At 36.7% G+C, this 461,373-nt stretch carries 398 protein-coding genes, 1 tRNA gene, 7 pseudogenes and 7 riboswitches (2 of these 413 running past the window's edge); of the genes and pseudogenes, 295 read left to right on the top strand and 111 right to left on the bottom strand.

From position 1 onward, the window contains the following. The 3 genes from NTHER_RS14175 to NTHER_RS14165 all read left to right on the top strand — a co-directional run. Positions 1-26 carry the final stretch of an EamA family transporter gene (locus NTHER_RS14175; RefSeq protein ID WP_012449189.1) on the top strand. The gene continues 928 nt to the left of window position 1, outside the view, so only the last 26 of its 954 coding nucleotides appear in the window; its start codon lies off the left edge, out of view; it ends in the stop codon at positions 24-26. After that, positions 27-944: a DUF1848 domain-containing protein gene (locus NTHER_RS14170; protein WP_012449188.1), complete on the top strand. Its 918-nt coding sequence runs from the start codon at positions 27-29 to the stop codon at positions 942-944. A 208-nt stretch (positions 945-1,152) separates the two neighbouring features. Next, the gene (locus NTHER_RS14165) at positions 1,153-2,457 is read left to right on the top strand and encodes an MFS transporter (protein ID WP_012449187.1); all 1,305 of its coding nucleotides are present in this window, start codon (positions 1,153-1,155) and stop codon (positions 2,455-2,457) included. Between the two features lie 99 nt (positions 2,458-2,556). Here NTHER_RS14165 and NTHER_RS14160 read toward each other — a convergent pair whose 3' ends face one another. The 4 genes from NTHER_RS14160 to mntR all read right to left on the bottom strand — a co-directional run bounded on the left by NTHER_RS14160 (position 2,557) and on the right by mntR (position 5,889). After that, entirely contained in the window at positions 2,557-3,537 is a 981-nt protein-coding gene (locus NTHER_RS14160) for a metal ABC transporter solute-binding protein, Zn/Mn family (protein ID WP_012449186.1), read from the bottom strand. 23 nt (positions 3,538-3,560) lie between these two features. Next, a complete protein-coding gene (locus NTHER_RS14155) occupies positions 3,561-4,430 on the bottom strand; it encodes a metal ABC transporter permease (protein ID WP_012449185.1) in 870 nt (289 codons plus the stop codon). Then, positions 4,427-5,227, bottom strand: coding sequence for a metal ABC transporter ATP-binding protein (locus NTHER_RS14150; protein ID WP_012449184.1), 801 nt, complete (start codon positions 5,225-5,227; stop codon positions 4,427-4,429). The genes NTHER_RS14155 and NTHER_RS14150 overlap by 4 nt, the downstream gene beginning before the upstream one ends. 143 nt (positions 5,228-5,370) lie before the next feature. After that, entirely contained in the window at positions 5,371-5,889 is a 519-nt protein-coding gene (gene mntR / locus NTHER_RS14145) for a transcriptional regulator MntR (protein ID WP_012449183.1), read from the bottom strand. Positions 5,890-5,983: 94 nt separating this feature from the next. Here mntR and NTHER_RS14140 point away from each other — a divergent pair, with 94 nt between their 5' ends. The 9 genes from NTHER_RS14140 (at position 5,984) to NTHER_RS14100 (ending at position 14,825) form a co-directional block, all read left to right on the top strand. Further along, on the top strand, positions 5,984-6,589 hold the full coding sequence (locus NTHER_RS14140) for an ECF transporter S component (RefSeq protein ID WP_052291990.1): 606 nt from the start codon (positions 5,984-5,986) through the stop codon (positions 6,587-6,589). A gap of 14 nt (positions 6,590-6,603) precedes the next feature. Further along, the gene (locus NTHER_RS14135; protein WP_238526196.1) at positions 6,604-7,122 is read left to right on the top strand and encodes a DICT sensory domain-containing protein; all 519 of its coding nucleotides are present in this window, start codon (positions 6,604-6,606) and stop codon (positions 7,120-7,122) included. An 11-nt stretch (positions 7,123-7,133) separates the two neighbouring features. Next, positions 7,134-8,522: an HD domain-containing phosphohydrolase gene (locus NTHER_RS15465; protein ID WP_012449180.1), complete on the top strand. Its 1,389-nt coding sequence runs from the start codon at positions 7,134-7,136 to the stop codon at positions 8,520-8,522. A gap of 477 nt (positions 8,523-8,999) precedes the next feature. Then, a complete protein-coding gene (locus NTHER_RS14125) occupies positions 9,000-10,673 on the top strand; it encodes a peptide-binding protein (RefSeq protein ID WP_012449179.1) in 1,674 nt (557 codons plus the stop codon). Between the two features lie 72 nt (positions 10,674-10,745). Continuing rightward, positions 10,746-11,705 carry an ABC transporter permease gene (locus NTHER_RS14120; RefSeq protein ID WP_012449178.1) on the top strand — a complete coding sequence of 320 codons (960 nt, stop codon included), beginning with the start codon at positions 10,746-10,748 and terminating at the stop codon, positions 11,703-11,705. Positions 11,706-11,730: 25 nt separating this feature from the next. Further along, the gene (gene opp4C, locus NTHER_RS14115; protein ID WP_012449177.1) at positions 11,731-12,630 is read left to right on the top strand and encodes an oligopeptide ABC transporter permease; all 900 of its coding nucleotides are present in this window, start codon (positions 11,731-11,733) and stop codon (positions 12,628-12,630) included. Positions 12,631-12,641: 11 nt separating this feature from the next. Next, complete coding sequence (locus NTHER_RS14110) at positions 12,642-13,622, top strand: ABC transporter ATP-binding protein (RefSeq protein WP_012449176.1); 981 nt, start codon at positions 12,642-12,644, stop codon at positions 13,620-13,622. 1 nt (position 13,623) lies between these two features. Continuing rightward, on the top strand, positions 13,624-14,595 hold the full coding sequence (locus tag NTHER_RS14105) for an ABC transporter ATP-binding protein (RefSeq protein WP_012449175.1): 972 nt from the start codon (positions 13,624-13,626) through the stop codon (positions 14,593-14,595). An 11-nt stretch (positions 14,596-14,606) separates the two neighbouring features. Then, positions 14,607-14,825, top strand: a complete 219-nt coding sequence (locus NTHER_RS14100) for a hypothetical protein (RefSeq protein WP_012449174.1) — start codon at positions 14,607-14,609, stop codon at positions 14,823-14,825. Between the two features lie 130 nt (positions 14,826-14,955). Here NTHER_RS14100 and NTHER_RS14095 read toward each other — a convergent pair whose 3' ends face one another. After that, complete coding sequence (locus tag NTHER_RS14095) at positions 14,956-16,632, bottom strand: M20/M25/M40 family metallo-hydrolase (RefSeq protein ID WP_012449173.1); 1,677 nt, start codon at positions 16,630-16,632, stop codon at positions 14,956-14,958. Positions 16,633-17,089: 457 nt separating this feature from the next. Here NTHER_RS14095 and NTHER_RS14090 point away from each other — a divergent pair, with 457 nt between their 5' ends. The 6 genes from NTHER_RS14090 (at position 17,090) to NTHER_RS14065 (ending at position 23,893) form a co-directional block, all read left to right on the top strand. Further along, complete coding sequence (locus NTHER_RS14090) at positions 17,090-18,262, top strand: M20 metallopeptidase family protein (RefSeq protein WP_012449172.1); 1,173 nt, start codon at positions 17,090-17,092, stop codon at positions 18,260-18,262. 39 nt (positions 18,263-18,301) lie between these two features. Further along, complete coding sequence (locus NTHER_RS14085) at positions 18,302-19,885, top strand: ABC transporter substrate-binding protein (RefSeq protein ID WP_012449171.1); 1,584 nt, start codon at positions 18,302-18,304, stop codon at positions 19,883-19,885. Positions 19,886-19,894: 9 nt separating this feature from the next. Then, a complete protein-coding gene (nikB, locus tag NTHER_RS14080; protein ID WP_012449170.1) occupies positions 19,895-20,815 on the top strand; it encodes a nickel ABC transporter permease in 921 nt (306 codons plus the stop codon). 17 nt (positions 20,816-20,832) lie between these two features. Beyond that, positions 20,833-21,765, top strand: coding sequence for an ABC transporter permease (locus NTHER_RS14075; protein ID WP_012449169.1), 933 nt, complete (start codon positions 20,833-20,835; stop codon positions 21,763-21,765). A 122-nt stretch (positions 21,766-21,887) separates the two neighbouring features. Then, positions 21,888-22,871: an ABC transporter ATP-binding protein gene (locus NTHER_RS14070; protein ID WP_012449168.1), complete on the top strand. Its 984-nt coding sequence runs from the start codon at positions 21,888-21,890 to the stop codon at positions 22,869-22,871. Continuing rightward, entirely contained in the window at positions 22,871-23,893 is a 1,023-nt protein-coding gene (locus NTHER_RS14065; RefSeq protein ID WP_012449167.1) for an ABC transporter ATP-binding protein, read from the top strand. Before NTHER_RS14070 ends, NTHER_RS14065 begins: the two co-directional genes overlap by 1 nt. Positions 23,894-24,048: 155 nt before the next feature. Here the strand turns inward: NTHER_RS14065 and NTHER_RS14060 are convergent. The 4 genes from NTHER_RS14060 to NTHER_RS14045 form a co-directional block, all read right to left on the bottom strand. Next, a tRNA-Pro gene (locus NTHER_RS14060) sits at positions 24,049-24,125 on the bottom strand. A 98-nt stretch (positions 24,126-24,223) separates the two neighbouring features. Then, positions 24,224-24,454, bottom strand: a complete 231-nt coding sequence (locus NTHER_RS14055; protein WP_012449166.1) for a hypothetical protein — start codon at positions 24,452-24,454, stop codon at positions 24,224-24,226. A 230-nt stretch (positions 24,455-24,684) separates the two neighbouring features. Then, positions 24,685-26,352, bottom strand: a complete 1,668-nt coding sequence (locus NTHER_RS14050) for a M20/M25/M40 family metallo-hydrolase (protein WP_012449165.1) — start codon at positions 26,350-26,352, stop codon at positions 24,685-24,687. A 281-nt stretch (positions 26,353-26,633) separates the two neighbouring features. Continuing rightward, positions 26,634-27,149 carry a cell wall hydrolase gene (locus NTHER_RS14045; protein WP_083762831.1) on the bottom strand — a complete coding sequence of 172 codons (516 nt, stop codon included), beginning with the start codon at positions 27,147-27,149 and terminating at the stop codon, positions 26,634-26,636. 347 nt (positions 27,150-27,496) lie between these two features. Here NTHER_RS14045 and NTHER_RS14040 point away from each other — a divergent pair, with 347 nt between their 5' ends. The 11 genes from NTHER_RS14040 (at position 27,497) to NTHER_RS13985 (ending at position 40,367) form a co-directional block, all read left to right on the top strand. Beyond that, positions 27,497-27,769, top strand: a complete 273-nt coding sequence (locus NTHER_RS14040) for a FeoA family protein (protein ID WP_052291988.1) — start codon at positions 27,497-27,499, stop codon at positions 27,767-27,769. 114 nt (positions 27,770-27,883) lie between these two features. Continuing rightward, complete coding sequence (locus NTHER_RS14035) at positions 27,884-28,426, top strand: methyltransferase domain-containing protein (protein ID WP_012449164.1); 543 nt, start codon at positions 27,884-27,886, stop codon at positions 28,424-28,426. 14 nt (positions 28,427-28,440) lie between these two features. After that, positions 28,441-29,442, top strand: coding sequence for a lysylphosphatidylglycerol synthase transmembrane domain-containing protein (locus NTHER_RS14030; RefSeq protein ID WP_012449163.1), 1,002 nt, complete (start codon positions 28,441-28,443; stop codon positions 29,440-29,442). Between the two features lie 89 nt (positions 29,443-29,531). Next, on the top strand, positions 29,532-31,394 hold the full coding sequence (locus NTHER_RS14025; RefSeq protein ID WP_012449162.1) for a ferrous iron transporter B: 1,863 nt from the start codon (positions 29,532-29,534) through the stop codon (positions 31,392-31,394). Positions 31,395-31,885: 491 nt separating this feature from the next. Then, positions 31,886-33,313: a group II intron reverse transcriptase/maturase gene (gene ltrA / locus NTHER_RS14015; RefSeq protein WP_012446632.1), complete on the top strand. Its 1,428-nt coding sequence runs from the start codon at positions 31,886-31,888 to the stop codon at positions 33,311-33,313. Between the two features lie 674 nt (positions 33,314-33,987). After that, the gene (locus NTHER_RS14010; protein WP_012449160.1) at positions 33,988-35,826 is read left to right on the top strand and encodes a thiamine pyrophosphate-dependent enzyme; all 1,839 of its coding nucleotides are present in this window, start codon (positions 33,988-33,990) and stop codon (positions 35,824-35,826) included. Beyond that, positions 35,816-36,421, top strand: a complete 606-nt coding sequence (locus NTHER_RS14005) for an indolepyruvate oxidoreductase subunit beta (RefSeq protein ID WP_012449159.1) — start codon at positions 35,816-35,818, stop codon at positions 36,419-36,421. The genes NTHER_RS14010 and NTHER_RS14005 overlap by 11 nt, the downstream gene beginning before the upstream one ends. 186 nt (positions 36,422-36,607) lie before the next feature. Then, on the top strand, positions 36,608-37,297 hold the full coding sequence (locus NTHER_RS14000; RefSeq protein WP_012449158.1) for an MtnX-like HAD-IB family phosphatase: 690 nt from the start codon (positions 36,608-36,610) through the stop codon (positions 37,295-37,297). Between the two features lie 411 nt (positions 37,298-37,708). Further along, positions 37,709-38,194, top strand: a complete 486-nt coding sequence (locus tag NTHER_RS13995; protein ID WP_012449157.1) for a PTS sugar transporter subunit IIA — start codon at positions 37,709-37,711, stop codon at positions 38,192-38,194. Positions 38,195-38,251: 57 nt separating this feature from the next. Then, entirely contained in the window at positions 38,252-38,992 is a 741-nt protein-coding gene (nagB, locus tag NTHER_RS13990) for a glucosamine-6-phosphate deaminase (protein ID WP_012449156.1), read from the top strand. A gap of 133 nt (positions 38,993-39,125) precedes the next feature. Continuing rightward, entirely contained in the window at positions 39,126-40,367 is a 1,242-nt protein-coding gene (locus NTHER_RS13985) for a metal-dependent hydrolase family protein (RefSeq protein WP_012449155.1), read from the top strand. 188 nt (positions 40,368-40,555) lie between these two features. Here NTHER_RS13985 and NTHER_RS13980 read toward each other — a convergent pair whose 3' ends face one another. Then, a complete protein-coding gene (locus tag NTHER_RS13980) occupies positions 40,556-41,281 on the bottom strand; it encodes a hypothetical protein (RefSeq protein ID WP_202943855.1) in 726 nt (241 codons plus the stop codon). A gap of 286 nt (positions 41,282-41,567) precedes the next feature. On the opposite strand from NTHER_RS13980, the gene nagA reads away from it, so the two are divergent. Then, complete coding sequence (nagA, locus tag NTHER_RS13975) at positions 41,568-42,791, top strand: N-acetylglucosamine-6-phosphate deacetylase (RefSeq protein WP_012449153.1); 1,224 nt, start codon at positions 41,568-41,570, stop codon at positions 42,789-42,791. 37 nt (positions 42,792-42,828) lie between these two features. Then, on the top strand, positions 42,829-44,040 hold the full coding sequence (locus NTHER_RS13970) for an MFS transporter (protein ID WP_052291987.1): 1,212 nt from the start codon (positions 42,829-42,831) through the stop codon (positions 44,038-44,040). Between the two features lie 174 nt (positions 44,041-44,214). Here the strand turns inward: NTHER_RS13970 and NTHER_RS13965 are convergent, their stop codons facing one another. Beyond that, a complete protein-coding gene (locus tag NTHER_RS13965; RefSeq protein ID WP_012449151.1) occupies positions 44,215-45,567 on the bottom strand; it encodes an alanine/glycine:cation symporter family protein in 1,353 nt (450 codons plus the stop codon). Between the two features lie 486 nt (positions 45,568-46,053). Between NTHER_RS13965 and pyrR the strand changes: the two genes are divergently transcribed. The 7 genes from pyrR (at position 46,054) to pyrE (ending at position 52,206) form a co-directional block, all read left to right on the top strand. Beyond that, complete coding sequence (gene pyrR, locus NTHER_RS13960) at positions 46,054-46,602, top strand: bifunctional pyr operon transcriptional regulator/uracil phosphoribosyltransferase PyrR (protein WP_012449150.1); 549 nt, start codon at positions 46,054-46,056, stop codon at positions 46,600-46,602. A gap of 228 nt (positions 46,603-46,830) precedes the next feature. Continuing rightward, complete coding sequence (locus tag NTHER_RS13955; protein WP_012449149.1) at positions 46,831-47,772, top strand: aspartate carbamoyltransferase catalytic subunit; 942 nt, start codon at positions 46,831-46,833, stop codon at positions 47,770-47,772. After that, positions 47,756-49,081, top strand: a complete 1,326-nt coding sequence (locus NTHER_RS13950; protein WP_012449148.1) for a dihydroorotase — start codon at positions 47,756-47,758, stop codon at positions 49,079-49,081. The genes NTHER_RS13955 and NTHER_RS13950 overlap by 17 nt, the downstream gene beginning before the upstream one ends. After that, complete coding sequence (locus tag NTHER_RS13945) at positions 49,071-49,898, top strand: dihydroorotate dehydrogenase electron transfer subunit (protein WP_012449147.1); 828 nt, start codon at positions 49,071-49,073, stop codon at positions 49,896-49,898. The genes NTHER_RS13950 and NTHER_RS13945 overlap by 11 nt, the downstream gene beginning before the upstream one ends. Next, positions 49,891-50,802 (top strand): dihydroorotate dehydrogenase, encoded by a 912-nt coding sequence (locus NTHER_RS13940; protein WP_012449146.1) that lies wholly within the window; start codon positions 49,891-49,893, stop codon positions 50,800-50,802. Before NTHER_RS13945 ends, NTHER_RS13940 begins: the two co-directional genes overlap by 8 nt. 32 nt (positions 50,803-50,834) lie before the next feature. Then, positions 50,835-51,626, top strand: coding sequence for an orotidine-5'-phosphate decarboxylase (gene pyrF, locus NTHER_RS13935; protein ID WP_083762851.1), 792 nt, complete (start codon positions 50,835-50,837; stop codon positions 51,624-51,626). Beyond that, positions 51,619-52,206: an orotate phosphoribosyltransferase gene (pyrE, locus tag NTHER_RS13930; RefSeq protein ID WP_012449144.1), complete on the top strand. Its 588-nt coding sequence runs from the start codon at positions 51,619-51,621 to the stop codon at positions 52,204-52,206. The genes pyrF and pyrE overlap by 8 nt, the downstream gene beginning before the upstream one ends. Here the strand turns inward: pyrE and speB are convergent. Beyond that, positions 52,175-53,176, bottom strand: coding sequence for an agmatinase (gene speB, locus NTHER_RS13925; RefSeq protein WP_012449143.1), 1,002 nt, complete (start codon positions 53,174-53,176; stop codon positions 52,175-52,177). The genes pyrE and speB overlap by 32 nt on opposite strands. Before the next feature lie 558 nt (positions 53,177-53,734). Between speB and NTHER_RS13920 the strand changes: the two genes are divergently transcribed. The 6 genes from NTHER_RS13920 (at position 53,735) to NTHER_RS13895 (ending at position 60,991) form a co-directional block, all read left to right on the top strand. Further along, the gene (locus NTHER_RS13920; protein ID WP_012449142.1) at positions 53,735-55,309 is read left to right on the top strand and encodes an ABC transporter substrate-binding protein; all 1,575 of its coding nucleotides are present in this window, start codon (positions 53,735-53,737) and stop codon (positions 55,307-55,309) included. Between the two features lie 178 nt (positions 55,310-55,487). Continuing rightward, positions 55,488-56,408 (top strand): nickel ABC transporter permease, encoded by a 921-nt coding sequence (gene nikB, locus NTHER_RS13915; RefSeq protein ID WP_012449141.1) that lies wholly within the window; start codon positions 55,488-55,490, stop codon positions 56,406-56,408. Between the two features lie 24 nt (positions 56,409-56,432). After that, a complete protein-coding gene (locus tag NTHER_RS13910) occupies positions 56,433-57,344 on the top strand; it encodes an ABC transporter permease (RefSeq protein WP_012449140.1) in 912 nt (303 codons plus the stop codon). Positions 57,345-57,417: 73 nt separating this feature from the next. Next, entirely contained in the window at positions 57,418-58,401 is a 984-nt protein-coding gene (locus NTHER_RS13905; RefSeq protein ID WP_012449139.1) for an ABC transporter ATP-binding protein, read from the top strand. Beyond that, positions 58,401-59,384 carry an ABC transporter ATP-binding protein gene (locus NTHER_RS13900; protein WP_012449138.1) on the top strand — a complete coding sequence of 328 codons (984 nt, stop codon included), beginning with the start codon at positions 58,401-58,403 and terminating at the stop codon, positions 59,382-59,384. Before NTHER_RS13905 ends, NTHER_RS13900 begins: the two co-directional genes overlap by 1 nt. A gap of 14 nt (positions 59,385-59,398) precedes the next feature. Continuing rightward, a complete protein-coding gene (locus NTHER_RS13895; protein ID WP_012449137.1) occupies positions 59,399-60,991 on the top strand; it encodes an N-acyl-D-amino-acid deacylase family protein in 1,593 nt (530 codons plus the stop codon). Between the two features lie 194 nt (positions 60,992-61,185). Here the strand turns inward: NTHER_RS13895 and NTHER_RS16185 are convergent. Next, positions 61,186-61,355: pseudogene (locus NTHER_RS16185) on the bottom strand (ATP-binding cassette domain-containing protein); the annotation flags it as partial. 277 nt (positions 61,356-61,632) lie between these two features. Between NTHER_RS16185 and gcvT the strand changes: the two are divergent. The 6 genes from gcvT (at position 61,633) to NTHER_RS13865 (ending at position 68,702) form a co-directional block, all read left to right on the top strand. Continuing rightward, the gene (gcvT, locus tag NTHER_RS13890) at positions 61,633-62,730 is read left to right on the top strand and encodes a glycine cleavage system aminomethyltransferase GcvT (protein WP_012449136.1); all 1,098 of its coding nucleotides are present in this window, start codon (positions 61,633-61,635) and stop codon (positions 62,728-62,730) included. A gap of 2 nt (positions 62,731-62,732) precedes the next feature. Further along, entirely contained in the window at positions 62,733-63,134 is a 402-nt protein-coding gene (gene gcvH, locus NTHER_RS13885; RefSeq protein ID WP_012449135.1) for a glycine cleavage system protein GcvH, read from the top strand. 2 nt (positions 63,135-63,136) lie between these two features. Beyond that, positions 63,137-64,483, top strand: coding sequence for an aminomethyl-transferring glycine dehydrogenase subunit GcvPA (gene gcvPA, locus NTHER_RS13880; RefSeq protein WP_012449134.1), 1,347 nt, complete (start codon positions 63,137-63,139; stop codon positions 64,481-64,483). Next, on the top strand, positions 64,480-65,946 hold the full coding sequence (gene gcvPB, locus NTHER_RS13875; protein ID WP_012449133.1) for an aminomethyl-transferring glycine dehydrogenase subunit GcvPB: 1,467 nt from the start codon (positions 64,480-64,482) through the stop codon (positions 65,944-65,946). The genes gcvPA and gcvPB overlap by 4 nt, the downstream gene beginning before the upstream one ends. A gap of 119 nt (positions 65,947-66,065) precedes the next feature. Continuing rightward, positions 66,066-67,475: a dihydrolipoyl dehydrogenase gene (lpdA, locus tag NTHER_RS13870; RefSeq protein ID WP_012449132.1), complete on the top strand. Its 1,410-nt coding sequence runs from the start codon at positions 66,066-66,068 to the stop codon at positions 67,473-67,475. A gap of 180 nt (positions 67,476-67,655) precedes the next feature. Continuing rightward, positions 67,656-68,702, top strand: a complete 1,047-nt coding sequence (locus NTHER_RS13865; protein WP_012449131.1) for a sugar-transfer associated ATP-grasp domain-containing protein — start codon at positions 67,656-67,658, stop codon at positions 68,700-68,702. Here NTHER_RS13865 and NTHER_RS13860 read toward each other — a convergent pair. Further along, positions 68,692-69,336 carry a YdcF family protein gene (locus NTHER_RS13860; protein ID WP_158438302.1) on the bottom strand — a complete coding sequence of 215 codons (645 nt, stop codon included), beginning with the start codon at positions 69,334-69,336 and terminating at the stop codon, positions 68,692-68,694. The genes NTHER_RS13865 and NTHER_RS13860 overlap by 11 nt on opposite strands. 487 nt (positions 69,337-69,823) lie before the next feature. On the opposite strand from NTHER_RS13860, the gene NTHER_RS13855 reads away from it, so the two are divergent. From NTHER_RS13855 to NTHER_RS13815, 9 genes are all read left to right on the top strand, one after another. Beyond that, a complete protein-coding gene (locus NTHER_RS13855) occupies positions 69,824-70,840 on the top strand; it encodes a 3-oxoacyl-ACP synthase (protein WP_041367991.1) in 1,017 nt (338 codons plus the stop codon). An 86-nt stretch (positions 70,841-70,926) separates the two neighbouring features. Further along, positions 70,927-72,225 carry an acetyl-CoA hydrolase/transferase family protein gene (locus NTHER_RS13850; RefSeq protein WP_012449128.1) on the top strand — a complete coding sequence of 433 codons (1,299 nt, stop codon included), beginning with the start codon at positions 70,927-70,929 and terminating at the stop codon, positions 72,223-72,225. A gap of 36 nt (positions 72,226-72,261) precedes the next feature. Then, a complete protein-coding gene (gene fabG, locus NTHER_RS13845) occupies positions 72,262-73,002 on the top strand; it encodes a 3-oxoacyl-ACP reductase FabG (protein WP_012449127.1) in 741 nt (246 codons plus the stop codon). Between the two features lie 137 nt (positions 73,003-73,139). Then, positions 73,140-74,555: a sigma-54 interaction domain-containing protein gene (locus NTHER_RS13840; protein WP_012449126.1), complete on the top strand. Its 1,416-nt coding sequence runs from the start codon at positions 73,140-73,142 to the stop codon at positions 74,553-74,555. Next, positions 74,542-75,426, top strand: a complete 885-nt coding sequence (phaZ, locus tag NTHER_RS13835; protein WP_012449125.1) for an intracellular short-chain-length polyhydroxyalkanoate depolymerase — start codon at positions 74,542-74,544, stop codon at positions 75,424-75,426. Before NTHER_RS13840 ends, phaZ begins: the two co-directional genes overlap by 14 nt. 24 nt (positions 75,427-75,450) lie before the next feature. Next, a complete protein-coding gene (locus tag NTHER_RS13830) occupies positions 75,451-76,323 on the top strand; it encodes a branched-chain amino acid ABC transporter permease (RefSeq protein ID WP_012449124.1) in 873 nt (290 codons plus the stop codon). Between the two features lie 2 nt (positions 76,324-76,325). Beyond that, positions 76,326-77,408 (top strand): branched-chain amino acid ABC transporter permease, encoded by a 1,083-nt coding sequence (locus tag NTHER_RS13825; RefSeq protein ID WP_012449123.1) that lies wholly within the window; start codon positions 76,326-76,328, stop codon positions 77,406-77,408. 7 nt (positions 77,409-77,415) lie between these two features. After that, positions 77,416-78,195: an ABC transporter ATP-binding protein gene (locus NTHER_RS13820; RefSeq protein WP_041367219.1), complete on the top strand. Its 780-nt coding sequence runs from the start codon at positions 77,416-77,418 to the stop codon at positions 78,193-78,195. After that, positions 78,188-78,538, top strand: coding sequence for an ATP-binding cassette domain-containing protein (locus tag NTHER_RS13815; protein WP_052291986.1), 351 nt, complete (start codon positions 78,188-78,190; stop codon positions 78,536-78,538). Before NTHER_RS13820 ends, NTHER_RS13815 begins: the two co-directional genes overlap by 8 nt. A gap of 60 nt (positions 78,539-78,598) precedes the next feature. Here NTHER_RS13815 and NTHER_RS13810 read toward each other — a convergent pair whose 3' ends face one another. Next, the gene (locus NTHER_RS13810; protein ID WP_012446659.1) at positions 78,599-79,798 is read right to left on the bottom strand and encodes an IS110 family RNA-guided transposase; all 1,200 of its coding nucleotides are present in this window, start codon (positions 79,796-79,798) and stop codon (positions 78,599-78,601) included. Positions 79,799-80,039: 241 nt separating this feature from the next. On the opposite strand from NTHER_RS13810, the pseudogene NTHER_RS13805 reads away from it, so the two are divergent. From NTHER_RS13805 to NTHER_RS13780, 6 genes and pseudogenes are all read left to right on the top strand, one after another. Continuing rightward, positions 80,040-80,429 (top strand): annotated as a pseudogene (locus NTHER_RS13805) (ABC transporter ATP-binding protein); the annotation flags it as partial. A 173-nt stretch (positions 80,430-80,602) separates the two neighbouring features. Continuing rightward, positions 80,603-81,886 carry an IS110 family RNA-guided transposase gene (locus NTHER_RS13800; protein ID WP_012446723.1) on the top strand — a complete coding sequence of 428 codons (1,284 nt, stop codon included), beginning with the start codon at positions 80,603-80,605 and terminating at the stop codon, positions 81,884-81,886. 382 nt (positions 81,887-82,268) lie between these two features. Further along, the gene (locus NTHER_RS13795; RefSeq protein ID WP_012449121.1) at positions 82,269-83,492 is read left to right on the top strand and encodes an ABC transporter substrate-binding protein; all 1,224 of its coding nucleotides are present in this window, start codon (positions 82,269-82,271) and stop codon (positions 83,490-83,492) included. A 73-nt stretch (positions 83,493-83,565) separates the two neighbouring features. After that, positions 83,566-84,369 carry an alpha/beta fold hydrolase gene (locus tag NTHER_RS13790; RefSeq protein WP_052291984.1) on the top strand — a complete coding sequence of 268 codons (804 nt, stop codon included), beginning with the start codon at positions 83,566-83,568 and terminating at the stop codon, positions 84,367-84,369. A gap of 3 nt (positions 84,370-84,372) precedes the next feature. Beyond that, a complete protein-coding gene (locus NTHER_RS13785) occupies positions 84,373-85,371 on the top strand; it encodes a 3-oxoacyl-ACP synthase III family protein (protein WP_012449119.1) in 999 nt (332 codons plus the stop codon). Between the two features lie 382 nt (positions 85,372-85,753). Continuing rightward, a complete protein-coding gene (locus NTHER_RS13780; RefSeq protein WP_012449118.1) occupies positions 85,754-86,686 on the top strand; it encodes a DMT family transporter in 933 nt (310 codons plus the stop codon). Positions 86,687-86,799: 113 nt separating this feature from the next. Here NTHER_RS13780 and NTHER_RS13775 read toward each other — a convergent pair whose 3' ends face one another. After that, entirely contained in the window at positions 86,800-88,128 is a 1,329-nt protein-coding gene (locus NTHER_RS13775; RefSeq protein ID WP_012449117.1) for an MFS transporter, read from the bottom strand. A 433-nt stretch (positions 88,129-88,561) separates the two neighbouring features. Here NTHER_RS13775 and NTHER_RS13770 point away from each other — a divergent pair, with 433 nt between their 5' ends. Together NTHER_RS13770 and NTHER_RS13765 are read left to right on the top strand one after the other, a co-directional pair. After that, positions 88,562-88,978: a secondary thiamine-phosphate synthase enzyme YjbQ gene (locus NTHER_RS13770; protein WP_012449116.1), complete on the top strand. Its 417-nt coding sequence runs from the start codon at positions 88,562-88,564 to the stop codon at positions 88,976-88,978. A 14-nt stretch (positions 88,979-88,992) separates the two neighbouring features. Then, positions 88,993-90,453 carry a serine hydrolase domain-containing protein gene (locus tag NTHER_RS13765; RefSeq protein WP_012449115.1) on the top strand — a complete coding sequence of 487 codons (1,461 nt, stop codon included), beginning with the start codon at positions 88,993-88,995 and terminating at the stop codon, positions 90,451-90,453. Between the two features lie 64 nt (positions 90,454-90,517). Here the strand turns inward: NTHER_RS13765 and NTHER_RS13760 are convergent, their stop codons facing one another. Beyond that, positions 90,518-91,717 carry a radical SAM protein gene (locus NTHER_RS13760; protein WP_012449114.1) on the bottom strand — a complete coding sequence of 400 codons (1,200 nt, stop codon included), beginning with the start codon at positions 91,715-91,717 and terminating at the stop codon, positions 90,518-90,520. 200 nt (positions 91,718-91,917) lie between these two features. Between NTHER_RS13760 and NTHER_RS13755 the strand changes: the two genes are divergently transcribed. Continuing rightward, positions 91,918-92,367 (top strand): PaaI family thioesterase, encoded by a 450-nt coding sequence (locus NTHER_RS13755; protein ID WP_012449113.1) that lies wholly within the window; start codon positions 91,918-91,920, stop codon positions 92,365-92,367. Between the two features lie 61 nt (positions 92,368-92,428). Continuing rightward, a complete protein-coding gene (locus tag NTHER_RS13750; protein ID WP_012449112.1) occupies positions 92,429-92,653 on the top strand; it encodes a hypothetical protein in 225 nt (74 codons plus the stop codon). A 110-nt stretch (positions 92,654-92,763) separates the two neighbouring features. Here the strand turns inward: NTHER_RS13750 and nhaC (NTHER_RS13745) are convergent, their stop codons facing one another. Further along, the gene (gene nhaC, locus NTHER_RS13745; protein ID WP_012449111.1) at positions 92,764-94,182 is read right to left on the bottom strand and encodes a Na+/H+ antiporter NhaC; all 1,419 of its coding nucleotides are present in this window, start codon (positions 94,180-94,182) and stop codon (positions 92,764-92,766) included. A gap of 355 nt (positions 94,183-94,537) precedes the next feature. On the opposite strand from nhaC (NTHER_RS13745), the gene fbp reads away from it, so the two are divergent. Then, positions 94,538-95,635: a fructose-1,6-bisphosphate aldolase/phosphatase gene (fbp, locus tag NTHER_RS13740; RefSeq protein WP_012449110.1), complete on the top strand. Its 1,098-nt coding sequence runs from the start codon at positions 94,538-94,540 to the stop codon at positions 95,633-95,635. Between the two features lie 93 nt (positions 95,636-95,728). Then, a complete protein-coding gene (locus NTHER_RS16070; protein ID WP_012449109.1) occupies positions 95,729-95,866 on the top strand; it encodes a hypothetical protein in 138 nt (45 codons plus the stop codon). 82 nt (positions 95,867-95,948) lie between these two features. On the opposite strand, the gene NTHER_RS16550 is transcribed toward NTHER_RS16070, so the two are convergent. Genes NTHER_RS16550 through NTHER_RS13725 form a run of 4 tightly spaced genes read right to left on the bottom strand, consistent with a single transcriptional unit; the run spans position 95,949 to position 97,672 of the window. Then, positions 95,949-96,248, bottom strand: a complete 300-nt coding sequence (locus NTHER_RS16550; protein ID WP_414628107.1) for an undecaprenyl phosphate translocase family protein — start codon at positions 96,246-96,248, stop codon at positions 95,949-95,951. Further along, entirely contained in the window at positions 96,178-96,729 is a 552-nt protein-coding gene (locus NTHER_RS13735; RefSeq protein ID WP_012449108.1) for an undecaprenyl phosphate translocase family protein, read from the bottom strand. Before NTHER_RS13735 ends, NTHER_RS16550 begins: the two co-directional genes overlap by 71 nt. Positions 96,730-96,779: 50 nt before the next feature. Continuing rightward, positions 96,780-97,055 carry a PI-PLC domain-containing protein gene (locus NTHER_RS13730; protein ID WP_158438298.1) on the bottom strand — a complete coding sequence of 92 codons (276 nt, stop codon included), beginning with the start codon at positions 97,053-97,055 and terminating at the stop codon, positions 96,780-96,782. Then, positions 97,007-97,672 (bottom strand): glycerophosphodiester phosphodiesterase family protein, encoded by a 666-nt coding sequence (locus tag NTHER_RS13725; protein ID WP_052291983.1) that lies wholly within the window; start codon positions 97,670-97,672, stop codon positions 97,007-97,009. The genes NTHER_RS13730 and NTHER_RS13725 overlap by 49 nt, the downstream gene beginning before the upstream one ends. 257 nt (positions 97,673-97,929) lie before the next feature. Between NTHER_RS13725 and sppA the strand changes: the two genes are divergently transcribed. The 5 genes and pseudogenes from sppA to NTHER_RS16305 all read left to right on the top strand — a co-directional run bounded on the left by sppA (position 97,930) and on the right by NTHER_RS16305 (position 102,360). Beyond that, positions 97,930-98,907 carry a signal peptide peptidase SppA gene (gene sppA / locus NTHER_RS13720; protein ID WP_012449107.1) on the top strand — a complete coding sequence of 326 codons (978 nt, stop codon included), beginning with the start codon at positions 97,930-97,932 and terminating at the stop codon, positions 98,905-98,907. A 23-nt stretch (positions 98,908-98,930) separates the two neighbouring features. Next, positions 98,931-99,440 (top strand): site-specific integrase, encoded by a 510-nt coding sequence (locus NTHER_RS13715; protein ID WP_012449106.1) that lies wholly within the window; start codon positions 98,931-98,933, stop codon positions 99,438-99,440. A gap of 163 nt (positions 99,441-99,603) precedes the next feature. After that, entirely contained in the window at positions 99,604-100,827 is a 1,224-nt protein-coding gene (locus NTHER_RS13710) for a metal-dependent hydrolase family protein (protein WP_012449105.1), read from the top strand. Positions 100,828-100,933: 106 nt separating this feature from the next. After that, positions 100,934-101,647: a hypothetical protein gene (locus tag NTHER_RS13705; protein ID WP_012449104.1), complete on the top strand. Its 714-nt coding sequence runs from the start codon at positions 100,934-100,936 to the stop codon at positions 101,645-101,647. 26 nt (positions 101,648-101,673) lie between these two features. Beyond that, positions 101,674-102,360, top strand: a pseudogene (locus NTHER_RS16305) (TIGR00266 family protein). A gap of 119 nt (positions 102,361-102,479) precedes the next feature. Here NTHER_RS16305 and prdB read toward each other — a convergent pair. The 6 genes and pseudogenes from prdB to NTHER_RS13670 all read right to left on the bottom strand — a co-directional run bounded on the left by prdB (position 102,480) and on the right by NTHER_RS13670 (position 109,420). Then, positions 102,480-103,283, bottom strand: a complete 804-nt coding sequence (gene prdB, locus NTHER_RS16470) for a D-proline reductase (dithiol) protein PrdB (RefSeq protein ID WP_148206944.1) — start codon at positions 103,281-103,283, stop codon at positions 102,480-102,482. Between the two features lie 72 nt (positions 103,284-103,355). Beyond that, positions 103,356-104,411: pseudogene (locus NTHER_RS16465) on the bottom strand (glycine/sarcosine/betaine reductase component B subunit); the annotation flags it as partial. Between the two features lie 272 nt (positions 104,412-104,683). Further along, a complete protein-coding gene (locus NTHER_RS13685; protein WP_012449101.1) occupies positions 104,684-105,886 on the bottom strand; it encodes a metal-dependent hydrolase family protein in 1,203 nt (400 codons plus the stop codon). 1 nt (position 105,887) lies between these two features. Continuing rightward, entirely contained in the window at positions 105,888-107,276 is a 1,389-nt protein-coding gene (locus NTHER_RS13680) for a sodium:solute symporter family protein (RefSeq protein ID WP_012449100.1), read from the bottom strand. Positions 107,277-107,596: 320 nt separating this feature from the next. Beyond that, positions 107,597-108,109, bottom strand: coding sequence for a hypothetical protein (locus tag NTHER_RS13675; RefSeq protein ID WP_012449099.1), 513 nt, complete (start codon positions 108,107-108,109; stop codon positions 107,597-107,599). A gap of 63 nt (positions 108,110-108,172) precedes the next feature. Beyond that, complete coding sequence (locus NTHER_RS13670) at positions 108,173-109,420, bottom strand: M20 metallopeptidase family protein (RefSeq protein ID WP_012449098.1); 1,248 nt, start codon at positions 109,418-109,420, stop codon at positions 108,173-108,175. Between the two features lie 192 nt (positions 109,421-109,612). Here NTHER_RS13670 and NTHER_RS13665 point away from each other — a divergent pair, with 192 nt between their 5' ends. Further along, on the top strand, positions 109,613-110,212 hold the full coding sequence (locus NTHER_RS13665) for a class I SAM-dependent methyltransferase (RefSeq protein ID WP_012449097.1): 600 nt from the start codon (positions 109,613-109,615) through the stop codon (positions 110,210-110,212). Positions 110,213-110,326: 114 nt separating this feature from the next. Next, on the top strand, positions 110,327-111,427 hold the full coding sequence (locus NTHER_RS13660; RefSeq protein WP_012449096.1) for a glycerol dehydrogenase: 1,101 nt from the start codon (positions 110,327-110,329) through the stop codon (positions 111,425-111,427). An 87-nt stretch (positions 111,428-111,514) separates the two neighbouring features. Here the strand turns inward: NTHER_RS13660 and NTHER_RS13655 are convergent, their stop codons facing one another. Further along, a complete protein-coding gene (locus NTHER_RS13655; protein WP_012449095.1) occupies positions 111,515-113,488 on the bottom strand; it encodes a hypothetical protein in 1,974 nt (657 codons plus the stop codon). Between the two features lie 417 nt (positions 113,489-113,905). Next, positions 113,906-115,297 (bottom strand): ISNCY family transposase, encoded by a 1,392-nt coding sequence (locus NTHER_RS13650; RefSeq protein WP_202943851.1) that lies wholly within the window; start codon positions 115,295-115,297, stop codon positions 113,906-113,908. A 315-nt stretch (positions 115,298-115,612) separates the two neighbouring features. Here NTHER_RS13650 and brnQ point away from each other — a divergent pair, with 315 nt between their 5' ends. From brnQ to NTHER_RS13595, 11 genes are all read left to right on the top strand, one after another. Beyond that, positions 115,613-116,857, top strand: coding sequence for a branched-chain amino acid transport system II carrier protein (gene brnQ, locus NTHER_RS13645; RefSeq protein ID WP_012449094.1), 1,245 nt, complete (start codon positions 115,613-115,615; stop codon positions 116,855-116,857). A 90-nt stretch (positions 116,858-116,947) separates the two neighbouring features. Next, positions 116,948-117,712, top strand: a complete 765-nt coding sequence (locus tag NTHER_RS13640) for an IclR family transcriptional regulator (protein ID WP_012449093.1) — start codon at positions 116,948-116,950, stop codon at positions 117,710-117,712. A 113-nt stretch (positions 117,713-117,825) separates the two neighbouring features. Then, a complete protein-coding gene (locus NTHER_RS13635) occupies positions 117,826-118,914 on the top strand; it encodes a Glu/Leu/Phe/Val family dehydrogenase (protein ID WP_012449092.1) in 1,089 nt (362 codons plus the stop codon). A 126-nt stretch (positions 118,915-119,040) separates the two neighbouring features. Beyond that, entirely contained in the window at positions 119,041-120,099 is a 1,059-nt protein-coding gene (gene buk / locus NTHER_RS13630) for a butyrate kinase (RefSeq protein ID WP_012449091.1), read from the top strand. Positions 120,100-120,155: 56 nt separating this feature from the next. Next, positions 120,156-121,070 (top strand): bifunctional enoyl-CoA hydratase/phosphate acetyltransferase, encoded by a 915-nt coding sequence (locus NTHER_RS13625; protein WP_012449090.1) that lies wholly within the window; start codon positions 120,156-120,158, stop codon positions 121,068-121,070. 20 nt (positions 121,071-121,090) lie between these two features. Further along, a complete protein-coding gene (gene iorA, locus NTHER_RS13620) occupies positions 121,091-122,854 on the top strand; it encodes an indolepyruvate ferredoxin oxidoreductase subunit alpha (RefSeq protein ID WP_012449089.1) in 1,764 nt (587 codons plus the stop codon). Further along, entirely contained in the window at positions 122,847-123,422 is a 576-nt protein-coding gene (locus tag NTHER_RS13615; RefSeq protein WP_012449088.1) for an indolepyruvate oxidoreductase subunit beta, read from the top strand. The genes iorA and NTHER_RS13615 overlap by 8 nt, the downstream gene beginning before the upstream one ends. A 400-nt stretch (positions 123,423-123,822) precedes the next feature. Then, positions 123,823-124,965: an aminotransferase class V-fold PLP-dependent enzyme gene (locus NTHER_RS13610; RefSeq protein WP_012449087.1), complete on the top strand. Its 1,143-nt coding sequence runs from the start codon at positions 123,823-123,825 to the stop codon at positions 124,963-124,965. 174 nt (positions 124,966-125,139) lie between these two features. Next, entirely contained in the window at positions 125,140-126,429 is a 1,290-nt protein-coding gene (locus tag NTHER_RS13605) for a S8 family peptidase (RefSeq protein WP_158438296.1), read from the top strand. Between the two features lie 285 nt (positions 126,430-126,714). Continuing rightward, the gene (locus NTHER_RS13600) at positions 126,715-128,022 is read left to right on the top strand and encodes an AfsR/SARP family transcriptional regulator (protein ID WP_012449085.1); all 1,308 of its coding nucleotides are present in this window, start codon (positions 126,715-126,717) and stop codon (positions 128,020-128,022) included. A 252-nt stretch (positions 128,023-128,274) separates the two neighbouring features. Continuing rightward, entirely contained in the window at positions 128,275-128,844 is a 570-nt protein-coding gene (locus tag NTHER_RS13595) for an S-layer homology domain-containing protein (RefSeq protein ID WP_012449084.1), read from the top strand. A gap of 42 nt (positions 128,845-128,886) precedes the next feature. Here NTHER_RS13595 and NTHER_RS13590 read toward each other — a convergent pair whose 3' ends face one another. The 3 genes and pseudogenes from NTHER_RS13590 to NTHER_RS16425 all read right to left on the bottom strand — a co-directional run bounded on the left by NTHER_RS13590 (position 128,887) and on the right by NTHER_RS16425 (position 131,507). Further along, complete coding sequence (locus NTHER_RS13590) at positions 128,887-130,431, bottom strand: stalk domain-containing protein (protein WP_012449083.1); 1,545 nt, start codon at positions 130,429-130,431, stop codon at positions 128,887-128,889. 203 nt (positions 130,432-130,634) lie between these two features. Further along, positions 130,635-131,372, bottom strand: a pseudogene (locus NTHER_RS13585) (glycine betaine ABC transporter substrate-binding protein). A gap of 9 nt (positions 131,373-131,381) precedes the next feature. After that, on the bottom strand, positions 131,382-131,507 hold the full coding sequence (locus tag NTHER_RS16425) for a hypothetical protein (RefSeq protein ID WP_274377057.1): 126 nt from the start codon (positions 131,505-131,507) through the stop codon (positions 131,382-131,384). Between the two features lie 257 nt (positions 131,508-131,764). Here NTHER_RS16425 and NTHER_RS13580 point away from each other — a divergent pair, with 257 nt between their 5' ends. The 7 genes from NTHER_RS13580 to NTHER_RS13550 all read left to right on the top strand — a co-directional run bounded on the left by NTHER_RS13580 (position 131,765) and on the right by NTHER_RS13550 (position 139,009). Further along, positions 131,765-132,832, top strand: a complete 1,068-nt coding sequence (locus NTHER_RS13580) for a LacI family DNA-binding transcriptional regulator (protein ID WP_012449082.1) — start codon at positions 131,765-131,767, stop codon at positions 132,830-132,832. Positions 132,833-132,980: 148 nt separating this feature from the next. Next, the gene (locus tag NTHER_RS16005; protein ID WP_012449081.1) at positions 132,981-134,018 is read left to right on the top strand and encodes a ribokinase; all 1,038 of its coding nucleotides are present in this window, start codon (positions 132,981-132,983) and stop codon (positions 134,016-134,018) included. Beyond that, positions 134,019-134,426, top strand: coding sequence for a D-ribose pyranase (gene rbsD, locus NTHER_RS13570; RefSeq protein WP_012449080.1), 408 nt, complete (start codon positions 134,019-134,021; stop codon positions 134,424-134,426). It begins immediately after the preceding gene. Next, positions 134,426-135,913 carry a sugar ABC transporter ATP-binding protein gene (locus NTHER_RS13565; protein ID WP_012449079.1) on the top strand — a complete coding sequence of 496 codons (1,488 nt, stop codon included), beginning with the start codon at positions 134,426-134,428 and terminating at the stop codon, positions 135,911-135,913. The genes rbsD and NTHER_RS13565 overlap by 1 nt, the downstream gene beginning before the upstream one ends. A 115-nt stretch (positions 135,914-136,028) precedes the next feature. After that, the gene (locus NTHER_RS13560; protein ID WP_041367967.1) at positions 136,029-136,976 is read left to right on the top strand and encodes an ABC transporter permease; all 948 of its coding nucleotides are present in this window, start codon (positions 136,029-136,031) and stop codon (positions 136,974-136,976) included. Positions 136,977-137,065: 89 nt separating this feature from the next. Next, positions 137,066-137,986 (top strand): ribose ABC transporter substrate-binding protein RbsB, encoded by a 921-nt coding sequence (gene rbsB / locus NTHER_RS13555; protein ID WP_012449077.1) that lies wholly within the window; start codon positions 137,066-137,068, stop codon positions 137,984-137,986. A 192-nt stretch (positions 137,987-138,178) separates the two neighbouring features. Further along, entirely contained in the window at positions 138,179-139,009 is an 831-nt protein-coding gene (locus NTHER_RS13550; RefSeq protein WP_012449076.1) for a methyl-accepting chemotaxis protein, read from the top strand. 102 nt (positions 139,010-139,111) lie between these two features. Here NTHER_RS13550 and NTHER_RS13545 read toward each other — a convergent pair whose 3' ends face one another. Beyond that, entirely contained in the window at positions 139,112-139,618 is a 507-nt protein-coding gene (locus NTHER_RS13545; protein WP_012449075.1) for a ferritin, read from the bottom strand. A gap of 279 nt (positions 139,619-139,897) precedes the next feature. On the opposite strand from NTHER_RS13545, the gene NTHER_RS15460 reads away from it, so the two are divergent. Both NTHER_RS15460 and NTHER_RS15455 read left to right on the top strand, forming a co-directional pair. Beyond that, positions 139,898-142,075 (top strand): FMN-binding protein, encoded by a 2,178-nt coding sequence (locus NTHER_RS15460; RefSeq protein ID WP_012449074.1) that lies wholly within the window; start codon positions 139,898-139,900, stop codon positions 142,073-142,075. A gap of 165 nt (positions 142,076-142,240) precedes the next feature. Next, entirely contained in the window at positions 142,241-142,597 is a 357-nt protein-coding gene (locus tag NTHER_RS15455) for a hypothetical protein (RefSeq protein WP_012449073.1), read from the top strand. Positions 142,598-142,704: 107 nt separating this feature from the next. On the opposite strand, the gene NTHER_RS13530 is transcribed toward NTHER_RS15455, so the two are convergent. Further along, complete coding sequence (locus NTHER_RS13530; RefSeq protein WP_012449072.1) at positions 142,705-143,907, bottom strand: dicarboxylate/amino acid:cation symporter; 1,203 nt, start codon at positions 143,905-143,907, stop codon at positions 142,705-142,707. A gap of 270 nt (positions 143,908-144,177) precedes the next feature. Next, a riboswitch (SAM riboswitch) is annotated at positions 144,178-144,293 on the top strand. Between the two features lie 204 nt (positions 144,294-144,497). Here NTHER_RS13530 and NTHER_RS13525 point away from each other — a divergent pair. Further along, a complete protein-coding gene (locus NTHER_RS13525) occupies positions 144,498-145,826 on the top strand; it encodes a Na+/H+ antiporter NhaC family protein (RefSeq protein ID WP_012449071.1) in 1,329 nt (442 codons plus the stop codon). A gap of 140 nt (positions 145,827-145,966) precedes the next feature. Continuing rightward, entirely contained in the window at positions 145,967-146,284 is a 318-nt protein-coding gene (locus tag NTHER_RS13520; RefSeq protein ID WP_012449070.1) for a hypothetical protein, read from the top strand. 67 nt (positions 146,285-146,351) lie between these two features. Here NTHER_RS13520 and megL (NTHER_RS13515) read toward each other — a convergent pair whose 3' ends face one another. Next, positions 146,352-147,536: a methionine gamma-lyase gene (gene megL / locus NTHER_RS13515; RefSeq protein ID WP_012449069.1), complete on the bottom strand. Its 1,185-nt coding sequence runs from the start codon at positions 147,534-147,536 to the stop codon at positions 146,352-146,354. A 484-nt stretch (positions 147,537-148,020) separates the two neighbouring features. Between megL (NTHER_RS13515) and NTHER_RS13510 the strand changes: the two genes are divergently transcribed. The 5 genes from NTHER_RS13510 (at position 148,021) to NTHER_RS13490 (ending at position 153,278) form a co-directional block, all read left to right on the top strand. Beyond that, complete coding sequence (locus NTHER_RS13510; protein ID WP_012449068.1) at positions 148,021-149,319, top strand: MFS transporter; 1,299 nt, start codon at positions 148,021-148,023, stop codon at positions 149,317-149,319. A gap of 349 nt (positions 149,320-149,668) precedes the next feature. Then, positions 149,669-151,165, top strand: a complete 1,497-nt coding sequence (gene glpK / locus NTHER_RS13505) for a glycerol kinase GlpK (RefSeq protein WP_012449067.1) — start codon at positions 149,669-149,671, stop codon at positions 151,163-151,165. Between the two features lie 198 nt (positions 151,166-151,363). Further along, positions 151,364-151,804: a hypothetical protein gene (locus NTHER_RS13500; protein ID WP_012449066.1), complete on the top strand. Its 441-nt coding sequence runs from the start codon at positions 151,364-151,366 to the stop codon at positions 151,802-151,804. A gap of 210 nt (positions 151,805-152,014) precedes the next feature. Next, positions 152,015-152,989 (top strand): ParM/StbA family protein, encoded by a 975-nt coding sequence (locus NTHER_RS13495; protein ID WP_148206872.1) that lies wholly within the window; start codon positions 152,015-152,017, stop codon positions 152,987-152,989. Further along, positions 152,973-153,278 (top strand): hypothetical protein, encoded by a 306-nt coding sequence (locus NTHER_RS13490; protein WP_012449064.1) that lies wholly within the window; start codon positions 152,973-152,975, stop codon positions 153,276-153,278. Before NTHER_RS13495 ends, NTHER_RS13490 begins: the two co-directional genes overlap by 17 nt. Before the next feature lie 211 nt (positions 153,279-153,489). Here NTHER_RS13490 and nhaC (NTHER_RS13485) read toward each other — a convergent pair whose 3' ends face one another. Then, positions 153,490-154,914 carry a Na+/H+ antiporter NhaC gene (nhaC, locus tag NTHER_RS13485; protein WP_012449063.1) on the bottom strand — a complete coding sequence of 475 codons (1,425 nt, stop codon included), beginning with the start codon at positions 154,912-154,914 and terminating at the stop codon, positions 153,490-153,492. Between the two features lie 534 nt (positions 154,915-155,448). Between nhaC (NTHER_RS13485) and NTHER_RS13480 the strand changes: the two genes are divergently transcribed. The 22 genes from NTHER_RS13480 (at position 155,449) to NTHER_RS13370 (ending at position 184,139) form a co-directional block, all read left to right on the top strand. Continuing rightward, positions 155,449-156,207 carry an IclR family transcriptional regulator gene (locus NTHER_RS13480; protein ID WP_012449062.1) on the top strand — a complete coding sequence of 253 codons (759 nt, stop codon included), beginning with the start codon at positions 155,449-155,451 and terminating at the stop codon, positions 156,205-156,207. A 68-nt stretch (positions 156,208-156,275) separates the two neighbouring features. After that, positions 156,276-157,454, top strand: coding sequence for an amidohydrolase (locus NTHER_RS13475; protein WP_012449061.1), 1,179 nt, complete (start codon positions 156,276-156,278; stop codon positions 157,452-157,454). A 96-nt stretch (positions 157,455-157,550) separates the two neighbouring features. After that, positions 157,551-158,933, top strand: a complete 1,383-nt coding sequence (locus tag NTHER_RS13470; RefSeq protein ID WP_012449060.1) for a YfcC family protein — start codon at positions 157,551-157,553, stop codon at positions 158,931-158,933. A 724-nt stretch (positions 158,934-159,657) separates the two neighbouring features. Continuing rightward, positions 159,658-161,097: an aspartate ammonia-lyase gene (locus NTHER_RS13465; protein ID WP_012449059.1), complete on the top strand. Its 1,440-nt coding sequence runs from the start codon at positions 159,658-159,660 to the stop codon at positions 161,095-161,097. A gap of 129 nt (positions 161,098-161,226) precedes the next feature. Continuing rightward, a complete protein-coding gene (locus tag NTHER_RS13460) occupies positions 161,227-161,946 on the top strand; it encodes a 4Fe-4S dicluster domain-containing protein (RefSeq protein WP_012449058.1) in 720 nt (239 codons plus the stop codon). 15 nt (positions 161,947-161,961) lie between these two features. Further along, positions 161,962-163,578 (top strand): FAD-binding protein, encoded by a 1,617-nt coding sequence (locus tag NTHER_RS13455; RefSeq protein ID WP_012449057.1) that lies wholly within the window; start codon positions 161,962-161,964, stop codon positions 163,576-163,578. Between the two features lie 135 nt (positions 163,579-163,713). After that, positions 163,714-164,544 carry a CoB--CoM heterodisulfide reductase iron-sulfur subunit B family protein gene (locus NTHER_RS13450; protein ID WP_012449056.1) on the top strand — a complete coding sequence of 277 codons (831 nt, stop codon included), beginning with the start codon at positions 163,714-163,716 and terminating at the stop codon, positions 164,542-164,544. A 94-nt stretch (positions 164,545-164,638) separates the two neighbouring features. Further along, positions 164,639-165,028: a 4Fe-4S dicluster domain-containing protein gene (locus NTHER_RS13445; RefSeq protein ID WP_012449055.1), complete on the top strand. Its 390-nt coding sequence runs from the start codon at positions 164,639-164,641 to the stop codon at positions 165,026-165,028. 40 nt (positions 165,029-165,068) lie between these two features. After that, positions 165,069-167,045, top strand: coding sequence for a CoB--CoM heterodisulfide reductase iron-sulfur subunit A family protein (locus tag NTHER_RS13440; protein WP_012449054.1), 1,977 nt, complete (start codon positions 165,069-165,071; stop codon positions 167,043-167,045). Beyond that, positions 167,042-167,476: a hydrogenase iron-sulfur subunit gene (locus NTHER_RS13435; protein ID WP_012449053.1), complete on the top strand. Its 435-nt coding sequence runs from the start codon at positions 167,042-167,044 to the stop codon at positions 167,474-167,476. Before NTHER_RS13440 ends, NTHER_RS13435 begins: the two co-directional genes overlap by 4 nt. Continuing rightward, positions 167,464-168,483 (top strand): 4Fe-4S binding protein, encoded by a 1,020-nt coding sequence (locus tag NTHER_RS13430; RefSeq protein ID WP_012449052.1) that lies wholly within the window; start codon positions 167,464-167,466, stop codon positions 168,481-168,483. The genes NTHER_RS13435 and NTHER_RS13430 overlap by 13 nt, the downstream gene beginning before the upstream one ends. Continuing rightward, positions 168,483-169,562 (top strand): 4Fe-4S dicluster domain-containing protein, encoded by a 1,080-nt coding sequence (locus NTHER_RS13425; protein WP_012449051.1) that lies wholly within the window; start codon positions 168,483-168,485, stop codon positions 169,560-169,562. Before NTHER_RS13430 ends, NTHER_RS13425 begins: the two co-directional genes overlap by 1 nt. After that, a complete protein-coding gene (locus NTHER_RS13420; protein ID WP_012449050.1) occupies positions 169,555-170,373 on the top strand; it encodes an FAD/NAD(P)-binding protein in 819 nt (272 codons plus the stop codon). Before NTHER_RS13425 ends, NTHER_RS13420 begins: the two co-directional genes overlap by 8 nt. 175 nt (positions 170,374-170,548) lie before the next feature. Then, positions 170,549-171,850 carry an anaerobic C4-dicarboxylate transporter family protein gene (locus tag NTHER_RS13415; RefSeq protein ID WP_012449049.1) on the top strand — a complete coding sequence of 434 codons (1,302 nt, stop codon included), beginning with the start codon at positions 170,549-170,551 and terminating at the stop codon, positions 171,848-171,850. 250 nt (positions 171,851-172,100) lie between these two features. Next, the gene (locus NTHER_RS13410; protein ID WP_158438294.1) at positions 172,101-173,333 is read left to right on the top strand and encodes an SLC13 family permease; all 1,233 of its coding nucleotides are present in this window, start codon (positions 172,101-172,103) and stop codon (positions 173,331-173,333) included. A 157-nt stretch (positions 173,334-173,490) separates the two neighbouring features. Next, the gene (locus tag NTHER_RS13405) at positions 173,491-174,888 is read left to right on the top strand and encodes a hypothetical protein (RefSeq protein ID WP_012449047.1); all 1,398 of its coding nucleotides are present in this window, start codon (positions 173,491-173,493) and stop codon (positions 174,886-174,888) included. 173 nt (positions 174,889-175,061) lie between these two features. Next, complete coding sequence (locus tag NTHER_RS15450; protein ID WP_012449046.1) at positions 175,062-175,766, top strand: stalk domain-containing protein; 705 nt, start codon at positions 175,062-175,064, stop codon at positions 175,764-175,766. A 358-nt stretch (positions 175,767-176,124) separates the two neighbouring features. Beyond that, complete coding sequence (locus NTHER_RS13395) at positions 176,125-177,876, top strand: methyl-accepting chemotaxis protein (protein ID WP_012449045.1); 1,752 nt, start codon at positions 176,125-176,127, stop codon at positions 177,874-177,876. 487 nt (positions 177,877-178,363) lie between these two features. Continuing rightward, complete coding sequence (ltrA, locus tag NTHER_RS13385) at positions 178,364-179,791, top strand: group II intron reverse transcriptase/maturase (RefSeq protein WP_012446632.1); 1,428 nt, start codon at positions 178,364-178,366, stop codon at positions 179,789-179,791. Between the two features lie 172 nt (positions 179,792-179,963). After that, positions 179,964-181,358, top strand: a complete 1,395-nt coding sequence (gene nhaC, locus NTHER_RS13380) for a Na+/H+ antiporter NhaC (RefSeq protein WP_012449044.1) — start codon at positions 179,964-179,966, stop codon at positions 181,356-181,358. A gap of 66 nt (positions 181,359-181,424) precedes the next feature. Then, positions 181,425-182,432: an asparaginase gene (locus NTHER_RS13375; protein ID WP_012449043.1), complete on the top strand. Its 1,008-nt coding sequence runs from the start codon at positions 181,425-181,427 to the stop codon at positions 182,430-182,432. Positions 182,433-182,606: 174 nt separating this feature from the next. After that, positions 182,607-184,139, top strand: a complete 1,533-nt coding sequence (locus NTHER_RS13370) for a Na+/H+ antiporter NhaC family protein (RefSeq protein ID WP_012449042.1) — start codon at positions 182,607-182,609, stop codon at positions 184,137-184,139. Positions 184,140-184,327: 188 nt separating this feature from the next. On the opposite strand, the gene NTHER_RS13365 is transcribed toward NTHER_RS13370, so the two are convergent. The 9 genes from NTHER_RS13365 to NTHER_RS13325 form a co-directional block, all read right to left on the bottom strand. Continuing rightward, positions 184,328-186,190, bottom strand: coding sequence for a copper amine oxidase N-terminal domain-containing protein (locus NTHER_RS13365; RefSeq protein ID WP_012449041.1), 1,863 nt, complete (start codon positions 186,188-186,190; stop codon positions 184,328-184,330). 380 nt (positions 186,191-186,570) lie between these two features. After that, entirely contained in the window at positions 186,571-187,650 is a 1,080-nt protein-coding gene (locus tag NTHER_RS13360; protein WP_041367208.1) for a C45 family autoproteolytic acyltransferase/hydrolase, read from the bottom strand. 19 nt (positions 187,651-187,669) lie between these two features. Then, the gene (locus tag NTHER_RS13355; RefSeq protein ID WP_012449039.1) at positions 187,670-188,893 is read right to left on the bottom strand and encodes a metal-dependent hydrolase family protein; all 1,224 of its coding nucleotides are present in this window, start codon (positions 188,891-188,893) and stop codon (positions 187,670-187,672) included. 113 nt (positions 188,894-189,006) lie between these two features. After that, on the bottom strand, positions 189,007-190,605 hold the full coding sequence (locus NTHER_RS13350) for an ABC transporter substrate-binding protein (RefSeq protein WP_012449038.1): 1,599 nt from the start codon (positions 190,603-190,605) through the stop codon (positions 189,007-189,009). Between the two features lie 115 nt (positions 190,606-190,720). Then, positions 190,721-191,689 carry an ABC transporter ATP-binding protein gene (locus NTHER_RS13345; RefSeq protein WP_012449037.1) on the bottom strand — a complete coding sequence of 323 codons (969 nt, stop codon included), beginning with the start codon at positions 191,687-191,689 and terminating at the stop codon, positions 190,721-190,723. Next, entirely contained in the window at positions 191,674-192,657 is a 984-nt protein-coding gene (locus tag NTHER_RS13340; RefSeq protein WP_012449036.1) for an ABC transporter ATP-binding protein, read from the bottom strand. The genes NTHER_RS13345 and NTHER_RS13340 overlap by 16 nt, the downstream gene beginning before the upstream one ends. A 40-nt stretch (positions 192,658-192,697) precedes the next feature. Beyond that, positions 192,698-193,630: an ABC transporter permease gene (locus NTHER_RS13335; protein WP_012449035.1), complete on the bottom strand. Its 933-nt coding sequence runs from the start codon at positions 193,628-193,630 to the stop codon at positions 192,698-192,700. Positions 193,631-193,687: 57 nt separating this feature from the next. Next, positions 193,688-194,692 carry an ABC transporter permease gene (locus tag NTHER_RS13330; RefSeq protein WP_041367205.1) on the bottom strand — a complete coding sequence of 335 codons (1,005 nt, stop codon included), beginning with the start codon at positions 194,690-194,692 and terminating at the stop codon, positions 193,688-193,690. A 525-nt stretch (positions 194,693-195,217) separates the two neighbouring features. Next, positions 195,218-196,279 carry an IS6-like element ISNth1 family transposase gene (locus NTHER_RS13325; protein WP_012447151.1) on the bottom strand — a complete coding sequence of 354 codons (1,062 nt, stop codon included), beginning with the start codon at positions 196,277-196,279 and terminating at the stop codon, positions 195,218-195,220. Positions 196,280-196,404: 125 nt separating this feature from the next. On the opposite strand from NTHER_RS13325, the gene NTHER_RS16000 reads away from it, so the two are divergent. After that, positions 196,405-196,560, top strand: coding sequence for a hypothetical protein (locus NTHER_RS16000; protein WP_012449033.1), 156 nt, complete (start codon positions 196,405-196,407; stop codon positions 196,558-196,560). Positions 196,561-196,862: 302 nt separating this feature from the next. Here NTHER_RS16000 and NTHER_RS13320 read toward each other — a convergent pair whose 3' ends face one another. Beyond that, positions 196,863-198,026, bottom strand: coding sequence for a serine hydrolase domain-containing protein (locus NTHER_RS13320; protein WP_012449032.1), 1,164 nt, complete (start codon positions 198,024-198,026; stop codon positions 196,863-196,865). A 785-nt stretch (positions 198,027-198,811) separates the two neighbouring features. On the opposite strand from NTHER_RS13320, the gene NTHER_RS13315 reads away from it, so the two are divergent. The 4 genes from NTHER_RS13315 (at position 198,812) to NTHER_RS13300 (ending at position 203,845) form a co-directional block, all read left to right on the top strand. Continuing rightward, positions 198,812-200,413, top strand: a complete 1,602-nt coding sequence (locus NTHER_RS13315) for an amidohydrolase (protein WP_012449031.1) — start codon at positions 198,812-198,814, stop codon at positions 200,411-200,413. A gap of 142 nt (positions 200,414-200,555) precedes the next feature. Next, positions 200,556-202,004: a Na+/H+ antiporter NhaC gene (nhaC, locus tag NTHER_RS13310; protein WP_012449030.1), complete on the top strand. Its 1,449-nt coding sequence runs from the start codon at positions 200,556-200,558 to the stop codon at positions 202,002-202,004. Between the two features lie 398 nt (positions 202,005-202,402). After that, complete coding sequence (locus tag NTHER_RS13305; RefSeq protein WP_012449029.1) at positions 202,403-203,335, top strand: glycine betaine ABC transporter substrate-binding protein; 933 nt, start codon at positions 202,403-202,405, stop codon at positions 203,333-203,335. 222 nt (positions 203,336-203,557) lie between these two features. Then, a complete protein-coding gene (locus tag NTHER_RS13300; RefSeq protein ID WP_158438292.1) occupies positions 203,558-203,845 on the top strand; it encodes a hypothetical protein in 288 nt (95 codons plus the stop codon). Positions 203,846-203,868: 23 nt separating this feature from the next. On the opposite strand, the gene NTHER_RS13295 is transcribed toward NTHER_RS13300, so the two are convergent. Beyond that, positions 203,869-205,257, bottom strand: a complete 1,389-nt coding sequence (locus NTHER_RS13295; RefSeq protein ID WP_012447610.1) for an ISLre2-like element ISNth2 family transposase — start codon at positions 205,255-205,257, stop codon at positions 203,869-203,871. A gap of 451 nt (positions 205,258-205,708) precedes the next feature. Here NTHER_RS13295 and NTHER_RS13285 point away from each other — a divergent pair, with 451 nt between their 5' ends. The 7 genes from NTHER_RS13285 to NTHER_RS13260 all read left to right on the top strand — a co-directional run bounded on the left by NTHER_RS13285 (position 205,709) and on the right by NTHER_RS13260 (position 212,116). Next, positions 205,709-206,584 (top strand): sensor histidine kinase, encoded by an 876-nt coding sequence (locus NTHER_RS13285; RefSeq protein WP_012449027.1) that lies wholly within the window; start codon positions 205,709-205,711, stop codon positions 206,582-206,584. Then, complete coding sequence (locus tag NTHER_RS16545; RefSeq protein WP_083762818.1) at positions 206,577-207,188, top strand: accessory gene regulator B family protein; 612 nt, start codon at positions 206,577-206,579, stop codon at positions 207,186-207,188. The genes NTHER_RS13285 and NTHER_RS16545 overlap by 8 nt, the downstream gene beginning before the upstream one ends. Next, positions 207,181-207,306 (top strand): cyclic lactone autoinducer peptide, encoded by a 126-nt coding sequence (locus tag NTHER_RS15715; RefSeq protein WP_012449025.1) that lies wholly within the window; start codon positions 207,181-207,183, stop codon positions 207,304-207,306. The genes NTHER_RS16545 and NTHER_RS15715 overlap by 8 nt, the downstream gene beginning before the upstream one ends. A 29-nt stretch (positions 207,307-207,335) precedes the next feature. Continuing rightward, complete coding sequence (locus tag NTHER_RS13275; RefSeq protein ID WP_012449024.1) at positions 207,336-207,728, top strand: LytR/AlgR family response regulator transcription factor; 393 nt, start codon at positions 207,336-207,338, stop codon at positions 207,726-207,728. A gap of 124 nt (positions 207,729-207,852) precedes the next feature. Next, entirely contained in the window at positions 207,853-208,578 is a 726-nt protein-coding gene (locus tag NTHER_RS13270) for an ABC transporter ATP-binding protein (protein WP_012449023.1), read from the top strand. 84 nt (positions 208,579-208,662) lie between these two features. Beyond that, positions 208,663-210,720, top strand: a complete 2,058-nt coding sequence (locus NTHER_RS13265) for a COG1361 S-layer family protein (protein ID WP_012449022.1) — start codon at positions 208,663-208,665, stop codon at positions 210,718-210,720. Next, entirely contained in the window at positions 210,713-212,116 is a 1,404-nt protein-coding gene (locus NTHER_RS13260) for an ABC transporter permease (RefSeq protein WP_012449021.1), read from the top strand. Before NTHER_RS13265 ends, NTHER_RS13260 begins: the two co-directional genes overlap by 8 nt. A gap of 137 nt (positions 212,117-212,253) precedes the next feature. On the opposite strand, the gene NTHER_RS13255 is transcribed toward NTHER_RS13260, so the two are convergent. Further along, positions 212,254-213,753: a hypothetical protein gene (locus NTHER_RS13255; protein WP_012449020.1), complete on the bottom strand. Its 1,500-nt coding sequence runs from the start codon at positions 213,751-213,753 to the stop codon at positions 212,254-212,256. Between the two features lie 357 nt (positions 213,754-214,110). Here NTHER_RS13255 and NTHER_RS13250 point away from each other — a divergent pair, with 357 nt between their 5' ends. The 12 genes from NTHER_RS13250 (at position 214,111) to NTHER_RS15445 (ending at position 225,326) form a co-directional block, all read left to right on the top strand. After that, a complete protein-coding gene (locus NTHER_RS13250; RefSeq protein WP_041367197.1) occupies positions 214,111-214,599 on the top strand; it encodes a hypothetical protein in 489 nt (162 codons plus the stop codon). A 2-nt stretch (positions 214,600-214,601) separates the two neighbouring features. After that, the gene (locus tag NTHER_RS13245) at positions 214,602-215,474 is read left to right on the top strand and encodes a sensor histidine kinase (RefSeq protein WP_041367195.1); all 873 of its coding nucleotides are present in this window, start codon (positions 214,602-214,604) and stop codon (positions 215,472-215,474) included. Beyond that, positions 215,455-216,084 (top strand): accessory gene regulator ArgB-like protein, encoded by a 630-nt coding sequence (locus NTHER_RS13240; protein ID WP_012449019.1) that lies wholly within the window; start codon positions 215,455-215,457, stop codon positions 216,082-216,084. Before NTHER_RS13245 ends, NTHER_RS13240 begins: the two co-directional genes overlap by 20 nt. A gap of 2 nt (positions 216,085-216,086) precedes the next feature. After that, positions 216,087-216,218, top strand: coding sequence for a cyclic lactone autoinducer peptide (locus tag NTHER_RS15710; protein WP_012449018.1), 132 nt, complete (start codon positions 216,087-216,089; stop codon positions 216,216-216,218). Between the two features lie 90 nt (positions 216,219-216,308). Then, entirely contained in the window at positions 216,309-216,704 is a 396-nt protein-coding gene (locus NTHER_RS13235) for a response regulator (protein ID WP_012449017.1), read from the top strand. 64 nt (positions 216,705-216,768) lie between these two features. After that, entirely contained in the window at positions 216,769-217,200 is a 432-nt protein-coding gene (locus NTHER_RS13230; RefSeq protein ID WP_012449016.1) for a hypothetical protein, read from the top strand. 75 nt (positions 217,201-217,275) lie between these two features. Continuing rightward, positions 217,276-217,800, top strand: coding sequence for a DUF5673 domain-containing protein (locus NTHER_RS13225; RefSeq protein ID WP_012449015.1), 525 nt, complete (start codon positions 217,276-217,278; stop codon positions 217,798-217,800). Between the two features lie 263 nt (positions 217,801-218,063). Then, positions 218,064-220,646: a right-handed parallel beta-helix repeat-containing protein gene (locus NTHER_RS13220; protein WP_238526192.1), complete on the top strand. Its 2,583-nt coding sequence runs from the start codon at positions 218,064-218,066 to the stop codon at positions 220,644-220,646. A 71-nt stretch (positions 220,647-220,717) separates the two neighbouring features. Beyond that, positions 220,718-220,950, top strand: a riboswitch (cobalamin riboswitch). Positions 220,951-221,163: 213 nt separating this feature from the next. Further along, positions 221,164-222,306 carry an ABC transporter substrate-binding protein gene (locus NTHER_RS13215; RefSeq protein WP_012449013.1) on the top strand — a complete coding sequence of 381 codons (1,143 nt, stop codon included), beginning with the start codon at positions 221,164-221,166 and terminating at the stop codon, positions 222,304-222,306. Beyond that, a complete protein-coding gene (locus tag NTHER_RS13210) occupies positions 222,299-223,402 on the top strand; it encodes a FecCD family ABC transporter permease (protein WP_012449012.1) in 1,104 nt (367 codons plus the stop codon). The genes NTHER_RS13215 and NTHER_RS13210 overlap by 8 nt, the downstream gene beginning before the upstream one ends. Continuing rightward, positions 223,393-224,175 carry an ABC transporter ATP-binding protein gene (locus NTHER_RS13205; protein ID WP_202943853.1) on the top strand — a complete coding sequence of 261 codons (783 nt, stop codon included), beginning with the start codon at positions 223,393-223,395 and terminating at the stop codon, positions 224,173-224,175. Before NTHER_RS13210 ends, NTHER_RS13205 begins: the two co-directional genes overlap by 10 nt. Positions 224,176-224,447: 272 nt before the next feature. Then, positions 224,448-225,326 carry a DnaJ domain-containing protein gene (locus tag NTHER_RS15445; RefSeq protein ID WP_012449010.1) on the top strand — a complete coding sequence of 293 codons (879 nt, stop codon included), beginning with the start codon at positions 224,448-224,450 and terminating at the stop codon, positions 225,324-225,326. A 159-nt stretch (positions 225,327-225,485) separates the two neighbouring features. On the opposite strand, the gene NTHER_RS13195 is transcribed toward NTHER_RS15445, so the two are convergent. Further along, positions 225,486-226,115, bottom strand: a complete 630-nt coding sequence (locus tag NTHER_RS13195; RefSeq protein ID WP_012449009.1) for a restriction endonuclease — start codon at positions 226,113-226,115, stop codon at positions 225,486-225,488. A 231-nt stretch (positions 226,116-226,346) separates the two neighbouring features. Between NTHER_RS13195 and NTHER_RS13190 the strand changes: the two genes are divergently transcribed. From NTHER_RS13190 to NTHER_RS13175, 4 genes are all read left to right on the top strand, one after another. Beyond that, entirely contained in the window at positions 226,347-227,726 is a 1,380-nt protein-coding gene (locus tag NTHER_RS13190) for an MATE family efflux transporter (RefSeq protein ID WP_012449008.1), read from the top strand. 64 nt (positions 227,727-227,790) lie between these two features. Further along, the gene (locus NTHER_RS13185) at positions 227,791-228,390 is read left to right on the top strand and encodes a hypothetical protein (RefSeq protein ID WP_148206940.1); all 600 of its coding nucleotides are present in this window, start codon (positions 227,791-227,793) and stop codon (positions 228,388-228,390) included. A gap of 188 nt (positions 228,391-228,578) precedes the next feature. Further along, complete coding sequence (locus NTHER_RS13180; RefSeq protein WP_012449006.1) at positions 228,579-229,199, top strand: hypothetical protein; 621 nt, start codon at positions 228,579-228,581, stop codon at positions 229,197-229,199. Between the two features lie 83 nt (positions 229,200-229,282). Then, the gene (locus tag NTHER_RS13175; RefSeq protein ID WP_012449005.1) at positions 229,283-229,825 is read left to right on the top strand and encodes a hypothetical protein; all 543 of its coding nucleotides are present in this window, start codon (positions 229,283-229,285) and stop codon (positions 229,823-229,825) included. Between the two features lie 13 nt (positions 229,826-229,838). Here NTHER_RS13175 and NTHER_RS13170 read toward each other — a convergent pair whose 3' ends face one another. After that, positions 229,839-230,432, bottom strand: a complete 594-nt coding sequence (locus NTHER_RS13170) for a leucine-rich repeat domain-containing protein (RefSeq protein ID WP_012449004.1) — start codon at positions 230,430-230,432, stop codon at positions 229,839-229,841. 79 nt (positions 230,433-230,511) lie between these two features. Then, positions 230,512-231,018 carry a hypothetical protein gene (locus NTHER_RS13165; protein WP_012449003.1) on the bottom strand — a complete coding sequence of 169 codons (507 nt, stop codon included), beginning with the start codon at positions 231,016-231,018 and terminating at the stop codon, positions 230,512-230,514. 299 nt (positions 231,019-231,317) lie between these two features. Between NTHER_RS13165 and NTHER_RS13160 the strand changes: the two genes are divergently transcribed. After that, positions 231,318-232,517, top strand: coding sequence for an IS110 family RNA-guided transposase (locus NTHER_RS13160; RefSeq protein WP_012447570.1), 1,200 nt, complete (start codon positions 231,318-231,320; stop codon positions 232,515-232,517). A 212-nt stretch (positions 232,518-232,729) separates the two neighbouring features. On the opposite strand, the gene NTHER_RS13155 is transcribed toward NTHER_RS13160, so the two are convergent. Then, a complete protein-coding gene (locus NTHER_RS13155) occupies positions 232,730-233,434 on the bottom strand; it encodes a hypothetical protein (RefSeq protein ID WP_012449002.1) in 705 nt (234 codons plus the stop codon). Between the two features lie 504 nt (positions 233,435-233,938). Here NTHER_RS13155 and NTHER_RS13150 point away from each other — a divergent pair. The 10 genes from NTHER_RS13150 (at position 233,939) to NTHER_RS13105 (ending at position 247,358) form a co-directional block, all read left to right on the top strand. Then, positions 233,939-234,475, top strand: coding sequence for a sigma-70 family RNA polymerase sigma factor (locus NTHER_RS13150; protein ID WP_012449001.1), 537 nt, complete (start codon positions 233,939-233,941; stop codon positions 234,473-234,475). Continuing rightward, positions 234,468-235,886: a DUF4179 domain-containing protein gene (locus NTHER_RS13145; RefSeq protein WP_012449000.1), complete on the top strand. Its 1,419-nt coding sequence runs from the start codon at positions 234,468-234,470 to the stop codon at positions 235,884-235,886. Before NTHER_RS13150 ends, NTHER_RS13145 begins: the two co-directional genes overlap by 8 nt. A gap of 98 nt (positions 235,887-235,984) precedes the next feature. Then, positions 235,985-236,896 carry a hypothetical protein gene (locus NTHER_RS13140; RefSeq protein WP_012448999.1) on the top strand — a complete coding sequence of 304 codons (912 nt, stop codon included), beginning with the start codon at positions 235,985-235,987 and terminating at the stop codon, positions 236,894-236,896. Between the two features lie 75 nt (positions 236,897-236,971). Beyond that, positions 236,972-238,396 carry a hypothetical protein gene (locus tag NTHER_RS13135; protein WP_012448998.1) on the top strand — a complete coding sequence of 475 codons (1,425 nt, stop codon included), beginning with the start codon at positions 236,972-236,974 and terminating at the stop codon, positions 238,394-238,396. A gap of 32 nt (positions 238,397-238,428) precedes the next feature. After that, a complete protein-coding gene (locus NTHER_RS13130; protein ID WP_148206869.1) occupies positions 238,429-240,171 on the top strand; it encodes a sigma 54-interacting transcriptional regulator in 1,743 nt (580 codons plus the stop codon). A 530-nt stretch (positions 240,172-240,701) separates the two neighbouring features. Next, on the top strand, positions 240,702-242,276 hold the full coding sequence (locus NTHER_RS13125) for an acyl CoA:acetate/3-ketoacid CoA transferase (RefSeq protein ID WP_012448996.1): 1,575 nt from the start codon (positions 240,702-240,704) through the stop codon (positions 242,274-242,276). Positions 242,277-242,327: 51 nt separating this feature from the next. After that, positions 242,328-243,110 carry a 3-oxoacyl-ACP reductase FabG gene (gene fabG / locus NTHER_RS13120; protein ID WP_012448995.1) on the top strand — a complete coding sequence of 261 codons (783 nt, stop codon included), beginning with the start codon at positions 242,328-242,330 and terminating at the stop codon, positions 243,108-243,110. Positions 243,111-243,153: 43 nt separating this feature from the next. Beyond that, positions 243,154-244,761 carry an amidohydrolase gene (locus NTHER_RS13115; RefSeq protein ID WP_012448994.1) on the top strand — a complete coding sequence of 536 codons (1,608 nt, stop codon included), beginning with the start codon at positions 243,154-243,156 and terminating at the stop codon, positions 244,759-244,761. A gap of 230 nt (positions 244,762-244,991) precedes the next feature. After that, positions 244,992-245,669 carry a hypothetical protein gene (locus tag NTHER_RS13110; protein ID WP_012448993.1) on the top strand — a complete coding sequence of 226 codons (678 nt, stop codon included), beginning with the start codon at positions 244,992-244,994 and terminating at the stop codon, positions 245,667-245,669. A 474-nt stretch (positions 245,670-246,143) separates the two neighbouring features. Beyond that, a complete protein-coding gene (locus NTHER_RS13105; protein ID WP_012448992.1) occupies positions 246,144-247,358 on the top strand; it encodes a WG repeat-containing protein in 1,215 nt (404 codons plus the stop codon). Positions 247,359-247,443: 85 nt separating this feature from the next. On the opposite strand, the gene NTHER_RS13100 is transcribed toward NTHER_RS13105, so the two are convergent. The 5 genes from NTHER_RS13100 to NTHER_RS13075 are packed head-to-tail and all read right to left on the bottom strand — an operon-like array spanning position 247,444 to position 254,463. Next, complete coding sequence (locus tag NTHER_RS13100) at positions 247,444-248,442, bottom strand: RnfABCDGE type electron transport complex subunit D (protein WP_414628106.1); 999 nt, start codon at positions 248,440-248,442, stop codon at positions 247,444-247,446. A gap of 28 nt (positions 248,443-248,470) precedes the next feature. Beyond that, positions 248,471-249,793: an electron transport complex subunit RsxC gene (gene rsxC, locus NTHER_RS13095; protein WP_012448990.1), complete on the bottom strand. Its 1,323-nt coding sequence runs from the start codon at positions 249,791-249,793 to the stop codon at positions 248,471-248,473. Then, a complete protein-coding gene (locus NTHER_RS13090) occupies positions 249,790-250,617 on the bottom strand; it encodes a 4Fe-4S dicluster domain-containing protein (RefSeq protein ID WP_012448989.1) in 828 nt (275 codons plus the stop codon). Before NTHER_RS13090 ends, rsxC begins: the two co-directional genes overlap by 4 nt. Further along, on the bottom strand, positions 250,610-253,591 hold the full coding sequence (fdnG, locus tag NTHER_RS13085; protein WP_148206868.1) for a formate dehydrogenase-N subunit alpha: 2,982 nt from the start codon (positions 253,589-253,591) through the stop codon (positions 250,610-250,612). The genes NTHER_RS13090 and fdnG overlap by 8 nt, the downstream gene beginning before the upstream one ends. Before the next feature lie 23 nt (positions 253,592-253,614). Further along, positions 253,615-254,463 carry a formate dehydrogenase accessory protein FdhE gene (locus tag NTHER_RS13075; protein ID WP_012448986.1) on the bottom strand — a complete coding sequence of 283 codons (849 nt, stop codon included), beginning with the start codon at positions 254,461-254,463 and terminating at the stop codon, positions 253,615-253,617. Between the two features lie 460 nt (positions 254,464-254,923). Between NTHER_RS13075 and NTHER_RS15705 the strand changes: the two genes are divergently transcribed. From NTHER_RS15705 to NTHER_RS15995, 4 genes are all read left to right on the top strand, one after another. Next, on the top strand, positions 254,924-255,433 hold the full coding sequence (locus tag NTHER_RS15705; RefSeq protein ID WP_012448985.1) for a BlaI/MecI/CopY family transcriptional regulator: 510 nt from the start codon (positions 254,924-254,926) through the stop codon (positions 255,431-255,433). A gap of 1 nt (position 255,434) precedes the next feature. Further along, complete coding sequence (locus tag NTHER_RS13065) at positions 255,435-258,011, top strand: M56 family metallopeptidase (RefSeq protein WP_012448984.1); 2,577 nt, start codon at positions 255,435-255,437, stop codon at positions 258,009-258,011. Positions 258,012-258,289: 278 nt separating this feature from the next. After that, complete coding sequence (locus tag NTHER_RS13060) at positions 258,290-259,573, top strand: IS110 family RNA-guided transposase (protein WP_012448356.1); 1,284 nt, start codon at positions 258,290-258,292, stop codon at positions 259,571-259,573. A 575-nt stretch (positions 259,574-260,148) separates the two neighbouring features. Then, complete coding sequence (locus NTHER_RS15995; RefSeq protein WP_012448983.1) at positions 260,149-260,325, top strand: hypothetical protein; 177 nt, start codon at positions 260,149-260,151, stop codon at positions 260,323-260,325. A gap of 196 nt (positions 260,326-260,521) precedes the next feature. Here the strand turns inward: NTHER_RS15995 and NTHER_RS13055 are convergent, their stop codons facing one another. From NTHER_RS13055 to NTHER_RS15810, 5 genes are all read right to left on the bottom strand, one after another. Beyond that, complete coding sequence (locus NTHER_RS13055; protein WP_238526190.1) at positions 260,522-261,103, bottom strand: LytR/AlgR family response regulator transcription factor; 582 nt, start codon at positions 261,101-261,103, stop codon at positions 260,522-260,524. Between the two features lie 25 nt (positions 261,104-261,128). Then, positions 261,129-261,263, bottom strand: coding sequence for a response regulator (locus NTHER_RS16420; protein ID WP_274377056.1), 135 nt, complete (start codon positions 261,261-261,263; stop codon positions 261,129-261,131). Between the two features lie 125 nt (positions 261,264-261,388). Next, positions 261,389-261,592: an ATP-binding protein gene (locus tag NTHER_RS16540; RefSeq protein WP_041367188.1), complete on the bottom strand. Its 204-nt coding sequence runs from the start codon at positions 261,590-261,592 to the stop codon at positions 261,389-261,391. Positions 261,593-261,608: 16 nt separating this feature from the next. Beyond that, entirely contained in the window at positions 261,609-261,833 is a 225-nt protein-coding gene (locus NTHER_RS15990) for a hypothetical protein (RefSeq protein ID WP_041367186.1), read from the bottom strand. After that, the gene (locus NTHER_RS15810) at positions 261,803-262,009 is read right to left on the bottom strand and encodes a hypothetical protein (RefSeq protein ID WP_158438290.1); all 207 of its coding nucleotides are present in this window, start codon (positions 262,007-262,009) and stop codon (positions 261,803-261,805) included. Before NTHER_RS15810 ends, NTHER_RS15990 begins: the two co-directional genes overlap by 31 nt. A gap of 613 nt (positions 262,010-262,622) precedes the next feature. Here NTHER_RS15810 and NTHER_RS13035 point away from each other — a divergent pair. Continuing rightward, positions 262,623-263,234, top strand: a complete 612-nt coding sequence (locus NTHER_RS13035) for a hypothetical protein (protein ID WP_012448981.1) — start codon at positions 262,623-262,625, stop codon at positions 263,232-263,234. 8 nt (positions 263,235-263,242) lie between these two features. Here the strand turns inward: NTHER_RS13035 and NTHER_RS15985 are convergent, their stop codons facing one another. Continuing rightward, positions 263,243-263,401, bottom strand: coding sequence for a hypothetical protein (locus tag NTHER_RS15985; protein WP_012448980.1), 159 nt, complete (start codon positions 263,399-263,401; stop codon positions 263,243-263,245). A gap of 976 nt (positions 263,402-264,377) precedes the next feature. Here NTHER_RS15985 and NTHER_RS15440 point away from each other — a divergent pair. Genes NTHER_RS15440 through NTHER_RS13015 form a run of 4 tightly spaced genes read left to right on the top strand, consistent with a single transcriptional unit; the run spans position 264,378 to position 268,708 of the window. Beyond that, a complete protein-coding gene (locus tag NTHER_RS15440; protein ID WP_012448979.1) occupies positions 264,378-266,414 on the top strand; it encodes a methyl-accepting chemotaxis protein in 2,037 nt (678 codons plus the stop codon). Between the two features lie 53 nt (positions 266,415-266,467). Further along, positions 266,468-267,601 carry a YeiH family protein gene (locus tag NTHER_RS15435; RefSeq protein WP_012448978.1) on the top strand — a complete coding sequence of 378 codons (1,134 nt, stop codon included), beginning with the start codon at positions 266,468-266,470 and terminating at the stop codon, positions 267,599-267,601. Continuing rightward, positions 267,598-268,167 carry a radical SAM protein gene (locus NTHER_RS13020; RefSeq protein ID WP_012448977.1) on the top strand — a complete coding sequence of 190 codons (570 nt, stop codon included), beginning with the start codon at positions 267,598-267,600 and terminating at the stop codon, positions 268,165-268,167. The genes NTHER_RS15435 and NTHER_RS13020 overlap by 4 nt, the downstream gene beginning before the upstream one ends. Next, on the top strand, positions 268,160-268,708 hold the full coding sequence (locus tag NTHER_RS13015; RefSeq protein ID WP_012448976.1) for an SPASM domain-containing protein: 549 nt from the start codon (positions 268,160-268,162) through the stop codon (positions 268,706-268,708). The genes NTHER_RS13020 and NTHER_RS13015 overlap by 8 nt, the downstream gene beginning before the upstream one ends. 22 nt (positions 268,709-268,730) lie before the next feature. On the opposite strand, the gene NTHER_RS13010 is transcribed toward NTHER_RS13015, so the two are convergent. Further along, complete coding sequence (locus NTHER_RS13010) at positions 268,731-269,321, bottom strand: TetR/AcrR family transcriptional regulator (protein WP_012448975.1); 591 nt, start codon at positions 269,319-269,321, stop codon at positions 268,731-268,733. Between the two features lie 298 nt (positions 269,322-269,619). Between NTHER_RS13010 and NTHER_RS13005 the strand changes: the two genes are divergently transcribed. Further along, the gene (locus tag NTHER_RS13005) at positions 269,620-270,021 is read left to right on the top strand and encodes a nucleotidyltransferase substrate binding protein (protein ID WP_012448974.1); all 402 of its coding nucleotides are present in this window, start codon (positions 269,620-269,622) and stop codon (positions 270,019-270,021) included. After that, entirely contained in the window at positions 270,018-270,311 is a 294-nt protein-coding gene (locus NTHER_RS13000; protein ID WP_012448973.1) for a nucleotidyltransferase family protein, read from the top strand. Before NTHER_RS13005 ends, NTHER_RS13000 begins: the two co-directional genes overlap by 4 nt. A gap of 168 nt (positions 270,312-270,479) precedes the next feature. Here the strand turns inward: NTHER_RS13000 and NTHER_RS12995 are convergent, their stop codons facing one another. Continuing rightward, positions 270,480-272,438 (bottom strand): NAD(P)/FAD-dependent oxidoreductase, encoded by a 1,959-nt coding sequence (locus NTHER_RS12995; RefSeq protein WP_012448972.1) that lies wholly within the window; start codon positions 272,436-272,438, stop codon positions 270,480-270,482. A 484-nt stretch (positions 272,439-272,922) separates the two neighbouring features. Between NTHER_RS12995 and NTHER_RS12990 the strand changes: the two genes are divergently transcribed. The 3 genes from NTHER_RS12990 to NTHER_RS15430 are packed head-to-tail and all read left to right on the top strand — an operon-like array spanning position 272,923 to position 275,793. Next, the gene (locus NTHER_RS12990; RefSeq protein ID WP_012448971.1) at positions 272,923-273,501 is read left to right on the top strand and encodes a helix-turn-helix domain-containing protein; all 579 of its coding nucleotides are present in this window, start codon (positions 272,923-272,925) and stop codon (positions 273,499-273,501) included. Between the two features lie 36 nt (positions 273,502-273,537). Further along, a complete protein-coding gene (locus tag NTHER_RS12985; protein ID WP_012448970.1) occupies positions 273,538-274,932 on the top strand; it encodes a sodium:solute symporter family protein in 1,395 nt (464 codons plus the stop codon). After that, on the top strand, positions 274,933-275,793 hold the full coding sequence (locus NTHER_RS15430) for a creatininase family protein (protein WP_012448969.1): 861 nt from the start codon (positions 274,933-274,935) through the stop codon (positions 275,791-275,793). Between the two features lie 192 nt (positions 275,794-275,985). On the opposite strand, the gene hepT (NTHER_RS12975) is transcribed toward NTHER_RS15430, so the two are convergent. Together hepT (NTHER_RS12975) and mntA (NTHER_RS12970) are read right to left on the bottom strand one after the other, a co-directional pair. Then, the gene (gene hepT, locus NTHER_RS12975; protein WP_012448968.1) at positions 275,986-276,408 is read right to left on the bottom strand and encodes a type VII toxin-antitoxin system HepT family RNase toxin; all 423 of its coding nucleotides are present in this window, start codon (positions 276,406-276,408) and stop codon (positions 275,986-275,988) included. After that, positions 276,401-276,826 carry a type VII toxin-antitoxin system MntA family adenylyltransferase antitoxin gene (gene mntA, locus NTHER_RS12970; RefSeq protein ID WP_012448967.1) on the bottom strand — a complete coding sequence of 142 codons (426 nt, stop codon included), beginning with the start codon at positions 276,824-276,826 and terminating at the stop codon, positions 276,401-276,403. Before mntA (NTHER_RS12970) ends, hepT (NTHER_RS12975) begins: the two co-directional genes overlap by 8 nt. A 270-nt stretch (positions 276,827-277,096) precedes the next feature. Between mntA (NTHER_RS12970) and NTHER_RS16300 the strand changes: the two genes are divergently transcribed. From NTHER_RS16300 to hepT (NTHER_RS12945), 5 genes are all read left to right on the top strand, one after another. Continuing rightward, positions 277,097-277,309, top strand: coding sequence for a hypothetical protein (locus NTHER_RS16300; protein WP_012448966.1), 213 nt, complete (start codon positions 277,097-277,099; stop codon positions 277,307-277,309). Positions 277,310-277,332: 23 nt separating this feature from the next. After that, positions 277,333-277,818: an SEC-C metal-binding domain-containing protein gene (locus tag NTHER_RS12960; RefSeq protein WP_012448965.1), complete on the top strand. Its 486-nt coding sequence runs from the start codon at positions 277,333-277,335 to the stop codon at positions 277,816-277,818. A 102-nt stretch (positions 277,819-277,920) separates the two neighbouring features. Then, positions 277,921-278,652, top strand: a complete 732-nt coding sequence (locus NTHER_RS12955; RefSeq protein ID WP_012448964.1) for a Fic family protein — start codon at positions 277,921-277,923, stop codon at positions 278,650-278,652. A gap of 158 nt (positions 278,653-278,810) precedes the next feature. Beyond that, the gene (mntA, locus tag NTHER_RS12950; protein WP_012448963.1) at positions 278,811-279,212 is read left to right on the top strand and encodes a type VII toxin-antitoxin system MntA family adenylyltransferase antitoxin; all 402 of its coding nucleotides are present in this window, start codon (positions 278,811-278,813) and stop codon (positions 279,210-279,212) included. Beyond that, positions 279,202-279,618, top strand: coding sequence for a type VII toxin-antitoxin system HepT family RNase toxin (gene hepT, locus NTHER_RS12945; RefSeq protein ID WP_012448962.1), 417 nt, complete (start codon positions 279,202-279,204; stop codon positions 279,616-279,618). Before mntA (NTHER_RS12950) ends, hepT (NTHER_RS12945) begins: the two co-directional genes overlap by 11 nt. A 237-nt stretch (positions 279,619-279,855) precedes the next feature. Here hepT (NTHER_RS12945) and NTHER_RS12940 read toward each other — a convergent pair whose 3' ends face one another. The 3 genes from NTHER_RS12940 to NTHER_RS12930 are packed head-to-tail and all read right to left on the bottom strand — an operon-like array spanning position 279,856 to position 284,569. Next, the gene (locus tag NTHER_RS12940) at positions 279,856-282,351 is read right to left on the bottom strand and encodes a YcdB/YcdC domain-containing protein (RefSeq protein WP_012448961.1); all 2,496 of its coding nucleotides are present in this window, start codon (positions 282,349-282,351) and stop codon (positions 279,856-279,858) included. Then, positions 282,348-284,192 carry an S-layer homology domain-containing protein gene (locus tag NTHER_RS12935; RefSeq protein WP_012448960.1) on the bottom strand — a complete coding sequence of 615 codons (1,845 nt, stop codon included), beginning with the start codon at positions 284,190-284,192 and terminating at the stop codon, positions 282,348-282,350. The genes NTHER_RS12940 and NTHER_RS12935 overlap by 4 nt, the downstream gene beginning before the upstream one ends. Positions 284,193-284,212: 20 nt before the next feature. After that, positions 284,213-284,569, bottom strand: a complete 357-nt coding sequence (locus tag NTHER_RS12930) for a hypothetical protein (RefSeq protein ID WP_012448959.1) — start codon at positions 284,567-284,569, stop codon at positions 284,213-284,215. A gap of 364 nt (positions 284,570-284,933) precedes the next feature. Between NTHER_RS12930 and mntA (NTHER_RS12925) the strand changes: the two genes are divergently transcribed. Genes mntA (NTHER_RS12925) through NTHER_RS12915 form a run of 3 tightly spaced genes read left to right on the top strand, consistent with a single transcriptional unit; the run spans position 284,934 to position 286,355 of the window. Next, the gene (gene mntA / locus NTHER_RS12925) at positions 284,934-285,335 is read left to right on the top strand and encodes a type VII toxin-antitoxin system MntA family adenylyltransferase antitoxin (RefSeq protein ID WP_041367182.1); all 402 of its coding nucleotides are present in this window, start codon (positions 284,934-284,936) and stop codon (positions 285,333-285,335) included. Then, positions 285,332-285,586, top strand: coding sequence for a DUF86 domain-containing protein (locus NTHER_RS12920; protein WP_331446339.1), 255 nt, complete (start codon positions 285,332-285,334; stop codon positions 285,584-285,586). Before mntA (NTHER_RS12925) ends, NTHER_RS12920 begins: the two co-directional genes overlap by 4 nt. Positions 285,587-285,635: 49 nt before the next feature. Beyond that, positions 285,636-286,355 carry a YecA family protein gene (locus tag NTHER_RS12915; RefSeq protein ID WP_012448956.1) on the top strand — a complete coding sequence of 240 codons (720 nt, stop codon included), beginning with the start codon at positions 285,636-285,638 and terminating at the stop codon, positions 286,353-286,355. Positions 286,356-286,560: 205 nt separating this feature from the next. On the opposite strand, the gene NTHER_RS15700 is transcribed toward NTHER_RS12915, so the two are convergent. The 4 genes from NTHER_RS15700 to NTHER_RS12890 all read right to left on the bottom strand — a co-directional run bounded on the left by NTHER_RS15700 (position 286,561) and on the right by NTHER_RS12890 (position 289,544). Then, positions 286,561-287,702 (bottom strand): IS3 family transposase gene (locus NTHER_RS15700; protein WP_414628103.1). Its coding sequence is split into 2 segments (ribosomal slippage): positions 286,561-287,462 and positions 287,462-287,702, totalling 1,143 coding nucleotides; the frame shifts between segments, so codons are not numbered across the junction. A 39-nt stretch (positions 287,703-287,741) separates the two neighbouring features. Beyond that, positions 287,742-288,410, bottom strand: a complete 669-nt coding sequence (locus tag NTHER_RS12900; RefSeq protein ID WP_012448955.1) for a hypothetical protein — start codon at positions 288,408-288,410, stop codon at positions 287,742-287,744. Between the two features lie 12 nt (positions 288,411-288,422). After that, positions 288,423-288,863, bottom strand: coding sequence for a hypothetical protein (locus NTHER_RS12895; protein ID WP_012448954.1), 441 nt, complete (start codon positions 288,861-288,863; stop codon positions 288,423-288,425). 15 nt (positions 288,864-288,878) lie between these two features. Next, positions 288,879-289,544 carry a hypothetical protein gene (locus NTHER_RS12890; protein ID WP_012448953.1) on the bottom strand — a complete coding sequence of 222 codons (666 nt, stop codon included), beginning with the start codon at positions 289,542-289,544 and terminating at the stop codon, positions 288,879-288,881. A 1,082-nt stretch (positions 289,545-290,626) separates the two neighbouring features. On the opposite strand from NTHER_RS12890, the gene ltrA (NTHER_RS12885) reads away from it, so the two are divergent. From ltrA (NTHER_RS12885) to NTHER_RS12860, 7 genes are all read left to right on the top strand, one after another. Continuing rightward, entirely contained in the window at positions 290,627-291,895 is a 1,269-nt protein-coding gene (gene ltrA, locus NTHER_RS12885) for a group II intron reverse transcriptase/maturase (protein WP_012448952.1), read from the top strand. 119 nt (positions 291,896-292,014) lie between these two features. Beyond that, a complete protein-coding gene (locus tag NTHER_RS12880; protein WP_012448951.1) occupies positions 292,015-292,866 on the top strand; it encodes a hypothetical protein in 852 nt (283 codons plus the stop codon). Between the two features lie 247 nt (positions 292,867-293,113). Beyond that, positions 293,114-293,341, top strand: a complete 228-nt coding sequence (locus NTHER_RS12875; protein ID WP_012448950.1) for a DUF1659 domain-containing protein — start codon at positions 293,114-293,116, stop codon at positions 293,339-293,341. Positions 293,342-293,473: 132 nt separating this feature from the next. Further along, the gene (locus tag NTHER_RS12870) at positions 293,474-293,695 is read left to right on the top strand and encodes a DUF2922 domain-containing protein (protein WP_012448949.1); all 222 of its coding nucleotides are present in this window, start codon (positions 293,474-293,476) and stop codon (positions 293,693-293,695) included. A gap of 88 nt (positions 293,696-293,783) precedes the next feature. Next, positions 293,784-294,308, top strand: a complete 525-nt coding sequence (locus NTHER_RS12865) for a hypothetical protein (RefSeq protein ID WP_012448948.1) — start codon at positions 293,784-293,786, stop codon at positions 294,306-294,308. Positions 294,309-294,333: 25 nt separating this feature from the next. Next, a complete protein-coding gene (locus tag NTHER_RS15695; protein ID WP_012448947.1) occupies positions 294,334-294,498 on the top strand; it encodes a YvrJ family protein in 165 nt (54 codons plus the stop codon). Positions 294,499-294,537: 39 nt separating this feature from the next. Then, positions 294,538-295,245: a peptidoglycan recognition protein family protein gene (locus NTHER_RS12860; protein WP_012448946.1), complete on the top strand. Its 708-nt coding sequence runs from the start codon at positions 294,538-294,540 to the stop codon at positions 295,243-295,245. A 119-nt stretch (positions 295,246-295,364) separates the two neighbouring features. On the opposite strand, the gene NTHER_RS15980 is transcribed toward NTHER_RS12860, so the two are convergent. Beyond that, a complete protein-coding gene (locus tag NTHER_RS15980; RefSeq protein ID WP_158438286.1) occupies positions 295,365-295,514 on the bottom strand; it encodes a hypothetical protein in 150 nt (49 codons plus the stop codon). Between the two features lie 153 nt (positions 295,515-295,667). Here NTHER_RS15980 and NTHER_RS12855 point away from each other — a divergent pair, with 153 nt between their 5' ends. The 4 genes from NTHER_RS12855 (at position 295,668) to NTHER_RS12840 (ending at position 298,303) form a co-directional block, all read left to right on the top strand. Beyond that, a complete protein-coding gene (locus tag NTHER_RS12855) occupies positions 295,668-296,018 on the top strand; it encodes a helix-turn-helix domain-containing protein (RefSeq protein WP_012448944.1) in 351 nt (116 codons plus the stop codon). Next, positions 296,011-296,898, top strand: a complete 888-nt coding sequence (locus NTHER_RS12850) for an ImmA/IrrE family metallo-endopeptidase (protein ID WP_012448943.1) — start codon at positions 296,011-296,013, stop codon at positions 296,896-296,898. Before NTHER_RS12855 ends, NTHER_RS12850 begins: the two co-directional genes overlap by 8 nt. A gap of 289 nt (positions 296,899-297,187) precedes the next feature. Then, entirely contained in the window at positions 297,188-297,370 is a 183-nt protein-coding gene (locus NTHER_RS12845) for a hypothetical protein (RefSeq protein ID WP_041367180.1), read from the top strand. Between the two features lie 696 nt (positions 297,371-298,066). Next, a complete protein-coding gene (locus NTHER_RS12840) occupies positions 298,067-298,303 on the top strand; it encodes a hypothetical protein (RefSeq protein WP_158438285.1) in 237 nt (78 codons plus the stop codon). A gap of 23 nt (positions 298,304-298,326) precedes the next feature. On the opposite strand, the gene NTHER_RS12835 is transcribed toward NTHER_RS12840, so the two are convergent. Next, on the bottom strand, positions 298,327-298,578 hold the full coding sequence (locus NTHER_RS12835) for a hypothetical protein (protein ID WP_012448941.1): 252 nt from the start codon (positions 298,576-298,578) through the stop codon (positions 298,327-298,329). A gap of 340 nt (positions 298,579-298,918) precedes the next feature. Here NTHER_RS12835 and galU point away from each other — a divergent pair, with 340 nt between their 5' ends. The 26 genes and pseudogenes from galU (at position 298,919) to NTHER_RS12700 (ending at position 328,170) form a co-directional block, all read left to right on the top strand. Beyond that, complete coding sequence (gene galU / locus NTHER_RS12830) at positions 298,919-299,797, top strand: UTP--glucose-1-phosphate uridylyltransferase GalU (protein ID WP_012448940.1); 879 nt, start codon at positions 298,919-298,921, stop codon at positions 299,795-299,797. Positions 299,798-299,817: 20 nt separating this feature from the next. After that, the gene (locus tag NTHER_RS12825; RefSeq protein WP_012448939.1) at positions 299,818-301,101 is read left to right on the top strand and encodes a UDP-glucose dehydrogenase family protein; all 1,284 of its coding nucleotides are present in this window, start codon (positions 299,818-299,820) and stop codon (positions 301,099-301,101) included. An 86-nt stretch (positions 301,102-301,187) separates the two neighbouring features. Then, positions 301,188-302,234: a sugar-transfer associated ATP-grasp domain-containing protein gene (locus NTHER_RS12820; protein WP_012448938.1), complete on the top strand. Its 1,047-nt coding sequence runs from the start codon at positions 301,188-301,190 to the stop codon at positions 302,232-302,234. Positions 302,235-302,379: 145 nt separating this feature from the next. Further along, positions 302,380-303,927 carry a murein biosynthesis integral membrane protein MurJ gene (murJ, locus tag NTHER_RS12815; RefSeq protein WP_012448937.1) on the top strand — a complete coding sequence of 516 codons (1,548 nt, stop codon included), beginning with the start codon at positions 302,380-302,382 and terminating at the stop codon, positions 303,925-303,927. A gap of 3 nt (positions 303,928-303,930) precedes the next feature. Further along, positions 303,931-305,754, top strand: coding sequence for an asparagine synthase-related protein (locus NTHER_RS12810; protein ID WP_012448936.1), 1,824 nt, complete (start codon positions 303,931-303,933; stop codon positions 305,752-305,754). An 11-nt stretch (positions 305,755-305,765) separates the two neighbouring features. Next, positions 305,766-307,025, top strand: a complete 1,260-nt coding sequence (locus NTHER_RS12805) for an O-antigen ligase family protein (protein ID WP_012448935.1) — start codon at positions 305,766-305,768, stop codon at positions 307,023-307,025. Between the two features lie 51 nt (positions 307,026-307,076). Continuing rightward, a complete protein-coding gene (locus NTHER_RS12800) occupies positions 307,077-308,237 on the top strand; it encodes a glycosyltransferase family 4 protein (RefSeq protein WP_012448934.1) in 1,161 nt (386 codons plus the stop codon). After that, on the top strand, positions 308,238-309,257 hold the full coding sequence (locus NTHER_RS12795) for a glycoside hydrolase family protein (protein WP_012448933.1): 1,020 nt from the start codon (positions 308,238-308,240) through the stop codon (positions 309,255-309,257). Between the two features lie 65 nt (positions 309,258-309,322). Beyond that, positions 309,323-310,579 carry a nucleotide sugar dehydrogenase gene (locus tag NTHER_RS12790; RefSeq protein ID WP_012448932.1) on the top strand — a complete coding sequence of 419 codons (1,257 nt, stop codon included), beginning with the start codon at positions 309,323-309,325 and terminating at the stop codon, positions 310,577-310,579. 21 nt (positions 310,580-310,600) lie between these two features. Then, positions 310,601-311,845 carry a glycosyltransferase family 4 protein gene (locus tag NTHER_RS12785; protein WP_012448931.1) on the top strand — a complete coding sequence of 415 codons (1,245 nt, stop codon included), beginning with the start codon at positions 310,601-310,603 and terminating at the stop codon, positions 311,843-311,845. Between the two features lie 50 nt (positions 311,846-311,895). Next, on the top strand, positions 311,896-313,923 hold the full coding sequence (locus NTHER_RS12780; RefSeq protein ID WP_012448930.1) for an alginate lyase family protein: 2,028 nt from the start codon (positions 311,896-311,898) through the stop codon (positions 313,921-313,923). A 65-nt stretch (positions 313,924-313,988) separates the two neighbouring features. Then, positions 313,989-315,302 carry a phenylacetate--CoA ligase family protein gene (locus NTHER_RS12775; protein WP_012448929.1) on the top strand — a complete coding sequence of 438 codons (1,314 nt, stop codon included), beginning with the start codon at positions 313,989-313,991 and terminating at the stop codon, positions 315,300-315,302. A 67-nt stretch (positions 315,303-315,369) separates the two neighbouring features. Further along, positions 315,370-316,511 (top strand): IS3 family transposase gene (locus tag NTHER_RS15690; RefSeq protein ID WP_414628105.1). Its coding sequence is split into 2 segments (ribosomal slippage): positions 315,370-315,610 and positions 315,610-316,511, totalling 1,143 coding nucleotides; the frame shifts between segments, so codons are not numbered across the junction. A gap of 64 nt (positions 316,512-316,575) precedes the next feature. Then, positions 316,576-317,256: a sugar transferase gene (locus NTHER_RS12760; RefSeq protein WP_012448928.1), complete on the top strand. Its 681-nt coding sequence runs from the start codon at positions 316,576-316,578 to the stop codon at positions 317,254-317,256. 49 nt (positions 317,257-317,305) lie between these two features. Further along, positions 317,306-318,274: an ATP-grasp domain-containing protein gene (locus tag NTHER_RS12755; RefSeq protein ID WP_012448927.1), complete on the top strand. Its 969-nt coding sequence runs from the start codon at positions 317,306-317,308 to the stop codon at positions 318,272-318,274. A 96-nt stretch (positions 318,275-318,370) separates the two neighbouring features. Next, positions 318,371-319,444, top strand: coding sequence for a DegT/DnrJ/EryC1/StrS family aminotransferase (locus NTHER_RS12750; protein ID WP_041367921.1), 1,074 nt, complete (start codon positions 318,371-318,373; stop codon positions 319,442-319,444). 109 nt (positions 319,445-319,553) lie between these two features. Further along, complete coding sequence (locus NTHER_RS15425) at positions 319,554-320,351, top strand: type 1 periplasmic-binding domain-containing protein (protein WP_012448925.1); 798 nt, start codon at positions 319,554-319,556, stop codon at positions 320,349-320,351. After that, positions 320,338-320,934, top strand: a complete 597-nt coding sequence (locus NTHER_RS12740) for a hypothetical protein (RefSeq protein ID WP_012448924.1) — start codon at positions 320,338-320,340, stop codon at positions 320,932-320,934. Before NTHER_RS15425 ends, NTHER_RS12740 begins: the two co-directional genes overlap by 14 nt. A gap of 129 nt (positions 320,935-321,063) precedes the next feature. Further along, entirely contained in the window at positions 321,064-322,200 is a 1,137-nt protein-coding gene (locus tag NTHER_RS12735) for an ImmA/IrrE family metallo-endopeptidase (protein ID WP_012448923.1), read from the top strand. Between the two features lie 24 nt (positions 322,201-322,224). Beyond that, positions 322,225-322,689 (top strand): DUF4411 family protein, encoded by a 465-nt coding sequence (locus tag NTHER_RS12730; protein WP_012448922.1) that lies wholly within the window; start codon positions 322,225-322,227, stop codon positions 322,687-322,689. 285 nt (positions 322,690-322,974) lie between these two features. Then, positions 322,975-323,265, top strand: a pseudogene (locus NTHER_RS15685) (DUF1186 domain-containing protein); the annotation flags it as partial. Between the two features lie 336 nt (positions 323,266-323,601). Beyond that, positions 323,602-324,723, top strand: coding sequence for an IS200/IS605 family element RNA-guided endonuclease TnpB (gene tnpB / locus NTHER_RS12725; protein WP_041367176.1), 1,122 nt, complete (start codon positions 323,602-323,604; stop codon positions 324,721-324,723). A 209-nt stretch (positions 324,724-324,932) separates the two neighbouring features. Beyond that, complete coding sequence (locus NTHER_RS12720; RefSeq protein ID WP_012448919.1) at positions 324,933-325,304, top strand: hypothetical protein; 372 nt, start codon at positions 324,933-324,935, stop codon at positions 325,302-325,304. A gap of 329 nt (positions 325,305-325,633) precedes the next feature. Continuing rightward, a complete protein-coding gene (locus NTHER_RS12715; protein ID WP_012448918.1) occupies positions 325,634-325,933 on the top strand; it encodes a hypothetical protein in 300 nt (99 codons plus the stop codon). Between the two features lie 246 nt (positions 325,934-326,179). Then, positions 326,180-326,560: pseudogene (locus tag NTHER_RS12710) on the top strand (AbiH family protein); the annotation flags it as partial. Positions 326,561-327,177: 617 nt separating this feature from the next. Further along, positions 327,178-328,170: a hypothetical protein gene (locus tag NTHER_RS12700; protein WP_012448916.1), complete on the top strand. Its 993-nt coding sequence runs from the start codon at positions 327,178-327,180 to the stop codon at positions 328,168-328,170. A gap of 105 nt (positions 328,171-328,275) precedes the next feature. Here the strand turns inward: NTHER_RS12700 and NTHER_RS16415 are convergent, their stop codons facing one another. Then, on the bottom strand, positions 328,276-328,404 hold the full coding sequence (locus NTHER_RS16415) for a hypothetical protein (RefSeq protein WP_274377054.1): 129 nt from the start codon (positions 328,402-328,404) through the stop codon (positions 328,276-328,278). Positions 328,405-328,638: 234 nt separating this feature from the next. Between NTHER_RS16415 and NTHER_RS12695 the strand changes: the two genes are divergently transcribed. The 11 genes from NTHER_RS12695 to NTHER_RS12645 all read left to right on the top strand — a co-directional run bounded on the left by NTHER_RS12695 (position 328,639) and on the right by NTHER_RS12645 (position 343,488). After that, on the top strand, positions 328,639-329,583 hold the full coding sequence (locus NTHER_RS12695; RefSeq protein ID WP_148206864.1) for a hypothetical protein: 945 nt from the start codon (positions 328,639-328,641) through the stop codon (positions 329,581-329,583). A 59-nt stretch (positions 329,584-329,642) separates the two neighbouring features. Beyond that, positions 329,643-330,455, top strand: a complete 813-nt coding sequence (locus NTHER_RS12690; RefSeq protein WP_041367172.1) for a hypothetical protein — start codon at positions 329,643-329,645, stop codon at positions 330,453-330,455. A gap of 632 nt (positions 330,456-331,087) precedes the next feature. Then, positions 331,088-334,330 (top strand): VPA1262 family protein, encoded by a 3,243-nt coding sequence (locus NTHER_RS12685; RefSeq protein WP_148206863.1) that lies wholly within the window; start codon positions 331,088-331,090, stop codon positions 334,328-334,330. 173 nt (positions 334,331-334,503) lie between these two features. Beyond that, positions 334,504-334,860, top strand: coding sequence for a helix-turn-helix transcriptional regulator (locus NTHER_RS12680; protein WP_012448912.1), 357 nt, complete (start codon positions 334,504-334,506; stop codon positions 334,858-334,860). Then, positions 334,847-335,665, top strand: a complete 819-nt coding sequence (locus tag NTHER_RS12675; RefSeq protein ID WP_012448911.1) for an ImmA/IrrE family metallo-endopeptidase — start codon at positions 334,847-334,849, stop codon at positions 335,663-335,665. Before NTHER_RS12680 ends, NTHER_RS12675 begins: the two co-directional genes overlap by 14 nt. Next, positions 335,665-336,333, top strand: a complete 669-nt coding sequence (locus NTHER_RS12670; RefSeq protein ID WP_041367171.1) for a PIN domain-containing protein — start codon at positions 335,665-335,667, stop codon at positions 336,331-336,333. Before NTHER_RS12675 ends, NTHER_RS12670 begins: the two co-directional genes overlap by 1 nt. 254 nt (positions 336,334-336,587) lie before the next feature. After that, positions 336,588-336,770 carry a hypothetical protein gene (locus NTHER_RS12665; protein WP_012448909.1) on the top strand — a complete coding sequence of 61 codons (183 nt, stop codon included), beginning with the start codon at positions 336,588-336,590 and terminating at the stop codon, positions 336,768-336,770. Between the two features lie 12 nt (positions 336,771-336,782). After that, positions 336,783-339,137 (top strand): O-antigen ligase family protein, encoded by a 2,355-nt coding sequence (locus tag NTHER_RS12660; protein ID WP_012448908.1) that lies wholly within the window; start codon positions 336,783-336,785, stop codon positions 339,135-339,137. Positions 339,138-339,237: 100 nt separating this feature from the next. Beyond that, positions 339,238-340,602: a hypothetical protein gene (locus tag NTHER_RS12655; RefSeq protein WP_012448907.1), complete on the top strand. Its 1,365-nt coding sequence runs from the start codon at positions 339,238-339,240 to the stop codon at positions 340,600-340,602. Further along, positions 340,586-342,154, top strand: a complete 1,569-nt coding sequence (locus tag NTHER_RS12650) for a Wzz/FepE/Etk N-terminal domain-containing protein (protein ID WP_012448906.1) — start codon at positions 340,586-340,588, stop codon at positions 342,152-342,154. Before NTHER_RS12655 ends, NTHER_RS12650 begins: the two co-directional genes overlap by 17 nt. Positions 342,155-342,279: 125 nt before the next feature. Next, complete coding sequence (locus NTHER_RS12645) at positions 342,280-343,488, top strand: radical SAM protein (protein ID WP_012448905.1); 1,209 nt, start codon at positions 342,280-342,282, stop codon at positions 343,486-343,488. A 114-nt stretch (positions 343,489-343,602) separates the two neighbouring features. Here the strand turns inward: NTHER_RS12645 and NTHER_RS12640 are convergent, their stop codons facing one another. Beyond that, a complete protein-coding gene (locus NTHER_RS12640; protein WP_012448904.1) occupies positions 343,603-345,444 on the bottom strand; it encodes a polysaccharide biosynthesis protein in 1,842 nt (613 codons plus the stop codon). A 961-nt stretch (positions 345,445-346,405) separates the two neighbouring features. Here NTHER_RS12640 and NTHER_RS12635 point away from each other — a divergent pair. The 6 genes from NTHER_RS12635 (at position 346,406) to NTHER_RS16565 (ending at position 356,062) form a co-directional block, all read left to right on the top strand. After that, positions 346,406-349,936 carry a stalk domain-containing protein gene (locus NTHER_RS12635; protein ID WP_012448903.1) on the top strand — a complete coding sequence of 1,177 codons (3,531 nt, stop codon included), beginning with the start codon at positions 346,406-346,408 and terminating at the stop codon, positions 349,934-349,936. Positions 349,937-350,086: 150 nt separating this feature from the next. Then, complete coding sequence (locus tag NTHER_RS12630; protein WP_012448902.1) at positions 350,087-351,214, top strand: carboxypeptidase-like regulatory domain-containing protein; 1,128 nt, start codon at positions 350,087-350,089, stop codon at positions 351,212-351,214. 23 nt (positions 351,215-351,237) lie between these two features. Continuing rightward, positions 351,238-353,592, top strand: a complete 2,355-nt coding sequence (locus NTHER_RS12625) for a copper amine oxidase N-terminal domain-containing protein (RefSeq protein WP_012448901.1) — start codon at positions 351,238-351,240, stop codon at positions 353,590-353,592. Between the two features lie 123 nt (positions 353,593-353,715). After that, entirely contained in the window at positions 353,716-354,627 is a 912-nt protein-coding gene (locus tag NTHER_RS12620) for a hypothetical protein (protein ID WP_012448900.1), read from the top strand. A 173-nt stretch (positions 354,628-354,800) separates the two neighbouring features. Next, complete coding sequence (locus tag NTHER_RS12615) at positions 354,801-355,637, top strand: hypothetical protein (protein WP_158438281.1); 837 nt, start codon at positions 354,801-354,803, stop codon at positions 355,635-355,637. A 269-nt stretch (positions 355,638-355,906) separates the two neighbouring features. Continuing rightward, complete coding sequence (locus NTHER_RS16565; RefSeq protein ID WP_012448898.1) at positions 355,907-356,062, top strand: hypothetical protein; 156 nt, start codon at positions 355,907-355,909, stop codon at positions 356,060-356,062. A 283-nt stretch (positions 356,063-356,345) separates the two neighbouring features. Here NTHER_RS16565 and NTHER_RS12610 read toward each other — a convergent pair whose 3' ends face one another. Beyond that, a complete protein-coding gene (locus NTHER_RS12610; RefSeq protein ID WP_012448897.1) occupies positions 356,346-356,678 on the bottom strand; it encodes a nucleotidyltransferase domain-containing protein in 333 nt (110 codons plus the stop codon). A 115-nt stretch (positions 356,679-356,793) separates the two neighbouring features. Between NTHER_RS12610 and NTHER_RS15420 the strand changes: the two genes are divergently transcribed. From NTHER_RS15420 to NTHER_RS12560, 10 genes are all read left to right on the top strand, one after another. Further along, positions 356,794-357,669 carry a copper amine oxidase N-terminal domain-containing protein gene (locus NTHER_RS15420; protein ID WP_012448896.1) on the top strand — a complete coding sequence of 292 codons (876 nt, stop codon included), beginning with the start codon at positions 356,794-356,796 and terminating at the stop codon, positions 357,667-357,669. Between the two features lie 15 nt (positions 357,670-357,684). Then, positions 357,685-358,275 (top strand): hypothetical protein, encoded by a 591-nt coding sequence (locus NTHER_RS12600; protein ID WP_012448895.1) that lies wholly within the window; start codon positions 357,685-357,687, stop codon positions 358,273-358,275. 64 nt (positions 358,276-358,339) lie between these two features. Beyond that, positions 358,340-358,741, top strand: coding sequence for an IS200/IS605 family transposase (tnpA, locus tag NTHER_RS12595; RefSeq protein WP_012448894.1), 402 nt, complete (start codon positions 358,340-358,342; stop codon positions 358,739-358,741). Then, complete coding sequence (locus tag NTHER_RS12590) at positions 358,741-359,883, top strand: RNA-guided endonuclease InsQ/TnpB family protein (protein WP_012448893.1); 1,143 nt, start codon at positions 358,741-358,743, stop codon at positions 359,881-359,883. Before tnpA ends, NTHER_RS12590 begins: the two co-directional genes overlap by 1 nt. A gap of 284 nt (positions 359,884-360,167) precedes the next feature. After that, positions 360,168-360,270: riboswitch (TPP riboswitch) on the top strand. 140 nt (positions 360,271-360,410) lie between these two features. Then, complete coding sequence (thiW, locus tag NTHER_RS12585; protein ID WP_012448892.1) at positions 360,411-360,926, top strand: energy coupling factor transporter S component ThiW; 516 nt, start codon at positions 360,411-360,413, stop codon at positions 360,924-360,926. Between the two features lie 121 nt (positions 360,927-361,047). Further along, positions 361,048-361,875 (top strand): bifunctional hydroxymethylpyrimidine kinase/phosphomethylpyrimidine kinase, encoded by an 828-nt coding sequence (gene thiD, locus NTHER_RS12580; RefSeq protein ID WP_012448891.1) that lies wholly within the window; start codon positions 361,048-361,050, stop codon positions 361,873-361,875. Further along, positions 361,872-362,693, top strand: coding sequence for a hydroxyethylthiazole kinase (gene thiM / locus NTHER_RS12575; protein WP_012448890.1), 822 nt, complete (start codon positions 361,872-361,874; stop codon positions 362,691-362,693). The genes thiD and thiM overlap by 4 nt, the downstream gene beginning before the upstream one ends. A gap of 209 nt (positions 362,694-362,902) precedes the next feature. Next, a complete protein-coding gene (gene tenA / locus NTHER_RS12570) occupies positions 362,903-363,571 on the top strand; it encodes a thiaminase II (protein WP_012448889.1) in 669 nt (222 codons plus the stop codon). A gap of 313 nt (positions 363,572-363,884) precedes the next feature. Beyond that, positions 363,885-365,105: a S41 family peptidase gene (locus NTHER_RS12565; RefSeq protein ID WP_012448888.1), complete on the top strand. Its 1,221-nt coding sequence runs from the start codon at positions 363,885-363,887 to the stop codon at positions 365,103-365,105. Between the two features lie 64 nt (positions 365,106-365,169). Next, positions 365,170-366,411 carry a S41 family peptidase gene (locus tag NTHER_RS12560; RefSeq protein WP_012448887.1) on the top strand — a complete coding sequence of 414 codons (1,242 nt, stop codon included), beginning with the start codon at positions 365,170-365,172 and terminating at the stop codon, positions 366,409-366,411. 154 nt (positions 366,412-366,565) lie between these two features. On the opposite strand, the gene NTHER_RS15415 is transcribed toward NTHER_RS12560, so the two are convergent. After that, positions 366,566-367,138 carry a GerMN domain-containing protein gene (locus NTHER_RS15415; protein ID WP_012448886.1) on the bottom strand — a complete coding sequence of 191 codons (573 nt, stop codon included), beginning with the start codon at positions 367,136-367,138 and terminating at the stop codon, positions 366,566-366,568. Positions 367,139-367,416: 278 nt separating this feature from the next. Between NTHER_RS15415 and NTHER_RS15410 the strand changes: the two genes are divergently transcribed. The 3 genes from NTHER_RS15410 to hypD are packed head-to-tail and all read left to right on the top strand — an operon-like array spanning position 367,417 to position 371,694. Continuing rightward, positions 367,417-368,355 carry a LysO family transporter gene (locus tag NTHER_RS15410; RefSeq protein ID WP_012448885.1) on the top strand — a complete coding sequence of 313 codons (939 nt, stop codon included), beginning with the start codon at positions 367,417-367,419 and terminating at the stop codon, positions 368,353-368,355. A gap of 11 nt (positions 368,356-368,366) precedes the next feature. Then, positions 368,367-369,299: a glycyl-radical enzyme activating protein gene (locus NTHER_RS12545; protein WP_012448884.1), complete on the top strand. Its 933-nt coding sequence runs from the start codon at positions 368,367-368,369 to the stop codon at positions 369,297-369,299. A gap of 4 nt (positions 369,300-369,303) precedes the next feature. Continuing rightward, complete coding sequence (gene hypD, locus NTHER_RS12540; RefSeq protein WP_012448883.1) at positions 369,304-371,694, top strand: trans-4-hydroxy-L-proline dehydratase; 2,391 nt, start codon at positions 369,304-369,306, stop codon at positions 371,692-371,694. Between the two features lie 184 nt (positions 371,695-371,878). Here the strand turns inward: hypD and NTHER_RS12535 are convergent, their stop codons facing one another. From NTHER_RS12535 to NTHER_RS12510, 6 genes are all read right to left on the bottom strand, one after another. Further along, positions 371,879-372,238, bottom strand: coding sequence for a hypothetical protein (locus tag NTHER_RS12535; RefSeq protein WP_158438279.1), 360 nt, complete (start codon positions 372,236-372,238; stop codon positions 371,879-371,881). A gap of 62 nt (positions 372,239-372,300) precedes the next feature. Further along, a complete protein-coding gene (locus NTHER_RS12530) occupies positions 372,301-372,906 on the bottom strand; it encodes a CbiM family transporter (protein ID WP_012448881.1) in 606 nt (201 codons plus the stop codon). Between the two features lie 26 nt (positions 372,907-372,932). Further along, on the bottom strand, positions 372,933-373,394 hold the full coding sequence (locus NTHER_RS12525) for a hypothetical protein (protein WP_012448880.1): 462 nt from the start codon (positions 373,392-373,394) through the stop codon (positions 372,933-372,935). A 95-nt stretch (positions 373,395-373,489) separates the two neighbouring features. Next, positions 373,490-374,281: an energy-coupling factor ABC transporter ATP-binding protein gene (locus NTHER_RS12520; protein ID WP_012448879.1), complete on the bottom strand. Its 792-nt coding sequence runs from the start codon at positions 374,279-374,281 to the stop codon at positions 373,490-373,492. After that, positions 374,281-375,042 (bottom strand): cobalt ECF transporter T component CbiQ, encoded by a 762-nt coding sequence (cbiQ, locus tag NTHER_RS12515; protein WP_041367168.1) that lies wholly within the window; start codon positions 375,040-375,042, stop codon positions 374,281-374,283. Before cbiQ ends, NTHER_RS12520 begins: the two co-directional genes overlap by 1 nt. Positions 375,043-375,275: 233 nt before the next feature. Further along, positions 375,276-375,453, bottom strand: a riboswitch (cobalamin riboswitch). Between the two features lie 96 nt (positions 375,454-375,549). Beyond that, complete coding sequence (locus NTHER_RS12510; protein ID WP_012448877.1) at positions 375,550-376,278, bottom strand: AfsR/SARP family transcriptional regulator; 729 nt, start codon at positions 376,276-376,278, stop codon at positions 375,550-375,552. Positions 376,279-376,518: 240 nt separating this feature from the next. Further along, a riboswitch (cobalamin riboswitch) is annotated at positions 376,519-376,690 on the bottom strand. 393 nt (positions 376,691-377,083) lie between these two features. On the opposite strand from NTHER_RS12510, the gene NTHER_RS12505 reads away from it, so the two are divergent. The 4 genes from NTHER_RS12505 (at position 377,084) to NTHER_RS12490 (ending at position 381,135) form a co-directional block, all read left to right on the top strand. Then, a complete protein-coding gene (locus NTHER_RS12505) occupies positions 377,084-377,347 on the top strand; it encodes a hypothetical protein (protein WP_041367166.1) in 264 nt (87 codons plus the stop codon). Continuing rightward, positions 377,329-378,381 (top strand): sensor histidine kinase, encoded by a 1,053-nt coding sequence (locus tag NTHER_RS12500; RefSeq protein ID WP_158438277.1) that lies wholly within the window; start codon positions 377,329-377,331, stop codon positions 378,379-378,381. The genes NTHER_RS12505 and NTHER_RS12500 overlap by 19 nt, the downstream gene beginning before the upstream one ends. Position 378,382: 1 nt before the next feature. After that, positions 378,383-379,138: a response regulator transcription factor gene (locus tag NTHER_RS12495; RefSeq protein WP_012448876.1), complete on the top strand. Its 756-nt coding sequence runs from the start codon at positions 378,383-378,385 to the stop codon at positions 379,136-379,138. A gap of 197 nt (positions 379,139-379,335) precedes the next feature. Beyond that, positions 379,336-381,135, top strand: a complete 1,800-nt coding sequence (locus tag NTHER_RS12490; protein ID WP_012448875.1) for a flavocytochrome c — start codon at positions 379,336-379,338, stop codon at positions 381,133-381,135. Between the two features lie 189 nt (positions 381,136-381,324). Here NTHER_RS12490 and NTHER_RS12485 read toward each other — a convergent pair whose 3' ends face one another. After that, positions 381,325-381,882 (bottom strand): folate family ECF transporter S component, encoded by a 558-nt coding sequence (locus NTHER_RS12485; RefSeq protein WP_012448874.1) that lies wholly within the window; start codon positions 381,880-381,882, stop codon positions 381,325-381,327. A gap of 92 nt (positions 381,883-381,974) precedes the next feature. Beyond that, positions 381,975-382,070: riboswitch (THF riboswitch) on the bottom strand. Between the two features lie 262 nt (positions 382,071-382,332). Between NTHER_RS12485 and NTHER_RS15405 the strand changes: the two genes are divergently transcribed. Beyond that, entirely contained in the window at positions 382,333-382,770 is a 438-nt protein-coding gene (locus NTHER_RS15405) for a type II secretion system protein (protein ID WP_012448873.1), read from the top strand. 96 nt (positions 382,771-382,866) lie between these two features. Next, positions 382,867-383,244 (top strand): prepilin-type N-terminal cleavage/methylation domain-containing protein, encoded by a 378-nt coding sequence (locus NTHER_RS15400; RefSeq protein WP_012448872.1) that lies wholly within the window; start codon positions 382,867-382,869, stop codon positions 383,242-383,244. Between the two features lie 130 nt (positions 383,245-383,374). Here the strand turns inward: NTHER_RS15400 and NTHER_RS12470 are convergent, their stop codons facing one another. The 3 genes from NTHER_RS12470 to NTHER_RS12460 all read right to left on the bottom strand — a co-directional run bounded on the left by NTHER_RS12470 (position 383,375) and on the right by NTHER_RS12460 (position 388,769). Beyond that, positions 383,375-385,549 (bottom strand): heavy metal translocating P-type ATPase, encoded by a 2,175-nt coding sequence (locus tag NTHER_RS12470; protein ID WP_012448871.1) that lies wholly within the window; start codon positions 385,547-385,549, stop codon positions 383,375-383,377. Between the two features lie 96 nt (positions 385,550-385,645). After that, positions 385,646-386,002 carry an ArsR/SmtB family transcription factor gene (locus NTHER_RS12465; RefSeq protein WP_012448870.1) on the bottom strand — a complete coding sequence of 119 codons (357 nt, stop codon included), beginning with the start codon at positions 386,000-386,002 and terminating at the stop codon, positions 385,646-385,648. Positions 386,003-386,258: 256 nt separating this feature from the next. Continuing rightward, complete coding sequence (locus tag NTHER_RS12460) at positions 386,259-388,769, bottom strand: heavy metal translocating P-type ATPase (protein WP_012448869.1); 2,511 nt, start codon at positions 388,767-388,769, stop codon at positions 386,259-386,261. A gap of 249 nt (positions 388,770-389,018) precedes the next feature. On the opposite strand from NTHER_RS12460, the gene NTHER_RS12455 reads away from it, so the two are divergent. Then, entirely contained in the window at positions 389,019-390,383 is a 1,365-nt protein-coding gene (locus tag NTHER_RS12455; RefSeq protein ID WP_012446518.1) for an ISNCY family transposase, read from the top strand. A gap of 184 nt (positions 390,384-390,567) precedes the next feature. Here NTHER_RS12455 and NTHER_RS12450 read toward each other — a convergent pair whose 3' ends face one another. From NTHER_RS12450 to NTHER_RS12440, 3 genes are read right to left on the bottom strand one after another with little or no spacing between them, the layout of a single operon-like run. Further along, complete coding sequence (locus NTHER_RS12450; RefSeq protein WP_012448868.1) at positions 390,568-391,731, bottom strand: Ger(x)C family spore germination protein; 1,164 nt, start codon at positions 391,729-391,731, stop codon at positions 390,568-390,570. After that, the gene (locus tag NTHER_RS12445) at positions 391,732-392,811 is read right to left on the bottom strand and encodes a GerAB/ArcD/ProY family transporter (RefSeq protein ID WP_012448867.1); all 1,080 of its coding nucleotides are present in this window, start codon (positions 392,809-392,811) and stop codon (positions 391,732-391,734) included. Next, positions 392,808-394,370, bottom strand: a complete 1,563-nt coding sequence (locus tag NTHER_RS12440; RefSeq protein WP_012448866.1) for a spore germination protein — start codon at positions 394,368-394,370, stop codon at positions 392,808-392,810. The genes NTHER_RS12445 and NTHER_RS12440 overlap by 4 nt, the downstream gene beginning before the upstream one ends. Positions 394,371-394,876: 506 nt before the next feature. Between NTHER_RS12440 and megL (NTHER_RS12435) the strand changes: the two genes are divergently transcribed. Then, on the top strand, positions 394,877-396,055 hold the full coding sequence (gene megL, locus NTHER_RS12435) for a methionine gamma-lyase (RefSeq protein ID WP_012448865.1): 1,179 nt from the start codon (positions 394,877-394,879) through the stop codon (positions 396,053-396,055). Positions 396,056-396,230: 175 nt separating this feature from the next. Continuing rightward, positions 396,231-397,547 (top strand): Na+/H+ antiporter NhaC family protein, encoded by a 1,317-nt coding sequence (locus NTHER_RS12430; protein WP_012448864.1) that lies wholly within the window; start codon positions 396,231-396,233, stop codon positions 397,545-397,547. A 550-nt stretch (positions 397,548-398,097) separates the two neighbouring features. Here NTHER_RS12430 and NTHER_RS12425 read toward each other — a convergent pair. Further along, positions 398,098-399,816, bottom strand: coding sequence for a methyl-accepting chemotaxis protein (locus NTHER_RS12425; RefSeq protein WP_012448863.1), 1,719 nt, complete (start codon positions 399,814-399,816; stop codon positions 398,098-398,100). A gap of 222 nt (positions 399,817-400,038) precedes the next feature. Further along, a riboswitch (cyclic di-GMP riboswitch) is annotated at positions 400,039-400,131 on the top strand. A gap of 85 nt (positions 400,132-400,216) precedes the next feature. Here NTHER_RS12425 and NTHER_RS12420 point away from each other — a divergent pair. The 6 genes from NTHER_RS12420 to NTHER_RS12395 all read left to right on the top strand — a co-directional run bounded on the left by NTHER_RS12420 (position 400,217) and on the right by NTHER_RS12395 (position 407,597). After that, positions 400,217-400,897 carry a glycogen-binding domain-containing protein gene (locus NTHER_RS12420; protein ID WP_012448862.1) on the top strand — a complete coding sequence of 227 codons (681 nt, stop codon included), beginning with the start codon at positions 400,217-400,219 and terminating at the stop codon, positions 400,895-400,897. Continuing rightward, positions 400,897-401,862, top strand: a complete 966-nt coding sequence (locus tag NTHER_RS12415; RefSeq protein ID WP_012448861.1) for a hypothetical protein — start codon at positions 400,897-400,899, stop codon at positions 401,860-401,862. Before NTHER_RS12420 ends, NTHER_RS12415 begins: the two co-directional genes overlap by 1 nt. A gap of 223 nt (positions 401,863-402,085) precedes the next feature. After that, entirely contained in the window at positions 402,086-403,939 is a 1,854-nt protein-coding gene (locus NTHER_RS12410) for a sensor domain-containing diguanylate cyclase/phosphohydrolase (RefSeq protein WP_012448860.1), read from the top strand. Continuing rightward, positions 403,932-405,413 carry a methyl-accepting chemotaxis protein gene (locus NTHER_RS12405; RefSeq protein ID WP_012448859.1) on the top strand — a complete coding sequence of 494 codons (1,482 nt, stop codon included), beginning with the start codon at positions 403,932-403,934 and terminating at the stop codon, positions 405,411-405,413. The genes NTHER_RS12410 and NTHER_RS12405 overlap by 8 nt, the downstream gene beginning before the upstream one ends. A 212-nt stretch (positions 405,414-405,625) precedes the next feature. Continuing rightward, positions 405,626-406,330 (top strand): cache domain-containing protein, encoded by a 705-nt coding sequence (locus NTHER_RS12400; protein ID WP_012448858.1) that lies wholly within the window; start codon positions 405,626-405,628, stop codon positions 406,328-406,330. Beyond that, positions 406,284-407,597 (top strand): methyl-accepting chemotaxis protein, encoded by a 1,314-nt coding sequence (locus NTHER_RS12395; protein WP_012448857.1) that lies wholly within the window; start codon positions 406,284-406,286, stop codon positions 407,595-407,597. The genes NTHER_RS12400 and NTHER_RS12395 overlap by 47 nt, the downstream gene beginning before the upstream one ends. A gap of 155 nt (positions 407,598-407,752) precedes the next feature. On the opposite strand, the gene carB is transcribed toward NTHER_RS12395, so the two are convergent. The 3 genes from carB to NTHER_RS12380 form a co-directional block, all read right to left on the bottom strand. Then, positions 407,753-411,073, bottom strand: a complete 3,321-nt coding sequence (gene carB, locus NTHER_RS12390) for a carbamoyl-phosphate synthase large subunit (RefSeq protein ID WP_012448856.1) — start codon at positions 411,071-411,073, stop codon at positions 407,753-407,755. Then, the gene (carA, locus tag NTHER_RS12385; protein ID WP_012448855.1) at positions 411,066-412,265 is read right to left on the bottom strand and encodes a glutamine-hydrolyzing carbamoyl-phosphate synthase small subunit; all 1,200 of its coding nucleotides are present in this window, start codon (positions 412,263-412,265) and stop codon (positions 411,066-411,068) included. Before carA ends, carB begins: the two co-directional genes overlap by 8 nt. A gap of 517 nt (positions 412,266-412,782) precedes the next feature. Continuing rightward, entirely contained in the window at positions 412,783-414,171 is a 1,389-nt protein-coding gene (locus tag NTHER_RS12380) for an ISLre2-like element ISNth2 family transposase (protein ID WP_012447610.1), read from the bottom strand. Between the two features lie 284 nt (positions 414,172-414,455). Here NTHER_RS12380 and NTHER_RS15395 point away from each other — a divergent pair, with 284 nt between their 5' ends. The 10 genes from NTHER_RS15395 to NTHER_RS12345 all read left to right on the top strand — a co-directional run bounded on the left by NTHER_RS15395 (position 414,456) and on the right by NTHER_RS12345 (position 424,395). Next, entirely contained in the window at positions 414,456-417,194 is a 2,739-nt protein-coding gene (locus tag NTHER_RS15395) for an HD domain-containing phosphohydrolase (RefSeq protein WP_012448854.1), read from the top strand. A gap of 90 nt (positions 417,195-417,284) precedes the next feature. Beyond that, positions 417,285-417,470, top strand: a complete 186-nt coding sequence (locus tag NTHER_RS12370) for a hypothetical protein (protein ID WP_012448853.1) — start codon at positions 417,285-417,287, stop codon at positions 417,468-417,470. A 299-nt stretch (positions 417,471-417,769) separates the two neighbouring features. Then, a complete protein-coding gene (locus NTHER_RS16065; RefSeq protein ID WP_012448852.1) occupies positions 417,770-417,943 on the top strand; it encodes a hypothetical protein in 174 nt (57 codons plus the stop codon). Positions 417,944-417,981: 38 nt separating this feature from the next. Further along, on the top strand, positions 417,982-418,140 hold the full coding sequence (locus tag NTHER_RS16060) for a hypothetical protein (protein WP_012448851.1): 159 nt from the start codon (positions 417,982-417,984) through the stop codon (positions 418,138-418,140). Between the two features lie 105 nt (positions 418,141-418,245). Then, entirely contained in the window at positions 418,246-418,404 is a 159-nt protein-coding gene (locus tag NTHER_RS16055; RefSeq protein WP_012448850.1) for a hypothetical protein, read from the top strand. Between the two features lie 124 nt (positions 418,405-418,528). Beyond that, positions 418,529-419,872, top strand: a complete 1,344-nt coding sequence (locus NTHER_RS12365; RefSeq protein WP_012448849.1) for a radical SAM/SPASM domain-containing protein — start codon at positions 418,529-418,531, stop codon at positions 419,870-419,872. A gap of 150 nt (positions 419,873-420,022) precedes the next feature. Next, positions 420,023-421,666 (top strand): ABC transporter transmembrane domain-containing protein, encoded by a 1,644-nt coding sequence (locus tag NTHER_RS12360; RefSeq protein WP_012448848.1) that lies wholly within the window; start codon positions 420,023-420,025, stop codon positions 421,664-421,666. Positions 421,667-421,694: 28 nt separating this feature from the next. Further along, positions 421,695-422,471 (top strand): DUF4097 family beta strand repeat-containing protein, encoded by a 777-nt coding sequence (locus tag NTHER_RS12355; RefSeq protein ID WP_012448847.1) that lies wholly within the window; start codon positions 421,695-421,697, stop codon positions 422,469-422,471. A gap of 580 nt (positions 422,472-423,051) precedes the next feature. Then, positions 423,052-424,146, top strand: coding sequence for a YedE family putative selenium transporter (yedE, locus tag NTHER_RS12350; protein ID WP_202943852.1), 1,095 nt, complete (start codon positions 423,052-423,054; stop codon positions 424,144-424,146). 24 nt (positions 424,147-424,170) lie between these two features. Further along, complete coding sequence (locus tag NTHER_RS12345) at positions 424,171-424,395, top strand: sulfurtransferase TusA family protein (RefSeq protein ID WP_012448844.1); 225 nt, start codon at positions 424,171-424,173, stop codon at positions 424,393-424,395. A gap of 225 nt (positions 424,396-424,620) precedes the next feature. On the opposite strand, the gene NTHER_RS15390 is transcribed toward NTHER_RS12345, so the two are convergent. Then, positions 424,621-425,985, bottom strand: a complete 1,365-nt coding sequence (locus tag NTHER_RS15390) for a stalk domain-containing protein (RefSeq protein WP_012448843.1) — start codon at positions 425,983-425,985, stop codon at positions 424,621-424,623. A gap of 248 nt (positions 425,986-426,233) precedes the next feature. Between NTHER_RS15390 and NTHER_RS12335 the strand changes: the two genes are divergently transcribed. After that, positions 426,234-426,527 carry a hypothetical protein gene (locus NTHER_RS12335; RefSeq protein ID WP_012448842.1) on the top strand — a complete coding sequence of 98 codons (294 nt, stop codon included), beginning with the start codon at positions 426,234-426,236 and terminating at the stop codon, positions 426,525-426,527. Between the two features lie 101 nt (positions 426,528-426,628). On the opposite strand, the gene NTHER_RS12330 is transcribed toward NTHER_RS12335, so the two are convergent. Both NTHER_RS12330 and NTHER_RS12325 read right to left on the bottom strand, forming a co-directional pair. Continuing rightward, positions 426,629-427,486 (bottom strand): SDR family NAD(P)-dependent oxidoreductase, encoded by an 858-nt coding sequence (locus tag NTHER_RS12330; protein WP_012448841.1) that lies wholly within the window; start codon positions 427,484-427,486, stop codon positions 426,629-426,631. Positions 427,487-427,581: 95 nt separating this feature from the next. Beyond that, positions 427,582-429,522, bottom strand: coding sequence for an NAD(P)/FAD-dependent oxidoreductase (locus tag NTHER_RS12325; RefSeq protein ID WP_012448840.1), 1,941 nt, complete (start codon positions 429,520-429,522; stop codon positions 427,582-427,584). A gap of 138 nt (positions 429,523-429,660) precedes the next feature. Here NTHER_RS12325 and NTHER_RS12320 point away from each other — a divergent pair, with 138 nt between their 5' ends. The 3 genes from NTHER_RS12320 to ltrA (NTHER_RS12305) all read left to right on the top strand — a co-directional run bounded on the left by NTHER_RS12320 (position 429,661) and on the right by ltrA (NTHER_RS12305) (position 434,771). After that, on the top strand, positions 429,661-431,307 hold the full coding sequence (locus NTHER_RS12320; protein ID WP_041367161.1) for a PucR family transcriptional regulator: 1,647 nt from the start codon (positions 429,661-429,663) through the stop codon (positions 431,305-431,307). Between the two features lie 561 nt (positions 431,308-431,868). Continuing rightward, complete coding sequence (gene gap, locus NTHER_RS12315; RefSeq protein ID WP_041367159.1) at positions 431,869-432,873, top strand: type I glyceraldehyde-3-phosphate dehydrogenase; 1,005 nt, start codon at positions 431,869-431,871, stop codon at positions 432,871-432,873. Between the two features lie 470 nt (positions 432,874-433,343). Further along, positions 433,344-434,771 carry a group II intron reverse transcriptase/maturase gene (ltrA, locus tag NTHER_RS12305; RefSeq protein WP_012446632.1) on the top strand — a complete coding sequence of 476 codons (1,428 nt, stop codon included), beginning with the start codon at positions 433,344-433,346 and terminating at the stop codon, positions 434,769-434,771. Positions 434,772-434,872: 101 nt separating this feature from the next. Here the strand turns inward: ltrA (NTHER_RS12305) and NTHER_RS16560 are convergent, their stop codons facing one another. After that, positions 434,873-434,986, bottom strand: a complete 114-nt coding sequence (locus NTHER_RS16560) for a thioredoxin domain-containing protein (protein ID WP_462476420.1) — start codon at positions 434,984-434,986, stop codon at positions 434,873-434,875. 332 nt (positions 434,987-435,318) lie between these two features. Continuing rightward, positions 435,319-436,518, bottom strand: coding sequence for an IS110 family RNA-guided transposase (locus NTHER_RS12300; RefSeq protein ID WP_012448837.1), 1,200 nt, complete (start codon positions 436,516-436,518; stop codon positions 435,319-435,321). A gap of 297 nt (positions 436,519-436,815) precedes the next feature. Between NTHER_RS12300 and NTHER_RS12295 the strand changes: the two genes are divergently transcribed. Beyond that, the gene (locus NTHER_RS12295; protein WP_158438275.1) at positions 436,816-437,091 is read left to right on the top strand and encodes a hypothetical protein; all 276 of its coding nucleotides are present in this window, start codon (positions 436,816-436,818) and stop codon (positions 437,089-437,091) included. A 56-nt stretch (positions 437,092-437,147) separates the two neighbouring features. Here the strand turns inward: NTHER_RS12295 and NTHER_RS12290 are convergent, their stop codons facing one another. Next, positions 437,148-437,600, bottom strand: coding sequence for a hypothetical protein (locus NTHER_RS12290; protein ID WP_012448835.1), 453 nt, complete (start codon positions 437,598-437,600; stop codon positions 437,148-437,150). 256 nt (positions 437,601-437,856) lie between these two features. Continuing rightward, the gene (locus NTHER_RS12285) at positions 437,857-438,918 is read right to left on the bottom strand and encodes an IS6-like element ISNth1 family transposase (RefSeq protein ID WP_012447151.1); all 1,062 of its coding nucleotides are present in this window, start codon (positions 438,916-438,918) and stop codon (positions 437,857-437,859) included. Positions 438,919-439,043: 125 nt separating this feature from the next. On the opposite strand from NTHER_RS12285, the gene NTHER_RS12280 reads away from it, so the two are divergent. From NTHER_RS12280 to NTHER_RS12255, 6 genes are all read left to right on the top strand, one after another. After that, positions 439,044-439,391, top strand: a complete 348-nt coding sequence (locus NTHER_RS12280; protein WP_012448834.1) for a NifB/NifX family molybdenum-iron cluster-binding protein — start codon at positions 439,044-439,046, stop codon at positions 439,389-439,391. Positions 439,392-439,451: 60 nt separating this feature from the next. Further along, positions 439,452-439,781, top strand: a complete 330-nt coding sequence (locus NTHER_RS12275; protein WP_012448833.1) for a NifB/NifX family molybdenum-iron cluster-binding protein — start codon at positions 439,452-439,454, stop codon at positions 439,779-439,781. 30 nt (positions 439,782-439,811) lie between these two features. Further along, positions 439,812-440,198: a DUF5320 domain-containing protein gene (locus tag NTHER_RS12270; protein ID WP_012448832.1), complete on the top strand. Its 387-nt coding sequence runs from the start codon at positions 439,812-439,814 to the stop codon at positions 440,196-440,198. 92 nt (positions 440,199-440,290) lie between these two features. Beyond that, positions 440,291-442,249, top strand: coding sequence for a nucleotide-binding protein (locus NTHER_RS15385; protein WP_012448831.1), 1,959 nt, complete (start codon positions 440,291-440,293; stop codon positions 442,247-442,249). A 144-nt stretch (positions 442,250-442,393) separates the two neighbouring features. Continuing rightward, on the top strand, positions 442,394-442,741 hold the full coding sequence (locus NTHER_RS12260; protein ID WP_012448830.1) for a DUF134 domain-containing protein: 348 nt from the start codon (positions 442,394-442,396) through the stop codon (positions 442,739-442,741). A gap of 64 nt (positions 442,742-442,805) precedes the next feature. After that, complete coding sequence (locus NTHER_RS12255) at positions 442,806-443,792, top strand: radical SAM protein (RefSeq protein WP_012448829.1); 987 nt, start codon at positions 442,806-442,808, stop codon at positions 443,790-443,792. A 93-nt stretch (positions 443,793-443,885) separates the two neighbouring features. Here the strand turns inward: NTHER_RS12255 and nadC are convergent, their stop codons facing one another. The 4 genes from nadC to NTHER_RS12235 all read right to left on the bottom strand — a co-directional run bounded on the left by nadC (position 443,886) and on the right by NTHER_RS12235 (position 448,381). Next, positions 443,886-444,803, bottom strand: a complete 918-nt coding sequence (nadC, locus tag NTHER_RS12250; RefSeq protein ID WP_012448828.1) for a carboxylating nicotinate-nucleotide diphosphorylase — start codon at positions 444,801-444,803, stop codon at positions 443,886-443,888. Continuing rightward, the gene (locus NTHER_RS12245) at positions 444,772-446,586 is read right to left on the bottom strand and encodes an L-aspartate oxidase (protein WP_012448827.1); all 1,815 of its coding nucleotides are present in this window, start codon (positions 446,584-446,586) and stop codon (positions 444,772-444,774) included. Before NTHER_RS12245 ends, nadC begins: the two co-directional genes overlap by 32 nt. A 150-nt stretch (positions 446,587-446,736) precedes the next feature. Further along, complete coding sequence (gene nadA / locus NTHER_RS12240) at positions 446,737-447,663, bottom strand: quinolinate synthase NadA (protein WP_012448826.1); 927 nt, start codon at positions 447,661-447,663, stop codon at positions 446,737-446,739. A 193-nt stretch (positions 447,664-447,856) separates the two neighbouring features. After that, the gene (locus NTHER_RS12235) at positions 447,857-448,381 is read right to left on the bottom strand and encodes a transcription repressor NadR (RefSeq protein WP_012448825.1); all 525 of its coding nucleotides are present in this window, start codon (positions 448,379-448,381) and stop codon (positions 447,857-447,859) included. A gap of 325 nt (positions 448,382-448,706) precedes the next feature. On the opposite strand from NTHER_RS12235, the gene NTHER_RS12230 reads away from it, so the two are divergent. Beyond that, the gene (locus NTHER_RS12230; RefSeq protein ID WP_012448824.1) at positions 448,707-450,998 is read left to right on the top strand and encodes a stalk domain-containing protein; all 2,292 of its coding nucleotides are present in this window, start codon (positions 448,707-448,709) and stop codon (positions 450,996-450,998) included. A gap of 254 nt (positions 450,999-451,252) precedes the next feature. Beyond that, positions 451,253-453,631, top strand: a complete 2,379-nt coding sequence (locus NTHER_RS12225; protein WP_012448823.1) for a stalk domain-containing protein — start codon at positions 451,253-451,255, stop codon at positions 453,629-453,631. Between the two features lie 271 nt (positions 453,632-453,902). Here the strand turns inward: NTHER_RS12225 and NTHER_RS12220 are convergent, their stop codons facing one another. After that, positions 453,903-454,964, bottom strand: a complete 1,062-nt coding sequence (locus tag NTHER_RS12220) for an IS6 family transposase (RefSeq protein WP_012446527.1) — start codon at positions 454,962-454,964, stop codon at positions 453,903-453,905. A 125-nt stretch (positions 454,965-455,089) separates the two neighbouring features. Here NTHER_RS12220 and NTHER_RS12215 point away from each other — a divergent pair, with 125 nt between their 5' ends. Then, a complete protein-coding gene (locus NTHER_RS12215; protein WP_012448822.1) occupies positions 455,090-456,961 on the top strand; it encodes a diguanylate cyclase domain-containing protein in 1,872 nt (623 codons plus the stop codon). Here NTHER_RS12215 and NTHER_RS15380 read toward each other — a convergent pair. Then, the gene (locus tag NTHER_RS15380; RefSeq protein ID WP_012448821.1) at positions 456,958-459,234 is read right to left on the bottom strand and encodes an HD domain-containing phosphohydrolase; all 2,277 of its coding nucleotides are present in this window, start codon (positions 459,232-459,234) and stop codon (positions 456,958-456,960) included. The genes NTHER_RS12215 and NTHER_RS15380 overlap by 4 nt on opposite strands. Before the next feature lie 473 nt (positions 459,235-459,707). On the opposite strand from NTHER_RS15380, the gene NTHER_RS12205 reads away from it, so the two are divergent. Continuing rightward, positions 459,708-461,373: the 5' portion of a M28 family peptidase gene (locus NTHER_RS12205; RefSeq protein ID WP_012448820.1), read on the top strand. It continues 89 nt past the right edge of the window; the window shows 1,666 of its 1,755 coding nt (coding positions 1-1,666); the start codon lies at positions 459,708-459,710; the stop codon falls past the right edge of the window.

Below are 461,373 nucleotides of genomic sequence, written 5' to 3'. Positions count from 1 at the left end.
ATAAAAGTCATGAAGGGGGAAAATAAATGCAGATAATTAGCGCAAGCCGTCGCACAGATATCCCAGCTTTTTTTGGGGAATGGTTTAAAAATAGAATCAAAGAAGGTTTTTTCTATAGTGTAAACCCCTTTAACCCGCGGCAAATTAGGGAGACCTCTCTTCGACCAGAAGATGTGGCCTGTATTGTATTTTGGACCAAAAATCCCCGTCCTTTCTTTCCTATTATTAATTTACTTAATCAAGAACAGTACTTTTATTATTTTCAGTATACCTTGAATAATTACCCTGATTTTCTTGAGCCTGGCTTACCTTCATTAGAAGAACAATTATCAACTTTTAAGAGATTGAATGAAATCATTGGCGAAACGGGACCAGACCGAGTCCAATGGCGTTATGACCCCATTATAATAAGCTCTAGGACACCTATTGATTACCACTTAGGGAAGATTGATTATCTAGCAGCTACACTAGAAGGTTATACCAAGCGTCTCACCGTCAGTTTATTAGACTTTTATAAAAAGATTAGTCGCAGGTTTCACCTATTATCTGAACATGAAAATGTGAAATTTTATAGTACTGAATCATTATCTGACTCCGATCTGACAAAGTTGGGCCTGGGTTTAAATAAGATTGCCAAAGACTACAATCTGGAATTGTATAGTTGTTGTGACAGATATTTGGCTGAATATTCTGTAACACCTGGTTCCTGTATAGATGGAGAATTAATTTCAAGTTATACAGGTATTCCCTTTAATGAGATTTCCCGGGATTGTAATCAAAGAGAGTACTGTTTGTGCAGTCAATCTGTGGATATGGGAATATATAGCACATGTAAACACTTTTGCAGTTATTGTTATGCTTATGGTCGACAAGAAACAGTAGAAAAAAACCTTAATAGTCATTATCACATAAACAATTCTTCATTACTGGATTTTAGAAAATGATAAAACCAGACTTTAAACTTTGTTTTAGCTACCATATGTCGCCACTAACTCATGACTAAAATCACGAGAATGCGTGACGACTTTGCAAGGTGTTTAATAAGTATAGGGTGTAATGTCTTTACCGGGTTATTAATTAATGTTAAGATATTTGTAAGGAAATTTAGTGTCCCTAAATATAGTGATACTATGCAATACGGAGGTTATTGAAATGGAAACTGGGCAAGAAATTAGAGATGGGGAGGTAGTTGGAAAACGAAGTCAGAATGTTAACCATTTTCCGATATTAATGGTAATGTCTACGGCATACATAGCTGTTGGTACCAATGTTCAAGGTTTTAAAGCTATGCTCCCTATGGTAAGTGCAGATTTTCAGATAGGTAGTGCGGAAGCGGGACTTTATACTACCTTTTTCTTTTTAAGTGCTACAATTTTAGCTATTTTTAGTGGAAGAGTAGTTGATCGCCTGGGTTCCAAAATGGGTTTGGTTATGGGTACTGCTATTATTGGATCTTTAATGATAATTCATTCTGTAACCAATATTTTTGTACTTTTATTGGCTCTAGCTTTTTTTACTGGTATCGGTTTCAGTATTATTACACCTTCCATTAATAAAGGGGTTATGGAACTTGTCTCCCCAAATAAAAGGGCAGTTTCACTGGGAATAACCCAAGCAGGCGGCGGAATCGGTGGCATACTTGGAGCGTTACTGTTACCTTTTTTAGGTGAATTATTTGGTTGGAGAAATGCAATCTTAGTTTCGGCTGGAGTAGCACTTTTGATGAGTGGAATTTTATTTAAATTTTATAACCCTGGTCAGGACGGAACCAAGTCCCAACAGGAAGAAAACACTTCTGACTCTGAAGAATCTTCTAAATCAGATTCTAGTTTCAAAGAAGACCTGGCTAAATTAGTAACTAATAAAGTTTTGCTGACAGTTTGTTTAATCGGTTTAACCTTCGGCTTTACTATTAGCAACATAACAACACATTTTCCTTTATTTCTTGACGGAGATTTAGGTTATTCTGGTTTTATCGCCGGAGCATCTCTGGCAGTGTTCCAAACAGGGGGTATTATTGGTAAACCTAGCTGGGGCATTATCAATGACCGTTTCTTAAGGAGCAATAGACGACTTGGTCTATTTATACTGGGACTTTTAGTCAGCTTGTTAATGTTGGTACTGGCTATATTTTTCGATGAACCGGGGATCCCAATTCCTGTAATTATGATTTTTACTTTTATTCTAGGAGTTACTAGCCTTGGTATACCAGGACTATTTTTTACTACTGTGGGAGATGTAGTTGACAAAAAATTAATGGGGACTGCCACTGGATTGGCATTAATATTTATTAGGACCGGAGTTGTTATTGGCCCACCTTTCATAGGTTGGCTGGCTGATATAACAGGAAGTTATCAAATTAGCTGGATTACCCTGGCAACTGTAATATTTATATTATCATTATCATTTTTCATTTTAAGCTCTAATTATAAAGAAAATCTGTATGGGAGTACTTAAGTTTGGTGCTAGATCAATTAAAAAGCCCTGTCAGTGGTTAAGTAATTGCCTACTTGCCACAGATCAGGGCTTTTACTATTTAACGATGTTATTCTATTCTTACTCTGAAAGTTTTTCAACAAATAATTCTGTATTATGCTTCATCATTTTTAGATAATTTTCTGCTTTACTACCTTCTTCCCCCAGGGCATCGGTGTAAATAGGCTTTCCTATTTCTACGTCTGTTTCTTCAGCGACATTTTCCATGTAACGTGGATCTATGGTGGATTCAACAAATACAGCCGGAACCTGGTGATTCTTTACCTTATCTACAATTCTTGCGATTTGTTGGGGTGTTCCTTCTTCATGAGCATTCAACTCCCAAATCCCATCGGTTTTTAAATCATAAGTTTCTCCATAATACTTAAAACAATTTTCTGTATTAATAATTAACCGGTTTTCTTGTGGGATTTCATCTAACTTTTGGCTAAGCTGTTCATCCAGTTTTGTAAGTTGTTCCTGATATTTCTCGGCCCTATCTTGGTAGTACTCCTCATTGTTGGGGTCTACATCAATTAAAGTTGAAGTGATTTTTTCCACATAATAATCACGTACTAAAATCGGGTCCAACCATAGATGAGGATCGGGAATGTCCGTTCCTTCCAAGGGAAGAGTGGGCCCTTCCTCTGCCGTTGGAACTACCTTCACATCTTCGGTAACGCTTTCAGTCACTTGCTCTAGCCAAGTTTCTATATTATAACCATTCAAGAAAAAGATTTCTGCATCACTAATTGCCTGAAAATCACTGGGGGTAGGTTCGTACTCTTCTGGTTCTTCTCCTAGAGGTACAATATACTCTACTTCAGCTTTGTTACCTGCTATCTCTTCAACAAAATCTGCGATAATTGAAATACTAGTAACTACTTGTATTGAATCAGTTTCTCCGGTTGTTTGTTCTTCTTTGTCTTTAAGTTCTTCATTTTGGGAACTTTGACAACCTGATAAAAGTAGCATCCCAAAACTTAAGATTAATATCCCTAAAATCGAGGGAATTAAAGTATTTTGTTTTTTTAACTTTTTTAAGTTAAGGCTTTGGCACATGTTTGTTCCTCCTTCAAATTAATTTAGCTATACTTGACTCTTTTGATAATAATACCTTCCCTGGGAGAAAAGAGGAAGGCTGCTAAAAAGAGCACTGAAACAGCCAAAACAATTGCTCCACCTGTGGCCACATCATAAATAAATGAAAAGTAAACCCCAGCCAAGGAAGATATTACGCCTATAATGGCCGACAATATCAGCATTCTAGCTAGATTACGCGTTAACAGAAAAGCGGTGGCTGCAGGGGTTATTAACATGGCTACTACTAATACAATTCCTACTGTCTGCAGTGAAGCTACTGTTACGAGTGATAATAAGAGCATTAATAGATAGTGAAGTTTATCTGTTGCAATACCTATAGCTCGTGCCATGATGGGGTCAAAGGTGGAAATAACTAATTCTCTGTAATAAATGAAAATTCCTATAAGGGAAACTATCCCTGTCGAAGCTGTTAACAACAAGTCTGATCTTGAGACTGCCAAAACGTTACCGAATAATATATGCCATAAATCAACTTCAGTACCATCCAAAGCAGTTATCATAACTATCCCCAGTGCAAAAGCAGCAGTGAACAAGATTCCAATAGAAGAATCATCTTTTAGCTTGCTATTTTGGCTAACATATCCAATTCCTAGGGCCGTAGCTACTCCGGTGATTACTGCACCTATGAAAAAAGTGATGCCAAGCATGTATGAAATTACTACTCCGGGTAAAACGGCATGAGAGATGGCATCTCCCATTAATGATAGTCTTCTAAGAATAATGAAACATCCGATTACTCCACAGAGAATTCCAACTAAAGTTCCTGCTATTATTGCATTTTGCAAGTACTGATAGTCACCGACGGCCTGTAGAAAAAACGAAAAATTGGTCAAAAGTGTACCACTTATCATCCGGACACCACGAGGAAATCTTTATTCTTTTGATCTCCTCCTTCTGAATCTGTTTGCATAATCACTGCTTCTCCCTGATATGCCTCTGTTAAGTAATGAGGTTGGAGAACTTCTTCTGTTTTGCCAGCAGCTATTAGATTTTGGTTTAATAAAATCACATAATCAAAATACTGTCTTGCCCTTTTTAAATCGTGATGAACAACAAAAAGGGTTTTACCTTGCTCTGATAACTCTGCTAATAAGTTAGAAATCATTTTTTCTGAAGTAAAATCAATTCCTGTGAAGGGTTCGTCTAAAAAGAATAACCTGGCTTTTTGCGCCAAAGCTCTGGCCAAAAACATCCTTTGCCGTTCTCCACCAGATAGCTCACCAATTTGTCTTGTCTTTTTATCTGTTAATCCTACTTGCTTAATACAATGATAGACTATTTCTTTATCATGTTTTGTGGGACTTTTTATTTTTGGTAAATAAGGATATCTACCCATCATGACAGTTTCTTCAACAGAAAGAGGAAAGGTTAAATCAATGTTGCTTTGTTGAGGGACATATGCAATTTGTGACCTGGATTCATTTACAGTTTTTCCAAAGATTTTTACCTTGCCATGATAATTTGTTAATCCCATTATAGCCTTAATTAGTGAAGATTTTCCTGCACCATTGGGACCTAAGATTCCAATTTTCTGACCTTGTTGTACTGAAAAAGAAACTTTATTTAAAGCACTAACTTCGTGATATGAAACAGATAAATTTTCGACCTGAACTGCCACGCCATTTTGGCTTGCCTTGCCAACAGTCATTGGTAATCCCTCCGTTTTTTAGCTGCAGTTAACTTTGTTATACGCGGTTAACTCCAGTCTTTCACTAATAATATATGGGTCTGCTTATATCTTGTGCTTGTCCAAAAAAATATCAGGGCATAATCATGGGAAATTCAAACATTTTATTTTTTGTTCTGTTTATATTGATGAAATTGCCTGAGTATTTCTGGGTTATCTTTTAAAAAATCGAGAAAATCCGATAAAATCATAAAATTATCGTAGCTGATGTGGTGTTCAATTCGTTCAACTTCTCTTTGTAAATCTCCCCTTGCCCCAATTGTTTTTAACAGTTCTTCCAGTATGTGATGCCGTTCAAGCAAGTATTCTCCGATCTGTTGTCCTTTAGCTGTCAAATGAACCATACCGTATTTTTCATATTTTAAGTATGATTTCTGAGATAATTTCTGTATCATTTTAGATACAGATGCAGGTTTCACATTTAAACTTTCAGCAATTCTATTTACCCTGGTATAGCCCTGTTGATCACTTAATCTAATAATCATCTCCAGATAATCTTCCATGCTAGGTGTTAAATCGTATTTTTGAATTTGTTCATAACCTCGATCGGTGTAAAATTCCTTTCCTTGATTTTCAAAGCGATTGTCTTTTTCATTGCGATTGTCTTTTTCATTCTTATTCATAATAACCCCTCCCCAAAATGAGTATTAAAAACTATTGTCATTATCAATTAACCTGTGTTATCTTATTATTGATATCGACATTAGGGTGATAGTTTTGGAAAATTTGGCAAGTAATGACAAAATAATATCTACCAAAGCTCTGGTTACCACAGCTTTGTTTGGAGTAATATCTTACTTAATAATGTTTATTGAGATAAACTTACCTTTTATGCCATATTTCCTAAAGCTTGACTTGAGTGATATCCCTGCGTTATTAGCTGGGTTTTCTCATGGTCCCTTAATGGGAGTTGCAGTAGTTTTTTTAAAAAACTTTTTTCATGTATTTTCGACTGCAACTATGGGAATTGGTGAACTGACAAATTTTTTGGTTAGTGGTAGTTATGTTGTAGTGGCCTCTTATTTGTTTTATAAAAGAAAATTTTCACTTAACTCATCTTTATTTGTGGGAATGGCAATAATGACTATTTCAGCTGTTGTAATTAACTTGATGGTTGTTATTCCACTATACGAAACTGTTTTGGACTTGCCCTTATCAAAAATTATCGAAATGGTTGGTGAAATTAATCCACTAGTAAATGGATTAGCAAGCTATATTGCTTTTGTACTAATCCCTTTTAACCTGATAAAGGGTATTGTGTTATTTTTTGCTATGATGATGGTTTTTCCTAAAATTCAATCTTATAAATATTTATGGAGGTGAGAGTAGTGAAAGAAATGTCACTGTACAAAGAGGTTTTCAAGGATGTTGATGGGGAGGTGGAGCAATTAGGAAATGATATCAGTGAAGAGAAGTTAAATTCATTTTCACTAAAGTACGAGACAAAGGTACCTCAATTGGAAAAAATGTGTTATATTATGGAGAAAGTATTGCTGCAAAAGAAAACTGAAGGGGTAGTGTACGCAGGTTTTCAAAAAGTCTCTAGAGCGGAAGATATCTGGGACAGATTTAGACAGATTGCCGATAATGTGGATAAGGTGTACATATTTGGTGAACATGATAAAGACTTGACTCCACATCCGAATGTTGAATTTATCTATTTGCCAAAAAATCATAGTTTGACAAAAGAATGGTTTCTGGTTATTGATAGGCCCTTGGCAAAATCTATGATGGTAGCTTATGACATGGATGGATTTTATACAGAAGATTTAAAAGATCGTAATTTCAAAGGAGCAAAATCAACTAATCCTAATACAGTCAAAAAAGCTGTTGACTTACTTGATCAATTGATCTGAGGGGAAATTTTATGAACGGACAAGATAAAGGAATTTTCTATCAGCTCAGTCACAAATACTCTTTACTGCATCAAACTAAATTCACAAAAAGTTCCATGTTAGCAGTTAGTCACGCCTTAGAAGATATAGTCATATCTTCAGGTTTTAAAGCTGATATGTATGTATTTTTTCAACACTTTAAATTTTTCATAGAAGAGATTGACAGATACTTAGAACTAGCTAAAATCTGCAATAATATTTACATTTTTACATCTGATGTAAAATGGAACGAATTAAAACAGCCAAACTACCCAAACAATTTAATAATAATAGAATTGAATTCTTTATCGCCTTTGATCCAAGAATGGAATGTGATAGTAGATTATAGGCCTAACCCCATGATTCTGGCAACTAGAGAACTAGATGAACAACCAGATCTAATAAATTGGGAAAGAGAACCGCAAACTATGAATCAAGACAAACTTCCAGGTAAAGATGACTTTAGAGCTTTTTTGGGTATCTTGAGTTTTGATACTAAGACAGCCTTAGATGGTGTAAAATTAGCCAGGATGAATGTACCTGAAAACTCATTAGCGGATCCAGCGGAATCCTCTCTGTTAAGTCAGGATAATTCTAATTTGGACTCTAAAACTTCAAGGGATATAGATACAACGACATACTTTATTAATCGCGCTTTAAATGAAATAGAAGACAAGACAATTCAACTCAAACGAGCAAATGTACAATTACAAGAGGAAATAAAAAATAATAAGAGAACCTCATATGAAATGATCAAAAGACTTTGTTTTGCTGCTGAGTATCGAGATGTGGAAACTGCTTTGCACCTGATCAAAATGAGTTACTATTCCAAAGAACTTTACAGGGCTTATGGTGCTAATCCAACTGAAGTTGAGTTAATGACCTATGCTTCCTTAACTCACGATATCGGAAAAATTGGCATACCAGATCGGATTTTAATGAAAGCAGGGCGATTAACAAGTGAAGAATATCAAGTTATGAAAAGACATCCTTATATTGGAGCAAGAATTTTGCAGGATTCTTCACAGCGGTTAATTAACATGGCTAGAAATATTTGCTATTATCATCATGAAAAATATAATGGAAAGGGTTATCCATTAGGGTTAAAGGGTACGGATATTCCTCTGGAAGCACGCATAGTGGCTATTGCCGATGTATTTGATGCTCTGTCATCAAAAAGAGTATATAAACAAGATTTCTCTAAAGAAAAAACTCTTCAGATTATGTTAGAAGAAAGAAATAATCATTTTGATGGGGAATTGTTAGACCTGTTTTTTGAAATAGTTGATGAATTATTGGAGTTTAAGTTTAGACTAGAAAATTTATCTATGCATAAAACAAATACTGAATTACTTAATTTATATCTTCAAGAGATTAACTAAGAAGGGTTGTTTACCCTTCTTTTTCTTTTTTATGACATTTAATAACACTTTAAAATATTAATGTATTTCATTGACAGATAAGATGGAATATCGTAGAATATTCGGCAAACAATTCTATATAATTTGATTATTCAAAATATTAGTAATTATTGCTAAATTAATATTGCTTGTTGATCCAGTTGTAATATAGACTGAATCAAAATTGAATGTTAATAACTGTAAAACTTTAATTTCATTTAATAATGTCATAGCTTTGGAATATTTAATAAAATAGTGCCAAAATAAAGTGATGGAATAAGAGTGTTATTGAAAAAAATTAACAGAAATTTTGAATTAATCAAAAAAGTTATTGAAATTAAAAAATTGTAGATACATAAATATAAACTAGAGGGGGTGGTCAGACAAAAAGGCTGTTAGCTTGCTATCAGTTTAGACTAAATTGTTCGGAATGAAATTTCAAATTTGGGGGGAAATTTATTGCGAAAGCTGTTAATTTTACTGCTCGTAGTTTTTGTGGCGTCTTTTGGATTTATGGGTTGTGATCCGGCTGATCCTGAAGAAATTGCTGAAGAAGAAGAAAAAGAGCCTGAAGAAGATGTTGACGAAGAAGAGGAAGAGCTAGAACAGGCTATTACTCATGCTATATGGAGTGAACCAGACGGACTATTTAATTATTGTGAATATGAAAGTACTTATGATCTTGATGCTTTTAATCAAGTATTTGATGGCATGATGGAAGCAGATCCCCATGCAGATTTGGAACTAAATCCAAATTTAGCAGAAGAACATGAAATAAGTGATGATGGAAAAACTTTTTATTACAAACTAAGAGATGATATTGAATTCCATGATGGTGAGCCACTAACTGCAGAAGATGTTAAATTCACTTTCGAATGGATGTGTCATGAAGACTATATAGGTCCCAGAGCTAGTTACTGGCAGCACCTGGAAGGGTTTGACGAATATCGAGCTGGAGAAGCTGACGAAGTAGAGGGAATTGAAATTATTAGCGACCATGAAATAGAATTCCACTTTGAACAAGTTGATGCTTCTGCCGTATATTATGTTAGTACCTGGGGCATTTCACCTAAACATGTATGGGAAGATATCCCTGTAGGTGAAAGAAGAGAAGCCCCTGAAATGACAGAACCAATTGGAACAGGACCTTTTGAATTTGAGGAATACGTTGAAGGTCAATACGTAGAATTAGTTGCTAATGAAGATTATCACAGGGGAGAACCAGAATTAGAGAGAATTACTGTAGAAGTAAAAAGTCCCGATGTAGTCAGGGCAGACTTGGAGACTGGTGAAGTTGATATCGCTGAAGTTCCACCTGATGAGAGCGAGTGGGATGATTATGAAGCTCACGATGAGTTAGCCCTTGAATATTATCCCACTAATGGTTATCAATACATGGGTATGAACTTAAGGGATGAAAGTATCTTTAGTGATCATGCTGTAAGAGAGGCAGCTACTTACGCTATCAATAGGGAAGGTATGGTTGATGGTATCCTAGATGGTTTAGGTAAAGTCCAAAATTCCCACTTTTCACCTAACCAATGGGCTTATGACGAAGATTTAGATACTTATCCCCATGATCCTGATAAAGCCGAAGAAATATTAGAAGATGCTGGCTATACTAAAAACGATGATGGAATCTGGGAACAAAATGGTGAGCCCTTAGAATTCACTCTATTATATCCTACCGGCGACGAACCCAGAGAACAAGCAGCTTTAATCATTGAACAGGACTTACAGGGAATTGGTATTGACATTACTTTAGAATCTTTAGAATTTGCCACTTTGAGTGACAGGGTTTTTGACGAAATTGATTTCGATGCTTATCTTATGGGTTGGTCTTTAGGTGCAGACCCAGATCCAACGGGTATCTGGGGACCTGATGAAAGATTCAATGCTGTTGGATTTGTACATCCGGAAAGCGACGAACTAATGGAGCAGGGTCTTCGTACTACAGATAGGGATGAACGAAGAGAACATTATGTAGAATGGCAGCGCTTACTTCAAGAAGAGATGCCTTATGTATTCTTGTACGCTGACTATGAAGGTTATGCCTACAACAATGATATCCAGGTATTTGAACCAAATCCTTGGAATATTTGGTATGACGTACATGAATGGTACCTTGAATAAGTCATAAAGGTGTGATGAGGGGCCCCACCCTTTTTTGGGGTGGGGATCCTTATTTACGAAAGGAGGCGTGGAATGTATCAATATATAGTTAGAAGAATTCTTCAACTTATCCCTACAATTATTGGGGTTACTATAATTGTTTTTTTGGTAATCAATGCAGCCCCGGGTAATCCCATGAGCGGAATGGTAGACCCCAATTTGACTGAGGAAGAAATCGATCGTCAATTAGAAGAAATGGGATTAAAAGATCCTATACACCAACGTTATTGGAGCTGGATTACGCAAGTAATCCAAGGAGATCTGGGATATTCATTCAGATATCATGTTCCGGTAGAAAGTTTGATTGGTTCCAGGATAGGTCCAACATTTATGCTTTCCTTTTCTGCCTTATTCGTCAGTATTTTATTAGCGGTTCCGATAGGTGTGCTGTCTGCTACTAGGCAATATTCCAAAGTAGATAACTTGTTTACTGTTATTGCAATTGGAGGAGTATCTATTCCCGTGTTTTTCCTGGGTATTTTGCTGATTAAATTCCTTGCCTTTGATTTTCAAATATTCCCAACAGGAGGTTATCCAAACCTGAGTGATGAAAATTTCTTTACTGCTATACCTAGAGTTTTGCATCATTTGATACTTCCCATGATTGCTTTAGCTGCAGCCCAAACTGCTAGGTTTATGCGTTATACTAGATCCAGTATGCTAGAAGTTATTAAACAGGATTATGTAAGAACTGCTAGGGCTAAAGGCTTATCAGAGAAAATAGTTATTTATAAACATGCCCTGCGTAATGCTTTGATACCAGTCATCACACTCCTCGGTTTAACCCTTCCGTTCTTATTCTCCGGAGCTATATTAACAGAAACGGTCTTTGTATGGCCCGGTATGGGTAGATTATTGCTAGACTCTGTACATGACAGGGATTATCCTCTGTTAATGGGTATAAATCTGTTCTTTGCCTTTATGGTAATGCTGGGTAATTTACTGGCAGATGTGTTATATGCCGTTGTTGATCCCCGCATTAAATATAATTAATTTATTATAGAAGGGAGTGGATGGATTGAGTAATACTGCAACTTCTACTGCCCAAGAGAGGGTGGAACCCAAAGGGGTTATCACTCCAAGGCAGCTGGTTTGGAAGCAATTCAAAAAAAATAGATTAGCTCTCATTGGCATGTGTGTTTTGATATTTTTTGTCTTGCTTGCCATATTTGCTCCAGTTTTGTCTACTCATGAAAGAGATGCCTACGATTTGACAAGGGCTGAAGAACCCCCCTCTAGTGAACATTATATGGGTACAGACGAAATAGGAAGGGACATATATACAAGATTATTACATGGTGGTCGGGTTTCTTTATCAGTTGGAATAGTCGCTACAGGTATTCAATTAGTTATCGGTATCATTTTAGGTTCTTTGGCTGGTTACAAAGGCGGGACTACCGATACTATAATCATGAGATTAACTGATATGTTTTTGGCTTTTCCTTTCCTTGCCATGGCCATTACTATAGCTGCAGTATTAGGCCCCAGTATCTATAATACTATGATTGTTATCGGCATATTATCCTGGCCAAGGACTTGTCGAATTATCAGGGGAGAATTTTTGAAAATTAAAAATACTGATTATGTTAGAGCAGCCAAGGCTCTAGGACTTAGAGAGCTAAAACTGGTCGCCAGGCATATGATCCCTAATGCTTTACCACCTTTGATTGTTAATGCCACTTTATCCATGGCAACTGCAGTTTTGGTAGAAGCAGGCTTGTCCTTCTTAGGACTAGGGGTAGTTCCACCTCAACCAAGTTGGGGTAATATGCTAGAGATAGCTAGAAACCTGCGGATCGTTGAGAATTTCTGGTGGATGTATGTACCTCCTGGCCTAATGATTTTCTTAACAGTGTTGAGTATTAATCTAGTAGGGGACGGCTTACGTGACGCCCTGGATCCTAGATTGAAGCAATAGGAGGGAGTGCTTTGGAAGAGCTGTTGAATGTTAAAAATTTGAAGACTAATTTTTATACAGATGATGGGATTGTCCGAGCAGTCGACGATGTTAGTTTTAGTGTAAATCGTGGTCAAATACTTGGTGTAGTAGGCGAATCCGGTTGTGGAAAGAGTGTAACTTCAATTAGTATTATGAGATTAATTCAAGACCCTGGTAAAATTGATAATGGTGAAGTTGTTTTTAGAGATAGCAATCTTCTGGATTTTTCAGAGGGTCAAATGAGAAAAATTCGCGGAAATGATATATCTATGATATTCCAAGAACCTATGAGTGCACTGAATCCCGTATTTACTGTGAAAGATCAGTTAGGAGAAGCGATTAAGCTGCATCAGGGCTTGAGTGATAAGGAAGCTTTTGATAAAGGTCTCGAAATGTTGAAAAAAGTTGGTATTCCTAGAGCGGAAAATGTTATGCACGAATATCCTCATAGTTTGAGTGGGGGTATGTGCCAGAGAGTTATGATAGCCATGGCACTATCTTGTAATCCGGAATTATTAATAGCTGATGAACCAACTACAGCTTTGGATGTGACAATTCAAGCTCAAATTTTGGAATTAATCAAAGAACTAAAAAACGAATATAACTCATCAATAATGTTAATTACTCATGACTTAGGAGTTATAGCTGAAATGGCTGACCACGTAATCGTCATGTATACTGGGAAAATTGTTGAGAATACGGATATAGTCACATTATTTAAGAATCCGAGACATCCTTACACAATAGGTTTGATTAATTCTCGTCCGGATATCAAAGATGAATTAAGAGAATTAAAGGCCATTCCAGGATCTGTTCCTAATTTGTTAGAGATGCCTGTAGGTTGTTCATTCCATCCTCGTTGTGAATATAAAACAGAAAAATGTGAACAAGAACCTCCTCCAATGGTTGATTTAACTGAAGACCATAAAGTAAGATGTTGGAATGTCGACAAGACTGGAGGTGAGGATTAACTTGTCTGAAGAACCGATTTTAAAGGTGGAAAATCTTAAAAAATACTTTCCCATAAGGGCAGGAATACTTTCTAGAGTAGTTAATCATGTAAAGGCGGTAGATGGGATTAGCTTTAGTATTTATCCTGGAGAAACCTTTGGTCTAGTAGGAGAGTCAGGTTGTGGAAAATCGACGACGGGTTTGACGGTTTTAAATTTACATGAAGCTACTGCAGGAAATATTGAATACAGAGGCAATGTTATTAATGAAATCGATAAAGAAGAGCTTAGAAAATTAAGGAAGGACATGCAGATAATCTTTCAGGATCCTTTTAGTTCTCTTAACCCCAAAATGATGGTTGGAGATGCTATTGGAGAACCTCTAGAAGAGCACGGTATTACTAAAGGCAAGGAAACCAGAGATAGAGTGATTGAGATGTTAGAAGTATGTGGCCTAGAGGCATCTCATTACTACAGATATCCTCACGAATTTTCCGGAGGTCAGCGACAGAGGATAGGAATAGCCAGATCCCTGGCTTTAAACCCAAGTTTTATAGTGGCTGATGAACCCATTTCGGCTCTAGACGCTTCTATTCAGGCTCAGATAATGACTTTATTGGAAGAATTACAGGAAGAATTTAATTTCACCTATATTTTTATAGCCCACGATTTGACTGCAGTAAAATATCTGTGTGATAGAGTAGCAGTTATGTATTTAGGACATATTGTGGAATTAGCACCAACTGAAAACTTGTTTAAAGATCCTCTCCATCCCTATACTCAAGCTTTGATATCAGCAATACCAGTTATGGATCCCCTGGCCAAGAAAGAAAAAATTCTCTTAGAAGGAGATATCCCAAGTCCAGTTAATCCACCTTCCGGTTGTCGATTTCATACCAGATGTCGAATAGCCGAGGATATTTGTACCAGAGAAATACCCCAGCTAGAGGAAAAGGAAGATGGCCATGAAGTTGCTTGTCATCTTGTCAAGTAGGAGGGGATAAGATGCCTTTTAATAAATTGTACAATCGCGATAATAATGAGCAAGGAGAACAGTTTACAGAAGAGGAAATAGAAAAAATCAAAGAAAATAGCGAACAAATGGACTGGTCCGATGTATTAGCTCTAACTATAGCTGGTATTCAACTGTTACTTCCCATGGCAGTATTATTAGTTATCAGTTGTTTAATTGTTACCTTTTTCTTCTTCCTGGTTTGGGGATAATGTCAATTTTGATTAAGATTAAAAATAAGAAAGCCGGAGGCGCGATAGGCCTCCGGTTTTCTTTTGGACAGTTGGCAGTTATTCAATTTATGGTTTTTGAAAATTTAGATTTATTGGATTATTGAATTTACTATTGCTTGGTATTGTAGTTCAAAACTTCATTAACGGCAATTTCTAAAATTTGTGGCGCCTTTTGAGTAAAGAAGGGTAGATATAATCTTTCAGTATATTGATGAGCATCTTTTCCAACAGGACCCACATTTACAACTGAAACATCGAGTTTACTTATGTCTTCAATAGGTAATCTATAAACACGGTTGAGGGCTGGCATATTGGGGTTCATGTAATTGGCAATATCTTCACTTTCAGGTACGTAAAAGAAACTTAAATCACTTATACCTTTGAAAAACTCGGTAACCTTGTACTCTAATCCAAATTTTTCTCTAGTTTCCTTTTTGATATTTTCAACCACATCTAGAATAAATTGTTCTTTTTCTGTTTCTCTATTATTTTTAACATGAGGATAGAAAGGAGGTAAAAAGGCTAAAACTATCTTGGGATTTCTGTCCGGGCAGTAATCATGGGCCTTGTTAACCAAGTGAATCGAATATTCCCGCTCATCTTTTACTGATTCTTTAAGTTGTTCGGCAGTTTCGTTATAATCATTTAAAAAGTCATCTCCCCAGGCCTTATAGGCAGAATTATAAAGCTCCTCAAAGGTATAGACTTTTGGTTCCCAGTTGAGACTAGCTTTTTCACTAACACCCCAAGAGTTTTCCACACCATCGGGGGCTAGATTTTGAAATCCATCATAACGTTGATTGTAAATTTCGATGGAATTATCTAAGGCTTGCTTAGCAATAGATTTCATTTTTTCTAGGACATCATAGGGACTAGAATTAATGGTCATAACATTATAATATCCTATAGTTACTTGAGGTGTAGTGACATTGTAAACTCCTCGCAGGTCATTTAATTTTAAATTAACAGGGGGAGGAGTTAACTCTCCTTTGAATTCATCACAAAATTCCGGACTTTTTTCCATTAAAGCTTCTACTTGTGAGAATATCAGACTTGAATTTAATCCACCGAAAGGATTTCCGGCATGGGTCTCTTTTCCAAAGCAATAGAATAATGGAAGAATCTTTCCGATACTTCCGATTGCTATATCATTTTTTCCCTCAGAATCAGGTTGATGACTCTCACTTTTGATTACAGAAATGTATTCTAAATCATGCTTGTCTCTTAGTTCTACTAAATGTGGCACAGCCGATAAAATACCTTCAGAATTATTTTCTTCGTCAGGAACTGACACCAGGACAATGTTTCCGTCAAACTCATTAATTTTATGGGAATAATCATGCATCAATGCAATTTGAAGAGCAGCTCCTGATTTCATATCCATAACTCCGCGTCCAAAAAGCCATTCGCCAGTTTCTAAATCCTTTCTAGCTTCTTCTGGCAAATCAAAATCTGCCATTTTTTCTGTGATTTTTTCAGGATTAAAAGCATATTCACGAAGACTACCGAAATCTTCGATATCAACTACATCGTGATGATGTAGTAAAATAACAGTCTTACTTCCCTTACCTTTAAGTAATGCAGTGACATAATATCTGTCTAAATCATCATAAGGCAGTTTTTTTAAGTTTAGTAATTCCTGATTTTCTTGAAAATATGGTATTTCGGACATTATATTATAAACTTCTTCTGCCATACCTCGTTCCTTTGTGGTTCCTGAAACGCTAGGGACATTTACCAGCCGATTGAGAATCTCTTTTAATTTTGTCTCATCATTCAGCCACATAATAACCCCTCCCGGTTAAAAATTCAAAATATTGTTACTCCACTAACTAAATATTATCAAAAAATTCTTTATAATTAAACCTTCTAGTTAAAATTTTCCAAAAGTACAACTGACTTTGCGACTTTGGCCTATCAACACTAAATGAAAATTCAAAGAATTATTACTTTAACAATTTTAAATTTTAAACATTGACAAGGTTATGATAGCTAATTATAATAAATAATTAAATAAAATGATATTTATTTTTGTATGGGAGTGTACCTAGGGTTCCGATCTAACAAGATGTCTGGTCCGAGGGGTACAAGACACCTGTTTGAAGGTGTCACACCGTGGGGATAAAAACCTCTGGCGGTAGGTTCCATTATGGACCTACCTGTCAGAGGTTTATTTATTTTCAATAACTTTTATTAATTACCAAGTTAACACATTAAATTGCCAAAAAATTGGGGGTGAATCGATGAATCAATTGATATCAGAGTCTACTCAAATAAAGGATTCGCTAATTCAATGGAGACGTGATATTCATAGTTATCCTGAACTAGGGATGCAAGAAGAAAAAACATCTAATCTGGTACAGGAAAAAATATATTCCATGGGTATTGAACCAAAAAATGGTGTAGGAAAAACTGGAGTTTTAGGTTTAATTGAAGGGGAAAATCCTGGGCCTACTATTGGATTACGTGCTGATATGGATGCATTGAATATGAATGATGAAAAAAATGTGTCTTATGCTTCTGAAATCAGCGGTATGGCCCATTCTTGCGGGCATGACGCTCATACAGCTATGTTGCTCGGGGCAGCTTGGATTTTAAAGAATAACCCACCCAAATATGGGAATGTTAAGTTGATTTTCCAACCTGGTGAAGAAGGATTTTTTGGAGCCAAGAAGATGATCGAAGATGGTGCTCTTGAAGAACCTAAAGTGGATGCAATAGGTGGATTACATGTAAACACTACAATTCCAACTGGTAGTATTATGTATGCTGAAAGTCAAGTTTGTGCCGCTGCAGATTTTATTGAAATTGAGATTATTGGTCAAGGGGGACATGCAGCTCATCCACACTTGACAAAAGATCCAGTACCCGTAGCAGGTGAAGTTTTATCATCATTACAGAGAATTATTAGCAGGAATGTGGATCCCTTGGACTCTGGGGTGATTACCATAGGACAAATACATGGTGGCAGTGCCAATAATATTATCCCTGAATCAGTCAAACTTGGGGGGACAGTTAGAACTTTAAATCCAGAAATAAGAAATAACATGGAAGCAAGAATAGAGTCCGTGGTATCAGGTATTACCCAGGCCCACGGCTTGGATTACAAGTTTAAGTACACCTATATGTATCCTTCTGTAAATAATGCTGATCAAATGGTGGATTTATTGGCTAAAACTTCCCACGACCTCTTAGGTAAAGAAAATGTTTTAGTAACTAAGCCTAGTATGGGTGGAGAAGACTTTTCATTTTTTACCGAGCGAGTACCTGGAGTGTTTTTTCGTTTAGGAGTTAGAAATGAAGAAAAGGGAATTACTTATCCTGGGCATCATCCATTATTTGATATTGACGAAGAAGCATTGCCTATAGGTTCTGCTATTATGGCAGGGCTCGCATTAAATTACTTAAACCAATAATAATTTAATTTTAAAGAAAGAATTAGGAGGGGAATAATTATGATTCAAAAACTAAAGAAACTCGCAATAGTAACTACCTGCTCGGCTTTAATATTGACAGCTTGTGGTGGTGAAGTTGATGAAGAAGCTGGTGGAAAAAACGATGAGCAAGGCAGTAAGGAAGAAGCACTCGAGGTTGAATATGAGGATAGATTGACAATTGGTATGGGTACCGACATGGTTACTTTTGATATCCATGACCATAACAACACCTCGACAGAAGCTGTTCATATCAATATTTTTGATTATTTGTTTCGACAAGAAGATGGTGAAATACAGTCTGAATTAGTTTCAAAGCATGAGATTATAGATGATGAAACGTGGAAATTTAAATTAAAGGAAGGCGTAAAATTTCACAATGGAGACGAGTTGACTTCAAAAGATGTCCAATTCACCTTTCACAGGGTGATAGAAGACAGTTCTTTAACGGAACACTCGAATTACAATCAAATTTCAGAAGTGGAAGTTATTAATGATTACGAATTTTATATTCATACAGAAGATCCTGAACCGGCCCTACTTAACCGGATTTCTCGGATGGGTTCAGGAATTTTACCAAAGGACTATATTGAAGAAGAGGGCTGGGATCACTTTTTAGACAGTCCTATTGGCTCAGGTCCCTATGAATTTGTTGAATGGGAACGGGATAATCGTGTTGTACTAAATCCCTTTGAAGACTATTATGGTGACTATGATTCTCCTTGGGAAGAAGTGGTTTACCGAGTAATACCTGAAGATTCTACCAGGGTTTCCGAGTTGTTAACAGGGGGAGTAGATTTAGCGGTGAATGTTCCTCCTACTGACTGGGATAGGGTTGATGATAATCAGGGGACTCTAATATCGACAGGTGACTCCAATAGAGTTATGCTGTTAATCTTAAATCACGAAGAAGGACGACCTACTGAAGAGCAAAAGGTGAGGGAAGCTATTGACTATGCCATTGATAATGAAGCACTCACTGAATCTATTCTAGACGGTCAGGGGACTCCAGTCAGAACAAGGGTTACTCCAGGTAACACCGGTTATAATGAAGAGTTATACGACGATTATCGTTATGATCCCGACTATTCTAGAGAACTGCTTGAAGAAGCTGGATACAGCGATGGTGTTGAACTAAAGTTTCATGCGCCTCAAGGGCGATATTTGATGGATAGCGATGTTTCAGAAATGATTACAGGTATGTTAGCAGAAGTGGGAATAAATGCTGATTTAAACCTGCTTGAATTCAGTCAATTTGCCGACAAGTATCTGGGAAATGAAAATGAGGATTTAATGTTCTTAGGATTGTCTAATTCCATGTTTGATGCTGCCCATGCTCTTAGAAATTTCCATTCAGAACAAAATACTGAGAGGACCTATTATGAAAATGAGCGAGTAGACGAGCTGTTAGAAAAAGCCGAATCTAACATGGATTTTGAAGAACGAAAAGAACAATATCAAGAAGTTCAAGAAATTGTTGCAGAAGAATTACCTTATGTTTACTTGTATCAACAAAAGGATAGTTACGGTATAAACAATCGAATTGACTTCGAACCCCGTTTGGATGAAATGATTTACATTCCGGAAATTGGTAAAACAGACTAGAGGTGATGAATGGTGGCTAATTATATTCTAAGAAGAATACTACAACTAATCCCTGTGATTTTTATAATTTCTTTTGTTGTATTTTGCCTGGTATACGTTGCTGGTGACCCTGTAACTATGATGCTGCCAGAAGAAGCAACCCAGGAAGAGGTAGAGGCCATGAGGGAATCTCTTGGCCTCAATGACCCTTTCATGGTTCAATATGGTCGCTTTCTTATTAATATGCTACAGGGAGACTTTGGCGAATCATATCGTTATAATGAACAGGCTTTACCTATTGTGATGTCCCGTATTCCTGCCACTTTGGAGTTAACGGTATCAGCCATGGTAGTAGCGACAGTAATTGCAGTGCCTTTAGGGATTTGGTCTGCAGTCAATAAAAATTCATTTTTAGATATTTTTGTAACAGGTGGAGCTGTCCTGGGAAAAGCTATGCCAAACTTTTGGTTAGGTATTATGTTGATTTTAATTTTTTCAGTTAATTTAAGGATATTTCCAGTATCTGGGCGGGGCACCTTGTTACATTTAGTCTTACCAGCTATTACTCTTGGTACAGCCATTGCAGCGGACATGGCCCGCCTAATTCGATCAAGTATGATTGAAATTATGAATCAAGATTATATTAAAACAGCTAAAAGTAAAGGGCTTAAAAAGCCGTTGATTGTCTATATTCACGCTTTTAAAAATGCATTGATACCTGTAATAACTATTATGGCCCTTCAAGTTTCGATTCTGGTTGGGGGAACTTTGATTACTGAAACGGTATTTGCCTGGCCGGGTCTTGGACAACTATTAATCCAAGCTGTTAATACCAGAGATATGGCAATTGTTCAGGCAGCAGTTATGATAATTTCTTTTATGGTCATAATCGTGAATTTATTGGCAGATATTTTATACGGATTTGTTGATCCAAGGATAAATTACAGTTAATGAAAGGAGGGCTCCTAATGGCTCAAAGTACTGATATCAACAATTCAGATCACCGTGAAAATGGATCTGGAATCATCAATAGTTTACAAGAAAAAGATTATATTCTTTGGGTGAGACAGCTCTTAAAAAGTAAGACAGGTACTGTGGGTTTACTGATAGTTCTTGGAGTGGTCCTCCTTGCTATTTTTGCACCCTATATTACTCCCCATGAACCTGATGCAATGAATGCGGCTGAAAGGCTCTCACCTCCAAGTTTTATAGAGGGAGGGAGTGGAGAACACATTTTGGGTACTGATAATGTCGGTAGAGATATATTTACCAGAATTTTATATGGAACGAGAATATCATTGTTTGTGGGAATCACATCAGTGGTTGTGGCAGGTATTATCGGAGTCACCTTAGGACTAATAGCTGGTTACTTTGGAGGAATTGTTGACAATATAATTATGAGAGTTGTGGATGCTTTTTTAGCTATCCCCAACATCTTACTTATACTGGTAATACTTGCAGTCTTTGGGCCGAGCTTATGGACAGTTATCGGGGTTTTAGGAGCCACCAATTGGGTGGTTTATGCCAGAATGATCCGGGGCGAGGTTTTGAGCGTTAAAGAACAGGAATATGTAAAAGCCAGTAAAACCATTGGTACTAAAAATACAGCTATTATATTCAAGCATATTTTACCCAATGTTATGTCTACTTTTATTGTGATTTCGACTTTAAGAGTAGCAACTACTATAATCTTAGAAGCTTCATTGAGTTTTTTAGGACTGGGCATTCAGCCACCTCAAGTTTCCTGGGGTGGAATGTTAAGTGACGGTAGAGACTATCTTGCTACTGCATGGTGGATTTCCACTTTTCCCGGAATAGCCATAACGATTACAGTATTGGGAATCATTTTTTTGGGTGACTGGCTAAGAGATGTCTTGGACCCTAAAAGTCAAAATGCTTGATTAAACTTTATATTGTTGATTATATCAACTTTAACGGATAAACTTTAACGGATAAATGTATTAGAGTTAGAGGTAATAATTATAGATATAATTATTAAACGGTTGTGAAAGGAGGAATAACATTGAAAAGTGACCCTATCTTGAAAGTGGACAACTTAAAGACTGTTTTTCAAAATGACAGAGGGACAGTGACTGCAGTTCAGGACGTTTCCTTTCAAATAAATGCTGGTGAGTCCGTAGCTATTGTTGGAGAATCGGGGTGTGGTAAAAGTGTGACAGCACTTTCAATTATGGATTTAATTGATACTGGAGGAAGAGTGGATTCGGGGAAAATTAAATATTGTGGAAAAAACTTAGTTACAATGAATCATGAACAAAAAAGACAGCTGCGTGGTAGAGAGATAGCTATGATTTTTCAAGAACCCCTTTCGTCATTGAATCCAGTATTGACGGTCGGTCGACAAATCACTGAGCCCCTTATTGTTCATCAAAATTTGAATAAAGATCAAGCCAAAGAGATGGCATTAAAAATGCTTGAAAGAGTAAAAATACCTAGGCCTGAAAAAGTATTTAAACAATATCCCCACTCTCTGAGTGGTGGTATGAGGCAACGTGTGATGATAGCTATAGCGTTAATCTGTAATCCAAGATTACTGGTTTGCGATGAACCCACCACTGCTTTAGACGTAACTATAGAAGCTCAAATTTTAAAGTTGTTAAAACAGTTGGGAGAGGAATTCGGTACGAGTATTATGATGATCACCCACGATTTGGGAGTGGTGGCTGAACTCGCTGATAAGGTCATAGTTATGTATGCCGGTCAGGTTGTAGAAGAGTCTGATGTATTTTCTCTTTTTAAAAATCCCATGCACCCTTATACTAAAGGATTGCTGAACAGTACTCCCACCATTGATAGTGGAGAATTGGCAAGCATCGAAGGTACTGTACCAACACCGGACAAGATGCCAGATGGCTGTCGTTTTCATCCCAGGTGCCCAGAAGCTATGGAAATTTGTAATGAAGCTTCTCCAGAAATGGTGGAAAATCAAGGTCACAAAGTTCGCTGTTTTCAACACCATGAAGTATGTAAAAAGGTGGCGATATAATGTCTGATGGCCAAAGACAAAGTCCTATTCTTGAAGTAGAGCAGTTGAGTAAATATTTTCAGGTTTCTGGTGGAGGATTATTTGGTAAAAAGCAACAGTTACAAGCAGTTGATAACGTAAATTTCAAATTGTATCCAGGGGAGACTTTGGGTATAGTGGGCGAATCTGGTTGTGGTAAATCAACTACGGGAAACCTTATGACAAGATTGTTAGAACCGACCAAGGGTAAAATTTATTTTGAGGGTGAAGATTTCACAGCTCTAAAAGGTGAGAGGCTCCGGGAACGAAGAAAAGATATGCAAATGATTTTTCAGGATCCCTTTTCATCACTAAACCCTAGAATGAAAGTTTTCGATATTATTGCCGAACCATTAAAAACTCATGGCATGGCCAAGGGTGAAGAATTGCGCTTTCAAGTATATCAACTTCTGTCAGCCGTTGGCCTGGGAAAGGAATATGCCAACCGCTATCCCCACGAATTTAGTGGTGGACAACGTCAACGGATTGGGATTGCCAGGGCTCTCGCATTAAAACCTAAATTGATAATATGTGATGAACCGGTATCTGCCTTGGATGTGTCTATTCAGTCTCAAATTTTGCAATTACTTAAGAAACTGCAAAAAGAGTACGATCTTACTTATATATTTATTGGTCACGGATTACCGGCAGTAAAATATATCAGTGATAGAATCGCAGTGATGTATTTAGGTAAACTCGTTGAACTAGCCAGTTCAGAAGAACTTTTTAGAAATCCTAAACATCCTTATACCAAAGGATTGCTATCGGCTTTACCTATATCAGACCCTGAGTTGCGCAATCAAAAAAGTGAATTCATGTTAGAAGGTGATTTGCCAAGTCCTGTAAATCCTCCTAGAGGATGTAGTTTTCACACTCGCTGTCCATTTTCCCAGGAAGTTTGCACCAAAACGGCTCCTCCGGAGCGGACTTATTACCCGGCCACTTCAGATGAGCGGTTAGTAACTTGTCATTTTCCCTTAGAAGATTATAATCAGGCCATTTAAAATTTGGCTCTAACTCTTGTTCAGCTGTTCATTCGTTAATATGTACTGTCAAATTTTATAATTTTGTTTAATTGAGATTTCATTAATGAGTTTTCAATAAAGGATTTCACATAAAAAAACCGCGGATAAATTAAATTTACCCGCGGTTTAAAATATGGTCGGGGCGGCAGGATTTGAACCTGCGACCCCTTGGTCCCAAACCAAGTGCGCTGCCAAACTGCGCTACGCCCCGTCAACATTTATATTATAACTGAAAAACTTACTTTTTGTAAAGGTAAAACAGCAAAATACTAAATAGAATTATTAATTATCGCTAAAACATTCGTTCACTCAATCCTTTTTACCTGAATAGGTAAAAGCATTTTGGTCCATTTTAATTTTATGATCTTCTACCCTCCCAATTCGGCCACCACACTTGCCACATACCAATTCATCATCAGATATTTGGCCCTGATAAACCCTGTTAATCCTATCTTTATAACAGCGCAGCACTTGTCCTTTACCAATTTTTTTGTATCTAAAGATTTTGGCTTTACAAAATGCACATTTAATTATCAACATAATAAATACACCTCTATTCGTCTAGCTAGCTAAAGAAATGCACTTAATTAGTTACCCCTTCGCTTAGTTACATTTTAATAATACTGAGTAATTAGGACAAGTTAATAATCAGTTTTGTGATATTTAGGATGAACTTATGATGAACTAATGCGACAAAAATTTAAGGAGAATTGATGAACAAGAATAAGGCCATCTGATTTCAGATGGCCTAAGTGTTTAATTGATTATACTTAATTTTTTAGTATTTCATTAACAGTAAATTCTAGAATTTTAGGTGCTTTTTCAGTGAAAAATGGCATATGCAGTCGTTCAGTGTATTGATGAGCATCTTTACCCATGGGCCCTACATTAATGACTGATACATCAAGTTTACTAATTTCTTCAATTGGTAGATTGTAAACATGGTTATTAGCTGGCATATTGGGATTCATATACTTAGCAATATCTTCACTTTCGGGTACCGCGAAGTAACTTAGATCGCTGATACCTTTGAAAAACTCTGTCACATTAAAATGAATTCCATGTTTATCTTTCCCTTCTTGTTGTAGTCTTTCTACTACTTCTAGCATATAATTTTCTTTGTCCGTTTCTCTGTTGTTCTTAACATGGGGGTAGAAAGGTGGCAGAAAACCTACAATTATTTTAGGATTTCTATCAGGACAGTAGTCGTGTACTTTATCTACTAGTTGAAGAGAGAACTCTCGCTCATCTTGAGCTGTTTCTTTTAGTTCTTTTGCAGCCTGATTATATGCTTCTAAGAATTGTTCGCCCGAAGCCTGATAAGCAGAATTGTATAGTTCATCAAAAGTGTAAACTTTTGGATCCCAATTTTTGCTGACTTTTTCACTTGTTCCCCAAGAATTATCAATTCCATCCTCTCCTGCTAACTCTTCAAAACTGTCAAAGCTGTTATCATAAATCTTGATTGCATTATCTAAGGCCTGTTTTGCTACTTTTTGCATTTTTTGCAAGATATCATAAGGGCTTGATGTAATTGTTAGGATATTATAATACCCTACTGTTACTTGGGGAGTTGTTACGTTGTATACTCCTCGTAAATCGTTGAGCTTTAAATTAACTGGTGGTGGTGTTAGTTCTCCTCTAAATTTGTCACAAAAATCGGTATTGAATTCCATTAATGATTCTACTTGAGAAAATATTAAACTAGAATTAAGTCCTCCATAGGGATTACCTCCGTGAGTTTCTTTTCCGAAGCAGTAAAAGAAAGGTAAGATCTTTCCAATACTTCCGATAGCTATATCACTATTTCCTTCATCATCAGGTTGATGACTTTCGCTTTTGATAACAGATCTGTATTCTAGACTATGTTCTTCTTTTAGCTTATTTAAATGGGGAACTGCTGATAGTATTCCGATGGAGTTATTTTCTTCATCTGGTACTGACACAAGTACAATGTTTCCATCAAAATCTTCTATATTTTGAGAGTAATCGTGCATTAGGGCTAGTTGTAATGCTGCTCCTGCTTTCATATCCATTACACCACGTCCAAATAACCATTCACCGCTCTCTAGGTCTTTTCTTGCGTCTGATGGTAGGTCAAAAGTTTCCATTTTACTAGTGATTGTATCGGTATCAAAGGCATATTCTTTTAAATTCCCATAATCTTGAACATCAACTACATCGTGATGATGAAGTAAAATAACAGTTTTATTGCCCTTACCTTTTAAAAGGGCAGTTACGTAGGATCTTTCTAAACTATCGCCGGGTAATTTATTAATATGAAGTAGGTCTTTATTTTCTTGGAAGTAGGGTATTTCTGATAAGATTTTATGAATTTCTTCTGCAACACCTTGTTCTTTACTGGTCCCTGATATACTAGGTACTTTTACTAACCGATCTAGTAATTCTTTTAATTTATTCTTGTCCTCGAGCCACATTATATAATACCTCCTTATAATATTTTAAAAATTTTAATATTTAATATATCAAAAACATGCAATAATTATGCCGACAAAACGGAAATTTCAGATTACTGAGAATTTTAAACCAGAATTCATACTCACTCCTGCTTCAACAAATCTATTAAGAAAGAAATTCTGGTTTAAAAATGTTAATTTGTGTAAATGAAATACGCCAAATATTTGACTTGTAAAAATAATTTGCGCAAAATAAAAATAGATTAAAAAAAGAAGCTGCTATATCCAGCAGCTTCTGAATTTTAGTATGCAAATACGTGTTTGCCAATTGTAGTAATTGGTGTTCTAGTAAAAATCCATTCTGAAGTAGCAGTTACAGGATTGTAATAGAAAGTTGCTCCTTCACTGGGATCCCAGCCCTTTAATGCATCGGAGACTGCATCATAAGCAGTTTCATTAGGTTGTAACCAAAATTGTCCATCATGTACTGCTGTAAATGCCCATGGTTCAAAAATTACCCCTTCAACATTGTCTGGCCATCTAGAGTCTTCAACGCGGTTGATGATAACTGCTGCTACTGCAACTTGGCCTTTGTATGGTTCACCACGAGCCTCACTATATACTGCATGTGCCAAGAGGTCTCGTTCATGGCTGTTGATCTCTAATCTTTTATAGTCTTCTTTATTTTCCTCCTGACTGGCTTCAACCTCACTTGTGAAACCTGAGATAAAAGTCAAGCTTATGGCTAATGCCAATAGGCTGATTCCCAGGATCCTAGATAACTTACTAAAGCCTAAATGGCCTTTAGAAAAATACATAGAATTCCCCCTCAAAGCAAATATTTTGGTTTAGTTAACTACAAGCTAGTTAACATAATATTATAATCTATTTTGATGAACAAATCTACTGATTGCCGAGGGAGCTTTTAAAAACAAATCTGAACACACATACATCTTATTTTTGATATAATAAACATAATACTAACAGTTGTGTTAATTTGAGAATATATGAAAATATTTGGCTGAGTGGATAAGTTTAAAAAGTAAAAAGTGAGATTGACAAATCAATAAAAATCCTTTAATATTAAACATGAAGATGAAAATCATTCTCACCGAAACTGTTTGGGAACTGACAAATGCCAAATCCGGTAAGGGGGCGTTTATAAATGGCCGTATATATTGAGGGGTATTTACAAGATTCACAAACTAATAGTTATCAGCATAAATCAGTAGATCAACTGTTAAAGGAAGAGGAAGGTATCATTATGGAAACCCCTGGGGATACGCTGTTAGCTTCTTTAGGCCTAAGGAAAGGAAAAAAGGTAACTGTAAAGGCAAAACAAGTATGTAATGGACCAGTTATCTGTTCTGTAGATGGAAGAAATATTGCACTCAGTAGAGATATAGCCTGTAATATTCTAGTTAATTGCAATAGATAAAGGTTCTATTGCAATTTTATTTTAAAATTCATTGATAATGATTCTCAATGAATTTTACGATGTATGAAGAGATGAATGAAGAAAATATAAAGGTTTTGTCTGGGGGTTCATTTCATGAAAGGTTTTTTTGCATCTTGTGAGAAATATGGTTGTTTATTTTACCCTGCTTTTTATATTTACACACGCATGTATAGGGAAGTAGTTCGTCGTGAGGTAGAGTTAGGAAATATTACTTCTCAAGATGTAGTGTTAAATGTGGGCTGTGGTGCTATACCCTTTACAGCCATTCATATTTCACAACTGACGGGAGCAAAAGTGGTTGCATTAGATAAAGATCCAGAAGCAGTTAAAAAAGCAAGATATTCTTTGGAAAAATTTCAACTCAATAAAAATATTGAGATTTACGAGGGAGATGGAGTAGAAGACATCCCAGTTCCCTTTAATGTTGCTATAATTGCGTTACAAGTAGATAGAAAATCTCTTGTATACCAGAATCTATCCAATCAGACCAATGGAAAAGGAAGATTGATTTTTCGGCAACCAGTGGACAAATTTAATCAAGAATATGGCAATCTTTCCTTAGATTTAGTACCCGATGACTGGGTATTGCAAAATATGAAGACATTTAACTATTCGAATCTCTACCTAACTACTTAACAGGAGGAATTTATTTGAAAAAACCTTTTTTGTTCATTTTCGGTATTTTAGTTATTACTTTAGTAGTTGTCTATATAGGTTGGGAAGAGATTTATTTAGTCCTAAATAGAATGGAAGCTGCTCAGATAATGATTATGGCATTACTGCAGGTTTTTACCATGTCATTGACGACTCTCATTTGGTATTATCTATTAAAGCAAAAGACAAATATGGTATCATACAGCAAAGTTTTTTCTATTAATTTGGCAGGTAAGTTTGTGGAGAGTGTAACTCCTTCGGTTAAAGTGGGCGGAGAAGGTTTAAAGGTTTATCTCATGAAAAAGAGTACTGCCTTGACATATCAAGAATTAATGGCTGTAACTGTTGTTACCAAATTTTTCTCTTTACTACCTTTCCTAGTCATTACTTTTATCACTTTGAGTTATGCTTTAATGTTTCTATCTCTTCCTACTATCGTTTATTTAGCTTTTATTGGACTAGTACTGTTTTTTATATTGTTCTTTATATTTTTTAATTACTCAGCCATTTATGAACATTTTTATCCAAAGGTTTCAGGAAAAAGTTTTATTAATAAACCTGTTATTGAGAAATTATTAACTAAATGTCAAAAAGTTCACAGGTTTTTATCCCAGGCTTCTATGGAATCTAATTCTTTAGTAACTCGACCTGTTCAAAGAGGGTTATTGTTTTGTATCGGTGCTCTCGTATGGGCAAGTTATCCACTCAAAGTGTACTTAGTCGCTACAATGCTCGGTTTTGATATAAATCCAATTATAGCGGTTATTGCCACTTATACTGCTTACTTAGTAAGCATGATACCGTTACTTCCCGGAGGTCTTGCTACCTTTGAAGGTAGTATGGCTTTAGTTCTAACTATAGGAGGATTAAGTTCCCCAGAATCTCTTTCCGTAGCATTGATGACTCGAGCATTCACTTTTTGGCTGCCTCTGATTATTTCTGCCTTTATAACCGGGTATTATGTTCGAACTACCGGAGCTGAGGCTAGTAATAACTAAAAATTGGTGCAATAGCAGGGCAAGAGAAGTAAGAAAAAATAATCATAATTTAATAATCATAATTTAAAATATAGTGGCAGGTGATTTAAGTGTCAGATAAACATAGCAAAAAAGACAATGTTTTACTGATAGGTCCTCCAAATGTGGGGAAGAGCGTAATATTCAGCAATCTTACCGGATTAAATATTAGTATAGCCAATTATGTTGGGACTACCGTAGAGTACACTGTGGGAGAGCTTCAATTAGATAGCAAAACGGCTAATTTGATAGATGTTCCGGGAACTTATACATTAGAGGCGACAAATGACGCTGAAAGAGTGGCTGTTGATATGCTTCGGGGAGAAGCTAAGTCTCAAAGTGCTAACCACTGTCATAACGAGGGCGGATTGACAGATGTCTCTGTGGATAAAAAACCAGCAGCTGTTATATGTGTCATAGATGCTTATAACCTGGAAAGTAGTATTTATCTGCTATTACAAGTATTACAGTATAAAATTCCTACTGTTGCAGTTCTCAATAGGATAGATTTAATAGAAGAAAGAGGGGAGCAAATTGATATCAGCTCTCTTTCTCATTTTCTTGGGGTTCCCGTTGTTCCTTCTGTAGCTGTTGAGAAAAAAGGTACAGAAGAGATAAAAAAGACACTATTGGCTTCCTTACAGGCAGGAGTTTCTTCTGTTGACAGCAAATCGCAAGAAAAACCAAGCCCAAATGATAATCAGAAAGCTGAATCCTGGAATTTAAAGAATCTTCCTGATGATCCACAGGAGTTATGGTCTATTGCCGAATATATTAATGAGAAAGCCAAAAAAAAGAAACCCGAGTCTCAAAAATCCAAACGTCAGTTATGGGGCGATTTATTAGTTAAACCCTGGCCAGGTCTGCCTTTAAGTATATTGATTTTGGCCACTATATTTGGAATAGTAGTTGGTGTAGGGATGGGGATTCGTCAGTATTTGTTACTACCTCTGTTTAGAGATTTGATTATTCCCTCTGTAGTTTACGTAGTTGAAGGTTTAATCCCGGAAGGTTTAGTACTGAACGTTTTAATAGGTGAATATGGCTTGCTGGTTAAAGGTTTAGAATGGCCTTTTACCCTAGTACTGCCTTATGTAATTTCTTTTTATGCTGCCCTTAGTGTTATGGAAGATAGTGGATATCTGCCGCGATTAGGTGGCTTGCTGGATGGAATTTTAAATAAATTTGGTTTACCGGGATCTAGTGTAGTCCCTTTACTTTTGGGTTATGGTTGTGGTATACCGGCCATTATGGCAACAAGATCTCTTAACTCTCATAAGGAAAGATTGACTGTTTCTACTCTCGTTTGTCTGGCCATACCTTGTGTTGCACAGTCTGGGGCCTTTATTGCTTTACTGGCAGAACGGTCTATCTTTGTACTGTTGGCAGTATTTTTGTTTTCTTTATTAATTATTTTCTTAGCTGGTATTACCTTGGACAAGGTATTGGCAGGTTCTCGACCTTATACAATAATGGAGATTCCCGAATTACTTGTACCTAGAGGTGAAGTTGTTTTTAAAAAGGTATGGTTGAGAATTAAAAATTATATAGTTGATGGTGCTTTACCCATGATTGGCATTATTGGGATAGCAGCCTTATTGTATGAAAGTGGAGTTATGACATTTCTAGGGGAATTATTGAGTCCTTTAGTAGTCACATGGCTACAACTTCCAGCAGAAGCATCAACTCCTCTGGTATTGGGAGTTTTTAGACGCGAGCTAACGGTCATTCCCTTAATAGAAATGGATCTAACTACCTTGCAGTTATTTACCGGTGCCGTAGTAGGATTATTTTACGTTCCGTGTGTGGCTATTATAGCTGCTTTGGCTAGAGAGTTTAATTTTAAAACAGCCTTTTTTATACTATTGCTTACCGGTTTCTTAGCTTTTTTTGCCGGAGGGGTTATTGCCAGGATAGGTGGTTTATTCGTATAATGTGCATCGACTATTATTAAATTTAAACTTAAAATTATTTTGTACCTTGTTTTACAGCCCGGGTTTATTAACCCGGGATTTTTTATTGTGCGCCATGCATGACGATTAGCTAGGTGGTGTAAGTCCACTATGGGGGTTTGTAGTTACCAACCATTAGCCAAGAGCAAGGGTGCCCATCGTGAGGTGGGATCTGAAGGAAGCTTAAGGCAAAATTCCGACCCAAGGCACACGAACATCATCAGGCATAAGGTATGGGATGAGTTTGCAATACAAAACGAAGTCCAATCAACTACACGGACATACCAGTGTAAATGATGTGGGTACATGGAATGAAAGTTAATCGTCTTACCGTGGGAGGTCTCATGGACGTGGCAAGATGAACTTCGAACCACGGTTGAAATAAGATTTGTCATGAGAAGTCAGCAGACTCCATAGTACTTGATGAGGTCGACATCATTAAGGAAGGGATGAACCTAGGAGGAGATCAGTAAATGACTGTTACCAATAAAGGAATGAAGTGCCGCCAACTTCTGACAGGCGAAAGCTGCAAAGAAGGCTCACCGCAGAAGAATAGTGCGGAACACGAAGGATATGCGGGAGTGCACAGTTCTTTAAGGATAACTGAAAACAACATCTCCAATGCAAACTTGTCGAAGGGGAATTTGCTAGAGGAAATTTTGGATAGAGACAACATGAATAAAGCATTCAAGAAAATAAAATCCAACAAAGGCTCTCACGGGATTGATGGGATGGGAGTAGATGAACTTCTACAATATCTCAAAGAAAACGGGGACCACCTCAGGCAAAGAGTCCTGGACGGTAAATACCGCCCTAATCCCGTCAGAAGGGTAGAGATACCTAAAGAAGATGGGAAGAAAAGAAAATTAGGCATACCTACAGTGGTAGACAGGGTAATCCAACAAGCAATAGCCCAAGTACTATCTCCAATATATGAGGAGCAATTCTCAGATAACAGCTATGGTTTTCGCCCTGGACGCAGTACTCATGATGCAATTAAGAAAAGTCAACAAAACATAAATGAAGGATACAAATATGTAGTAGATATGGACTTGGAGAAATACTTTGACACAGTAAACCAGAGCAAATTGATAGAAGTGCTATCTAAGACAATAAAAGACGGTCGAGTAATATCTCTTATCAACAAATATCTAAGAGCAGGAGTAATGATCAAACACACCTATAAGGATACAGAAGTTGGCGTGCCCCAGGGCGGGCCTCTTAGCCCTATCCTCAGTAACATAATGCTCCACGAATTGGATAAAGAACTTGAGAAAAGGGGGCACGAATTCGTCCGCTATGCGGACGACCTGCTAATCTTTTGTAAAAGCAGAAGAAGTGCCGGACGCACCTTGAAGAACATACTACCCTTCATCGAAAATAAACTATTTCTCAAAGTAAATAAAGATAAAACTGTAGTTGCCTATGTAGGAAAGGTAAGATTTCTTGGGTTTGGCTTTTACAGACATAAAGGAAAAGCCAGATTAAGAGTTCATCTTAAATCAGTTACAAAGATGAGAACGAGAATAAAAGAACTCACATCTAGAAGTTATGGAATAAGCAACGAAGCCAGAGCAAAGAAACTTAGCCGATACATTATGGGTTGGGTTAACTACTTTAAACCAGCTGATATGAAGAATCTGTTAATAAATACTGACAGTTGGATGAGAAGGCGTATTCGCATGATTTACTGGAAACAATGGAAGAAAGTGAGAACAAAATTTAAAATGCTCAAGTTCTTTGGAGCCAATAAATACAAAGCATGGGAATATGCAAACACAAGAAAGGGCTACTGGAGAATTTCCAATAGCCCCGTCTTATCCAAATCCCTTGGAAATGATGTAATCAAAGGATTTGGTTTCCTATTCTTTTCGGAATATTATCGACAAGTTAAAGCGTAAACTAGGAACCGCCGTGTACCGAACGGTTTGCTCGGTGGTGTGAGAGGTCGGTAGATAAAATAATTATCTACCTCCTACTCGATTAGTATTTTAACTATCTATATAATGGACCTTTTTAAGTCTGTTGTTGATTTGGATAAAAAAAGCGATAGCAATTAGCTATCGTGTAAGAGACATAAATTAGATGATGTGCCTTAGTAATCGGATAATTCCTATATTATCATCTGGTATAGGGGTCACCCAACCGTTTAATGCAGGATAGGGTTGCCGGCAAATGACAACACGAGCTAGGCAAAGTCTGGCTATGATCGAACGGATTATAATCTAGCTACTGCAACTAAATTTTACCCTCTTTTTTTAAATCTTCGATAGCGTGTTTTACAATCACTTTTCCAAGATTATAAAAAACAATAAGACGCAAAATAAAACCTATAATTCCTGCTGTTAGTTCTTCCATAATCATCCTCCTTTACTTATACTCACCATATCTTATACGCAACAATCCATTCATTTCCATTTTTTCACGGAATGATAATAATTTCAACCTAATTAATCGCATAATTATGATGGAACCACTTATGATAAAAGCGAGAATGCTTTTGGAAAATATTATAAATTAAAAGGGATAACGAATATTGTTATCGAATAACTTGTGATAAAGGAGGGTGAAATTTTTGGATACTCAAACACAACATAAGCAAGTTAAACAAGCATTAACAGGCAATGAAAGTATTGCCAGAGGATTTTATGAAGCAGGTGGTTTTTTAGCTGCTAGCTATCCAGGTTCTCCTACCGTAGAACTTTTGGAGGCTATAAAACAATATCAACAGGGATATACTGAATGGTCACCTAATGAAAAGGTTGCTCTGGAAGTCGCAATGGGCGCTTCCATGTCAGGGGCCAGAGCCCTTGTTTCCATGAAACACGTAGGACTCAATATTGCTCTAGACCCCTTAATGACCTTTACCCAAACTCAAGTTTCAGGGGGATTCGTTATAATGGTAGGGGATGACCCTGGAATGAAAAGTTCTCAAAATGAACAGGATAGCAGAGTATTAGCTAAGTATGCCAATATGCCAGTTTTAATGCCATCATCAAGTGCTAAAGCCAAAGAATACACAAAATTGGCCTTTCAGCTTAGCGAAAAATTTCAAACACCAGTTATGTTATATATGAACAGTCGTCAATGTCATAGTCGTGGACCTGTCAAATTAGAAAATCCTCAAGATATTAATATCTCGGGTTACACTCCTGATATATCCAATCATGCTATGATCCCACCTTATACAATTCCCAAACAGCAGGAAATGCAAAGTAGGATAGCTAATTTAACGAATTACGCAGAAACAGCTTCGATTAATCAATTAGAAGAAATAGAAGGCTCCAATACATTAATTATCACTACCGGGCTCATGTATCAAAATTTACAGGAAGTAAGTCCCAAAGCCAGTGTTTTAAAACTTGGAATGGCTTATCCACTCCCCATTCAAATGATTGAGGAACTAGCTTCCAAGTATCAGCAAGTGCTGGTATTGGAAGAATTGATGCCAGTAATAGAAGATGAGCTAAAAACTAAGGGGATTCAATGTGACGGAAAGAAATACTTTAATTTCACAGGTGAACTGTTGACCTCTGATATCAGCTCTGGATTGGAAAAAGCGGGTGTGATATCAAAGGATCAAAAACATTCCGGAAAAGAGTCAAGTGAACATGCAAAGCAAGCTGTACCAGAACGTTCTCCTATTATGTGTGCAGGATGTCCTCATAGACCAGTATTTGATATTTTGAAGAAGTCCGGTATGAAAGTGGTGGGGGATATAGGCTGTTACTCCCTTGGCTTACTACCTCCCTTTGAAGTCTCCAAAATAAATATCAGTATGGGAGCTAGTATGGGTATAGTCAAGGGCATGAGAAAGGCCTTTAATGAACTAGATCAAAAAGAACCTTTAGTGGCTCTCATTGGAGACGGCACCTTATATCATTCGGGTCTATCTGGACTAGTTAACTTGGCTAAGAACACTGATAAGACAGATAATATCACTGTGATTGTCTTGGATAACTCAACAACCGCTATGACTGGAGGCCAAGCCACACCTAGCACTGGACGACAGATTAAAAGTTCAGAGAGCAATTTAGATATTCAAGAAGTTTTGCAATCCCTAGGATTTGACAGGGTTACAAAAGTTGATCAATTTGACTATCAAACGACAAAAGACATTTTTGAACAAGAAACTTCTTATGAAGGTTTATCTGCAGTAATTACATCAAGACCATGTGCCCTTAAATTTAAAATAAAAGAACCACACTTTTATGTAAATCCAAATGTCTGTATTGGTTGTCGAAACTGTGTTAAAACAAACTGCCCCCCCATTAAAATGACAGAATATCCTAATCAAGATAAATTAAAATCCTTTATAGATCCCGATGTATGCGTAGGCTGCAGTGTTTGTTCCCAAGTTTGTCCTGTAGAAGCAATTCGGCGGGTGAGAGGAGGAGTCCAAGATGACAGTTAATTCTAATAGAGCAAGGTCCACGAATATAATTCTATGCGGAGTTGGGGGACAAGGACTTGTTCTAACTACAAAAGTAATAGCAGATGCAGCATTAAATGCAGGTTATGACTTTAAAACAACTGATGTGATTGGGTTAGCTCAGAGAGGTGGCAAAGTATGGGGTTCAGTCAAAATTTCTCAAGACCAAATTTTTTCACCAAATATACCTGAGGGAGAGGGTCATTTCATGATTGCTACAGAGCCCTTAGAAGCTTTAAGGTGGCTTGGTATTATGTCACCGGAACCCAAGGGTTATATTTTTGTCAATACTAAGGAGATTCACCCCTCCCCTGTACTATTAGAGCAAGAGGAGTATCCAGTCAATTACCAGGAACAGTTATCTGAAAAATGTAATTTAACGACAATAAACGCCTTTGAAACAGGAAAAAAGTTTGGTACTGAAAAATTAGCTAATACACTTCTTGTAGGAATGTTAGCAGCCAAGCTTGAAATTCCCTGGCAAGCTTGGTTGAACTCTTTGCGAAATAATGTACCAGCAAAATACAGTCAGCAGAACGAAAAAGCTTTAGAGTACGGGTATAATTATGTGATTTAGCTGGAACATAGAAATTGGCTAGAACAGAATTGAAAATGATATTATTATGGTTTTAGGTTGATTATAGGGAACTAGGTTTTAGTATGTTATAATAATCGTAGTCGTTGGTATAAACACAGATAAACAGATATTTTGTCTATATTTCCCGGGAAATGTCGGGAGTAGCTTTACTGGGGTGATAAAAAAATGTCAAAAGATATGGATTTAAATCAACTAGCCGTTATAACAGATTTCGATGGCACAATTACTTCTCAAGATACAAATGATCTGATTATTGATAACTTTGGTACTGAAACAAACCAGGAAGTTGAGCGACTTTTTCAAAATAGCAAGATTGGCACCCGGGAGGCCATGAAAAGACATTTTAAAGAAATTAAAATTTTGGAAAATCAATACAGTGAATTTCTATTACAGAACACAGAAGTTCGAACTGGCTTTAAAAGTTTTACCCAAATATGTATGAAGCATAAAATTCCCCTATATGTGGTCAGTGGCGGTTTTACAAATATTATCGAGAAAATATTACACAGTGTTGATCCATTGATTAACTCCTATGCCAGAATTTATGCCAATCAATTACACTTCAATAAAAATAATATCAGCATTACTTTTTATCATGATTCTGTCAACTGCATTAAAGATTTTGGCCCCTGCGGGAATTGTAAACGCAGTCATGTAAAGAATTTACAAGCACAGCATAAGCAGGTTATATTTATAGGAGATGGACTGACAGATAGATGTGGTGCAGAAACTTCTGATTTAGTTTTTGCTCGTAGCAACCTAGCTGAATTTTGTAGAGAGCATGGGATATCTTTTTATAATTTTAAAGACTTTAATGATGTACAGAGACAAATCTTTAACATATTTCTTAACTGATCTGAAATAGCAGTCTAAGAACTAACCTAGAGATAGAAAAGGCTTGTTAAAGCTGGAAGGGAAGTGGTACTTTACCTTCCAGCTTTTTTTCTTTTAGTTGTATTAGAGTTGTATGTTAATAGTTGAACTCTTTATTTTCACATCCAATATTTCGGGCAGGTACTTAAAAACTCCCAAGCAGTAGAATAAAAACGTCCTGATCAACTACTCATCCCTGAACATGATAATCAACAACGGAGTATAACAGCGCCATTATTTTAGATTGCCTTGTGAAAAAAGCAAAGATTAGCAGGAAAAAGAGCTGAATGTAAAGAAGAATATTAAGGGTCACATAATCAACTCCTATAAGAAATTAAAATTTGTACTTAGAAAAAATAGTTTATAATATTAATAAAAGGAGGAAGATATAGAGTGGTAGCTAGTTCGAAATGGACAGAGATTAAAGCACCTTTTTCTGGTAAAGTTGTTGACTTAAATGAAGTGGAAGATCCTAAATTTGCACAGGGCGAAGCAGGGAAAGGAGCTGCTATAACGCCCTCGGAAGAAACTGATGGGATTTTAGTGTCACCTGTTAAGGGGAAAATAACGAAAACCTTTGATACTAATCATGGTATTGGTTTAGCCACTGAAGATGGCCTAGAAATTTTGATTAATATTGGTAGTGAAACAGTACAACTAGAAGGTTATGGGTTTGAAGGTTTGGTTGAAGAAGGGGAACAGGTAGATGAATCTCAGCCATTAATAAAATTTGATCATCAAATTATAAAACAGGCTGGTAAATCACTGGTAACTCCTGTCGTAATAACTGATTCTAACCGGATTGAAGAGGTTGAATATAATTCCGGTAATGAAACAGAAGCGGGTGATGTATTGTTTAAAGCTAAAATCACAGGATAATACAGAAATATAATCTGTATTATTTGACTATAACTACCTCAACTGTGAGGTGTAAACATGAAATTAACTGTAGTGGATAACTATTTCCAATTAAGCCAAAAAGCAGCTGAAATCATAACAGATCAAATTATTTCAAAACCCAATACAATTTTGGGTTTGCCAACCGGAAGAACCCCTTTAGGTATGTATGAGTCACTGATCTCCAGGTATCAACAAGGGCAACTTACTTTCAAAGATGTGACAACCTTTAATATTGATGAGTTTTTAGGTATATCTGAAGACAATCCTATTAGCTATCATTCTTACATGAACTATTATTTCTTTGACCACATTGATATTGATAAAGAGAATACTTTTCTTCCACCTAGTAATCCAGAAGATCCAATAATAGCAGCAGCAAATTACGAACAAAAAGTCAAAGAAAATCCTGTAGATCTTATGATACTTGGTTTAGGTACTAATGGACATATCGGTTTTAATGAACCTGGAAACTCCCTCAGAGAAGACACTCATGTGACTGAATTATCGGATCAAACAATAATAAACAATAAAAAATTACTAAAAAAAACTTTAGGTAATGAATCCAAAGATGATTATGCCATTCCAGATAAGGCTATAACTATGGGAATAGGAACAATTTTAAGTGCCCAAAAACTCCTGATAATAGCTAATGGTAGTGAAAAAGCACCGGTGATCAAGCAATTGTTCTCTCCTGAAATAACTACTAGATTACCAGCTAGTTTAGTCAAACTACATTCTAATGTAACTATAATTGTCGATGGAGAGGCATATAATTAACTTGCTTTTTCTGGAATAACTGCTATAATTATTATTACAAGACCATATGGGAACATGGGATTACAAAATCTCAGCCCTGGCCCAATGATGGCCAGGGTTTTATTTTTAAGTGGCTTGGAAAGGGGATAGTAAAATGAAAGATACAACCAAGAATATAATTTTTGAAAATGTCAAGTTGTTTGATGGGGAAAAGATAATTGAGAATGCTACCATTGTAATTAAAGATGGATTAATAGCTGATGTTTTGGATAAAGACGAAGCGATACAAGATGATCAAGCTGAATTTACAGGTCAAGTTTATAACTTAAAAGGCAGGACATTACTGCCAGGGTTTATTGACGCCCATACCCATCTAGACCTACATGGGATGGCTGATACCTATGATGAAAATTTAGTAGAGGATAAATTGAGAGCTATTAGAGCTGCAAAAGAAATGGAAACAACCCTGCAGGCTGGGTTTACAACAATTAGGAACTTGGGTTCTGTAAATGGAATTGATATAAGTGTCAAAGCAGCTGTTGAACAGGGGATTATTAACGGACCGCGCATTCTTACCAGCGGCAAAATCCTATGTATTACTGCTCCCGGATCAGAGTATTTTAATGGCTTATATGAAGAAGTTAATGGTTACGATGCCTTCAAGGAAGCAGCCCGTGAACAATTAAAACTGGGTGCAGATGTTTTGAAAATTATGGCAACTGGAGCCATAATGAATCCAGGTGGGGTGGCTGGCGCTGTTCAACCAGATGTTGATGAAATAAAAGCTGTTGTTGAAGAGGGAGATAAACTTAATAAAAAAGTGGCATCCCATGCCCATGGAGCAGAAGGAATCAAGAATTCCATTAAAGCCGGTGTCCATACCATAGAACACGGTACATTCGCTGACGAAGAAGCCTTAGAAATGATGTTACAACATAATATTTATTATGTTCCCACTTTAGCTCCTGATTATTTTATGACTGAATACGGCAAAGAAGGTGGAGTTGCACCCTTCATGGTAGAAAAGCTTAAGCATAAAAAAGAAGCTAGAATTAAAACTTTGAGGAAAGCTGTTGAAATGGGGATTAAAGTTGCTAGTGGCTCAGATGCTGGTACCCCCTATAACTTTCAGGGGAATAACGCACGGGAAATGGCTTTGATGGTGGAATATGGTATTATGTCAAGTCAAGAAGCACTAAAAACAGGAACTAAAATAGCGGCTAAAGCCTGCGGTTTAGAGGGTGAAGTAGGACAAATCAAACAGGGTATGGAAGCAGATTTAATTGTAATAGATGGTAATCCCGTTGAAGAAATTAACTTGATTACAGATACAAAAAATATTCAACTAATAATGAAATCAGGTAAAATCGTCAAAGATGTCCTGTCAAGGTCGTAACATCAAAAATTAACTACATTTTCTTGCGGTAAACTAGGTATTGTTTGGTGAATCGGTAAAACAAGAAAGGGCTATGGTAATAGAAAATTTACCACTAGCCCTATTTTTAATTGGCGCTGTTATATTTAGTTATTGATACTGTAAAATTTAATTGAACGGATTAAGCGAGGGTTTGACAGTACATCCTTTTAATTAGATTCTTTTTGTTGCCAAGCGTTCACAAAAGATGCGATTCCCTGAAGGAAGAACCCGCCTGCTATCCAATAATATACAAATTCCGGGAAAATTAGAATAAGTCCTCCCATGGCAATGTATACGATTCCGGAAAACACCAAACTAGCTTTGGTGCTTTGCTCTGTTTTTTCACTCATATTATCAACCACCTCAATCACTTTATGATTTTTAAAGGCTCGATTCCAAAAACTGGAGTCGGGTCTACTGGCAATTAAATTATTTTTAACATCTTTCCAAAAATACGGGAAAAATACTATATTTAGTAAAATACCAGCTAAAAATAAGCTTAAAAGATAAGTTAGGCTAGAATAGTAGTCTCCCCATGTAAGTAAAAGGCCGATTTCATCCATGAATAAACCCAAACCAGCCCCATAACATAACGCAGCATGTTCACGAGAGAAATGCTTTGACCCGACTATGGCAATCCAACCCGCAATGGCGAGTAATAAGATACCGAAATAAAAGTGATGAATATGATAACCGAATAAAATGATATTCCTACCAATATAAAAATCAACCTCGGGTGTTAACCCCTGTTTAGCTGCATCGGCAAACTCGCTTTCAGCAGAACCGGCTATTTGTACCATTAATCTGATGATTATAAAGGCGGCAAAGTATGATATAGTTATTAAAAAAGGAATTTTCCTTGATGAGATGGTCTTTTTAACTATAAATCTCACCTCCTTTTCGACAGACGAGTTCTACAAGACCACCCAAATTCCTCCTAGCAACAAAAGATAATTATTACTATTAATCAAAAACTGAAGTCAGTCATGCAGAAAGAGGTTGTTCAAAGTATGTATTAACAATATAATGAAATTGGGAGAATTCTAAAGATTTTAAATTTAGAAGCTGTTGCCAAACCTGAATACTTTTAAGTTTAATTGAAGTTTTACAGTTATCAATATTCATCTTTTACATCTTAAAACTAAGTAGTACGTAGAATTATTTTAGGGAGGGCTTTATATGGCTCTGATTTTGCGGAATGCACAATTGATTACGGAACAGGGGGTTCTTTCTCCGGGTTATCTAATAGCCGGAAACGATGGCTATATTTGGGATTTAGGTCGAGATGTTGATGATAATGTTCTGGCTCCTAGTGATACTTCTATTGATCAGGGAGAGTTGGGGCTCATTGAGAGCAAAGAAATTGACTTACAGGGAAAATACTTGGCGCCAGGCTTCATTGATCTACATACTCACGGCGGACTAGGATTCGATATAATGGATGCGGATACAAAAGGACTAGAAAAAATAAGCGCATTCTATTTAAAACAGGGTGTGACTGGTTTTTTAGCTACTACTTTCTCATCATCCTGGTCGGAAATCAAACAAGCTGTAGGGACTGTCAGAAAATATTTAGATAACAAAGCTAGCAATCAAATTGACACTAATTTACTGGGAATGCATTTAGAAGGCCCTTTTATTAATCCAGAAAAAAAGGGAGTTCAAACGGAGAAAAATATCATTCCCCCTTCATTAAAAAGTGTTAACGAGTTATGGGAACTTGCTGGGGCGCATTTGTACATGATATCTCTGGCTCCTGAAATGAAAAATGCATCTCAACTGATTAAATGGGGGAGAAGACACAACATAATTATGTCAGCTGCCCACACAGATGCTACTTATGAAGAGATGAACAATGCTTTTAGTGCAGGATTATCCCACGGGGCTCATTTATTTAATGGCATGAGTGCAATTCACCATAGAGCTCCTGGTGCTGCTATAGCCTTGCTCCTACATCCTGAAGCGACCATTGAATTAATTGTCGATGGGAAACATCTTCATCCAGCTATCCTTGATTTAGTAATTAAGCAGAAACCCTTAGATAAAATTGTCCTTGTTACTGACTCCATCCGAGGGACTGGTTTAGAAGAGGGAAAATTTCAACTAGATAAACAGATAGTTACTGTAAAAAATAACACTGCAAAAACTCAAGAAGGGCAATTAGCTGGCAGCACCCTCACTATACCAGAGGCCCTGAAAAATATTATGAAATTCACCTCTCTATCTTTGACTGAAGCTGTAAAGATGATATCTTTAACACCGGCCAAAATTCTTGGGTTGTCACAGGAAAGAGGCAGCTTATTACCCGGCAAAAGAGCGGATGCAGCAGTATTAACAGAAAAACTGGAAGTAAAAAACACAATTTTAAAAGGAAAATTGATAAATAATGAAATTAACAGCTAATTTTTCTCTAAAAAACTATCGCCGGGTGGTTTGGGGGGTGTTAGCCCTTGCCTATTTACTGGGCTTTTTCCATCGCTATTCTCTTGGCGTTGTAGCAGATACCCTCAGAGAGGAATTGGCATTATCAGGCACAGCGCTCAGTAATCTTGCTTCTATTTATTTTTACAGCTATGCTCTTATGCAGATTCCTTCTGGTATATTGGCTGATACAGTCGGCCCCCGGAAGGTGGCTACAATCGGATTTTTATTGGCCTCGAGCGGGTCTGTTCTAATGGGAATTTCGCAAGAAATTGCTTTGCTCTATTTAGGTCGTTTTCTCGTAGGAATTGGTGTGGCTGGTTTGTTAATTTGCATCTTTAAAATTCAATCCGTGTGGTACCGGCCTGAAGAATTTGCAACTATGACAGGATGGTCTGCTTTAATGGGGAACTCCGGTGCACTTTTCGCCACAACCCCCTTTGCTGTAATGGTACTAAATCTAGGATGGCAAAACTCTTTTATATTAATCGGTCTATTTTCTTTTATAATCTTAGGATTAATATGGACCTTTGTCAGAGATGATCCCCAGGATCTTGACTATCCTCCGATAAACCGACACCATTCAACTCAGAGTTTTAAAACTATTAATCTATCTAAAGGCTTCAAAAGTGTACTTTCAAACTCTAATACATGGTTTTGCTTTGTAATTTTAATGGGTTTACATGGAGCAATGATGAGTTTTTCTGGTGTCTGGGGAGTAACTTACTTGCAATCCAGTTATGAAATTGCTAAAGACCAAGCTGCTTCTTTGATTTTTGTGTTTACATTAGGAGTTATTGTAGGTTCTCCAGTAATGGGTAAGTTATCCGATCGTCTTGGAAATAGAAAATTATTAATACAAATTAGTGCTGCTGTTTTTTTAATATTTTGGCTTTATAAGTTAGTGCTATGGCAGGGCACCCCTCCCACAATTCACCTTCCGTTTCTATACTTTATGGGAGGCTTTTTTGCTATTTTTGCCATGCTATGTCAGGCTGTAGGGAAAGAAAGTAATGATCCTTCATATACAGGAATTGCTGTTAGTGTGATAAATACCGCTCCATTCATTGGCACTACAGTGATGAACTTTTTTATTGGAATAGTACTTGATATTACGGGTCATACAGGAGTCTACGGTTATCGATTGGGTTTTTTAATTTACGCTGTATTTTCTTTAATAGCTTTAATTTGTGCTTACTTCCTCAAAGAAAAATCCGTGCATTCTAGCTAAATTGAAATATATAATGAAATATATAATAAATTACTTATTTAGTGCGATTCACAATACTCCTATATTTAGTTTGTATCGGATGTGGAAAATAAAAAGGATTCCCTCTAAAACCAAAAACTCGAGGGAATCCTCTTTATTATATAAAATTTTAAATTGCTTTTTGGGAGTTTGTTATTACTTATCTAATTCATTGTTAATGTATTTGTCTTTCTCTTTAGCTAGCACTCCACCTAAGGCTATTAAAGCGATTAAGTTTGGTGCTGCCATCAAGCCATTCATGGTATCTGCAAAATCCCAAACAACTTCCAAGGCTCCTACTGCACCGGTGAAAATTAAAATTAAGAATATAATCCTATAAGGAATACGAATTTTTGGTCCAAAGATGTATTCCCAACTTTTCTCTCCATAGAAAGACCAGGTAAGCATAGTAGTATAAGCAAAAACCATAATAGCAATAGTAATGAAAACTCCACCAGGGCCAGGTAACCCTCTGTTAAAAGCTTCAGATGTTAATACAGCACCAGTTTCACCTGATTCTAGTGCTCCTGTTACTAAAATGGCCAGGGCAGTCATAGTACCGACTAGAATAGTGTCAATAAAGACTTCCCAAATACCCCACATACCTTGCTTGGCGGGAGTATTTCTGGCCTGGGCGTGTACGATAGAGGCAGCACCTAGACCGGCTTCGTTTGAGAAGATTCCCCGGGCAACACCGTAGCGAATGGCGACCATAATACCTGCTCCTGCAGCTCCTCCGCCGGCAGCACCGGGGTTAAGGGCATGCACAAAGATATCTCTAAATGCCCCTGGAACTTCGGGTAGATGCATTAAGATAATTACAAGGGCGCCTAAGATATACACTACCGTCATGATGGGTACCAGGATCTCTGCTACCTGGGCAATACGCTTAATTCCTCCCAAGATAACTAGAGCTACTAGCACAGCAGCAACCAAACCAGTGATATACATAGGAACTCCAAAATCGTCTGCTACTGCTTCAGCCACTGTGTTGGATTGTACCATATTTCCAATTCCAAAGGCTGCGATACCGGCGAATAAAGCATATAAAATGGCAAGCCACATCCAGTTCTTTCCTAGACCGTTTTGAATATAGTACATGACTCCACCGGAAATTTCTCCGTCTTCATCAGTTCTGTACTTAACTCCCAAAGCAGCTTCCCCAAACTTAGTAGCCATACCTACAAGGGCTGTAATCCACATCCAAAATAACGCTCCAGGTCCACCCAGGTGAAGGGCAGTAGCAACACCGGCGATATTTCCAATTCCTATCGTTGCCGCCATGGCGGAAGTAATCGCCTGAAAGCCTGTGATAGCCCCTGCTTCACCTGATTCAGTCTTTTTAATCCTTTCAATAATCGTTTCCTTCCAGGACGTCCCAAAATGAGTAAACTGAAAGAATCTCAACCTAATTGTTAAGTACAGTCCGGTACCAACTAATAAGATGAGAAAAGGAGGACCCCAGACTATTTCATTCAATGCATCATTAATCGTTAAAAGAAATTCCATATAATTCCCTCCCTTAAAATGTTGAAGTGACACAGCCATTGACTACAATACTCATTCTTATAATTCCAGCTTCAGTTCTTTGTGATTTGTGCCAAATAAGGCCATTTTATCCTTCTCAGTATTCTTCCAACTTTCACCTCCTTTTATGATAATAATAATTATGAAATAAAATTATGATAATGGTAAATTAATAATAAAATTTGAAAATTGCCACTGTCAAGAAAATTCTGTCGAATTCGCAAGTATTGACATATACAATAAAGTCAGATAAACTTTATCTCAAATAGAAGACCTTTAAAATAGTCCAGTGAGACTGTTAAGGGATAATGAGGGCATCTATGGTGGCTACATGTGTACATAATTTTGGGAGAGTACTCCAGTATTATGTATACTTTGGATAAGTTTGCTAATATTCCTGTCTCACTGAGATAGGAATTTTTTATAAACAAATATTTTAATGGGGCTGAGTTCCAGGGAGGTGTTAAAGTGGTTCAAGAAAAAGCGGAGATCATGGATCAAGAAAAATTTAATCGTACTTTGACTCGCATTTCCCACGAAATTATTGAGAAAAATAAAGGTATAGATGATCTTGTTCTGATCGGCATTAGAACTCGAGGAGTACCACTGGCAGAACGACTGGCTCATAAAATTGAGGAAATAGAAGGGGAAAGTATAGCTACTGGCTTACTTGATATTACACTCTACCGGGATGATTTAAGCACTTTATCTGAAAAACCTATTTTAAATAAAACTGAGGTTCCCTTTTCCATTAAAAATAAGAAAGTTGTATTAGTCGACGATGTCCTTTACACTGGTAGGACGGCCAGAGCAGCTCTGGATGCTGTAATTGATTTGGGTAGACCTAAGTATATCCAACTGGCAGTAATTGTAGACAGGGGACACCGAGAACTGCCAATTAGAGCTGACTATGTTGGGAAGAATGTTCCTACATCTAAAAAAGAATTAATTTCAGTTAGATTATCTGAAATTGACGGAGAAGACAGAGTCATGATCGAAGAGACGGTAAAGGAATAAAGGATTTTTAATTTACAAGATTAAGTTCCCTTGAAATTAGTCCCGTGAGGCTAATAAGGGAGGTGATGCTAGGCGTATTGTGTCAAATTATGTCCAATTAGCTTAGTGTAACTTCCTATTAGCTTCACAAAATGAAGCATAGGAAGTTTTTTTATGGTCAATTTTACATCTGAAGAGTATTGCTTGTTGATATTTATTGACAATTAACTTATGATAGGGGGTTAAAAATTGGGTCTACAGCGAAAAAGTCTACTGGGATTAAAAGATATGGAAAAGTCAGAAATAGAATCTATTCTTGATTCAACGGAAAGTATGAAAGAGATAGTACAGAGAAAGAATAAAAAACTTCCAACATTAAAAGGCTTTTCCATGGTGAATTTATTTTATGAACCTAGCACCAGGACCAGATCATCCTTTGAAATGGCGGGTAAGTACTTAGGTGCTGATACGACAAATATGAGTGCTTCTGCTAGTAGTGTTGCTAAAGGAGAAAACCTAATTGATACAGGGAAGACGTTGGAAGCCATGGGAATAAACTTAATTGTGATGCGACATCCACTGGCGGGTGCTCCCCGTTTACTGGCAAATAATTTATCTTGTTCAATAATTAATGCCGGCGATGGTTATCATGAACATCCCACTCAGGCGCTTTTGGATATGTTTACAATTAAAGAATATAAAGGCTCTCTCAAAGGATTAAAGGTAACTATAATTGGTGATATTTATCACAGTCGAGTTGCCAGGTCTAATATCTGGGGACTTACTAAAATGGGTGCAGATGTTAGACTTGCAGGCCCTCCAACTTTGCTTGATCAACGAGTGTTTACAGAGATGGGGGCTAGTTGTTATTACAGGGTAGAAGATGCTTTGGCTGATGCCGATGTTGTGATGGCACTTCGAATCCAAAGAGAAAGACAGGGAAAAACACTGTTACCAAGTTTGAGAGAATATGCCCGATTATACGGGATTAATCAAGAAAGATTTAAACTTGCTAAAAAGGATGCCTTGCTACTTCATCCGGGACCTGTTAATCGTGGTATTGAATTGACTTCTGAACTAATGAACAGCGAAAAATCAGTTATTGAAGAACAGGTGACTAACGGAGTTGCTATCCGAATGGCATTGCTTTATCACTTATCTGGAGGTGAAGATAATGGGGATATTGCTTAAGGGAGGTATTATTTATACAGGAGAACCCGTTAGTGATGGAACACAAATGGATATTTTAATAGAAGATGGTATGATTAAGGATCAACAAAGGAATATTAATCCCGAGGAGCTGGGAAAATCCGAATCCGAGCAGCTTGAAATAATTGATGTTTCAGGACTAACTATTGTACCTGGATTAGTTGATATGCATGTACATTTAAGAGAACCTGGTTTTGAATATAAGGAAACTATCGCCACTGGGACAAAAAGTGCCGCCAGAGGTGGTTTTACCAGCATAGCTTGCATGCCAAATACTAAACCAACTGCTGATAATAGTGGTACTATTGAGTTTATTAAACAGAGGGCGAAAGAACAAGGACTAGTTCACACATATCCCATCGCAGCCCTAACTGTTGATCGGGTAGGTAAAGAAATTGTGGAAATGGATGATCTATACTCTGCTGGTGCAGTAGCCTTTTCTGATGATGGAAGCTGGGTACATGACTCCGGTGTCATGAGAACAGCTTTGGAATACTCTCAACTATTCAATGTTCCTGTCATAAGTCACTGTGAAGACGAAGGGCTTTCGGATTCTGGTCAAGTAAATGAAGGTTATCTGGCTTCCGTAATGGGTCTAAGCGGAATTCCCAATGAATCCGAAAGTATCGCTGTAGCCCGGGATGTGATGCTTTCTGAGTTAACAGGTGCTCATCTTCACATAGCTCATATCAGTACCGCCCAGTCCGTTGATATAATTAGAAAGGCGAAAGATAGAGGAGTACCTGTAACCGCAGAAGTTACTCCTCATCATCTAATATTAACTGATTCAACAATCCAAAATTACAATACAATGGCCAAGGTAAACCCTCCTCTCAGAACAGAAGAAGATGTTAAGGCCCTACGCCAGGGTATAAAAGAAGGAGTGATCGACTGTATAGCCACTGACCATGCCCCCCACAGTACAGACGAAAAAAATGTGGAATTTGACAATGCCCCCTTTGGATTAGTTGGTTTGGAAACAGCCTTTTCCGTGTCCAAAAAAGCTCTAGTGGACAGTGGTGTGTTGTCACTTTCAGAACTAATTGAAAAAATGTCCACAAATCCTGCTAAGCTGTTAAAACTTCCTAGTGGAAAGTTAGTACATGAAGCCCCAGCTGATTTGACCATTTTGTCATTAGATGAAAAATATACCGTAAATCCAGGCGACTTCGCTTCCCTGGGCAAAAACAGCCCCTTTGCTGGATGGGAGTTGGAAGGTAAAATCGTCGCTACAATGGTTTCAGGGGAATTTAGTTATCGACAATTTGGGAGCGATGACCATGTGGTATGATGAATTAGGAAAAATAAGCTATCACACTAAGATTGCCCCACAAATTTTTTTAATGAAGATAAAGCTTCCAAAAATTAGCACTAGTATTCATCCGGGGCAGTTTGTCAACATCCAAGTCAATGGAGCTTATGATCAGAAGGAAGACAGCTTTGCGACAATTATAAGTGATCCCCTGCTCAGAAGGCCCATAAGCGTTTACGATGTGTGTCCCCAAGAGGGGGAACTATCTATCATGTATCAGGTTGTCGGCCGTGGAACGCAAATTTTGTCATCTCAGGCCGAAGGAACAAGACTAAAAGTTATGGGTCCTTTAGGAAACGGCTTTTCGTTAGATGAAGGGCAGAAAGTTGCATTAGTTTCAGGAGGGATTGGCATTGCACCCTTATACCTGCTGAGTAAAAAACTTGCTTCTAATAATTGTCAGCCCCACCTTCTAGCAGGTTTTTCAGGGGAAGAGCAAGTCAGGTTACTGCAAGATTTTCATGAATTGAATAATATGAACATCAAACTGGCAACTGATGACGGGTCTGCGGGCTACCATGGGCAGGTAACTGATCTATTGAAAAATTTTTTGTCAAGCTATCAGGAACAAATAGATATGGTGGTTACTTGTGGGCCAGAAATAATGATGAAAAAAGTTGTAGATTTAGCTACTCGAGCTAATCTACCTGTAAAATTATCTGTAGAACGAAAAATGGCCTGTGGAGTTGGTGCCTGTCTTGGTTGCACCTGTGAATCTGTGGATAATCAATCCTACAAGCATGCATGCATCGATGGTCCTGTCTTCTGGGGAAATGAGGTGAAACTAAATGGCTGATCTTAAGGTGAATTTTGCAGGAATACCAATGAAAAATCCTGTAGCATCGGCATCGGGAACTTTTGGATTTGGTTTTGAATATCAATCGGTCATAAGTCCACACGAGCTTGGTGCTTTAGTAGTTAAGGGATTAACTTTGTCTCCCAAAAGGGGTAATCAAGGAACCAGGCTGCACGAAACAGCTTCGGGCTTGTTGAATTCCATTGGTCTGGAAAATCCCGGCATTGACAACTTTATTAATGAAATATTACCTGATTTACGTCAATGTGATGCTACTACCTTAATTAACATTTCAGGTGGTAACGACGAAGAATATGTAGAAATTACACAAAAGCTCAATAATTGCCAAGGGATAGCGGGCTTGGAAGTTAATATTTCGTGTCCTAATATCCGAGAAGGGGGATTGGTATACGGGGTAGATCCCGAACTGACATATCGCTTGGTTTCTAAAGTTCGGCAATCCACTTCCTTTCCAGTTATTGTGAAATTATCCCCCAATGTCACAGATATAACTGAAATAGCCAAAGCTTGTGAACGAGCGGGTGCCGACGGCCTTTCTCTCATAAATACTGTTGCAGGTATGGCTATTGACATTGACCAAAAAGAGCCTGTTTTTGATAATATTTCGGCCGGCCTATCTGGCCCAGCCATTAAACCTATTGCCTTAAAAGCAGTTTACCAGGTGAGCCAAGCAGTTGACTTACCGGTGATGGGCATGGGTGGAATTTATAATTACCAGGATGCCATTGAATTTATCCTGGCTGGCGCGACTTCAGTAGCTTTGGGAACGGTTAATTTTGCTGAACCTACAGCCGCCAAATCAATAATTCAGGGGATTGACAACTACTTGGAGCGAGAAGGGTATCTTTCAGTAAATGATATCAGAGGTTTGGCATGGAAATAGAAATCAGTACTGAATCTGGAGGGATCTGGTATATGAAGGATAAAGGAGATAATAATCGAAATGATCAGCCAGCAAGGGAAAAGTCAACTGACCTAGAGGATAAATTGATTGTAGCCCTGGATATGCCTGACCGAACACAAGCCCTTTCCCTGGTTGATGAGTTGGGAGAACAAATTAAGTGGTATAAAATCGGTTTAGAGTTATTTTGTTCCCAGGGACCAGAAATCATATCTGAATTGGTGGATAGAGATAAAAAAGTATTTTTGGATTTAAAACTTCACGATATTCCCAATACTGTTTCCAGAACAGCTAAAGAATTAGTACGAAGAGGCGCATCTATGATAAATGTTCATACAGCGGGCGGTAAGGACATGATGGCTAGAACTGTGGAAGAGGTACACACAGAGGCAAGTGGTAGAGGAATCACACCACCTAAAATAGTTGGTGTGACGGTATTGACTAGTTTGGGACAGAATGAATTTAATAATCAATTGGGGTTTAATGGTCACATAGAAGATAAAGTTGTCGAATGGGCTCAAATGGCCCGAAATAGTGGGTTAGATGGAGTGGTAGCTTCAGCTAAAGAAGCAGCCCAGATCAAAGAAAAGTTGGGAGCAGAGTTTTTAATAGTTACACCGGGAATTCGGTTGGCTTCTGATGATAAAAGTGACCAAAAACGGGTGTTGACTCCAGATAAGGCTTTAAATAAAGGTGCTACCCATATAGTGGTAGGACGATCAATTACTGGCAAAGAAGGGCCAGGGCAAAAGAAAACAGCGGTTCAAGAGATATATAACTGTATGAGGAGTGAGCAAAATGACTAAAGATAATCGTATTATGGAAATTTTTGAACAAACAGGTGCAATAACTCATGGACATTTCTTATTAACATCAGGCAGACACAGTGATTGTTATGTTCAATGTGCCCAGGTTCTTCAATATCCGTATTATACTGAACAGTTAGTTCAGGAACTGGGTAAAAAGTTGCCAGGGGACTATGATATGATCGTAGGACCAGCCATGGGAGGTGTGATTCTCTCCTATGAAATGGCAAGATACTACAATGTGAAAGCAGTATTTTCCGAACGGCAGAAAGGGAAAATGACTTTTCGTAGGGGCTTTGAAATATCTCCCGGACAAAAAGTTTTAGTTGTCGAGGATGTGGTTACAACTGGAGGTTCTGTTCAAGAAGTTATTGATCTTGTTAATGAAAAAGGTGCAATAGTCAGCAATGTGGCTGCCCTTGTGGATAGAAGTGGTGGGAATATAAGTTTTTCAGGGGTTGAAAATGGATTTGTTTCCCTAATAGAAATGAATATCAAATCCTATGAAGAACAGGATTGTCCCCTGTGTGAACAGGGGAGCACACCTGTTAAGCCTGGGAGTCGTAATATTGATAGTTAAAAGAACCGGTTTGTTTTAAGGAAAACTGATTTAAGATGGAGTCACCCTTTTTATCTTTTGGTGCCATGTATCCCATCATTTCGAAAATAATTTTTTGAGCCGAGTAAAGAGTGATTTCAGAATTATCCCAAGGTGGAGATACCTCTACCAAGTCCATGCCAATCAAATTTAGTTTAGATAATTCTTCTAGCATTATTAACAGTTCCCGGCTGCTTAGCCCTCCTGCCACAGGAGTGCCCGTTCCTGGAGCAAAAGCTGGATCTAAGACATCGATATCCAAAGTTAAATAAGTTTTGCGATTTCCAACTAAATCAGCGATTTGTTGAGCCATTTTAAGAGGGCCCTCCATAAAGATCTGCTTTGCTGTGACTATATTAGTCTGTTTTCCATGGAGGAAATTATGTTCTTGGGCTTCTGAACATCTGATTCCGACAAAATAAGTGTGTTCCGGCTTGAAAACATCTAACTCCCAGCCCCTCCTATGGGTACTGCCATGGGAAAGGGGATTTTCGTCCAATGTGTCACATATATCGAGATGAGTGTCAAAGTGAATAATGGCGATATCTTCTTCGTCACCTTTATAGACCTGATCTATAGCTCTTAACAAAGGTATGGTTATTGAGTGATCTCCGCCCAAGAAAATTGGGAACATGTGATCATTTTGGAGATACTTGGCCTTGAAAATTTCTTCAACTTGGTCTTGTACTTTTTCAAAATAATCTCTTTGAGTTTCGAAGACATCTTGAAAAGGGATATTTCCCATATCACAAACACTGGCAGTTAATTGTGCCCCATCTTCTGTAACAGGAGGATTCCGATCTGAACTTGAGCGGATGTACTCAGGCCCGGAGCACGTACCTTCCCTAAAACTACAACCTTTATCAAAGGGAATACCTAAAATTGTAAAATCGGCTTCACCTGGAGAAAAGTCTTTGCGATATAAACCTCGCCACAAACTTCTTCGACTCATTTACTGATCACCTCTACTTGTATAGTTGTAGTATTATCCTTGTCCAAATCTAGGACAAGGATTTGTGTGCTAGTTTGATTATAGCTTAACAAGTTATAAATTTCGCGACCTACTTGATTATTCCTGCTTTAGAGATTTTAACTGTTAATTTTTATTAAAGTTAATTTTGTTAAAGATATCAAAATTTCTAAGATCTATACTTAGTATCACCTTACATCTTTGTTACATAGTGAAATAATTTTTTAATACTAACAGGAAATAAGAATTTTTTATAGAAAAATAAAGGGAACACTGTCTGAAAGCAAATAATGTACTATCATCCCTTGGTTAAACCTTGTTTCAAAAGGAAACAAAATCAAAAATTGCAGAAAATTGGAATTCCAAAAGATAGCGTCCAAAAAAGGGAATAGCTAGAGTGGAATTGAAATAAAGAAAGTAGTTCGACTGGGTAACGACTGTGTGACCTGGAGGTGGTCCATCAATAAAAATATGTACTATTATAAAGTAAATTATCCGCAATACAAAACCCAAATAAAATATTTTCGAGGGGGAATGAATTTGTTTAGAAAAAGGTTGTTGACAATATTAACTTGTATACTAATCTTTTCCCTAACCATTGTCACTGCTTGCTCATCTGATGAAGAAGCGGGCGACACTGGTCCTGCTGAATCCACTGATGAACTGGTTTGGGGAATTACTGAAGAAGCCGATACCCTTGACCCTAGAGCTACAGTTTCTACATATTCTGTAGAAGTTTTTGAAATGGTTTTTAATTCACTGGTTTACCCAGATGGTGATTTGGAAATCCAAAAAGATCTGGCAACTGATATTGAAGTCAAGGATGACGATGTCACTTATGTTTTTGAATTAAGAGACGATGTCACATGGCATGACGGAGAACCTTTAACTGCTCATGATGTGGAGTTTACCTATGAAACCATTTTAGATCCAGAATTTGGATCACCTCATAAAGAGCGAATTGATTACATTAAGAGGGTAGAAGCAATAGATGATTATACCGTTGAATTTGAAACTGAAGACCCCCATGCTGCTTTTTTACACGATCTAGATAGATTCATTGTTCCAAAACATGCAGCTCCTAGAAACCCTTTTGAGGATGTGGATGAAGTAGAAGAAGAAAAAGAGGGAGAAGACGTTTTTGCCTATGAACCTATCGGTTCAGGTCCTTTTAAAGTAGTTGAATGGAGACCTAATGATACACTGACCTTAGAACGGTATGAGGATTATCATGAAGGCCCGGCTGAACTGAAGAAGATTATTAGACGCGAAATACCAGAAGTGGAAGCGATATATGCGGACTTAATGGCTGGTGATATTGATAAAGGGATAGTGCCTGACCAAGAAATTGATGATATTGATGAAAATCCCGATTATACTTTGATACAGGAACGAACCTTAAATTACTTTCCGATTTTTATCAATCACGGCTACGACGGTCATGATAAATTAAGCCAATTAGAAGTGCGTCGTGCATTAAATAAGGCTGCTGATTACGATCAAATAGTTGAACACATTTTCCCTACTTCATACAGGGCTCATACTCCCATCATAGAAGGGACTTGGGCCCATGACCCTGATGCAGTTCGAGTTTATGAACATGACCCAGAGAAAGCTAGAGAACTACTAGAAGAAGCAGGTTACGAAGAGGGTATTGAATTAGAATTGATCATGAGTGATTCTAACACCAATATGGAGTTTGGTGAAATGTTAAGTGCACAATTTGAAGAAGCCGGCATTGACTTAGATGTCAATACCATGGACTTTGGTGCCATGTTGGACCGTACTCTTGATGGTGATTATCAGCTTAGTTCAGTTGGGATGACTAATATGACAGATCCTGATGAATTTATGCAGCGATATGTAGATGGAGGTGGGGCTTCCAATTATGAAAATCCCGAAATGGATGAGTTGATTATAGAAGCTAGAAGGACCGTGGATGATCAAGAAAAAAGAGCAGAACTGTACTCAGAAATTCAAGAGATTTTTAGTGAAGAGGCGGTTGATATTCCCATCAGAAATAGTACAATACTTGTAGTTTGGAATTCTGATTTTAATATGGACTACAACTATATTGAGCGATATCGTAATATGAAGGATGCTTACTGGGATTAAGAATAATTATGAGACCTGATATCTAAGACAAATGAGTTATACAAAATAAAACTTGTAGGTATTACCAGTTCCCAATTAGGGGCGGGGCTTAACTCCCCCGCCCCTAAATACATGGTAGTTCCAAATACAAGTATATTCCTAAATAATATTCGTTGTAATATTGGAAGGAGGTAGGTTCGTGCACATTTATATAATAAAAAGATTGCTTCAAGCAATTCCGGTACTTTTTATCGTAACTATAATAACATTTTCACTGGTACACATCATGCCTGGCGATCCAGCGCTAATTATGGCGGGAGAAGATGCTGATCCCGAAACGGTGGAAAGAATGCGCGAAGCTATGGGTCTTCACAGGCCAATTCATGAACAGTACTTGGACTGGCTGAGTGGAGTATTACAGGGTGACCTTGGTACCTCCTTACGTGATCATCGACCAGTTTTACCGTCGATTCTGCAAAGGCTTCCTGCGACTCTTCACCTTGTATTGGCATCCTTTGTAGTATCTTTTTCAATTGGAATTCCCATTGGAATTTTGTCGGCAGTCAAGCAAAATACAGTTATTGATTCCATTGCTCGGGTGTTTGCTCTTTTGGGAATTTCCTTACCTAACTTTTGGCTGGGATTGATGCTTATGTTTATATTTTCACATAGATTACAATTGCTACCAGCCAGTGGTAGTGGGACGATTTGGCATTTAATTATGCCTGCCATTGCCTTGGGAACAGCCTCTGCAGGTTTGATTACCCGATTGACGCGTTCCAGTATGTTAGAAGTTATTAGACAGGATTATGTTAGAACTGCCAGATCTAAAGGGTTGGGAGAAAAAGCAATTATATATAAACATGCTTTGAAAAACGCTATGCTACCAGTTGTGACTATAGTTGGTTTACAGTTAGCTGCTAGACTCGGTGGTTCGGTGATTGTTGAAACGGTTTTCGCCTATCCCGGAATGGGGAGATTTGCTTTTGAACGCATGATGGCAAGAGACATGCCTATGATCATGGGGATTCTGTTTGTATTTGCAGTAATATTCATAGTGATTAACTTGATAACTGATATCTGCTACGGATTTTTAGATCCAAGGATAAGATATGACTAAATGTGATAAGGGGGGACAGGTTTTATGTCAAATCCACAAGAAGAGACTTTAAAAAAAATTGACAAATTGAAAACGGAAAATACCAAAACTAAAAATAAAAGTTTTAAATCAGATGCCATTAGAAGATTTAAACAAAGTCCCACTGGTATAATAGGATTGATAATTATAGCCTTATTTCTGTTTATAGCTGTGTTCGGGCCCTATATCACACCCCATGATCCCTTTGACCAGGATATATCTAAATCCCATGATCCGCCCAGTTTAGAACATCCAATGGGCAATGACTTTTTGGGAAGGGATGTTTTTAGTAGAGTAATATATGGTTCTAGAATTTCTGTATTTGTAGGAGTGACTGTGATACTAATAAGAATGTTAATTGGTATACCAATTGGCTTGATTTCTGGGTACTATGGCGGTATTGTTGAATCAATCCTTATGAGAATTGTTGATGCAGTAATTGCCTTTCCTGGCATTATCCTTGCTTTAGCTATAATGGCTGCGAGAGGGCAGGGTTTGGAAAATGTTATTTTAGCTCTATCAGTTACTGGTTGGACAACCTTTGCCAGATTGGTTCGAAGTGAAGTATTATCTTTGCGTGAACGAGAGTACATCCAAGCTGCCAGAGGTGTCGGGTTTCACGATATAAAGGTAATGGTCCGTCATATATTGCCTAACTGTATGGCCAGTATTATAGTATACTCCACTATGACTATAGCTGTAGTCATAATAGCCGAAGCAAGTTTGAGTTTTTTAGGATTAGGTGCTGGTGCTGAACAGGTCACCTGGGGAATTCAAATGTCAATGGAACGTGAATACTTGCGGTACGCCTGGTGGGGAGTCACCTTTCCTGGATTAGCAATTGCGACTATAGTTTTAGGGTTTAATTTACTAGGTGATGCTCTTAGAGATGTGCTAGATCCCAGGCTAAAAGAATAATGTCCACAGGTGCAACTTTAGGCAGAAGAATTCGAGTTCAATAATTTAAGAAACATTTATGAGGGGTGATTCCGTGAACTCCACTTTGCTGGAATTAAAAAATTTAAAAACTCATTTTAATACCCCAGATGGTACAGTCTCTGCTGTCGACGATGTCAACTTTCAGATAAGCACGGGAGAAACTGTGGGGATAGTGGGAGAATCGGGTTGTGGAAAAAGTGTAACTTCTTTATCTATAATGAGGCTTTTACCCGATACTGCCCAGATATCCGGTGAAATTTCATTTAGGGGAGAGGATTTACTGCAAAAAAGTGAATCACAAATGCGACAAATTCGTGGCAATGAAATGTCTATGATCTTTCAAGAACCCATGACATCATTAAACCCAGTTTACACTATTGGTAATCAAATTTCAGAAACACTGAGATTGCATCAAGGCCTTGATAAAAAACAAGCTTTTAATAAAGCAATAGAGTATTTAAATATGGTTGGCATTCCATCACCTAAGCAAAGGGCTAGGGAATATCCTCATCAGTTAAGTGGTGGTATGCAACAGAGAGCAATGATTGCCATGGCTTTATCCTGTAACCCCCAATTGTTAATTGCTGATGAACCGACCACTGCATTAGATGTTACAATCCAGGCTCAAATTTTAGAGCTGATGAAGGATTTAAAGCAAAGATTATCGACTGCTATTATCATGATAACTCATGACCTGGCAGTTGTAGCTGAAATGTGTGAACGAGTTATCGTAATGTACAGTGGGAAAGTAGTTGAAATTGCCAATATTAGAGAATTGTTTAAAACCCCTTTTCACCCTTATACAGAAGGTCTGATCAAATCTATACCTAAATTACATTCTAAAACAGATTTTTTATACGAAATAGAGGGAACTGTCCCTAATCCATTAGAATTACCCCAGGGTTGTAAATTCCATAACCGCTGTGATTATGCTTCCGAAAAATGCCAAACACAAGAACCAGAACTGATAGAACAGGAAAATAACCATTTTGTCAGATGTTTTTACCCAAGAAATGTCGGAGGGGGTGACCTGTAGTGGAAACTAATAGTCCCAACAATTTAATGACAGTAAAGAATCTAAAAAAACACTTTCCCATAAAAGGCGGTATTTTGTCCAGAACTATAGGCCATGTTAAAGCCGTAGATGATATCAGCTTTAATATTAAAAAAGGTGAAACTTTGGGTCTAGTTGGAGAATCGGGATGTGGAAAATCAACTACTGGAAAGATGTTGATGAGATTGTTAGAACCCACTGCAGGTGAAGCGTATTTTGAAGACCAGGATGTCTTTAAATTTAAGAGAAAAAACTTGAAAAATTATCGTAGAAAAGTTCAAATGATATTCCAAGATCCCTTTTCCTCCTTGCAGCCCAGGGCTACTGTGGAAGACATGCTGGGTGAAATTTTAAAGTATCATGGTATGGCCAAGGATAGTACTGAAGTTCGTAGTCGAGTCATAGAATTAATGGAAATGGTTGGTTTGTCCAGCTATCATATCGGAAGATATCCTCATGAATTTAGTGGTGGACAAAGGCAGAGGATTGGCATTGCCAGGGCTTTATCTCTGGAACCGGAAATGATCATCTGTGATGAACCTGTTAGTGCTCTTGATGTTTCGATTCAAAGTCAAATTATTAATTTGTTAAAAAGGCTTCAGCAGGAATTAGAGTTGACATATTTATTCATTGCCCATGACCTATCAGTGGTCCAGCATATTTCTGATCGAGTAGGTGTTATGTATCTCGGTAAAATAATGGAATTAACCAGTGTGGATGAGCTGTTTGACAATCCTTTACACCCCTATACTAGATCACTGTTGGAAGCAATACCCACACCAGATCCCGATGCAACCACGGTAAGAGCTGTAGTTAAAGGTGATGTTCCCAGTGCCAGTAATCCTCCTTCAGGTTGTGTGTTTCATACTCGTTGTCCTGAAAGCCATGAAAGGTGTTCCCAACAAAAACCTTCTTTTAATAAAGTGAAGGCCGATCATTATGTATATTGTCATTTATATGAATAAAGGGGAGTCTTATTATGTTTGATATTATCATCTGTAATGGCAAGATAATTGATGGCACGGGTAGCCCCTGGTTTTACGGTGATATAGCTGTTAAGGATAATGAAATCGCTGCTATTGGTGATCTACATCAGAAAGAAGCTAGTGAAATTATTGACGCTCAGGGCAAGGTGATAGCTCCTGGTTTTATAGACATTCATTCTCATTCCGATGACAAATTTCTTAAAGATATTCGGGCGGAAGGTAAACTTCGTCAGGGTGTTACCACAGAAGTGATGGGGCAATGTGGTAATTCTATTGCACCATTACAGGGACCAAATCGGGACATTGTGGTGGATGAATTAAAAAAAGAAGGAATTAAAGCTTGCTGGGAGTCTTTTTCCGAGTATTTTAATCTACTTCAAAAACGAGGCTTGCCAGTTAATGTAGTGGGTGTTGTAGGACATGGCACTCTCAGAAAACAGGTCATGGGTTATGAAGCTCGCCAGGCTACAGAACAAGAACTCTCTCGAATGAAAGAAATATTAGCATCTGCCCTAAATGATGGAGCATTTGGAATGAGTTCTGGGCTAATTTATCCCCCTGGGAGCTATGCAGATGATCACGAGTTAATTGAATTACTTACTATAGTATCAAATTATAATGGGATTTACATGACTCATATGGAAAATGAAGGAGATAGATTAATCGACTCCCTTAATAACACTATTAAAGTAGCTGAATCGGCCGGTGTTAAAGTCCAGATATCTCATCACAAAGCCGTAGGAAGATCAAATTGGGGAAAAGTATCTAAAACTCTTGCCTTAGTAGACAAAGCGAGACAAACAGGAGTAGATATTACTATGGATCAGTATCCTTATACTGCTACTAGTACAGGATTAGTATCATTACTTCCCCAAGAAATTTTAGAAGGGGGTCGTAGGGCATGTTTGGAACGATTGACCAGAAAAGAAAAGCGAGAAAAATTAAAAAAATATTTGCGAGAATCATTTGAACAAGATCGCAAATGGTCTGATATATTAATTGCCCGGGTCAAAACAAACCATAACAAAGATTTGGAAGGGAGAACCATTTCGGATATTGCCAGTGATTGGAAACGCGATCCTGAAGAAGTTGTGATGAATATCTTGGTAGAAGAGGAACTACACTGCCAGATGATTGCATTTTCCATGAGTGAAGATGATGTTAAAAAAGTTATGAAAAGTCCTTATGTTATGATAGGAAGTGATGGTTCATCTCTTTCAACTAAAGGACCTTTAAGTGAAGGTAGACCACATCCGAGAAATTTTGGGACCTTTCCCCGCGTAATTGGTAAATACGCCAGGGACGAGAAGGTATTATCCTTAGAAGAAGCTATTTGGAAGATGACTGGTTTTCCAGCAACTCGTTTAGGACTTTATAATCGAGGATTATTAAGACCAGGTTTTTACGCTGATATTGTGGTATTTGATCAAGATAAAATCAAGGACATGGCAAACTTTGATAATCCTTGTCAGTATCCAGTTGGAATTGATGAAATATTTATCAATGGCCAACGAGTCCTACAAAAAGGGCGATATAATGGTTCGCTTCCAGGCCAAGTTTTAAAAGCTAAGTCAGCATTAAAGTAGAATGGTAATAACAAAAGAAGCGGCTCAATAAGCCGCTTCTTTTGTTGTCTTTAATTATTGTTAAATTTCAGCTACTACCGAGCAACAATCATCTTTAATCAATTAACCCCTGATCTTTCAAGAATTCCTCGGCTACATCTCTTGGGAGTTCTCCTCCTTCATCAACTCGATAATTCAGTTCTGAGTTACGAAAATAATCGTTTTAGTAATTTTAGAAGTTCGTCTTGCAATTGTTCCCTGGTGATAGAAATCAAGGCACCAAAGGGTTCATCCATTAAAATTATTGGAGGTTCTGCTGTTAGTGCTCTAATAACACCTATCCTTGTTGTTGTCCTCCACTTAACTCGACACATTGTCTTATTTTGAGGTATTTTGCTAACAGAGACCATGAGAGTTACTTTTTGTTGTTTTATGTGATATTTAGTAACTTTTTGAATTAAGGCAGGAATCCAGAGAAGATAGTATAAAAGTTATTTATAAAGACTCTCTTTTTATTTATAGCATAGCTGTTTAAAAGTTAAATTTTCAGACAACTCGCCTGTTTAAGTTCACAAAATAACTAGATTGGGAGCAAGAGGAATTTTTTATTTTTTGTATAATATATTTAATTGCAGAGGTGATTAGATTATGGAGGTGATTTTTTGACCCACCCACAAAAAACCCCTTTGTATGATATCCATAAAGAACGAGGGGGAAAGATAATTGACTTCGGTGGTTGGTACTTGCCGGTACAGTTCACAGGTATTATTGACGAGGTAATGACAACTAGAAAAGAGGCCGGTCTATTTGATGTTTCCCACATGGGAGAAATAATAGTAGAAGGCCCAAAGGCTTTAGAGTATCTTCAAAAAATGGTCCCTAATGATGTGGCCAGATTAAAACCGGGTAAGATACTTTACACACCAATGTGCTATGAAAACGGTGGAACTGTAGATGACTTTTTAATTTATAAAATGGATGAAAATAAATTCCTTCTTATTGTTAATGCAGCTAACACGGACAAGGATTTTGAATGGCTTCAGGAAAATAATACTGAAGGTGTTGAATTGAAAAATCTTTCTGATGAATATGGTCAGATAGCGATTCAAGGTCCCAAGGCCGAAAAAATATTACAACGCTTGACGGATACTCCTCTTAAAGAGATTAAATTTTTTAATTTCAAGGAAGATGTGGATTTAGATGGTGTGAAAGCTTTAATTTCCCGCACTGGTTATACTGGGGAAAATGGTTTTGAAATTTATATCAAGGCAGAAGAAACAGCCAAACTTTGGGAAAAGATTGAAGATGCCGGTGAAAATGATGGATTAAAGCCAATTGGTCTTGGAGCTAGGGATGTACTTAGATTTGAAGTTTGTTTGCCATTATACGGTAATGAATTGTCACCTGAAATTACCCCCCTAGAAGCCAGACTGAATCCTTTTGTTAAGTTGAATAAAACAGAAGACTTTTTAGGCAAAGATGTGTTAGTGAACCAAAAAGAACAAGGTCTAGAAAGGGTTCTTGTAGGATTTGAGATGATCGATAGGGGAATTCCAAGAACCAATTATATCTTGATGAAAGACGGACAGGAGATTGGCTTTGTTAGTTCGGGATCACAATCACCAACTCTTGATAAAGCCCTAGGGCTTGGCTTCATTAAGCCTGAGCATGACCAAGAAGGTAATGAAATTGAAGTGAAGATAAGAAAGAAAACTGCAAAAGCAAAAATTGTAAAAACACCTTTTTATAGGAGGGGATAAAAATGGTTAATGTACCAGAAGAATTTTATTATTCAAAGGATCATGAGTGGATTAAAAAACTTGAAGATGGGAAAGTTTGTGTCGGAGTAACTGACTATGCTCAAGATCAATTGGGAGATATTGTCTTTGTAGAACTTCCTGAAGAAGAGGATGAATATGAACAGGAAGAAACATTTACGGTAATCGAATCTGTAAAAGCCGTAGCAGATACTTATGCTCCGGTATCTGGAACAATTGATGAAATAAATGAAGACTTAGAAGATAGTCCTGAATTAATTAATCAGGATCCTTATGGAGATGGTTGGATAGCTGTCTTTCAACTTTCTGATGAGTCTGAGTTAGAAGAGTTATTGTCCGCTGAAGAATATCAAAATTATTTACAAGAAATTGAAGAGGAGGAATAGTTTTGAATAATAACTATTTACCTCATACTGACAATGAGCGAAGGGAAATGTTAGAGGCTATTGGGGTAGACTCGGTCCGTGAGCTTTTTAAAGATATTCCCAAGGATGTCCTACTGGACCGAGATCTGGACTTACCACCTTCATTATCTGAGCCAGAGTTGATTAAACACATGCAGGACCTGGCCGATAAAAATGAAGACTTAACAGAATACACTCCTTTTTTAGGGGCTGGAGTGTATGATCATTATATTCCCAGTGCCATAGGACACATTTTGAAAAGAAGTGAATTTTATACGGCATACACACCATATCAAGCTGAAGCTAGCCAGGGTACCCTGCAGACAATATTTGAATATCAAACTATGATTTCTGAACTTACCGGTATGGAAGTCGCCAATGCTTCCATGTACGATGGTGCAACTTCTGTGGCTGAAGCAGCATTAATGAGCTTAAAAGCTGCAAAAGGCAATACTGTCCTGGTTTCAGAAACCGTTAACCCTAGTTATCGACAAGTATTAAGAACTTATGTAGAAAATCAGGGGTTTGAAGTAAAAACAATTCCCCAGGATGGTGGCGTAACAAATAAAACAGAAATTGAAAATGCCCTATCGAAAGATGTTGCCTGCTATATTGCTCAGACACCTAATTTCTTTGGAAATTTAGAGCAATTGGAAGGAATCAAAGATAAGTTAAAAGAGCATAAAGCCATGTTTGTAGTTTGTGCTGATCCTATCTCCTTAGGGCTTATCAAGCCCCCTGCAGAACACGGTGCTGATATTGTAGTAGGTGATGGCCAAAGTCTTGGAAACCCCATGAACATGGGAGGACCTTTACTAGGATTCTTTGCCAGCACGAAAAAATTAATTCGCAAAATGCCTGGTAGGATAATTGGTGAAACTACTGACACAGAAGGTAATAGGGGGTTTGTGTTAAACTTACAAACTAGAGAACAGCATATCAGAAGAGAAAAAGCTACATCTAACATTTGCTCCAACCAAGCCCTGAATGCTCTGGCAGCGTGTGTTTACTTAACATTAATGGGCCCCCAGGGTTTAAAACAAGTAGCTAACTTGTCCCTACAAAAAGCTAATTATGCCAAAGAGAAAATAACAGAATTAGATGGTTATGAATTGGCCTTTGACCGACCCTTTTTCAAAGAATTCGTAATTAAAACACCCAAACCTGTTAGTGAGATAAATGAGCAACTTCTTGACAGGAAGATAGTAGGAGGTCTTGACCTGGGACGCTTTTATTCTGGTTTAGAAAATCACATGTTGATCTGTGTGACTGAGAAAAGAACCAAAGAAGAAATTGACAATTTGGTTCTTGGATTGGAGGGTATTAAATGAGTAAACAAAAAGCTCTTATCTTTGAACTAGGAGGCAGTGGGAGGAAGGGCTTCTCCCTGCCAGAAAGCGATGTCCCCGAACAAGACCTAAAAGATTTGCTACCAGAAGAACAAATAAGGGAAGAGACCCCTGGTCTACCTGAGATTTCTGAAAATGAAGCTATTAGGCATTTTATAGAATTATCTATTAAAAATCATCATGTTGATAGAGGGTTTTATCCTTTAGGTTCTTGTACTATGAAATACAACCCTAAGGTTAATGAAGATATTGCATCAATGCCAGGATTTACTCAGCTACATCCTTATCAGAGAGAAGACCATATTCAGGGAACTCTGGAGATGTTGTACAATACCGAACAGTTTATCAATGAAGTTACTGGTATGGATAGAGTAACCTTCCAACCGGCAGCTGGAGCTCATGGCGAGCTAACTGGTCTGCTAGTAATGAAAGCTGCCCTAGAGGCTAAGGGAGAACAACGCACTAAGATTTTATGTCCGGACTCTGCCCATGGCACTAACCCTGCTAGTGCAGCCATGGCTGGTTTTAAGCTGGTGGAGATCAAATCCAATGAAAAAGGTTTAGTTGATTTTGATGACTTGAAGGCCAATTTAGATGAAGATGTAGCGGGTATAATGTTAACAAACCCAAATACATTGGGATTGTTTGAAGAAGAAATTATGGATATAGCAGAAGCGGTTCATGAAGTCGGAGGTCTCTTGTATTACGATGGTGCAAACTTGAACGCCATCATGGGTTATGCCAGACCAGGGGATATGGGCTTTGATGTGGTTCATCTCAATTTGCATAAAACATTTTCTGCACCCCACGGTGGCGGTGGCCCTGGCAGTGGCCCCATAGCTGTTAAAAAAGAACTAGAACCATATTTACCAGTACCGGATATAAAAAAACAAGGTGATAAATTTGTCTTGGATTATGATGTTCCCAACACTATTGGTAAAGTTCATGGTTATTACGGTAATATAAATGTGATTATAAAATCTTACAGCTACATGCGTTATATGGGAATGGAAGGCCTGAAACAAGTAAGTAGTGACGCGGTATTAAATGCAAACTATCTGCGGGAACAATTAAAAGGCATTTATCAACTTGACCATGATCAATTACCATGTAAACACGAATTCGTAATCAGTGGTAATAAACAGAAGAAAAACTACGGTGTTTCAACTATGGATATAGCCAAGCGGCATCTAGATTACGGTGTTCATCCTTCCATGGTATATTTCCCACTAATTGTGGATGAAGCTATGATGGTAGAACCTACTGAAACTGAATCCAAAGAATCCTTAGATGAATTTATCGATGTTATGAAACAAATATCCCAAGAAGCTGAATCTGATCCTGAAACAGTTCAAAATGCTCCCTATACTACACCTGTCAAGAGATTGGATGAGGTTACGGCTGCTAGGAAACCTGTGGTTAGGTGGTATCCAGCAGAAGAATAGTCGAAATAACACGAATAAATACGACAAGATAACTTAATAAGTTGTTTTTAGAAGTAATTGTGCCCACTGTTTATGTGGGCACAATTTACGCTTATTATTGAAACTGCGGAGGTGTTATTGTGGAACAAGTCGATTTATTAATAGTAGGTAGTGGCCCAGGTGGATATGTGGCAGCTTTAAGAGGTGCTCAACTGGGAGCTCAGGTGATGATGGTAGAAAAGGATGAAATCGGTGGAACCTGCCTTAATCGGGGATGTATTCCTACTAAAACTCTTCATAAAAGTGCAGAACTATTTACTGAGATGAAAAAAGCCGATGAATTCGGATTTCAAATAGATAATATTAATTTGGATTATCAGCGAGTTAGTGATAGAAAAGAAGAAATTGTGGGAAATTTAAAAGATAGTGTTAAAAAGCTGTTGAAAAAAGCCGGAGTTCAAACTGTATTTGGTAGGTGTGAATTAAAAGCCGATAAAGAAGCAGAGGTTGACTTGCATGATGGCTCAAAAATGGAAGTAAAGGCCAACTCTGTAATTATAGCTACAGGTTCTGAGTCTGCCACTTCTGATCTTCCTGGATCCGATCACAAAGATGTGATTGGTACTGATGAAATACTAGAAATGAGAGAATTAGTTGATGATCTGGTGGTTATCGGTGGTGGAGTCACCGGTGTGGAATTGGCAGGTATAATGTCGGAATTTGGGGTTAATGTTTCACTGGTAAAAAGAACACCATACATTTCACCTGTTGATGACGATATTGCCAAGCGTTTATTTAGCATTTTGAAGCGGGCTGGAGTTAATGTGATGACCCAAAGCCAGGTTAAAGAAATTCGTGAACACGATGGTGAGAAGAGTTTAGAAGTTGTAGTAGAAAAGAAAGGTAAGGAACAAAGGGTACCGGCAGATAAAGTATTGATTTCTAGAGGACGAAAACCTCATTTAGATGGATTAGAAGCATTGGATTTGGAAATAGGCGAAGATGGGATACAAGTAAATGAGAAATTAGAGACAAATATACCAGGTGTTTATGCAATAGGGGATGCAGCAAGTCAAGGTGCCATGTTGGCTCATGTAGCACATCATCAAGGCGTTTTGGCTGCTGAAAATGCCATGGGTGAAGAAAGAACCTATGATGATAAAGCAGTTCCTAATTGTGTATTTACAGTCACAGAAGTTGCTTCCGTGGGAGAAAATGAAGCTTCTCTTAAAGAACAAGAAATCCCTTATAAAGTAGGACGCTTTCCCTTTGGTGCCAATGGAAAAGCTTTGGCAGAAGGCAAAATAGATGGTCAGGTAAAAATATTATCTCACCAAGAAACGGATCAGGTTTTAGGAGTCCATATTATGGGTCCTCATGCCTCTGATTTAATACAAGAAGGAACTGTAGCAGTCAAAGAAGGACTAAAAACCGCTGATCTGGGAGAGTTGATTCATCCTCACCCTACTTTGAGCGAAACTCTTTGGGAAGCCGCTCTGGACTCCTTAGATATGCCCCTTCATCAGTTACCCAAAAAGAAGAAAAAGTAAAATTATAGCAATAGCAATATCTAACATTACATTAGATGGTGATGTAAAAAACACATCAATTTAATAAATTGACTCATTTATGGAAAAAATAGGCGTATCACGTAATAGTGATACGCCCTTTTTTTACACATTTAATACAGCTTATAAATAATGAAGATTATCTATGGTGGTGTCGATAATATGAATCTAAGCAATGCCAAACAGAGATTTAGAAATTTGATTCAGGAAAGGAAACGTAAGCCGTTAACGACCATGTTATATGATCTATGGAGATTATTTTATAGTGATAAGTCGTTACCCTATCATTATTTTTTAAAATTTTTGTACAGGCCACATATAACTGCGATAGGTAATTATTTAAGTATGAAACAAGAAACAGAGATAATGAATAAAAGCCGACAGGATACTCCAGATATTATAGATAAAGTGGCCAGTAATAAACTCTTTTTTCATTTTTATGCCAGAAAAAGTGAAGTTCCGGTACCTAGTTTGATAGGGTGGAATTTACAGGATGATTATTTTAAATTTAATCATGGGGAAATATCTCCTTTGTCACCAAAACAATTTGAAGAACAGATTAAAAAAACCATTACTACTGGAATGAAAGTTTTTTATAAACCTGTTTCAGGTATGGGAGGAGCAGGTTGTGGTCGTATTACTGAAGAGAATATTGATGGATTAGACTTTTCTGATATGATAGACTCTGATTTTATCTTTGAAACCGAAGTGTCTCAACATAAAAGCATTAATCAAATATACGATAAGAGTTTGAATACCATTAGATTTATCACTTTTTATGATAGAGAACAAGATGAGTTTATGCTTTTGGCAGCTTTAATGAGGTTCGGTGCAAAAAGTCAAAGGGTAGATAATATTAGTAAAGGAGGTTTGTTCGTCCCAATTCATCAGGAAAAAGGTATATTAAAAAAGTACGGCTATACTCACTTGCATTATAGTGGTGATCAAAGAGAGTTCCATCCAGATAGTGGATTTAGATTTAAAAATTTTAAAATACCTTTTTACCGAGAGGCAAGACAGCTAATTGAGAATAATATTTCCTTATTCCCTGGGGTACTACTGGGTTGGGATATAGGTATAGCCCCCCATGGCCCTGTATTGTTGGAATTAAACAGCTTACCGGGCCTGATGGGAGCTGATATAGGTTATGGAGGGTTGAAATCTCATCCTCAATTTAACCTAATCCAAAATTACCTGACTAAAAGTTAAAGGTATAAAAATTAATTAATTTTAAATACTCCATAAAAGTATTTCGGGCTTGTCTTCTGTTCTTCCACCACTCATCAGGATAATAAGGGTCATAATGACTGGGTGACGAAACTATATCTATGTTTGTTAAGTCATGTTCCTTTAGTTCTGTTTGTAAAATTAATTTAGCCCTCTTAGAATGGTATCTAGATGTTACCAAAATTACCTTAAGGTCTTCTTCGCTATGGTAATTGCTTGATAAATACTGGGCGACTTTACCTGCTTCTTGCTGAGTGCTATCTACTTTTCCAGGGATAATATTAATTTGATCATCGTCAATCCCCATTTGCATAGCGGCTTGCTTATTGATTTCGGCACTAGAAGGCAGATCTAACTGTTTCTGTTCCATGAGTTCGTAATTGGTAAAGCTTTTGCTTTCTACCATTAAGATGTTCTCAGCGTAGTTGTCTTGATGAAGTTCAACCCCATGGGCAATTCTATCTGGAATACCGCCTTGTAGGACTAGGATGTAAGAGCCATCCCGTTCTAGGGGTTCTTCAGCTACCAGAAATTTTCCAATGGCCGTTAGTAGATTATCCCAAAATATTGTCAAAATCAAAATAGCCACAAGTAACAACATAACCAAAGTTGTCATTAGAGGTTTCTGTTGGGTTATATTTTTGATTTTGTTGATATTAATCATGTTGTCATTCCTTTCTTTTTAGATAACTCATAAATACATGATAAACTGATGGCAAAGATGATCATCTTCTTAAATTTATCTTATAATTATTTGTACTTGATTTCAATATTAACACCAAAAATGTTATAGATGTAGCAAAACGAAACATTGTAGCAAAATAAAACAAAAGCATGTCCGCAACACAAGTATTGTCTGATATGAAAGGCCAGTTTGCAACATAGAAAAACACTATCAAAAGTAGATTGTATTAATATACAACAGATGATAACTCTGTCCTGTGCAGATAACGGGCAGGGTTATTTTTTATTTAGAGCTTTATAAAGGGGTTTTGCCTGTTCTTATAGGTAGAATAAAAAATGGCATGAAAATTGCAAATTTTTAAACATAAATTGTTATAGTTATATAAATTTCGGAGGTGGCTGCAGTGTCAGATCAACAGATGAACAGAAACAGTATAGGTATCGTTTCCCTGGCTACGTATATACCCGATAATTTTATGACTAGTCAGGAATTGGCAAATAAAAGCGGCGTTCCTCAGGATGTAATCGAGGACAAAATGGGAATTAAACAGAAACCAATCCCCGGAAAAGAAGACCACACCTGTGAAATGGGCATCAAGGCTGCCAATAGGGCAATTGAAAAAGGAGAAATAGATCCCGAGAACATTGATCTGGTCATCTATATTGGAGAAGAACATAAAGAATGGTTGCTATGGACTGCCGGGATAAAACTACAGTATGAAATCGGGGCCGAAAATGCCTGGGCTTTTGATATAAGTCAACGTTGTGGGACTGGGGTAGTTGGAATCGAGATAGCTAAGTCTTTAATGATGGCTAATCCAGATATTAATACAGTGTTGTTGGCTGGTGGTTATAGGAACTGTGATTTTATTGACTATGAAAATCCACGAGTACGGTTTATGTATAATCTAGGATCTGGTGGAGGCGCCATGATTTTGCAAAAAGGATTAAACAAAAATAAAGTGCTCGAAAGCTCAATTATAACCGATGGTTCTCTATCTGAAGATGTAATAGTACCGGCAGGAGGTACTAAACAACCAATTAGCAGTGAAGCCATCAAGAATAAAGAAAATTACTTAGATGTGACGGATCCTGAGGGTATGAAGGAGCGATTAGATGAAGTATCAATTAAGAACTTCTTTAAAGTGATTGAAACCGCTGTAGAAAAAAGTGGATATAGCACTAGTGATATCGATTATCTAGCCCTTCTTCATATGAAAAAATCAGCTCACAAAGGTGTTCTGGAAGAACTGAATCTTTCTGAAAAACAATCTATTTATCTTGAAGAATACGGCCATTTAGGTCAATTCGATCAAATTTTATCAACTGAGCTCGCCCTGGAACAGGGAAAAATTACAGATGGTGATTTAGTGGTGTGGGTAAGTGCAGGCATAGGTTATGCCTGGAATGCCTCTGTTATTAAATGGGGTAATTAAAGAAGGATATGTTACTTTAATCTAGCCTGGGCTTAATAGATTTTTTAATTGAATCTTATCAAAGTTAACTTTTGGGAGGGACTAAAATGCGTCTCAAAGAGGAATATCGTAAAAAACTAGTTTCTTTGGACGAAGGGGTTTCACAAATTAAATCCGGTGATGAGGTGGTAACAGCCATGGCTGCTTCACAACCCCCTGGGCTAATGAACCAGCTGGGAAGTAGAAGAGATTATGTGAGGGATGTCAGGGTTATCACCTGTTTACCTCTGGCAGAGTATAGTTTTTACAGTCAGGAAGGTATGGAGGATAGTTTTTTCATGGAAAGCTGGTTTTATGGCCCTCATGTCAGAAAAGCTGCCAAACAAGGTGCCAATGTCAGCTATATTCCCAATCATCTTCATTTATCGGCCACTCGTAGGTTCCAATATAGAAAACCTGATGTTTTTCTAGGTACTGCCACCCCAATGGACAAACACGGGAATTTTTCCTTGTCCCTTGGTATTACCTACGAGAAAGAGGCTATAGAACAAGCCAATATAGTTATTTTAGAGATTAATGAAAATTTACCCAGGACCTATGGAGATATCAATGTTCATATATCTCAGGTTGATTATTTAGTTGAAAATAATACTTCTCTATTTACTTTGCCAGAAATAGAACCTACAGACAAAGATCATAAGATAGGTGGTTACATTGCCGAACTCGTTGAAGACGAGTCAACTTTGCAATTGGGAATAGGTGGAATACCAAACGCAGTAGCAAAAGCCCTGGAAGATAAACGAGATTTAGGTATTCATACCGAAATGATGACAGATGGTATGGTAGATCTATATGAAAAAGGTGTTATTACTAATAGGAAAAAAACCCTTTGGAAAGATAAAATGTTGGCTACCTTTGCCTATGGTTCTCAAAAGCTCTATGACTTTCTAGACAATAATTTGGGAGTGGAATTTCAGAGGGGTAAAGTAGTAAATAACCCATATATTATTGGTCATAACTGGAAAATGGTTAGCATTAACACTGCATTGCAGGTAGATTTAACAGGTCAAGTTTGTTCTGAAAGTCTGGGTCATTCTATATACAGTGGAACCGGCGGCCAATGTGATACAGCTGTAGGTTCACAGAAGTCAGAGGGTGGTAAGTCAATTATTGCCCTTTACTCCTCAGTCAAAGATGATACTATCTCGACAATAGTTCCTGCATTGAATGAAGGAGCAGGAATCACCTTACCTAGAAATGACGTAGATTATGTAGTTACAGAATACGGTGTAGCAGCCCTGAGAGGGCGCTCAATTAAAGAACGAGTCGAAAATTTAATAAATATAGCTCACCCGAATTTTAGAGAAGAATTAAAATCTGAGGCAAAAAGTAAAGGGATTATTTAGAGAACTAAATTTTAAATATAACTGGAGGGATTGATTGTGAAATTACAAGATAAAGTGGCATTGATTACAGGAGGGGCAGCTGGAATTGGTAAAGTTACAGCTCAAAAGTTTGTAGATGAAGGGGCTAAGGTAATCATTTGCGATGTAGAGGAAGAGACACTGTCTGAGACAAGGAATGCCCTGAGTGCAAGTGGAGGAAGTATTGAAGCCAAAGTAACTGATGTGACCAATAAAACCCAGGTAGATCAACTCATTGATCAAATCGTAAATGATTACGGCAAGTTGGACGTAGTTGTCAATAATGCTGGAGTGACTGCTGATGCCACTTTAACTAAAATGGCAGAAGAACAGTTTGATAAAGTAATTAATGTCAATTTAAAAGGTGTATTCCTAGTAGGCCAAAAAGCAGCCAAAATCATGAAAAAGCAGGAACAGGGAGTTATTCTAAATGCTTCTTCCGTAGTAGGTCTATATGGAAATTTTGGCCAGACCAACTATGCAGCAACTAAATGGGGAGTCATAGGCATGACCAAAACTTGGGCTAAAGAACTGGGTAAAAATAATGTACGAGTAAATGCAGTGGCCCCCGGGTTCATTGAAACTGAAATGGTTTCTGAAATGCCCGAGAAAGTGGTTAATATGATGCAGGAAAAATCACCTCTTAATAGATTGGGAAGTCCTGAAGAAGTTGCTAATATTTATTGTTTTCTGGCTTCTGATGACAGCTCTTTTGTAACAGGTTCAGTTTATGGTGTAGACGGTGGAGTGGTACTGTAGAGATTACTAATCCAAGTAAACAATTATCAATTATCTATTAACAACTAAAAAACAAGTGCAGGATTAAACTGGTTATTGTCGAAATTTTCTCACAGAATGTAGCGTATTGCTACAAATCTGTGGGGGGAGGTCTGCTTGTGAGCACAATACTCAAAAATTTTGAAAATGTAGTTGATGTAGTAGACAGGATTTTTGATGTGATTCCCGTGCCAGTGATCCTTGTGGACGAAAAAGGGATTATTCGAATGATAAACAGAGCCTTTGCTGATCTATTGAAAGTTTCAAAACAGCAGGCCATAGGTCGCCCGGCTGTGGAGGTCGATCATAATAGCAAATGGCCCGTTGTGCTTAAATCCGGTGAATTTGATATAGCTAAAAAACATAAATTCGCAAGAACAGGAGAAGATGCCGTCGTTCACAGAATACCAATTTACGATTATGACAGTGGTGAAATTGTCGGCGGTTTCGGCATGGTTCTGTTTCAAAATTTGAAAGAGTTAAGGGACTTGGCAGATAAAAATAAGCTCTTGGAAAAGAAACTAGACCACTACAAACAAAGAGTGCGCCAAATTTATAGTACTAAGTATTCTTGGGATAATATCAAAACCTGTTCCTCTAAAATGGAAGCATGTAAACAAAATGCTAAAAAAGCAGCGCGAACTGATTTAAATGTACTTATAACGGGTGAAAGTGGAGTGGGCAAAGAAATCTTTGCCCAGGCCATTCACAATGAAAGTCATCGTTCTGATCATCCTTTTATCAAAGTAAACTGTGCTGCTATACCAGAAAATTTACTGGAATCCGAGCTATTTGGTTATCAAGGTGGGGCTTTTACAGGCGCCTCTAAAGAAGGAAAACCAGGTAAATTTGAACTTGCCGACAAAGGCACCCTGTTTTTTGATGAAATTGGTGATATGCCGAAAAAAATGCAGGCCAAGCTCTTGCGAGTTATTCAAGAAGGGGAGGTAGAGCGACTGGGAGGCCAAAAAGAACAGGAAGTTGATGTCAGGATTATAGCTGCAACCAATAAGAATTTAGAAGAGTTAGTTGCAACTGATGATTTTAGAGAGGACCTGTTTTATCGGATAAATGTCTTGACTTTGAATATACCGCCTCTTAAAGATCGAAAAGAAGATATAGCACTACTGGCAGAAGATTTTCTATACGAAACTAAACAAGAAATGGGAGAGAATAAACAAATTTCTCAAGAAGCAGTTGAGGTACTTCAAAAATATGATTGGCCGGGTAATATCAGGCAACTGAAAAATATTATTCAGCGCTTGGCAGTCAATGCTGAAACCACTGTAATTGAGAAGAGCGATATACCCATAAAACTTCTAAAACAATTGCAAATTAGCGAATCTCCAAGTTATCCGGAAGAAGGATTAAATGAAATAGTAGAACAGGTGGAAAAAAAGGTTATCAGAGAAACACTAGAACTTTATGATTTCAATAAATCCATGGCAGCTAGTATATTGAATATACCCAGGTCTACACTGTATCGAAAAATGAAAAAATACGGACTCAAGGAGGGTATTTATGGTTCGGATTAACATTGATTCTGTGGAAATACCCAGGGGGGAGACAATTTATTACCGCTGGCGTGAAGGGTCTAGCTCTAGTTATCCTTTGGTTTTGGTTCATGGAAATATGACTTCTTCGAAGCACTGGGATCTGTTAATGGAAAACTTGACCGAGAAATATCAAATTTATGCCATAGACTTGCCGGGTTTTGGGCTCTCAACTTATAACAAACCAATTAATGATATAAAAGATCTATCTCTGGTTTTGCGCCAATTTTGCGATAAATTAAATCTTGAAAAATTCTATCTGGTTGGTTGGTCAACTGGCGGTGCTGTTGCTATGAAATTGATCGCCGATAATCCTCAATATGCTGATAAACTAGCTCTATTAGCACCCATTTCTACACGTGGTTATCCTATCTATAAAAGTGATCAAGAGCAACAACCTTTAGAAAGGGTTATCACTAGGGATGAGGTAGCCCAGGAATTTGATTCCATAGTTAAGGCATTTCAAAGAAAAGATCGGGAAGTTGTACGTCAGATTTGGAATCAGCTAATCTACGTCAATAATCAACCTTCCCCGGAAAAATATGAAGAATACTTAGACGATATTTTAACTCAGCGCAATTTAATTGATGTCTATAATGCCCTAAACAAGTTTAACATCAGTGAAGTGAGCAATGGCGTCGATTACGGTACTGGAGAAGCGAGGGATATTAAACTTCCTACTAAAATACTTTGGGGTGATTTAGATCAGGTTGTCACCAGGGAAATGATCAGAGAAACTATCTCTGACCTTGGAATTTCTGCCACACTGGTGACTAATGAGCATTGTGGGCATAATCTGATGATTGACGATTTGCCATGGGTAGTGAAAGAACTGGAAAGCTTTTTACAATAACCAGGAGAGTGGGAGTGGATATAAATGTCTGTGTTTATCCAGATAGTAATTTCCGGCTTAGAAACAGGAAGTTTATATGCTCTAGCAGCCCTTGGAATTGTTTTGATCTATCAAACTGCCACCATTATTAACTTTTCCCAAGGCGAGATGGCCATGTTTGCAAGTTTTTTAGCCTTTACTTTATGGAGAGGAGATTTACCCTATATTGTTGCATTTTTAGCTGCAATTATCTTTGCCGTGTTTTTAGGTGGCTTTGTACACAGGTTTTGTATTAGACCTGCCCATAAAGCTAGTAAAATAGGAAGAATGATTATCACCTTAGGGTTAATAATGGCAATTGATGGTTTGGCAGCTGCAATATTCGGGATAGACTCGCATTATATGAGACCTGCCGTAGCTGCAGATAACATAGTCGTGGGAGATCTTATCCTTCGTCCTAATGCCCTGTTTATCATAGGGGTTACTATAGTCATTATGCTGGTGTTATTCTATCTTCTTAACAATACCTTTTGGGGCATGGCAATCAGGGCAACATCCCAAGATGAAACAACGGCTCGATTAATGGGAATTCCCGTACAAAGAATACACATGTTGTCCTGGATAATTGCCGCCACCTTGGGAGCTGTCACCGGAGTCCTGGTAGCTCCTACTACCAATGTTTCTACTACTATGATGATGGAAGTTCACTTAAAATCAATTATTGCTGCAGTACTTGGTGGTTTTGGTTCTTTTATCGGACCTGTTGTTGGTGGTTTTATTATAGGAATTGCAGATAACTTAATCGGTTATTATGTGTCCTTAACTTGGCAGACGGTGATTGTTTATGGATTGCTTATTATAGTTCTCATCATTAAGCCTTACGGAATACTAGGTAAAAACCCTGGAAAGAAGGTGTAAAAATGATTGTATTCAAACGGCCTTATCTGTATATCACCCTGGGTTTATTATTTATACTGGTCCCGATAGTGAATATCTATCTCCCCATCTTCTCCCGGGGACAAATGACTATTCTGAATATGATCGTCATTTATTCCATTGGTGCCATTGGGTTTAATATTCTGTTAGGTTATTCGGGTCAAGTATCCCTAGGTCATATAGCTTTTATGGGCTTGGGAGCGTATCTGTCCGCTTATATCACTCAAGTTATGGATTTATCCTTTATTTTGGGATTGTTAGTTGCAGGAATCATTCCCATGTTATTAGGTCTAATTTTAGGAGCTATAGCTCTAAGATTAGAAGGTCATTACCTGGCTATCGCTACTTTAGGTCTCGGAATGACCATTAAGCACATATTCATTGAGTGGACTGCTTTTACCGAGGGTTTTTCAGGTAGAAGAGCACCACCGGCAGAAATATTTGGGCTTGAAATCATTCAACGTGAGCATTCATTAATACTAGGCACAATAGTATTAGTTATATTGGCTATCTTTGCTTATAACTTACTTAACTCCAAAACTGGTAGGGCTTTAATGGCCATGAGAGATAGCAGTCATGCAGCTCAGGCCGTAGGTATCAGCATGTTCAAATATAAAATGATCGCCTTTGCTATCAGCACTTTCTACGTGGGTATTGCTGGAGGTTTATATGCTCATTTGATCAGATTTATTGAACCAACCCGTTGGGGTTTGGAAGCATCCCTTGATTTAGTTGCTATGACAGTGATAGGGGGGCTGGCATCAATAGGTGGCAGTGTGGTTGGAGCTGCATTCTTAGAAATTGTGCCTAACTTGGCTCGTAATTTACCGGTCTTAGAGGGAATTAGAAGCATTAACTTTATTATTACAGGGATACTGTTGATTTTGACAATAATTTATTTTCCTGAAGGCCTATACAGAAAGTTTGTCAAGTGGGGTAAAAGTGGTCTGGCAATTATCGGTGTGAGCTATCAATCAGGTACAGAAAGCGCTAAATCTGACAATTCTTTTAATAGCTCAAAAGAAAACCAAACTTCGGAATCTAAACATGAAGGACCAGGGGGTTGATATTACTATGGCTTTATTATCAATTGAAAATTTAACTAAAAGCTTTGGCGGTTTAGTTGCGGTGAATGAGTTATCTATGGATGTAAACCAACAAGAGATTCACGGCTTAATTGGACCCAATGGGGCGGGGAAAACTACCGTTTTTAATTGTATCAGTAAATTCTATACACCGGATAAGGGAAAAATCCTTTTAGATAATGGGCAAAATGTTTTAAATTTATCACCACATCAGGTAATAAGATGCGGTATTAGTAGGACATTTCAAAATGTGGAACTTTTTGATAATTTAACTGTCCTAGAGAACTTAATGGTAGGTTATCATTCCAATATGAGAAGTGGTTTACTTTTGGAAGGTTTAAGCCTACCTGGTAGTTTAAGTGATGAATCTAAAGCCAGGGAACGAGCTGAATCCATAGCGGAATTTTTAAATATAAAGGATACTTTGAAAATGCCAGCAACCTCTCAACCCCTTGGAATTCAGAAAAAGATTGAGATGGGTCGGGCTTTAATCTCCCAGCCTAAATTGCTGTTACTTGATGAACCGGCAGGAGGAATGAATGAAAGAGAGACTCAAAACTTGGCTGGGTTAATTACACAAGTTCAGGAAGAGTTCGGCATATCCGTTATCCTAGTAGAACATGATATGAGCCTGGTAATGGAAATTTGCCATAAAATTACCGTGATGAACTTTGGCAGAAAAATTGCCTGTGGCAATCCCGCAGACATCCAAAAGAACCCTAAGGTACAAGAGGCTTATCTGGGTAAAGGAGAGGATGCAAGTGCTTAAATTAGTTGATATAACAGCTTATTACGGATATATCAAAGCTTTAGAGGACATTAACATGTCTATAGAGGAGGGGGAGATCACAGCACTTTTGGGTGCAAACGGAGCGGGTAAAACTACTATTTTAAAAGTTATTTCAGGATTATTAACACCTACCCAGGGAGAAGTTTTGTCAGGGGATAAGAGACTCACCAAACTATCTCCGGAAGCGATAGTCAGCAAAGGGATAATACAAGTACCGGAAGGTAGACGGATTTTCCCCAGAATGACAGTTGAAGAGAATCTAATAATAGGGGCTTATAGTACAAATAAAAAGATTCTCTATGTAAAGGATAAAACTCTGTAAAATTTTGGAAACACAGGATACAGTAATCCAAATTTGAAATTTTGCTCTTTTAAAACTAAATTAAGCAGCGTGTTTTTCTCTAGCTTTTATGAACTTGCTTTCGTTGTAGGGCTCTTTGTTTACCCACATAGCAAAGAGTATCCTAACCCAAATATTAGCTAGAGTCCTTACAGCTTCATGATGCTGTTTACCTTCTTTGCGCTTTTTGTAGTAATAGTCTTTGGCCCAGGGGATCCACCTTGTAGTTTGTAGAGCGAACTGATGTAAAGCGTTTCGAAAAGGCTTAATACAAGAGTGTCGCCTTTTTACAATACGCATTTTGCCACTTTGATGGAGTACTGGTGAAGTTCCCGCAAGGGCCTGTACCACCGAGGCGTCAGCATAACGGCTGCGATCGTCTCCCCACTCTGCCAGCAGCCTCGGTGCAATTCGCTTACCGGCACCTGGTATGCTGTCGAAAATTTTACTGTCAGAGTGGGACTTAAAAAGTTTCTCGATTTCCTTGTCGTACTCATCAATATGTTCTAATAAAGGCTCTAGCTGATCTAGGATAGTAAATAAAAACTTAGACTTGGCAGAACAAATGGCTCTGTTTCCTTCTAAATTAGGTTTTTGAAGCTTTGTGAAGATCTCATTAGCTTTAGACGTAGGGTTAGGATGTTTTTGCTTTTTTAAAAACTTAAAGATCTCATCTCTACTAGCTTTTCGAGCCTGTTTTGGAGTAGGATATTTCCTTAAAAAAGCTAGAGAAACAGGTAGAGTTATTTTAGAAAACAATTCAAGAGCAACAGGGTAATATTCTTTCAGGGTTGAAATCAGTCTATTTGTTAACCTAGCACTTTCTTGTATAAGAGCTTCTTGATCTCTGGTGAGTACTTTAAGTTCTTGAATGTGTTCAGAATCAGGCTCTAGCTTATGTAAGTCATGGAGCTCTGATCTACCCATATTAGCTAGTATTTTAGCATCAATAAAGTCAGTTTTAGCCCCAGAAGCTTTTCTTCTAGCATCAACTAGTTTGGGGTTAACAGAATAAACAGTGAAGTTATTTTCTAAAAGATATTGGGTTAAAAGTCCATGTTTAGTTTCAATTAAGCAATAGAAGTTTTCAGGATCGTCATCATGTTTTAATAGCTTGTTTTTTAGAGTTTCAAAACCATCTTTAGAATGTTGAATAGTGAAGTTATCTAGTTCTCTACCATCGCCACTCATGACCAGGATATCATGTTTTGTATCAGCCCAATCAATCCCAACAAAGTACATTCTAAGACCTCCTTAAGGTGATGGTATTTAGTAGCAGAGGTAAGCCTTGTCTAGCATCAGTGCTCGAGGCACAACTTCTCTATAGTCCGTAACTGCTACTTATGGTATCCGGGGAAGACAGTTCTTTTTTAAGTAGTCGTACTAACTAGGGGTGTTTGGTCTTTCCCCGGATGGCCACCTTTACTTTATTATTACGTGATCCAAGAGGGGCTTTCCTGCCCTTCTATAAATAACTATAACAGACAAGGGGGGGTTAGAGAATAAATTTAATCAGGTGTACCATTACTTTCCCGCTATCGCTGACAGAAGAACTCAACTGGCAGGAACGTTATCCGGGGGGGAACAGCAAATGCTGGCCCTAGGCAGAGCTTTAATGGCTGATCCAAAGGTATTGATGTTAGATGAACCTTCTTTAGGGCTAGCGCCTAAAATAGTTGATACTATTTTTAAAATTATTAAGGAAATTAACGAAGCCGGGGTGACAGTGCTTCTGGTAGAGCAAAATGCTTATCAAGCTCTGCAAATTGCCCACTATGGGTATATTTTGGAAACAGGAAAACTCAAATTAACAGGCAGCAGTAAAGAGTTATGGGAAGATCCCCAGGTGAAAGAGGCCTATCTGGGAACATAAGATTTTGTGTGACTAATATTTCAGGCTGGAGGATGTCGAGGGAAAATTTATAAGGAGCATTCCTGTAATGAATTAAAATGAAGATTGATAAAAAAAGTACCTCCTGCTAATATACGAGGTGTCGCTACACCTAGAAATGACGACCCTTAATTTAAGCAGAGGAGGTACTTACCATGAAGTATACCCAAAATGAGAGAATTAATCAAGTAAAAGAGTCAAGTTTGATTATCGGAGTAGACATTGCAAAAGCAGAACACGTAGCAAGAGCTCAGGATTTTCGGGGTGTGGAGTTTTCGAAACCAATCACCTTTGAAAACACCAGGAAAGGTTTTAAGAAGTTTTTAAGTTGGCTAGAGGTAATCAAACAAGAACAAGCAAAAGAAGAAGTCTTAGTAGGTATGGAACCTACTGGCCAATACTGGCTGACTCTAGCTCAATTTTTAAAGCAAACAGGTATCCAAACTATTTTAGTAAATCCAAATCACGTAAAAAAGAGCAAAGAACTAGACGACAACTCACCAACTAAAAATGATATTAAAGATGCAAAAGTGATAGCACAGTTAGTAAAAGATGGCCGTTACTCAGTACCCAATATCCCTACAGGAATATATGCAGAACTACGGAATGGGATGAATTTGCGAGATCGGCTAACAGATGACTTAAGGCGTGTAAAAGGTAGGATAGACAATTGGTTAGATCGTTACTTCCCAGAATTCAGCACAGTGTTTAAGAACTGGGATGGAAAAGCAGCACTATTAACCCTAAAAAATTTCCCTTTACCAAAAGAAATATTAGGTCATAGTGAAGAAGAGATAGTAAGTTGCTGGAAACGAGAAGTGAATCGAGCAGTAGGTAAAAAAAGAGCAAGAAAGCTGAAAGAAGCAGCCAAGAATAGTACTGGTATAACAGAAGGCGAAATAATGGCAAGACAAGAATTGAAAACCCTATTGTCGCAGTATGACGCTTTAATAGAAGAGTTAGAACAAGTACTTGTTCAGATAGAAAATATTTTAAAAGAAATTCCAGGAGCAGAAGAAATGATGAGTATTCCTGGAGTAGGGATGGTAACAGTGGCAGGATTTTTGGCTGAAGTGGGTGATCTTTCTAATTATCAACATCCAAATCAAATTAAGAAGCTGGCAGGCTTAAATCTAAAAGAGAACAGTTCAGGTAAGCACAAAGGTGAAACCAAGATAACCAAACGAGGTCGACCTCGTTTGAGAGGACTCTTATATCGCTGCGTGATTCCATTAGTAGCCAAGAATCCTGAATTTAAGTTATTACACGATTATTATACCACAAGGCCAGAAAATCCCTTAAAAAAGAAACAATCGCTTGTAGCATTAGCGTGTAGATTGATCAGAGTTTTGTTTGCCCTAGGTACCAAAAAGACACCTTATAATGGCAGGATGATGTTAAAGAACAGTTCATTAAATTTATTGCAGGATGCTGCATAAGCAGCCAAATTGGAGTCTTAAGAATTTATACTACATCCACAAAAGGAGCACGGAGAAGCCAGTCATAATAATCCATTCGGGCATTGACCCTGCTAAGGAGCAAAACTGGCCTCCACCCTTGGCTAGGTAGAACGAAGGAATTTATAAGGGCCATAATGGACCCAGTGAGATATGGGAGGTAAAACCACCAAGGAACAAGTGGAGATCCATTAAATGTGCCACCATATTTTGCCAGGAACAACCCTTATTTAAAGGCACTCCTGTTTTACAAAAATTTCATTATATGAAATTTTCTTCCTAGTCCTTAAAATGGATGGTAGTGAAATCTTGAGAATGAGTGAGTATATTGAAGAAATAATTAATTTATAGAGGGAGGGACATTATGTTAACAGTTTGTAACAGAGCTGTACTGCCAATCGCTATTTTGGCGATACTGATGGTAGCTGTGATGACAGGTTGTGAAGAAGAGGTTGGAAATGGAGAACTTTCTCAAGGAGTAACGGAAGACGAGATTTTAGTGGGCAGTGTTGGTCCACAATCAGGGCCCTTTGCTTTTATGGGTAGCCCTTACTACGCTGGTATGGAATCCTATTTCAAGACAATAAACGAAGAGGGAGGCGTGGATGGACGAGAAATCAACCTAAAAGTTCAGGACGATGAATTTGAACCAGATAACGCTATTTCAGGCATGGAGACTTTAATTTATGAAGAGGAAGTCTTTGCTATAGTTGGTCAGCTTGGAACTCCTGGGATCCTGGCAACTATGGATATGGTAAGAGAAGAGGGAATTCCCTCGGTTTACTTTGGAGGAGGTGCTTCTGAATTTAGAGAAGCAGGTGAAAACTTTTTTCCTGTTCAACCTATTTACGATTATGAAGGTAAACTTATGGCAGAATACGCTATAGATGAGTTTGATGCAGATGAATTGGTTGTTATTTATGCAAATGACGATGTGGGCCAAGATGGACTACAGGGAATCAAAACTGGTCTTGAGGAAATGGGACGAGAAGATGCCCTAGATGCAGATAGAGAGATCTCCTTTAACCCTGGAGATACGGACTTTTCCAGTCAAATTCAATTAGCAAGAGATCAGGATCCGGATATGGTATTACTATATGCCCTGTCAGACGATGCGGCTAATATATTGGGTGATTTTGAGGACGCCTCTTACGAGGTTCCCATAATGACCACATATTCTAACACGGATGATTCATTTTTAGAAATGGCAGCCCCTCAAGCTCCTCAAGTAATGACAGAACTTTATTCCCTGGGCTGGTTAGAGATGGATGAACAGGCCCTTCAACCTCTAAATGACGCAATGGAAGAATATTACCCTGACGAACCTATTAATGCTTATACTATGGCCGGTTGGGTAGCAGCTGAAACCTTTGTGGCAGGTCTTGAAGAAGCAGGAGATGACTTGACTTGGGACGGTTATATTGATGCTATGAATCAGCTTCACTTTACAGAAGGTCTGGCACCTGAAATCTCTTATGAGCCCGGAGTCCGTGAAGGTGTAACTCATATGTCTGTCAGCGAAGTGGTTGAAGAAAATGGTGAGTATAGATTTGAACAGGTAACTGATTTCAGAGAATTCGGAGAATAATATTTTACTTACCTTGCTAGTGTACTATTAGTAGATGAGAAATATATGAGAAGTCTATCCCTTGAAAGGAGGGGTGATTATTCCTACAGTTAAAGCCAATGGTATTAATATATATTATGAAGTAAAAGGTGAGGGGACTCCTCTCTTGTTGATAGAAGGCTTGGGTTATGCTACCTGGATGTGGTATCGACAGGAGAAATTACAACAGAATTTTCAACTAATCAAATTTGACAATAGAGGGGTTGGGGGTTCAGATAAACCCCAAGATCCCTATTCCGTTGAATTGATGGCCCAGGATGCAGCTCAGCTAATGGAAGCCCTTGAAATTGACAAAGCCAATGTTTTAGGGGTTTCTCTAGGCGGGTTCATTGCCCAAGAACTGGCGTATAGCTATCCTGACAAGGTAGAGAAGTTGATTCTTTGTTCAACATCCTTTGGTGGGCCCAATAGTATTCCGATTCCCCAGGAAACCTTAGAAGTTATGCAAAAAGGTGGGGGTGAATACTCTTCCCTGGATGAATTAAGAAATGCCGTGGGTGTTGCTCTAGACCGTCGGTTATGGGACGAAAACCAAGATATAATAGATAAAATTTTACACGAGAAATCTACAAATCCCCAGCCAAAACACGCATATCTGAGACAAATGGAAGCTGGCGCAGCTTTTAATGGTGAAGAAAAAACTTCCCATATAAAGGCACCCACTCTTATATTAGCAGCTAAAGGTGACCGGGTAGTTCCCTGGGAAAATGCTCAGTTGCTGCACGATAAAATTCCACATTCTCGCCTGGAACTATTATCAGAAGGTGGGCACTTGTTTTTTATGGAGAGACCTGACACAGCTAATAATTTAATTCGGGAGTTTTTGAAGGAGGATTAATCAATGAATAGCTTAGTACAAAATGCCGTGATTACAGGTACAGGCAAGTATCTTCCTCCACATCTGTACACTAATAATGATATTGCAGAAATATTAGGCCATCCTTTGAAGGATGGCCTTGAGACAAAACTTGGGATAAAACAGCGGTATTTTACTGGAAAAGATGAAAGCACTGCTGATATGGCTGTGAAAGCCGGAGAACAAGCCATAGCAAATGCGGGTTTATCCAAAGATGATATTCAGTTATTGATTATAGCTACAGACACTCCGGAATACATCACACCGGCTACTTCCTCGGTGGTTCAAGGACGTTTAGAGACTTTTAATGCGGGGACCTTTGACTTAAATGCTTCCTGTGCCGGATTTGTTAGTGGACTGGAAGTGGCTTCAAGGATGATACAAACGGGAGCTTATCGACACATATTATTAATCGGAGTTTATAATATGTCTAAATTCGTAGACAAATCAGACTCCAGTGCTCTACCTATTTTTGCCGATGGTGCCGGAGCCGTAGTTTTATCAGGCACCAAAAATCAGGATAGGGGTTTTATGAACGGTAAAATGATCGCTGATGGAACCCAGTATGATTTCCTAGGAATCTATGGGGGAGGCGCTAAAAACCCTATGAATGAAGAACGGTTGCAAAAAGGAGAACATCAACTGACATTTTTAAAACCTTTGCCCCCTGATCGCAATATTAAAATATGGCCTCCTCTAATAGAAGAAGTGTTACAATCCCAGGGACTTAACTATCAAGATATTGATCATATATTCTTTACTCAAATAAATAAGATGGTAATCCAGGAAGTTATGAAAATAATAGATCTTCCCGAAGAAAAAACCACTTATATTATGGGTGAATACGGTTATACCGGTTCCTCTTGCATTCCCATTGCCCTTAACAAAGCTTTAAGCGAAGATAAACTATCTCCAGGAGATTTAGTATTATTCGTCGGATCTGGTGTGGGATTTGCAGTAGCCTGTGCTGCATTTAGATGGTAATAAATTTAAAACTCGTTTATTAGCCGAGCTGCCTTGTAGTTAACTAAGGTAGCTCGGCATTTTTTATAGCTGCTTATTAAATTTATTTTTTATTGTTCTTTGGTTCTTGTCAAAAATATAGTCTCTGTGATATCTTATAAATGGCTGACAGCTGAATATAGCCAAATAAATCTCAAATACTCTGTTATAAAGATGTATACTCTAATATAATCCCGTGTTTGTTGTCGAATCTATGTCGAGAAACAATATTGAGATGTTCCCTCAATATGATCAAATTTAAAACACAGAATCAAACAAGAAGCTGAATAATTTAATTTAACTTTGCAATTAAACTATTGAGTACTAGCTTAAACAAAACTTTCCAAGAAAGGGGGAATATACGATGTTGTATAAGAAAGCGGGAATCTTTATTACAGCAGTATCTGCAATTGGCTTTGGATCTATGACAGTATTGGCTCAACTTGCCTATGCTTCTGGAGCCAATACAATGGATTTGCTGACTATTCGATTTACTGTAGCTGCTCTCATTTTTGGAATAATTATCGGATGTATGGCATTAACCAATCATCTTAAATGGCAGCTTAGCTGGAAACAGGTGTTAACTTTGATTGCCTTAGGGGCTTCAGGTTACGGAATTTTCTCTAGTATGTACTTTCACGGGGTATCTTTAATTCCGGCTTCATTAGCCGGGTTTTTGCTGTTTACTTACCCGGTAATGGTTTGTATCCTGGCTTACTTTTTAGGTGAAGAACCGGTTGATTCTCAAAAAATTCTTGCTCTAGCAGTATCCCTCTGTGGATCAATCTTTGTACTAGGACCTGTAGTGGAGGACGTAAACTGGGAAGGTGTAACCTTTGTTATGTTGGCTGCTTTCCTTTATTCACTGTACGTGGTAGGAAGCAGTCGTATTTTGAAAGATGTTCATTGGTTTCCTGCATCGGCTATACTAACTATATCTTGTGCAGGTTTTTTCCTTGGAAGGGAACTGATTTTCAATAACGGCTATAATCTAGCAAATATCAATGATGAAATCATGTTTTATGGTGTTATCTTAGGAGTGTTTTCTACATTAATTGCCATTGCTTGCTTTTATTTAGGACTGAGCTTGATTGGACCATCACGAGCTTCTATCATTAGCACCTTAGAGCCAGTATCTTCTGCATGCTTGGCAGCGTTAATATTCAATGAACAACTTTCAATATTACAGTTAATAGGTGCCTCTTGTATACTGCTCTCAATATTAATTATCCAAAAAGCAAGAGACGAAGACAATGTTGTGTCCAGTAATAGATATCATAGGGAAAGGCAAGCCTAAAATCAAGTAAAATAAAAAACAGGGGTTTTCAGTATTATAATTCAACTGAAGCCCCTGTTTTTTAATGATCAGTTACCTTTTATGATCCCATCTCAATCTCTTAGTGTTAAGTTCTAAATGTTGTTTTTCCTGGGAGGTGGGGAAATTATACAAAAGAAACCTGCCAGTAAAGGGAAAAACATCATCAATATAATGATTTCAAAATAACCTCCGAATATATCGTAAGAAGCTCCGAAGGGAAGTGGCCCAAGGGCTGATCCGATAACCATAGCCGTAGTAGCAACTCCTCTAATGCTTCCCAGATGTTTTCTACCAAAATAATTTGGCCATAACACATTGGTACTAACTTGTTCAAAAGAAGAAAATGCCCCGTGCATAATGGCGTAGAGAATTAACAGCCATGCGGATTCAGCTGTCAAAACTATTGTCATGGTGATCATAAATATAAAGAAATTAGCTGCCTTAACAAGATTAACTTGAACCCTGTCTAAAATATAACCAGCTATAAAAGTACTGCAAAGCTGTGTAATAGCAAAAATACTCAATATCGAAGCGGCAAAACTTGAAGAATGTCCTTTCTCAGCCATGATTGACACCATGTGGAAAACTAGACCAGTATTTATCATGGCAGGTATTGCAGTTACTACAAGCATTAACCAAAATGTTCTGGTCCCTTTGGCCTCCGCTAAGGTCCAGGGGTCTTGTTCATTATTTTTAATAACATCATTGGTCTCTGATTGCTTATTTTGTTTAGTATAATTTGAATTAATATCATTCTGATTGTCGGGATGGCCATTTCCATCAGGTTTTTCTCCAATATCCTCCGGTTTATTTCGAACGAAAAACCAACCAATTGGTGCCATAACAAATATCAACAGTCCTGCCCAGGCTCTCCAGGCTATCTCTACACCTAGATTGTTAATCATAAATTCGTTTACGGGTGGATATACTGCTGAGGCTATTCCACCACCTAATGCCATAAAGCTCAGAGCTATCCCTCGTTTTCTTTCAAACCACTGGGGGATTAATGTATTAGGGAGTAAAGTCATAGATCCCTGACCAAACATTCTCAAGAATAGAAAACCCACAATTAACATTACCGGCACGGTTACAAAGCTCATCCAAATACAGGTAATAGCAAGTAAAATGGGAATAATTAAAACCATCTTTCTATGCCCTTTACCGTCTATAATTTTACCAATTAAAGCTAAATTCATGCCGGACACTAGAGTGGCAGCAGAGTAAAAGCCCGAAACCAAAGATCTATTCCATCCCAAATCCTCAACATAGTAATTTATAAATATGGAAACAGAATAAGTTTGGCCTGGTCCTGAAAAAAACAAGGCCAAAGCTCCTAGGAAGACAATTACCCAACCGTAAAAGAAGGGTGTTTGCACTGGGATACTATTTGAACTTGTGTGACTGTTTAGTTTGGTTTTCATGGCTCTTGCTCCCTTAATTTATTTTAAGATAGGCTGTATTAAAGTTGAATGTTGAAACTGTAAATTTCTATTTCAATTAAAAATGCTTAGGTTTGGTACATTAATACTCCTGATTCCTAATCAACTATTCATCTTTAATAAGATCAGCAAATAACATCCTGTTATTTGGCTCTAATTCTCCTGTTCACTTGTTAAGATGTACTGTCAAACCCGCATAATCCGTTCAATTAAAATTTTACAGTATAGCATTTTATGATAAAAAATGCATTAAATAATACATTATATTAATGAAAAAAATATGTCAATGTAAATATGACATAATAGCTGAAGGATATTTTACTTGAATTACAGAATTTTTTTAAAAACGATTTAATTGTTTATTGTTTTGTCTTATGAATTAAAAATCTTTCTTTGGGAGGTGAAAGTCAATAATATGAAATCTCAAACAGAATACTTGTGGTTTGAAACTAACCACAGAAGGGAGTTTATTAATATTACTCCCCAGGTTGAAAAGGTAGTTCAACAAAGCGGGGTTAAGGAAGGAATTTGCTTGGTAAATGCTATGCATTTGACTGCCAGTGTATTTATTAATGATGACGAGTCAGGCTTGCATCAGGATTATGAAAAGTGGTTGGAGGAACTGGCCCCTCATGAACCCGTTTCCCAGTACGCTCATAACACGGTGGAAGATAATGCTGATGCTCATATGAAACGTCAGGTCATGGGGCGTGAAGTGGTTGTGGCAATTACAGATGGTAAGTTGGATTTCGGTCCATGGGAACAAATCTTTTACGGTGAATTTGATGGTCGTCGTAAGAAGCGGGTTTTAGTTAAAGTCATTGGTGAATAAGGGAGTGGGTGTGTGTGGATTTTGGTGCAAAATTATCTCAAAGAGAACTTAAGTCTTTGGAAAGTTTTTTAGCTAATGTTCAAAGGGATCATGATTCCCCGGGATTAGCAGTAGCTATCACTAAAGGCGATGAACTGATATACGCTTCTGGATTTGGGTACCGGGATTTAGGTGAAAAAGCTTACATTGATGAAAATACCATTATGGGGATTGCCTCTATTACAAAGACGTTTACTGCTGCGGCAATATTAAAGCTGCAAGAACAGGGCAAGCTATCTCTGGATGATTCAGTTCAAACGTTTCTTCCTCAATTACAATTCGGTAGGAAAAAAGATCTAAGAGATACAACCATTTTGAACATGTTAACTCATACTACCGGATTACCACCTTTAAAAGCATTGATTTACAGTATTAGAGAGAATTCTGAACACGAGGATGAGCTGGTCCAAAAACTTGGCGATAAAACAGAAAACAATAATGAAGAAGAACAGGTACAGCTTAACAGTTATCAAGATCTGATAGATTATGTGTCCAGAGAAGGGATCGATTTGTTAGGTAGCCCTGGAGAATACACCAGTTATTCTAACGATTGCTATGCTTTGTTGGGAAAAATTATTGAAGAAGTTTCCGGGAAAAGTTATCAAGATTATATATCGGAAAATTTTCTCAAGCCTTTAAATATGAATCGGAGCACTTTTTCTCTGGATGAAGTTTTACACAGTGACAATGTAACTTCTTTATATTATTACGATGAAAATACGGAAGAGGTCAAAAAAGCCCAGGGATGGCAGGAAGCACCTCCTTATCAAGCAGGAGGTTGGCTCAGGTCAACTGCCCGGGACTTAGTGAAGTTTTTTCAGATGTTAGCTCTCGGTGGAAGGCAGGGGCTAAAACCTGATAATAGGATTTTAACAAAAAGTTCAATACAAAAACTACTACATCCTGTGACATATTCACCTTGGGATCTGGTCAGTACATATAACCTGGGTTCTTGGATTCAGTCAAATTACTATGGCAGAACCCTGATTCAACATGGCGGTAGCTTGACGGGAGTCTCTTCTCATGCCGGCTTTATTCCGGAAGAAGAATTAGCTGTGGTAGTACTGAGTAATCTCCGCGGTTTTCCTGTTTATAAAGCTTGGCATGGGATCGTTAATATATTACTTGGATTGCACGTGGACACTTCAAAGGTGAGCTACTACCAGCGGAACTGGCCTAGTGAGCTACTTGTATCCCGGTCAGGTGTCTTTAAATCAGGTGAAGGTATGGAACTGGAGTTATTTGTTCAACAAAATACTCTTCAATGCAGAATGATTAGAGAAGATAAAGTATATCAGATTAAACCTGTAACTCGATATGTAGGTACTATAAATGTTAAAGGCGATGAAAAAGAAATCTGGTTTTATCATAACAGAAAAGACAGTAAACCTTGGGCTATTGGATTTGGCGGCAGAATGATTAAGAGGGTGGAATAAAGATTAAAGAAATTGAAGGTAGGTGCGGTCAAGGTCACAACAAATTGCCGCACCTGCCTATGCTTTACATCAATAATTTCTGTTTTTGTTGTTCCACCACAGATTCAATGGATATTCCATCTTGTTTTAATTTATTTTGAATACTTTTCACCTTATCATAGAGACTATCTCGTTCCATATCTTTGAATTGTTTATAAAAACCTAATCTTCTTCCTAGTTGAAAATTTTGACGTTCTTCTTTGTTAAGTTTTAAATAAGCATCGATTTTTAATAATAGTTTTTCCTTATCCTCAGGTAGCTGCCCTTTGAGATTTTCCAACAGATTTAATCTATGATCACAAGTTAAAAAAGAACTTGTATCTATATTTTTAATTATTTCCCTTTTTTCTTGGACAATTTCGTCATCATTTAAGGGAGTTAGTTTTCCTTGTTGAACTAAATCATGTAATTCAGTATTTGGTGAAATACTCAAAGTTCTCATTCGAACAAAACTGGGACTGGCAGCATTGATGACTTGAGAAGTTTCTTTGGCATGTTCAGAACTGTATTCGCGCCCACCCAGGCCAAGTAGTACATATTGAGTTAATGTAAAACCAGCTTGGACCGCCTTTTTTGCCCCCTGTTTTTGTTCTGCTTTAGTGACTCCTTTATTGACCATGTTTAATACAGTGTCACTTCCAGTTTCCAATCCCATGTGAATTCTACTGAGACCATTTTCTCTTAATTTTTGTAAAGTATCCAGAGATCTTTTTGCCAGGGTTCGGCCCTTGGAATAGGCAGTTACTTCTGTAACTGTAGGAAGTTTATATTTTATATGGTTCAAAATAACTTGTAATTCTTCCGGAGGGATTACTAGGGCATCAGCATCTTGTAGAAACACTTTTTTTCCTCCCCAGTAGAGCCAAAAGGCAATCCTGCTCAATTCTCGATCTTTATAATAAAGTTCCCTTACAGTTTCTTGACTGATTTTAGAACCTAATTGTGGATTTCCCCTATATTTGAAATTTCGATATGACTCTGTTTCCAAATTTTTTGATATATCTATTATTTTTGTTATTGCCCGGGAAATTTCGTCAATTTCTCGTAAGATATCTTGCAATTCTCTTTTAGAAAATTTTTCTTGCCCGTAAAGGGGACAAAATGCGCAGCGGTTCCAGGGACAATTTCTGATGACTCGAATTAATAAGCTATCGAATTCATTGGGTGGCCTAATTGGGCCTATTTCCCGGTCAAAAATTTTAGTTTGCCAATTATGTTTAGTCATAAGTATCACCTCACAAAACCATCTGACAATTATAAAAAAATTATAAAAATATCCACTAAAAAACTATCGACTATCCACCCTTAGTTTATCAAAAGAGTCTTGCAAAAAAAATAAATTAAAGTTATTATGCCCTTGAGTGGGTTAGCCACTTAAATTATGTTAATCAATCCTAACAAATAAATTTACCCGGGGGTATTATTATGAAAACTAAAATCTCCAGAGAATTATATGATTTTATTATGGAACAAAATCGAATTACCCCTTACCACCGATTGTTGGACATGAATATTACCAATCTGGACAACGGTTTTTGTGAAGCAGAAATCAAACTAGAAGAAAAGCATATGAATCCCATGAATATCGCTCATGGAGGAGTGGGTTTTTCGATTTTAGATGTTGTCTCAGGTACTGCAGCTACTACTACAGGGGTCAAAACTACAACTATTGAAATGAATATTAACTATTTTCGACCTACTGAAATTGGTGACCTTTTAATTGCCAAGGGCTGGATTATTAAGACGGGTAAGAGTATTTTGGTAGCGGAAGGAAAGCTATACCGTGATGATGACATAGTTGCAGTCTCAAGACAAAGTATGAAAAATCTGGGAGGACTGACAGAGAAAGAGTTGTCTCAAAAATCATTGAGATAACTTGATTTGTATTCTGATTTTAAAGAAAAATTACAAATACTTTTACAAGGGAAGTGAGACAATGAAACCAGTATTGTACATTGTTAGCGGCATTTTTGCGGTTTTTGCTATTACATATTTTGTGCGAGCTAATTATTCACTTGCAATAACTCTTGCTATTATGACCATTTTATTATTGAGATTTACTAAAAGCCGTTATGTTATTGAAGCCGAAAACCAACAGAGGGGACAGAACAGTAGCCAAATTAGTAAAGAAGATGATGAAGAAGGAAAAGAAGGAGAATAAGGAAGAGATATTAGAAAAGGGGGATCCCAAGTCTTTTACTAAGCTTTGGGATCCCCCTTTAAATTAGCTAATATAATGCTTTAACAAGTATTATATTTAATTTTATAGATTTAATCGGCGTCAGCGGTTTGTTCTTCGTTACCTTCCCATTTCTCCATGGTAAATCCGGTGAAGCCGTATATAATTGAAAGTAACAGGGCAATTAAGTTAAAGAAAGCGTATGGTAGATAAGCAAATGGATTAACACCTAGAGCACCGTACATGAAAGCACCACATGTATTCCAAGGAATTAATGGTGATGTAATTGTTCCAGAAGATTCTACAATCCTTGATAAGTTTTTAGGATGTGATCCCATTTCTTTAAATGCGTCCCTATACATTCTAGCACTTAAGACGATTGCTAGGTACTGATCGGCAGTTACCAGGTTGACAAAAATAGAAGTTAGATGGGTTACTAAGGACAGTGATCCGACAGTTTTAGCAACTTTTAAGATATTTTCTAGAATGACTTCTAAGAAGTTAGCTCGTTCCAAGATTCCTCCAAAGGAAAGGGCAACGAAAATTAATGAAATGGTCCACATCATTCCGTCAAGTCCACCTTCGGAAAGTAGGTCGTCCACAACTTCCACTCCTGAATCCATTACATAACCGTAATGCATTGATCCAATCACATCAGCTGGAGCTGCTCCTTGGAATATCAAGGCAAAAATTCCGCCTAAGATACTGCCTCCAAGTAAGCCTGGGATTGGAGGAACTTTAAGTCCAATTAGTACTAATACAAATAGAACTGGGATTAACATGATTGGATTAATTGTAAAGTGTTCAGATATAGTTTCACTAATTAGAACAATATCTCCCTGCTCCATAGATTGTCCTGCGAACTGTAGTCCTAGTAAAGCAAAAATAATCAGGGAAATAATATATGCTGGAATTGTAACATACAGCATGTGACGGATGTGATCGAATACGTTAACATCACCTGTTGTACCAGGTGCCAGGTTTGTAGTATCTGATAATGGTGACATTTTGTCCCCAACATAAGCACCTGAAACTACTGCACCGGCAGTCATTGCTGCTGGCACGCCTAAACCTTCACCAATTCCCAATAAGGCAATACCAATTGTTCCAGCTGTTGACCAGGAACTTCCAACAAATAAGGCAACTATAGTTGAAATGATTGCTGCTGCTACTAAGAAAATCTGTGGTGATAAGATTTGTAACCCGTAATAAATCATGGCAGGTACAACTCCGCCTTCGATCCAACTGCCAATTAAAGTACCAACAATCATTAGTATGACAATTGCCTGCATAGCAAGCATAATTCCTTTGAATATTCCGTCTTCAATTGTATCCCATTTGTATCCAACCATAACTATGGCTACAAAAGCTGCCACAGCTCCTGCAATTAATAGTGGAATGTGAGGGTCAACTTCCCAAACAATAATACCGTAACTTAGAGCTATAATTACAAATATAATAGGTATTAGTGCTTGCCCGAGAGTGGGCTTTAAATTAGCTTCTTCATTCATAGGTATTCCTCCCTCTCCAAAATTTTAGATTGGTTAAAATTTTTAGACAATTTTTACCAAAGTGACTATTCATATTACATTTATTTTACTAATCACCTCCCCATTTGCGGAGTATTTAGAAAATTTGTGTAAAACAAATGATACTACTAACAAATTAGATTAAAAATTTTATTCATATCATATTGTATAAGAAAATCTTTGCAAAAGAAATAGGTTATTGCTAAGAAATTTAATTTGATATCAAATTAAATTTTTCCTGCTTATGAAGGAAAATTCATATAAAAAAAGAAATCGCATAGATAAATGGTAAGTATATTAATAATATTCGCAAACTTCTGACGAGGAGGTCTTTATTATGAAAATCACATTAAGTATCATAAAGGCCGACATTGGTAGTATTGGTGGACACTTACAACCAAGTGATAAATTATTGAATACAATTGAAGAACACTTAAACAGTTACGGTAATGATCAGTTTATTGATTTCTATCTTGGCTATACTGGTGACGATGTTTTCATACTTCTTACTCATAGGAAAGGAATAAATAATCGACAAATTCATCAACTGGCCTGGGATACTTTTATGGTAGGAACTGCCACGGCTAAAAAACAAAGACTTTATGGTGCGGGACAAGATCTACTGTCCGATTCCTTTTCCGGAAACATTAAAGGTTTAGGCCCTGCTGTGGCTGAAATGGAAATTGAGGAACGTGAAAATGAACCCTTTTTAGTATTCACTGCCGATAAGACAGATCCTGGAGCTTATAATTTACCTTTGTATCTAAGTTTTTGCGATCCCATGCACAACCCCGGTTTACTGTTATCACCTAAAATAGGTGACGGTTTTACTTTTACAGTTATGGATGTGTCTCACACGGAACAAGATAGAATAATTCAACTAAATACTCCAGAAGATATTTATAATTTGGCTGCTCTATTGAGAGATAATGAAAGATTTGTAGTAGAATCAATTCATTCAAGAAAATCTCAAGAACAAGCTGCAGCAGCAAGTACTACTAGACTTCATCATATTGCAGGGAAGTACGTGGGAAAAGATGATCCAGTATTGCTTGTCAGAGTGCAGAGTCATTTCCCTGCAGTGGGAGAGATTCTGTCTCCTTACAGCATTGGACATTATGTCGCCGGTTTTATGAGGGGAAGCCATCACGGCCCTCTCATGCCTGTCAAGAAAAATACAACTGTATCTTATTTTGATGGGCCACCCATGGTCAATGCCCTGGCTTTTTGTGTCAGTGAAGGTAAACTTACAGAACCAGTAGATTGTTTTGATCAGCCTTTCTGGGATCATATCCGGGATAAAGTCTCTAGAAAATCCTTGGACTTACGGGAACAAGGTTTTTCAGGACCTGCCATGTTGCCATATTCTGAATTAGAATACGGTGGCATCACCCATAAGATGGAAGAGTTAGAAAAAAGATTTGATTTTCGTTAATTCAGGATTTACAAATTGTTTTAATTTTATTGATACTGGCTTTTAATCTTCCGTGTATGATGTAATCAACATAATAATTAAGGAGGAATAACCATGTTTAAAAAAGTATTGATTTTAGGTGCGGTAGTAGTGCTAAGCTTGACAGCTCTTATCGGTTGTGGCGATGTAGATGAGTTAGAGAAAGAAGAGGACTTTGACGAAAGTCGTCCAGCAGAGGTAGAAGTACTTTAATAGAAACCAACACAATTAGCAAGTAAGATTAACTACTAAGACTCTTATAATACAAAGATAAATGGGAGGGGTAACACCCTCCTTATTTTCTATTTAAATACTTTAATGGCTTAACTTGAAAAAGATAAGCCATTAAAAAACCTCCCAGTAATATAAAACAATTTATCAAAAAACTCGGGCCTGGTGAAATCCCCGGCCATATGTTAATTACTGACCCTAATAATAAACCTATAATAGCAAAATATGTCAAGCAATAGAATTGTTTTAATAAAAAGTGTATTAAACGGGCTACAGCTAGTACACCAAGTAATTTACCAATACCAAGTACCAGGAGTACCATACCGTGTAAGTTGCTCAAGGCTGCTATGTATGTGGGATACATGTCTATTACCATTAATACCATAGTCAATCAATTCAGGATCAGTTATCAGAGGACGATCTCCTGGTTGATAAAGGAGTAACAGCACAGGTAAACTAAAAAACAATATCGCTGTCAATAAATAAGAAATTCGGAATTTAGATAGCTCCATTTTTTGATAAATAAAAGGTACAGCTCCCAGAATCAAGCCGATAAAAAACAATTTCAGCGGGACAGGATATGCTACCATGATCTTTTCGATAGTGCGCGCAAACAGAAATAAAGCTGTTAAGAGACCAGTTAAAAAGGGTATCAAAAAAGCCAGGTGTTGTTTTCGCTGACCGTCCTGACTGGCAATTCCTTTAAAAGATCCAATTAAATCGTCATAAATTCCAAAGACTATGGCAACTGTACCACCACTAATTCCTGGTACCAAATTAGCGATTCCAATGAAGGCTCCAGATATTGCTAGTGCTATCGGCTTAAATTTTTTCACCACTTTCATTAAGGATCACTCCAAAAGCTTTAGTTTTACTTAATTGTTTAATCAGATTGTTAATCTATTTGATTGTCTAATGTTTTAGGATAATCTGATAAAATTCCTTGAATGTGCTTTTCCAACAGCTTGTTCATTTGTTCTGGATCGTTGATTGTCCAGATGTAGATTGGTTTACCAGTAGCTTGAGCGGCTACTTTAAAAGGATAAGTTAAAACTGGAAGACCACCATAGTCTGGTGGGACAAACAAGGCATCAAAGTCCCAATCTGGTAAACTTGCTATTCCTAAATGAGCGAAAAGATAAAATTGTAAGACCTCTCCAATGCTAGCCACAGACGGGTGTTTGGCAAATGATTCCTTAGTTCCTTAACGGTATTTGTATTCATGGAAGCGACTAGTACTCTCTCTTGGGCATTGTGGTCCGAGATAACTTCGGCAACTGCTTGTGCCGATTTCTCACCTTCTTTTTTTAGCTCCACAACTATGGGTTTGTTTGGAAATTCTGACAATACTTCATCCAAAGTAGGTATAATAACTCCTTGATCTTTAAAAGGGTACTTACCATTGGATTTTATTCCATAACCTGCATCCCATTCTTGTAATTCTTCTAAAGTAAAGCTTCGAACTTTTCCTTCACCGTCAGTAGTTCTGTCTACAGTTTCATCATGAATTGCTACTGGTATATCGTCCTTTGTTAGCCAAACATCAAGTTCTAAAGCATCAGCCCCTTTTTTGGTAGCTTTTTCAAAGGCAATTATTGTATTTTCAGGAGCTTTTCCGGAGGCACCCCTGTGAGCGACATTGACAGGTTGTTCTACCTGGCCAAAAAAATTATCTTCAGGCATGGGAACTGGATAATAACTACCTTTAATAATTTGAATTGTATTAAGAAGTAAAATCAAAACTATAATAATCGCTGTTATTTTAATTGTTATGTGTAAATGCTTCATAATCTCACCTCACTCTCACATAAAATTATCTCAAATCTTTAAAAATTAGTTAACACCTTTTAGGTAATTTAAAACAAATTTTACGATAAATATAAGCAGAAAGTTCACTGCTTTAGCTTTGGGAATATGTCACTTAATTTGTATAAATTTTGATATAAATATTTAGTTGGGTTACAATTTATGATAGAGATTATAATTGTTCTCTATAGTAACATTTAAAAATCAATCTATTTGTTAAAGGTAAGGAGGTATTTGAATTGAATGAAGCTGAGAAAAGTTCTTTAAAGTTATTTGTGTTGAAAGCTCTAATAGTTGTGGGTGGTATAGCAGCTTTTTTTATAATAGCTCTCTCGTCTTTTTTTCTCTTGGGAGGAGCTTTTATTTCACTGCTGGATGCTGACCCTGTGGAAGAAGATGACCTGGTTTATGTGATTGATTTGGAAGGCGAAATTTCCGAAGCAGCAGGGCCCGGTCCAGGAGGTTTAGGTATTTCTCCTAGAATTGTCCAGGAAAGTCTGGATAAAGCCAAAGCTGATAACGCTGAAGCAGTAGTGTTGAGAGTTAATTCCCCCGGCGGAACGGTAGCAGCATCCCAGGAAATAGCTTCAATCATTGATGATTTTGAACTGCCCACAGTAGTATCTATGGCCGATTCGGCTACTTCAGGTGGTTATTATATCTCTGCCGCAGCTGACAGGATAAAAGCCCAGGATACTAGCACCACCGGTTCAATTGGTGTGATTAGTGTTATGTATAATTTCCAGGAATTATATGACAATTTGGGAATTGAAGTTGAGGTAATAAAAACAGGTGAATACAAAGATATGGGTTTTGAAACCATGACAGAAGAGGAACGTCAAATAATTCAAGACCTATCTGATGAAATGTATGAACACTTTGTAGCAGAAGTTTCGGATTACAGAGATATGGATAAAGAAGATGTTTATGAGGTGGCTACTGGCGAAATAATGACTGGAACAGCGGCTTATGAACAGGGACTTGTTGATGGTTTAGGCGGTATAGACAGGGCAGTAGACAAAGCTGGTGAACTGGCAGGCATTGAAGACCCTAATACCAGATGGTTAGAACCCGAAGGCTTGTTTGATCAGCTGTTTTTCCCCATGGTTCAGGAAAGTGACTTATTAGAATTAGATTCCCTTTCGGAAGAAACTGAGCAAATCGATAAGGCTAGAAACCTTCCGTCTGTGGAATTTCGCTATCAAAGTAATTTTTAATCCTCTTCTATGGAGGTGTTAAAATGCGTGCCTCTAACAGACATGAATGTCAAGGATCTGAACCCATTTTTGATCTAAATATCGTGCGGTCAATTAAAAATGATCTACTCCAAAAGGGAGAGTTTAAGGCTTATTTGTTATTTAAGCTGGGGACATCTACACCACTAACGCTTGAACAGCTACTAAAATTACGAGTTAAAGATTTAACATCAGATGAAGTCAAGCTCTACTTATCTCCAAGTTTCCCCCGGGAAATCAATGATTTCTTGCAATCACAGCCTGAAAATCAAGAACTATTTTCCCATAAGGAATTTCAAGCTGTGAAAGACAGAGCTGTTACCCACGGAGTGATAGATTTTGACCAGGAAACAATGCGCAAGACTTTTGGCTACCATTATTTTCAAAAAACCAGGGATATCAGAAAAGTTGAACAGGCTTTGAATATGAAACCAGAAACCTTTACTTTCAAATATATAGGGTATTACGATGAAACTTACTATTGCTTTTATTGTACCAAAGGCTGCCTTTGGTAACTTTTTTTATTGGTGTAGAGCTTTTATGAAAAGTGCTGTTATATTTAGCTGTTGAACTGTGAAATTTTCAAACGAACGGATTGAAATTTTACAGTTATCAACATTCAACTTTAATACAGCTTTACTGAATTACTTATTGACTAAAAGGGGGTAGCTTAGAATCATGAAGGCTATAAAGGCTTTGACGAATGTTACAATTATTGATGGTACAGGAAAGGAGCCGGTACCTAATGGAGTGGTGGTCATAAATGAACAAGGTGAAATTCATTCTTGGGGTGAGATGGACGAGATAGATATCCCCTCAGATGCGGAAATTCGAGACTATCAAGGTAAAACTCTTATGCCAGGCATAGTGGACACCCATGTACATTTTTGCTTTGAGCCCTGTGCTGATCCTTTTTCTGTCCTGACTAAGGAATCCGATGCCCGGACCGGATTGAAAGCTGCCAGCTATGCTTTGAAAACTTTACTCTCTGGTGTGACTACTGTAAGAGATATGGGTGGAAAGAATTACGTTGATCTTGACTTGAGAGATAGCATACATGAAGGAAAACATCTTGGCCCTAGGATGTTCGCATCGGGTAAAATTCTTACTATGACAGGCGGCCATGGTTGGGCCATTGGTGAAGAGATTGATGGAGAAAGTGAAGCCAGAAAAGGAGCTAGAAAACAGCTGAAAAAGGGTGCGGATTTATTGAAAATAATGGCCACCGGTGGTGTCATGACAGAAGGAGTAGAACCAGGGTCTCCCCAGCTTACCAAAGAAGAAATCAAAGCTGCTGTGGAAGAAGCTCACAAGGGTGGCAAAAAAACAGCAACTCATGCCCAGGGAATCAGGGGTATAAAAAATGCCATTGAAGCTGGCATTGATTCAGTAGAACATGGTATTTTTCTCGATAATGACATCATAGAAACCATGGTAGAACAAGAAGTGTACTTAGTTCCAACTTTATCTGCTCCGTATTGGATTTCTGAAAAAGGTAGAGAAGCTGGTATTCCCGAACATGCCGTTAAAAAAAGTGATGCTATTATTGAGGATCATGTAAGCAACTTTAAAAAAGCTTATGAAGCAGGTGTCAATATTGCCTTGGGAACCGATGCTGGTACTCCTTTTAACGAACATGGTAAAAACAGTTTTGAACTGGAATTGATGGTAAAACACGGTATGGATCCTTTAGAAGCAATAAAAACAGCCACTTACATGGGGGCAGAACTTCTCGGAATTTCCGATAAAGTTGGTCAAATTGCACCGGGATTGTATGCTGATCTGTTAATTATTGATGGAGATCCTGTAGCAGATATTGAAGATATTGAAAAAATCCACAGTATATACAAAATGGGTAGGGAGATCAAACCTGAGGAATTAACTATCGCCGAATCCGTCTAGAATTAATTTTTGTCAGGCAGCAATTAAACGGGCAGTAACTTTTTGCCAGTATCTTCGTCTTAATATATAAATACAAAATAATCAAAAAGAAAGAGGTAATGGCGTTATGACAAAAGTTAGAGCTTTCATGTCTTTACTTGTTTTAATTGTAGTAATTGCTACTTTAATTGTGCTGCCCGCTTGTAGTTTCAATAACAGTGATGATGCGGCCAAAGAAAACAGTGATGCGGCCACAGAACCTGAATCAGAGGAAAATGCCTCAGAACCCAAAAATTATGAGGAATGGCCTGAAACCAAAACTGATATTATGACTATGGAAGGAATGGAAGAAGAAATTGAATTGCAGCGGTTTTTACATCCAGATGATTTATTCCTGACTTACTATCCTGAAGATATGATTACTGAAGAGATAACCTGGAATCACGGTTCGGTTCAAGCTTTTTATTCCAATTTTCAAGGTGAAGTAAATAAAGATGCCTTTGTCAAGTTTTATATTTTCGATAATGATAAGGAACCAGCTTCTCAGGGGGAGCTAAATTTACAAGAATTTTCAAGTGAAATGGATTATGAATTGGAAAAATCAGATTCAGAAATAAAGGAAGAACTCTTGGAAAAGCATCCTTGGGCCATGGACGCAGGTATTTACTATGATAATAACATTTCGGGAAATGTATTTTCTGGAGAGCAATCTGGAACTTATTTCCTGGTCGTTATTCAATATCCCCATGAGTTTGGTGATGGCATGGAACCACGTATTAAAATGATTTTAGACCATTATTATTGGATCGATACGGAGGAATCTTTAACGGAAGTTAATTAATCGTTAAGCTTGAGGAGTGAGTGTATATGTCTTATTTTGATTATCAGATTTTAGGTTCTGTAATGCCTATGCTAGAAATTAGTCTACAAAAGGACCAACGACTATACTGTCAAGCAGGTGCCATGCAGTGGATGGATGCCAATGTAAAAATGGATACCGGTATGAAAGGTGGGGTCATGGGAGCTCTTAAGCGAAGTGTTTCCGGTGAAGGTATGTTCTTGACATATTTTACAGGACTGCAAGATAATGCCAAGGTAGCATTTGGCCACACCTATCCTGGTAAAATTATTCCTCTAGATATATCCAAGGGAACTATGATCTGTCAACGAAGATCTTTTTAATGTGCCACTGAAGATGTAGAGTACGGCCTGTACTTTCACAAAAAACTGCGGGCTGGCTTTTTTGGTGGAGAAGGCCTAGTACTGCAGAAACTTTCAGGAACCGGTATGGCCTTTATTGAGATAGACGGGGAATGTGTTGAAAAAGAACTGGCCCAAGGAGAGACTATTAAAGTGGAAACTGGGTCAGTGGGTGCTTTTGAGGAAAGTGTTAATATGAGTGTGGAAAGGGTTAAGGGTATCAAAAATATGTTCTTAGGTGGAGAAGGATTTTTCTTAACAAGCCTGACAGGCCCTGGTAAAGTCTGGCTTCAAACTATGCCTATTCAAAGCTTGTCAGGTGAGTTATCAAGTTATTTACCGAGTAAAAATTAATAAAATATTTATAGTTTGGTCCTTAAAGAATTTGCCCTCAAGGACATTGTCACCAACTGATACTGATAGCAGTTGTGGGCAATGTTATGTATCCTTGAGGGCTTTTTTGTTACCAAGTTTTATATTTTTGCTTGGTATTCATAAGGTATACTAATAAACTTACCTGGTTCATCTATTTCAATAAGGTTTTGCAGGGCTTCTCGTATAATATTCTTTTGCACTTTTACATCATTGGGAGGGCCTACATTGGCACCCATGGGAACTAAAGCGTGAACAGCTCTAGGTGAACCTTGCTGTTTAGCTACAGGATGCAGAGCGGCAATCATTATTGTTGGTATACCGGCTTCTTCAACCCTTCTCTGCACAATCACGGCAGAGCGATGACAAGTTCCTCATCCAGCAGTGAAAATGGCTGCTCCTGCTTCAGCTTCTTTCAATTGCTGTGCTATTTCTGGACCTACACTATCATTGAAGGCATCAAAATCGCCTCCACCTCCCATAAAACCTATATGGCTGGCACTGCCTCCTTTAATCATTCCCTCATCCGCTAGTTCGTTTAATCTGTCGATGGGGAACATGCAATTTATATCTTGTCTGACGTCCTTGTGGTCATATCCTCCGTGAGTTACCATTAAATTTTCAGAACTCACATCCCAAGGGATTTTTCGATAAGTGTTATCTCCAGCCTTATTAAAGGGCTCTTGATCTTTTAAATGAATACCTGCAGCTGAAACCAGGGCTACTTTCGTATTAGATAGATCCTTAGGAGCTTCTGTCCAAACAGCGGGAGGCTGTTGGGGGACAGGAACTTCCGAATTTATTAATTCAGTATTATTGGTTAATTTGTTTTTTAGCATGGTAACTGCTCTGTCAGCATCCCAATCGGTCAATGTGTTTTCAGCTAATACTTCCGTTTCAAACATACTATCGCTTTTGTTTAATTCCACCATGGCATCCATAAATTCATTTCCGATAATTAAAGCTCCTTGTTTAGCTGCATAAGTAACCCCAACTACCGGGAAACCTCTTTTACCCACTTCTTCAATGTGTTTGGCAAAATCAATATGGTTATTCCCGAAACCTTCAGTCATAACAATTACACCATCAGGTTGAAGTTTTTCCATAGCCATGCCCACACGTTCAGCTACATACTCTTTTTCATGATTTGATTGAGGTGAGCCTACGGCCAATACTCCAGAGAAATAAAGATCTGTGTCTTCATATAATTTATGGAGTAACGGATCCCTAGAATAATGTCTAGTGGTTTCTTTAGTTGATGGTCCTACACAGGTCATGGCATGGATGCCACCGTCTTTAACTTCATTGGGTGACATTAGCACCGGGACATTGCCCAAATCTACTACGCTCTTACCACCAGTTACTCCACAAGGTTCTAGAGGAAGCAATAAATTATCATGCATTCCCCCTTGACCCATCATTTCTTTGACTAGAACAACTTCCGGCTTATCTTGATGGGACGGAGTATCTCCTTCAGTGACTGTTGTAGTAGTATGAGGGGGAGTATTATTTATGTCCCTTTTAATTGCATTTCTGATTTCTTGTATTATTTCATCAGCTGCCCTGTGACAGGCTGTAGGACCGTCCCTAGTCATGGCTATACCGTCTTCGATTATCATATCCAGGTTTAATATTAAATCTTCTTCATCAGGACAACCAGGCATATTAAAGGCGATCTTTTCTGAAACTTTTCCAGCAGTGCTACCGAATTCCGCTACCTGTTTGCCGCTGGCTTCTCTCCCTGTCAGTAATACTGTGATGCCATTCAACTCTAAAGTGGTACCTGTACCCATTTTATCTTCCATTTTAGTCTTTACAGGAATAACATCCATCATGGTATTCACTTCAATATCTTCATCTTTGCTAGTGAATACGCGCATTTTAATATCTTTTAGCTCGGGATATTTGGCTGCTACTTCTTGAGTAATATTACTATTTACTAATAATTTATTACCTTGAATTTCAGTCCTACCATGGGAATTCAAATTTAGTTCGGAAATTTGAAAACCTTGTATCTCTAAATGTCTATTCATATAAAATCCTCCTGTTTGATGATCTGTTGCGAAGCTGTTTTAACATTTCTAGTTTTAACTGTTGCTTGAACCATTATGAGAATTTTACAGGAAAAATTTTATCCCATGAATAGCAAATAACATCCTGTTATATAGCCTAAGAACAAAAAAGGCTTGCCCATTGAAGCGTAGAGTTATATCAAAATTTACTCTAGCAAATGGACAAGCCTCTTTTAAATGGACAAGCCCTTATTAAATTCTGCTTGCTAAAACTGTAGTTGAATTTATCTAACTTATTTAATTATTCTACCTTCTTTAATAATCATTTCTTGATTCTGATAGGCCTTAACATCATTAAGAGGATTTTCATTTAATAAAACTAAATCTGCCACTTTATTTTCTGCAATAACACCTCTATCTTCTAACTGGAGGAGTTCAGCAGCTACTGATGTTGCTGACTTCAACACATCAGACAGAGACATACCGTAATCATTCATAATTTTTAATTCGGTAAAATATTGCTCAACAGGCAGATAAGGTGCAAACAAATCTGTACCTACTGCAATTTTGACATTTAAATCAACTGCAGTTTTGAATGTTTCCTTGTGAATTTTGACAACTCTTTTGGCTTTTTCCGCAGCATATTCTGGTAGTCCTCCACCAACCCCGATATCAGCCATTCGCTTCATAACCGCCAGGGTAGGTACCATAAAGATATTTCTATCTTGCATATTAGTTAATGCTTTCTCATCGGCAAATATGCAGTGTTCTACTGAATCTACACCGGCTTGGATAGAGTTGTGGATACCAGTTGATCCCTGGGCGTGAGAAGCCACTTTTTTCCCTTGGTTATGAGCTTCTACCACAGCAGCTCTCATCTCTTCTTCTGAGAGTTGGGGAGCTCCCGGCTCTTCACCTTGGGTATAAATACCGCCTGTAGCCATAACTTTTATCAGGTCAGCCCCTTGTTTTAAAACTTCTCTAGCTGCTCTGCGTGCTTCTTCAGGGCCGGAAATTTCTGTTCCTAAAAACCAGCCATGGCCACCGATCATTACAAGGGCAGAACCAGAACTGACAATGTTTGCACCCTCAAGCTTTCCACCTTTAATGGCATCCCTTAAATTTAAAACAGTTTCTCCCGGGCTTCCTACGTCTCTTACAGTAGTGATGCCGTTTTTAAGACAATCTTGAGCTTGTCGAGCAGCCATCAAGGCCATGTAAGACTCGCTTTTGCCTTCAATTTCTGCCTGGGGATCACCACTTCCGTCCCAAACTAAATGAACATGGGTGTCAATTAGGCCTGGGATTAAATACTTGCCCGTTCCTTCAATGACATTCCAATCAGCTAACTTGGCCTCATTTGCTAAGTTTTTGCCTATCTTAGCGATACTTCCCTGCTCTATATAAACATCGTACTGTTCTAATATTTCGTCATTCTGTCCGGTGATTACATTGACAGATCTAATTAACAAAGGTTCCTGTCCAGTTCGATTCAAGTTACTCCCTCCTTGAACTTTGGGTCATCAAACTAACTACTACCAAGACTATAATAGCCACAGGAACGGATATCAGGGCCGGGTCATAGCCTACAATGTCAAAAAATTCAATTCCCAGAGTCACAATAACTCCACTTAACATGGAGGCAATACCGCCTATTTTCGTAACCTTATTGCCCCATAGATAAACACCTAAAATAGCAGGGGTGATTCCTGCCGCATAGACTGTATAAGCGTACATCTGAGCCTCTAATATTGAAGGGAAATACTGTATCAGGATATAGGCTAGAATTCCTAAGACTACTATCAGTCCCCGGGTTAACAATAGCTGTTCTTTACTGCTGGCATTTTTGTTGACGTAGTTTCTGTAGATATCCATAGTTATATTAGTTGCAGATGATAACAAATAGGAACTACCAGTAGTGATAATAAAGGCGGTGATTGAAGCCAGCATTAATCCACCAATAAAAGTCGGCATAATTGTCGTAGTAGCTATTAGTGCCTGCCCAGGATCAATGTCAGGGAAGTTAACTCTAGCTGAAAAAGCTATTAGTGAAATAGCGGGATAAATGACCAATAGTCCAACGGCCCAGCCAATTGTTCCCATCTTAGTTTCACTATCACCCTTTGATGAAGCTAATCTCTGATACATGTTTTGATCACCCAGTAGTAAAAATAAAGTTGGTAAAAAATATCCTAAAAATCCAATGAAATCTAGCTCTCCCAAAGCTGATAAACTAGTTTCTGGAACCTGGGTTACAACATTTTCCCATCCTCCAGCCTGAATCAAAGCAGATGGGATAGCTACTATCAATCCAATGACTATGATAAAAGCACTGAGAGCATCAGTAGGTGCAACTGACATTAATCCTCCAACGGTAGCCAAGAAGATTACAATTACAGCTGCTATTGCTGTACCTGCATCAACGGAAACACCTGTAGTTACGTTCAATACCATTCCTAGGCCAGTATACTGATAAGAAACTATCCCGACAAAAGCCAGGATAATTATAATACTGGCAATGATTTTGGCTGTTTCACCGTATTTTGTTTCTAAAGCTTCCGCAATTGTGTACTTACCTGAAGCTCTGATTTTTGGTGCAATGATGTACAAAATGCTAACACCGAGTAAGCTAGATAGTCCGAATAGTATCGCGGGCCAAAGACCATAAGAATACCCTATGGACGTACTACCTCCTGTAACCGTACCACTTCCTACCCATGTAGCCAGGAGTGTACCCATTAAGACAATTGGTCCCAAACCCCTTCCGGCCAACATAAAATCCTCACTGTTTTTAATTCTTCTGGAATAATACAAACCAATACCTATCATGAGAACGAAATAGATTATTAAGAAAAATAATAGTTCAGGTTGATGTGTTAATTCCATCTTCATACCTCCTTATGCTTTAATTTGTTAAAACAAAACTGTTTAACTGATTAATATTCTAGTAAACTTGATATTTTCCTTCCTAAAACTTGTTTTCGAAATTTTTATATGAATATATTTATTAAGTTATTGAAAGAACTATTACAAGAACTATTACTCTAAATTTTACACGCGGTTATACTTAGTTGTAGAGCTGTAAAATTTTACAGTTACCAACATTCAACTTAATTCGGTCAAGTTTTTAACTTAGCCCATTAAAAAACTCCCTTCAGAATCAGGTCAACTGAAGGGAGTTACAAATTTATTTTCATTATGCTTCTTTACTGGCCTCTGGCCTTTGTATCTATTTTGTCTAAGGCCTTTCGTAAATACGGAGATAAGATTAACGCAATGAAACCACCGACTAAAGCAGTAATTAACTGGGGAAATTGTAGCATTTGGGCTACTTGTGGAGGTACTTCAATGACTAATCTAACAGCAATGGCCAGGGCAGCAAACTTGGCTATAGAAGCTACTGCAATAGCTAAAATATTGTTAATCTTGGATAAATAATTAAACAGTATTACATATAGCCAATTACCCAAAACAATAAAGGGAATGGCAGGTCCTAAAGGCGGAGCTAGAATTCCTCTAACGAAAGCAATTACTGGAGTAAGAGCTCCAATAACCATAGCACTTTTATACCCTAGGATGATGGTTGATATTAATAGCATAGCGTTAATAGCAGGTCCTGTTAGGTATTGAGGTAAAGCCAGCATTTGAAAAGCCAGGGTAATCCCTAAAAACAATGCAGTTTTAGTCAACATCGACACTGAAACATTAGCAGTTTTCATCTGATCACTCCTTTGTTAAGTAAGTCGATAGAATCTAGCTCCTTCTAGCTCCTGTTTGAGCAATTAGTTTTGACTGCTTTGTAAGGCTGTAATGGCATTAAGGGCTTGAAGAACTGTGCCAACTGATAGGCAATCTTCATTAATATCAAAAAACTCATTGTGAATGGGATAAACTTCATTTTGATCTTTATTGGCACATCCTAGCTTGTAAAAAGTACCACTGCTTTGTTCTAAGAAGTAGGAAAAGTCCTCTACCCCCATAGTAGGTGAAGTTTCCACTCGAACATTTTCATCTCCTAATAGTTCTTTGCCCTTGGAGAGAACTAGATTGGTCATGATTTCGTCATTTATTAAAGGTGGATATCCTTCTTCTATAAACACTTCTCCCTTGGTATCTAATCCTTGGGTAATAGCTTCTACAGTTGTTTTGACCCTAGACAACACATATTGTCTGGTTTCCGGGTCTAAAGTTCTCACTGTGCCTGTCATGGCCACTTCACCAGCAATTACGTTATGCTGGGTTCCTCCCTGAATTGTCCCCAAACTGATGACTGCCGATTTAAGGGGATTTACATTCCGGCTAGTAATTGTTTGCAAAGCAGATATGACTTGGGCCGATGCTGTAATGGCATCTCTTGATTCGTGAGGGTAGGCTCCATGACCTCTTTTTCCTTTTATCTTAATGCTTATAGTATCGGATGAGGCGTTCATTTGATCGTATTTTACTCCTATTGTTCCTAAGGGTAAATCGGGGGCAACATGCAGTCCAAAAATTGATTTTACTTTCGGTTTTTCTAAAACTCCAGCATCAATCATGGGCTTGGCTCCACCTACTGTTTCCTCAGCTGGTTGAAATATTAATTTTATCTGACCGGAAAATTTATGTCGAATTTGAGTTAATATGCTAGCTGCTCCTAATAAAATAGTTATATGAGCATCGTGGCCACAAGCATGGGTTACACCAGGGTTTTGAGATTTGTAGGGGACGGACTTCGCATCTTCAAGGGGAAGGGCATCCATATCGGCCCTAAGAGCTACCGCCTCGGCCTCCTTAACTTGATCATCATTACTTTGGCTTTTAGCCGTTCCGTTGATAATCCCCACTACTCCTAAATTCGGGAAATCTGTCTGGACTTCTAATCCCATTTCTTGTAGATAGTTAATAATTCTATCTCTTGTTTGAAACTCTTGGGTGCTGAGTTCAGGATATCTATGGAAATCTCGTCTCACTTGAACCAACCAGTTCTGTAATTTTTGCCCTTGCTCCCAAATTTCTTGTGTTTGTATCATTTCACCCTTTTTTTCACTCATCTCACTCACTCCAACTACCTCCTGTCATAATAACAGACTTTAAAAGTGCACCTTCTTTTGTTATAAGCGCTATTATATTTATTTTAACTTTTGATATGATGCAGAAACAAGCAGGAATATAAAAATTTTAACCGAACTCAGTTTTATAATTAGCACTATTATATAATCAAACTGGTGAAAGAAGGTGAGATTTTGGTACATAAATTTGAACCTGAAAATAAAGAAAAGCTTGATTCTAAGGAACGCAGGGAAAAGCTTCCTCCCAAAACCATTTTAAAACAGTTAGGACTAAAAAAGGGAGATATAGTAGCTGATATAGGCTGTGGTTCAGGTTTTTTCACTATTCCAGCAGGTGAACTGGTTGGTGAACAGGGAAAAGTATTTGCTCTAGATATTTCTTCTGAAATGTTACAGACTGTAGAGGATAAAATTGCCACTCAGAACTTGACAAACATTGAAACTCGGCTTACAGAAGAAGATGATCTTAAATTATCCCGGGGATCTGTGAACTTTGCCTTATTAAGTTTTGTATTGCATGAAGCGGAAAACCTTCACAAATTTATAGCAGAAGTCAAGAGGATATTATCATCAGAAGGGACCTTGGCTATCATAGAATGGCGAAAAGAACCTACTGAAAGCGGCCCACCCTTGGAGCACAGAGTATCATGGCAGCAAACTGTAGATATACTAGAAAGCCAAGGATTTAAAGCAATTAAAACCTGGAAACCAGAAGAGATTTCACAGGCGATCAGTCCTGATTACTACGGAGTGACTGCCAGGCTCAGGGCTTAAACTAGTAACCATAGTAGAGAGAAAAAGAAAGTGTAACTTTGATATAATTAACGTGTTTTGTTATTATATTCACAAGGGTATTAGTAAAATTTATAAACTAGGGAGGTGAAGACTGTGGAAAAATTATTAATTGCTCCATCTAAATACGTTCAAGGTCCTGGGGTAACTAAAACCCTGGGTGAATACGCTGAAAATTACGGTCAAAAAGCCTTGATTATCGGCGGTAATACAGCTTTGAAAGCATCTCAAACTAATATAACTGACAGCCTAAAAGAACATCATGTTGACAGTGAAGTGGTTACTTTTAGTGGAAAGTGTACGGAAAAGGAAATAGATGATCTTCAAGACAAATTTGCAGAGGTTGGAGCGGATTTTATTATTGGAGTGGGTGGAGGAAAAGTAATTGACACTGCTAAAGCAGTGGCCCACTACAAGGATGTCCCCATGATCATCGTTCCCACCATTGCAGCTACTGATGCCCCTTGTAGTGCATTATCAGTCGTTTATACCGAGGAAGGGGCTGTGGATGAGTATCTATTTTTAAAACAAAATCCCGATGTTGTTATGGTAGATACGGATATAATCAAACAAGCACCAGTGAGACTCTTTGTAGCCGGAATTGGCGATGCCCTGGCAACCTATTTCGAAGCCCGGGCCTGCTATCAGAACAACGCTGATAGTGTAGCTGGTAAAAAAGCGACCAGAACAGCTCTGGCCCTGTCAGAACTTTGTTATGAAATTTTAGAAGAACACGGAGAAAACTCTGTGACAGCTTTGAATAATAATGCCCTTACCCCGGCAGTAGAACAAGTGACAGAAGCCAATATCTTATTGAGTGGCTTAGGTTTTGAAAGTACCGGGGTGGCAGCAGCACATGGGATTCATGATGGATTGACAGTTCTAGAAGAAACTAAAGAAGCCTATCACGGAGAAAAGGTGGCCATTGGCACTCTGGCTCAGTTAGTTTTAGAAGGGGCTACTGAAGAATTAGATCAAGTTCTAAAATTGTGTTATTCTGTTGGCCTTCCCACTACACTCAAGGAAATTGGTATAGAGACGGTAGATGAACAGCGATTGTTGAAAGTAGGTGAGGCTAGCTGTGCGGAAGGTAGCATGATTCACAACATGCCCTTTGAAGTCACTCCCGAAATGGTTAAAGATGCCTTACTAACAGTGAATGGCCTGGGAGAAGAGGTAGATATATATATTGATTAATTAGTATAATTAATCAGGCAAAAAGACAGGGCAGGAATAGTTAACCGACTATTCCTGCCCTGTCTTTGTTTAATAAGTTTTTAGTCTTTACCTTTGATCAGGACTGTACGAGGGTAAAAGTAAAGTGTTTCCCGGGGCAGGAGTTTTGGGTTGATCTAGTTTGATCGTGATTTCATCATCATGAATTAACAATTTATAAACAGTTTTAGGGGAAAGGTTTTGTTTTGCTCCCGTTGAACTGGAATTTTCAACGTGGATACTATTAGCTCCCGTTATCCATAGATACCGTCCCAGTGAATAGAATTCAGGTTCCGATTCCCAGTCAATATCAACCGGAATACTGGCCAGGCTTCTGCCATAACGTGGTATTGGTTTAGATCCCTGTTCGGTAACTTCCTGGCCCAGTAGTGTTTTTATATGACTTCCTGTCAGATTGTCTTCGTAAATCTTTCCGTAATTGTACTCATCACTTTCCTGAAGATAACTGTGCTTACTTTCGAATAAATTTGTAACTGCCCATTTGAATCCCTCCGAGCTAATCTCACCCGGAAGTTCTGACTTTAAATGACTTTTTAGTACTTTTAAATCCCGGTAAGTAATAAAAGGATAATCATCTCCGTAAAAACCCTGACTTTCCGAATACCCATAATACAAATCACCTGAATCTTTCAACCAGTCATCACTTGTAACCCTGAGGCCATTAAGCATTTTCTTCAGTAAATCTACAGTTTGATTGTATTCTTCATGGGATAAAATAGTCTGATTGTATGTTTTCTGGTGATGCAGTAAGTGAAATAAGTAATTGATATTGTGAATAGTGTGATTTAGCGATGCTACCGGGATTTTATTCTGGTGCTGATCTTCGTGAAAATAGTCTGGGAATAAAGTTCCTCCATCTAATTCATAAACCAGATCTTTTTGTAAGACTTTATTAAAGTAATCCACATAATTTGTACCTGCTTGGACCCAATCTTCCCTTTGAAATTCTTTTCCCGCATCTAATAAAAATATTGAAGCATCGGCGGACATTCTGGTATCGATAAATCCATCAGTGATACCGAAGGCCCTGTTTAGGTAATTGGCCTCTACATCAGTTCTGAAAAATCCATCTTCACCCATCATCCCCATAATAGTGTGGGCACTATTGAGTAAGATGACGTCAAACAAGGGATTACTGCTAAAGTTGGTATAATCCATAATCAAAAGAGGAGTAGTGACCTGAAGATTTAGATTATGTAAGTTTTTTGGTAGCTCTTCTGGATCTTCATCCTCATAATAACTTTGAGGGGTTTGTCTGTATGAACCCTGGGCTGTTTGCCATTCCAGGTGGCCGTGATAATTATAAGATGTCTTAAGAGCTTCTATACATGTACCAGATAATTCCTCTAACTCCATTTTACCAGCATCGATTATAAAAGTATTTAATCCCTCTCCTTGGCTGAGGGTGAATCTTTGTCTATTCCACTGGGGATGCTCTTTATCAATTAAGCCGCGATAATTTTCCCAACTTTCAAAGTGAATGATATCCCCAACAAAGGCGACATGTCCGTTTATTTCTTTTAGTTTATTCAATGCTTCATGAGTTTTGAATTGGGAACCAGAATTATTCTGTCCTGAAACAGTGGTGTTTTTCTCCAAAACAACATCTTCTCTGAATTCACTATCTAAGAATATTACACTGCTATCTTGTAAATGGTTTTTTTCAAAACTTCGTTCAGTAAACTCCATCTGACCTAGTTTGTTATTATTTTCCGGATTAAAAATGTTTAAAATAAATTTTCTTTCATTGATCAGCTCATCATTATCAGTCTCTTTTTCAACGCTGATTCTAGTTTCAGTTTCAGGAAAGCTATAATCTATCTGTAAACCATTTTTCATTTCCCAGCTAAAATGGTCTCCGTGCAGATAGAATCTGTTATCATTTTGAGTGCTGATTTCATTATCTTCTCGGGGCGATTCCTCAGAATCATGTGCCATAATATCATTAGAAAAATTAGCACCAATTAATATCGTCAAAGATAATATTCCCGTACCGGCTATTCTAACTAAACTAGTCTTCATTATTAGATCACCTCTATCTTTATTTGAAGGTTGTGTTAAAGTTGAATGTTGATAGTTGAACTCTTTAATTTCACATCCAGCCTATTCGAAAAGATTTTTTTATGGGATAAAGAAATTTTTTATGGTTCATGGTGAAATGTAGCTCTTAATTAAGATTTTTCCACTTGCTTAACTATTTTTCTACAAAAAATAACAAATTCCTTTATGACCATGGTTGTGATTATTTAATACAATTAGAAAATATACAAAGATCAAATCAACTCATTAAATTCAGTTGTTTTTCCGGCTTAGTTTTGGATGCAAAATTTGCTATTGGTTTATTAAAATTTTAGCTGTCAATGTTCTTTGAAAATGTCACCTAAAAACGCATAAATTTGTTCAGAGAAAATGTCACCCCCCAGGAAGGTAGACCGAGTTTTAAACTCGGTCCCTGGTATTTAGTATAGTATCTAAAAGTTCTTGATCAGTCAGGTCGTAGTTAAGATTTGTTCTTTCACTTTGTTTTCTCCAAGGGTGATTTTCATCTGGGACTATTCTATTTTTAGGTGATTGCGTTGTTTTAACTTTTTTGGTCATTTTAGTAGTTGAAGGCTTGTCCACAATTTGAGTTTCAAACACCATATCTTTATATTTTACTTTAACTCCAAATTTAGGATTAGATAGGACAGTAACTTTAGATTTAGGAACCAGTTGACTATTTTTATCTAAAATTTGATAGTAACTTCCTTCAAAAGAGAAAGTGGCACTGTTGTCCACAGTTCTTTTGAATTTAGAACAAAGTATATGATCAAGATTAATATCTTGATTTAAACAGGTAAAAGCCGATAGCTCATTTTCGGGCTTTAGGGCAAATCTTTTATTAAAATCAGGCAAGAAATCTTTTTGTAAAAATTCATTAGCTTTCTCCATGGTAGTTATATTGTGTAGCTTAAAAAGTGTGGGCAGTCTGCTTTGTAAAGTATCAAAAAGCCTTTCAACTCGTCCTTTTGCTTGTGGAGAGTTAGCAGGTATAATAGTGACTCCTAACTCTTCCATAGCTGCACCAAATTGAGTAGGCTTAACTTGTTTACCTGCGAGCTGTTCATCAATCGAAAGCTTGTCCGATTTAGGTGATCTAAAAATAGTGTGCTTATCGCTATAAAGACTTGCAGGAATACCATAGTTTGAAATTAACTGATGCATAATCTGAAAGTATCCCTCAAGACATTCATTTTCAACAAAAAATAATCCTAGCAAAGCTCCTGTGGCATCATCGATAGCAGCGTGTAAATCACAATCAAAGCCAGTGTCAAACCAGTCATAAGGTGAGGCGTCTATTTGTACTAAAAGTCCCATTCTGTCCTTGCGTTTGCGTCTGTGGTGACTCTTACTCTTTTTATGTTTTTTAGGACTAGAAATTCCAGCTTTACTAAGAATTCTATGAACAACTGGCCTACTGATAGAGATTTTTTCTCGCTCGTTTAAAAGTTCTGTAAAATGAGTGAAATTTGCATTTGGGTATTTTTCTAACTTTAGAGAAATGATATGTTTTTCAGTACTTTCAGGAACAGAATGATCAGGCTTTTTACCTCGGCTTTTATGTATGACAAAACTGGGTCCTTCTAGTTGCACTCCTTTCTTCAGTCGTTTAATTTGTCGATCACTGAGGTTCAAAGCTCGTGCTGCATCTCTAATGGTTAAGTAGCCATCAATTGTTTGATTGATAATATTTAGTTTTTTAATTTCTTCTTGGGTCATTTGATATGTCACCTTTTTAGTCATAGTGACATTTTCACAGAACATTCTAGGGGTGACAATATCACAGAACAATTACATTTATTAAAATTTTAGCTTGATAAAAAACAAAAGATGAGTTATAATTTATTTGAAATTCAAAAGTGAAAAAATTATCAAACAATTAAATCAATTCACAGATTTTAGGATCTGTGAATTATTTTATATCGCTAGCAGGAACAGTGTTCTGAACAAAGGAACAGAAACGAAAGGGGGTATTAATAAATTCTAAAACTGTTAAAGATCAATTGTTTAAAAATCGTCATTTAGGAGGGTAATAATGAGTAAGAAAAGTTCTGACACAATCATTATCGGTTTCGCTCTTTTTGCCATGTTTTTAGGAGCAGGTAAGTGATTTTTCCGCCATTTTTAGGTCATTCTTCTGGAAGTGACTGGTTGCCCGCTGCAGTTGGATTTTTGTTAACAGGAGTAGGGCTTCCTCTGTTAGGGGTTATTGCAGCTTCGGTAGCCGGCGGCACTGTTGATGATTTTGGAAAAAATGTCAGCCCCAATTTCGGAAAAATTTTCGGAATAGTGATTGTTTTGGCAATTGGACCTTTATTAGCTATTCCCAGAACTGGAGCAACGGCTTTTGAGCTAGGAGTTGTACCATTTTTCAGTGATTCACTTATTGCTTCAATAATTACTACAACTATCTTTTTTGGACTTACATTATATTTTGTTCTCAATCCTTCTTCAGTTATAGATAGGATTGGAAAATACTTGACTTCAATCTTAGTTGCAATTCTGGGAGCAATAGTTATAGGTGGGATTTTAAACCCCATAGGTAATCCCGTAGATATGGAGGCTGCTACACCCTTTAAAACTGGTTTAACAGAAGGTTATCAAACTATGGATGCATTAGGTTCGGTTATTCTAGCGACCATCATAATTAGCAGTTTGAATGAAAAAGGTTATAGTACCACATCAGATCAAGTTTCAATAACAATTAGAGCAGGAATGATTGCTGCTACAGGTTTAGGATTAATTTATGGTGGATTGCTGTTTCTAGGAGCAACTTCCAGTGCAGTTTTTTCTGAGGGGATCCATCGAACAGAATTATTAATTGGAGTGAGCGATAAAATATTAGGCTCTATTGGTACTTATGCCTTGGGGATGAGTGTATTTTTAGCTTGCCTAACTACCTCAATAGGCCTAACAACCACAGCTGGCAAATTCTTTAGTGGAATTACAAATGGTAAATTAAATTATAAACTAGTAGTTTGGGTAACTGTTTTATTTAGTGCTTTTTTTGCCAATGCTGGAGTAGAATCTATTGTAAGGATAGCTGAGCCAATTTTGGTAGCAATATATCCTGTCGCCATTGTTCTGATAATTATGACAATCTTTAATAATTACATAAAAGATAAAGTGGTTTATCGGGGAGCTGTTTTTGGAGCATTTATAGTTGGTTTATTTGACTCAGCCATGTTATTAGATTTAGAACTTTACGGACTCGAAAGTATTATGGGGAATTTACCATTTGCAGAATACGGTGTTCAATGGATAGTACCTGCCATCTTGTTTGCCTTGATTTCTAAGTTACTCAAAAGAGGGATTTCTCTACGGACTAAGGAGAGTACAGACACAGCTTAAATTTACCAAAAATCAACAATCTGTTATAATTAACACAATATAAAATGAAACTCAGTTTAGATAACTTTTATGTAAAGGATGGGATCCAAAATGAGCGATAGCGAATCTAAAAATATTCAAGCCATTGAAAGAGCCCTGGATGTACTACTACTATTTTTAGAAAAAAAACGAGAACTAGGTGTGAGTGAGATCAGTCATTCTTTAGGTTATTATAAAAGTACTGTACATAGGATACTATCAACTTTAAGTAGCCGTGGCTTTATTTACAAAAATCCCATTACAAATAAATACTGGTTAGGAGTTAAAAATTTCTCCTTAGGCATGTTATATCAAGACAAATTTGTATTAAAAGATGTGGCCTATCCGTATCTAAAAAAATTGTCAGAGGATGTAAATGAAACAGTCAATCTTGCAATACTTGATGAGATAGATGATCCAGAAGTTATTGTTGTTGAGAAGATTCAGACTGAACATATGTTGACTATTTCACCTCCAGTAGGGTCACGAACACCAGCTCATTGTTCCGGTGTTGGAAAAGTTTTATTGGCATACAGTGATGAAGGCGTACTAGAACAGCTTAAACAAAAACCATTAGAAGAATTTACTTCAAATACAATTGCCGACTTTAAAGAGTTATATAGAATTTTAGAAGAGGTAAGAGAAAAAGGTTATGCTATCGACTATGAAGAAATAGAGATTGGCTTGAGTTGTTTGGCAACTCCTATATTTGATCAAGAAGGTCATGCTGTAGCGGCAGTTAGTGTTTCAGGTCCAGTAAATAGAATTTATAATCGTTTTCCGGAAATAATTAAACAATTAAAACTAACATCGGCTCAGATTTCCAAATTTCTCTGATTGAAAGTCTAAAAATTTTTATCTTTTTATGGAACACCGTTCCATACAATGGAACTATAAATAAATTATGAAGAGTTAATATTTTAAAAAATCTTTTCAAGGAGGTTTTTAAGATGTCTGAACAGGTTTTTAGGGAAATGGAGCAACAGGGTCATGAACAGGTGATTTTTAATTATGACAAAAAAACTGGTTTAAAAGCTATTATTGCAATCCACGACACTACTTTGGGCCCGGCTCTTGGTGGTTGCCGGATGATGGACTACGAAAGCGATGATGATGCTTTAACCGATGTCCTTCGCTTATCTAAAGGTATGACCTACAAATGTGGAGTTTCAGGTGTGGATTATGGTGGTGGAAAGACAGTTATGATTGGAGATCCAGAACAAAAAAATGAAGGAATGTTCAGAGCCCTGGGACGTTTTGTTCAAACTATGCGAGGACGTTATTACACTGGTACTGACGTGGGAACATCCCCAGACGATTTTATTCACTCTATGAGAGAAACAGATTGTATAGTAGGACGTCCTGTAGAATTCGGTGGTGGCGGAAGTACTGCTATTACCACGGCCTATGGTGTCTGGCAGGGATTGAAGGCTTCTGCTAAAGCAAAATACGGAACTGATTCGCTATCAGGAAAAAAAGTTGCCGTCCAAGGTTTAGGAAAAGTTGGGCAATTACTTGTTAAACATTTAATTGAAGATGAAGGGGCTGAGGTAGTGGCAACTGATATTAGTAAAGATGCCATTGAAGAATTGAAATCGAAATATTCACAGATTGAAACGTGTGAACCGGATCAGATTTATGAAGTGGATTGCGATATTTTCAGTCCCAATGCATTAGGTGCAGTTATCAATGACTTCACTATTGAAAAATTAAAATGTGATATTGTAGCGGGTTCAGCAAATAATCAGTTACAAGAGGATAAACACGGTGATATTTTATTTGAAAAGGGAATTTTATATGCACCGGATTATGTAATTAATGCCGGAGGGCTAATTCAAGCAGCTGATGAAGTCAAAGAATTCAATCATGACAGAGTTATGAAAACTACGGCTAGAATATATGAAATATTGTTAGACATTTTCAAAATATCTGAAGAAAAGCGAGTACCTACTTATCAAGCAGCCAATATATTAGTAGAAGATCGATTAGATACAGTAGCAGAGGTCAGAAAAAACTTTTTAGTTGAAGAAAAGAAATAACGAAAATACTTTAACGAAAATATTAATATAAAATGTTCGAACTTTAAAAATCTTATTATAGGTTCCTGGATCAGTCCAGGTCCAGGAACCTATAGGCATGTTAAAACCAAGGAAGGAGGATTATAATTGAAGATACTTGTTATAAATCCAGGTTCCACATCCACAAAAATTGCTTTATATGAAAATGAGACGGCAACAACTGAAAAAACAGTTCGACATAGTGCCGATGAATTGGCTGAGTATCAAGATGTGGCAGATCAAGATGAATATCGGCTTAAGCATATAAAGGAGACCCTGGAAGAAATTAATGTGGAATTAGAAGAACTTGATGCAGTCGTAGCTCGAGGAGGATTGTTAAGACCAATTCCAGGTGGAACTTACAAAGTAACAGAAACCATGATAAATGATTTGAAACAAGCTAAATATGGAGAACACGCCTCAAATCTAGGGGCTATTATGGCTGATATCCTATCAAAAGAACTGGATATTCCAGCTTATATTGTGGACCCTGTAGCTGTTGACGAGTTTGAAGATATCGCCAGATATTCAGGTTTACCAGAATTAGAAAGATTAAGCCAATCCCATGCTTTAAATATGAAAGCCGTGGCCCGTAAAGTAGCAAGGGAAATGGATCGCTCCTATGAAGATTTAAAACTAATTGTGGCTCATTTAGGAAGCGGTATTTCGGTAGCTCCTCATTATAAAGGCCAGATGATTGATGTAAACAATGCCAACAACGAAGGCCCTTTTGCTACAGAAAGAACAGGGACTCTCCCCGTATACCAGTTAATTCAATTGTGCTATTCAGGTAAATACACAGAAAAAGAAATGGTTGAAAGAGTTCTCAAAAAAGGTGGAGTCTATGCCTATATGGGAACAAAAGATATCCAAGAAGTAGAAGAAAAGGCTAAATCAGGTGACGAACAGGCAGATATGGTATTAAAAGCCATGACCTATCAAATAGCCAAGGAAATTGGTGCTATGGCTACTGTCCTAAATGGTGAACTGGATGCCATTGTCATAACTGGTGGTATGGCAAACTCTCAATATATAGTTGACCAAATAAAAGAAAGGGTTTCCTTTTTAGGACCTGTAAAAGTTGAAGCTGGGGAAGAAGAGTTGGAGGCACTAGCCCTGGGGGCTTTAAGGGTACTCAACGGAGAAGAAACTGCCAAGATTTATTAAAATAAACAGTATTTAAGTAAAGTTAAAAGTCTGTATTTAGGAGGGGGAACTTAAAAATGAGAATTCAAAGTTTTTCGGACTTAACTGAACAGGTAAGAAATATCAAACCCGTCACATTGGCTATTGGACAGGCAGCTGATCAAACCATTCTAGAAGCCGTTAAATTATCTATAGAGAAAGAGTTACAAATTAAATTTAAATTGGTCGGTAATGGACAAGAGATAAAGAACCTTTCACAGAATATTGGTTTAGATCTCGATACCGACTATCTTGAAATAATTGAAGAATCAGATGAAAAAAGCGCTGCCACTACAGCTGTAAAGTTAGTATCTTCAGGTGAAGCTGATTATTTGATGAAGGGGCTAATTGGCACCTCATCTTTTCTAAAAGAAGTTTTGAACTCAGATTATGGACTCAGGACTGGCAGAATTTTAAGTCACTTAGCCTGTATCGATGTAGCTAATCTTGATAGATTACTCTTCATAACAGATGGTGGTATCAATATATCACCAGAACTTGAAGAAAAACAGGTGATTATTCAAAATGCAGCAGACTTTGTTAATAGCATTGGGGTTTCACCTCCTAAAGTAGCTGCATTGGCGGCTGTGGAGCAGGTAAACCCGAAAATGAAGGCCACTGTGGATGGAGCAATCTTATCTAAAATGGCTGACAGAGGTCAGATTAAGAACGCAGTAGTGGATGGTCCCTTTGCTCTAGATAATGCAGTTAGTAAAGAAGCTGCTGAACATAAAGGGATTAGTAGTCCAGTAGCCGGTGAAGCAGATATTTTATTTGTTTCAGATATAGAAGAAGGTAATCAACTAGCCAAGTCCCTGACTTTCTTAGGGGGCGCTACCATGGCAGGCCTTGTTGTGGGGGCAAAAACTCCCATAGTCTTAACTTCTAGATCTGATAATTTAGAAACAAAAATGACTTCAATGGCCCTAGGGGCATTATCTATTAATAATTAATAACGAAAGGGGAGAGGACTGTGAGTAAAGTTTTATTATCTGGAAATGAAGCAATTGCCAGAGGCGCCTATGAAGCCGGCGCTACAGTTGCAACAGCTTATCCTGGCACTCCGAGCACAGAGATTTTAGAAAATGTATCAAAATTTAAAGATGAAGTTTATTGTGAATGGGCTCCAAATGAGAAGGTGGCTATGGAGGTGGCCATTGGCGCCTGTTTCGGAGGTTCCCGATCCTTGGTTGCTATGAAACATGTGGGTTTGAATGTGGCGGCTGATCCCTTTATGACCCTGTCCTATACAGGGGTGAAAGGTGGATTGGTAGTAGTATCAGCAGATGATCCCAGCATGCATAGTTCACAAAACGAACAAGATAATCGCCATTTTGCCAGGTTCGCCAAAGTTCCCATGTTAGAGCCATCAGATAGTGAAGAAGCCCGAGAGTTTGTCAAACATGCTTTCGAAATCAGTGAAAAGTTTGACACTCCTGTGCTTTTTAGAGTAACTACAAGAATATCCCATTCTAAAACAGTAGCTACCCTTGGAGAACGTGAGCAGGTTCAGTCACTAGAAGAATTTGAAAAAGATCCTGAAAAATTTGTCATGGTTCCGGGAAATGCTAGAAAACGTCATGTAGTAGTAGAAGACAGGATGAAACAACTGGAGGAGTTTTCAAATCAGACGGAACTAAACAAAATTGAATGGGGAGATAGCAAAATCGGTGTCATCACTGGAGGTATTTCTTATCACTATGTGAAAGAGGCATTGCCCCAGGCTTCAATTTTAAAGCTCGGCTTTTCTTATCCATTGCCTAAGAAAGTGATTGAAGAATTTAGTGCTAAAGTAGATAAACTTTACGCTGTTGAAGAGTTGGATCCTTTCTTGGAAGAACAGATTAAAGCAATGGGTATAGAAATTATCGGCAAAGAAGAACTACCAATGATATATGAATTAAACCAAAAGATATTAAAAGAAAATCTTGTGGGTGAAAAACCAGAACAAGTTTCTTATCCTGATGTTGACCTGCCACCACGTCCTCCTGCCTTGTGTCCAGGCTGTCCACATCGAGGAGTTTTCTATACTCTTAATAAACTTAATCTTGCTGTCATGGGTGATATCGGTTGTTACACCCTGGGAGTTGTACCACCATTATCGGCTATTGATACCACAGTATGTATGGGAGCAAGCGTCAGCATGACCTTTGGTGCCGAACTGGCACTAAAAGGGGAAGGAAAAGACAAACTAATTGGTGTAATAGGCGACTCCACATTTATTCACACTGGAATTACTGGGTTAATAGACATTGTCTATAATAAAGGCGCTTCAACTATCATGGTTTTAGATAACAGAACAACAGGTATGACAGGACATCAAGAGAACCCTGGTACCGGTAGAACCCTCATGGGAGAAAGTACAAAAACCCTTGATGTTGAAGAGATAAGTAAAGCTGTCGGTGTTAGCAATGATAATGTTCGGACAGTAGATGCTTATAATCTTGATGAAGTAGAACAAGCTGTTAAAGAGGAACTCGCCAAGGATGAACCTTCAATCATAATCACCAAAAATCCTTGTGTATTAATTGATAAGGATTCAAGATGGGAAGGTTTGACAATAGACAGTGAAAAATGTAAGGCATGTGGAATGTGTTATAAAGTAGGTTGTTCCGCTGTTTATAAAGGCGAAGATGGCAAGGCAAAAATAGATTCAACTTTCTGTACCGGTTGTGGAGTTTGTCAACAGGTCTGTAAGTTTGATGCTATTGTAAAGGCAGGTGACTTAAATGAATAAAACAACCAATATTATGATTGTTGGCGTAGGCGGTCAAGGTGTTTTATTAGCAAGTGAACTGATCTGTGAGGCCTTACTTGCAAAAGATTATGATGTGAAAAAATCTGAAGTCCATGGAATGGCCCAAAGAGGTGGCAGTGTAGTCACTAATGTTAGATTTGGTGATAAAGTTTATTCACCACTAATTACAGAAGGAGAAGCAGATTTTCTCCTATCCTTTGAACAAATGGAAACTTTAAGATGGTTAGATTATATTCACAGTGATACTAGAATAATTGTTAACGAACAACAAATTGTCCCCATGCCAGTGGCTATTGGACAGGGCAGTTATCCCAAAAATGCAATTGGGAACTTAAAAGAAGTTACAGAAAAAGTTAATGCATTTAATGCCCTTGAGGTTGCCAAAGAAGCTGGTAATATTAAGACTGTAAATGTAATCCTTGTAGGGGCACTGTCCAAATATATTGATATACCTGAAGATCATTGGAAAGAAATTATCAAAAAACGTGTTCCTCCCAAGACTTTAGAAGCCAACTTAAAAGCCTTTGACTTAGGAAAAAACAGTTAATAAGTGGATAATTTAAAGTAGACAAACAAAGTAGACAAATAAAGCTATAAAACTAAATGAGGTAAGGTAAAAAGGGGCTGTACCCCAAAAGCTACCACTTTTGGGTCAGCTCCTTTTTTGTGCACTAATTGATATATCTATGGAAAGTTTAATTATATATCCGATAAAATTTATTTATTAGACCAGTATTCATTAAACCGGTAAGACATCTTAGCTAACAACAGAGTAGAGGTAGGTCAATTATAATTTGTGTGTTTAAGCTAAAATATAGATAGATATAATGGATTATATCAAAAGTATCAATAAAAACTATTTGTTACATTAATTCCAATCCCTGTATAATTTAAGTGAGCATTTGTATCGGGATGTAATTATCTTTACAAAACTAGGGGTGAATTTAATGGTCTATCTAGATAACGGTGCCACCAGCTGGCCCAAACCGGAACAAGTTTATCGAGCAGTAGATGAGTGCCTACGCTCAGGCGGGAACCCAGGCAGGGGTGTCAACCAGAGTTCTCTGGAAATGAGTCGAATTATTTTTGAGGCTAGGTACGAACTGGCGAATTTTTTAAATATCCCAAATGAAGATAGATTGATTTTTACCAAAAATGTAACAGAAGCTATAAATATGGTGTTAAAGGGAATATTGGAGACAGGTGATCATGTTTTGATAAGTCCTATGGAACACAACTCTGTAGTAAGACCCCTAGAATATTTAAAGGAGAATAGAGGGATTAGTTACGATCTGATTCCGTCCGACTCTCAAGGAAGGTTAAATATAAGCGAGATTGAATCCTTGATAACGGAAAATACTAAATTATTAGTTTTTACCCATGCTTCTAATGTTTTGGGGACAGTCTTGCCTGCTCGTCAATTAGTGCAAATCGCAAAAAGCCATGGCTTATACACATTAATAGATGGAGCGCAAAGTGCAGGGAATATGGAAGTGGATGTAAAAGCTTTGAAGGCAGATTTTTTTGCTTTTACCGGTCACAAAGGCCTTTTAGGGCCGCAAGGTACTGGAGGACTATTTGTCAGGGAAGGAATTGAACTGGAACCCTTGATTCATGGAGGAACAGGAAGCAATTCCAGATCATTGAAACAGGATGGGATGTTTCCCGATGATTTTGAAAGCGGAACTGTTAATATGCCTGGAATTGCCGGCTTGAAAGAGGGTGTCAAATATAGTCGTGATAACCTGACAGATATTATTTCATCAAAACAACATTTGATGGAAAAACTTATGGATTATCTTCTAGATAAATCTGAAATTGATGTTTACGGACCTCCCTCTTCTTCTATTTCGGAACGAGTTGGACTGGTAACCTTTAATTTGAAAAACATTGCTGCAGATAAAGTGGGACAAATTTTGGACAGCGAGTATGAAATAATAACCCGAACGGGACTTCACTGTTCTCCCCTGGCCCATCGAACTGCTGGCAGTATAGACTTTGGAGGAGTAAGAGTGAGTATTGGCCCCTTCACCCGAGAAGATGAAATAGACCAGCTCATACAAGCTTTGGATCAAATTATTAATCAATAGCAATAACAGATTGACAAAAGATTACCTGAATTGACAATCAAGAATCAACAAAGTTCTGATTACGCAGTTGATACAATAAAAGCACCCAGAAATTATAGGGTTAAACAATGAAGAAATTCAAACACTTTTAGGAGGTGAAGAGTTATTTTGCGGCCTAAGCTCGCTGGTTTTAAAATGAGTCTGTTTGTACTGGCGTTTCTTTTAATGATGGTGCCGGCCCAAACCGAGGCAAGCGGGGACAGTGAATTTGTAGTTACTTTTGAAAAAGAAGAGATCGACCAAGAAGCTCTGGAAGAACTAAAAGAATTAGAAGTAGAGGTTAATACTCAAATTCCTCAGATTGGTGTAATTGCTGTTGAAGCTGATGAAAAAGACTTTTTAGAGAAAGCTTCCCAGATAGACGGCATCGAACATGTCACTAGAGAAGTATTTTGGGAACCCCCGGAAATTGAAAAAGAGACTTTTGATCAGGAAGAGGCTAGTGAAGAATCTAGTTTATATGAGGTATTCCAGTGGGATATCAAAAGAGTTACTCAGAATGAAAAGGCCTGGGACATTACCCGGGGAGATGATTCAGTTACGGTAGGTGTTATTGATACTGGTATTGATGCTGATCATCCGGATTTGAAGGAAAACTTAGAATTTGCTACGGTTCACTATGAAGATGCCGAAGAAGAGGACGCTTATGTAGACCCCAATGGTCACGGAACTCATGTAGCAGGTTCCATCGCTGCAGATGGTGAAGTGAAAGGTGTCGGCCCTGATCTGGGATTGGCTTCTTTCAGGGTTATGAATGATGAAGGTGTAATTCCTTCTGTTGCCACTGCCGATGCTATTGCAACGGCTGCCGATAAGGGTGTAGATGTGGTGAATATCAGCTTGGGTGCTTTACGGGATATTACAGATGAAGAATCGAGAGAGTTATACCATATGACAAGAAGAGTAGTGGAATACGCCGATGACCAGGGGATGATAATGGCAGTTTCTGCAGGTAATGATTCCAGGGATTTAAGAAAACCTATGGGTGAATTTGATGACGAAATAGATTTTGATGAAACAGGACCATTATTTGATGTATATTCTTATTTCCCTGACACTATTGCTGTTTCCGCCAGTGATATCCAAGATAATTTAGCAAGCTATTCAAATTACGGCCAGGCCAGAGTTGACTTGGGTGCTCCAGGAGGAGACTTTAATCCGGAAGACCCTGAAGATCCAACTACATTGTGTCTTAGCACATATCCGGGAGAAGGATATGCATGGATGGCAGGTACCAGTATGGCCTCACCCAAAGCTGCTGCTGTGGCAGGATTGATTATCAGTGAAAATCCAGGACTCTCTCATGATGAAGTTATTACCCAACTAAAAGAAACTGCAGAGACTATTGATCATCCATCAGACAGCAGACGGAACTTTGGTCACGGTCTGGTAAATTCTTATGAGGCGTTAAAAGACCTTGAATAACATGTGATTAACATTCAATTGATATTTAATTTAAAATAAATAATTGATTCCCAGATAAAAGTGATTATTTATCCCCTCTTAATTCGTCCTTCTTCCAGGATGAATTAGGAGGGGATTTTTATGTCAAAATGTTAAACTTTTTGAATTTCGACAATTTGAGACTCTCAATATCGACTTTGGAGGACAAATTTTATGGAGGTACAATGTTAATATATTTATTAGGGAACCTAAAAATTCCTTGTAACATACAAAAGTATTATTGAAACTTGGATGGGAGGGTGGTAAATGGAGGGAGAGGTGCTTTTAGAACAAGAGAAAACAAAAGAATCCAATTATTTGAAAATCTATACCTTGGGCGATTTTAGGGTAGAGTATCAGGGCAATTGCTTGGCAAATGTAAGAAAAAACTCAAATAAGCTCTGGGAACTTTTTAAGTACTTGCTCACAAACCGTAATAAGCGTTTACCACCTGAAAAAATTGTAGATACCTTATGGCCTGAACAGGATTATGCAGATCCCAAAACAGCGGTACATTCTTTGGTCTATCGGTTGAGAAAATTACTGGATATTAACGGAAGTATCAATGGTAAAAATGATAATAATGCTGTTAATAATTCTCATATAAATTTAGACTATTCTCAAGAGGGCTATTTGTTTAGGTTAAATCAACATAGCTGGTTAGATGTCGATGAATTTATCACACTATCGATAAAGGCAACTAAACTTTGCTACTCTAATCCGGAAACAGCCAAACAATTATATCGTGAGGCGCTTTCACTTTATAAAGGTGCCTATCTGCCTGAATACTATCATAAGTATTGGCCCATGCCTGCTAGATATTATTACCGCAGAATTTATATGAAAACTCTTACGGAGTACTTGGCTATGCTTAGAGATGAATCCAACTTTTCTGAAGTTAGCAAGGTTTGCGAACAGGCATTATTAATCGAACCTTTTTTAGAGGAAGAACAACTTCATTTATATTTTATGGAGTCCTTAGTTCAAGAAGGAAAACTAGGTGAAGCTTTATCATATTATGAATACATTAATACCATGTATAAACAAGAATTTGAAAGCTCTCTTCCTACTAAATTGCAAAATTTTTATAAGGAAATAAAAAACGGAAATGGCTCAGAATATATTAAAGGTGAAGCGCAAAATAACTACTTTGATTTGAAAGGCTTAAAGGTAAAGAAAGGAGTTCAAATTAAAAATACCAACGAATCCCAAGGTGGTTTTTACTGCAATAAAGACTTTTTTATTAAGCTGTATAAGTTAGAAAAATTAAGAAGTGAAAGAACTGAGAAACCTCCTGTATTAGTAGATCTGACTGTAGTCGAAATAGAAAATGACAATGATTTATCTTCTATTGAAAAGTATAGTGCTAAAATTGAGGAAGTTTTAGTAACAAATTTACGTAAGGGGGATGCAATTTGTCGCTGGAGTGATAAACGATTTTTAGTATTATTATCTAATACAAAAGCAGAAAATGCGTATAACTTTATTAAGCGAATTCAAACTGAATTTAATTGTGAATGTTACGAATACAATGTTTCATTAGTGGGAATACCCCTAACAAAACTACCGGAATAATAAAAAATAGAAAAAAGAGTATATTACTTTAGCCTTTAACCGCAGTTTTAGCTGCGGTTTTATTTTTTATCAGTGAGATAACAGTGAATTAACAGAGGTATATTATCAAAAAATAATTCACTTATATGTCAATTGTTAATGAATTATCAAAGTCAAATGCTACTATTAAAATTGCTGACAATTCAAAGTTAACTATAGGAGGTGATATTAAGAATTGTTAATAGGAATCTACAAAGGAGGAGTTGGTTAGATATGGTATTTAAAGTCCAACAAAAATTAACTATAGCACTAGTAATTGTTTTATTAGCAAGTATTCCTTTGGTAAGTAAAACACTCGGCGCCGATGATTATATTGACATTGCCGATTCATACGCAGTTGATGAAATTGAGGCATTATCAGATGAAGGAATAATTACCGGTGACCCCGAGGGTACTTTCAGGCCAAGTGACAGTATTAACCGTGCTGAATTTGCTGCTGTTATAACTAGGGCTTTAGAATTGGACGAGCTCCCAGAAAAGGGAACAGGCTTTGAAGATGTTCATGAAAGAGATTGGTATGCCGGGTATGTAGGTGCGCTGGTTGATGCTGGAATAACTACAGGGACAACAGAAACCACATTTTCTCCAGATGACCCTGTAACCAGAGAAGAGTTGGCAGTGTTTTTCGTGAGAGCTTTCGATTTAGAAGAAGACGCCAAGAAATTAACTGATAAACCGAATATTAATGACCTTGATCAAGTGTCTAGCTGGGCCAAAGACTATGTAGCTCTAGATCCGGCATTAAACGAAGGGGGAGTAGTAACAAATCTTTCCAGAAACTAAAACCATCCTCTACTTATAATAGAGGATGGTTTAGAATTCTTACTACTTTGTTCTAATCTCAATAACCTCTTCTCCACTTATCCAATCTACATTATGGCCTAAAAGCTCATTTGCATATCTAAGCGGAATTAACGTCCGGCTGTCTTCTATTATAGGTGAAATCTCCATTATTTTGGATTCTCCATTAACCTTAGCAGTTGTTTCACCAATAGTAAGCTTCACTTCCACTCCATCATCTTTAATCGTTACTTCTTGGGAGCTGTTATCCCAATCAAGGGAAGCACCTAATTTATCTATAACCCCTCGCAGTGGCATTAATGTACGGCCATCTCTAATAATGGGCGCACTATCTAGTTCCCAACTACCTTTCTTACTTTGTTCTGATCTATTAGAGTCAAATTTCTTTACTGTATAGTTTCCCGGTTCAAGTTCAAGGATACTGCTTCTACCTACACCTGAACCTGGTCCTCCATCTGATGGGCTCATTCCTGGATCTTCCGGTTCACTTATATTGTTTACAACCAAAGCATTACTAATTTCTCTACCGGGCCTTGTTATGTAATCACCTTCATAATAAAGACCTGAACTTGCACCACCGTCTAGAGCCATAGCTTCTGTCAGTCCTAATTCAACACATATAGCAGCCGTATCTTCATGGTTAGCACCGTCAACAGTTCCCATGATCACTTCATTGTCATTGTAACCAATGAAGCTTCTTCGAGCCTTGATAGTATGCCTCTCACCGGTCATCTGGTCTTTTTCTAGATCAACATCTTCTCTACCATTATTGACAAGTTTTGGTCCGGCTCCAACCATATGAATAAAATCTTCTATTTCAATTGGCTCCTCTCTATCTTCGTCACTAACAGATGGTTTGAGTTTTGCTTTATCTCCTGGGGAATAGTTTTCTGGGAGTTGTGAAACCGCCTGTTGTGTACCAAGTTCGACGACAAAACCGTTTTCCGGTATCTCTGCTGGTCCATCAGTGAATTCTACAATTCTGTTATTTTCTACAACTAATTTTGTTCCTTGTTCATCTATCACATCTTTAGAAAATTCAGGAGTATATGCAATGATCATGTTAGAATTATCAGAAGGATGGTTTATCCTACCAATTCTGATATCACGGTCTTCAATAACCAGGTTTAGACCAAATCTCATTCGAGAAACGTCTAGATCTTTAATATTTTTGATACCATCATCACTTTTAACAGCAAAGGTAGAGCCAAAACCCATAAGATGAAGCAATTGTCCATCTTTCATAATTGCACCAGAAGGATACCTTTCATCATCTTCAGAAGTGTAAGCATCGAAGAAGGTACCGTTGATGGCAGCTATACCGTCTTCCCTTTGGGCATGGGAAGATAGGGAATCAACAGTGCCCACTTCATCATATGAAGTTGTAAAACCATAATCACCGGCTAGAGGTATTTTAATATAGTTTACACGATAATCACCTCTATCGGTTTCTACTAACTTGTCCTCTTTTGTTGTAAGATCACTTGAAGCAAAGGCCAAAGACGAAAGACACGAAAGTAATAGAATAATAATTAAAGATAAAAACACAGTTCTTTGAAATATCGACATTTAAATCCCCCTATCTATATAAGATTAACACACAGTAATATATTCTCTTTATAAATAAAACTACCTGCAAAAAACTGGAATAAAGAAGAAAAATCTTCAGTTTTCGACAAACTTAGAAAAGCTGCTCCAGGTCTATAATCCTAGAGCAGCTTGAGCAGCTTGGTGTATATATCCATTATTATGTTGTAAAACTCACTTCTTATCTACTCTGGTATCCACTCCTCAACAACATCCCGATTATCCTCGATCCATTCCCTTGCAGAACCTTCTTCATCGCCTGTTTCGTCAATCATTCCCATGAGCTCGCCCAGTTGTTCATCGGTTAAGTACATATTTGCCACTAACTCTGCCACTTCCGGGGCATCTTCTGAAAAACCTCGCCTTGATAAGGCTTCAATGCGTTCTGCCTCACCGTAAACCAGTTCGGGATCCTCCAAAAATTCCAGATCCCACTCGGCAAACTTCCAATGGGGAGTCCAACCGGTAACCACGATCCATTCTTCATTATTTATAGCACTGCTTAATTCTGCTGTCATGGAAGCCGCACTACTAGAAACCAGTTAGTAATCTGCCAGGGAATCATATAAGTCCATGGCTTCATTTGTATTTTGCATTATTCCCGCACCGGAGTCTATTCCAACAATTTGTCCTTCAAACTCATTATAGTATTCATCCATTTCGTCGATACTTTCAACTTCCACGTATTCCGGGACAACTAAACCGATTCTGGCATCATCGTAGACTGTGCCTAACTGTTCAATGTCGTCACCGTGTTCTTCCATATAGTCCTCATGGGTGATTGGAAGCCAACCCGCCATGTATAAATCTTCTTCTCCGCTAGCTAAGCTGGTGTAAACCATGCCCAGTTCTGCCGTGGTGAGATTTACGTCATAACCCATTTCATCTTCCAAAATAGCAGCAACCAAATGGGATTTGGCAATGGCACATGCTCATTCCCCAAAAGCTATCCTGATTTCTTGTTGTTCATCTTCAATTAATTGACATCCTGTCATGGTAAATGCTTGACCTAGCATTAATGTAATCACTAACAAAATTATAGGAATTCGAAGTTTCATAATTGAGATACCTCCTATTGCGTAGGGTCAACTATATTTTTTGAAAACAGCTGTTTAAATATGTATCTACTTGATGTTCTCGAGGTTTTATAATGACTTTTTTTTATGGTTTTTTCAATTGACTCCCATAATTTTTTGTATTAAACTTAAGTCGTAAAAGGTTTTAGTAAAACGATTTAGTAAAACCTTTTATGATCCAATCGAGATTATTTAAGTAAGTTACGATATTAATATTTTCTTATGAAAGGACGTCCCCAATGGCCACGATTAAAGATATTGCCAAGAAAGCTGGGGTTTCAATCACCTCTGTTTCCCAGGTGCTAAACAACAAGGATATGGGCATCAAAGAAGAGACCAAAGAAAAGATCCTTGCAGCAGCCCGGGAGCTGGACTATAAGCCTAATTACCTCGCTCGGGGCTTAATTACTAAAAAGACCAATACCTTGGGACTTATCATTCCAGACATTACCAACCCTTTTTTCCCCCAGGTGGTCAGGGCCATTGAGGATACGGCCAATTACCAAGGATACAATATGATACTTTGCAATACCGATGATGATGTGGACAAGGAGAAATTATACCTCAGAGTTCTTGAAGAAAAATGCGTAGACGGAATTATTTTTACAAGTTCAACTAAATCTTCCAAAAGTTATCTGGACCACCTGGAGAACAATGATACACCCTTTGTCCTTTTAGACAGGAGTTTTTCAGGTCCTTTGGACTTTCCCAAAGTTTATACTGACGGTTATAAAGGTATTAAACTAGCCATGAATCACCTGATTACAAGAGGCCATAGAGACATTGCTTTTCTTTCAGGTCCTGAAACATCCCAAACGGCCAAAGACCGCCTCGAGGGATACAGACAAGCCTTGAGTGAAGCCGGTCTCACTCCCGAATCAGAGTCACAATTGATCTATTATGGTGATTACAAGGCCCTCTCGGGAGAGCAAGGAATAGCCGAGCTGTTGGATACAAATCCGCATATCACAGCAGTAGTAGCAGCTAATGATCTCATGGCGGTGGGAGCTATGCGAACTATTAAAAATCGCGGCCTAAAAATTCCGGAGGATATATCAATTATCGGATTTGACAACATTCAAACCTCACGACTAGTAGATCCACCCCTGACTACGGTGGCACAACCTTCTTATCAAATGGGACAAATGGCGACTGATATTTTGATCGACATGATCGAAAAGACCACTAATATTACTGGGAAAAGCACTCATCCCGAAACTAATCAAACTTCACAGGATTTCGAATCACTTAAAATCCAAGAAGTCAAGCTAGAGCCCGAATTAATCATCAGAAATTCAGTTAAATAGTATGGATTAAGATTAAATAAGGAATAGACTTCGGCCAGTGAGGCCCAGAAATCTGGAAATAAGTTATCAACATTCAACTTTTATACATCCAAAAAATAAACAAATTAAGCAAGGGTTTTGAATATAGTAAGGCAGGGGGGTAATGCTATTGTCTGTAAAATTTACAGTTATGGGAAGCTTAAATATGGACTTCGTATTGTCTGTCCCCAGGCTTCCCCAGGAAGGCGAAACACTCCTAGCCCAAAATTTTTCTACTTTTCCCGGCGGAAAAGGCGCCAATCAAGCTGTTGCCCTGGCACGGTTGGGAGGCCAGGTGAACATGATCGGTGCAGTAGGAGACGATGATTTGGGTAATAATCTACTAAGAAACTTGGAACAAGAACAGATTGATACAACAGGAGTTCAGTGCCTAGCTGACACTCCTACAGGAAATGCCTTTATCACAGTCGATCAACAGGGTAAAAACACCATTCTTGTATATCCAGGCGCCAATGGTGAACTGAAAACATCTTGGGTGCCACAGCATAAGGAATTGATCCAAAATTCAGAATATTTGCTGATGCAGTTGGAGACTCCCCTAGAAGTAGTAGAGGCCACGGCTGAGTTAGCTGACAGTTTAGGGACCAAGGTTATCTTAAATCCAGCACCTGGCCAGGAACTGTCCCAAAACCTATTAAAACGTGTCCACTTGTTAACTCCCAATGAAACTGAACTATCTGTCATATCAGGTATGACCACAGAAACTAGGGAGGAACAGATAGCTGCCGCCAGGCATCTGACTGACTTGGGTGTGGATCAGGTAGTTGTCACTCTGGGCTCAGAAGGGGCCTTTCATGTGGACAAGAACATGGGTCAACAAGGCACTCATGGACATCATAACACACACTGCAATCACGGTACTCGCGGTACTTACGGAACTCGCGGTACTCACGGCACTCAAGACTCTCAAAACCCTCAAGAGGCCACCTTTGTTGACAGCTTTTCGGTTAAAGCTGTAGATACCACAGCAGCAGGTGATAGCTTTACAGCAGCCTTGGCAATTGCTTTGGGACAGGGACAAAGCATAGAAAACGCCCTCAAATATGCTTCAGCCGTAGCGGCTATCACAGTGACCAAAGAAGGAGCACAAAGCTCATTACCCTATTCTCATCAGGTAGATACCTTCCTGAAGAAAGGGGAACTGTAAATGAAAAAAACAACTTTGCTGAATAGCGAAATTTCCCGAGTTACTTCTCAAATGGGCCATACTGACGGATTGACTATTTCCGATGCTGGACCTCCCATCCCCCAAGAATCAGAACGGATAGACCTGGCCCTTAAGGAAGGGGTACCAGCTTTTATGGAAACACTAGAAACGGTACTTTCCGAGTTACAGGTTGAAGCAGTGGTACTGACTACTGAAACGAGAGAAGTGAGCCCACAAACTTATCATAAAATTGTGGACTTATTAAAACAGTACAATCCTGATATTCAAATAACAGAAATTGACCATGAAAGCTTTAAAAAAGAGGTTTCAAACACAAAAGCAGTTGTCAGAACCGGTGAATGTACACCTTTTTCTAATATTATTTTAAAATCCGGAGTGGTGTTTTAATGACATTACTAAAAATGAAGGGAATAACCAAAACTTTTCCAGGTGTTAGGGCCCTTGATGATGTTGACCTGGACCTTGAAGCTGGAGAAGTCCTGGCCCTCTTAGGAGAAAACGGTGCCGGTAAATCTACCTTAATGAAAATTCTCAGTGGTGTTTACGGTGAAGATGAAGGAATGCTGGAAGTAGAAGGTAAGCAAGTTGCCATAGAGTCCCCTCAAAAAGCCACTGATCACGGAATTGGGATCATTCATCAGGAATTAAGTTTGGTTCCCAACTTATCAGTGAGAGAAAATATTTTTTTAGGCAGGGAAAAAACCCATCCCATAACCGGAAAAATTGACTGGCACTATATGAATGAAGAGAGTAGAAAACTCCTTGTCCAACTGGGAGTTGAAGATATAGACCTGACTCGTCCTGTCAAAGACTTTAGCATCGGTATTCAACAGATGGTAGAAATAGCCCGAATACTATCAATGAACTGCAAGATCATCATTATGGACGAGCCTACAGATGCTCTCACACCTCAAGAAATAGAGGTTCTTTTTCAAGTTATCAACTCTTTAAGAGAGTCCGGGAAAGGAATCATATATATCAGCCATAAACTGGAAGAAATATTTCAGATTTCCGATAGAGTTCAGGTATTAAGGGACGGAACTCATGTCGGTACCAAAGATATAACAGAGACTAATACGGAAGATCTAATCAAAATGATGGTCGGCCGGGATTTAAAAGAAAAATTCCCCTGGGTTGCACCTCAAACCGGTGATGTGGTCTTGGAACTTAAAGATGTCAGTTCACCAGGACTAATTTACAATGTGGATTTGATGGCAAAACAGGGTGAAGTGTTGGGGATTTTTGGTCTAATGGGAGCAGGACGTACTGAACTCTGCAAAACTATCTTTGGTGCTCATCCCATTCAGGGTGAAATTTTGCTAGACGGCCAACCTATTAAGATAAATTCCCCCAAGGATGCCATTGAAAAGGGGATCGTTTATCTGTCGGAAAACAGAAAATCCGAAGGATTGTTCTTAGAACACGAAGTCTACAAAAATATGACCCTGGCATCATTAAACTCTTTCACCTCAAATTTAGGAAGAATCAACAAAGGTCGTGAAAAAGAAAAAGTTGAGGAATATATCGATAGGTTGACTGTCAAAACTCCTCATATTGCTCAAAAGGTTAAGAATTTGAGCGGAGGTAATCAGCAGAAACTTGTCTTCGCCAAGTGGCTAATGACCAATCCCAGAGTACTAATTTTGGACGAACCCACCCGAGGTGTAGATGTAGGGGCAAAAGTGGAACTTTATAATCTAATTAACGAACTAAAACAGAAAAATGTGGCCATTATCATGGTTTCTTCTGAACTTCCTGAAATAATGGGGATTAGCGATAGAGTTATGGTAATGCACAAAGGTAGAATAACGGGAGAGTTTAGCCATGAAAATGTGAATCAGGAGCAAATTATGGAACGGGCAGTAAACAGTTAGTAGCAAAACTAACCACCTGCAGTGAAGTGTTTATAAGCAAGTCCCTGCTTGTAACAACTGCAGCGAAGCATCTAGGAGGGATTATGTGAATGCCATTAATGCAAAAGTCTCTGAGATGATAGAGAATTTTAAAAAAGACGATTGGAAAAAGAACTTATTAAAACTTCAATCAGTTATTGGACTTATATTAATATGTGTGGTCCTGGCAATACTGACTCCCAGATTTCTAACCGTTAGTAACTTATTTAATGTCCTAAGACAAACTTCATTAAATGCCATCATGGCTGTAGGTTTGACTTTTGTTATTTTAACAGGGGGCATTGATCTATCTGTAGGCTCAGTCCTGGCCTTTTCAGGGGTGAGTGCAGCTACTGCGGCCGAAATGGGACTACCGGCTCCTATGGCCATCTTTGTTGGCTTGGTAGCAGGAAGTGCCCTAGGCTTTTTTAACGGTATAGTAATCACCAAAGGTAAAGTGCCGCCCTTTATTGCAACCCTTGCCATGATGACTATGGCCAGGGGTGGGGCACTGGTAGTCAGCGATGGTCGTCCTCTTAGCGGTCTAGGAGAAGGTTTTCATTTTATAGGCCGTGGTATGGTGGGAGCAGTACCGGTACCCGTGATATTAACCCTTATCATATTTATTGTAGCATATTATATCCTGACTCAGACCAGGACTGGAAGATATATTTACGCTACTGGTAGTAACGAAGAAGCAGCTAAACTGACTGGAATTAACACCGATAGAATTAAATTATTTGCCTATACCTTGTCTGGTTTTACTGCCGCCCTCAGCGCCATGATTATCATTTCCAGGTTGGGCTCTGCTCCTCCTACAGCCGGAGACGGAGCTGAACTGGATGCCATTGCCGCTGTTGTCATTGGCGGTACCAGTCTTGCCGGCGGTATAGGAAGCGTTTTTGGCACTTTTATAGGTGCTACCATAATCGGTGTTTTAAACAATGGACTAAACCTATTAAATGTTTCTTCTTATTACCAGCTAGTTGTAAGAGGTGCTGTTATCTTGGTAGCAGTGCTCTTAGATAGGAAGAAAGCTGATTAATCCAATCAATTCAATCCATTAATTCAATCCAATCAAATCTAATCAGCTTCTTTATAAAAAAATTAAAATATTTGAGGGGGTATGTTTAAATGAGTAGTCTTAAAAAACTGTTAGCAGTAGGAGGTATTCTAGTTCTGCTTTTGGGTGTAATGGCAGGATGTGGTGAAGAAGCTCCTACAGACGAAGAAGGTGAAGCAGAAGGTGGAACTATTGGACTGGCAATTTCCACACTGAACAATCCTTTCTTTGTTACCTTAGAAGAAGGTGCTAAGGAAGCAGCTGAAGATTTAGGTTACGACTTGGTAGTACTTGATTCACAAGATGACTCTTCTCAAGAACTTTCCAATGTGGAAGACTTGGTACAGCAAGAAGTCTCCGTGATTCTTATTAATCCTGTGGATAGTGATGCAGTAGAAAGCGCTGTTTCAATGGCTAATGATGCAGATATTCCTGTAATCACTCTTGACAGAAGTGCAGAAGGTGGCGAAGTTTTATCTCACGTAGCTTCCGATAATGTAGCAGGTGGAGAAATGGCCGGTGAATTTATTGTAGACGAGCTAGGTGGAGAAGGAAAAGTAGTAGAACTTGAAGGAGTTCCTGGTGCCTCCGCTGCCAGAGACAGAGGAGAAGGTTTCCATAATGCAGTAGAAGGTACTGATATCGACGTGATCGCTTCCCAAACGGCTAACTTTGACCGCCAAGAAGGACTAAGTGTTATGGAAAACATCTTAGAAGCTGAAGAGGAAATTGACGCTGTTTTTGCCCATAACGATGAAATGGCTCTTGGTGCACTTCAGGCCATTGAAAGTTCTGGCAGAGATATAATGGTAGTCGGTTTTGATGCTACTGACGATGCTCGAGAAGCAGTATCTGAAGGTAGTATGGCAGCCACTGTAGCCCAGCAGCCAGCACTGATCGGTTCCTTGGGAGTAGAAAGTGCTGCTGATTATTTGGAAGATGAAGAGATAGAAGAATATATTCCAGTTGACCTTGAACTAGTAACTGAATAAATTTAATAGATATGTTGTTTGGATGAGCCGTAGTATTTCACGGCTCATCTTTTTTAATTTAGATATTTTAAATATTAATGATTTGAAGGATTTTAAATTTTAAAATAGAACTATTATACGTTAATGGACTATTTTGCCAATGAAACCAAATGAAACCAATAATACACATTAAAATAAAGGAGGAGTAATAATATGCAAGGGAACAATATTTTAGAATACATGGAACATGCTGCCCCCTACATTAAACAAGCTATGGTAGATGATATGGCAGTGAGCCTGGTGGAAGCTGAGAATAATACTTTTTTAGCTTATTATCCTGGTGAAAGTATTGATCACGGTTGTGCAAAAGGTGATCCTGTTCCGGAAAAGACTGGACTATATCAGGCCATGAAACAAGGGAAGCATGTGGTTCAACACTTTGATAGTGAGAAATTTGGGTTTCCCTATGTTAGCTCTGCAGTACCTTTGAAGGATGAAAACTCCAATGTAGTAGGTAGTTTAGCATTTACTAAAAGCCTAGAAAGACAGAATCAAGTTTACGAGATGGCCAATCACTTGTCTGAAGCTGTTAGTAAAATTATGGAATCAGCAGAAACTATCTCTGGTGAATCAGAAGAGCTTGCTTCTACAGGAAATGAATTATCCGATCAAGTTCAAGTGTTGAATACCAAAGTAAGTGAAACTGATGAAATTTTAAATACCGTACAAGGAGTTACTAATCAAACTAACCTTTTAGGACTCAATGCAGCCATAGAAGCTACTCGATTAGGAGAAAAAGGCCGTGGCTTTATGGTAGTAGCAGAAGAAATTAGAAAACTAGCAGATAACAGCAAAGAATCTTTAAAGAAAATTGAAGAGATCTTAAGTACTTTAAAAGAAAATGAACAGAATGTAAGCACAGGAGTTCAAAACATAGAAAATATTTCAAATCAGCAAGCTCACGAGCTACAATCCATTACTGAAGAAATTAAAAACATAGAAACAATGTCAAATAAATTGGTAGAATTTGCTAAAAACTTATAATCTCAGATTAATGCGAAAACAGGACCACCCTAACCTGTGCCGTCAAAGACTTGTAATATAGGCTAGGGGTGGTCCCTTTATGTAGAATATTAATTTTCTGAGCTACTCTTCTTCAGGTGTAAAACTTCTTTCCGCAAGTTCTTTGTCTAGCATGATAATTCCTGGTCCACTTTCACCAATTCTCTTGACTTTACTCAATAAATTATCCATAGTCGTTTCTTCTTCAACCTGTTCATCAATAAACCAGTTTAAAAAGCTAACAGTTGGGTAATGTTTTTCCTGTTGTGCTATTTCCATAATTGAATTTATCAAATGGGTAACGTGTTGTTCGTGTTCTAGAGATAATTCAAATACTTCTTCTAGGGATTTAAAATCTCTTTTAGGATCTTCAAATCCTGTAATGATAGGAGTTTCTCCCAATTCATCAATAAAATTAAAAAACTTCATCGCATGGTATCGTTCTTCTTCAGCCTGCACTATAAAAAAGTTGGCAAAACCATCAAGGTCTTGTTCTTTACAGTAAGCAGCCATAGCCAGATAATATTGAGCAGAAAAGAACTCATGTTTAATCTGTTCATTTAACTTTTGTAATACGTTTTCAGGGATCATTAATTTACACCTCCAAATATTTAAATAATAATTATTATTAATATCATAAAACAATATCCTTCCCATGTCAATATCGGCAGTAGTACATTTTTATTTTTGCATTTTAATGTCCCTATCATACTATTTTTGACACCTTTCACCAAATTTAATTTTACTCTTTAACTAGAAAAATATTCATATAATGGAAGGATTTTTTTGATTGAAATATAAATAATATATATAGGGTGATTTGATTCACTTTTTAAAATAATATTTAAAATATAAAAGGAGGTTGTAACGGTGAAGAAACTTGCTATCTTAACAGTCCTAGTTATGTTATTTAGTTTTTCATGGACTATGGCGTCTGAAGACATTAATGTCGAAAACATTCCAGATGGTGATTACAGGGGGACTGGCAGCGGATTCAATGATGACATCACAGTAGATGTGGTAGTTTCTGATGGTCAAATTACAAGTGTAGAAGTTGTTGAACACGATGATACTCCAGATTACTTTGAGGATGCGGAAGAGGTGCTAGACAGGATTGTTGAAGCCCAAAGCACCCAAGTCGATGTTGTATCTGGTGCTACAGCATCAAGTGAAGGTATTTTGGAAGCTGTGAAAAATGCTTTGGCTGGTGAGGAAGTAGAAGAACAGCCGGAAGAGGATGCACAGCCTGAAGAAGATGAAGCTGAAGAGGAAGTAGTAGAGGAAGAACCTGCACCTTCTGAGCCTACTCCTGATGTAGAGCTAACTATTTCAGGGAAAACTACCGAAACAGTTACAGGCCTAATTGAAGAAGGTAATAGCTTAATGCCTGTCAACACTGTGGAAAAAGTGACTGAAGGTAGTGTAGAATGGGATGCTCAAGAACAAAAGGTTGTAATTACTTACGAAAATAGACCTACTTTAGAGCTAGAAGCTGACAGTGATCAACTTTACGTTGATGGCGAAGCTGTAACTATGCCGGTAGATGTTAAAAATATCGACGGAACCAATTATACTCCGGTAAGAGCAGTATTTGAAGAATTAAAGTATTATGTGACATGGGAAGCTGGTGAAATAAACTTATATGATACCTTGGAGCCAGTAGCGGAAGAACCAGAAGTTCCCGAGGAAGCAGAGGAACCCGAGGTTTCCGAAGAACCGGAAGCTGAACCTTTGGATGTAGAAGATGGTACTTATAGAGCTGCATCAGAAGAAGGTCGTGGTTTCACAACCGCGGAAGTGACTTTCGAAGATGGCTATATAGTTGATATTGACTTGGTAGAGCATGATGATATGGGTCTTAGAAAAGAACTAGATTATTGGTACGATGTAGATAATTGGGCCGAAGTCAGAGATAATTATCCTGAAGAGTATGACAGCTTGCAGGCAATGCTTGACGACTTAGCTGAAGACATGAAAGCAACTAACTCAGCTGATGTAGATATTATTACAGGAGCTACTGGAACTGCAGAAAAAGCTATTGAAGCAGTTGACAGAGCAATTGACATTGCTAAAGGAGAAACAGGGCCCTTTGACGGTACATTCATGGGAGTATCCGACATTGGAGCTCGCAGCTGGGGAATTGCTATTGTAACTGTTGAAGACGGCGAAATTAAAGAAGTTGAGCTAGAAGAAGCTGGACGTGACGATGCTTATACCCCAATCGAAGAAGCTGAGCTCAAAGATGATGAATATCCATGGGATGAGTTCCATGAAGCAAAAGAAGTTATGCCTGAAAGGTTTGCAGAAGCAGACTCAACAGATGTAGACGGGGTTACTGAAGCAACTGGTAGTGTTGAATCCTGGAAGCAGGCAGTGGATCGCGCTCTAGCTAACGCAGGAGTTTACGATCGAGAAATTGGTTATTCTGAAGCCAATGAAAATGGATTTGTGAAAGCAGATATAGTTAAAGACGGAGATGAAATTATAGACATAAGCTTAACCGAATACGATAACAAAGGACTGCGAAAAGATCGAGATTATGAATACGATGTAGAAAATTGGGCTGATATAAGAGATAATTATCCTGAAGAATACGATAGTTTACAGGCTATGCTAGATGAAATGATTGAGAGAATTAAAGCTGCAGATGACTTAGATGAAGTCGATACTATCTCAGGTGCAACTGGAACTTCAGAAAAAGCTATAGATGCAGTTGATAAAGCTCTATCCGAAGGTCCTTATGATGGCACTTTCATGGGAATGTCCCCTGTGAGTGCTCGAGGTGGCTGGAACTTGGCCTGGGTAGAAATTATTGGTGATGATATTCAAGATGTTACCTTAGAAGAAGTTCAAAAAGATGACGGAGAATACTCCATCAAAGATGAGGATTATGACTGGGAAGAATTCCATGAAGCCAAGGAAATTATGCCAGAATGGTTTGAAGAAAAGGATTCAGCAGAAGTTGATACCTACACTGAAGCTACCGGTAGCGCGGAGCGATGGATGGACGCCGTACAAGATGCCTTGAGGAAATCCGGAAGATACTAAAACTAATAGGTATAGTAGAAACAATCTCGGTTGTATGAATTGAAATAACAAAGACAAACTTGCCGGTAACCCAAAATGGGTCTACCGGCAAGTTTTTTTAATTGCAAATTTCATTTATACTAATAAGTAAGAAGAAATTATTCTCTATGTAAAGGGGTTAATAATATGGACGAAAGATTTTGCGAAAAGTGTGAGCAAGAATTATTTAATGCCGCCAATCCCATTTTATGTGAGCAGTGTGCAGAACGGTTTTTTGACATTGTAAAAGACTATATTGGTGAAAATCCTGAAAACTCTTTAGACAAAGTAGTAGAAGAGACAGGAGTAGCTAAAAAGTACATAAAAAAGTGGATACGAGCAGGCCGCATCCAGTATAAATCTCGTGAAGAAGAGGAGAGAAGTAAAAAGCTGGAAAACTTTAAACGCGATTACGATAAGATGGTTACAGAAGAGAAAAGCAGGGAGCAGACTGAAGCCAATAAAAAAAAGGATAACAAGGGGAGATACCATACAAGAGATTAAAAACCTCTAAATAACCCACCCCCTCTCGGCTATCAATAACCGGAGGGGGTTGAATCAAGTTTGCAAAACTTCTGCGAACCTTGTACAGTACGAAAATTCTTCTTTTATTAAGCTTCTTCTTCTGTTTCTGAGTTCTTGCCTTTATTACCTTCCACTCTTTTGGCTATAGAACTCACAATAATGGAATTGGCACCGTCTCCTGTTACGTTACAAGCAGTTCCAAAGGGATCCTGTCCCATGTAAATTGCAATCATCAATGCTTGTTCTGTTTCTCCAAATCCTAACATAGTGCTCAATAAGCCTAGAGCGGCCATTACCGCCCCTCCTGGAACTCCTGGAGCTCCTATCATTACTATTCCAAGCATCAAAATAAAAGGGAAAAAGCTGGTGAATTCTGGTGTACCGAGATGAAGCAAATACACAGTTACGGCACTGATGGTTATGGCAATAGTACTACCAGCTAGATGAATTGTAGCTCCTAAAGGTACTACTAAATCTACTATATTATCTGGCACTTTTAATTTCTTGGCACTTCTTAAAGTTACTGGTAAGGTAGCTGCACTAGAAACTGTCCCCAAGGCAGTTGTATAAGCTGGAATCATTTGCTTTAAGCTACCGAAAATAGGGTTTTCAGGTCGCAATCTGTTTGCAACAGTGAAATGTAAAATTAAGTATAGTATTTGTAATCCGATTACCAAGGCGAAGAGAGGCGCAAACAGACCTATAGTTCTAAACACAGTACCCTCAGCAGCCATATCTGCAAAGATACCTGCTATGTAAAGTGGTAGTAAAGGAATGATTATTTTTTGAATTACCAAGCGCACAACCTCTCGAAATTCCATCATGAAATTATACAGAGTTTTATTACCGCGGATATTTTTTAAGTAATTTACACCAACACCAAAGATAAAGGCCGTTACAAGAGCTGTCATGATTTCCATCATAGGTGCTATTTCAATTTCAATAAACTGGGAAAGTCCTGCATCCTCTTCAACTTCCACGATTTCGGGTGCAATAGCCGGAATAATCATCATTGCCACGAAAAAGGCTATTGTACCTGCAATGATAGTCGATAAATAAGCTACACCTGCGGTGGCACCCAGCATTTTACCTGGACTCTCTGCTAATTCTGCGATACCTGGGATAATAAAGGCCAAAATAATAAGAGGAACAATGTAAAATAGCAATTCACCAAAAATGCTGGAAACAGTAAACAACAAGTTCCCTACCCATTCTGGGAAATAAAGACCAATAAGAGTACCCAGAATGATTGCAATAATTAACCTGGGAATTAGTCCTAACTTACTCATTAACTGCACCTCCTTAAAGTGATAAAATTTGTTTCACTGATTTTACCATAAAAAATTATTTTGAAAAGCATCAAAATAATATTAACAATTTTCTTAAGTATTAATCTGTCGAAAGATGTAAACCAGAAAATAAAATTTAGGATAACTAAGTTCATTTTAAGAGCATTAAATCATTATTAGTTTTTTTATTGACAGCTGGATTTATTCTAAGTACAATTGAATATAAATATTACTTAAAAGTAATAGGATTATCTTTAAAACTTAATCGAATCCTTATCAAGAGTGGTGGAGGGACTGGCCCTATGAAGCCCGGCAACCGGCAGCAGCTAATCCTGCTGTAAAGGTGCCAAATCCTGCAGAAGTGTATTACTTCTGACAGATAAGGAGTTGTCTTCTAGCTTACATCAAGCTAACAAGACCTCTTCTGAATTTGTCAGGAGGGGTCTTTTTTTTAGGCTGTTACATTTAGTTGGTGATAATGTAAAATTTTCAATTAAACATTATTATGCGTGTTTGAAATTGAAATATTACAGTTATCAAATTATAGTTTAATACGGCCAACTATTAAAAATCGAAAGGAGGAAGAAAAAATGAAGAACAATTCACTGAATCAAGTAGAACCAAAAGGAAAAGCACTAATACCTTTATTTGTGTTTTTATTTCTCTATTTAGGTGTTGGTCTGTGGCTGACTTACTTAGGCGTAGAAATGGCATTTTACGAATTTCCTGCGCCCATTGCTGCTCTAATAGGAGTGGTAGTAGCTGTTATAATGGCAAAAGGAACTATCGAGGAAAGATTGCAAACTTTTATCAAGGGAGCCGGTGAAGAAGGAATAATAGTAATGTGTATGATCTATCTACTAGCCGGTGCTTTTTCTGCTGTGGTTGAAGGTATGGGAGGTGTAGAATCTACAGTCAATCTTGGGCTCACTCTGGTTCCACCCAGATTAATCTTACCTGGACTTTTTATCATTAGTGCTTTTATATCACTGGCAATGGGTACTTCCATGGGTACTATTGGAGCTGTGGCTCCTATTGCCATTGGTCTTTCAGAAGAAGTAGGATTTTCTCTACCTCTAATTATGGGAATTGTAATTGGAGGCGCCATGTTTGGAGATAATTTGTCCATTATTTCTGATACTACTATTGCTGCAACTCAAACTCAAGGAGTTAAAATGAGGGACAAGTTTAAAATGAACTTTATGATTGTGCTTCCTGCAGCCCTAATCACAATAATTATCTTATTATTTGTGGGAGATGGAGGAATCATTGAAGAAGATTATAACTTCCAATTAATTAAAGTGCTGCCTTATATCTTTGTTCTTGTTTTTGCTTTATTAGGTACAAATGTCTTTATAGTTTTATTTACAGGCCTAGTTTTGGCAGGTCTTATAGGAATCGCTTATGGTGATTTCACACCTTTAGAACTTACTCAAGTGTCCTATGAAGGCTTTACAGGAATGAGTGAAGTATTCTTTTTATCCATGTTTGCCGGTGGTCTGGCGGCCATGATACGCAAAGAAGGTGGACTTGCCTATTTAGTTGAGCAAATTTCTCGGCGAATTAAAACCAAAAAAGGTGCAGAGCTGGGTATAGGAGCTTTGGCCAGTGCTGCTGATATATGCACGGCGAATAATACTGTAGCCATTATCGTCAGCGGTCCTTTGGCCCAAAATATAGCTCAGGAAAATGGCGTAGATATGAGAAGGAGTGCCAGTCTTTTAGATATATTCGCAGCCAGTTTCCAGGGGATGCTTCCCTATGGTGCCCAAATTCTATTGGCTGGTTCTTTGGCTGGAATTTCACCACTAAGTATTATTCCAAATCTTCACTATAACTTCTTAATGCTGGCCTGTGTCCTGATAGCAATCTATTTAGGGATACCAAAACTAGCTACTGAAAAAACAACAGACAACTAACATTTAAGTGAAATTGGAATTTAAATTATCAACATTTAACTTTAAGACAACCTTTTAATTAAATTTTTACGAATAACACCTTTTGATAAAAACCATGTTAATAACAGATACAAATAAAAATTTATCAGGAGGTGGTTTAAATGCGAGTAGTAGGACGATTTCCCGACAGACAGCAGGCGAGTTTTGCCATAAAAAGTTTGCGAGAAACGGGTCTTGACCGGAAAGATATGATTGTTAGTCAGGTAAATACTAAAAACTTTAATGAAGAAGAACATGATGTGCCCTATCTTCAATCCGAAAGGGAAGGTTTAGGGGAGATGGAAGACTTTAGTAGTGGTATCGAAGGTTTGAAGGGTCAAGATGGTATTGTAGTCGCAGTAGAAGTTTCCAAAAACGACCGTCATAGAATCAGAGAATTGATGGAACAATCGGGGGCATTGGAGATAGTTGAAGATTAAAGATGATTGTCCCATCAATTCTCAAAGTATTATTCACTAAATTCACTTATCTGCTGTTTATTTAATTTTAACTTTCCATGCCTTGTTTTAAATCATTCATGACATCTTCCGGATCTTCAATTCCTACCGACAGCCTGACTAGGCCGTCGGTGATGCCTGCTTTTTCTCTTTCTTCTGGAGGTACTACATAGTGAGTCATGGAAGCGGGATGCTGAATTAAGGTATCCACATCGCCCAAGCTAACGGCCAGTACACAAAGTTCTACACTGTTCATCAGTTTTTTACCTGCTTCATAGCCACCTTTTAGTTCAAAGGTGATCATGCCACCGAAATCTCCCATTTGTTTTTTAGCAAGGGAGTGTTGAGGATGGCTTTCTAAGCCTGGATAGTAAACTCTTTCTACTTCTGAATGTTCTTCTAAAAACTTGGCTATCTTTTTGGCATTCTCACAAATCTTATCCATTCGAACTGTCAAGGTTTTAATACCCCGTAAGAGTAGAAAGGCATCAAAAGGACCAATAATGCCGCCAAAATCTTTGACTGTAGTCATTCTAAGTTCGTTCATAAGTTCCTGGGAGCCCACAATCACACCACCAATAGTATCTCCGTGACCACCTAGATACTTGGTGGCACTGTGAATTACCACATCTATTCCCATTTCAATAGGTCTTTGTAAATAGGGGGTCATAAAAGTATTATCAGTAATAGTAGTGATATTTTTATCCTTGGCTATATTAACAATTTCGTTTAGGTCAATGATTGAAAGGGTAGGATTTGCAGGGGTTTCTGTATAAATTACTTTGGTACTGTTCCTGATGGCATTTCGGACATTATCGGGATCTGTCATATCGACAAAAGTTACGTCCACATTCCAGTTGGGCAATAATTCGTCAAATAGTGAATGTGTGCAACCGTAAAGTGTGTCAGATGCTACCATATGGTCTCCACTATTTAATAAATTCATCACAACAGCGGAAACAGCCGCCATTCCAGACCCAACAGCAATAGCGTCCTCAGCTCCTTCTAAATTGGCCATTTGCTTTTCCAAATCTCTTTGTGTGGGATTACCTAGCCTGGTATAAATATATCCTGCTTCTTCTCCACAAAATCTATTGGCACCTTGTTCCACGTTGTCAAATACGAAGGTTGAGCTTTGGTATATAGGAGTTCTTAGAGCACCGACCTCATTTTTGTGACCTTCATCAGCGTGAACGGCACGAGTCTCAAATTTATGCTTGTACTCTCTAGCCAAATTAACACCTCCTATTTTTCGATAAGTTTTAGAATTTTCTAATTATACCTTAGTTGCAACTGCCGTGCCAGATTAACAATTATTGCGCAAATATTTAAAATATTTAGCCAATGGATTTATAAAAATCCGATAAATTCTTAACTATATTGTCCCCTGATGGCGGGGATTTATTTCCATTTAGTATCTGAACTTGAATTTTGTGATAATATGATATAATCCTAACTGCAATTAGCTTACAGCTAGTTAGTGAATCATTTAAAAAGCCCCTATCGGAAATATAACTTTCCAATAGGGGCTTAATTTCGGAAACCTATCATTCCACTGTAAAAATAAGTTTCCATTTGATTTACGCAAGGATCAACAAAACAGACAGAATTACGACTTTACAGATTTAGAGAAATCAATTATTTTAATAGTGGAGATATGTACTCTAATATAACAGTTTTGTCCTAAAAAATCAACTTTTAAAGCTTGGTGATACAAAATGACTCAAAAATACAAGATTTTTCTTGTCATGGTTGTTTCAATGATATTGGGGTATTTACCCTGGTATAACTTTTCTGCTGTCATGAGTTATATAGTTCAGGATTTTGGGTTAACCTCTGATCAGACGGGTATTATTTTATCTGCATTTCAAGGCGGTTACGTAGTTGTTGTAATATTAACGGGTTGGTTGGCCGATAAAATTGGAGAAAAGAAGGTGGTAGCTTGGGCAACCCTTAGTACTGCAATATTCTCAACTTTATTTGCATTCTTAAGCAAAGGGTTCTGGTCTATATTAATCTTAAGGTTGTTGACAGGTTTGTCAGCAGGGGCTATTTATGTACCCGGAATGGCATTTTTATCCAAATGGTTTCCACCCGGAGAACGTGGAAAGGTTATCGGGGCTTATACCGGTGCTCTCACTTTGGCATACGGGGGTGGATATTTCATTGCTGCTCCTCTAGCAGCAGCTTATTCTTGGGAAATTGGCATCTTAGCAACATCACTTCCAGCTTTTTTAGCTAGCTATTTGGTATTTAGGCTAGTTGAAGAGCCGCAAGAACCGTATCTAGATGACAACAGGGCAAAGGATCAAGGTATTGAATTAACTGATGGCCAAGTAAAAACTGATAGAGACAGGCCAAAACCAGCTCCCGATGGAGGTTACACAGGACCAGTAGTGATTTCATGCGGATATATGGGTCATATGTGGGAATTGTATGCTTTTTGGGGCTGGATAGGCCCCTTCATGAGTGCTTGTGCTTTACAAGCGGGCTATGAAGGTGGTGAAGCACTAACCATTGGAGGGAGATTGGCTGCTCTAATTATAGTCAGTGGTGCTCCCGCCGTTTATTTAATGGGTATAGCAGCAGATAAATGGGGGAGGTCAATTACAATATTTATTTGTTCAATATTAAGTCTTCTGGGACAGTTTCTCTTCGGTTTTCTCTACGGTCACTCTCTTACTCTTGTAACAATAGTAGGATTTTGGATTGGATTCTGGGTAATTGCTGACTCGGGCATCTATAAAGCTGGTCTCACCGAAATGGTTACTTATAAGATTCGCGGGACAGCTTTGGGTATTCAATCAGCAGCGGGTTATTTGATGACGGTAATTTCACCTTACATTTTTGGATTGATTGTCAATTACCGGAATACAGGTGTAGATGATCCCATGTATGCTGAAAACTGGGCTCTTCCCTTTATCGTTTTGGGAAGTGGAGCTCTTTTAGCACCACTGTCTGCTGTAGTCCTCAGAAGAATCAAACAAGCCAAGTTAATGGCAGAAGGAAAATATTGAAGGAATAATCTCAGGTGAATAAGTTAAGCTAAGTACTAACATCCCAAGCAGGAATAAACTAATAATTAAGTTAATTGATTTAATCGTGAAACCTAGTTTTTAACCGTATAATCTAGTTCAATAAATCTAAAATGAGGTGAAATTATATGGAAAGAGGAAAATGTCCCAGACTTAAAAAACTAGCACACCTGAGATTTAGCCATTCCCATTCATCTACTTATGGTCCTACTCAAAGGGAGAATTTCTGCAAAGAGAAAAATTGTGTGCATAACAATGGGAGAGGGGGATGTCAGTTAATTAATAAATAATAGTCGAAACATTAATTATTTATATTTGGGGGAAGGTATTTATGCAAAATTATGTTATATCACTAGATCAAGGAACTACCAGTTCTAGAGCCATTCTCTACGACCAGCAGGGTAATATAGTTAAATCGGCTCAAAAAGAAATTACCCAGCACTATCCACAATCGAGCTGGGTAGAGCATGACGCTAGCGAAATATGGGGGACACAAAGTGGAGTACTGAGAGAGGTCCTAGAGACAGCCGGGATAAGACCGAATCAAATTGCAGCAATTGGTATTGCCAATCAACGTGAAACTACAGTCATTTGGGATAAAGAATCTGGGAAACCAATTCATAATGCCATTGTTTGGCAGGATAGAAGGACGGCACCTATTTGTGAAGAACTTGAGAAACAGGGGTTGAAAGAATACATAAGACAGAACACTGGTTTGGTTATTGATGCTTATTTTTCAGCGACAAAAGTTAAGTGGCTTCTGGATAATGTTAATGGGGCGCGAGAGAAAGCCAAGAATGGGCAATTGCTGTTTGGTACTGTGGATAGCTGGTTGATTTGGAATTTAACCCGGGGTCATGTTCATGTCACTGATTATACTAATGCTTCCAGAACCATGATGTTTAATATTCATGAACTGGATTGGGATGACAAAATTCTTGATGTTTTAGACATACCTAGAGAAATGCTGCCAGAAATTAAGGAATCAAGTGAAATTTATGGTTATACCGATGAACATACCCTGGGTGGTGCTCAAATTCCGATATCCGGGATAGCTGGTGATCAGCAATCTGCTTTATTTGGACAAGGCTGTTTTGAAAGAGGTATGATGAAAAATACTTACGGTACTGGATGTTTTTTGCTTATGAACACAGGCAAAGACCCTGTTATTTCGAAAAATGGACTTTTGACTACTATAGCATGGGCCATAGATGGTGAAATCTATTATGCTCTGGAAGGCAGTATTTTTATTGCCGGTGCGGCCGTTCAGTGGTTGAGAGACAATTTAAAATTGATAGATACTGCTCATGATTCGGAATACTTTGCAGGGAAAAGTGACGAGAGTAATGGTGTTTATGTGGTACCGGCTTTTCAGGGTCTTGGTGCTCCTTACTGGGATATGTATGCTAGAGGCGCTATTATGGGATTAACTCGCAAAGTTGGTAAAGCCGAAATTGTTCGGGCTACCCTGGAATCTCTAGCATATCAAACCCGGGATGTGGTAGATGCTATGAAAAAAGATTCCCAACTCCAATTACAGACTTTACGGGTTGATGGAGGAGCATGCCAAAATAACCTTTTGATGCAATTTCAATCCGATATAATTGGGACTACTGTGGAACGCCCTTCAGATATAGAAACCACTGCTCGTGGTGCTGCTTTTTTGGCAGGTTTAGCTGTAGGTTTCTGGGATAAGTTTGATCTCCAAAAAGTTCAGCAAATAGATAACAAATTTACACCTGAAATGGACTCCCAAGAAAGAGAAAATAGGTATGCGGGCTGGCAAAAAGCTGTTGAGAGGACCATGGGCTGGGCTCGTGATAGTTAATTTAATGCCTTAATGTATGGATCAACGATCATGTACTGTCAAGCTCCGTATTATTTATGCCTAAAACTACCATTATTTATGTTTGAGATTACATAAAAAATAAATTAATGTTCAAACTAAGACAGATTCACCTACATAAATTCGCATATCTTGACTCGCATATCTTGGTTTTATCAAATCAAGGGTTGGGGGTACAAAATGAAGTTATTTAAAAAGGATATTATTATTTTAGGAGTTATAGCAGGTCTGATAGGTAATTCAGCTAAGCTAATTTTGGCTTTTATCTTAAATAATTTGGGATTAATGACAAAAACGTATTTAGATATAGCCGGAAATTATTTTCAACATGACTCTCTAGACAATATCTATGGAATAATTAACAGTCTTTTGGCTGACTTTTTTTATGGCGGGTTTTTAGGTGTAGTCCTATATATTTTGATAAGAAATACCGATATGAACTATATTAAATTAAAAGGTTTGCTTTTTGGCGGCTTATTACACGTGGTTCATAATGGTATATTTGTATTTGGTGAGTTTAATCCTACTACCCTGGATGATTTGAATCAATTTATGCTGTTATTTCCAACTTTATTATACGGTCTGGTCACTGCTTGGACCCTTGAAATATTAGTGAAATAACATCCTAAAATAATTATATCTGTCATAATACCCCCCTTTCTCCTAAATTCCCCGGGTTATTTACCCGGGGCTTTTTTTGTATTTTTTTATCAATTTCAAGTTTTAGTTCATTAGTTCATTGATTCATATTTCTAAAAAGCTTTTAATAGATATTTAACGTACAATAACATAATCTTATGTCATCTTTTTATAAGGGGGTTATGTCTTTTGATGTCAAATAACATACTCAATTGTGAAATTGATTTAGGATACTGGTTTTCAAATTTGAGAACCAGAAAGATTTTGGGAGAAAAAAATATCAGATTGCGGTCTAAAGTGGAGTTTACAACTGATGCTTTGATTTCGGGAGCAGGAACATATCACTTCAGACACGACGACCTCAAAGGTGTTGTCGGTGAAGGGGCGAGTCAGCATAGTTTAGAACTGGATAAAACTCGGGATAAAGCTTATAAAGTCTTAGCTTATAGCTTAATAGCCTTGGCAATAGAAAAAAATAAAGACCAAATGGAAAGGGATAAAGAATTTCCTATAATCAATCTGGTCACCAATTATCCTTTGAATATTTATAACGGTCAGACAAAGGAACAATTTGAAGAATTCTTAAAAACCAGTGATTTTATTCATGTATTTGTAAATCGAGAGCACAAATTATTCTGGCTCAAAAATTGTACAGTATTTCCCCAAACAGTTCCTGTTTCCTATGCCAATCCGTCAGCTTTTAAAAATCAGATTAAGGGTATAGTTGATATTGGTGGAATGACTACTCAAGGCGTGATCTTGGATTCCTTTAATATAATTCCCAGTAGTCGTTTTACCGAAAATTTAGGCTGTTTAAATTTGTACAACAAAGTTCGAAAAGCCCTTAACTCATACTTTACTGTCAATATCCAGGACTACGAAATGCCGACAATTATTAAAAACGGTCTCCGGGTTAATACTAAAAAATCTCTTGAAATTATCGACGAAATTATTCGGGACCATATTAAAGAAATTCAAAACGCCATGACGGTTAATAATTGGAATGAGGAGAATATTCCTATTATGTTTACAGGGGGAGGAAGTTTGCTGTTAAGGGAGTATTTGGAGGAAATGTTTCCCCATGTTGAATTTTCTCAAGACCCACTTTGGGATAATGCTAAGGGCCTAAGAAAAGTGGGGGAGATATTTTATGGTAGACAAAATTAAAGGTGTTAGAAAAACTATCTATATTAAGAGCGAACAAGCTCTCAATCACTTGGAAAAACAAGCAAACCAATCTGCCTATATTACAAATTTGATTTTAAAAGATATGGAGTCGGCTGATTCAATTACCAGGGAAGAAATAATCCAATTAATCAAAGAATATAGTAAAACTAGTTGGCCATCCGGTGATTTTAATTTGTCGGGAGAGGCAGAGGCACATAGAGAAGAATTGGACAGGGACCTAGAACAATCAATTAAAGGGACTATTCAGGAATTTACTAATTCTTCTTAAGGACTAATTTTCTTAGGTTTAGTATTTAGACCCTGTTATGACCAAAGTTTAAATGTACTAAATTTAAGCATTTTTAATGAAATTGATGTCTCACAGTTTCTTCTTGTAAATAAAAAACCCCGGCCGGTTTTAGAGCTAGTTACTATTCGTAACTTTTCACTAGCTCCTCCTAGCCGGGGTTAATTTAATTGTAAATAACTGCTAATACCTTTTAGGATGCTTCTTTTTCATGTAACTGCTCCATAGAAAATCCTGTAAATCCATAGATCAAGGATATCACCATAGCAATTAAAATGAAAAAAGCAAAAGGAAGATAAGCAAAGGGATAAACGCCTAAAGTACCATAAACAAAAGCTCCGCAAGGGTTCCAAGGGATTAAGGAAGAAGGCAGTGTCCCCCATGCTTCAGAAATTCGAGAAATGTTCTTAGCATGTAAGCCGGATTCTTCGAAAGCATGTTTATAAGATCTACAAGTCAATACATGAGTTAGGTAATGAGAGTTAACTGTCAGAATTAAAAATAGAGTGGTTAAATGTGCTGCAAAAGCAAGTTTCTTTTGAGTTGTCGCTACAGCTAAAACTTTTTCCAGCATTACTTCCATCATTTTGGTATGTTCTACAATTCCACCGAAGGCTAATGCCACTAGAATCAATGAAATAGTCCACATCATGCTTTGCAACCCACCGGCTGTAAATAATTCATCTATGGTTTCTATTCCACTATCCATGACATAACCATAATTCATAGAGCCAAATATGTCTGCCAAACCAGCTCCTTGAAAGACTACAGCCCAAATGAAACCAAGGATGCAACCACCAGTCAAAGCAGGGATAGGTGGTACTCTAAACAAGATCATGATAAGTACTGCAATTATCGGTAAAAACATCAGTGGACCTACATTGAAATGCTCGGCAATTGTACCCGTGAGCTCTCCTATCTCACCATAGTCCAGTTCTTCTCCTGCAAACTGAAATCCTAGGATGCCAAAAATAACTGCTGATATTACAAAAGCTGGACCCGACACGTACAACATGTGTTTAATATGGTCATAAATATTAACTCCAGCAGTACCAGATGCAACAACGGTTGTATCAGATAAAGGAGATAACTTGTCCCCAAAGTAAGCACCGGAAACAATAGCACCTACAGTCATGGCAGGGGGCATTCCAAGTCCCTGGCCAATCCCAGCTAAAGCTAGTCCAATTGTAGCAATTGATGACCAGGAACTACCGGTGAAAACAGAAACTACTGCTGTTATAACTAGGGTCGCCACTAAGAAAATTTGTGGAGATAATAACTGAAGTCCGTAATAAACAATAGTGGGTACTATTCCACCTTCAATCCAGCTTCCAATTAAAATCCCTACAATTGCTAAGATTATTACCGCACCTAAAGCAAAGTTAATACCTTTTAGTATACCTTCTTCTACTGTTTCCCAATTATGTCCCATCCAAGCAACGGCTACTACAGCTGCAATGACAGTAGACAGAAACAATGGAATGTGAATATCTACTCCTAAAACAATGGCACTAAAAGCTATTAACACTACCAAAGCTATCATTGGAGTGAAGGCCTGAGCAGTAGTAGGCCTAATTGTTTCCTGATGCTCATTATAATTATTTTGCTGATCAGACAAGATTAACCCTCCTAAATAATAATATTAATGTTAGGTTTTCAATTTTTAATTAAATTTTAAAAAAATGTAATAATGAAAATGCATCAGAAGTCAATTGTTTTGGTCATTTATATTTTTTTAATATATAGAGATTCCCCCTTTTTTTGATATTTTAAATATTTTCAAAATTAAAGTTGCAAAAATTATGCCACCCTTAGCTATTAGTAAAGAGTAGATCAGCATTGTAAACTGCTTATATTTATCAAAATCGGAATGGAAGGACTTTTCGAATTTTACTGAAAATTAAACCACTCTAGTAATGTTTGGTTTGTATATTACAGTAAAGTTTTAACAAGTAAAAAAATATGTCAATGTGGTGCAAAAATAATAGCATCTTCTTATTTTTTAAAAATTTTATAATAATTTTTAAAAAATGAAGGATTTTCTTTTAATGTGACGAATATTGTCAGAAAGTTCGTATATAAAACATATGTTCACATATAAAACAAAAATATTGGTTTTTATTAGTTTCGATAAGGAGGTGCCCTCCCAAAAATGACTCAACAAGAAAAGTTATCAAGTAACCGTAAAGCTATCAAGGTTTTAAAGGCTTTAGCTCAAGAACCTTATGAGTTTTCTGCTAAGGAAATAAGTGAACAGTTAAATATAAATAGAACTTCAGTACATCGAATTTTAAATGATTATATGCAAGAGAAACTAGTCACCCAGAATAGGTATACTAAAAAGTACAAGTTAGGGCCAGAAACTTTTAAAATTGGTGCCGCGTATTTAAATGTTAAAAATATTAATAATGATATTGTTGGAATAGTTAATGAGATTGCTACTAAGACAAAAGAATCAGTGGGTTTATATGTCAAAGATGAAGATGTGATCATTTCACTTTATGAATCAGAAAGCTTTCAGTTACAGAAAATGGGATACAAGGCAGGCAGCACTTACCCTATCAATGCAGGTTCTGTAGGTAAATGCATTACAGCCTTTTTAGATGAAGAAAGAATCGAGGAATTATTAGAAAATACTAAGTTAGAGCAATATACCTCTCATACTATAACTGATAAAGAGGAATTAAGGAAAGAATTCAAACAGATACGAGCGCAAGGTTATGCAATCAGTGATGAAGATAAAGTACTTGGAAGATACGGAATTGCTGCACCAGTTTGGAACAGTCAAGGACATGTTGTTGCTAGCGTGGCAGTTGCATGTCAAAAAACTGGCCTGACCACTAACAAGATAGAAACAATCAAAAATAATATCTTGAAAGGAGCTGAAGAAATTTCTGATTTAATGCCATAAGGAGGTGATATCTGCGGGGAAATCTATGAATTTAGCAGTTAAAATACTAAATTACAAGGAGGCATTGTATGTCTGACAAATTAAAGGACAAGCTTTATCAAAGAATCGATGACAATTTTTCTGAATTACAGGAAATGAGTAAATGGTTATATGACAATCCGGAATTACCAATGCAAGAGTATAAGTCAGTTGAAAGATTAATTGAATACTTAGAAAAATATGGATTCGAAGTTGAAACTAAAATTGCTAATTTAGATACATCCTTTATCGCTAGGTATAAAATAGGTGAAGGTGGACCTAAAATAGGATTTTTAGCTGAATACGATGCTTTGCCGGAGGTGGGCCATGGTTGTGGTCACAATCTTATTGCGGCCTCTTGTGTAGGATCAGCCGTAAACTTAGCAAAAACATTGGAACCTGATACTCCTGCGGAAATAATTGTGTTTGGAACTCCTGATGAAGAATATGATGGTGGAAAAATATTCATGGCTGAAGAAGGGGCTTTTCAAGGAATAGATGCTGCACTACAGATTCACCCTTCACCTGTTAGAAATGATGTAGGTGGTTCTTCAACTCCTCATCAAACTATGGTTATCGATTTTCACGGAAAATCTGCACATACTGCCTTCAACCCTACAGAAGGGATCAATGCCCTTAATGCTGTTCATATAACCTTTGCTGGTTTACATGCCATGCATCAATACTTAAAGCGAGGCACACGCATACCTGCGACCATCACAAACGGTGGGGGAGCTCCTAATACTGTCCCAGATTTTGCTCAGATGAGAGTTCATGTAACTACTATAGAATCCGACTATCTAGAAGAAGTAGTCCAAAAAATTGAAAACTGTGCTCAAGCAGGTGCTTTAGCAACTGGTGCGAGAGCTGAAATAAATAAAGGCCCAGCTTATAAAAAGCTGTTCTCTAATGGAGTTTTGACCAAACAAATGGAAAAGAACCTAAAAGAAATGGGCTATGATCTGGCTGAACCACCGGAAGCACCCTATGCAACAGACGTGGGGAACGTAAGTTGGGAATGCCCTACTACCATGGGTCATCTTTCTTTACAAATCCCTGATGTTGCTATGCATACTAAAAAAATGGCTTCAACTACTGTCAGTGAACAAGGAGAAAAAACTTTAAGGGATTCCGTGAAAGCTATGGCTAGTACAGCCCTCGATATGATAACTGATAATGAGTTACTTGAACAGGCCAAGCAAGAGTTTAATGAAACCATGAATAAATAAGTCTGACCAAGTGTTAGAAAGTATTAGGAACCATCAAAAGTATTTGTATAGTAAAATTGTTTGAAAATTAAATTAAAATGAAAAGGGGAGAGACCATTGAAAAAAATACCGCACGTATACGTGCTGATATTCTGTATTATTATATTTTCTGCCATTGCTACTTATATAGTACCGGCAGGAAATTTTGAGAGAGAAGTTGTAGACGGTACAGAAATGGTTGTTCCTGGTTCTTATGAAACAGTTGAATCCACCCCTGTAGGTTTATTTGGAATTTTGAAGGCGATTCCTAATGGTATGATAGAAATGGGGTTAATCATATTTTTTATCTTCATTGTTGGTGGTGCCTTTAGTATTCTCAAAGGAACGGGTGCTATTGATGCAGCCATCGGTACTGTTGCAAAAAAAGTCCAGGGTAAAGAGGGTCTTTTAATACCTGTTTTAATGACTGTATTTGCTTTGCTAGCTGCTAGTATGGGATTATTAGAAGAGTTTTTACCTTTCATTGTACCAATAGTTATGCTCTGTTTGGCCTTGGGATTTGATTCCATAACAGGTGTTGCTATTGTTATGGTGGGAGCTGGAAGCGGTTTCGCAGCTGCCTTTGCCAACCCTTTTACTCTTGGGGTGGCCCAGGGAATTGCAGATGTACCCATGTTTTCAGGGATGGCATTTAGAATCCCATTATTTATTTTAGTACTTACAGTATCTATATTATATGTGTATAGATATGCAAGTAAAATCAAAGAAAACCCTGAGTTAAGCCCTGTTTATGAAATCGATCAGAAAAGGGGCGAAGATGAACGAATTAGCCTTGATGATTTAGAAAGTCTAACACTAAATCATAAACTTGTGTTAGCAACAATGTTATTAGGGTTTATGATTCTGCTATACGGAGTAATACAGCAAGGTTGGTATATTGTTGAAATAGCCGCTTTATTTTTAGGAATGGGTATTGTTGGCGGTCTGATCGGCAAGATCAAACCTGATGATATTGCAGAATATTTTATAGATGGTGCTAAAGCTATGGTAATGGGTGCTTTGGTAGTTGGTCTTGCTCGAGGTATTTTGGAAGTACTAACAGCTGGACAAATTATCGATACCATTTTATTTGCTCTTTCAAATGCTGTTGAAGGCCTCCCGGGAGTCTTTGCTGCCATGGGAATGTTTGTATTCCAAACATTTCTAAATATTTTAGTACCTTCAGGTGGTGGACAGGCTGCGCTAACCATGCCTATTATGGCTCCATTATCTGATCTGATAGATGTATCAAGACAAACTGCTGTTTTAGCTTATCAATTGGGTGATGGTTTTACCAATATGATTACACCTACTCTGGGACCACTTCTCGCCGCCTTGGCACTGGCCGGAGTTAGTTGGGAAAAATACGCCAAATGGATTTTACCCCTGATTGGCATTCTAAGTGTTATTGGATTGGGAGCAGTGACACTAGCTCATATGATCCAATTAGGACCTATTTAATAGTAATTAGTTATCCTAAATAGATATAAAGAAATTTAAACATATAAGCTCATAAGCTATAAATAGATATCAAATAACTTTATAGTAAAAAATTGTGTGAAAACACTTTTGAGAACTAAAATCCAAAAATCAATGAAAATTCATTTCATTGGTTTTTGGATTTTTCTTTTTTGTTAGGTTCTTTTATACTCCGCTGTTGATAGATTAACTCTTCGATTGAACGAATTTTGTGTAAGGTTGATATTACATTTTAACGATCAAACAGTAGAATTAAAGTCAAATTACATATTATTTGCTGATCATGCTCTAGGATGAGCAACCATTAACATAAGATACATTAAAATAAAGTATTAAAGAGTAAAAAAATATGTCAGTTTGGTGCAAATTTAATAGCAATAAACTTTTTATTTATTAGATGGTCATAATCTTAGATTTTATCAGTTTTTAGTTATTTTAATTCCAGGATATTGTGAATTAAATAACAAGATCCTGAAATTTTTTTTATTTTGTCGAAAAACACCCTTGTACAATTCAGTAAGTGATGATATAATCCTATTGAAAATGTGAAAAATATAACTATTTTCGTAATAAAAACAAATATCAATAAAACTTATTTAGAGGTTAAAACTATGTCTCAAAATTTTGCACGAAGGGCGTAATACACTGTTTTTGCAGCGCCTGAAAGGTAATTGCTATAACATATAATTTAGGAGGGGGTTCCTTAATGAATAGCGAAGATGTGAAAGAAATAACAAGAGTAGAGTGCGATTCTTTAGGGTCAAAAGAAATACCTAAAGATGCCTACTATGGGATTCAGTCAAAAAGAGCCCAAGAAAATTTTCCGTTATCTGGATATAGAGTACATCCAGAACTGATTAAAGCAATGGGTAAAGTGAAGTATGCATCTGTTGTAGCCAATATGAAAACAGGAAAAATGCCCAACAAATCAGGAGAGGCTATTAAACAGGCTTGTGAAGAAATGAGTTCAGGTAAATTTTTCGATGCTATTGTGGTTGAGGCAATTCAAGGTGGTGCTGGCACATCAATAAATATGAACGTAAACGAAATTCTCGCTAATCGCGCTATTGAAATATTAGGCCATGAAAAGGGTGATTACGACGTAGTTTCACCTAACACTCATGTAAATATGTCCCAATCCACCAATGATGTAGTACCTACATCATTTAAATTGGCTGTTATTACTATGCGTGAAGATCTTATCAGTAAGCTAGAAAATTTATATCAAACATTGTCCAAGAAAGAACAAGAATTTGATAAAGTTATCAAGACGGGTAGAACCCATCTTCAGGATGCAGTTCCCATCCGACTTGGACAAGAGTTCGGAGCTTATGCCAGGTTTGTAAAACGCGATATTGAACGGATTTCTAATTCAATAGAAGCTCTCAAAACAGTAAATTTAGGTGCTACAGCTGTTGGTACTGGTTTAAATGCCGACTCTAAATACATTAATACTGCTATAGAAGAATTAAGGGAAATCACTGGTATAGATCTAGAAATCAGTGATCATCTAGTTGATGCAACACAAAATACAGATGCCTATGTTCATGTATCCGGTGCTTTAAAAACAGCAGCTCTTAACATGTCCAAAATGGCCAATGATTTGCGCTTGATGTCTTCAGGTCCGAGATGTGGCTTTAAGGAGATTAAGCTGCCAGCTGTTCAGCCAGGTTCTTCAATTATGCCTGGTAAGGTGAATCCCGTAATTCCAGAAGTTATCAATCAAATCTGCTTCCAGGTAGCAGGAAATGACCATACTATTTCAATGGCTTCAGAAGCAGGTCAATTGGAACTTAATGTGATGGGCCCGGTTTTATTTAGGAATATGTTTGAATCCATGGAGATAATAGCCAATGGAGCTCATATACTGTCTGAAAAATGTATTAAAGGCATTGAGCCCAATCATGATAGATGTAATGAGTTAGTTGAAAATAGTATTGGAATTATTACAGCCTTAAATCCTCATATAGGATATGAAACGGCTTCCGAAATTGCCAAGGAAGTTTTAGAAACCGGTCGTAGTGTACGAGATGTCATTCTAGAACGAGAAATCCTAACAGAGGAAGAAATTGAAGACATTCTAGATCCCAAGGAAATGACTGAACCAGGTATTGCTGGAAAAAAGAAAAATGACGTTACTGCTTAAAACTTAAGAGGACAAGCCATGTTATAAACTGAGGCGCTGTTATATTTAGCTGTTGATACTGTGAAGTTGAAATTTTACAGTTATCAACATTCAGCTTTAATACAGCTTAAATTAAAGGAGGTAAATAAGGTGGCACAAAGTAAAACAAACAATAATCTTCAAGAGTATAGTCAGGATCAAGAATTTGTAGATATTTACATTATGGGTAAAAAGTACACTGTACCAAGTTCATTAACCATTATGAAAGCATTCGAATATGCAGGTTATACCTTGTTAAGAGGTTGTGGTTGTAGGGCAGGCTTTTGCGGTGCTTGCTCAACTGTATATCGATTGGGAGGAGATCATGAATTAAAAGTAGGTTTGGCATGTCAAACCAAAGTTGAAGATGACATGTATCTGACTCAAATTCCTTTTTATCCTTATCATAAGGTAACTTACGATTTAGATACTTTACAAGCTGATGGAAATCAGATTGTGGAAATATACCCTGAAATCGTGAAATGTTTAGGTTGTAATTCCTGTTCCAATGTTTGTCCACAGGATATAAAAGTTATGAAGTACGTGTCTCATGCCATTAGAGGTGAGATATCGAAAGCTGCTGATGAATCCTTTGATTGCTTAATGTGTGGGTTGTGTGCTTCTAAATGTCCTGCCAACATTGTTCAATATAAAGTGGGATTACTGTCCAGGAGGTTATACGGTAAGTACTTGGCTCCCAAGGCCCAGCACGTTAAAGAAAGGATTTCTGAGATAGAATCAGGTAAATTCGATCAGGAGTTAAACGAGCTTGCCAATGCTAGCAAAGAAGAGCTGGCAGAACGATACAACAATCGAGAAATAGAAAAATAAGGAGGGCAGTTTAAAATGAGTTATACACCTGAAATGAGAGAATTGATAAAAAAAGTTGAAGAGACTAGAGATCAGAGGATAGGAAATTACTTCCCCAGGATGACCCCGGAGGAGCGGGAAGAGGTTTTGAATAATAATCATCCCGACTATAAGCAGGACCAATTTAGAGATGCTAAAATTGGCCCAAATAAAGGTGATAAATTTCCTCACGAGCTGTGTGACCTGATTGAGGCCTATCCTTCTATAGATTGGAATCAGTTTACAACTGATCAAATAGATTATGATGTTGATGTTTTAGTTATCGGAGGTGGAGGAGCAGGCGCATCAGCTTCTCTACTAGCTCATGAAGCCGGAGCTGACGTACTCATGGCAACTAAACTTCGTTTTGGTGATGCCAATACGGTGATGGCTCAAGGAGGCATTCAAGCTGCAGATAAATCAAATGATTCTCCATCAACTCATTACTTAGATGTAATAGGTGGAGGACATTATTACAATGTTCCAGAACTGGTTAGAGCTCTAGTCTCTGATGCTCCGGATGTAATTAGCTGGCTCGAGGACTTGGGCGTTATGTTTGATAAAGATGATGAAGGTACAATGCAAACCAAACACGGTGGCGGTACATCCAGAAAACGAATGCATTCGGCTAGAGACTACACCGGGGCTGAAATTATGAGGGTACTAAGAGACGAAGTACATTGCCGCGATATTAATGTAGTGGAATTCAGCCCAGCTGTTGAATTATTGCTTGACAAACAGGGGAGAGCATCAGGAGCCATACTTTACAACATGGAAACAAAAGAGTATCAAGTCGTTAAAGCAAAAACAGTTATCATCACTACAGGCGGACTTGGGCGACTTCATACTCAAAACTTCCCAACATCAAACCATTACGGTGCAACTGCCGATGGATTGATTATGGCTTATAGAGCGGGTGCTGATCTGGCATTTATGGATACCGTTCAGTATCACCCCACAGGTGCTTCATATCCGGAACAAATTGAAGGTTTCCTAATCACGGAGAAAGTACGAGGTTTAGGCGCAACTCCCCTAAATATAGACGGTGAGCAGTTCGTATATCACCTTGAAACTCGAGACGTAGAAGCTTCAGCTATAATTCGAGAGTGCGCCAAAGGGAAAGGAATTACCACACCTTCTGGAATGCAGGGTGTTTGGCTAGACTCACCTATGATTGAACAAATTCACGGTGAAGGAACTATTGAAAAAGAACTACCAGCAATGGTTAGGCAGTTTGCTCGCTTTGGAGTGGATATTACAAAAGAACCTATTTTAGTATATCCAACCCTTCACTATCAAAATGGCGGAATTCTAATCAATGACCGCGGTGAAAGTTCCGTGGAAAACTTGTATGTGGCCGGTGAAGCTTCCGGTGGAGTACACGGTAGAAATAGATTAATGGGTAACTCCCTATTGGATATCTTGGTCTTGGGAAGAAGAGCTGGTAAGAACGCAGCATCCAGGGCAAAAGAAATTGACAATACAAACGCCGAATTAAACCTAGAACATGTCAAAAACTACGTGAACGAACTTGAAAATGAGGGAATTGAACAGCTAAGAACATCGCCCATTTTGATCCCGGATTACACTCAAAAGAGCACTGATCAACAGTAACATCAACAGTAACATTGACATTAACATTAATATTAATAGTAACGGTACAGTAACGGAATAGCTTTTGCGTAGCAAAAGCTAATAATAAGGAAAATCCTTTGGATATCTAAACTATGAAAACAGGGAGTTGGTAATATGTTAGGATACTATCCGGGTTGTACTGTCAGAGCTCAACAGGATGACGGTTTTGAACGAGAGTCCTTGGCTATTCTAACAGCATTAGGGGTAAAAGTGGAGGAATTAGCCGAATGGGAATGTTGTGGAGCAATTTATCCCTTAACAAGTGACGAATACATGCCATTACTGTCTTCAGTGAGAGCTCTGAAAAGAACACAGGAAGAAGACAGAGAAGGGCTGTTAACTCTTTGCAGTGCCTGTTACCACGTATTAAAACGTGTTAATAATAGAATGAATCAAGATCAGGAAGCCAAAAAACGAGTCGAAAATTATTTGGAAGATGAATACGACGGTTCAACAAAAGTGTATCACTTGATAGAAGTTCTAAGAGATTACGCCGGTTATGATGCCTTGAAAAAACAGGTGGAAAAACCCCTGGAAGGGGAAAAGATAGCTTGTTATTACGGGTGCCTGCTGTTGCGCCCAGAATCTGAGCTGGGGCTTTTAGATGCAGAAAACCCCCGGCTCATGGATGAAATTCTTGAATCCCTTGGTGCACAGGCCATTAAATATCCTTATCGCACAGATTGTTGTGGTTCCTATCATGTAGCCCAACAGGAAAATGTCAGTAACAGCGCTAGTCTCAAAATTATCCAATCGGCCAAGGAAGCTGGGGCGACAGAAATGGTAACAGCCTGTCCTCTATGTAAACACAACTTGGAATACTGTCAAAAAGACTTGGATGAAGAAGACAAGCTTCCGGTTAGTTATATAACAGCCCCAATATTGCGCGCTTTTGGCGGTTTAGAATATATTGAAAATCAAAAAATTAACTTGGCAGCCAATTAATAAAGCTAATTACTAAATTTGAACGGCCACTTCTAGATGTCTGGATATCTGGATAACTGGATAATGATTTGATAATGAAGGGAGGCTTACAAGGGTGCGATTTCCCACAAAGACAGCAAACAACCGTGAACATGAAGAGTTAATGGACATTACTCAAAAAAATGTTAAAGATTGTTATCAGTGCATGAAATGTAGTGCGGGTTGCCCGTTAACCGAATATATGGATTATTATCCACATCAAATAATGTTGCGTGCCAAAATGGGTTTGTATGATCAAGTTTTTAACAGTAAGACTTTATGGGTCTGTGCTTCATGTATGGCTTGTTCAAGCCGGTGTCCTCGGGATTTAGAACCTGCTAAAATCATGGAAGGGTTCCGAGCCATGTTGCTGCGCGAGCGTGATCAGGGCAAAGTAGAAATTTTAGACACTAAAGGAGTTCCAAGACAAGCTTTAATTGCTTCCATGAGGAAATTTAGACGATAAAGACAAGCTGCTATCAAGCTGCGAGTAGAGGAGGGAAACAATGAGAATAGGAGTATTCATCTGCTGGTGTGGCAGTAATATTAAAAATATGGTGGATGTTGAACGTGTAGCTCAAGAAGCTAAAAGAATGCCTAGGGTTGTTTATTCCCAGGATGTGCAGTATCTTTGCTCTGAAGTAGGACAGGCCGATATTAGAGACGCAATTGCCGAGCATAACTTGGACCGAGTAGTTATTGGTGCCTGTTCCCCACGTATGCACGAACCGACATTCCAGAAGCTTTTAGAAGAACAGGGTTTAAATCCTTTTTATGTTGAGATAGCAAATATTAGAGAACAGTGTTCATGGGTACATTCTGATAAAGACAAGGCTACGGAAAAAGCTACCGAGCTAGTACAAAAAGCTGTTGCCAAGTCTTATCATTCAATACCTTTAACATCTGATCTCTTAGATGTTAATAAACGAGCCTTAGTAGTCGGTGGTGGTATAGCAGGTATTCAAGCTGCTTTAGATATAGCGGAAGCGGGGTATCCAGTCGATCTGGTTGAAAAAGAACCATCAATTGGCGGTAGAATGGCCCAATTCGATAAAACCTTTCCAACATTGGATTGCTCGGCTTGTATATTGACACCGAAAATGGTTGAAGCAGCTTCCCACGAGAATATCAATCTCTATACCTATTCTGAGATAGAAGATTTATCTGGATATGTTGGAAACTTTAAAGTTCGTATTAAGCAAAAGGCTAAAAGCGTCAAACCCGATAAATGTAACGGATGCGGTGACTGTATGGCAAAATGTCCTAAAAAGGTTGACAATGAATTCGATGAAGGAAACAGCAAGCGTAAAGCAATCTATACTTTATTCCCCCAGGCCGTGCCTAACAAACCTGTTCTGGATAGAGAAAACTGTATTTATTTCCAAACAGGTAAATGCGGTGTCTGCCAGAAGATTTGTCCTACCGGGGCTATCGACTATGAAGAACAGGATGAAATTATCGAAAATGAATATGGAGCTATAGTTGCCGCTACAGGATTTGACTTGAAAAAGCCAGTGGAGCTTGGAGAGTACTGCTACGGTGATCATTCCGATGTGATTACCAGCCTGGAATTAGAAAGAATGTTAAATGCCTCAGGGCCAACGGGTGGAAAGGTAGTTAGACCGTCAAACGGTGAAACACCCAAGAGGATAGCCTTTATCCAGTGTGTAGGCTCCCGGGATAGAAATGAAGGTAACCCTTACTGTTCTAAGGTTTGTTGCCTGTACACAGCCAAGCATACACTGCTCATGAGTGAAAAGTTCCCAGAAACTGAAAATTTCGTGTTCAATATAGATGTTAGAACTGCTGGTAAGGATTACGAAGAGTTTTACGAAAGAGCTAGACAGCAAGGTGCTAATTATCTAAGAGGACAAGTTTCTAAAGTTGAACCTTTAGAAGATGATAACAATCGATTACTAGTCCGTGGTTATGACAGTTCCCTGGGAGAACAGGTAGAGATTGAAGCCGATTTAGTGGTCTTGGCTTCTAGCATAGAACCAAAACCTGATTCTCAAGATGTGGCTACAGTACTGGGGATATCCGTAGACCAAAATGGTTTCTTTTCAGAAGCCCATCCCAAATTGCGGCCCGTCGAGACTCAAGCCCAGGGGGTATACCTGGCCGGCGTGTGTCAGGGACCAAAGGATATTCCAGAAACAGTCGCTCAGGCCAGTGGAGCCTCTGCCAAAGTCATCACTCTCTTTAATAAAGGCCAGGTCAAGAGTGTACCGACCACTGCCATAGTTAATACAGATATTTGCAGCGGCTGTATGCAATGTAAAACAGTTTGTCCTTATGAAGCTATCAGCCAAGATCATGTGGAAGAAAAAGTGGCTGGAGAAGTTAGACAGCGACCCGTCGCTTCCGTAAACAGAGCCCTTTGTCAAGGATGCGGTGCTTGTGCCGGGCTTTGCAGAAGTGGAGCTATGGATCTAGGTGGATTTACCAGCAAACAACTTATGGCGGAGGTGGATACCCTGTGACACAGCAAAATTTCGAGCCAAAAATTGTAGCTTTTTGTTGTAACTGGTGTAGTTATGCCGGAGCTGACCTGGCGGGTACAGGAAGGCTCAAATATCCTGAAAACATCCGCATAATCCGCGTACCGTGCTCTAGTAGAGTGGAAGTTCCCCTGGTCATGCGTGCATTTCAAAACGGCGCTGATGGGGTGATGGTAGCAGGATGTCATCCGGGAGACTGTCATTACAATACGGGTAACTATCATACCCGAAGACGTATGATTTTAATGCAAAAAGTTCTAGACTTTATGGGAATCTCATCAGATAGATTGCTAGTTAAATGGATATCCGGTAACGAAGCAGCCAAATTTAAAGACACTGTCGAAAACTTTAATGAAAGACTTAAAAAACTTGGTGCTGCGGACAAAGTGAGGGATATGAGATGCAAAAAATAACAGCAGAATTGAGAAAAATAGCCAAAAATCTATTGAGTTCAGGCCAAGTAGATATGGTCTTAGGATATACTCAAGGGGAACTGCCATATCAAACAGTTCCCTTTGTGGCTAGTTCTGAAGAAGATGTAGAAAACCTGGTCTTTGACGGTTTTAGTGACAAGGCCTTATCCAAGTACCTCTTGGAAGATAACTTCCAAAGTAAAAAAATTGCTCTAGTTTTGAAAGGTTGTGACTCTCGAGCACTTAAGCTAATGCTAGAAGAAAGTCGGGTTAACAGAGATAATCTATATCTAATTGGTGTTAACTGTCCAGGAATCATTCGAAGAGATGCTTTGGCTAAACAGGCCGGATGCGATTTAAGCCAGGTAGATGTTGTACTACAGGAAGATAAAATTACCATCAACACAACTAATGGTTCAAATTGTGCTACAAGTTCCCAAGAAGTTTCATATCAGCAAGTAGTTTCACCATTTTGTTTAACCTGTGAACATCCTACTCCTTCCAAGGACCAAGTGGATACATTAATTGAAGAAGGAGAACCCAAGGCTTTTTTAGACAATCAAACTTACAGTCATGAAGAAAGTTTTACTAATATTGGGGAACTAGAAAAATTGTCGGAAGAAGAGCGGTTCGAATTCTGGAAAAAACAGTTGAATAGATGTAAACGATGTTACAGTTGTCGTAATGCATGTCCTGTTTGTACCTGTAGAGTTTGTTTATTTGATAGAGAAAACCCTGATTATTTAGATAAAGCTACGGATCAACTTGCCCAGCATCAATTTTATCATGTTATCAGGGCATTTCATGTATCCGATCGCTGTGTTGGCTGTGGTGAGTGTTCAAGGGTTTGTCCTGAAAATATTCCATTGCACTTACTAAATCAAAAACTAGTTAAAGAATTAGAAAACTACTACGGTGAATATACGCCAGGTATAGACGAGTTACCAGCACCGTTGTCTCAAGCTAATGCTGATGATCCGGATCCCTTCGAAAAGGAGGAGAAATAATGAGCCAAATAATAAAGTTGAATTCCACGGCACAACTTTTGGAGGCATTCAAAGAATTAGAACAAGATTATCAAGTATATTGCCCAGTTACTCAAGATGACACCGAAACCTTTTTGCCTCTAAATCAAATAACAGAAGAAGAGGTCGATTCTGTCACTGATATTCTCTTTCAAAATCAACCTACTTTGTATCCGGTGAAATCCTTTGTATTTCATGATTCAGAGGCTTACTTGAAATTTAGCCGTGAACAGGATCGAGTAGAGTTTTCCACCATTGAAGGTGATAATACAACCCGAGTAGTATTGGGTGGAAAACCCTGTGATATAGAAAGCATTGGTATGATTGACAAGGTCTTTTTAGAGGAACCAGTAGATACCTTCTATCAAGAGAACAGGGAAAAAACCATATTGATATCCACGGTTTGTGCCCAAAAGGGTCCAAACTGCATGTGTGACGAGTTTGGCATAAACAGAACCGCACCGGAACTTGCTGATATATATTTAATAAAAGGTGAAGAAACTACCCAGGGTAATCAAGTCTTTTTAAAATCTAATAGTGATAAGGGGAGAAAACTCCTAGAAAAGTTAGCACAAAGTGAACTTGTTGAACAATTAAATGATCTACCGGAAAGTGCTTCAAAGGAACTATCCAATCAAGAGAGGGAACAAGTTGAAGAACTATCCCCCGAAGAAGTGAAGGATGTAATGGAAGATTTATTTGATGACAACATTTGGGATGAACTGGCCTTACGCTGTATGGGATGCGGTATTTGCACCTATTATTGTCCAACTTGTCACTGTTATGATATCCAGGATTTTTATCGTCAAAATCAAGGCGTGAGATATCGCACCTGGGATTCATGCATGTTTTCAGATTACACAAATATGGCTGGAGGACACAATCCCAGACCCCAGAAAGCAGATAGAATCAAGAACCGATTTTTCCATAAATTAAATTACTTCGTAAAAAAACAAGGGCCAATAGCTTGTGTTGGTTGCGGACGCTGTGCACAAAACTGTCCTGTTGGTATATCCATAAATACTGTTTTGAAAAGGATTGGAGGGGAGAAGTTTGTGTAATAATAACCCATTAATTCCAGTTTCAGCTAAAGTAAAAGAAATTATTACAGAAAGTAATGATGTTAAAACTTTTCGTGTTGAACCTGAAGAAAAAATAGAGCATATGCCAGGACAATGTGCCATGCTCTCCCTCTTTGGAGTCGGAGAAGCTCTTTTCTCCATTAGTTCACCACCTGAAAGAGAATATTTAGATTTTAGTATAAAACGGGTTGGTCAAGTTACTGAGGCTTTGCACAATATTGAAGAGGGGCAAGAACTTGGGATTCGTGGCCCCTACGGGAATCACTTTCCAGTAAACGATCTCAAAGGTAAGAACTTATTGTTTATTGGTGGGGGCATTGGACTCGCCCCCTTGAGATCATTAATCAAATATAGTCTGGATCACAAAGAGGATTATGGTGATTTACAGTTGATCTACGGGGCCAGAACTCCTGAAGATCTAATCTTTGAAAGAGATATCTACGAGAATTGGCCTCAAGAAGATAATTTCCAGGTCAATCTATCAGTAGATGTTGAGAGTCCTGGTTGGGATGGCTTTGTAGGCTTTGTTCCTCAATACCTGGAGGAGCTAGTTCCTAGCCCTGAAAATACAGTAGCAATTACTTGCGGTCCACCTATTATGATCAAATTCGTACTTCAGACATTAGAAAGACTAGGCTTTAAAGATGATCAGATCGTAACAACCTTGGAGTACAAAATGAAATGCGGTGTTGGTAAGTGCGGTCGCTGTAATATAGACGATCAGTATGTATGCAAAGATGGTCCTGTTTTCTATCTGAAAGAATTGAATCAATTAAAAGCTGAATTTTAAAGGCCTATCAAAATAAGCACTTTATGTCTAAAATTTTTAACTAATTGGGGGGTGATAAATTTCATTCATAATTTTTAAGTTAAGCGTATTTACAAGTTTTTCTAGGTAATTTTTTTCATCAAGATGTGAAAGGGATAACAAAAACGATTATGAATAATAAAAGGAAGGTGTTACAGTGTTATTCGTACAATTTGCTATCGTACTGTTGGCGATTTTGGTTGGTGCACGAATTGGTGGAATAGGTCTAGGTGCTATGGGTGGCGTAGGTCTAGCCATTATGACTTTTATATTCAATTTAGAACCTACATCACCACCGATTAATGTAATGTTGATGATAGTAGCTGTTGTAACTGCTGCTTCAACTCTTCAAGCAGCTGGAGGTATGGACTATTTAGTAAAATTAGCAGAACGCGCATTACGCAAAAAACCTGATTTAATTACTTTTATGGCTCCAGTAATCACGTATACATTCACATTCTTCGCAGGAACAGGACACGTTGCTTATTCCTTGCTACCTGTTATTTCCGAGGTCTCTCATGAGCAGAAGGTACGGCCTGAAAGGCCTTTATCAATAGCAGTTATTGCTTCACAACAAGCTATTGTAGCCAGTCCTATCTCAGCGGCAACAGTTGCTCTGGTAGGGATACTTTCACCTCATGGATTTACTTTGCCTAATATTTTAAGTGTTACAATTCCTGCAACTTTAATAGCTATTTTATTCACGGCCTTTATGATCCGAAAGAAAGGTCCTGAATTAGAAGATGATCCAGAATATCAGAAACGATTACAGGAAGGTATCAAACCATTAAGCAAAGATGACACCGAAACAGAAATTACCAGTTCAGCTAAATTATCAGTAGGACTTTTCCTATTGGCAGCTGTAGCAGTAGTATTTTTCGGAACATTTGAGGGACTAAGACCAGCTTTTGATGGTGAACCAATGTCAATGCCACATACCATTCAAATTATCATGTTGACAGTTGCCGCTTTACACTTGCTTGTCTGTAAAGCTGAAGTTGATGTTGCTGCAAATGGCAGTGTGTTTAGGGCAGGTTTCGTTGCCGTGGTTGCTATCTTTGGAATCGCCTGGTTAGGCGATACATTTTTTGAAGCTCACATGGATGTAATTGAACCCGCTGTGGAAGGAATGGTAACTACAGCACCATGGGTCTTTGCCTTTGCACTATTTATTATGTCAATTTTACTGAACAGTCAGGCAGCTACTACAACTACTTTAATGCCCCTTGGACTAGCCTTGGGTATTAATCCAGCATTCTTAATTGCTATGTTCCCAGCAGTCAATGGATATTTCTTCCTACCAAATTACGGCCCAATTATTGCAGCTATTGGTTTTGACCGCACTGGTACTACTAAAATTGGCAAATTTGTCTTTAACCACAGCTTTATGATTCCAGGATTGTTAACTATTGTGGGATCATTAGTTCTAGGTTTCCTATTATCATCCATTATCTTGTAAGGATTTAAAACTTAAAGAATATAAATAGAGAGGGACCCTGATGATGGGGTCCTCTCTCTATATATAACCATTTATCTAAGTATAAAAGTTTATATTATAAGTGGCTTAAAGATGATTGGTTGAACCCCCAAGATACATTTAGTTGTTCAGATTGTACTTGTTATTGCTTTTACTAGCAAAATAGGCTATGATTATAGCATCATTAAACGTCAGTGAATGAATTTTAGGAGGACTAAATATGTCACATGAATTGATTACATTCTTAATTCTTATCATAGCAATTATTTTATTTTTTTTAGAGATCCTTCCACTGCCAGTCACAGCAATGCTTGTACCAATTTCTCTAAGTTTGACTGGAATTTTAGAACCTCAAGATGCTTTTTCATACTTTGGGGATAGATGGGTGATTGTTTTCTTGGGGATGTTTATCATAAGTGGAGCAATGTTTAAGACGGGTTTTGCCAATAGAATAGGAGATCTTACGGTAAAAATTGCTGGTAATAATGGATTTATGCTTCTTTTTTTAGTAATGTTGGTATTAGGGGTAATGTCTGCATTTTTAAGTAACACAGGTGCTACAGCAGTATTTGTACCTGTGGTTGTAGCGGTTTGTTTGCGTTCAGGAATTAATTCTAAAAAAATGCTTATGCCTATGGCTTTTGCTTCTAGTTTAGGGGGAACTTTAACTGTTATCGGGACTCCTCCTAATGGTATTGTTAATAGTGTTCTTAATGAGTCAGCTAAATATAGTGAACTTGGTTTTTTTGAATTCAGTAAAGTTGGAATATTTATCTTTATTATTGGCATTTTATATATGGTTTTTTTCGGATACAAGCTACTACCCAAGGAATCAACAGATGAAAAGGAAGCTTTTGAGGATTTTTCACAAAACTTAAGAACAGAGAAAATGTGGTTTGCATTGTTGATTTTCATTTTTGTGATTATTTCAATGGCAACGGGGATTATTGATCTTCAGGTAGCAGCAATGTTAGGAGCTATGCTGACAATTATAACCGGCTGTTTAACAATGAACGAAGCTTTCAATAGTGTTAATTGGACAACCATATTCCTCTTCGCTGGTATGTTATCCATGAGTCAGGCAATAGAGGATTCAGGTGCTGCAGATCTGATAGCAAATCAAATTGTTAATGTTTCAGTTTCTCCTTATATTGTTCTTGGGATATTATTTATTACCACAGCACTCTTAACAAATTTCATGTCTAATACTGCTACTGCAGCAATCTTTGCACCTATAGCCATAAACATAGCAGAATCCATGAGTGTGAGCCCATACCCCTTTATGATGGCAATAGCAATTTCAGCTTCTTGTTGTTTTTTAACACCTATTGCTACTCCACCAAATACCATCGTTTTAGGGCCTGCTGGTTATCGTTTTAAGGATTACTTTATTGCAGGTTGGCCCTTACAAGTGATCACTTTTATTGTTGCAATGATAATAATACCGATTTTCTTCCCATTTTAAATTTCTTTCCATTCTAATAGTTTTGAGGAGTAGAATATACCAGCCTTTCCTTTACTAAGAGTCAGGCTGGATTTTTTATTTATCTACGATATAATATAATAGATATAATAGATTTTATGGATTATAATTGTTAAAATTTGTATTTAGAGGTGGTAGTATGATTCACTATAAAAATTTAGATTTAATGCAGTTTGGAAAGAAAAATGTTTTTCCTGATGGGCTGAATAGGTTGAGTGTGTTGAGATTCGTTTTAGTAATAATGATATTAATTTTACCTCTTGTAGCCACAGCTTGTGATCAAGAAACTGACAGTCCTGATAAAGAGGAAAGTGAACAACAATACTCTGTATCTGAAAAACACTCTGATATAGATGAGCCGATTTCACTGAAAGATAAAGACAGTGAGCAATTAGTTGAGGGAGTTAGGGCTAATCCCATGAGTAAATTAGAAATAGTTTCAGTTGAAAATCATCAACCTGCTCTAGAACCTAGAAGCGTAGGTATAGATGACAGGATTTACGGAACGGGGGAAGGAAATACCCTCTGGCGTGGAAGTGATGCCTTTGAAGACATGGAAATTTTCACAGGAGAAGATGTTTTTGACTTCCAATCCCATGGATACGGGACCCCATATTTTGTCACCAGAACTGCCTCGGGATACATAGTGGTTACCGACGGAGAAAGTGAAGAAAACAGAGGGGCAATCTTTTTCTCAGAAAACTTTACCCAAGGATATGAACTAAAAGAAGAATTCACTTATGATCATCATCCTATTATGTTCGGTAATACTTGGTATCATGGGGAATACGAACCTGAACAAATAGTATTATTAGCAGAACGTGGTGATGGTAAAGGTAAACTATGGGCTACATTTGATGGAGGAAAGTCTTGGGAGAATATCAGAACAGCCGAAAGATTTGATGAAGACCAGCAGCTACATCATCATACGGCCGTGTATGACCCATATCAAGGCAGAATATGGAATTCCCAGGGCGATGGGGCCAATGCAGCCCTTTATATTAGTGATGACCTAGGAAAATCCTGGAGAAATATTTCCGGGGAAATAGAAACTGACTTGCCACATAATCAATTTCAACCAACCCTGCTAGCCCCTACAATGCATACCATTATATTTGGAGGAGACAGTGGAGGGACTCATGCCGGTTTGTTAGAAATCCCCCGGGACCACGACTTTGAAGGCAATCAGGAAAACTTTGTTTTGGAGAGAGCCATCGGTGTGTGGGATCAGCAACCTACTTATAAGCAATATGGAACGGCCCCTTACGCCCAGGAGGATTCCGAGATATATATAGTTTTACCTTCTGCCTACGATGACGAAAAACGGGCATTTGTGGTAGGATCAGGCGATCATGGGCGCAGTTTTCACCTTTTGGGCACATACCCAAATCATCACCTGGAATACGGTGAACAGTTAACCTTGGGAATTGTTGGCCCCTGCCGGGATGGATATTTATATGGTATCTGGGATACAGAAGCCGACGAACATACCATGGTTGTTTTTGATCCACCAGAATGGGAAGCAGCCACTGAGTAATAACTGGGAAATATATGATCTAACTACTAACACAGCTGAAGCAGTGGACTTTTTCTGTTACGACTAATTGTTTATAGTGAAATGAATTGTTTATAGTGGAAATAAAAGAATAATAATGGTATATTATAGTATAAGAGATAAAATCTTGAAACTTCAGTTAGGAGGCGGTCAGAGTGTTTTCCAAAGAAAAAGCAAAGGGTTTTGTAATGGGAATGGTTTTTGTTCTCTGTATTATGCTAGTATCAACAGTATTTGCTGAAAACGTCCGAGAACAAATTGAAGTGCTTTACGATGACATTACAATTTTTGTTAATGGTTTTGAACGGGAACCTGAACAGGAACCCTTTATTTATGAAGGCACTACCTTCGTTCCCCTTGGATTCGTGTCGGACGCTTTAGGGGAAGATGTGTCCTGGGATGGCAAAGAAAAGAATATTTACATTGGTTCTAAACCTGGTAAAAATGTAATCGCTATGGAAGATATGGATACTCACACTGCTACTGACAGATATTTTGAAGGTTTTCACTCATTTACTACCAACACAGGCGAGAAATTTTCCAATGGTTATTACTTTGAAAGAGAATATGGACTACGCTTTATGAACATGGAATACGAATACTTACTCGACAGTGAGTACGCACAATTCAAAGTTTTAATTGCTCCATCAGAAAAGTGGCAGGACCGGGAAAAAGAAGATAATATTGGTTCATTCCAATTTTATGCCGATGGCGAAAAGATTTACGATACAGGTCCAATTTCATCAGATCTAACTGAACCCAAGGAAGTAAAACTAGATCTCACAGGAGTACTTAGACTTAAAATAGAAGGCGAAGGCAGACAGCTTGGGTTTATAGAGCCCCAGTTTATAAAAAAATAGTAAAATTGTATAGGTAGTATTTTATTTTCTATTTGTTTTATTTCACTATATTTCACTATGACTCGAGAATTTCAGGTGGCCTCTGTTATGACAGAGGCCAATTTAATTTTATTGAATCTTTTTGATATTATCCCAGGATGTTTTCATTCCTTCCTGGGATTTTTTGTTATGTGAATTGTCAAAAAATTAAAACTTTATATAAATGGCAGGAAAATTATAGTAAAATGGATAAATTATATATTTGTGATAAATACATGTAATAAATAATTATTACAAATTGCGAAATTGCATAGAGAGTACACAAAATACTAATACATGCATCTTAACTGTAACCTAATTTAAAGGAGTGACAATAAATATGGGCTTTTTTAAGTTTTTAACGGACAAATTAAATTTTCAATGGAAGATCATAGCTCCTATAATAATAACTTTTATCATTCTATTCAGTGTTGTCGGTTATGGTATTTTTCAACACACTAGAGACCTTGTAATGGATCAGGGATACGAATCCTTGGAAGCTGGTGTAGACGGAACTATTGATACATTGTCAACTGCTACCAGGGTAAACAGAATAGCTCAAGGTAGAAGTGATTCTAACGAAGATCAGGATATAGAAAACTTCATTATGAATGAGGCCCAGCAAGCAGCCATAAACTTCGACTTAGGAGAATCAGGCTACATATTTGCCATTAATGACAATAAAACTCTTCGTTTTCATTCCCTGTATCCGGAAAAAGTAGGAGATACAATTCCAGATCAGTATCAGGAATTGTCTGAGCAAGTAATTGCCGAGAGTGAAGGGTATAGCCATGAGGATTTTTTTGGTTCAAGCAATTTCGAATTTGAGGGTGAAGAATACATTACTGTCTTCAAACCTTGGGAAAACATATATATTATAGGAGCCATGTCACGCAGTGAGATCCTAGAACCAGCCTATGGAGTTGGAATGAATTTAATAATTTTATTTGGCATAACAACTTTGATAACTATTGGTTTAATATTTTATATAAGCAAGAAATCAGTTCGTCAGCCAGTTGAAAGTATCCAGAAAATGATAACTAGATTTTCAAATCGCGACCTGGAGGAAAAAGCGGAAGAGGCTGATCGATACCTAGAAAGAAAAGATGAGATCGGTGACATCACACGAAATCTGGCAAATATGCGCAAATCCTTGGCGGATTATATACAAAGTGTTGATGAAAAAGCCGATCAAGTAACTTCCCTTGCCCAGGAGCTTTCTGCTACAATCCAAGAAAATAAAAATACGGCCAATGAAGTTTCAAAAGCTATCGAGGAAATTTCCTCTGCAGCCACCAATCAAGCCCAGGATACCGATGATACTTCATCAATGATAGAAGAAATGGGTAATCAGATTCAAAGTAATCAGGAGATAGTAGAAACATTAAATGATACTGTGAACAAAATAGAACAAACCAAAAATGAAGGAGCCGGAATTGTTGATAAGCTGACAACTGCTAATAAAGAAAGTCAAGAATCAACAGAGAAAGTTTATCAAGTCATCCGGGAAACAAATGATAGTGCTGAAGAAATTCAAAAAGCCAGTGAAGCCGTGAGAGAAATAGCAGAACAAACTAACTTACTAGCACTAAACGCGGCAATAGAAGCTGCCAGGGCTGGAGAATATGGCCGCGGTTTTAGTGTGGTTGCCGATGAAATCAGAAAACTTGCAGAAGATAGTAATGAGTATTCGGAAAATATTAACCAAATAGTTACTCAACTTACAGATAAGGTTAAAAATACTGTAGAAACTGTTGATACAGTAAGAAATGAGACAATACCTCAGCAGAACCAGTGTGTTTCAAATACTAGTGAAAAGTTTCAGGAACTAGCCGAAGCTATTGATACAGTAGATAAAGTCAGCCAGGATCTTAACAAAGCCAGTGAGAAAATGGCCCAGCAAGAATCTAAGATTCAAGAAAAAGTACAAAATCTAGCAGCTATTGCCGAAGAAAACTCTGCCAATACCGAAGAATCATCTGCTTCCATGGAAGAACAATCTTCTTCCCTAGAACAAATTGCTAAAGCAGGTAATGACCTGGCCAAACTTGCTGAAGAAATGAAAGAAAGTGTCTCACAGTTTAAAATTTAATAGATCTAATAGTTTAAAATTTGGCATTTAAACCTAAAGATGAAGTCAAACGCTCGGAACAGTACTGTTCCGAGCGTTTTATTGTGCGCCATGCATGACGATTAGCTAGGTGGTGTAAGTCCACTATGGGGGTTTGTAGTTACCAACCATTAGCCAAGAGCAAGGGTGCCCATCGTGAGGTGGGATCTGAAGGAAGCTTAAGGCAAAATTCCGACCCAAGGCACACGAACATCATCAGGCATAAGGTATGGGATGAGTTTGCAATACAAAACGAAGTCCAATCAACTACACGGACATACCAGTGTAAATGATGTGGGTACATGGAATGAAAGTTAATCGTCTTACCGTGGGAGGTCTCATGGACGTGGCAAGATGAACTTCGAACCACGGTTGAAATAAGATTTGTCATGAGAAGTCAGCAGATTCCATAGTACTTGATGAGGTCGACATCATTAAGGAAGGGATGAACCTAGGAGGAGATCAGTAAATGACTGTTACCAATAAAGGAATGAAGTGCCGCCAACTTCTGACAGGCGAAAGCTGCAAAGAAGGCTCACCGCAGAAGAATAGTGCGGAACACGAAGGATATGCGGGAGTGCACAGTTCTTTAAGGATAACTGAAAACAACATCTCCAATGCAAACTTGTCGAAGGGGAATTTGCTAGAGGAAATTTTGGATAGAGACAACATGAATAAAGCATTCAAGAAAATAAAATCCAACAAAGGCTCTCACGGGATTGATGGGATGGGAGTAGATGAACTTCTACAATATCTCAAAGAAAACGGGGACCACCTCAGGCAAAGAGTCCTGGACGGTAAATACCGCCCTAATCCCGTCAGAAGGGTAGAGATACCTAAAGAAGATGGGAAGAAAAGAAAATTAGGCATACCTACAGTGGTAGACAGGGTAATCCAACAAGCAATAGCCCAAGTACTATCTCCAATATATGAGGAGCAATTCTCAGATAACAGCTATGGTTTTCGCCCTGGACGCAGTACTCATGATGCAATTAAGAAAAGTCAACAAAACATAAATGAAGGATACAAATATGTAGTAGATATGGACTTGGAGAAATACTTTGACACAGTAAACCAGAGCAAATTGATAGAAGTGCTATCTAAGACAATAAAAGACGGTCGAGTAATATCTCTTATCAACAAATATCTAAGAGCAGGAGTAATGATCAAACACACCTATAAGGATACAGAAGTTGGCGTGCCCCAGGGCGGGCCTCTTAGCCCTATCCTCAGTAACATAATGCTCCACGAATTGGATAAAGAACTTGAGAAAAGGGGGCACGAATTCGTCCGCTATGCGGACGACCTGCTAATCTTTTGTAAAAGCAGAAGAAGTGCCGGACGCACCTTGAAGAACATACTACCCTTCATCGAAAATAAACTATTTCTCAAAGTAAATAAAGATAAAACTGTAGTTGCCTATGTAGGAAAGGTAAGATTTCTTGGGTTTGGCTTTTACAGACATAAAGGAAAAGCCAGATTAAGAGTTCATCTTAAATCAGTTACAAAGATGAGAACGAGAATAAAAGAACTCACATCTAGAAGTTATGGAATAAGCAACGAAGCCAGAGCAAAGAAACTTAGCCGATACATTATGGGTTGGGTTAACTACTTTAAACCAGCTGATATGAAGAATCTGTTAATAAATACTGACAGTTGGATGAGAAGGCGTATTCGCATGATTTACTGGAAACAATGGAAGAAAGTGAGAACAAAATTTAAAATGCTCAAGTTCTTTGGAGCCAATAAATACAAAGCATGGGAATATGCAAACACAAGAAAGGGCTACTGGAGAATTTCCAATAGCCCCGTCTTATCCAAATCCCTTGGAAATGATGTAATCAAAGGATTTGGTTTCCTATTCTTTTCGGAATATTATCGACAAGTTAAAGCGTAAACTAGGAACCGCCGTGTACCGAACGGTTTGCTCGGTGGTGTGAGAGGTCGGTAGATAAAATAATTATCTACCTCCTACTCGATTGTTTAAAACTTAATGAATCTTAAAACTTAATGAATGGATTCAATAGATAATTAATATACATCTAATACACCATAAAGGGGGGATTTTAATGGGTGAAGTTAGAAAACCAAGTATTGGTGAGGTTTTAGTCGTCCTGATAGCGTTTTTAGTTGTAGTATTTTCTTTTGTGGCAATTTATGATTTACCAATTCAACTGGCTTTATTTATTTCATGGTTCATAGTTATCGCCCTGGGATTGCGTTTAGGTTACAGTTATGCGGATTTGGAAGATGGCATCAAAGATGGAATTCGTGAGGGCTTGGGAGCAATTTTCATTTTAATTGCTGTAGGAGCTTTAATCGGTACCTGGATATCCGGTGGTATTATTGGTACATTGATCTATTATGGTTTGGCCATTATCCATCCCAGTATTTTCTTACTGGCAACCTTGATAATCACTTCCTTGACTTCCCTGGCAACAGGGACATCCTGGGGTTCAGCAGGAACTTCAGGGATTGCAATGATGGGTATTGGGGCAGGTTTTGGCTATCCATTACCCCTAGTAGCTGGTGCAGTGTTATCTGGTGTATATTTTGGTGACAAACTTTCCCCTCTATCTGATAGTACTAATCTGACTGCTTCTATGTGTAAAATTGATGTGATTGAACACGTTCGTTCAATGATTTACTTGATAGTTCCTGCCTGGGTAATTTCAGGAATTTTGTATACTGTAGTTGGTTTCACTATGGATGTAGGAACGGCACCAGAGGAAATCGCCAGGGTAGAGGAATATATGCAAGTGATGCAGGAATATTTCGTTGTTAATCCTGCTATGTTGATTCCAGCTGTAGTTGTAATTGCTTTATTAATACTTCGTAAACCACCAGTTGCCAGTATAGCTTTTGGTTCATTATTAGGAGTAATTTGGGCAACTTTATTTCAAGGGATGAACTTTTTTGAAGCCTTGGGAACTGCCTATGATGGATTCGCCATTGATACAGGAGTTGAATTCATTGATGATCTGTTAAGTCGTGGTGGAATATATGAAATGTTATCTTCCATTGCAGTGATTATGTTTGGACTTGGTTTTGGAGGCCTTTTAGAAAAGATAGGAGCTTTGAGGGTCATAGTGGAAAAAGTTGCTTTCTTGTTCTCCAATCAGGGAAGAGCTTCTATAGGTTCAATCATCGTCGGTGTTATGGGTAACATGTTTGGTTCTGCCATGTATGTATCTCTAATAGTACCTCCTAAAATCATGCAAGGAAGTTATGACGAATTGAAACTAAAACGAACAGTATTATCCCGCAACTCAGAAGTGGGAGGTACTTTAACTTCAGCCATGGTCCCATGGTCCGACAATGGTATCTTCATGGCTACATTGCTGGGTGTGTCCGTTTTTGAGTATATTCCATTTATGTGGTTGGCCTTAATCTCAATTCTCCTTTCAATAATTTACGGCTACACCGGTATGTTTATGTGGAAGACTGAAGAAGCTGACAATTAATTGACGTACTCCGCCTACAGTTGAAGCAATGGTTTAGCTACAGTAAATTGTAAAGGAGCGGATGCTATGAAAAAGGTATTGCTGTTATCAACAGGAGGTACTATTGCTTCTATAAAAACGGAAAAAGGGCTAACACCGGGTCGTTTTTCCCGTGAACTGCTCGAGTATATTCCGCAAGTTAAGTACTTTGCAGAAGTGACTGCCAAAGATTTGCTGAATATTGACAGCTCCAATATGCAACCTGAAGATTGGCTTGAAATCGCTAAAGAAATAGTCCGAAATTATAATGATTATGATGGATTTGTCATCACTCACGGAACTGATACCATGGAATACACATCAAGTGCCCTGACTTATTTATTGAAAAATCTTTCTAAACCTGTAGTTTTAACAGGTTCCCAGAAATCCATAGAAGAACCTTTGGGAGATGCCAATAGAAATTTGATAGATGCTGTTAGATTCGCTTGCGAAGATATTTCCGGGGTTTTTGTAGCCTTTTGCGGAAAAATCATCAATGGCCCCAGAGCTAAAAAGATTAACAGTAAAAGTTATGATGCCTTTGACAGTATAAATTATCCTGTAGTGGCGTCAGTTAAAGAAAATTATGTCTGTTATCATGAAAGAGCCTGCCAGGATTTTGAGCCAAGTTTATCTAGTTATAATGGTCAAGTATATTGTGAAGATCAGATAGTCCCAGATGTGAATTTACTAAAATTAGTACCTGGATTAGATCCTGGGCTGATTAAGGAGATATCCAAACATTGCAGGGGAATGGTGATTGAAAGCTTTGGACTAGGGGGCTTGTCCGATCGCAAAAGAAACATGTTCGATGCTCTAGAAAATGCTCTCAATAGAGGTATCTACATTGCCATAACCACTCAAGTTTTACGGGAAGGGATTGAGCTGGGGACTTATGCATTGGGAGACAAAGTCACTAATCTAAAGGTTATTTCAGGTAAAGACATGACTCCCAGTGCCTTGGTGGTCAAAATGATGTGGGCTTTGGCTAAGAACCAAAACTTTGAGGAATTAAAAAAAGTGATTCATACTCCCATTCAAAAGGATATTTATTAAGAGTTGGCTGTACAAAAGTTGGCTCTAAATGTTATAGAAAAGAAAATGTACCGGTACTTCATTTAATGGAGTACCGGTTTTTTAAATCTAAAGTTAATTTTTTCCGAGATAAACAAAACCTACAATATTTAAATTTTTTTGGTATAATTGAGGAAGGAAAAGGAGGTGAAACTAATGGAATTTGGAATTTTTTCATTACTGCCCCCAGTACTTGCTATTGCATTGACCCTGGCTACTAAGAATGTAGTTTTGTCGTTGTTTATAGGAATTTTCGTTGGAGCAACAATGCTGCACGGATTTAATCCTCTGCTTGGTGTATTTGAATCTTTTAATACATATTTAATACCTAATATTGCTTCCAGGTGGAATGCTACAGTGCTGACTTATGGTGCCCTTTTTGGTGGTCTAGTCGCTATTCTTCAGCGTACTGGAGGTGCGGAAGCACTAGGAACGGCAGTTTCAAGAAAAGTAAGCAGCGTGAAACAGACCCAAATAGCCACATGGTTATTTGGAGTAGTGATTTTCTTTGAAGATTATTTTAATGCTCTGACTGTCGGCAATGTTATGAGACCTGTGAATGACAAAATGAAGGTACCCCGGGAAAAACTTGCTTACATAGTAGATTCAACTGCTGCACCAATTTGTTTATTGGTACCTGTTTCAACATGGGTTGTTTACGTTATGGGTTTAATTGGTACTGAATACGAGCGTTTAAATTTGGATGGAACTCCCTATCTTGTTTATTTGAGTACCATTCCCTATAACTTATACGCCATTTTAGCCTTTATACTGGTGTTATTTATCATAGTAACCAAAATTGAATTTGGTCCCATGGTAAAAGCAGAACACCGAACCGCCACTACAGGAATGTTGTATGAAGAAGATGCTTCCCCACCATCTTCAAAGGAAATTACAGAGATGCAACCGAAAGAGGATACTGAACCGAGAATGATAAATCTAATACTACCCATTGTAGTCTTGGTAGGCCTGATTTTTCCCTTATTTCTTTGGACAGGCAATTATCCGGAAAACGATTTTATTACAGCCATTGGAGAATCAGATGGTGCAATTTCCATAGCTTTATCTGCTTTTGCCGCTGGAGTAGTAGGGATAGTTTTAGGTATTTCCCAGGGTATATTCAAAATCAGCGAAGCCGTTGAAACCTATGTTTCTGGTATGAAGGGAATGGTTTTGACCTATATCATTCTTATTCTTGCATGGGGAATAGGAGATATTGCTACTGAATTAGGCACAGGTGAATATGTAGCAGGACTAGCGGAAACTGCTCTGCCAATTTGGTTAATAGGACCTGTGTTGTTTATAGCAGCTGGTATTATCGCTTTTACTACCGGCACATCCTATGGAACATTTGCCATTACGGTACCCATTGCCATACCCGTAGCCGTAGCCGTGAACTTTCCCTTAGAAGCGGCGATAGCTGCTGTTCTAGGTGGTGGAATTTTTGGAGATCACTGCTCTCCTATTTCTGACACTACAGTCCTGTCATCCACAGGCTCAAGTTGTGACCATGTGGATCACACAAAAACCCAAATGCCCTATGCCTTGCTGGCTGCTATATGCGCAGCTATAGGTTTCTTACTTGTAGGGTTAAATATCCCGATATTTATTATCATCCCTCTAATGATTGTTGTACTATATCTAGGCGGTAGACTGGCCACAAATCTATGGGGTTACTCCCGGCTATAAATCTGATGATCTGATATATTGATATGCTGATCTGCTCCCCTTTGTTGTAGATAGATAAAATAAAACTCTGCTACTAAAAGGGGAGCATTTCTATATTTTAATAGTTCATTAAAAAAGGTACCAACCTTAACAATAAATAAAATAAAGGTTGGTACCTTCCTTTTGCACTTCTTAAATCTTATCACACTTTATAGTTCGTTAGCTGTTTCCTCGTCTACTTCTTGCCCCTCTATATTCTCTTCTAATTCTTCATCAAATTCATTTTCCATCATCTTTTCCCTATATTCTTCCATTGTTATCGCATCATCAGTTTCTGGAAAGTCCAAGTCTTCGCCGTAATTAAACAATTCCATATCTGTTTCCATTGACATATCAATATCTACTTCTATCTCTTGATTATTTTGTTCTTCTGAAAGATTAATTTCAAAGTTCAAATCTGTTGTAACAGCTTTAGTCTCAAAGCTCTCTTTATTGATATACATACTATGATCCAAATCAAGTGATAAATTATTGATTACATCTTTGATCTCAGTTACTTCCTGTTTCATCTGTCCTAGTTCTTCATCTTTTGTTTCATCTTCTAGAAATTTCATTTGTTGCTCCACCGTCATAATATCCTGAAAATCCTCATCCATAAATTTCTCCATTATTGCTTTTACATCTTCTTCGTTTATATGGAGATTTAAGACAAAATGCTCATCTCCTTCTATTTCTTCTACACCTGCTAAATCATAACTGATCCCAAATTTTTCTACCATTTCTAAAAATTTTGTAGGTTCAATAGATGCAAAAGAATGCATGTTATTCACAACATTTTTTTCTAGCAATGATGGTTTAACCCACTGTTCGGCTTCCATCTTTTGATAGATTTTATCCTCTGTGATATATAGTTCCTGCCTCTTATCATTGGAATCCAATCCTAAACCCATATTAGCTATGCTAGGTAATTCTTCCGTTTTAAGATCATATTCCTGGATAGCATATAGAGCCATTGGATCATGTCTAAAATTACTTTCTGCAGTAACCGGTATTTCTATCTCGGGTATTTTTTCATCAAAACTTGCTTCAGATTCAGAGAGGTTTGAAAAAGATATATCTAGTTTAATTAAACCTTCTAGATTACTCTGATAAGTATTTTGTTCTTCCATGTATTCCTCTGCTCTTACGGCAATTTCCATGGCTGATAAGTCAGTAATGTCTTCTACCGACTCTTCCTGATTTTTATTTTCCTGTTCTTGTTCTTGATATTTATCCTCATCTTCGAGATTTTCATCGACATGATGGTCTTCATAGATTTCTGTTATCATCTCATTTATTTCTACTCTATCTAGATAATCCATCACATATTGTTCATATTCTTGTTCATCTATTAAATCGTAGTGTCTATCAATATATATCGTGTTGTCATCCCATGCTACTTGAGCATCAAAAGCTTCTCCAATAATTCTTAAAGGCACCATAGTTCGGCCATTTTTGATAACCGGTTCAGTATCCAATTCACTGGGGATATTGGCTTCTCGTCTGGGTTCTTGTTCAATTATTTCTTTAATAAACTCTTCAGGATGGTCATCATCTAGTTTATCCATAAATTCCTCATTAAATTTTTGATAAAAAGGAACAATCCCTGCTTGGCTTTCAATTTCCTTTTCGTCAACAGTCATTATTAATTCAGTATCAAAATTTGAAATCACATTAAAATCCTCTGTTATAATAAATCCTTCAAAAAATGTTATATATTCTACAAATTGACGTTCGCCTTCTGTCATACCATCGGTTTCTTCATCGTCTATTTCTTCTCTAACTACAAAATCTTGGTTCACAGTTATCGTTTCTGTAGTACTGTTCCAATCTACTTTGGCTCCCAACTGTTCACTTATGAACCTCAAAGGAACAAGAGTACGATTATTTTCATCAAGATAAGGGGATTGTTCTGGCTCTACCGGTTCGCCGTCGATATAAATTTCAATTTCTTCTTCTCCAGCAAATGCAGTGCCGGTTAATGCAACAATCAACGTAACAATTACGGTAATTGACAGTACGAAATTTTTCAAAATAAATCACCTCAGTCTAAAATTGTATATTTTACCAAAGTAAACTTGTTACTATTTTAAATTTATTAAACTTAGGAGACAATACTTTTATTAGAAAATGAACCGATATTACTAAGACTTATTCACACCGATAGAGTATATAGTACTATTAAAAAATTAGCAGCTGCTAACTAAAATTTAAATCTACTTGAACAAGGCAGTATTTAGATGATTTATTAGAAACAGAAGCTAGTAAACTTGTACACGAGGATAAAATAGCGCGAGGAAATGAAAAGACTCCCGATTCAGCTGATTCGGGAGTCTTCATCGTCAAATTTTCCAATTATATTCCAATATTAACAGGAACAGAAAATCCTAGAAGGCCGAAATAGACTCCGATCTTAATTCAATCCGTACTCAACAAATCCATTTTCACAGGCCGGACCATTACTAACCCACATCTTCCTTTGTGAGGGAGCCATCACCCATGAAGCGCAGGTAACGATAGGTTCTAAATCATCATCTCTGGAAAGGGGGTGACGACAAATAGAATCAGGATAATTAATATGATCACTTAGAATCTCCTGACAAGAAGGAACTGTAATCTTTCCCCAACTTTCCTTTAATAATCGCTTCATTCTATTGTGTCTTACAATGGAAGAACCATTATATCTACTTCCGGCATGATTTAAGTCTTGTGATTCTGCAAATTTATCCGATACAAAGTGATTGGCGTGATAGACCATTTTTTCAGAAGACTGTACATCAACATCTTCCGGTGTAGCTTCAATATTGTAGATCTCCGTCTCGTCAGTTATGACAAAATTAAAACATCCTGCTCTGTCAGCATCTAGTACAGCTTTGATTGCCTGGCCAATCGTTTCTTGTCGTAATACTTCTGCTATGATGATATAAGTTGGTACACCTACTTGTAGTTCCAAACGGGGTACGGAATTCCAGTTTAAAGTGATTCCATGGGAGTTGATTCCGGCTCCTGAAATCATCCCTGCATAGGTATAGCAGATAACTTCGGGTTCATTTTCTCTATTTAAATTCAAAATGATTGATTGGGCATTTTTACATAAACTGTATGAAATATCCCAGGTTTGACCGGATAACACTTCTTTATCCCGAGTTACATTGCTTGTAGCGGCAAAGGCAGTACATCCATCGGTCATAAAGCTCTGGCGTTCCTCGTGTAAATGGATCATTACAATTTCTTCATATTTACAGCCTGCCCCTTTGGCAATACTTTTCATTTCCATAGCTATACTTGGTGAATAATTTTCTATATATGGAATATACTTTCTCGCATGTTGTAAAGATACTTCTCGTGTTGTCCCACCTTTTTCAAATATTTCGTAGAGAAAATTGATATAATGATGAATTGCTTCACTTTCAGCTTTTCCGTAGGCATAGCCGATTTCCTCGTGGCTACCGGTATATTTATAAATGGATAGCCCTTTATTGTTAGTACTCAATTTCATCAACCCCTTTTATTCAAGACAATAAATTCTTTACTATCTTGCCATCTTTCATGACCATGGTAATATTTTGTTGATCAAGTAATACCTTGATATCTGTAAGTGGATCATTTGCAATCACAATTAAATCGGCCGCTTTACCTTTTTCAATACTGCCAATAGTGTCTTCTAGCCCACATGCTTCAGAGGCAACCTTAGTAGCGCTTGTGATGGCCTTTTTAGGGCTCATAAAACCTTTATCAACCATCTCAGTCAATTCCCTGGCATTATTCCCCTGATAATTATAAGGAGTTCCCGCATCGGAACCATTAGCTATTTTTACACCTTTATCAATTGCCTTTTGCAGGGCTATTTGTCTGTCCCTTTTTTTATTTCTCAACTTTTCTACCATGAAAGAAGCAATGCCGCTTTCTTCACCTTTTTTCTCCATATAATAATCAGGTGCTAAAGTAGGAACAAGAAACACTCCGTTGGCTTGCATCATTTCAATTGCCTCGTCATCGGCAAAAGTACCGTGTTCTATAGTATCAACTCCTGCTATAACAGAATTTTTGATACCATCAGCACCATGAGCATGAGCGGCTACTTTTTTGTTCAACTTTCTTGCTTCAACAACTGCAGCTCGCATTTCTTCTGCGTCTGGTTGAGGGGCTCCGGGTACGCCGCCGGGATTCATGACAGCTCCGGTTGCCATAATTTTAATCAGGTCAGCTCCTAGCTTTAATTGATTTCGGGTACCTTTTCTAAAACCGTCAACTCCGTCAACTTCTTCGTATAATCCATCGAAATACTCGGATCCAGAACAGGTAATGGATAATATTTTGCCACTTGTCAAGATTCGGGGCCCATTCACATAACCTTTGTTGACCGCCTCTTTAACACTTAAATCAATCCAATTGACAGATCCCACGTTTCTAACAGTAGTAAACCCTGACATAAGAGTATTTTCCATTTCTTTAGCGGCTCTGACAGTTCTAACTTTGTCTTCTGGGAAATTTTCTTCAAAAGTATCTGCCATACCATGCAGGTCCAAGTGGATATGGCAATCAATTAGTCCTGGTAAAATAGTTCGACCTTCTAAATCATAAACTTCGCCTTCAAAGTCTTGTTCATTTTCCGAATCAACTAGCTCTCTTTCGGAAATATCTTCAATTATGCCATCTTGAACTAAAAGACTGGCGTTTTCCCATAGTTGTTCACCATCGTAAATTCTAGCGTTTTTAAATAGATAACGAGACAATTTATTACCTCCTTTGTCCTTAGTAAGTTGTCATTAGTTCTTGATTGTTTAGGTTAGAAATTAACTTCAATAATTAAAAATTGATGGGGAGTCGCCACTCCCCATCAAATCAGTTATTCAGTTCTGGAAATTTCGTGGGCACTGATAATACCGATTGTATCAAGTACGAATCCTTCAACATCGTTTCTAACTGCTGCAGTATAATTACTGTGAGCAATAGGAATTAAAGGTACATCTTCATGGAATCGTTGCTGAATTTCTCGGTAGATTTCTTCTTGTTCTTCTTCATCGTAAGTGGCCCAAGCTTCATTTGACATATCCATTAGCTCTTCCGGTTGATAAGCATTATATCCGGCTTCTAGAACCAAGGTGCGTAAAAAGTTACTGGGATAAGGGATGTCAAACCATCCTGTTAATGCAAGGTCGTGTTCCATATTAACTGTTAGGTCTGAGTGTTGTGCCCATTCATTAGTGATTATTTGCGCATCTATTCCGACAGCTCTCAAATCAGACGCTATTACTTCAGCAACTTGTACAGGGTTGTCTACATAAGTCCTTGAGTAGACGAAAGTATTTAATTCGATTTCAAAGCCATCTTCATAGCCAGCTTCTGCCAGTAGTTCTTCCGCTTTGTCTGGATCGTATTCATAAGGACCAGCTGTATCATCAAAGGAGAATACAGTCGGAGGTAATGCATTGATGGCTCTAGTTGCCATACCTTGATAAATTTCATCAATAATTTGATCTACGTCAATGGCATGGTTGATAGCTCTTCTTACCTTAACATCATTTAGTGGTTCTACATCATGATTTAATGCCATGTAAAACAAGTTAGCTCCGGGAATTTCCACAAGTTCAGCTTCTTCTAGCATTTCAAGGGTTTCCCTTTGTTCTGGTGGAACATTTTTAGCCACGTCTACAGATCCGGTTTCCAGTTCCATTAACCTGGTAGAAGCTTCTGGGATATCTTTAAAAATTAAGGTGTCAATTTCGGGAAGTTCACCCCAGTAATCATCGTAAGTTTCTAATCTAATATAATCGCCACGATCCCACTCGACCATTTTGAAAGGACCAGTACCTGTAGGATGATTTACAAAGTTTTCTCCATGTTCTTTGACAGCTTCAGGGCTGACAATGAATTGAGAGTAATAAGCCATATATGTTTCGAAAGGTGCAAACTTTTGCTCTAGTTCAAACTCAACAACATAATCATCAACGGCTCTTACGTCATTGATTACGTCTCCCATTAGATAGTCTAAATACGACCAACCAGCATCAATTACACCATGATACTCGTGATCTTCATCAAGAACTCTCATAAAACTGAATTCTACAGCTTCAGCATTAAACTCACTTCCGTCGTGAAAAGTGACATCATCGCGAAGGTAAAAAGTCCATGTTTTACCATCTTCGGAACTTTCCCATTCATTAGCAAGTCCTGGGCCAACATTTAAATCGTCATCTTCAAACCTTAATAAACCTTCAAAAATCTGGAAAACTACATCCATATCCTCTTCAGAAGTAGCATAATTAGGGTCTAAGATGTCAGAATCACCAGCCCTTGCAATGATAAAAGGATCTTGATCTGACGCTTTCTCTCCATTAGAGTCTTTATCTGGATCACCATTGTCATCTCCTCCACAGGCGGTAAACATTAAACCAACTGTTAGAACCAATATTCCAATCAATGATACTCTAATTAAATTTTTCATTGTCAAACCTCCTCTAATACAATTTGAATTTTATATCTCTCACTAATCTTACTAAATCAAATTAATAACACGTACTCAGTCTTTTTTTAACCCCCCTCCCGTAGTGATGCCTCCATTATTCTGCGTATAAATGACATCTGACCATATGGTTATTATCAATTTGAACTTTCGGAGGCGGATTTTCTTTACACTCAGATTTTGTATAAGGACATCTTGGATGAAACCCGCAACCAGCAGGGGGATTTATAGGACTAGGTACTTCTCCCTCAACAAGTTCTAGTTCTTTTCTTTTAGTAGGATCTGGTAATGGTATTGTAGAAATCAACCCACTGGTATAAGGGTGTTTTGCATCTTTAAAGAGCTTTTGGGTGGGAGCTTCTTCCACGATTTGTCCCAGATACATAACTCCCACTCTATCGCTAATATGCCTAACTACACTTAGATCGTGAGCTATAAAGATATATCCAAGGCCTAATTCCCTTTGTAGACGTTTAAATAAATTGATGATTTGAGCTTGTATGGAAACATCTAGAGCAGACACGGGTTCATCTGCAATGATAATTTTAGGATCTAAAGCTAGAGCTCTTGCGATCCCTATCCTTTGACGTTGGCCGCCACTAAACTCATGAGCATACCTTTCCATGAATTCCGGTCTTAGGTCAGTTAATTCCATAAGTTCTTTCACTTTCTTTCTTCGCTCTTCTTTAGTGCCGATCCCGTGAATTTTTAGAGGTTCACCGATAATACTGCCAATTTTCCACTTAGGATCTAAAGAGGCGTAGGGGTCCTGGAAGACTATCTGCATTTGTCTCCTAATCTGTTTCATTTTCGCTTTTGATAAAGAAAGGATATTTTGTCCCTGAAAGCTAACCTCACCTGTATCCGGTTCTAAAAGTCTCAAAAGTAATTTACTGACGGTTGATTTTCCACAGCCACTTTCACCTACCAGCCCGTAAGTTTCACCTGTTGTTACCGAAAAATCAACACCTCTAACGGCTTTTAACCAATCAGGTTTTTTTAATAGTTGTTTGTTGACAGGAAAGGCCTTGTGAAGATTACTGACTTCAATTAATGATTGGGACAACTTTGTTCACTCCCTTCATACAAGAAACATCTTACAAGAGAACCGTTTTGGTTCGTCAGTTCAGGTTTATTATCTGCACATTTGTCCATGGCCTCTTGACATCTAGAATAGAAATGACAGCCATGAAGCTCGGTCTTCATATCAGGAACCATTCCTTCTATTTCTTGCAATTCTTCCTGGTCTTCATCTAACCGAGGTATAGTACTTATTAGACCTTTGGTATAAGGATGTTTAGGTTGTTTAAATAGTTCTACTGTATCGTTATATTCGACAACTTGACCTGCGTACATAACTGCTACCTGATCAGTTACTTGGGCTACAACTCCCAAATCATGGGTGATTAACAAAACAGCAGTATTTAATTTTTCTTGTAATTCTCTGATTAAAGCTAAAATCTGACCTTGCACAGTAACATCCAGAGCTGTGGTAGGTTCGTCTGCAATAAGTACTTCCGGATCGCAAGCGAGAGACATGGCGATCATCACTCTTTGTCTTATTCCACCGCTCATCTGATGCGGATATTCCTTCATACGTTGTTTAGCATCTGGAATTTTTACTAATTCCAGCATTTCAAGCACTTTTTTATCCATATCGTTATCCTTTAAATTGGTGTGATACCGATAGACCTCTTTAATTTGTTCTCCAATTGTGTAAACTGGATTTAATGAGGTCATGGGTTCCTGAAAAATCATAGATATATTATTTCCACGAATCTTTTCCATTTGTTTTTCCGTTTTTTCCAACAAGTTTTTACCTTGAAACATGATCTTCCCACTAATTTTGGCAGTTCGGGGTAATAAATTTAAAATAGATAAAGAAGTGACAGTCTTACCTGAACCAGATTCTCCCACAACCCCTAGAACTTGACCTTTATTTAATGATAGGTCAACTCCTTCTACTGCACGTACTAACCCTCTTTCAGTGGAAAAATGTATTTTTAAATCTTGAATATCCAATAGAGTTTCCATGTAAATATTCCCCTCCCAATCTAGTCATAAACTATTGCTATTACAGGTCCATTTTGGGGTCAAAAGCTTCCCGTAAGCCGTCTCCAAAAAGGTTGAATGACAATACAGTAAGGGCGATCATAACTCCAGGGAAAAGAGTTACCCACCAACCACCTACCAGTAAGTAATCTCTGCCATCACTTAACATAGCCCCCCATTCGGGAGTTGCCGGATCTATTCCAATTCCGAGAAATCCTAAAGCAGCCGTGTAAAGGATTGCATCACCCAGTAACAGAGTTAAATAAACCACGGCAGAAGCCAGTATATTGGGTAAAACATGGGAAATTATAATCCAAAAATTTGAACCCCCCATAGCTCTACAAGCTTCAATGTATGGCATTTCTCTTACTTTTAATACAGAACTTCTGACAACTCGGGCGACCTGAGGAATATAAACCAGGGCTATTGCCAGCATGGCATTTTCCAAACCTGCCCCCAGAATCGCTACAACTACTAAGGCGAGTAGTAGAGGTGGAAAAGATAACATGATATCGATGAATCGCATAAATATCATATCTATTTTTCCTCCAAAATAACCGGCGATTAAGCCAATAGTAATTCCGAAAACGGCAGTAATACCAATTACTACATAACCTACTCTTAAAGAAATTTGGGCACCGTATATTAAGCGGGTCAAGATATCTCTACCCAAAGAATCGGTCCCTAGGGGGGTCTCGGAATTACCCTCCCAAATTCCAGGTTGAAGACGTCTCTGTAAAACAGGTTCTATAGGATCCTCATTAGAAGGTGCAATATGTGGTGCAAATATACCCATAAGAATAAATAAAATAACGACTCCAAAGCTGATAACAGCCAATTTATTTTTTGCGAATTGACGGATGCCATCACCCAAAATGCTGGATGGCTTGTCAACAGCAGTTTGGTCTTGGTTTTGGGTTTGTCCCTGTTTTTGGACTTGTTTTGGTTCCTCCATTAATTAACCATCCTTTCTATAGTCAAATCTACAGTTGAGTTGAAATTATGTTGTTAGTTATTCGTACTTTACTCTAGGGTCAATATAGGCATAAAGCAGGTCGACAACTATATTTGTAATGATAAACAATATGGCAAAAATAAGAACGGTTCCTTGTATCAAGGGATAATCCCTGGCATGGATTGAACTGACTAATAATCTACCCATTCCCGGCCAGGAAAAAACAGTTTCTGTTAGAATCGCTCCTCCCATTAACCTGCCTACCTGTAAGCCGACTACTGTAATTACAGGGATCAAAGCATTTCTCAAAGCGTGTTTGAATACCACCAGTCTATAAGGTGTTCCCTTTGCCTTGGCTGTTCGGACATAATCTTCAGATAAGACCTCAATCATGCTAGAACGAGTCACCCTAACTACTAATGCTAGCGGCACAGAAGCTAGTGAAAGGGCAGGTAAAAATAGATGACGAATAGTTTGCCAGAATAAACCCAAATCCCCTCTTATCAGGGTATCAATTAAGTATAAACCGGTAACAGATTCAATTGAGGCCCCTGTGGGCATCCTTCCCGATACAGGTAAAACTCCTAAAGTGGCCGCGAAAATGAATATTAACATTAGGCCTAGCCAAAAAACTGGGATTGATACACCCATTAAAGATATTGTAATGCAGGTATAATCAATCCAAGAATTCCTTTTTTGAGCTGCAATTACACCTAAAGGTACACCTACAATGACTGCTATCAAGATAGCTGCAATAGCTAGCTCAAAAGTCGCAGGAAAACGTCCAAATACTTCAGATGTTACAGAAACTCCTCTCTGAACTGAAGTCCCCAGGTCAAGCTGAATTGCATCAGTGACCCAATTCCAGTACTGTACATGTATAGGTAAGTTGAGTCCTAATTCTTGTCTCAATTGCTCGATTTCTGCTTCTGTTCCTCTGGGAAAAAGCATCATCTGAGCAGGATCACCAGGAATAAGATGAATCATTAAAAATACTAGGATGGATACTCCAATTACTGTTGGTATTGCTACTAATAATCTTTTAAGAGCATACAATTCAATGAATCCTCCTTTATTCTACAATTTAAAATGAAAAAGTTTGCACAACATTGAGTTGGTACAAACTTTTTCCCAATAACCTTCCCAAAATCCTTAGGCAGACCAAGTAAATATGTTAGTGGCTATAACTCAACGACAGATTTAGACAAAATTTGAGATACATAATAATTTTATGTTAAAAACAGGGGATTTGCAATAACGATATGCGTCCCTAAGAGAGCATATCGTTACATTATTGTTGATTATCGTTAATTATTAAGATAAATCACTAGCTTTCAATAAGATCTGCCGAACATACTAATGGATCAGACCGAAAATTTGATTGCAAGACTGTGTTGAGACATCAGGATTAATCAATGCTAGTCGAGTATTAGGTGGGACTATTCAGGGATAGATATATACTACTCACAAATCTTTAAAGGTTGCTAGTAGTTTTTATTGAATAAGTAAAAAAAACCAGAAAGGAGTCTGTTAAGTTGTTATGAAAAATAAGCTCACTTGCTCGCAAGATTTCAAAAGATTTGGCAGTCAAGCGGCATTATTACTATGTAAAAGCCAAAAAGTCCTATTACGATTAGAGTAATTAATCCCAGCAACTTGAGCAGGAGTAGACTGATTCAAAACATTGCTTGTCCTAACAAAGTTAAAAGCAAACACAAATACCGCAATCAACTTGTTGGCTGACTGGAAAGAAGCAAATCCTCTGCGTTGCTTAACCCAGCTTTTGAAAATCTGAAAAAAAGATTCAATTAAGTTATTAGAGATATCATCTTGAAAAGACTTGACTCTGATGTGATTAGAGTTTGGAAACAGAACTTTAATTGGAGCATTGTAAGCCCAATATCTATCTGTGACGATACTATGAGGTCGTCCAAAATGTTTCTTAGCATAGTTCAGCACTTTAAAAGCAGCCTGGCTATCTCTGTAAGGAGATAGATGAAATGCAAGTACAAATCTAGTTTCAGCATCAATAACAGTCCAGGCGTAGAATCTTTGGCCTTTAATTTTAATTACAGTTTCGTCAACATGCCACTCATCAGAAGAGTCTAGATCAATAGGTTTAAGATATCTAGAGATATAAAGAAAAAGAGGTGCAAACTTTTTAGTCCAGTCAGCAATAGTAACATGAGACACTTTAATTCCTTCACAATCAAGAAGGAATTGAGAGACACCTCTAGTAGAGCTGCCATTAATGAAGTACAGGTAAAGAGCTCGAATAATAGTATGAAGAGGATGTCTCATGTTAGAGAAGTCTACTTTGCCGTTAATATCAAGTTGCGAAGGTTCAGGAATACTTTGAGGTTTAGGGACATAGAAAGAATGATTACAGCTTTTGTCACAACACCTCAAATTAGAATAAAATTCATAGTCGTGATGTAAAAATGTAGCTTTCCCGCATTTAGGGCAAGAGGGATATTTGCGAGGCATATTAGGGCCTCTTTTATCCCCGCCTTTAGAAAGTGTCTTAGGTGCAAACTGACTAAAACATTCTTGACATTGATACTTTTGATGACCATGATTATCAAAACCAAACTTATAAAACTTGTCAGAGCAGTTGTTATTGCATCTAGGGCATACAACTTTAGTCATGAATCAGTCTCCTTTCTCCCGGAGGGTTTTGATTTCTGTCTAAAACTATCTTAACTCCGGGACGGAGACTGATTCAAATATCATATAACTTAACAGAACTCCAGAAAGTCTAAGGAGGTGGTTTTATGACTGGGTTTGTAAGTTTATTTTTTACAGGCGATGAAGAAGAATTTTTTATTACTGAAGAAGTAGGAACACAGGAGTCAGGGCCCAGCCATGATATAGGTGATCCAGGCCCTAGCACACCAACTGACCCAAATCCATATATCCCAGGAAGTTAAACTAAAATAGGAGGCCCAAAATTGGGCCTCCTAAATTGTTTGCCCGGTATGTCTGCTGAGCCGATGGGTTGAAAGAAACCTTGTCACTTAACCAGCAGGAAGACAACCATAAGGCAAGGGCGTCACCGGTGACGGTGGAGTCTGAAGGAAGCTGAAGGGGGAATTTGGAACATAGCGAGAGCGAACCGAAGTTGGCCTTTTAGGTGGGTACCCTTACAAATTATGGGAAAGCCCAAAAGCTGAATAACCTAAAAGGTTAAGACGGATGCGTTCAAATTCGATTGTTTGATATAGGTCATTTGTCATACCTCGTTATTTAAAATTTGAACGATTTCTAAACATAACCTCAACACAACATCAGAGTGTTCTAAATTCATTGGTGTTGAATTTACTGCCATTATTAAATTATAATCGGGAAAGATAAATATACCTTGCCCGTAAGAACCATTGGCTGCTATGAACTCTAAATCTTTCTCGGGAATATTAAAAATCCACCAATGGTAACCAAAGCTTACATTTTGAAAGGGTTTATTAAACCTGTATCTGTCTTTGTTTTCTATTTTCAATTTAGAGTTAATTGTTTTTTCTATCCAATTATTTGAAACAACCTGTTTTTCACGATATTCTCCATTATTTAATATTAAATAACCAATTTTAGCTAAATCCTTAGTATGCATTCGAATGCCAGATCCTCCCATATTGATGCCATCTTCTGCTGTGTCCCATTCTACATTAGAAGAATCAATATTCAAGGGTTCAAATAAATTTTCTTTTGCAAAAACTAGTGGTTTTTTTCCGGTCTCTTGTTTAAGTATCTTCATTAATACATGGCTATCGCCGGAATTATAAACCCATTTTTCTCCTGGCTCGTGGATTAGTGGTCTGTCAGAATAAAATTTTAATGAATCTTTTTTTTCTACCATTCTAAACCAATCATTTTTATACTGACCTTGTTCATCTCTCTTGTCTAGTTCAACCTCCCACTCGTTCCATTCTACTCCACTTCTCATTAATAATAAATCTTCAATAGTAATATTAGCGATGCTTGAATTATACTCATTGATTTCAGGGAAAAACTCTTTTAATTTTTGATTAACTGAGTCTATATATCCTTCATCTATTGCTATACCAACCAATAATCCGATGATAGATTTTGTAACAGAATATTGCTCATGTTTGTATCTATTATGGTTCAAATAATATTCTTTTATTTTAGTTCCATCTTTTACAATGACTAATCCGCTCACATATGTATCTTTCTTTATTTTATTAATGAATTTATCGAAATCTTCAGACTTGAATCCGTGATGTTCAGGGGTTGATATGTCCCATGGAGTTTTAATATCAGAGAATGGCCTTTCTTCGTGAAGACTTTCTGTTTGGATCTCTTCGTTTTCACCTTCACAACCTATACTTATATAAGCAGTAAAAAATAAAAGCGTAGCGATTACTAATTTTACAAACAATTCAAACATCTCCCTTAGTAAGAATTGTTATAATTAAATTTTCCGATTTCATTAGTTAGGAGTCTTTTCTATACTGGTTAAGAAAATAAGAAGAATAATTATTCAACTTTTCTTCTAATTCGCTAAGTTTAGTTAATATCTCAGGGTCATTTAAATTTTTCTTTTCTTGGGAAAGTTTTTCAATTTGATTTTTTAATTCCTTAATTTCATCAAGTCAATAAACAATTTACTATTAGTTTTGCTACTTGAGTTTTTCATTGGAAAACACCCCGTTCCAAGTAAAATCTTTCTTGAGTCCATTTTCATATCTACCATCACTTTATCACTCATTAACTTCATTCATTTGTATTCAATAAAAATAACCAAGATTCCTGTTTATTAAAAATGTTCTAATAATTTAGAAGTTTTCGATTATATTACATTAGTTATAAATCAAATGATTCGCGAGGCATCAATCGACCCAATATTGCATCATTTCCAATTTATTTCCGTTAAAACTTTACAAAATTAAATTCATCTTTTATCATTTTTGACAATATTCAACTATTTTCGATGCGAATCTTAATCAATAATTTAGTTAATTGTCACACAGTTAATAATCTTTAAAAACGAACAACTCCATTGTAATGGCCTTTATATAGGGAAAATTCTGACTATATCAAAAGATGGTATAAAATTTGCATTTTTATGATTATAGTAATTTGCTCTACTAAAGTTTAGATGATATGAAATTAAAAAAGTCTTATCAAAATTTTCAAAAAATGTAAAGTTGAGGGGGTAATGTTTTGACCGAATCACAAACTCTAATTTTAAAAAATGGGAACTTTTATACTGGGGGAGAGTTTATCTCTGGAAACTTAGTAATTAGACAGGGCAAGATAGAAGAATTGGCGACTTCTGAAGAAATTTTCAACAAATATACAGCTGATAAAATCATCAATCTAGAAGGTAAAACTGTATTTCCTGGATTTATTGACAGTCATATTCACTTAGTCCAAACAGGTTTTTTACAAGTACACCAGGATTTATCTCAGGCGAGCTCTGTAGATGAATTAAAAGAACTGATAAGGGCTGAAGCAAAGCGTAAACAACCGGGTGAATGGATCATCGGATCTTCCTTTGACGATAACAAATTTAAAGATGATAGATTTCCCACTAAAGAGGATTTAGATGAAGTAGCACCTGATAATCCTGTTTTTATCATTAGAATCTGTACACACTTGATGATAGCTAACAGCAAAGCTTTAGATCTCGCTAGGATAGACAAAAATAAGGAAGCACCACAGGGTGGTGGGATTGATCGTGATGAAAGTGGAGAACCTAATGGAATTTTAAGGAGAAATGCAGGGGATTTAGTCTATAACATTATATATTCAAATAATTCTATGATTAAAAAGGCCATTAAAGCTTCTCTTAACTATCTAAAAGAAAATGGCATTACTACAGCTCATTCAATGGCTATTGGAGTGAAAAAACACCAGCATTACTTTAATATATTACAGGCTTACAGAGAAGCCATGGAGGAAGAGGGTTATCCTGTTCGCGTTAAGCTTGGTGCCGAGCATGAATTGTTAGACCATTTAATATCTGAAGATATGAATTACTTGGATGGAAATGAGTTCTTACAGCAAGGATACATTAAGTTTTTTACCGATGGATCTTATGGAAGCCGAACTGCATTACTCAATAATCCGTACGAAGATGAACCTGATAACTGCGGAATAGAAGCAACCTCAAAGGACAGATTATATAAATACGCAAAGAAGGCTCATGAACATGGGTATCAATGTGCCATTCATGCATTGGGGGATAAAGCCCTATCGAATGCCTTGGATGTATTGGAAAGTTTGATAGAAAAAGGGCACAATCCTTTAAGACATAGAATAGTCCATGCCGGATTAGCACCTAAGGATCTTATTGATCGCATTAAAGAGCTAAATGTTTCTGTGGATATTCAACCAAACTTTGTAGCAAGTGAAGTGGATTGGTTAGAGACAGCCCTTGGAAATAGAACTGAAGATGTGTATACCTGGAATACTATGAAAAATGAAGGGATCAATTTAGCGGCTAGCTCGGATTGTCCTGTAGAACCTGTTAATCCTTTTTACGGTATTAGAGCTGCCACAACGAGAAAAAACCTAGAAAATCGTCCTGCCGATGGATTTAACTCGAAAGAAAGAGTAACTTTAGAAGACGCCATTGATATGTACACCATTAACGGTGCTTATCAATACTTTGATGAAGATTCTCTAGGAAGCATTGAACCAAATAAATTTGCTGACTTAGTTGTACTGTCACAAAACCCCATGGAATTAGCTCCGGATCAGCTATTAGATATAAAAATTGACATGACTTTTGTTGGTGGACGTCTGGTTTATCAAAGATAAAAAAACCTTGACTTTTTAACTTTGATTAACCTAATAAAGGGGGTGCTTACTTTATTGTCCAATCATGACCAGTAACAAAACAAAATAATTAGTTTTTATTGATTATTGAATCTAATTAATATTTCATAGGAGGGATCTCTTATTGTCTGACAATAAGGAAAATGTACAAGAACAAGAAGAACAACAAGTTAAAATTAAACCGACACCAGCTCAAGCGTTTACACCTATGATTGCACTGATTGTACTAATCTTCTTTAGTGCTATAATATTGGAAGTTGATATTCATATTCCATTATTTATCTCCACTATCATAGCAGCTGTTGTGGCAGTTGCTTGGATGGGTCATGATTGGGAAACTGTTCAAGAAGGTATTCTTAAGGGAATTAACTTTGCTTTAGGTGCTGTAATAATTTTAGCTATAGTAGGTATTTTAATTGGAAGTTGGATAGAAGGTGGAGTTGTTCCCACAATTGTTTACTACGGACTTCAGCTTTTATCCCCACAAATTTTCTTAGTGGCAACCCTGGTTATATCTGCAGTAGTTTCAGTCTTTACTGGTAGTTCTTGGTCATCAATTGCTACTATTGGGCTGGCTCTATCAGGAATCGGTCACGGGATGGGAATGCCACCTGCCATGACCGTTGGTGCCATTGTTTCCGGTGCTTACTTTGGGGACAAGCTATCTCCCTTATCCGATACCACAGTTGTAGCCTCAAGTACAGCCGGAGTTAATATTTATGATCACATAAAACACATGCTGTACGTATCGGTACCAGCTTTTGTGATATCTGGAATTTTGTTTGGTATTTTAGGACTTCGCTTTGCAGAAGAAGAGATGGATTATGATCAGATAGGTGAACTTACAGGCACTATTGCTGAACACTTTAATGTAGGTCCATTAATGTTTTTACCGATAGTGGCAGTTCTGATCATGATTTTATTTAGAGTACCACCAATTCCTGCCTTAACAGGTGGTTGTATTCTTGGACTAATATGGGCTCTAGTATTTCAGGGTTCTGGTCTAGCAGATGTGTTTTCTGCTATGAACTACGGGTATGTTATGGATACTGGCATAGAAATTGTTGATGAATTGTTCACTGCTGGCGGACTCCAAAGTATGATGTGGACTATTTCGTTGATTCTAGTAGCTCTAGCCTATGGAGGGATTGTAGAGCACACCCGAATGATGGAAGTAATGCTTGAAAAGATTTTAACAGTAGCAACTACTCACAAGAGACTATCAATTGCAGCTCACGTTTCTACACTGATTTTCATTTTAACTGTAAACTCTCACTATTTGACCCATGTATTGACATGTAGATCTTATAAACACGCTTTTGAAGAAAAAGGTTTGCACCCTAAAAATGTTTCTAGAATTTCTGAAGCGTGGGGAACCCTACCTTCATCATTGATACCTTGGGGTCCATGTGGAGCCTTTGTTTATGGGACTTTAGGGGTTTATCCATTTGACTATCTACCCTTCGCGTTTTTCATTTTAATAGCCATGGCTCTTTCATTTATCTATGGACTTACCGGGTTCTCAATGCATAAATTAGATGATGAAGATGCTGCCGGAATAGCTGGTGATTAAGAAGGGTTTTTTGAGCAATAGATTGAAAACTAGATTAAAAGTTAGATATTTTAAACTGAATTAAAAAGTTGAATATATTAAGTAGTAAAAATAAAGGATTGAGCTCTGTTATTTACAGAGCTCAATCCTTTATTTTGGCGTGATTTAAGATTTAATTAGTTTGCCCTTCGTGAATTTACCAGCCATTCGCTTTAAAACATAGCTTATTTGATATTTGACTATATCATTGCAACTCAGGACTATATAGATTTACTCAGGTGAAATAATCACAATTAATAACGTTTGCAATTAATGGAAAACACCTATACAATTAATAATTGTTAAAGAAAAAGGCCAGGTATTAACAATTATAATAACACCTGGTAAAAAAACATAACAAACAGGAGGGTCTAGTTAACATGAAAAGGTTCATGGTTATCATTTTAGCTTTAACCTTAGTTTTCAGTACTGCTTTGATTTCTGGTTGTGAAGAAGGAGTAGAAGAACCAGCAGGGGAAAATGGTGAAACTGAGGAGGAAAACGAAGCAGCGGAAGAACAAGAAGAACCACAAGGACAAGAAGAGATTAAAATTGCCCATGGAGACTGGGCATGTGCTACAGCTAAGTCATATTTAGTTGCAGCGATCCTAGAACAAGAAATGGGCTATGATGTGGAACTTACTCAGGCCGAGCTCGGTATGATATACACAGACATGGCAAATGGCAATCAAGACTTAAACATAGCAGGTTGGTTTCCTGTTACTCACGCAGAATACTATGAAGAATACGGTGATGAAATAGACAAAATTAGTACAGTGTATGAAGGAGCTAGAATTGGTTTAGTAGTACCAGAATATGTTGACATTGACAGCATTGATGAAATGGGTGAACACCATGAAAAATTTGATGGTCAAATTGTAGGTATTGATTCAGGTGCTGGAATTATGCAAACAACAGATGAGGCTTTAGAAGTTTACGACAGCTTGGCTGATTTTGATTTAATGGCTAGTAGTGAAGCTTCCATGGTAACTGAATTGAGAAGCGCCATAGAAGATGAAGAATGGGTAGTTGTTACGGGATGGACACCCCACTGGAAATTCGGGGATTGGGAACTAGAATTCTTAGAGGATCCTGAAGGTGTGTATGGTGAAGCCGAATATATCGAAGCACTTTCAAGAGCAGGCTTCGAAGACGATGCACCTGAAGTTGTAGAATTTCTGGAAAACTTCTATGTAGGTGATGAAGAACTTGGAGAGCTTATGGGCATGATCGACGATTCAGGGGACGAAATGGGGTCATCTATTGAATGGATTGAAGACAATCAAGATATAGTTGACGAATGGGTTCAGTAACTTATATCTTAATCCTATATCCCCAATTCGGTTAATTAGTATAAGCTAGTATAAACAATTCAAATTTTAAAAAGCCGTCAGATTTTGATCTGGCGGCTTTTTATATTAAAATTTCAAAGAATGTCAAATAATTAAAGGAATTTAGCAACTTTTGTCAAATTATTACAGGAGGGCTTAAACTGACAAGTTTAAAATAATTTCAAAAATAGGTGATAAAAAATGATGAATTTAGACATAGGAATATCTGAGATTTTAATACCTCTTTTTATTGGTTTATTTGAAATTTTTGCTATGACTCAGGTTGGTTTTAAATTGATTAATGTAGATATTTCTAAAAAAAGAGCAGTTATTATTGCACTAATAGGTGCACCAATTTTAGTCTTGGTCCGATCCTTGGATATCTTTCATGCACTGCACTCCCTGATATTTGTGATAGCAATTACTCTAATAACATATTTGATTTTTAACTTCAAGCCATATGTAAGCTTTGATCGTGTCAAGCCACTGTAGGTTAAAAAGAAACCTTAATTCTCCTAGATAATCTGTTTCCTGTTCAACCCTTTTATAGCCGTTCTTGTTAAGTTGTACTTTCCATTCATCAAAGGTACATTGCCATTGTTGGCTTTTCCTAGTTTCTTTTTAGTTGTAAGTTTTTTTAGTTCTTGTTTTATTTGGTTCTGTAGGTTAACTATTTCAGCTTCTTGACGACCTTTTGTGGATAAGTAAGCTTCTTTTACTGATTTTCCATTAGCTTTTGTAGCCAACATCTCGGCCATTTTAGTTGCGCCTTTTTCACTCCAGGCCATTGGTCGACTACTCATTCTTGATGCTAAAATATGGCTTACATGGCCTTCAGCACTACAACCTACTTCAGGGTGGTTTACTGATGCCTCTATGCCATCCCAGTTGTTTTTAATATATTTAATTGTTGCCATTATGCGTTTCTGTCTAGCTTCTGTATCTGCCTTTGTAAGTGCTTCTTGTAAATTTTCAAATACTGCTTCTTGATCTAGGTTTTTAATGTTCTTATATATCTGTCTCCTTAGCTTTGGGGCATGACCGGTAGCTGCTATTATGTATTTGGATAGATGAAATTTATCCAATATATATGTCGCATTTGGGATATATTCTTCACCTACTCGGATCCATTTAGCCCCATCTCCTGATATGAAAATATTTGTGTCCTTTGTGTCATAATGTGATTCGATATAGTCACATACTGTTAACCAAAATTTATCCGGGGATTCAGTTATTGTTGTGAAATGTTGACAATTTTTAAGAGATCTACGTTTTTTACCTTTTATTCCTTCATGGACATAAATTAGCTTTGTTTCAGATCTCTTCGAAGTTTGCATAGACAAATGATCTTCATCTGCCTCTATGTAAAGGTTTGATACTTTTTTCTTTTCTTCTGGTTGCTCTAGAGGTTCTAATTCAAATTCTTTCACTGTATTGGCTACTGTCTGTTTACTTAATTTTAGGTCTTGGTTAAACCTACTCACTTCTTCTGTCGCTTTCTCATACGACACCTTAGTGGCTGCATCAGCTATATCTGATTTTAAAGTAGAATCTACTCGCATATGTGAGGTTATGCCAGCTTTTTCATCAGCTAGATATTTATATTCACCTGTTTCTTTATTTTTATAATATGTTCGGTTGTATACCATATCACCAAATGGGGTTAAGATACTCTTGGGGTCAGCTTTCCTTTCTACGACCCAACCTTTACGATCTCTTCTATTTTCTTTTATTTGGGCATCCAATGCTTCTAGTACTTCTTTAAGAATATCACTACCTAAACCGTCTAGCTCTTCTTTTAGTAGCTTTGTGAATGTATCGTACTCTATTTCTCCGTCTAAAACATTTAACACTTTTTCTGAAACTTGAAGGATTTTTTCTTCTACAAGTTGAATTATTTCCATGAGGAACCTCACTCCTTACTTTTTTGGGTATACTTCATTCTCGTGCGGAGAATGTGAGGTTCCTCTTCTTTTTTGCTTCCTTTCCTTCCTGCTTTCTCCAAAAAATCCTACAGTAATTTTACAATAACGTAAGCTTTTTAGGTTTTTTTATTGGGGTTTTGATTTTTAATGTTTTAGAGCCCTTTTTAATCACTATTTTAAGTATTATGTGGGGGGTTAGTATCACTGAATTAATAGATCATTCAGAAATTTTGGGTATTCAATTTTATTTAATTTACCTAATTTTAATATTATCGATATTATATTTCATCTACAAGTTTATTTCACAAAAGCAATTATATGTAATTGACCTTTCAAAAGAGGCAAATCAAGACTAGTTCGGTGTAATCTAGTTAGATTAATATGCCATTTCAAATAAAACTTCACATCGGAAAGATTGGAGAGAGTAATCTTGTTAAAAACAAGAAATATCATTTTGGTAACCCTGATATTGATAAATACATATATTGTAATTTTTTTCTTGAACTATCTTTATTATTTGTCACCTTCCACAGAATATAACCTTTTGTTATTGGCGGCTAGTGTGTTTGTCATCATTTTTACTTTTTTAATCCTGTTATTTTTGAAGTCGTATACCGAGTTAGCCAAAAAAGAAGTAGAAAATGAGAGCTTGAAACACTATGTGGATAAAACAAAGAAAATCATTAATACCCTTAACTCAAAAACCCATGAGCATAAGAGGCATTTACAAGTTATTCAATCTATGCTGAATTTAGATGAAATTACCGATGCCAAAAAATATATTAACGAGATAGCCAAAAATAACTCCAAAAAAAGCGAAGGTGGCAGTTATTTATATGTAAAGGAACCAGTATTAAACTTGAGTTTGAATGCCCAGAAAAAAGTAGCAGAAGAAAAAGACATTAATTTTAATATTGGCATAAAAAGTGATATTACAAAATGGGGTATTAATCCTTGGGACTTGAATTCTATTATATGTAATCTAATAGATAATTCTTTCGAGGCCGTATCTAGAAATAATGATAATGAGAAAAAGTACGTTGCTATTGAACTATTAGAAGATCCGGATAATGGTTTATACTTAATTAATGCAATCAATAATGGTCCTAAAATTTCCAAACCAAAACAGGAAAAAATATTTGAACCGGGCTATACTTCTAAAAAAACTGTCAGTAGCGGCTACGGACTTTACATAGTCAATAGGGTGGTCAAAAATAACCGAGGAACAATTGAAATTAAATCTGACTCTTCAAAAACCGTCTTTTCTATCAAATTCCCTGGGAAAGGGGAGTTGAAAACTGCTTGAACAGATTTCTGATAAATTAGCGGAGTTATTAGCATCCAATCTAAATCAAAATGAACAGGAAGCAGAAGTTTACTCCTATGCTTTTCAGCTGATACTGGGCTTTATAATTAAGGGTTTGGTTTTCTTTTCAGCTGCCTTTGTTTTCCACATGATCATAGAACTCTTGATATTTTTTCTTGCGTTTGGATGCTTTAGGTTAGTTATAGGAGGGCATCACTCTGAAAATTTCTGGGTATGTCTTTTGATAAGCCTTTTGCTCTTTTTAGGGCTAGCTACTTTCTCCAAGTTTATGCCCTCGTCCCAAATACTATTTACCCTTGGATTGCTAATATTAATCAGCTTAGGATTATACTTAAATTATAAGATAGTTCCTGTCACGGTTAATCATAAATTGATTAATGAACAAAACAAAAAGCGATTTGCTTTTATATTATTAATTGTTTGGACTGGCATATCTATTCAACTTTTTCAACGGGAGTATATTTATGGCTGGCTAAGTCTGCTATCTTGTGGCAGTGCTTATATACTTATCATGTCTTGGCCTTATAAAATTATAAGGTATTTTAAAAATTTATTAAATAAAAGGAGGGTAAAAAATGCTTAAATCTAAAATTTTAACAAATGTGGCAATCTTATTAAAATTAGTTGCTCTATTAGGAGTTAGCACAGCTAGCCTTGGTCTAATGCACGAACCCAAAACACCATCCAAATTTACTAACTAAATTCAAACAAGGATGTGTGAGCTTTGTTGATGAATATTTTGATCCTAGAAGATGAACCGTATACACAGAAATTTCTAAAAGTATTGATATCTAGGAGCGAATATGTCGGGCAAGTAGTGGTAACTACTGCCCCAGAATATGCAGTAAAATATGCAAAATCTAATGAATTTCATATTGCAATTGTAGATGTGGAGTTATATGGCAAGGTTAACAGCGGATTAGAGGCAGCCGAATTGGTGAAACAAGCTGTGCCAGAGATTGAATTTATTTTTGTGACAGCTCATAATACATATTTTACAGAATCAAGTACTGTTAAGCCCTATGAGTATTTAATCAAGCCTATTGATGAACACAAACTTTTAGAAATCATTACGGAAATCGCTCATTTCAATAGTCAAAGTCAAAACAATACTGGAGACTAATTATGATAAGGACAGGGAATCAAGAGTACCCCTTGGCTAAAATTCTAGCCAAGGGGTATATTTCTGGTAAATAAAACTTGTGTTAGAATATATTGTAAGTGTTTGATAAGGGGGATGAGCTGATTTGAATTCTGCAACTGCTACTATAAATAATCAAAATGATAATAACACGATGATAGCTGCTCGAAATGTGATTAAGAAATATAGAATGGGCAATCAAATCGTTTCTGCCTTAAGCGGAGTCGACCTGGAGGTTGAACCCGGGGAAATTGTGGTTGTCCTCGGTACTTCTGGTAGTGGGAAAACTACTTTATTGAACATTGCCGCTGGACTAGAGCGTCCCACTAAAGGTGAACTGTTTATCGATAAGTATAAGCTTAACCAGTTATCAGAACGACAAATGACTCTTTTGCGTCGTCGATATATTGGATTTATCTTTCAGTTGTATAATTTGGTACCCTCATTAACTGCCTTGGAAAATGCCGTGATGCCCTTAGTTTTTGAGGGAGTTTCACCGAAGGAGAGGGAGAAGAGGGGGAAAACTTTTTTAAAGCAGCTAGGATTAGGAGACAGGCTGCTCCATCGCCCTGGAGAGTTGAGTGGTGGACAGCGTCAGCGAGTAGCTATAGCAAGAGCTTTAATTAACAATCCAAGGGTGATTTTTGCCGATGAACCAACAGGTAACTTAGATACTAGGACAACAAAAGAAATATTAGCTTTATTATTAAATATAATTAGGGAAAATGGCCAGACCATGCTTATGGTAACCCATGATACCGAAGTGGCAACCTATGGTGACAGGGTAGTGGAAATGGTAGATGGCTATATTACGGATATTTATAGTAATTAGAGGTTTTTAAATGAAGGAATTTTAATAGAATTTATCTATTTAATTTAAATATCTAATCTCAAAAAAGGGAAGGGGAGTATTTTCTTGAAAAAGATTGTATCAATATGCGCTTTTTTAATTTCAGTAACTCTTTTTGTATCACCTAGCTTAGTTTGGGCACAGGAGGGGGATGATGACATTCCTAGTCCAGTCTTAATGATCGAAGACGTGGAACCTGGGAGTGCTATAGCAGGTGAAAGTTTTTATATTAAGCTAGTTATAAAAAACGAAGGAGAACATAAAGCAAGAAACGTATTTGCGGAGGTTGATTCACCAGGAACTACAAGAACTTATTTTACTCGTGACTCTCAACCTGACCACGACGAACCAGATCTGAATGAGATTGGACCAGGAGAAACAAGAAGCCTTACTATTCCAGTAGCAGTAAGTGAAGATGCAGAATCAAAGAGCTATCAACTTTCCATTAACTTAAAAAGTCAAAATGTCCTTTTTGAATCCAGTTCAAGTGGTTCAGCTACTTTGACAATTGATGTAGGATATGAAAATCTCAAACCAGTTATAGATATGGAAGATGTGATTATAGAACCTGATGCACCACAAATAGGTGAGGATTTTCAGACAACTATAAAGCTAAAAAACAAGGGTGCTGTGGATGCAAATAACTTGAATATTGAACTTAATGAACTGGAGAACTTTAACCTTGTTGATGTAAGCAATAGACGTTTAGTTGAAACGTTAGAAAGTGGTGACCAAGAACAAATCACTTTTCAATTAAAACCAAAGGAAGATAGAGAAAGCAATCGTATAGAATTAGACATTGCTTATGATCAAAGACACGAAACAGGAGAAAGTTCTGAAACCTTATCAGTAAATCTTCCTTTAGAAACTCCCGAAGCAGAGTCTCTCCCAGTTTTAACGGTGGATTCTTTTGAAATAGAAGATGGAACAGAAGAAGGAGAGTATAAAGGATTAGTAACAGTAGAAAACCTGGGAGAACAAGAAGCCCAGGACATCAGAATATCTCTAACAGGAGATCATGTTAGAACTATTGGAACATCCAATGTAAAAAATATTTTATCACTAGAGGGAGAAGAGGAAAAAGAGCTTGAATATGAACTAGGTATTACTCCGCCTTCAGATAACGAGGTATTAGATCTACAAGTGGAGATGGAATACCAGGACGCTTATGGAAATGACCGTCCAAAAGCCTCGGAGCAAATAGGGATAGCTAAAACTGAAGTGGATGAAGGCCTAGTGACAGATGGTGAACCAAAAGTACTTATTAGTGAATATACTTTGGATCCTAGAGAAATTCAGGCCGGGAATGAATTTTCATTATCTTTATTAATTGAAAATACCCATGACAGACCTATACAAAATATTAAAGCTTCCATTAATCCTCCAGATATTGGGGAAGAAGGCGGAAGCGGTGGAACTGTCTTTTCCCCTGTACAGGGAAGTAATAGCTTTTATATTCGTAATATTCAAGGTAGATCCCATGTTGAGCAAGAAATCGGGTTATATGTAGACCCGGGGGCCGAAGCTCGTACCTACACTGTACCTGTCGAACTAGAATATGAGGACCAAAACGCCGAGTCATACACGGAAACGGAGTATGTTAACATTTCTGTTACTCAAGAAAGCCGTTTTGATGTATTGTCAGTAGAAACGCCTCCAACTGCCCACGTGGGAGAGCCGGCAACTATCAATGCAGAATTTGTCAACTCAGGTAAAGTAGATCTAAGTAATTTCACAGTAACGCTGGAAGGAGACTTTCCCAAAGAGCAAGCATCATATTATGTAGGTAACTTAGAACAGGATACTAGTGACTTTTACCAAGGAACTATTATACCCGATGAAGAGGGGATCTTAGAAGGTGAGCTTGTATTTTCATATCTTGACCATCGAAATGAAGAGGTGGAAATTACTGAAGAATTTGAGATGGCGGTAGAACCACCACCGGAACCGCCAGAAGATATGAAAGAAAAACCCCCAAGACCCGACGAAAAAGGTGGCAGTATGGACTCTTTCTGGAGTCCTATGGTAATCATACCACTACTAGCGGTCATCGGTGTTGTAGCGTTTTTTGTATATCGCCGAGGACGTAGAAAAAAGGAAGAAGAGGAGATGCTGGATGCGTAAGGCAGATCTGCTCATTTTAGCCAATAAAAATCTTTGGAGACGTAAAGTGCGTACCATATTGACCTGTATGGGGGTGGTCATTGGGACTGCATCTATTGTGGTTATGATTTCCCTGGGAATAGGTCTTCAAGCCAGTATGGAAGAAAGTATGGCACGCTGGGGTGATCTTAATATTATTCAGGTCAATCCAGGTATGCATCATGATCCGGAAAATCCCGAAGCTGCAGAAAGCACATCTCAAGAAGAAGTGGGGCTTGACGAAGAAGCTGTGGAAAAATTTAAATCCATGCCGGGAGTTAGTGCAGTTTCACCCACCTATGAAGTTAGGGGTGAAGCTCAGATGGGCAGGGAAGAAGGACATTTTCGCATGGTTGGAGTCGACGTTGAAACCATGGAAGAACTGGAGTTCAGCTTACAAGATGGTCGGCTTCCTCGAGCGGAGGAAAGTTATACCGTCGTGGCTGGTCCCCAGGTAATTAATACTTTTCGCGATCCCAGGGTAGAGCAAGGACCTGGAGCCCCTGGTTCAACTGGTGGCCATGAAGAACGTGAGCCAACTGAACTATTAGAAGAAAGTGTTCAGGTTACATTCCACAATCGGGCTGACCGTGAAAGGCAGCAAAGGCACAACTTTTTTGTTGTTGGAATTTTAGATGACGAGAGTATGCAGAGATCCTCACAAGTATATGCCTCTTTAGAAGATATAGATCGGATTCGAGACTTTGTTTATGAAGGGATTGAGGATGCCCGGCAGGAAACAGCTGCTATGGGGGGGCAAGGCGCCGCTCAGCAGCAAAGCAGGCAGCAGCGAGACCAGGAAAAAGAATATGATTCGATAAAAATTAGAGCCGACAGTATAGAAAGTGCCCGGGAACTATCAGATAATTTGCGGGATATGGGATACAATGCTTATTCCGCTTCAGATGCCCTGGAAGGAGTGGAAAACACCTCACGTACTATTCAAGCTATTTTGGGAGGAATTGGAGGAATCACACTCCTAGTTGCAGCCTTGAGTATTACCAATACTATGGTCATGTCAATTTACGAGCGGACCAAGGAAATTGGAGTAATAAAAGTTATTGGGGCTTCTGCTTCTGATATTAGGGCTATGTTCCTTACAGAAGCTTCTCTGATAGGTTTTTTTGGTGGAGTGATTGGCCTGGCTGTAAGTTACGGTGCATCCCATTTGCTAAATCAGTTTGCCGGAAGATTTGTTGAAGGGGGAATCATGCCTGTTGCCGACCCGGCTGCTGAATCAGTGCAGATCTCCATTATCCCAGTCTGGTTAGCTTTATTTGCTCTAGGGTTTGCAATATTAATAGGATTGATTTCCGGCCTTTATCCGGCCATGAGAGCCATTAAGCTCAGCCCTATAGTGGCAATTCGTAATGAATAAAGCTGGATTTCTGTATCATTTAGTAAAATAATAAGATTGGTAGAGTAGGAAATAAAAAGCCTAGACCCGGGTATGCTATTAACTGAACGTGTCCCCGGATCTAGGCTTTATTTACTTTATCATATTTTGATTGGGCGTTAGTTGTCCAGATTGTTGTATTTTCGTAAATCACGTTTGAACTCTTTTAAATCCAACTCTTCGTCAAAAATAGCTGCATAATTTTTTTCATCAAATTTAAGATGAGCCTCGTATTCTAATTCCCCTTCCATATTTTTAATTGCCATTACATCTTTGACTTCTACGTGGTGGTCGATCTTGTCGGTCTGCGATTTTTCACTGATACTCTCTTTAACTAGTTCTTTGTCAACTGCTTCAATTTCGATTTCTTGATCTCCAACTTCCTCTTCTTTGGAGTCCTTTTTATTATGTAAAGCAACATTTGCCTCTTCACCTTCATCATCTTTCTCTTGGTAACCAGCATCCATCACTTCCAATTCCCGTACAAGACCATGGGATAGTAAGGTCAACTCAACCTTGCTACTTTCATCATAAAAACCGTTTTTTTCTTCGATATAATAATAGGTAATTCTGTCTATATCGTTTTCTCCTACCTGTTCATCATACTCTATTTTTTTATCGTATTTGCTAATATTTTCATTAAAATCAGACACGAGTCTTTGTGCAAGTTCGTCAAGCTCTGCTTCAGTTTTTTCGGCTTCTTCATCAATGGGTGAATGATAGTGCCTAGTCCATAATCTAACTGTTCCCCCTTCTTTATAATACCTTACATAGTAAAGGGCATGGTTGTTATCGTAGTCATCATCATCCTTTGAATGCCCTGTGGAATGCTCCATCTGAACTCCTGTAATGGGACGGTCCCGATCACCTTCAAAACTTTTAAACTCATAGAAATACTTGCTTTCTTGACTATCTTTAATGGTTTTATTTGTTGCCAGGGACAGTAACTCTTCACTAAACTGTTTTGCTCTATCATAATCAATGGCCTCAAAGTCCACTGTAAAATCTTGTAGCTTTTTAAACTCCTCAGTTGCAAGTAATTCGTCAGCTTTTTTGCTAAACTGATGGATTTTACCTACTATTTTTTCTCTGGCTTCAGACATTGCGTGAGTACCCCGGCTGCCTCTAGGGAAAAGTTCTTTCATTAGTTCTTGATGCTTCTGAATTAATTTATCATTGTAGCTGTATAATTTTTTTAGGTATTCTCTGTCAGAATGTGAAAGTTCATCATCTGCTAAAATTTGGTTAATATTATAATTGACATCACTGTAAACATTTTTGTGGTCAAAATATATCTTTTTTTCTTCTATGAAACAGATACTATTAAATAAAGTGAAAAAGTCGTTTGTAAAGTCATCATTGATATATTCATCCTGTTTATCTGCACTATTATCTTCAAATAACAGGATCTTAGTAATATTGTCGTTTAATTTTTCTAGCTCGCTTTCCAAGTTATCAAAATCGTGAACCATATCAGTTGTCATTCTTTCGTAGTAACTTTGATAGTATCCAATTCTTTCCGATATAGAATCAGCGAAATAATTCGAAGCGAGGGCTAATACAATCGCTAATACTATTGATAAAACCTTTTTCACTCGCGGATTGATGTTAAATTGCATTGATTTTCTCCTCCTAAATTAATTAGTGAATAATAATGCAACAATTCAACTCTTGAGAAGAATTTTAGGAAAGATACTACCAATATTATCCTATCATTCTTTGGAGGATTAGTGAATCCTTTTTTGCTGATTGCTGGACTGAAGGTCTTTAAAATATTAAACTTTTTTCGAAAACTAAGGAAAAGTGTCGTTAATTGATATAAATGCGATGAATTTGACAGATTTAAAGGGATTTGGTTATTCAGAGAGGGATTCTTGGATATTCAGCATATCTAAGAGGGAGAAACTGGGAAAATGTTTAAGTAACAAATATAAAAGGCATAGTAATCAGAAATTTAAAATATTAGGGTGGTTAAATTGGAGTTTTTTCAATGGGAAATGGTGTCAATTATCGCGGGTATACCATTGGTTGTTGGTATTTTAAAGTTGGGATTCAAATTATTTAATGAAGAACTAGAGCTTAAAAAAGCCTTACTTATAGCAATAATTAATTTTCCGATTTTTCTTTTGGCAAGAATACTAGCCCCATTTACTGGATTTCATACTTTAATAACCCATATAAATTTAATAATTTTGAGCGTATTTTTGTTAAAATATGATTTTTATAAGTCGGCTATTGCGACTCTATCTGCCAAGATAATTATTGTTCCCTTGGAAAGTTTTATTGTAGTGCTTTTTTCTATTATCTTTGATATTTCAACTTCTGAGGAAATAATTGATACATATTTTGTGATACCAATGAATATTTTGTTAATTTTATTAATTTGGGTTCTGTATGCTACCATTGATTATTATAAGTTTTACGTTATGAATATTAATGATTTATCACTTTTTAGGGAGAAGTGAATATGAAACGAATTGATTCATATGTAATTCTTTTAATTTTGATTAATGCAGCTATTGTAACCAGTGTCATTGTTCAAATACACCCCTTAATTGATGTTCATTCATATAGTTTATTATTGCTTTCAATAAATTTTTTAGTAATTATTTTTTCATTTCTCATCTTATGGTTCTTAAGGATTCGCGGACAAGAATTGAGAAAAGAAGTAGAAATAGAAAATCTGCAAAACTATGTTGAAAAGACTAAAATGTTAATAGATGCTTTAAATGTTCAGGCACATGAACATAAAAGAAATCTACAAACTCTTAAAGCTATGATAGCTTTAAGAGAAATCGAAGAGGCAGAAGAATATCTTAATGAGATTACTGAAAATCAAAAGACTACTGATATGTATTTATATGTCGAGGATCCAGCTCTCAATGTAACCCTAAACACCCAGAAAAAATTAGCTAAGAATAAAAATATAAATTTTAATTTTGGCTTTAAAGACGATATTTCCACATGGAATATCAGGTCATGGGATGTAAATGCCATAGTGGGAAATTTATTAAATAATTCTTTTGAAGCTGTTATGAATAGAAAGAAAACAAAGCGTTATGTAGGACTTGAGTTCTTAAAAGATGAAGAAAGTGATTCCAAAATAATTAGAATTATAAATAGCGGTCCTAAACTTTCGGATTCGCAAAAATCTAAAATCTTTGAACAGGGATACTCAACAAAGGGAAGTGGTAGAGGATACGGATTACATATAGTTAAAGAAATTGTCGATAAATATCACGGTGAAATAAAAATAACCTCAAATGAATTTAAAACAGTCTTTGAATTAGTCCTTCCTTTATGTGAGGAGGAAACTAGTGATGATAAAAAGATTATCTAATCTTTTGGCAAACAAAGTGGGTTCTGAACTCAATCGAGACCAAGAAGATATAGAAGTATATAGCTATGCCCTTGAAGTGATAATTGGTGCAGTTATCAAGGGGGTAGTCTTTTTAACAGTGGGGTTATTACTGGGAATTTTACCTGAATTTATATTGGTTATGGCAGTTTTTGGGATAATGCGAACAGTGATAGGGGGCACCCACTTCCAATGTTATACAAAATGCTTGTTCTCAACCCTGGTAATGATACTTATGATTATTTGGGTAGCAGATTTTCTCCCAACTTCAATCAAAGGAATAGCTTTTATTTCTGCTCTATTGTTTTCGACTTCAATTTATTGGATATTAAAATATGCCCCGGCAGTTTGGAATAAAGACAAAAAGGGGTATCAAGATTACAAAAAAACATATATCTTTCCTAAAATAGTTTCCATTGCCTGGATAATGATCACAGGTGGATTGTTTTACTATGTAAGTCCATTACATGGATATTTGTCCCTTTTAAGCGGTACTTTTGCCAGCCTTTTAATAACTTCAACTAGCTTTAAGATAATAAGTCATTTGGATATGAGATTATTAGTAAATAATCAAGAAAGAAAGGAGGCATAATTTTGAAAAGACAGGCCTTTGTTGTGATTGCTAAAGTCCTTAGTTTAGTTGCTCTATTAGGAGTTAGTACTGCAAGTATTTACTATTTACATGAGCCCGAAGTCCCTACCAAACTGAAAAAATACTTTAGATGAGGAAATGAGACGTAAACAGGGCGGTTATATTACCGCCTTGTTTTTTGCTTAGTAAATTCAGCACATTAGAACAAGTGAGGATGATACCCAATGTATGTGGATATTTTGATTTTAGAAGTTGATTATTATACTCAAAAATATTATCATAAACTCGTCAAGAAAAATAGATACGTTAACAATGTATATTCTACTTCAAGTGAAAGCGAAGCTATTGAAATATGTAAAGATTGTAATATTGATATAGCTTTGATTGATGTAGAATTGACAAATAAAAATAACAATAATGCATACTTAGATGCGGCCAAAAGGATTAAGAAAAGTATACCTGATATTGAATTTATTTTTATAACAGTTTATTCTGGAATCGCATTGCAGTCACTTGACAGTAATTCTGTATATTATTTAGTTAAACCAATAAAAGAAGAACAATTATTTATAATTCTTGATGAATTGGTAGAAAAAATAAGAAATAAAAATCAAACATAAAAAAATAATCAAAAGCAGAAATCTAAGTTTTGAGCTCAAAACAGTATAGGAGGTACTTAATTAATTGAAATTCAAAGGAATGACAGGATTGGAGAAATTCATAGTTTTTGGGTTGATAATCATAGTTTTAATATTGGCATATCCAGTGATAACCGACGTTTACGAAGCACTTACTCCAGAGGAAGAGATCAAACAACTGAGAGTAGGTACTCATTTAGAAGATAAAGATATGATGGAATATGAAATTATAAGTTCTAAAGAGCAGGTCAAAGACTACAAAAATTTTTATGAGGAGCTAGAATTCAAAGATGAAACAACAAATGAAACTTCAAAAGAAGTCGATAAAGAATTATGGATACAACACGAAGGGTATTCGACAAGTAGGTTAAAGCTAATCTTTGATGAAGATTCTGTAATAATCAATAGGAAAGATGATTATAAAAAAATATCATCAGATCAATTTAATGAGTTAAAAAATATTGTAGAGCTAGATTAATATTGTCCAAGCAATTTTACTGTCGATCCGGTAAACGAGTCAGTAAGTACTAATCGGGAAGAGGAGTGCAATGGTTTGAGCACAGTTATGATACTATTATTTTATTTAATTGTGATTGGCTACATAATCTATTTAACTTTAGGAATAAAAAAACTTGGAGATTTAAGAAAGCGTATTATAACAGGTCTGGACAAGATTGGTATGGTTTTTATAGCTATATTTCCCTTGGGTTTGGCAAGCTATTTAACAATAACAAGGTTTATTTCTTATATCGAAGGTTCCCAGTATTCTGTTTTTCAAACTACTTTTTACGATGTTATGGATACAGGTTTATATGTTGTTCTCTTTTTGGCATTGATCTATTTAATTTGGCGAAGCGGTGAAATCAGGGAAAAAGGCCTGTTTTTAAAGCCATACTTATTAAAATGGGATGATATTAACTCGTACCAAATAATAAAGGAATTGAGCTCGTCCGAGGTATTAGAAATAATCACAACTAGAAAGAACCCCATTACAAAAAAGCCAATAAAAATCAACTGGTCCTTAGAAAAGCATGATGCCAAGGTAGTAAAACAAGTTTTAGATGATAACCTTGGTTAAAAGTAGACATGCTAAATGTGGCGAATCTAACAATTTATAAAAATAGGGCTATAGTCACAAGGGATTTTTACCAATATAGATAATTGTACTACTTGTGTATAACTCACATTTGGTAGTAACCAAATAAAGGATAATAATAAAAAGCTGCTTCTCACGAAGCAGCTTTTTATTTAGGTGCTGTTTTATAGAGTTGTTGATACTGTAAAATTTTCAATTGAACGGATTATGCGAGTTATCTAAAGGGGGTTCTTATAGTGGAAGAAATGGAGCTATTGTTTAGTTTCTTCGATGTACTTGAAACTACAGATAATGTAATGTCTGATATTCAAAATGTTTTTGCCGCTTTATCTCTAATAGTGTTAATACCTGTATGGCTGTTTGGTTACAAATTATTTAAACTGTGGATTGCTTTTACAGGTTTTGTGATGGGCGGTTTGTTAAGTTCATCTATTACCTTTGCCTCAGTTGGACCTTCTACTGGTGCGGCGGGAATAGCAGTAGTTGTGGGTATATTATTTGGTATTTTTGGTGCTTACATAGCATTAAAAGTGTATTTTTTAGGTGTGTTTTTGTCAGTTTCTTTAGTAACAGGGCTCATTGCTCTAGCCTTAACCAGGGGAATGATTGAACTATCCGTGATTTTTGGAATAATTCTTGGTATAGTGGCTGTTTATTTTGTCAAACCTTCGATAATCATTTCTACAGGGATTTCAGGAGGTTCTTCAGTAGCAGGTGTAATAGCAGGAGTATTTGGTTTGAATATAGCCTTACAAATACTACTCTATCCCATTACTATAGCTTTTGGAATTTGGTTTCAGTTTGTCACAAATAAAAGTAAAGATAAATCAACCTCAACTGATATAACTTCTGCAAATACTAAACATGAAACCCATGAAAACCAAGATGAAAGTCACAGACATGAAAACATTGAAAAAGAAAACAATGAAAATAAAAAGCCGAGCAAAAGTGAAACCGCGACTCACAGTAGATTAGCTGAAAGCAGTGACAGTGAAAATCTAGACAAAAAAGACGAGAAGGAAAGTAGCAATATAGATGACTTGACCTCTTCTATAGAGTCAGCAATTAATGATTTAGGAACTACTTTAAAAAGCAAATTAATAGAACTAAAAGAATATATTGGTTATCGGTTGTCAAAAAACTCCAGAAAAACTAATCAAATTCTCTTGGGTAGCTTATCAGTTGTGGTTGTTGTGGTTCTAATGTTTTTATTAATGATTATTACTGATCCGGGAGGGGCAGAAGAAGCACCCATGGTTGAAGATTTTTCTAGTCAAAAAGATGAACGGGAGAAAGAACAGGAGAAAACAAAATCAGATAAAGATCAAACAGATAAAGATCAATCAGATGAAGATGAATCACACGAAGATCAAGATGAACTAACATCTGAAAGTAACCAAGATCAAGACTCTAGTAGTTCAAAGATAAAACTATACAGTCAAGATGGTGGAGATAGTACAACAAGCCCGGAAAGGTATGATTCTATTCAAAAAGCAATTGAAATGGCACAATCAGGGGACATAATCGAAATTTCTCCAGGTACCTATCAGGAAAATATCAACCTTGAAGGTAAAGATATTACGATATCAGGCCTTGACCCCCATAACGAAGAAAAGGTCCAAAAGACTGTAATTGATGGAGGAAGAACTGGGCCCATAGTAACTGCTTCAAATGGAGAAGATGCAACAATCCAAGGTATTACCATTACTGGCGGTAGTGGGAAAAATTACGAAATCGGTAATTTGGAATATGATGTAGGTGGTGGAATTTTGGTTAAAGACGGCTCCACTCTCCTACTAGAGAATAATATTATTACAGGAAACATTGATGGCGGAATTTTTGCTGGTCCTCAATCACAGCTGGATATCAAGAATAACTCTATTAGTAACAACAGTACCGAAAGACTAGGTGGGGCAGGAATTTACGCTAAAGACAATACAAAACTTACTATTACTGATAGTACTATTACTGATAACAGTACCTACTCTAGTGGTGGAGGAGTCTTTGCCAGGGATGAAGTAGAGCTTAGTCTTATAAATAATACTATTACCAAGAATTATTCAGGTGGTGATGGTGGTGGAGTTTATAGTAGTTCCAATCATGATGTTGAGTTAAGAAACAATGACATTTCACGTAATGAAGGTTATTTTGGAGCTGGCATCGCCTCTTACAGTGATCGGCAACTCACTTTAGTAAATAATGATATCAATCAGAATGAATCGCTCGATATAGGTGGTGGCATTTTAATTGATGGTTCAGAAGCCATGATAGACAGTAACACTATCAATGAGAATGAAGCCGAATGTTCTGGAGGTGCAATCCGTGCTGATAGGGCCATGGTAACTATTGATGGAAACGAAATCATTGGAAACTATGCCAGAACTGGTGGGGGAATTTCTATCGTAAACAGATCTACAGGTGGAGGAGTAACTGAAAATGAAATTAGGGAAAATGATAGTGTCGGGGTTCATGTACACAATATAAAAGGACTTAATATTGAAGGCAACGATATTATAGGTCAAAAAAGAACAGGAATATATGCCTTAAATGAATCCGACTTGAAAATTGAAGATAATGTTATTAGTAATAATAAGACGGGCTTAGTTCTTTTTCACAAAACATTTAGTGAAATCACAGATAATATTATCAAAGATCATGAAAAAACAGGTATTTTACTTGATAGAGAATCTGAAGCGGATATTCTAAGTAATGAAATTATCGATAATCAAGATAGTGGAATTCTTTATAGTCCCGATTCTAAAGCCAATACGGAAGATAACTCTTTTAGTGGAAATGTCCCTGAAGATGTTGGCGAATTCGTTGAATAAAGATCTACAAAGATCAACATTGCAAGCATATATTACTTATGATAAAATTTTCTTTAACTGAGTTAAAAACAAAATACGAGTAATAGCTAGGTGCCTTTGTAACCAATTGGTAACTAAATTGCAATCAAAGGCTTAAAAGAGAAGTTCGGTGAAAGTCCGACGCGGTCCCGCCACTGTAAGGGGGAGGCTATTTTCACTCTGCCACTGGAACTGTAATGGAGCTTCGACATTTCCATGAGTTCTGGGAAGGCGAAAATAGCTGAAGAACCTAAGCCAGGAGAACTGCCTAGCTTCGCTCACCTTTGAACTACGGTTGATGGGGAGGTGAAGCCTGGAAGCTAATAATTTTGCCTATTATTTTTTAGATCATTATTTATCTAAATAGGTATAAACTGACTGGCTAATACTAACCTCCTTTCACGCAAAGGAGGTTTTTTTATGTTTTACCTGACACAAATTTAACTTAAAGAATTCAAGTCCCAATTAAGAAAAAATAAAATTTGAGGAGGCGTTGATTTTGAAAAAAGAACTGTCTTACATAATTACTATTTTATTAATTTCTTTGATGATGGCCCTAGGCATTACAGGCTGCCAAGGTCAACAAGAGGATCAAGTAAGCCAGGAAAAAGCGAGCGAAAATCAGGAGCAACAAGAAAAGGAGCAACAAGAAAAGGACCAAAAAGAACAACAGGAACAAGAAAAACAACAAGAACAAATAACAATAGTGGATTCTGAAGGTAGATCTGTTGAAGTACCATCACCTCCAGAAAAAGTGGTAGTAGCTAATTCCAATATCAATGAATTACTCTACATTTTAGAATCAGAAGACAAAACCGTCGGTGTGGCAGACTCTATAACATTTCCACCTGAAGCCCAAGAGTATCCCGAAGTCGGAAGCGTCTTTTCACCAAATGCGGAAAAAATCCTTGAACTAGATCCTGACATAGTATTTGGCTTTGGCCAATACATGGATCAAGATATCAAAAAACAGATTGAACTTGCTGACATACCCGTAGTGTTTCTAGATGGATACAAAATTGAAACTTTGACACAAGATATTAGAACTATGGGTTTGATTATGGACCGAGAATCTCAAGCAGAAGAATATATAGACTTTATTGAAGGTCATATGCAACTGATTACAGATCGAATTGACGAGATCGAAGATGAAGACAAGGTATCTGTTTATTCGGAAACCCAGGCAGAATACAGTGCTTATGCCAGTGGTTCCGGTGCTCATCAGGCATTATTGAAAGCCGGAGGGGTAAATTTGGCAGGCAATGAACCTGGTTCATCTGTCACTATTAGCGATGAATGGATTTTGGAGCAAGACCCTGATGTAATTGTCAAAAACTTATCAGATCGAAACGTAGCCATTGGATATGAAGAGGATAGCCATGATGAGATTACTGAAGAACTTGCCGCCATGGTGGACAGGCCCGGCTGGGATGAGCTGACTGCTGTAAATGAAGATAGGGTAGTTGGTATTTCTACTGATTTGTACACATCCCCCCGAAGTGTAGTCGGTTTAAGTTATTTGGCCAAGTGGTTTTACCCAGAACAATTTAACGATGTTGAACCAAAAGAGATTCATAGGGAATTACTAGAAGAATATTACGGTTTAGAATATCAAGGGGTGTGGGTATATCCCCATGAGTAGAAATATTCAGCAACAAGAGATCCAAAACCCTGAACAGGCCTACATATCTTCAACAAACAAAAAGATCTTGGTAATTTTGTGTTTAATCACTGTTTTATTTATTGTATCTCTATTAGCCCTTTCATACGGAGCTTCTTCCGTTGGCCCGGTAGATGCTTTTAATATTTTAACTTCACCAATCAGAAGTACAGATGCAGTAGCTGAAGTTTCAAATACAGAAAAAATCATAGTATTACAGCTGCGTTTACCTCGGGTCCTTTTGGCAGTGATGGCGGGATTTTCTTTGGCAGGAGCAGGCGTAGTGATGCAGGGGATTTTAAGAAATCCACTGGTAAGTCCTTATACCTTGGGGCTTTCCAGTGGAGCTGCTTTTGGCGCTGCCTTAGCCATAGTACTGCAGGTTGGAATTTTTGGAAGCGGGTTATCCAGTTATCATGAATTATTTATACCTGCTAATGCCTTTGTCTTCGCTATGTTGACCATGTTTTTTATTTATATCATTTCTAGTATGAAAGGGGCTACTTCCGAAACCTTGATTTTGGCAGGTGTAGCCATAGGTTATTTCTTTTCAGCCCTGGTTTCAGCTTTAAAATATATCAGTGATTCCGATGAATTACCGGAACTGGTTTACTGGTTAATGGGAAGTATTATTGGAGCTAACTGGACTAATATTATAATTATCTTTATCCCAATGGTGATTTCAATAGTGATTTTATTACGTTATTCCTGGGATTTAAATGTTTTAGGTGGAGGAGAAGAAGTAGCCAAAAGTTTAGGTGTTGATGTCAAAAGGATGAAGATAATTTGTCTGATATTTTCATCTTTGATTGCTGCTGTAGCTGTAGCTTTTACCGGTATTATTGGTTTTGTGGGTCTGGTAGGTCCTCACATCAGCAGGATAATAGTAGGAGCTGATTATCGATTTTTACTGCCAACTTCTTGTTTCATGGGAGCTTTGTTACTTTTATCAGCCGATACCCTGGCGAGAACTATGATTGCTCCGTCAGAAATACCTGTGGGAATAGTTACTTCATTACTTGGGGTTCCCTTCTTTTTATATCTACTATTAAAAAAGAGAAAGGTTTGGTGGCAGTGAAACTATCGGCAGAAGGAATCACATTTTCGTATGGAAGCAGAAGCGTTTTGGATGATGTAACCTTTCAGGTCCCAGAAGGACAAGTTACTAGCATAATAGGCCCAAACGGCTCAGGAAAAACAACCTTAATTAAATGTATCAATAAAGTACTACCCCCTAAAAAAGGTTCTGTCATGGTGGATGGACAGGAATTACTTAAGATGAACAGAAAAAATATGGCCAAAATACTGGGTTATGTGCCTCAAATTACCAAAGAAGCTTTCCCACTAACTGTATTCGAAACTGTACTCATGGGAAGGAAACCCCATATGGGTTGGAAGGTTAGCTCAAAAGACTTGAACACTGTAAGCCAGGTAATTTCACAGCTGGGACTCACATCCCTTTCTGAAAGATATTTAGATGAACTCAGTGGTGGACAAAAACAAAAAGTCCTACTTGCCAGGGCCCTTGCTCAGGAACCTGGTATTTTCTTATTAGATGAACCCACTAGTGACCTGGATATAAAAAATCAATTGGAAGTTTTACAATTGGTGAATAAAATCGCAAAGGAAAATACAAGTACAATTGTTATGGCAATCCATGATCTACACATGGCTGCCAGGTTTTCTGACAAGGTAATTTTATTAAAAGAGGGGGAAATCTATGCTACTGGCACTCCCACGGAAGTTTTAACTGAAGAAAATTTAGCTGTTACCTATGAAGTGAAAACAAGCATAATAAACACAAACAGTGGGATATACGTATTGCCAGTGGAACCTATTAACGGCGGATAGAAGTATTAGAACTAAAAATAAGACTAAAGGCCCAAGGAATAGTATCTTTGTATCACTAAAATATATTAAATATGAAATAGTCGGGTTGTCAGTGAATGAGTTGTCCAGGAAATGAGAAAGCTTAAACTATAATAAGAATTAGACAATAAGCTGCTCCTTTTTTGGGAGCAGTTTTTTACTTTTTACAATTTATATACGATATAAAGGAGCAGAAAGTCCACTGCTTTAGCTGTGGGAGTATGTCAAAAATAATTTTACAAGGAGGTGTTAGTTTGGCGAACTATTATGAAATTTTAGGAGTTAGTCGAGACGCAGATAAAGACCAGATTGAAAAGGCTTATAGGCAGCTTGCCAAGGAATACCATCCTGACAAGCACAAGGACAACCCCCTGGCTCACTTAGCAGAAGATAAGATGAAACAGTTCAATCAAGCTTATGAAGTATTGAGCGATCCAAATAAACGGCAAAAATACGATGAGAGGATAAAAAATCAGCAAGGACAAGGATCCTCAGGGACCGGAAAACAGCAGGCTTCAGGTAGTAGCAACTTTAGCGACGGGAATGCAGGAAGCAATTCAGGAGCTAAAGGAAGTCAACAAAGTCAAGGAAGTCAAAGAGGGCAAAAGGGTAATTTTGTCGCTTGCAATGAACACCCTGACAGACCTGCCGTGTCTGGTTGCGGCTTCTGTAATATCCCCCTTTGCCAGGAATGTTATCATAGGTTTAATATAGTTTCTTGCCCTGACTGTTTGCTTGAATATAATCGAGGTTATTTAAATGAACTGAAAAAACCCTTGATTTCAACAGGGATAGCAGCAGTTATTGGATTTATTTTGGGATTATCTTCAAATTTTGGGATGGCGATATTAGGCATGTTATATGCTATTGGACTTTATTGGGGATGGCACTGGGTTAAAGAAGGGATTTTTTATGGAGCTCTTAGTGGATTTGCATTTGGCCCCATAGGGATATTTACTTCTTTGGTTATGTTACTTATGTTTGGCTGGATCCCTGGTGTGATCAGAGCTTTGACCCACATAATACCGGCAGCTTACAAGTTATATACAGAGGCTCCAAAAGTCAAAGAAGCCGAGGAATATATTATGAGCATTAAAAACGAAAGCACCAACACAGGCCAAGCTGCGGACTAAATTCATATTTTTGATAGTTTCGATTGAGGATTTTTAGTTGAATATAGTTGAATACATTAAGTGTAAGGCATTTTCTAAAGCGACTGGCCCTGATTAAACGGCTGGTCGCCTTTTTATTAAATTAAAGAATAACTCTATTTAATCCTATTAATTTAGTCTCTAATTAGTATACCAATTGCACTTAGGGCAGCCCAGTACAGTTTCGAACTTTTTCTGTCTTTCTATCAAGCCACTACCACACTCTACACATTGGACGGTATCTAGGATGATTTTTCTACCATTTACTTTACTCAATCGATCTATTAATTTCTCTCTATCCCAAAGTTCTAACGCATCATGAATAGACCAGAAGTCAAGCTCTTTAGTAGTAGCTACAATGGCTTTACTGATATGATTATCACTCTCAAGAATTTCAATTAGACTTTCAACTTCTTCCATATCTATATCTTTTTTAGCCCTAACAATACTTGTTTCATTATCTCTTTCTATAATTATATCTTCATCCGCAAGATCTAAGTTATATCCGTGCTTTTCAAAATACTTGAACATCAAATTTTTAAAGTCCTGATCTTTCATGATATCAACTTCTAAAACACCACTTCTAATAATCCGGCTTTGATTCCATAACATCAAATAATAACTAATACAAAAGAACAAGACTGCCCCTGAAAGAAATACTATAATCAAGGTTGTTAAATCTTGGACTATAAAATAAACTATCATGGAAACTACAATTAATGCTATTAAAAAAGCTCTTGCAAAAAAACCATATAAGCCACCCTTTGACATTAGCAACACCTCGATTATGATAATCTTATTTTCATTATTTTATCATAAAAAACCCAAAATTTCAGGTGTTGAAAAAATTTCGAAATTTAATAAGTCTGTAACAACAAAAGAAACGGAAATTCAAAACATTTAATTGTGATTCAAACCTGAATGTATAGATATTTAAATATGAAAATGATAAGATTTTTAAAGAGTAGGTAGAGCAGTATATCGAAATGGAGGTCGAAAATCTTGAAAGTATCAAGTAGCGATAGACTAGGTACTGATCCTATATTACCCCTATTATTAAAGCTTTCTCTTCCCGGAATAGTAGCTATGGGAATACAAGCTCTCTACAACGTAATAGATAGTTTTTTTGTAGCACAGGTAAATGAAGAAGCCATCGCCGGACTTTCGGTGGCTTTTCCCATGCAGCTTTTTTTAATTGCACTTTCTGTGGGGACAGGAGTCGGTACCAGTTCTCTGATTTCTAGAATGTTAGGCAAAGGGGACAGAAACGGAGCTATAAGTGTGGTAGAGCATGTCTTAGTTATATCTGCAATTTATAGTGTTGTTGTTTTTTTAATTGGTTTCCTATTGCCAGAAAGTTTTATTTATATTTTCACCGATGATCATCTGATTGCCCAATATGCTTTCGAGTATGGACGTGTAATTTTAATGGGGGCATCACCGTTGTTTTTTGGATTTTTAATAAGTGATGCATTGAGGGGCCAGGGCAATACTTTGATTCCCATGATAGGTATGGTCTCAGGTGCCATTACTAATATTTTGCTAGACCCTATTTTGATCTATGGAATGGGACCTATTCCTCGCCTTGAAGTGCAAGGAGCTGCCATAGCAACTGTCATAAGCAAGACGGTCACTTTTGCTGTAGTTTTCTATGAACTGTTGATAGGAGAAAATGAAGTAAAACCAAAATTCCGAGATGGTTTAAAAAACTTTAAATTCAATAAAGAGATAATTAAAAATATATATGCAGTAGGACTGCCTGCAGCAGTAATGCAAATGTTGGCTTCCATAATGATAAGCGGATTAAACATTATTGTAGGAAATTTGAATGCTTTAGCTTTGTCTGCAACCGGTATATATTTCCGAATTCAATCTTTTGTTTTTATGCCGGTTTTCGGTCTAAATCAAGGTTATATTCCCTTGGTAGGCTATAATTTCAGTAATGGCAATGCAGAGAGGGTCAAAAAAGTCATTGGTTATGGAGCGTTAATTGCATGTGGATTTACTAGTCTAGGATTTATCGGGTTCCAGTTTATACCTGAAATAATTGCTGGCCCTTTTGTAGAAAGCCAGGAATTAATGGATATTGTGGTAACTGCATTTAAAACAATAAGTATTGCCTTTCCCATAATCGGACCAGCCATAATAGGTGCAACCACCTTTCAAGCTATTGGCAAAGGCATACCCTCATTAACACTATCTTTTTTTCGACAAATCATTTTACTTTTACCTATAGCTTATTTCTTATCATTAACTGGTAATTTAGATTTAGTCTGGTTTGCTTTTCCAATATCAGAATTTGTATCCTTTATCTTTATGATCATCTGGCTTTATATCACTTTGAAGAAAGAGTTGATATTTGCTAAATTTCAGCGGGGGTGATTTTATTCTAAATAAGTCTTATATATTATTACTGTCCTTCTTTTTGATTGTATTCATGTCCTTTATGCTTTTTAGTATTGGTTGCAGTGAAGAAAATAAAGTTGCCGATGAATCTGATGAAAAAATTGCCTATATTTCGTCTAACCCCGAATCGGAATATGAAAACACCTTTAATGACTTATCACTTGGTACACTATTTGACTTTAATTTTGAATTACTACGAGCAGATGAAAGCTGGGTCAAAATTTGGGTGGAGGGATATAATCAGGGAGAAGCTGTAAAACCCTCCCCTCTGGCAGAACTGTCGTATGGTTTGTATCCCGAACAAGAAGTTGAAGGACAGCTAGGAGCTGGGATTTTACACTCTGATGACAGCGACTCACAAATACTAATATATTCAAAGGGTGCCAGAACAGGTCCTAGTAGTATTGATAAAGATATATTTATTGATTCGACTATGACAAGTTGGGGATATGCCATCGGGGAGGAAACCATCGGACTGAAACCTGGAGAAGAAAAGTTGCTGGCAGTCTATCGCCAAGGAGAAGACGAGTTGAAAACGACTTATGATTATCAAGACTCTGATGATCTAGAAAAAATGATCAATGAAGATACCATGGTACTCCTTTTAAAAATTAAGGTAGAGGAGAAGGAAGAGTTATAAAGCTTTTTTGTGAAAGAATTGTACATTCGCAATTTTAGAATTTAAATGTAATTCCATTCACGACTCATAAAAGACTAAATAAGCCCTCTAACAGACTATATAAAGTAAAAGTATTGAACAAATAATGAAATCGCGTAAAATTTAAACCGAACCATTCATTAAAATATCATAAAAAGGAGGGCTTGTTTATGTTTAAGCTGTTTGGAGTCTTGCTATTAACAGGAATTTTGATGTTTGGAACAGGTGTGGTTTCGGCAGCAGAGGATTCGGTAGAGCCAGATAATTATTGGCATTATTGGGAAATTGACGACACTAACAAAAATGTTGGTACTACTCCAATAGGAGAATGGGAACAAGTATATGAAGGAGAACCAGCAGACAGAGACGGGGAAAAACAAACTGCTGAAGCAAGTCTTACTGAAACTGCTGAAGTAACAGGAACAATTGAAGTGTCTTCAAGTAGTATAGCTGCTGCTGTATCTGTTACAGAAGGAGGTTCATATACAGTAGGAGGTTCTACTACTTCTTCACCTTTAGATGAAGGCGAATATATTAAAGGTTATGCTAGACCTATTGCTAGTGTTCATGAAGTGATTCAAAGGGAATATATAAGAAGCGATGGCCAAGACATACCTACTGATAACACAGCTACTGCTTATGTAGAAGAACCGACGGGAGTAAATATTGATATCGAGTATTACGATGATGGTGCTAATGCAATGACAGATTCTGATGTGGAGCCCGACAGAGTTGAAAGATATACAGTAGTTGATGGTGAAAAAGTAGATAAAGAAATTCTAAAGGATTGAAAATCAGGTTGTTTATAATATAAAATGTTTGCAGGGATAGCCTTTCCCTGCAAACATTTTTGTTAAAAGGTGGTGCACAAACCATGTTTAATACTACCAAATTGCGGTTTAGCATATTCATGCTTGTAGTTTTAAACATATTTATCTTAGCTGCTTGTGACAATGATTTCACTACTAATCAAGACTTAGATTCAAAAGACTCACATTTAGAAGAAGAGTATTCTGAAGAAAAAGAAATTTACGATAAATTATCCCGAATTAAAGATAAAGATGATATAAATTTTGATAATTTATTTGATGGCTTTACAATTAGCGAATCAGTTAAAAAAGAGCAGATGGAAATGTATCACTTATTGGGAGAAAAACAAAACTTTGTGATTTTTAAGTTGGATGACGAGGGCTTAGCTGAAGATTTATCTGATATTCATATATCCTTTGAAAATGGGCAAGACGATACAGACTTACCCCATAAAATTGCTAGGAGCTATCATAACGAGAGTGATCTAAATAAAAATATAAGAATAATTTCCTATACACCGCCAACCGAGGAAGCTTACCGCCAGTTACAAAAGGTTTTCTTTAGAGATGAGCATGAAAATACAATTTTTGAAATTGGCTTAAATTAACTTTTAAAATTATTTAATACTTAACTTCTACATTTCTGTCGTCCAATTCTTTAATTACTTTTTTTGTTTCTTCATCATCAAGATCTAAATTATTATTTTCCAAAACTACTTTTTCTAAGTTATCCAGTTCAAGAAGTGGTTTGATATCTTTAACTTCATTTCCAAATAGATTTAGCTTTTCTAGGTTTTGCAAGTCACCTATCGGGGTGATATCTTCTATATTATTATTTTGGAGATCTAGTTCTTTTAAATCCTCCAGTTCACTTAAAGGTGAGAGGTCTTTAATTTTATTCCATGGTAGATATAGTTCTTCCAAATTTGTAGCGTATTCAATGCCTTCTAAATTTTTAATATTATCCGCCTCAACCCCTGCTATACCAATAGTAGTCAACTCTTCCATATCTTTTGGTTTAATATCATCTCCAATACTTAATACAGTCATATAAGGTTCTTTGTTTAACTCCCGACGAATGTGTTCTCGAAGCTCTGGATCGGAAATGCGGACTATATCATCGTCAAAGTAATAATCCAAGACAATAGCTAAAACAAATAATACGATTACCCCTGCTATAATCTTTTGATATCTTGGCAATTGATATCTTGCCATAGAAGTGACCTCCTTGAGGGTTGAGCCTTTTCTTTATTGTACCATATATTTCCATTAAAAATCTAATGCTTTTAGCGCGTCAATTAAAATTAAAATATTTAGTTTTTATTATCAAAATGGAATCCAGGCATGTTACTAAATAATAAAACAAGGCCAGGATTCCCAAAAACCAAACAAGACTTTCTGTTTGAAATAAATAATATATGGACAGAAATAACAATATTAAAGCTGATATTAAATATATGAATAAATCAATTCCTTTTGATTTTCTTGATCGCTCTAAAGCAGTGAGCCTTTCATGGCAGGTTGTTTCGTTAAATACCAGTAATCTAGTGATTAGAAAACCGCCAACAACGCCTAGAAAAAACGCAGTAGTTATTGGTAGCTCAAATATCGGGCCTGTATCAATGCTGTAAAATACCAGTATATAAAATACAACAAAGCCAATGTAAAGTTTGATAAATTCCCTGAGAGTATTCTTTTTATTTTTAGAAATAAAGAACCCCCTCCCCAAAGGGCCTAACGGATATACGACATACTTGTTATTCCGTTCAATAATAGTTGGTAATATACCAGTTAATTTCAAAGTTACCCTCCTTGCATGTCAACCTCTTTGACTGAAATAATAACACACCCCTCTCGTCTGTTATAGTTATTTATAGAAGGGCAGGAAAGTCCCTCTTGGATCACGTAATAATAAAGTAAAGGTGGCCATCCGGGGAAAGACCATCACCTCCTAGCCAGTGTGACTGCTTATTTAAGAAATGTCTTCCCCGGATACCATAAGTAGCAGTTACGGACTATAGAGAAGTTGTGCCTCGAGCACCGATGCTAGACGAGGATCACCACTGCTACTAAATACCATCACCTAAAGGAGGTCTTAAGATGTACTTTGTTGGGATTGATTGGGCTGATACAAAACATGATATCCTGGTCATGAGTGGCGATGGTAGAGAACTAGATAACTTCACTATTCAACATTCTCAAGATGGATTTGAAACTTTAGAAACTAAACTTTTGAAACATGACGATAATCCTGAAAACTTCTGCTGCTTAATTGAAACCAAACATGGACTTTTAACTCAATATCTTTTAGAAAATAACTTCACTGTTTATTCTGTTAACCCCAAGCTAGTTGATGCTAGACGAAAAGCTTCCGGGGCTAAAACTGACTTTATTGATGCTAAAATACTAGCTAATATGGGCAGATCAGAGCTCCATGACTTACATAAGCTAGAGCCTGATTCGGAACATATCCAAGAGCTTAAAGTACTCACCAGAGATCAAGACGCCCTTATACAAGAAAGTACTAGGCTAACAAATAGGCTGATTTCAACACTGAAAGAATACTATCCTGTAGCTCTTGAATTATTTTCTAAAATAACTCTACCTATCTCTCTAGCTTTCTTAAGAAAATATCCTACTCCAAAACAGGCTCGTAAAGCTAGCAGAGATGATATCTACAAGTTTTTGAAAAAGCAAAATCATCCTAACCCTTTATCTAAAGCTAATGAAATATTCACAAAGCTTCAAAGACGTAATTTAGAAGGTAACAGGGCTATTTGTTCTGCCAAGTCTAAGTTTTTATTTACTATCCTTGATCAGCTAGAGCCTTTATTAGAGCACATTAAAGAGTATGACAGGGAAATTGAAAAACTTTTTAAGTCCCACTCTGACAGTAAACTTTTTGAAAGCTTGCCAGGTGCCGGTAAGCGTATAGCACCGAGGCTGCTGGCAGAGTGGGGAGATGATAGAAGCCGTTATGCTGACGCCTCGGTAGTCCAAGCCCTTGCGGGAACTTCACCAGTACTACATCAAAGTGGCAAAATGCGTATTGTGAAAAGGCGGCATTCTTGTATTAAACCTTTTAGAAACGCTTTGCATCAATTTGCTCTTCAAACTGCGAGGTGGGTCCCCTGGGCCAGAGATTATTACCTCAGAAAGCGAAAAGAAGGCAAACAGCATCATGAGGCTGCAAGGGCTCTAGCTAATATTTGGGTCAGGATACTCTATGCTATGTGGCTGAACAAAGAACCCTACAATGAAAACAAATTCTTAAAAGCTAGAGAAAAACACGCTGCTTAATTTAGTTTTTAAAAGAGCAAAATTTTAGCTTTGGATTACTACATCCCTGATTTCCAAAATTTTACATCAGTTTACCCTTTACATAGAGAATCTTAAATTAAGAAGGGTGTGTTTTAAAGTTAATAGATAATATGCATCTGAACAAAGATTTGTTTAGTCAATATAATTTTCTAGTGCATCACTATCTACTCGATGATTTTCTATATCTTTTCCTAAATATTCTCTGAATTTTGTTCATCTGGTGGTTCTTCATCAGTCCAATCCCCGAATCTATGCCAAACATGTTCTACCCTGGAGGTTATCACAACGTATTGATCATCATCCATTTCCCAGGCTGCATCTACCAAACCATTTCTTAAATCATCATATTGACCTCCCATAGTAACAGCACCCCATAAAGTACTTCCGACAAAAGAATATGCTCCAAAAACTTTATATAAACCTGCCCCAGATATTGCAGCTCCACCTAGAAAAGTTGCAAAATCAGATAGACCTTCTTCTCTAAGATGTTTTTCCAAATCTTCCGCTTGACTATGGCTTAAACAAAATGCTTTTCTAGCTTGTGATTTTACTGGTGAAGGGCTCCAATGCTCAGGGTCGAAGTCTTCATCTTCCATTTTACTAATTCTCTTATCATTTTCAGTTTCACCTACAGTAATATATCCTTTTTCGATACTTTCATTCATTCTGTCAATTACTTCTTGTACCTCGTTTAGTTGTTGCTCATTATACCCTTCTTTTTTAGCTCTTTCTATATCAAAGTACATTGTACCATCGCGTTTTGGATAAATATATTTCTCTAACTCTTCTGCCAACTCTTTGGTCAGTTCCTGGTATTGTGAAGCTTCAACACTAGCCATAGAGAAACTGCTAAAAACCAACAAGAAAGTTAAAACTACACTAACATATTTTTTCACTTTAGAAATCTCCTTTCAATTTAGTAAGTACTTGAAACATTTCTTTAAAATTCATTTATAGCTTATAAGAAATCCATTCACCTCCTTTATATAATCCTGTATCTCGATTTGATTTGGTTTATTTTTTCTGTTGTAGGGCTGATTCTTCCTGTCTATAATCTCGAATAGTACAACTCGTGCCCTTACTAGTCTGTATTTAACTTTGAAAAATTGAAAATTATATCTGATTTTGTGGAGGAAATATCTAATTATTAAAGAAGACACCGATAAGCTCGATGAAACACATTCCTACCAGTTGCAAACAGCAACAATGAAAATTCCGGTTGATAATATGCAGAGGGAGCGGTCCAGAGGGAGCGGTACTGGGGCCCTCAAAAAGTGTGAGTATGAAACTTATAGTTATCAACATTAAACATCAATACAACCTTAATACAATCTTTTTTTTATAATTTACTAAAACTATTTGGCCTTTCCATGGATCTAACTAATGAAAGGAGGTTAGCAATGGAGCAGCTAGTTAAACAGGCAAAACAGGGTGACAAAAATAGTTTTACAGAGATTGTTCTTAAAATAAAAGATGAAGCTTATAAAGTAGCTTACTGCTACCTACAAAATGAACAAGATAGTATGGATGCGGTGTGCAGCGCAGTAGAAAAAGCTCTATTAAATATTGAACAATTAAAGAAACCTCAATACTTCAAAACGTGGTTCATCAGGATAACAATTAATGAATCACAAAAAATCCTTAGAAAAAATAATAAGGTCATTAATATGGATGAAGAAATGCAGGGAGCAGTTACAGAAACTCATACAGAAAAACAACTCGATCGAGAAGACAATATTGATCTCAATAATTCACTTAAAGACTTACATCCTCAAGATAGGTTAATTATCCATCTGAAGTACTATATGGGTTATACTCTGGACGAAATTGCCGGCTTGGTGAACTTGCCAGAAGGCACAGTCAGGACACGCTTATATAAAAACCTGAAAATACTTAGGAAAAAGCTTGAGATTAAGGAGGTGTATAATAGTGGTTAAAGATTTCGAAGATGTTATCAAAAAGCAGATCAAAGAGGAACAAGATAAAGTGTCAGTCCCAGAAAACCTTGACAAGAAAATTATTGACACGGTTGAATCCACTTATAAGCGTAAAAGACCCCTCAAGCTTAAGAAGTTAATGACAAAATCTCTAACAGCTGCATTATTTATCATATTCATATTTGCTGGTTCGGTTAATATATTTCCCGGATTTTACGCTTATGCTTCCGAGATACCGATAATAGGGGCTGCCGCTGATTGGTTTAAAGGTGACAGGGGTACTGAACACGCTCAGGAAATGGGATATGACGAAATAGATGGATTTACTATAGAACAAGATGATATTAAGTTTACATTCGAAAATATAATGATTGATGAAGGAAGAATGACTTTATCATTACTGGTTTCTGGAGACAAAATAACTGAACTTTTAGAAGAACAGTATTCCAATGACACAACTTTACCTGGTGAGAGAACAGAGGATGAGGACAGATCCCCCCATATAGTAGTTGCAGTTGATTTTTTAGATTTCGAACATGGTGGTCCAAGAATTTCTTATGATTATGATACTGAATCACATCAGTACATTAAAGCTAGGGCAGAAAAGAATTTTAGCCAAGGAGAATTACAGGAATTTCTAGAGGAAGATCCTTCTGAACTAAATTTATCAGTTTCTGTAGAACGACACAGTGATGACCAAGAAGAAGTCTTAACTGAGATAGAGAACTTAGATATAGACTTTGAACCAGAAGATATTATGCACTCGGAAACATATAGTATAGATAATAAAGCAGAAATTCCCCATGGAGAGTTTCATATAAAAGACTTGACGGTTAATCCTACCAGGATGAAAATAGATACTGAGACTAATATGAGTGATAGTTACTCAATAGTCGGATATGATAATATGTACTTGATGGACAATGAAGGAAATCGCTACGTCCAAGAAGGAACCTTATTATCGACGGCTTCAGCAGATAAACGACACAAAAAAACCTTTTATTTCGTTCCTTCACTTTACTTTGAACTTGAAGATATAGATGAATTATACTTAGGCTTTGATTATGTCCAAGTAGGTGATGATACAGAAAAACATCATACTGTGCGAACAGAAGAAATCCCAAAAAGCATAGAGTATATGGATGAAGAACTACAGATCAAAGATATCACTCAAAATGGTGAGGTTACATTTAAAATTCCTGATACTTTGGCTGTAAGTTCGATTAGAGTTAATGGTGAACGTACCGGGGAAACCTCAACCAAACATTTCCAAGATAAAGACTATACCATTAAGACCTTCCATTATGATACTAATATCGAAGATGAAATGGACATTAATTTATCCAGGGTAGGACTCAATCTAGAATTTCATGATAAAATAGAACTACCATTAGAATATCCATCTGAATAATCTTGACTGACGTAATCCCAGACCGCCAGTAGCCGTTAAAGAAGACGGAGTGAGGCAAACCGCGTGTATTTTAATATCAAAAATGGAGAGTAATTTATATGTTCTCAAAAATAAGTTTAAAAAAAGTTGTTAGTATATTTGGTGTTATTGTATTACTGATTCTACTTATAGTAGGGTGTGCCGGGTACAGGAATAATTGGAATTTTAACCTCTTTTTCGATGAACAAGTCATCGACCTAGAAGGAGAAATGGAAATAGAAACCCTTGATGGGAACTTAGTTTTAAAGCCCAGGGAAATGATTTTATATCATTATAGACTCATTATGCTGGTTGATTATGAACTAAATCCTGACCTTGATGACTTAGATCTGAAACTACAATATCCTCCGTGGCTATTGATAAAGCAACAAGATAATACTACAAGCGAAAATTCAAAGCCCTTATTAGTTGAAGCGGACCTATATAGCAGAGCTAGGAAAAACTTGGCTGAAGATTATTTCAGGTATGAATACCGATACCGGGACCTCTCTAATGGTTTGGACTTAGAGCAAGACTTAACCTTTTATCTGTACAATGCTGAGTTAACGAAACGGGTTCAAAAAGAAGTGCCCACAACTCCTGGTGAAAAATTCACCATAGATATACCTGGAATAGGGACCTATAAAGGAGAACTTGCTGAACCCGAACGAAATGATGAAGGCTTAGATAAAATTAACTTTAAAGGTGAGACCAATTCGGATCAATTTGAGCATGGTTTTACAACACAAGTGAATTTAATTAGCAAAGTAGGAGAAGACGAAACACTATCAGCAAGAAGAACTTATAATAATAGAAACACTTTATCTGATTCTACCTATCAGTATGAACACAAGTTTGAGATAGAAGATGATGAATTTTGGGACGGGGAATTAATGATTAGTATTGGAGAGATTAATGTACCTCTTGGGCCAAGAGACGGATCTGAATTACCTCACATGGATTTGAAAATGATTGATCAGATAAATTATTAATTTGATTTTAACTACATGGATTTAGATGGTTTGTATGTGGGTTTTGACGCACCATAAAAGATGGGAGTGAATATATTGCACTGGACTGATAAGAAAAAAAGAAGCTTTTTCATTGCAATAGGATTAATACTATTTATCAGCTTATCCGCCAATTACTTTCTTTATCAACAGAAAACCGAAGCCGAATCAATTGTAAATGAGACAAAAAATGAACAATTGATAGATAGTATATACAAATCAAATATGATAGTTCATTGGGGCTATAATGCCCTGGCAACGGGAAATGAACAGACAAAACAAGATAATTTAGAGAAGATACGAAATAACTCCAGTGATTTTGAATCTGCCATTAGAAAATTAAGGAGATACGATTCTTTTACAAATCTATCTCAGCTATATACTGATTTTTCATCATTAAATGATAATACAATGAGCCTGGTCGGTTGGATACAAGAAGAAGGCTTCACCGAAGAAACAGAGGATTTGCTTATATCTATGATGGATGAATATCAAAGACTTCATGAAAAACTCAATGATATCCACATTAACTTAAAGGATGATGATTACGACAAAATAGAATCTCACCTTACTGAGATAGATAAATACACGGAAAACAATGATTTTTATCAATATGGTTATGTGGATTCGCTCAAGGATGATGGGAAGGATTCCGATGAAGAGGAACGGTTCCAGATAGACCTTGATGATCGAATGGACACAGAGGAGCTAGTTGAGGAAAAACAAGATGAGTCAAAGGCTATTGCAAAAGAACATTTGCAAGGACAATTGGATCTTCATGGACTTGATCATGAAATAACTAGGACGGGTCAAGGTGCAGATACTCCTGCTCGTTATACTGTTGAGTTTAGAGAACATGATCGGGCTGAGCTTGAGATTAATAAGTACGATGAAGTTATCGAGCACAAAATTGTGTGTGGGGACAGAAACAGCTATAATGATACTAACATGGCAGAATATATCGTGGTCGACGAAATTAATTTAGATAAAAGAGAAGCTGTTACAAAGGCAAAAGACTTTTTGACAGAAAATGTTGGGTTACAGGAAGATGAATTTTTCCTTGACGGTCTTAAAAAAGAAGACGGGAAGGTGGAATTGACATTTCTCGAAAAGTGGGATGATATACTGACTAGAAGGCGCACTATTGATATGACAGTCACCCTTGATGATGGCACCATTGAAGAATTTAGAAGAAGAGATTTTCTTAAAGAAAAACTAGAATATATGAAAGAAAATCTGGCAAGTCACGAAATAAAGGTTGACGTAGACGAAGCAAAAGAACAACTCAACCCCAGAAATGAAGTACTAGCCGAAGGGCAACTCTACGCTCTCTCTGACGAGCTATTATGGAGATTCCCTGTCCGAGTTAAGGATGGATATCGATTTGTTTTAATTAATGCAGAAACCGGAGAAGAATATACAATTAACAATATGTCCGAAGATCAAGCTTTAAAATACAAGAAACAAAACGGAGGTGTCTAAAAATTAACAAGGAAACTTTGTTTGATAGCTTAATGAATGCTATAAATGATGCTCTAATAGTTACCGATGAGCACAACAAAATAGAGTGTTTTAATTATAAAGCAGAAGAAACTTTTAACATTAGTCACAATCACTTAGGGGAAAAAATTGAAGGGATTATTTTTATACCCGATGACTTAAAGAAGAGTGATACTATAACCGAAGGTAAAAAGGAATCACAAAGAAGGATAAATTATTACGGGAAAACATTATCCGTTATAAAAACACCTATTATTGAACCTACTATTGAAAATCAATGCCATCTCGGTAATTACTATATATTTGAAGATATATCGGACTCCGTCAAACTTAAAAGAGAACTTTCTAATGCCAGATCATCTGCTAATGCCATGGAAAATGTGCTGGAAAAAGCCTATGATGGCATAGTTATGATAGATCACAATGGAATAATTACTAAGTTCAATAGTGCTTATCAACAGTTTACCGGGATTTCGGAACAAGAAGCACTGGGAAAACATGTGACAGAAGTTATTGAAAATACCAGAATGCATAAAGTTCTGGAGACGGGGAAGCCGGAAATAGGAGAAATTCAAAAAATCAAAGGCTGCGAAATGGTGGCTACCAGAGTCCCCATTTATGAAGAAGGGGAGATAGTTGGGGTTTTAGGAAAAGTGTTGTTTAGAGATATCAAAGAAGTAAAAGCCCTGGCTGAAAGGTTAGACGCTGCTACTAACGAACTCGATTATTATAAAGGTGAAGTCAGAAAGCTCAAGGGTAGTAAATATAATTTTGAGAATATAGTGGGTTCAAGTAAAAAAATCATAGAAGCCAAAGAAATGGCTAAAATAGCTTCTCAAAGTGATTCCACCGTCCTTATCCGAGGTGAAAGCGGTACCGGGAAGGAATTATTCGCCCATGCCATTCACGATGGGAGCTTAAGAAGATACGGGGCCTTTATCAGGGTTAACTGTGCAGCTATTCCAGAAAATCTATTGGAAGCGGAACTCTTTGGTTATGAAAAAGGTGCCTTTACGGGTGCTAACAAAGAAGGGAAACCTGGAAAATTTGAACTTGCCAATGGAGGAACCATATTTTTAGACGAAATCGGCGATATGCCCTTTGATATGCAGGTGAAACTACTGCGAGCCCTACAAGAACGGGAAGTGCAAAGAATAGGAAGTGAGCGGGTAATTGATTTAGATGTCAGAATTATAGCCTCTACGAACAGAAATTTAGAACAGTTGATTGCTCAGGACAAATTTCGAGAAGACCTTTATTATCGCTTGAATGTATTTAATATTAATGTTCCGCCATTGAGGGAGATGAAAGATGATTTAGAAAAGCTGATCAATTTTATAATCAAAGACTTGAATGACGAAATGGGTCTAAATGTCAATGGCGTTTCTTCGGAAGCAAATAAAATATTAAATTCCTATCACTGGCCCGGCAATATCCGGGAACTGAAAAATGTGTTGGAAAGGTCAATGAATGTGGCAAAAGGCAATATTATTACAAAAGACTGCATTCCCCAGTATTTATTAACATGGGCTGGGGCAGAAGAACAGCAAAATAACAGTAATAGTAAATCCCATGAAATAAATTTGCATAATTTAGAGCTCAGATCAGTAGTCAAAGAAGCCGAAAAACTGGCCATTGAAACCGCCCTAAAACAGACTAATAATAACAAGAAAAAAGCAGCCGAACTCTTAAATATTCACAGATCGGGCTTATACAAAAAACTCGAAGAATATAATATTTCAGACCAAACTACTTGAAAAATTCGTCACGCAATCTCGTCTACGCATTCCATCACGCGCATTCTCATCACGCATTCTTATCGCGCATTCTTATCACGCGTTCCATCACGCATTCCATCACGCATTCTCATCACGCACTTTCGTGACTTTAGTCATGAGTTAGCGGCGATATATTTTAGTTAAAAATCTTTGAAGTTGCCCTAACTGTCCTAACTATCTCTAACTGTCCTAACTATCCCAACTGTCCCCATAGTTAGACATGTCTATTTCGGTAGACATTTATCTCTACCCCTTAAAACCCAAACTGTCTATCACAGTAGACAACTTTATCAAATTGTCACAAAAAACATGCAATTTCATAATATCCAAGATACGGCTCAACCTCCCCTACAAGGGAGGTTTTTTGTTTATTATTCCTTGGCACGGATATTGCAAAATAATCATTAGTAAATGGATAAAAGAGATATAAAAGAGATATAAAAAGAAATGATGTATCCCCGGAAGAAAGTTAAGAAGAATAAAAGTATTAGAAAGAGGAGCGATTTGCCATGAAAAAACTTTTTAGTGCTCAAGAAGCTATAAAATTCATTGAAAACGATAGCACATTAGCAGTAGGCGGATTTGTAGGCTGTGGACACCCGGAAGAATTAACAGTTGCCTTAGAACAACAATTCAAAACAGAAGGAAAACCCAAAAATTTGACTTTGGTCTATGCAGCAGGACAAGGTAATAGCCGGGACAAAGGCCTGAACCATTTAGCTCATGAAGGTCTTGTTAAAAGAATCATTGGAGGGCACTGGGGTTTGTGTCCGGGATTGGGCAAACTAGCTTTGGAAAACAAAATTGAAGGATACAATCTCCCCCAAGGAGTTGTGGCCCATTTATTCAGGGACATCGCAGCAAACAAGCCGGGGACACTCACTCATGTCGGTTTAGAAACCTTTGTAGATCCCAGAAACCAGGGCGGAAAAGTAAATGATGTGACCAAAGAAGATATTATTGAGCTTATGGAAATTGGAGGTCAGGAATGGTTATTCTACAAGGCCTTTCCCATTAATGCAGCATTTCTAAGAGGGACCTCAGCTGATGAAAAAGGCAATATCTCAATGGAAAAAGAAGCAGTCACTCTGGAAATGAGGGCAATAGCCCAAGCTGTCAAAAATTCAGGGGGTAAAGTGATCTGCCAGGTGGAAAGGATTGTACAGAAAAGTACTCTCGATCCGCAAAAGGTTGAAATACCTGGGATTCTAGTTGATGCAGTCGTTGTGGCCTCTGAGAATAACCATCAGCAGACCTTTGCCGAAAATTACAATCCTGCCTATTCAGGAGAAATTAGAGAACTAGGAAATTTAGGAAATGGCTGCGGCTCAACCCAGGCTCAGGCTAAATTAGATGAGAGAAAAATTATATCCAGAAGAAGTGTCATGGAGCTAAAGCCAGATTCTACAGTTAACCTGGGAATAGGAATGCCCGAGGGAGTAGCCCAGGTAGCAGCAGAAGAGGAAATTTATCATTATATGGACTTGACCGTAGAGTCCGGACCCATAGGAGGTGTACCGGTAGGAGGCTTGAATTTTGGGGCTTCCAAAAATCCCGAAGCAATTATCGACCAGCCCAGTCAGTTTGACTTTTACGATGGTGGTGGGCTCGACTTGGCTTTCCTAGGAGCTGCCCAGATAGACCAAACAGGGAATGTCAATGTCAGCAAATTTGGACCCAAGCTGGCAGGAGCAGGAGGATTTATAAATATCACACAAAATTCACAAGAAGTCATCTATTGCGGCACATTTACAGCAGGAGGCCTGGAGGTTGAGGTTAAAGATGGGAAGCTAAACATTATCAAGGAAGGCAAAAATATTAAATTTGTCAACAATGTGGAGCAAATCACTTTCAGTGGCAATTACGCTAGAAAAACAGGGCAAAAGGTTCTGTATGTTACGGAAAGGGCTGTCTTTTCCCTGGTCGACGAAGGGCTTGAACTCATCGAGATAGCCCCGGGGATCGACCTGGAACGGGATGTGTTGGACAAGATGGAGTTCAGACCGAAAATATCTAACAACTTACAGACCATGGATGAAAGTATTTTTAAAGATATGAAAATGGGATTAAAATATAAAATTTAAGTTATTAAATTAAAAGTCGTGAAATCAATAAAAGTTAAGGGGGTAAATCGTATGCGCTTAAAAGATAAGGTGGCCATTATAACCGGAGGTGGCAGTGGAATAGGAAGGGAAACGGCACTTCTCTTTGCCCGGGAAGGAGCCAAGGTAGTTGTTGCAGATATTAACAAACAGGAAGGAGAGGAAGTTGTAAATAAGATCGAGAATGAGCTACAAAATGAGGCACTAAATGAGGGACAAAAGGAGCTTCAAGAACAAAAAGCACTCTTTGTGGAAGTCAATGTAAAAGACAAATCAAGTGTAGAAAAAATGACCAAAGAAGTGATAAATACATTTGGACAAATAGATATCTTAGTCAACAATGCTGGAATAACTAAAGACGCACTGCTTCGAGACATATCAGAAAGCGATTGGCAGCAGGTTATTGATGTCAATCTAACCGGAGTTTTTAACTGTACCCAGGTAATTTCCCAGTACATGACTGAAAAGGGTTATGGAAAAATAATCAATGCATCATCTGTAGTTGGTATTTACGGAAATATAGGACAAACCAATTATGCTGCCACCAAATCAGGTGTAATTGGCATGACAAAATCATGGGCTAAGGAATTCGGCAAAAAAGGTGTTAGGGTAAATGCCGTCGCGCCAGGTTTTATTAAAACACCTATGACTGAGAAGGTACCTGAGAAGATATTGTCTTCCATGGAAAATAAAACTCCCCTAAAGCAGCTAGGTGAACCTCTGGATGTGGCTTATGCCTACTTATTCTTGGCATCCAGTGAGTCTGACTATATAAGTGGCACTGTCATCGAGGTAGGAGGTGGACTAACTTTATAGACAGAAAGTTATGTAAACTAAAATTATTGAAAGGGTGATAACTATGAGTAGAAAAGTTTATTACAGTACGAGCATTTTTACTGCAGACAGTTTGAACACAATTTCCGGTGCTGTTGTAGTGGAAGGGGAAAATATCCTTTATGTAGGAGACAAAGCCGGAGCGGAAAAATACCTGGAAGGTGCAGAAGTTGAAGATCTAGGGGATAAGACCATTGCTCCCGGCTTGATTGATTCTCATACACATTTTTTCCTTACAGGGCGCATGCTTACATTCAGTATCTTTGCCGATCCCTCCTACACAGAAGAACGCATTGTTAAAGAGATGAAGGAGCTCATTAAAGAACGCCCGGGTAAACCTTTCTACTTCGTGTGGGGCTATGATCCTGGAACTGCAGGAAAGATAACGACTAAAAAGCTTGACGAGTATTTTGGTAAAGATACTGCCACAGTTGCCATTGATCTAACAGGTCACGCAGGGGGTTTTTCCTCCAAGGCATTGGAACTTGCCGGCTGGGATCCAAACGATATCCCTGAAGGATCTGTGGTAGAGTATGAAGATGACGGTAGCGTCTCCTATATAGGAGAGACACTTTTCCTTAAATTTTTGGCAGTACTGGTTAATGAGGCAACCGACGAAGAGATCGACATGGCAATCGATGAACTGGGTGCTCATATGAATAAAAACGGTTATACGAGTACCATTGAAGTCCTACCACTAGGTGGTATTGAGCTGTGGAATGAACGTAAATACAGAGAAAGAGCTAAAGAAAAATCTCTTCCCCTTCGTATCGCCATAAACACTGCCCTGGAAGATGGCCCCTCCCAGTGGCTCAAGTTCCGAGACGACTGGCAGTGGGACTTCGCATTCCATGTTGGGCTCAAGGTTTTTGTAGATGGGGTTCCCCAGGGTAGCGAATCTGCATGGCTTGAAGAACCATATGCTTCCCGCTCTGACTGGTATGGTGAACCCTGTATTGATATGGATTATCTACGTAAAATGGTAAAAGAAGCTAATGACATGGGCATTGGCGTCCGAGCTCACTGCACGGGAGACCGAAGCTTCAACGAGATGGTAAGAGCATTTATGCAATCTGACAACACATATCCTGTCAATTGTATTGAACACGGCATGATGATTTCAGAGAAGTCCAAAGACTTAATTCAAGAGTACACAAAGACAAAAACTCTAGGGGTGAATTCTCAACCAGAACTATTGGGTATTGACTCCGTTTCCAAAATCAGTGAGATGTTTTTAGGAAAAGAACGTGCAGAAAAAATATGGCCTCACAAATCTTTGCAAGAATCTGGTGCCACAGTTTGTTTCTCATCGGACTGTCCTAACGCATTCGGTGATATCAGTACTGTATTCCGCTATTCCGTCAATCGCTTGGCCGATGAACCCCAAAGCCCCTATGCAAATGTTGGCCTGGGAATGCAGGAGTCCTTTTCACCTGCTGAAACCTTGATTGCTCTAACAGCCAATCCGGCAAAAACCATGGGTAAAGAAAATATTCTAGGTAAATTAAAACCTGGCTTTAAAGCTGATATAGCCATTTTTGACCAAAACATTTTTGAATTGGACAAAGACGCTTATGACCAGATTGAGGTATATAAGACCGTATTGAACGGGAAAGAAGTTTATGAGAAATAACCAATTTTATTATCCGGTCTTTTCACATTAAGAAAAGGTCGTTGGCCGTTCTCTAAAAATGAGAGCGGCTATTTTTTATTTTCATTAGTAGCGTTTGGGATACCTTATAGCAAATTACTTATTTAACAAAATTATGCAGGAGAATTTAACTATTTGTTGAAACGGAATTAAATGTGACCTATTTTCCCTTAATACTAATATTTAACAAAATTAAAGGAGGTCTTAAAAAAATGCCCAATCTGAAAGCTTTTTTACAAGATTCTCATGCCAGTTTTACAGTAACAGATGATGAAATCTTTATGGAAAATCACATTTTAACCAGACCAGTCCAACAAGCTCATATTTTATCTTTAATTTTTATTTTAATTCAGGGAGTATTAATATCTTTTACAATTGAGTATTTAAAGGCCTCAGCCTTGGATATTTTCTTAGGTAATTTATTAGGTGGCAACATGGTAACTGGTATGCTAGACACAAGCTTCCAATTCGGAGATTTTGTTGTTGGAGCCATTGTATATTCTATTGTTTTGCTATTATTTTGGTTAATATTTATGGGTGGAGTTTATTTCATTATCGGAAAAACCGTTGGAGTTAATCTTTCTTTTGATGTACTTCAAAAATATCTGCCTGTTTTAACAGCAGCAACGGCATTTGGCATGGTCTTTCTAGCTGTTAATTCTTTACTCTCTACTTTTGTTATTAAAATTTCATTATTTAATATGCTGTGTTCACTTCTTGTTCCTTTTTTATTGAATATGTACTTACTAACTAGATTCTTTGCCTACAATGTGAAGGCTTTTGATGATGAATTCAGTGTTAGTCCTGTGTACTATTCTAATATGTTGTCCTTAATTGCTATGGGTATTTATGGGTTTGTTAAAATTTTATTTGCAGTGGCATGGATATAATTTAAAAGTAATGGGTTTGTTTATGGTTTTGGCAATTATCTCAGAATTTAGTTAAAATGACATGGAAAATCACATATTACATAAAAAATGGCCGTTTTCATGATCGTGAAAACGGCCATTTTTATGTAAAATCAGCTAGCAAAGCCAACTTCAAGCGCAGTTGTTGTGAGAACTTCTGAAAGTTTCTTGTCTTTGATCGTGGAATAACGGTATTAAATCTATACTCTATCGTCACCCGTCATCATATTTTATTATGTTTATTGCATAATATTTACAAATATAGTATATTATGGACGAATCCATAGCTCAATTGGATAAAGCACCGGAATGCTAATCCGGTTGATCTATCAATTCTTTGACGGCCAACCTCTATCCGATAAGGTAATTATCCTTATAAAAAGGATAACTGTAAAGGTGGAAAATAAGGTTTATAGGTAACCTTAAAACCTAAATCCATTATACAAGGAGTATTAGATGAAACGTTTATTTATTTTGGTTATATTAACAACTTTGCTTTCTATGGGTTGTGGTACGGAAGAAGTAGAAGAAAAACCTATAGAAGAAAACGGTGATGATTTAGTAAAACAAAAAGAAGATTTAAACTTTGTAGTTGAACCAAAATACGATGAAGCCGATTGGTTTTCAGATGGTTATGCTATGGTAGGTATTGATAATACTTATGGTTATATTGATGGAGAAGGGAAAGAAATAGTTGAACTAAAATTTGATGACGCGAGTTCCTTTTCAGAGGGATTTGGTGCAGTTAAATTAGATGATAAATGGGGTTATATAAATGAAGAAGGGGAGTATTTAGTTGAACCAAAATACGATAATGCCCATGATTTTAAAAATGGTTTAGCAAAGATTGAACTTGATGGCAAAAAAGGAGTTATTAATAAGCAAGGTGATTATGTTATAGAGCCCACATATGATTTTATCTGGGTTGGTTCAGGTGATATGATAGGTGTTTCTGACTTTGATAAAGGCGCAGGATTTACTAACCGAGATGGTGATATTGTTATAGATCTTAAATTCGATTCTGTTTCTCTGTTTTCTGAGGGACTAGCTAAAGTTCAATGTAAAGAAGAAGGGAAGTATGGTTTTATTAATAAAGAGGGAGAGTATGTTATAGAGCCTAAATTTGATAGTGCTAGGTCATTCTCTGATGGAATTGTACCAGTTGGTATTAAAAATTTAGTGGAGAAAGAAGAAAATGTAAAAGAAGAAGTTGAATTGTGGGGAGTTATAGATAAATCCGGAGAATATGTGATAGAACCCGAGTTTAAATCCATTAGTAATTTTAAAGGTGGTATAGCTCCTGCTACAAACATGAAAGGCGAATACGGATTTATTGATGAAAGCGGTGAATATATATTCAAACTTGAGTCGGATTCATCAGATCATTTTAAGGACGGAGTTGCAAGAAATAAATCAACAGAAGGAAAATGGGGTTTTATAAACAAAAAAGGTGAATTTATTATAGAGCCCGACTACGAAATGGCATGGCCCTATAAAGAAGGTGAAGAATTAATTCAGGTAAGAACAACAGACGAACAGTGGATTGTATATGATCTAGATGGCGATATAAAATTTAAATTAGACTCCGAAGTAGCGTTAGGACGAATTTCGGAAGGTAAAGCAAGCGTTTTTATAGATGAAAAGATTGGGTTTATTGAAATAAACAAATAGAAAATATTTAAAAAAAGGGCAGCACCCCAAAAATTATCACTTTTGGGGCAGCCCCTTATCAAATGAGAAATTGGAAAATATATATTTAGGATTCAGCTACTGTTTTTCCGTGTTCTTTAGTGGTTTGTTTTATAGGTTCTGGTTCACTAAAGGATGGATGTTTAGTTTTCTTATCAATTAATGGCACAAAGGCGTTCATGATTAAAATGGAAAATGCGACACCTTCTGTAGCTCCAAGTCCTAATCTAAATAGAATCGTTAATGCACCGATGGCAATTCCAAATATAATTTTTCCCTTGTTGTTAATGGGACTAGTCACCCAGTCGGTAGCCATGAAGAATGCTCCGATCATTATTCCGCCACTAAGCACTTGGTACATAGGATCTGCACCAGCGATTAGTGAGAGTACTACAACTGTACCGATAACCGATACAGGAATTCTCCAATTTATGTGCCCACGATAAAGTAGGTAAATCCCACCGATTAATAGCGCTAAAGGCGAAGTTTCCGACAATGCCCCTCCTGGAAACGCCACAAGCATTTCCCAATAAGAAGGCATCTCCATACCCCCTTGCAACATTGCCAGGGGAGTTGCTTGAGTCATTACATCTACTGGTCCTAGATCTACATATATATCTGCGAACAAATCATTTAACCATAGAAATAGCGGTGACAAGATAATAATCATACTTCTACCGAAAATTGCGGGATTAAATAAATTCCATCCTAAACCTCCCACAAATTCTTTGGCCACGCCAATGGCTAGCACAGTTGCCAAGATTGCGGTCCAAACAGCAACAGTTCCAGAAAATAAAAGTGCTACGAATAATCCCGTTAACAAGGCACTTCCATCATTAAGAGTGGGCTGGCGGTTTGTCAGTTTACGTACGATCAGTTCTGTTAAAACTGCAGTTATCATACAGACAGCTATGGTAAATATGGCATGCTGTTGATAGAAATATATCGAAACCAAAACTATGGGTATTAAAGCGATCATCACATCAAACATAGCAACAGAAACAGTTTTTTTACTTCTAAGGTGTGGCGAAGAGTCTACCACAAGCCGAGGTTCAGCCAAAATCATTTCCCCCTTTCGTATGCAATATTTTCAATTATCTACTTCTCTGCATTTTTTTGATAACTGGTTTCACTTGCTTAATAAATTGGACAATGGGCCTGTTAGACGGACATTGATACACACATAATCCGCATTCAATACAGTCCATAATATCCCAATCTTCTGCTTCTCGGTACATTTCGGCCTCTGCAAAAATACTCAATTTATTGGGATACAGATACATAGGGCAATGAGCTACACAATCACCGCATTTCACACAATTGTGATAATCCCATTCCGGTAACATTTCCGGCGGAAAAACCAATAAGCCAGTGCTATTTTTGACAATGGGCGCTTGAACAGAGTACTGGCTCATTCCCGTCATGGGTCCCCCTAAAATAACTTTACATCCTTCCAAAGTGCTTATGTCTTCAATTTCACACTGTTCTAGGATATGAGATATTGGGGTGCCGATGCGAATTGAAAAATTGCCCGGTTGAGGTATTTTTGGCCCCGATACAGTTACTACTCGCTCAATTAGTGGCTTTTCGTACACCACAGCTTCGTACACAGCGATTGTAGTGCCTACATTTCTAACAATGCATCCGAGTTCCGCTGATCTAGCCCCTCGAGGTACTTTGCGGTCAGTAATAGCATTTATTAAATGAGATTTGTAGCCCTGTGGATACTTGGAGGCTAGGGGGACCACTTCCATATTTTCTAATTCTTTAGTTTGTTCAGATAGAACTTCTATGGCATCGGGTTTATTAGTTTCTATTCCGATATAACATTTTTTAGCACCTATGATGCGCATTAGTATCTCTGCACCTTTGATTAGTTTTTCAGGCATTTCAATCATTTGACGATGATCACAAGTTAAGTAGGGTTCACATTCAGCCCCATTTAAAAGCAGATATTCAATGGGCTGTGACTGATTTACATTAACATAGGTTGGGAAAGCAGCTCCTCCCATACCAGCTATGCCTGAATCTTTTAGCAGTTCTTTTAATTCTTCGTCTGATAATTTATCGGGATCATTCTTAGTGTAAAACTCAGGTTCTTCTTTATCGAAATCAGTGGATATCACTATACTGTCTTCATCATATCCTTCCACACCGGGACGTTTTTCTATGGCCTTGACAGTGCCATTTACACTGGCGTGGACGGGGGCACTAATGTATTCTTCACTATCACCTATCTTTTGTCCCATGGTTACTTTGTCTCCTACGCTCACTAAAGGTTTACAGGGAGCACCTACGTGTTGAATGAGGGGTACTACTACTTCTTTTGGAAGTGAGATGTCTTTTATGTTGTGCTCTTCAGTGTATTCTTTACAATGGGGAAGGTAGGCTCCGCCAATTATGGATTTTACATTCATTTTGTCACCCCCTGATCTTCTTTGTCAGAATTGCGCTTTTCTTTTTGCTGTTTAGCTCTATTTACTTTGTTATATTCTGATTTATTTGCTAGAACCCCTAAACTAACTAGTATTGCAATTAATAATCTAAAAGGACTGAAAATAGCGCCCCAAATTTTAGCCGAAGTAGATACAGCCGGTTCTTTCGGGAAACCGTAGTATTCGGGCTCATTTTCTAATACATAGATCATGCCCATGCCATCTAGTTCATCTACTCCATAAACCCTGGCTTTAGGATTGCCATTTTCTATTAAATGATTAACTCTATTAAAGGCGGTATTGATAACATCACGTCGTTCACCGTAAATAATTGCATTGGATGGACAGACGCTGGCACATGCAGGTTGATATCCATTGACCATTCTGTCGTGGCAGAAAGTACATTTAGGAGGAACATTAGTCCTGCGGTCGAAACTTATAACATTAAAGGGGCAATTGGCAGCACAGTAATTACAACCTATACATCTGTCAAAATCAACATTAACAGTACCCGATTCAGTTCGATAAATTGCACCAGTTGGACATACTGTCAAACAACCGGCATCTGTACAGTGCATGCACCCTTGTTTTGAGAAGTACCAGCTAATCCCAGCTGAATTATTGGGGTTTTCCTGCTCCTGGAAGACAATTCTGGTCCAAGTTACAGGTGAGATACTGGTAGGGTTTTCATAACTACCGGTGAAACTGGTCTTTTCTGCAGGAAGTTGATTCCATTGTTTACAAGCAATTTGACAGGCTCTGCAAGCAGTACATTTAGATGTATCTATCAACATGCTTTTAGTCATAGTTATTCACCTTCCTTATATTACACAGAAAAGCTTTGTATTCAGGGATGGTGGTGTTTGCATCTCCGATTGAAGGTGAAACATCGTTGGCCACAGCTCCTTTTGCCGCTCCCTGATAACCCCAGTGCCACAATAATCCCACCATCTCTAATTTCCTACCATTAACTTGAATTGGCCTGATTCTATTAGTTATACACGTTCCGGCTTGATATTTGCCCCTGGGGGTAATCACTTCCACTGATTCACCTTTTGTTATACCAAGTTTATCTGCTAAACTTTTACTAATTTCAACGAATATATCAGGCATAGTTTCGTAAAGCCATGGCATATTCCTAGTCATCATGCCGGTTTGATAGTGCTCAGTAATTCTGTAACTTGTGGCAATGTAGGGATATTCTTCACTATCTATCTCTGCTCTCTGATCGGGATACCATTCTGTGACATGGGGATTAAACTGTGTTGACGACATAATATTTTCCACTGGACTTTCCCAAGGTTCATAATGTTCAGGGAAAGGTCCATCAACTAAAGCTACATTACCAAAAAGTCTACCTTGACCTTCGGGGAGCATGATAAAAGGTGTATTGGCTGTATCTTCCGGCGGAACATCGGTATTGAAATCGGGGACATCATTGGTTTTCCACTGACCATTTTCGTACCATACTAAAGGTGTTTCTGGATTCCAAGGTTTACCTTTTGGATCGGCAGCACAACGATTGTAAATCACTCTCCTATTAAGAGGCCATGCAAAAGACCAGTCGGGATGAAGTCCAATTCCCTGAACTTCTCTATGTCTTCTCTTTGTAGGAGGAGCGTTGTGATCATTATAATATCCGCAGTATAACCAATTCCCCGAAGCAGTGCTGCCATTACTTTGTAAGTGGGTGAAGTTTTCTATCAGTTCACCAGTTATAGTATTAAAGCCATTGATCTCTTTCGCTACTGTTTCAGGATCTGCGGGTTCGCCGTAGTCCCAATTTAAATTCAATATGGGCTCTGGAAACACTCCATTTTCAGCTTCGTATTTTGATTTGATATTTTTGTAGATTAGATCTACTATTTCCAAGTCGGATTTCGCTTCTCCCGGTGGATTTACTGCCTTATTGCGCCATTGAATCCATCGACCGCTATTACTTATAGAACCTTCCCTTTCTACGTGTAATGCCGCGGGCAGTAAGAAAACTTCTGTATCGATTTCTTCGGGATCAACTCCTGGAGCCTTCCAGAAGGCGGCAGTTTCATTTTCAAAAATATCGATAGATACCATCCATTTAAGCTTACCCATGTAATCCCGTTTGTGAGCTGTAGAAGGGCCACTTACGGCGGGGTTATCGGCCCAACATATCATCCCTTCTACATTACCTTCGGCCATTTCTCTGAACATACCGATATGAGATCTGTCTTTTTCATCTAACTTCGGCATGAAATCATAACAATAGTCGTTTCCTGCTGTGGCGTAATCACCCCAAAAAGCTTTTAACATACTTGTAATGAATTTGGGAGTGTTTTCCCAGTAACCAGAATCCGGAGTTTCCTGTTCCTTATAATCTTCAAAAGTAGGATGGAGCTGTGCCGAGGGAGTTCCCATATAACCAGGGATGATGTGATATAGCATGGCCATATCAGTAGAGCCCTGCACATTAGACTGACCTCTCTGGGCGTTCACTCCACCTCCGGCAATTCCCATATTGCCAAGTAATAGCTGCAGTATAGCTATACTGCGTACATTTTGAGCTCCGTGAGTAAACTGGGTGATACCCATGGCGTACATGATATTACCAGCTTTAGCAGGTTCACCAGTGCTGCAAAATGTTTTAGCCACTTCCTTCAAACTATCTTTCGGACAACCTGTGATCTCGCTGACAGTGTCTAAATCGTATCTTTGATAATGATCCTTTAGTAATTGAAAGACACAATTGGGATCTTCTAAATCAGGATCTGTTATAATCTCTCCGTTTTCATTTCGCTGGTAATAGTCGCCATTTACCTCTTCTGGGGAAGTAAACATACCGTCTTCAAAACTAAACTCTTCTTTAATTAGATAAGAGGCATTAGTGTAATGTTTCACGTATTCTTCGTGATAATATTCATTTGCTAGGGCGTAATTAATAAGCCCTGCTAAAAAAGCAGTATTGGTACCAGGACGAATAGGAGCATAGATGTCAGCGACGGCTGCTGTTCTGGTGATTCTAGGGTCTACACAGATTAATTTAGCTCCTTTTTCCTGCCTAGCTTTATCGATCCATTTCATGGATACAGGATGATTTTCGGCTGTGTTGAGCCCGATATTCATAAAGACATCTGAGTGCTGATAATCAATCCAGTGATTAGTCATAGCACCTCTTCCAAACGTGGCGCCGAGTCCGGCGACCGTAGAAGAGTGTCAAAGGCGGGCGCAGTGATCGATATTAATTACCCCCAAAGCCCTGATTAACTTGTGGTAGAGATAATTTTCTTCATTATTACACATTGCACTTCCCAAATGTGCTATAGCTTTAGTTCTGTTTACTGTCACACCGTTTTCATCTTGTTGCTCAAAAGTATTGTCTCTGGTTTGTTTGATTCTGTCTGCAATTTTATCAAGAGCTTCTTCCCAACTGAGTTCCTTCCATTCTCCGCTGTTGGGAGGTCTGTATTTTACTTTCGTGAGTCTTTCAGGATTTGGCACAATGCTACCTTTTTCATCATAAGTGTTTACCATATTGAAAAGTGCTGCACCTTTACTGCATAGTGTGCCTTCATTAATGGGATGGTCAGGATCTCCTTCGGTATTTAAAAGTTTGCCGTCTTGTACATGGCAAATGATTCCACAACCAACTGAGCAAAATGGACAGATAGTAGTGATCTCCTTAGCGTAATTTATTCTAACTGGTTGGTATGAACCATGAACTTTTTTGACTCCCATGGACGTTAAAGAGGCAGCGGTGACGGAGACTCCAGTAACTTTGAAAAAATCACGACGGGTTAAGCCCAAATTTCGGTCACCTCCTTAGAAAATTAGGTGTTAATTAAATCTCCTTCATTGACCCAGCTAAGTCCTGAACCCGGTTGAAAACCTTCCTTTTCAGCATACAAATCGTGAGTTAAACTGGCGAAATTGTGCATTTCCAACAAAAATACAGATCCCGATTTGCGCAAATCGAAGACTTTGTGATAACTAAAACAATTTTCGCAAAACTGAACTCGACACAAGTCATCTCTAACAAAAGTAAATAATCCTAGTTGATTTTGGTTTTCGTTTTTGCAATAAGGGCACTTAAGTCTCGGGAATTCCCATTGCATACTACACAACCAACATTCCAACATCTTTTTGCCGTCTTTGGACCTGAGTAATCCGTAGTGTGGCTTATTAAGACAGATAGGGCAGTAACCGTGACCATTTTGCCAATCTGCTGTACTAAAACCAGCTATGATATTTCTTATATTTTTTAATTCCAATAGAGTAGAAAAAGAAAAAATTAGGATTAAATTGGTGAAATCCCTTTTAGCTGGAAATTGTTGATTGACTTTGCTTATCAGTTCTCCAATCTCATTGAGTTTTACGTGTTCCTGATAGGAAGATAATACAGTTTTCAAATCTGTTAACCAGATATTGATATCTTTGGTTAGTAACCGATTTTTTTGTTCTGCTTTAATCTGTTTTACAATTTGCTCTACAGTACTTATTAGGTCTGTTAGAGAAATTTGTATATTGTTTAGTTTGGCTGGTGTTTCTTTGCAATTGTGTTCTATTTTTAAATCTTGGCGGAATTTATACAGTAGCTTAATAAGCCATTTCAAATTTTCAAAATCAAAGTAGTACTTCTGGCAATTTTCTAGTTCGTATTCCAGCTGATCTTGTGACATTTTCTCCCCCCTTTGTTTGTGCTTATTAAAATCAGATGTACAAAAAAATGTAAAATTTCAATAAATGTAGTATTTTTAAAACTAGTGTTTAAAAAATTAGGAAAATTAAGAATATTATTAATAATAATATTCATCACTGTTTAGTTCAATATGAATTTAATTGGTTTTATATTGACTTAACTAATTCTCTTATTATTCTTATTCCGTGATTACACAAACTATCCTCCAAAAAAATATTTGTATCATTTAAAAATTTTTTATGACCATAATCCATTCAATTAGAAATTTTACAGTGTCATCAACTAAATATTCGAGATAAATATTACGAACAATAGCAGAAAGTCCACTGCTTTAGCTGTGGGAGTAAGTTAAAGTGCCTATCTCTATACATTCGGTTGACAAACCTTTCCTACAAATGTAAGATGTAACTACAAGGATTACATATGTAGGAGGGGTTTTTGTGGTTAAAAAAACTAATAAAATATCCGATTCCGAATGGGAAGTCATGGAGGTTTTGTGGGATGATTCCCCAATCCCTTCTAGTGCTATTATAGAAAGATTACAACCTCAAACAGACTGGAAACCCAAGACTATTCACACCTTGATTAGTAGATTAGTAAAAAAAGGTGTTGTTGGGGTAGAGAAAAATACTACACGTTACTTGTACTATCCTTTGCTGTCGAAAGAGGAGTGTAGGCTTACGGAAACAGAAACTTTTTTAGAAAAAGTATATAATGGATCAGTTTCTATGTTAGTGGCAAACTTTATTAAACAGGACAGATTATCACAACAAGAGATAAATGAACTTAAAAAACTTTTGGATGACGATACAGAGGGTGAAGCCCGAGAGGATAACAGTAAAGACCAAAATGGTCATGTTGTGTATGAAGGACATGATGATTGTAAAGGTGCTGACCGCCATGATGAGTGTGAAGGGCATAAAGGCCATGATGAGCTAGGGGGAAATTGATATGAATGCAGTTGATATATTTTCTATCATTATCACACTGTCACTTATGGGAATTGTGGTTACAGGTCTAATTTTATTGATCAAATTTTTCTTTGGTAGGGTACTGACCCCTCGCTGGCATTATTTTATTTGGATGCTACTGATTATAAGATTGTTAATTCCCGTTGCCCCTGAAGCATCTGTCAGTATATATAATTATCTACCCTTTGTTCAAGAACATTATCATACAGAAAATATAGAAACACTTTCACTAAATGAACTTCTTGAACAAGCTGATTCTGACTCTTCCCAGGCCCCGGGAGTAGATGTGCAAGAACAATCACCTGAAACCGAGAGTACAGATGAAGATCTGAGTAGTGGCAGAGATCTGGCCAGTGGCAGTGATTTAAGCAGTAAAGAACAGGGCGAGAAGGACTCATCTCCAGGCGTTCACCAAGATGAAGTACATAGAGGTAGTGACAGCAGTAGCAGCAGTATTAGCATAAACAGCAACAGTATCACAAGGATTTTTAGCTTAGGATTTGAAGAAATCAGCCGCATTTGGCTGTTAGGTGTTCTAGTGTTCAGTGGTATTTTTGTATTTTCTTACTACAAGCTTAAATACAATATTAAAAAGCATGAAGTTGCCACTGATAAAAATATTATGGAGATTGTAAATAAAAGTAAAACAAAATTGGGTTTTCAGGGTGAGATAAAAGTTATATCTACTAATTCAATCAAAACTCCTTTTGTTTTGGGTGTATCAAAACCTAAACTCGTATTACCTGAAAATTTAACTGAATATCTTTCAAACGAAGAGATTGAATATATTATTTTGCACGAACTATCCCATATTAAACAAAAAGATGTGGCTATTATATGGGTGAGCACTATCCTACAAATTTTACATTGGTTTAACCCGGTGATTTGGTATGCTTTTTCTAAAATGAGAAGAGACTGCGAATTCGCCTGTGATGAATATGTCATGTATTATTTGAACTCCCAAGAGAGAAAGCAGTACGGTCATACCATTCTTAATGTATTAAATGGTATTGCCAACCAGAAAACTTTACCTGGTACTACGGGAATAGCAAATAACAAATCTGATTTAGTGAGGAGAGTTAAAATGATTTCAAACTTTAAAAGGCCTACAGTTAAGCTTTCTGTCATTGCCATAAGCTTAATTGTTCTGACAGGTTGTATAGGATTATCGGGACCATCAGATGGTTTAGATGCCGATGATACTGTACCAATACCCGATGAAGTGCTAGAAAAGCAAATTCGAGAAGAACTTGAGATTGAAGATGGGGAAGATATCACCAAAGCAGATATGAAAGAGCTGACACGATTAAATATTCCAGAATCATATGAAGATGAGAATCTAAAGAAGGATGAGCCCCCGCGGGTGGATGACTCCCTAGGGGAAGATGAGAATGTAGAGAAAGATGAGAATCTAGAGGAAGATGATTCCCCAGAAGATGATTCCCCAAAGGAAGATGAGTATCCAGAAGACCTTACGGGCCTTGAATATGCTTCAAATCTAGAGGTGCTTCACCTGCATGGCGATCAAATCACTGACTTATCACCATTAGAAGATCTGGAAAACTTATCTTCAGTAGGCTTTTATGGGGCTGAAATAGACGATCTTTCTCCCTTGTTTGGAAATGAAAATTTATCGATGTTGTTCTTAACTGAAACTAATTTGGATGATGAAAATGTGGAGCAGATAGCCAGTAATTTTCCCAAATTGACCTGGTTGATTATGAACAAAAATCACATCACAGATATATCTCCACTTCAAAACCTGGAGAACTTAAGCCTGTTATCAATAGCTCAAAATGGGATTCAAGATATATCTAGTATAGAGAGTTTAGATGGTTTAAATACCCTTATTTTAAATTCCAATCCCATTGACGATCTATCTGCTTTGGCTGAACTAGAAGAGTTAAGCACACTAGCGATAGATAATCTTCAAATTGAAGATTTATCTTATATAGAAGGACTGACAAATTTAGGTTCACTTCATGCTAACGAAAATGAAATCCATGACTTCACACCTCTTGAAAACTTAGACGATCTAAATGTTCTACATTTAAGTGATAACCGTATCAGTGACTATCAAGCTTTAGAAGAGATGGATAATTTAGAGGACCTGAATTTGGCAGATAACCCAATTGGTGTCGAGGAAGGAAGTACCTTAGAAATTATTGATTTTCTTGACGACGATGATATGAATATAGAATTGACAAAATCCTACGATGAAGGTGATTTATTTGTGTATCAGTCAAATGATAATCTTAAAGTAGCTATGATAGAACTGGAAAATGGAGGTTTTCAATTATCTCGACACGAATTAACTCATCATGAAGAGGTAGATCCTGAGAAGACTTTTTCCGGAAGAGTTGGTTCTAAGTACCAAAGTGTCTCAGAATATTATTTTCATTACTCATGGATATTTGAAGAAGATGTCGATAGTGTAATACTGGAGACTTCCTCGGGAGAAGTTGAAGCCGCTGTGTCTGAAATAGACGGTGAATATTTCTGGGGAAAACTACTACCTGTTAATGCTGATTTGCCTACTGTCGTGGATATAGAATAAGTCGAATAACTTGAGAGCTGTGCAAAATTGTTTCGTTTATGTCAGCTTATACATTATTTATGCTAATATGGCGCGCGATTATGATATTTTATTGATGGCAAGCTATTAAGGACTTACAATTTAGGTGAAAGGAGGTACTAACATTAACTAATTTATAAGGAGCATTCCTGTAATGAATTAAAATGAAGATTGATAAAAAAAGTACCTCCTGCTAATATACGAGGTGTCGCTACACCTAGAAATGACGACCCTTAATTTAAGCAGAGGAGGTACTTACCATGAAGTATACCCAAAATGAGAGAATTAATCAAGTAAAAGAGTCAAGTTTGATTATCGGAGTAGACATTGCAAAAGCAGAACACGTAGCAAGAGCTCAGGATTTTCGGGGTGTGGAGTTTTCGAAACCAATCACCTTTGAAAACACCAGGAAAGGTTTTAAGAAGTTTTTAAGTTGGCTAGAGGTAATCAAACAAGAACAAGCAAAAGAAGAAGTCTTAGTAGGTATGGAACCTACTGGCCAATACTGGCTGACTCTAGCTCAATTTTTAAAGCAAACAGGTATCCAAACTATTTTAGTAAATCCAAATCACGTAAAGAAAAGCAAAGAACTAGACGACAACTCACCAACTAAAAATGATATTAAAGATGCAAAAGTGATAGCACAGTTAGTAAAAGATGGCCGTTACTCAGTACCCAATATCCCTACAGGAATATATGCAGAACTACGGAATGGGATGAATTTGCGAGATCGGCTAACAGATGACTTAAGGCGTGTAAAAGGTAGGGTAGACAATTGGTTAGATCGCTACTTCCCAGAATTCAGCACAGTGTTTAAGAACTGGGATGGAAAAGCAGCACTATTAACTTTAAAAAAATTTCCCCTACCAAAAGAAATATTAGGTCATAGTGAAGAAGAGATAGTAAGTTGCTGGAAACAAGAAGTAAATCGAGCAGTAGGTAAAAAAAGAGCAAAAAAGCTGAAAGAAGCAGCCCAAAACAGTACTGGGCTAACAGAAGGCGAGATAATGGCAAGACAAGAATTGAAAACCCTATTGTCGCAGTATGACGCTTTAATAGAAGAGTTAGAACAAGTACTTGTTCAGATAGAAAATATTTTAAAAGAAATTCCAGGAGCAGAAGAAATGATGAGTATTCCTGGAGTAGGGATGGTAACAGTGGCAGGATTTTTGGCTGAAGTGGGTGATCTTTCTAATTATCAACATCCAAATCAAATTAAGAAGCTGGCAGGCTTAAATCTAAAAGAGAACAGTTCAGGTAAGCACAAAGGTGAAACCAAGATAACCAAACGAGGTCGACCTCGTTTGAGAGGACTCTTATATCGCTGCGTGATTCCATTAGTAGCCAAAAACCCTGAATTTAAGTTATTACACGATTATTATACCACAAGGCCAGAAAATCCCTTAAAAAAGAAACAATCGCTTGTAGCATTAGCGTGTAGATTGATCAGAGTTTTGTTTGCCCTAGGTACCAAAAAGACACCTTATAATGGCAGGATGATGTTAAAGAACAGTTCATTAAATTTATTGCAGGATGCTGCATAAGCAGCCAAATTGGAGTCTTAAGAATTTATACTACATCCACAAAAGGAGCACGGAGAAGCCAGTCATAATAATCCATTCGGGCATTGACCCTGCTAAGGAGCAAAACTGGCCTCCACCCTTGGCTAGGTAGAACGAAGGAATTTATAAGGGCCATAATGGACCCAGTGAGATATGGGAGGTAAAACCACCAAGGAACAAGTGGAGATCCATTAAATGTGCCACCATATTTTGCCAGGAACAACCCTTATTTAAAGGTACTCCTGTTTTACAAAAATTGCATTATATGAAATTTTCTTCCTAGTCCTTAAAATGGATGGTAGTGAAATCTTGAGAATGAGTGAGTATATTGTCAAGCATCTCCAATAACTTCAGAAGAAAATGAAAAGACACCTGCAGAAGAAAAATATTTAGAAACAGAGTAAAAATTAATTAAATTTTAAAAACGTTAGTACCTCCTTTTTTTTAATTAAACAATATCGTTAATTTCTAATTTCATATAGACTAACAGCCTTCAACACAGGAAAGTAAAGGGAGTAGTATTATAGGATCAGCAATACTAAATTAGGGGGAATTAGATGCTCGGAAGAATTGGCATTTTTGAATCAATTTTAATCTTGATTGTTTTAGCTATTATTGTAACGGGAGGATATTATTTAGTGAAGAATGCTGTGAAAAAAGGAAAGTTAGAGGCCCAAGAGAAAATTGATACTAAAAATGAAAACGAAGATGAATCTGACTTTAGCAAAAAGTAAGAAATACTTTCTGATTTTGAGTAAGATAACTATTATTATGAGAATTTATAATCACCATAAAATCTCAAAAATTAACAATCGAGGGAGCTATGCTCCCTCACTCGGGAAACCCTCCTCGCTCTCGATTTCTTCACTGTATTTAAGTTCTTCCTATAGGTAATAATACGATTGTTTATACCAATTATTTGATAGACTCTTACACTGACCCTTGACAGACTCCAATAATTATTTTCCTCAATCTTTTATATCCACGAACACTGGACAGGGCAGTTTTATTAATTTTTTTAAAAATCACTTCATAATTGCGGGAACACGTATTTTTTACTTCCAATATTTTATTTGTATTCACTATAAAAGATTTATGACATCTTACAAACTCATTGGTAAGTTGTTCTTCAAGTTCATTCAAGTTCAGTGATACAATACAACTATAACTATTGTCGCAATATATTTGCGACTTTCTTGTTTTTTTAATTTTTTCTATGAATATTATACTTTGTAGAGGAATTTGAATGATTTTCCCTTGTTCATTAAAAGCTATTTTTTTGATTTCTTCATGTTCTGTAAAGCTTTTAATTTTTTTCGTAGCTTGGCCGATAACTTCAAGTAAACGCTCTTCATCAATAGGTTTAACTAAATAATTGAAGGGATAAACTTCAAATGAATTTAAAGCATACTCTGAATACCCTGTTAAAAAAATAAGTTCTATATCCTCACTTATTTGTCTAATCACTTTAGCAGTTTCTAAACCGTTTCTGTTTTGTCCTGTTAGTTCTATATCTATTATACCAAGTTCTATCTTCTTATCGGTTATTAATTGAACTTGCTTTTTCTGGGTTAAAAGTGGTGTGTACGGTACTTATATCGGGATTTTTTTCGATAATAGTTTTATAATATTTCCTTGTGAATTTTTCGTCTTCTAAAATTAATGCTTCCATAACTTCATTTCACCTCTGTTAAAAGATTATAGGGGTAGCCTACCCCCCTATAATAAGACTTTAGTTCACTTCCAATTTTAAAGGCGATTAAATTAGACAATCGTTTTATCATGCTGAACTTCCTCCTAAATCTGGGGAAAAATAATAAAAAACTCGGTTTTATATTTGGTTGAACTAACTTCTATTTCAGCATTGTAATTTTGCGTAATATTCTTAACTATGTGTAAACCATATCCCCTGGCATTCCCCTTAGTTGAATATCCCTGTTCAAAAATTTTACCTAGATTATTCCTTGATATTTTCGAGCCATTATTAGAAACAATAATCATTTTCCTCTAGAATCACTTATAAATTCAAGCCCAACATATTTTTTTCCTCATTGTTGATAACTGCCTCAAACGAGTTATTTATAAGGTTGCCAACTAATGTATTTAAATCCCATGATTTAATATTCCATTGTGAAATATCGTCTTTAATAGCAAAGTCAAAATCGATATTTTTTTCATCCGCTAATTTTTTTTGAGTATTTAACGTGATATTTAAAGCAGGATCTTTAACATATGAATACATTCTTTGTTTTTTTCTTGATTTGGAATTTGATTTATGTATTTACTTGCTTCTTGATGTTCACCTAATCCGATCATAGCTTTAACAGTTTCTGAATTTCGCTTGTGTTCGTGTGATTTAGTATTGAGCATGTCTATAATTTTTTTAGTTTTATCTACATAGTTATGTAAATTTTTCACCTCTATAGTTTTTTTATTTTTCATCAAAAATTTTATTACGAACAAACTCATTATTGTTAGGCCAGTAATTAAAATAGTGGTTATTGTCGGAAAAAGATTATAGGACTGGATGTTTATTGATAAAATAAAATGCAGAATAACATCTGTGATTAAAGCTGTGTTTAGAGTAATGAATAATATTATTTTTCTTTTTTCATTTGTTTCCCAATTTGGTAATTGCAAATCTGATATATAAAAATTAGTTTTATTTAAAACGATGTAAAACCCCGCAGCCCTATAAAAGTACACAATAGTGTCAGTGATCCATAAGTGACTATAGTGTGATACCCTTGAAACGGATTGAAAATCCTGGATAAATAAAGTATTGGGCCTCCTAATATGTTTTGAATAACTAATTATAGAAAAATTTTCCTTAACCTTCTTCGATTCACAAATAGCCGCTATACAAACATGAAAAGGATATTGTAAAACCTAAATGATGCATATTTTAATTCTTAACAATAATGATTTATAGCACATGTCAAATTTTGTCAAATGGTCACCTTGTGTTAAAATCAAATATAATAAAGTTTAAAGGGTTTTTTGTCTTATAGAAAACTGGAGGTGGCTTAAATTGAATTTTAAAAAAGGTTTGTTGGTTGTGATAGTATCTGTTTTGTCTCTGTATTTTGTTAGTGGTTGCAACCAGCAGAGTTCTGGGATAGGAGAACCTGAAGAAAATCTTACTATAGAGCCGGCGGAACTATCCTTTGAAGCCGAGCGTGCAATTGTTCCCCTTGGTGATCATACCTGGATATATGATTATAATTTCGTAGAAGGCGAGAATTTTGGAATTGAGCTTGAGCATTACAAGGATGGGAACTTGGAAGATAGTCAAACTGTTTTAAATGTCAGTTCAGAAGATACAGGTAATATCACTATCAATAGAAAAGGTGAAGAATGGAAATTTGCGGCCATTCATGGACAAACATCAGAAGAAGTTACGTGGAATGGAAAAACAATTGAAATCGAACTACCTGAACACCAAAACCCTTCAACAAACTTTATAGGACTAGAAGAGGGAATAGAGATAAGTGATGACAAAAATATCATAGCAGGAGCGGTTATTGCTAATGCCGAGGGAGTAGATAAGTATTCAGATATTAAAGATATCAACGATAAAGAAACCAGAGAAAAAGTTATAGAAGAATACAACCATGTATATTTGATAAGAATTGCTAACTAAAGTTTTTTCTAACCTCCGAACTTCATATATATTTTCTCTAGCACAAATAAAGCAGGGCTTATAATCCCAAAGAATCCCCAGAAAAACATAGAAGCTTCTCCACCGACATAACTTCCGAACATCATACCTATAAAACCTGTTATTAATGAAATTAAAATTAAAAGCAAATTTTTCTCCCTCCCGCCGGATATCTAAAGATATCAAGTATCGATATAATTATACATTATTTAGTAATACCATTAAAGAGTATAGAGTCAATAATATTTTTAGCATATTTCTAAAATCCCCTTTCTCTAGTTCCTCTCGCAATTGATTTAAGGCTTTCTTTTTATTTTTATTGACAGCTTGCACACTTGTTTTTAAATCTTCGGCGATTTCTTTTTTGGTTTAGTTTTCAAGATAAAGCATTTGAATTGCTTGTTGTTGTCTTGGCGTTAGTTTTTCTATGGCTTTAAAAATTTTGGATTACTAATAATATTTTTTAAAGTATTATCGCTTTCTGTTATCTCTTGATCCAGATCATTGTAGCTATCTGATACGAGATTTAGCACTTCTGCAACCATATTTATACTTGTTTAGAGATAATTTTATAATCAGAATTAAACCTCTATGGCAAATTGAGAAATCTTATTAGTCGAAAAAAGTATAAAATGTAGGAATGATTAGAAGGAATATTAAGACAATATAAAGAAAATACTTATTCGACAGACAATAACAACAAATGACAGATAATATTTATTAGCGATTTGAACTAGCAGGTTTAAAACATAGGAGTCTGTTAAGTTGTTATGAAAAATAAGCTCACTTGCTCGCAAGATTTCAAAAGATTTGGCATTCAAGCGGCATTATTACTATGTAAAAGACAAAAAGTCCTATTACGATTAGAGTAATTAATCCCAGCAACTTGAGCAGGAGTAGACTGATTCAAAACATTGCTTGGTGACCATGATTATCAAAACCAAACTTATTAAACTTGTCAGAGCAGTTGTTATTGCATCTAGGGCATACAACTTTAGTCATGAATCAGTCTCCTTTCTCCCGGAGGGTTTTGATTTCTGTCTAAAACTATCTTAACTCCGGGACGGAGACTGATTAAATATCATATAACTTAACAGAACTAAACATAGAGAAAGGGGATTATATATGGGAAATTCTTTAAATAAGAAAATTTTAATGCTTATGTTATTAATATCAGTGGTCGTTTTTTCTCTACAAATTTATTTTATTATTGGATCTTATCGAGAAGATTTAAGTAGTGAAGCAGAATCGCACTTAATATCCAGGATCGAACAAGAAACAGAAAACATGAACTCTGACTTTTTGAGAATAGACCAAAGTGCTAAAGGCTTGAGTTCTTTAATTGCAAAAAGTCGTGATACTGATATGAATTTAGATTATATAAAAGATTTTATTACTGAAATTGACCTTGTCATGGGTTCTGGTTTTTGGATGGAGCCTTATCAATATGAAGAAGACGAAGAATTCTATGGTCCATATGTTCATCAAGAAGAAAGTGAAGTTTTAGTAACTTGGGAATATAGTAATGAAGAATATGATTATTTCACTCATGATTGGTATGAAGCTGGAAGAGATAGTGGAGAATCAGTTTGGACTGAACCTTATTATGATGAAGTTTCAGATATTACAATGATGACCTATTCAACACCAATTTTTTCAGATGATGAAATAATAGGTGTTACTTCTATTGACATTAATTTAGAAGGTTTACAAAGTTACGTTGAAAATATTAGTATCGGAGATAATGGAGAAGCCTATTTAATAGCTGATAATGGCAATTTTATAGTAAACCCTCATATAGACGAGCCCGGAATTAACATTGAAGATCAGGAAATGAGTAGTCTAACTGATGTTGCTTCAGATATATTGTCAGCTGAAGGTGATCAGTTAAATACTGCTATGATTAATGAAAGCGAACATTTCGTTTCTCATGCAGATATAGGAGATACAGGTTTAAAATTGATTTTGACTCTTCCAACTGAAGAATTAGGCATTCAAAATCAAGTATACTATCTAATTATTATATCTGTTATTAGCATTTTTGCTTTTTTGCTAATTTTATATTTTATGATTAAAAATTTAGTAATCAATCCTATTAACGAGACTAAAGACTTTACTGCAGTGATTGCCGAAGGCGATTTTACTAAAGAGATTTCTCAAAAATATATCAATAGAAAAGATGAAATTGGAGATTTAGCTAGTAATTTTGATTCTATGCAGAAGAATCTAAAAGATATTATTACCAATATAATGAGTGTTGCAGATAACCTTGCTACTTCTAGTGAAGAGTTATCGGCTTCTAGTGAAGAAATTTCTACTTCCACAGAGGATATGGGTAAATCTGTACAAGAAATTGCTTCTGGTGCTGAAGAACAGTCTGCTCAAGTGGAGGAAACTAAAAGCAATGTAGATAGTCTAAAAAATGAAATAGATGATATAGGATACAAATCCACAAAAATGAATAAACAAGCTAATAACGTGATTGAAAACATAGAATTGGGAAATGAGTCGATAAATAACTCTATTAATCAGGTTAAAGATGTAAAAAATAGAACTCTTGGAGTTACAGAGCAAATTAACAAATTAGGCGAACTTTCAAAAAAAATAGGAGAGATAACTGATATAATAAACGACATCTCATCTCAAACAAATTTATTGGCCTTAAATGCTGCAATTGAAGCCGCCCGTGCGGGAGAAGCTGGCCAAGGGTTTAGTGTAGTAGCTGAGGAAATAAGGAAGTTAGCTGAAGAAACATCCAATTCTACAGAACAAATTACCAGCTTGATTAATGAGATACAAGAAGGAGTTCAAAAGACAGTTGCTGAAGTTGACGATACCAATAATTCCGTTGATAATAGTGTTTCTGTGATTGAATCCACTGCAGACAATTTTTATAAAACCAATCAGGAAATGGAGAACTTAAGTCAATATATTAAAGAAATTTCATTAGGAGTAAATACTATGAATGAAAATAGTGAATTTGTTATTAATGCAGTTAATGAAATTTCTCAAGTAAGCCAAGAAGCAGCACAATATGCAGAAAATGTTGCTACAGCTACTAAAGAACAAGGTCATTCCACAAATGAAATCGTTGAAGCAACATCTGAACTTGCAGAAATGGCGGAAAAACTAAATGATATAGTGAATCAGTTTAAGATTTAATTATCAATTGGGAATTTAACTTTTACCAAAGGGAGTGTCGTATTCTTTTAGCTATGACAAAAAAACCAGGATTAACATCACGTTTAGATCAAAGTTTACTTCAAAGCTTAGGTCCAGGTTTAGGATTTGTATTTATAATTGCTTTGTTTTCGCTATTTGTTAATTTTTTATATGATCCAGTAAGTTCGGTGATAGTTGCACTTTTAATTGGACTTCTTTTGAGCAATCTGTGTTCTATCCCAGAAAGCATTAATCCAGGAAGTGATTTTGCTGCTAAAAAGCTTTTAAAACTGGGGATAATTTTAATGGGGGTTAGGCTCAGTTTTTTTGAGATAATTGAGCTCGGAAGTTTATCTCTACTTATAATCATAGTATGTATATTACTTGCACTTACATTAGTTACACAACTATCTAAAAAATTTGGCGTACCATATAATCTGGCCATCTTAATAGCAATAGGAACGGCCATCTGCGGAAATAGTGCCATTGTGGCTAGCTCACCAATTATTAAGGCCAAGGATGAGGAAGTAGCTTTTTCTGTTGCCACTATTACGACTTTTGGCTTGAGTGCTATAGTTATCTATCCTCTCATTGGGATGATGCTAGGGATGAGCTCTTTGGAGTTCGGAACCTGGGCAGGAACGGCCATAAATGACACGGGCCAAGTGGTGGCTGCTGCCTTCTCATTTAGTGAGTCTGCTGGAGAAGTCGCCACAGTTATCAAGTTGACCAGGAATATATTTATTGCTCCCTTGTTATTATATCTGTCTTATATAAGCAGCAGAGATATCAGAGACGGTGAAAGAGAATGTGAAAGAGACGGTGAAAGAGAAAGTGAGAGGGTAGGTGAAAGTGAATGTAAAAAAGAAAGTGAATGTAAAAAAGAAAGTGAAAGTAAATGTGAGGGAGTTGGGGAAGGAGAAAATCATGGGAATGAGCAAGCCAGTAAGCGGGTTAGCTTTATAAAAGTCTTTCCCTGGTTTGTTATCGGTTTTTTGGTCATGGTAGCCCTCAGGACTGTAGATATATTTCCTCAGCTTGGAATCGATATTTTGAGTAATCTATCCAATTTATTGATTGTTATGGCCCTTGCCGGTATAGGGCTGGGGATAAATTTATCATCTTTAAAAGAACTTGGAATTAAAGCATTTTTGACAGGTCTACTTGCATCTGTGATTATGGGTTGAACCAGTCTTATTTTGGTATTATGGATGATTTAACTATAAATAAACAACTTTCTGTAGATAAAATAAAGCAACTAATTGATGAAGCATCTGATATTGGGATGGTTGGTGTTTATTGGACTGGTGGTGAACCACTAATGGAGTATAATGATTTATTAAAATTATCTGACTACTCATCTAGAAGAAGTTTACGTCCAACTGTTATAACAAATGGTGGTCTTATAGGCGCTTATGGTAACTATAAAAAGCAAAATCAGGAAATACTTGATAGAGCTGGATTATTCGATTTAAATACTGCAGAAATAGTAAAATCATTAAAGGATGCCGGTGTTATAAGAGTTTACTTCAGTGTGGATAGTAGTCATACAACCCTTAAAAGTGTTTATTCAGATGCTTACAATGCTGTTCCTACTGAAGCTGTATCTAGAGCAATAAATGAATTTTTGAACGAGGGCTATGGTAAAAAACATACATTAGATGCAATTGGTCATCAGCTAAGAATAACGGCAAGTTCTAGTGGTTCACTAGATGAACCTACAAATCAAATTGTAGAAGAACGTAATGAGTAAATTAGGAATGAACTTAAGAGAAGAATTAAAGAATGGTAATATTTACGAAAATGAAAAAGGAAAAGTTTTTTTAAGAGAGTTAAATGTAGCTAGCCTTGGAGATGCAGAAAAATTAGATGATGACATTTTAGAGAATAGAAAGGGTAAAGGATTATTTGATATTGAATGTCCACATTTCATTCCAAGGGAAAAAGCATACGATGGTGGAAAACATCATGGGGATTTGTTCATAGATTGTGATGGAATAGTATATACATGTGGGAATCATGCTTTTCCTGTAGGGGATGTCTATGAAGAATCTTTAGCTTCAATAATAGACGGTATTAATAATCCACGGCCGGATGGGCGCTTTGGATTAACGAGAAAAGTTTATAACTCCTTATTAGTACTATCAAGGTATATGGTAATTGAAAATATGGCTATAGGTAAAGTTTTTCAAATGATATATCAAGAAAATCCAAAATTGATAACTAATATTCAAACCCAATGTGGTGCATGTAGTCGCTTGGGATACAATGAGGATTTCAAAAAACATTTCTAAAAGCTAAGCAGACTGACTTGGATTAATATAGTATCGACAAAATAAATACCTTTAAATAACTCTTCATTTTTTCTTCAATATCGTATTCGCCGTTTTCCAATGTCCAATTATGCAAAACACCCCATGTAAAAGACATACAATATTGGGCTAGCTCTTTGCAGGACAATTTATCTGTAAATTCACCCTTTTTCTGACCTTCATCTATTATCTCTAAAAGGATTTTGAAAAAAGGTCTATCATAATCGTTCATAAAATCATTCAAAACCTTTGTTTGGCTCTTAAACAGGTTATTTATTATATCAACACCTACTCCATAACCACAATACGCAAATTGTTGCATAAAATAAGTTAACTTTTCAGTAGATGACATTCCATCGAGTTTAGGTAATACCTCCACAGTATAGTAGTCATCTACATCTCTGAGCAATTGGATTAATAAGTCTTCTTTTGAGTTAAAGTAATGATAAAAAGCCCCTTTAGTAAATCCTGACAAGGAGCAAATTTCATTTATTGATACATTGTCATAACCTTTTTTTCTTATTAAATCAATTGCAGTAACGAAAATTTTTTTCTTATTTTTTTTGGCTTTTAGTTCTCTACTAGTATATCTCATTTTATAATTGCATCCTTTCTTATTTACAGTTATTTTAATTATATTTTGATTAGTTTATATTGTCAATTTCAGGCAGATTGCGATAAACATCAGCATAAAGCCTACTGGATTACCGTGGGAGTATGTCAATCTAATTAAAATAATTCCAATCCCATAGCATTACCATTTCCCCAAACTGTCATCTTTTATTTGGGAAGAATACAATGAATTTGCAAAATATCTTGAAAAGTTAAAATATGTTATAATAAAAAAAGCATGAGAGTAAGTGGAACTATACTTATTGAAGTAGGTGATAAATATGAGTATGGAAAGGCTCAGAGAAAAATTTCTTAATTATTCAAAAGCTTTAACTAGACTGGAAGAATCATTAGATAGGGATGAAACAGATGATATAGTTTTAGATGCGGTAATCCAAAGGTTTGAGTTCAGCTATGAACTTTCCTGGAAGTTAGTTAAAACCTACTTGTCTTATAATGGAATAGCAGAGGTCAGGTCACCTCGAGAGGCTTTCAAAGAAGCTTTTGCAGCTGGATTGATAACTGAAGGTGATGCATGGATAGATATGTTAGAGGACAGAAATCTAACAGCCCATACTTATGATGAAGACCAAGCCAAAAAAATTTATCAGAGAATTAAAAGTAAACACTACAAAATATTAAAAGAGCTTAAAGACAAACTTGGCAGGGAGATCAAATCATGAACATTGGTTTAGAAGATAAGAAAATCCAAAAAATTGTTTCATTGTTCAGTAAGTATGAAGCGGTAGAAAAAGCAGTAATTTTTGGCTCTAGAGCTAGAGGTGATTTTGCGTACAATTCGGATATTGATATTGCAGTTTATACAAATGGACAATCTGTAACAGGACTTCAGACTGATCTGGAAGAAGCTGCCGGGATCTATAAAATTAATTTAATAGTAATGGACGAACTAAATAATGATCAACTTAGGCAAAATATTGAAAGAGATGGTGTAGAAGTGTATAGGGCATGAGAAACTTTTATATTCCTACGGAGGAAAAGGAAATATGGTATAAAAAGAAAAGACCCATGAATTGGGCCTTTTCTAAGTGATTACTCCATTAAAATCAATTTTCATAGACTCTAGGCTATCATTTCCATAGCATTACCATTTCCCAGACTGTCATTCCTTAGACTATCATTATATACTGACGGCTGCATTAAAGGCTTCATGGAGAGCTTCATAAACCGTTCTGGCAGACTTAACATCACCAACTGGTTTTACTACCATGCCATTTTCTCGGATAGACTTTACAAAATCACTGCCATGTACTGGTTGCCTACCTACTGCGCAGACAATAGTATCTGCTTTTGTGATTATTTTCTTGCCAAATTTATCAACTGTCAAAACTCCATCTTCATATATTTCGACTATTGGTGTATTGAAATTAACTGTTACACCGTACTTTTCAAATAGTCCAGAGGGTCTTAATAATGCGATCCCCCCTATGCCTAAATCTGTTTGTGGTAGTGTTTCAAAAACGTTTACTTTTTTACCTGACTTTGCGATATAGTAGGCGGTTTCAGCACCTACAAGTCCACATCCTATTACAACAACATTTTCCCCTACCTCTTTATTACCGAGTAATACTTCATCCGATATAACTGTATTTTCTACTCCCGGAATAGATGGCACTACTTCTTCGGAACCTGTAGCTAATATCACTTCATCTGGATTAACTTCTTGGATAAATTCCAAATCTGCAGATTTATTTAATATAAGGTTTATCTTTAACTCTTCAAGCTGCTGCTTGTACCAATTAATTAATTTTTTAAATTTACTTTTGAAATTGGGGACTGCAGCTACATTTAATGTTCCACCTACTTTTGATTCTTTATCCACTATTGTAACATCATGTCCTCTCATGGCCGATGTCCTAGCAGCTTCTAAGCCACCGGGCCCAGCTCCTATTACAAGGATTTTCTTTTTATTTGCTGCCTTAGGCAGATCCTTTTCGGTTAAATATTTCCACTCATTACCTACTATAGGATTGACGGCACATCTCATGTCCCTAAGAAAGGCTATTCTTTTGCCACATTCAACACATTTAACACATTGTTTGATTCCTTCTATATTTTCTTTTTCTATTTTCGATACCCACTCTGGATCAGCAATTAGTTGCCTTCCCATAAATATCATGTCAACCTGACCTGATTCTAACAATTGTTCTGCTGCATCAGGGCTTTCTACTCCTCCGCCACTCATTACAGGCACATTTACTGTTTTTTTAATTTCTGCAGCTAAATCTATAAAACAACCTTCATTTTCTTCTAATACGTATGAAGATGGTACATAGAGGTGGATCACATCATCAGATCCTCCAGTTACGTCGAAAGCATCTACTCCAACATTTTCAAGTTTCTCAGCAGTCTTTTTAGCATCTTCTAAAGTTATACCACCATTGATTAGTTCATCTCCCAAGGACTCATCGGCACATAATCTATACATCACCGGGAAGTCTTGTCCACATTTTTCTTTAATGGCTTTGACAATTTCAACTGGAAAAAGGTCTCTGTCGGCTCCATAGTTGTCTGTTCTTTTATTGGTTAATGGAGACAAAAATTGCATAATAAGGTATCCATGTGTTCCATGAACTTGGACAATATCAAAACCTGCTATCTTTGCTCTAAGGGCGGCATCTGCAAAATCTTGGACATATTGGTTAACTTCTTTTGTAGTCAGGGCCCTTGGTGTCTTTTCTGTAGAAATTGGTTTGCCATCGATTCGGCCAATTTCACTTGGGCCGACTGCTTGTTCCACCCAAGCTTGTATCCCGGAATGTATGAGCTGTAAAACTGCTACACCGCCATTACCCTTGATGGCATCTGCAACCCTAGATAATCCAGGGATATATTTGTCATCGCTTACATTGATTGAACCTGGTATTTGAATTCCCATCTCATTTACATATGCACCTTCTACAGTTACCATACCGGTGCCACCTCTTGCCCTGGCTCCGTAATACTGTACAATTTGTTCTGTAACCTCTCCATTATGTCCGGCGTAAAGTGTAGTCATTGGTGCCATATTAATTCTATTCCTAACCTCAACACCACCTATGTTAATAGGTTCAAAAATCTTTGAATACTTTTTATCCATTATAAACGCCTCCTAATGAAATTTAACATACCGAGGTATGTCTTATGTGACTAGAGTAACATACCCCGGTATGTTTGTCAATCTAAAAGCTCTACTGTAGCGGCTATGAGATTTGTGTAAAAGCTAGTAGTTTAGACTTGTCGGTTTTTTGGTCATGGTAGCCCTTAGAACTATAGGCATATTCCCGCAGCTTGGAATCGATATTTTGAGTAACTTATCAAATTTATTTATTGTTATGACCCTTTGGGGTATAGGTCTCGGGATAGATGCAGTTGATCAGGAAGCTTTAATTCTACTGTTGGGGAGTTTTAGATGTACCAGCCCGAAACATGATTTGAAATCGAAGAGTTCAACTATCCGCAATCTTTTTTGTTTGATATTATACTCAGAACATGTCAAAATATAGAAAAGAAAAGTTTAGCCATATTAAAAAAATTAATTTTTATCAAAAAATTTTGTTAAGAAGGGAGGATTTTGTTTAGCTATGTCAAAAAATTATAGTGACACTGAAATTAATTTAAGTGAAATTGGTGAGACAATAAAAAAATTAAGACAAACTAAAGACCTAAAACTAAAAGATGTATCGGAAGAGACAGGGATTAGTACAGGTCTATTAAGCCAGATTGAAAGAGGGCAGGTTCAGGCATCTCTGGGTAGTCTGTGGAAAATCTCCAAAGCTTTGGAAGTGCCCTTGGGCAGTTTTTTTGAAGAGTTGAACCGCGAGAAAGTTAGTGTGGTTAGAAAAGAAGACAGAAAACAGCTAGACATTCCCAGATCAAATGTAATTTATCAGTTATTATCACCGGATATGAATCGCAAAATTGAGATGTTGCTAGTCACTTTAAAAAGTGGAGAAGTGGAAGAACACGAAAAAGTTACCCATGAAGGTGAAGAATGTGGCTTAGTGATTAAAGGAAAGCTTGGTATCACCGTCGGTGATGAAACTATTACCCTGGAAGAGGGAGATAGTGCTTATTTTGATTCCACTATTCCCCACAGGTTTTTTAACCCTGGAGATGAAGAGTCCATCAGCGTATGGGCCATGACCCCGCCTTCTTTCTGATAAATTAACCAAATTTTACATAGGGGGTAAAAATTGATGTATGGTGCAATACTGGCCGTTTATGTTTTGATAATCTTGGGAATTGGGTTTTACACATCGCGCTACATCAAAAACATGGATGACTTCGCCTTGGCCGGAAGAAATTTAGGACTTCCCATGTTGGTTGGAACCCTTTTCGCTTCATTTGTGGGTGGTGCAACCGTTACAGGTTGGACAGGCAGTTTCTATCAATTGGGCTTTGACTGGTGGTTTGCCGGTATCGGTTCACTATTAGGTGTAGCAGTGGCTGCTACTGTAATGGCCGAAAAAAGTAGGAAACTAGAACAGTACACAGTCCCTGACCTTCTTGAGTTAAGATACGATAACAAAACTAAAGTTGTAGGCTCCATCATGATCATTTTAGGCGATATAGGTTTGGTAGCCGTCCAAATTATCGCCTTAAGCGGAATATTAACAGCTTTTGTTGGACTTGAAACTATGCCAGCTATGATACTTAGTATAATAGTCTTTACTTTAATTGCACTATTTGGCGGTATGGTCGGTGTAGCTTTGACCGACAGTATACAGGCCATAATTATCGCTTTAGGTCTAATCGTAGGAGTGATATCTGCATTTAGTTATGGTGGAGGTATAGGTGCTGTTTTCTCGGACTTACCTGATAATTTCCTAACTCCACTAGGGACTACTTCTCCCGGTGAGGCCTTTAACAATGCCATCGCCGTATTCGGAACTACTGCCGTGTGGCAGGCCATAATTTTCTCCAGGGCTTTTGCCGCCAAAGACAGCAGAACAGCTAAAATGGGGATACTATGGTTGATTCCTACATCATTAATAGGTTACTTTTTAGTAGCTATGTTAGGTTATAGTGCTAGAAGTATTTTGGGTCCGGATGTAGTGCCTGACGAAGTTTTTGCGACTTTACTTTCTGAGGTTATGAATCCTGCCGTAGCTGCTATATTACTGGCAGTGATTGTAGGTGCCATCATTACTTCCACTAATTCATTCCTTCTAAGTATCAGCATCAATATCACAAGGGATCTTTATCAAAATTTCATTGGAAAAGACAGCAGTGACAAGAGTTTACTCAAGGTGGGCAGAGTATCTCTTGTGATTGTGGCAGCACTGGCATTTTCATTAGCTGTAGCCATGCCCGATATCGTAACAGCCATAGTGTTTGCATATACAATGTACAGCGCAGCTCTGTTAATACCACTTTATGGTGGCTATCTATGGAAAAAGGCCAACTCTACTGCCGGATTTTTAGGGATAATATTTGGCGGTGGAACAGCTGTTATTTGGCATTTACTTAATGAACCTATGGGACTTCCCCCTATGGTGCCGGCAGTAATATTATCTTTAATAGTTTTTGTAGCTTCTAGTTACATGACAGAGGGGCCGTCTAAAGAACAGTTAAAGGTGTTTGATGTATAATTGCTTGAGCTAAGCAGACTGACTTGGCAAGAAATTCAAGATAAACTGCCGGACCTGGATGTATTGTTACTTCCTGTAGGATCTATAGAACAACACGGCCCCCATCTTCCCATTGATAATGACATATATATTGCCAGAGCGTTAGCAAAGAAAATTGCCGAGGAAGCAAAGCAATCTATGAATATCTCCATAGGAATTGGAGCATCCATGCCCGTTGGCTATTCACAGCATCACATGGAGTTTCCTGGAACTGTCAGTTTCAGAAAAGAAACCTATAAAATGGTCTTAAAGGATATTATACATTCGTACTATCATCACGGTATTACTGACATTTTATTGATAAACGGACATGGTGGAAATGGTGAAATCATAAAAGAAACCTTAACAGAGATTAAAGAAAACTCCAATGGTCCAAATAATAGTCCAAATAATGTCTCCAATAAAGTTCCAAATAAACTCCCAAATAATGTTCCAAGTAATGAAAAAACTAATTTACTCGATATTTTTAACTACTGGAATGCAATTAAAGAACAAGGAGGGCACTTACTAGAAACTCAGTTCTTCTGCCACGCCTGTGAAGGAGAAACATCATTTGCAGAAGCTCTTGATCAGAGGGTACTGCGGGATGAACTGATTGATGCCCTGTCGCAAAATCCTGAACTTAGTAAATACAATCTATTCTCTGAGCCATGCGGCAATTTACCGAGTATTGAGCAAGTTAGTGCATCGGGTGTAATTGGAAACAACAAACCGGCTTCCAGAGAAACAGGTGAAAAACTTCTACAGATTGTAATAGCAAAAGCTCTTAAAAAATTGGAAGTAGTGCAGTCACCGAAAGTTATGGAAAACATGAAGAACTAAAGCATGAAAAATTAAAGCATGAAGAATTAATTGAGAATTAATTAATAAAAAAAAAATTAAAAACAAAACCCCGAAATTCCCGGGGGGAATTTTATATTATTTTTGCTTTTTTGTTCGTAAACTACCAATTTATTCTAGAATAAATTGGTAGTTTTTTTTGAGTACAGAACTTTTTAAAATAATATAATTATCTTAATCCAAATATGTCTTCTTTATAATAATAGAAAACTCTCTTAGATCACTAATATTATTTTTCACAATTGAATGAACGATTTCAGGGTCTATAATAGCGTAATCATGTACAATAATATTCCTAAACTTAGCCATTTTTTTAAGGCGCTCTCCTAAGTGACTGTCAACAATATTTTCTTCAATTAAAATCTGAAAGGTATCCTGATTACTGATTGGTTCCCGAAATCCTGAGTAAGATATAATATGTCCGGCAATGTCAAGACAGCTTTCTATCGCCATCTGTAAGGTTCTTTCTATGTACCTTCTCTTAATTTTATCATTAAATAATTGATCAGATGTTATATCATTCTGTATATTGGCTAAATCATGATAATATTCTTCAAGATTAGATAGTCGTCTGGTTATCACGTCTTTATTAACCATCTTCTTCACCCCTTTCTAATCGTTTTAACATTTGATCATAATATCTATCATATAAATGCTTCATGTCAAAGAATAGTTTTCTTTGCTTCACCTCAAAACTAACTCTTCTGTCTCTGTTTTTTTCTAAAACTAAAATATTGTTTAACATAACCTGTCGTATGAAATATAAGTCACAAGATTCTAAATTAACCACATCTACCTCTTTTTGAAAAATATCTTCTAACTTAGAGGCATATTCTAGTCGCTTATCAAATCGATTAAAACTAGAACAATTTTCTTCAAATAAAATAGCAACATCGATATCATTGTTTTTTTTCACATCATCATTAACTGTAGAGCCAAAAAGGTACACACAGGCTACTTTCTCTTCTTTTGAAAAATAGTCTGATAATATTTCACATATTTTTTTAACTTCCATAAAAACCATCCTTATAAGTATTTTACTGTTTAAATATTATCATAAAATTACAAAAACTTCAGCTAAATCAAACAAACGTTCCGTTAATTATATTTTAACATATTTTTATATAAACGGGAGAGCCAAATTGTCTAATTAACTTAAATAATTATCTTAAAGGAATTATCAGTTAAATATAGAACCTTGTAAAAGCATAGCCAATAATGTATATAATTGTTATGTATATAATTGTTTAGAACAATAAATTATACCGATAAAAGAGGTGAAAATATGAATCAACTAGTTTTAGACTACATTATATCTCTGACCAATTTATACGGTCTTGTTCATAAGGATAAAGTGATAGAAATTTATAATATGCAAAACAATGATCAAATAAACACAGAGATAATTGACTCAATAATGGAACCCCCCCTGAAGAGCTTGATAATAACAGCTTTGTTGAAATACACGAAGAATATTTCGTCGCCGAGTCTATTATAGAATTTGATGAGTTTGAATACCAATTGAATCAACGCATAGGTAAACCGTTCTACATTCCTCCGAGGAAAGAGCTGTTAAAGTATAAAAATGATACCTACTTTGAAGTTAATAAAGAATATAAAGCCCTATTAAACTATTTAAAGAAAAATATTTTTGATGGGGACAAGGCTGCAGCTGAAGGTTTGTGTGAAGATATTCAAGGTATTTGCCAGTTCGGATTTTCATTAAACAGGGTCTTTGATCAATTCAACAATAGAGGGGTGGAATTTGACAGTGAAGAACAAGCGCAAGAAGTCATGCAGCTTGTGATAGATCTCTCTAATAACACTAGGTTGTGGGAACATAACGGACACACCCCAAGTGAGTTGCATCAAAAGAAAGATAAATTCCAGAAAAAGCATATTCCCAACCAAAAAAATAAGCCAAGAAGGGTTGGCAAAAAGATAGGTAGAAATGAACCCTGTCCATGTGGGAGCGGTAAAAAGTACAAAAAATGTTGTTTGGATTAAACACAGAATTAATATAGTATCGCTAAAGACTAATAGAAATCGAAGGTGAACTTATTCTGAGTGAATTCCTGAATCGAAATCAAATCTAAGGTCGGTGGTTTTATGTTTAAAGAGCTTGAAGAAAAGAAACAGAAACTGGACGAAAAAAGGCCACTCTCCAAAGAACAAGTAAAGCAGCTTAAACAATACTTCGATGTTGAATTTACCTACAATTCTAATGCAATTGAGGGTAACACTCTATCTTTAAGAGAAACTAAAGTTATTCTTGAAGATGGGATCACTGTAGGTAAAGGAAAGAGTATGAGGGAACATCTTGAAGTGATTAACCATAAGGAAGCAATAGACTATATTGAAAACCTAATTAAAGAAAAAGCCGATATTTCGGAGAAAATTATCAAAGAAGTGCATTACCTGGTACTTAAAGGAATTGATGATGATAATGCCGGTAAATATCGGACCACCAACGTCTTGATTAGTGGAAGTGACCATAAGCCACCAGAGCACTATTTAGTGCCAGAAAAAATGGAAAAGTTGGTGTCCTGGTACAAAAATAAGCAGAACAAACTCCATACTATAGAATTAGCCACATATTTTCATCACCATTTAACCTCTATTCACCCTTTTGTTGACGGTAACGGCAGACTTGCAAGGCTTTTAATGAACTTCATATTAGTGCAAGACGGTTATCCTCTAACAGTGATTAAGGCAGAAGATAGAGAAAGTTACATGGAGGCACTAGAGCTTGCTAGTACAAAAATGGACTACTCTAAACTACTTGAAATGATGGAAAAAGCTGTTAATGACAGTTTTGAGACTTATTTTTATATATGTTAATTCCAGACTACTCGGTCACTGTTTGGCCATGACTAGCCGTATGTAAAATAGGTATAATAAAACAATTCAACACGAAATGCGCTTTGATGATATTTGGAATTATTTTTGGTATACTTGATCTAGAGGTTATAAAATGAAATAGTCAAAGGTGTGATGGTATGACTAAACTTTTTGATGACCTGAGTACTTATTTTTCCCAATTCGGTGAAATAAAAGCTGCATATCTATTTGGTTCCTGTGCGGTAGGAAGAAATAATAGTATGAGCGATATAGACATTGCTGTACTTTTAAAAGATGGTACCAATAATCATGACAAAAAGATAGAATTATTGGCAGGATTAGTTGAACTTGGCTATGACAATGTCGATCTTGCAATACTAAATGACATGTCAATTGTAGGTAGGTATGAAGTGATAAAACATAACAAAATTCTCTATGCAGATGACGATTTCGATGTACACAGTTACTCTTCCCTTGTGATTCGCCAATATCTCGACTTCAAACCATATCTGGAAGTTCAAAGGAAATATTTAAAGGAGAGGATTATGAATGGTGAATAGGGAATCGTTGCAAAAAAGAATAGAAAAAGCCAAAGAATATATTGACTTTTTGGAAGAAATAAATGTCAAATACAGTTTAGAAGAGTATAAAAATAATAAAATGGTATTTGGCAGTGTAGAAAGGTTTCTCCATCTAACAATTGAAGCTTTAATAGACATCGGAAATCACATAATAAGTGCTGATAATTTGGGTACTGTTAATGTATATCGGGATATACCAGTCATCCTGTATGATAATAATTATATCAATGATAAAGAGAAAGACTTATTTATCAGGATAATTGGTATGAGAAATGTATTAGTTCACGATTATTTAGACATAGAAAAAGAAACGGTTTATCGGATTTTAACAGAAAACCTTTCGGATTTAAAAAGTTTGCTAAAGAAATACATGGAATTATTATGATTTTATATTGTTTCAGAGACTACTCGGTCACGGTTTGGCCATGACTAGCCGTAAAAACTAGTGTAAAGGGAATTGATTTAACTGATAAGCGCTGTTAATAAAACCATAACAAAAAAATCCTAACAAAATACATCGTAACCAAATATTTACCCCGGGAACAGGTTTATCCCTGTCGTCCCGGGGTTAATTAATTCCTTGATACATCTCGGATCTCGGATACATTTCGATGTCAGTTCATTAATTTTTCAACTCTTCAATCTCATCAATCCTATAGAGCATCGTTACAGCTTCTGCTCTACTTAGTTTATCTTTTGGTGAAAACTTATCTCCATCTCCATTCATAATATCTAGCCACGTTACTAGACCTACACAGTCCTTCTTGTTTAAAGAGATTTCATCTACATCTTCAAATTTAAGGGGAAATTCCAGATTATCGACCATTAAAATATCCAGGTCCAGGCTTTTGACAATGAGCTCTGCCATTTGTTCTCTGTTGATTGTTTCGTCTAAAGGAAATGTTTCCTGCCCTTTGTCAAAGATATCTTTTTTGGTAAGTAACTGAATTGCTTCAAAGTGGGGATGATCTTCGCCCACATTATCAAAATAGGGCTCTTCCGGAACCTCTGGACTCCTGTCTCTCATATAAATTATTTGAGCAAGTAGTACACTAACTTCCTCTTTAGTTATATCTTCATCGGGTAATAGCTCTCCCTGTCTTAAGGGAAGTAGACCCTGGGCCAGTGCCAGTTCCAGATAGGAAGCTGCCCAGTGCCCATCCTCAACCAGTTCGAAAATTTCCTTATCTATAAAAGAAGTTCCTTCGAAATTATAAAGCTCACCAGAATCTGCATGAACATAGGGGGCACCTTCATCATAACTGGCTGTAAAGGCATAAGGTGAAAGTTTAAAAGCAGGGCGCATTTTAACTGTTGGCTCTCGGTCTGGATCTTCATGGATTTTCATTAATTCTTCCCCGGTTTCTGACCGGTGAGGGATATATACCAGTTCTAAATCTAGTTCTGAAACTAGTTTTTCCCTGGCTTCTTCTAATGTAATGTCTGTTTCTTGAGGGTCTGGAAGTTCATTTTCTATTAGTGGAATATAGATCATCCTATTTGCTAATCCCGTAGCCATATCGATCTGCAAGTTGTAACCTGCTGTTTTCACGGGGATATTATTTACCACCTTGCTATACTCTGCGCCCCTGGAAGTTGATCCGGGATCATAGTCTTCAGGATTTTCTATAATAAAATGCATTGTTTCCTCTTCATCAACTTCTACTGCATTTAGTTCCAGGCTATTTATAAGCTTCGCATCAGAAGCGGGTGACAATTTATTCAAGGTTTTTTCTGACTCTTCATCAATATTGATTTTTTCGGGTCGGTCTTCTATTATATCGTCTATCACCTGAACCATGGTATTACGGTCTATGTCATAATAGTAAATATCCCCTTGTTCCTGGCAGATTTTCACACTTAACTGCCTAAATTCATCAACATCTTCATGTTCTAAATTCACTTCATATAACAGTCTATCATCTTCGCTCCCTAGAGGAGAGCGCCTGACACCTTCTGTTTCATCAACATCTTCTACTTCAAATCCTTCAAATCCAAGGGCGTTTACAAAGTCTTCTGCCAGTTCTACGGCCTTTTCTTCTGTGATTTCCTCGGTTCTTTCACTACCATCTATAGTGACACCTTTATCTGATAAGAATTCGTCACTTAAGCTTCCATCCTCAGCTAATACTTCATCTAATTTGTCCCCATCAATTTCATAAAAACCACGGCTTATCATATCTCCGCTATTGGCATCTACAAGATAGTTAGTACGGATTATACCTGTGTGTTCAACACCCAACTGACCAAAGAGGGTATAAAATAAATTGGGTTCTTGGAATTCATTGTCATCCAAGGCCGGGAGATATACTTTCTTGAGGGGTAAGTCCTCCATTAACTTTTCTTTGGCCTCATCTTTTGCTTTATCCTTTGCCTCCTCCTTTGACACGGTTTCTTCAAGGGAAATGAATTTATCGGGTTTAGAAAAGTCTTTTTCAATTCGGCTCAGCTCACCGGTTACTGCATTAATTTCTACGGTCACTCCTTCATCTTGTACGGGTATCCCATCGTGAATTCTCATGAATGTAAATTCATAATTTGAAGCCCCTCTTTGGCTGTCATCCAGTTCTCTGTCTACTAAAGGATTTTCATTTAACTTTTCATCATCCAATAGTTCGGGATACAGTGTTTCTACATATTTCAGAGCAGTGTCCTCGGCTTCGTCAGCAGTTACCTGGGCCAGTTTCGGATCATCTCTTGTAAACATTGTTTTATTGACTTCTGTGATTATATTTTCTTGCTTATCATAATCAACTCTGACTTCCACATCTTCGAGCATGTATCTGTAGTGTAATTTATCTTCTTCAAAGCGGTGTTTTTCTACATCATCCAGCCTGTAATCTGACAATAACTCCAGCTGTGACCTAATCTCTTTATCTATTTCTTGTTGTTTACCTTCTAGTTCATGGCTTTTATCTGGCTCTTCGATTTCTTCCTCGATTATTATATCATCGGAATCTGTTTCAACGACTTCTTCTTCAACCACCTGTTCTTCGCCGTAGTGTGCTGCATTTACCTGGGTAATTGCTCCAGTAGAAATTAATATTAAACAAGATATCAAACAAGCAGCTAAACACATTATGGTTTTTAAGTTTTTTATAACGCCATTAGCTATCATTGTACAAACCTCCCCAGATCAATCAATCTATCAAAAACTTGAGCCATTTCATTTTTGGTTAAAGACTCTTTAGGCCTAAATTTACTATCTTCTAGGGGTAAGATATCCAAGCCCACTACCAAGGCCACATCGTTCCATAACTTATCATCAATTTCATCTCGGTCTTTGATTTCAAGGGCTACTTCCATTTCGTCATCTTTTCTGGTGATGACATCCATGTTCATTGTTTTGACTATCATCTGGGCTAGTTCTTCCCTGGTTATATTTTGCTCCGGTCTGTATTCATCCGAGTCCTCACCAGCTAACATACTTTCAGGAATCAGCTCCAGATCATATATTTCTTTTATAGCGTGATAATCAGGATGGTCCTTAGTTACATCGGTAAATGTCATTTCTTCCTCTTCTTCCTGATATCCCGGACCTGGTGTAGTAGGATAGGGAGTATCTGTCAAAGCGCTGATGACACGAGCAGCTTCACCTCGGCTGACCATTTCCTTGGCATCGATTACCTGGTCCTCATCGGGCATAAATATTCCAAGAACACTCATCCATTCTATCAGGTGTTCATCCTGGGCAGCTGTAATTTCGGGAAATTCATATACTTCCCCGGTATAGCCTTCTACTAGTTCTCCTGTCACTGCATTTACTCGATTGTATTCCTTGTTATCATATTCAAATACAAAATCTCCATTATTATCGTAGTTAGGTTCGATCTTTGTTTCTTCCAGGTATCTTTCAAGGGCATCCTTTTCAGACACAACATCTTCTGGTTTTTCAATATAGTCTCCGGTTATAGGTGTTCTGGCATTAAACCTGGAAAGTTTTCCACTATCTTGACAGATAATCAATTCCAAGGAACTGTATGATAGAGGTATCCCATAGGCCTTCATGGGAAAGCGAAGCCTGTAGGCGTCACCAAAATCTTCTTGATCACTTTCTAAAGAAATATCATAATCCAGATAATCTACAAATTCCGGGGCAAGCTTTTCTAAGTACATTCTTCCTACTTGTTCAAAGTTCTCTTCTGATTCATCTTCTTCTAATTCAGCTAGGGCTTTGGAAATCTCCTTGGTATATTCTTCTCCACCTAAGGCCACCAGGGGATCATCCCCTCTAGAGTTAACCCGGATTTCATACAGATAACCGTATTCTGTTTCAAAACCTACACTCAACTCTATCCTGGGATCATCTACATCATAGTCATGTCTTACATGTTCAAAGGTAACATTCCCCCGGGATCTAGTACTACTGCCTCCAGAATTAGACAGTTCACCTTCAACCTCGAAAAGGGAATCTACCACTTCTTTCACTTTATCCTCGATTCTATCCCTATCTTCACGCCTGTCTATGGGCTCATCCAGTTTGTCAGGGGAAGGGGCACCCATATCCAGATCTATTTCCGTCCTTTTATCTTGAACTTCATCAAGGTCTAAGACTTCACCATCTTCAGTTAGATAATCCCCGGTTTTTCCGTCAACTTTTACTTCACGCCCTACAATGGGGGAATAGGTAAGGATAAATTCTTCATTATCGGCATCTGTTCTATAAGCCATTGTTCCTCCGGCTTCAATGAATAGCTCTTCTGCTCTCTCTTCATCTAGAACTTTTTCAGGTTCTTCAAACTCTAGATCGGGATCATAATTATTGTTGAGTCCTGATACATGACCGGTCCTGGCACTAACACCTACTGAAATGTGATTGTCTGTTTCATAACCATGAACTGTTTGACTGTATTCGTACCTGTGGCTGATATCTGAGATATAATGTTCTGGACTTTCAGATACTTGAAGTTCTCCTGGCTGTAATTCAAAATTTTCTTGTTCTTCTAGGTCGTATCCCATATCTCTTAAAAATTCTTTTGCTATGTCCTCACCTTCATCCCGGCTGATATAATCAAGCTCATCTTCTGGGTAGTCTCGTGTATAAATGATATAGTATCTATTACTTCATCTTCATCGCAAATATTAAAGGATAGGGTATAGTGCTTTTCTTCATACGGGTCAGATTGATAGTTTAAGTACCATATCCCCTGTCTTTCAAGGTAATCGCTTCGTTCTAAGTTAAGTTCTTCGGTTAGGGGGTGAATATTTTCTGCTATTTCGATTGCTTCTTCTTCAGTTAGATTGAGGTCTTCTGAAACCTCTTCGGCCAGTGCTGATGGACTGCCAAGGGCTGTAACAGACAACAGTAGACCCAATAAAAGTACTAAGACTTTCAATCTAAAGCCACCTCCTGATTATTGATATATAGTCTAACCTCTAAAATTAAGCTAATAATACTCTTAAAATTTTATGACGAATAGAATCCTATAAAGTAGTTCCAATAACTAAATTTTCCTAAATTGCTACTTTATTCTGGGATGAAAGGAATTCTCAGTTAAACATAGAACTATGCAAAATATACATCCAACTTATGTGTATATGGCATTAAAATATAAATGTTTAATCTTAATCAATTTGTACTGAATAAATAAAGGTATAATAAAACAATTCAACACGAAATGCGCTTTGATGATATTTGGAATTATTTTTGGTATACTTAATCTAGAGGTTATAAAACGAAATAGTCAAAGGTGTGATGGTATGACTAAACTTTTTGATGACCTGAGTACTTATTTTTCCCAATTCGGTGAAATAAAAGCTGCATATCTATTTGGTTCCTGTGCGGTAGGAAGAAATAATAGTATGAGCGATATAGACATTGCTGTACTTTTAAAAGATGGTACCAATAATCATGACAAAAAGATAGAATTATTGGCAGGATTAGTTGAACTTGGCTATGACAATGTCGATCTTGCAATACTAAATGACATGTCAATTGTAGGTAGGTATGAAGTGATAAAACATAACAAAATTCTCTATGCAGATGACGATTTCGATGTACACAGTTACTTTTCCCTTGTGATTCGCCAATATCTCGACTTCAAACCATATCTGGAAGTTCAAAGGAAGTATTTAAAGGAGAGGATTATGAATGGTGAATAGGGAATCGGGATATACCAGTCATCCTGTATGATAATAGTTATATCAATGATAAAGAGAAAGATTTATTTATCAGGATAATTGGTATGAGAAATGTATTAGTTCACGATTATTTAGAAATAGAAAAAGAAACGGTTTATCGGATTTTAACAGAAAACCTTTCGGATTTAAAAAGTTTGCTAAAGAAATACATGGAATTTATTATGATTTTATATTGTTTCAGCGCGGGGATGTTTTGTGTTGATGAATCTTAAATTCATATTCCGTGACCAAAAAACTATTAGATAATTGAGAGGTGAAAATATGAATCAGCTAGTTTTAGACTACATTATATCTCTGACCAATTTATACGGTCTTGTTCATAAGGATAAAGTGATAGAAATTTATAATATGCAAAACAATGATCAAATAAACACAGATATAATTGACTCATTAATGGAAGAGCCCCCTGAAGAGCTTGATAATAGTTTTGTTGAAATACACGAAGACTATTTCGTCTCCGAGTCACTGATAGAATTTGATGAGTTTGAATATCAATTAAATCAACGCATAGGTAAACCGTTCTACATTCCACCGAAGAAAGAGCTATTAAAGTATAAAAACGATACCTATTTTGAGGTTAATAAAGAATATAAAGCCCTATTAAACTATTTGACGGAAAATATTTTTGATGGGGACAAGGCTGCAGCTGAAGGTTTGTGTGAAGATATTCAGGTTATTTGCCAGTTCGGGTTTTCATTAAACAAGGTCTTTGAGGAATTTAACAATAGAGGGGTGGAATTTGACAGTGAAGAACAAGCTCACGAAGTCATGCAGCTTGTGATAGATCTTTCTAATAACACTAGGTTGTGGGAACATAATGGACACACCCCCAGTGAGCTGCATCAAAAGAAAGGAAAATCCCAAAAGAGGTATATTTCCAACCAAAAAAATAAGCCAAGAAGGGTTGGCAAAAAAATAGGTAGAAATGAACCTTGCCCCTGCGGAAGCGGTAAAAAGTACAAAAAATGTTGTTTGGACTAATAGAAATTAAGATAGCAACAATAAATAAGGGATCTCCTGAGATATCGGGTCAGAGATCCCTTATTTTTATTATCGAACAAGGTTAATTTTATTTTACAAGAGCTTTCTTGTTAAGTTAACTAACCATTAAAAATGAAATCTGATAATTTAGTTTTATTAATATGATGGACTTAGGTCAAAATTTTGGACACCAAAAAGTTAAGTATTAAGCAGATTGCTTTGCTAGATCCTCAACATGTTGAGGAGTTAAAAACTCCAAACTTCCATGGATTCTTGTTCTGTTGTACCAGCTCTCAATGAACCTAAATAGAGCAATTTCAGCCGATTTGAAGTCTAAGTACTTAACATGGTTAACTTCTTCCTTTTTCAAAGTAGCATGAAATGATTCGATATGTGCATTGTCATAAGGGCAGCCTTTTCTGCTAAATGATTGCTTGATCCCTTTGTACCTTAAAAAACGCTTAAAGTCATCGCTAGTGTACTGGGTACCTAGATCACTATGTAGAATAAGTCCATTGCCAGGTTTCTGTGTATCATAAGCATTTTTAACAGCTTTAATAACTAAATCTGTTGTCATGGTCTTGCTAAAAGAGTATCCAACAATTTTATGGGTGTGTAAATCCATTACAGAGGCTAAGTAGCACCAGCCGTCTTTAACAGTATCAATGTATGTAATATCAGTAACCCACTTTTGATTGACAAATGTAGTTGAAAAGTCTTGTTTTAGGAGATTCTCTCGTTCGACTACTTTTTCTCTACTAGGATAAGGCCGATATTTTTTCCTGACAATTGATTTGATACCCTCTTTTCTCATTAATCGTTGGACTCTTTTTAAGCTGACTTTGTATCCTTTATTGATTAGCACAGCGTGGATCTTTGGTGCACCATATCGCTTTTTACTGTTTTTATGAATTTGAGTTATTTGATCTAATAGTTCTCTGTTTTCTTTGTCACGATTAGATTCAACTCGATTTATTGTTTCGTAATAAGTACTTCTCGGAAAGTCTAGAGCATCACAAATAGCTTTGATAGTATGCTCGTCCTTTTGTTCTTTTATAAATTCAGTAAGCTCTGTATTGTCTACTTTTTGGCGAATATGGTCATAGCCTTTTTTAAGATTTCATTCTCCTCTTTCAAGCGAGCCATTTCTTTTTGCATTTCTTCCACATCTTTTGAAGTGGCTCCCTCACTGCCAGATTGTTGGTTTGGAGAGAAATCTTTGATCCATTTATAAATAGTAACCTCTGTCACACCATATTCGCTAGACAAATCCTTCACAGAACTACCTGAATTATATAAATCTACAATTGTTCTTTTGAAGTCTTCATTATATCTCTTATTACTCATTACTGGACACATCCTTTCGTTATTAATATTGTAAGTGACTTAACCATGATGTGTCCAAGAATTTATACTAACACCATGAGTTAACTTAATTTCACAATTATTCCTGTTTTTATATTCTTCTAGTAAATTATTAGATAAATATTTATTAAAAATAAAATCGTTTTCTGATAAATCAACTAGGTATGTATTAACACTTAAAAGTATCTGTTCTAGCCTAATACTAATTTCATTCAAATATATGACCTTATCACGTGCGTTTCTCCCTCTTTTTAAAAAAGATTGTAACTTTGATTTACATTCAAAAAGTTCCGCTTCATCAGTTTTCCAAAAAGCAATATCGATATTATTTTTAAGTTTTTTGCCATTATAATAAACTTTTATTTCTTCACAGTTATAATAAGGTACGCAATCCTTTTCTTTTGAATATCCAGACCTTTTTAGCCCATTAGAAACCAAAATTTCTACAAAATCTCCTCTACGATTACCTATGTCAGTAGTATCATAGAACTCTTCTATTACATTAATTGTACTGTCTTCAACCTCATTTTTCATATCTCCAATAATTTCATTGAATTTTGTTTGGTTACTCGCGAAGTATATAACGTCGGTTATTACCTTAAAATCATCTTTACATTGGAGAGCTTGGTTTGCTAAATCGTAAACTTCTTGTTCGATGTCGTTAGGTTGAACATTTACAAAGCATAACAAACTCCCATCCCCCTAAAAATTAGATTTTAAAAGAGGCAATCTGGGAAGACTTACTCCCATTCTATAGGATAAATTGTCAATTGTCTCTCTTATGTAAGGCCAAGTATTAAAAATAGCATTTTTTGAGAATTTACTAACATACTCTTCATCTACTTCCAATTCACCATCCAAAGTGTAATCAATTTCAAATATCATTTCGATTACAAAAGCTCTATCTTCACTATTGTCAAGTTCTCCTTCAATATCAACCTCAATAATATACTTGAAACTTTGTTTATCATATATTTTATAATCTGCTTCTGGTAAATTAAAATTTAGTTTACCACTATAATCTTGATCGGTAAAATCAATATAACTTTCTAATTTGATTTTCCTCGTAATAATGTCGTTTAATTTAACCGCCTCTATAAAATCTTGATAAGCGCTTTCACTGCCGTGGTTTTTTTCACTCATTTTAATCCCCCTAACTTAAATGGCAGGCTTGTCCACTTCATTTAAATCAGCTGATATGTTCCAATTTTCATCTCTGTCAACTTTAAATCTAACGGTGTTCATACTTTTAGTTTGTTTTGTTAATACATCTGGCCATAAATCAAAATATTCCTTTTCGTGCCTACTGCTATTAAAGTTTTCTGAATACTCGAACTTTTGTTTTATTTGTGACTTACTTGTTGTATTCTCAATGTTGACATATTCTAACATTTTCGTCTTTATTAATTCTTTTTGATTTAGTTTGTGTTTTAAGAATGGCCCAACTTGTTCAAAAGATTCAAAATACTCTTCTAAGCGTTCGTCTTTATTATCTATTTGGTGTACAGATTTAAAAAACTTTTTAGCTTTATTTATACATTCTTGTATCTCTTGCATTCGCGTATAGTCTAATTGTATGAATAAAGAAAAGTAAGATCTAAATCCAACTTCGCGAAATGTTTTAACTAATGCTGCATCATCAAAATCAAAATTTTCTAGATCTACAACTATCTGTTCGAATTGCTGGTAATCAGTTAAATATTTTTCATTTATATATTGTCTTAATTCTTGTAGCAAAAAGTTATAATAGAAGTCTGTGACGAGCTCAACTGCATTTTCTAATGACTGTACTACATCTTTATAGAAATGAGAAGTTCTCCACATAATAGTCCCTCCTCCACAATTAGGATTCCAAACATATAAGTACTTTATACATTCTTGTAGTTGTTTGTATTTTTAAATATTCTTTATTTAGAATATTTATCCTGCCTAATTCTAAAATAATAGTATTTATTTTCATATTATGCAAGTTTATGTATTGAGAATGATATTGATCAGAAAGTTTAAATTAAAATTCCCTTTTCCCTGGAAAAAGTATAAAATAATTATAAACATACATGAAATATTTTCCACTGAGGTCTCAGGCTTTTCTCAAAACAAAATAAAGATATACTCGCTGCAGCTCTTTCTAACAGGAATGCCCCGGGGGGTCTTCCCTCCCGGGTTATTTGTTTGCCCGGCATGCCTGCCGCGCCGATGGGTTGAAAGAAACCCTGTCACCTAACCAGCAGGAAGACAACCATAAGGCAAGGGCGTCACCGGTGACGGTGGAGTCTGAAGGAAGCTGAAGGGGGAATTTGGAACATAGTGAGAACAAACCGAGGATGGCCTTTTAGGTGGGTAACCTTGCAAATTATGGGAAAGCCCGAAAGCTGGATAACCTAAAAGGTTAGGACGGATGCGTTCAAATTCAGGCAAGCAGACTTAACCGGGGAGATACCTGTATTGTCTTGTGACGACAAGTAAAGTTAAGACAAGTGGAAACATGAGTTTTAACTAAAGCAGTGCAGGAGGCAGATGAACCCGTAGTAGTGAAGAACTTTCGGCCAAAGAAAGCTGGTAACAGTCTGGAGGATAAAACCGAAAGGACACTACACCTGGTTGTAGTGGTGCATAATGACCGAAAGGGAATTATGTAGTGTGAAGGGGTGAAAGTAGACCAAAGAGTGTAGCAAGAACTCGAGTAGACACTTTAGGTAGGAAGAAAACTGAAGCTGAAATGCTAAAGGGAACGGAAAGTCAGGTGGTGACGAGCTTACTTGCTTTACCGTCCGCCTAGTGGAAGTAGAGCGTACCCTGATAGGTAAGATTGCCAAAGAGCTAGAGACACCGTTAAGCACGTTCAAAGAAACCACAACTAAAAGTGTAGAAAGAGGGAAGGCACACAGCGAAAGAAGGTGCAATTGATGAAGAAATGGTACAGTTTAATAGACAAGATTTATTCCAAAAACAATCTAGAAGACGCCTACCGCAGGGTCAGAGCTAACAAAGGTAAACCCGGCATAGACCAGGTAACCGTGGAGGCTTATGGCTCCAACCTAGAAGAAAATCTGGAAACCCTTCATCATGACCTTAAAATTGGCGCATACAAACCACAACCTGTGAGGCGAGTTAAGATACCCAAACCAGATGGAAGTACTCGCCCATTAGGGATTCCAACCGTAAAAGACAGGGTAGTCCAACAAGCAACGTTAAATATACTTCAACCGATTTTTGATCCAGACTTCCACCCGTCAAGCTACGGATACAGGCCTAATCGCTCATGTCACAAAGCAATAGCTAAATCAGAACAGTTCATTAATAAATACAATCTAAGACATGTAGTAGATATGGACCTATCTAAATGCTTTGATAAATTAAACCATGAGTTGATTATCGAAGAAGTAGCCAAGAAAGTTAGTGATGGAAGTGTTCTCAAATTAATAAAGAAATTTTTGAAGTCCGGAGTAATGGAAGATGGAGCCATAGAAGACACAGAAATAGGGAGCCCTCAAGGTGGAGTGATTTCACCACTACTAACCAACATTTACCTAGACAGATTTGATAAAGAAATGAAGAGTCGCAATATCCGAATAGTAAGATATGCCGATGATATTTTAATATTCGCCTACACACCAAGACAAGCGAAAAGATATAAAGATATAGCTACTGAAATATTAGAAGACGAATTAAAACTAACAGTTAATAAAGAGAAAACTCACATAACAAATGACCGCAAAGGTGTTCCCTACCTAGGAGTTATCATAAGGAGTCAAAACATATCCATCCAGCCTGAAAAGATACAGAAATTCAAAGAAAAAGTCAGAACTCTTACACCAAGAAATCATGGTAGAAATCTATCCGAAATCATAAAAGAGCTAAATCCAGTATTAAGAGGATGGGCAAATTACTTCCGAATAGCCAATTGTAAGAAACAATTTGAGAACTTAATGAAATGGATTAGAAGAAGACTTAGGATGAAGAAAATGCGAGAATGGAAAAGTTGGAAACAACTACACAAAACTCTTCGCAGAAAAGGCTACAAAGGGGAATTTGAGAAAATCTCCATGAATAAATGGAGAAACTCATCAAGTCCTCTCATAAGTTTAGCACTACCCAATAAGTGGTTTGACGAGATAGGTCTAATTAATATTAGTACCTATCAAGTTGGTATTTTGCATCACTTTAGAAAGTGATCGAGGTCTACTAGGAGCCGTGTACGTGGCCCGTAAGCACGGTTCTGTGAGAGGAACGAAGCCACAGCTAATTACTGTGGCTTCTACCTACTCGATTATTGTAAAGGAGAGAAGGGTAGATGAGAAAAGGGAGTTACAAACACAATCAAAACTTTAATAACCAAAGGCAGGACAAGTTGAACTTGAGTTGTAAGAAAATTGACACATTGATGGCAGTCTTACCAGAATACCTAAAAAACGGAACTAATGGTACCACCATGATTTACAAAACTTCCAAGAATGATAAGAATAAGAAGCATGATAAAGGTGACAGCTCCAATCAGGAACACATGCCTGATAAGATCAGTCACCCTATTCATCGGGAAGTATTACACATTTCCTACAGAACAGCTATGGACAAGCTCCTAAAATTTAACTGCCAATCCTGGAAGAGTTTGAAAGCATGCTATGGGAAAATGCTCAGAAGTCCCAACAAAGTACCCGTGCCAATGAACAAAAATACCATCCTAATACAAGCAAAAACCAGGGACACCTTAAAAAGCTCTAAAGACGGAGCCATGGGCAGCATCAGCTGTCAGCACATCACAGCCCTACAAAGGGAAGGTAACACCACCATAATCACCTTTGAAAGCGGTTGGCAGTTGCAAGTCTTTCAGCAGCTTGAAACAGTCAAAAACAACATTATAGATGGATACTTAATTTTGTACAATTATAATCAAAGATTATATCCCAATACTTCCAACACTCCATTTAAAGCAGATCACGGCCACTTTTCTGACTATGCTCACGAAAACTTTATCTGGCCCGGGGATGATTTCACCCATAATCAGAGAGATCTTCAGGAAGAACTTCAGGGTTCAAACCATCTGAAGGGTGAGGTGGGAAAGGGGGAAGATTTGGGGAAGGAGCCCGATTCCATCTCGGTGATCTATGCCATTCGGGACCTGGTGAATAATTTGATCATCCACTAATGCCCTGGCAATAGGCATGCTATCAATTTCATAAAATTTTCTTCAATTGTGGGAGTTTTAGCTTACTTCCCGTAAAAAGCTTCGAGATTTCATTAAACTACCATAAAAAGTGACAAGTTTCACAAAAATCCCGCAAAAAGCCACGAGTTCCGGCTTAGTCCACATTACCCTCATTCCCAATACCATAGTATACTTAACTCACCCAAGGGGCCCCGAGGGAATCCAAACCGGGAAAGAGGTGAATCAGATGCCAGTTTTAGGGTTAAAGGGACCGACCAGAGTACAGTTCAGGTTGGTTATAGGAAACGACGATGAGGGTAAGCCAGTATTCAGAACCAGAAGTTTTGGGCGAATTACGCCAAACGCAACGGATGAAGAAATCTACGACATAGGGGAAAAAATGATGAGCCTACAAAAGCACCAGGTATTCAATGTCAACAGAATAGACCACAAAGAGCTAGTTAAAGAAGACTAATCCTAATTACAAAAAAGACTAGCCCGAGTTCAAAGAAGTTCAACTCAAGCTCAAAGATAGCCAAGGCACTATAAGAAAGCTCAAGAACAAACTAAACCGGCCGGGGCCGGAAACAGCAGGAGGTGATAACAAGTGGTTAGAGAGTATCTACAGATGATATTCAAAAATGCTAATGATGGAAACTTCACCCTGACAATCTACGACCCAAGAGAAGACATCACCGAAGAAGAAGTAGATGGAGTTATGGATGAAATCCTAGCATCAGGAGTCTTTGTCACACCGGGTGGAGAACTTAAGAGCAAGGCAGCAGCCAGGATAGTTACCAGAGAAGTCAACACTGTAGTGGAGTATTAGGAAACAAACCCGGGTCGGGGATTACCGCCCCGGGTAGTTTCATATAACTTAACAGAACTCAACTAAAGATAAGGAGGTCTTGGATGAATTGACCGGTTCAACTGAGGATCTAATAACCAGCAGGGAGTACTACTTTAATAGGATTGTTATCCATAATCTCAGGGCCATAGTCCCTGAGTACCTGGAAGACCACGGAAACATCACTAAAGTTGTATTTAAAAATGGTCAAAAAACGTTTTTCAAAAAGTCATACCGCAGTACTGTGGCAAAGCTGATAAGCGATATGGGTTATCATCAAGAGGAGCTGGTGAAAAAGTACGGCCAGGTTATCAACAGAAAGCAGGGTATTCCCATACCCCTGACGGAAAATGATGTAATGGTTCAAATAAAGTACCGTAAGCCCATAGGAAAGGATGACGGGGCCATGGCCAGGATAAACCCGGAGGATCTTAAAGACATTCGCCCCTTAGAAGCTGACAAAAACAAGTCTGTCCTTATCTTTAAAAACGGTGATACCATGAACAGTCTCACCAAGTATCAAGATCTCATAACCCATATAACCCATGGATACCAAGTACTAAAAGAGTTCAATGAAAACATCTTTGATTTTTAAACTTTAAGAGAGGAGGGAGTTAACAATGGAAGAGCTTACTTCCCTAGTTGGCAATGTCGGTTTCCCCATAGCTGTCAGTATCTATCTCCTGGTACGGGTAGAGGCGAAACTCACAGAACTCACCGGGAGTATTACAGAGCTAAGCCGGGTCATCGAACTGGAACGGGGAAAGCTCATGGGAAAACCATAGAGAATAGAGATAATAAGGTGATAGTAGGGAGGGGAAGAGGTGCAGATCAATCAGAAACTTATAGACTACAACTACTCCAGTAGACAGAATCAAACCATTTCGTACCTGGTGATCCACGATACCGGAAACTCCCGGCCGGGCGCCGATGCCAAAGCCCATTACCACTACTTCAATGCCGGTAACAGAAGTGCCTCGGCCCATTATTTTGTGGACGATACCCAGATCTTGCAGCTGGTAGAAGATCATCACGCCTCCTGGCACTGCGGTGACGGCAGGGGGCGGTACGGAATTACCAATAGTAATTCCATAGGGATAGAGATATGCATCAACTCCGATGGGAACTATGCCAAAGCAGTAGAACAGACCATAAAACTGACTGCATACCTGGCAGAAAAGTACACCATCCCCCATAACAAGATAGTAAGACACTACGATGTCAGCAGAAAGATCTGTCCTGGGACTATGAGCCGGGACAACTGGGCCCTGTGGTATGAGCTTAAAGATGATGTATTAGCACTCAGAAAGCAGAATTCACACAGTGAGGATGCATCTGGAAAGCTAAACTCCCAAAGTGAAGTTGAACCCGAAACCAATAATCTTAAGAGATCTATCCAGATCCTAACTGAAGCGGGTATCATCAATTCACCTGAGTACTGGGACCAACATGCCCGAAAGGGTGAGACAATTAAAGGGCAGTATGCGGCTTTCTTGATTGAGAGGGTGGCACAAAAGTTAAAAACAAAATAGAAAGGTGTTAATACAAAAGAGCCGTATCACAATCCATATACGGCTCTTTTGTATAGATCAGCAAATCTACGTTATTTGGATTTAATTCAATTGTATTTTCTTACTCTTATTCAAATAAATTATTCCCCTATCACATAAAAATATGTTTCAAAACTGTCATTAATTGCTTTAATTTCGCTTCTAGAATATCCAGTTATTTTAATAATTTCTTGTATACCATATCCTTCTTTAAGCATGTTTTTAATTATTTCTTCTAGCAATTTTTTCACCTTCCTTCTGTCCCTCTTTCAAAAATTATGTAACTATAAATATCATAATAAACTTATTTCCGCTTCACAAAAGATATTAATTGACCTTTTGTGTAATTTTTAGTATCATTAACTTACAGTTGGGCATATTATCTAATGAAAGGAGGCCCAAGCATGAAAAAACTATCAACTGAAAAGTTAGCTGAAACTGTTAAGTTCAAAAGAAATGAAAATAATCTGACTCAGGAAGAACTAAGTGAGCAAACTGGGATAAATAGAGTGATGATAGGAAGAATTGAAAAACAAGACTTTATTCCTTCAATTAATCAACTTGAGAAATTAGCAGATGCACTTGAATTTGAAATTACTGATTTACTAGTTGAATCCGACGAAACTAGTTCTTTCACTGCTATGCGAAGAGAAGCCTTAGGAGAAAACGAAATTGAAGGGGTAGAAACTCTTATTACTATGATGCTTTCTCTTAGACAACAAAAAGTACTAAGGAGTAAGTTCAAAAATGTATAACTTTGATCAACCCAAGAAAGAGGAAATAAAAAAAATACAGGATTATGCAAATAACTTGAGATTAGAACTTGGTTTTACTAAAGAATCTCCTATTGCCAATGAAATTTTTACAATACTCGATAAACTAGAAATTGCTTTATTGGAGTATCCTATTAAACCCGATGGAGATAAACCTGCATTTTCAGCAGTTCTTATTCATTTAACAAACGCATGGAAAGAGTTATCCTTTATTGGTTTAAATACAGCAGATTATTATGATAAGCAAATTTTTGCTGTTGCTCACGAACTATATCATTATATAACTAAAACAGGATCTCATCTAAGTAGATTAACTGAAGAACAAAACGATTTAACTGAAATAAATGCCAATAGGTTTGCGGCAGAATTCTTATTACCCGAAGATAAACTGGAAAGTATTATTGTTGACGAATTTGAAACCTATGATTTAAGTAAAGTTAAACAAAAAACACTGTTGCGTTTTATCGCTAGGCTTCACTGTATTTGGTGGCTTCCATACAGATCAATTGTTAGAAGGTTAAAAGAAATAGAGGCCATTTCTACTACTCAATTTGATAATTTATATAATCACATTAATGAACGAGATTTTAACGGAGAATATGGTAGTATAGGTACTGCCATCAACAAAGAAGTATTTACTAAATTAAATACACTAACCCAAAGCAAAGGCACTTCTCCCAATAACATTGAAATTATATTGAGAAATTTTGAAGATAACATTATTGATGAAGACCAGCTCAGTAATCTATTAAATCTATTTGATAAAAAACCCGAAAATTTTGGCTATGAGATCAACGTTTCGAAAGATGACTTGATTGAGTTTGAAACTTTTTTCAATGAGGGGGAAAACGATGATAATTAAAATTACGATGCTTTTGCAAAAGAATTGGTAGACCATTTTAGAAATGCTATTCCTAATAATTATAGACCTCAAAAGGATTATGAAGTGATTACTTCTTCAGATATAGGTCGTGGGTCTATACCACAATCTACAAACAGTCGAATTAAAGCACCCTGATCATAATTTATCAGTTTCTCTGACACGTTCGAGTGATTATTAAGCCTATCATTCAATCACCTATGCCTATGGTATAATATATTAGTAGAAGGGACATATGGTTTTAATGGATTTAGAGAGAGGAGGGTTTAAAATGGCGACATCATCTTTTAATAAAGATTTTAAATTAAATAGTAAGAAAACTGTAAAGTCTTTTGAGAAAATGATGGCTAATCCTGCTAAAAGTATTAAAATAAATAGAGATTTAGTTTCACCTGAAAATGAGAGACGAGGTGAAGATAAATTAAAACAAATATTACGTCGCTCAAAAGACTAATAGAATTAGAAGTTAAAATATTCGAATATTAATATAAATAATAACTTAAGCGCCGAATGATCTCGGCGCTATTTTTGATGGTGTGCCTGGCATGGGCATAAGCATTCAACTTTGACTAAACCAATTAAAAAGAGAGCCAGACGCATCCAGCCCTCTTAAGTGTAAGCCGAAACTATACACCGTTATTACTTTTATTATATTATACTATACATTGATTTCTGTAATTTATCTTTCCCGAAAATACGCATATTATATAAAAACCACCCAAGTTGGGCAGTTTGCGCTAAATCTTTTTAGCAAATTATAAAACTGCTTACTATCGACAAAGAGAGTTTATGAGTGAATTAACCTACCTCCTGCTAACGTGGTGTTCTATTCTATATATATTCAAAATTTGCAATATTTAGAGGTACTTAAATACAATTAATCGAATTTATTTGTTAAGATAATTTCTGGTTTTGAAAAATTAATCGAGAAAGTCAGTTTCCTGCCATAGATTTTTTTAGGTCCCTTGGACGACTCCCAATAAAGCAGCTCAATGAACAATGGTACACGGATGAAGAAGGGAAACAAAGCAAATGTGCTGATCATCTAAATGAGATAGAAAAATGGCGCACTCGTTACTGGGAGGAATTCGAAAAAAGCTACCTTTTTAAACTTAAAGACTGGGATTATGAAAAAGAGCATCGTTTGATTTTGGCAAGTCCTCTTAACTCTTTTGAAGAACCCAAGTACCGAAAATTAACATATAATTTTGAGGATCTTGAAGCGATTATTTTCGGGATGAGAACTTCCATTGAAGATAAAATCAGGATAATAAAGATAATCGAAGATAAATGCAAATTTTATGGTAGAGATGATTTTGAGTTTTATCAAGCTTCATATTCTTCAGAATTAGGGGAAATGTTGATAAATAGGATACATATATTGTGACATTAAGAAGTTTTTTGTGAGCGTTAAGGACGATCTTTTCTCTTATCCCACTTCCACCAGGAAAGATCCATAGGATTTGACTTGCCATCATTAACAAGATTAGGTTTAGTATCCTCAACGAAAGGAAAGAAACCCAGCATTTCTCCTAAACGCGCCCAGTAATCCAGTTCCTTTTGTGTAAATAAGGATCTGTTTGCTTCGCAGTGAATATTTAACCTGCGGTAGTTTCTGACATAGCCTTCAAAGAAACTCATTAGATGAAAATGTTGTTTCATAGTACAGGCCTCCTCTATCGGATGTAAAGTCACATACAAACCCGATAAATGGATTTTAATAAAAGTTTTTATGAGACTAAAATTGTATTCAATATTCAAGCTGACCTAACCTGCCTTGGATATCGTTAAACTAGAAAATAATGGATAAATAAATTTAAGAAAAAATTACCCAAACAGGAAGGATTTTGGAACCCCACCTCGAATATTTGCTAATGACATAATTTAGTAAGAAATTAAAATGGTTAGCTTCTTTTACAATCAGAAGCGGTGTAAAAAGGGCTAACCTTTTTTATATACGTATGTTGCGCACTTGCAACAGTTTTAAAGGAGGCCGAGATCAATGACAAAAGTAAGAAAAGCGGTGATTCCGGCAGCGGGTCTCGGAACTAGGTTTTTACCTGCTACCAAAGCCCAACCCAAAGAGATGCTTCCTATACTAGATAAACCGACAATTCAGTATATTATAGAAGAAGCTGTGGAATCTGGAGTAGAAGACATATTAATCATCACTGGTAGGGGTAAGCGTGCCATAGAAGATCACTTCGATAGAGCTATAGAGTTGGAAGAAACCTTAGAGGAAAAAGGGAAACAAGATCTACTAGAAAAAGTAAGAGAGACTAATGAAATAGATATCCATTACATAAGACAGAAAGAACCCTTAGGACTTGGACATGCAGTGCTTTGTGCTAAGAAGTTCATCGGAAATGAACCTTTTGGTGTTTTACTCGGTGATGACATAGTCAGAAATGGTGGGGGAGCCCCCTGCTTGAAACAGATGATAGATTTATATGAACAGGAAGATGCTAGTGTCATAGGAGTACAGGAAGTGCCTGAACAAGATGTAAGCCGTTATGGTATAGTAGAAAACGGTGCTGAAGTTTCTAAAGGAGCTTATCAGGTAAATCAATTAATTGAAAAACCTCCGGTAGAGAAAGCACCTTCCAGGTTAGCTATTATGGGAAGGTATGTTATCAGTCCTACAATTTTTGACTACCTTGAAAAAACTGGCCCTGGAAGCGGAGGGGAAATTCAGTTGACTGATGCTTTAAATGATCTTGCCAAGGTAGAAAAGGTCTACGCCTATCCTTTTAAAGGAACTAGATATGATGCTGGAGATTTGTTAGGATATTTAAAGACAACGGTAGAATTTGCCTTGGAGCGAGAAGATGTTAAAGATGAATTTAAGGAATACTTGAAGTCTAGGTTTGGTCAAATATAATTTAAGTGAAGGTGAGTATAATGTATAAAATATCTGTCATTGGTACAGGGTATGTGGGTTTGTCAACAGGAGTTTGTCTATCTGATATGGGTAACCAAGTCACATGTGTTGACATCGACGAAGAAAAGATAAATACATTAAAAAATGGAAAGTCTCCTATATATGAACCGGGAATGGAAGATCTAATACATAAAAATACGAAAGCTGATAGGTTGCAGTTTACTACCAACTTAGAAAGTGCAGTCCAAAATACAGATATCATATTTATAGCTGTAGGAACACCATCTAGAGATGATGGTTCAGCTGATTTATCTTTTATATACGAAGCATCTAAAACAATAGCTAAAGCAATGAATGATTATAAAATAATAGTAACTAAGAGCACAGTACCAGTGGGAACCAACAAAGAAATCGAAGATAGTATATCCCAAAATACTGATCAAGATTTTTCAGTGGTTTCCAGCCCTGAATTCCTGAGAGAAGGATCTGCAATATATGATACAATGAATCCTGATCGAATAGTAATAGGTTACCGTGATGAACAAGCTGGACAAACTATCAAGGACTTATATAAAGACTTTGATACTGAATTTGTTATGACTACTACAGAAAGCTCTGAGATGATTAAATATGCCTCTAATGCTTTCTTAGCTACTAAGATATCTTTTATTAACGAAATGGCTAATATTTGTGAACGAGTTGGGGCCAATGTAGAGGAAGTAGCTAAAGGAATGGGCCTTGATCATAGAATAAGTGATAAATTCTTAAATGCAGGTATAGGTTACGGAGGTAGTTGTTTCCCGAAAGACACTAAAGCATTAATTAATAAAGCTGAAGAAGTGGATTATAATCTAAAGATAGTTAAAGCTGCTGAAGAAGTGAATGAAAAACAAAAGCTGATTGTAGTTGATAAATTGAAAGAAGTACTAGGTGACTTAGAAGGAAAGACAATAGGGATATTAGGACTTGCATTCAAACCAAACACCGATGATATAAGAGAGTCACCAGCATTAAAGATTATCCCAAAACTATTGGAGGCTGGTGCCAATGTTAAAGCTTATGACCCAAAGGCCATGGAAAATGCTAGAAAAGTACTTCCTGGTGATGTTGTGTATTGTTCTGTTTCTGAAGAGGTAGCAAAAGGTGTAGACGCTGTGGCTTTGCTTACAGAATGGAATGAATTTATAGAAATTGAGTGGAAGGACATCTCAATTAAAATGAATCAAGCAATTATAATTGATGGCAGAAATTTCTTAGATGTTACTTATTTACAAGAACAAGGTTTTAGATACATATGTATTTAAAAAGGATCTATATAAATTATAACGTGGGATTTAACATATGATTTGTATGAATTGCCTCTTTACCATGTCGAAATGGAGGTTTTATTTTGGAAAAACTAATTAAAGATGTCTATGAAAGACTACGATTTATAGGCTATAACCGAAAGCATAAGAAAAGAGCTCTAAAGGCTTTAAAATGTATAGAGAAGGATACAGGATTTAAATTATCAAAAAAACAAAAATCCCAAATTAGAGAGTATGCAAGGGAAGTCTTAGGATCAAACATGTATGCTCCTTGGTTATATGTGTATACAGCGTATAGAGAGAATTTTTTAGAGGGATGGATTCCTGATAATTATTTTGGATATATAGTTGCTCCAAAAATCAACAAACAAATTGGCAGGATTGCTAATATAAAGACTTTATCGAAAAAAATTATTGATACAAACTTGATACCAGATAAATTTTATTTTATCGATAACACTTGGTATGATGAGAATTTCAATTTGATTGATGTAAAATATGTAAAAGAGCAGATTCTTAAATATGCAAAAGAATACTATCTTAAAAAGGATGGTACAAGTCAAGGAAAAGGGGTGACAAGGATCGATAAAGATAACTTTAATTTATTGGATATATCTAATCTTGGTGATTGCGTTATACAAGAATCAGTTAGACAAGCAGATTGGTTCGATAAAATAATAACAGGAAAAGTGGCTACAATTAGAATTACTACTGTTAAAGGCACTGACCATAGAATGAAAGCGAGAGCTTCTTTTTTGAGGGTAGAGAGGCAGAATTCACGCCTGGTTAAAAGCGAGAATGCAGTTAAAATTCCAATAGTTGACGACAAAGGTACATTAGGAAGCCATGGATTGGATTCTAACTGGAAACGGCATAGTGAGCATCCTGATTCAAAATTTGAGTTTAATAATAAAAAAATTCCAAACTTCAGTAAGGCAGTGAAAGCATGCGAAGAATTACATGCTAAAATACCACATTTTACTATAATAGGTTGGGACACTATTATTACTAACTATGGTGAAGTAAAAGTCCTTGAATGGAATGCAGGTCATCCAGGGATAAAATTTTCAGAAGCACTAACGGGTCCTTGTTTTTGCGATATGGGCTGGGAAGAATTATGGAAAACTTAGAATTAGTTTTATATAAGTTATAATTGAAAAGAGTAGTTTAAAATATTTTTTACTAGTTAACGTAGTTAGTTTGATTCAAAAAAAGTTTCGATTTATTGAGATGTTTCTAAAGCAAGTATGGTAAAAAAGTAGAAAGGAAATTAGAATGGATGGTAATCGAACAGTAATCAAATCATTGTCCATGATAAGTATAATTGCTATGATCTCAAAATTTTTTGGACTCGGAAGGGAAGTGGCTATTGCATCTACGTTTGGGGCAAGTGCAGATGCCGATATTTTTTTAATAGCACTTATGATTCCAATGAGTTTATTTGGTATTGCTTTTTCTGTTTTTGCTCGAACAATCGTTCCTGTCAAAGCTAAACTATATACTAATTATGGTAACAGAGAAGTTCGAGATTTTTTTGTTAGTATTTTTACTGTAGTATTTGGCTTTGCTTTCTTGATTACATTATTTGTTTATTTTGGAGCGCCGTGGTTAACAAAAATATTAGTTCCTGGCTTTGAAGAACAATATTTTAATCAGACGGTAAAAGCTATTAAAATAGTATCCCCTGGAATAATATTTTTTGCGATTTCAGCTTTGTTATCTGGGATGCTTCATTCTTATAATAGTTTCTTTTATCCAGCCATTAAAAGTATCCCTTTTAATCTTGTAATAATAATTGGTTTGATATTTATAGGGGATAGGCATGGTTTAGAAGCTTCAGTTATGATAATTGTACTAGCATTGTGTTTTCAGTTTTTAGTTCAACTTCCGGGAGTTAAATCAATACTTGATATAAATAATATTAACTTTAGTTTGCACTCAGGAGTTAAAGAAGCTTTTTTGTTAGCATTTCCACTGATATTGTCTGTGATGAGTGTTGAGCTGAAGATTGTGATCGATCGTGTGTTTGCATCAACTTTGGCGGAGGGCAGTATTTCTGCTTTGAATTATGCAAAAAGATTAAGATTGCTACCTATTGGAATAATTGCTACTCCGATTGCTACAGTTTTTTTCCCAAGGTTAAGTGAAAGTATAGCAAATAAAAATATGAAAAGTTTTTCAAATTACTTTACCCAAGCTTTTAATTTAGCCATATTTTTGTTAACGCCAATCATGGTTGGTTTAATCATATTAAGGTTTGAAATTGTAGAAGTTTTATTTAAAAGGGGAGCATTTGACACTCAAGCTGTCGCTTTAACTTCGTCTGCGTTACTATTTTATGCACCTAGTATTGTTAGTTTGGGACTGAAAAACTTATTTGAAAGAACTTTTACTAGTGTGAATTTGACAATGAAATTGTCTAAAATATCATTTGTTGCTATAACATTAAATGTTTTTTTGAATTATGTTTTAATAAGTTTTATGGAACATAATGGGATAGCTTTAGCGACCACTATATCAAACTTTATTGCTGTGTTTTTATTATTTAAAACTTTACAAAATAATGTCTCTAACATTACCTCAAACTGTAAGAATATATTTAAAATAGTAATAATGTCTAGTATTATGGGTGTTTTTGTGTATGTTTTAAATAGTATCAAGGAACCTCTTTGGGGACAGTGGACAGTTTTAGATTGGTTTATATTACTACTTTTAATTACAATTGGTGGAGCTATCTATACATTGCTGGGATATATTTTTAAATGCAAAGAAATAGAATACTTTTTCCGAATTGTAAAAGATAAACTTTTTTCTGGAGGATAAATAATGAGTAAGTTAATAGGCTTATACTATATGGACAAGTATGAAAATTTAAAGTCTAAATTACGACATTTAAAAAAAGATATAAATGTTCCCAATGCTAGTTTTATGGAATGCTGGTCTCATGAAAATTTAGGGGTTGTTCGAGTACATCATGGGGTGATTAATAGTGAAGAGCAGCCAATTTTTAATGAGGATGGTACTAAATGTATTTTTATGATTGGTGAAGTTTTTGGTTATCACAATGAGAAAAAAAATTTAATCCAAAAAGGTCATAAATTTAAGTTCGATAATGATGCTGAATATTGTCTACATCTTTTTGAGGAATACGGAGAAGGTAGTTTTATTAAATTAAATGGTTCATTTAATTTAATAATATATGATTTTTTCGAAAAAAAGCTGATAATAGTTAACGATAGATTTGCATATAAACCGATGTTTTTTTGTAAAAAAGATAATTTAGTAGCTTTTAGTAGCAGAATTAAGCCGTTATTAAATTTTAGTGACAAAAAATATAATATGTCTGCTATATATGACTTTTTTGGTTTTCAGAAAATTTTTGGTGATAAAACTTATTATAAAGATATATATTCATTGGGAAACGCAGAGTATTTAATTATTGACCATAAAGGATACATTACGAAAAGAAAATACTGGGAAATATCTCATAACATAGTACATCGTTCAGAAGATGAGTATGTGAAAATATTGTCTGGTAAATTAGTAAAAGCAATGGAACGCAGAACTAGTGACAAAAACAAAAAAGGTATCCTATTAAGTGGCGGATTGGATTCTAGAGCAATTTTAGCAGGAGATCATAAAAATAAAATAAAATATGGCTTCACGATAGGAGATTTTTATAACAAAGAAGTGGAAATATCGAATAAGGTAGCAGACTCACAAGATATGGAGTTTTATTTTTTGCAAAGAAACAAAGAGTATTATATTAATATATTAGAAAAAGCAGTTGAAATAGGTGAAGGAATGTATAGGTTTGATCATGCACATTTTTTGAATTATACTAATAAATTGAAATCTAACGTTGATGTTGTTTTTACAGGGGGACTTATAGAACAATTATGGCAGGGCTCTAAGTTTTTTTACTATAACTTACAAAATAAAATTAAAACACCATATTTATTAGATACAAATAGCGATATTCTAGAGTTTATTATTTACAAATATGGTGTTAAATTGAATAATTATGAAGTCTTTAAAGGGTTTAATAAACTAGAATTTCAAGACAATCTTGAAAAAAGCTTAGCTGACATTTTTTCAGAAAATATAAATGTTAATTTGGCAACTGATTTTATATTTTATAATAATCGTAATCCAGCTTATCTAAATCAATTATGTTTGGACGAATATATTGATCATAGACTATTAGATGATACTGAACTGATTGATTTTTTATTGACAGTACCTGTTGAATTTAGGGCTAATGGACATATTTTAAGAAAGTCATTGAAGTATCTATCGAAAGAACTAACCAGGATTCCAACTTCTAACTATGGTATGCCAGTTTATTGTAATCCTTATTTTGAATTCTTAGTATCGATTTTTTATAAATCTTACCACAAACTAAAATTAAAAAGATATAATAAGTACTATACTAATCATTCGTGGCCTAATAGAGGACAACTGTTAAGAGATAATAAGAAATTCCAAATGAGCGTTTATAATACCATTACGAAATTAGATGATGAACTATTTGATAAGAAAACTTTAAAAAATTTATTTCATGATCATATAAATTATAAAAAAAATAACTATGAAATTTTAGCTTTGTTATTGACTTTTGGAAAGTGGCAAGAAATGACTAATAATTGAGGGTGTAAATAATGTTTATTTTGGGCAGTTGGATAATTACCATATATTTATCTTTATCTACTATTTATTGGTTGCCTGGAATATCTCCTGAAATATTAGAATTAATTAAGCTTGCTTTAATAGCAACCGGGATGATTATTTTATGGACTTACACATTAGTAAATAATAAAATCGTTTTACCAACAAAAACTTTTGGGCTCTTTAGTTATATATTACTGATCATATTAACTCTAATAACTGGTTTTAAATCTGATTTGATGGCAACTGTAAATAGTGTCTTAGACCTATCATTAGGTTTTATCACTATTTGGACATTTTATCTATATTACAATAATGGGGGACAAATTGAAAAGATATTAAAATTAGGGGCTATGATTGTAGCTTTATTAGCTATTTTGCCTTTGTTAAATAGTTTAATAGGATTTCCTGACTTTAATACTCCTGACGAATTTGCTGGAAGACCTTTTTGGAACATTGGATTTAGTTATAGAAGTACTGCTCTTTCTAATGGACTAGCTTTTTTTATTCCGATTATATATATGCTACTGATAAAACCTTATAAAAAATTTAATCAAAAAAAGGTTGCTGGATTTGTATTTTTATTTAGTATTTTGGGTACACAATTTTTTTCAGGAGGTAGGGCTGGGTTATTAGCATCAATGATTTGTTTATTAATAATCAGTCTAGTTTATTATAGTAATTTTCGCGAAAAATTTATCTTTGGTCTAATAATAGTTACCGTTAGTTTAGTATTGCTAACTGTAAACCCGGATGTGATTGAGCATATAAATAAATATTTACAATTTGAAAGGTTGGATGGTTTAACTCTAGACTTTGAGACATTAGATGATTTTTCTTCAGGTAGGATGAGTCAGTATAAAAATGCTGTTACTGAACTAACTGATAATCCCTTAATGGGATATGGTTTTAATTATACGTTCAACTCGCAAAGCTCAAGTCAAATTCATAACCTTTGGCTTCGTATTTGGATAGAATCAGGTTTTTTAAAATTATTATTATTATTGATTTTTGTGATGAATACTATGATAAAAAGTATTAAAACTTTAAGACGTATAACTATCTATAAAGGTGGAATATATGACCATCATTTTATGTTAACCTTTAGTTTGTTATTAGTATTTTCAAACGGAATAATCATTTCTATGTTGGAACCTAATACACCGTTAGGAACTTTTCAAAATTCCTTTTTATGGTGGGGTGCTATAGGAGTATTGTTAGCAATTAATAAAAATAAATATATAAGTAGTTAATCAGTATCAATTATATGATTTGCTGGAGCCACAAAATTCAGGGGGTATTATATGTCATTTCAAGAACAAAAACCGCATGTTTTATATATATTACCGGTACCAAGATTCTTTTCTTATTACAATGGTATAGGTGGACACATAACGCATGCTTACGGAATAATTAAAAGCTTATCTAAGTACTATAATGTCCATGTTTTGGTTGAAGAACTTCCTCCAGATTATTTTAAAGGGGAGAATATATTCTTCCATATTTGCCCAAATAAAAAAAGTAATAGTAGAAACATACTTGCTAGACAGGTGTGGTTCCCAAAACTTATTAAAAAAATAAAAAATATAATTAGTAAACACAAAATACAATTTTGTTATATGAGATATTCAGTAGGTTTTTCCCCTTGGATTGGAAAATGCAAAAAAACTTTAAACGATATACCTTTGGTAATAGAATTAAATAGCTTTGCTAGTCAAAAAAATAAACTTTTTAGTTTTATAGAAAGTAGAGCCTTTAAATATTCTGACTTAATTTTGCCTGTATCTGAACTTGTCAATAATGATCTATACAATATTAATCCCATTTTGTCTAAAAAAACAATAATACTTCCTAATGGAGTTAGTATAGATAAATTTGATAATATTTCAAATAGAAGTGATTTAAATGAAAAATGTGAGATAAATATTGGTTTTGCTGGTCAACTTAAGTCAAATTACGGGTTGGAATATTTAATAGAAGCTTTTAAAATAGCTAAAAGAAAAGATAATAGGTTGAAGCTCCATTTCTATGGAGATGGTTCTTATAAAAAAGAGCTTCAAGAAATGGCCCAACAAGTTAACGATATTATTTTTCATGGAGTTGTGCCTTATGAAAAAATGGAAGAGGTATATAGTTTCTTAGATATATTGATCTATACTACTGATTATTGGCATAAATTCCAATCTCCTATTAAGCTTTACGAATACTTAGCTACTGGAAAACCCGTGATAGCTGCACAAACCCCTCATACAAATAAATTGATTGATAATGAAAAAAATGGTTACTTATTTGATATAGGAGATTATGAAATGCTTGCGGATAAAATTTTAAAGGTATTAAGTGAACCACAAGAGGCAATGAAAAAAGCTTCTAAAGCAAAAAAAGAAATAAAAGAAAATCATTCCTGGGAAAGTAGAGTTGAAACTTTATTAAATGAGTTAAAAGAAAGGAGACTGATCGAATAATTGAACATAGAACCAGCAAGAAAATTTAGTGGAAGAGTTCATTTCGTCAATGACTCTGTATTAATAGCAACGAAAGCCAATAATGTGTACATCAGTAAAGATGATGGCCAGAACTGGAAAAAAATACTAAATTTACAATTAAATTTTAAAGATAGATTTAAAATAAAAAATCGGTGGAGTAGAAGATTATTTAGGTGTGACATCCATCATTTATTGAAAATAGATGATCACATAATTTTGTTTTTAAAGAACGAAATATATGTTTTTGATATTATTGATATGCGCGTTTTAACAAGACAAAGTCTACCTGGACGAGGAAGCAGACCTTTAAAAGTTTGTTTATCAAATGGTAATTTATATTATGGCGAATACTTTGGAAATAAGTATAGAGACCCAGTTAGAGTTTATAAAAGCACAGATTTTGGTAAAACATGGGAAGTTACTTACGTATTTAATAATATCAGACATATCCATGGTATATTTGAAGACCCTTATACTGGTAATATTTGGGTAACTACTGGAGATAGTGGTGATGAAGCGGCTATTTGGGTCACAAATAATGATTTTAAAGATGTACAACCAGTCTTAAAAGGTGGTCAGCAGTTTAGAGCGGTCACATTATTATTTACACAAGATTATATTTATTATGGTACGGATACACCATTAGAGGACAATTATATTTACCGATTAGATAAAAAAGATTATAATTTAGAAAAGTTAGTAAAAGTGGATAGTTCAGTTTTTCATGGGACGGTTGTAAATAATAATTTGTTTTTTTCTACAGCATGCGAACCAAGTGAAGTTAATGAAACTCGTAAGGTTAAAGTTTGGATGAGTAGAGATGGGGAAAATTGGGAAGTGATCAAAACTTTTAAGAAAGACATTTTATCATACAAGTACTTTCAATATGGACAAGTTTTTTTCCCCTATAATGCTAAAAGAAAAAATGACAATCAACTGTGGATCACACCTTTTGCGACTAATTATGATCAAGTTAGCTTTAAATATTATTTAAAATAAACTTATGTAATAAATAGCTGTGAGTATTTTAATGAACCAATTGTTATATATAAGGAGATGATACAGTGAGTATAAATAAAATATGTGTAATGGGACTCGGGTATATTGGGCTTCCTACCGCTAGCATGTTAGCTACTAATGGATTTCAAGTCTTAGGCGTTGACGTTAATCATCGTGTTGTTAATATGATAAATCAGGGAGAAATACATATTGAAGAACCAGGATTAAATACAATGGTTAATGCTTCAGTGAAGTCGGGAAACCTGGTAGCTAGTAATAAACCAGAAGAAGCAGATGCTTTTATTATTGCTGTACCTACTCCTATAAATGGTGATAAGACTGTGAATTTAGATTACGTTAAAGATGCGATGAAAGAAATTATTCCATATTTACAAAAAGATAATTTAATAGTCTTAGAGTCTACTGTTCCCCCTAGAACAACAGTAGATGTTTTACTGCCTTTGCTAGAAGAAACAGACTTAAAAGTAGGGGATGATGTATTTGTTGCTCACTGTCCAGAGAGAGTTCTTCCTGGAAATATATTGCATGAATTAGTAAATAACAATAGAATTATAGGTGGGATTAATAATAAATCATCTGAAAAAGCTAAAGAAATTTATGAGAAAATAGTACAAGGAGAGATTGTATTGACTGATGCAACTTCTTCAGAAATGGCTAAACTAATGGAGAATGTCTACAGAGATGTTAATATAGCTCTTGCTAATGAGCTCAGTCAAATTTCTGATGAACTTGATATTGATGCTTTAGAAGTTATTAAACTTTCTAATATGCATCCAAGAGTAAATATTCATCAGCCCGGTCCGGGTGTAGGAGGGCACTGCTTACCTGTAGATCCATATTTTATTACAGAGAAAACTGATAAAGCGCAGATAATTAGTTTGAGTAGAAAGATAAATAATGAGATGCCTGATTTTGTAGTGGAAAAAGTAAAAGAGAAATTAAGCGATCTAACTCAACCAAAAGTTACAGTGTTAGGTGTATCATATAAAGGCAATGTTGATGATACAAGAGAAACCCCTGCTAGGGACATTATCAATAATCTACAAGAGATAGCTCAAGTTAAAATATATGACCCTCAAGTAAGGAACTTTGATCATGAATTGGTAAACTTAGAAGAAGCGTTTAAAGATAGTGACATAGTGGTTGTATTGGCTGAACATAGTGAATTTAAATTCTTAGCTCCAAATGAATTAGGGAAACTTATGAGGACAAAACAAGTTTTTGATACTAAAAACTGCCTGAATCACAATTCTTGGGTCGATGGTGGATTTTATGTTGATGTACTAGGGAAAAGAATGTAAACAGGTTAGGTGGTGACGCTAGTGACAAGTTCTAATAACAAACATATACTCATTTTAAATCATCATGCAAGTTCACCGAATGTCGGTGGAGGTGCTAGACATTACGAATTAGGGGAATTTTTATCTTCAAAGAAATATTATGTTTCAATAGTTTCATCTTCCTATAGTAAATCAAAAAATCGATATCATTATGATGAAGAGATTAAGATAGAAACTTATAATCAATATTTTAATTTTATATATTTGAAAACAAAACCTCCATTTGGGAGCACTTTAAATAGATTTAGAAATTACTTAGATTATATGAACAAAGCTTATAAGTATCGTGAGTATTATAAAAATCCTGATGTTGTTATTGCATCTTCTGTTCATCCTCTTGCTTGGAGTGCAGGGTATAAAATAAGTAGAAAATATAATGCCAAGTTTGTTGTGGAAGTTAGAGATTTATGGCCTCTCAGTATGTACGAAGACTTTTCAGGTATAACTCGAAAAGGTGTTTTTTCTTTCTTTGAGTACTTTGAGCGTAAATATTATAATTTAGCAGATAAAATTATCACAACTGCTCCTTACGCTTATGAGTACATTGAAGAAAAATATGCAATTAACAGAGATAAAGTAGTTAATATTCCTCATGGGATTGATATTAAGAATTTTGATAGAAACCTTCAAAAAAGCGAACATAATTTACCGCAGGATTTAAAGAAAATTTTAGATAATTATTTTTGTATTACATATACAGGGTCTCTATCTCAAAGTGAAGGTTTGGAAACATTAGTTGAGGCAGCCAAACATTTACAAAAATATGAGGAAATTAAGATAGTTATTGTAGGTGGCGGAAGTGAAAAAGAAAAATTGAAGAATGAAATTCAACAAAATAAGTTAAATAATGTAACAATGTTCGATAAAGTGGATAGAGATTTAGTCCCCTTAATTTTAAAGAAATCTAAGGTTTTATTTTGCGGCTTGAAAGATAGAAAAGTTTTTAAATATGGAATAAGTAAAAATAAATTTTATGATTATATGGCAGCTAGTAAACCTATAATATTTGCTTCAAATGTGAGAGGAAGTATTATTTCAAAAGCTGAAGCAGGTATTACTATACCACCGGGCGATCCCAAAAACTTAGCTGATAATATAGTAAACTTGTATAAAAATATTAATACTTTAGGTGTTAAATATGGTGAGAATGGTAGACATTATGTTGAGAAAAATCATACGGTTAATACAATATCAGGACAATTTTTAGAAGTGATTGAAGAAAGTTAATATTTTATAAAGAAAAAAGTAGAAATTCTTTCTTTGATTGGGGAAGTTATATGAAAATCACAGATATTTTTAAAATCATAAACAATAAAGGATTATCTTGGACATTATTTAGACTTACATATGAGATTAAAACAAAAACTGGGATATTAAAAAAAAGTTTCCCTACTAGAGAAATGTCTGATGATGAAGTGCTTGATAAAATTGTGGGATTGTCAAGTAACACAAAAGCAGCTCTTGTAAGTCAAATAAGAACAAATTTAAAAAGTTTTTTTGTTAGTTATAAAGATTTGGATAAATATCGCGAATTTTTAATACAAAGTTTAACTCAAGATGAAAGAGAAAATATTATTTATATTGCTGATAATGCAATTGAAGGGAAAATACCTTGTTTTAGTAAATGGGAAGCGGATTTTGGAAATCCGATTAATTGGCATATAAATCCTGTAACTAAATATGAATGGGATAGTAGTAAACACTGGGTAGATCTTGAAGAACTATCTAGCAGTGCGGGAGATGTTAAATATGTCTGGGAAGCTTCTAGATTTCCTCATTTTTATTACTTTGCTCGAGCTTATGCTATCACAAAAGATGAAAAATATGCATTAGCATATTGGGAACAAGTAGAAAACTGGATTGAAGATAATCCTTATAATATAGGCATTAACTGGAAATGTGGTCAAGAAATAGCCATTAGAATGTATGCTTGGATATTTTGTTTATACATTTTTCTAGACACTAAACACAGCACCAATGAAAGAATATTTAAGTTGGTTAAAAATTTATATCTTAGCGCTTTAAGAATAGAAGGTAATATTAACTTTGCAAGAAAAGCTGTTCAAAATAATCATGCTATTAGCGAAGCCGCGGGTTTATTTTCTTTTGGTGTTCTATTCCCTTATTTTCGAGACTCAAATAGGCTAAAAAATAAAGGAAAACTTTACTTAGAACAAGAGGGTTTAAAACAAATTTTTGATGATGGTAGTTATATTCAAAACTCAGTGAACTATCAGAGATTAATGCTTCAAACTTATTCTTGGTGCTATTGTCTAGCTCAAAGAAATAATATAACTTTTAATAGCCAATTAACAAGTAAAATAAAAAAATCCATTAACCTGTTATATCAGATGCAAGATGAATTAACAGGTCAACTACCTAATTATGGATCGAATGATGGAGCACTAATATTTCCCTTGACTTCTTGTGATTATTTGAATTATAAACCACAACTTAATTCTATTTTTTATATCATTAGTGGACAAAAATTATATGATGAAGGTAAACATGAAGAGGAAATGCTATGGTTTTGTGGCGATGATGCAGTTAAAAATGCTGATAAGACTTTGATTGAAAGAAAAACTAATAGTTTTAAAATCGGAGGTTATCACATTCTAAGAAACAATTTTGGCTTTGGAATGATAAAATGTGGTATACACAAAAAAACTGCTGGACCTGCCGATATGCTGCATTTTGATTTTTGGTACAATGGAGTTAATGTTTTATGTGATATAGGATCATATAGTTATAATCCAGAAGATAAATTTAAGGGTTATTTTAAAGCAACACAAAATCATAATACCATTACAATAGATGAAAAAAATCAAACCAAAAATGGACCAAGGTTTTTGACAATAGATTGGCCTAATGGATATGTTAGACAATTCGATGAGCAAAATAATAGTGATAATAAAAGTGATATGTTTTTCTCAGGTTATCATGACGGCTATAATAATACTCATACTAGAGAAATTGAATTTTATGATAACTACTTGCTAATAAAGGATAAGATTGAAAACCGGAAAGAGGATAAATTAAGAGTTAAATTGAATTGGAATGTAGGGACAAGCGTAGATAAAATTAGAGACAATGAGTTCAAATTAAATGTAAATCAAGAAGAAGCCCTTACAATGCAAATTAATAGCTTGACCAGAGGAGATTTCAATTTATACTATGCTAATGAAGAAATCCCCAAAGGTTGGAGATCACTATATTATGGTGAAAGGATACCTTGTTACCAATTAGTTTATGAGATCAAATCAACTAAACCAATTGAAATAATTGAAACAAGGATATATAAATGATCAGGTCCTGTTAGGTAATATTGTTAAATGTTAAAGATTTTGATGCGAGAGATGAGCTAAGGTAGGTGATTTGTATTAATTTTTTTGAAAAAGTTCGTAATAAAGGGTTCTGGCTTTTAGATAAGACAAAAGGTTGCCCAATAAAAAAGCATTATGATGAAATTCAACTTCTAGCCAAAAATACTGATAAAATCAGAGATTTTCAATCTAAAAAATTACATCAGTTAATTCATCATGCAATAAATACAACTGAATTTTATAAAAAGTTTAAAAATGTAAATTTCTATGACTTCCCGATTATTCAGAAAAGTACTTTAAAAAAATATCACGACTCTTTTGTTTCTAAAATATACGAGGAAAAAAATTTAATTTCAGTAACAACGAGTGGCTCTTATGGAACACCAATGGAGTTTTATCAAACAAAAAATAAAAAACAAAGGCAAGTAGCTGAAATAATATATTTTAATAGCTGGGCCGGATTTGAAGTTGGTATGAAACATGCTTTTATAGGAGTTAGAGGAAAAAATAAATTAACATCTAAGATACAAAATAAAATATACTTAGCACCACATACACTTAACGAAAGTATATTACAAAAATATAGAAATATCTTAAAGCGAAATAACATCAAGTGTATTATTGGATACCCATCCACAATGAAGTCAATAGCAGAATATTGTCTGAAACATAAAGATAGTCCCAATGATTTTAACATAAAAAGCATTATCACTACATCAGAACCTTTAATGGACAGAGAACTGATAGAAACAGTTTTTGGTTGTAAAATCTATAATCGTTATTCTACTTATGAATTAGGAGTAATAGCAAAGGAATGTGGTAATCAAAGCGACTATTTTCACCTAAATAAGATGAGTTATATTATTGAGGTTTTAAAACTAGACAAAGATGAACCTTGTATACCGGGCGAAAAAGGACGAGTAGTTGTAACTGACCTTTATTCTCATGCAATGCCTTTAATTAGATATGACACAGGTGATATAGTTAAACTGCCAAAAACTGAAGAAAAATGCTCCTGTGATATCGGACTTAAAACGATAAAAAATGTAGAGGGTAGAGTAATAGATATTATAAGGAATACTAATGGGGATAAAGTAACGCCCTTTTTAATAAATAGTATCACTAGAGACATAAATACGATACAACAATTTCAATTTATACAGAAGGGTACAACAAAGTATGTTATTAATTTAATTATTCAGGACTCTTTTGATTATGAAGATAAAGAGAGATTCATGAATCGTTTACGAAATTTATTGGGTAAAGATGCAGATATTGAAGTAAATTATGTATCTGAAATACCTCTTTTACCTTCAGGGAAGCGTAAATATATAATAAATGAATTAATTCACTGGTGTTAGTATAAATTCTTGGACACATCATGGTTAAGTCACTTACAATATTAATAACGAAAGGATGTGTCCAGTAATGAGTAATAAGAGATATAATGAAGACTTCAAAAGAACAATTGTAGATTTATATAATTCAGGTAGTTCTGTGAAGGATTTGTCTAGCGAATATGGTGTGACAGAGGTTACTATTTATAAATGGATCAAAGATTTCTCTCCAAACCAACAATCTGGCAGTGAGGGAGCCACTTCAAAAGATGTGGAAGAAATGCAAAAAGAAATGGCTCGCTTGAAAGAGGAGAATGAAATCTTAAAAAAGGCTATGACCATATTCGCCAAAAAGTAGACAATACAGAGCTTACTAAATTTATAAAAGAACAAAAGGACGAGCATACTATCAAAGCTATTTGTGATGCTCTAGACTTTCCGAGAAGTACTTATTACGAAACAATAAATCGAGTTGAATCTAATCGTGACAAAGAAAACAGAGAACTATTAGATCAAATAACTCAAATTCATAAAAACAGTAAAAAGCGATATGGTGCACCAAAGATCCACGCTGTGCTAATCAATAAAGGATACAAAGTCAGCTTAAAAAGAGTCCAACGATTAATGAGAAAAGAGGGTATCAAATCAATTGTCAGGAAAAAATATCGGCCTTATCCTAGTAGAGAAAAAGTAGTCGAACGAGAGAATCTCCTAAAACAAGACTTTTCAACTACATTTGTCAATCAAAAGTGGGTTACTGATATTACATACATTGATACTGTTAAAGACGGCTGGTGCTACTTAGCCTCTGTAATGGATTTACACACCCATAAAATTGTTGGATACTCTTTTAGCAAGACCATGACAACAGATTTAGTTATTAAAGCTGTTAAAAATGCTTATGATACACAGAAACCTGGCAATGGACTTATTCTACATAGTGATCTAGGTACCCAGTACACTAGCGATGACTTTAAGCGTTTTTTAAGGTACAAAGGGATCAAGCAATCATTTAGCAGAAAAGGCTGCCCTTATGACAATGCACATATCGAATCATTTCATGCTACTTTGAAAAAGGAAGAAGTTAACCATGTTAAGTACTTAGACTTCAAATCGGCTGAAATTGCTCTATTTAGGTTCATTGAGAGCTGGTACAACAGAACAAGAATCCATGGAAGTTTGGAGTTTTTAACTCCTCAACATGTTGAGGATCTAGCAAAGCAATCTGCTTAATACTTAACTTTTTGGTGTCCAAAATTTTGACCTAAGTCCAACGACTAACTTTAAGGGGGTCATTATGAGGTTTAAAAAGTATTTTAATTTTTTGTTTAGATTAATAACAAAAAAACCTTTATATAGAAAATATATAAAAAGGAGTTTAGATTTTCTTTTATCAATAATTGCTTTGATTTTGTTTGCTCCATTTTTGATATTCATAGTTGCTTTAGTTAGATTAAAAATTGGAACACCAGTTTTTTTTAAGCAACAACGACCTGGTTTAAACGAGCGAATCTTCACTTTATATAAATTTAGAACTATGACCAATGAAAAAGATGAAAAAGGTAAATTACTTCCTGATGATGTCCGCTTAACTAAATTAGGTAAATTTTTAAGAAAAACTTCATTAGATGAGTTACCAGAACTATTCAATGTAATAAAAGGAGATATGTCATTAGTAGGTCCACGTCCCTTATTGACATCTTATTTACCTTATTATACAGAAGAAGAACGAAAAAGACATCAAGTTAGACCTGGTATAACAGGCTTGGCACAGGTTAGTGGACGTAATTATTTAGATTGGGAAGAAAGATTATCAAAAGACGTAGAATATGTATATAATATTACTTTCTTTGGAGACATGAAAATAATTTTAAAAACAATATATAGAGTTTTAAAGAGGGACAATATAGCAGATAACACGAATCAAATTGAAGGTAATTTAGCTGAGATAAGAAAACAGAAAGATATAAATTTATAACTGTGATAAAAATAATACTTCTATATCTGAAATGAGGGTGAACTTATTTATGACTATACTTTTAACTAGTGCAGGAAGAAGGACACAACTAACCAAATATTTTAGAGATAATTTCAATAAAGTTGTTACTGCTGATTGTAGTAGTGTAGCTCCGGCTTTATATGAAACTGCCGAGGGCTATATAGTACCTAGAATTAACAATAACAATTACTTAGATATATTAATAGATATTTGTAAAAAGGAACAATTGAAAGGAATTATTTCATTAATAGACCCGGAATTATCACTTTTAGCTTATGAGAAGGACAAGCTTAAAGATCATGATATTTTGCCTATTGTTTCAGACTATCACGTAACAGAGATATGTTTTGATAAACTTGAAATGTATAATTTTTTAAAAGAAAATAGTTATTATTGTGCTAATACTTATAGTAATTTAGAAGACTTTAAACAAGACTATCAAGAAGGCAAAGTATCATTACCAGTATTTATAAAACCTCAAAAAGGAAGTGCTAGTATAGGAATTAACCAAGTTAATAATTTTGAGGACTTACAGGTATTAATGAACAAGAGAGAAGACCTAATAATTCAAGAATACTTAAATGGTGAAGAATATGGCATTGATGTGTATGTTGACTTGATCTCTAAAGGAATAGTGTCGATATTTGCTAAGAAGAAAGTTAAAATGAGAGCCGGAGAAACCGATAAAGCAGTATCAATTAAAGATGATAAACTATTTGAACTTGTAGAAGACTTCATATATAAACTTGGGGTAATTGGACCAATAGATATAGACATTTTTAAAATAGATGGGGAGTATTATATCTCAGAAGTAAATCCTAGGTTTAGTGGAGGATATCTCTTAGCTTATGAATGTGGAGAGAACTATCCCCTATATATAAAAAACAACTTAGAAGGAATAAAGAATCACAGAAGTGTCGGTAATTATCAAGAAGGTATCTATATGATGAAACACGACACTATTTCTATAAAAAAGGAAAGTGAATTGATTAAGTAAGAAATCTCACATATTAATTAGAAGTATAAATTGGAAGCCTAATCATAAGGAGGCCCTAAATTGCCACATAAAAAAATCCATCTGTCATCCCCACATATGAGTAATGAAGGTTATGAAATGGAATATGTTAAGGAAGCCTTCGATACTAACTGGATAGCACCTTTAGGGAATAATGTTAATGAATTTGAACAGGAATTTGCGGAGAAAGTAGATTCTAAATCAGCGGTAGCACTTTCTTCTGGCACTAGTGCTATGCATTTAGCCCTGAAAGCTGCAGGTGTTGGTGAGGGTGATATTGTTTTTTGTCAATCCCTAACTTTTGCGGCTTCAACGAATCCTATAATCTATCAAAATGCAACACCTGTATTTATAGATAGTGACTATGAAACCTGGAATATGTGTCCTAAGGCCTTAGAACAGGCCTTTGAACAATATAACCCTAAAGCTGTAATAGTAGTACATCTATATGGATTATCAGCTAATATGGATAGAATATTAGAAATATGTAATAAGTATAATGTACCTGTAATAGAAGATGCAGCAGAATCCTTGGGAAGCTATTACAAGGACAAGCATACTGGAACTATAGGTGATTATGGAGTATTTTCTTTTAATGGTAATAAGATTATCACCACCTCAGGTGGAGGTATGCTGGTTTCCGATAATGAAGAGAGAATTGACAAGGCTAGATTTTGGGCCAGCCAGGCGAGAGATAAAGCAAGACATTACCAACATAGTGAATTGGGCTATAATTACCGGTTGAGTAATGTTTTAGCTGGTATAGGTAGAGGACAACTAAAGGTTTTAGATAAGAGAGTGGAACAGAAAAAATACATATTTGACTTTTATAAAAAGGAATTAAGTGATCTACCTGGTGTTCAGTTCATGCCTATCAATGAATGGAATGATCCTAATTGTTGGCTAACCTGTATACTGACTACTGGTAAGGTAAGACCTTTAGATATTATAGAAGCCCTTGAAAATGAAAATATTGAAGCAAGACCCCTTTGGAAACCCATGCACCTACAGCCTTACTATGAAGGGTATGATTTTATCGGAGAAGGTGTCTCAGATTGGTTGTTTAAGAACGGTGTTTGCCTACCTTCTGATACCAAGATGACAGATGAAGATTTGCAGAGGGTGGTAGAGATTATTAAAGGATTGTGGTAATGCTAATCTAATTTATTTTTCATATAAAGTGATTACAACATAACCTTTTGTTGGTGTTTTGCGTTTAAAGGGCTATGGCAGGGGAAGAATTTAATCTGGAGTTGGTTTAATGTTAGCAGAGATAAAGGGGAAGCTTGACAAGAGAGGTTCGGATATACATGAAAGGTCTGAAGATAAGCTGACGGGTGACTTTTTTGGCAGTTTGCGTTATCTTTCTTTTCCCAAGGCTATGAAGCAGATACTTACAGAAATGCAGATACTAAAAAAAGAAGCTAATGATATTGGGAGAATTCTGGAAAGTATTGATATTGAGTACTGGGATGATTGTATTAAATTTTGGTATTATCATGATGAAGTTGGGGAGTTAGATGTTCTTCTGTCATTTGAGCATTTACAAATAGGCATCGAAGTGAAGTATTTAAGTGGACTCTCTTCAGATGATGATATAAGTAATGATAATGAAGATCATGAAGAAATCAGTATTAATCAACTGGCGAGACAAAGTCGAATTTTAAATAGTATTAAAGATTCTGAGCAATCAGCACTGTTGCTTTTTATAGCCCCGGAGCCGTATCACTACTCAACAGTAGAAGAAGTGATTCAAAGGAATATATTAAGGGAAGGAGTTTCTATAGCTAGCCTTTCCTGGGAAAATATAAACCAAACCATAAAAGCATTATTGATAAGTGATGAACTGAATGAATTTGAGAGATTAATATTGACAGACATAAATCTATTACTGGAAGGTAGAGGGTTAAATAGATTTAGAAACTTTGAGTTTGAGGCCAACACAGTTGAGGAAAGCATGTATTATTATTTTAAAGGGGCTTCAACTAGAGAAGGTATTACTATTAATTTTAATGTTCAAACTCCAATTAAGAGAGGAGAATTTTATGAGTTTGAGTGATAACATTAACAACGCTTTTGAAGTTGTGTTAAAGACTTATGAAAATATTGATAAGTTGATGCGCTACTGTGACACTATCTCATCGGAGTTCAATTATATACCTATTTCAGATAAAGATTTTTTAAGGTATAAGTCTGACAGGGATTATAATGGTTGGCTGGTCAATAGTTTTATTAAATTGTATCAATATCAAAAGGATCAAGAATTGGAGAATGGCTGGAAAGATGGGCCAATCTTTGGATTAAATATTTATCTAATAGGAGAACCTTCGATATATTTGGCAAAATATGAGTTTGATGATATACATGACTGGGGTAGCAGCTATTCAGTGAGTGACCATTGGATGTTCTTCCGGCCAATTCACGCTGAAAAATATGGGCACGATTTTGAAATAACAGAACTAGAAAATCACCACTCTTATTTTATCTCTGAACCAGCGCCTTATCTTAAGAAGAACTATAAAAATTTAAATAGGGTCTTGTTCACTAAGAAAGATTTAATCCAGCTTACTGCAGAAAATGTGGGTGATATGGTGTTTAAAGAATTTGATAAGTTGAGGGCGGAAGTTCATGGAAGTCTATAGTGATGAAAAGCATCCAGAACATGAGGCATGAATGGGCTAAATCGTTATTAATAAACGTCCAAATGAAATCAAACTATGATATAATGGGAATACCTAAGTTAAATGATTATAGGAAGAAGGTGAGATTTTATGGCCAGTAAAAATAAAGCTTATATTAATCCAGAAATTCTTAAATGGGCTAGAGAAGAAATGAATTATGATATTGATGAAGCTGCAAGAAAGATTGGGATAAATTCTCAAAAATTAATTCAGTGGGAAGCTGGTCAGAAAATGCCTACATTAAGGCAATTAAGATTAATTGCTAAATTATACAAGCGACCTTCTGCATTCTTTTATTTAAAGGATGCTCCTGATGCTACTAAACCAGATTTACCTGACTATAGACAATTACCAGATGAAAATTTAGAAAGAACGCCTCAGATGTCTTTACAAATCAGACGTGCTTTTGAAAGGCGAGAAACTTATATTGAACTTTTACATTATTTAGGTAAATCTTGCCCTGAATTTAAATTTGAAATTGACAGCAAGATTTCTACTACTGAATTAGCTTTGAAAATAAGAGAACAGTTAGGTATTTCTATAGATGATCAATTTTCTTGGAAAGATCATTACACTGCTTTGAATTCCTGGATAGATCTACTTGAAAAGCAAAATATTTTGATATTTCAAACTGGGGAATTAGATTTAGCTGAAATGAGGGGACTTTCTATAAGTGAACAATTTTTACCAATTATTTTAATTAATAGTAAAGATTCCCCACGTGGGAGAATTTTCACTTTAATGCATGAATTAGTTCACATAGTGATTGGTCAAAGTGGGATTTGTGATTTAGATGATAATGATAGTAATGATTTTGAAGTATTTTGCAATAAGGTTGCAGGAGAAATACTTGTTCCTAAACAAGTATTAAAAAATGATTTAGACAGTATTACCGATTATAGAGATCCATTTCAGTTAGAATATTTAGCCAATCGTTATATGGTTAGTGTTGAAGTAATATTGAGGAGATTATTGATTTTAAATAAAATAACCAAAAACTTTTATCAAAAAAAACGAGAAGAATATCTTGAAACTTATAAAAAATCTAAAAGTCAAGGTTTTTTGCTACCTGCAAAAAAAGTTGTTAGAGATAATGGAAAGCTATATACTGACCTGATAATTTCTGCTTATCGTGATGATATTATAAGCCTTAGAGATGTATCCAATTATTTGGGGAACTTTAAAATTAACCATTTACCGAAAGTAGAATCCCAATTATATAAATAACTGCCTGTTTGGGAGGGAAACTTCTTGTATTGTATAGATACAAGCTCTTTAATTCATTGTTGGCGCAGAGATTATCCACCGGATGTATTTGCTAGTTTATGGGAAAATATTGATATATTAATTGATAATAATACTTTATTTGCACCAGAAGAAGTATTACATGAGCTTGATAGAGGTGGAGATGATTTATATGAGTGGGCAAAAAATAGGAAGTCTATGTTTATTTCTTCTGACTATGATATCCAAATTATAGTTTCGGATATAGTTAATAGACATCCAAAATTTTTACCTGAGACAAGCTATACTGGTGTCTGGGCAGATCCGTATGTTGTTGCTCTTGCTTATAATTGTGAAGCATATGTGATTACAGGTGAAAAAAGAGTTGGGCCAAATGCAAAGCAGTTAAAAATTCCAAATATATGTGACTTTTATAATATTGAATGTGTTAATGTTTTAGAAATGATCAGACATCAACGTTGGTCATTTTGAGTTAATAAGATCATTGTTTTATTAATAAACATGACTTAATTAAATTTTAAAATAACAAGAAATGTATAAACCCCACTTAAGATGGGGCTTTTGATAGCTATTAAGAAAGAACCATACTATATCGCTTATATCTATTTTTTTTATTATTAGCGCAATTTAGAGTGACAGAATTTTTCCCGTTATTTATAGATATATTGAAACTTCCGGGGAAACATTTAGAAAGGTTTATGGGAGATTTAATATCTGATAAAAAACCTTGTTATCAATGAATAGGTATCGAGAAAAGAAGTAATTGATTTTTACCAAGGTTTATTAAAGACAGAGGAAGACTCGTATATAACAACTGATGTAATATCTATTTCTTGCAAATTATATCCGGAAGAACTTTATGATGATATCAAGGATTGTTTTAACCAGAGGATAGTTGATGAGTGGGTTATCAATATGGATGATGTAGACAAGACACTAAAATCGCCAAAAAATAAAATCATAGAACATGAAGAGCTGAGAGTAAAACCAATTAATGATATTGTTGAAGAAATACGGGGGGTGGGCTTGTTTCAGATAGAAGGGTAAGGTTGGTAATAACTACTTGAAATAGTCGCTACGCACTCTCGTGACTTCAGTCATGAGTTAGTGGCGACATATACTGTATAAAACAAAACTTCGTCTCCCAAAAAATAATAGAACTTATGTTCGATATGTGGTATAATATAGATATAGCCCCAACAAAGGTTATTTGTGTGGAACTATGATAAAAACCATGTTCACATTCTGTCAAAGCACAAACGAAAAGCGAATTATCAAAATTTATCAACATATATAAAAGCTACAGTACCAGAAAATACGCAAGAGCAGATAACAGATTATATAAAAAGTAAAAAAATCAAATAGAAAGCGAGGCGAACTATCCTGTTAAAGGCATATAAGTATCGACTATACCCAAATGAAATACAGAAAGAACAATTAGCAAAAGCTTTTGGGTGTGTTAGATTTGTCTATAACTACTATTTAGCCAAGAAAATAAAACTGTATGAAGATAGGCAAGAATCTTTGTCTAAAATAGATTGCAACAACCATCTAAATAGAGAACTAAAGAAAGAACTTGTATGGCTTAAAGAAGTAGATAAGTTCGCCTTGACTAATTCTATTTACAATCTTGATACTGCTTTTCAAAATTTCTTTAGACGAGTAAAACAAGGAAATAAACAGGCTGGATTTCCTAAATTCAAGAGTAAGCACATTAATAAATTCAGCTATACAACCAATTTCACAAACAACAATATAGAAGTTAATTTTTCTGAAAAGAGAATCAAATTACCTAAACTGAAGTGGGTAGAAGCTAAAGTACATAGGGAATTTGACGGAAAAATAAAGTCTGCAACAATATCTAAAAACCCCAGTGGCAGATACTTTGTAAGTATTCTTGTTGATACAGAGATAGCAGAGTTACCCAGGGTGAACAAGAATATAGGTTTTGACCTGGGTATTAGTGATTTTCTAATCGATAGCGATGGAAATAAGATATCTAATCCTAAAAATCTATCCAAATACGAACGGAAATTAGCCAAACTGCAAATACAACTATCCAAGAAGCAAAAAGGCAGTAACAATAGAAACAAGATGAGAATTAAAATTGCAAGGCTTCACGAGAAGATTTTAGATGCCAGAAAAGACTTCTTACATAAATTGTCTTCACAGATTATAAACGAAAACCAAGTTATAGTCAGTGAAGACTTAAATGTAAGTGGTATGACTAAGAATTCTAAACTAGCCAAATCAATATCAGATGCATCTTGGTCAGAATTTGTCAGACAACTAGAATATAAAGCTAACTGGTATTCTAGAACTTACATTAAAATAGGTAGGTTTTTCCCATCAAGTCAACTATGTTCTAGTTGTAGAGTAAAAAACACAGAAGTTAAATATCTTTTAATTAGAGAATGGGCTTGTGATAACTGTGGAACCCATCATGATAGGGACGTAAATTCTAGTAAAAATATTCTTCAAGAAGGACTTAGAAAGTTAGCCTAACAATAAATGTAGGGTAGGAACTATCCGAATTAACGCCTGTGGAGAATACGGTGCAACAAGGCCGGTCTGAGAAGCAGGAAATTCTAGTAGCGATACTAGAAACTCGTGACTCATGAGAGGTTCACGCTTTTTATAATACAGGAAAAAAATCATATCTTAAATTATTTAACAAGTTAAATTTTAAATATCAAGATAAGATTGCAGAATGCTTGGATATTGCAAAAGAGCTATTTGATTATTCTAGATCTATAGAAGATAGAAATAAGAGAATGGAAAGTTATTTCAATTCTTTCCAACAAGTCGGTCCTTTTTTAGATAGTTTGTTTAAAAAATACGATCTTTATGAAAAAGAAGAATCATTTGATATTGAATATATCACCGGTGAATATGCGGTAACATTTGGTAATACATCTTCCTACGAATATACTACAAATACAAAAAACATTAACCAAACCATAATAATAAATTACAGCAATGTCAAAGGTTTAGAAATTAATGAGTCAGTAATAGATTACATTAGAAAGAGTGATGACGACAATCAACCAAGCTATGAAAATTGGAACTTGCTAAATGTTAGCTAACTAGTGGACAAGCTGGGGTTTAAATGAAAAGCAATTGCTTTTTGACTAATATAAGAAGAAATATAAATATCTAAAAATTCTTGCGATTTCGCTGGATAATTCAACTATCTTTATTTGAAAGGAACTAAAACAGAAAAGATGATAAAGAGTTAGAGATGGTGGGGAAAATGAAACGTATCAAGAAAGGCTGCAAATAGAAGTGCGTAAACCTACCGGTATCAAGATAGATGAATATCTGGAGAAGCACAAGGAAATCAGATATAATTATGACTTTGGCGATAACTAGTGATTGATGATAAGTATCGGAAATAGAAATGGGGGAATTCCCGGTGAAATATTCAGAAGTGGAAATAAAGAGGTTAATGAAAATCAAAGATATGAGTCTTGATGACCAAGTGAAAGTTAATATTCTAAACTTTATAAGGACGATCCACCTTAACAATCAAGACTTCATAAACTCATCATTCGGATCAAAGTTCTTTGGAGAGCTTCCCATGACATTTCAGAAAAATGCAGGTCAAGTGATGGGACTTATCACAGCTACAGTCGATGGAGAGGTAAGGAAGTATGTATTTAATGATCAAGGGTATGAGGAGATAGAGGATTTATTGCAGCTTATGGAAAAATAAATTTTTCCTTATCACGAGTTATTAATAACACCCTCCATACTAATTTTAGATATGAATTATTTATTAATATATTCTATATCTCATAGAGAACTCCTTGACGTAGTTGATGTTTTTGCTGGGATTGATGAAGTAGAACCGACAGAGCGACTTTGTGTTTGAGCAGTTTCAGATGTAGGGTTGAAAAGCAAAAATGGATAGTTTATGATTGTAATCATGTAAATATGAAATGCCGCAGATCAAGCTTTCGGAAAGATTGAAGGATATTTTACTGATTCCGCCAAGAAAACTAAAGAAATCATAGCTGATAACGAAACATTTTTTGATTCACTTAAAGATTTAAAAGAGATAGTAGTGATTGGCCATTCTTTATCTCCAGTGGATCATCCATACTTTAGGAAGGTAATCGATGCTAATAAAGATTCGAGGGAAATACTTTGGAAAATCAGCTGGCACAGTGATGGGGATCAAGACAGGATCAAAAAATTTGTAACTATGATGGGTATTAATGAGAAGAATATTTCAACCGGATCCGATGTTAGTCAACTCATTGATCTTAGTTCGGGAAGATTGTATTATCCAGGGCATGTTTTTTGTAAGGCGTTGAAGGATGGGATAGATATCCAATAGGTTATAGTAGTGGTTCTAAAATTTGGAGTAGCTCCTACTTGCCTTTAAAGGAGCATATTGATTGGTGCAACATGAATGGTGCTATAATTTGGTTGAAAAATAAATCCGGAACTGTTAAAGGTTTGGAAATTTGGGGAAGTGAGTAAAAGAGCTAAATAAAGATTTGGATTGGGGGTTTAAAACATACCTATTAATTTTCTTTGTCATTATTGATTACTTTGACTGTGTTTTTATTTTTAATATTGATATCAGGCGTAGCGTATTTTGTCTTATTTCTTCGTTTTTTTAAGTAGTACCAAATTATAATGTAAAAAATTGAGAAAAGCTCCAATGCATCAAAAGCTCTAAAAAAATTATTTTCTAATCGATCAATTAAGTTAACAAAAACAATAAATATACACACTATGTGAAAGTTGGACAATAAGTTCCAGAACCAACTACCTAATATATTGAATAGTTGTAAGACAGCTACTACATGATGCATATTATCACCAACCACTTTTTTATTAGTTTGTACCCCTAGCTTCAAACTATACAAATAGGTTAAGACACTATTATTGAGGAATGTTTCCTGCTTGTATAAGTGATAATTTGGGGGATGTAGGGAGAGTTTATAAATGGATCGAAATCAAGAATTGGAATATAGAGGTAAACTAAGAAAGATTATGAATAGATACTTAGATAAATCACGAAAGTTTTGTGAAAAATACAGCGTTCCTGATGGATTATTAGATATAATGACATTTGTTTATACCGATAACAATATCCCTTCTGAATTATTATATAGTGCTAAACTGTTTAATGACTTTGATTACTTCGTGTTTTCTAAAAGTACAAAAACACTACATGCAATCAGAGCACTATTGAATGAGCAAGATTATCATTTTGATGAAGATATAATGATGCTGGTAAGAAGTATCTTTGAAGGCCATTTATTTAGTAGATATTTTAGAGATAAAATTGATGACGATCAAAATAGAGAAGAACTGATAGAAGAATTCATAAGAAGCCCTATAGGGGTGATTACAGACTACTTTTCACTGAAAAGAAATAAAGTAATAGATCAAAACAGTAACTTAGTCGCAGAGAGGAAAGGACCTAGTAAAGTAAAGCAGGGTAAAGATGAAAACTACTATTATTATTTTTACTCGTATTTATGTGAATTTACACACAGTAATTTTGGAACGATGAAGCATTATTTTAATGGTACACATTTCATCTATGATAAACAAAATCTCCTTTTAGAACCTGTTTTGTTTTCTGTTTTTGCATTTACAAAAGTATTTGAAGGTATTGCGACTGTTCAAGGTGAGAACTTCGAAACATTTCACGTTGAAAAAAGTTATTATGAATTAGTATATGATGCTTTAGACTTACAGGCTGAAATTTTTGATTACCTAATTGATAAATATAAAAACAGTGAACCGGATAAACTTGATTGGATTATTCAACTATATCTGTCAGAAGGAAATCCGAAAGGCAGAAATGATAAAATGGTTAAAATGATGGGGAAAATGAAAAATTCATTGTATGAAGAAATTGGAAGTTTGAAGAAAAATAAACAGGATAACAATGGGTATTTAATTAGACAATACCCTTATTGGGACTAAAGTTATTAAAGAAGTACAATTATGCTATAGCTTGGGAAGTAAATGAAAGTCCAATAAAAAAGAATTATTTGCTTGAAAAAAACCAAAGAATTTAATTTGGCTGGGTTAGTAATTTGCAACTAAGGAATAAGCACTGTGAGAAGTGATTACCCTCATGTCGAAGGTGGAGAAGGTACTATTAAAAAACAATAATATAATCAACATAGAAATCTTAGCAATTATTGATTTATTCATACGCATCCCCACCTCAACAACTCTTACTAGTACCGTCAAGTTACAAAAAGACAGTACCAACTCCCGTCGGGCTGCCCAACCCTAGTAAGAGTACGCATGTTGCCATGCGCCGGGGCGGAGCAAATACATTATACCATTCAATTTAGTATATGGCAAAATTGAATGATATCGTGTTAAGCTACTATAGGTATGGTGGTTATGTGGGAGAGTAATGGGTGACGATGGAAAATCATATTGGCCCGGGTAAGTGAGTATTCAGAGGTGATATCATTGGATTTAAGTTTACTAATCTCAACAATAATAACTTCGACTGCTGCATTAGTTGCGATTATTGGCGGATTCTTGGTAAGCAGGGTTATTACATTATCCGGTGAAAAGAATTCAATTCAGAAGAAAATAAGGGAAATTGATAAAGAATTAAATATAAAAAAAGAGATGCTTGAATCTGCAAAGCAGGTAGTGGAAGAAGAGGATATTGATGATTTTGTTCAACATTATGCAGAAGATATACTTTTCAACAAAAAATCGTTGGAGGACATTTTAGAAGAAGAGCAGAGTATTAATTTAAATAGAGACGTGATTGAATCTACCATAGATAGAATTTTAGAAATCTCTCAATTCATTAAGGATAAAATTAAGTCTACAGATGACAATTATGTACTTCCAACTGATTTTAATGAGTTTATTCGTGATAATAAAATCAAAATTGATGAAGATAGAGACAGAAGCTGGTATGAGTTAATATATGATATAATTTTACGTCATATACCCCAAAAACAACCGGGCATTTTAAATGTTGACGTCCTTAGTTCTATTTCTGACATTGGTTATTTCAAGCCGATACTTTCCTCTCAAGAATATAATGCCAATGTTCGAAAAGTGAAACAACTTGAAGAAGACATTAAAGTACTAGAAGCATTAATGAATGCAGAACAAGATATGCTAATGGGTTATGGAAAAATTTCTGGATTATGGGGTGGACTGGCAGTACTTATATACGCTTGCATAGTTGGGATAATAATTCCAAGTTTCTTATTACCATATCCGATAGGATATTATGATGATTCGGCTATTAGAATATTATTGATAGCGTTATTTATAAGTGAATTAGTAGTGCTATTTTCGTATTTAGGATTTTCAATGTATAGGTTAACTAAGAAGGACGATATGATTGAATGAACGAAATTTGTAAAATAAGGATTAAGAATTTGAAATAAATATTTTATTGGGGTGAAGTAATGAATAGTAGGGCGAGGATTAAATTGGTGGCATTAGCTATTGCTATTCCATTTTTTGTTGCATTAATAATGGAAATGAATTTGATCTGGGAAGTAGAAACTAATAATGATTGGATTGGCTTTTATGCAAGTTATTTTGGTTCCATAATAGGAGTCTATGGCGTGTATGAAGTTATGAGAATAGATCAAAGAAAAAGAGAGGAGGAAAGGAACGATGACTTATTCCTTGCTAACCTTTCATTTTACAAAAAGATTGTTTCAGTATTGAATGTTGACCACCTTAATAAACTAAAAAAGAGTATCTCTGAAATGAAAAGTAATTGGGACATGGTTGACACCTTTACTAAACACAGGTTAAAACAAATTGAGAGCAAACTTGAATATTGTGATGAAATTGAGGGTTTGTGTAATGCTGTACAAGATTATATTTTGAATAATCTTTATGATGAACTAAAGGTTACTATATACAGATCTGGAGATGAGTTTAATGAATCAATAGAATATGAAGATGTTCCGAATAAAATACTTAAAGAAGTTGCAAATATTGTAATTAACAATTCTGATGTGGAGCTACTACATGAAAATTCCATTGAAATTAATATATCAAAAGATCAACTGCTCAAGAAATTTGAAAAAGACAATAATACAAAAGGGTATGGTAAAAACATAGACACTATCTACACAAAACTGTCTCGAATTAAAGATTCAAAAGAATGGGCTAGATATATATCTAGAAGAACGGCAATATTTAGTCAAATGAATGAGTTGAAAAATTGCATAAACAAACGAATTGAGAAAGTACTTAGTTATTAAGAACCAGTGTTAAGGACAGAGACTTTCCACAAACTGGATTGCTCCTTTAGGAAAGAATGTGACTAAATTTGAGAGCGAATTTGCTAAGAACATTAGAAAGATATTCGATTATGCTTCCCACGGTGTAACACACAAAGAAGTAAATGAGAATTTCTCCTACTCACTACGAAAAGTACGGGAAGTTTCCAAATTAATGGTATGATACGAGGGATTATTTAATTAAAGATAATGAAAGGTTACCCATTGAATTTTTTGCTGAAAGCGAAGTTGATAATCAACGTGTTGAACCAGGTGGATCTGGGGATCTGCCCAAATGGGTTCTTGATGAAGAAAAACTAGCTTTCAAATCAAAAGTTTTTGTGAGTACTACAGGAGTTAAATCTTTCGGGCTGGACGAGACTAGGTAGCAATCGATTGGTACAAGCTATTCAACACAGCGTATTACTGCATTAGCTGCAGGATTATACCAAGAGATGGACGAAGATCATGGATTTTCCGATGCCTGATTTTAATGTAAAACTTAGAATTGATGTTGAAGTGCGAGTATAATCTTGGATAATGGGACTATCTTTTTTAAATGTAGATAACATTAACCTGTTTGAAAGGAGAAAATTATGGATAGGTGGGAATATGTGAAAGATAGTGAACTCTTTTCTGTATATATAATATCTCTTGTAGAACATGTTAACGGTTATTCAAAATTGCTGTATGGTCTAGGATACCCAATTAACGGAGAAGTACCAAAGGACAAATTGTTTAACTACACAATATCAAATAACGGGCCAGGGAAATTACAAGTTAATCGTTTGACTTGCTTTTTAACGGGAGATAAGTTAAAGATTTTTTTAGATAAGATGGAAGAAGGTAAAAACCTTCAAACTATAGCAGGCGAGCTAGAAATTGAACTTGATAAGAAACTAACAGAAGAACTTAAAGGTTTACACCTGAAAACAAAAGATTATAGGCACAGACCGCCCGTATTTTTAGAAAATAAGGAATCGGTTAATTATTATAAATTAGAACCTATAGCTTCTCTCGCCAGTAATCCAGTGATTTGTGAATCCATTATAAATATTGAAAAAGAAAAAGTGATCGACTTTGATGATGGTGGGTATGAACAGTACGACGTGATGGAATTTATTAAAGATACCCTGAAGGAAGAATTTTCCTTCAAAATTCCTGGGCCGGATATTAAAAGACTCGGTAATTTTGAGGTATTTTCATATCCCTTCGTAAGTAGTAAAGATGTTAAGCCGTTAACCACAAAGGTGATCAAAGAAAGTGAAGGTTATTGCTTAACTGGTGTTAAAGTTAATATCAGACCGGGTAAATTCAAAAATAATGTTTATCTAAGGTGTAGGACACGAAACGGTCAAGTAATTATTGGGGACCAGTTAAAATTTGTAAAATGTGCAGAAACTGCTCAAGAGATAACTTTTCCTATTAATGAACCTTGTAGTGATATTGAAGTCACAGTTTGGGATGCTAGTGAAATTGATAACCAACCCATTAAACTTTTATACGAATATAGAGTACCACTTATGCGTTCTTTGAGCTTTGATATGGGGTTAATAGGTTTGAGGGGAAAACTAGAAGACAAGTGGACTAAAAAACTTGAGAAAAAGAGTGGAGGTCAAAAGGTTAACAAAAAGGTTGAAAGGATTAGTAGAGAAAATTTTCAAATTGGTGGGTTTGATAAAGACCCTTGGGTACCTGCTGGAAGCGAACTTAATCGGCTATTTAGATATTATTTTCCTGAGAAATCAAAAGCTCAGTTTTTTTCAAAAGGCTGGCAAGATGAAAATAGTTTTGTTAAGTGGTTTCAAGATATAATCGGTAAACACAAGACTAAAGAGGTTATTATAATTGATCCATATTTTGATGATGAAGCTGTATCTAAGTTCTTGGCCCTTGCAAAATATAGTGATATAACATATAAAGTAATGACTGATATTGGGTTTCGCGACAGTAATATTGAAGATAACATAATAAACGGTTGCAAACAAGCGGAACCAATGCTTCCTCCAAATGTTGAGGTACATGGCCTATTTAGAAAGAACAGGGGTACAGATCAGATATTTCATGATCGATTTGTAATTTTGTTTAGTGAGAATCAGTTAGAACAGGTATATCTGCTTTCCAATTCACTGAGCGGCGTAGCTAAAAACCATCCATCGGTAGCAGTTCCCGTTCCGGATAATGTCAGCCATGACATAGTAGAGTATTATTTAAAACTTTTTAACCAATGTGAGGCTGAGGGAATCCCTAAAGTTGAAGTTAAGCTTTTATGGCCGCAGAAAAAAGATTCCGCGAGTACAAGGGGAAAGAAAGTAAGTGAAAATGGTGTTGAGGAATTTCCCGGGTTCCTCGAATTAACCAAAGTACTTTTCGATTCTAAAGAAATTCCTCTTGATCAAATTGGGGATGACTATAAACTTCAGATAGCTGAAAAGGAACAAATTAGATGTAAACAATTTGAAAGGTTAGGTAAAAATATATATTATTATTTGAACTATGATAAAGATAAAGCATTAAAGCTCTGGTGTGGGATAGCTAACTGGGTGGTAAGAATATCCGATAATGATAGAGAGAAAATATTTAACTGGTTAAATGAGTTAGATTATAGAGAGGCGTTAACAAAGGTAACTAAATCTTGTATTCTAGAATCTATAGAAAGAGAATTTCCCATTGGGGTACAAAATTTGAAATGTAATAATGAGAATATTAGTATAGCTAGGAATTCTTTTTTACCTTTTACTAATATGGGTGAATTTGCAAAATCAATGCTTGAATACCATTTCGGAAGGTATCACTCTATTTATTCGGTAAGCATGGCATTTGAATATTTGTTAAGCTATAACCCCGAAGAAGCCATTGATGTTTTAACTCGTGTTATAGAGAAGGCAAAAGAAAAAGAAGGGACGGTACCAACAGTTGATTTAGCACCTTGTTATATAGTAATTTCAAATTGTTTGAATGAGTTATCGACTAAATTATCTGCTGACATGATTCGTAATGATTTCCGTTTTTTAAGGATCGGGTTACAAGCAGAAGCAGATGTCATCAGGGCACTTTCTGCAGCAGCTATTAGTAGTTATATAGTTGAGGGTCAAAGAAAATTGAGCGATTATGGCAATGAGTGGGTTGAAGCTCTTTATTATTTGGATTGTTTAAAAGAACCTATGGAAAAAGTACATTCTTTAGCTTGGGTAGCGTATGAGTGTCAGGTACTTAGAAATCAAAAAAATGATGGTTCACCACTTAATGATACAATGGAACATATTAAGAAGAAAACTGTTGAACTTTGGCCGGAAGAATTTGAAGATAACACTGAATTTCGTTTAATTATGAAGAAATTTTCTGGACCTATCGAGGGAAGCTATTCCAAAGATTTATGTGATGTTTTGAAGCAACTAGTTGAGTCTAATAAAGTGTCAGCGGAGATGGTCGGAGATTATATTATTAAAGTGTTGAAAGAAAAGATAAGTACGCACTTAGAAGATGGTGATAAATACTATCCTCCCGTTGACAGTGTTTTTACTTACAATGTCATTCTTTGCTTTTGTGAAATTTCACCACAGAAAGCATCTGAACTTGAGGGTGTATTGAATACATTAATAAATCAGTCTAAAAGAGTATTAATTAGACCATTTATTAAAACTCGGAAATATGAGAAATGGAAGAACTCTATTGAAACCCTATGCTGGTGCGGTACTGCACTTCTATGGTTAGATAATGAAAATAACAATGTGAAGGAGACTTATTTAAATATTTACTCGTTATTACAACAATATGTTGACGATTTCGATGACAGTTGCGGCTTATACAATATGTTTAAAAAGGAAGGGGAATATGTAGGATACCTTATAAAGTGATTGATGATAAGTAGCTTTGAGCCAAAGGCTCGGGTAAGTTACAAAAATAAAACATCAATTTGAATAGACCTCACTGGACTTGGTAAAATAACTGATAAATGTTGCATATTTGTAACAAAAATGTTGACTTTAGTATACAATGAAGTATAATATAGTCAAAGGAGGTGGGTCTATTGAATGGAATACTAGGTGAGCAAATTAGAGTCTTGCGAGAGTCAGCGGGTAAAACTCAAGAAGAGATTGCGTTCAAAATGAACTGTTCTAGGCAGAAAATTGCTAGAATTGAGAAAGGTTTAGTAGATATATCTTATTCTAATATATTAGATATAGCGCGGATCTTACAAATTTCTCCCCGTGAAATAACTAGTGTTATTGAAGACGAGGAAAATAGTCAGCCTATGTACAGAGTGAATGGGGCTAATTATGCTGATGATCAATTTAATTTTATAAATGACATGATCAATACTTTTTATGCCCACAGGAGGTTGTATAACAGTTTGAAAGAGGTTGATGATAATGGACAAAAGTAGAAGACTTGAGATAGAAAAATTAGTTGACAATGTAAGAAATGAAAGCAATGTGACAGATTATGGATTTGAAAATATTTTTGATGCATTAGAAAAACTTGGAGTTAAAGTTATTAGATATCCCATTGGGAAATATGCTTTGCTCGGATTTTCTTTAGTAAAGGATACGGATAAGATTATATTTACAAATTCTTCAAGTATTTTGTCGCGAGAAATCTTCACTGCTGCACATGAACTGGGACATCAAAAACTTCACTTATCAGAGCACGGGATAACGATGATAAAAGATAATGATTTAGAAGAAAGATATGAGTCTGAAACAGAAGCTAATTATTTTGCGGCCTGTCTTTTGATGCCCGATGATAAGGTCAATAAATTTATGAAATTGGTACTTAATGATAAACCTCCCCACTTATGGACTGGTTGGGATATTGCACGGATCCAAACGACTTTTAATGTAAGTTATGACATGGTTTTATATAGACTGAAATTTTTAGGTATACTAAACGAGTCACTGTTAAATAAATTATATTCGGAAAAAGCAGAAAAGACGGCTACCAGATTATTAACCGCTATTAGTGGGAATAGTGACTTGTGTAAAGCAGCTGAAAAAATTAAAATCCCTGATGAATTTTTAGAATGGGTGATTACTAATTATCATAATAAACTCATATCTGAGGAAAGCGCCAGAAAAGCTTTGAGTTATGTGAAAGTAAACTTAGACGATCTAGTTTTCGTTGATGAACAAGAACAACTACAAGAAAAGGAAAAAGAAGAACTAGATGATCTAATTGGGAGGATGGAATGATGCAGGCGTCACTCGATACAAACGTGATCATCCATTTATACAAAGCTGACATGCAGAGTGTTTTATTTAAAAGATTTAAAAATGTTGTTATTTATGAATTTATTAGAACACATGAATTAGAACGACATGCAGATGATGAAATTTTGTCTTTATTCGATCAGGATTGTAAACAAGGTAGGATAGAAATGATAGATGATAAATATATTCGTGACAATGGGTTGTTTAAATTATTTGACAATCTTGTTCGAGACTATAGAATTATTTTTGACGATTGTGATTTAGGTGAAATTTATGCTATTTCTTTGGCAAAAATTCTAGGTTGTATTTGCTTAGTCACTGATGATATTAAAGAGAAAGGGCCACATTATACATTAATGAGAGAAGCAGAATCGGATGTTATTCCCCTGGCTTTTTATGAACTTTTATTCATTGATTATTTGGATGGAAAATTAACTGCTGAAAACTTATTAAGTCATTTTAATTTGGTCTGTGAGGTATCATGTTTGAATATTGACATTGAATCAAAGGTGAAGGCTTTTATAAGAAGGTTTTGGACAAGCCCTTATGATGAAGCTGAAAAGACCTGGATGAAAGAATATTGTGATAGTAATAATATTAATGCTAAACAGAAAATGAAAAAATTACAAAAAGTCATAGAAAATAATTGAGAAAAAATAATAAGTTCCTTTTCTTATTATTTTTCTAACTATTTTACATAGAGGTTTTAGCAATAATTATTTTGTAATGATTTCAACTTTTTTAACTGTTTTAAATGAAAATCTTGGATAATTTTGATTAGCAGGGAGGAAATTGTCTGTTTTAGAAGAATTTATAATAATTGGTAGTTAGATATGTCATAGCATACTGAACATTATTGGATTTTTTATGCCAAATTTATGCTGCAGTATTTGGAGGTGATATCTTGGAAATATTTAATAAGTTAAAATTTGCAATTATAAATGTAATTATTTTTCTATTAATGGGGCTATTATTATATGTTGGTATTTACAACTTACATAATTATCCTGTTACAGTAGTAGGAGGCCTGGCTTTAGTTTCTAGCTTATTGATATATTCTTCTTATAGAGTTATTCAGGCGTCTTAGGTGGTGAAAATTATGGGACCTAAAAAAACCTTAGCTAATGATAAAAATAACATTGCCTTATATATTTTATTATTTGTTACTGCCATTTTGCTAGTATATCCCCCATTTTACCGGGGATTATTTTTTGATATGGAGCTACTTTTTTATAATGTTCTGAGCTTTCTCTTTTTTGGGATTTTCTTAGTCTATAATTTAGCCACTAGAAAAGAAAAACTATTACAATCTCCAGTTGATTTTATATTATTGGCTTTTTGTTTTATTTATCTCATCAATATTTTTGGAGCAGTAACACCTAGAGAGGCAGTTCTGGAATTGTTTAAAGTAGCCAATTATTTTATGATTTATTTAATTGTTTCTCGGCTTCCCACACAAAAAACTATCCAGTGGTTAATGTATGCTTTAGTAGTAGCTGCCGTTGGAGTATCCTTTGTAGGACTTGGAGCGGGTTTTGAGACTTTTGAATATCCCGGGGCCATGGGAAGGTGGGGTAGAAGAATTTTTACCAGCCTTCAATACCCCAATACTGCTGCCTCCTTTTTAACAGCCGGTTTTTTTGTAGCTTTATCACGAGTAATGGATGAAAAACAATCCTTTATAAAATCAATCTTCGGTGGAGCGGCTCATTTCATTCTCATAACCTTTGTATTTACCATGTCTCGGGGAGCATGGTTGTTTTTCCCTGTAGTTTTATTACTGTTTTGGGTTCTAAATTTCAGAAGGTTTATTAATGCTTTTATATATGCACTGATTCCGGGGATCGTTTTTTTAATCACTGCTATTCCTATATGGGATGCTATCCAGGAAGATGTGGCAGTTGGATGGTTGTATGTGGTTTTAGGTACTCTGGCTTCTATGGCTTTAACCTTTGTCTTTTCCTATTTCTTTGAGGGGATTGGCAAGTTAAACAATAAATCGGTTCACTACGGTTTTATTGGTATTTTAGCAGTTATAATTTTAAGTGTTTCCATATATGGTGCCACAAATTATGAAAAAGCTATGGATTACATGCCCGAACAAGTACAAAGCAGGGTAGAGGCCATAGACTTTCGAGAAACAGGTCTTGGCACAAGAGGGGAACTCATGGAAACGGCCTGGGCCATGATAAAGGACAGTCCTATACTTGGTGCCGGTGGAGGGGGATGGGAACCCCTTTATCACAGATATATGGAACGGGATTACTGGGCTACGGAAGTTCACAGTCATATCTTTCAAGTTGGTGTGGAAACAGGTATTCCCGGTATGTTGATCTTTAGTGCCATCTGGGTTGGCCTTATATATCAGTTTTACATGATATGGAGAAAGAAACCGGAAAACTACTATCCTGCCAGTGGGATATTTGTAGCTGCTTTTGCCCTGGGTGGACACAGCATGATTGATTTTAACCTGTCTCTTCCGGCAGTGGCAGTTTATCTCTGGGCTTTATTCGGCTTATTGACTTTTTATTACAATGATGCGGTTGGAAACAGAGTAGGGGATATAGATGAAAGTGTTTCTAAGAAAACAGCTTCCAAGAAAAAGCCCAAAAAATCAAGGAAAAAACAGGGGATATTCTCCGGTGAGACCAGGCTGGAAGTGGTTAATAATATTGCACCCTATGTGATGCTCTTAGTTACAGCTATTATGTTGTTTTATTCCACCATGGTGTATTTCGGATACCGAGATGGTAGGCACGGTGCTGCAGCTTTACAGGAAGGTGAACTAGATGTAGCCATATCAAGTTTAGAAAGGGCTATTACTAGAGATACCTTGAATTCTGATTTTCACTTTGATTTAGCAATGGTCTATGAAGGAATGTATCAACATACCGGGGAGATGCAATATCTTGAAAAAGCTGTAGAAACCGCTGAACAAGGTTATGAACTCAATCCTGAATCAGGAGCTGTTCACAGAGAACTTGGTGAGCTGTTAATCAGAGCAAATCAAATAGATAGAGGTCTGGAACTTTTAGAGAGAGGTACTCAAGTCCAGCCCTATTACAAAGATGGGTACTTGCTATATGCTGAAGCTCTTTTGAATCTAGGAGAAAACAGCTTACAGGATGGTAATGTGGAAGAAGGAACGGACTATTTAGAAGAAGTGATAGAGTTTAGAGATGTATTCTTAGAGCACAAAGATCAAACAGATGAATTTGATAGCTTTATCTTTAAAGCTTATGTGCTTTTAGAAGAATATGAAAGAGCTCTAGATTTCAAAGAGTATATTGAATTGTCCAGGTCAGGGGACAAACTTCCCTACATGGCGATAATGTATCATGAGCTAGAAGATGACGAGAGCTATGAAGAAGTCAGAGCGGAAATGGAAGAGGATGAGGATGACCATGAAGAGTATCAAGAACAATACCAGGAGTTGCAAGAGCTTTTAGACTAGTTTACCACCCAAAATGTGGCCTAAATGGAAGGAAAATCCCGATGCGTGTTGAATAGATGTATGGAAACCAATTTAAACCAAACAAGAAAGGTGTAGTGCGATGCTGGTATTTAGACAACTAAAATTAATTATAGCCATAATAATAGTGTTTCTTCTTCTGGGACTGGGATATCACTTTCACAGTCTTGGAGACAGTTATAGCAGTGTGACTGCTAATCTCATGTTTGAGAATATCCATCAAGGAGAATATCCCGATGGAAGCAGTTTTGATAAAAATGACTTCTTGAGTGATGAAGTGCTTGAAGGAGCCCTTGAAGAAACAGGATTGGATGATCAACTTTCTAGAAGGGAGCTATTTCTCCATTTAGAGGTTGAGGGTTATATTCCTGAAGAACTTCGAGGAAGAACCAGTGATGCAGTAGATGAATTCCATCCCAATGAATATAGAATTAATATAATCGACGGGGAAGCTCTTGACCTAAGCCAGGAGGAACAGTATCAGCTGTTACAGGCCATAGTGGATCAATTTGAACAGGCCCATGGAATAGAACTTGGTATGGAACATCCTTTATCAGATTCTTTTAAAAGTGATGTGGAAGAGGTACTGAGAGATGATTATCCCTTTGTCCCCATGGTTTTAGAGCATCAGGTAAATATGTTAGCCGATAACGTAGAGGTTTATGAAATGCGAAATCCCAGTTTCCAATCTCAAGAACATGGATATACATTCAGCGATATGGCCTATCATCTTGAGGACCTGAAAGAAACTAAAATAGGCGAGATCAGGGCCATTATAAAAGAGCACAATCTCACCACAGATCCTGATGTCACTTTGAGAAGATATCAGAACTTGGTTGAGGATCTGGAAGTAGAGATAGCGGAATACGAGGAACGCTCTGACTATGCCAGAGATTTACTGAGCCAGATAGAAGATGGTGAATTTGACCTGGAAGAGGAGTATGACATTGAGGAAGGTGAAGATAGCGAAAACATTATCCAGGACCTTCTTCGCCAGGATTACATACCGGAACTTTTAGAACGATCCCTAGATGCCGGGGTAGAAGCCCAAGCCTTGAATGTAGATTTGGAGTACTACCGTGACATTATGGAAGGCATTGAAGCCGGAGATATAGCCGAGGGAGAAGAAGCGGAACAGGCCATGCAAGAAGTAAATGAGGAAATCGACGGAGTTTTATCGGACTTGGATTATTATGTACAAGCCGTTGAAGATATGAGAAGGGAGTTACTGGCCGGTGAAGATACGGTGCAGATTACTCAAGGCCCTAGAGAACGGGGCGTGAGAAGTATAATTATAAATTTAGGATTGTTTGGAGTAATGGGAGCCTTTGCCGGTCTGGGAGCGGCAATAGTTAAAGAGTACCGGAGAGATATTAGCCGAGTGGTTTCTAATCAAAAAGATGCCTTTATGGATACGGGGGAGAAAGACAATGACAAAACAGGATAAAAACAATCAACAAAAACAAAGCCAAGAAAATCAAGAGAGACAAGATCATACCGTCCAAGAAAATCAGGACTTTGGTGAGCAGGAGATAGACCTGCGGGAACTGATCGAAGTCCTTCTAAAACGCAAATGGCTTATTGCAGGGATTATGGCCGTAGCTGTCTTTTTAGCAGGGATATTCACTTTGTTAATCCGTGAGCCCTATGTGGCAACCATATTGGATATGGAATTTGATGAAATAGAGCAGGGAGAATACCCTAGTGGAGAAGCTTTTTCCACCTCAGATATTATATCTCCCTATGTTTTGTCCCGGGTAGTGGAAGATTTGGAGCTTGACAGGTATGATCTGGGAGTTCGTGAACTCCGAGAGGTATTAGAGGTGGAAGAACTGTATTATCCCGTAGATGATGACGATGAAGAAACAGAACCGGCACATCAATATCAACTTACCATCTATGAGCATGAAGATATCGAAATGTCAACACAGCTCAAGAGACAGATTATTTCCCGGGTAATAGATGTGTATCAACAGGAATATACTAGTGAATTTATCGAAAGACCTCCCTTTCCTAGGTTGACGGAAGATCATGAAGAATTTTTAGATATGGACTATCCTTTTATAGCCAGGAATTTGCGTTCATATCAAGGAATGTTTCAAGATCATATAGAGGAACTCCTTGAGGAAGCAGATGATGAGGAAGAATTTGCAGAAACTCCCATAGATGAATTTTATTCTTCAACTTACGGAATGTCCTTTCATGACTTGTTAAGGGATTTAGAATCCCTAGAAGAAACTCAGTATCAGGATATATCAGCTGCCATCAGGACCAATGCTCTTTCAAAGGACCCTGAAAGAGCCATAACGAGATACAGTCAAATGATAGATGAACTAGAAAGAGAAGAAGAGAAAAAACAAAGAGAAGCCGATCATGTCAGAGAACTTCTAGGAGATGCCGATCAGTTGAGGACGGGAGATCTTCCCAGCATGTTCCCCAGTGTGATTGAAGAAGGGGATCACGATCTACTGGGAGAGATTTACGATAAGTTGTATGCCGATAACTTCTATCCCCAGCTGTTAGAGGTTTCCTTGGAAGCTGCCGATGATTCCATAGATAAAAAATACGAAATCCAACGTTTGGAAAGAGATATTGAACGGATGGAAGCTGCTAAGGCTGCTAAGAATAGTGATGATGTAGAGGATAACTCAGTTGACAATTTAGACAATAATGATAACTTAGAGGATGACAATGAAGGAAATAATCCCGGCTCAGGTATGGACTTGGAAGAGCTTAAAGAGCAGGTAGATACGGATATTTCCCGATTAGTAGCTGATTTAAACCGCTTGGTAAATATACACAATAATATGATGGAAGAATACTATGAAGAACGAGCCCGGGAAGGAATCAGCTATGCCAGGATGCCCTTTGCAGGAACTGAAGGAGGTAACCTGCAGTTGAATGTGGCCCTGGGAGCTGTCCTTGGTCTCATGATCGGAGTCTTCGGGTCTTTCTTCCACGAGTTTTGGACAAGAACGGATAGAAATAAAAAAGAATAGTATGCTATATATGAGATTAAATACTATAATCTTTTAGTGTGAACAAAACCTAGAATCTGGACTTTATTTATTAATAAGGTCCATGATTCTAGGTAATTTTTAGCTAGGGTGGAGTTGATAATACTATGACTAAACTGTTTAAGCCTACAGCACAACTGAAAATAGCTTTAACCCCCAAATGTAATAATGACTGTCCAATTTGTCTTAATAAAACAACAAGAAATAGGAATGATGGTGTAAATGAACAACTTTCTGTAGATAAAATAAAGCAACTTATTGATGAAGCTTCTGATATTGGGATGATTGGTGTTTATTGGACTGGCGGTGAACCTTTAATGGAGTATGAGAATTTATTAAAATTGTCTGACTACTCATCTGAAAGGGGTTTACTTCCAACGGTTATAACAAATGGTGGTCTTATAGGAGCTTATGGTAATTATAAAAAACAAAATCAGGAAATACTTAATAGAGCTGGATTATTTAATCTGAATACAAAACAGATAGTAAAATCATTAAAGGATGCCGGTGTTATTAGGGTATATTTCAGTGTGGATAGTAGTCATACAACCCTTCAAAATGTCTATTCAGATGTATATAATGCTGTTCCTACAGAAGCTGTATCAAGAGCGATTAATGAATTTTTAAATGAGGGCTATGGCAAAAAACACTCTTTAGATGCAATTGGCTATCAACTGAGAGTGACGGCGACTTCAAGTGGTTCACTAGATGAATATACAAATCAAATCGTAGAAGACGTTATGAATAAGTTGGGGATGAACTTAAAAGAAAAATCTACTAATAGTAAAGTATATGAAAATGAAAAAGGACAAGTATTTTTAAGACATTTAAATGTAGCCAGTATCGGAGATGCAGAGAAATTTGATGATGATATTTTAGAGAATAAAAAAGGTGAAGATTTATTTGATATTGAATGCCCACATTTCATTCCCAGAGAGAATGCCTACGATGGTGGAAAGCACCATGGGGATTTATTTATAGATTGTGATGGGATAGTTTATACATGTGGGAATCATGCTTATCCTGTAGGTGATATTTATGAAGAATCCTTGGTATCAATAATAGATGGTATTAATAACCCACGTTCAGATGGGCGTTTTGGATTAACGAGAAAAGTTTATCACTCCTTATTAGTACTATCAAGGTATATGGAAATTGAAAATATGGCTATAGGCAAAGCTTTCCAAATGATATATCAAGAAAATCCGGAACTTCTTGATAATATTCAAACTCAATGTGGCGCTTGTAGTTGCTTGGGATACGATGAGGATTTACAAAAAGCATTTATAAATGCTTTTTGTAAGCAATATTCTTAAGCCAACAAAAAGCTAGTACAAAATTTAAAATAAGAAAAACCTAGAATCTGGACTGCTAAAACTTATGTATGGCATGGTCCAGAATTCTAGGTTTTTTATTTGTCAACTACCTACCTATTCAGTTCCAGTTTTCGATTCTTGTAGGAGCTGTTTTTCTAAGAAAGTTAAATCTGCAGCTATTATTTCCTCCATGGCATGTAGTTCTTTTTTCATTTCATTTGTATCGGAAACCGTATTGTCAGTGATGTAAATTTTGTCATGTTTTGTCTTGGAGACATTTTCCTTTTCTGTCAGGAGTTCTTCGTAGAGTTTTTCTCCAGGCCTTATTCCGGTATAGCTTAATTTAATATCCTTTTCCGGCTCCAGCCCGGACAATTTGATTAGATCTTTTGCCAGGTCAACAATTTTTACCGGTTGCCCCATATCTAGTACATAAATCTCTCCGCCTTTACTCATTCCTCCGGCCTCTATGACTAACTGGGAAGCTTCAGGAATTGTCATGAAGTATCTTGTCATTTCGGGGTGGGTAATTGTGACTGGCCCACCTTTACTGATCTGTTCCTTAAAGTGAGGTATCACACTACCTCTGCTTCCCAAGACATTACCAAACCTGACAGCTGTATATTTGGTTTCACTTGTTTGAGCCATGTTTTCTACGATTAGTTCTGCAACTCGTTTAGTAGCTCCCATGACACTAGTGGGGTTAACGGCTTTATCTGTGGAAACCAATACAAAGCGCTGGGATTTATGGTGATGAGCTGCATCTACCAGGTTTTTTGTGCCGTAGATATTGTTTTTAATGGCTTCTTCTGGATTTTGTTCCATTAATGGCACGTGTTTATGTGCGGCGGCGTGAAATACTACATCGGGCTCGTAATCTTTGGCGATTTGAAATATTTTTTCCCTGTCTTTAACATCGGCAATGATGGGTACCAATCTATTTTTAGGAAATTTTTCTACCATTTCTCTATAAATTTCGAAAATACTGTTTTCACCGTGTCCTAAAAGTAATATAGTTTGAGGATTAAAGTTGGCAATCTGCCTGACGAGTTCCGAACCGATGGAGCCTCCGGCCCCTGTAACCAAGACCACTTTATTAGTTAAATAACCGGCAATTTGATTTATATCCAGTTCGATGGGATCCCTTTTCAAAAGGTCTTCGATTTCTACTTCTCTTAAATGATTGATAGAAACCCTACCAGAAATTAAGTCATGAACAGCGGGTATAATCTTAGTTTTAATAGAATAATCGCTACAAGTTTTTATGAGATAGCGAATCACCTGTTGAGGAGCTGAAGGCATGGCAATTACAACTTCGTCTACATCTTTTTTCTTGGAGATTTTAACAAGTTCATCGGTAGAACCTAGAACTTTGACTCCGTTCACACGACAACCCTGTTTTTCCTGGTCATCATCCAAAAAACCAACAATATTTACTGAGAGGTCTAGCTGGTGTTGGTTTAATTCCTTTAGAGCCATATTGCCGGCATCTCCAGCACCTACTATTAGTACGTTTTTTCTATTTTTGGGTTTTTGCTTTTTTAGAGGACTCAAGCCAAACCGTTTATATATATTGAGGACTCGAAAGCCCAGCCGATATCCTCCGAGAAATACCAGGTTCAAAAATAAGGAGATAAGATAAATGCTTCTGGGAAACATCATGTCTAAAGCAACAGTAGCTGCATAAACGGAAATGGAACCGATGGTGATGGCTGTTCCCAGGACTATCACATCGTGAATACTGGCATAAGACCACAATCTGTGATACAGCCGAAAGACTATACAAGTGAGAATGAATACTGCCGTTATCCACCAGAAACTATCCTGATACATAATCAAGTATTCTTCCGGGACAAAACCATCGAATCTAAACAATAGTGCCATGATAAAGGCCAGGTTGAACAGATACATATCTACTAGGACCTGGATTCCTCTTTTTATGTATTTTGCAGTCATAATAATCAACTCCATTTATTAAATTATTATAGATAAGCTATTATTGATAATTTATTCATTGATAGGAAAAAACCTCCAAACTATAAATTCTCTGCAAAACAATTGACTCCTGCTAAAAAATACAATATCTAGCCAGTTATAGCGATTTTTAACATAGTGAAATTTACCACTAAAACCCTTGACAGAAATTGTAGCGTATATTATAAATAATAAGCAGAGAGTTAAGTAAATAATGGAAATCATACATAAACTTTCCGCACGATACTTTTTCGCATTAGAAGTAGCAAATAAACGCTGAATCGCAGCCCTATACAAGAGGTAAAGTGAAAGATAAACAAAAACGATTTAAAATTTTCTTTGAAAAATTTTAAAAAACATGGAACATTCTCCAAGGGGCTTACGTCTGAATGGACGTAGGAATGATTTTCCTGATAAACCAAAAAATATAGTAGTTACCATATTAATAAAGTATTTATTAAAATTATGCAGGACTTTCAAAATTTAGCTAGAATACTTTATGTTAGAGGAAATGTAGCATCTCCATAATACGGGGATGTTTAATAACTTTAAGGCGGACTAATACCTTAATAGTTCTTTGATAACTGAATAGGAGGTTTTTAGATGGTTAGATACAAGGCGCATGCGGCCACTGGATTGAACAGTGGACGGTTACCTGTGTATCTTTCCCTCCTGTAATTTCCGAATGTTAATGCCTTTTGGCTTAATTCTCTTATGTATTTAAGAAATACATAAAACTTTATAAAAGTGCGTATCAGCCGAGCTATCTCGGCATAAGTATATTGAAATACTCCTATAGAGGGGGTGATAATGGGAGAAGGTCAGAAGGAAGCTTAATCGTTTCACAAAGCCAATTGATTTTGGTCGACCAATTGCTTGTTAGATCTGAAGAGCTTTATGTTCTAAAGGAACATAAGGAAAATCAAAAGGAGGGAAAGTTTACATGTCGAACACGCTTAAAAAGACCTTATCACTCATGACAACATTCGCCATGATTTTAACTCTATTCAGCGGCATTGCTATCGCTAGCGATGATGGAGAAAGTGACTCAGTAGCAGAGGCGGTTTACCTTGAAGCAAAAGAAGATGAAATTCCTGAAAGACATTACGACGAACTAGAAGTAGAATTAGAAATCGATGAGGAATATGAATTTAATGAAGACTTCATTGGATCATCAGAGGCTTGGGAGTTTGGTGAAGAGCTTGATGACGAAGAATTTACAAGTGTAGAAAAAATTGCTGACAATGAAGTTGTTATGACTTTTGAAGACTTGACATTACAAGATGGTGAAGAATTAGAAATTACAGTTGAAGCTATGGCAATTAAAGGTGTGGATGGAGTTGAAGAAAAGAAAGCTACTATCGATGTCATAGACCCAACTGAGTACACTGTTACATTTGATATAACTGACGAAGAAGACGAAGCTCTTGAAGGTGTAGAAATAGACATTAACGATGATCAAATTACAACTGACGAAGACGGTGAAGCAACTATTGACTTAAGAGAAGGCGAATATGATTACGAAGCTGACAAAACAGGTTATGAAAGTAAAACTGGAGATGTAGAAGTTGACGATATTAGGACTGTAGATTTCAGTCTTGAAAAAGATAGCGAAGTTGCTGACCTTATAGTTCACGAAAAACCAGAAACTTTTGTAGTGGACGAAGATTCAGAAATCACTTTTGCTTTAGTTAATGAAGCCGGAGACGTAGTAGAAGAAGCTGATGAAAAAGTTGACTTTGAATTCACTGATGTACCTTTCGGATCAGACATAGCCGATCCTGCTTCAGGTGAAACTGAAGAAGGTAAAATTACTGTAGAAATCACTCCTGACGTAGAAGATCAGTATAGACTAAGAGCTGAGCAAGAGAATCACACAGCTCGTGCTGACTTTGAAGCTGTTGAAGAATTACCAGGCGAGTACGACGTTCCATTTAATGTAGTAAACACTGATGGCGATGCTTTAGAAGCAGCTGAAGTTGAGCTTGAAGACGTAGATACTAAAGAAACTGACGAAGATGGAAAAGTAGAATTTGAAGATGTAAAAGAAGGTGACCATGACTACACAGTTAACAAAGAAGGATATGGAGAGGCAGAAGGTACTGTAACTGTAGAAGAAGACATGGACGAAGAACTTGTGATTATGACTGAAGTTGTAGACTACGACCTTGTTGACTACAGTGCATTTGCTTCTGAAATCAGAGACTATGATGAAGATACTGAAATCGGCGACGGTGAAGAAGACGGTGCTGAAATAGAAGCGAGATTCCGTGACAGAGACGGAAGCAGAGAATATGGACCTCACAAGTTTTATGTAGTATTCAGCGAAGACTCTGGAGCTATTAATGAAGATAAAGGCGATGTAAGAGACGTAACAAAAATCAATGACGAAGAATACAGAGTAGTAGTAGACGCTGTTAATGGCGACTTTGACCTCTTTGTGACTTCAACTGTACCAGGAGATATCGATGTTGATTTATACAAATACGAAGATGAAGAAACTAGCATCGATGGTGTAACAATCGAATTTGAATCAACTGAAGATATTGACGCAGTAGAATTAGAAGTTGACGAATATGACGAAATATTTGATGGCTACAAAGTATTTGATGCTGGTGACGATGTTGAGCTAACTGCAACTGCACTAGCAGGAAACTGGGAAGTAGAAGACGAAGATGTAGAATTTGAAAAACTTGAGTACTGCGAAGACGACGGCTGGGATGATGACGAATGGGATAACATTGGAACTGTAGAAACTGACGAAGATGGCGAAGCTGAACTAGACTATGAAATGAACGACTCCGGTAGATATAAATTCCGTGCAATCGCAGAAGATTGGGATAGCGACGAAATGGATGACGAAGATGTTGAGTGGGATGAAACTAAAGTAAGAATCCGATCCGGAGACGCTGACCTAATCGAGGCTGAAAGAGAAACTAAGTATGCAGACATCGAAGAAGACGAATTTGAAGTATATTACAACCTTTATGACGAGCATGGAAACGATATCGAAAATCCAAGTGAATTAGAAGTGAGAGTAACTGACGTAGATGGAGACAGACACGACGAAGACGATGATGGTGTAACCGTTACTTGGTGCACTGACGAAGAAGCACTAGAAGTAGAAGTTGACATGGACGAATTAGACATCGATGAAGACGATAGAGAAGGCTGGTGGGAAGTAAGAGCTCAAAAAGCTGGCACTACTATCAGAGCTTACACTGACGTAAAAGTAACTGAATTTGGCGAAATCGTTGACATGGAAATTGAAATGGATCCTCAAATCGTTAACTTTAACGAATATGTTGACGAAGAGGGCGACGAGTACGAATTTGATGCAGACGACATCATGGAAGTTACACTAATCGACGAACAAGGTATGGAAATAGAATACGAAGCAGACAGTGACGATGACATCGTATTTAGCTCAAGCAGAGGTTCAGTAGCAACTATTGACAGATATGACGCAGAAGTTACTATCAAGTACGAAAACACTGGCGAAACTACAATCACTGCTTATCACTTGGACGAAGAACTAGAAGCTGAAGATAAGTTCTACGTAGGTGACGACCCAGAAGGACTAGAAATCGTAACTGATATCGAGCCAGGTGAAAAAGACGGAACAGTAACTATGTACATGATCGACCAAGACGAATACAGAACTGCTGACGAAGATGACGAAGAATACAACATCATTTCACCTGCAGATATTTCATACAGTGATGTAGAAGACTTCGAAGACGGAGTAGCTACTTTCGAAATCGAAGCTGAAGAATACGAAGTATATGACATCAGAGTAGTAACTGAAAGAGGACTGACTAAGACATTCGAAGCTGACTTCACTGAAGAAGCTACTTACGAAGTAATCTTTGAAGTGTTTGACGAAGAAGAAGTAGCTGTAGAAGACGCTGAAATTGAAATCGCTAACATGACAGAAGTAACTGATGAAGACGGAGAAGCAGTACTTGAACTAGAAGCTGGCGAATATGACTACACAATTGCTAAAGAAGACTTTGAAACTTACGAAGGTACAGTAGAAGTTGAAGAAGACACTTTAGAAACTGTTACTTTAGAAGAAGGTGAAGTAAGAACCTTCATCACACTTACTGAAGGATCAGAAACTATCATAACTGACGGCGAAGTAGACACTATGGATGCAACTCCTGCGATTATTAACAACAGAACTTACCTACCATTCAGAGCTGTTGGTGAAGCACTAGGCGCAGATGTTGATTGGGACGCAGACGACGAATCAGTAACTGCTGAACTAGACGGAACTACTGCAGTATTCTACCTAGATTCAACTACAGCATATGTTGACGGAGACCGATTTGACATGGATGTTGCTCCTGAACTTGATGAAGATGCAGGTAGAGCTCTACTACCAATCAGATTTGTAGCTGAAGCTTTTGATGCATATGTAGATTGGGATGGAGACACTAGAGAAATTGAAATCGAAAGAATCGTTAACTAACTAAATGCAGATAAATATGAAGAGACCGCCTGAAAGGCGGTCTCTTCTTGTTAGATATAAGACAATGGCCGGGGAATTACAGGAGTGAAGGATACACAGTAACGGGCTGCATGTGCCAATGAATATCAACTAAAAGGAGGGGAGAGCCCCATGTCCTGTGTAAGCAGAAAATTAGCTGCTGCACTAGTTATGATACTTGTTACCGCATTGCTTACGGGAACAGCTGTAGCTATGGATAAAGAAAATGAAGTAACTTTTCAAGCAAAAGAAGATGGTGAGGCCTTGGAGAATGCCACCGTTATCTTAAAAGATAGAGAAAAAACTACTTGTTCAGAAGGAAAGGCAGTTTTTGAGGATATCACTCCCGGTATTTACGAATACGAAGTTAAAAAAGATGAGTTTAGAACGGCCCAGGGAACATTTCAGGTCCGTGATTCTGATGTTTCTATTCCAGTGAGTATTTCAGAAGACGATGATACCTTCGATTTAAATATAGGTTGTATTGGTAACGGTAGCTTATACGTAAATGGTGAAGAAGTGAATAGAAGTTATTCAAACACTTTTGAAAAAGGTCAAGAGGTGAAACTTGATTTAGAACCAGGTGCCGACTGGCGCGTTCAATATATATTAATAAACGATGTAGAATATGTTGACGAAGAGTTGACTTTAACTATGGATGATCATAAAGATATTGAAGTTTATTACGGTAGGAAAATTGCTGATTACAGTAGTGGTGCGAGTTCTTTGGAAGTAAAAGACCGAACCATAGAGCAGGCAGAGAAAGGATTGCGTAAAGGCGCAGAGGTCAAAATTGAATTTAAAGCAGGTAGAGAATCTTTAGAAGAAGGCGAACAAGTGGAGTTTTATGTTCAAACAGATCGGGATTTTGAATATATTTTTCTGAATCCTGAAATAATTGACGGAAAATTACCGCCAGTCAAAGAAGCGGATCCGCCGTATAGAAACAATAACATTTGGAAATTTAAAGAAAAAGTTGATGAAAGCGGTTATGTAAGTTTATCAGTTGATAGCTTGGAAGAAGGAGAATTTGAGCTAAAAGTAGGCAGTAATTTTGATGGTGAAAGTGTTGTGGATCTAATTGACGATCCCATCAATATTCAGGTAGAAAAAGCCGATGATGAACTAGACCAGGAGCTTAAAGAAGATTTTGAAGCTATGGAAAGTGTAGAACCACAAGAGGAAAGTCGCTATGAAAACCTAAAAGATTTGCAATTATTTAATAGGCCTGTGTTTTGGGGGCCACTTTTCAATAACTAGTAAAAAATAAGGAGGAGTAGGGTATGAATCAGAATGGAGCGAAACAATCTGTTTTCAATGTAATAGCTTGGATTTTAGCACCAGCCATAATATTGACCATGGCCAGTGGAGTTGCCATGGGACAAAGCTTGGGCGACTTTAGTTTTGCCGCTAGTAGGGTCCGGGACGTATTACCTGAAGACCCACAAACAGGTGATGAAGGTGCAGAGTTCGTAGTCAGATTCAGAGAATCTGACGGATCAGTACTGGAAGATGAAGACGTAGTATTTCATGTGAGTTCAGATAGAGATACTGAAAATCTAGAACTGGATGATGATATCCGAGGAAGGGCTAGAGAAGAAAATAGGGAAGTTTGGGAAATAGATGCAACCACTAATGATGATGGTGAAGTTATCTTTGAAGTTACTAGTGAAATCCCCGGTGAAGCCACTATTGAAATTGGTGAGTGGGATGATGATGATCGAGAAATGATTAGAACTGTAAGAAGGGGAACACGGGAAATAAACTTTCTTTCAGACGAAGTAACAGATCTGGAATTGGATGTAGACGAGCGACGTCCGCGAGTCGGCGAAGATTATATTCTGACTGTAGAGGCCTTGGATGGTAACTTCGAGGCCAGTGAAGATTTGGATATTATCATTGAAGAAGAAGAGGACGGCGAAGACTTTGAAGAAATAGAAACTATTGAAACCGATGAAGATGGAATTGCAGAGCTCAGGTTGAATAAGACCGAGCGAGGCGACTTTTGGTACAGAGCAATATATGAAGGTGGAGAAGATGATGTTTACTCCAATGAGCGACGCGTTCGGATCGATGAAGTAGGTGATATAGACGGTATAGAGGCCTATCGAGATACTAAATTCGTGGAAGATGGTCAGGATGAATTTAAAGTTTACTTTGCCATTTATGATGAATATGACAACAAAGTTACTGAAGATGATGAAATTTCCATTGAAGTAACTGATCCCGATGGTGATACTTACACAGAAGATGATCGTGAGGTCTCGCTATCTGATGTGCGAGATGAAGATGATGACACTTATCAGATGTTTGAAGTAACTGTGGATCAAGATAGAATTGACCTGACCGGGGACTATGAAATAGAAGGTAGGGTTACTGGTACTACTCTTAGATCCATAGTAGATGTAACCGTATCGGAATTTGGCGAACTTGACGATATTGAACTGGAACTGAGCCAAGAAGTGGCTCTATTGGACGAAGACGACGATGAAGATATGTATGCCACAGTATATTTAGTAGATGATGATGGACTGAAAAAAGAATACGACTCTGATGATGAGGATATTGTTTTTACCTCGGACAGCATCTCGGTAGCAAGAATCGGCAGTACTTCCGGTGAAATAAATATTCGAGACGGTGGAGAGACAAAAATTAGTGCATATCATGACGAAGAAGGGTATGAAGATACCGCTACTTTATCAGTATCGGGTGAAGCGGTAGAGATAGAAGTGGAACCGGATATTGAAGAAGGAAACCTGTTCGGCGAAGTTGAGATGACCTTTATTGACGAAGATGGCAGAAGAGCTATCGGAGAAGAAGGTTATCGTTTAATTACACCTGATGATATTTCAGTTTATGATGAAGAAGATTTTGATTCTGGCCGTGCCACTTTCTCTGTGGAGGCCGATGATTATGATGTCTATGACCTAAGAGTTATTACTGATCAAGGGTTTGGGAGAAGTTTTGAATTAGAATTTACAGAAGAGGAAGAAGAAGAAAAGTTCGACCTGACTATTGTCGTGGAAGATCAGGATGGAAGTGTCATTGAAGATGCAGAAGTAGAAATCGATGGCCAGGACTATGAAACTGACATGATCGGTTACGCTGAAATTAGTGAAATCGAATCAGGATTTTATAGATACACAGTTGAAGCTGATGGCTATGATAGTTATGAAGACTCCATTTCAATAGATGATGATATGGAAGAAGCAGTTGTATTAGAAAAAGAAGAAGAGGAAGAAAAACCAGAGCCAGAACCAAGCAAGGAAATTATCATGAATTTGGATGATGAAAACTACACAGTAGATGGTGAGGATGAAGCTTTAGAAATAGCACCTCATGCCATTGAAGGTAGAACTTTCCTACCCTTTAGAGCTATCGGAGAAGCTCTGGGAGCCTATGTGGAATATGATGAAAGTGATCAATCTGTAACAGCCATGAGAGATGATAGGACAGTTGTTTTCTATCTGGAAGAAAAAACAGCTCAAGTAAACGATGAAGATTTAGAAATGGATACAGCACCCTTTGTTGATGACGATTCAGGAAGGACTTTGCTTCCAATTAGATTTTTTGCAGAGGCCTATGATGCTTATGTAGACTACGATGAAACAACCCAAGAGATCACTATTGAAGAGTAAGAGGTATCTACTGATTATAACGAAAATAAAATTAAGTGTAGAATAAGCAGAATAATCCCCGCGTTATTAGGAGTCGTTTAGATTCCTATGATGCGGGGATTTTGATAATTGGAGGTGCTTTCTGTGTCGATAAGTAAGATGTTTTCCAAGTCTTACGATACTCTTAGGAGTTATCCTGGGTTAATAGTATTTGCACTGGTTTTGATTATACTTTTGAATATCATACAGTTACCATTGTTTTTAAATATAGATACCTTTTATCCCAGTTTTGAAGATATGAGTGTGGAATATTTATTTGAACAGTTCGGCTATTTTGCATTTCCCGAATCTCCACCTGGAGGAACGCCTTTGAATGAAGGGGCTTTTTTAGAACCACAACCCGGTGAAGAAGGAGATATCACGGAAAATCAAACTGAGACCATGGCAACTGCCGTGATTATACTTGGTACAACAATTTTCATTTTTATATTATCAATTTTTTTGGCACCGGCTTATTTGGGAATAGTTCGTGATGCTATCTCCGAGGGAAAATCTCCCCAGGCCAGTGCGTTTTTTGCCTATGGCAAGAAGTTGTTTTTAAAATTTCTCGGATTCTTCTTGTTATTAGCTGTGGCGATATTTCTTTTGTCCATTCTTTTCGGATTGATCGCTGTTATACTGGGTGGCATTTTCCCTGCCCAGGTCGAGTTTATTGGCCAACTATATCATTTGTTTGGATTTTTATTGGCTTTTTTCTTGATTTTTGTCGAATTCGAGCTTGTAGAGGGTTCTAGTATGGATAAGTTAACAGATGCCATAGGTAGATCAATCAGGAAAGTTTCTAAAAATAAACTGAAAATACTCACTTATGTGGCTTCATTTGTAGCCATAGGAGTTTTGACAATACTTGTAGGTATGGTGTTTAATATGCTTCCTATGGCAATTAGCATGTTTGTGATTCCACTACTTTATGGATTGGTAACCACATTTCTGCTGGTTAGCTTGTACCATGCATTCTATTCGCTATCCAATAAAGAAGGGGAAGAAGTGTATTAAATATAATAAAAGTAACAAGGAAATATGATGGGGTGCGGCAAGGGAATTATTGAGGGTTTATATTAGAGTCCATATTTGAGGAACTTTTTTATTAAAGATTTATGGGTGCTTTTTGACCGTTTACGGTAACCCTGGGGACAGATACTGTCCTTTAACAGCGAATTTGTTCCACAGTGGAAAGAGGAGAAGGTGAATGGAGAAAGGAGAGTTCAGGTATGATATTGAGACTAAAAAATGTTGTTTTTAAGAATTTTATGCAAGAAAGGAAATCTAAACCCATCAAAATCATAACCACAGCAATGCTTATAACCATGATATCTTTAGCTTTTCTGATTGGATGTGGCCCATCGGAGCCGGAAGTGGGAGAAGATGAATTGATAGAAAAAGAAGTGAAAGAAGATGAAGTTGCAGACGATACGGAAAAGAAAGATCAAGAGTCGGGCGAAGTTGAAGGAGAAGAAAATGATCAGGAAAATGATAAAAAAGAAACAGATAAACAAGAAAGCAACAATCTGACCTATGAAAATACCGACTATGATTTTCGCCTTGAGTTTCCAGAGAAGTGGGAAGGCAGGTTTGAAGTAGCTGAAAATTATGACGATCAAGATATATCTAAGGGTGAAGCTGAGATTGTAATTTATCATAGCCCTGATGTGGGTGAAGATTTTCAGGTCGAACCTGACTGGATGTTTAGAATCATTGTTTTTAGTTCAGAAGAAGAGTATCAAGAGGCAAAGGATTCTACTGAAGGGGCCTATCCCCTACCTAGATTATATCCTAAAAACGCCGAGGAGTCTGCAGAACAGGAGCAGAATGATTCAGAAGGTCAGGATGATAAGGGAAGCAATGGTGAGAAAGTCTTTGCTTATAGGGAACGTACAGATGTACCCGATTATGGCCTTACAGGAAAAGAACAGAAAGAATTTCAAGTGGAGCTCCACGATCAATTTGAACAGCTGCGAGACGTAATATATGATCAAGGTGGACTAGAAGAGATATTTAAAAAATAGAGCCCTTCTAGTAGGATGCGGTGGTGAAGCTGATGAAGCCGATTCCAATCCGAAAGAAGAAGAAGTAGGTACCGATGAAGAAAGTGGGGGTGAAATAAATATAGACGGTGACATAGTATTTGAAGAGGACAAGTACAGTGAAGGGGATGAAGTAAGTTTTCACTATTCCTTTCCTTGCCGACTTTCAGTTATTTTATTATGATGAACCCCAGGATGAGTGGAAAGCAGCCGAGCACGATATCGAATGGGACGATGAGAACAGAGTTAATTTGGATAAAGGAAATAAGTACCATGTAGTATTTCCCCTAGAAGACATAGAAGACTTACAAGAAGGTAAATATCGCGTAGAACAGCTTGTTACAGATGAGAGTGAAGAAAAAGAATTGACTATAAAAGAAGAGTTTATAGTTGACGAAGTAACCTAAACCGGGGAAACCCCCCGGTTTTTTAAACAGACTTTTTATTTTTTAAAACCATCCTTATAAATTGTTAGACTGACTTAGTGACTTCGTGGGCTTTTTTTTCATAAAAATAAATATTAATCTACCCAGGGGAATACTTTTGATAACTTGTCTAATTTATAAAATTTGGTAAATTCATTAAGAGTCCATAAACTCTTGTAAATGCTAGTAAACTTTGAATAGTTTCCATTTTCAACTTAACCTTTTTGAGGGATTGAATGGAACTGAATTTAGTAGTTACTTTAAATTATAAATTAAACTTATCGTAGAGAGATACACCTTTATGATATATTACATTGGCAAAAGATGCAGAGTCATTAATATTTTGTTTCCATTCTTCGGAAGTATATAAAACTAAATCAACTGATCTTTCAAAATCCAATCCATCTTCTGAATAAATAAATAAGTTCATTTTGTTTTCTATCTTGTCTTTATTGTCTGTATTTATAATTATACAAAGATCTATATCACTGGTCTCATTAAACTTTTTCGCCTGTGATCCAAACAATATTATATCTTCAGGGGAAAAATGTTCTTTTAAGGATTTACAAAGCTTCTTAATATCTTTTTTGATATTCATAAGTTCCTCCCAAAAGAGACTTTAGTTTTAGAACATTTTCGGCATTTTTAAAAAATTTCCTGCCTAAAAGTAAAACAATTCTTGATGATTAAATCAAAAGGAGGTTTTTGATCTTATGATAAACAAATTTATTCCTGTTTTATTAATCCCAGCGTTAATTTTAAGTTTATCAATAACCGCGGTAAGTGCGATTGATGATTGGGAACAAGAGGCGGAAGAAGCAGGAGTGGAAGTTGTAGACGTATATGTAAACGATAGCTTAATAGATTTGCAAGACCAGCCAGCTTTTATAGATGAAAACAATCGTACACTTGTACCGTTAAGGTTCGTGACAGAAGCCCTAGACGGTTATGCGGATTGGGTCGGTAGTGAAGATAGAGTCGATGTACAAAGAGAAGATATAGAAATGGAACTTCACATTGGCCAAAATACATATCAAAGGAACGGTAGAACCGAGACAATGGATACCGCCCCTGCCATTACAGGTGCTAACAGAACAGTAGTACCTTTGCGATTCGTTAGTGAAGGTTTAGGTGCAGAAGTAGACTGGGAAAGTGATGAAAACGCAGTTTATATTTGGGACGAAAGGACAGAAGATGATACGGACGAGGAAGAACCTAGTGAGTCAGACGACATAGTAGAAGAAATCAAAAACAATCCTCTACCCGATCCAGAAGATGTAGAGCCATTAACGGGTGATAGCGAATTAGACAGAGAGATTGATAAGGCTTATGTAGAACATGAAGATAATCATGAAGATACTCTTTTTGATGATGCTTACAGTGAAAATTTTCATGGGATCGTAAATGTTTTTGAAGATGATGGTATTGAAGATGCAAAAAGAATACTTTACCGAAGAACTCAGGACGAAGAGGAAGTAGAGGAATATATCGAATTTATGCAAGAAGAGGCTAGTATAGTTCATGAATATTTTGATATTAATGGACAAGAGGTAGGGTTGAGTGGAAGCTCTATCGAGGTCAGATATTAATGGGGGTGATACCTTTTGACAGCTAGAGATAAAACTTTTTTAAGATTATCTATGATAACGCTTCTGGCGTTATCATTTCTTTTTCTTAATTTTAATTCAGCATTAGCAGAGGGCGAAGCATCAGAGGATCCAGAAAGAGCAATTGAGTATATTAACGAAAATATCATAAATGATCCACGTTATAAGATCAATCCCGGTGGAGTACACATGGACAGAACAGAAGATCCACACAATGTAATTGCAGGTGGAGTTTTAGAAGAAGTACCTGGCAATGAAGTTGAAAATGGTGAGTATAGATATTTAGGTGTTGTTCCCTGGTACGACACTCAAACCGAAGAATTTATAGATGATTTCACAGAACAAAGTAGAGTGACAAACAAAGAATTTCCGCCCGATGCACTAGCTGAAGGTCGTTTGGAAGATCGAAACTGGATCACTGAGCCGTGGACTAATGATAATGATGCAGTACAAAATGCACACTTTGAAATGGAAAACATGAGATTTAACAATAACCCTGAGTATGAGGACAATATAAGGGAGGGCTTGGAATATACAGGTATGGGCAAAAGCTTACGAAAAAACCAAACAGAAAGCCCACTGCTTTAGCTGTGGGATGAATGTTTATTATTAACTGTTTGCCAACTATCTATTTTTTTATTATAATAAAAATATGAGTAAAAATAGATGGACTACAACCAAAACAACTGTATACAATTTAGGTTATCATATCATTTTTTGCCCCAAATATAGACGTGAAGTACTGACTGGCAAAATTGAACAGCGATTAAAGCAATTATTTTTAGAGAAAGCCAATGAGCTAGAGATAGAAATTCAAGATTTAACTATTATGCCAGATCATGTTCATTTGTTTATCAAAGCAGACCCCACTTTAGCACCACACTATATTGTGCGACAACTGAAAGGATATAGTGCCAAAATTCTTCGTAAGGAGTTTCCTGAACTAAAATCAAGGCTGCCTTCACTCTGGACTCGTAGTTATTATGTTGAGTCGGTCGGTCATATATCAGAAGATACTATTCGTAAATATATCGAAGACCAGGAGGGTAAATAGTGATTATAACTAAAACCTATAAGTATAAGTTATACGAGTCAAAAAAGAATAAAAATATTCATCAGAAAATAGATATAGCTGGTCTTATCTATAATCATTGCATTGCCCTCCACAAAAGGTATTATAAACTAACAGGTAAACACTTAAATAAGTTTCAGTTAATGAAGCACATAACCAAATTAAAGAAAAAAGACAAATATCAACATTGGAACCTAGTAGGCTCACAAGCAATTCAAGATATAGTAGATAGAATAGATAGAGCATACCAGTTATTCTTTAGGAATTTGAAACATGGTATTAAAACTTCACCGCCTAAATTCAAAAAAATTAAAAAATACAAAAGCTTCACTTTAAAACAAGCAGGTTGGAAATATGTTGACGATAACTTAATCAAAATCGGAAAGAAGGTCTATAAATTCAGTAAAAGCAGAGAGCTTCCAGAAAATATTAAAACTGTAACTATAAAACGAGATCCTTTAGGCGACCTGTATATTTGTTTTGTAGTTAAAGAAAAAATCGAAGTCCCCGATAGGCAGGGTAAAAGCTCCATCGGCTTGGACTTTGGCTTGAAGACATTTCTTGTAGCATCAGACGGTACGAAATATGAAGCACCATTCTATTATCACCACAAATTGAAGGAATTAAAGAAAGCACAGAAAGAATTAAGTTCAAAAGAAAAAGGCTCTAATAACCGAAACAAAGCTAGGAAAAAAGTTTTTAGACTTCATAAGAAAGTGGTCAATCAGCGTAGAGCCTACTTCTTTAAACTGGCACATGAGCTAACAGATAAGTATGAATACATTTTTATTGAAGACCTCAACATGAAAGCTATGCAAAAGATGTGGGGTAAAAAGATTCAAGACTTAGGATATTCTACTTTTGTTGAAATTCTCGAATATGTTGCCAAGAAAAAAGGTTCTAGAGTAGTTAAGGTAGATCGCTTTTATCCAAGTTCAAAAATTTGTAGTAAGTGCGGTGAAATAAATCAAAACCTTAAACTATCAGACAGAATTTTCGAATGTGATTGCGGTTTAAAAATTGACAGAGATCTGAACGCTGCAATTAATATACACATGGGCGGGGCATCGTCCATTGGGTTAGGAAACGTAAGACCTGCTATCATAGAGGCTGTTTCTGCTTGACCCCAGAATCCCACTGCTTTAGCTGTGGGAGTATGTCAAGAAGGCGGTTCGCCCGAACCAAATAGCCAAAAAGATGTTGGAAGATGGAGAAAAAATAGATAAAATTATGAGATATACTGGATTAACTAAAAAACAAATTGATGATCTTAAAAAAGAATTAAAATTGATCTGAAGTCGAGATGATTAAATTTACAAAAATTAACGAATATGATATCTTTATATTAAGAAAATTTATAATGAATATTTATGCAAAAAATTTATGGCAAAAACTTTATAATGAATTGGAACACCGCCGGGGGAGCCCCAAAAATGGGCTGAGAGGGTAAACACCGACCCCATAACCTGAACTGGTTAATGCCAGCGAAGGGAGAGCGGTTGCCGTAGGCTAAGATTTAGAACAAGACAGTGTATATACGGCTCCCGGTCTTCCCGGGAGCTTTTTTTATTATCAGAATTATTATCATGGATTAATATTATGCCTTAATATCATGCCTTAATATCATGACTTATCATGGGAGGTGGCTACGATGTTACAAAATAACACCCGTAAAATAACTTTGATGGCTTTGTTAATCGCTATTGGAACCTTTACATCTCATTTGATTTGGTTTCCAGCTGGTTTCGCTAAAGCTTATCCTATGCAGCACGCTATTAATGTAATTGCCGGTATATTTCTCGGTCCAGGTCCAGCAGTTCTGATCGCATTTATGATAGGTTTATTACGTAATATTTTGGGTATCGGAACTTTACTTGCTTTTCCGGGTGGTATGGCAGGGGCTTTACTGGCCGGAATAGGTTTTAAAATGGCTAGACAGCGCCCTTACGGAGCTTTTATTGGAGAGGTATTCGGCACTTCTATTATTGGCGCTTTGCTATCAGTCCCTATTGCCAGATTGATCCTAGGCCATGAAGCTGTGATCTACTTTTATATTCCACCCTTTGCCATAAGTGCCATTGTTGGGGCATTCATAGGAGTTGGCTTGAGTGTGGTATTAGAAAGGGTCCGGGGAGACAGATCTATTTCCATGACAGATCATCTTTGATATACCCCCTATATATTCTCGCAGTTAAAGCAGTGGGGCTTTAGTGGGGTTTTAGCGGGACTTTAGCGGGGCTTTCTCTTTCTGTTTCTCATAAACAACTATAACAAAAAAGGGTGATTATATGTCTAAAACAAAAGTAGTTATGACCATTGCAGGTTCTGATTCTGGGGGTGGTGCTGGAATACAAGCTGACCTAAAAACATTTCAGTCTATAGGAGTATTCGGAACTACCGTGCTAACAGGTGTGACTGCCCAGAACACTGCAGGGGTACAAAACGCTGTTCATCTTGAATCTAGTTTGGTGGCAGAGCAATTTAAGTCAGTGGCGGAGGATATGGAAATTTCTGCAGTAAAGACGGGGATGCTTTCAAATGCTCAAATAATTGAAACCGTTTCCGATAATCTTGCTTCTTTTTCAACGAAACCTTGGATTGTAATTGACCCTGTTTTGGCAGCTACAAGCGGTGATTTACTACTAGAAAGACAAGCAGTATCAACTTTGCTAGAGAAGCTTATTCCCATCTCTGATATCATCACTCCTAATATTCCCGAAGCAGAGATATTGACTGGCATAAACATTGACCATTCAAAAGACTTACAAAAAGCAGCTCATAAGTTGAAGGAAGCGGGAGCAAAATCCGTATTAATCAAGGGTGGACATACAAGTGGAAACGCTACTGATCATTTCTTTTGGGAAGATGAATATCACACATTTTCAGCTGAAAGAGTGGGCGTTGGCAGTCTTCACGGAACGGGTTGTACCCTGGGATCAGCTATATGTGCATATTTGAGTAAAACAGATGATCTATTAACTAGCATAAAATTAGCTAAAAAATACGTTACACAAGCCATTAATAATAGTTTTACAATCGGTGAAGGTTCAAAAGTACTCTTGCATTCATCAATAGGAGATGAAGAAGTGCAAGAAAAGGAGGAATTAAATGCATGAGTACATTCAATTCTAATTTTAAGTTGGGAACTTATTTGACACAAGTTAGGCAAGAAAATCCTTTAGTCCATGCTATTACTAATTATGTCACAATGAATGATTGCGCTAATATTACATTGGCTGCCGGCGCTTCACCGGCTATGTGTGAGAGTAGGGACGAAGTATCTGATTTTGTGCCCCTGGCTAAAGCACTTTATATAAATATCGGTACAATAAATCAAGAACACAAGGATTCCATTTATCTGGCAGCAGAAAAAGCTTCAGAATTAGAAATACCAATTGTTCTAGACCCGGTGGGTGCTGTGGCCATAAAAAGCAGGCTGGACTTGGTGAAAGATTTACTGACTAATTACAATGTGAGCTGCATCAAAGGTAATAATGCTGAAATTAAATGCCTTGCTGGTCGCAAAGGTCATGGAAAAGGAATGGACTCCCTGGACTTGGGTGAGGACATTCAAATGGTCAATTCAGAGCTCTCTGAGAAATACAACACAATGGTATTGGCAACGGGAAAAACAGATTTAATTACAAAAGGAAATATAACAGTTAAAGTTAGCAATGGAACACCTTTATTAGGTCGGATTACGGGCTCGGGCTGTATGCTAGGAATCCTGATCAGTGCTTTTATCGGGGCCTCAGATAATGACTGGGAAGCTGGAATAGCGGCAACTGTTTCCATGGGAGTTGTCGGAGAGATGGCTGAAGAGAGTATTTCTAGTTCAACTGATCTCGGTAGTTTTCGAGTTAAAATCTTTGATCACATGGCGGCTTTAACAAGTAAAGAATTGCAAGAGAGGGGGAATGTGTCTGAGTTATAAGATATAAGTAGTGCGCAAGTAGTTAAAATCGCGTATGGCTGCATCTCGATGCGCTTCGTCGCACTTTCGTCGTATGATGAAGCATCCTGATGGATGCAGAAACATCTTTTGTATCTCTGTGTATATGGTCGGCACTTGGTGCACCTTGATGCATATGGGCCTGCTCTACCTTTTATTAAAAGTAAAAATATAATTTGTGAGGTGATATCATGAGTTATTGTCAAACATTGCGTGAATTAGGTAGTGACGTATGGGACGGTTGGCATGAGCACCCTTTCATTAAAGGAATAGGCAATGGGAACCTGGAAAGGGAAAAATTTATCTTTTGGATTAAGCAGGATTATCTGTATTTAAAAGACTATGCCCGGGTATTCGCTTTAGCTGGTGGTAAAGCTAGAAAATTAGAACAGATGCAGATGTTTGCCAGTTTAATGGATGGAATATTAAACACTGAAATGAAATTACACAGAGATTATTGTGCTGAATTTGGAATTGATACTCAAGAATTAGAAAAGATTAGTAAGTCACCAACTTGTCAGGCTTATACGGATTTTCTAGTTAGAACCTCTGCCAATGAAACTGTTGGAGTAACTGTAGCGGCGTTACTGCCATGTTTATGGGGTTTTTATGAAATTGGAAGTAATTTGAAACAAACAGGGGATACTAGCAGCTCCAACCCTTATAGACATTGGATAGAAATGTACTCTTCACAAGAATTTGCTGATCTCGCAAAATGGGGAAAAGATTTTATGGAATACTTTGCTGAAGAAGCTGGTCAGGAAGAATGGGAAAGTATGAAACAGGCTTTTCTAATAAGCAGCAAATACGAGGCAATGTTCTGGGAAATGGCACATATATTAGAAGAATGGAAGTTTTAAGGGAGTTATATTATTTGTAGCATTAGATGTACCTAGGGGTAGGGTATTCACTTGATGGTTAATTACATAAACTAATTGGATATTTAAAAACATACTAGGATTTTTAGATTAATTTAAAAGGTGTCAGGCTCATATTGTATAAGTGAATTAGAAAAATAAGGAAATTAATGGGGTGCAATGAAAATAATATATTGGGGAACAATCAGCTGGGTTAATTAGTTGAAATTTAGGTGAAATTTTGGAATAAGAAAAAATCCATAATTGAATGCATGGGTCAATTTCATGATGTTCTTGTGAAGGGGGATAAAAAGCGATGGTCAAGAAACTATTTTGTCTTATTTTGATGGGGCTTATAATTACATTGTTAGTCGGGTGTGAGGACGCAGAGAAAAGTGAGCAAGAATTTGATGAAGTAATACCAAAGGAAGAGCCAACTGAATTAGAAGAACTAACTGAAGAAGAAAAAGTCGAGGACTTTAAATACATGTACAATATAATGAAAGAAAATTATGTCAATTTATACGATATAGATACTGATTGGCTGGATATGAAAGCTCACTTTAAGGCATCTGTGAAGGATACAGATGATAATTATGAGTTTTATCAACAAATGTATAATAGTTTAAGAGTTATCGATGATTTGCATTTGGGTATATATGACCCCAAAATGTTTTATTCTAAAGAGCTAGGATCAGGAGAGATCATTAAATTTGCAGACAAAAAATATCACGGATGGAAGGAAGTATTCAACGAGGAAGGGTACGATATTGACCCTGAACAACTACGAGATGAAGAAAAAGAGAAAAGATATGAGGGTGGAGCTGCCAATATAGACACCGAAATTATTGAGGAAGATCAAATAGCATATTTACACATAAATTCCTTTGAAATTGATTCAAGCGAGGAAATTAGAAATTTTATGGAAGAAATTAGTGACTATCCTTATTTAATTATTGATATTAGAGGTAATTTGGGCGGCCAGCGATACTGGAAGGATGTTTTTCATAATTTAGAAGAGGTTGACTATAAATCGTATTTGTTTTCCAAAGGAGGAGACTTGGCAAATTATTTCTTAGAACACAAAGTTTCGGAGGATTATAATATAGACGATATAAAAGAGTATCCAGGATATGAAGATTTACCCGACCATATTCAAGAAAACTTTGAAGACTATATTTGGAAAGAAAAAACTATTGAACCTGAAGATCCTCTAGATTTTTCCGGAGAAATTTTCATATTAACAGACAGGAATGTTTATTCATCATCTGATCGCTTAGTAAATTTTGCGAGAAAAACAGACTTGGCAACGGTAGTCGGGACCAGAACTCGTGGTGGTGGAATGAATGGTCCTCCACGTTTATTTTATTCTCTTCCCAACAGTGGATTATTAATCGAGTTTGAAGGGTTCTTGGGATTGAATGCCGATGGTAAGAATAGTTATGTGGGCACTGAACCCGATATTGAGGTAGAGACACAAACTCATCAGGAGCTAATTGATGAAACGGTGGAAATTATTGAAGAAGGAAGATATTGACATATTAATGCCAGACTTGATTAGTTTAAATTAATATTTTTTTGGCGTTATGGGAGGAAAAGCGATGGTCAAAAAACTATTTTGTCTTATTTTGATGGGACTTATAATTACATTGTTAGGCGGGTGTGAGGACGCAGAGAAAAGTGAGCAAGAATTTGATGAAGTAATACCAAAGGAAGAGCCAACTGAATTAGAAGAACTAACTGAAGAAGAAAAAGTCGAGGACTTTAAATACATGTACAATATAATGAAAGAAAATTATGTCAATTTATACGATATAGATACTGATTGGCTGGATATGAAAGCTCACTTTAAGGCATCTGTGAAGGATACAGATGATAATTATGAGTTTTATCAACAAATGTATAATAGTTTAAGAGTTATCGATGATTTTCATTTGAGCATACACGATCCCGAAACATATTTTTCAAACCCCGAGTATGATTCAATTCCGGAAAGATTACAACAATTTGAGGATATTTATGAACACGCAGACAAGAAATATCAAGGATGGAAGGAAATATTTAACGAGAAAGGTTACGATATTGACCCTGAACAATTACCACAAGAAGAACAATATTTAGAGGATGGAGTAGTTAATATAAACACCGAAATTATCGAAGAAGGGAAAATTGCATATTTACAAATACATTCTTTTATGATTGATTCAAGCGAGGAAATTAGGAATTTTATGGAAGAAATTAGTGATTATCCTTATTTAATAATTGATATTAGAGGTAATAAGGGAGGTATGCTGCATTGGCAAGATATTTTTTATAATTTAGAGGAGGTTGACTATAAATCGTATTTGTTTTCCAAAGGAGGAGACTTGGCAAATTATTTCTTAGAACACAAAGTTTTGGAGGATTATAATATAGACGATATAGAAGAGTATCCAGGATATGAAGATTTACCCGACTATATTCAAGAAAACTTTGAAGACTATATTTGGAAAGAAAAAACTATTGAACCTGAAGATCCTCTGGATTTTTCCGGAGAAATTTTCATATTAACAGACAGGTATGTCTATTCGGCATCTGATCGCTTAGTAAATTTTGCTAGAATAACAGACTTGGCAACGGTAGTCGGTACCAGAACTCGTGGTGGTGGAATGAACGGTCCTCAACGTTTGTTATATTCTCTTCCCAACAGTGGATTAGTTGTCGAATTTGAAGGGTTTTTAGGTTTAAATGCCGATGGTAAGAATAGTTATGTGGGCACTGAACCCGATATTGAGGTAGAGACACAAACTTATCAGGAGCTAATTGATGAAACGGTGGAGATTATTGAAGAAGGAAGATATTAAACCTGAAGAAGATGAGCGACTAAAGCAAAAAAACAAATTGCTGAACTTAAATATAGTATGTAGCTGTTTTAGTTAAGAACGCCTAAAAATAAGTCGGGTAATCCCGACTTATTTATTAGGACGATTCATGAACTGTAAAAATTAAGTTATAGACCTAACTGTTCTCTCTAGATAGTGGTTCAGATATATCAATATGTCCAGATATCGGCTCGGCAGTTTCACCTTCAACTAATATCTGTATTTCTTCAATTTCATCAAATTGAGTTAATGTGTAAACAATACTATCCACAAATCTTGCTTCAGGTTCATGTCCCAGGCTCATATCGTACAGTTCTTTAGAAAAGTCTACACTGGCTAGCCCTTCTTCCATTGTAACCCCCAGTAGACTCACATCTGCAGCGCCGGCCCCTAAGTAATCCTCATTTTCAGGCCCTTCTAAAAATAATTCCATAGTTTCTTCAGGAGTTACTTTATCAACAGATCTGGTTTCCGAGACCTTTACAAATTCGGTTCCTGTGTCTTTAATAAAATAAAGTTTGATTTCATCTTCTTTATAGATGCCATTTTGTTCTCCTGCAACATTTTCGGCATTTTCCTGCTCTCCATTTTCCTCAGGTTCTTGTTCTTCATCTTCAGGACTAGCGCATCCTACAAAAATTAAGAATAATGCAAGTGAGATTGACAGTAAAACTGTTTTGTTGAACTTGCTGGTAAGTATTTTGCTCATTATATTTGACCCCCTGTCTAATTTTAAATATATTTGGCTCACTAATACTTTATGGCTCTATATTATAAGACGTCAGTTAGCATAAAAAAGTTGCAAATATTTTTTTTGGAATAATTCTTGCATGAATATATAGAATGAAGATCTTTAATAACTTATAGGAGGTGTATTAATGTATGAGGACTTCACAGAAATTTTAATAACCCAAAGGATATAGATATCCTTGCATGGAAGAAGATAGTAGCCAGTATTAGATACAACAAAGTTTGGAGGGAAAGCAAATGTGGTGGATTATATTACCTTTGATAGTAGGTTTGATTATTTCTTTAAAATTGCCTTCTAAAGTAACCAATATCCCTATTAGTAAAATTATCAACTGTAGTATTTATGTATTGTTATTTGTAATGGGAATTAGATTGGGAGCTGACCCTGAAGTGATGGAGGAGTTAAGCAATTTAGGGGCTTATGCATTTGTTATAGCAGTGGTTACAATCATTGGAAGTTTGATTGTTTTGTTTGGATTAAATAAAGTTGTAAATTTAAAGTTTTCATCCGAACAAGTAGATTATGAAGAAGATGAATGGGATGAAACTGGTGCCGAATATACTTTTACAGTTATCTTAGTTTTACTGGTAATAGCAGGGACGATCTTTGGTTGGCTCTTTGTGTCAGATTCGTTTTTACCCGTGCTGGACAGTCTTACTACCTGGATATTAGGGATGTTATTATTCGGTGTTGGACTGGACTTGGGCATGTCCAGGTCTGTTTTTGAAAATATTACAAATCAGGGTATAAAATTTTTAATTCTTTGTTTGGCAACACCTTTAGGAGTGGTTTTTGGCACTGTTTTAGCGGGTGTTGTACTAGCATTATTCACTGATTTTATAACCTGGAATGAGGGGGCAGCCCTTGCTTCGGGTTTTGGTTGGTATAGTTTGTCTGCAGTTATCATTTCTGAAGTGCATAGTCCATTATTAGGTGCAGTCGGTTTTTTAGCCAATATTTTCAGGGAGATTTTAGCAATTATCTTTACTCCCATTATAGCCAAATATTTAGGTGGAGTTGTTTCAATAGCCCCCGGGGGTGCAACTACAATGGACGTAACTCTTCCTATCATTTCTAAAAGTGCAGGGAAAGAATTTATACCAATAGCTTTTTTTAACGGACTAATTCTTTCTTTGTTAGTTCCGATTCTGGTTAACTTTTTTGTTGCGTTATGAGGTGGTTTGCTATGAATAACGAGGCCAAAGAGACCAAAAAGTTCAAAGGGAATATTTTTAATATTCAAAGGTTTTCAATTCATGATGGCCCTGGAATCAGGACTACTGTTTTTATAAAAGGTTGTCCTTTGAGATGTGAATGGTGCCATAATCCTGAAGGATTGGCATTTGAATCTCAATTGTTAATTCATCATAACTCGTGCATGGATTGTGGTTTATGTCAAGAAATTTGTCCGGAAAATGCAATATTTACCGAACAAAATAGTACCCAAATTAATCAAGAAAAGTGTAAAAAATGTTCAATATGCCAGGAGTCATGTCCTGTAAATGCGATAGAAATGATAGGTGAACAGATGACTGCTAATAAAGTTATTGAAGAGGTCGAAAAAGATAAAGTATTTTTTGAAGAATCCAAAGGTGGGGTAACTTTTTCAGGTGGAGAACCTTTAATGCAAGTAGATTTTCTTTATGAAACTTTGTGTCGTTTGAAAGAAAAAGGCATCCATACTACTGTGGACACTTCGGGTTATGTTCCTTGGGAAGTCTTTGAAAGAATTTATGAGTTGGTTGATCTGTTCTTATATGACATAAAAGTTCTTGATGATGAAAAACACAAAAATCTAACAGGAGTTTCAAATGAAAGAATTGTTAATAATTTGGCTACATTGAACCAAATACATACTAATATAAATGTTAGAATTCCAATTATACCAACTATAAACAATACTAGAGAAGAACTGACTAAAATAGGTAATTTTTTATCAACTTTAAAAATAAATCAAGTTGATTTAATACCATTTCATGAATATGGATTTGATAAATATTCAAAACTTGGCTTAGAGAAAAGCGATTTACTAATAACTGCCAGTCAAAAGGGGAGTGATTTGCTTGAAACTCATAAACTTCTGAAACAATTTGGTTTGACTGTAGAAATGGAGGTGTGAACCCATGGAAAATAATAGTAGGAATTCTGAAAGCATGAGTCCCCGTGTTAAAAAACTCAGGGAACAAAGTGTCTCTAAGAATCCTAAAGTATCGGTAGAACGCGCTATACTTGTAACCCAGGCCTACAAAAAATATGATGGCAATGTGTCAATTCCCATATTGAGAGCTTTAACATTTAAACACATTTTAGAAAATAAGAGTATTTCTATTAATGATGGAGAATTGATTGTGGGAGAACGAGGACCAGCACCTCAAGAAGTACCAACTTATCCCGAACTTTGTACCCATTCCATCACTGATTTAGAGATAATTCATGACAGGGAAAAAGTTTTTTTTGAGGTCGACGAAACTGTTAAAAAAATACAGGACAGCGATATCATTCCTTTTTGGAAAGGAAAGTCCATGAGAGAAAAGATATTTGATAATATGAGCCGAGAATGGCTTGACTGTTATGAAGCGGGGATCTTTACAGAATTTATGGAACAAAGAGCTCCTGGACACACAGTAGCTGATGGGAAAATATATCAGAAGGGTTTATTGGATTTTAGGGATGATATCGACTTAGAACTTAAAAATATTGATGAAATAAATGATCCTCAAGCTTACGAAAAAAGTGAACAGTTAAAAGCTATGCGTGTTTGTATTGATGCCCTTATAGAATTTGCCCAAAGATATGCAAATATAGCTGAAGAGTTAGCACAAGAAGTAGATGATAGCCATCGAAAAGAAGAGTTGTTAAAGATAGCAGAAATATGTAAACGTGTTCCGGCAAAAGCGCCGCGTAATTTTTGGGAAGCACTACAATATTACTGGTTTGTGCATCTAGGTGTGATAACGGAATTGAATACATGGGATTCCTTTTGCCCTGGTAGACTGGATCAACATTTGTATCCATTTTATTTACAAGATTTAAATGCAGGAGAGTTGACAAGGGGTTCAGCTAAAGAATTGTTGCAGTGCTTTTGGATAAAATTCAACAATCAACCAGCTCCACCTAAAGTGGGTACCACATTGAAAGAAAGCGGTACTTACACAGACTTTTGTAATATCAATATCGGAGGAGTGACACCTGAAGGTTTTGATGGCGTCAATGATGTAAGTTACTTACTTTTAGAAGTAATAGATGAAATGCAGTTGGTTCAACCAAGTACCAACATACAGGTTAGTAAACAAAATCCCAACGAATTTATTAAAGAAGCCGGAAAAATCATCAGAAAAGGGTGGGGGCAACCCTCAGTATTTAATACTGATGCAGTCATATCTGAACTATTGAATCAGGGGAAGGACTTGGTTGATGCCAGATGTGGCGGCACTAGTGGTTGTGTAGAAGCGGGGACCTTCGGAAAAGAAAGTTATATTTTAACCGGATACTTTAATTTAACCAAAATACTGGAATTAACCTTGTATAGAGGCGTTGATCCCAGATCCGGAAAGCAAATTGGACTAAAAACAGATGATCCTGAAACCTTTGATAGTTTTCAAGATTTAATAGATGCCTTTAATGAACAATTGAATTATTTTATAGATATAAAAATCCGAGGGAACAACATCATAGAAAAACTATATGATAAATATATGCCGTCACCTTTTCTTTCAGTCATAATCGATGATTGTATCAAAAAAGCCAAAGACTATAATTCTGGTGGGGCAAGGTATAATACAAGATATATTCAAGGTGTTGGGATAGGGACAATTACCGATAGTTTGTCTGCCATAAAACACCACATTTTTGAAAAACAGAATTACACGTGGAATGAGCTGTTAACAGCTTTACAAAACAACTTTGAAGGCTTTAAACAGATGAGAGGATTTTTGAAAAACAAAACACCCAGGTACGGTAATGACGACGACTCTGCAGATGATTTGATGAAGGAAGTTTTCCAAAGGTTCTACGATGCAGTGAATGGTCGTAAAACTATGACCGGAGGTACTTATAGAATAAATATGCTGCCCACTACTTGCCATGTTTACTTTGGATCAGTTATCGGCGCAACCCCCGAAGGAAGATTGAGGGGAACTCCACTTTCTGAAGGTATATCACCGGTTCAAAGCGCAGATCAGGAAGGACCTACTGCTGCCTTGAAATCTGCCGCAAAAATGGACCATATAAAAACTGGTGGAACTTTGTTAAATCTTAAATTTACTCCTCAAGTATTACAAGGGGAGGAAGGCCTTTTAAACTTGGTTTATTTGGTTAGGTCCTATTTCCGTATGAATGGGCATCATGTTCAGTTCAATGTTGTAGATGCCGAAACATTAAAGGATGCTCAAAGAAATCCCGATTCATATCGGAACTTAATTGTCCGAGTGGCAGGTTACAGTGATTATTTCAATAACTTAAACGAAAACTTACAAAATGAGATTATTAAAAGAACAGAACATTCCATAGGTTGATAATAAATTGGAGGTTTTAGATTTATAGGTGGAAAATAGGTTGCGGGGAAATAAGCTGATTTTAAGTAAGTCGCAGGAATAGTTAAAAAGTCGGAGGTTAAGTGAATTTCGCCTCCGACTTTTTTTACAATTATAATTTGAATTTTTAAATTTGAATTTAACGAATTTAAAGAAGCTAATTTGTCTATGAACTTTTTTGGTTTTTTGAACTACGGTATTTAAATATTCCTGCTATGAGAGCAAGTACAACTAAAACAACTCCTATGGTCAACTCGCGGGGTAACTGCTCGTTGGAATCTTCTCCAACTGCATGTTCAGCGCGGTGTCCTAACCCATCATCTGCAACGATAAATTCTGCTTCTTCAGGATAGCTAAATTTTCCATTCTCATCAACTTCACCCTCTTTAATTTTCTCATCGTTTTCATTATAAACAGTAACTTCTGCATTACTTGCTATGGTGTCATCATCGAATACCACCTGAATCTTGCCATCTTCTACAGGTTCAATTAGCATAAGATGTGCCATAATGGGTGCAGCAGGCAATAATAACAAAGCTAAGCAAAATACTATAACTTTAAATCCCTTATCTTGGATCATTATTTCTATCACCTCGCTATGTTTAATAGTTCCGGGTTCGAGTGTTCAACTAATTTTAATGCTGACCCTGTAACTAGTGCTTCGATAAAAATTAACGGTAAGTGCCCAACGACCAAGATATTAATTGTAGAAAAAGTTCCCTCAGTAAATTGGAAATTAGCCAGTAATAAGAGCAAAATTAAAATTATTACTGTAATTACCACAGCTAGTCCACCAACTAATGCGCCTTTAAATAAAGCACCACGGTTCACTATACCATAGTATATTTTATATGAAAGCAAAGCTGGAACTGCAAGCATAAACGTATTGGCCCCCAGGGTAGTTAAACCGCCATGTTGAAAGAGGACTGCTTGTAATAAAAGTCCGACAAATATGGCAAGAGGGGCCCTTTTCCCCAATATCACCCCTAGTAAACCAGCAAAAAGGGGGTGGATAGTTGAAGGTCCCACCGGTATACTGATTAAAGATACGGCGAAAAATCCTCCAGCCATTAAACTTATTTTTGGAACTTCTTCTTCTTCGATCCCTTTAACAGAGTATCCCACGGCAGCTGCAGTTGCGCCAAAAGTAGATACAACTACAGGAAGGCTGAGTACTCCATCGGCAATATGCACTTTAAAACCACCCCTTATAAATTAAGTTATTTTGCGACTTCTGCAGGAATCGGTACCGTTTCATGTTCAACTTCGCCATCATGCAATAATTGGAATATAACTTCGGTTTCACCCTCTTTTTCACCTATGATATGCACATGATCTCCGTGTTCATCTAAACTTACAATATCTTCATTGGCATCGTCGGCAAAATCAATGCCTAGTGCGTGATGCTCTCCATCAAGCTCGATTTCTTCTTCATTTTCGTCGATTATGTTGGCACCTAGTGAAATATTATCGTTTAAAGGAATTTCTGGCAGGCCTGAATGCCAGTGGTCATCATGGTGATAATCTACGACTTCATCTATGCTTCGGTCAATAATCTCGAAGGTCACACCGTTATCAGAATGTCCTGCTTCCTCTTCGGTTGGTTGGCTTTCACCACAGCCACTAAAAACCATCACTCCCAATAACAAAACTAAAATTAAAGTAAACCCTTTTTTAAACATTAAAAACCCTCCTTTAAATTGGTTATTTTTCATATCTACTCATTCATATCTACTCAACAGATCCATATCTTTTATAAGTTTCTTCATAAAAGATATTAGGTGATTAATCTCGAAGCTTCTTGAACTGTATGTGGATTGTATTTACTATGCTTAAATAATTCTGCCAACATTGGCAGGGGTAGGCCAGACTTTTCCATGAGCCTTTCTTCACGCAAAATATCTACTGGCCCTGATTTTAAAACTTGTCCTTCCTTCATAATAACCACTTCGTCAGCCCATGCATAAGTTAGGTCAACATCATGAGTGCTGTAAACCAATGTAGCCCCTTGTTCTTTTAAATCATCTAATATTTCCCTTAATTGAAGGGATATGCTGGGGTCTAATCCGGAAAAAGGTTCATCACAGACCAAAATTTGTGGTTTCATGGCTAAAATTCCAGCAATGGCTGCTCGTTTTTTCTGACCAAGACTCAAACTATATGGCGGTCTTTCAGAAAGATTTTCAATACCAACTTTTTCTATGGCCATTTCCACCCTTTTGTTTATTTCGTTTTGTTCTAGATTGAGATTGCGAGGGCCAAAAGCAATATCACCATAAACGGTAGTTGAGAAAAGTTGGTTATCTGGATTGTCAAATAGAAGTCCAACTGCTTGACGTATGTTATTGATATTTTCTTTATTAATAGTTTTGTCTAAAACTTTCAGCTCTCCATCCTGACTTTGAATTGTACCGTTGATATGATAAATGAGTGTTGTTTTCCCACTACCGTTAGCACCTAAAATGGCTGTTTTTTTCTGTTTTGTAATTTTAAGATTAATTCCTGTTAATGCAGGGGTTTGATCAGGGTAGGTATAGTTTAAATCGTTTATTTCGATAGCAAAGGCCATTAAAACACCACCTGTTCAATAATGATCAGAAAAATCATGAATAAAACTGGCAAAATTGTTTTAATTATATCCGTTTTTTTAATTGGCTCAGGTTTGCCAACAGGTATTTTACCTTGAAAACCCCTAGCAGCCATAGCCTGATGAACTATCTCTGAATGATGAATAGCTTTAATAAATATTCCTCCTGCTAACTCTCCTAAAGTTTTTAAAGTGTATTTATTTAAACGAGTTGTAAAAAGACGTGCCTTTAATGCAGTCATATTGATTTGAATTTCTTTGATAAATAAAAATCCATATCGATATGCCAAATAAATTACTGTTGTTATCACAGAAGGAACTTTAAGGTGTTCCATGGCTTCAAGCATTTCCTCAATTGGTTGATTGATAAAAACAAACAGTGTAAAAGTCATAGAAGTAAGGGCCCTTAAAGAAATCAAAGCTGCAAATTCTACTCGATCCATTGATAGTGGGAATCCAGCTCCAAAAATCAAGGGTATATTCATTAAAGCCAAAAATGGAATTAAAATAGATAGTTTTTTTATGAGTAGCCTTAGATTGAGACCTGAACAAAGGGCAAAGACTACTGAAAATAGTAAGGCAGCTGATAACAACGAAATATTGTCTAAACTGATAGTTCCGAAAACAAATATGACTCCTGCTACCAATTTTGTCCTTGGTTCCCAGGGATGATAGTTGTTTATGTTTTTCTGATTTTGGTTTGAAAAAGAACTCTTAGCACTGCACAAAGATGTTTCCCTCACTTTTTAAGGTTTTTGATTTACTATGGCCGTCACCTCCTGACTATAATTTTTCTTAATAATTAATAAGTGAATCTTTGTTAATGGTGACAGGGCCTGTTAACTACCGGACTAGGATTTTTGACAAAAAAATATCCGGCCTTCATAACCTAGAGCCGGAATAGTCCATAAAAAAACGCCGTGGTGAATACTACCGCGACATTTTATGCGCAGCCCAGCCCTTTCACCCGAAGGGAATGCAGCTAATATAACAGGTAGGTCTCCTGACTTACAGTCATCATCTTCCCCTCCTTCCCAGCGTTTCGCCAGTGGAATAATGGGGTCGACTCGTGCTCACAGTGACGGGATCGTACCGGATTTTCACCGGTTTCCCTTTTAAGCCTTTTTACAGGCACCTGTTATATTTCGGTATTCATTTTTTTATTACTGTAACTGTAATTTATCATTTAGATGTGTTATTTTGGTGTTATACTGGTGACAATCAGGTGACACTGAATTATTTATTATCGATTATCTTTTTAATGACTTATAGTATTCCGTCATATAGTCCGAAGGACCAATACCTAATTCCTTTTCAAGTACTGTTTTAATAAAATCAAAATGTGACAAGGCATCAGCGACTTGTCCTTCGGCTACCAGGGCCTCCATGTAGTGTACATGGATTTTTTCTGTTTCTATTAACAAATCAATAATAAAAGCTTTCTCGCATAGATTTTGAATTGCTCGATATTCTTCTGTTTCTTTTAATAATTCAACAAGATCAATTAAATTATTTGTGTATAACCTTCGATAATATTGGCGAATTGGAAAGACCCAACTTTTACAGGGATATTCAGATAAAAAAGTACCTCTATAAAGGGAAATTGCATTGTGATAATAAAACATAGCTGTTTCCCTTTCCTTGTGGTTATTTTCTTTAGCTTTAAATGATAAACTCTCAAATTCATCAATATCTACCCAAGAATCTTCTGATAAATAAAAAAGGTAGCACCCTTGTGAGGAGTCTATGAAGACATGATCCTTTAAGCTTTTATGTTGTTTTAATAATCTTCGTAATCTATATACAAGTGATTTAACTGCATCTTTTGGATCGATATACTCCTGATCTGGCCACAATTCTTCTACGATGTTGTTGGGATGGAGTCTCTTATTCCTATTAATTAACAAAAACTTAAACAATTCCCAGACTTTATTAGACCTTTTATGTTTGTCTGAAAAAGCTTCTTCATTTGTCTTCATTTCAAATTGCCCCAAGGTGTATATTTCTAGGGATTTTTTTTCTCCATTTTACAATTTAAAACATAACGCATAAAATTAACCCCCTTCTTCCGATTTCGTGACTTTTAAGAACAAAAAAGTTATGTCAACTAAAAATAAAAACTTCCTCACAAAGGAGGAAGTTAACTGTAAATATCAGATATTTGATTTAGAATATCAATTCAAAATATGCACAGTTCACCTCCCTATCTATCGTAGTTCAAAGGTAAACTAAATTAGGCATGTGTCCTGGCTTAGGTTCATAGATTATTTTTGCCTTCCCAGAGTTTGATTCTCCAGTGGCATTATAAGAAAATAATCTCCCCATTACAGTGGCGGGACCGCGCCGGATTTTCACCGAACTTCCAATTTAACCTTATTAATTTATTGATATTCTCTCCACTAGTTTGCAGAGGCGAAGTGTTTCTGATTATCTGTAATCATCATCTGTAAATTAATAAGGACCTAATTTTCTAATATTAAATTTTTTGCTTATGTGTACACTAAAAATTTTGTTAATTTATTGTTGGGTAAATTTTGGAATTTATTTCATGTAATTTAATTTCTATTAATGCTTTAAATATTCCTTCCTAATCTTGTAATATGCTTACAGTTCTATTGTTAACTCGCTAAGATGTAGCCAAAGCCACATAATTCTCTCACATTGAATGTTTTATAATACAACTATATAAGATGCCTGTCCGAAATTGAGTTGTGACCTAGATTGTCATTTTATGTCGACTTCAGTTATAATTTAAGTAGAAAACTCATGGATAGGGGAGTTAATATGAGATCTCTACGAAGTAAAATATTATTATACTTTGGATCATTTACAACTATTATTGTCTTATTATTAGTATTTGTAATTAAAAACCAAATAGCTAGCACTAATATACCACTGACAAAAGATCTGAATCAGCAGGTTGTTACAGCTAGGTCAGAACAGATAGGGGAATGGCTAGAGCAACGGATTTGTGAACTAAGAATTTTATCAGAAACAGAAACATTAATATCTAAGGATGATGATAAGAAGTGGGGAAAGAGATGTTAAGAGGTGAAGAAGGTATCCAAACTATTAAAACACCAGATGATGAAAAAAGGGTAGTGATTCATTCGCCTATTCCAAATACAGACGGCTGGTCCCTGGGAATAGATTTTTCTAAGTCTGAAATGACCAAAGATACTGATCAATTAATTTTAACAATAATAGTTTTTGGTGGGATTATTATAGCTGTTTTAATAATCATTTCTCTTGCTTTGTCTTCATCAATTGCCAATCCTATTATACATCTACAACAGTTGATGAAAAAAGCAGAGCAAGGTGATCTAGATGTGACCTTTAACTATAATAACAAAGATGAAATTGGACAATTAGGTGCTGGTTTTAATAATATGATCCAAAAAATAAAAACTCTTATTAATCTTTTAGATAAAGAGCATCACCAAAAACGCAAAAATGAGCTAAAGGTACTTCAGTCCCAGATAAAACCACATTTTCTATATAATACCTTAGATACTATCAGATGGTCTATCTTAGAAGATAATTCACAAGAAGCAGTTGAACTTTTAGAAGAGTTAGGTACATTCTATCGAATTGGTCTTAATTCAGGTGATGAATATATTACTATCGAAAAAGAATTAGATCATATAGAAAGTTACCTACGCCTACAAAAAGCTAGATATGAAGATATGCTAAATTATCAGGTGAAGTACGATGAAAATTTAACAGATAACAAGATTTTAAAACTTATTTTACAACCAATAGTAGAAAACGCTATTCTCCATGGTTTCAAAAATCAAGATTATTCTACATGTGAAATTATCCTCGAACTTATAAGAGAAAACAATGAGTTAGTAACAATTATTAAAAATAATGGGTCTAGACTATCTTTTGATGAATTAAAAAGGATAAATCATGCCTTGAAAACAAATGAAAAGCCAGGTGAAAATATAGGTTTTGGACTATATAGTACTAATATGCGAATTCAGTTAGCATATGGTACTAGCTATGGTTTAAATATAGATGTAGAAAATGGTTGGACAAAAGTTACTATTAGATTTCCTTTAGTGAAAGGAGAGGATTAATATGTGGAAAGCAGTTGTAGTTGATGATGAGCCTAAAATCCGTCGAGGGTTTGGAAGATGGATCCAAGAATATGGATATCCTTTTAAATTTGTAGGATCGGCAGCTAATAGTCAAGAAACCCTGGAACTTACAGATAATAAAGATCCTCACTTCTTCTTTTTAGATATTAGAATTGCTGAATCTAATGGGTTAGAATTGGCTAAATTAATTAAATCTAAAAACCCAAAAGCTATCTTAGTCATGGTAACAGGGTATGATTATTTTGAATATGCTCATGAAGCAATCAAGTTACAGGTATTTGATTACTTATTGAAACCTGTTCCGAAAACAGACTTCTTTAAAACATTAGAAAATATTGATAAAGCCCTACGCATTCAATATCCAGATTTAGAAATTAACAAAAATTACTATGAAAATAAAAACTATTCACTTTTAGTACAAAAGGTCATGGAACATATACATGACAATTATTACAAATCCGATTTATCTTTGGAAAAAATAGCAAAAAATTTTAATATTAATAAAAGCTACCTAAGTACACTTATGAAAGAAGAGCTGGGATATTCATTTAAAGAATACCTTACTAGAGTTCGAATAAAAAAAGCAAAGGAACTGTTAAAAGAAGATCTACCAGGAATAAAAATGTATGAAATAGTATTAAAAATTGGTTACCAAAGTCAACATTATTTCAGCCGCATTTTTAAAAAATATGAAGGGGTGTCACCTCTTGATTATAGGAACAAGTATATAAAATGATAAAGGAAGAGGTTGTCCCAAAAGTGTTTGAATCATTTAAGGGTTTATCCTCTAATTTTTTAAAGGCTTGACTCTATTATACAAGCTTAAAGAAAAGTCAAAAAACCTGAAATTTGTGCAAATACAAAAATCGTTTCTTAGCTTATAATTTGGTTGTGTTAAGAAATGTATAACAAGTTAAAAGGAGGGGGTTGTATATGTTTCAAAAGAGAAACTTATTATTAATTATGTTAACATTTGTTCTGCTGTTCACATTCTCCGTGGGATGCAATGGAGATAAGGAAGTAGGAGAGGAACCAGGAGAGGAAGAGTTGGCACTAGAAGAAGGTACATATGAGGGAAGTTCATATGGACACAATGCAGAAATTGAAGTAGAGGTTACAATTGAAGATGAAGATATCTCTGATATCGAAGTTTTATCTCATGAAGAATCTGAGATATTAACAGATCCAGTATTTGAAGAAATTATCCCAGCCATTGTGGAAAACAACAATACTAATGTAGACTCCATTTCAGGCGCAACTGTCACAAGTTTAGCACTAGTTAGTGCAGTTGAAGATGCATTAAAAGAGGCAGGTGCTGAAGAATACTTTGAAGGGGAAATGGTTGAAGTTGATAGTGCTTCTGAAATCGCTGATTCTACCTATGATGTAGTAGTAGTTGGTGGTGGAGGTGCTGGTCTAGTATCAGCAATTGAAGCAAAGTCACAAGGTGCAGATGTTGTGTTATTAGAAAAGATGCCTTATTTAGGTGGTAACACCCTAGTATCTGGAGGAGAGTTTAATGCTCCAAACACTTGGGTTCAGGAAAACCCAGATATTGATGACAGTGTAGATCAATTTGTTGAAGATACCCTTGAAGGCGGAGATTATGAAGCAGATGAAGATCTTGTGCAAACACTAGCAGAAAATGTAACTGAAGATGCGGAGTGGATGAAAGACTATGTAGGTGTAGAATTTGTCGATGACTATCTTATGCATTTTGGAGGACATGAAGTGCCCAGGGCACTTTATCCAATTGGTGGCTCCGGACTAGAACTGATTAGTAGTTTAGAGGAACGAGCTTTGGATGATGAGATTCCAATTAAATTTAATACTGAAGCAAAAGAATTACTTACGGATGAAGATGGTAGAGTTGTAGGTGTAAAAGTGGAAGATCATGAAGGAGAAATAGCAAATATTGAGGCAGAAGATGGGGTTATTATGGCAACCGGTGGATTTGGTGCAAATATTGATATGACTCAAAAGTATAATCCAGACATTGACGATAGATATAATACTACTAATGTTCCAGGAGCAACTGGTGAAGGAATTCTAATGGCAAAAGAAATAGGTGCTGACTTAGTAGATATGGAGTTTATTCAAACTTATCCCACTTGTAATACGCAAACGGGTCACTTGTCATATGTTGCAGATACTAGATTTGATGGTGCTATTTTAGTTAACCAGGAAGGCGAAAGATTTGTCGAAGAGTTAGATCGTCGTGATGTGATTTCTGAAGCTATTTTAGATCAAACTGGGTCTGTAGCTTATCTAATGTGGGACAACCATATAAAAGAAAATAGTAATATGGATAATTACATGACAGAATTTGAAAACCTGAAGGAAACTGATCAGATAATTAAAGCTGACTCTATTGAAGAGGCAGCAGAATTTTTTGAGATTGATGTTGATGAACTTAAAAATACGGTGGAACAATACAATGAATATGTAAAACAAGGTGAAGATGAAGACTTCAATCGTCGTGGTGATCTATTAGAATTAAAAGAAGGACCTTACTATATCCAAGAAGTGGCACCTGCTATTCACCATACCATGGGTGGAATTAAGATAAACGAAGAAGCTCAAGTTATTGATACAGAGGGTGAAATAATTGAAGGGCTTTATGCTGCAGGTGAAATCACTGGTGGAATTCATGGTAACAATCGCTTAGGTGGTAACGCTATAGCAGATTTAATAGTTTTTGGTAGAATTGCGGGAGATAACGTTTCTAAATAAATATTCAAGTTAAAAGACTGCACCCCGAAAGTGTGATAGGATACTTTTGGGGTGCAGTTTTTGTTGTTCTAAAAAGTAACAGTTTGATGGCAAATGCGAATATAATAGACAGGCGATCGGCCTGCCTATTATCATTGCCTTTACAAATAACCTCACTTAGTAAATTTAGAACGTAATGGAATTTGCTTTCTATTTTTGTGAGGCGGTGTCTGTCATGGATCTAATTTTTGAGGACTTTAAAATAAATAAGCTAATATAGGCATAGAGTGGTACACTAATTAACTGACTGATAGCATTACCGAGAACTGTGTACAACAGTGGCAGACCAAATAAGATGTATGAAAAATAGGGTACTAAAATAACAGTTGTAATGGCTTGTCCAATTCCTATTCCTAGTAATAAGTGTAAAAAGCTTGGTATCTCTCTCTTTCCATTAGTAAGCTTTAGGACCAAACAAGGAATAATTCCCGTTAATGCAGCCGTTAAGGTGAAATGCGGCATATAAGGGCCCATAGGTACTAATAGAAATCCTACCAAATCACTGACAATACCAACTACACCTCCAGCTAGCGGACCGAGTAAAATTCCAGCAAGAATAATGGGTAGTCCACCTAAACCAATTTTTACCCCAGCTATTCCGCCAAAAGAGATCGTAAAACCCGAAGTTACCAATCCTAAAACTACATTAACAGCTGCTAATAACCCCATGATCGCCAGGGCATGTGGGTTTTTAAAAAAGTTTTTCAAAAATAAAACCTCCTTCTCTGATTTGACGTGGTAGTTCTACCACATCAAAGGAAGGAAGTTTGTTAATCTTAACTTTCTTTCCTTATTGATGTGATAGCGAACGCGATGTCCCAACGCAGCTCTTAATAGCTTTCGTCCAAGGGCAACGTCCCATCCCTTGGCACTTAACGCGAGACACCTACTCTACCACTTTTTTCCATTATAACATATTCAAAAATACATTCAAGAGCAAATTAAAAAAATGATTTTTGTCTAAAAAGAGTCGCAAGACCTATTTACATTAATAAAAAAGTCCTAAATAATTATAAATAAGCTTAAAAAGAATTCTAGGATTATATACAAGGACTATAATTTAAAATTGTATTATAAACTTATTTAAGAAAAGGAGGGAACTGTATTTTTAAAAAAGCTAGAAAAGATTTCTGTGTCTGTAATCCCCGTGGATTTACTTTGATTGAATTGATAGCTGTAATTGCTATTATTGGGATTCTTGTTGTTTTGGTTGCGCCAAATGTGATGAGTTATATTAATGAAGCTGAAGAAATGGCTTGTGACGCGGCAAAAAAACAGGTGAGTGATGCCTTGCAAACGGCTATTGCCACAGGAGAAATTGCGGAAGATGACTTAGAGGCAGAAAATAGTAAACAAATTGCATCGAAAATTGAAAAATACATAGATGGCAATCCAGCTGACTCATGTGATGATTATGACGACTTATCAGATATGCTGGATGCTTTGTTGACAGAACCAGATAATGGTAAAGAAAATGGTAATGATAACAACGAAGAAGAAAATGGGGGAAATGATGACGATAATGATGAAAATGGGGGAGACAATGACGATGATAGTCCACCGTGGTGGCCTTCCTTCTTACCATGGCCCTTTTAATTGGTTTCAGCTTAAAAGTAGTTGGCTTATTGTTCGTAAAAGTACGATAGTTCTTATAACTTAACAGAACTGCTCATATAAAAAGGAGGGAATTAAATGATTTTTATAAAGAAATTACATAATAAAGTTTCAAGGCTGTTTAAAGACAAAAATGGTTTTACTTTAATTGAGTTAATAGCAGTCATTGGAATAATTGGAATTTTAATAGCCTTGGTGGCACCAAATGTCATGAGTTATATAGGTGAAGCCGAAAAAGAGGCCTGCCGAGCTGAAAAGCAGCAATTGGAAAACGCTATTAAAACTGCTATCTATTTAGAAGATAAAGGAGAAATTGACGAATTCGATGATTTTTCTAAATATATAGATGTAGATGATGAAGATGATTTGAGACTTCCTGACTGTGATGAAGTTGACTGGGATTTAGATGATGTCAATGATGTAGAAGTAACTTGGGAACCAGGAAATAACGATTGATAATTCAATGAACAAGATTAATATAAAAGCTCATACTTGGAGACAAATTAAAACCAGCCGGGAAGTTCACTTTAAATGCTTACTTTTCCTGGCTGGTTTTTAGTTAATATAATCAAATAATCACAGATATTTATTCAGAATCAGAATTGTATTGGGATAGCTTTCCCGGTGTTCTCAATGCCCTGGTAGAATTAAATACTGCCAAAAGTGCTACACCTACATCTGCAAAAATTGCACCCCACATGGTCGCCATTCCCAAAGCTCCCAGGGATACAAAAGCTGCTTTTACTCCCAAGGCGAAGACGATATTTTGTAATACAATTCGTCGGGTTTTTCGGGCGACATCTAAACTCAAAGGAATTTTGTCTAGATTATCATCCATTAGGACTATATCTGCAGCTTCAATGGCAGCATCCGTTCCCAGCGCACCCATGGCTATACCAACATCGGCCCTGGTGATTACGGGAGCATCGTTGATGCCATCACCCACATATAATATTTTCTCATCTCCAGTCTTATTGGCGATTAGTTCATCCATTATCTCAATTTTTTCTTCTGGTAGTAAACCTGCATAATATTTATCTATATTCAGTTGTTTGGCTACACGCTTGGCAGTTTGTTCTTCATCTCCCGAGAGCATGACTGTGTGTGAAACGCCTTTGGCTTTTAGTTTGGCTACAATCTCTGCCGCATCGGCTTTTATTTCATCATCAAGAATCAGGTAACCAACGTATTTGTCGTCTACAGCCACATGAACGATAGTTTCACCATTGTCTTTTTCATCTGTTAAGTCCATGTTGATACTTTCCTTTGTCAGCAATTTTTCGCTGCCGGCTAAAATCACACTACCATCTGACAATGTTGTTTTTACACCGAAACCTTTGTCTTCTCGCTGTTTTAAAACTTTAGCTTTGAGTTCTTCCCTAGAAAAGTTAAACTTATGCTTTGCTTCGTGTAATATGGATCTGGCGATGGGATGATTTGAGTAAATTTCTGCTGTAGAGGCATAGTTCAATAATTCTTGGTCTGAAAATCCGTTTTTGGGATTAATTTTGACAACTTGAAAAGTCCCCTCAGTTAGTGTACCTGTTTTGTCAAAGACTACTGTATCGGCATCAATCAAGGCATCTAGAAAGTTGGCACCTTTTACTAATATTCCTCCTCTCGATGCTCCTCCTATACCTCCAAAATAGCCGAGAGGTATGGATAGTACCAAAGCACAGGGACAAGATATCACCAGAAGTATCAATGCCCGGTATATCCACTCACTAAATTCTGCTCCCGGAATCAATAGCGGTGGTATAGTGGCCAACACTGCAGCTCCTCCTACAACTACAGGCGTATACCAAGCCGCAAAGGTAGTGATGAACTTTTCTGTAGGAGCTTTTCGTTCGGCTGCTTTTTCTACCAAATCAAAAATCTTGGCGACAGATGAGTTATTAAATTCTTTAGTGACTTGTACCCTAAGCAAGTTATTTTCATTGATAGTTCCAGCCATTACTTGTTCACCGGGGCCTACACTTTCTGGAACGGATTCACCTGTTAGGGCACTGGCATTAATGTATGACTCACCAGATAAAACTTTTCCATCTAAGGGGATGCGTTCTCCTGGATAGATTTCAATTACATCGCCAGGTGTCACCTGTTCCGGAGAGACCTGTTCGGTACCCTTTTCAGTTATAAGGTTGGCAAACTCAGGCCTTAGATCTAATAGGGAAGAAATCGAGCGGCGTGATTTATTAACGGCCAGGTCTTGGAATAGCTCACCTACTGCATAAAACAACATAACGGCTACCGCTTCTGGTAATTCTTGAATCAAAATAGCACCAAGGGTAGCAATGGTCATAAGGAACTTTTCGTTAAATATATCTCTGCGAACTAAATTTTTAACAGCAGAAATAACAACGTGACCGCCGACCAGGAAATAGGCGATTAAAAATACAGAATAGTCTGCTATCGCCCATGGAGTGTTTTGCAGCTCTTCCCTAAAGATAAATCCAAATATTAGTAATCCTAGTGATATGATTATCTTTAAATATTCTTGTTTTAAATTGGAACTGTGATCATCTTCATAGTTATTATGGGGTTGTTCCTTGTTATTTTCCTTGGGAATTAGTTTCACTCCAGGTTCAATATCATCGACTATTTTTTGAGCTTCCTCGTATAATTCGGGGTCCAATTCGACAGTATTATTGTTAAGATTAATATTTATCTCTTGATTCGGATTTGGATTTAAGTTATTTAATTTCCGTTCTATTTTAGCTGCACAGCTGGGACAGTCCAGTCCTCGCAAATAATATTTCATGATTTCCCCTCCCTTGACAGAAACACAACAAGTTTAAGAAAGTAAAACAAGTACAAGCGTATCTGCAGTTATTGAATCCGAATCCTGTAATGTCGGTTATTGATGCTTGATGTGTTCTAGTGTTTTTTCAAAGAGTTGCTCTACATGGTGATCATCCAATTGATAATAAACATTCTTGCCTTCTCGCCTTTGTTTAACTAATCGGGCGCTTTTTAATAATCTCAATTGATGAGAAACTGCCGATACTTTCATATCCAGGGTGACTGCGATATCACATACACACAGTTCTTTATGAGCCAGGGCATGTAAAATTTTTACCCGGGTAGGATCTGCCAGTATTTTAAAGGTTTCAGCCATTTTATCAATATCCTGTTCATTCAACATATGTTTTTGAACATGCTCCACTGCTTCACTATCAAAACAGAACTCTTGACATGTATCTTTTTTGGTCACTGATAACCCTCCAATTATTTTTGATGTTAACATTTGCACAACTGTTCAACTGTTATATTGAATTCTAACATAAAGTCCTGTAAAAGGGGAAGGGGTTGTCTAGAAAAAATTGGGGAAGTTATAGTTTTTAATTTAAATTTTAAACCCCACTCCTTTTGATTTCGGGCTCAAAATGGAGTGGGGTTTATTTCAATTAATTAACTTCACACACAGGTGGTCTTACAAATTGCTTTTGATAATTAATTTGATTCTATACTTAAACCTTAGCTTCTAATGACTGTTCACCTTTGTGATGACTGCCTTTTAAATCCTCCCTATCGTAAGATGGGTCTACTTTTGCTTTCTTTAGTCGTGTAGAGTTTAGGACTACATTGATAGAGCTTGCTGCCATGGCAGCAGCCCCGATAATTGGGTGAATTAGTCCCAAGAAAGCTGCTGGGATGGCTATGGCATTGTAAAACCAGGCCCAGAAATAGTTTTCTACGATTTTTTTGAAGGTAGCTTTGGATAATTTAATGCCAGATACCACTGCACTTAAGTCACCTCGAATAACGGTTATATCAGCTGCTTCGATGGCTATATCCGTTCCGGTTCCGATGGCTATACCGATATTTGCCTGTTTTAGAGCCGGAGCATCGTTGATACCATCTCCCACCATGGCTACATTTCCGTATTCATCTTGAAGCTTTTTGATTTCATCAACCTTACCGTCGGGAAGTACCTCGGCAAGTACACTGCTGATCCCGACTTTTTTGGCTATGGCATTGGCTGTTCTTTCGTTATCTCCTGTAATCATGGCGGTTTTCATTCCTAGTTGTTCGATTTCTTCAATAGCTTGAATAGAGTCTTCTTTCAAGGTATCGGCAACGGCTACAATGCCCGCCATTTTACCATCTATGGCTACTAGCATGGCTGTTTTAGCTTCATCTTCTAATCTTTCTAGCTCACTGTTGAGATGCTGGTGTTCAATATCTTTTTCCGCCATCAGCTTTCGACTGCCAACTAGCACTTCTTTATTGTTAATCTCTCCTCGTACCCCTTTACCGGTAATTGCCGAAAAGTTTTCTACCTGCTGGAATGTGATGTTTTCTTCTTTAGCTGTTTCCACAATGGCTTCACCTAGAGGATGTTCCGAGGAAGCTTCCAGACTTCCTGCATACAAGAGAATATCTTCTCTGCTAAAACCATTGTAGTTTATGACATCAGTAACCTCAGGTTTTCCCTTGGTAATAGTGCCTGTTTTATCGAAGGCAATTATATTGATATCTTTCATAGTTTGGATTGCTTCACCTTTTCTGATCAGGACACCTTTTTCGGCACCTAGTCCGCTACCTACCATCAAGGCTGTAGGTGTTGCAAGCCCCAGGGCACAGGGACAAGAAATTACCAGTACTGCTATAGTTGCCAGTAGGGCCAGGGACAACTGTGGTAAATCTATAGTGGACCAGGGAAAATCAAAATATTCTACTACTGATACATGAAAATCGGGAAAGACCATCCATGATATAAAGGCAGCTATAGCAATTAATATAACTCCGGGTACAAAATAACCTGTAACTCTATCGGCAAATTCTTGAATGGGTACCTTGGAACCCTGGGCCTCTTCAACCATTTTGATAACCTGGGATAAAAATGTATCTTTACCTATTTTTGTGGCTTCAACATGCAATATCCCCTGTTTGTTAATAGTTGCACCGATAACTTCATCTTCAACAGTTTTGTTTACCGGGATGGATTCCCCTGTGGCCATTGATTCATCTATGCTGCTTTCACCCTGTACAACTACACCGTCTGTAGGAATCTTTTCTCCAGGGCGTATCACCATCACATCTCCAACCTGCACTTCCTCCATGGGGACTTCCTTTTCTTCTCCATCTCTAATGACGCGGGCTGTTTTAGCTTCCATTTCCAATAACTTTTTGATGGCCTGGGATGCTCTACCCTTGGCTTTGATTTCTAAGAATTTACCGATCATGTGAAAGGCCATGATAGTTGTAGCCATTTCAATAAATGAAGTAATGGGTAGACCCAGTATGATCCCTAAAAAGTTTAAAATAAAAGGTACGGCAGAACCCATTGTTACTAATGTGTCCATATTGGGACTGCCATTTTTTAAGGCGCGCCATGTGGCTTGATGTGTTTTCCTTCCAAAGATAAAGATTACCGGAAAACCTAATACAGATATAATGGGAATATAATAGGGAATAGGTGTTACAAACATGTGAACCATCATGATGATCATTACTACACTGGCAAATCCAACAGACCACCACATTCTTTCGGCAGCTTCTTTAATTTTTTCCTCTTCCGGATCGATTTCTTGTTCTAGTTCTTCATCAACAATATCATAACCGGTATCTCTGATAGTTTGTTTTAAGCTGTTTAGGCTGGTTTTTGTAGGGTTATAAGTTATTGTAGCTTTTTCTGTTGCGATATTGACATTGGCATGGACACCATCTAGTTTATTTAAATTCTTTTCCACTCTCTGGGAACATGCGGAACATGTCATACCGGATATTTTAAGTTCTACATTTTTTTTATTTTTCTCATCTTGTTCTTCCGACTTAGCATCATAACCCGAATCTTGTACAATTTTAATTAAATCATCTTCGCTGATTTGGGTGGGATCGTATTCGATGTAAGCTTTTTCAACGGCAAAATTAACTTGGGCACTGTTTGTTCCCTGGGTTTTATTCAGCTGTTTTTCAATTCGCTGTGCACAATTGGCACAGGTCATACCAGTTAATTTTAAAGTTGTATTATTCATTATTTCACCCCTTCCTGCTATTTTACGAGATGAGCAGATAAACGGACAGACGAATTGGCAGACATGCGGTCATAGCTATACAGTTATAACTCAGACTACCGCTTCTCGCTTGGTCTTTCTATTTACTTACCATTTATATCATCCACCCCCTATGGGGTGGGGTCAAATAATACAATAACACATATTTATCTTTAAGTCAAAAGAGGGTGTAATGTAATGTAATTGTTCTGTGATATTGTCACCCCTAGAATGTTCTGTGAAAATGTCACTATGACTAAAAAGGTGACATATCAAATGACCCAAGAAGAAATTAAAAAACTAAATATTATCAATCAAACAATTGATGGCTACTTAACCATTAGAGATGCAGCACGAGCTTTGAACCTCAGTGATCGACAAATTAAACGACTGAAGAAAGGAGTGCAACTAGAAGGACCCAGTTTTGTCATACATAAAAGCCGAGGTAAAAAGCCTGATCATTCTGTTCCTGAAAGTACTGAAAAACATATCATTTCTCTAAAGTTAGAAAAATACCCAAATGCAAATTTCACTCATTTTACAGAACTTTTAAACGAGCGAGAAAAAATCTCTATCAGTAGGCCAGTTGTTCATAGAATTCTTAGTAAAGCTGGAATTTCTAGTCCTAAAAAACATAAAAAGAGTAAGAGTCACCACAGACGCAAACGCAAGGACAGAATGGGACTTTTAGTACAAATAGACGCCTCACCTTATGACTGGTTTGACACTGGCTTTGATTGTGATTTACACGCTGCTATCGATGATGCCACAGGAGCTTTGCTAGGATTATTTTTTGTTGAAAATGAATGTCTTGAGGGATACTTTCAGATTATGCATCAGTTAATTTCAAACTATGGTATTCCTGCAAGTCTTTATAGCGATAAGCACACTATTTTTAGATCACCTAAATCGGACAAGCTTTCGATTGATGAACAGCTCGCAGGTAAACAAGTTAAGCCTACTCAATTTGGTGCAGCTATGGAAGAGTTAGGAGTCACTATTATACCTGCTAACTCTCCACAAGCAAAAGGACGAGTTGAAAGGCTTTTTGATACTTTACAAAGCAGACTGCCCACACTTTTTAAGCTACACAATATAACTACCATGGAGAAAGCTAATGAATTTTTACAAAAAGATTTCTTGCCTGATTTTAATAAAAGATTTGCCCTAAAGCCCGAAAATGAGCTATCGGCTTTTACCTGTTTAAATCAAGATATTAATCTTGATCATATACTTTGTTCTAAATTCAAAAGAACTGTGGACAACAGTGCCACTTTCTCTTTTGAAGGAAGTTACTATCAAATTTTAGATAAAAATAGTCAACTGGTTCCTAAATCTAAAGTTACTGTCCTATCTAATCCTAAATTTGGAGTTAAAGTAAAATATAAAGATATGGTGTTTGAAACTCAAATTGTGGACAAGCCTTCAACTACTAAAATGACCAAAAAAGTTAAAACAACGCAATCACCTAAAAATAGAATAGTCCCAGATGAAAATCACCCTTGGAGAAAACAAAGTGAAAGAACAAATCTTAACTACGACCTGACTGATCAAGAACTTTTAGATACTATACTAAATACCAGGGACCGAGTTTAAAACTCGGTCTACCTTCCTGGGGGGTGACATTTTCTCTGAACAAATTTATGCGTTTTTAGGTGACATTTTCAAAGAACATTGACAAAGAGGGTGTAATGTAATTGTTTTGCAGTTATTTTTTTAGTTTCACTCTAAGAGTTTGATTTGTCACCCCAAGAATGTTCTGGGGAAAATGTCACTATATTTAACGCTCTAGCTTAAAGGTTTCGGATAAGGTGCTTCCTCTAAAAACATTGACAGTATAATTATTGTCAATATCTATGTCGGGATAATCATTTCTCCAAGTGCCTTTAGAATAGTATTCTGACTGTTGTATTCTCACATATTGCCCTATTCCTATTGGATCACTTTTGTGTCGTTGTAATTTTGCTATAAGATTTTGTGTATTATCCATAAAATCTTTGGCTACAAATTCAGCTATAGTTTCAAAGGTTTTTTTATCTATAATCTCAATTCCGGGGATTTGTACTTCTTCCAGGTAAACCTCAATGTTATTATCTATTTCTACAGAAACTTCATTATTATATTCAACATTAATGTTCATATCAGTGTTTTGAACACTATACTCTATTAACCCTTCTTCTTCTTCAACAAAAATGTTTGAGGAAAAGGAGGGAATGGCTTTTTCATTTAGCATGGTTGTTAATAACTTAGTTTCCTCGGAATTCAAAGTTGTAGCCTTATTTCCATTTTCGGTCAAAACCATTGCCCCGGATATATAAGGTATTTCATCACCTTCTTCTTTTAGATCAACTTTAGGGAGATATCCATCTCTACCTTTTGTTAAAACTGCTGTCCATAATTCATGTAGGGTAACTTCAGGTATTAGTCCGTCATCAGCTCCAAATTCTAGCATGTCACTTAGAAAAACCGCTATTCTACCGTCTTCGACAGGGTTTTGGTATAATAGATTTTTTGCTTTTCCAGGATGATAAGCAACTAAAGATGTTGCATCAATTTCTGGAATTTGCCTTATATCTTTAACTGTATTAGGAAAGTTTTCTTTTGTGATATTTTCTCCAAATAACATTATATTTACCTTTCCTAAAGCCATTAATCTATTTCTATGTTGTTGCCAGTTATCTAAAGCATTTCCTATTGTTCGACCCTGAACTGTCTTAACACGGACAGGCTCTTTAGCTTCTTCGGCAAATAGCGGATTTGAAGTGGTTAATAGAAGGGGATTGTAGTCATCATTATCATTTTCTGGATTAGAATCAAAGGACATAGCTAAAATTATCGAAAGTTCGTCTAAAATTTTTTCGTTAACGAAATCACAAGCTGTTAAACTACTAAAAATAAAGATTATTATAAGAATTATTATACTTTTATTTATATTAACTCTCATCTATCTGACACCTCTCAATTTACATGTTATGATAAGCAAAATGGGAATTAAAATTACTAGTCCTCCTCCATATAAAGTGAAGTTAGCTGCAAACTCTTCAGTCTCAGGAACATTTTGAGGTACTAGTGCCACAAATAATACAATGGGCCAAGCCACTAGTGACCAAATGTCATGATAATCTTTATTTGTTATGTGAGCCAGAGAAAAAGTAGCTACAAAATACTGAATGGAAGAAACTAGAATTACCTTGCCTAACCATAAGTGAATAAACAAAGTATCTATGCGTTCTATAACAGCTATATCAATAATTTTTAAATATTCTATAAATGGCCAATAAGTCAGGTTTAATTGCTCTAGTCCCATCATCATTAGAGAGACTATAAAGATTGAAGTATAAATAAGTCCGGTAATAATTATTGCTATATTGGTTAGTTTAGCATCATCTTCTTTCTTATTTAGATAAGGATAAAATACTAATATAATTTCTATACCTAGAAAAGCAAGAAGAGGTTCCTGTATAGCTTTAACTGGTTCTACAATCCCTCCTTCAAAGACTGGTAATAAATTTATATGTTTATCTAATGAAACGGGGATTAAAAAAAGTATGAATAGGGGTAGTGTATAAAAAAGAACTAATTCACTGAGTCGAGATAAAGTTGATAGACCATTTCTTGCTATATATATAATTACAGAGAGAATTATAATAAAATGAAATACCATTGGATATTGTATATCCAGATACACATATGCAATGTTCATAAAAAACCTAAGAACCAACCCGGACAATGTTAAGGCATATAAACTATATATAACGATCAGAATGGTACCCCAAAACTTACCAAGTATTATTATGCTGGATTGAGCTAGAGTTTTATCTGGAAAAAGGCGAGAAAAGTAAAGGCAAATATTTGCATATATAATAACTATCAAGGTTGACAACAAAATAGAAAACCATCCGTCTCTACCGGCTTCAGTAGCAATCCCCCTGGGTAATGTTGTTATTCCTATACCAATTGTCATGCCAAGAATTATAGTAATCCATTGGAATTGACTTATATCTTTTTTTTCGTGTTTTTTCAATCCTCTTCTTCAACTCCTTTTTGACGTCTGATATTTTTATTTGCAACTGCTTTGGGGCGTTTTCTAACCCACCTGAATGGCATTCTATAAACCGTGTCACGTTGTTCAGAAAGTTTGAAAGGAGCAATTGGCTGTAAAAAGGGTACTCCAAAACTGCTTATGTTACAAAGATGTGTAGCTATTAAAAACCAGGCTATCATAAATCCAAAACCTCCTAGTATTCCTGTCATAAACAAAATTGGAAACCTAAGTAATCTCAGAGCAGAAGCCATTGAATAATTAGGTATAACAAAACTAGATATCATACTAAAAGCAGTAAATATTACTAATACTGGACTCATAAGTTCAGCGTTAACTGCAGCATCTCCGATGACCAAGGCCCCTACTATACCCACTGTTTGACCAATTGGCCCAGGTAACCTTAAACTTGCTTCACGCAAAAACTCTACAATTACTTCTATTAACAAAACTTCCAACAGTGGTGGGAAAGGCACAGCTTCTCTAGCTTCTGCAATTGAAAATATAATATCTACAGGTATCATTTCATAATGAAATTTTGTCATAAGAACATAAATAGATGGTAGGCAAGTAGCAATAAAAAAGCTAGCAAATCTTAAAGTCCTTTGTACAAAGGAGAAAATATAGCGAGTATAGTAATCTTCAGGAGTATGAAAAAATTCGCTTAATGTAACTGGCAGAATTATTGCGAAAGGAGTACCATCAGTAAGTATGGCTATTTTACCTTCTAAGAGATGTCCTGCTACTTTATCCGGCCTTTCAGTGTCTATCATTTCCGGAAATATAGTGATTGTTCTTTCTTCAATTAACTCGTGGATATAGTTACTTTCTAAAATGCCGTCAATATCAATTTTGTTTATACGATTAATTACTTCATTGACAATTGTTTGATTAGCGATATTTTCACAATAAGCTACTGCTATATTTGTATTTGTTTGCTTACCAATTCTAAATTGTTGAATCTTAAAATGATGTGATTTAATTCTTCTTCTTAACTGGGATGTATTGATTCGAAGGGTTTCAGTAAACCCTTCTCTTGGTCCTTTGATTGATTGCTCATTAATTGGCTCTTCAATTCCTCTGTTTTCCCATTGAGTTAAATCAATAATAAAGCCTTGTGGAAGCCCTTCTATAATTATAGCTGTTTTTCCATCTAATACTTCTTCGATTAATTGATTGAAACAAGTTTTGGTTTGTACTTCAGTTCCTACTGTAAATAATCTTTTTTTGATAGTCTCTGGAGAAGCTTCATCTGTGTTTTTCTCTTTAGTTGAGTTATACTGTAGTGGTTTAATAATGTCACTATTAACCAGTTCTTCGTTTACTAACCCCTCGATAAATAGTGTAAGTACATTTGCATTCGAATCAGTGATAAAATTCCGGAAGCAAATGTCATCACTGTTTTCGAAGATATTCTTAAGATGTTTGTGATTATAATTAAAGTTTTTACTTATTTTCGTATTGTTACTATCATCTAATTTTTCTGTACTCATTATATAGGGACGTTTTTTTTTAATAAGTTTTTGTATAATGTTTAACATTATTATTATCCTTCCCATAAATTTTTTTTATTTTTTACGTAGTGAAATGAAATATACATTATGTTATAAATAAGGTATATATTGCTCCTTGAAGGTGAAAAAGAGGGTGAAAAGTAAAAAACTGGAATTTGAAGAATCTGCTAGAATTTTAAAAATCTCAATAATTTCTAGTAGTATGGCTGTCCCAAAACTATTATAATAATGTTAAGATTATTTAATAATGCTTAACTGTGTTCAAACTGCAAATTTGTTCATGGCATAGCGTAAAATGGAACGAATTATTTCCGGCGGAAACCTTTCTTTACAAACCTAGTCCTCTTCTGGAACAGCATGTTTCCAGAAGAGGAAGTGTTTTTATTGCACAGCTTTTTAAATAAAAATTAACCAAACTCGTCAAAACCTGTGATATAGGGAAGTAGAGCCAATGGTTTGCCGAATTAATTGAAGCTGGCACAGTTATTGCATATAAATAGATGACACAAATACAATAAGTGGAGGTGTTTTTAATGAAAGATTCAAAATTAACTACTCGTATTGTCCATGCCGATGAAGGTCAAAAGAACGAAGCGGGTGCTCTTAGGACCCCAATTTATCAAAGTTCAACCTTTGTATTTGACAATGTTGAACAAGGAGCTGCTAGATTTGCCGGTGAAGAGGCTGGCTACATCTACACTAGATTGGGTAACCCAACTCAAAAAAATCTTGAAAAGCAGATGGCTAACCTAGAAGGTGGAGATGATGCTATAGCATTAGGATCTGGTATGGCAGCTGTGTCTGCTGTTGTGATGAATTTATTAAATTGTGGAGATCATATGGTGGCCTCAGATACACTATATGGCTGTACTCACTCTCTGTTTGACGAGTTGTTACCCAACTGGGGCATTGAAGTAACTTTTGTTGATACCAGTGAGCCTGAAAATATCCGAGCTGCTATTAAAGATAATACAAAGGTGATTTATACTGAAACTCCTGCGAATCCAACTATTTCCATCACTGATCTGGAAGAAGTTGTGAAAATTGCAAAGGAAAAGGACGACATTACAACTGTAGTAGACAACACCTTTATGACTCCTTATCTTCAAAGACCGCTAGAAATGGGAATTGATATCGTAATTCATAGTGCTACCAAGTACCTTGGTGGTCACGGAGATACTGTTGCCGGAATAGTAGTAGGTTTCGAGGAACTGATTGGTGATATAAAAATGACTACAGTAAAAGATTTAGGTGGTATTATTGCACCTTTTGATGCTTTCCTATTGCTCAGAGGAATTAAAACTTTAGCTGTTCGTGTGGACAAGATCTGTGAAAACGCTATGAAGGTAGCCAAGTTCTTAGAAGAACATCCAGCTGTAGAAAGAGTGTACTACCCAGGACTTGAAAGCCATCCTCAACACGAGTTAGCTAAAAAACAAATGGAAGACTTTGGTGGCATTATTGCCTTTGAATTAAAAGGTGGCTTTGAAGCTGGTAAAAACCTACTAAATAATGTAGAGTTGTGTACATTGGCTGTTAGCTTGGGAGATGTGGATACATTGATCCAGCATCCAGCATCCATGACTCATTCTGTAGTTCCACAAGAAGAACGTGAAAAAGCAGGTATTACCGATGGTATGGTAAGGGTTTCCGTAGGAATTGAAGATGTAGATGATATTATCGAAGACCTAAAACAAGGAATGGAACAGTAATTTAGAAAGAAACCCTTAGAAATATCATCAAACTACAAAACCAAGGGGCTGAGGGATAATTATTTATTGCAATTCCCTCAGCGCCTCCCTACATTACATTGTTAACCCATCTGAAGAAATTGGTAAGAAAATTACAAAACTACTGACAATGAAGATTTAAAGGGGGATCACCTAGATGGATCAAAAAGAAATTAAACCGAATGGTTGGGCATTAATACCCTTATTTGTGTTTTTATTTTTGTATTTAGGTGTAGGACTGTTTCTGACTTATTTAGGAGTTGAAATGGCCTTTTACGAATTTCCTGCACCTATTGCAGCATTGATTGGTATTGTAGTAGCAGTATTTATGGCAAGAGGTACAATTGATGAACGGATCAAGACTTTTATTAACGGGGCCGGTGAAGAAGGTATTGTGATTATGTGTATGATTTATTTGCTGGCCGGTGCCTTTTCAGCAGTAGTAGAAGGTATGGGAGGCGTTGAATCTACTGTTAATCTAGGGCTTACTATGGTGCCTGCTCGCCTGTTGCTACCTGGTTTATTCTTGATAAGTGCTTTTATATCCCTGGCCATGGGAACTTCAATGGGAACTATCGGTGCAGTTGCGCCAATTGCCGTTGGCTTGGGTCCCGAAATTGGAGTTTCTATGCCGGTCATGATGGGAATTGTGATTGGTGGTGCCATGTTTGGTGACAATTTGTCAATTATATCCGATACAACAATTGCCGCTACTCAGACCCAGGGAGTTAAAATGAAAGATAAGTTTAAAATGAACTTTTTGATTGTACTCCCTGCCGCTATTATATCTTTGATTATTTTACTATTTGTCGGTGATGTTGCTGCTTTAGATGGAGATTATCCCTTTGAAATTATTAAGGTTTTACCCTATATATTTGTACTTGTCTTTGCTTTGATGGGTGTAAATGTTTTTGTTGTTCTGTTTTTAGGTTTGGTATTGGCTGGGCTAATTGGAGTTGTTTACGGAGATTTTACAGCTTTAGAACTGTCTCAAGCCGCATATCAAGGTTTTACTGATATGAACGAAGTTTTCTTCTTGTCATTGTTTGCTGGTGGACTGGCTGCCATGATACGAAAAGAAGGTGGACTGGCCTTTTTGGTCGATCAAATATCAAGGCGGGTCAAAACTCGAAAAGGGGCAGAGCTGGGGATTGGTGCTTTATCAGCAGCTGCCGACATTTGTACTGCCAATAACACTGTTGCAATTATAATCAGTGGACCTTTGGCGAAGAATATTGCTTTAGAAAATGGTGTTGATCTGCGAAGAAGTGCTAGTATGCTGGATATTTTTGCATCAGTAACCCAGGGAATGCTTCCCTATGGGGCTCAAATCTTGCTGGCAGGTTCACTTGCTGGAATTTCGCCACTCACAATAATCCCGAACTTGCACTACAATTTCTTAATGCTCGGTTGTGTGCTTTTGGCAATATATTTAGGTATACCTAATTTGAAACCTTCAGAAGATAGCGCTTAGTGAACACCTACAGACTAAGTTAACGAATACAGCATTTAGCTAGCGAATTACATTTAATTAGCGTATACAGTTGATTAACTTGGTATAACTTGTATAAATCAATGAGTTACAACAGAGAAAAGGAATTTTAAGAGCAATAAGTCCGTACTAAAAGAAAATTAGTGCGGACTTATTATAGTGCCAGGTAAAAACGAATCTACTTATAAAAAGGAGGCATTTTAAGATGTCGAATTTAATAAATAGTTATCTAAATAAGAAAAAATTAACAAAACGCATATTATATTAATCGGAATTGCTTTGTTTTTAATGATAATGTTAATTATTTACACAAAATTATGTGCACTCCCATTCTGAATAAGTCTAGGAACATAATCTAATTTATTAACATATTTAAATGTTTGTTAAGGGTTTGTAGCCTTTTATGTAGATTGGGCTGTTCAATTAACTTTGAACAGCCCAATTAAATGTAAGTGTCATCATTCTTATTCCTACGGCACACATAAAATCGGAGCACGGAGAAAAGACCGTCAATATCGCAATATGAGTCTTATTAATACGAAAACTTATTTATTTCTTCTTGCATTTCTTCAGCTAATTTTGTCAATTGTTCACTGGCTGAAGCGATTTCATCCATACTTGCAGTTTGTTCTTCCACAGTTGATGAAATTTCTTCAGTACTTGATGAGTTTTCTTCAGCTATTGAAGACAGGTCTTGTAGTGCGTTTATAATCTCTTGTTTCTTATTATTCATTTCTTTTCCAAATTCATTGAGTTCGGATAACTGACTTTCTACTCCTTCTATGGCATTAGAAATTCCATCGAACTTGGAACCGGTTTCTTCCACATAAACACTTTGTTCTTTTATTATTTGCTTTACATTTTCCATTGTTTTAACTGCATCATTTGCCTGTTTATTTAACCCATCGATATTGTTCAAGATATTTTCTGAGTATTCATTTGACTTTTCTGCAAGTTGTCTAATTTCGTTAGCTACCACTGCAAAACCTTGTCCATGCTCGCCTGCCCGAGCAGCTTCAATACTGGCGTTAAGGGCTAATAAGTTTGTTTGCTCAGCTATATCTGTTATGTGACTACTTGCTTCTTTAATCTCTTGGGTTCTTGAGTGAGTTTTTTCAATTACTTCTGTGATTTCTTTGATGGCACTGTTAGTCTCATTTGTTTTTTCGTGCAAGTTTTTAACTGCTTCAGTACCCTCTTCTTTTTTATTGGTTACTTCTTCAATAGCTTGATTTAAACTATCTACACAGCTCTGTTCTTTTTCAATGATTTTTCCAAGTTCTTCAGTAACATTAGAGCTTTGATCTGTTTTCTCGGCTTGGCTGGTGGCACCTTGAGCAATTTCTTCTACTGCCTTTGAAACTTCATTAGCTGCACTGGTATTTTCTTCGGCGTTTGCACTTAATTCCTCTGCCGAGGAAGTGACCTGGTTTGATTTATCATTAATATTTTTAATCAACTGTACAACTGCTTCTTGCATGTTCATCATGGCTTTAGCCATTTTACCTATTTCATCTGAACGTTTTAAATAACTATTAGTATTATCTTCTTCACTTGATGATAAATCTAATGTGGAAAATTTATCTAACAAAGAGGTCAACCCTTTAATTGGCTTAACAATTTTATTGATTGCAATATAAAAGAGTATTAAGGCGATAATAATTATTATGGAAGAGAAAAAAATAAAACTCATATTTCCTTGATTGATCAAGTTATTGACATCATCAATGGGCACACCTGTGAACCAAATACCGATTTCTTCACCTTCGGGATTTTCTATAGGAGAATACATAACTTCATGGGGGGTTCCTAAAATTTCTATTTGACCAGTAAACCGTTCTCCTTCTTCCAAAACAGTCTGGGATACTTCTTCATCAACTTGAGTTCCGATTGCCCTTTCTCCTTCACTATCTGTAAGATTACTAGCCACACTGGTGTCACCTTTGAAAATAGTTGCTACAGATCCGGTACTTTCTTGGATATTATCTAAAGTTCCTGTCATTTCATCTGCAGTTACATTTCCTTTATATAATTCGTCTCCTAATATATGCCAATTTCCGCTAAAGTTGTTTTCAACGACTCTTAGTCCCATCTCATGGTCTCCCTCTAATTTATCATTAACTGTGGTTTCTACTATATCTTCGATAGTATAGTTATTTAATAGTATTAGGGCAACTACCATAATAATTGTCAAGGCTACGACTCCTGATATTAACCTGTTCTTAATACTTCTTTGGACTAACTTTTTCATATTTTTCCTCCCTCCTTATAATTTGGTATATATTGTCTAATATTGTCTGGTAATATTGTACTTTAACTTTAAAATTATTTCTATAAAACTTTTCTCTTATGTTTTATAGAGTAGTGTGGAAAAATAATACAATAGTCCTAAAGGATTTTGTCTATTTAACTAGAAAGTTAATAATAACAGAACCAATATTACAATATTTTAATTTAAAATACTATAATTCTTTCTTGAAAATGGCAAACCTGCCGTGAGGTGGGGGCGCAAAGCCACGAGTCTTTTGTTGACAAAACGTCAATAAAAGACAGTCGGGTTGCCAAGGAAGAAGTAAGCAGAAGCTACTTCTTCGTGAAGTAGCTTTTTTTAACCTAAACTCTCAAAGAAGTAATTCTAAGGAAGTGATAATGTGGAAGTTACTTTAAGTTTAGATAAAGATCCCAATATTCCGATAGAATATGTTGAAATAATCGGAAATTTCACTAAATATCAAAATAGTTTGCTAATGGAAGAAGATAAAGACTGTTGGTTAAAAACGATAAAACTGCCACCGGGTGAACATTTGTATGCCTTTTTAATAAATGGAAATTTGAGACTTAATGATCCTAAAGCTAATATTTATATGCTAGACAACGATGATCAGATTTGGTCAGTCATAATAATCAATGAACGAGGGGAAAGGTTGTACAATAACCAAAAATATAGTGTCCATATTGAAGAGTATAAATTATCCTCAGTAATGTCCGAAAAACCAATAAAGAATCATAAAAGGCAGTATGATAGATTTTTGGATCAAAAAATTGTTGCCAGGTTTTTGTTTACACAAGTTACTGGACTTCATTCGATTACTACAGCATGGTATACACCTCAAGGAAATTTATTTCAAGTTAGTGAAAACTATCTTATTGAAACTAATTCTAAAGAAACTCAAACAAAGATGTTGTGGTTTTGGTTAGATTTGAGAAATTCAAAGCATCAACTACCCTGCGGGTTATGGACTTTAAAATTGTTTGTGGATGGAGCATTTATTTTAGAAGATAAATTTCAATTATTAGAAAAAGGTTATTATTCTATAAGGGGGGATGTTTAATGACTATTATTGAAGGAGGAGGTAGGTTAACAGGGTTAGTTACAGAGAGAATTCAATCAATCCAGCCCCAACAAACTCAAGAATCAAAATCAACAGATAAACAGGTTGATGATCAGCAAAATACACAAGCAAAAGAAATTCAAAAAACACAAGAAGAGGTAGAAACTAAAGATACGAAGACTAATCAAGAAGACAAAGGAGTTATCGATACAATTACTACTCGTGTTAGAGAAGGGGTTGAAACAGCTGCTGATACTGCTAGAGAAACTGTAAAAACAGCAGTATCGGTAGGAGAACAGGTTAAAGATGGCATAGTTCAAATTGGAGAAACTGTTCAGGAAACAACGCAAGAAGTTACAGAAACTATTCAGGAAACTAGAGACAATGTTAAAACTGAAGTAAATAAGACAGCAGAACAAGTTGAACACAGTTATGATGAGATAAGGGAAAGTGCTACAGAAATACGAGATGTTGCTGGTGAAATGAGAAGTTCAGCTAGAGATATAGCTTCAACGGGGGTAGAAACTGCAGTTACTGTTGGTAAAGATGTTGCCAAAACTGCAGGAGCCGTAGCTCGAGGAGTAAATCATGTGGCAGAAGGCTTTAAAGAGGGGGATGGTGTTGTAGATAGAGCCGTCGGGGTTTACCAAGGATTCCAAGAGTTTTCAGAAGTTAAAGAACCATTTAATAGAATTCCTGATACAATTAGCAGTGGACATGCCGAAATAGAGAATCATATTGAGGATATTGAAAGTAATTACGAGATAGTTAGAAACGAAGGGGAAAATGTTAAAGAAAATACAGTTTCTATTGGAGAAGATATAACCCAAACTGCTTCAACAATCAAAGAGGAAATGGTTTCTGGTGGACAGGAATTTGCTTCAAATATTCAGCAAGGAGCTGAAGATGTCTATCAAATAGTCTCGGGAAATATAGGCGGCTCTTTCTTGTCACAAAAAGCTTGATTGATATCTTATGATTTTAACCAATATTGTTCAACCTGATTCGGATTATTCGGGTCAGGTTTTTTTTTGACTGTATGATGCTAATTTAAACTTTAGTAAGAATATTAACAAGTATTAATATTTTAGAAAATAAATGTTATAATAAATTTATGGGAATTTTCGACAAATTTTAACAAAAAATTATTGATTTAGTAAGATTTATACGTGGGGGGGGGCTTAGTATATGAACGACTTAAAAAGCGATGTTAATAGAATTACTGACCACATAAATAAAGAATTGAAAGTAAAAGAACAGGCTATAAATTCGTCCATTAATGCCATTGCCTTTACGGATTTGGAAGGATATATCACTTATGTCAATCAATCCTTTTTAGATTTGTGGGGGTATGAAGAAGAACAAGAAATTTTAGGCCGGTCCGCTCTGGAGTTTTGGAAAAACATTGACAAAACCCAAAAGATTTTGGATGAGCTTTTTGAAAAGGGGACTTGGGTTGGCGAATTGATTGCCCGAAAAAAAGATGGAGAATTGTTTGATGTTCACTTGTCTGCCTCTTTAGTTGAGGATGAGCAGGGCAAGCCTTTAAAATTAGTGGGTTCTTTTATAGATATTAGTAAGCAAAAACGGGCAGAGGACAAGCTTCTTCGGGAAAAGGCTAGGTATCAGGCTTTAATAGAAGAGCAGTTAGAGCTGGTGTGCAGGTGGCTTCCTGATACCACTTTAACCTTTGTTAACAAATCTTATTGTAATTTTTTTGGTCAGACAAAACATGATTTGCTGGGAAAAAAGTGGATAGAGTTTGTCCCTGAGCAGGAAAGAGATAAAGTTTGGCAAAAATATCAAAACCTTACGAATAACCCCAGGGTTCTTTCATACGAACATCAGGTTACCGGTGCCGATGGGAAAGCTTATTGGCAGCACTGGATTGATTGCCCTATTTTTAATGACATGGGTGAGCTAGTTGAATTTCAGTCAGTAGCCCGAGATGTTACTGTACGCAGAAATAAGGATGAAAAAATTCAGTACTTAAGTTTTCACGATAGTTTAACTGGACTGTATAATCGTGCTTATTTAGAAGGTGAACTAACTCGCTTGGATGGTGAAACCCGAAAAGGAAGTAGCAGTTATTTCCCTATTAGTGTGATAATGGCAGATTTAAATGGACTTAAAATGATTAATGATTCTTACGGCCATCATGTTGGTGATGAAATGTTACTAAAGGTAGCTCAGATTTTGCATGAATCATGTGATGAATCATCTCGTAAAAAAGCTGAAATTGCCAGGTGGGGAGGAGATGAGTTTGTAATCCTACTCCCGGATATTACGGATGAAGAAGCTAGGGACATATGTAAGGTAATAAATTATAAATGCAAGGGTACTTATGTGAAAAACATCCCCCTCTCTCTGGCAGTGGGTACGGCAACTAAAGAGAGTATTCAGGAGGACATGATGGAAGTTCTTACTAGGGCAGAAAATGATATGTACAAGTTAAAACTGGCCGAGAGCCGAAGTGCCCGAAGCGATGTTGTGAATGCCCTCTTAAAAGCCTTAGAAGCCAAGAGCTTTGAAACAGAAAGCCATGCCCGGCGCATGTTGATGATGGCACGAGAAATTGGCAAACAAATTGGTTTATCTCATTCAGAACTGAACCGGCTAAACCTTTTGATAACCCTCCACGATATCGGTAAAATCAATATCCCTGAAGAAGTGCTTACTAAAAATGGGACATTAAATGAAGACGAGTGGACAATCATGAAAAAACATCCCGAGATAGGTTACAGAATTGCTATAGCTACTGAAGAATTTGCTCATGTTGCCGAAGAAATCCTGTCCCATCATGAACACTGGGATGGTTCAGGTTATCCCAGGGGATTATCAGGGGAGGAGATCCCCCTTCTGGCCAGAATTGCTGCCATTGCCGATGCTTATGAAGTGATGAGTAATGGTAGGCCTTACAAAGAGCCAATGGGTGAAAAAGAAATTGTCGCTGAATTTAAGCGATGTGCGGGAACTCAGTTTGATCCAAAATTGGTTGAAATATTTCTAGAGCTATTGAGGGGGGGTAACATTAATGAATAATTTAGACAAGAAAGCTAATTTATTCACAGTGGTTTTGGTAGTTGTTTTTTCAACATTTTACATCATGGGACATGTGGCTTCATACTTTGAGGGTGATCGGAGTAATGAAGAAATAATTATATTAATTGGAGTAACATTAATAACTTTAGTTATAGTGGGTATCAGGTTTTTTTTAAATAGTAACGACTTATATATAAGATATATTGCCTTGATAGGAATTTTAGCTTTGTATGTAATTACAAATTATTTTGGCTTATACAGTATTACTTTTATGACCTTGTGTCCGGTATTATTAATAGCTGTTGTATATCAAGATAGGAAGTATGCTTTAATTTCTGGTACTTTATCTGCAGTAATATTGATTTTCTATTACTTTTACAATCAATATAATACGCAAACATCGGCAGAATTAATAACTGCTATACTAACTATGGTAGCGTTTCTAATAGGAATATTTTTTGTCACTAAAATTGCCAGCGAATCTAAAAGTGAACTTGACATAGCTGTTAAAAGCCAACAGGAAAAAACTGAAGACTTAACTAGGGTGGTAGAAAAAATTGATAACACAAGCGATAGTGCCCAAGAAATTTCTCAAAAAGTTAATAGCTACATAAGTGATGTTTCAACTGCCATGGGTGAAGTGAGTTCTGGTATTGATGAGGTAGCCCAGGGAGCCCAAGAAAATGCTAGTACAATTAGCGAAACCAAAAAAGCAGTTGAAGATATATCTAAGTCTGCTCAGAGTGTGGCGGAATCGTCGGAAACCATTGCCGATAAAAGTTCGACCGTAAGATCAAATGTAGAGACTTCTAAAAGCTATGCGGAAGAAACTTTTAACCAAATGCAGGTGGTTAACCAGGGAAGAGAAGCTACTTTAGAGAAAACTCAAAAAACTGTGGATTCAATTGATAAGGTTAGAGAATTTGTTGATAAGATTGATGAAATTTCCGAGCAAACCAATCTATTATCACTGAATGCATCAATTGAAGCGGCCAGAGCCGGTGAAGATGGCAAAGGCTTTGGTGTGGTTGCCGATGAAATCAGAAAACTGGCTGAACAATCAGCACAGGCCACTGACGAAATTAGAGAAATAACCAATGAAATTGTTCAAAACTCCCATGAGGCCAAAGAAGCCACTGAAAGTGCTGAAGAGCCAGTAAATAAGGCTTTGGATCTATCTCAAAGTGTTAAAGAGAAAATGGAGGAAGTGGTTAATTCAATCCATGAACTAGATATAGAAATTCAGAGTGTGGCATCAAGTGCAGAGGAGCAATCGGCGTCAATAGAAGAAGTTGAAGCTTCTATGGACAATATTAGTTCAACTTTAGAGCAAACATCTTCAAATACCGAAGAAATCAATGCATCTACCCAGGAACAGGCAAGTAATGTGGAAAACATTAAAGATGATATTCAAAATCTAGAAGCAGTCATATCAGATCTATCCCAGTTGTCAAAAAGTATGGATGTTAAGTGAAAAGTAATTAAAAATTATATCTATTAACTAAAATTTAATTGAACTTGTGAAATTAATAAGTGTCTAAACTAGCAAACAGGCTTCTATTTGATCAGAAGCCTGTTTTTTGTAAAAACAATATTTGTTATTAATTGGGTTTTTATGGTATAATCAATTCACTTCTTAATTTAGACAAATTTAGACAAATTTCATAAAGGAATGGGGGGACCGTTGTGTTAAAAAAGTTGAAACTTAGTCATAAGTTGTTTATGATGTTTATTATAGGGATTATGATTCCTATAATAGGTCTATCTTTTGTAGTTGTGACTAATACACTTCCATCTTTGAGAGGGTATGTTAGAGGTGAAATAGAAAGTCAAGTTCATTTAGCAAATGAAGAAATAATGGAAGTAGTTGATGAAACAGCAATTTTGGTAGAAAGTCTTGCCAACTCACAAACAGAAATAGATTATGATGAACAAGAATTAAGAAATATGTATAGCAATATTTTGGATATGGATAATTATGAACATATTATGAATGTTTATGTAGGATCAGAAGATGGGGAAATGTTAATAGAACCAGAACAGGATTTAGGAGAAGATTACGACCCAAGAGAAAGGGTCTGGTACGAAGGGGCTATGCAAGATGGTGAAACTTTCATAACAGAACCATATGAAGATGCTGGAAGTGGAGACTATACCGTGACAGTGTCATATCCTTTAGAAGACAGTGTTGTAGGAGCTGATATTAATTTAGGATTTTTATCTGAGTACATACGTGAAATCAGTGAAGAGTATGTTGGCTCTGTATATATTGTTGATAGAGGTGGAACTATAGCTGCTGGTACAGAAGGAGAATCTAATAATGATAGAATAGAGACGTTAGTTGATGATTATTTGGAGAAGAGTATGGGAAGAAAAAGACAAGGTCATTGACACAGATGATCATTATCTAGGCAGTTTGTATCTTGAAGAATTGGACTGGGTTTTATTTTATGATGTTCCCCATGAAGCTGTTTTAGGGGATGTTGAGTTCACTCAGGCCGTAATAATGACTGCTCTGATATTAACAGTACTAATAGCTTTAATAATGTCTTATTTTGTCAATAGGGTAGCTGGAAAACCAATTGCAGAACTTACAGAGCTTATTAGCCGATTAGGTGACTATGATTTCACCTATAATGATGATGCTGAATCAATGAAATATCTAAAGAGAGGCGACGAGATTGGCGATATAACCAGAGCCGTGACAGGTATGCGACAAAATGTAGCAGAATTACTTCAGGGAATTGAACAAAAATCAGAACAAGTGGCTTCTTCCTCTCAAGAATTAACTGCTAACAGCTCAGAAAATACCAATGCTGCCAATGAAGTTTCCCGGGCAGTTGAAGATATTGCCAGTGGAGCAAGTAATCAGGCTGAAAGTACAGAACAGGCTTCGGCCAGTACTGAGGAATTGGGCAAAATTGTGGAGAAAGAACAAGCCCATGTCAGGCAGTTAAATGAAGTTGTTGAAGAAGTAACTGAATTGAAAAATCAGGGTTCACAAGCCGTTGAACAGTTGACAAGCAAGACTGAAGAGAGTAATTCTTCAGCACAAAACATAGCTAGAATCATCAATGAAACTAAAAATAGCGCCGATAACATTGAAAAAGCCAGTAATACCATTAGAGATATTGCAGAACAGACCAATTTACTGGCATTAAATGCCAGTATTGAAGCAGCCAGGGCGGGTGAAGCAGGATCAGGTTTTTCCGTGGTGGCCAATGAAATCAGGAACCTGGCGGAGAACTCCAATAAATATTCAGAGGAGATTTCACAAATAGTTGCCGATTTAATGGATAAATCTAATACTGCCGTTAAAACAATGGATGAAGTTAGTGGAACAGTCAAAGAACAGACCGAATACGTGAAAGCAGCCGATGCAAAATTTGAAGGAATTGCAGAGGGTATCGAAAAGGTTAGACAAGTTGTTGAAAGTTTAAATGAAACCGGGTCACAGATGCAGGAAAAGAAACAAGAAATCATAGATACTCTTCAGAGTTTATCGGCTATAGCTCAGGAGAATTCCTCCAGTACTGAAGAGATATCTTCATCGGTTGAGGAACAGACGGCGTCCATGGAAGAAATAGCTCGTTCTAGTGAGCATTTATCCAAGTTAGCCCAGGAAATGCAAGAAGAAGCCTCTAAATTTAAATACTAATTGGAGAATTCGTCACGCACTCTCGTGCCTTTAGTTATGAGAGGTTCACACAGGATGAACTGGATTTAAGACATTAAGATAAGCCCCGGGGCATATCACATGTAGCTAATAGCTCTTATTGATATGCTTCCCGGGGCTTTTGTGTTTAGGGTGTTTTAGTTAGATAATTCTTTTAGATAATCTTGCAGGGACTTAACTTGTTTAGATTCGCCTCTATCCAGGGATTCCATGGCTGTCAATAGCGCACTGGCTGTATCCAGGGAGGTGAGACAGGGAATTCCGTTTTCCACAGCTGCCCTTCTGATTTTAAAACCATCCCTGGCTGGTTCTTTGCCGATTGTAAAGGTGTTGATTACGTAGTTTATTTGTCCTTCTCTAATTAAGTCAATAATATTGGGGCTTTCATCAACTATTTTGGGAACCTGTTCTACATCTATTCCCTGGTTGCGTAAAAACTCTGCAGTTCCAGAAGTGGCAAAGATTTTTAAGCCCAGCTTTTGAAATCTCTCTACTAGGGGACGAACTGCTTCTTTATCTCGATCGGCTACTGTTACTAAGACACCGCCGTTCAGGTTGATACTGAATCCACTGGCCAGCATGGCTTTATACAATGCGGTGTTCAAATCGTAGTCAATTCCCATAACTTCACCAGTAGATTTCATTTCAGGTCCCAGGCTGGTATCAACTCTGGTTAGCTTGGCAAAGGAAAATACAGGAGCTTTCACTGCATAGTAATCAGGTTCAGGCATTAAGCCGGGTTTATAGCCTTGATCTTGGAAACTTTGTCCCATCATGGCCTTGGTAGCTATTTTAACCATGGGTATTCCCGTGATTTTGCTGATAAAGGGGACAGTTCTGGAGGCTCTGGGGTTTACTTCGATGACGTAAACTTTTCCGTTGTATACCACATATTGAATGTTAATAATTCCTTTAATATTCAATCCTTTTGCTAGAGCTTCGGTGTAGCTGACGATTTTATCCCGAGTGATCTCATCCAGGGACTTGGCAGGGAACATGGCCATACTGTCACCGGAGTGTACACCTGCACGCTCGATATGTTCCATGATACCTGGGATGATTACGTCTTGACCGTCACACACAGCATCGATTTCAATTTCCATGCCTTGGAGGAATTGATCTATTAACACTGGATACTCTGGTGAAACTTCTACAGCCCAGGTCATATAAGTTTCCAGATCTTCGGGGGTGTAAACCACTTCCATGGCTCGACCACCCAGGACATAAGAAGGCCTTACTACTAGGGGATATCCTAGTTCATCAGCTATTTCTTTTGCTTCTTTGGTAGAAGTTGCCGTTTTACCTTTAGGTCGGTCAATTCCCAGTTTATTCAGAAGCTGATCAAATTTATCTCTGTTTTCTGCCCTATCCATATCTGAAACACTTGTTCCTAAAACTTCAGCACCGTCATTTGCTAAAGGTCTAGCCAGATTAACTGCTGTTTGACCTCCAAATTGGGTGATAACTCCCTGGGGCTTTTCCTGGGCAATGACGCTATTTACATCTTCAGTGAACAAGGGTTCAAAGTAAAGTCTATCTGAAATATTGAAATCAGTACTGACTGTTTCCGGGTTATTATTGATGATAAGGGATTCGTAACCCAAATCCTTTAAGGCCATGACGGAATGAACGGAACAGTAATCAAATTCTACACCCTGGCCGATTCGGATAGGGCCTGCTCCTAAGACCAGTACTCGTTTGTCGTGGGTCGGTTCAGAAGGAGGTATAGCTTCATTTTCTTCATTATAAGCCGAGTAGTAATAAGGGGTATTGGCTTCAAACTCTCCTGCACAAGTGTCCACCATTTTATATGCAGGTGTAATATTGTGTTGCAACCTGATATTTTTAATCTGTTCTTCAGTTAAACCTGTACTTGCGCTGATCATGGTATCTGAAAGTCCAGCTTCCTTGGCTTCTGATAGGAGTTGTAGCTGCTGGTTCGAGCTCGAAATCTTTTTTTCTACCAACTTTTCTTCTATTTCTTCAACATTTTTTTCATCTGATTCTGCTTTGAATTGACTCTCTAACTGGGAGAATTCCAATTCGTAAGACACGATGTTTTTTAACTTTTGTAAAAAGAACATATCAATTGAAGTCAAATCGTGTATATCTTGTAATGAAATTTGCTTTCTAATGGCTTGTAATAGCCAGAACATCCTTTCATCGGTTTGTTTTCCGAGTTGCTTTAAAATCTCTTCTTGTCTAAGTTCTTTGTCTACTTCTTGAATGCTTTGATGTAGATCGTCCAAATCAATTTCAAGGGAGCGGAGGGCTTTTAAGAAAGCATTTTCAAAATTTCTCCCAATTGACATGACCTCTCCCGTTGCTTTCATTTGGGTTCCCAGTTGCCTGTCGGCCAGGTCAAACTTATCAAAGGGAAAGCGAGGCAGTTTTAAGACCACGTAATCCAGGGAAGGTTCGAAACATGCCGAGGTTTTTCCTGTTACCTGATTGTAGATTTCGTCTAAGCTATAACCAATGGCTATTTTAGAGGCCACTCGAGCGATAGGGTAACCTGTAGCTTTAGAAGCCAAGGCACTGGACCTGCTTACCCTAGGATTTACTTCGATAACGTAGTAATCATTGCTGTGGGGGTCTAGGGCAAACTGGATATTGCAGCCACCTTCAATTTGTAATTCACCTATAATTTTTAGGGCTGCCTGGCGAAGCATTTGATGTTCTTGATTGGTTAAAGTCTGGGAAGGAGCAGCCACTATGCTGTCACCGGTGTGGACACCTACAGGATCCATATTTTCCATATTACAGATAGTTATACAATTCCCTTTTTTATCCCTCATGACTTCGTATTCTACTTCTTTCCATCCAATAACACAGCGTTCAACCAAAATTTGATTGATTAAGGAACTTCTGATACCGTTACTGGCAATTTGGCTGAGTTGTTGTTCATTTTGGGCAACACCGCCACCCGTGCCTCCCAGGGTGTAAGCTGGTCTAACTATTACCGGATATCCAATATTCTTTGCAAAATCTTTGGCTTGATCTACTGTAGAGACAATTTTACTTTCAGGAATGGGTTCTCCGATATCGTTCATAGTAGTTTTAAACACATCTCTATCTTCAGCTTTTTTAATGGAACTCATGGTGGTTCCCAAGAGATCTACTTCGTATTTATCTAAAATGCCACTGTCTACTAATTCCATGGCCAGGTTTAGACCAACCTGTCCCCCCATAGTGGCAATTAAGCCGTCGGGGCGCTCTTTTTCAATGATTTTGATAATGTAGTCTTTTTCTAAAGGTTCCAGATAAACTTTGTCGGCCATGTTGGTATCCGTCATAATGGTGGCTGGATTGGAATTTACCAGAACGACTTCTATACCTTCTTCTCTTAAGACACTGCAGGCCTGGGTTCCGGCATAATCAAACTCTACAGCCTGGCCAATTATTATGGGGCCTGATCCGATTATTAAGACTTTATTTAAATCATTTCTTTTAGGCATGAGACTGTTCCCCCTTGTCAGTGTGATTAGCGTCATCACCTTGATTAATTTGGCTAGCACTAGAGATGTCACTTTCTAAATACTTGTGGCCTAAATATTTGCGACTTTGATAGTCTTGGACCAGTTTCATAAATTTATCTATGGAAAGTTCAGCTTTCTCTTGCTGGTCTCCCAAGTCTAATAACCCCGCCTCGGGGTGGAATTGGACGGAGAAAACAGGTAATTGTTTGTGTTTAATTCCTTCAACTGTCTGGTCATTTAAGTTGATATGAGTGATTTCCGTGTTAGCTGGGACTGTTTCACTTGATATGACATAACCGTGGTTTTGAGAAGTGATATTAACCGTATCTGTTTCCAGGTTTTTTACGGGATGGTTTATCCCTCTATGGCCAAATTTCATTTTGAGTGACTCATAACCAAGAGTGAGTCCTAGGAGTTGATGTCCTAGACAGACTCCCATGAGAGGAATTTGGTGTTTCAAGACCTCGTTGATGGTATCTGTCAGTTCCATTATTTCTTGGGGGTCTCCTGGCCCATTGGATAGTACAATTCCCTGGGGAGCGTAACTGAGAATGTCTTCTGGTGGAGTGTCATGGGGGAGGACTATGACGGTTGCTCCTAGGTTGTTAAGAGCTTTTAGTAGACTATGCCTGACCCCCAGATCGAGGAGGGCTATGCGGTAGTTGTTTCCTGGCAGTACGTAAGGTTCTTGGGTAGAAACCTGTTCAACCAGGTTGGTTTCTTGGATTTCATAATGACTAGAATCGTTGTTAACAGATTCATGGGAATTATCTTCACAGATAATCCAAGCTTTCATGGTACCCTTTTCTCTAATGTGTTTTGTCACTTTTCTGGTGTCGACTCCGGTAATTGCTGTGACTTTACAATTTCTGAGATACTCTGCTAATGGAAGTTCTGACTGCCAGTTACTCGGGTGTTCACAAATTTCCTTGGTGACAATTCCCTTTAAATACGGCCTTTTCGATTCGAAATCCTGTTTGTTAACTCCCTGATTTCCAATTAAGGGATAGGTAAAGGTAACTATCTGATTGCAGTAAGATGGGTCAGTCAGGACTTCTTGATAACCTGTCATTCCGGTAGTAAATACTACTTCCCCAGAAACAGTAACTTTGTGGCCAACAACCGTTCCTTCAAATTCAGTACCATCTTCCAGTATCAGTTTATCCGGCATGTAAATTCCCCCTTGTGATAATCCTCAATTGTGATAGTCTTCAATGACACATTGATTTTTTAGTCTTTAGTTATTGTTCCTATAAACACAGATATTAAATCTGTAAGACAATAAAAAGCTTCCTATAGCTTTGCCTGTATCAGCTAATAGGAAGCGGTTGAGGGCTTTATTTGGGCCGAATCATGATTATGTTACAAGTACGATACCGTAAATTCGTAAACCATGACACAGTTACACAATAGCCATCTATCATCCAAAGTCAACTAACAGTCACAGCTTTTAACTCGAAGCGGCTATTTTTACAAACTGATGTCATGCCTAAATTCGGTATCAATAGCTCTGGCGAACCCTCGCCAACTCCCTTATTAGCCTCACAGGACTAACTTAAAGGGATATACGAATATTTGGTTGTGTCTACATTTTTAATCAGTCTACATTAAAAGCTGAAGTTTGTCAAAGGAAATCTAAAAGTTGATCGTGTCAAGCCACTGTAGGTTAAAAAGAAACCTTAATTCTCCTAGATAATCTGTTTCCTGTTCAACCCTTTTATAGCCGTTCTTGTTAAGTTGTACTTTCCATTCATCAAAGGTACATTGCCATTGTTGGCTTTTCCTAGTTTCTTTTTAGTTGTAAGTTTTTTTAGTTCTTGTTTTATTTGGTTCTGTAGGTTAACTATTTCAGCTTCTTGACGACCTTTTGTGGATAAGTAAGCTTCTTTTACTGATTTTCCATTAGCTTTTGTAGCCAACATCTCGGCCATTTTAGTTGCGCCTTTTTCACTCCAGGCCATTGGTCGACTACTCATTCTTGATGCTAAAATATGGCTTACATGGCCTTCAGCACTACAACCTACTTCAGGGTGGTTTACTGATGCCTCTATGCCATCCCAGTTGTTTTTAATATATTTAATTGTTGCCATTATGCGTTTCTGTCTAGCTTCTGTATCTGCCTTTGTAAGTGCTTCTTGTAAATTTTCAAATACTGCTTCTTGATCTAGGTTTTTAATGTTCTTATATATCTGTCTCCTTAGCTTTGGGGCATGACCGGTAGCTGCTATTATGTATTTGGATAGATGAAATTTATCCAATATATATGTCGCATTTGGGATATATTCTTCACCTACTCGGATCCATTTAGCCCCATCTCCTGATATGAAAATATTTGTGTCCTTTGTGTCATAATGTGATTCGATATAGTCACATACTGTTAACCAAAATTTATCCGGGGATTCAGTTATTGTTGTGAAATGTTGACAATTTTTAAGAGATCTACGTTTTTTACCTTTTATTCCTTCATGGACATAAATTAGCTTTGTTTCAGATCTCTTCGAAGTTTGCATAGACAAATGATCTTCATCTGCCTCTATGTAAAGGTTTGATACTTTTTTCTTTTCTTCTGGTTGCTCTAGAGGTTCTAATTCAAATTCTTTCACTGTATTGGCTACTGTCTGTTTACTTAATTTTAGGTCTTGGTTAAACCTACTCACTTCTTCTGTCGCTTTCTCATACGACACCTTAGTGGCTGCATCAGCTATATCTGATTTTAAAGTAGAATCTACTCGCATATGTGAGGTTATGCCAGCTTTTTCATCAGCTAGATATTTATATTCACCTGTTTCTTTATTTTTATAATATGTTCGGTTGTATACCATATCACCAAATGGGGTTAAGATACTCTTGGGGTCAGCTTTCCTTTCTACGACCCAACCTTTACGATCTCTTCTATTTTCTTTTATTTGGGCATCCAATGCTTCTAGTACTTCTTTAAGAATATCACTACCTAAACCGTCTAGCTCTTCTTTTAGTAGCTTTGTGAATGTATCGTACTCTATTTCTCCGTCTAAAACATTTAACACTTTTTCTGAAACTTGAAGGATTTTTTCTTCTACAAGTTGAATTATTTCCATGAGGAACCTCACTCCTTACTTTTTTGGGTATACTTCATTCTCGTGCGGAGAATGTGAGGTTCCTCTTCTTTTTTGCTTCCTTTCCTTCCTGCTTTCTCCAAAAAATCCTACAGTAATTTTACAATAACCTAAAAGTTTTGTTGAAATTGTGAAATACGTCTTGTAAATGGTAAATACAGACTATTGATTGTATGGGAATAAAGACTTAGGATGGAATATAAGTATTATATTGTAAGAAATTGTAATAATATTAAGAGTCTAGCTTGTCCTAAGGAGGCATAATTATGGATAATGAGAGATTAAATAATCAAAAAAGTGAACAAGAATTTATGAAAAGTTTATCCAGACTGGCGGAAAAGAATTATCAAATGCCTCTAGGGACGGTGGATTATCAATTTATAACAGATGAACTGTATTATCTATCGGGAGCTCGGGCTGTGATTTTAAATACATACGAAAAAGATAATGAAAAAAGTATTACCAGGGCTGCTAGCGGATCAAAAGAAGTTTTAACTAAAGCCTGTGAAATCTTAAACACAAAACTAATAGGTCAGAAGTGGGATGTAAACTTTAAACGTTTGGAAAACATGCAAAACGGTAGCCAACAGGCCTGGCAGCTTGAGGAGTATCATAGTTTACAAGAAATAGCTTCTGGTATCATTTCAAAAGAAAAATCACAACTTCTTGAAAAAGAATTAGATTTAGGGACTGCTTATGGAATTATTATATTTTACAATAATCGGGTGATTGGCGATATTCTTTTTGCCATGCCTAAAGATGCCAGGATTTATAACTCTGAAAAGATAGAACTGTACGTCAAAAATGTCGGTATAACCCTGATGCGAACAGAAGCGGAGAAGTCCTTAAAAGAAAATTGGGATCTTTTGGATGGGGTCTTTGAGAGCATACAGGATGGCATATCAGTTTTGAATAATGATCTGACCATTCGCTATACTAACCGTATTATAGCTGAATGGCATTATAAAAATTATCCTTTTAATGGTAAAAAATGCTACCATGCCTATCATGATAGGGACAAGCCCTGTGATAGATGCCCATCAATCCGAGCTCTGGAAACAGGGGAAATGGAACAGGAAGAGATAACAGTTACTACTGATGTGGGTGGTAAATGGCTCGAACTTTATAGTTATCCCCTTTTTGAAAATGGCAGTGACCATCCTACAGGGGTAGTTGAATTTGTCAGAGATATTACGGATCGGAAACATTCCACGGAGAAATTGAGAAAAAATAAACAGTATTTTGAACATATTTTGGATTCTACTTATGACCCCTTGTGTGTACTTAATCGGGATTTGGAAATAGTATCACTAAATAAACATTACAGGGACATACTCGCAGAATATACAGGTAAATCCTTATGCCAGAGAGATTTAGTTGGTAAGGATCTGTTTTCAATGCAGGACTTTTTGCCCGATTTTTTGAAGGATGAATGTCATCAAGTTTTTAATAATGGAACTCCTTTGATAAAAGAAGAGAAATTCAAAATAAATGGAGAGCAATATTATGTTGAAGTCACCAAGTCTCCTGTTTTTGGAGACAATGGGAAAGTCAAGTTTGTAATAATTGTTGTCAGGGATATTACCGAGCTCAAGAAAAAAGAATTACAGCTAAAGGAAAGTGAACGTAAGTTCCGCCAGTTGGCAGAAAATATTGATCATGTCTTTTGGATGCGTTCAAAGGACAATCAAAAGGTGATATATGTAAATCCTGCTTATGAAACTGTGTGGAAACGACCTCGCCAGGAGCTGTATCAACGGGCAGATGCCTTTATTAAATATGTTCATCCTGATGACAAATATCATGTTAAACAGGAATATAAAGAGTTTTTGCAAACGGGAATATTCAACAGCGAGTACCGCATTGTACGTCCCGATGGAGAAGTCAGGTGGATATGGTCCAGGTCAAATCCCGTTATGGACGAGAACGGCCGTGTGATTAGATATGCCGGGTTGGCTGTAGATATTACTGAACGGAAACAGGCCGAGGAAAAAATTAGATACTTGAGTTTTTACGATCGAGTGACTGGGCTGTATAACCGGGCTTATCTGGAAGAAGAAATCGAGCGCCTTGATGTGGAGAGACAACTTCCAATAAGCATTATTATTGCCGATGTTAATGGATTGAAACTAATCAATGATACATTTGGCCATGATAGGGGAGATGATCTACTGGAAAACGCAGCCGGTATTTTAAAGAAGGTTTGTCGCCAGGAAGATATTATCGGCCGTTGGGGAGGGGATGAGTTTGTCATTTTATTACCCCAGACTAGCTATACCAATGCCCAACAAGTGTTATCTAGAATCCACAATGAATGCAAACGCTATGAGCTTCAAACCTTTGCCCTGGGAGTAGCTACTAAAACAAGTAAGGAGCAATCGATTAAGCAGGTCTTTAAAAGGGCAGAGGAGCGCATGTACAAAAACAAATTACAAGAAAGCAGTAAAGCTAAAAGCGATATAATTACTTCTCTGATTAACACCTTACTAGATAAAAGTGATGAATGTAGTGACCATTTGAAGCGAGTTACAGAATTAGCCCAGGAAATGGGCAGAGCCTTGAAATTATCCAAACAAGAGCTAGAGAGATTAGCTGACCTGGCTTATGTACATGATATTGGGAAAGTAGTGATTCCTGAGGAAATTTTTAATAAATCCGAAAAATTGACTAATGAAGATTGGATCAAAATTAAGGCTCATCCAGAAATAGGTCAACGGATTGCACGCTCTACCGAAAATCTAGTACACATAGCAGAAGAAATTGGGACTCACCATGAACGTTGGGATGGTCAGGGATATCCTTCAGGTCTTAAAGGTGAAGAAATTCCACTTTTGGCAAGGATAATATCTATAGTAGATGCCTATGATGTGATGACAAGGGGCAGGATTTATCAAGCAGCAATTTCTTCGGAAAAGGCCTTAAAAGAAATTGAACAAAAAGCAGGAACCCAATTTGATCCTCATCTGGCTGAAGTGTTTATAAATGAAGTGAATCCAAATAATTAAGAATCCTTTTATTTGCATGAATTTTCCAGTATAATAGTGGTATCGAACGTATGAATATTATATTTCCGAAATTATATTGGAGGCGTTAATGTGGGGATTTTCTTTCAAGGAATAATATTTTTTGTGTTTTTCTTAATTGCATGGTATATACTTAAAATCAAAAATATTTGGGGTTTAGGGGTGAATGTGGAGAGTAAGAAAGAAGCTTTTTTTGATTCACTTTTAACGGCTGTTGTAGCAGCAGCTATTTTTGTGGCTTTAAATTTACTGATTTAAATTGATTCAAGCACACCTTTAACTAGTTTTTAATTGATTAAAGGTATAAAATTGAAATTATACGGCTAATACATAATATGATGAATAAAAACCTTTACCTGTTTGATCAGGTAAAGGTTTTTTTAAATTAGGTAGCCCTTTAAAGTGTTTGTTCCATTCGGAGTCCATAATGGACTATTCGAGAGTTTAATTGAACTAAACAGGAAATAAGACAGGAAAAGATATTAAGTTATTGAATTGTGAATTTACAAAATAGTTAAAAAATTAAATAAAAAATAAACAAAAAGGAGGTGAGTAGAATGCAAATGTTAATTGAAGGCACGGAATTAGAACACGATACAGAATGTTTTATAAATTGTGGGTGTCAGTACGAAGGTTGTGATCATTGTTACAAATGTAGTGAGCAATGTGTTGGGGAAGGATGTGGTGGAGAATATTGTGGAGGAATGAACACGGCTCCTTGGGATGATTAAATTAAGATTATTTTAAAATTTTAAGGGGGATGAGTAGAATGCAAATGTTAGTTGAAGGCACGGAATTAGAACACGATACAGAATGTTTTATAAATTGTGAGTGTCAATACCATACTTGTGAACAATGTGATGAATGTAGTGAGCAATGTGTTGGGCAATTATGTGGAGGAGCTCAAATTTCTCCTACCGACGACTAATAATTATTTAAGTGGTATATAGGGTATTCCTCTTTTCAATGAAAGGTAGCGTTACAGTCTAGAATTAGCTAAGTGGTAAAAATTTAAAGAGAGGGGGTGAGTAAAATGCAAATGTTAGTTGAAGGCACAGAATTAGAACACGATACAGAATGTTTTATAAACTGTGGTTGCCAGTACGAAGGATGTGAACAATGTAATGAATGTGGTGAGCAATGTGTCGGGGAATTATGTAAAGCAGCTCAAGTTTCTCCTTACGATGACTAATAAGTTGTTTGAAATGGTATATAGGGTATCCTCTTTTCAATGAAATTATCGTTATGTCAATCAAAGTAGAGGATACCCTACTTTTTCTTTTAATTAAAAATCTATGTCAAAGGAGGTTTTGAATGTGCAGGCTTCTAAATATAATTTTTTCTTTGATTCACCGGATAACACTGATGAACTGATTGCCTATAATGCCAGGACGAATGCCTTGGCAATTATGGACACAAAAGAATATGAAAAATATAAAAATTACGTAGAAAACGGTTTACAGATTGACGACACAGAATTATATAAAACATTAGAAGAGAACGGATTCATACTCGAAAATGCTCTTAATGAGATTGACTTAATCCGTTATTCATTATTAAAACATAGATATTCAACAAAAAGATTTGGATTTACTTTGGTACCTACATTAGAGTGTGATTTTGAATGCATTTATTGTTACGAACAGGGAGTTCAGCACGGGTATATGTCTGAAGACATTCAACAATCTATTATAAATTATATAAAACAAAAATTAGACCATATCCGCGACTTATCTATTGGATGGCATGGAGGGGAACCACTCTTAGCATTAGATGTAATAGAAAATATTAACAAGCAAGCTATAGAACTTTGTAATGAAAAAGGAAAAAAATTTAGCAGTTCTCTGATAACTAATGGTTATAATTTAAATAGAGAAACTGTGGATAAATTAAACCAACTAAATATCAGTTCTATACAAATTACACTGGATGGTCCGAAAGATATTCATGATAAACGGAGACCTGCTAGAGGTGGACAACCTACATTTTCCAAAATAGTTCAAAACTTGTGTGATTGTAAAGACATTCTACCAAATGTTTCTGTAAGAGTTAATGTAGATAAAGAAAATGTTGAAAGAATTCAAGAAGTGTTAACTGTATTAAAATCTCATAGTTTAGAAAATACTGTATCAGTTTATCCAGGTTATGTGGAGCCGACAAACGACTGTTATGACGTGGATAACATTTTGGATTCCCGCTATTTTGCCAAAATTGAATATGAATTTTACAAAAAACTAGTGGAATTTGGTTTTGCTCCCAATATAAGGCACAGATATCCCAGACGAAGATCAAATGTGTGTTGTGCAGATAACGATAGTGCAATAGTAGTTGATCCTGAAGGAGATGTTTATAAGTGCTGGAACGATGTTGGTAGAAAAGAGTATAAAATAGCACATGTTACTGAAGAAGATCCTGCAACAGTGCAAACACTTTTTAGATATATGATGTATGATCCTACAGAAGATACAGAATGTGTAGAGTGTAAATTTCTTCCCTTGTGCATGGGAGGTTGTCCAAGAAGAAGAATTGATGGAATAACAGATAGATGTATTTCTTATAAGTATGAACTCTCTAATTACATTAAAGAAATTGCTATTGATATGTATAATCAGAAAGTAAAATCACAACAAGAGGAAAAAGTTAAAAAAGCTAAAATTTGATTTACCATGTAATTAACCTAGGTTTAGCAGGTATTACTTTTAAAGTGTATACTTGCTAAATCTAGGTCTATCATTCTTTAATAAAGTCAAAATATAATTATAGTATTTTGAAATTTGGACTTGGTTCTTGACAATAGGGGAGTGAAACTTATGAAAATTGTAAAATTAGCTCAAGAACACTTATTAAAATATAAAATTTCGTTGTTTGTTTTCGCTATGATGAGTCTTATCACATGGGTTGTTTCTATTGTTTTACCTTATTTAACAGGTTATTACGTAGATATATTAAATCAAGGACCTACAAGACAGGAAATCAAATATTTTACACTAATCATATTAGCAGTAGGTCTCTTTAATATCATAGCATCTTTTGTTAAAAATTATTTGCATAGAACCATCCAAACAAAATCTATGATTGATTTAAATTTTTACGTATTAAAACATTTAGTGAAATTACCTGTAAGATATTTTGAAGATAAAGATAGTGCGTATTTAAATCAAAGGATCAATAATGATAGTAAAGAAGTAATTAATTTCGTTTTAGATAATTTTGTAAGCATTATTAAGAATTTTTTGACTGTAACTGTTTTAATTTATATTTCTCTGACTATTAATGTAAGATTAACTTTGATACTATTGCCACTTATTCCATTATATCTTGGTTTATATTATTTATTTCGAAAACCTTTATATAATAAAAATTACGAATTGAAGGAAAAACAGAATAAATTTTTTTCTGTAATGAATCAATTTCTACAAAAAACTAAATTAATTAAATTGACAGCTACTTTTAGAGAAGCACATAATCAACTTGAACAAAGTTTTAAAACGATGCTTTTGACATTTATTAAATACACGAAATTATCTTTGCTTTTTTCAAATAGTGATTCATTTACTAAAGTTTTGGCACGAGTGGTAGTTTTCTTTTTTGGTGGTCTGGAAATAATGAATGGAAACTTAACAATTGGAGAGTTTACAATTATTAATAGTTATTTTTCTATGATTAAAAATGGAGTTAGTTATTTTCTAGGATTAGGAAGTTCTTATCAAAAAGCTTTGGTTGCCTATGATAGGCTTATGGGTGTTCTATATCAACCAAAGGAAACTATTGGAGAAGTAAAGATTGATAATATTAACACAATTCAATTGAATGATGTTTCTTTTTCTTTTGATAATTCAAACTATGTAATTGAAACTTTGAATTATAAATTCGAAAAAGGGAAAATTTATTGTATTCTAGGAGATAATGGAACAGGGAAAAGTACTCTTATAAATATAGTTTTGGGATTGTACAATGATTATTATGATGGTCAAATCTATTATAATTCTAATGAATTAAGAAATTTAGATATGTACTATGTTCGTCGAAAAATCGTTGGAGTCAGTGAACAAGAACCCATGTTAATGAATAACTTGCTTATAAATAATATGACTTTTGGTATAGAGAATTATAACTACCAAGATTTAAAAATTTTATTAGAAAATTTAAATTTTGATCCTAATAAATTTAAAGAGGGTTTGCGAACAAATATTGAGGAAGGTTCAAAGAATATATCGGGCGGGGAAAAACTAAAAATATCATTAATTCGAACTCTATTAAAGGATCCGGAGTTACTAGTGCTTGATGAACCAACTTCTGCTTTAGATTTTCAAAGTATTGAAAAATTGAAAGAGCTATTAATCCAAACAAAGCATAACAGGATAACTATAGTGATAACACACAATAAAGATTTTGTTGATGTTGCTGATGAAATAATTGATCTTAATGTTTCACGGGTAAACAATGTGAGTTAATTTTAAGGTGAAAGGAGACGATTAAGTTATGTTAAATTCTTATTCTAATAATAAAAATGGTGAAGAATTTAAAAAAACTGTAGAAAAAATTGATATATTAAAAACAATTGATATTTCTGGTATAAATTTTCTTGACATTAAAACAGTTAGTACGTACATAAACTTTATTCCTACAAGTGAAAAACAGGCAAAAGTACATTTTTATGGAGAATATGGAAGCAACTACCCTGATTTGCAGTTAGCAAAGAAGAAAGATAGACTAAATCTTGAAATCAAACGTTTTCCAGAAGCGAAAGTTGATTCCGAAAAAAAGGATAGCTTAAATTTAGATATATATATACCAAATCACTATAATAACAATATAGAAGTTAAAACTGTATCAGGGAATGTGAATTTTGGAGATAAGAATCAAGAGGTTACTGATGACAAAATAACCGAAAAACTAGAACTCTCTTCTATGAATAATGAGAATATAAGAATAAAAAGTATTTCAGGAAATATAAGAGTATATAGATTTAATGGAGATACTGATATCTCTACAGTTTCGGGAACCGTATTCCTTCATTACTTTTTGTTTGATCATAATATTAAAGTAAAAACTACTTCTGGCAATACAAATATAAGTTTACCCGAAAATTCTTCATTTTTACTGCGGAAAGAATCTGTTTCAGGAAATATCAGGAGTGATTTCCCGATTTATCTAAGAAAAAATGACAGATTTATAACAGGTGAATATGGACATGGCGAGAATAGTATAGACATTAATACTGTTAGTGGTACAACAAAAATTGCTAGAAATAAATAACTAGTATTTAATTAAAATTGTTGATAGATTATTTAAAGTGATTCGTTCCATTTGGTGTATACAATGAATTAATCGGGATTTTAATTGGACTATTCAGGAAATAAGCCAGGAAACTATATAAAGCTATTGAATTGTGAATTTACTTAATTTATTTAAAAATTTAGAAGGAGGTGAGTAGAATGCGAATGTTAGTTGAAGGCACTGAATTAGAACACGGTACAGAATGTTTTATTAATTGTGAAGAACATTGTGGTGATTGTGATGAGAAATGTTTTGATCTTTGTGCGATATTTATGTAAAGGAGCTCAACTTCTGGCGGGCCAAAAAGAGAAGCGTTGAATGTTGATAACTCTAGAGTTCAATTTTATTTAAAAATTTAAGTGAACCTCTCATGACTAAAGTCACGAGAATGCGTGGCGACTGGTTCAAACCGGGTTGTATAAAAAGACCCGGTCTTAATTATGTTTTCATATATAAACAAAAGCTATAATTTAAATAATAAGTATCAATAAACACAATTTCAATTATAATCAGCTATCAATTAAAATAGTAACTGGAAGATATTTCTTTCACAAACTTTTTGAGAGGAGGGATTAATATTAACGAGAAGAGGATTATTATAATTACAGGAATAGTTTTCGGCCTTTTGGGTGGAGGTTTGGTGTTACTAGGTAATCCAGATAACATGGGTTTTTGTATCGCCTGTTTTTTAAGGGATATCGCTGGTAGTTTAGGGATGCATCAGGCTTCTGTAGTACAGTACATACGCCCGGAAGTAATTGGATTAATACTTGGTGCTTTTATTATTTCTAAGGCTAATGGAGAATTTCGTCCAACAGCGGGATCAGCTACTGCTACTAGGTTTTTATTGGCAGTATTTATCATGTTTGGGGCATTGATTTTCTTAGGATGTCCGCTTAGAATGGTGCTAAGGCTTGCAGGAGGAGACCTAACCAGTTTACCGGCTTTTCTAGGTTTTATTGTGGGCATAATAATAGGAACGGAGTTTTTGAAAAATGGCTTCAATCTGGGCAGGAGTTACAGGCAGAGTTCTTTTGAAGGATACATTGCACCATTAACTTCAGTAGTTCTTTTATTATTACTTATTATGGCACCGGGAGTTCTAATTTTCAGCCAGGAAGGTCCTGGGTCCTTGAGTGCTCCCATTGTAGTGTCATTAATAGCGGGACTGGTTGGTGGAGCTCTAGCCCAGCGTTCTCGTTTGTGTATGGCAGGCGGAATTAGGGATATATATCTAATAAGAGACTTTACTTTATTTACTGGCTTTATATTCATTTTCATAGTGGCATTAGTCTTTAATTTGATTGCAGGGCAATTTCAACTAGGTTTTGAGGGTCAGCCTGTAGCCCATACAGATCACTTACTTAGCTTTTTAGGTATGGCTCTTGTGGGTATTTGTGCAATTCTATTAGGTGGTTGTCCTTTGAGACAGTTGATTTTGGCAGGATCCGGTGACGGTGATGGAGCAGTAGCCGTATTTGGTATGATAGTCGGCGGCGCTTTGGCACACAATTTAGGTGTAGCTGCCAGTCCCGAAGGTGTTAGCACCGAGGGAATAATAACACTGATTATAGGATTTATATTTGTTTTGGTAACCGCGTTTATGAATATGGAGACTATTGGTTTAAGCAGTAGTTCAAAAGTGCGACAATAGGAGAAATTAAAGGAGGCGGTTGTTATGGCTGAGAAAGATGTGAAAACAGTAGATGCTAGAGGGTTTTCTTGTCCCCAGCCCGTGATTAATACTAAAAAAGCTCTTTCAGAAGAATTTGATGAGCTGCAGGTTCTTGTAGACAATAATATCGCCAAAGAAAATGTTTCTAGATTTGTTAATTCCAAAGGGTTTGATGTTAGTGTGGAACAAGATGGTGAAGAGTTTGTATTAAAGATTTCTAAGTCGTAAAAATTTCTAATTCATAAAAGTTTCTGTCTTAAAGACCATAAGAAATAACTGGAAAATATTCGTTTAAAACTACGAATAGAAATCAGAATTATAAAAACACCCTGTTTTGGCTTTTTTAGATTTCTTCGCCTTTCGGCTTGTTGACTTGTTGCCGACAAAAGCAGGGTGTTTTTTATTTTGACGTTTCTCTGTTTATGGAGAGATCGTTGTTCATGAACTCGAGCTCTAATTCCATGGCTCAACATTGGCTTCCCAATTACTGTCTTCGATGGTGATTACTATATTTCCGTGATAATCATTTCTATAAATTTTGGCACCATTATCTTCAAGACGACTTAGGACTTCATCATGGGGGTGATCGTATCTATTATCTTCTCCTACTTGAATCACAGCAGCTTCTGGATCTACTATTTCTAAGAAATCTTCACTGGTACTGGTCTCTGAACCATGGTGTCCAACCTTTAAAATATCACTTGGTAATAATTCTGAGTGATTAGCGATTATTTCTTTTTCTGCAGGGATTTCTGCATCACCGGTTAGTAAGATAGATTGCTTACCGTAGTTGATATTTAGAATTAGGTTTAGATCATGAACTTCCACTTCCTCTGCCTCTCCTTTCCCCTCGGGCGGATAAATGAACTCTGCTTCTAGACAACTTAAATCTAGAGTATCCCCTGTTCTAGCTATCTGAAAGTCCGAATTTTTGTTGGCCAGGTCATAGTATTCTTGATAAGTTTGGGTGTCATGTTCGTATCCACTGTCATAAGTCACATCAACTTCAAAGTTTTTGTATATATCAGTTAATCCTCCTATGTGATCGGCGTGAGGATGAGTTGCAACTACTTTGGCTATTTCATTAATCTCTAATTCTTCAAGATAGGTGACTACAGTTTCCCCTTCCCAGTTTTGACCGGCATCAACTAATATATGGCTGTCACAAGGAGTTTCAATAAAAATCGCATCTCCTTGTCCCACGTCTATAAAATGTGCAATTAGTTCTTCAGATTTAACAGGATCAGAATTTTCTTGTTTATTTTTCTTGTTATTTGTAGCTTCTTTTGCAGTTTCCTTTGGATCGGTAGTATAATCCTGGCTTTTTTCCCGTGCCTTTTGGTATGATTGTACCTTTTCTTTGACTTCTGCAAAGTCACGGTTAAATGCTTTTTCTGGTATATCCAAAACTACTGTATTTGTAGCACTGTTCCACCTGGCTTCAGCTGTGAGCACTTCCTGGGCAAACTCCAAAGGAATGTAGGTCCTGTTTTCTTGTAATATTATTGGATCTGCCAGTTTTCTTTTAGAATTGTTTACAGTGATTTCTTTACTATCGATGGGAAACTCTATGTATTTGTCTTCAAAAGAAATTGAAGTAATTTGTTTTTCGCCATTCCAATTCAATTCTCCACCAAGGGGTTCAAATATAAATCTTGCTGGAATCAAGACTTCGTCAGCTGGTTTAATTGGATTAACTGTTATATTTAAGTCTTGTCCATCTATTTTGAAATCTACTTGTTTAGGGGGTTCTCTCGCTATATGAACAAGATAAAAAATAATTGCTATAACTGTTAAAACGTAAATTAATTTTTTCATAGCCACTCACCCCAGTCATTGCCTAATTGCCTGATAGCCTTGCACAATATTATTAATTTACCATGTTATAATTTCTTTGTGAACCTCTTATGACTAAAGTCACATGAGTGCGTGACGACTTCCTCAATGAGTAATCCTATAGCATTAAAAGTACTCAAGACTTGTCAACATGGATAAGGACTGCATAATTATGACGAAAGCTTGGGCCATGGAGTTAATGGTTTTCCCGTATGGGGGTGATATCCGCAATGACGGAAAACGTTGAAAGATTAAAACAGGAGATTAAACAGCTTGAAAACAGTATAGTGGAGCTAAGAACAGAGCTTCACAATACCAAAAATTTAGTTGAAAAGCATAATCAACTTCGGGAAACTATTGTGGACATGTCTGAAAGAGTTAGAGCCTTAGAAACTTGGATTGAACAGGAAGAAAAAGGGGAAAAAACTAAACATAAAAATAAAGAAATTCAGCAGGAGTGGATTGTAATTTTTATTTCAATGGTGGCGGTATTAATTACATTTATTAACGTGATTTGGGGTTAAAATTTTTGATCAAAAAACAGGTAGGGGGTACTGCTTAAGTCCCCCTACCACTGTCTCTGTTCTGTCTATTTAATAACTTTGTTATACTATTACATCAAATGTTATCTAATAAACATAGATGGATCAGGTTCTATTCCTTCTAGCATGTCTTTAATCCTTTTGCCAATTACGCTGTTATATTGAGGATGGGTAAGGATATAGAACCGTTCTTCTTCAATAGCTGTAAATACAGCTAATCCCACAGAATCTGATGGTATACCTGTTTCAATTACATACCTGGCCTTTTCTCGGCCCAGCATGTAGCTAGTGCTTTGATAATATGGTTCATCGGGATCTATAGCAAATCGTTGTGGCCTTCTATCATCACAATTGTGTAGATCTGTTTGAATAAAGCCCGGGCAATAAACAGACATTTTTATATTGGAATTCATTGCCCGTAACTGGTGATTTGTTGCTTCTGTTAGTCCTACATTAGCAAATTTAGACATATGATAAGCTGGCATTCCCGGGGTGGAAAGCAGTCCCGCCACTGAAGCTGTATTCACTATATGACAATCCGTTCCCTGTTCCATCATTACAGGTATAAAAGCTTTCATTCCATATATGACGCTATGAATATTTGAAGCGGTAATGTAATCCCATTCCTTAGTTGGCATTTCCCAAACAGGACCAGAAACTACCACACCTGCATTATTGAATAGCAAATCAACCTGTCCGAACTTATTTAAAGTTTCGTCTTTTACTCGTTCTACATTTTCATATAACGTGACATCAGCTGTTATAGACAGGACCTGGGTGCCCATATCTGATAGCTCCTGTTCAACCTTTTTAAGATTAGTTTCATCTATGTCAACCAGTACCACCTTCATTTCTCTTCGGGCACTTTCATAGGCCAGTTCTTTACCAATTCCATTGGCCGCCCCCGTGATAACCGCCACCTTATTTTTGAATTCTTTCATTTCTAACCCTCCCTAATCAGTTAGTCAAAGTCAAAAAAATCAGTTTCAAATTCACAAATTTTCAAACTTGTATTGATACCGGTGATACCAACAGTTTATAAGATACTTCCTTTTTCCAAGCCGTCTCTCACAGCTTCTGGAATTCTAGCAGCTTCTACAATGTCACCAATGTAATAACAGTTTTCAAAGGATTGATAAAACTCTTCGGCAAGTTTTGTGTTTGGAGTAACTCCTAAAGCCAGGACTACGGCATCGACTTCGAGTTCTGCCAAAGTAGATTTCTGTCTGTCCAAGGTAATGATGCTATTATCGGTGACTTTTTTCAATTGCTGTAGGGGCATGTAGTTTACATCATAGTGTTTCAATCTACCGGTTATATCTGCTAAAATATTGCGATATACACTTGGTCCAATTTCTTTGGCCATTTCAACGACGGAAATTTTATTGCCCTGTTGTCCGAGGAGTTCGGCAGTTTCAAGTCCGGTGAGTCCAGAACCAATAACGGCAACATGCTGATTTGTTAATTCTACTTCACCTTTCAATACATCAAAGACAGTGTAAACATGATCCTTATCTATACCGGATATATCCTTTGGTACAATGGGATTAGCTCCGGCAGCGACAAAGACGGCTTTTGGTGACAGTGCTTTGATAGTATCTACTGTAGCTTCCTGACCTAGATTCAACTTTACATTAAGTTCTGTCAGTCTTTTTTCCATATACTTGACGTATCGGGTGATTTGTTCTTTGTGTGGTGTTTTGTCTGCAGTCAGTAAGGTACCTCCAAGTTCTTGTTCCTTTTCGAAAATGACCGGTGTAAATCCTCTCAAAGCCAGGGTTTCTGCTGCCACCATTCCGGCGGGTCCTCCTCCTATTATAGCTACCGTATCTCCTTGGCCATCAACTGTTAACTGGCTAAACTCTTGTTCTCTTCCCAGATAGGGGTTAACGGAACACTTGAATTTTCTCCCTCCCATAAGTTGTTCAATGCAATATAGGCACGAAATACAAGGTCTTATCATCTCATCTTTACCTTGATATGCCTTATAGATCCACTGGGGATCAGCAAGCTGGGATCTTCCCAGGCCGACAAAATCACAAACTTGATCTGACAGCATTTGTTCTGCAATTTGTGGTTCTTTGATGTTATTGACAGCTATAACAGGTATATTTAGTTTGAGCCTGATTTTAGCAGCCAAATGTTTTTTCCAGCCCTGTTGGAAGGCATTTGGTTCAATTATTGTAGTACCAGTTTCATAGCTTCCACAGCTGACATTAATGGCGTCAACTCCGATACTTTCCAGGTATTTAGCGATTTTAGTACCTTCTTGCAAATCGATACCTTTGGGATTGAATTCATCGGCACTTAAACGCACACTGATGGGAAAGTCATTTCCGCACATATACTTAATACCAACAATAATTTCCGTGAGGAAGCGCATTCTATTTTCGAAGTTGCCTCCATACTTATCTGTTCGCCTGTTGGTATAAGGGCTTAAGAATTGATTGATCAGATACCCGTGAGCCCCGTGGATTTCCACTCCATCTACTCCTGCCTTTTGAGATATGACAGCTCCTTTAACGAATTTTTTAACCAGACCTTCCGCTTCTTCTGTAGTCATGGCTCGAGGTTTTTCTTTGGTGACCTGACATTCTAATTCACTGGGAGCGATTATCTGTTTGTCGCCAATTAATCTAGCATGCCCCTGGCGACCAGGATGATGAAGCTGTACAAATAATTTGGAATCGTGGATTTGTACCCTTCTTGCCAGTTTTTCCAGACCCGGAATGTGCTGTGGACTTGTAGCTGATAGCTGATTGGCAGTCCCGACTCCGTAATCTTCATCTACTCTAGTAATCTCGGTGATTATTAAACCACAGCCATTTTTTGCCCGTTCTTCATAATACTTAATCATCTCTTCTGAAGGCTCACCTGTTGGTTCCGCCAGGGAAGTTCCCATGGCAGGCATGACTGTTCGATTTTTGATAGTTAACTTTCCAATTCTTCCTCTTTGAAATAATTCATTATAAACCATTCTTATTCACTCCTTCTTACTAGCTTTTAAACTAATATTAGCAAATTAGTGCAGGTTTTCACATGTACAAACAAACAAGAATTGGTGGATAAAATGTGCATAGTGCATTATAATGAAAGGAGGGAGGGGGAAATATTTGTGGAATTGACTTTTGAGACTGTTTATAATGCACTTGCAAAAGAATTTTCAGACAATGGGCTTTGGAGCCATTTGGAAACACCCAGAGAAATTTGCGGAATAAAATTTATAGATCCCAATGGAACCGATTACCAGGAACATGTCCTGTACATAGGGGACATTAATACACTGGAACAAGCTTCAAAACTGCCGGATAACACTAATCTGCTTCTGATCAGCAGGGGGGATGGTGAAGAACGGCAGGAGGATTTCCGTTTCCGGGAAGATGCTCAGAGTCTGCAAAGGATTGAAAAGACCGATAACACAAATATAATTATAGTTCACTCTAAGGAAAAGCAGGACATTAGTGGGGAAATTTTTAATTTCATTCAGGATCTTTTCATTGGAAACTATAAAATGATGAATAACTCGGCAGAGCTACTTAATTCTCTAATAAAAGGTCGGGGCCTTAAGTATGTTGTTAAAATAGGTACCAAAATACTAAACAAGCCCATAGTGTTAATTGATTCCAGCTTTAAAGTTTTGGCTCATTCGGAGAACCGACCTGTTCAAGATCCTTTGTGGAACAATTATATTGCCAATGGGTACTGCAGCTATGAATTTATCCAGACCGTTAAGCACAATCAAACCTTGCAAAAACTTAACAAAAATAACACTCCACAATTGATCACCTGTGAAGCCAGTCAGGGATTAAAAATGGTGAAAAATATTAAAATTAAAGATAAAATAGCTGGATATGTAATAATATTTGAGGATGAAGGATCTTTTTCCAAAGAAGATAGTAAGCTAATCAGTCAGTTAAGTAATGTCTTAGCCGAGGAAATGAAAAAACATGATTATTATAAGAATTCGACAGGTCTTATGTACGAAAACCTACTCCTAGATTTACTGGATGATAATATTTCAAGTGAACAAACTGTAAGGGCTAGGGTTCAAAATACCCCGTGTTCCTTTGGAGAAAACTTGTATTTAATAGCTATCTCCTTAGGCCAAAATCTTCCCAATCATTACTGTGTGGACTACTACAGAGAACAGGTAAAAACCATGTTTCCACACTGCAAAGCCATATATTATCAGGATTATTTGCTAGTGCTACTTGACTTGCCTGAAGAAAAAATGGGAAAAGAGATTTTAGATAAGTTGATAAATTTTTTAGAAAATAATGGTTTGTGGGCAGCAGTTAGTGATAAATTTAGCAGTATAATGGAGTTTAAAAGGCAGTTTTTAAAAGTTAAAAACACATTGGAGTTTGGCCAGTTACTACTTAAGGGTAAAAAGGATAGCAGTGCAAATATGAATCAGGATACTGATAAATTATTGTTTTACGAAAGTTATAAACCCTATGATTTAATTAGCACTTTTAACGGACAGACAGATCTGATGGATTACTGTCATAGTGGAGTGATAGAATTGCAATTCTATGATCAGGAAAATGGGACTGCTTATTTAAGATGTCTTCAGGAATACTTAAATACTAATCAAAATATCAATGAAGCTGCAGAAAAGCTATACATCCACAGAAATACCATGAGGAATAGGATTAGCAAAATTATTGATATGACGGAACTGAACCTGGAGAATAGTCAGACCATCTTTCACTTGCAGCTATCTTTATTAATTCTTGAGTATTTGAGAAAAGCTACGTAGAAATTCATTTCATAGCTATTATAAATGTCACCAAAAAACGATTGAAGGTGGACTTTCTCATGTATAGTTGTACTTATGGACAAGAGGCTGTTATATCTGTGGGACAAATTTCACTGTTAAGGGACAATGTCTGTTTTTAGTTAAGCTAGGTAAACAAGATGTTATTAACAAGAAAGTCGCAGATTTTTAATCTGCGACTTTCCCTATGGTGTGTACAGAGCGAAAAAGTCTTTTTCTAGATATGAATTCTTAGTCCGACATTTTTGATAATCTCATCCTTGATGAAACTTTTAAAGTGTATTATTATATTAATTGAAAAGTGTTCATTTTTTTAACCTGACTGGGACGATATTAGTCCCTCCGGGTCATTTTATGTCCCTTAGTATAAGCTTTGATCGGATTTGATTTGGATACATAATAATTTCACTAAAAAAATATTTGTCAAAATCAATAACTAAATGCCATTATAACATTTCTTTATCAGGCTGTCGCCATTGAATAAAAGGTTTTTAAGGGTAAGAACAATTTCAAAAATATTTTATTAAAATAAGGAGGTAGCTCATTATGGTTAAAATAGGTGTAAACGGCTTTGGTAGAATAGCAAGAGCCGTAATTAGAATTGCCCATTATAGAGAAGATGTAGAAGTAGTGGCAGTAAATAGTGATCGGGATCCAGAATTACTGGCACACTTACTAAAATACGATTCCCTTTATGGTGAATTATCTGAAGATGTAACTCCTGGTAAGGATTACTTAATGGTTGGTGATAATAAAATAAATCTTTTAGGAGATAGAAATCCAGAAAATCTAAATTGGGATGATTACGATGTGGAAGTGGTAATCGAGGCTACAGGGAAATTTAGAGACAGGAACGATGCCCAAAAACATTTAGGGGACAAAGTCAAGCGTGTAGTTATTAGTGCTCCCGGCAAAAACGAGGATCTAACAGTAGTTATGGGAGTTAATGAACAAAACTTTGACCCTGATCGGCACTTTGTACTTTCCAATGCATCATGTACTACTAATTGTTTAGCACCTTTGGTAAAGGTCTTGGATGAAAATTTCGGGGTTTCCAAGGGAATGATGACAACTGTTCATTCTTATACCATGGATCAGCAGCTTCTTGATGGCTCGCATAAAGATATCCGAAGAGCCAGAGCAGCTAACTTGTCAATTATCCCTACAACTACAGGAGCTGCCAAGGCCGTTTCTAAAGTACTCCCACATTTAGAAGGAAGATTAGATGGAATGGCCTTTAGAGTGCCTACTCCCACGGTATCTACTGTGGACTTAGTAGCTAATCTTAACAAAAATACCAGTAAGGAAGAAATTAATGAAGCATTTAGGGAAGCTTCCCAATCGAAATTGAAAGGGATTTTAGATTACACCGATCTTCCACTGGTATCTGCTGATTATACAGGGAATCCTCATTCAACAATAATTGATGGTCTCAGTACTGGCATGGTAGACGATAATATGGTCAAGGTGATTGCCTGGTACGATAATGAATGGGGATATTCCGAGCGAACCGTAGATCTTTGTTCGTATATTAGCCAAAAATCATAGTTAAGTGGATACTCTTTAAACATGTGTAAGCGGCTAAGGAACTATAGGCTTAGCCGCTTACTTATTGTGCGCCATGCATGACGATTAGCTAGGTGGTGTAAGTCCACTATGGGGGTTTGTAGTTACCAACCATTAGCCAAGAGCAAGGGTGCCCATCGTGAGGTGGGATCTGAAGGAAGCTTAAGGCAAAATTCCGACCCAAGGCACACGAACATCATCAGGCATAAGGTATGGGATGAGTTTGCAATACAAAACGAAGTCCAATCAACTACACGGACATACCAGTGTAAATGATGTGGGTACATGGAATGAAAGTTAATCGTCTTACCGTGGGAGGTCTCATGGACGTGGCAAGATGAACTTCGAACCACGGTTGAAATAAGATTTGTCATGAGAAGTCAGCAGATTCCATAGTACTTGATGAGGTCGACATCATTAAGGAAGGGATGAACCTAGGAGGAGATCAGTAAATGACTGTTACCAATAAAGGAATGAAGTGCCGCCAACTTCTGACAGGCGAAAGCTGCAAAGAAGGCTCACCGCAGAAGAATAGTGCGGAACACGAAGGATATGCGGGAGTGCACAGTTCTTTAAGGATAACTGAAAACAACATCTCCAATGCAAACTTGTCGAAGGGGAATTTGCTAGAGGAAATTTTGGATAGAGACAACATGAATAAAGCATTCAAGAAAATAAAATCCAACAAAGGCTCTCACGGGATTGATGGGATGGGAGTAGATGAACTTCTACAATATCTCAAAGAAAACGGGGACCACCTCAGGCAAAGAGTCCTGGACGGTAAATACCGCCCTAATCCCGTCAGAAGGGTAGAGATACCTAAAGAAGATGGGAAGAAAAGAAAATTAGGCATACCTACAGTGGTAGACAGGGTAATCCAACAAGCAATAGCCCAAGTACTATCTCCAATATATGAGGAGCAATTCTCAGATAACAGCTATGGTTTTCGCCCTGGACGCAGTACTCATGATGCAATTAAGAAAAGTCAACAAAACATAAATGAAGGATACAAATATGTAGTAGATATGGACTTGGAGAAATACTTTGACACAGTAAACCAGAGCAAATTGATAGAAGTGCTATCTAAGACAATAAAAGACGGTCGAGTAATATCTCTTATCAACAAATATCTAAGAGCAGGAGTAATGATCAAACACACCTATAAGGATACAGAAGTTGGCGTGCCCCAGGGCGGGCCTCTTAGCCCTATCCTCAGTAACATAATGCTCCACGAATTGGATAAAGAACTTGAGAAAAGGGGGCACGAATTCGTCCGCTATGCGGACGACCTGCTAATCTTTTGTAAAAGCAGAAGAAGTGCCGGACGCACCTTGAAGAACATACTACCCTTCATCGAAAATAAACTATTTCTCAAAGTAAATAAAGATAAAACTGTAGTTGCCTATGTAGGAAAGGTAAGATTTCTTGGGTTTGGCTTTTACAGACATAAAGGAAAAGCCAGATTAAGAGTTCATCTTAAATCAGTTACAAAGATGAGAACGAGAATAAAAGAACTCACATCTAGAAGTTATGGAATAAGCAACGAAGCCAGAGCAAAGAAACTTAGCCGATACATTATGGGTTGGGTTAACTACTTTAAACCAGCTGATATGAAGAATCTGTTAATAAATACTGACAGTTGGATGAGAAGGCGTATTCGCATGATTTACTGGAAACAATGGAAGAAAGTGAGAACAAAATTTAAAATGCTCAAGTTCTTTGGAGCCAATAAATACAAAGCATGGGAATATGCAAACACAAGAAAGGGCTACTGGAGAATTTCCAATAGCCCCGTCTTATCCAAATCCCTTGGAAATGATGTAATCAAAGGATTTGGTTTCCTATTCTTTTCGGAATATTATCGACAAGTTAAAGCGTAAACTAGGAACCGCCGTGTACCGAACGGTTTGCTCGGTGGTGTGAGAGGTCGGTAGATAAAATAATTATCTACCTCCTACTCGATTAATTTTTTAGGTGAGTTTTATGAATCATTCAAAACTTCATTAAAATCGTCAATTTCTAGTACCCTAGATTTTTTATCAATTATTTCATTGTCTTTTATAAAAACAGTGGTAGGAACAGCTTCAATATTCAAAGTTTCACTAGTTTTAAAATCTTTATCGAATAAAACATCAAAATTGTAATCTTCTTCTATATCTTTAATAATATCTTATATTAACAGTATTTACCTTTATAATACCTTGACTAGTTATTTATTTACTTCGAATAGTCCTTTTCGGATTGTCACTGGGCATAAAACTGAAGCTTGATTAAAATGATATTTTAAATGTATAATAGTGTTAAAATATTTATCCGCTTAATTATTATTTAAAAAAGATTCTCTATGTAAAGGATAAAACTCTGTAAAATTTTGGAAACACAGGATACAGTAATCCAAATTTGAAATTTTGCTCTTTTAAAACTAAATTAAGCAGCGTGTTTTTCTCTAGCTTTTATGAACTTGCTTTCGTTGTAGGGCTCTTTGTTTACCCACATAGCAAAGAGTATCCTAACCCAAATATTAGCTAGAGTCCTTACAGCTTCATGATGCTGTTTACCTTCTTTGCGCTTTTTGTAGTAATAGTCTTTGGCCCAGGGGATCCACCTTGTAGTTTGTAGAGCGAACTGATGTAAAGCGTTTCGAAAAGGCTTAATACAAGAGTGTCGCCTTTTTACAATACGCATTTTGCCACTTTGATGGGGTACTGGTGAAGTTCCCGCAAGGGCCTGTACCACCGAGGCGTCAGCATAACGGCTGCGATCGTCTCCCCACTCTGCCAGCAGCCTCGGTGCAATTCGCTTACCGGCACCTGGTATGCTGTCGAAAATTTTACTGTCAGAGTGGGACTTAAAAAGTTTCTCGATTTCCTTGTCGTACTCATCAATATGTTCTAATAAAGGCTCTAGCTGATCTAGGATAGTAAATAAAAACTTAGACTTGGCAGAACAAATGGCTCTGTTTCCTTCTAAATTAGGTTTTTGAAGCTTTGTGAAGATCTCATTAGCTTTAGACGTAGGGTTAGGATGTTTTTGCTTTTTTAAAAACTTAAAGATCTCATCTCTACTAGCTTTTCGAGCCTGTTTTGGAGTAGGATATTTCCTTAAAAAAGCTAGAGAAACAGGTAGAGTTATTTTAGAAAACAATTCAAGAGCAACAGGGTAATATTCTTTCAGGGTTGAAATCAGTCTATTTGTTAACCTAGCACTTTCTTGTATAAGAGCTTCTTGATCTCTGGTGAGTACTTTAAGTTCTTGGATGTGTTCAGAATCAGGCTCTAGCTTATGTAAGTCATGGAGCTCTGATCTACCCATATTAGCTAGTATTTTAGCATCAATAAAGTCAGTTTTAGCCCCAGAAGCTTTTCTTCTAGCATCAACTAGTTTGGGGTTAACAGAATAAACAGTGAAGTTATTTTCTAAAAGATATTGGGTTAAAAGTCCATGTTTAGTTTCAATTAAGCAATAGAAGTTTTCAGGATCGTCATCATGTTTTAATAGCTTGTTTTTTAGAGTTTCAAAACCATCTTTAGAATGTTGAATAGTGAAGTTATCTAGTTCTCTACCATCGCCACTCATGACCAGGATATCATGTTTTGTATCAGCCCAATCAATCCCAACAAAGTACATTCTAAGACCTCCTTAAGGTGATGGTATTTAGTAGCAGAGGTAAGCCTTGTCTAGCATCAGTGCTCGAGGCACAACTTCTCTATAGTCCGTAACTGCTACTTATGGTATCCGGGGAAGACAGTTCTTTTTTAAGTAGTCGTACTAACTAGGGGTGTTTGGTCTTTCCCCGGATGGCCACCTTTACTTTATTATTACGTGATCCAAGAGGGGCTTTCCTGCCCTTCTATAAATAACTATAACAGACAAGGGGTGTATCAAACCTTGTTAAATTATCAGATTATACAGAAAATTCGAATAGTGTTGCGTAATATTTTTTTAGGATTACTATTGTTCATGTTGTTAGACTACACAGTAAATATAAAAAATTATGTATTAAAGTCTATCGATGGCTTTGTTGGTTTTTTTATTGCCGCTTTAGCTTTTATAGTGCTATTAGCTATGTATGTAGAATTTATCTTGAGAGACCAGGATAAAAAAGATGATAGGGCTTTTGGAGATAAAACCATATATGTTAAAGGAATAGTTCCGTTTTTAACTGTGGCAGTTATATTATCAATGACGTATATTATTTAATGCTCAGAATCATTTAGATACTTCCCATAAATAAAGGAGACCAAGAAAGGTCTCCTTTATTTTATACTCACTTTATTATCTAACCATTTCAGTACTGCCGCTAGAATTAAGCCGTAGATAGATGCTCCGATAAAGTTGGAAAAAGCTGTACCAAATCTTATGGGATAAGTTTGTTCTAGATCAAATAAAATTGTAAATGCGTATATAAAAAACCAAGATCCAACGCCATAAAGCCATCCTTTAAATAAGTTCCCTATACTTGTGATATAGGGGATTAGATAGGCAAATATTATTCCAAGTATTCCGGAAAATATAATTTGACCAACTTGGGCTACTATCATTTCTAAAAAATTTTGTGCATGAGTTCCATATATAAATAAAGCTGCCCAGTCGACAAAACGCATTGAAGTGGTGCCAAGGGAGTATAGGATATAGCCGGGGATATTAGCAAAGATGCTAGCGATAACTCCAGCTATAAAACCTCTTATTAATCTATCTTTAAGTAGCATACATATCACCTCTATCTTAATATTTGTTTTAATCGACAAATTAAAACATAAATAAATATTTTTTTAATTGTAGAATACCTTTTATTTTTCTATTCGAAAATTTTTTAATCTGAAATTGACATATACCAAAAACTGTGCTAAATTATAAATAACATATACCAAAAACATAATTGTGAGTTAAGTACTTTATGAGAGTCTGTTAAGTTGTTATGAAAAATAAGCTCACTTGCTCGCAAGATTTCAAAAGATTTGGCAGTCAAGCGGCATTATTACTATGTAAAAGCCAAAAAGTCCTATTACGATTAGAGTAATTAATCCCAGCAACTTGAGCAGGAGTAGACTGATTCAAAACATTGCTTGTCCTAACAAAGTTAAAAGCAAACACAAATACCGCAATCAACTTGTTGGCTGACTGGAAAGAAGCAAATCCTCTGCGTTGCTTAACCCAGCTTTTGAAAATCTGAAAAAAAGATTCAATTAAGTTATTAGAGATATCATCTTGAAAAGACTTGACTCTGATGTGATTAGAGTTTGGAAACAGAACTTTAATTGGAGCATTGTAAGCCCAATATCTATCTGTGACGATACTATGAGGTCGTCCAAAATGTTTCTTAGCATAGTTCAGCACTTTAAAAGCAGCCTGGCTATCTCTGTAAGGAGATAGATGAAATGCAAGTACAAATCTAGTTTCAGCATCAATAACAGTCCAGGCGTAGAATCTTTGGCCTTTAATTTTAATTACAGTTTCGTCAACATGCCACTCATCAGAAGAGTCTAGATCAATAGGTTTAAGATATCTAGAGATATAAAGAAAAAGAGGTGCAAACTTTTTAGTCCAGTCAGCAATAGTAACATGAGACACTTTAATTCCTTCACAATCAAGAAGGAATTGAGAGACACCTCTAGTAGAGCTGCCATTAATGAAGTACAGGTAAAGAGCTCGAATAATAGTATGAAGAGGATGTCTCATGTTAGAGAAGTCTACTTTGCCGTTAATATCAAGTTGCGAAGGTTCAGGAATACTTTGAGGTTTAGGGACATAGAAAGAATGATTACAGCTTTTGTCACAACACCTCAAATTAGAATAAAATTCATAGTCGTGATGTAAAAACGTAGCTTTCCCGCATTTAGGGCAAGAGGGATATTTGCGAGGCATATTAGGGCCTCTTTTATCCCCGCCTTTAGAAAGTGTCTTAGGTGCAAACTGACTAAAACATTCTTGACATTGATACTTTTGATGACCATGATTATCAAAACCAAACTTATAAAACTTGTCAGAGCAGTTGTTATTGCATCTAGGGCATACAACTTTAGTCATGAATCAGTCTCCTTTCTCCCGGAGGGTTTTGATTTCTGTCTAAAACTATCTTAACTCCGGGACGGAGACTGATTCAAATATCATATAACTTAACAGAACTCTTTATGAAGATAGGAGGGAAACAAATGATTGCAATAACTGCAAAAGGGGAAAATGCTGAGTCACCCATGGATGCTTATCTTGATCAACGTTTTGGGCGATGTGAATACTTTGTTCTTTATAGACAGAATGATGATGAAGTAGAAATATTGCCTAATCGAGCAAGGAATTCCGATAGTGGAGCTGGTGTCAGAGCTGCTCAATTGATAGCAGATCAGGGTGTTAAAGTGATTATCACTGGCAAAGTAGGTCCAAAGGCTATGAGAGCACTACAAGCTTCAAATGTAGATGTTTATACAGAAGCAACAGGAACGGTTAGAACTGCCTTGGAGGAATATCAACAGGGCCAACTCAAAATGGAAAAGTATCAATAGAATAAATATTAATTTTATATAACTTTTTAAATTAACAAACAATGAAGGAGGACAATTGTCATGAAAGTAGCAGTAGCAACAGAACAGGGATGTGTAGCCTCTCATTTTGGTAGATGTTCTGAATATACCATAGCTGAAATAGGCGAGGGACACATCGAAAATCAACAGGTAATATTAAATCCCGGGCATAAACCCGGCTTTTTACCTAATTATTTGTTTAAATTAAATGTTGATTGTGTCATTTCAGGTGGTATGGGCATGAAAGCCAGGAACTTATTTTCCGAGATGGGTATTGAGACCATCGTGGGAGTAGAAGGCGATGTAGATGAAATTTTAAATTTATATTTAAAAGGGGAACTTTTGGGGACGGAAGCTTATTGTGATCACTAAACAATATTATTTACTGAAGGAGGTGTCTTCATGCCAGGAGGAGATGGAACTGGTCCTATGGGTAGAGGGCCAATGCGTGGACGATTAACTGGATATTGTGCTGGATATGAAACACCTGGTTTTTCGTATCCAGGGTCTAAAAGAAACAAAGCTAGTGATACAAGAAGAACTGGTGGCGGAAGAAGAAGTGGTTTTCGCCACATGTATTATGCTACTGGCCTACCAGGATGGGCCAGGTCAGGGATGGTTGTAGAAGGTTTACCGGCCTATAATCAGGAAAGTGTACATGATGATTTCGATATGGACAGCGAAAGGGAAAAAAAGATTCTTAAAAGTCAGGTCAAAGCTTTAAAAGGCCAATTAAACAAAATCAACAAGCGAATAGAAGAACTCGAATCTTTACAGGAACAAAGCTAAATCCATTAAGCAGTCGGCAGGCATGATTGTCCTGCCGGCTGGTTTTTAAGTTTAAACAGTGGCAGCCAAGATAAAAACTGAGGAGGATCAGCATGAATATTACTATAGCCAGTGGTAAAGGTGGAACCGGAAAGACCTTTTTAGCTACCAATCTAGCTTATGTTTTGCATTTAAAACGACTAGAATCGGGCTTTGATTTTAATAGTCGAGTGACATACTTGGATTGTGATGTGGAAGAACCCAATGGACATTTATTTCTCTCTCCCACAGACGTTAAAAAAGAAAATGTTGAAATAACCGCACCAGTAAGTATTGATCAGGAAAAGTGTACTGGCTGCGGTGAGTGCAGCCAGATATGTGTTTTTAATGCACTAGTCTCCATTAATCAGGAAATTTTACTGTTTCCCGAACTATGTCATGCCTGTGGTGCCTGTAATTTGGCCTGTCCTAATTCAGCTATACAAGAAGGGAATCGGTCCGTGGGAACTTTGTTCCACGGCCGTGGTAAAGGTGTTCCCATGCATTATGGCGCTGTTAATCAGGGTCAGGGTGGCATGACGCCTAGAATGATCAAGGAGGTTAAGAAATTTGCCAATTGTGATATTAATATATTGGACGCACCACCTGGAACTGCCTGTCCAGCGGTAGAAACAGTTAAAGATAGTGATTTATGTGTACTGGTTACCGATCTAACACCCTTTGGTTTGCATGATCTCAAGTTATCAGTAGAGATGTGCAGAGAAATTGGAATTGAGCCAGTGGTGGTCATAAATAGAAGCGGCGGTGAAGACCCGGGAGTACATGACTATTGTCAAAGGGAAAAATTGCACATCATAGGTGAGATTCCCAATGACAGGAGGATAGCAGAGCTCTATTCCCGGGGTGAACTGGCTGTTGAGGAATTTAATGATTATCAGAAAATGTTTTCGAAACTTTCTTCCGAACTGTTGCAATACTTAAATTTACAAAAGGTGAGTATAGACAAAGGTCAAGTACAGGCTCAGGATCAGAACCAGGCCGCCCAGGATCAGTCCCGGCCCAAGGATCAGTCCTGGCCCCAGGATCAGCCCAAGGATCAGCCCCAGAATCAGTCCGAGAATCAGGATGGTAAATTAGATTTAGAACAGGATTATAAGGATAAAGGCTCCGGAGAGTTTCGTGAGCTAGTTGTAATTAGTGGGAAAGGTGGGACTGGAAAGACTTCCTTAACAGCCTCTCTGGTTTCATTGGCTAATAAGGCCGTTGTGGCAGATTGTGATGTAGATGCTTCAGATTTACCCTTGGTCTTAAATCCAAATATCATGGAGCAGGGAGATTTCAGCGGTGGATACTTGGCTCGGATTGATAGCAATGAATGTAGTGGTTGTGGTAAATGTTATCAGGTATGCCGCTTTGCAGCAATAACATTTCAAGAAAGAGAGGGGGAAGATAAACAAAAATATCAAATTGACCCTCTCAACTGTGAGGGCTGTGGTGCTTGTCGCTTGGTGTGTCAAAGTGACGCTATCAAGTTGGAGCCAGCAATTAACGGCGAATGGTATAAATCGAAAATTTCTCAAGGAGCCATGTCCCACGCTCGTTTAGGTATTGCTGAAGAAAATTCGGGCAAATTAGTTACATTGACCCGAACAAAGGCCAAAGAACTTGCCAGCTTTGATAACGTCACGGAGGGATTATTGGATGGATCCCCTGGTACCGGATGTCCAGTGATAGCATCATTAACAGGTACTGAATATGCCGTGGTAGTTACTGAACCAACTGTTTCTGGACTACATGATTTGGAGCGGGTTCTGGAATTGTGTAGTCACTTTCAAGTTCCTGCAGGTGTGATAATTAACAAGTACGATATCAATAAAGAAATGACTGAGACCATTATTAACAGAATAGAGGAATTGAATGTTAATTATTTAGGCTGTTTACCTTATGACGAACAGGTTACTGAAGCCCAGTTAAAGGGGCAAACCATTGTAGACTATAATACTCATTGTGATACCTCAAAAAAAATCAAAGAAATTTTTTCTCGTCTGAGCTCTGAAGTCCAGAAATACTGAAGTTCTGGTTGCTGAAATGCTGGCCAGTGCTGGATTGTGATTCGAAAAATATTGTAAAAGTTTCTAATATTAAGATTCACTATGATATAATAACGAAATGAAATTATCACCAAGGGAATATTAACTTATAAAGGTGGTGTAAAAATGCCCAGACCTCCTAGAAAACGTACGGTAGAGTTTGTTCCAGAGATTAATTACTTTAAGCCTGCAGGTGTTCCTCTGCGAGAATTACAAGAGGAAGTATTAAACGTAGATGAGTTGGAAGCGGTTCGTTTAAAAGATATTGAGGGCCTGGACCAACAAGATGCAGCTAAGAAAATGAATGTATCCAGATCAACCTTTCAATTAATATTGACCAATGCCAGAGAGAAGATTTCCAAAGCTTTGGTTTCCGGAAAAGCTATTCGGATAGAGGGTGGTATTTACCAGGTTCGTGATTGTCAATGTGGATGTGAACAGCATAGGCATAGAGGAGGACCTAAAAGCTCCTAGGACTAAATGCTAAGTTTTAGATCAAATATTAGCTAAAAAATAGTCATGTAAAGAGGTGTAGACAGTGAGTTCTATTTTTGGACCAGTACCATCAAGAAGGCTCGGAAGGTCATTAGGTATTGATCTCGTTCCTTTCAAGACTTGTAGCTATAATTGTATTTATTGTCAATTGGGTTCAGATCAAGACACTACCATAAACAGAGATTATTATGTTTCCCCGAAAGTTGTATTGTCTGAATTCACAGAAGTGATTAATAAAAAGTTAACAGGTATTGATTATATTACTTTTTCCGGAAGTGGTGAACCAACACTTCATAAAGGAATTGGTGACATAATTGCCAAAGTTAAAGAAATTTCAAATTTACCTGTAGCCGTTATAACTAATGGTTCTTTACTAGACAATCCAAAAGTAAGGCAAGATTTAAGTCGTGCAGATTTAGTTATGCCATCTCTAGATGCGGCAACTAAAGATGTCTTTCAGAAAATTAATTGCCCTCACCCTGATATTGAATTTTCTCATATGGTTGAGGGCATTAGTGAATTTTGTGATGAGTTTCAGGGCATCACTTGGCTAGAAACTTTTCTGGTTGATAATATAAATGATGATGTTGATAATTTAAATAAGATTGTAGAGATGCTAATGCAAATTAAGACAAACAAAATTCATATTAATACTGTTGCCCGGCCACCAGCCATGGATAATGTTAATCCATCATGGGCTTGTGACAAATTGCGTCAAAAGCTAATAGAAGCGGGTAAAGATTCACAACGGGTTGAAATAGCTGAACCCAATAACCCTAATATAAAAAATGAGTCTGATGGCGAGTCTGATTATGAAAGACAAGCTAATCTTATAACTAAACATGACGATTCGATTAGAGCTCAGATAATCAAAGCATTAAAACGTCGCCCTTGTACTCTAGAGGATTTGACAACAGTTTTGCAGGTTCATCCTCAGGAAATAATTAAAAGTTTAGATGCATTGTTTAATGAGAATCAGATAGAATCCGGTTATCATCATGGGACAGTTTTTTATGAGTATCAAAACTAGCATTTTAAGTGAAATTGTAATTTATAGTTATCAAAATTTGTTCCTAATACAAATTATTAAATAATAAAAGATAAAAAATTAACATATCTATTGTTAAAATTCAACTAAATTAAAGCTCAAATCCAGGGATTCAGCGGAATGAGTAATACTCCCTGAAGAAATATAATCAACACCTGTTCTGGCTATTTCTGAAATATTGTCACTACTGATATTTCCCGAGGCCTCCAGAAGTACTTTACCAGAGAGCTTTTTTGTAATTTGAACTAATTGATTTGTTGACATATTATCTAAAAGGATGATATCTGCCCCGTGTTGATAAGCTTCTTCTGCTTCCTTTTGGTTGGTAGCTTCCACCGATATTTTGACCATAGGGCCTACTGTGTTTTTAACTCTTCTAATCGCTTCCGTGATAGATCCGGAAGCTTTTTTGTGATTGTCTTTGATCATAACACCATCATAAAGCCCCATTCTATGATTTGTACCACCGCCCATTCTAACAGCATACTTTTCTAGTGGCCTAAGTCCTGGGGTGGTTTTACGAGTATCTAAAAGTTCACAAGAATAGGGTGTGATTAGATCTACTAACTTCCTGGTTTCTGTGGCAATGCCGGAAAGGCGTTGATAAAAATTCAGGGCCAACCGTTCAGCTGTTAAAATGGGCGCTAAAGGCCCTGTCACTTGCATAATATCCTGGCCTGATAAGACTCTTTGACCGTCCGGTATAAGTATTTGGCAGTTAATCTGATCAGATAACTTTTGAAAAACTCTTGTTACAACAAAGCTACCAGCTAAGATTCCTTCTTCCTTGGCAGTGATCATTCCTGTCCCTTGCTTCCCTTGTTCCCCTTGGTTGAATGTGGAAGAATTTAAATGATCACCTTGATTGTCGCTTGAGAGATCATTATTATAGTTCACAACAGCCGAAGTGGTCAGGTCTGAGCTGCTTCCCAAATCTTCTTCTAAGGCCCTGTCAATCACTTTATCTAACCAGTCTATACGAACCATTGTCATATTTAAACCATCCTTTCGAAATATTGTAAGCTTGTCTAAACAAAAATTTATCAGGGTTTTGTTCGGGTATTTGAAGATACTCCCTTCTTTTGTGTACACCCCTATTTTCTCTGCGTCTCAGCGAGGCTTCTATAATTTTTTTTGCCAACAGGATTACTTTGGGAAGGGGAGATAACTGCAAATTATGCTGTTGCAGTTTTTGTAAGTTTTTTGGCAGTGACTTAAAATATTCTTGCTCCAAGGTTTTTAGCTGAATTAAACCTTCTTGTAACTTGCTTTCATCTCTGATTACTCCTGCCTTTGTCCACATAATGTTTTGAATTTGAGCGATAAATTTTTGGTTAAAATCACTATCATGAAAAAAGACATCTTTATCATTGTCCGTGAGATGTTCGACAGCCTGGGAAAAGTTTTTTTGAATTTGTTTTATAAATTTATTTTTTTCATGATTATTAAATAAAGTTCTCTCTGAACTATTTGATCTGGATTTTTCTTTATAGTGAAGATGTAACTCTAAAGCTCGTTTCCCAGCCATGAATCCAAAGAAAGCACCTTCCAGAAGAGAGTTACTGGCAAGTCTATTGGCGCCATGTACTCCCGAGGACGTTGCCTCTCCAGCGGCAAATAATCCCTTGATGCCGGTCGAAATACCAAAAGGGGTTAAAATACCTCCTATGGTGTAATGAGCTGCCGGAGTGACGGGAATCCGATCCCTGGCCAAGTCTAATCCATATTTTTTTAGCATAGATGAAATTCCCGGGAATCTTTGTTCAACATAGCCGGTATTTAGATGTGTAGCGTCTAGATACACCCTTGATCCAGCTTGTTGATACTGATAAATGGTTGCTGATACTACATCACGAGGCGCCAGTTCTTCTAAAGGATGTACTCCATCCATGATTCTTCGGCCTGTATCGTTAATTAATAGGGCCTTTTCACCTCTGACTGCCTCTGAAATTAACGGATATTGATTTGTAAAAGCAGGATAATAATAATTGCTTGCAGGATAATGGTTTGTTTCTTTTCCCTGGGAAGGTATATCTTTAATTTCTAGCCCAGTGGGATGGAATTGAACAAATTCTAAATCTGCCACTGTAGCTCCTTGTAATAATGCTTCACCAATGGCATCACCTAGGGCCCCTGGTTGATTGGAAGTCTTTTCAAATAAACCTCCATAACCCCCAGTTGCCAAAATAGTACTATCAGAGAAAAATAGATGGAATTCACCTTCATCATCAAGAGTAATAGCTCCCATGCAGGTACCTTGTATTACTAAAAGTTTTAGTAGTTTGTGGCAGTTAAATCTGGCAATATATGGGCAATTTATAATTTTGTCCGCTAATTTCACTGCTATTTGCTGACCGCTACGATCACCTCCGCATCGTAATATCCTACGGTAAGAATGTGCTCCTTCTTTGGCCAGTTTGTAATCCCCACGCTGGTCTTTATCAAATTCAACACCCAACTGTTCAAGTTGATCAATTGTTTCTGGTCCACCTTCTGCAAGCATATGAACAATATCCGGGTTGGTGAGACCCGAAGATGCCTGTAAAGTATCTTTATAATGTTGGTACGGGCTGTCTATATCTTTAAGGGCGGCAGCTATGCCGCCCTGGGCTAGGTAAGTATTGGTCAGGGATTCATCTCCTTGAGAAATCAAAGCTGTAGCTGTTTCACATTCTTGCCCTTTTTTTAGCCCTGCCTTTAAAGCGGCACACATGCCGGAAATGCCTGAACCTAGAACAATAACGGGAAAATGGTGTATTGAAATTATTGCAGACATAAAATCACTCCAATTACTCCTAAACTTCTACTAATACTAATCTTTTTCCTAATCTTATTCCTAATCCTACTTCTGAAATTAGTATAAAACTAATCCTAAAGCCTATCGTGATCTATCTATTCCAAGTTCCTAATGTAATCGTTACTGTTTTTATTGTGTAGCTCTCAACATGTTATTCAAGGCTTGATATGCCTTGACCCGCGTTTCTTCCGCTACTTCTATTTCTGGAGCCAAGTTTTTTAAGGAGTGGAGCACTTCCTGAGGTGTGATTTTTTTCATATTAGAACAGAAAAAGCTTGGGCTTAGTAGATAAAAGTTTTTAGCGGGATTTTCTCTCTTCAACCGATGAACTAATCCTTCTTCTGTTCCGATAATCATAGTGGAATGTTCTGTTTCTCTGGCGAATTTCACCATACCTCCAGTGCCCATGATATAATCGGCTGTTTCTTTAATTTCGTGAGGACATTCAGGATGTACTAATATGGGTGCTTCAGGATAATATTTTCTCGTCTCTTCTATTTCTTCAGTAGATACTCGTACATGGGAAATACAATAGCCATTCCATGGAATCACCTGTTTATCGGTATATTTAGATACATAATCAGCTAGATTTTGATCTGGTAAAAAGATAACAGAATCAGAATCGAGGGAATTAACTACATCCACTGCATTAGATGAAGTACAACAAATGTGGCTTTCAGCTTTAACTTCGGCACTGGTATTAACATACGCCACTACAGGGGTTTCAGGAAACTCTTTCTTTATCTCTCTAACCTGTTCTGGACTAGCCATGTCTGCCAGAGGACATCCTGCATTATTGTCTGGGATAATCACCTGTTTTTCCGGTGCCAGGACTTTAGCTCCTTCTGCCATGAAATGAACCCCACAAAATATAATCACTGAACTATCCACTTCCCGAGCTGTTTTACAGAGTTCAAAGGAATCTCCTACGAAATCTGCTACTTTTTGAACTTGGGGAAGTTGGTAATTATGAGCCAAGATGATGGCATCAACCTGTTTTTTTAAGTCGCGGATTTGCTTTAAAACTTCCTCTTGACTAGTATTAAATTTATTCATAGTTCACCTCTCCCTTGTATAATTAATTGAGTTTATATATGAAAAGAAAGTTATCACTTTCTTAGTTAATGACTGTCCTATGCATGTAAACACAAATGATTTACACCTGTCTTTACACTTCATCTTAAAAAAAGGAGCAAGCTCCTGAACAGGGCGCTCTGACTTGATTGTTCAACTGCATTCAGCTACAGAGCTAGCCATCTTCTTTGACTAGAAAATTTCTTTCCTTTAAGACTGTTTTGATTTCCTGAGCCGCTTCTTGACTGGGGACTTCTATAGTATGCAAATGAACACCCTGGGTTAGGGTAGCCAGCGGATTTGCCTGGGTATTTTCTAGTTTATCTAAAAACATTTGCACATCTCTACGGGATTTCACCATTAGTTGTCCCTTAAGCTCACCATAGATAGGATGTTCCACCATGACATCTAAAATTGTTCCTCCCAAATCAACTATGGTTTCTAATTCCTCCTTAATATCCTCTCGTTCGTGTTTGCTGGCGATTGTTATGATATGGCTATTTTGGGAATCCTTTTCAGATTGATTGATATATCCCTGGGGAGTTGCCATGATTTGATATCCCTGGGCCCTTAACAAAGCAATATCCTGAACTATCACTTGTCTACTGACATCAAACTTTTCACCCAATTGGCTCCCTGTCACTGGAGTTTCTGCAGACAGCAGGTTTAGGATTTGTTTCCTTCTTTGTTCTGCATCCATTGTCCATCCCTTCCTAACTTTTAAATTTACACCTATCTTTGGATTTACACCTGTCTTGACATCTGTATTAAAATTAACAGATTTTTTGAATCAGGTCAACTCAGGAATATCGTGGATTTAATTGTTAGCACATGGTTACAGTGTTAAACAGTAACTATATTAGATAATATTACCACGAAATTTGTCGTATTTTGTCGGAACTTTTTGGGTGCTCGATCTGTCTTAATAAATAGCAATTTTAATTGAGGGGGGATGTATAAAAAGGGAACATTTCTTTCAATTAAGTGCACAACTATATAATAATATTTTAAAGGAGGTTCATTACATGAAGATGAGAAAAACATTATCACTTCTAACAGTACTCACTTTGGTACTTAGTTTATTTAGCGGGGTGGTCTTAGCTGAGGAAGATTTCAGCAGAGCTGCCAGCAGCATTATTGATTTTGAAGAAGAGGTAGAAGTAGACGAAGAAGCAGAATTTACTGCAAGATTTAGAAAAAGTGATGGAGAAAGGGTAGATGGGACTGTAGAATTTTTTGTAGGGACAAGCCGTGACGCAGAAACAGTAAAATACGACGGTAATGAAATTACTGATGAAAATGGCAAGATTGAAGCAGAAGCAGAAAATGGAGAAGTTGAATTTACTGTAGAAAGTATGGTTCCTGGTGATGTAGAAGTTACCCTATATCAAGACGAAAATCATGAGAACAAGATTGATGATGCAGAGATCACAATAGTTGCTTCCGAAGACGTAGGAGAAATCGATTTAACTGCAGATACTGAAGAAGTTAAAGTAGGTAGAAGCTTTACTTTAACTGCTGAAGCTACTGATACTGCTAACTGGGAAATTGAAGGTGCAGAAATCATCTTTGAAGAAAAAGACGAAGATGATGAATGGAACGAAGTAGATACTGCTCTTACCGATGAAGATGGTATCGCAGAGCTAGATCTTGAAAAAACCGAAAAAGGCGACTTTGATTTCCAGGCTAGATGGGACAATGGCGATGATGATGTAGAAAATCATCCTACTTCTGAAGAAGTAACAGTAGAAGTAACTCCTGGTGACATTGACAAAATTGAAGCTTATGAAGAGTCCAAATTCAGTGACGTGGCTGAAGATACTTTCGATGTTTGGTTTGCTATGGCTGATGAATACGGCAACAACTTAGAAGGGGACTTTGCAGTAGAGGTTACTGACCCAGAAGGAGATACATACACAGAAGAGGACGAAGATGTTGTTAGTGTAGAATTTGATACAAGCGATGATGAAGAAGATACTTATGAAATGTTCAAAGTTACTGTAGATCAAGATGAAGTTGACCTAGAAGGTGACTTTGAAGTAGAAGGTAGAATAGCAGGAACTACTATGAGTGCTAGCACTAAAGTAACTGTATCCGAATTCGGAGAAGTTGAAGATATCGAACTTGAGCTTGATGAAAAAGTAGTTAGAAAAGATTATGATGCTGACGAAGATGGTGAACTTTACGCAACTGTAACATTGATTAATGAGTATGGAATGGAAAAAAGCTATGACACTGATGACGAAGAAATCCTATTCAGCTCAGTAGGACCTTCTGTTGCTAGAATCGATAGCCGTACTGGAGAATTAGATGTAAGAGGAAATGCCGGTGAAAGCGTAATTAATGCTTACTATCAAGATAAAGGTTTAGAAGATAGTGTTGTGTTCTTTGTTGCTGGTGAGCCTGAGCAATTAGATGTGGAAGTTGACATTGAGCCTGGCGAACTAGAAGGCGAAGTTACCATGACTATTCAAGATGAAGATGGTTACAGAGCTATTCAGGACGAAGATGCCGAAGATTATAACATCATTACTCCTGAAGGCATTACAGTAGAGAACAAAGAAGACTTTGAAAATGGACAGGCTACCTTTGAAATTGAAGCTGAAGACTATGAAGTTTATTCCTTAAGAGCTATTACTGAACAAGGTCTAACAGCTAATTTTGATGCTGATTTCACTGAAGGTTTGACTTATGAAGTACTATTTGAAGTAGAAGATGAAGAAGGTGAAGCTTTAGAAGGAGCAGAAGTGGCTTTTGCTGATGCAACTGAAGAAACTGACGCTTCTGGAGAGGTTGCCTTTGAAGTTGAAGCTGGCGAATACGAGTACGAAGTTACAAAAGATGAGTACGAAGAAAGTGAAGGAACAGTTGATGTAGAAGAAGATACTTCAGTAAATGTGGTAATGGAAGAAGTTGAACAAGAAGAGGAAAGACAGATTATCACTTTACAAGAAGGATCAAGTGTAATTGACATTGACGGTGAAGAAGAGGAAATGGATACTACTCCTGTATTCCAAAACGGGAGAGCATTTCTACCTTTCCGAGCTATCGGTGAAGCACTAGGTGCAGAGGTTGAATGGGATGCTGATGACGAATCCGTTACAGCTAACCTGGCTGCAAGAACTGCAATATTCTACCTTGGACAAACTACTGCATTCGTAGACGGAGAGGCCTTTGAAATGGACACTGAACCATTCATGGACGATGATGCAGGAAGAACTTTACTTCCAATCAGATTCGTTGCAGAAGCTTTCGATGCTTATGTTGATTGGGATAGCGAAACTAGAGAAATCACTATTGAGCGACTTGTAAACTAAATTTAGCTCAAATTTTAAATGAAGACACTGGTTATATAAACCGGTAGCCCCAAACCGCCCTGTTGACCCAGGGCGGTTTTTTTAATAGGAACTTTGTTCATATGGATTATTATTTTCCAAACTGCGTCACATTTTCTGAGAATCTACGTCTTATTAGTTAGTACGTACTTTAAGGAGGTGAAGTTTAACAAATCCTTTGTCCAGGGATTTTGATAGATAATTCATTGAGAAATTAATGAGGAGGAGAAAAGACAATGAAAAAAATGTTATCTCTATTAACTGTAATGGCAATGGTATTTAGTTTATTTAGTGGGGTAGCATTTGCTGCAAATAGTGATGATGAGCAGGTTAATATTGACGAGAATGGCTCAAATGAGTATCAAGATTACAGCAGAGCCGCAAGTAGTATAGTTAGTCATGATAACAGGGTAGATATTAACGAAAACTCTGAATTTACCGTTCGTTTTCGTAGCTCAACTGGTGCCAGGATTGAAGAAGGGCCAGTAAAGTTTTACATCAATTCCAGCAGGGATGCTGAAAAGGTTGAACTTGTGGACGGCAAAGAAAAAGATCTGGTTAAACGTGATGGAGAAAACTGGGAAGTACGAATTGATGAAATCAAAAATGGGGAAGTGAAATTTACTGTTACCAGTAGTACTCCTGGTGAATATGATATTACATTGTATAGAGATGGAGTAAAATCAGGGAAAATTGACAGTGCCAAAGTACGAGTGAACGCCAGCGACTCTGTGGATAAAGTAACTCTTGAAATAAAACCAGATAAGGTTACAGCAGGTGAACGTTTCACCTTAAAGGCAACGGCCACAGCTGATAAGTGGGAAGTAGAAGGTGCAGTAATTGTGTTCGAAGAAAAGAATGATCGAGGTAGATGGGTGAAAATAGGGACTGCTAGAACTGATAAAGATGGCGTAGCAGAGTTAAGAATTAGCAAAACAGAGATTGGTGATCATGAATTTCAGGCCAGATGGGACAAGGACAGAAAAGTTAACTCAAATGAAACTGTTGAAGTAAAGTTAGGAGATATTGATAAGATCGTGGCTCATGACAGAACAAAATTTAGTGATATTAAAGATAGCGCTTTTAACGTATGGTTTGCGGTCTACGATGAATTCGGCAATAGGGTTGTGGTTGACGATAAAGATATCGACTCCATTATTACAGTTAGAGTAACTGCTCCAGATGGCAAGGTTTACACTAATGAAGACCGGGATATAGTTGAATTGACTATGGATTTAGATGACGAAGATGAGACCTATGAAATGTTTCAAGTAAAAGTTTTTCAGAACAAAATTGACGAAGATGGTAAATACAAGGTGGAAGCCAGGATAGGTGGTACTACTTTAAAAGATTCTACTACTGTTACTGTATCAGAATTTGGAAAACTGTCTTCTATAGAAATACATTTAGATGAAACTACTATTAGAAAAGATTACGATGCCGATGAAGATGGAGATTTATATGCCAGAGTTTTCCTGGTAGATAACAGAGGTATGAAGAAAAATTATGACATAAAAGATGAAGACGTTATATTCAGCTCTTCTAATAGCAGAATTGCCAGAGTTGGAAGTCGCACAGGCTTGATTGACATCAGAGGGAATACTGGTGAAACTGAAATTAAAGCATATCATGCCGACACTGGCTTTGAAGATAGTGTCAATTTATATGTGGCTGGAGAGCCAGAAGATTTAGAAATAAAAGTGAATATCAAACCGGGTAATCTAAGAGGAAATGTTACTTTAACAATGGTTGATGAAGATGGTAACAGGGCCGTTCAGGATGAAGATTCTCAAAAATACAATATAGTAAGCCCTGAGGGTATTAGAGTCAGTGATAAAAGAGACTTTAAAGACGGTAGTGCTAGTTTTAGTATTAGAGCAGATGAACAGGATATTTACAGTTTGAGAGTTATTTCAGATCAGGGGTTAACTAAAACTTTTAAAACTGATTTCACAGTTGCAGAAGTTTACGAAGTTATTTTTAAAATCCAAGATGAAGATGGTAAGTCATTAAGTAATGCTCAAGTTGTTGTAAAGGCGAGGGAAGTAGATGATGAAATAGAAAAAACATCTAGAACCAATAATCAAGGTAAAGCTGTTATAGAGTTGGAAAAAGGAAAATATGACTACACTGTTACTCGTGAAAATCACTTAGATTATCAAGGTTCTCTTAAAGTTGATGACGATATCACTGAAGAAATCACCTTGGGAGTTGAAGAGCAAGAACAAGAAGTGAAAACAAAAACAATTAAGCTTACTGAAGGTAAAAAGACCATAGAAATTAATGGCCAATCTAATCAGATGGATAGTGCTCCTATTTTTAGTGACGGCAGGTCCTATCTCCCCTTTAGGGTAATTGGGGAAGCTTTAGGTGCTACGGTAGACTGGGATAGTACTGTCAGATCGGTAACAGCCAGATTGGATGACACCACAGTAGTATTTTATATCAATGAAACTGTAGCCTGGATAAATGGTGAGAAGATAACTATGGATGCAGCTCCCTATTTGGACCAGGAAGTGGGAAGAACCCTGCTGCCCATCAGGTTTATTGCCGAGGCCTTTGATGCAAATGTTACTTGGAGTGCTCAGACAAGAGAAATAATCATTGTCAAATGATACCATAACAATGATACAATGAGTATGAATAGTTGACATAATTTTACAAAAAGTGTTGAAAATTTTATCATAAACCGGGTTAAATTCCCGGTTTTTTTCTATTTTTTAAAAACTTAGAAGGATAATGTAGGAACAGTGTTGTAAATTATTGTTAGTGGATTTTAAGTACAACTATATTTTAAAATTGTTAATTTTTGCTAAATTATCGAGTCTGTTAAGTTGTTATGAAAAATAAGCTCATTTGCTCGCAAGATTTCAAAAGATTTGGCAGTCAAGCGGCATTATTACTATGTAAAAGCCAAAAAGTCCTATTACGATTAGAGTAATTAATCCCAGCAACTTGAGCAGGAGTAGACTGATTCAAAACATTGCTTGTCCTAACAAAGTTAAAAGCAAACACAAATACCGCAATCAACTTGTTGGCTGACTGGAAAGAAGCAAATCCTCTGCGTTGCTTAACCCAGCTTTTGAAAATCTGAAAAAAAGATTCAATTAAGTTATTAGAGATATCATCTTGAAAAGACTCGACTCTGATGTGATTAGAGTTTGGAAACAGAACTTTAATTGGAGCATTGTAAGCCCAGTATCTATCTGTAACGATACTATGAGGCTGTCCAAAATGTTTCTTAGCATAGTTCAGCACTTTAAAAGCAGCCTGGCTATCTCTGTAAGGAGATAGATGAAATGCAAGCACAAATCTAGTTTCAGCATCAATAACAGTCCAGGCGTAGAATCTTTTGCCTTTAATTTTAATTACAGTTTCGTCGACATGCCACTCATCAGAAGAGTCAAGATCTATTGGCTTTAGATATCTAGAGATATAAAGAAACAGAGGAGCAAACTTTTTAGTCCAGTCAGCAATAGTAACATGAGATACTTTAATTCCTTCACAATCAATAAGGAACTGTGAGACACCTCTAGTAGAGCTACCATTGATAAAGTACAGGTAAAGAGCTCGAATAACAGTATGAAGAGAATGTCTCATGTTAGAGAAGTCTACTTTGCCGTCAATATCAAGTTGCGAAGGTTCAGGAATACTTTGAGGTTTAGGGACATAGAAAGAATGATTACAGCTTTTGTCCCAACACCTCAAATTAGAATAAAATTCATAGTCGTGATGTAAAAATGTAGCTTTACCGCATTTAGGGCAAGAGGGATATTTACGAGGTTTATTAGGACCTCTTTTATCCCCGCCTTTAGAAAGTGTCTTAGGTGCAAACTGACTAAAACATTCTTGACATTGATACTTTTGATGACCATGATTATCAAAACCAAACCTATAAAACTTGTCAGAGCAGTTATTATTGCATCTAGGGCATACAACTTTAGTCATGGATCAGTCTCCTTTCTCCCGGAGGGTTTTGATTTCTGTCTAAAACTATCTTAACTCCGGGACGGAGACTGATTCAAATATCATATAACTTAACAGAACTAAATTATCTACTAGGAGGCATTAACATGGCCAAAGGAAGCAAACAATATCAAGTTATGAGTCAATATCTTAAAATTTCTGAAAAGGTGTTAATTGTACTTGATTTAAATGGAATCATTGAATTTGTAAACGATAAAGGTTGCCAACTACTAGAGCTAAAGGAAGAACAGCTTTTGGGGAAATCTTTTTTTAAAGAATTTCTTTCTTTGGAAGAAAACCTTCGTTTTCTTCAGGTTTTTAATGAAGTGTTAGCCCAAGAAAATAATGAGTTTTACAAGGATATCGATCTATATGTCATGCCAGCCATAGGAACCCCCAGGTTATTTTCAACTAGGCTAGGTCTTTACAGGGATGACAGCGGAGAAATAACAGGGGTCATAATTGCCGGGGAATCAATCAGTGAATGTGAAAGTAATAGTAAAGTACTTAACAAAAAAGAAAAAATTGAACAGGTCCTTGGAAGCAGTGAAGAAAAATTTCGTAAATTGGCTAACAATATTCCGGGAATCATTTATCTTTGCCAAAATGAAGATGATTATCCCATGATATACTTAAATGATAATATTGAAGAAATTACAGGTTTTTCAAAACAGGAATTCTTAGAAGGTAACAGAAACTTTAGAAGTATTATACATAAAGAAGACCTGCCCCAGGTAAAAAATAAAATTAATAGTGCTCTCCTTGATAATAAACCCTTTCATTTAATTTATCGAATATTTGATGCCCGAGGTGAAATGCGTTGGTTTGAAGAACGAGGTGTAGCGATCAATGGAGGGGGGCGGAATCATTATCTGGAAGGGTTTATCCACGATATTACAGCCCGCAAAGAAGCTGAAGAACAGATTAGATATTTAAGTTTCTATGATGAACTCACTGGCCTGTATAATCGAAGATTCTTTAAAGAAGAATTGTATCGTTTGAACACTAACAGGCAGCTCCCTATGAGCCTAATACTGGGGGATGTGAATGGGCTCAAACTAGTTAATGATGCCTTTGGCCACCTGGAAGGAGACAGGCTGTTAATCAAAGCTGCAGAAACGATAAAAAAATCCTGTCGAAGCGAAGATATTATTGCTCGCTTTGGTGGAGATGAATTTATTGTCTTGCTTCCTCAGACGAAAGCTAAAGAAGCCGAGTTGGTCTCACAAAGAATAGTTGACAATATGCGTGAACAGGAATTTAAAAAATTTAATTTGAGTATTTCGCTGGGATTAGCCACTAAGGAAATTGAAGAAGAGGATAAAAATACTGAAACTTTAATCAGGGAAGCCGAGGAGAGGATGTATCAAAAAAAGATCGCAGATAGCAAAAAAGTTCGCAGTGAAATAATTGAATCATTACTGAAGATATTACGAGAAAAAAGTTTCGAAACGGAAATGCACGGCAAAAGACTGAGATTATTATCTCGAAAAATGGGAAAGGCCTTAAAACTTCCTGACAGTGAGTTGCAGAAATTATCCCATCTATCTGTACTTCATGATGTGGGCAAAGTGACTATCGGAGAAAAAATATTAAAAAAGAAGGAACCCTTAACTGATAAAGAATGGGAGATCATTAAAAGACATCCCGAAGATGGGTTTAAAATCGCCCTGGCAGCTCCTGAACTTGCCCCTATCGCAGAAGCCATTTTACATCACCATGAGCGCTGGGACGGTAATGGCTATCCTCAAGGGCTTTCAGGGGATAATATCCCCTTGCTTTCCAGAATTATTTCCATAGTGGACGCTTACGATGTAATGATTCGCGGCAGGAGTTATAAAGAACCCATGGGCAAGGAGAAAGCCCTATGGGAAATCTTGCGCTGCGGAGGAAGGCAATTTGATCCCCAACTGGCGAAGCTATTTGTGGAAATCATTCAGGATCAGTCCCAGGGTGTGCATACTCCTTCTATCCATTAACATTCCTCAACCAAGTTAGTGAAAATTTCAACCAGCTCAGGATCAAACTGTGTTCCGGCACACCTTTTAATTTCAGCTATGGCTTGTTGCTTGGAAACTGCTCTTTTGTATGATCTGCCCTGGGTTATGACATCAAAAGTATCAATGATAGATATTACTCTGGCTAGTAGTGGTATTTCCTTGCCCTGTAAACCCCTGGGATATCCCTTACCATCCCATCGTTCGTGGTGGGAGGCTATCTCCTCTGCTATGTGGTTTAGGTTATCAGAGTTATAAGCAATTCGCTGCCCAATTTCAGGATGTTCTTTGACTTTTTCCCACTCATCTTCAGTTAAAGGGCCGGATTTTTTCAGAATATCTTCTGAGATTACAACTTTGCCGATATCGTGCATGGTTGCCAGTAAAGATAATCTATCCTTTTCAGCCCTGGATAATCCCAGGGCTGTTCCGAATTTTAATCCCAACTCTCTAAGCCGGCGGGCATGAGCTTCTGTTTCATCGCTTTTTTCTTTTAGGGTAGCCAGTAGGGCTCCGATAATATCACTCTTGGTGCTTTCGCTTTCTCCTAGCTTATTTTTGTACATGCGATCTTCTGCGGATTTTATAGTTTCTTTAAGAGAATTTTTAGTTTTTGTACTTGTGGCAGTCTTTGTGGCTGTGGCAACTCCCAGAGCCATTTTTACAGGAAATGTGGTTACCTGTAAATTATCACATTTTCTCTTAAGATTAGCAGAAATGTTTTCTGCTTGTTTTTTGCTAGTTTTTGGTAGAATGATGATAAACTCATCACCACCCCACCTGGCAGCAATACCTTCTTCTGGTATGATTTCTTCAATCAAATTTGCTATATTGGTTAATATTTGATTGCCGGTTTCATTTCCATAACTTTCATTAACAAGTTTTAAGCCGTTGACATCAGTCATTATTATGCTAAGTGGTAAATTTGACTCCCCGGAAAGATTATTTAATTCTCTGTCGATGTAATCTCTATTATATAATCCAGTTAGTTTATCATGATAGCTTAAATAATGGAGTTGATTTTCAGCTTTCTTTCTTTCCATGATATATCCGATTAACCTGGCAGCAGTATATAAACGTTCTTGGGCTATGTCGATTATAAATGAAGGGCGCGAATCATAAGATTTTGTTTTTTCCCATAAACTGGCCAAATCTACCTGGTAAGAGTCAGCTATGTCCTGGAGGTGGTTCAAATCCTGGGGTGGATCCCCGTAGCTCATGCTAATAGCACCTACAACAGTTCCCCGGGCCTGGATAGGTACCGCATGTATACGTATACCTCCATAACAAAGTTTATCAACGGGTTGGCCTGTATCTATGGCATGTTTAGCTCCTCGCCTCCAACATGATTCGTGACAAAGCCAGTGACCGCTCTGCATAGCTTCCCAATTATCATTTGTGGAACACAGGTTTCGCGAAGCTTTGTTGAGAAAGCGACACCAATCGGAGGCAAATAATCCCAGGGCATAATCCCCATTTTTCTCAAAGATCAGTGCCGTGGTCTCTAGCAATTTTACAAAATCCATTGAGATTTCATGTAACAGATCCTTTCCAGTAGCTTCTAAGATTTCCCGGCGGGTATTGGATTTTGTCAAATCTCCATATTGCATATCACTTAATTTGTATCTAGCATTGTTCTGGGAAGTAATGCTTTGTGCAGTACTTCTTTGGACTGTATAGTTTTTGTTTTTAACAGTATTGATTTGGGGTTTATGCTTGGGTGATAGAACTTGTTTTATTTGATATAATTCTTTTTCTAATTCTTTATGTTCTCGAACTTCCCATAAATAATCCATAAAAATTTGTAACCTCAAAAGGTCATTCTCCGTGTAATCCTCTTCCTTATTGGCCATACCGACTACGGCAACTATGTTATTGTTTTTGAAAATAGGAATTCCCATATATCTGTTCAAATTAATATGGTAGTCTGATATCCCTTTTTTTAACGGGTGAGATTTTTGATAATCATTAATGACTAAGGGCTTCCTTTTGCGGATAGCTTCAGTACATATACCCGGTTCGTCCAGGGGACGTATTTTTTTGTGCCTGTTTAAGCTGCAATCTTGAAATACTTTTTGGGAAAAAGACAACAGGCGCAGTTGCTGTAGGTTCTCGTTATATTTATAAAAATGGCCAATTTTGCTGTCAGTGAGTTTAAGTGCTTCTTCTAATGCAAAATCCTGCAGCTCTTGGATGGAATTCGGTATATTTTTAAAGATATTTAATAGACTTTGTAGGCTCTTTCCAGAGGTCAATACACTCACCCTCCACATATAATTAATTAATTAATAAAAATATTTTTAGATGTTTAGAAAGCTCTTATATTATTAATCTGGTAATAATAATGATAAGAATTAATTATCCAATATGCATCATTGCTATTTCTTGATTAAAAATGACTTTTCCTGTCAACAGTTTTACAATAGAGTCGAATATCCGTGATAGCAATGTGAGTATGTTGATATCTAAGTTAAAAACCCGGGGAATTCCTCGGTTTAGGTTCTCATAGAAGTTGATTATTTTTTAAAATCAATTTAGAATAGGGATAATTGAGATATAAATAAAATTAATATTTAATATTACTAAAAAAAGTAGCTGTCGCTGGAAATGACAGGAACTGAGACAGGAATAGTGTTTTTAAGATAGAAGTGATTAGTCAACTTGTCATATTTTTAACTCTAGTTACTAAGTTATAGGTGGACAATTTTTTTACGAAAGGAGTTTTTCAATGTTTAAAGGTGGTAAAAACCTTGGTATAACCGTATTGGCTTTGTTTATTTTACTAATAGGATCCCAGGTAGGATCCCAAGCGGCTTTTGGGGGTGTAAGCCACATCCAAGAGACTTCAGAACTTTCTCTGGAAATCGACGGACAAGAAATTGAAACAGACTTGCAATTAGAACAGGGTCGAACTATGGTAGACGCTTCATCTGTAAATGAATATTTACCCCACGATCTTGACAATGAAATAGTACCAGTACGTGAAACCTTTGAAGAAATAGGAGCAGAAGTTAGCTGGGTAAGTGCAACTGAAACCGTAGAAATAAATTTAGAAGACAGAGTAGTAGAAGAACTGGAAGAAGATGTGGATGAGGAAGTGATAACAGAAGATGAAGTTTTAGGTATAGACCATGAGGTTTTAGAGCAGATTGACGTGGACCATGCTATGGAACATGTTGAATATCTCGCCCAGGACATTGGTACTCGCCCTGCCGGAACTTCTGATGAACACAAAGCGGCTGACTATTTAGTTGAGTATTATCAGGATTTGGGATACGAAGTAAATAAACAAGAATTTCCTGTGGGATTTGCGGGCCCTGAGATGGCAGTTTTGGCTAATGTTGAAATAGAAGATGGAGAGCAGTGGTATGGGGAAATCGATTATGATCACGAAACCGAATACGGGGATGATTACCCCTGGGGAACGTTTGAAGAAAGGCATGGCACTGAATGGGAGATGTGGGCTTCTCCAGGAGGTTTAATTACTGAAGGAAAACAGGAAGTCAGGGCAGAGGTTGTAAATGTCGGTAGCGGTGATATTGAAGATATTGATGAAAAGGTAGAAGATAAAATTGTTTTAGTCGAAGGAGACTTTCGGCAGCTTGATCCAGAGGAATTTGGTCAGATAGTGGTAGAAGTTGAAGATGAAGGTGGAGATGGAGTCATAATTTACAATAGCGGAGGCCCTGGTGGTGCATTAGGGCAAGCATTTCCACCTTATATGAGCGAACAAGCGAATATACCAGTTCTAGGAGCTTCATACATTCACGGAATATGGCTTGAGGAAATGGTCGCCAATTCTGATGATGGTGTTGAACTCACTATCGATACAGTCGTCAAAGAAGATTTAACTTCTTATAATGTAGAAGCTACTAAATCTGCAGATGATGAAAATGCTCCCATAATAGCTGTGACAGGTCACTATGATAGTGTGGTTTCAGCTCCAGGGGCCAATGACAATGCTTCGGGTACGGCAGCTACCATGGAGATGGCTCGGGTATTTAAAGAATACGATGGCGATGTGGAGCTACGATTTATTAACTTTGGGGCTGAAGAAGTTGGGCTAGTAGGTTCCCGGTATTATGTTGAACAGTTGTCCCAGGACGAACAGGAGAGATTCAAAGGAGTTTATAATCCTGATATGGTGGCTACCAGTGATCCATATATAGAGCATTTATTTGCCCAAACAGTAGACGGTGAACCAAACTTGGTTACTGATTCCATGAAGGAAGCAGATAAAGCCCTGGGTTATGAAGAAGTTGCCCAAGGTCAATTTTCTGCCAGTGATCACCTTCCTTTCCATGAAGCGGGTATTCCAGCAGCTTTGTTTATCCACATGTCCGGTGAAGGGACTCAAGAAGATTTTTATACGGAACCAGTATACCATACCCCTC

The organism is Natranaerobius thermophilus JW/NM-WN-LF, from assembly GCF_000020005.1.
Lineage (GTDB): Bacteria > Bacillota > Natranaerobiia > Natranaerobiales > Natranaerobiaceae > Natranaerobius > Natranaerobius thermophilus.
This window is presented reverse-complemented; position numbering and strand designations above follow the sequence as displayed.

Bases quoted from the DNA above. Each gene is read 5' to 3' on its own strand.
- NTHER_RS13015 (WP_012448976.1), top strand. From the start codon at position 268,160: ATGAGTAAATTAGGAATGAACTTAAGAGAAGAATTAAAGAATGGTAAT.
- NTHER_RS13370 (WP_012449042.1), top strand. From the start codon at position 182,607: ATGGAATTTGGAATTTTTTCATTACTGCCCCCAGTACTTGCTATTGCA.
- NTHER_RS15385 (WP_012448831.1), top strand. From the start codon at position 440,291: ATGAATATTACTATAGCCAGTGGTAAAGGTGGAACCGGAAAGACCTTT.
- NTHER_RS12490 (WP_012448875.1), top strand. From the start codon at position 379,336: ATGTTTCAAAAGAGAAACTTATTATTAATTATGTTAACATTTGTTCTG.
- NTHER_RS13755 (WP_012449113.1), top strand. From the start codon at position 91,918: ATGAAAACTAAAATCTCCAGAGAATTATATGATTTTATTATGGAACAA.
- NTHER_RS12335 (WP_012448842.1), top strand. From the start codon at position 426,234: ATGACGGAAAACGTTGAAAGATTAAAACAGGAGATTAAACAGCTTGAA.
- NTHER_RS15715 (WP_012449025.1), top strand. From the start codon at position 207,181: ATGCTTAAATCTAAAATTTTAACAAATGTGGCAATCTTATTAAAATTA.
- NTHER_RS13985 (WP_012449155.1), top strand. From the start codon at position 39,126: ATGAAAGATACAACCAAGAATATAATTTTTGAAAATGTCAAGTTGTTT.
- NTHER_RS12740 (WP_012448924.1), top strand. From the start codon at position 320,338: ATGAGTTTGAGTGATAACATTAACAACGCTTTTGAAGTTGTGTTAAAG.
- NTHER_RS13640 (WP_012449093.1), top strand. From the start codon at position 116,948: ATGAGCGATAGCGAATCTAAAAATATTCAAGCCATTGAAAGAGCCCTG.
- NTHER_RS16300 (WP_012448966.1), top strand. From the start codon at position 277,097: ATGAATCAACTAGTTTTAGACTACATTATATCTCTGACCAATTTATAC.
- NTHER_RS12630 (WP_012448902.1), top strand. From the start codon at position 350,087: ATGTCCTGTGTAAGCAGAAAATTAGCTGCTGCACTAGTTATGATACTT.
- NTHER_RS13710 (WP_012449105.1), top strand. From the start codon at position 99,604: ATGAAGGCTATAAAGGCTTTGACGAATGTTACAATTATTGATGGTACA.
- NTHER_RS14150 (WP_012449184.1), bottom strand. From the start codon at position 5,227: ATGACTGTTGGCAAGGCAAGCCAAAATGGCGTGGCAGTTCAGGTCGAA.
- carA (WP_012448855.1), bottom strand. From the start codon at position 412,265: ATGCCGGATAAACTGATACTGGAAGATGGTACTGAATTTGAAGGAACG.
- NTHER_RS12505 (WP_041367166.1), top strand. From the start codon at position 377,084: ATGAGATCTCTACGAAGTAAAATATTATTATACTTTGGATCATTTACA.
- NTHER_RS12700 (WP_012448916.1), top strand. From the start codon at position 327,178: ATGGATCGAAATCAAGAATTGGAATATAGAGGTAAACTAAGAAAGATT.
- NTHER_RS12610 (WP_012448897.1), bottom strand. From the start codon at position 356,678: ATGAATATCAAAAAAGATATTAAGAAGCTTTGTAAATCCTTAAAAGAA.
- NTHER_RS12235 (WP_012448825.1), bottom strand. From the start codon at position 448,381: ATGGATGCAGAACAAAGAAGGAAACAAATCCTAAACCTGCTGTCTGCA.
- NTHER_RS15990 (WP_041367186.1), bottom strand. From the start codon at position 261,833: ATGTATTCATATGTTAAAGATCCTGCTTTAAATATCACGTTAAATACT.
- NTHER_RS12520 (WP_012448879.1), bottom strand. From the start codon at position 374,281: ATGGCCTTTGCTATCGAAATAAACGATTTAAACTATACCTACCCTGAT.
- NTHER_RS13860 (WP_158438302.1), bottom strand. From the start codon at position 69,336: ATGACAACTTTGGTTATGTTGTTACTTGTGGCTATTTTGATTTTGACA.
- NTHER_RS13295 (WP_012447610.1), bottom strand. From the start codon at position 205,257: ATGGAAATAATTCAACTTGTAGAAGAAAAAATCCTTCAAGTTTCAGAA.
- galU (WP_012448940.1), top strand. From the start codon at position 298,919: ATGACAAAAGTAAGAAAAGCGGTGATTCCGGCAGCGGGTCTCGGAACT.
- NTHER_RS13375 (WP_012449043.1), top strand. From the start codon at position 181,425: ATGAAAAAGGTATTGCTGTTATCAACAGGAGGTACTATTGCTTCTATA.
- NTHER_RS16415 (WP_274377054.1), bottom strand. From the start codon at position 328,404: ATGAATAAATCAATAATTGCTAAGATTTCTATGTTGATTATATTATTG.
- NTHER_RS14165 (WP_012449187.1), top strand. From the start codon at position 1,153: ATGGAAACTGGGCAAGAAATTAGAGATGGGGAGGTAGTTGGAAAACGA.
- NTHER_RS13430 (WP_012449052.1), top strand. From the start codon at position 167,464: ATGCAAAAAATAACAGCAGAATTGAGAAAAATAGCCAAAAATCTATTG.
- NTHER_RS14135 (WP_238526196.1), top strand. From the start codon at position 6,604: ATGTCACTGTACAAAGAGGTTTTCAAGGATGTTGATGGGGAGGTGGAG.
- NTHER_RS13255 (WP_012449020.1), bottom strand. From the start codon at position 213,753: ATGCAATTTAACATCAATCCGCGAGTGAAAAAGGTTTTATCAATAGTA.
- NTHER_RS12805 (WP_012448935.1), top strand. From the start codon at position 305,766: ATGTTTATTTTGGGCAGTTGGATAATTACCATATATTTATCTTTATCT.
- nadC (WP_012448828.1), bottom strand. From the start codon at position 444,803: ATGACAATGGTTCGTATAGACTGGTTAGATAAAGTGATTGACAGGGCC.
- thiD (WP_012448891.1), top strand. From the start codon at position 361,048: ATGTCTAAAACAAAAGTAGTTATGACCATTGCAGGTTCTGATTCTGGG.
- NTHER_RS13605 (WP_158438296.1), top strand. From the start codon at position 125,140: ATGAGTCTGTTTGTACTGGCGTTTCTTTTAATGATGGTGCCGGCCCAA.
- NTHER_RS13005 (WP_012448974.1), top strand. From the start codon at position 269,620: ATGAGTATGGAAAGGCTCAGAGAAAAATTTCTTAATTATTCAAAAGCT.
- NTHER_RS13300 (WP_158438292.1), top strand. From the start codon at position 203,558: ATGAATTTAGACATAGGAATATCTGAGATTTTAATACCTCTTTTTATT.
- NTHER_RS14065 (WP_012449167.1), top strand. From the start codon at position 22,871: ATGTCTGATGGCCAAAGACAAAGTCCTATTCTTGAAGTAGAGCAGTTG.
- NTHER_RS14045 (WP_083762831.1), bottom strand. From the start codon at position 27,149: ATGTATTTTTCTAAAGGCCATTTAGGCTTTAGTAAGTTATCTAGGATC.
- NTHER_RS16540 (WP_041367188.1), bottom strand. From the start codon at position 261,592: ATGATTATTGTTTCTAATAATGGCTCGAAAATATCAAGGAATAATCTA.
- murJ (WP_012448937.1), top strand. From the start codon at position 302,380: ATGGATGGTAATCGAACAGTAATCAAATCATTGTCCATGATAAGTATA.
- NTHER_RS12270 (WP_012448832.1), top strand. From the start codon at position 439,812: ATGCCAGGAGGAGATGGAACTGGTCCTATGGGTAGAGGGCCAATGCGT.
- NTHER_RS13940 (WP_012449146.1), top strand. From the start codon at position 49,891: ATGGCTGATCTTAAGGTGAATTTTGCAGGAATACCAATGAAAAATCCT.
- NTHER_RS13405 (WP_012449047.1), top strand. From the start codon at position 173,491: ATGATTCACTATAAAAATTTAGATTTAATGCAGTTTGGAAAGAAAAAT.
- NTHER_RS13675 (WP_012449099.1), bottom strand. From the start codon at position 108,109: ATGAAAACTGCTAATGTTTCAGTGTCGATGTTGACTAAAACTGCATTG.
- NTHER_RS13465 (WP_012449059.1), top strand. From the start codon at position 159,658: ATGAATAGCGAAGATGTGAAAGAAATAACAAGAGTAGAGTGCGATTCT.
- NTHER_RS12345 (WP_012448844.1), top strand. From the start codon at position 424,171: ATGGCTGAGAAAGATGTGAAAACAGTAGATGCTAGAGGGTTTTCTTGT.
- speB (WP_012449143.1), bottom strand. From the start codon at position 53,176: ATGAGTCGAAGAAGTTTGTGGCGAGGTTTATATCGCAAAGACTTTTCT.
- megL (WP_012448865.1), top strand. From the start codon at position 394,877: ATGAAAGATTCAAAATTAACTACTCGTATTGTCCATGCCGATGAAGGT.
- NTHER_RS13235 (WP_012449017.1), top strand. From the start codon at position 216,309: ATGTATGTGGATATTTTGATTTTAGAAGTTGATTATTATACTCAAAAA.
- gcvPB (WP_012449133.1), top strand. From the start codon at position 64,480: ATGAGTAAACAAAAAGCTCTTATCTTTGAACTAGGAGGCAGTGGGAGG.
- NTHER_RS12495 (WP_012448876.1), top strand. From the start codon at position 378,383: ATGTGGAAAGCAGTTGTAGTTGATGATGAGCCTAAAATCCGTCGAGGG.
- NTHER_RS12895 (WP_012448954.1), bottom strand. From the start codon at position 288,863: ATGAGTGAAAAAAACCACGGCAGTGAAAGCGCTTATCAAGATTTTATA.
- NTHER_RS13560 (WP_041367967.1), top strand. From the start codon at position 136,029: ATGATAGAGAATTTTAAAAAAGACGATTGGAAAAAGAACTTATTAAAA.
- NTHER_RS12380 (WP_012447610.1), bottom strand. From the start codon at position 414,171: ATGGAAATAATTCAACTTGTAGAAGAAAAAATCCTTCAAGTTTCAGAA.
- nikB (WP_012449170.1), top strand. From the start codon at position 19,895: ATGGTGGCTAATTATATTCTAAGAAGAATACTACAACTAATCCCTGTG.
- NTHER_RS13550 (WP_012449076.1), top strand. From the start codon at position 138,179: ATGCAAGGGAACAATATTTTAGAATACATGGAACATGCTGCCCCCTAC.
- NTHER_RS13600 (WP_012449085.1), top strand. From the start codon at position 126,715: ATGGAGGGAGAGGTGCTTTTAGAACAAGAGAAAACAAAAGAATCCAAT.
- NTHER_RS14120 (WP_012449178.1), top strand. From the start codon at position 10,746: ATGTATCAATATATAGTTAGAAGAATTCTTCAACTTATCCCTACAATT.
- NTHER_RS13480 (WP_012449062.1), top strand. From the start codon at position 155,449: ATGACTCAACAAGAAAAGTTATCAAGTAACCGTAAAGCTATCAAGGTT.
- NTHER_RS14000 (WP_012449158.1), top strand. From the start codon at position 36,608: ATGTCAAAAGATATGGATTTAAATCAACTAGCCGTTATAACAGATTTC.
- NTHER_RS14035 (WP_012449164.1), top strand. From the start codon at position 27,884: ATGAAAGGTTTTTTTGCATCTTGTGAGAAATATGGTTGTTTATTTTAC.
- NTHER_RS12760 (WP_012448928.1), top strand. From the start codon at position 316,576: ATGAGGTTTAAAAAGTATTTTAATTTTTTGTTTAGATTAATAACAAAA.
- NTHER_RS14050 (WP_012449165.1), bottom strand. From the start codon at position 26,352: ATGTGGCTCGAGGACAAGAATAAATTAAAAGAATTACTAGATCGGTTA.
- NTHER_RS12415 (WP_012448861.1), top strand. From the start codon at position 400,897: ATGACTATTATTGAAGGAGGAGGTAGGTTAACAGGGTTAGTTACAGAG.
- NTHER_RS12285 (WP_012447151.1), bottom strand. From the start codon at position 438,918: ATGACTAAAGTTGTATGCCCTAGATGCAATAACAACTGCTCTGACAAG.
- tenA (WP_012448889.1), top strand. From the start codon at position 362,903: ATGAGTTATTGTCAAACATTGCGTGAATTAGGTAGTGACGTATGGGAC.
- NTHER_RS12355 (WP_012448847.1), top strand. From the start codon at position 421,695: ATGTTAAATTCTTATTCTAATAATAAAAATGGTGAAGAATTTAAAAAA.
- NTHER_RS13735 (WP_012449108.1), bottom strand. From the start codon at position 96,729: ATGAAAGTGGTGAAAAAATTTAAGCCGATAGCACTAGCAATATCTGGA.
- NTHER_RS12430 (WP_012448864.1), top strand. From the start codon at position 396,231: ATGGATCAAAAAGAAATTAAACCGAATGGTTGGGCATTAATACCCTTA.
- NTHER_RS15425 (WP_012448925.1), top strand. From the start codon at position 319,554: ATGTTAGCAGAGATAAAGGGGAAGCTTGACAAGAGAGGTTCGGATATA.
- NTHER_RS13780 (WP_012449118.1), top strand. From the start codon at position 85,754: ATGTTGTATAAGAAAGCGGGAATCTTTATTACAGCAGTATCTGCAATT.
- NTHER_RS12835 (WP_012448941.1), bottom strand. From the start codon at position 298,578: ATGAAACAACATTTTCATCTAATGAGTTTCTTTGAAGGCTATGTCAGA.
- NTHER_RS15420 (WP_012448896.1), top strand. From the start codon at position 356,794: ATGATAAACAAATTTATTCCTGTTTTATTAATCCCAGCGTTAATTTTA.
- NTHER_RS13510 (WP_012449068.1), top strand. From the start codon at position 148,021: ATGACTCAAAAATACAAGATTTTTCTTGTCATGGTTGTTTCAATGATA.
- NTHER_RS13855 (WP_041367991.1), top strand. From the start codon at position 69,824: ATGAACAGAAACAGTATAGGTATCGTTTCCCTGGCTACGTATATACCC.
- tnpA (WP_012448894.1), top strand. From the start codon at position 358,340: ATGAGTAAAAATAGATGGACTACAACCAAAACAACTGTATACAATTTA.
- NTHER_RS13750 (WP_012449112.1), top strand. From the start codon at position 92,429: ATGAAACCAGTATTGTACATTGTTAGCGGCATTTTTGCGGTTTTTGCT.
- NTHER_RS12260 (WP_012448830.1), top strand. From the start codon at position 442,394: ATGCCCAGACCTCCTAGAAAACGTACGGTAGAGTTTGTTCCAGAGATT.
- NTHER_RS13910 (WP_012449140.1), top strand. From the start codon at position 56,433: ATGTCAAATCCACAAGAAGAGACTTTAAAAAAAATTGACAAATTGAAA.
- hypD (WP_012448883.1), top strand. From the start codon at position 369,304: ATGGAAAATAATAGTAGGAATTCTGAAAGCATGAGTCCCCGTGTTAAA.
- mntA (WP_012448967.1), bottom strand. From the start codon at position 276,826: ATGGAAGTTAAAAAAATATGTGAAATATTATCAGACTATTTTTCAAAA.
- NTHER_RS12220 (WP_012446527.1), bottom strand. From the start codon at position 454,964: ATGACTAAAGTTGTATGCCCTAGATGCAATAATAACTGCTCTGACAAG.
- nhaC (WP_012449044.1), top strand. From the start codon at position 179,964: ATGGGTGAAGTTAGAAAACCAAGTATTGGTGAGGTTTTAGTCGTCCTG.
- NTHER_RS13810 (WP_012446659.1), bottom strand. From the start codon at position 79,798: ATGTACTTTGTTGGGATTGATTGGGCTGATACAAAACATGATATCCTG.
- NTHER_RS13425 (WP_012449051.1), top strand. From the start codon at position 168,483: ATGAGCCAAATAATAAAGTTGAATTCCACGGCACAACTTTTGGAGGCA.
- NTHER_RS13760 (WP_012449114.1), bottom strand. From the start codon at position 91,717: ATGACTAAACATAATTGGCAAACTAAAATTTTTGACCGGGAAATAGGC.
- NTHER_RS12450 (WP_012448868.1), bottom strand. From the start codon at position 391,731: ATGAGAGTTAATATAAATAAAAGTATAATAATTCTTATAATAATCTTT.
- NTHER_RS13170 (WP_012449004.1), bottom strand. From the start codon at position 230,432: ATGGCAAGATATCAATTGCCAAGATATCAAAAGATTATAGCAGGGGTA.
- NTHER_RS12995 (WP_012448972.1), bottom strand. From the start codon at position 272,438: ATGGATAAAAAGTATTCAAAGATTTTTGAACCTATTAACATAGGTGGT.
- NTHER_RS13830 (WP_012449124.1), top strand. From the start codon at position 75,451: ATGTCTGTGTTTATCCAGATAGTAATTTCCGGCTTAGAAACAGGAAGT.
- NTHER_RS13195 (WP_012449009.1), bottom strand. From the start codon at position 226,115: ATGTCAAAGGGTGGCTTATATGGTTTTTTTGCAAGAGCTTTTTTAATA.
- NTHER_RS12955 (WP_012448964.1), top strand. From the start codon at position 277,921: ATGTTTAAAGAGCTTGAAGAAAAGAAACAGAAACTGGACGAAAAAAGG.
- NTHER_RS15395 (WP_012448854.1), top strand. From the start codon at position 414,456: ATGGATAATGAGAGATTAAATAATCAAAAAAGTGAACAAGAATTTATG.
- mntA (WP_012448963.1), top strand. From the start codon at position 278,811: ATGACTAAACTTTTTGATGACCTGAGTACTTATTTTTCCCAATTCGGT.
- NTHER_RS12230 (WP_012448824.1), top strand. From the start codon at position 448,707: ATGAAGATGAGAAAAACATTATCACTTCTAACAGTACTCACTTTGGTA.
- NTHER_RS14170 (WP_012449188.1), top strand. From the start codon at position 27: ATGCAGATAATTAGCGCAAGCCGTCGCACAGATATCCCAGCTTTTTTT.
- NTHER_RS13220 (WP_238526192.1), top strand. From the start codon at position 218,064: ATGGAGCTATTGTTTAGTTTCTTCGATGTACTTGAAACTACAGATAAT.
- NTHER_RS16065 (WP_012448852.1), top strand. From the start codon at position 417,770: ATGCAAATGTTAATTGAAGGCACGGAATTAGAACACGATACAGAATGT.
- NTHER_RS13595 (WP_012449084.1), top strand. From the start codon at position 128,275: ATGGTATTTAAAGTCCAACAAAAATTAACTATAGCACTAGTAATTGTT.
- NTHER_RS14055 (WP_012449166.1), bottom strand. From the start codon at position 24,454: ATGTTGATAATTAAATGTGCATTTTGTAAAGCCAAAATCTTTAGATAC.
- NTHER_RS13580 (WP_012449082.1), top strand. From the start codon at position 131,765: ATGGCCACGATTAAAGATATTGCCAAGAAAGCTGGGGTTTCAATCACC.
- carB (WP_012448856.1), bottom strand. From the start codon at position 411,073: ATGCCTAAAAGAAATGATTTAAATAAAGTCTTAATAATCGGATCAGGC.
- NTHER_RS13130 (WP_148206869.1), top strand. From the start codon at position 238,429: ATGAATGCTATAAATGATGCTCTAATAGTTACCGATGAGCACAACAAA.
- NTHER_RS14040 (WP_052291988.1), top strand. From the start codon at position 27,497: ATGGCCGTATATATTGAGGGGTATTTACAAGATTCACAAACTAATAGT.
- ltrA (WP_012446632.1), top strand. From the start codon at position 433,344: ATGACTGTTACCAATAAAGGAATGAAGTGCCGCCAACTTCTGACAGGC.
- NTHER_RS16550 (WP_414628107.1), bottom strand. From the start codon at position 96,248: ATGTATCCCACATACATAGCAGCCTTGAGCAACTTACACGGTATGGTA.
- NTHER_RS14095 (WP_012449173.1), bottom strand. From the start codon at position 16,632: ATGTGGCTGAATGATGAGACAAAATTAAAAGAGATTCTCAATCGGCTG.
- nagB (WP_012449156.1), top strand. From the start codon at position 38,252: ATGAAATTAACTGTAGTGGATAACTATTTCCAATTAAGCCAAAAAGCA.
- NTHER_RS12245 (WP_012448827.1), bottom strand. From the start codon at position 446,586: ATGTCTGCAATAATTTCAATACACCATTTTCCCGTTATTGTTCTAGGT.
- NTHER_RS13775 (WP_012449117.1), bottom strand. From the start codon at position 88,128: ATGAAAACCAAACTAAACAGTCACACAAGTTCAAATAGTATCCCAGTG.
- NTHER_RS13125 (WP_012448996.1), top strand. From the start codon at position 240,702: ATGAAAAAACTTTTTAGTGCTCAAGAAGCTATAAAATTCATTGAAAAC.
- NTHER_RS15440 (WP_012448979.1), top strand. From the start codon at position 264,378: ATGGGAAATTCTTTAAATAAGAAAATTTTAATGCTTATGTTATTAATA.
- nagA (WP_012449153.1), top strand. From the start codon at position 41,568: ATGGCTCTGATTTTGCGGAATGCACAATTGATTACGGAACAGGGGGTT.
- NTHER_RS12990 (WP_012448971.1), top strand. From the start codon at position 272,923: ATGTCAAAAAATTATAGTGACACTGAAATTAATTTAAGTGAAATTGGT.
- NTHER_RS13530 (WP_012449072.1), bottom strand. From the start codon at position 143,907: ATGAGTAAGTTAGGACTAATTCCCAGGTTAATTATTGCAATCATTCTG.
- NTHER_RS12675 (WP_012448911.1), top strand. From the start codon at position 334,847: ATGGACAAAAGTAGAAGACTTGAGATAGAAAAATTAGTTGACAATGTA.
- NTHER_RS13340 (WP_012449036.1), bottom strand. From the start codon at position 192,657: ATGGAAACTCTATTGGATATTCAAGATTTAAAAATACATTTTTCCACT.
- NTHER_RS13500 (WP_012449066.1), top strand. From the start codon at position 151,364: ATGAAGTTATTTAAAAAGGATATTATTATTTTAGGAGTTATAGCAGGT.
- fabG (WP_012448995.1), top strand. From the start codon at position 242,328: ATGCGCTTAAAAGATAAGGTGGCCATTATAACCGGAGGTGGCAGTGGA.
- NTHER_RS14160 (WP_012449186.1), bottom strand. From the start codon at position 3,537: ATGTGCCAAAGCCTTAACTTAAAAAAGTTAAAAAAACAAAATACTTTA.
- NTHER_RS13090 (WP_012448989.1), bottom strand. From the start codon at position 250,617: ATGACTAAAAGCATGTTGATAGATACATCTAAATGTACTGCTTGCAGA.
- NTHER_RS12825 (WP_012448939.1), top strand. From the start codon at position 299,818: ATGTATAAAATATCTGTCATTGGTACAGGGTATGTGGGTTTGTCAACA.
- NTHER_RS13725 (WP_052291983.1), bottom strand. From the start codon at position 97,672: ATGAAGCATTTACACATAACAATTAAAATAACAGCGATTATTATAGTT.
- NTHER_RS12395 (WP_012448857.1), top strand. From the start codon at position 406,284: ATGATTATTTGGAGAAGAGTATGGGAAGAAAAAGACAAGGTCATTGAC.
- NTHER_RS13185 (WP_148206940.1), top strand. From the start codon at position 227,791: ATGCTTTTTAGTATTGGTTGCAGTGAAGAAAATAAAGTTGCCGATGAA.
- nhaC (WP_012449111.1), bottom strand. From the start codon at position 94,182: ATGAATGAAGAAGCTAATTTAAAGCCCACTCTCGGGCAAGCACTAATA.
- NTHER_RS12645 (WP_012448905.1), top strand. From the start codon at position 342,280: ATGACTAAACTGTTTAAGCCTACAGCACAACTGAAAATAGCTTTAACC.
- NTHER_RS13610 (WP_012449087.1), top strand. From the start codon at position 123,823: ATGGTCTATCTAGATAACGGTGCCACCAGCTGGCCCAAACCGGAACAA.
- NTHER_RS12330 (WP_012448841.1), bottom strand. From the start codon at position 427,486: ATGAAAGAATTCAAAAATAAGGTGGCGGTTATCACGGGGGCGGCCAAT.
- NTHER_RS13565 (WP_012449079.1), top strand. From the start codon at position 134,426: ATGACATTACTAAAAATGAAGGGAATAACCAAAACTTTTCCAGGTGTT.
- NTHER_RS13495 (WP_148206872.1), top strand. From the start codon at position 152,015: ATGTCAAATAACATACTCAATTGTGAAATTGATTTAGGATACTGGTTT.
- NTHER_RS13965 (WP_012449151.1), bottom strand. From the start codon at position 45,567: ATGGAATTTCTTTTAACGATTAATGATGCATTGAATGAAATAGTCTGG.
- NTHER_RS13520 (WP_012449070.1), top strand. From the start codon at position 145,967: ATGCGAGTAGTAGGACGATTTCCCGACAGACAGCAGGCGAGTTTTGCC.
- NTHER_RS12300 (WP_012448837.1), bottom strand. From the start codon at position 436,518: ATGTACTTTGTTGGGATTGATTGGGCTGATACAAAACATGATATCCTG.
- NTHER_RS12510 (WP_012448877.1), bottom strand. From the start codon at position 376,278: ATGAAGACAAATGAAGAAGCTTTTTCAGACAAACATAAAAGGTCTAAT.
- glpK (WP_012449067.1), top strand. From the start codon at position 149,669: ATGCAAAATTATGTTATATCACTAGATCAAGGAACTACCAGTTCTAGA.
- mntA (WP_041367182.1), top strand. From the start codon at position 284,934: ATGACTAAACTTTTTGATGACCTGAGTACTTATTTTTCCCAATTCGGT.
- NTHER_RS13325 (WP_012447151.1), bottom strand. From the start codon at position 196,279: ATGACTAAAGTTGTATGCCCTAGATGCAATAACAACTGCTCTGACAAG.
- NTHER_RS16420 (WP_274377056.1), bottom strand. From the start codon at position 261,263: ATGGAAGCATTAATTTTAGAAGACGAAAAATTCACAAGGAAATATTAT.
- NTHER_RS13850 (WP_012449128.1), top strand. From the start codon at position 70,927: ATGCGTCTCAAAGAGGAATATCGTAAAAAACTAGTTTCTTTGGACGAA.
- fbp (WP_012449110.1), top strand. From the start codon at position 94,538: ATGAAAATCACATTAAGTATCATAAAGGCCGACATTGGTAGTATTGGT.
- NTHER_RS13180 (WP_012449006.1), top strand. From the start codon at position 228,579: ATGTTTAAGCTGTTTGGAGTCTTGCTATTAACAGGAATTTTGATGTTT.
- NTHER_RS12225 (WP_012448823.1), top strand. From the start codon at position 451,253: ATGAAAAAAATGTTATCTCTATTAACTGTAATGGCAATGGTATTTAGT.
- NTHER_RS14005 (WP_012449159.1), top strand. From the start codon at position 35,816: ATGACAGTTAATTCTAATAGAGCAAGGTCCACGAATATAATTCTATGC.
- NTHER_RS12670 (WP_041367171.1), top strand. From the start codon at position 335,665: ATGCAGGCGTCACTCGATACAAACGTGATCATCCATTTATACAAAGCT.
- NTHER_RS15415 (WP_012448886.1), bottom strand. From the start codon at position 367,138: ATGAGCAAAATACTTACCAGCAAGTTCAACAAAACAGTTTTACTGTCA.
- NTHER_RS12455 (WP_012446518.1), top strand. From the start codon at position 389,019: ATGTTCTGTGAAAATGTCACTATGACTAAAAAGGTGACATATCAAATG.
- nadA (WP_012448826.1), bottom strand. From the start codon at position 447,663: ATGAATAAATTTAATACTAGTCAAGAGGAAGTTTTAAAGCAAATCCGC.
- NTHER_RS14100 (WP_012449174.1), top strand. From the start codon at position 14,607: ATGCCTTTTAATAAATTGTACAATCGCGATAATAATGAGCAAGGAGAA.
- NTHER_RS12410 (WP_012448860.1), top strand. From the start codon at position 402,086: ATGAACGACTTAAAAAGCGATGTTAATAGAATTACTGACCACATAAAT.
- NTHER_RS13160 (WP_012447570.1), top strand. From the start codon at position 231,318: ATGTACTTTGTTGGGATTGATTGGGCTGATACAAAACATGATATCCTG.
- NTHER_RS13000 (WP_012448973.1), top strand. From the start codon at position 270,018: ATGAACATTGGTTTAGAAGATAAGAAAATCCAAAAAATTGTTTCATTG.
- NTHER_RS13800 (WP_012446723.1), top strand. From the start codon at position 80,603: ATGAAGTATACCCAAAATGAGAGAATTAATCAAGTAAAAGAGTCAAGT.
- NTHER_RS13615 (WP_012449088.1), top strand. From the start codon at position 122,847: ATGAATAAAACAACCAATATTATGATTGTTGGCGTAGGCGGTCAAGGT.
- NTHER_RS15435 (WP_012448978.1), top strand. From the start codon at position 266,468: ATGACAAAAAAACCAGGATTAACATCACGTTTAGATCAAAGTTTACTT.
- NTHER_RS13100 (WP_414628106.1), bottom strand. From the start codon at position 248,442: ATGATTTTGGCTGAACCTCGGCTTGTGGTAGACTCTTCGCCACACCTT.
- NTHER_RS13115 (WP_012448994.1), top strand. From the start codon at position 243,154: ATGAGTAGAAAAGTTTATTACAGTACGAGCATTTTTACTGCAGACAGT.
- NTHER_RS13305 (WP_012449029.1), top strand. From the start codon at position 202,403: ATGAAAAGGTTCATGGTTATCATTTTAGCTTTAACCTTAGTTTTCAGT.
- NTHER_RS13245 (WP_041367195.1), top strand. From the start codon at position 214,602: ATGAAACGAATTGATTCATATGTAATTCTTTTAATTTTGATTAATGCA.
- NTHER_RS12470 (WP_012448871.1), bottom strand. From the start codon at position 385,549: ATGAAATATTATTTGCGAGGACTGGACTGTCCCAGCTGTGCAGCTAAA.
- NTHER_RS16060 (WP_012448851.1), top strand. From the start codon at position 417,982: ATGCAAATGTTAGTTGAAGGCACGGAATTAGAACACGATACAGAATGT.
- NTHER_RS15455 (WP_012449073.1), top strand. From the start codon at position 142,241: ATGGACGAAAGATTTTGCGAAAAGTGTGAGCAAGAATTATTTAATGCC.
- NTHER_RS12560 (WP_012448887.1), top strand. From the start codon at position 365,170: ATGGTCAAAAAACTATTTTGTCTTATTTTGATGGGACTTATAATTACA.
- NTHER_RS13950 (WP_012449148.1), top strand. From the start codon at position 47,756: ATGGGGATATTGCTTAAGGGAGGTATTATTTATACAGGAGAACCCGTT.
- NTHER_RS14090 (WP_012449172.1), top strand. From the start codon at position 17,090: ATGAATCAATTGATATCAGAGTCTACTCAAATAAAGGATTCGCTAATT.
- NTHER_RS13590 (WP_012449083.1), bottom strand. From the start codon at position 130,431: ATGTCGATATTTCAAAGAACTGTGTTTTTATCTTTAATTATTATTCTA.
- phaZ (WP_012449125.1), top strand. From the start codon at position 74,542: ATGGTTCGGATTAACATTGATTCTGTGGAAATACCCAGGGGGGAGACA.
- NTHER_RS13105 (WP_012448992.1), top strand. From the start codon at position 246,144: ATGAAACGTTTATTTATTTTGGTTATATTAACAACTTTGCTTTCTATG.
- NTHER_RS13680 (WP_012449100.1), bottom strand. From the start codon at position 107,276: ATGGAATTAACACATCAACCTGAACTATTATTTTTCTTAATAATCTAT.
- NTHER_RS13065 (WP_012448984.1), top strand. From the start codon at position 255,435: ATGAATGCAGTTGATATATTTTCTATCATTATCACACTGTCACTTATG.
- NTHER_RS13440 (WP_012449054.1), top strand. From the start codon at position 165,069: ATGAGAATAGGAGTATTCATCTGCTGGTGTGGCAGTAATATTAAAAAT.
- NTHER_RS13545 (WP_012449075.1), bottom strand. From the start codon at position 139,618: ATGATCCCTGAAAACGTATTACAAAAGTTAAATGAACAGATTAAACAT.
- NTHER_RS13075 (WP_012448986.1), bottom strand. From the start codon at position 254,463: ATGTCACAAGATCAGCTGGAATACGAACTAGAAAATTGCCAGAAGTAC.
- NTHER_RS13450 (WP_012449056.1), top strand. From the start codon at position 163,714: ATGTTAGGATACTATCCGGGTTGTACTGTCAGAGCTCAACAGGATGAC.
- NTHER_RS13275 (WP_012449024.1), top strand. From the start codon at position 207,336: ATGAATATTTTGATCCTAGAAGATGAACCGTATACACAGAAATTTCTA.
- NTHER_RS13150 (WP_012449001.1), top strand. From the start codon at position 233,939: ATGGAGCAGCTAGTTAAACAGGCAAAACAGGGTGACAAAAATAGTTTT.
- NTHER_RS12810 (WP_012448936.1), top strand. From the start codon at position 303,931: ATGAGTAAGTTAATAGGCTTATACTATATGGACAAGTATGAAAATTTA.
- NTHER_RS13490 (WP_012449064.1), top strand. From the start codon at position 152,973: ATGGTAGACAAAATTAAAGGTGTTAGAAAAACTATCTATATTAAGAGC.
- NTHER_RS12755 (WP_012448927.1), top strand. From the start codon at position 317,306: ATGACTATACTTTTAACTAGTGCAGGAAGAAGGACACAACTAACCAAA.
- NTHER_RS15465 (WP_012449180.1), top strand. From the start codon at position 7,134: ATGAACGGACAAGATAAAGGAATTTTCTATCAGCTCAGTCACAAATAC.
- NTHER_RS12780 (WP_012448930.1), top strand. From the start codon at position 311,896: ATGAAAATCACAGATATTTTTAAAATCATAAACAATAAAGGATTATCT.
- NTHER_RS12985 (WP_012448970.1), top strand. From the start codon at position 273,538: ATGTATGGTGCAATACTGGCCGTTTATGTTTTGATAATCTTGGGAATT.
- NTHER_RS13240 (WP_012449019.1), top strand. From the start codon at position 215,455: ATGATAAAAAGATTATCTAATCTTTTGGCAAACAAAGTGGGTTCTGAA.
- NTHER_RS12750 (WP_041367921.1), top strand. From the start codon at position 318,371: ATGAGTAATGAAGGTTATGAAATGGAATATGTTAAGGAAGCCTTCGAT.
- NTHER_RS12940 (WP_012448961.1), bottom strand. From the start codon at position 282,351: ATGATAGCTAATGGCGTTATAAAAAACTTAAAAACCATAATGTGTTTA.
- NTHER_RS12640 (WP_012448904.1), bottom strand. From the start codon at position 345,444: ATGACTGCAAAATACATAAAAAGAGGAATCCAGGTCCTAGTAGATATG.
- NTHER_RS13525 (WP_012449071.1), top strand. From the start codon at position 144,498: ATGAAGAACAATTCACTGAATCAAGTAGAACCAAAAGGAAAAGCACTA.
- NTHER_RS12525 (WP_012448880.1), bottom strand. From the start codon at position 373,394: ATGTTTAAAAAAGGGTTTACTTTAATTTTAGTTTTGTTATTGGGAGTG.
- NTHER_RS12440 (WP_012448866.1), bottom strand. From the start codon at position 394,370: ATGTTAAACATTATACAAAAACTTATTAAAAAAAAACGTCCCTATATA.
- hepT (WP_012448962.1), top strand. From the start codon at position 279,202: ATGGTGAATAGGGAATCGTTGCAAAAAAGAATAGAAAAAGCCAAAGAA.
- NTHER_RS13670 (WP_012449098.1), bottom strand. From the start codon at position 109,420: ATGAGTGAAAAAAAGGGTGAAATGATACAAACACAAGAAATTTGGGAG.
- NTHER_RS13010 (WP_012448975.1), bottom strand. From the start codon at position 269,321: ATGAGATATACTAGTAGAGAACTAAAAGCCAAAAAAAATAAGAAAAAA.
- gcvH (WP_012449135.1), top strand. From the start codon at position 62,733: ATGGTTAATGTACCAGAAGAATTTTATTATTCAAAGGATCATGAGTGG.
- NTHER_RS13770 (WP_012449116.1), top strand. From the start codon at position 88,562: ATGAAATCTCAAACAGAATACTTGTGGTTTGAAACTAACCACAGAAGG.
- NTHER_RS16000 (WP_012449033.1), top strand. From the start codon at position 196,405: ATGACTGGGTTTGTAAGTTTATTTTTTACAGGCGATGAAGAAGAATTT.
- NTHER_RS12635 (WP_012448903.1), top strand. From the start codon at position 346,406: ATGTCGAACACGCTTAAAAAGACCTTATCACTCATGACAACATTCGCC.
- NTHER_RS12890 (WP_012448953.1), bottom strand. From the start codon at position 289,544: ATGTGGAGAACTTCTCATTTCTATAAAGATGTAGTACAGTCATTAGAA.
- NTHER_RS13795 (WP_012449121.1), top strand. From the start codon at position 82,269: ATGTTAACAGTTTGTAACAGAGCTGTACTGCCAATCGCTATTTTGGCG.
- thiM (WP_012448890.1), top strand. From the start codon at position 361,872: ATGAGTACATTCAATTCTAATTTTAAGTTGGGAACTTATTTGACACAA.
- NTHER_RS13475 (WP_012449061.1), top strand. From the start codon at position 156,276: ATGTCTGACAAATTAAAGGACAAGCTTTATCAAAGAATCGATGACAAT.
- NTHER_RS13110 (WP_012448993.1), top strand. From the start codon at position 244,992: ATGCCCAATCTGAAAGCTTTTTTACAAGATTCTCATGCCAGTTTTACA.
- NTHER_RS13175 (WP_012449005.1), top strand. From the start codon at position 229,283: ATGTTTAATACTACCAAATTGCGGTTTAGCATATTCATGCTTGTAGTT.
- NTHER_RS16055 (WP_012448850.1), top strand. From the start codon at position 418,246: ATGCAAATGTTAGTTGAAGGCACAGAATTAGAACACGATACAGAATGT.
- NTHER_RS12405 (WP_012448859.1), top strand. From the start codon at position 403,932: ATGAATAATTTAGACAAGAAAGCTAATTTATTCACAGTGGTTTTGGTA.
- NTHER_RS13350 (WP_012449038.1), bottom strand. From the start codon at position 190,605: ATGAAAAATTTAATTAGAGTATCATTGATTGGAATATTGGTTCTAACA.
- NTHER_RS12545 (WP_012448884.1), top strand. From the start codon at position 368,367: ATGAATAACGAGGCCAAAGAGACCAAAAAGTTCAAAGGGAATATTTTT.
- mntR (WP_012449183.1), bottom strand. From the start codon at position 5,889: ATGAATAAGAATGAAAAAGACAATCGCAATGAAAAAGACAATCGCTTT.
- NTHER_RS12425 (WP_012448863.1), bottom strand. From the start codon at position 399,816: ATGAAAAAGTTAGTCCAAAGAAGTATTAAGAACAGGTTAATATCAGGA.
- NTHER_RS12735 (WP_012448923.1), top strand. From the start codon at position 321,064: ATGGCCAGTAAAAATAAAGCTTATATTAATCCAGAAATTCTTAAATGG.
- NTHER_RS13635 (WP_012449092.1), top strand. From the start codon at position 117,826: ATGTCTGAACAGGTTTTTAGGGAAATGGAGCAACAGGGTCATGAACAG.
- NTHER_RS12360 (WP_012448848.1), top strand. From the start codon at position 420,023: ATGAAAATTGTAAAATTAGCTCAAGAACACTTATTAAAATATAAAATT.
- NTHER_RS13395 (WP_012449045.1), top strand. From the start codon at position 176,125: ATGGGCTTTTTTAAGTTTTTAACGGACAAATTAAATTTTCAATGGAAG.
- pyrF (WP_083762851.1), top strand. From the start codon at position 50,835: ATGAAGGATAAAGGAGATAATAATCGAAATGATCAGCCAGCAAGGGAA.
- NTHER_RS12655 (WP_012448907.1), top strand. From the start codon at position 339,238: ATGCTGGTATTTAGACAACTAAAATTAATTATAGCCATAATAATAGTG.
- NTHER_RS12915 (WP_012448956.1), top strand. From the start codon at position 285,636: ATGAATCAGCTAGTTTTAGACTACATTATATCTCTGACCAATTTATAC.
- NTHER_RS12875 (WP_012448950.1), top strand. From the start codon at position 293,114: ATGCCAGTTTTAGGGTTAAAGGGACCGACCAGAGTACAGTTCAGGTTG.
- NTHER_RS12855 (WP_012448944.1), top strand. From the start codon at position 295,668: ATGAAAAAACTATCAACTGAAAAGTTAGCTGAAACTGTTAAGTTCAAA.
- NTHER_RS12625 (WP_012448901.1), top strand. From the start codon at position 351,238: ATGAATCAGAATGGAGCGAAACAATCTGTTTTCAATGTAATAGCTTGG.
- NTHER_RS16425 (WP_274377057.1), bottom strand. From the start codon at position 131,507: ATGAAACTTCGAATTCCTATAATTTTGTTAGTGATTACATTAATGCTA.
- NTHER_RS14085 (WP_012449171.1), top strand. From the start codon at position 18,302: ATGATTCAAAAACTAAAGAAACTCGCAATAGTAACTACCTGCTCGGCT.
- NTHER_RS13335 (WP_012449035.1), bottom strand. From the start codon at position 193,630: ATGGAGGAACCAAAACAAGTCCAAAAACAGGGACAAACCCAAAACCAA.
- NTHER_RS12280 (WP_012448834.1), top strand. From the start codon at position 439,044: ATGATTGCAATAACTGCAAAAGGGGAAAATGCTGAGTCACCCATGGAT.
- NTHER_RS15995 (WP_012448983.1), top strand. From the start codon at position 260,149: ATGCTCGGAAGAATTGGCATTTTTGAATCAATTTTAATCTTGATTGTT.
- NTHER_RS13820 (WP_041367219.1), top strand. From the start codon at position 77,416: ATGGCTTTATTATCAATTGAAAATTTAACTAAAAGCTTTGGCGGTTTA.
- NTHER_RS14075 (WP_012449169.1), top strand. From the start codon at position 20,833: ATGGCTCAAAGTACTGATATCAACAATTCAGATCACCGTGAAAATGGA.
- NTHER_RS12565 (WP_012448888.1), top strand. From the start codon at position 363,885: ATGGTCAAGAAACTATTTTGTCTTATTTTGATGGGGCTTATAATTACA.
- NTHER_RS15695 (WP_012448947.1), top strand. From the start codon at position 294,334: ATGGAAGAGCTTACTTCCCTAGTTGGCAATGTCGGTTTCCCCATAGCT.
- NTHER_RS13060 (WP_012448356.1), top strand. From the start codon at position 258,290: ATGAAGTATACCCAAAATGAGAGAATTAATCAAGTAAAAGAGTCAAGT.
- NTHER_RS12460 (WP_012448869.1), bottom strand. From the start codon at position 388,769: ATGAATAATACAACTTTAAAATTAACTGGTATGACCTGTGCCAATTGT.
- NTHER_RS12800 (WP_012448934.1), top strand. From the start codon at position 307,077: ATGTCATTTCAAGAACAAAAACCGCATGTTTTATATATATTACCGGTA.
- ltrA (WP_012446632.1), top strand. From the start codon at position 31,886: ATGACTGTTACCAATAAAGGAATGAAGTGCCGCCAACTTCTGACAGGC.
- NTHER_RS12215 (WP_012448822.1), top strand. From the start codon at position 455,090: ATGGCCAAAGGAAGCAAACAATATCAAGTTATGAGTCAATATCTTAAA.
- NTHER_RS12935 (WP_012448960.1), bottom strand. From the start codon at position 284,192: ATGGGATACGACCTAGAAGAACAAGAAAATTTTGAATTACAGCCAGGA.
- NTHER_RS13825 (WP_012449123.1), top strand. From the start codon at position 76,326: ATGATTGTATTCAAACGGCCTTATCTGTATATCACCCTGGGTTTATTA.
- NTHER_RS13210 (WP_012449012.1), top strand. From the start codon at position 222,299: ATGAGTAGAAATATTCAGCAACAAGAGATCCAAAACCCTGAACAGGCC.
- hepT (WP_012448968.1), bottom strand. From the start codon at position 276,408: ATGGTTAATAAAGACGTGATAACCAGACGACTATCTAATCTTGAAGAA.
- NTHER_RS13260 (WP_012449021.1), top strand. From the start codon at position 210,713: ATGCGTAAGGCAGATCTGCTCATTTTAGCCAATAAAAATCTTTGGAGA.
- ltrA (WP_012448952.1), top strand. From the start codon at position 290,627: ATGAAGAAATGGTACAGTTTAATAGACAAGATTTATTCCAAAAACAAT.
- NTHER_RS14155 (WP_012449185.1), bottom strand. From the start codon at position 4,430: ATGATAAGTGGTACACTTTTGACCAATTTTTCGTTTTTTCTACAGGCC.
- NTHER_RS13895 (WP_012449137.1), top strand. From the start codon at position 59,399: ATGTTTGATATTATCATCTGTAATGGCAAGATAATTGATGGCACGGGT.
- NTHER_RS13140 (WP_012448999.1), top strand. From the start codon at position 235,985: ATGTTCTCAAAAATAAGTTTAAAAAAAGTTGTTAGTATATTTGGTGTT.
- NTHER_RS16070 (WP_012449109.1), top strand. From the start codon at position 95,729: ATGTTTAAAAAAGTATTGATTTTAGGTGCGGTAGTAGTGCTAAGCTTG.
- NTHER_RS13865 (WP_012449131.1), top strand. From the start codon at position 67,656: ATGAATCTAAGCAATGCCAAACAGAGATTTAGAAATTTGATTCAGGAA.
- NTHER_RS12290 (WP_012448835.1), bottom strand. From the start codon at position 437,600: ATGCTACTTAAAGATAGATTAATAAGAGGTTTTATAGCTGGAGTTATC.
- NTHER_RS12660 (WP_012448908.1), top strand. From the start codon at position 336,783: ATGGGACCTAAAAAAACCTTAGCTAATGATAAAAATAACATTGCCTTA.
- rbsB (WP_012449077.1), top strand. From the start codon at position 137,066: ATGAGTAGTCTTAAAAAACTGTTAGCAGTAGGAGGTATTCTAGTTCTG.
- NTHER_RS12850 (WP_012448943.1), top strand. From the start codon at position 296,011: ATGTATAACTTTGATCAACCCAAGAAAGAGGAAATAAAAAAAATACAG.
- NTHER_RS13655 (WP_012449095.1), bottom strand. From the start codon at position 113,488: ATGAAGACTAGTTTAGTTAGAATAGCCGGTACGGGAATATTATCTTTG.
- NTHER_RS15400 (WP_012448872.1), top strand. From the start codon at position 382,867: ATGATTTTTATAAAGAAATTACATAATAAAGTTTCAAGGCTGTTTAAA.
- NTHER_RS12690 (WP_041367172.1), top strand. From the start codon at position 329,643: ATGAATAGTAGGGCGAGGATTAAATTGGTGGCATTAGCTATTGCTATT.
- NTHER_RS13455 (WP_012449057.1), top strand. From the start codon at position 161,962: ATGAGTTATACACCTGAAATGAGAGAATTGATAAAAAAAGTTGAAGAG.
- NTHER_RS13715 (WP_012449106.1), top strand. From the start codon at position 98,931: ATGCGTGCCTCTAACAGACATGAATGTCAAGGATCTGAACCCATTTTT.
- ltrA (WP_012446632.1), top strand. From the start codon at position 178,364: ATGACTGTTACCAATAAAGGAATGAAGTGCCGCCAACTTCTGACAGGC.
- NTHER_RS13625 (WP_012449090.1), top strand. From the start codon at position 120,156: ATGAGAATTCAAAGTTTTTCGGACTTAACTGAACAGGTAAGAAATATC.
- pyrE (WP_012449144.1), top strand. From the start codon at position 51,619: ATGACTAAAGATAATCGTATTATGGAAATTTTTGAACAAACAGGTGCA.
- NTHER_RS12275 (WP_012448833.1), top strand. From the start codon at position 439,452: ATGAAAGTAGCAGTAGCAACAGAACAGGGATGTGTAGCCTCTCATTTT.
- NTHER_RS13785 (WP_012449119.1), top strand. From the start codon at position 84,373: ATGAATAGCTTAGTACAAAATGCCGTGATTACAGGTACAGGCAAGTAT.
- NTHER_RS15390 (WP_012448843.1), bottom strand. From the start codon at position 425,985: ATGAAAAAATTAATTTACGTTTTAACAGTTATAGCAATTATTTTTTAT.
- thiW (WP_012448892.1), top strand. From the start codon at position 360,411: ATGTTACAAAATAACACCCGTAAAATAACTTTGATGGCTTTGTTAATC.
- NTHER_RS15410 (WP_012448885.1), top strand. From the start codon at position 367,417: ATGTGGTGGATTATATTACCTTTGATAGTAGGTTTGATTATTTCTTTA.
- rbsD (WP_012449080.1), top strand. From the start codon at position 134,019: ATGAAAAAAACAACTTTGCTGAATAGCGAAATTTCCCGAGTTACTTCT.
- rsxC (WP_012448990.1), bottom strand. From the start codon at position 249,793: ATGAATGTAAAATCCATAATTGGCGGAGCCTACCTTCCCCATTGTAAA.
- NTHER_RS12325 (WP_012448840.1), bottom strand. From the start codon at position 429,522: ATGGTTTATAATGAATTATTTCAAAGAGGAAGAATTGGAAAGTTAACT.
- NTHER_RS12650 (WP_012448906.1), top strand. From the start codon at position 340,586: ATGACAAAACAGGATAAAAACAATCAACAAAAACAAAGCCAAGAAAAT.
- NTHER_RS12880 (WP_012448951.1), top strand. From the start codon at position 292,015: ATGAGAAAAGGGAGTTACAAACACAATCAAAACTTTAATAACCAAAGG.
- NTHER_RS12845 (WP_041367180.1), top strand. From the start codon at position 297,188: ATGGCGACATCATCTTTTAATAAAGATTTTAAATTAAATAGTAAGAAA.
- NTHER_RS13705 (WP_012449104.1), top strand. From the start codon at position 100,934: ATGACAAAAGTTAGAGCTTTCATGTCTTTACTTGTTTTAATTGTAGTA.
- NTHER_RS13945 (WP_012449147.1), top strand. From the start codon at position 49,071: ATGTGGTATGATGAATTAGGAAAAATAAGCTATCACACTAAGATTGCC.